The organism is Defluviimonas aquaemixtae (genome assembly GCF_900302475.1).
Classification (GTDB): Bacteria; Pseudomonadota; Alphaproteobacteria; order Rhodobacterales; family Rhodobacteraceae; genus Albidovulum; species Albidovulum aquaemixtae.
In genome coordinates this window covers 1,838,942-2,281,381 of sequence record NZ_OMOQ01000001.1, presented here as the reverse complement: position 1 = coordinate 2,281,381, position 442,440 = coordinate 1,838,942, and the positions used below count along the sequence as shown (strand labels likewise).

448 protein-coding genes, 5 tRNA genes, 2 other RNA genes and 2 pseudogenes (2 of these 457 only partly in view) are annotated in these 442,440 nt (G+C 64.9%); 241 read left to right on the top strand and 216 right to left on the bottom strand.

Annotated features, from left to right (window positions below; translation table 11 throughout):
* Together DEA8626_RS11210 and DEA8626_RS11205 are read right to left on the bottom strand one after the other, a co-directional pair.
* On the bottom strand, positions 1-1,851 hold the 5' portion of the coding sequence (locus DEA8626_RS11210) for a pyruvate carboxylase (protein ID WP_108853078.1). Its footprint begins 1,593 nt before the window's first position; only the first 1,851 of its 3,444 coding nucleotides appear in the window; its start codon is at positions 1,849-1,851; its stop codon lies beyond the left edge, outside the window.
* A 164-nt stretch (positions 1,852-2,015) separates the two neighbouring features.
* Positions 2,016-3,152, bottom strand: a complete 1,137-nt coding sequence (locus DEA8626_RS11205; RefSeq protein WP_108853076.1) for an alpha-hydroxy acid oxidase — start codon at positions 3,150-3,152, stop codon at positions 2,016-2,018.
* Between the two features lie 103 nt (positions 3,153-3,255).
* Between DEA8626_RS11205 and DEA8626_RS11200 the strand changes: the two genes are divergently transcribed.
* The gene (locus tag DEA8626_RS11200; RefSeq protein ID WP_108853074.1) at positions 3,256-5,607 is read left to right on the top strand and encodes an ATP-dependent helicase; all 2,352 of its coding nucleotides are present in this window, start codon (positions 3,256-3,258) and stop codon (positions 5,605-5,607) included.
* A 78-nt stretch (positions 5,608-5,685) separates the two neighbouring features.
* Here DEA8626_RS11200 and DEA8626_RS11195 read toward each other — a convergent pair whose 3' ends face one another.
* Positions 5,686-6,681 carry a Hint domain-containing protein gene (locus DEA8626_RS11195; RefSeq protein WP_108853072.1) on the bottom strand — a complete coding sequence of 332 codons (996 nt, stop codon included), beginning with the start codon at positions 6,679-6,681 and terminating at the stop codon, positions 5,686-5,688.
* 435 nt (positions 6,682-7,116) lie between these two features.
* Complete coding sequence (locus DEA8626_RS11190) at positions 7,117-7,347, bottom strand: DUF1127 domain-containing protein (protein WP_245890831.1); 231 nt, start codon at positions 7,345-7,347, stop codon at positions 7,117-7,119.
* A 232-nt stretch (positions 7,348-7,579) separates the two neighbouring features.
* Between DEA8626_RS11190 and DEA8626_RS11185 the strand changes: the two genes are divergently transcribed.
* From DEA8626_RS11185 to DEA8626_RS11140, 10 genes are all read left to right on the top strand, one after another.
* Positions 7,580-8,641, top strand: a complete 1,062-nt coding sequence (locus DEA8626_RS11185) for an Mrp/NBP35 family ATP-binding protein (protein ID WP_108853071.1) — start codon at positions 7,580-7,582, stop codon at positions 8,639-8,641.
* A 637-nt stretch (positions 8,642-9,278) separates the two neighbouring features.
* A complete protein-coding gene (gene mraZ / locus DEA8626_RS11180; RefSeq protein WP_108853069.1) occupies positions 9,279-9,782 on the top strand; it encodes a division/cell wall cluster transcriptional repressor MraZ in 504 nt (167 codons plus the stop codon).
* Between the two features lie 3 nt (positions 9,783-9,785).
* Positions 9,786-10,781 (top strand): 16S rRNA (cytosine(1402)-N(4))-methyltransferase RsmH, encoded by a 996-nt coding sequence (gene rsmH, locus DEA8626_RS11175; protein ID WP_108853067.1) that lies wholly within the window; start codon positions 9,786-9,788, stop codon positions 10,779-10,781.
* Entirely contained in the window at positions 10,781-11,128 is a 348-nt protein-coding gene (ftsL, locus tag DEA8626_RS11170) for a cell division protein FtsL (RefSeq protein ID WP_108853065.1), read from the top strand. Before rsmH ends, ftsL begins: the two co-directional genes overlap by 1 nt.
* Positions 11,125-12,909, top strand: a complete 1,785-nt coding sequence (locus DEA8626_RS11165; protein WP_108853063.1) for a peptidoglycan D,D-transpeptidase FtsI family protein — start codon at positions 11,125-11,127, stop codon at positions 12,907-12,909. The genes ftsL and DEA8626_RS11165 overlap by 4 nt, the downstream gene beginning before the upstream one ends.
* Before the next feature lie 28 nt (positions 12,910-12,937).
* Entirely contained in the window at positions 12,938-14,416 is a 1,479-nt protein-coding gene (locus DEA8626_RS11160; RefSeq protein ID WP_108853061.1) for a UDP-N-acetylmuramoyl-L-alanyl-D-glutamate--2,6-diaminopimelate ligase, read from the top strand.
* Entirely contained in the window at positions 14,416-15,861 is a 1,446-nt protein-coding gene (locus DEA8626_RS11155) for a UDP-N-acetylmuramoyl-tripeptide--D-alanyl-D-alanine ligase (protein ID WP_108853059.1), read from the top strand. Before DEA8626_RS11160 ends, DEA8626_RS11155 begins: the two co-directional genes overlap by 1 nt.
* On the top strand, positions 15,861-16,943 hold the full coding sequence (gene mraY, locus DEA8626_RS11150) for a phospho-N-acetylmuramoyl-pentapeptide-transferase (protein WP_108853057.1): 1,083 nt from the start codon (positions 15,861-15,863) through the stop codon (positions 16,941-16,943). The genes DEA8626_RS11155 and mraY overlap by 1 nt, the downstream gene beginning before the upstream one ends.
* 5 nt (positions 16,944-16,948) lie before the next feature.
* Positions 16,949-17,617 carry a DUF2161 domain-containing phosphodiesterase gene (locus tag DEA8626_RS11145; protein ID WP_108853055.1) on the top strand — a complete coding sequence of 223 codons (669 nt, stop codon included), beginning with the start codon at positions 16,949-16,951 and terminating at the stop codon, positions 17,615-17,617.
* A gap of 21 nt (positions 17,618-17,638) precedes the next feature.
* Entirely contained in the window at positions 17,639-18,310 is a 672-nt protein-coding gene (locus tag DEA8626_RS11140; protein ID WP_108853053.1) for an SDR family NAD(P)-dependent oxidoreductase, read from the top strand.
* Between the two features lie 6 nt (positions 18,311-18,316).
* Here the strand turns inward: DEA8626_RS11140 and DEA8626_RS11135 are convergent, their stop codons facing one another.
* Positions 18,317-18,745 carry an FKBP-type peptidyl-prolyl cis-trans isomerase gene (locus DEA8626_RS11135; protein ID WP_108853052.1) on the bottom strand — a complete coding sequence of 143 codons (429 nt, stop codon included), beginning with the start codon at positions 18,743-18,745 and terminating at the stop codon, positions 18,317-18,319.
* Positions 18,746-18,930: 185 nt separating this feature from the next.
* On the opposite strand from DEA8626_RS11135, the gene murD reads away from it, so the two are divergent.
* The 9 genes from murD (at position 18,931) to DEA8626_RS11090 (ending at position 26,093) form a co-directional block, all read left to right on the top strand.
* A complete protein-coding gene (murD, locus tag DEA8626_RS11130) occupies positions 18,931-20,343 on the top strand; it encodes a UDP-N-acetylmuramoyl-L-alanine--D-glutamate ligase (RefSeq protein ID WP_108853050.1) in 1,413 nt (470 codons plus the stop codon).
* A gap of 72 nt (positions 20,344-20,415) precedes the next feature.
* Positions 20,416-20,889 carry a GFA family protein gene (locus tag DEA8626_RS11125; RefSeq protein WP_108853048.1) on the top strand — a complete coding sequence of 158 codons (474 nt, stop codon included), beginning with the start codon at positions 20,416-20,418 and terminating at the stop codon, positions 20,887-20,889.
* A 112-nt stretch (positions 20,890-21,001) separates the two neighbouring features.
* Positions 21,002-22,168 carry a peptidoglycan glycosyltransferase FtsW gene (locus DEA8626_RS11120; RefSeq protein ID WP_108853046.1) on the top strand — a complete coding sequence of 389 codons (1,167 nt, stop codon included), beginning with the start codon at positions 21,002-21,004 and terminating at the stop codon, positions 22,166-22,168.
* Entirely contained in the window at positions 22,168-23,265 is a 1,098-nt protein-coding gene (locus tag DEA8626_RS11115; protein WP_108853044.1) for a UDP-N-acetylglucosamine--N-acetylmuramyl-(pentapeptide) pyrophosphoryl-undecaprenol N-acetylglucosamine transferase, read from the top strand. Before DEA8626_RS11120 ends, DEA8626_RS11115 begins: the two co-directional genes overlap by 1 nt.
* Positions 23,262-24,668, top strand: coding sequence for a UDP-N-acetylmuramate--L-alanine ligase (murC, locus tag DEA8626_RS11110; RefSeq protein WP_108853042.1), 1,407 nt, complete (start codon positions 23,262-23,264; stop codon positions 24,666-24,668). Before DEA8626_RS11115 ends, murC begins: the two co-directional genes overlap by 4 nt.
* A 54-nt stretch (positions 24,669-24,722) precedes the next feature.
* A complete protein-coding gene (locus tag DEA8626_RS11105; RefSeq protein WP_181366412.1) occupies positions 24,723-24,977 on the top strand; it encodes a DUF2484 family protein in 255 nt (84 codons plus the stop codon).
* Complete coding sequence (locus DEA8626_RS11100) at positions 24,974-25,222, top strand: DUF2484 family protein (RefSeq protein WP_108853038.1); 249 nt, start codon at positions 24,974-24,976, stop codon at positions 25,220-25,222. The genes DEA8626_RS11105 and DEA8626_RS11100 overlap by 4 nt, the downstream gene beginning before the upstream one ends.
* A 93-nt stretch (positions 25,223-25,315) precedes the next feature.
* The gene (locus tag DEA8626_RS11095) at positions 25,316-25,738 is read left to right on the top strand and encodes a DUF6484 domain-containing protein (RefSeq protein WP_108853036.1); all 423 of its coding nucleotides are present in this window, start codon (positions 25,316-25,318) and stop codon (positions 25,736-25,738) included.
* A 1-nt stretch (position 25,739) separates the two neighbouring features.
* Positions 25,740-26,093: a hypothetical protein gene (locus DEA8626_RS11090; protein ID WP_108853034.1), complete on the top strand. Its 354-nt coding sequence runs from the start codon at positions 25,740-25,742 to the stop codon at positions 26,091-26,093.
* On the opposite strand, the gene DEA8626_RS11085 is transcribed toward DEA8626_RS11090, so the two are convergent.
* The 5 genes from DEA8626_RS11085 to tssH are packed head-to-tail and all read right to left on the bottom strand — an operon-like array spanning position 26,090 to position 32,905.
* On the bottom strand, positions 26,090-27,016 hold the full coding sequence (locus tag DEA8626_RS11085) for a hypothetical protein (protein WP_108853032.1): 927 nt from the start codon (positions 27,014-27,016) through the stop codon (positions 26,090-26,092). The genes DEA8626_RS11090 and DEA8626_RS11085 overlap by 4 nt on opposite strands.
* Before the next feature lie 16 nt (positions 27,017-27,032).
* Positions 27,033-28,016 (bottom strand): DUF4150 domain-containing protein, encoded by a 984-nt coding sequence (locus tag DEA8626_RS11080; protein WP_108853030.1) that lies wholly within the window; start codon positions 28,014-28,016, stop codon positions 27,033-27,035.
* Positions 28,016-29,047, bottom strand: a complete 1,032-nt coding sequence (locus tag DEA8626_RS11075; RefSeq protein ID WP_108853028.1) for a 3-oxoacyl-ACP synthase — start codon at positions 29,045-29,047, stop codon at positions 28,016-28,018. The genes DEA8626_RS11080 and DEA8626_RS11075 overlap by 1 nt, the downstream gene beginning before the upstream one ends.
* Positions 29,044-30,135, bottom strand: coding sequence for a DUF2169 family type VI secretion system accessory protein (locus DEA8626_RS11070; RefSeq protein WP_108853026.1), 1,092 nt, complete (start codon positions 30,133-30,135; stop codon positions 29,044-29,046). Before DEA8626_RS11070 ends, DEA8626_RS11075 begins: the two co-directional genes overlap by 4 nt.
* 10 nt (positions 30,136-30,145) lie before the next feature.
* Complete coding sequence (gene tssH, locus DEA8626_RS11065) at positions 30,146-32,905, bottom strand: type VI secretion system ATPase TssH (RefSeq protein WP_108853024.1); 2,760 nt, start codon at positions 32,903-32,905, stop codon at positions 30,146-30,148.
* A gap of 153 nt (positions 32,906-33,058) precedes the next feature.
* On the opposite strand from tssH, the gene DEA8626_RS11060 reads away from it, so the two are divergent.
* The 14 genes from DEA8626_RS11060 to tagF all read left to right on the top strand — a co-directional run bounded on the left by DEA8626_RS11060 (position 33,059) and on the right by tagF (position 51,233).
* Positions 33,059-35,155: a serine/threonine protein kinase gene (locus tag DEA8626_RS11060; RefSeq protein ID WP_108853022.1), complete on the top strand. Its 2,097-nt coding sequence runs from the start codon at positions 33,059-33,061 to the stop codon at positions 35,153-35,155.
* Positions 35,156-35,228: 73 nt separating this feature from the next.
* Positions 35,229-36,392: a type VI secretion system protein TssA gene (locus tag DEA8626_RS11055; RefSeq protein WP_108853020.1), complete on the top strand. Its 1,164-nt coding sequence runs from the start codon at positions 35,229-35,231 to the stop codon at positions 36,390-36,392.
* A gap of 15 nt (positions 36,393-36,407) precedes the next feature.
* Positions 36,408-36,941, top strand: coding sequence for a type VI secretion system contractile sheath small subunit (gene tssB / locus DEA8626_RS11050; RefSeq protein WP_108853018.1), 534 nt, complete (start codon positions 36,408-36,410; stop codon positions 36,939-36,941).
* 2 nt (positions 36,942-36,943) lie between these two features.
* On the top strand, positions 36,944-38,452 hold the full coding sequence (tssC, locus tag DEA8626_RS11045; protein WP_181366411.1) for a type VI secretion system contractile sheath large subunit: 1,509 nt from the start codon (positions 36,944-36,946) through the stop codon (positions 38,450-38,452).
* Between the two features lie 70 nt (positions 38,453-38,522).
* A complete protein-coding gene (locus DEA8626_RS11040; protein ID WP_108853014.1) occupies positions 38,523-39,014 on the top strand; it encodes an Hcp family type VI secretion system effector in 492 nt (163 codons plus the stop codon).
* Positions 39,015-39,047: 33 nt separating this feature from the next.
* Positions 39,048-39,767, top strand: a complete 720-nt coding sequence (gene tssE / locus DEA8626_RS11035) for a type VI secretion system baseplate subunit TssE (protein WP_108853012.1) — start codon at positions 39,048-39,050, stop codon at positions 39,765-39,767.
* Positions 39,767-41,647 (top strand): type VI secretion system baseplate subunit TssF, encoded by a 1,881-nt coding sequence (gene tssF, locus DEA8626_RS11030; RefSeq protein ID WP_108853010.1) that lies wholly within the window; start codon positions 39,767-39,769, stop codon positions 41,645-41,647. The genes tssE and tssF overlap by 1 nt, the downstream gene beginning before the upstream one ends.
* The gene (gene tssG, locus DEA8626_RS11025; protein ID WP_108853008.1) at positions 41,611-42,654 is read left to right on the top strand and encodes a type VI secretion system baseplate subunit TssG; all 1,044 of its coding nucleotides are present in this window, start codon (positions 41,611-41,613) and stop codon (positions 42,652-42,654) included. Before tssF ends, tssG begins: the two co-directional genes overlap by 37 nt.
* Positions 42,651-43,985, top strand: coding sequence for a type VI secretion system-associated FHA domain protein TagH (tagH, locus tag DEA8626_RS11020; protein WP_108853006.1), 1,335 nt, complete (start codon positions 42,651-42,653; stop codon positions 43,983-43,985). The genes tssG and tagH overlap by 4 nt, the downstream gene beginning before the upstream one ends.
* Positions 43,978-44,427 (top strand): type VI secretion system lipoprotein TssJ, encoded by a 450-nt coding sequence (tssJ, locus tag DEA8626_RS11015; protein WP_108853005.1) that lies wholly within the window; start codon positions 43,978-43,980, stop codon positions 44,425-44,427. The genes tagH and tssJ overlap by 8 nt, the downstream gene beginning before the upstream one ends.
* Positions 44,428-44,448: 21 nt before the next feature.
* A complete protein-coding gene (tssK, locus tag DEA8626_RS11010; RefSeq protein ID WP_108853003.1) occupies positions 44,449-45,783 on the top strand; it encodes a type VI secretion system baseplate subunit TssK in 1,335 nt (444 codons plus the stop codon).
* A 4-nt stretch (positions 45,784-45,787) separates the two neighbouring features.
* A complete protein-coding gene (gene icmH / locus DEA8626_RS11005; protein ID WP_108853001.1) occupies positions 45,788-47,179 on the top strand; it encodes a type IVB secretion system protein IcmH/DotU in 1,392 nt (463 codons plus the stop codon).
* Positions 47,180-47,181: 2 nt separating this feature from the next.
* The gene (tssM, locus tag DEA8626_RS11000) at positions 47,182-50,724 is read left to right on the top strand and encodes a type VI secretion system membrane subunit TssM (RefSeq protein ID WP_108852999.1); all 3,543 of its coding nucleotides are present in this window, start codon (positions 47,182-47,184) and stop codon (positions 50,722-50,724) included.
* Positions 50,706-51,233 carry a type VI secretion system-associated protein TagF gene (gene tagF / locus DEA8626_RS10995; protein ID WP_245890829.1) on the top strand — a complete coding sequence of 176 codons (528 nt, stop codon included), beginning with the start codon at positions 50,706-50,708 and terminating at the stop codon, positions 51,231-51,233. Before tssM ends, tagF begins: the two co-directional genes overlap by 19 nt.
* On the opposite strand, the gene DEA8626_RS10990 is transcribed toward tagF, so the two are convergent.
* From DEA8626_RS10990 to DEA8626_RS10975, 4 genes are all read right to left on the bottom strand, one after another.
* Positions 51,230-53,533: a type VI secretion system Vgr family protein gene (locus DEA8626_RS10990; protein WP_108852997.1), complete on the bottom strand. Its 2,304-nt coding sequence runs from the start codon at positions 53,531-53,533 to the stop codon at positions 51,230-51,232. The genes tagF and DEA8626_RS10990 overlap by 4 nt on opposite strands.
* Before the next feature lie 103 nt (positions 53,534-53,636).
* Complete coding sequence (locus DEA8626_RS10985; RefSeq protein ID WP_108852995.1) at positions 53,637-56,132, bottom strand: ImcF-related family protein; 2,496 nt, start codon at positions 56,130-56,132, stop codon at positions 53,637-53,639.
* 4 nt (positions 56,133-56,136) lie between these two features.
* Positions 56,137-57,012: a M15 family metallopeptidase gene (locus DEA8626_RS10980; RefSeq protein ID WP_181366410.1), complete on the bottom strand. Its 876-nt coding sequence runs from the start codon at positions 57,010-57,012 to the stop codon at positions 56,137-56,139.
* Positions 57,013-57,015: 3 nt separating this feature from the next.
* Positions 57,016-57,771, bottom strand: a complete 756-nt coding sequence (locus tag DEA8626_RS10975; protein WP_108852993.1) for a PP2C family protein-serine/threonine phosphatase — start codon at positions 57,769-57,771, stop codon at positions 57,016-57,018.
* 141 nt (positions 57,772-57,912) lie between these two features.
* Here DEA8626_RS10975 and DEA8626_RS10970 point away from each other — a divergent pair, with 141 nt between their 5' ends.
* On the top strand, positions 57,913-58,635 hold the full coding sequence (locus DEA8626_RS10970) for an OmpA family protein (RefSeq protein ID WP_108852992.1): 723 nt from the start codon (positions 57,913-57,915) through the stop codon (positions 58,633-58,635).
* Between the two features lie 25 nt (positions 58,636-58,660).
* On the opposite strand, the gene DEA8626_RS10965 is transcribed toward DEA8626_RS10970, so the two are convergent.
* The 3 genes from DEA8626_RS10965 to DEA8626_RS10955 form a co-directional block, all read right to left on the bottom strand.
* Complete coding sequence (locus tag DEA8626_RS10965; RefSeq protein WP_181366409.1) at positions 58,661-61,027, bottom strand: caspase family protein; 2,367 nt, start codon at positions 61,025-61,027, stop codon at positions 58,661-58,663.
* A 446-nt stretch (positions 61,028-61,473) separates the two neighbouring features.
* Positions 61,474-62,262: a hypothetical protein gene (locus DEA8626_RS10960; protein ID WP_108852988.1), complete on the bottom strand. Its 789-nt coding sequence runs from the start codon at positions 62,260-62,262 to the stop codon at positions 61,474-61,476.
* Positions 62,259-63,848: a caspase family protein gene (locus DEA8626_RS10955; protein ID WP_245890828.1), complete on the bottom strand. Its 1,590-nt coding sequence runs from the start codon at positions 63,846-63,848 to the stop codon at positions 62,259-62,261. Before DEA8626_RS10955 ends, DEA8626_RS10960 begins: the two co-directional genes overlap by 4 nt.
* An 80-nt stretch (positions 63,849-63,928) precedes the next feature.
* Between DEA8626_RS10955 and DEA8626_RS10950 the strand changes: the two genes are divergently transcribed.
* Both DEA8626_RS10950 and DEA8626_RS10945 read left to right on the top strand, forming a co-directional pair.
* Positions 63,929-64,393, top strand: a complete 465-nt coding sequence (locus tag DEA8626_RS10950; RefSeq protein WP_181366408.1) for a YdeI/OmpD-associated family protein — start codon at positions 63,929-63,931, stop codon at positions 64,391-64,393.
* Positions 64,394-64,490: 97 nt separating this feature from the next.
* Positions 64,491-64,871 carry a hypothetical protein gene (locus DEA8626_RS10945; RefSeq protein WP_108853433.1) on the top strand — a complete coding sequence of 127 codons (381 nt, stop codon included), beginning with the start codon at positions 64,491-64,493 and terminating at the stop codon, positions 64,869-64,871.
* A gap of 119 nt (positions 64,872-64,990) precedes the next feature.
* Here DEA8626_RS10945 and DEA8626_RS10940 read toward each other — a convergent pair whose 3' ends face one another.
* Positions 64,991-65,803 carry a methyltransferase domain-containing protein gene (locus tag DEA8626_RS10940; protein WP_108852979.1) on the bottom strand — a complete coding sequence of 271 codons (813 nt, stop codon included), beginning with the start codon at positions 65,801-65,803 and terminating at the stop codon, positions 64,991-64,993.
* Between the two features lie 253 nt (positions 65,804-66,056).
* Positions 66,057-66,944, bottom strand: a complete 888-nt coding sequence (yghX, locus tag DEA8626_RS10935; protein ID WP_108852978.1) for a YghX family hydrolase — start codon at positions 66,942-66,944, stop codon at positions 66,057-66,059.
* A gap of 162 nt (positions 66,945-67,106) precedes the next feature.
* Between yghX and DEA8626_RS10930 the strand changes: the two genes are divergently transcribed.
* From DEA8626_RS10930 to ribD, 4 genes are all read left to right on the top strand, one after another.
* The gene (locus DEA8626_RS10930) at positions 67,107-67,853 is read left to right on the top strand and encodes a glycosyltransferase domain-containing protein (protein ID WP_108852977.1); all 747 of its coding nucleotides are present in this window, start codon (positions 67,107-67,109) and stop codon (positions 67,851-67,853) included.
* A complete protein-coding gene (locus tag DEA8626_RS10925; protein ID WP_108852976.1) occupies positions 67,850-68,269 on the top strand; it encodes a secondary thiamine-phosphate synthase enzyme YjbQ in 420 nt (139 codons plus the stop codon). Before DEA8626_RS10930 ends, DEA8626_RS10925 begins: the two co-directional genes overlap by 4 nt.
* A gap of 247 nt (positions 68,270-68,516) precedes the next feature.
* On the top strand, positions 68,517-68,984 hold the full coding sequence (nrdR, locus tag DEA8626_RS10920; protein ID WP_108852975.1) for a transcriptional regulator NrdR: 468 nt from the start codon (positions 68,517-68,519) through the stop codon (positions 68,982-68,984).
* Positions 68,981-70,078 carry a bifunctional diaminohydroxyphosphoribosylaminopyrimidine deaminase/5-amino-6-(5-phosphoribosylamino)uracil reductase RibD gene (ribD, locus tag DEA8626_RS10915; RefSeq protein ID WP_245890827.1) on the top strand — a complete coding sequence of 366 codons (1,098 nt, stop codon included), beginning with the start codon at positions 68,981-68,983 and terminating at the stop codon, positions 70,076-70,078. The genes nrdR and ribD overlap by 4 nt, the downstream gene beginning before the upstream one ends.
* Positions 70,079-70,082: 4 nt before the next feature.
* On the opposite strand, the gene DEA8626_RS10910 is transcribed toward ribD, so the two are convergent.
* The 3 genes from DEA8626_RS10910 to DEA8626_RS10900 all read right to left on the bottom strand — a co-directional run bounded on the left by DEA8626_RS10910 (position 70,083) and on the right by DEA8626_RS10900 (position 74,605).
* Positions 70,083-72,137 (bottom strand): capsule polysaccharide biogenesis protein, encoded by a 2,055-nt coding sequence (locus DEA8626_RS10910; RefSeq protein WP_108852974.1) that lies wholly within the window; start codon positions 72,135-72,137, stop codon positions 70,083-70,085.
* Positions 72,137-73,270, bottom strand: coding sequence for a polysaccharide biosynthesis/export family protein (locus DEA8626_RS10905; protein WP_108852973.1), 1,134 nt, complete (start codon positions 73,268-73,270; stop codon positions 72,137-72,139). The genes DEA8626_RS10910 and DEA8626_RS10905 overlap by 1 nt, the downstream gene beginning before the upstream one ends.
* An 81-nt stretch (positions 73,271-73,351) precedes the next feature.
* Positions 73,352-74,605, bottom strand: coding sequence for a capsule polysaccharide biogenesis protein (locus DEA8626_RS10900; protein ID WP_245890826.1), 1,254 nt, complete (start codon positions 74,603-74,605; stop codon positions 73,352-73,354).
* Between the two features lie 219 nt (positions 74,606-74,824).
* Here DEA8626_RS10900 and DEA8626_RS10895 point away from each other — a divergent pair, with 219 nt between their 5' ends.
* The 6 genes from DEA8626_RS10895 to DEA8626_RS10870 all read left to right on the top strand — a co-directional run bounded on the left by DEA8626_RS10895 (position 74,825) and on the right by DEA8626_RS10870 (position 78,462).
* On the top strand, positions 74,825-75,433 hold the full coding sequence (locus tag DEA8626_RS10895) for a riboflavin synthase (protein WP_108852972.1): 609 nt from the start codon (positions 74,825-74,827) through the stop codon (positions 75,431-75,433).
* A 156-nt stretch (positions 75,434-75,589) separates the two neighbouring features.
* Positions 75,590-76,684 carry a 3,4-dihydroxy-2-butanone-4-phosphate synthase gene (ribB, locus tag DEA8626_RS10890; RefSeq protein WP_108852971.1) on the top strand — a complete coding sequence of 365 codons (1,095 nt, stop codon included), beginning with the start codon at positions 75,590-75,592 and terminating at the stop codon, positions 76,682-76,684.
* A 2-nt stretch (positions 76,685-76,686) separates the two neighbouring features.
* Positions 76,687-77,238, top strand: a complete 552-nt coding sequence (locus DEA8626_RS10885; RefSeq protein WP_108852970.1) for a 6,7-dimethyl-8-ribityllumazine synthase — start codon at positions 76,687-76,689, stop codon at positions 77,236-77,238.
* On the top strand, positions 77,235-77,720 hold the full coding sequence (nusB, locus tag DEA8626_RS10880; protein ID WP_245890825.1) for a transcription antitermination factor NusB: 486 nt from the start codon (positions 77,235-77,237) through the stop codon (positions 77,718-77,720). Before DEA8626_RS10885 ends, nusB begins: the two co-directional genes overlap by 4 nt.
* Positions 77,717-78,076: a DUF1304 domain-containing protein gene (locus DEA8626_RS10875; protein WP_108852969.1), complete on the top strand. Its 360-nt coding sequence runs from the start codon at positions 77,717-77,719 to the stop codon at positions 78,074-78,076. Before nusB ends, DEA8626_RS10875 begins: the two co-directional genes overlap by 4 nt.
* Before the next feature lie 71 nt (positions 78,077-78,147).
* A complete protein-coding gene (locus tag DEA8626_RS10870) occupies positions 78,148-78,462 on the top strand; it encodes a hypothetical protein (protein WP_108852968.1) in 315 nt (104 codons plus the stop codon).
* A gap of 30 nt (positions 78,463-78,492) precedes the next feature.
* Here DEA8626_RS10870 and ssrS read toward each other — a convergent pair.
* Positions 78,493-78,650, bottom strand: a non-coding RNA gene (gene ssrS / locus DEA8626_RS10865) — 6S RNA.
* A 159-nt stretch (positions 78,651-78,809) separates the two neighbouring features.
* Between ssrS and DEA8626_RS10860 the strand changes: the two genes are divergently transcribed.
* A complete protein-coding gene (locus DEA8626_RS10860) occupies positions 78,810-79,262 on the top strand; it encodes an MmcB family DNA repair protein (RefSeq protein ID WP_108853429.1) in 453 nt (150 codons plus the stop codon).
* Here DEA8626_RS10860 and DEA8626_RS10855 read toward each other — a convergent pair.
* Positions 79,237-79,452 (bottom strand): DUF6324 family protein, encoded by a 216-nt coding sequence (locus DEA8626_RS10855; protein ID WP_108852967.1) that lies wholly within the window; start codon positions 79,450-79,452, stop codon positions 79,237-79,239. The genes DEA8626_RS10860 and DEA8626_RS10855 overlap by 26 nt on opposite strands.
* A 181-nt stretch (positions 79,453-79,633) precedes the next feature.
* Here DEA8626_RS10855 and DEA8626_RS10850 point away from each other — a divergent pair.
* Positions 79,634-79,710 (top strand) — tRNA-His (locus DEA8626_RS10850).
* Between the two features lie 638 nt (positions 79,711-80,348).
* On the opposite strand, the gene DEA8626_RS10845 is transcribed toward DEA8626_RS10850, so the two are convergent.
* The 3 genes from DEA8626_RS10845 to DEA8626_RS10835 form a co-directional block, all read right to left on the bottom strand.
* Positions 80,349-81,698 carry a sensor histidine kinase gene (locus tag DEA8626_RS10845; protein ID WP_108852966.1) on the bottom strand — a complete coding sequence of 450 codons (1,350 nt, stop codon included), beginning with the start codon at positions 81,696-81,698 and terminating at the stop codon, positions 80,349-80,351.
* Positions 81,698-82,501, bottom strand: a complete 804-nt coding sequence (locus DEA8626_RS10840; RefSeq protein WP_108852965.1) for an alpha/beta fold hydrolase — start codon at positions 82,499-82,501, stop codon at positions 81,698-81,700. The genes DEA8626_RS10845 and DEA8626_RS10840 overlap by 1 nt, the downstream gene beginning before the upstream one ends.
* A 456-nt stretch (positions 82,502-82,957) precedes the next feature.
* The gene (locus DEA8626_RS10835; protein WP_108852964.1) at positions 82,958-84,556 is read right to left on the bottom strand and encodes a SulP family inorganic anion transporter; all 1,599 of its coding nucleotides are present in this window, start codon (positions 84,554-84,556) and stop codon (positions 82,958-82,960) included.
* A 554-nt stretch (positions 84,557-85,110) separates the two neighbouring features.
* Here DEA8626_RS10835 and DEA8626_RS10830 point away from each other — a divergent pair.
* Positions 85,111-85,977: an SMP-30/gluconolactonase/LRE family protein gene (locus DEA8626_RS10830; RefSeq protein ID WP_108852963.1), complete on the top strand. Its 867-nt coding sequence runs from the start codon at positions 85,111-85,113 to the stop codon at positions 85,975-85,977.
* A 491-nt stretch (positions 85,978-86,468) separates the two neighbouring features.
* On the opposite strand, the gene DEA8626_RS10825 is transcribed toward DEA8626_RS10830, so the two are convergent.
* The gene (locus DEA8626_RS10825; protein ID WP_181366407.1) at positions 86,469-86,804 is read right to left on the bottom strand and encodes a DUF6476 family protein; all 336 of its coding nucleotides are present in this window, start codon (positions 86,802-86,804) and stop codon (positions 86,469-86,471) included.
* On the opposite strand from DEA8626_RS10825, the gene DEA8626_RS10820 reads away from it, so the two are divergent.
* Both DEA8626_RS10820 and rpoH read left to right on the top strand, forming a co-directional pair.
* A complete protein-coding gene (locus tag DEA8626_RS10820) occupies positions 86,794-87,843 on the top strand; it encodes an RluA family pseudouridine synthase (protein ID WP_108852961.1) in 1,050 nt (349 codons plus the stop codon). The genes DEA8626_RS10825 and DEA8626_RS10820 overlap by 11 nt on opposite strands.
* A 155-nt stretch (positions 87,844-87,998) precedes the next feature.
* The gene (rpoH, locus tag DEA8626_RS10815) at positions 87,999-88,892 is read left to right on the top strand and encodes an RNA polymerase sigma factor RpoH (protein ID WP_108852960.1); all 894 of its coding nucleotides are present in this window, start codon (positions 87,999-88,001) and stop codon (positions 88,890-88,892) included.
* A 6-nt stretch (positions 88,893-88,898) separates the two neighbouring features.
* Here the strand turns inward: rpoH and DEA8626_RS10810 are convergent, their stop codons facing one another.
* A complete protein-coding gene (locus DEA8626_RS10810; protein WP_108852959.1) occupies positions 88,899-89,855 on the bottom strand; it encodes an alpha/beta fold hydrolase in 957 nt (318 codons plus the stop codon).
* 148 nt (positions 89,856-90,003) lie between these two features.
* On the opposite strand from DEA8626_RS10810, the gene DEA8626_RS10805 reads away from it, so the two are divergent.
* Both DEA8626_RS10805 and DEA8626_RS10800 read left to right on the top strand, forming a co-directional pair.
* On the top strand, positions 90,004-90,981 hold the full coding sequence (locus DEA8626_RS10805) for a Gfo/Idh/MocA family protein (protein WP_108852958.1): 978 nt from the start codon (positions 90,004-90,006) through the stop codon (positions 90,979-90,981).
* 87 nt (positions 90,982-91,068) lie between these two features.
* The gene (locus tag DEA8626_RS10800; RefSeq protein ID WP_108852957.1) at positions 91,069-91,518 is read left to right on the top strand and encodes a host attachment protein; all 450 of its coding nucleotides are present in this window, start codon (positions 91,069-91,071) and stop codon (positions 91,516-91,518) included.
* Positions 91,519-91,522: 4 nt separating this feature from the next.
* On the opposite strand, the gene DEA8626_RS10795 is transcribed toward DEA8626_RS10800, so the two are convergent.
* Both DEA8626_RS10795 and DEA8626_RS10790 read right to left on the bottom strand, forming a co-directional pair.
* Complete coding sequence (locus tag DEA8626_RS10795; protein ID WP_108852956.1) at positions 91,523-92,701, bottom strand: dipeptidase; 1,179 nt, start codon at positions 92,699-92,701, stop codon at positions 91,523-91,525.
* A gap of 79 nt (positions 92,702-92,780) precedes the next feature.
* A complete protein-coding gene (locus DEA8626_RS10790) occupies positions 92,781-94,607 on the bottom strand; it encodes a M3 family oligoendopeptidase (protein WP_108852955.1) in 1,827 nt (608 codons plus the stop codon).
* 152 nt (positions 94,608-94,759) lie between these two features.
* On the opposite strand from DEA8626_RS10790, the gene DEA8626_RS10785 reads away from it, so the two are divergent.
* Positions 94,760-95,485: a proteasome-type protease gene (locus tag DEA8626_RS10785; RefSeq protein ID WP_108852954.1), complete on the top strand. Its 726-nt coding sequence runs from the start codon at positions 94,760-94,762 to the stop codon at positions 95,483-95,485.
* On the opposite strand, the gene DEA8626_RS10780 is transcribed toward DEA8626_RS10785, so the two are convergent.
* Positions 95,482-96,417 (bottom strand): alpha/beta fold hydrolase, encoded by a 936-nt coding sequence (locus DEA8626_RS10780; RefSeq protein WP_108852953.1) that lies wholly within the window; start codon positions 96,415-96,417, stop codon positions 95,482-95,484. The genes DEA8626_RS10785 and DEA8626_RS10780 overlap by 4 nt on opposite strands.
* A 2-nt stretch (positions 96,418-96,419) precedes the next feature.
* Positions 96,420-96,707 (bottom strand): SCP2 sterol-binding domain-containing protein, encoded by a 288-nt coding sequence (locus DEA8626_RS10775; protein WP_108852952.1) that lies wholly within the window; start codon positions 96,705-96,707, stop codon positions 96,420-96,422.
* Between the two features lie 262 nt (positions 96,708-96,969).
* On the opposite strand from DEA8626_RS10775, the gene DEA8626_RS10770 reads away from it, so the two are divergent.
* From DEA8626_RS10770 to DEA8626_RS10750, 5 genes are all read left to right on the top strand, one after another.
* Entirely contained in the window at positions 96,970-97,335 is a 366-nt protein-coding gene (locus DEA8626_RS10770; RefSeq protein ID WP_306418098.1) for a tetratricopeptide repeat protein, read from the top strand.
* 9 nt (positions 97,336-97,344) lie between these two features.
* Complete coding sequence (locus DEA8626_RS10765; protein ID WP_108852950.1) at positions 97,345-100,059, top strand: helicase-related protein; 2,715 nt, start codon at positions 97,345-97,347, stop codon at positions 100,057-100,059.
* Between the two features lie 7 nt (positions 100,060-100,066).
* Positions 100,067-100,372 (top strand): RNA-binding S4 domain-containing protein, encoded by a 306-nt coding sequence (locus DEA8626_RS10760; protein ID WP_108852949.1) that lies wholly within the window; start codon positions 100,067-100,069, stop codon positions 100,370-100,372.
* A gap of 114 nt (positions 100,373-100,486) precedes the next feature.
* Positions 100,487-100,825 (top strand): ferredoxin FdxA, encoded by a 339-nt coding sequence (fdxA, locus tag DEA8626_RS10755; RefSeq protein ID WP_108852948.1) that lies wholly within the window; start codon positions 100,487-100,489, stop codon positions 100,823-100,825.
* Positions 100,826-101,146: 321 nt separating this feature from the next.
* On the top strand, positions 101,147-101,656 hold the full coding sequence (locus DEA8626_RS10750) for a CarD family transcriptional regulator (RefSeq protein ID WP_108852947.1): 510 nt from the start codon (positions 101,147-101,149) through the stop codon (positions 101,654-101,656).
* 79 nt (positions 101,657-101,735) lie between these two features.
* On the opposite strand, the gene DEA8626_RS10745 is transcribed toward DEA8626_RS10750, so the two are convergent.
* The 4 genes from DEA8626_RS10745 to DEA8626_RS10730 form a co-directional block, all read right to left on the bottom strand.
* Positions 101,736-102,188, bottom strand: coding sequence for a MarR family winged helix-turn-helix transcriptional regulator (locus DEA8626_RS10745; protein WP_108852946.1), 453 nt, complete (start codon positions 102,186-102,188; stop codon positions 101,736-101,738).
* On the bottom strand, positions 102,145-103,017 hold the full coding sequence (locus tag DEA8626_RS10740; RefSeq protein WP_108852945.1) for a sterol desaturase family protein: 873 nt from the start codon (positions 103,015-103,017) through the stop codon (positions 102,145-102,147). The genes DEA8626_RS10745 and DEA8626_RS10740 overlap by 44 nt, the downstream gene beginning before the upstream one ends.
* Positions 103,018-103,193: 176 nt before the next feature.
* Positions 103,194-103,889, bottom strand: a complete 696-nt coding sequence (locus DEA8626_RS10735) for an EI24 domain-containing protein (protein WP_108853428.1) — start codon at positions 103,887-103,889, stop codon at positions 103,194-103,196.
* On the bottom strand, positions 103,889-104,467 hold the full coding sequence (locus tag DEA8626_RS10730; protein ID WP_108853427.1) for a nitroreductase family protein: 579 nt from the start codon (positions 104,465-104,467) through the stop codon (positions 103,889-103,891). The genes DEA8626_RS10735 and DEA8626_RS10730 overlap by 1 nt, the downstream gene beginning before the upstream one ends.
* Before the next feature lie 189 nt (positions 104,468-104,656).
* Here DEA8626_RS10730 and DEA8626_RS10725 point away from each other — a divergent pair, with 189 nt between their 5' ends.
* Entirely contained in the window at positions 104,657-104,908 is a 252-nt protein-coding gene (locus DEA8626_RS10725; protein WP_108852944.1) for a DUF167 domain-containing protein, read from the top strand.
* A 10-nt stretch (positions 104,909-104,918) separates the two neighbouring features.
* On the opposite strand, the gene DEA8626_RS10720 is transcribed toward DEA8626_RS10725, so the two are convergent.
* From DEA8626_RS10720 to DEA8626_RS10695, 6 genes are all read right to left on the bottom strand, one after another.
* Positions 104,919-105,248, bottom strand: coding sequence for a nitrile hydratase accessory protein (locus DEA8626_RS10720; RefSeq protein ID WP_108852943.1), 330 nt, complete (start codon positions 105,246-105,248; stop codon positions 104,919-104,921).
* Complete coding sequence (gene nthB, locus DEA8626_RS10715; RefSeq protein WP_108852942.1) at positions 105,245-105,916, bottom strand: nitrile hydratase subunit beta; 672 nt, start codon at positions 105,914-105,916, stop codon at positions 105,245-105,247. Before nthB ends, DEA8626_RS10720 begins: the two co-directional genes overlap by 4 nt.
* A complete protein-coding gene (gene nthA / locus DEA8626_RS10710) occupies positions 105,913-106,536 on the bottom strand; it encodes a nitrile hydratase subunit alpha (protein ID WP_108852941.1) in 624 nt (207 codons plus the stop codon). The genes nthB and nthA overlap by 4 nt, the downstream gene beginning before the upstream one ends.
* Positions 106,537-106,634: 98 nt before the next feature.
* Positions 106,635-106,979, bottom strand: a complete 345-nt coding sequence (locus tag DEA8626_RS10705) for an antibiotic biosynthesis monooxygenase family protein (RefSeq protein ID WP_108852940.1) — start codon at positions 106,977-106,979, stop codon at positions 106,635-106,637.
* Positions 106,976-107,299 carry an NIPSNAP family protein gene (locus tag DEA8626_RS10700; RefSeq protein ID WP_108852939.1) on the bottom strand — a complete coding sequence of 108 codons (324 nt, stop codon included), beginning with the start codon at positions 107,297-107,299 and terminating at the stop codon, positions 106,976-106,978. The genes DEA8626_RS10705 and DEA8626_RS10700 overlap by 4 nt, the downstream gene beginning before the upstream one ends.
* Before the next feature lie 20 nt (positions 107,300-107,319).
* Positions 107,320-107,517, bottom strand: coding sequence for a DUF1127 domain-containing protein (locus DEA8626_RS10695; RefSeq protein ID WP_108852938.1), 198 nt, complete (start codon positions 107,515-107,517; stop codon positions 107,320-107,322).
* A gap of 71 nt (positions 107,518-107,588) precedes the next feature.
* On the opposite strand from DEA8626_RS10695, the gene DEA8626_RS10690 reads away from it, so the two are divergent.
* Positions 107,589-108,281 carry an ArsR/SmtB family transcription factor gene (locus DEA8626_RS10690; RefSeq protein WP_108852937.1) on the top strand — a complete coding sequence of 231 codons (693 nt, stop codon included), beginning with the start codon at positions 107,589-107,591 and terminating at the stop codon, positions 108,279-108,281.
* 9 nt (positions 108,282-108,290) lie between these two features.
* Here DEA8626_RS10690 and cydB read toward each other — a convergent pair whose 3' ends face one another.
* The 3 genes from cydB to DEA8626_RS10675 all read right to left on the bottom strand — a co-directional run bounded on the left by cydB (position 108,291) and on the right by DEA8626_RS10675 (position 111,267).
* Positions 108,291-109,298, bottom strand: coding sequence for a cytochrome d ubiquinol oxidase subunit II (cydB, locus tag DEA8626_RS10685; RefSeq protein WP_281261491.1), 1,008 nt, complete (start codon positions 109,296-109,298; stop codon positions 108,291-108,293).
* Positions 109,295-110,710, bottom strand: coding sequence for a cytochrome ubiquinol oxidase subunit I (locus DEA8626_RS10680; protein WP_108852936.1), 1,416 nt, complete (start codon positions 110,708-110,710; stop codon positions 109,295-109,297). The genes cydB and DEA8626_RS10680 overlap by 4 nt, the downstream gene beginning before the upstream one ends.
* 107 nt (positions 110,711-110,817) lie before the next feature.
* Positions 110,818-111,267: a MarR family winged helix-turn-helix transcriptional regulator gene (locus DEA8626_RS10675; RefSeq protein ID WP_108852935.1), complete on the bottom strand. Its 450-nt coding sequence runs from the start codon at positions 111,265-111,267 to the stop codon at positions 110,818-110,820.
* Positions 111,268-111,363: 96 nt separating this feature from the next.
* On the opposite strand from DEA8626_RS10675, the gene DEA8626_RS10670 reads away from it, so the two are divergent.
* From DEA8626_RS10670 to DEA8626_RS10650, 5 genes are all read left to right on the top strand, one after another.
* A complete protein-coding gene (locus DEA8626_RS10670; protein WP_108852934.1) occupies positions 111,364-111,672 on the top strand; it encodes a Rieske (2Fe-2S) protein in 309 nt (102 codons plus the stop codon).
* Between the two features lies 1 nt (position 111,673).
* Complete coding sequence (locus tag DEA8626_RS10665; RefSeq protein WP_219929186.1) at positions 111,674-112,354, top strand: glutathione S-transferase family protein; 681 nt, start codon at positions 111,674-111,676, stop codon at positions 112,352-112,354.
* A 125-nt stretch (positions 112,355-112,479) separates the two neighbouring features.
* Positions 112,480-112,767 (top strand): 50S ribosomal protein L28, encoded by a 288-nt coding sequence (gene rpmB, locus DEA8626_RS10660; RefSeq protein WP_108852932.1) that lies wholly within the window; start codon positions 112,480-112,482, stop codon positions 112,765-112,767.
* A gap of 130 nt (positions 112,768-112,897) precedes the next feature.
* Complete coding sequence (locus tag DEA8626_RS10655; protein ID WP_146188859.1) at positions 112,898-113,194, top strand: hypothetical protein; 297 nt, start codon at positions 112,898-112,900, stop codon at positions 113,192-113,194.
* Positions 113,195-113,231: 37 nt separating this feature from the next.
* Positions 113,232-113,666: a copper chaperone PCu(A)C gene (locus DEA8626_RS10650; RefSeq protein WP_108853425.1), complete on the top strand. Its 435-nt coding sequence runs from the start codon at positions 113,232-113,234 to the stop codon at positions 113,664-113,666.
* A gap of 148 nt (positions 113,667-113,814) precedes the next feature.
* Here DEA8626_RS10650 and DEA8626_RS10645 read toward each other — a convergent pair whose 3' ends face one another.
* On the bottom strand, positions 113,815-114,522 hold the full coding sequence (locus tag DEA8626_RS10645; protein ID WP_108852930.1) for an NAD-dependent deacylase: 708 nt from the start codon (positions 114,520-114,522) through the stop codon (positions 113,815-113,817).
* 40 nt (positions 114,523-114,562) lie between these two features.
* Here DEA8626_RS10645 and DEA8626_RS10640 point away from each other — a divergent pair, with 40 nt between their 5' ends.
* Positions 114,563-115,021, top strand: a complete 459-nt coding sequence (locus DEA8626_RS10640) for a low molecular weight protein-tyrosine-phosphatase (RefSeq protein ID WP_108852929.1) — start codon at positions 114,563-114,565, stop codon at positions 115,019-115,021.
* Between the two features lie 85 nt (positions 115,022-115,106).
* Positions 115,107-115,439: a GYD domain-containing protein gene (locus DEA8626_RS10635; RefSeq protein ID WP_108852928.1), complete on the top strand. Its 333-nt coding sequence runs from the start codon at positions 115,107-115,109 to the stop codon at positions 115,437-115,439.
* A gap of 151 nt (positions 115,440-115,590) precedes the next feature.
* Here the strand turns inward: DEA8626_RS10635 and DEA8626_RS10630 are convergent, their stop codons facing one another.
* A complete protein-coding gene (locus tag DEA8626_RS10630; RefSeq protein ID WP_108852927.1) occupies positions 115,591-115,788 on the bottom strand; it encodes a heavy-metal-associated domain-containing protein in 198 nt (65 codons plus the stop codon).
* A gap of 56 nt (positions 115,789-115,844) precedes the next feature.
* Complete coding sequence (locus DEA8626_RS10625) at positions 115,845-116,894, bottom strand: Glu/Leu/Phe/Val family dehydrogenase (protein ID WP_108852926.1); 1,050 nt, start codon at positions 116,892-116,894, stop codon at positions 115,845-115,847.
* Positions 116,895-117,027: 133 nt separating this feature from the next.
* Here DEA8626_RS10625 and DEA8626_RS10620 point away from each other — a divergent pair, with 133 nt between their 5' ends.
* Together DEA8626_RS10620 and DEA8626_RS10615 are read left to right on the top strand one after the other, a co-directional pair.
* The gene (locus DEA8626_RS10620; RefSeq protein ID WP_108852925.1) at positions 117,028-117,483 is read left to right on the top strand and encodes an Lrp/AsnC family transcriptional regulator; all 456 of its coding nucleotides are present in this window, start codon (positions 117,028-117,030) and stop codon (positions 117,481-117,483) included.
* A gap of 77 nt (positions 117,484-117,560) precedes the next feature.
* Positions 117,561-117,914: a Cif family virulence factor gene (locus DEA8626_RS10615; protein WP_108852924.1), complete on the top strand. Its 354-nt coding sequence runs from the start codon at positions 117,561-117,563 to the stop codon at positions 117,912-117,914.
* A gap of 308 nt (positions 117,915-118,222) precedes the next feature.
* Here DEA8626_RS10615 and DEA8626_RS10610 read toward each other — a convergent pair whose 3' ends face one another.
* From DEA8626_RS10610 to DEA8626_RS10590, 5 genes are all read right to left on the bottom strand, one after another.
* Positions 118,223-118,585, bottom strand: coding sequence for a DUF6768 family protein (locus DEA8626_RS10610; protein WP_108852923.1), 363 nt, complete (start codon positions 118,583-118,585; stop codon positions 118,223-118,225).
* Positions 118,572-119,129, bottom strand: a complete 558-nt coding sequence (locus tag DEA8626_RS10605; RefSeq protein ID WP_108852922.1) for an RNA polymerase sigma factor — start codon at positions 119,127-119,129, stop codon at positions 118,572-118,574. Before DEA8626_RS10605 ends, DEA8626_RS10610 begins: the two co-directional genes overlap by 14 nt.
* Before the next feature lie 89 nt (positions 119,130-119,218).
* Positions 119,219-119,497, bottom strand: coding sequence for an acylphosphatase (locus tag DEA8626_RS10600; RefSeq protein WP_108852921.1), 279 nt, complete (start codon positions 119,495-119,497; stop codon positions 119,219-119,221).
* 55 nt (positions 119,498-119,552) lie between these two features.
* Positions 119,553-119,942 (bottom strand): SgcJ/EcaC family oxidoreductase, encoded by a 390-nt coding sequence (locus DEA8626_RS10595; protein WP_108852920.1) that lies wholly within the window; start codon positions 119,940-119,942, stop codon positions 119,553-119,555.
* Positions 119,939-121,315, bottom strand: coding sequence for an FAD-binding oxidoreductase (locus tag DEA8626_RS10590; protein WP_108852919.1), 1,377 nt, complete (start codon positions 121,313-121,315; stop codon positions 119,939-119,941). Before DEA8626_RS10590 ends, DEA8626_RS10595 begins: the two co-directional genes overlap by 4 nt.
* Before the next feature lie 121 nt (positions 121,316-121,436).
* Between DEA8626_RS10590 and DEA8626_RS10585 the strand changes: the two genes are divergently transcribed.
* Positions 121,437-123,089 (top strand): chloride channel protein, encoded by a 1,653-nt coding sequence (locus DEA8626_RS10585; RefSeq protein ID WP_108853424.1) that lies wholly within the window; start codon positions 121,437-121,439, stop codon positions 123,087-123,089.
* A gap of 21 nt (positions 123,090-123,110) precedes the next feature.
* Here the strand turns inward: DEA8626_RS10585 and DEA8626_RS10580 are convergent, their stop codons facing one another.
* Genes DEA8626_RS10580 through cobS form a run of 5 tightly spaced genes read right to left on the bottom strand, consistent with a single transcriptional unit; the run spans position 123,111 to position 128,908 of the window.
* A complete protein-coding gene (locus tag DEA8626_RS10580; RefSeq protein ID WP_108852918.1) occupies positions 123,111-123,452 on the bottom strand; it encodes a DUF427 domain-containing protein in 342 nt (113 codons plus the stop codon).
* A 60-nt stretch (positions 123,453-123,512) separates the two neighbouring features.
* On the bottom strand, positions 123,513-125,321 hold the full coding sequence (locus DEA8626_RS10575; protein WP_108852917.1) for an aminopeptidase P family protein: 1,809 nt from the start codon (positions 125,319-125,321) through the stop codon (positions 123,513-123,515).
* The gene (cobT, locus tag DEA8626_RS10570) at positions 125,321-127,192 is read right to left on the bottom strand and encodes a cobaltochelatase subunit CobT (protein WP_108852916.1); all 1,872 of its coding nucleotides are present in this window, start codon (positions 127,190-127,192) and stop codon (positions 125,321-125,323) included. Before cobT ends, DEA8626_RS10575 begins: the two co-directional genes overlap by 1 nt.
* Positions 127,189-127,896 (bottom strand): aspartate/glutamate racemase family protein, encoded by a 708-nt coding sequence (locus DEA8626_RS10565; protein WP_108852915.1) that lies wholly within the window; start codon positions 127,894-127,896, stop codon positions 127,189-127,191. Before DEA8626_RS10565 ends, cobT begins: the two co-directional genes overlap by 4 nt.
* A gap of 25 nt (positions 127,897-127,921) precedes the next feature.
* Positions 127,922-128,908 carry a cobaltochelatase subunit CobS gene (gene cobS, locus DEA8626_RS10560; protein WP_108853423.1) on the bottom strand — a complete coding sequence of 329 codons (987 nt, stop codon included), beginning with the start codon at positions 128,906-128,908 and terminating at the stop codon, positions 127,922-127,924.
* A 213-nt stretch (positions 128,909-129,121) separates the two neighbouring features.
* Here cobS and msrB (DEA8626_RS10555) point away from each other — a divergent pair, with 213 nt between their 5' ends.
* Positions 129,122-129,598, top strand: coding sequence for a peptide-methionine (R)-S-oxide reductase MsrB (gene msrB / locus DEA8626_RS10555; RefSeq protein ID WP_108852914.1), 477 nt, complete (start codon positions 129,122-129,124; stop codon positions 129,596-129,598).
* 64 nt (positions 129,599-129,662) lie between these two features.
* Here msrB (DEA8626_RS10555) and DEA8626_RS10550 read toward each other — a convergent pair whose 3' ends face one another.
* The gene (locus tag DEA8626_RS10550; RefSeq protein WP_108852913.1) at positions 129,663-130,289 is read right to left on the bottom strand and encodes a DnaJ domain-containing protein; all 627 of its coding nucleotides are present in this window, start codon (positions 130,287-130,289) and stop codon (positions 129,663-129,665) included.
* Between the two features lie 82 nt (positions 130,290-130,371).
* Between DEA8626_RS10550 and DEA8626_RS10545 the strand changes: the two genes are divergently transcribed.
* Positions 130,372-130,629, top strand: a complete 258-nt coding sequence (locus tag DEA8626_RS10545) for a BolA family protein (RefSeq protein WP_108852912.1) — start codon at positions 130,372-130,374, stop codon at positions 130,627-130,629.
* Here the strand turns inward: DEA8626_RS10545 and DEA8626_RS10540 are convergent.
* The 4 genes from DEA8626_RS10540 to DEA8626_RS10525 form a co-directional block, all read right to left on the bottom strand.
* On the bottom strand, positions 130,626-131,045 hold the full coding sequence (locus DEA8626_RS10540) for a DUF4177 domain-containing protein (protein WP_108852911.1): 420 nt from the start codon (positions 131,043-131,045) through the stop codon (positions 130,626-130,628). The genes DEA8626_RS10545 and DEA8626_RS10540 overlap by 4 nt on opposite strands.
* A 181-nt stretch (positions 131,046-131,226) precedes the next feature.
* Positions 131,227-133,200 carry a tetratricopeptide repeat protein gene (locus tag DEA8626_RS10535; protein ID WP_108852910.1) on the bottom strand — a complete coding sequence of 658 codons (1,974 nt, stop codon included), beginning with the start codon at positions 133,198-133,200 and terminating at the stop codon, positions 131,227-131,229.
* 55 nt (positions 133,201-133,255) lie between these two features.
* Entirely contained in the window at positions 133,256-134,767 is a 1,512-nt protein-coding gene (gene gatB / locus DEA8626_RS10530; RefSeq protein WP_108852909.1) for an Asp-tRNA(Asn)/Glu-tRNA(Gln) amidotransferase subunit GatB, read from the bottom strand.
* Between the two features lie 76 nt (positions 134,768-134,843).
* Complete coding sequence (locus DEA8626_RS10525) at positions 134,844-135,578, bottom strand: DUF8737 domain-containing protein (RefSeq protein WP_108852908.1); 735 nt, start codon at positions 135,576-135,578, stop codon at positions 134,844-134,846.
* 91 nt (positions 135,579-135,669) lie between these two features.
* Between DEA8626_RS10525 and DEA8626_RS10520 the strand changes: the two genes are divergently transcribed.
* Positions 135,670-136,029 (top strand): winged helix-turn-helix transcriptional regulator, encoded by a 360-nt coding sequence (locus DEA8626_RS10520; protein WP_108852907.1) that lies wholly within the window; start codon positions 135,670-135,672, stop codon positions 136,027-136,029.
* Between the two features lie 9 nt (positions 136,030-136,038).
* Here DEA8626_RS10520 and DEA8626_RS10515 read toward each other — a convergent pair whose 3' ends face one another.
* Both DEA8626_RS10515 and DEA8626_RS10510 read right to left on the bottom strand, forming a co-directional pair.
* Positions 136,039-136,590: a hypothetical protein gene (locus DEA8626_RS10515; protein ID WP_108852906.1), complete on the bottom strand. Its 552-nt coding sequence runs from the start codon at positions 136,588-136,590 to the stop codon at positions 136,039-136,041.
* Between the two features lie 71 nt (positions 136,591-136,661).
* Positions 136,662-137,195, bottom strand: a complete 534-nt coding sequence (locus tag DEA8626_RS10510) for a hypothetical protein (RefSeq protein ID WP_108852905.1) — start codon at positions 137,193-137,195, stop codon at positions 136,662-136,664.
* Positions 137,196-137,377: 182 nt separating this feature from the next.
* Between DEA8626_RS10510 and DEA8626_RS10505 the strand changes: the two genes are divergently transcribed.
* Positions 137,378-137,983 (top strand): transglycosylase SLT domain-containing protein, encoded by a 606-nt coding sequence (locus DEA8626_RS10505; protein WP_108852904.1) that lies wholly within the window; start codon positions 137,378-137,380, stop codon positions 137,981-137,983.
* Here DEA8626_RS10505 and DEA8626_RS10500 read toward each other — a convergent pair whose 3' ends face one another.
* From DEA8626_RS10500 to DEA8626_RS10480, 5 genes are all read right to left on the bottom strand, one after another.
* Positions 137,984-138,403, bottom strand: a complete 420-nt coding sequence (locus tag DEA8626_RS10500; protein ID WP_146188857.1) for a hypothetical protein — start codon at positions 138,401-138,403, stop codon at positions 137,984-137,986.
* 167 nt (positions 138,404-138,570) lie between these two features.
* The gene (locus DEA8626_RS10495) at positions 138,571-139,194 is read right to left on the bottom strand and encodes an SDR family NAD(P)-dependent oxidoreductase (RefSeq protein ID WP_108852902.1); all 624 of its coding nucleotides are present in this window, start codon (positions 139,192-139,194) and stop codon (positions 138,571-138,573) included.
* Positions 139,187-141,757 carry an aminopeptidase N gene (gene pepN / locus DEA8626_RS10490; RefSeq protein ID WP_108852901.1) on the bottom strand — a complete coding sequence of 857 codons (2,571 nt, stop codon included), beginning with the start codon at positions 141,755-141,757 and terminating at the stop codon, positions 139,187-139,189. The genes DEA8626_RS10495 and pepN overlap by 8 nt, the downstream gene beginning before the upstream one ends.
* Positions 141,758-141,820: 63 nt before the next feature.
* Positions 141,821-142,279: an SRPBCC family protein gene (locus tag DEA8626_RS10485; protein ID WP_108852900.1), complete on the bottom strand. Its 459-nt coding sequence runs from the start codon at positions 142,277-142,279 to the stop codon at positions 141,821-141,823.
* A 6-nt stretch (positions 142,280-142,285) separates the two neighbouring features.
* On the bottom strand, positions 142,286-142,627 hold the full coding sequence (locus tag DEA8626_RS10480; RefSeq protein WP_108852899.1) for an ArsR/SmtB family transcription factor: 342 nt from the start codon (positions 142,625-142,627) through the stop codon (positions 142,286-142,288).
* Between the two features lie 195 nt (positions 142,628-142,822).
* Here DEA8626_RS10480 and DEA8626_RS10475 point away from each other — a divergent pair, with 195 nt between their 5' ends.
* Together DEA8626_RS10475 and DEA8626_RS10470 are read left to right on the top strand one after the other, a co-directional pair.
* Complete coding sequence (locus DEA8626_RS10475) at positions 142,823-144,967, top strand: malate synthase G (protein WP_108852898.1); 2,145 nt, start codon at positions 142,823-142,825, stop codon at positions 144,965-144,967.
* Positions 144,968-145,040: 73 nt separating this feature from the next.
* Positions 145,041-145,457, top strand: a complete 417-nt coding sequence (locus tag DEA8626_RS10470) for a GlcG/HbpS family heme-binding protein (protein ID WP_108852897.1) — start codon at positions 145,041-145,043, stop codon at positions 145,455-145,457.
* A 26-nt stretch (positions 145,458-145,483) separates the two neighbouring features.
* On the opposite strand, the gene DEA8626_RS10465 is transcribed toward DEA8626_RS10470, so the two are convergent.
* From DEA8626_RS10465 to DEA8626_RS10455, 3 genes are all read right to left on the bottom strand, one after another.
* Positions 145,484-145,687 carry a DUF378 domain-containing protein gene (locus DEA8626_RS10465; protein WP_108853422.1) on the bottom strand — a complete coding sequence of 68 codons (204 nt, stop codon included), beginning with the start codon at positions 145,685-145,687 and terminating at the stop codon, positions 145,484-145,486.
* 56 nt (positions 145,688-145,743) lie between these two features.
* The gene (locus DEA8626_RS10460) at positions 145,744-146,244 is read right to left on the bottom strand and encodes a fasciclin domain-containing protein (protein ID WP_245890824.1); all 501 of its coding nucleotides are present in this window, start codon (positions 146,242-146,244) and stop codon (positions 145,744-145,746) included.
* Between the two features lie 71 nt (positions 146,245-146,315).
* A complete protein-coding gene (locus DEA8626_RS10455; protein ID WP_108852896.1) occupies positions 146,316-146,807 on the bottom strand; it encodes a fasciclin domain-containing protein in 492 nt (163 codons plus the stop codon).
* Positions 146,808-146,978: 171 nt separating this feature from the next.
* Between DEA8626_RS10455 and DEA8626_RS10450 the strand changes: the two genes are divergently transcribed.
* A complete protein-coding gene (locus DEA8626_RS10450; RefSeq protein WP_108852895.1) occupies positions 146,979-147,575 on the top strand; it encodes a helix-turn-helix domain-containing protein in 597 nt (198 codons plus the stop codon).
* Between the two features lie 193 nt (positions 147,576-147,768).
* Positions 147,769-148,548 (top strand): gamma-glutamyl-gamma-aminobutyrate hydrolase family protein, encoded by a 780-nt coding sequence (locus DEA8626_RS10445; RefSeq protein WP_108852894.1) that lies wholly within the window; start codon positions 147,769-147,771, stop codon positions 148,546-148,548.
* A gap of 52 nt (positions 148,549-148,600) precedes the next feature.
* On the opposite strand, the gene kynA is transcribed toward DEA8626_RS10445, so the two are convergent.
* A complete protein-coding gene (gene kynA, locus DEA8626_RS10440; protein WP_108852893.1) occupies positions 148,601-149,437 on the bottom strand; it encodes a tryptophan 2,3-dioxygenase in 837 nt (278 codons plus the stop codon).
* Between the two features lie 123 nt (positions 149,438-149,560).
* The gene (gene kynU, locus DEA8626_RS10435) at positions 149,561-150,757 is read right to left on the bottom strand and encodes a kynureninase (RefSeq protein ID WP_108852892.1); all 1,197 of its coding nucleotides are present in this window, start codon (positions 150,755-150,757) and stop codon (positions 149,561-149,563) included.
* 190 nt (positions 150,758-150,947) lie between these two features.
* Here kynU and DEA8626_RS10430 point away from each other — a divergent pair, with 190 nt between their 5' ends.
* From DEA8626_RS10430 to DEA8626_RS10415, 4 genes are all read left to right on the top strand, one after another.
* The gene (locus DEA8626_RS10430; RefSeq protein ID WP_108852891.1) at positions 150,948-151,388 is read left to right on the top strand and encodes a methyltransferase family protein; all 441 of its coding nucleotides are present in this window, start codon (positions 150,948-150,950) and stop codon (positions 151,386-151,388) included.
* A gap of 112 nt (positions 151,389-151,500) precedes the next feature.
* Positions 151,501-153,075 (top strand): Re/Si-specific NAD(P)(+) transhydrogenase subunit alpha, encoded by a 1,575-nt coding sequence (locus tag DEA8626_RS10425; protein WP_108852890.1) that lies wholly within the window; start codon positions 151,501-151,503, stop codon positions 153,073-153,075.
* Between the two features lie 13 nt (positions 153,076-153,088).
* Entirely contained in the window at positions 153,089-154,522 is a 1,434-nt protein-coding gene (locus tag DEA8626_RS10420) for an NAD(P)(+) transhydrogenase (Re/Si-specific) subunit beta (RefSeq protein ID WP_108852889.1), read from the top strand.
* 177 nt (positions 154,523-154,699) lie between these two features.
* Complete coding sequence (locus tag DEA8626_RS10415; RefSeq protein ID WP_108852888.1) at positions 154,700-155,977, top strand: DUF3422 family protein; 1,278 nt, start codon at positions 154,700-154,702, stop codon at positions 155,975-155,977.
* On the opposite strand, the gene DEA8626_RS10410 is transcribed toward DEA8626_RS10415, so the two are convergent.
* The 9 genes from DEA8626_RS10410 to DEA8626_RS10370 form a co-directional block, all read right to left on the bottom strand.
* Positions 155,925-156,992, bottom strand: coding sequence for a YeeE/YedE family protein (locus DEA8626_RS10410; RefSeq protein WP_108853420.1), 1,068 nt, complete (start codon positions 156,990-156,992; stop codon positions 155,925-155,927). The genes DEA8626_RS10415 and DEA8626_RS10410 overlap by 53 nt on opposite strands.
* Before the next feature lie 280 nt (positions 156,993-157,272).
* On the bottom strand, positions 157,273-158,193 hold the full coding sequence (locus tag DEA8626_RS10405) for an ABC transporter permease (protein ID WP_108852887.1): 921 nt from the start codon (positions 158,191-158,193) through the stop codon (positions 157,273-157,275).
* A complete protein-coding gene (locus DEA8626_RS10400; protein ID WP_108852886.1) occupies positions 158,186-159,193 on the bottom strand; it encodes an ABC transporter permease in 1,008 nt (335 codons plus the stop codon). Before DEA8626_RS10400 ends, DEA8626_RS10405 begins: the two co-directional genes overlap by 8 nt.
* A gap of 74 nt (positions 159,194-159,267) precedes the next feature.
* Complete coding sequence (locus DEA8626_RS10395; protein WP_108852885.1) at positions 159,268-160,968, bottom strand: peptide ABC transporter substrate-binding protein; 1,701 nt, start codon at positions 160,966-160,968, stop codon at positions 159,268-159,270.
* Positions 160,965-162,029, bottom strand: coding sequence for an ABC transporter ATP-binding protein (locus DEA8626_RS10390; protein ID WP_108852884.1), 1,065 nt, complete (start codon positions 162,027-162,029; stop codon positions 160,965-160,967). Before DEA8626_RS10390 ends, DEA8626_RS10395 begins: the two co-directional genes overlap by 4 nt.
* Positions 162,022-163,026 carry an ABC transporter ATP-binding protein gene (locus tag DEA8626_RS10385; RefSeq protein ID WP_108852883.1) on the bottom strand — a complete coding sequence of 335 codons (1,005 nt, stop codon included), beginning with the start codon at positions 163,024-163,026 and terminating at the stop codon, positions 162,022-162,024. Before DEA8626_RS10385 ends, DEA8626_RS10390 begins: the two co-directional genes overlap by 8 nt.
* 265 nt (positions 163,027-163,291) lie before the next feature.
* A complete protein-coding gene (locus DEA8626_RS10380; RefSeq protein ID WP_108852882.1) occupies positions 163,292-164,593 on the bottom strand; it encodes an NAD(P)/FAD-dependent oxidoreductase in 1,302 nt (433 codons plus the stop codon).
* A gap of 8 nt (positions 164,594-164,601) precedes the next feature.
* Complete coding sequence (locus DEA8626_RS10375; RefSeq protein ID WP_108852881.1) at positions 164,602-166,002, bottom strand: aspartate aminotransferase family protein; 1,401 nt, start codon at positions 166,000-166,002, stop codon at positions 164,602-164,604.
* Between the two features lie 134 nt (positions 166,003-166,136).
* The gene (locus DEA8626_RS10370) at positions 166,137-166,814 is read right to left on the bottom strand and encodes a GntR family transcriptional regulator (protein WP_108852880.1); all 678 of its coding nucleotides are present in this window, start codon (positions 166,812-166,814) and stop codon (positions 166,137-166,139) included.
* A gap of 184 nt (positions 166,815-166,998) precedes the next feature.
* Between DEA8626_RS10370 and DEA8626_RS10365 the strand changes: the two genes are divergently transcribed.
* From DEA8626_RS10365 to DEA8626_RS10335, 7 genes are all read left to right on the top strand, one after another.
* The gene (locus DEA8626_RS10365; protein ID WP_108852879.1) at positions 166,999-168,081 is read left to right on the top strand and encodes a polyamine ABC transporter substrate-binding protein; all 1,083 of its coding nucleotides are present in this window, start codon (positions 166,999-167,001) and stop codon (positions 168,079-168,081) included.
* A 67-nt stretch (positions 168,082-168,148) separates the two neighbouring features.
* Complete coding sequence (locus tag DEA8626_RS10360) at positions 168,149-169,288, top strand: ABC transporter ATP-binding protein (RefSeq protein WP_108852878.1); 1,140 nt, start codon at positions 168,149-168,151, stop codon at positions 169,286-169,288.
* Between the two features lie 10 nt (positions 169,289-169,298).
* Positions 169,299-170,189 (top strand): ABC transporter permease, encoded by an 891-nt coding sequence (locus tag DEA8626_RS10355; protein WP_108852877.1) that lies wholly within the window; start codon positions 169,299-169,301, stop codon positions 170,187-170,189.
* Positions 170,186-171,004, top strand: coding sequence for an ABC transporter permease (locus DEA8626_RS10350; RefSeq protein WP_108852876.1), 819 nt, complete (start codon positions 170,186-170,188; stop codon positions 171,002-171,004). The genes DEA8626_RS10355 and DEA8626_RS10350 overlap by 4 nt, the downstream gene beginning before the upstream one ends.
* 9 nt (positions 171,005-171,013) lie before the next feature.
* Complete coding sequence (locus DEA8626_RS10345) at positions 171,014-172,345, top strand: NAD(P)/FAD-dependent oxidoreductase (protein WP_108852875.1); 1,332 nt, start codon at positions 171,014-171,016, stop codon at positions 172,343-172,345.
* Between the two features lie 82 nt (positions 172,346-172,427).
* Complete coding sequence (locus tag DEA8626_RS10340; protein ID WP_108852874.1) at positions 172,428-173,591, top strand: M20 aminoacylase family protein; 1,164 nt, start codon at positions 172,428-172,430, stop codon at positions 173,589-173,591.
* Positions 173,588-174,352 carry a glutamine amidotransferase gene (locus DEA8626_RS10335; protein WP_245890823.1) on the top strand — a complete coding sequence of 255 codons (765 nt, stop codon included), beginning with the start codon at positions 173,588-173,590 and terminating at the stop codon, positions 174,350-174,352. The genes DEA8626_RS10340 and DEA8626_RS10335 overlap by 4 nt, the downstream gene beginning before the upstream one ends.
* Before the next feature lie 385 nt (positions 174,353-174,737).
* Here the strand turns inward: DEA8626_RS10335 and DEA8626_RS10330 are convergent, their stop codons facing one another.
* Both DEA8626_RS10330 and DEA8626_RS10325 read right to left on the bottom strand, forming a co-directional pair.
* Positions 174,738-175,517 carry a Bax inhibitor-1/YccA family protein gene (locus tag DEA8626_RS10330; RefSeq protein WP_108852872.1) on the bottom strand — a complete coding sequence of 260 codons (780 nt, stop codon included), beginning with the start codon at positions 175,515-175,517 and terminating at the stop codon, positions 174,738-174,740.
* A gap of 113 nt (positions 175,518-175,630) precedes the next feature.
* A complete protein-coding gene (locus DEA8626_RS10325) occupies positions 175,631-175,840 on the bottom strand; it encodes a DUF1127 domain-containing protein (protein WP_245890822.1) in 210 nt (69 codons plus the stop codon).
* 123 nt (positions 175,841-175,963) lie between these two features.
* Here DEA8626_RS10325 and DEA8626_RS10320 point away from each other — a divergent pair, with 123 nt between their 5' ends.
* Entirely contained in the window at positions 175,964-176,896 is a 933-nt protein-coding gene (locus DEA8626_RS10320) for a LysR family transcriptional regulator (protein ID WP_108852870.1), read from the top strand.
* Here the strand turns inward: DEA8626_RS10320 and DEA8626_RS10315 are convergent.
* A complete protein-coding gene (locus DEA8626_RS10315; protein WP_108852869.1) occupies positions 176,803-177,774 on the bottom strand; it encodes an NADPH:quinone oxidoreductase family protein in 972 nt (323 codons plus the stop codon). The two genes, DEA8626_RS10320 and DEA8626_RS10315, sit on opposite strands and share 94 nt — an antisense overlap.
* 325 nt (positions 177,775-178,099) lie before the next feature.
* Between DEA8626_RS10315 and DEA8626_RS10310 the strand changes: the two genes are divergently transcribed.
* The 3 genes from DEA8626_RS10310 (at position 178,100) to DEA8626_RS10300 (ending at position 180,818) form a co-directional block, all read left to right on the top strand.
* Positions 178,100-178,462: a helix-turn-helix domain-containing protein gene (locus tag DEA8626_RS10310; protein ID WP_108852868.1), complete on the top strand. Its 363-nt coding sequence runs from the start codon at positions 178,100-178,102 to the stop codon at positions 178,460-178,462.
* A 60-nt stretch (positions 178,463-178,522) separates the two neighbouring features.
* Complete coding sequence (gene hisN / locus DEA8626_RS10305) at positions 178,523-179,323, top strand: histidinol-phosphatase (RefSeq protein WP_108852867.1); 801 nt, start codon at positions 178,523-178,525, stop codon at positions 179,321-179,323.
* Between the two features lie 154 nt (positions 179,324-179,477).
* Complete coding sequence (locus DEA8626_RS10300) at positions 179,478-180,818, top strand: 8-oxoguanine deaminase (RefSeq protein WP_108852866.1); 1,341 nt, start codon at positions 179,478-179,480, stop codon at positions 180,816-180,818.
* Positions 180,819-180,997: 179 nt separating this feature from the next.
* Here DEA8626_RS10300 and guaD read toward each other — a convergent pair whose 3' ends face one another.
* Entirely contained in the window at positions 180,998-182,278 is a 1,281-nt protein-coding gene (gene guaD, locus DEA8626_RS10295; RefSeq protein WP_108852865.1) for a guanine deaminase, read from the bottom strand.
* Positions 182,279-182,407: 129 nt separating this feature from the next.
* Between guaD and mgtE the strand changes: the two genes are divergently transcribed.
* Both mgtE and DEA8626_RS10285 read left to right on the top strand, forming a co-directional pair.
* The gene (gene mgtE, locus DEA8626_RS10290) at positions 182,408-183,790 is read left to right on the top strand and encodes a magnesium transporter (protein ID WP_108852864.1); all 1,383 of its coding nucleotides are present in this window, start codon (positions 182,408-182,410) and stop codon (positions 183,788-183,790) included.
* On the top strand, positions 183,787-184,341 hold the full coding sequence (locus DEA8626_RS10285) for a 5-formyltetrahydrofolate cyclo-ligase (protein WP_108852863.1): 555 nt from the start codon (positions 183,787-183,789) through the stop codon (positions 184,339-184,341). The genes mgtE and DEA8626_RS10285 overlap by 4 nt, the downstream gene beginning before the upstream one ends.
* A gap of 47 nt (positions 184,342-184,388) precedes the next feature.
* On the opposite strand, the gene DEA8626_RS10280 is transcribed toward DEA8626_RS10285, so the two are convergent.
* Complete coding sequence (locus DEA8626_RS10280; protein ID WP_181366406.1) at positions 184,389-184,964, bottom strand: VPLPA-CTERM sorting domain-containing protein; 576 nt, start codon at positions 184,962-184,964, stop codon at positions 184,389-184,391.
* 321 nt (positions 184,965-185,285) lie between these two features.
* Here DEA8626_RS10280 and DEA8626_RS10275 point away from each other — a divergent pair, with 321 nt between their 5' ends.
* Together DEA8626_RS10275 and DEA8626_RS10270 are read left to right on the top strand one after the other, a co-directional pair.
* Positions 185,286-186,098 carry a TIGR00282 family metallophosphoesterase gene (locus tag DEA8626_RS10275; RefSeq protein WP_108852861.1) on the top strand — a complete coding sequence of 271 codons (813 nt, stop codon included), beginning with the start codon at positions 185,286-185,288 and terminating at the stop codon, positions 186,096-186,098.
* 80 nt (positions 186,099-186,178) lie between these two features.
* Positions 186,179-187,957: an SLC13 family permease gene (locus DEA8626_RS10270; protein WP_108852860.1), complete on the top strand. Its 1,779-nt coding sequence runs from the start codon at positions 186,179-186,181 to the stop codon at positions 187,955-187,957.
* A 36-nt stretch (positions 187,958-187,993) separates the two neighbouring features.
* Here DEA8626_RS10270 and DEA8626_RS10265 read toward each other — a convergent pair whose 3' ends face one another.
* Complete coding sequence (locus DEA8626_RS10265; protein WP_108852859.1) at positions 187,994-189,763, bottom strand: SLC13 family permease; 1,770 nt, start codon at positions 189,761-189,763, stop codon at positions 187,994-187,996.
* A 125-nt stretch (positions 189,764-189,888) separates the two neighbouring features.
* On the opposite strand from DEA8626_RS10265, the gene DEA8626_RS10260 reads away from it, so the two are divergent.
* Positions 189,889-190,629, top strand: coding sequence for a YebC/PmpR family DNA-binding transcriptional regulator (locus DEA8626_RS10260; RefSeq protein ID WP_108852858.1), 741 nt, complete (start codon positions 189,889-189,891; stop codon positions 190,627-190,629).
* Between the two features lie 30 nt (positions 190,630-190,659).
* Here the strand turns inward: DEA8626_RS10260 and DEA8626_RS10255 are convergent, their stop codons facing one another.
* Entirely contained in the window at positions 190,660-191,541 is an 882-nt protein-coding gene (locus tag DEA8626_RS10255) for a LysR family transcriptional regulator ArgP (RefSeq protein WP_108852857.1), read from the bottom strand.
* A gap of 86 nt (positions 191,542-191,627) precedes the next feature.
* Between DEA8626_RS10255 and DEA8626_RS10250 the strand changes: the two genes are divergently transcribed.
* The 3 genes from DEA8626_RS10250 to DEA8626_RS10240 all read left to right on the top strand — a co-directional run bounded on the left by DEA8626_RS10250 (position 191,628) and on the right by DEA8626_RS10240 (position 193,741).
* Positions 191,628-192,230 carry a LysE/ArgO family amino acid transporter gene (locus DEA8626_RS10250; RefSeq protein ID WP_108852856.1) on the top strand — a complete coding sequence of 201 codons (603 nt, stop codon included), beginning with the start codon at positions 191,628-191,630 and terminating at the stop codon, positions 192,228-192,230.
* A 50-nt stretch (positions 192,231-192,280) separates the two neighbouring features.
* Positions 192,281-193,186 carry a DMT family transporter gene (locus DEA8626_RS10245; protein WP_245890821.1) on the top strand — a complete coding sequence of 302 codons (906 nt, stop codon included), beginning with the start codon at positions 192,281-192,283 and terminating at the stop codon, positions 193,184-193,186.
* 105 nt (positions 193,187-193,291) lie between these two features.
* On the top strand, positions 193,292-193,741 hold the full coding sequence (locus tag DEA8626_RS10240; protein WP_108852855.1) for a GFA family protein: 450 nt from the start codon (positions 193,292-193,294) through the stop codon (positions 193,739-193,741).
* A gap of 6 nt (positions 193,742-193,747) precedes the next feature.
* Here DEA8626_RS10240 and choV read toward each other — a convergent pair whose 3' ends face one another.
* The 3 genes from choV to choX form a co-directional block, all read right to left on the bottom strand.
* Positions 193,748-194,776: a choline ABC transporter ATP-binding protein gene (choV, locus tag DEA8626_RS10235; protein ID WP_108852854.1), complete on the bottom strand. Its 1,029-nt coding sequence runs from the start codon at positions 194,774-194,776 to the stop codon at positions 193,748-193,750.
* Positions 194,773-195,609, bottom strand: a complete 837-nt coding sequence (gene choW / locus DEA8626_RS10230; protein WP_108852853.1) for a choline ABC transporter permease subunit — start codon at positions 195,607-195,609, stop codon at positions 194,773-194,775. Before choW ends, choV begins: the two co-directional genes overlap by 4 nt.
* A gap of 123 nt (positions 195,610-195,732) precedes the next feature.
* A complete protein-coding gene (choX, locus tag DEA8626_RS10225) occupies positions 195,733-196,668 on the bottom strand; it encodes a choline ABC transporter substrate-binding protein (protein ID WP_108852852.1) in 936 nt (311 codons plus the stop codon).
* A 234-nt stretch (positions 196,669-196,902) separates the two neighbouring features.
* Between choX and betI the strand changes: the two genes are divergently transcribed.
* The 4 genes from betI to betA all read left to right on the top strand — a co-directional run bounded on the left by betI (position 196,903) and on the right by betA (position 200,918).
* Complete coding sequence (gene betI, locus DEA8626_RS10220; protein WP_108852851.1) at positions 196,903-197,484, top strand: choline-binding transcriptional repressor BetI; 582 nt, start codon at positions 196,903-196,905, stop codon at positions 197,482-197,484.
* A 118-nt stretch (positions 197,485-197,602) separates the two neighbouring features.
* Entirely contained in the window at positions 197,603-198,598 is a 996-nt protein-coding gene (locus DEA8626_RS10215; protein WP_219929185.1) for a threonine ammonia-lyase, read from the top strand.
* Complete coding sequence (locus DEA8626_RS10210) at positions 198,595-199,263, top strand: glutathione S-transferase family protein (protein WP_108852849.1); 669 nt, start codon at positions 198,595-198,597, stop codon at positions 199,261-199,263. The genes DEA8626_RS10215 and DEA8626_RS10210 overlap by 4 nt, the downstream gene beginning before the upstream one ends.
* Entirely contained in the window at positions 199,263-200,918 is a 1,656-nt protein-coding gene (betA, locus tag DEA8626_RS10205; protein WP_108852848.1) for a choline dehydrogenase, read from the top strand. The genes DEA8626_RS10210 and betA overlap by 1 nt, the downstream gene beginning before the upstream one ends.
* A gap of 154 nt (positions 200,919-201,072) precedes the next feature.
* Here the strand turns inward: betA and DEA8626_RS10200 are convergent, their stop codons facing one another.
* Positions 201,073-201,705, bottom strand: a complete 633-nt coding sequence (locus DEA8626_RS10200) for an aminotransferase class IV (protein WP_108852847.1) — start codon at positions 201,703-201,705, stop codon at positions 201,073-201,075.
* Positions 201,669-202,802, bottom strand: a complete 1,134-nt coding sequence (locus DEA8626_RS10195) for an aminodeoxychorismate synthase component I (RefSeq protein ID WP_108852846.1) — start codon at positions 202,800-202,802, stop codon at positions 201,669-201,671. The genes DEA8626_RS10200 and DEA8626_RS10195 overlap by 37 nt, the downstream gene beginning before the upstream one ends.
* A 184-nt stretch (positions 202,803-202,986) precedes the next feature.
* Between DEA8626_RS10195 and DEA8626_RS10190 the strand changes: the two genes are divergently transcribed.
* On the top strand, positions 202,987-203,226 hold the full coding sequence (locus DEA8626_RS10190; protein ID WP_108852845.1) for an HP1242/YdcH family protein: 240 nt from the start codon (positions 202,987-202,989) through the stop codon (positions 203,224-203,226).
* A gap of 4 nt (positions 203,227-203,230) precedes the next feature.
* Here the strand turns inward: DEA8626_RS10190 and DEA8626_RS10185 are convergent, their stop codons facing one another.
* The 3 genes from DEA8626_RS10185 to DEA8626_RS10175 all read right to left on the bottom strand — a co-directional run bounded on the left by DEA8626_RS10185 (position 203,231) and on the right by DEA8626_RS10175 (position 207,058).
* Complete coding sequence (locus tag DEA8626_RS10185; protein WP_108852844.1) at positions 203,231-204,625, bottom strand: helix-turn-helix domain-containing protein; 1,395 nt, start codon at positions 204,623-204,625, stop codon at positions 203,231-203,233.
* Positions 204,625-205,749: a DUF4240 domain-containing protein gene (locus DEA8626_RS20845; protein ID WP_146188856.1), complete on the bottom strand. Its 1,125-nt coding sequence runs from the start codon at positions 205,747-205,749 to the stop codon at positions 204,625-204,627. Before DEA8626_RS20845 ends, DEA8626_RS10185 begins: the two co-directional genes overlap by 1 nt.
* Before the next feature lie 79 nt (positions 205,750-205,828).
* Positions 205,829-207,058 carry a multidrug effflux MFS transporter gene (locus DEA8626_RS10175; RefSeq protein WP_108852843.1) on the bottom strand — a complete coding sequence of 410 codons (1,230 nt, stop codon included), beginning with the start codon at positions 207,056-207,058 and terminating at the stop codon, positions 205,829-205,831.
* 370 nt (positions 207,059-207,428) lie between these two features.
* Between DEA8626_RS10175 and DEA8626_RS10170 the strand changes: the two genes are divergently transcribed.
* The 7 genes from DEA8626_RS10170 (at position 207,429) to DEA8626_RS10145 (ending at position 213,994) form a co-directional block, all read left to right on the top strand.
* Positions 207,429-208,961, top strand: coding sequence for an acyl-CoA carboxylase subunit beta (locus tag DEA8626_RS10170; protein ID WP_108852842.1), 1,533 nt, complete (start codon positions 207,429-207,431; stop codon positions 208,959-208,961).
* Between the two features lie 59 nt (positions 208,962-209,020).
* A complete protein-coding gene (locus DEA8626_RS10165; protein ID WP_219929184.1) occupies positions 209,021-209,455 on the top strand; it encodes a DUF6497 family protein in 435 nt (144 codons plus the stop codon).
* 211 nt (positions 209,456-209,666) lie between these two features.
* Complete coding sequence (locus DEA8626_RS21595; RefSeq protein ID WP_281261490.1) at positions 209,667-209,792, top strand: hypothetical protein; 126 nt, start codon at positions 209,667-209,669, stop codon at positions 209,790-209,792.
* Positions 209,793-209,864: 72 nt separating this feature from the next.
* Positions 209,865-210,218, top strand: a complete 354-nt coding sequence (locus DEA8626_RS10160) for a hypothetical protein (RefSeq protein WP_108852841.1) — start codon at positions 209,865-209,867, stop codon at positions 210,216-210,218.
* 355 nt (positions 210,219-210,573) lie between these two features.
* Positions 210,574-210,774, top strand: a complete 201-nt coding sequence (locus DEA8626_RS10155) for a hypothetical protein (protein ID WP_108852840.1) — start codon at positions 210,574-210,576, stop codon at positions 210,772-210,774.
* Positions 210,775-211,068: 294 nt separating this feature from the next.
* On the top strand, positions 211,069-213,069 hold the full coding sequence (locus DEA8626_RS10150) for an acetyl-CoA carboxylase biotin carboxylase subunit (protein ID WP_108852839.1): 2,001 nt from the start codon (positions 211,069-211,071) through the stop codon (positions 213,067-213,069).
* 13 nt (positions 213,070-213,082) lie between these two features.
* Entirely contained in the window at positions 213,083-213,994 is a 912-nt protein-coding gene (locus DEA8626_RS10145) for a hypothetical protein (RefSeq protein WP_108852838.1), read from the top strand.
* Positions 213,995-214,001: 7 nt separating this feature from the next.
* Here DEA8626_RS10145 and DEA8626_RS10140 read toward each other — a convergent pair whose 3' ends face one another.
* Entirely contained in the window at positions 214,002-214,445 is a 444-nt protein-coding gene (locus DEA8626_RS10140) for a DUF4174 domain-containing protein (protein ID WP_108852837.1), read from the bottom strand.
* Between the two features lie 101 nt (positions 214,446-214,546).
* On the opposite strand from DEA8626_RS10140, the gene scpA reads away from it, so the two are divergent.
* A complete protein-coding gene (gene scpA, locus DEA8626_RS10135) occupies positions 214,547-216,679 on the top strand; it encodes a methylmalonyl-CoA mutase (RefSeq protein ID WP_108852836.1) in 2,133 nt (710 codons plus the stop codon).
* A gap of 35 nt (positions 216,680-216,714) precedes the next feature.
* Here scpA and nhaA read toward each other — a convergent pair whose 3' ends face one another.
* Positions 216,715-217,935: a Na+/H+ antiporter NhaA gene (gene nhaA, locus DEA8626_RS10130; RefSeq protein WP_108852835.1), complete on the bottom strand. Its 1,221-nt coding sequence runs from the start codon at positions 217,933-217,935 to the stop codon at positions 216,715-216,717.
* A 143-nt stretch (positions 217,936-218,078) separates the two neighbouring features.
* On the opposite strand from nhaA, the gene DEA8626_RS10125 reads away from it, so the two are divergent.
* Positions 218,079-218,687 carry a VOC family protein gene (locus tag DEA8626_RS10125; protein WP_108852834.1) on the top strand — a complete coding sequence of 203 codons (609 nt, stop codon included), beginning with the start codon at positions 218,079-218,081 and terminating at the stop codon, positions 218,685-218,687.
* Positions 218,687-219,172: a GNAT family N-acetyltransferase gene (locus DEA8626_RS10120; RefSeq protein ID WP_108853416.1), complete on the top strand. Its 486-nt coding sequence runs from the start codon at positions 218,687-218,689 to the stop codon at positions 219,170-219,172. Before DEA8626_RS10125 ends, DEA8626_RS10120 begins: the two co-directional genes overlap by 1 nt.
* Positions 219,173-219,183: 11 nt before the next feature.
* Here DEA8626_RS10120 and glmM read toward each other — a convergent pair whose 3' ends face one another.
* From glmM to DEA8626_RS10095, 5 genes are all read right to left on the bottom strand, one after another.
* Positions 219,184-220,527, bottom strand: a complete 1,344-nt coding sequence (gene glmM / locus DEA8626_RS10115) for a phosphoglucosamine mutase (RefSeq protein ID WP_108852833.1) — start codon at positions 220,525-220,527, stop codon at positions 219,184-219,186.
* Positions 220,524-221,546: a dihydropteroate synthase gene (folP, locus tag DEA8626_RS10110; RefSeq protein ID WP_108852832.1), complete on the bottom strand. Its 1,023-nt coding sequence runs from the start codon at positions 221,544-221,546 to the stop codon at positions 220,524-220,526. Before folP ends, glmM begins: the two co-directional genes overlap by 4 nt.
* Before the next feature lie 44 nt (positions 221,547-221,590).
* Positions 221,591-222,475, bottom strand: a complete 885-nt coding sequence (locus DEA8626_RS10105; protein ID WP_108852831.1) for a dihydroneopterin aldolase — start codon at positions 222,473-222,475, stop codon at positions 221,591-221,593.
* A 102-nt stretch (positions 222,476-222,577) separates the two neighbouring features.
* Positions 222,578-223,264 carry a cell wall hydrolase gene (locus DEA8626_RS10100; RefSeq protein WP_108852830.1) on the bottom strand — a complete coding sequence of 229 codons (687 nt, stop codon included), beginning with the start codon at positions 223,262-223,264 and terminating at the stop codon, positions 222,578-222,580.
* Positions 223,265-223,474: 210 nt separating this feature from the next.
* Entirely contained in the window at positions 223,475-226,009 is a 2,535-nt protein-coding gene (locus DEA8626_RS10095) for a putative PEP-binding protein (protein WP_108852829.1), read from the bottom strand.
* A 186-nt stretch (positions 226,010-226,195) separates the two neighbouring features.
* On the opposite strand from DEA8626_RS10095, the gene DEA8626_RS10090 reads away from it, so the two are divergent.
* The 5 genes from DEA8626_RS10090 (at position 226,196) to DEA8626_RS10070 (ending at position 232,177) form a co-directional block, all read left to right on the top strand.
* Positions 226,196-227,263, top strand: coding sequence for an AI-2E family transporter (locus tag DEA8626_RS10090; protein WP_108852828.1), 1,068 nt, complete (start codon positions 226,196-226,198; stop codon positions 227,261-227,263).
* Position 227,264: 1 nt separating this feature from the next.
* The gene (locus tag DEA8626_RS10085; protein WP_108852827.1) at positions 227,265-227,936 is read left to right on the top strand and encodes a P-loop NTPase family protein; all 672 of its coding nucleotides are present in this window, start codon (positions 227,265-227,267) and stop codon (positions 227,934-227,936) included.
* Positions 227,937-227,984: 48 nt separating this feature from the next.
* A complete protein-coding gene (locus DEA8626_RS10080; RefSeq protein WP_108852826.1) occupies positions 227,985-230,150 on the top strand; it encodes an RNA degradosome polyphosphate kinase in 2,166 nt (721 codons plus the stop codon).
* Positions 230,151-230,220: 70 nt separating this feature from the next.
* Positions 230,221-231,768 carry a Ppx/GppA family phosphatase gene (locus tag DEA8626_RS10075; protein WP_108852825.1) on the top strand — a complete coding sequence of 516 codons (1,548 nt, stop codon included), beginning with the start codon at positions 230,221-230,223 and terminating at the stop codon, positions 231,766-231,768.
* A gap of 139 nt (positions 231,769-231,907) precedes the next feature.
* Positions 231,908-232,177 carry a cupin domain-containing protein gene (locus DEA8626_RS10070; RefSeq protein ID WP_108852824.1) on the top strand — a complete coding sequence of 90 codons (270 nt, stop codon included), beginning with the start codon at positions 231,908-231,910 and terminating at the stop codon, positions 232,175-232,177.
* Between the two features lie 33 nt (positions 232,178-232,210).
* Here DEA8626_RS10070 and DEA8626_RS10065 read toward each other — a convergent pair whose 3' ends face one another.
* Genes DEA8626_RS10065 through DEA8626_RS10055 form a run of 3 tightly spaced genes read right to left on the bottom strand, consistent with a single transcriptional unit; the run spans position 232,211 to position 234,323 of the window.
* Positions 232,211-232,558, bottom strand: coding sequence for an AAA+ family ATPase (locus DEA8626_RS10065; RefSeq protein WP_108852823.1), 348 nt, complete (start codon positions 232,556-232,558; stop codon positions 232,211-232,213).
* A gap of 43 nt (positions 232,559-232,601) precedes the next feature.
* Positions 232,602-233,633 (bottom strand): endonuclease/exonuclease/phosphatase family protein, encoded by a 1,032-nt coding sequence (locus tag DEA8626_RS10060; RefSeq protein ID WP_108852822.1) that lies wholly within the window; start codon positions 233,631-233,633, stop codon positions 232,602-232,604.
* A 6-nt stretch (positions 233,634-233,639) separates the two neighbouring features.
* Positions 233,640-234,323, bottom strand: a complete 684-nt coding sequence (locus DEA8626_RS10055; RefSeq protein ID WP_108852821.1) for a molecular chaperone DjiA — start codon at positions 234,321-234,323, stop codon at positions 233,640-233,642.
* A 214-nt stretch (positions 234,324-234,537) separates the two neighbouring features.
* Between DEA8626_RS10055 and DEA8626_RS10050 the strand changes: the two genes are divergently transcribed.
* Positions 234,538-234,741, top strand: coding sequence for a hypothetical protein (locus DEA8626_RS10050; RefSeq protein WP_108852820.1), 204 nt, complete (start codon positions 234,538-234,540; stop codon positions 234,739-234,741).
* 37 nt (positions 234,742-234,778) lie between these two features.
* On the opposite strand, the gene ilvC is transcribed toward DEA8626_RS10050, so the two are convergent.
* Positions 234,779-235,801: a ketol-acid reductoisomerase gene (gene ilvC, locus DEA8626_RS10045; protein ID WP_108852819.1), complete on the bottom strand. Its 1,023-nt coding sequence runs from the start codon at positions 235,799-235,801 to the stop codon at positions 234,779-234,781.
* A gap of 127 nt (positions 235,802-235,928) precedes the next feature.
* On the opposite strand from ilvC, the gene DEA8626_RS10040 reads away from it, so the two are divergent.
* The 3 genes from DEA8626_RS10040 to DEA8626_RS10030 all read left to right on the top strand — a co-directional run bounded on the left by DEA8626_RS10040 (position 235,929) and on the right by DEA8626_RS10030 (position 238,138).
* Positions 235,929-236,387, top strand: a complete 459-nt coding sequence (locus tag DEA8626_RS10040) for an Lrp/AsnC family transcriptional regulator (protein ID WP_108852818.1) — start codon at positions 235,929-235,931, stop codon at positions 236,385-236,387.
* Positions 236,384-236,842 (top strand): Lrp/AsnC family transcriptional regulator, encoded by a 459-nt coding sequence (locus tag DEA8626_RS10035; RefSeq protein ID WP_108852817.1) that lies wholly within the window; start codon positions 236,384-236,386, stop codon positions 236,840-236,842. Before DEA8626_RS10040 ends, DEA8626_RS10035 begins: the two co-directional genes overlap by 4 nt.
* Positions 236,843-237,007: 165 nt before the next feature.
* Entirely contained in the window at positions 237,008-238,138 is a 1,131-nt protein-coding gene (locus tag DEA8626_RS10030; RefSeq protein ID WP_108852816.1) for an aminotransferase class V-fold PLP-dependent enzyme, read from the top strand.
* A gap of 3 nt (positions 238,139-238,141) precedes the next feature.
* Here DEA8626_RS10030 and DEA8626_RS10025 read toward each other — a convergent pair whose 3' ends face one another.
* Both DEA8626_RS10025 and DEA8626_RS10020 read right to left on the bottom strand, forming a co-directional pair.
* Complete coding sequence (locus DEA8626_RS10025; protein ID WP_108852815.1) at positions 238,142-239,338, bottom strand: UbiH/UbiF family hydroxylase; 1,197 nt, start codon at positions 239,336-239,338, stop codon at positions 238,142-238,144.
* Between the two features lie 73 nt (positions 239,339-239,411).
* Positions 239,412-240,059 (bottom strand): pyrimidine 5'-nucleotidase, encoded by a 648-nt coding sequence (locus tag DEA8626_RS10020; protein WP_108852814.1) that lies wholly within the window; start codon positions 240,057-240,059, stop codon positions 239,412-239,414.
* A gap of 116 nt (positions 240,060-240,175) precedes the next feature.
* Between DEA8626_RS10020 and DEA8626_RS10015 the strand changes: the two genes are divergently transcribed.
* Positions 240,176-240,817: a GntR family transcriptional regulator gene (locus tag DEA8626_RS10015; RefSeq protein WP_108853415.1), complete on the top strand. Its 642-nt coding sequence runs from the start codon at positions 240,176-240,178 to the stop codon at positions 240,815-240,817.
* A gap of 6 nt (positions 240,818-240,823) precedes the next feature.
* Here DEA8626_RS10015 and DEA8626_RS10010 read toward each other — a convergent pair whose 3' ends face one another.
* Complete coding sequence (locus DEA8626_RS10010) at positions 240,824-243,058, bottom strand: glycosyltransferase (protein ID WP_245890820.1); 2,235 nt, start codon at positions 243,056-243,058, stop codon at positions 240,824-240,826.
* Between the two features lie 144 nt (positions 243,059-243,202).
* Entirely contained in the window at positions 243,203-244,369 is a 1,167-nt protein-coding gene (gene carA, locus DEA8626_RS10005; RefSeq protein WP_108852813.1) for a glutamine-hydrolyzing carbamoyl-phosphate synthase small subunit, read from the bottom strand.
* 186 nt (positions 244,370-244,555) lie between these two features.
* Between carA and DEA8626_RS10000 the strand changes: the two genes are divergently transcribed.
* From DEA8626_RS10000 to DEA8626_RS09990, 3 genes are all read left to right on the top strand, one after another.
* Positions 244,556-245,014 (top strand): GatB/YqeY domain-containing protein, encoded by a 459-nt coding sequence (locus tag DEA8626_RS10000; RefSeq protein ID WP_108853413.1) that lies wholly within the window; start codon positions 244,556-244,558, stop codon positions 245,012-245,014.
* 307 nt (positions 245,015-245,321) lie between these two features.
* Entirely contained in the window at positions 245,322-245,861 is a 540-nt protein-coding gene (locus DEA8626_RS09995; RefSeq protein WP_219929183.1) for a hypothetical protein, read from the top strand.
* A gap of 174 nt (positions 245,862-246,035) precedes the next feature.
* Positions 246,036-246,218, top strand: coding sequence for a DUF3008 family protein (locus tag DEA8626_RS09990; protein ID WP_108852812.1), 183 nt, complete (start codon positions 246,036-246,038; stop codon positions 246,216-246,218).
* A 113-nt stretch (positions 246,219-246,331) separates the two neighbouring features.
* Here the strand turns inward: DEA8626_RS09990 and DEA8626_RS09985 are convergent, their stop codons facing one another.
* The 5 genes from DEA8626_RS09985 to lipB all read right to left on the bottom strand — a co-directional run bounded on the left by DEA8626_RS09985 (position 246,332) and on the right by lipB (position 250,429).
* Positions 246,332-246,853, bottom strand: a complete 522-nt coding sequence (locus DEA8626_RS09985; protein ID WP_108852811.1) for a DUF2244 domain-containing protein — start codon at positions 246,851-246,853, stop codon at positions 246,332-246,334.
* A 3-nt stretch (positions 246,854-246,856) separates the two neighbouring features.
* On the bottom strand, positions 246,857-248,527 hold the full coding sequence (gene ctaD, locus DEA8626_RS09980) for a cytochrome c oxidase subunit I (RefSeq protein ID WP_108852810.1): 1,671 nt from the start codon (positions 248,525-248,527) through the stop codon (positions 246,857-246,859).
* Positions 248,528-248,699: 172 nt separating this feature from the next.
* A complete protein-coding gene (locus DEA8626_RS09975; RefSeq protein WP_108852809.1) occupies positions 248,700-249,155 on the bottom strand; it encodes a c-type cytochrome in 456 nt (151 codons plus the stop codon).
* A gap of 176 nt (positions 249,156-249,331) precedes the next feature.
* Positions 249,332-249,700: a hypothetical protein gene (locus DEA8626_RS09970; RefSeq protein WP_108852808.1), complete on the bottom strand. Its 369-nt coding sequence runs from the start codon at positions 249,698-249,700 to the stop codon at positions 249,332-249,334.
* A 63-nt stretch (positions 249,701-249,763) separates the two neighbouring features.
* Complete coding sequence (lipB, locus tag DEA8626_RS09965; protein WP_245890819.1) at positions 249,764-250,429, bottom strand: lipoyl(octanoyl) transferase LipB; 666 nt, start codon at positions 250,427-250,429, stop codon at positions 249,764-249,766.
* Between the two features lie 218 nt (positions 250,430-250,647).
* Between lipB and DEA8626_RS09960 the strand changes: the two genes are divergently transcribed.
* From DEA8626_RS09960 to DEA8626_RS09950, 3 genes are all read left to right on the top strand, one after another.
* A complete protein-coding gene (locus DEA8626_RS09960; protein ID WP_108852806.1) occupies positions 250,648-250,911 on the top strand; it encodes a hypothetical protein in 264 nt (87 codons plus the stop codon).
* A gap of 161 nt (positions 250,912-251,072) precedes the next feature.
* Complete coding sequence (locus tag DEA8626_RS09955; RefSeq protein WP_108852805.1) at positions 251,073-252,524, top strand: peptidoglycan-binding domain-containing protein; 1,452 nt, start codon at positions 251,073-251,075, stop codon at positions 252,522-252,524.
* A gap of 170 nt (positions 252,525-252,694) precedes the next feature.
* Positions 252,695-252,781, top strand: a tRNA-Leu gene (locus tag DEA8626_RS09950).
* 53 nt (positions 252,782-252,834) lie between these two features.
* Here DEA8626_RS09950 and DEA8626_RS09945 read toward each other — a convergent pair.
* Positions 252,835-253,251 carry a MarR family winged helix-turn-helix transcriptional regulator gene (locus DEA8626_RS09945; protein WP_245890818.1) on the bottom strand — a complete coding sequence of 139 codons (417 nt, stop codon included), beginning with the start codon at positions 253,249-253,251 and terminating at the stop codon, positions 252,835-252,837.
* A 203-nt stretch (positions 253,252-253,454) separates the two neighbouring features.
* Between DEA8626_RS09945 and DEA8626_RS09940 the strand changes: the two genes are divergently transcribed.
* From DEA8626_RS09940 to DEA8626_RS09920, 5 genes are read left to right on the top strand one after another with little or no spacing between them, the layout of a single operon-like run.
* A complete protein-coding gene (locus tag DEA8626_RS09940) occupies positions 253,455-254,390 on the top strand; it encodes a UPF0280 family protein (protein ID WP_108852804.1) in 936 nt (311 codons plus the stop codon).
* Positions 254,390-254,977 (top strand): amino acid synthesis family protein, encoded by a 588-nt coding sequence (locus tag DEA8626_RS09935; protein WP_108852803.1) that lies wholly within the window; start codon positions 254,390-254,392, stop codon positions 254,975-254,977. The genes DEA8626_RS09940 and DEA8626_RS09935 overlap by 1 nt, the downstream gene beginning before the upstream one ends.
* A 9-nt stretch (positions 254,978-254,986) precedes the next feature.
* Positions 254,987-255,820 carry an FAD binding domain-containing protein gene (locus tag DEA8626_RS09930; RefSeq protein ID WP_108852802.1) on the top strand — a complete coding sequence of 278 codons (834 nt, stop codon included), beginning with the start codon at positions 254,987-254,989 and terminating at the stop codon, positions 255,818-255,820.
* Positions 255,817-258,516 (top strand): molybdopterin-dependent oxidoreductase, encoded by a 2,700-nt coding sequence (locus tag DEA8626_RS09925; protein ID WP_245890817.1) that lies wholly within the window; start codon positions 255,817-255,819, stop codon positions 258,514-258,516. The genes DEA8626_RS09930 and DEA8626_RS09925 overlap by 4 nt, the downstream gene beginning before the upstream one ends.
* Position 258,517: 1 nt before the next feature.
* Entirely contained in the window at positions 258,518-259,963 is a 1,446-nt protein-coding gene (locus DEA8626_RS09920; protein WP_108852800.1) for a 6-hydroxynicotinate reductase, read from the top strand.
* Between the two features lie 111 nt (positions 259,964-260,074).
* Here the strand turns inward: DEA8626_RS09920 and DEA8626_RS09915 are convergent, their stop codons facing one another.
* The 9 genes from DEA8626_RS09915 to DEA8626_RS09875 all read right to left on the bottom strand — a co-directional run bounded on the left by DEA8626_RS09915 (position 260,075) and on the right by DEA8626_RS09875 (position 270,599).
* Entirely contained in the window at positions 260,075-261,247 is a 1,173-nt protein-coding gene (locus tag DEA8626_RS09915; RefSeq protein ID WP_108852799.1) for an amidohydrolase family protein, read from the bottom strand.
* 67 nt (positions 261,248-261,314) lie between these two features.
* Complete coding sequence (locus tag DEA8626_RS09910; RefSeq protein WP_108852798.1) at positions 261,315-262,271, bottom strand: ABC transporter ATP-binding protein; 957 nt, start codon at positions 262,269-262,271, stop codon at positions 261,315-261,317.
* Positions 262,268-263,245 carry an ABC transporter ATP-binding protein gene (locus DEA8626_RS09905; RefSeq protein ID WP_108852797.1) on the bottom strand — a complete coding sequence of 326 codons (978 nt, stop codon included), beginning with the start codon at positions 263,243-263,245 and terminating at the stop codon, positions 262,268-262,270. The genes DEA8626_RS09910 and DEA8626_RS09905 overlap by 4 nt, the downstream gene beginning before the upstream one ends.
* Positions 263,246-263,249: 4 nt before the next feature.
* Entirely contained in the window at positions 263,250-264,149 is a 900-nt protein-coding gene (locus DEA8626_RS09900) for an ABC transporter permease subunit (protein ID WP_108852796.1), read from the bottom strand.
* Position 264,150: 1 nt separating this feature from the next.
* Complete coding sequence (locus DEA8626_RS09895; RefSeq protein WP_108852795.1) at positions 264,151-265,158, bottom strand: ABC transporter permease subunit; 1,008 nt, start codon at positions 265,156-265,158, stop codon at positions 264,151-264,153.
* Positions 265,158-266,258, bottom strand: a complete 1,101-nt coding sequence (locus DEA8626_RS09890) for a M24 family metallopeptidase (RefSeq protein ID WP_108852794.1) — start codon at positions 266,256-266,258, stop codon at positions 265,158-265,160. The genes DEA8626_RS09895 and DEA8626_RS09890 overlap by 1 nt, the downstream gene beginning before the upstream one ends.
* A gap of 55 nt (positions 266,259-266,313) precedes the next feature.
* The gene (locus DEA8626_RS09885) at positions 266,314-267,903 is read right to left on the bottom strand and encodes an ABC transporter substrate-binding protein (protein WP_108852793.1); all 1,590 of its coding nucleotides are present in this window, start codon (positions 267,901-267,903) and stop codon (positions 266,314-266,316) included.
* A gap of 169 nt (positions 267,904-268,072) precedes the next feature.
* Positions 268,073-269,656, bottom strand: a complete 1,584-nt coding sequence (locus DEA8626_RS09880) for a zinc-binding metallopeptidase family protein (protein ID WP_108852792.1) — start codon at positions 269,654-269,656, stop codon at positions 268,073-268,075.
* A 73-nt stretch (positions 269,657-269,729) separates the two neighbouring features.
* Positions 269,730-270,599, bottom strand: a complete 870-nt coding sequence (locus DEA8626_RS09875) for a LysR substrate-binding domain-containing protein (protein WP_108852791.1) — start codon at positions 270,597-270,599, stop codon at positions 269,730-269,732.
* A 122-nt stretch (positions 270,600-270,721) separates the two neighbouring features.
* Between DEA8626_RS09875 and DEA8626_RS09870 the strand changes: the two genes are divergently transcribed.
* The 4 genes from DEA8626_RS09870 to pbfA all read left to right on the top strand — a co-directional run bounded on the left by DEA8626_RS09870 (position 270,722) and on the right by pbfA (position 276,093).
* On the top strand, positions 270,722-271,909 hold the full coding sequence (locus DEA8626_RS09870; RefSeq protein ID WP_219929182.1) for a 2-aminoethylphosphonate--pyruvate transaminase: 1,188 nt from the start codon (positions 270,722-270,724) through the stop codon (positions 271,907-271,909).
* A 32-nt stretch (positions 271,910-271,941) separates the two neighbouring features.
* Entirely contained in the window at positions 271,942-273,192 is a 1,251-nt protein-coding gene (gene phnA / locus DEA8626_RS09865; RefSeq protein WP_108852789.1) for a phosphonoacetate hydrolase, read from the top strand.
* Between the two features lies 1 nt (position 273,193).
* The gene (gene phnY / locus DEA8626_RS09860) at positions 273,194-274,657 is read left to right on the top strand and encodes a phosphonoacetaldehyde dehydrogenase (protein WP_108852788.1); all 1,464 of its coding nucleotides are present in this window, start codon (positions 273,194-273,196) and stop codon (positions 274,655-274,657) included.
* Between the two features lie 86 nt (positions 274,658-274,743).
* A complete protein-coding gene (pbfA, locus tag DEA8626_RS09855; RefSeq protein ID WP_108852787.1) occupies positions 274,744-276,093 on the top strand; it encodes a (R)-1-hydroxy-2-aminoethylphosphonate ammonia-lyase in 1,350 nt (449 codons plus the stop codon).
* Between the two features lies 1 nt (position 276,094).
* Here the strand turns inward: pbfA and DEA8626_RS09850 are convergent, their stop codons facing one another.
* Positions 276,095-276,850, bottom strand: a complete 756-nt coding sequence (locus DEA8626_RS09850) for a DeoR/GlpR family DNA-binding transcription regulator (protein WP_108852786.1) — start codon at positions 276,848-276,850, stop codon at positions 276,095-276,097.
* A gap of 223 nt (positions 276,851-277,073) precedes the next feature.
* On the opposite strand from DEA8626_RS09850, the gene DEA8626_RS09845 reads away from it, so the two are divergent.
* From DEA8626_RS09845 to DEA8626_RS09825, 5 genes are all read left to right on the top strand, one after another.
* Complete coding sequence (locus DEA8626_RS09845) at positions 277,074-278,036, top strand: ABC transporter substrate-binding protein (RefSeq protein WP_108852785.1); 963 nt, start codon at positions 277,074-277,076, stop codon at positions 278,034-278,036.
* A gap of 78 nt (positions 278,037-278,114) precedes the next feature.
* A complete protein-coding gene (locus tag DEA8626_RS09840; protein ID WP_108852784.1) occupies positions 278,115-279,149 on the top strand; it encodes a quaternary amine ABC transporter ATP-binding protein in 1,035 nt (344 codons plus the stop codon).
* A 1-nt stretch (position 279,150) separates the two neighbouring features.
* Positions 279,151-281,154 (top strand): ABC transporter permease, encoded by a 2,004-nt coding sequence (locus DEA8626_RS09835; RefSeq protein ID WP_108852783.1) that lies wholly within the window; start codon positions 279,151-279,153, stop codon positions 281,152-281,154.
* Positions 281,155-281,184: 30 nt separating this feature from the next.
* Positions 281,185-282,117, top strand: coding sequence for a phosphotransferase (locus DEA8626_RS09830; protein ID WP_108852782.1), 933 nt, complete (start codon positions 281,185-281,187; stop codon positions 282,115-282,117).
* Positions 282,114-284,552, top strand: coding sequence for a GcvT family protein (locus DEA8626_RS09825; protein WP_108852781.1), 2,439 nt, complete (start codon positions 282,114-282,116; stop codon positions 284,550-284,552). The genes DEA8626_RS09830 and DEA8626_RS09825 overlap by 4 nt, the downstream gene beginning before the upstream one ends.
* 77 nt (positions 284,553-284,629) lie before the next feature.
* Here the strand turns inward: DEA8626_RS09825 and DEA8626_RS09820 are convergent, their stop codons facing one another.
* Complete coding sequence (locus DEA8626_RS09820; protein WP_108852780.1) at positions 284,630-285,262, bottom strand: class I SAM-dependent DNA methyltransferase; 633 nt, start codon at positions 285,260-285,262, stop codon at positions 284,630-284,632.
* 91 nt (positions 285,263-285,353) lie between these two features.
* Here DEA8626_RS09820 and DEA8626_RS09815 point away from each other — a divergent pair, with 91 nt between their 5' ends.
* Positions 285,354-286,256, top strand: a complete 903-nt coding sequence (locus DEA8626_RS09815; protein ID WP_108852779.1) for a phosphotransferase family protein — start codon at positions 285,354-285,356, stop codon at positions 286,254-286,256.
* A gap of 5 nt (positions 286,257-286,261) precedes the next feature.
* On the opposite strand, the gene DEA8626_RS09810 is transcribed toward DEA8626_RS09815, so the two are convergent.
* The 12 genes from DEA8626_RS09810 to DEA8626_RS09755 all read right to left on the bottom strand — a co-directional run bounded on the left by DEA8626_RS09810 (position 286,262) and on the right by DEA8626_RS09755 (position 298,688).
* A complete protein-coding gene (locus tag DEA8626_RS09810) occupies positions 286,262-287,905 on the bottom strand; it encodes a Na/Pi cotransporter family protein (RefSeq protein ID WP_108852778.1) in 1,644 nt (547 codons plus the stop codon).
* A 171-nt stretch (positions 287,906-288,076) separates the two neighbouring features.
* Positions 288,077-288,775 (bottom strand): sirohydrochlorin chelatase, encoded by a 699-nt coding sequence (locus tag DEA8626_RS09805; RefSeq protein WP_108852777.1) that lies wholly within the window; start codon positions 288,773-288,775, stop codon positions 288,077-288,079.
* Between the two features lie 34 nt (positions 288,776-288,809).
* Positions 288,810-289,868 (bottom strand): molybdenum ABC transporter ATP-binding protein, encoded by a 1,059-nt coding sequence (gene modC, locus DEA8626_RS09800; RefSeq protein WP_108852776.1) that lies wholly within the window; start codon positions 289,866-289,868, stop codon positions 288,810-288,812.
* Entirely contained in the window at positions 289,865-290,545 is a 681-nt protein-coding gene (gene modB, locus DEA8626_RS09795) for a molybdate ABC transporter permease subunit (RefSeq protein ID WP_108852775.1), read from the bottom strand. The genes modC and modB overlap by 4 nt, the downstream gene beginning before the upstream one ends.
* Complete coding sequence (modA, locus tag DEA8626_RS09790; RefSeq protein WP_108852774.1) at positions 290,542-291,273, bottom strand: molybdate ABC transporter substrate-binding protein; 732 nt, start codon at positions 291,271-291,273, stop codon at positions 290,542-290,544. Before modA ends, modB begins: the two co-directional genes overlap by 4 nt.
* Before the next feature lie 58 nt (positions 291,274-291,331).
* Entirely contained in the window at positions 291,332-291,688 is a 357-nt protein-coding gene (locus DEA8626_RS09785) for a winged helix-turn-helix domain-containing protein (RefSeq protein ID WP_108852773.1), read from the bottom strand.
* A gap of 80 nt (positions 291,689-291,768) precedes the next feature.
* On the bottom strand, positions 291,769-293,193 hold the full coding sequence (locus tag DEA8626_RS09780; RefSeq protein WP_108852772.1) for an amidase: 1,425 nt from the start codon (positions 293,191-293,193) through the stop codon (positions 291,769-291,771).
* Between the two features lie 70 nt (positions 293,194-293,263).
* Positions 293,264-294,289: an extracellular solute-binding protein gene (locus DEA8626_RS09775; protein WP_108853411.1), complete on the bottom strand. Its 1,026-nt coding sequence runs from the start codon at positions 294,287-294,289 to the stop codon at positions 293,264-293,266.
* Positions 294,290-294,309: 20 nt separating this feature from the next.
* Complete coding sequence (locus tag DEA8626_RS09770) at positions 294,310-295,113, bottom strand: ABC transporter permease (RefSeq protein WP_108852771.1); 804 nt, start codon at positions 295,111-295,113, stop codon at positions 294,310-294,312.
* Positions 295,103-296,014 carry an ABC transporter permease gene (locus DEA8626_RS09765; RefSeq protein ID WP_108852770.1) on the bottom strand — a complete coding sequence of 304 codons (912 nt, stop codon included), beginning with the start codon at positions 296,012-296,014 and terminating at the stop codon, positions 295,103-295,105. The genes DEA8626_RS09770 and DEA8626_RS09765 overlap by 11 nt, the downstream gene beginning before the upstream one ends.
* A 4-nt stretch (positions 296,015-296,018) precedes the next feature.
* Positions 296,019-297,086, bottom strand: coding sequence for an ABC transporter ATP-binding protein (locus DEA8626_RS09760; RefSeq protein ID WP_108852769.1), 1,068 nt, complete (start codon positions 297,084-297,086; stop codon positions 296,019-296,021).
* Positions 297,087-297,251: 165 nt separating this feature from the next.
* Positions 297,252-298,688, bottom strand: a complete 1,437-nt coding sequence (locus tag DEA8626_RS09755; RefSeq protein ID WP_108852768.1) for an amidase — start codon at positions 298,686-298,688, stop codon at positions 297,252-297,254.
* Between the two features lie 123 nt (positions 298,689-298,811).
* Between DEA8626_RS09755 and DEA8626_RS09750 the strand changes: the two genes are divergently transcribed.
* From DEA8626_RS09750 to DEA8626_RS09720, 7 genes are all read left to right on the top strand, one after another.
* Complete coding sequence (locus tag DEA8626_RS09750; RefSeq protein ID WP_108852767.1) at positions 298,812-299,537, top strand: DUF1194 domain-containing protein; 726 nt, start codon at positions 298,812-298,814, stop codon at positions 299,535-299,537.
* A gap of 130 nt (positions 299,538-299,667) precedes the next feature.
* Positions 299,668-300,297 (top strand): ATP-dependent Clp protease proteolytic subunit, encoded by a 630-nt coding sequence (locus tag DEA8626_RS09745; protein ID WP_108852766.1) that lies wholly within the window; start codon positions 299,668-299,670, stop codon positions 300,295-300,297.
* A gap of 134 nt (positions 300,298-300,431) precedes the next feature.
* Positions 300,432-301,700 (top strand): ATP-dependent Clp protease ATP-binding subunit ClpX, encoded by a 1,269-nt coding sequence (clpX, locus tag DEA8626_RS09740; protein ID WP_108852765.1) that lies wholly within the window; start codon positions 300,432-300,434, stop codon positions 301,698-301,700.
* 73 nt (positions 301,701-301,773) lie between these two features.
* Positions 301,774-302,304, top strand: a complete 531-nt coding sequence (locus DEA8626_RS09735) for a hypothetical protein (RefSeq protein WP_108852764.1) — start codon at positions 301,774-301,776, stop codon at positions 302,302-302,304.
* A 75-nt stretch (positions 302,305-302,379) separates the two neighbouring features.
* Positions 302,380-302,754, top strand: coding sequence for an NADH:ubiquinone oxidoreductase subunit NDUFA12 (locus DEA8626_RS09730; protein ID WP_108852763.1), 375 nt, complete (start codon positions 302,380-302,382; stop codon positions 302,752-302,754).
* A 4-nt stretch (positions 302,755-302,758) separates the two neighbouring features.
* Positions 302,759-303,229: an outer membrane lipid asymmetry maintenance protein MlaD gene (gene mlaD, locus DEA8626_RS09725; RefSeq protein WP_108852762.1), complete on the top strand. Its 471-nt coding sequence runs from the start codon at positions 302,759-302,761 to the stop codon at positions 303,227-303,229.
* Positions 303,226-303,585, top strand: a complete 360-nt coding sequence (locus tag DEA8626_RS09720) for a DUF2155 domain-containing protein (protein ID WP_108852761.1) — start codon at positions 303,226-303,228, stop codon at positions 303,583-303,585. The genes mlaD and DEA8626_RS09720 overlap by 4 nt, the downstream gene beginning before the upstream one ends.
* Here DEA8626_RS09720 and aat read toward each other — a convergent pair.
* Genes aat through accB form a run of 3 tightly spaced genes read right to left on the bottom strand, consistent with a single transcriptional unit; the run spans position 303,549 to position 306,055 of the window.
* Positions 303,549-304,178 (bottom strand): leucyl/phenylalanyl-tRNA--protein transferase, encoded by a 630-nt coding sequence (aat, locus tag DEA8626_RS09715; protein ID WP_108852760.1) that lies wholly within the window; start codon positions 304,176-304,178, stop codon positions 303,549-303,551. The two genes, DEA8626_RS09720 and aat, sit on opposite strands and share 37 nt — an antisense overlap.
* Positions 304,179-304,206: 28 nt before the next feature.
* Positions 304,207-305,553 (bottom strand): acetyl-CoA carboxylase biotin carboxylase subunit, encoded by a 1,347-nt coding sequence (accC, locus tag DEA8626_RS09710; protein ID WP_108852759.1) that lies wholly within the window; start codon positions 305,551-305,553, stop codon positions 304,207-304,209.
* Positions 305,554-305,560: 7 nt separating this feature from the next.
* A complete protein-coding gene (gene accB / locus DEA8626_RS09705; RefSeq protein WP_108852758.1) occupies positions 305,561-306,055 on the bottom strand; it encodes an acetyl-CoA carboxylase biotin carboxyl carrier protein in 495 nt (164 codons plus the stop codon).
* Positions 306,056-306,266: 211 nt separating this feature from the next.
* Here accB and DEA8626_RS09700 point away from each other — a divergent pair, with 211 nt between their 5' ends.
* The 5 genes from DEA8626_RS09700 to DEA8626_RS09680 all read left to right on the top strand — a co-directional run bounded on the left by DEA8626_RS09700 (position 306,267) and on the right by DEA8626_RS09680 (position 310,835).
* On the top strand, positions 306,267-307,601 hold the full coding sequence (locus tag DEA8626_RS09700; protein WP_108853410.1) for an NAD(P)-dependent oxidoreductase: 1,335 nt from the start codon (positions 306,267-306,269) through the stop codon (positions 307,599-307,601).
* Positions 307,602-307,624: 23 nt separating this feature from the next.
* Positions 307,625-308,446 (top strand): class I SAM-dependent methyltransferase, encoded by an 822-nt coding sequence (locus tag DEA8626_RS09695; RefSeq protein ID WP_108852757.1) that lies wholly within the window; start codon positions 307,625-307,627, stop codon positions 308,444-308,446.
* A gap of 21 nt (positions 308,447-308,467) precedes the next feature.
* On the top strand, positions 308,468-309,766 hold the full coding sequence (preA, locus tag DEA8626_RS09690; RefSeq protein WP_108852756.1) for an NAD-dependent dihydropyrimidine dehydrogenase subunit PreA: 1,299 nt from the start codon (positions 308,468-308,470) through the stop codon (positions 309,764-309,766).
* Between the two features lie 159 nt (positions 309,767-309,925).
* Positions 309,926-310,354: a cupin domain-containing protein gene (locus DEA8626_RS09685; RefSeq protein ID WP_181366403.1), complete on the top strand. Its 429-nt coding sequence runs from the start codon at positions 309,926-309,928 to the stop codon at positions 310,352-310,354.
* A gap of 121 nt (positions 310,355-310,475) precedes the next feature.
* Positions 310,476-310,835 (top strand): hypothetical protein, encoded by a 360-nt coding sequence (locus DEA8626_RS09680; RefSeq protein ID WP_108852754.1) that lies wholly within the window; start codon positions 310,476-310,478, stop codon positions 310,833-310,835.
* Between the two features lie 34 nt (positions 310,836-310,869).
* Here DEA8626_RS09680 and DEA8626_RS09675 read toward each other — a convergent pair whose 3' ends face one another.
* From DEA8626_RS09675 to DEA8626_RS09665, 3 genes are all read right to left on the bottom strand, one after another.
* Entirely contained in the window at positions 310,870-311,508 is a 639-nt protein-coding gene (locus DEA8626_RS09675) for a TetR family transcriptional regulator C-terminal domain-containing protein (RefSeq protein WP_108852753.1), read from the bottom strand.
* A gap of 55 nt (positions 311,509-311,563) precedes the next feature.
* A complete protein-coding gene (locus DEA8626_RS09670) occupies positions 311,564-312,469 on the bottom strand; it encodes a class I SAM-dependent methyltransferase (protein ID WP_108852752.1) in 906 nt (301 codons plus the stop codon).
* A gap of 133 nt (positions 312,470-312,602) precedes the next feature.
* Positions 312,603-313,235 (bottom strand): TetR/AcrR family transcriptional regulator, encoded by a 633-nt coding sequence (locus tag DEA8626_RS09665; RefSeq protein ID WP_108852751.1) that lies wholly within the window; start codon positions 313,233-313,235, stop codon positions 312,603-312,605.
* Positions 313,236-313,351: 116 nt separating this feature from the next.
* Here DEA8626_RS09665 and DEA8626_RS09660 point away from each other — a divergent pair, with 116 nt between their 5' ends.
* Genes DEA8626_RS09660 through hydA form a run of 3 tightly spaced genes read left to right on the top strand, consistent with a single transcriptional unit; the run spans position 313,352 to position 316,440 of the window.
* Positions 313,352-314,602 (top strand): Zn-dependent hydrolase, encoded by a 1,251-nt coding sequence (locus DEA8626_RS09660; protein WP_108852750.1) that lies wholly within the window; start codon positions 313,352-313,354, stop codon positions 314,600-314,602.
* Positions 314,599-314,958, top strand: a complete 360-nt coding sequence (locus tag DEA8626_RS20840) for a hypothetical protein (RefSeq protein ID WP_146188855.1) — start codon at positions 314,599-314,601, stop codon at positions 314,956-314,958. The genes DEA8626_RS09660 and DEA8626_RS20840 overlap by 4 nt, the downstream gene beginning before the upstream one ends.
* 27 nt (positions 314,959-314,985) lie before the next feature.
* Positions 314,986-316,440, top strand: a complete 1,455-nt coding sequence (gene hydA / locus DEA8626_RS09655) for a dihydropyrimidinase (protein ID WP_108852749.1) — start codon at positions 314,986-314,988, stop codon at positions 316,438-316,440.
* Between the two features lie 3 nt (positions 316,441-316,443).
* Here the strand turns inward: hydA and DEA8626_RS09650 are convergent, their stop codons facing one another.
* The gene (locus DEA8626_RS09650) at positions 316,444-316,842 is read right to left on the bottom strand and encodes a cupin domain-containing protein (protein WP_108852748.1); all 399 of its coding nucleotides are present in this window, start codon (positions 316,840-316,842) and stop codon (positions 316,444-316,446) included.
* A gap of 88 nt (positions 316,843-316,930) precedes the next feature.
* On the opposite strand from DEA8626_RS09650, the gene DEA8626_RS09645 reads away from it, so the two are divergent.
* From DEA8626_RS09645 to DEA8626_RS09625, 6 genes are all read left to right on the top strand, one after another.
* Positions 316,931-317,731 carry an ABC transporter ATP-binding protein gene (locus tag DEA8626_RS09645; RefSeq protein ID WP_108852747.1) on the top strand — a complete coding sequence of 267 codons (801 nt, stop codon included), beginning with the start codon at positions 316,931-316,933 and terminating at the stop codon, positions 317,729-317,731.
* A 177-nt stretch (positions 317,732-317,908) separates the two neighbouring features.
* Positions 317,909-318,778, top strand: coding sequence for an ABC transporter permease (locus DEA8626_RS09640; RefSeq protein WP_108852746.1), 870 nt, complete (start codon positions 317,909-317,911; stop codon positions 318,776-318,778).
* On the top strand, positions 318,775-319,626 hold the full coding sequence (locus DEA8626_RS09635; RefSeq protein ID WP_108852745.1) for an ABC transporter permease: 852 nt from the start codon (positions 318,775-318,777) through the stop codon (positions 319,624-319,626). The genes DEA8626_RS09640 and DEA8626_RS09635 overlap by 4 nt, the downstream gene beginning before the upstream one ends.
* Positions 319,627-319,645: 19 nt before the next feature.
* Positions 319,646-320,629, top strand: coding sequence for an ABC transporter substrate-binding protein (locus tag DEA8626_RS09630; RefSeq protein WP_108852744.1), 984 nt, complete (start codon positions 319,646-319,648; stop codon positions 320,627-320,629).
* Positions 320,630-320,772: 143 nt separating this feature from the next.
* On the top strand, positions 320,773-320,940 hold the full coding sequence (locus DEA8626_RS21055; RefSeq protein WP_181366402.1) for a hypothetical protein: 168 nt from the start codon (positions 320,773-320,775) through the stop codon (positions 320,938-320,940).
* 83 nt (positions 320,941-321,023) lie between these two features.
* On the top strand, positions 321,024-322,331 hold the full coding sequence (locus DEA8626_RS09625; RefSeq protein WP_108852743.1) for an XRE family transcriptional regulator: 1,308 nt from the start codon (positions 321,024-321,026) through the stop codon (positions 322,329-322,331).
* Positions 322,332-322,340: 9 nt separating this feature from the next.
* On the opposite strand, the gene DEA8626_RS09620 is transcribed toward DEA8626_RS09625, so the two are convergent.
* Together DEA8626_RS09620 and tyrS are read right to left on the bottom strand one after the other, a co-directional pair.
* Entirely contained in the window at positions 322,341-323,096 is a 756-nt protein-coding gene (locus tag DEA8626_RS09620; protein ID WP_108852742.1) for a heparan-alpha-glucosaminide N-acetyltransferase, read from the bottom strand.
* Between the two features lie 35 nt (positions 323,097-323,131).
* Positions 323,132-324,382, bottom strand: a complete 1,251-nt coding sequence (tyrS, locus tag DEA8626_RS09615) for a tyrosine--tRNA ligase (protein ID WP_108853409.1) — start codon at positions 324,380-324,382, stop codon at positions 323,132-323,134.
* Between the two features lie 63 nt (positions 324,383-324,445).
* Between tyrS and DEA8626_RS09610 the strand changes: the two genes are divergently transcribed.
* Entirely contained in the window at positions 324,446-325,549 is a 1,104-nt protein-coding gene (locus tag DEA8626_RS09610) for an anhydro-N-acetylmuramic acid kinase (RefSeq protein WP_108852741.1), read from the top strand.
* Here DEA8626_RS09610 and rarD read toward each other — a convergent pair.
* The 3 genes from rarD to DEA8626_RS09595 form a co-directional block, all read right to left on the bottom strand.
* Positions 325,530-326,456, bottom strand: coding sequence for an EamA family transporter RarD (gene rarD / locus DEA8626_RS09605; protein WP_108852740.1), 927 nt, complete (start codon positions 326,454-326,456; stop codon positions 325,530-325,532). The genes DEA8626_RS09610 and rarD overlap by 20 nt on opposite strands.
* 90 nt (positions 326,457-326,546) lie before the next feature.
* Positions 326,547-327,434 carry a fatty acid desaturase gene (locus DEA8626_RS09600; protein WP_245890815.1) on the bottom strand — a complete coding sequence of 296 codons (888 nt, stop codon included), beginning with the start codon at positions 327,432-327,434 and terminating at the stop codon, positions 326,547-326,549.
* A gap of 64 nt (positions 327,435-327,498) precedes the next feature.
* Positions 327,499-327,948 carry a cupin domain-containing protein gene (locus tag DEA8626_RS09595; protein WP_108852739.1) on the bottom strand — a complete coding sequence of 150 codons (450 nt, stop codon included), beginning with the start codon at positions 327,946-327,948 and terminating at the stop codon, positions 327,499-327,501.
* 123 nt (positions 327,949-328,071) lie between these two features.
* Between DEA8626_RS09595 and DEA8626_RS09590 the strand changes: the two genes are divergently transcribed.
* Positions 328,072-328,491 (top strand): globin domain-containing protein, encoded by a 420-nt coding sequence (locus DEA8626_RS09590; RefSeq protein ID WP_108852738.1) that lies wholly within the window; start codon positions 328,072-328,074, stop codon positions 328,489-328,491.
* A gap of 105 nt (positions 328,492-328,596) precedes the next feature.
* On the opposite strand, the gene eno is transcribed toward DEA8626_RS09590, so the two are convergent.
* Complete coding sequence (eno, locus tag DEA8626_RS09585) at positions 328,597-329,874, bottom strand: phosphopyruvate hydratase (RefSeq protein ID WP_108852737.1); 1,278 nt, start codon at positions 329,872-329,874, stop codon at positions 328,597-328,599.
* Positions 329,875-330,018: 144 nt separating this feature from the next.
* Positions 330,019-330,441, bottom strand: coding sequence for a Fur family transcriptional regulator (locus tag DEA8626_RS09580; RefSeq protein ID WP_108852736.1), 423 nt, complete (start codon positions 330,439-330,441; stop codon positions 330,019-330,021).
* A 153-nt stretch (positions 330,442-330,594) separates the two neighbouring features.
* Between DEA8626_RS09580 and DEA8626_RS09575 the strand changes: the two genes are divergently transcribed.
* The 13 genes from DEA8626_RS09575 (at position 330,595) to DEA8626_RS09515 (ending at position 343,096) form a co-directional block, all read left to right on the top strand.
* On the top strand, positions 330,595-332,883 hold the full coding sequence (locus DEA8626_RS09575; protein ID WP_108852735.1) for a bifunctional salicylyl-CoA 5-hydroxylase/oxidoreductase: 2,289 nt from the start codon (positions 330,595-330,597) through the stop codon (positions 332,881-332,883).
* Positions 332,880-333,620, top strand: coding sequence for an SDR family NAD(P)-dependent oxidoreductase (locus tag DEA8626_RS09570; protein WP_108852734.1), 741 nt, complete (start codon positions 332,880-332,882; stop codon positions 333,618-333,620). Before DEA8626_RS09575 ends, DEA8626_RS09570 begins: the two co-directional genes overlap by 4 nt.
* On the top strand, positions 333,617-334,054 hold the full coding sequence (locus DEA8626_RS09565; protein WP_108852733.1) for a MarR family winged helix-turn-helix transcriptional regulator: 438 nt from the start codon (positions 333,617-333,619) through the stop codon (positions 334,052-334,054). The genes DEA8626_RS09570 and DEA8626_RS09565 overlap by 4 nt, the downstream gene beginning before the upstream one ends.
* Positions 334,051-334,863, top strand: a complete 813-nt coding sequence (locus DEA8626_RS09560; protein WP_108852732.1) for an enoyl-CoA hydratase family protein — start codon at positions 334,051-334,053, stop codon at positions 334,861-334,863. Before DEA8626_RS09565 ends, DEA8626_RS09560 begins: the two co-directional genes overlap by 4 nt.
* Positions 334,864-334,917: 54 nt before the next feature.
* Positions 334,918-336,051, top strand: a complete 1,134-nt coding sequence (locus DEA8626_RS09555; RefSeq protein WP_108852731.1) for an acyl-CoA dehydrogenase family protein — start codon at positions 334,918-334,920, stop codon at positions 336,049-336,051.
* Positions 336,048-336,470 (top strand): acyl-CoA thioesterase, encoded by a 423-nt coding sequence (locus DEA8626_RS09550; protein WP_108852730.1) that lies wholly within the window; start codon positions 336,048-336,050, stop codon positions 336,468-336,470. The genes DEA8626_RS09555 and DEA8626_RS09550 overlap by 4 nt, the downstream gene beginning before the upstream one ends.
* The gene (locus tag DEA8626_RS09545) at positions 336,467-336,871 is read left to right on the top strand and encodes a RidA family protein (protein ID WP_108852729.1); all 405 of its coding nucleotides are present in this window, start codon (positions 336,467-336,469) and stop codon (positions 336,869-336,871) included. Before DEA8626_RS09550 ends, DEA8626_RS09545 begins: the two co-directional genes overlap by 4 nt.
* 10 nt (positions 336,872-336,881) lie before the next feature.
* Positions 336,882-338,501, top strand: coding sequence for an AMP-binding protein (locus tag DEA8626_RS09540; protein WP_108852728.1), 1,620 nt, complete (start codon positions 336,882-336,884; stop codon positions 338,499-338,501).
* 74 nt (positions 338,502-338,575) lie between these two features.
* On the top strand, positions 338,576-339,721 hold the full coding sequence (locus DEA8626_RS09535) for an ABC transporter substrate-binding protein (protein WP_108852727.1): 1,146 nt from the start codon (positions 338,576-338,578) through the stop codon (positions 339,719-339,721).
* 55 nt (positions 339,722-339,776) lie between these two features.
* Positions 339,777-340,688, top strand: coding sequence for a branched-chain amino acid ABC transporter permease (locus tag DEA8626_RS09530; RefSeq protein ID WP_108852726.1), 912 nt, complete (start codon positions 339,777-339,779; stop codon positions 340,686-340,688).
* Positions 340,685-341,668: a branched-chain amino acid ABC transporter permease gene (locus DEA8626_RS09525; protein ID WP_108852725.1), complete on the top strand. Its 984-nt coding sequence runs from the start codon at positions 340,685-340,687 to the stop codon at positions 341,666-341,668. The genes DEA8626_RS09530 and DEA8626_RS09525 overlap by 4 nt, the downstream gene beginning before the upstream one ends.
* The gene (locus DEA8626_RS09520; protein WP_108852724.1) at positions 341,661-342,410 is read left to right on the top strand and encodes an ABC transporter ATP-binding protein; all 750 of its coding nucleotides are present in this window, start codon (positions 341,661-341,663) and stop codon (positions 342,408-342,410) included. The genes DEA8626_RS09525 and DEA8626_RS09520 overlap by 8 nt, the downstream gene beginning before the upstream one ends.
* Positions 342,407-343,096 carry an ABC transporter ATP-binding protein gene (locus tag DEA8626_RS09515; protein WP_108852723.1) on the top strand — a complete coding sequence of 230 codons (690 nt, stop codon included), beginning with the start codon at positions 342,407-342,409 and terminating at the stop codon, positions 343,094-343,096. The genes DEA8626_RS09520 and DEA8626_RS09515 overlap by 4 nt, the downstream gene beginning before the upstream one ends.
* 46 nt (positions 343,097-343,142) lie before the next feature.
* On the opposite strand, the gene DEA8626_RS09510 is transcribed toward DEA8626_RS09515, so the two are convergent.
* Positions 343,143-344,129: a calcium/sodium antiporter gene (locus DEA8626_RS09510; RefSeq protein WP_108852722.1), complete on the bottom strand. Its 987-nt coding sequence runs from the start codon at positions 344,127-344,129 to the stop codon at positions 343,143-343,145.
* A gap of 289 nt (positions 344,130-344,418) precedes the next feature.
* Here DEA8626_RS09510 and DEA8626_RS09505 point away from each other — a divergent pair, with 289 nt between their 5' ends.
* The 9 genes from DEA8626_RS09505 (at position 344,419) to DEA8626_RS09465 (ending at position 353,006) form a co-directional block, all read left to right on the top strand.
* Positions 344,419-345,951 carry a trimethylamine methyltransferase family protein gene (locus tag DEA8626_RS09505; RefSeq protein ID WP_108853407.1) on the top strand — a complete coding sequence of 511 codons (1,533 nt, stop codon included), beginning with the start codon at positions 344,419-344,421 and terminating at the stop codon, positions 345,949-345,951.
* 196 nt (positions 345,952-346,147) lie between these two features.
* Positions 346,148-346,870, top strand: a complete 723-nt coding sequence (locus DEA8626_RS09500) for a 50S ribosomal protein L21 (RefSeq protein ID WP_108852721.1) — start codon at positions 346,148-346,150, stop codon at positions 346,868-346,870.
* Positions 346,871-346,876: 6 nt separating this feature from the next.
* A complete protein-coding gene (gene rpmA, locus DEA8626_RS09495; protein WP_108852720.1) occupies positions 346,877-347,146 on the top strand; it encodes a 50S ribosomal protein L27 in 270 nt (89 codons plus the stop codon).
* 281 nt (positions 347,147-347,427) lie between these two features.
* Complete coding sequence (locus DEA8626_RS09490; RefSeq protein WP_108852719.1) at positions 347,428-347,967, top strand: GNAT family N-acetyltransferase; 540 nt, start codon at positions 347,428-347,430, stop codon at positions 347,965-347,967.
* A 5-nt stretch (positions 347,968-347,972) separates the two neighbouring features.
* Entirely contained in the window at positions 347,973-348,998 is a 1,026-nt protein-coding gene (locus tag DEA8626_RS09485) for a GNAT family N-acetyltransferase (protein ID WP_108852718.1), read from the top strand.
* Positions 348,999-349,210: 212 nt separating this feature from the next.
* Positions 349,211-350,239, top strand: coding sequence for a GTPase ObgE (gene obgE / locus DEA8626_RS09480; protein WP_108852717.1), 1,029 nt, complete (start codon positions 349,211-349,213; stop codon positions 350,237-350,239).
* A complete protein-coding gene (gene proB, locus DEA8626_RS09475; RefSeq protein ID WP_108852716.1) occupies positions 350,227-351,342 on the top strand; it encodes a glutamate 5-kinase in 1,116 nt (371 codons plus the stop codon). Before obgE ends, proB begins: the two co-directional genes overlap by 13 nt.
* Before the next feature lie 54 nt (positions 351,343-351,396).
* On the top strand, positions 351,397-352,650 hold the full coding sequence (locus DEA8626_RS09470) for a glutamate-5-semialdehyde dehydrogenase (protein WP_108853406.1): 1,254 nt from the start codon (positions 351,397-351,399) through the stop codon (positions 352,648-352,650).
* Positions 352,647-353,006: a TraR/DksA family transcriptional regulator gene (locus tag DEA8626_RS09465; protein ID WP_108852715.1), complete on the top strand. Its 360-nt coding sequence runs from the start codon at positions 352,647-352,649 to the stop codon at positions 353,004-353,006. Before DEA8626_RS09470 ends, DEA8626_RS09465 begins: the two co-directional genes overlap by 4 nt.
* Here DEA8626_RS09465 and DEA8626_RS09460 read toward each other — a convergent pair.
* Positions 353,003-353,602: a histidine phosphotransferase family protein gene (locus tag DEA8626_RS09460; protein WP_108852714.1), complete on the bottom strand. Its 600-nt coding sequence runs from the start codon at positions 353,600-353,602 to the stop codon at positions 353,003-353,005. The two genes, DEA8626_RS09465 and DEA8626_RS09460, sit on opposite strands and share 4 nt — an antisense overlap.
* 25 nt (positions 353,603-353,627) lie before the next feature.
* Here DEA8626_RS09460 and DEA8626_RS09455 point away from each other — a divergent pair, with 25 nt between their 5' ends.
* The 3 genes from DEA8626_RS09455 to olsA all read left to right on the top strand — a co-directional run bounded on the left by DEA8626_RS09455 (position 353,628) and on the right by olsA (position 355,575).
* Entirely contained in the window at positions 353,628-353,807 is a 180-nt protein-coding gene (locus DEA8626_RS09455) for a DUF3553 domain-containing protein (protein ID WP_108853405.1), read from the top strand.
* 137 nt (positions 353,808-353,944) lie between these two features.
* Positions 353,945-354,730 carry an L-ornithine N(alpha)-acyltransferase gene (olsB, locus tag DEA8626_RS09450; RefSeq protein ID WP_108852713.1) on the top strand — a complete coding sequence of 262 codons (786 nt, stop codon included), beginning with the start codon at positions 353,945-353,947 and terminating at the stop codon, positions 354,728-354,730.
* Positions 354,727-355,575 (top strand): lyso-ornithine lipid O-acyltransferase, encoded by an 849-nt coding sequence (gene olsA / locus DEA8626_RS09445; protein ID WP_108852712.1) that lies wholly within the window; start codon positions 354,727-354,729, stop codon positions 355,573-355,575. The genes olsB and olsA overlap by 4 nt, the downstream gene beginning before the upstream one ends.
* Before the next feature lie 30 nt (positions 355,576-355,605).
* Here the strand turns inward: olsA and DEA8626_RS09440 are convergent, their stop codons facing one another.
* Both DEA8626_RS09440 and DEA8626_RS09435 read right to left on the bottom strand, forming a co-directional pair.
* Complete coding sequence (locus tag DEA8626_RS09440; RefSeq protein WP_108852711.1) at positions 355,606-356,226, bottom strand: thiamine phosphate synthase; 621 nt, start codon at positions 356,224-356,226, stop codon at positions 355,606-355,608.
* A gap of 66 nt (positions 356,227-356,292) precedes the next feature.
* Positions 356,293-356,619 carry a TfoX/Sxy family protein gene (locus tag DEA8626_RS09435; protein ID WP_108852710.1) on the bottom strand — a complete coding sequence of 109 codons (327 nt, stop codon included), beginning with the start codon at positions 356,617-356,619 and terminating at the stop codon, positions 356,293-356,295.
* A 63-nt stretch (positions 356,620-356,682) separates the two neighbouring features.
* On the opposite strand from DEA8626_RS09435, the gene DEA8626_RS09430 reads away from it, so the two are divergent.
* From DEA8626_RS09430 to DEA8626_RS09415, 4 genes are all read left to right on the top strand, one after another.
* Entirely contained in the window at positions 356,683-357,420 is a 738-nt protein-coding gene (locus tag DEA8626_RS09430) for an RNA methyltransferase (protein ID WP_108852709.1), read from the top strand.
* Positions 357,421-357,545: 125 nt separating this feature from the next.
* On the top strand, positions 357,546-358,700 hold the full coding sequence (gene ctaA, locus DEA8626_RS09425) for a heme A synthase (RefSeq protein WP_108852708.1): 1,155 nt from the start codon (positions 357,546-357,548) through the stop codon (positions 358,698-358,700).
* Positions 358,697-360,181, top strand: a complete 1,485-nt coding sequence (locus DEA8626_RS09420) for a carboxypeptidase M32 (protein WP_108852707.1) — start codon at positions 358,697-358,699, stop codon at positions 360,179-360,181. The genes ctaA and DEA8626_RS09420 overlap by 4 nt, the downstream gene beginning before the upstream one ends.
* A 4-nt stretch (positions 360,182-360,185) precedes the next feature.
* Positions 360,186-361,364 carry an MFS transporter gene (locus DEA8626_RS09415; protein WP_108852706.1) on the top strand — a complete coding sequence of 393 codons (1,179 nt, stop codon included), beginning with the start codon at positions 360,186-360,188 and terminating at the stop codon, positions 361,362-361,364.
* Between the two features lie 24 nt (positions 361,365-361,388).
* Here the strand turns inward: DEA8626_RS09415 and DEA8626_RS09410 are convergent, their stop codons facing one another.
* On the bottom strand, positions 361,389-362,177 hold the full coding sequence (locus DEA8626_RS09410) for an enoyl-CoA hydratase (RefSeq protein ID WP_108852705.1): 789 nt from the start codon (positions 362,175-362,177) through the stop codon (positions 361,389-361,391).
* A 56-nt stretch (positions 362,178-362,233) separates the two neighbouring features.
* Here DEA8626_RS09410 and DEA8626_RS09405 point away from each other — a divergent pair, with 56 nt between their 5' ends.
* The 5 genes from DEA8626_RS09405 (at position 362,234) to DEA8626_RS09385 (ending at position 365,302) form a co-directional block, all read left to right on the top strand.
* Positions 362,234-362,656 carry a PaaI family thioesterase gene (locus DEA8626_RS09405; RefSeq protein ID WP_108852704.1) on the top strand — a complete coding sequence of 141 codons (423 nt, stop codon included), beginning with the start codon at positions 362,234-362,236 and terminating at the stop codon, positions 362,654-362,656.
* A 79-nt stretch (positions 362,657-362,735) separates the two neighbouring features.
* On the top strand, positions 362,736-363,575 hold the full coding sequence (locus tag DEA8626_RS09400) for a hypothetical protein (RefSeq protein WP_146188854.1): 840 nt from the start codon (positions 362,736-362,738) through the stop codon (positions 363,573-363,575).
* A 166-nt stretch (positions 363,576-363,741) separates the two neighbouring features.
* Positions 363,742-364,206 (top strand): 50S ribosomal protein L13, encoded by a 465-nt coding sequence (gene rplM, locus DEA8626_RS09395; protein ID WP_108852702.1) that lies wholly within the window; start codon positions 363,742-363,744, stop codon positions 364,204-364,206.
* A gap of 2 nt (positions 364,207-364,208) precedes the next feature.
* Positions 364,209-364,700, top strand: a complete 492-nt coding sequence (gene rpsI, locus DEA8626_RS09390; RefSeq protein WP_108852701.1) for a 30S ribosomal protein S9 — start codon at positions 364,209-364,211, stop codon at positions 364,698-364,700.
* A 344-nt stretch (positions 364,701-365,044) separates the two neighbouring features.
* Positions 365,045-365,302, top strand: a complete 258-nt coding sequence (locus DEA8626_RS09385) for a hypothetical protein (RefSeq protein ID WP_108852700.1) — start codon at positions 365,045-365,047, stop codon at positions 365,300-365,302.
* Positions 365,303-365,335: 33 nt separating this feature from the next.
* On the opposite strand, the gene DEA8626_RS09380 is transcribed toward DEA8626_RS09385, so the two are convergent.
* Both DEA8626_RS09380 and DEA8626_RS21760 read right to left on the bottom strand, forming a co-directional pair.
* Positions 365,336-366,151 (bottom strand): PhzF family phenazine biosynthesis protein, encoded by an 816-nt coding sequence (locus DEA8626_RS09380; protein WP_219929178.1) that lies wholly within the window; start codon positions 366,149-366,151, stop codon positions 365,336-365,338.
* Positions 366,152-366,229: 78 nt separating this feature from the next.
* Entirely contained in the window at positions 366,230-366,364 is a 135-nt protein-coding gene (locus DEA8626_RS21760; RefSeq protein ID WP_219929177.1) for a DUF1127 domain-containing protein, read from the bottom strand.
* Between the two features lie 181 nt (positions 366,365-366,545).
* On the opposite strand from DEA8626_RS21760, the gene DEA8626_RS09370 reads away from it, so the two are divergent.
* Genes DEA8626_RS09370 through DEA8626_RS09360 form a run of 3 tightly spaced genes read left to right on the top strand, consistent with a single transcriptional unit; the run spans position 366,546 to position 369,252 of the window.
* On the top strand, positions 366,546-367,955 hold the full coding sequence (locus tag DEA8626_RS09370; protein WP_108852698.1) for an aminotransferase-like domain-containing protein: 1,410 nt from the start codon (positions 366,546-366,548) through the stop codon (positions 367,953-367,955).
* A 5-nt stretch (positions 367,956-367,960) separates the two neighbouring features.
* A complete protein-coding gene (locus tag DEA8626_RS09365; RefSeq protein ID WP_108852697.1) occupies positions 367,961-368,590 on the top strand; it encodes a DNA-3-methyladenine glycosylase family protein in 630 nt (209 codons plus the stop codon).
* On the top strand, positions 368,587-369,252 hold the full coding sequence (locus tag DEA8626_RS09360; RefSeq protein ID WP_108852696.1) for an alpha/beta hydrolase: 666 nt from the start codon (positions 368,587-368,589) through the stop codon (positions 369,250-369,252). Before DEA8626_RS09365 ends, DEA8626_RS09360 begins: the two co-directional genes overlap by 4 nt.
* Positions 369,253-369,265: 13 nt before the next feature.
* Here the strand turns inward: DEA8626_RS09360 and DEA8626_RS09355 are convergent, their stop codons facing one another.
* The gene (locus DEA8626_RS09355) at positions 369,266-369,676 is read right to left on the bottom strand and encodes a VOC family protein (protein ID WP_108853403.1); all 411 of its coding nucleotides are present in this window, start codon (positions 369,674-369,676) and stop codon (positions 369,266-369,268) included.
* A 164-nt stretch (positions 369,677-369,840) separates the two neighbouring features.
* Between DEA8626_RS09355 and DEA8626_RS09350 the strand changes: the two genes are divergently transcribed.
* Both DEA8626_RS09350 and DEA8626_RS09345 read left to right on the top strand, forming a co-directional pair.
* Positions 369,841-370,440 carry an HNH endonuclease gene (locus tag DEA8626_RS09350; RefSeq protein WP_108852695.1) on the top strand — a complete coding sequence of 200 codons (600 nt, stop codon included), beginning with the start codon at positions 369,841-369,843 and terminating at the stop codon, positions 370,438-370,440.
* Positions 370,441-370,611: 171 nt separating this feature from the next.
* Positions 370,612-371,568 carry an agmatinase gene (locus DEA8626_RS09345; RefSeq protein WP_108852694.1) on the top strand — a complete coding sequence of 319 codons (957 nt, stop codon included), beginning with the start codon at positions 370,612-370,614 and terminating at the stop codon, positions 371,566-371,568.
* Between the two features lie 11 nt (positions 371,569-371,579).
* On the opposite strand, the gene DEA8626_RS09340 is transcribed toward DEA8626_RS09345, so the two are convergent.
* The 7 genes from DEA8626_RS09340 to DEA8626_RS09310 form a co-directional block, all read right to left on the bottom strand.
* Complete coding sequence (locus tag DEA8626_RS09340; RefSeq protein WP_108852693.1) at positions 371,580-371,936, bottom strand: RidA family protein; 357 nt, start codon at positions 371,934-371,936, stop codon at positions 371,580-371,582.
* A gap of 86 nt (positions 371,937-372,022) precedes the next feature.
* The gene (locus tag DEA8626_RS09335; protein ID WP_108852692.1) at positions 372,023-372,262 is read right to left on the bottom strand and encodes a PA2433 domain-containing protein; all 240 of its coding nucleotides are present in this window, start codon (positions 372,260-372,262) and stop codon (positions 372,023-372,025) included.
* Positions 372,263-372,312: 50 nt separating this feature from the next.
* Positions 372,313-372,386, bottom strand: a tRNA-Gly gene (locus tag DEA8626_RS09330).
* Between the two features lie 101 nt (positions 372,387-372,487).
* Complete coding sequence (locus tag DEA8626_RS09325; RefSeq protein ID WP_108852691.1) at positions 372,488-373,198, bottom strand: endonuclease/exonuclease/phosphatase family protein; 711 nt, start codon at positions 373,196-373,198, stop codon at positions 372,488-372,490.
* 141 nt (positions 373,199-373,339) lie between these two features.
* Entirely contained in the window at positions 373,340-374,764 is a 1,425-nt protein-coding gene (locus DEA8626_RS09320; protein WP_108852690.1) for a protein adenylyltransferase SelO, read from the bottom strand.
* A gap of 9 nt (positions 374,765-374,773) precedes the next feature.
* Positions 374,774-375,214 (bottom strand): GNAT family N-acetyltransferase, encoded by a 441-nt coding sequence (locus DEA8626_RS09315; RefSeq protein WP_108852689.1) that lies wholly within the window; start codon positions 375,212-375,214, stop codon positions 374,774-374,776.
* A gap of 3 nt (positions 375,215-375,217) precedes the next feature.
* Positions 375,218-376,156, bottom strand: a complete 939-nt coding sequence (locus tag DEA8626_RS09310) for a nucleoside hydrolase (protein WP_108852688.1) — start codon at positions 376,154-376,156, stop codon at positions 375,218-375,220.
* 150 nt (positions 376,157-376,306) lie between these two features.
* Between DEA8626_RS09310 and DEA8626_RS09305 the strand changes: the two genes are divergently transcribed.
* The gene (locus DEA8626_RS09305; protein WP_108852687.1) at positions 376,307-377,209 is read left to right on the top strand and encodes a hypothetical protein; all 903 of its coding nucleotides are present in this window, start codon (positions 376,307-376,309) and stop codon (positions 377,207-377,209) included.
* Between the two features lie 69 nt (positions 377,210-377,278).
* On the opposite strand, the gene DEA8626_RS09300 is transcribed toward DEA8626_RS09305, so the two are convergent.
* Together DEA8626_RS09300 and mazG are read right to left on the bottom strand one after the other, a co-directional pair.
* Positions 377,279-378,286, bottom strand: coding sequence for a Fe(3+) ABC transporter substrate-binding protein (locus tag DEA8626_RS09300; RefSeq protein ID WP_108852686.1), 1,008 nt, complete (start codon positions 378,284-378,286; stop codon positions 377,279-377,281).
* A 92-nt stretch (positions 378,287-378,378) separates the two neighbouring features.
* Entirely contained in the window at positions 378,379-379,257 is an 879-nt protein-coding gene (mazG, locus tag DEA8626_RS09295) for a nucleoside triphosphate pyrophosphohydrolase (RefSeq protein WP_108852685.1), read from the bottom strand.
* Positions 379,258-379,316: 59 nt separating this feature from the next.
* On the opposite strand from mazG, the gene DEA8626_RS09290 reads away from it, so the two are divergent.
* Positions 379,317-380,480 carry a M20 aminoacylase family protein gene (locus tag DEA8626_RS09290; RefSeq protein WP_108852684.1) on the top strand — a complete coding sequence of 388 codons (1,164 nt, stop codon included), beginning with the start codon at positions 379,317-379,319 and terminating at the stop codon, positions 380,478-380,480.
* Positions 380,481-380,563: 83 nt separating this feature from the next.
* Positions 380,564-381,727: a M20 aminoacylase family protein gene (locus DEA8626_RS09285; protein ID WP_108852683.1), complete on the top strand. Its 1,164-nt coding sequence runs from the start codon at positions 380,564-380,566 to the stop codon at positions 381,725-381,727.
* On the opposite strand, the gene DEA8626_RS09280 is transcribed toward DEA8626_RS09285, so the two are convergent.
* Positions 381,654-382,748, bottom strand: coding sequence for an AraC family transcriptional regulator (locus DEA8626_RS09280; RefSeq protein ID WP_181366401.1), 1,095 nt, complete (start codon positions 382,746-382,748; stop codon positions 381,654-381,656). The genes DEA8626_RS09285 and DEA8626_RS09280 overlap by 74 nt on opposite strands.
* A gap of 202 nt (positions 382,749-382,950) precedes the next feature.
* Complete coding sequence (locus tag DEA8626_RS09275) at positions 382,951-383,643, bottom strand: M48 family metallopeptidase (protein WP_108852681.1); 693 nt, start codon at positions 383,641-383,643, stop codon at positions 382,951-382,953.
* A 247-nt stretch (positions 383,644-383,890) separates the two neighbouring features.
* On the opposite strand from DEA8626_RS09275, the gene DEA8626_RS09270 reads away from it, so the two are divergent.
* Together DEA8626_RS09270 and DEA8626_RS09265 are read left to right on the top strand one after the other, a co-directional pair.
* Positions 383,891-384,226: a hypothetical protein gene (locus DEA8626_RS09270; protein ID WP_108852680.1), complete on the top strand. Its 336-nt coding sequence runs from the start codon at positions 383,891-383,893 to the stop codon at positions 384,224-384,226.
* 21 nt (positions 384,227-384,247) lie between these two features.
* Positions 384,248-384,562: a hypothetical protein gene (locus DEA8626_RS09265; protein ID WP_108852679.1), complete on the top strand. Its 315-nt coding sequence runs from the start codon at positions 384,248-384,250 to the stop codon at positions 384,560-384,562.
* 100 nt (positions 384,563-384,662) lie between these two features.
* Here the strand turns inward: DEA8626_RS09265 and DEA8626_RS09260 are convergent, their stop codons facing one another.
* The 6 genes from DEA8626_RS09260 to DEA8626_RS09240 all read right to left on the bottom strand — a co-directional run bounded on the left by DEA8626_RS09260 (position 384,663) and on the right by DEA8626_RS09240 (position 389,723).
* The gene (locus tag DEA8626_RS09260; RefSeq protein WP_108852678.1) at positions 384,663-385,592 is read right to left on the bottom strand and encodes an alpha/beta fold hydrolase; all 930 of its coding nucleotides are present in this window, start codon (positions 385,590-385,592) and stop codon (positions 384,663-384,665) included.
* A gap of 36 nt (positions 385,593-385,628) precedes the next feature.
* On the bottom strand, positions 385,629-386,810 hold the full coding sequence (locus DEA8626_RS09255; protein ID WP_108852677.1) for a vWA domain-containing protein: 1,182 nt from the start codon (positions 386,808-386,810) through the stop codon (positions 385,629-385,631).
* 5 nt (positions 386,811-386,815) lie between these two features.
* Positions 386,816-386,980 carry a hypothetical protein gene (locus DEA8626_RS21050; protein WP_181366400.1) on the bottom strand — a complete coding sequence of 55 codons (165 nt, stop codon included), beginning with the start codon at positions 386,978-386,980 and terminating at the stop codon, positions 386,816-386,818.
* The gene (locus tag DEA8626_RS09250) at positions 386,977-388,365 is read right to left on the bottom strand and encodes a DUF2927 domain-containing protein (protein WP_181366399.1); all 1,389 of its coding nucleotides are present in this window, start codon (positions 388,363-388,365) and stop codon (positions 386,977-386,979) included. Before DEA8626_RS09250 ends, DEA8626_RS21050 begins: the two co-directional genes overlap by 4 nt.
* Entirely contained in the window at positions 388,352-388,807 is a 456-nt protein-coding gene (locus DEA8626_RS09245) for a GNAT family N-acetyltransferase (protein WP_108852675.1), read from the bottom strand. The genes DEA8626_RS09250 and DEA8626_RS09245 overlap by 14 nt, the downstream gene beginning before the upstream one ends.
* A 76-nt stretch (positions 388,808-388,883) precedes the next feature.
* Entirely contained in the window at positions 388,884-389,723 is an 840-nt protein-coding gene (locus DEA8626_RS09240) for an AAA family ATPase (RefSeq protein WP_108852674.1), read from the bottom strand.
* A 181-nt stretch (positions 389,724-389,904) separates the two neighbouring features.
* Between DEA8626_RS09240 and dksA the strand changes: the two genes are divergently transcribed.
* Together dksA and DEA8626_RS09230 are read left to right on the top strand one after the other, a co-directional pair.
* A complete protein-coding gene (gene dksA, locus DEA8626_RS09235; RefSeq protein WP_108852673.1) occupies positions 389,905-390,327 on the top strand; it encodes an RNA polymerase-binding protein DksA in 423 nt (140 codons plus the stop codon).
* Between the two features lie 81 nt (positions 390,328-390,408).
* Positions 390,409-391,575, top strand: coding sequence for an FAD-dependent monooxygenase (locus DEA8626_RS09230; protein WP_108852672.1), 1,167 nt, complete (start codon positions 390,409-390,411; stop codon positions 391,573-391,575).
* A gap of 17 nt (positions 391,576-391,592) precedes the next feature.
* Here DEA8626_RS09230 and xth read toward each other — a convergent pair whose 3' ends face one another.
* The 3 genes from xth to DEA8626_RS09215 form a co-directional block, all read right to left on the bottom strand.
* A complete protein-coding gene (xth, locus tag DEA8626_RS09225; RefSeq protein ID WP_108852671.1) occupies positions 391,593-392,372 on the bottom strand; it encodes an exodeoxyribonuclease III in 780 nt (259 codons plus the stop codon).
* Positions 392,373-392,607: 235 nt separating this feature from the next.
* On the bottom strand, positions 392,608-393,120 hold the full coding sequence (locus DEA8626_RS09220) for a hypothetical protein (protein WP_146188853.1): 513 nt from the start codon (positions 393,118-393,120) through the stop codon (positions 392,608-392,610).
* A gap of 137 nt (positions 393,121-393,257) precedes the next feature.
* Entirely contained in the window at positions 393,258-393,584 is a 327-nt protein-coding gene (locus DEA8626_RS09215; RefSeq protein ID WP_108853402.1) for a HesB/IscA family protein, read from the bottom strand.
* Between the two features lie 80 nt (positions 393,585-393,664).
* Here DEA8626_RS09215 and DEA8626_RS09210 point away from each other — a divergent pair, with 80 nt between their 5' ends.
* The 8 genes from DEA8626_RS09210 (at position 393,665) to DEA8626_RS09175 (ending at position 401,089) form a co-directional block, all read left to right on the top strand.
* Entirely contained in the window at positions 393,665-394,831 is a 1,167-nt protein-coding gene (locus tag DEA8626_RS09210; protein WP_108853401.1) for a deoxyguanosinetriphosphate triphosphohydrolase, read from the top strand.
* Between the two features lie 139 nt (positions 394,832-394,970).
* Positions 394,971-396,716 (top strand): arginine--tRNA ligase, encoded by a 1,746-nt coding sequence (argS, locus tag DEA8626_RS09205; RefSeq protein ID WP_108852669.1) that lies wholly within the window; start codon positions 394,971-394,973, stop codon positions 396,714-396,716.
* 83 nt (positions 396,717-396,799) lie between these two features.
* Positions 396,800-397,774, top strand: coding sequence for an SPOR domain-containing protein (locus DEA8626_RS09200; RefSeq protein WP_108852668.1), 975 nt, complete (start codon positions 396,800-396,802; stop codon positions 397,772-397,774).
* Positions 397,750-398,784 (top strand): glycoside hydrolase family 3 N-terminal domain-containing protein, encoded by a 1,035-nt coding sequence (locus DEA8626_RS09195; protein WP_245890813.1) that lies wholly within the window; start codon positions 397,750-397,752, stop codon positions 398,782-398,784. The genes DEA8626_RS09200 and DEA8626_RS09195 overlap by 25 nt, the downstream gene beginning before the upstream one ends.
* A complete protein-coding gene (locus DEA8626_RS09190; protein ID WP_108852667.1) occupies positions 398,777-399,565 on the top strand; it encodes a segregation and condensation protein A in 789 nt (262 codons plus the stop codon). The genes DEA8626_RS09195 and DEA8626_RS09190 overlap by 8 nt, the downstream gene beginning before the upstream one ends.
* A gap of 44 nt (positions 399,566-399,609) precedes the next feature.
* The gene (scpB, locus tag DEA8626_RS09185; RefSeq protein WP_108853399.1) at positions 399,610-400,206 is read left to right on the top strand and encodes an SMC-Scp complex subunit ScpB; all 597 of its coding nucleotides are present in this window, start codon (positions 399,610-399,612) and stop codon (positions 400,204-400,206) included.
* 12 nt (positions 400,207-400,218) lie between these two features.
* The gene (locus tag DEA8626_RS09180; protein ID WP_108852666.1) at positions 400,219-400,434 is read left to right on the top strand and encodes a hypothetical protein; all 216 of its coding nucleotides are present in this window, start codon (positions 400,219-400,221) and stop codon (positions 400,432-400,434) included.
* Positions 400,435-400,579: 145 nt separating this feature from the next.
* The gene (locus DEA8626_RS09175) at positions 400,580-401,089 is read left to right on the top strand and encodes a chlorhexidine efflux transporter (RefSeq protein WP_181366398.1); all 510 of its coding nucleotides are present in this window, start codon (positions 400,580-400,582) and stop codon (positions 401,087-401,089) included.
* Here the strand turns inward: DEA8626_RS09175 and DEA8626_RS09170 are convergent.
* From DEA8626_RS09170 to DEA8626_RS09135, 8 genes are all read right to left on the bottom strand, one after another.
* Entirely contained in the window at positions 401,034-402,113 is a 1,080-nt protein-coding gene (locus DEA8626_RS09170) for a 2'-deoxycytidine 5'-triphosphate deaminase (RefSeq protein WP_108852664.1), read from the bottom strand. The genes DEA8626_RS09175 and DEA8626_RS09170 overlap by 56 nt on opposite strands.
* Before the next feature lie 57 nt (positions 402,114-402,170).
* A tRNA-Pro gene (locus tag DEA8626_RS09165) sits at positions 402,171-402,248 on the bottom strand.
* A gap of 100 nt (positions 402,249-402,348) precedes the next feature.
* Positions 402,349-403,167: a MerR family transcriptional regulator gene (locus DEA8626_RS09160; RefSeq protein WP_108852663.1), complete on the bottom strand. Its 819-nt coding sequence runs from the start codon at positions 403,165-403,167 to the stop codon at positions 402,349-402,351.
* Between the two features lie 11 nt (positions 403,168-403,178).
* Positions 403,179-403,481, bottom strand: coding sequence for an integration host factor subunit alpha (ihfA, locus tag DEA8626_RS09155; protein WP_108853398.1), 303 nt, complete (start codon positions 403,479-403,481; stop codon positions 403,179-403,181).
* Positions 403,482-403,571: 90 nt separating this feature from the next.
* Complete coding sequence (locus DEA8626_RS09150; RefSeq protein WP_108852662.1) at positions 403,572-404,546, bottom strand: beta-ketoacyl-ACP synthase III; 975 nt, start codon at positions 404,544-404,546, stop codon at positions 403,572-403,574.
* Entirely contained in the window at positions 404,543-405,664 is a 1,122-nt protein-coding gene (plsX, locus tag DEA8626_RS09145) for a phosphate acyltransferase PlsX (protein WP_108853397.1), read from the bottom strand. The genes DEA8626_RS09150 and plsX overlap by 4 nt, the downstream gene beginning before the upstream one ends.
* A gap of 25 nt (positions 405,665-405,689) precedes the next feature.
* Positions 405,690-405,896, bottom strand: a complete 207-nt coding sequence (gene rpmF / locus DEA8626_RS09140; RefSeq protein WP_108852661.1) for a 50S ribosomal protein L32 — start codon at positions 405,894-405,896, stop codon at positions 405,690-405,692.
* A 177-nt stretch (positions 405,897-406,073) separates the two neighbouring features.
* On the bottom strand, positions 406,074-406,625 hold the full coding sequence (locus tag DEA8626_RS09135) for a YceD family protein (protein WP_108852660.1): 552 nt from the start codon (positions 406,623-406,625) through the stop codon (positions 406,074-406,076).
* 121 nt (positions 406,626-406,746) lie between these two features.
* On the opposite strand from DEA8626_RS09135, the gene DEA8626_RS09130 reads away from it, so the two are divergent.
* A complete protein-coding gene (locus DEA8626_RS09130; RefSeq protein WP_108852659.1) occupies positions 406,747-407,208 on the top strand; it encodes an outer membrane protein assembly factor BamE in 462 nt (153 codons plus the stop codon).
* A gap of 20 nt (positions 407,209-407,228) precedes the next feature.
* On the opposite strand, the gene msrB (DEA8626_RS09125) is transcribed toward DEA8626_RS09130, so the two are convergent.
* Positions 407,229-407,624 (bottom strand): peptide-methionine (R)-S-oxide reductase MsrB, encoded by a 396-nt coding sequence (gene msrB / locus DEA8626_RS09125; RefSeq protein ID WP_108852658.1) that lies wholly within the window; start codon positions 407,622-407,624, stop codon positions 407,229-407,231.
* A gap of 105 nt (positions 407,625-407,729) precedes the next feature.
* On the opposite strand from msrB (DEA8626_RS09125), the gene DEA8626_RS09120 reads away from it, so the two are divergent.
* On the top strand, positions 407,730-408,476 hold the full coding sequence (locus DEA8626_RS09120; RefSeq protein ID WP_108852657.1) for a GNAT family N-acetyltransferase: 747 nt from the start codon (positions 407,730-407,732) through the stop codon (positions 408,474-408,476).
* Between the two features lie 67 nt (positions 408,477-408,543).
* Here the strand turns inward: DEA8626_RS09120 and DEA8626_RS09115 are convergent, their stop codons facing one another.
* From DEA8626_RS09115 to DEA8626_RS09105, 3 genes are read right to left on the bottom strand one after another with little or no spacing between them, the layout of a single operon-like run.
* Positions 408,544-409,503: a methyltetrahydrofolate cobalamin methyltransferase gene (locus DEA8626_RS09115; RefSeq protein WP_108852656.1), complete on the bottom strand. Its 960-nt coding sequence runs from the start codon at positions 409,501-409,503 to the stop codon at positions 408,544-408,546.
* Positions 409,504-409,534: 31 nt separating this feature from the next.
* A complete protein-coding gene (locus tag DEA8626_RS09110) occupies positions 409,535-410,458 on the bottom strand; it encodes a methylenetetrahydrofolate reductase (protein ID WP_108852655.1) in 924 nt (307 codons plus the stop codon).
* A 26-nt stretch (positions 410,459-410,484) separates the two neighbouring features.
* Positions 410,485-410,781, bottom strand: a complete 297-nt coding sequence (locus DEA8626_RS09105) for a virulence factor (RefSeq protein ID WP_108852654.1) — start codon at positions 410,779-410,781, stop codon at positions 410,485-410,487.
* Positions 410,782-411,028: 247 nt separating this feature from the next.
* Here DEA8626_RS09105 and DEA8626_RS09100 point away from each other — a divergent pair, with 247 nt between their 5' ends.
* Entirely contained in the window at positions 411,029-412,141 is a 1,113-nt protein-coding gene (locus DEA8626_RS09100; protein WP_108852653.1) for a Ppx/GppA phosphatase family protein, read from the top strand.
* Between the two features lie 87 nt (positions 412,142-412,228).
* Positions 412,229-412,966, top strand: coding sequence for an RlmE family RNA methyltransferase (locus DEA8626_RS09095; RefSeq protein ID WP_108852652.1), 738 nt, complete (start codon positions 412,229-412,231; stop codon positions 412,964-412,966).
* A gap of 5 nt (positions 412,967-412,971) precedes the next feature.
* Here DEA8626_RS09095 and DEA8626_RS09090 read toward each other — a convergent pair whose 3' ends face one another.
* Positions 412,972-413,499, bottom strand: a complete 528-nt coding sequence (locus tag DEA8626_RS09090; RefSeq protein WP_108852651.1) for a Hint domain-containing protein — start codon at positions 413,497-413,499, stop codon at positions 412,972-412,974.
* Between the two features lie 591 nt (positions 413,500-414,090).
* Between DEA8626_RS09090 and DEA8626_RS21335 the strand changes: the two genes are divergently transcribed.
* Positions 414,091-414,252 (top strand): hypothetical protein, encoded by a 162-nt coding sequence (locus DEA8626_RS21335; protein WP_245890812.1) that lies wholly within the window; start codon positions 414,091-414,093, stop codon positions 414,250-414,252.
* A gap of 16 nt (positions 414,253-414,268) precedes the next feature.
* Here DEA8626_RS21335 and DEA8626_RS21755 read toward each other — a convergent pair.
* The 6 genes and pseudogenes from DEA8626_RS21755 to DEA8626_RS09060 form a co-directional block, all read right to left on the bottom strand.
* Positions 414,269-414,433, bottom strand: a pseudogene (locus tag DEA8626_RS21755) (hypothetical protein); the annotation flags it as partial.
* Between the two features lie 477 nt (positions 414,434-414,910).
* Complete coding sequence (locus DEA8626_RS09080; RefSeq protein ID WP_108852649.1) at positions 414,911-415,945, bottom strand: fatty acid desaturase; 1,035 nt, start codon at positions 415,943-415,945, stop codon at positions 414,911-414,913.
* Positions 415,946-416,628: 683 nt separating this feature from the next.
* Positions 416,629-417,906: a histidinol dehydrogenase gene (gene hisD / locus DEA8626_RS09075; protein WP_108852648.1), complete on the bottom strand. Its 1,278-nt coding sequence runs from the start codon at positions 417,904-417,906 to the stop codon at positions 416,629-416,631.
* 4 nt (positions 417,907-417,910) lie between these two features.
* Positions 417,911-418,612 (bottom strand): cysteate racemase, encoded by a 702-nt coding sequence (gene cuyB, locus DEA8626_RS09070; RefSeq protein ID WP_245890811.1) that lies wholly within the window; start codon positions 418,610-418,612, stop codon positions 417,911-417,913.
* 126 nt (positions 418,613-418,738) lie between these two features.
* A complete protein-coding gene (gene cuyA, locus DEA8626_RS09065) occupies positions 418,739-419,752 on the bottom strand; it encodes a D-cysteate sulfo-lyase (protein WP_108853396.1) in 1,014 nt (337 codons plus the stop codon).
* Positions 419,753-419,922: 170 nt separating this feature from the next.
* The gene (locus DEA8626_RS09060; RefSeq protein ID WP_108852646.1) at positions 419,923-422,358 is read right to left on the bottom strand and encodes a GcvT family protein; all 2,436 of its coding nucleotides are present in this window, start codon (positions 422,356-422,358) and stop codon (positions 419,923-419,925) included.
* A 185-nt stretch (positions 422,359-422,543) separates the two neighbouring features.
* On the opposite strand from DEA8626_RS09060, the pseudogene DEA8626_RS09055 reads away from it, so the two are divergent.
* Positions 422,544-424,060, top strand: a pseudogene (locus DEA8626_RS09055) (trimethylamine methyltransferase family protein).
* A 46-nt stretch (positions 424,061-424,106) separates the two neighbouring features.
* On the opposite strand, the gene DEA8626_RS09050 reads toward DEA8626_RS09055, so the two are convergent.
* A complete protein-coding gene (locus DEA8626_RS09050) occupies positions 424,107-425,081 on the bottom strand; it encodes a LysR family transcriptional regulator (RefSeq protein WP_108852645.1) in 975 nt (324 codons plus the stop codon).
* Positions 425,082-425,631: 550 nt separating this feature from the next.
* Between DEA8626_RS09050 and DEA8626_RS09045 the strand changes: the two genes are divergently transcribed.
* From DEA8626_RS09045 to DEA8626_RS09035, 3 genes are all read left to right on the top strand, one after another.
* On the top strand, positions 425,632-426,636 hold the full coding sequence (locus tag DEA8626_RS09045) for a taurine ABC transporter substrate-binding protein (RefSeq protein ID WP_108852644.1): 1,005 nt from the start codon (positions 425,632-425,634) through the stop codon (positions 426,634-426,636).
* Positions 426,637-426,707: 71 nt separating this feature from the next.
* Complete coding sequence (locus tag DEA8626_RS09040; protein ID WP_108852643.1) at positions 426,708-427,517, top strand: ABC transporter ATP-binding protein; 810 nt, start codon at positions 426,708-426,710, stop codon at positions 427,515-427,517.
* Positions 427,518-427,522: 5 nt separating this feature from the next.
* Positions 427,523-428,788 carry an ABC transporter permease gene (locus DEA8626_RS09035; RefSeq protein ID WP_108853395.1) on the top strand — a complete coding sequence of 422 codons (1,266 nt, stop codon included), beginning with the start codon at positions 427,523-427,525 and terminating at the stop codon, positions 428,786-428,788.
* A gap of 382 nt (positions 428,789-429,170) precedes the next feature.
* On the opposite strand, the gene DEA8626_RS09030 is transcribed toward DEA8626_RS09035, so the two are convergent.
* Positions 429,171-429,260, bottom strand: a tRNA-Ser gene (locus tag DEA8626_RS09030).
* Between the two features lie 162 nt (positions 429,261-429,422).
* Between DEA8626_RS09030 and DEA8626_RS09025 the strand changes: the two genes are divergently transcribed.
* From DEA8626_RS09025 to DEA8626_RS20835, 4 genes are all read left to right on the top strand, one after another.
* The gene (locus DEA8626_RS09025) at positions 429,423-430,253 is read left to right on the top strand and encodes a DUF2059 domain-containing protein (RefSeq protein WP_108852642.1); all 831 of its coding nucleotides are present in this window, start codon (positions 429,423-429,425) and stop codon (positions 430,251-430,253) included.
* A gap of 81 nt (positions 430,254-430,334) precedes the next feature.
* The gene (locus DEA8626_RS09020; RefSeq protein ID WP_108852641.1) at positions 430,335-431,561 is read left to right on the top strand and encodes a hypothetical protein; all 1,227 of its coding nucleotides are present in this window, start codon (positions 430,335-430,337) and stop codon (positions 431,559-431,561) included.
* Positions 431,558-432,949, top strand: a complete 1,392-nt coding sequence (locus tag DEA8626_RS09015; protein ID WP_108852640.1) for a cytochrome P450 — start codon at positions 431,558-431,560, stop codon at positions 432,947-432,949. Before DEA8626_RS09020 ends, DEA8626_RS09015 begins: the two co-directional genes overlap by 4 nt.
* A 134-nt stretch (positions 432,950-433,083) precedes the next feature.
* Positions 433,084-433,416 (top strand): hypothetical protein, encoded by a 333-nt coding sequence (locus tag DEA8626_RS20835; protein ID WP_146188852.1) that lies wholly within the window; start codon positions 433,084-433,086, stop codon positions 433,414-433,416.
* A 6-nt stretch (positions 433,417-433,422) separates the two neighbouring features.
* On the opposite strand, the gene DEA8626_RS09010 is transcribed toward DEA8626_RS20835, so the two are convergent.
* From DEA8626_RS09010 to ssrA, 9 genes are all read right to left on the bottom strand, one after another.
* Positions 433,423-433,659: a ribbon-helix-helix domain-containing protein gene (locus DEA8626_RS09010; protein ID WP_108852639.1), complete on the bottom strand. Its 237-nt coding sequence runs from the start codon at positions 433,657-433,659 to the stop codon at positions 433,423-433,425.
* Entirely contained in the window at positions 433,656-433,841 is a 186-nt protein-coding gene (locus DEA8626_RS09005) for a DUF4169 family protein (protein ID WP_108852638.1), read from the bottom strand. The genes DEA8626_RS09010 and DEA8626_RS09005 overlap by 4 nt, the downstream gene beginning before the upstream one ends.
* A complete protein-coding gene (fumC, locus tag DEA8626_RS09000) occupies positions 433,841-435,235 on the bottom strand; it encodes a class II fumarate hydratase (protein ID WP_108852637.1) in 1,395 nt (464 codons plus the stop codon). The genes DEA8626_RS09005 and fumC overlap by 1 nt, the downstream gene beginning before the upstream one ends.
* 99 nt (positions 435,236-435,334) lie before the next feature.
* A complete protein-coding gene (locus tag DEA8626_RS08995) occupies positions 435,335-435,784 on the bottom strand; it encodes an SspB family protein (RefSeq protein WP_108852636.1) in 450 nt (149 codons plus the stop codon).
* 87 nt (positions 435,785-435,871) lie between these two features.
* Entirely contained in the window at positions 435,872-437,119 is a 1,248-nt protein-coding gene (chrA, locus tag DEA8626_RS08990) for a chromate efflux transporter (RefSeq protein WP_108852635.1), read from the bottom strand.
* Positions 437,116-437,916, bottom strand: a complete 801-nt coding sequence (locus DEA8626_RS08985) for a chromate resistance protein ChrB domain-containing protein (protein WP_108852634.1) — start codon at positions 437,914-437,916, stop codon at positions 437,116-437,118. Before DEA8626_RS08985 ends, chrA begins: the two co-directional genes overlap by 4 nt.
* Positions 437,917-438,031: 115 nt before the next feature.
* Positions 438,032-438,643: a DUF1194 domain-containing protein gene (locus DEA8626_RS08980; RefSeq protein WP_108853394.1), complete on the bottom strand. Its 612-nt coding sequence runs from the start codon at positions 438,641-438,643 to the stop codon at positions 438,032-438,034.
* Between the two features lie 123 nt (positions 438,644-438,766).
* The gene (locus DEA8626_RS08975) at positions 438,767-439,192 is read right to left on the bottom strand and encodes an ester cyclase (protein ID WP_108852633.1); all 426 of its coding nucleotides are present in this window, start codon (positions 439,190-439,192) and stop codon (positions 438,767-438,769) included.
* A 79-nt stretch (positions 439,193-439,271) separates the two neighbouring features.
* Positions 439,272-439,626: a transfer-messenger RNA gene (ssrA, locus tag DEA8626_RS08970) on the bottom strand.
* A 448-nt stretch (positions 439,627-440,074) separates the two neighbouring features.
* Here ssrA and DEA8626_RS08965 point away from each other — a divergent pair.
* Both DEA8626_RS08965 and DEA8626_RS08960 read left to right on the top strand, forming a co-directional pair.
* Positions 440,075-441,304: an aminotransferase class V-fold PLP-dependent enzyme gene (locus tag DEA8626_RS08965; protein WP_108852632.1), complete on the top strand. Its 1,230-nt coding sequence runs from the start codon at positions 440,075-440,077 to the stop codon at positions 441,302-441,304.
* Between the two features lie 49 nt (positions 441,305-441,353).
* On the top strand, positions 441,354-442,440 hold the 5' portion of the coding sequence (locus DEA8626_RS08960) for a cryptochrome/photolyase family protein (protein ID WP_108852631.1). It continues 335 nt past the right edge of the window; only the first 1,087 of its 1,422 coding nucleotides appear in the window; the start codon lies at positions 441,354-441,356; its stop codon lies off the right edge, out of view.

Below are 442,440 nucleotides of genomic sequence, written 5' to 3'. Positions count from 1 at the left end.
ATTCGACGAACGGAAAAGCATCTGCGTCATGACGTTCGGCATGGCCGCGCGCAAGTCGCGTAGCCGTTGCCAAGGGCATTCCTGCAAGAAGCGATAGGCCACGTCGAAGGTCGCGCCGCCCCAGCATTCCACGCTGAACAACTCCGGCAGCCGAGACGCATATGCCGGCGCGATCTTGATCATGTCGATCGATCGCATCCGCGTCGCCAGCAGCGACTGGTGCGCGTCGCGCATCGTGGTGTCGGTCAGCAGCAGTTTGGTTTGGCTCGCCATCCAGTCGGCGACGGCCTGCGGTCCTTTCTCTTCCAAAAGGTTGCGCGTGCCGGGGACAGGGGCGTCGAGCAACTTCGGCACCTTCGGCATCCGCACCTCGGCGTGCGGTTTTGGCCGGCCCGCGGTCTCCGGATGACCGTTAACCGTGATATCGGCGATGTAGGTCAGGATCTTCGTCGCCCGGTCGCGGCGCCTCTTGAAGTTGAACAGGCCGGGCGTCGTGTCGATGAACTTCGTCGTGTAGGTATTGTCGAGGAAGGTCGGATGCTTGAGCAGGTTCTCAACGAAAGCTATGTTGGTCGAAACGCCGCGGATGCGAAATTCCCGAAGTGCCCGGTCCATGCGCGCGATCGCCTGCTCCGGCGTCGGCGCCCAAGCGGTGACCTTCACCAGAAGCGAGTCGTAGAAGCGCGTGATCACGCCGCCCGCATAGGCCGTGCCGCCATCGAGCCGGATACCCATTCCCGTCGCCGAGCGGTAGGCGGTGATCCGGCCGTAGTCGGGGATGAAGTTGTTTTGCGGATCCTCGGTAGTCACTCGGCACTGAAGCGCGTGGCCCGAGAGTTCGATATCCTGCTGCCGCGAAACGCCGGTCGCTTCGGCTAGCGTTTTGCCCTCGGCGATCTTGATCTGGGCCTGGACGATGTCGATGCCCGTCACTTCTTCTGTGACGGTGTGCTCGACCTGCACGCGCGGATTGACCTCGATGAAGTAGAACTGGTCGGTGTCCATATCCATCAGAAACTCGACGGTGCCCGCGCACTCGTAGTTCACATGGGCGCAGATCTTGCGGCCCAGTTCGCAGATTTCCGCACGCTGCTTCTCGGTCAGGTAAGGCGCGGGAGCGCGTTCGACGACCTTCTGGTTGCGGCGCTGGACGGTGCAGTCGCGCTCGAAAAGATGATAGATCTGCCCATGCTGGTCGCCGAGGATCTGCACCTCGACGTGCCGCGCCCGCAAGATCATTTTTTCGAGGTAGCCCTCGCCGTTGCCAAAAGCGGCCTCGGCCTCGCGCCGTCCCTCGCGGACTTTTTCCACAAGTTCCTCAGGCTTGTTGATCGGCCGCATGCCCCGACCGCCGCCGCCCCATGAGGCCTTGAGCATCAACGGATAGCCGATCTCGGCCGCTTCTTTCTTGATCGCGTCGAAGTCGTCACCCAGCACATCGGTCGCTGGGATGACCGGCACGCCCGCCGCGATCGCTACACGCCGGGCGGACGCCTTATCGCCAAGCGCCCGCATCGTTTCGGCCTTGGGTCCGATGAATGTAATGCCGGCCTCGGCGCAAGCCTCGACGAATTTGGGGTTCTCCGACAGGAGCCCATAGCCCGGATGGATCGCATCGGCCCCACATTCCTTGGCCACCCGGATGACCTCGGGGATCGAGAGATAGGCCTGGACCGGCCCCAAACCCTCACCGATCCGGTAGGCCTCGTCAGCCTTGAAGCGGTGGAGCGAAAGCTTGTCCTCTTCCGCGAAGACCGCGACGGTGCGCTTGCCGAGCTCGGTCGACGCCCGCATCACGCGGATCGCGATCTCGCCACGGTTGGCCACCAGGATTTTTTTGAACTCGGTCATGGTCGTTTTCCCCCGTCCGGGCGTCGCGAAGTCTAGGGATGCTGCGCCGCAGCGCAAGCCCCCGCGTCACTGATCTGCCGCGATGCGGTAGCATTTCGCTTTGTCTATGGCGGACCGTGAAACTATCTGACGTGATTACGAAGCAAATCCGCCGAAAACGACTTTCAAACGGCGCGGAGGCATCCCGGAAGATCGGCGAGACGTTTCGCGCCAAGCTGACCCATGTTCGCGGCAATGTCCTTGGTCAGAATGTCGACAAGGTGGCCGGGGCCGTCCGCTCCTAGCGCGCCGAGCGCATAGTGCCAGGCGCGCCCCAGCATGACGAAGTCCGCGCCGAGCGCGATCGCGCGCAGAATGTCGAGACCGCCCTCGATCCCGCTGTCGAAGATCACCGGCAGCGTCGTCGCGGCGCGTACGTCCGGCAGAGCCTCGATTGTCGCAGGTGCGGCGTCGAACTGGCGCCCCGCATGGTTTGACACCCAGATCGCATCCGCGCCCTCGTCCTGCAGCCGCGCGGCGTCGTCGGGGCGCAGGACGCCTTTGACGATCAGCGGCCCGTCCCATTCATCGCGCAGCGCCTTGAGGTAATCCCAGTCGGGCGAAGTTCTCAGGAGATATCCGATATGGGCGGTCGACGAGAGGCTGGCCCTGGTGTCCGCATAGCCATCCATCAAACGCATCCGCGGCATGCCGATCCGCGCCGTGCCCATCGCCCAGCCCGGACACATGGCGATCTGAGTCAATAGACGGGGCGTCAGCTTCGGCGGCTGCGTCAGTCCGCTTCGCGTCTGTCGCTCGCGACGGCTCGCGACGGGAACGTCCGCCGTCAGGATCAAGACCGAGAACCCGGCATCCTTCGCCCGCTTCAGCATGTCCGTGCGGATCTTCGGATCACGCGGCGGATACATCTGGAACCAGCCATGCGCGCCGAGCGCCGGCGCGACATGTTCGGGCGTCTGGCTCGCGACAGTGGACAGCGAATAGGGCAACCCCGCCTTGCCCGACGCACGCGCCAGAAGCTGCTCGGCATCCGGCCAGACGAGCCCCGACATGCCGACGGGCGCGATGCCGAAGGGCAGGGGAAAGGTCTCGCCGAACAAGGTCGCTGAAAGATCGGGCGCGAACTCTCCATGCAGGATCGACGGGTTGAAGTGAATCTCGTCCAGTTTCTGCCTGTTGCGCCGAAGCGTCGCCTCCGTGCCTGTCGCGCTGTCGAGATACTCCCAAACGAAATGCGGGATGCGTCTTCTGGCGCGAGCCTTCAGGTCGGATATCGCGGGATAGCGCTGATGCAGGTCCATGCCGAAGTTCTCCGCAGTGCCATGCCGAATGTCCAGCGATAGCGTAGGAACAGAGTGTGAACTTCTCTTTTATTCATGTTCCGATGCGGCTAGATTGCCACCCATGAGCAGTTTCGACGAAAGCGACGCCTTCGAAGGCGCCTCCCTCTCAGCACGCGCGATGGCCGCGCGGCCCGCACCCTATCTCGACGGGCTGAACCCCGCGCAGCGCGAAGCGGTCGAGGCACTGAACGGCCCGGTCCTCATGCTGGCCGGTGCGGGCACCGGGAAAACCCGCGCGCTCACGGCCCGCATCGCACATCTTCTTGCGCGCGGGCAGGCGCGGCCGAACGAGATCCTTGCGGTGACCTTCACCAACAAGGCCGCGCGCGAGATGAAGGAACGGGTGGCACGCTTCATGGGCGAGGCGGTCGAAGGCATGCCCTGGATGGGAACGTTCCACTCGATCTGCGTCAAGATCCTGCGCCGGCACGCGGAGCTTGTCGGGCTGAAGTCGAACTTCACGATCCTGGATACCGACGACCAGATCCGGCTTCTGAAACAGGTCATCGCGGCGGCGAACATCGACGAGAAGCGCTGGCCCGCGCGCCAGCTTGCGGGCCTAATCGACAACTGGAAGAACCGCGCCTGGGGGCCGGAGCAGGTGCCTTCGGCGGGAGCGAGCGCGTTCAACCACATGGGAACCGAGCTTTATGCGGCCTATCAGGAACGACTTCTGACGCTCAACGCCGTCGATTTCGGCGATCTCCTGCTCCACGTCGTCACAATCTTTCAGAACCATCCCGACATTCTCGAACAATACCAGCGCTGGTTCCGCTACATCCTGGTCGACGAGTATCAGGATACGAACATCGCGCAGTATCTCTGGCTTCGGCTTCTGGCGGCAAAGCACAAGAACATCTGCTGCGTGGGCGACGACGACCAATCCATCTATGGCTGGCGAGGGGCAGAGGTCGGTAACATCCTGCGTTTCGAGAAGGATTTCCCGGGCGCCAAGGTCATCAAGCTGGAGCAGAATTACCGCTCGACCGAACATATCCTCGCCGCCGCGTCGGGCCTCATTTCCGCCAATGCCGGTCGCCTGGGCAAGACGCTCTGGACCGATGCGGAGGGCGGCGAGAAGGTCCGCCTCATCGGCCACTGGGACGGCGAGGAAGAGGCGCGCTGGATCGGCGAGGAGGCCGAGGCGCTGCAGCGTGGCACGCGGGGTTTGGACCCTGTCAGCCTCAACGATCAGTCGATCCTCGTCCGCGCTTCGCACCAGATGCGCGCCTTCGAGGACCGGTTCCTGACCATTGGCCTGCCTTACCGCGTGATCGGCGGCCCGCGGTTCTACGAGCGGATGGAGACCCGCGATGCGATGGCTTATTTCCGGCTCGCCGTTTCGCCCGAGGATGACCTCGCGTTCGAGCGGGTGGTCAACACTCCCAAGCGTGGCCTCGGTGACAAGGGCCAGCAGGTGATCCAGCGGAGCGCCCGCGAAGCGGGCGCAAGCCTGCATGTCGGCGCGCGCAGGGCGCTCGCCTCCGGTGGGCTTTCAGGCCGGGCGGCAGGACAACTCCTGCAGTTCGTCGACAATATAGACCGCTGGCACGGGCTGACGCTGCGCGAGGGTCAGAGCCACATCGAACTGGCCGAGATGATCCTCGAGGAATCCGGCTACACGGAGATGTGGCAGAACGACAAGACGCCCGAGGCGCCGGGGCGGCTCGAGAACCTCAAGGAACTCGTGAAGGCGCTCGAAGCGTTCGACAACCTTCAGGGCTTTCTCGAACATGTCTCGCTCATCATGGACAATGACAGCCAGGACGCGGACGAGAAGATCTCGATCATGACCCTCCACGCCGCCAAGGGTCTGGAATTTCCGGTCGTGTTCCTTCCCGGCTGGGAGGACGGCCTCTTTCCCTCGCAGCGCTCTATGGACGAAAGCGGGCTCAAGGGCCTCGAGGAGGAACGCCGCCTCGCCTATGTCGGCATCACCCGCGCCGAACGGCTGTGCACCATTTCCTTCGCCGGCAACCGCCGCGTCTATGGCCAGTGGCAAAGCCAGCTTCCCTCGCGCTTCATCGACGAACTGCCCGCCCGCCACGTCGAAGTGCTGACCCCACCGGGCCTCTATGGCGGCGGCTATGGCGCGGCCGGAATGTCGGCGGGCATAGAGGAGCGCGCGGCCCGCGCCGATGTCTACAACTCGCCCGGCTGGAAGCGTCTGCAGGAACGCAGTGCCACGCGGCCCGTGAGCCAGCCGCGCGAGGCGCGCAATGTCGTCATAGATCTCGACGCCGTCTCGGACTTCACCGAGGGCGACCGGGTGTTCCACCAGAAGTTCGGCTATGGCACCATCGAAGGGATCGAAGGCGACAAGCTCGAAGTGTCATTCGAAAGGGCAGGGCTCAAGCACGTCGTCGCGGGCTTTGTCGTGGCCGCCGAAGCGGCGGACGACGTTCCCTTCTGACAGCGGTTCTCCGATGCAAACAGTGCGCCTCCCGAGGCGGTTCCTCCGCTTCGACCGCCGCCCGAGAGCCAGGAGACATCAGGACAGGACAAGCGCCTCGTGCCGCTTGAGGCTCGGGCGCGCTAGGCGCGCAGTGCCGCGGCTCTCCAGACAAGGGAACAGCGACAGGATTTCGGACCGCTGGGCGCTGTCCATCTGGTCCAACGCCGTCTTGGGGAAGAAGCTTTCGCTCGGCACACCGTTCGAGACGACTATCTCGTGGTCCTCGAACAGAAGGTGGAAGTAGGTTACATAGCCGCCGTCGCGGCGCGTGACGGTCCGGCCGTTCACGAGGTGCTTGGCTATGACCAGAACCTCCTCTGCGCCCGTCATGAGTTCGACCTGAGGACCACGCATCACCATTCGGTGGTTGGGCGACACGCATAGCTCGCCGCAATTGCCGATGGCGCCGTCCGAGAAGACCACCGGCGCATGATCTCCCGTCGCAGGAACCGTCGTCGACCCGATCCAGCAGATCGGGCGCAACGCGTGATCGAGCGTCAGCACGAGGTCGCCCATCCGCAGCGTCTCGATCGCGCGCGGCCCGCGGTCAGTCTCGATCATCGTCCCTTCGGTGAAGCAAGCGAGCAATGCGTAGTCGACTTCGCCGTTGCCGATATTGCCTTCCGACGTGAAGACATATTGCTGACCGGGCACGAGCGGCTGTTCCGAGATGAGCGCGGTTGTCGTGTTGTTGCCCGTGTTGTTGGCGCCGATCGTGATCGAGTAGACCCGCACCCCGGTGGCGGTCTCGAGTACGTAGTTGACAAGGATCGGAGTGCCCGCCGGATAGGTCACCCCATCGAGCGTGATGGGCGCATTGAGAGTCTGGCCGCCCGAGTTGATCTCGTCGAACCCGTCATTGTCGGTGTCGTTCACCTGAATCTGCTGAGGCGCGGCCCCTGCGTTCAGCTGCAGATTGAAGGGCGGGTTTCCCGCGGCGCGCGCGCCCTGTTCGTTGGGTGGAGCGATGTTTCCGCCCGTCGTGTCGAAATCGGAGATTTGGTAGACGTATTGGAGCGTCTCGATGGCCATGCGGCGCACCCCCTCAAACTGATACGGCTGAAAATCTTCTGGGGGATCTTAGCCCACGATCCCCTAAGGGTCCAATCGTCGCGCCGGAGAGCGGCGCTGTATCGCCGAACCAACGCCGTCCAAGGCTGTAGTGAGGCTGAAAGAGCAGGGAGGAGAACCGCTAGGTGAAGACAGGCGGCGCCCCAGGGAGGAGGAGGGGGCGCCGCCCGCCGTCACATCGGCACCCAGGGAGGAGGAGGGGGCGCCGAAGCCTGTGAAGATGCGGCGGTGACAGGGAGGAGGAAGTCACCGCCGCATTTCACGCCGCCCGGCCAAAAGGAGGAGGAAGGCCGGGCGCATCGCAAGGACCTTTCGGTCCGATTTCGCGCGGAGGCATCGGGAGGAGGTGATGCCGCCGCGGAATTCTGAGGCTCAGGGAGGGGAGCCCCGGAAATCTCATTTGCCGTAGGCGGCTTCGATCGCGATGGAGTTGATCGAAGAGCGGCTGATGCCGAGGTCGTGAAGCTCGCGGTCGCTCAGGCGGGTCAGCTCGTTCCGCGTCTGGCGGTACAGCTTGTAGCGCTGACGGCTGTCGCGCAGATTGCTCAGCAACGTGGCGATGCGGTCCACCAGACCGGCTTCGATGCCGCGGGTATCGTTCATATGGGCCATTTTCGTAACCTTCATCTTTCTGCTCCGCGCCATTTCCGGCGCCGTTGCCCAATAGTTGGCGCTAATGCTGCAGCTGCACAATACCTCATTGCGTCAATGCTGCCATGCAGAAATCGCATGACCCAACCGCCAAATTTGCCTTACGCTACGGCAACTTGCGCAATGCGTAAGCTTCCTCGCCATTGGGGGTTGCTCTCGTAGGCAAAGCGCCCATTCTTTGAGCTGAATGAGAAGCGGAGTCTCGACGATGCCCACCCGCGACGCCATCACCGAAGCCCTGCGCAGCGTCGCGTTGCCTGACGGCGGCAACCTAGTTTCGCGCGATGTACTGCGGGCGCTCACCGTCGAAGGCGACGCGGTCCGCTTCGTGCTGGAAGCGCCCGATCCCGAGATGGCACGGCGGATGGAGCCGGTGCGGGAGGCGGCCGAGGCCGTCGTCCGCGCCTTGCCCGGCGTCGGCTCCGTTTCGGTCGTTCTGACGGCGCACGGGCCGGCCCCGAAGCCGCCAAGCCTCAAGATCGGTCAGCATCCTCAGTCACAGGCGGGGCCTCAGAAGATAGCCGGCGTCGACCGGATCCTCGCGGTCGGTTCGGGCAAGGGCGGGGTCGGAAAGTCGACCATCTCGTCCAATCTCGCGGTCGCGCTCGCGCGTGCGGGGCGGCGTGTTGGTCTTCTCGACGCCGATATCTACGGACCGTCTCAACCGCGCATGATGGGGGTTGCGAAGCGCCCTGCCTCGCCCGACGGAAAGACGATCATTCCACTGGAGGCCCACGGCGTCACCTTCATGTCCATCGGGCTCATGCTCAAGGAAGGCGAAGCGGTCGTCTGGCGCGGTCCGATGCTGATGGGCGCGCTCCAGCAGATGCTCGGCCAGGTTGCCTGGGGCGAGCTCGACGTGCTGATCGTCGATCTTCCGCCCGGCACCGGCGACGTGCAGCTTACCCTTTGCCAGAAAAGCCACGTAACCGGGGCGCTCATCGTTTCGACGCCACAGGACGTCGCGCTTTTGGACGCCCGCCGCGCGATCGACATGTTCGGCAAGCTGAAGACTCCGATCCTCGGGCTCATCGAGAACATGTCGACCTATGTCTGCCCGAATTGCGGGCACGAGGCGCATATCTTTGGCCATGGCGGTGTCTCGGCCGAAGCCGCGCGGCTTAACGTGCCCTTCCTGGGCGAAATCCCCCTCAGCCTCGACGTGCGGCTCGCCGGCGATACCGGCACCCCGGTGGCGGCGGGCGACGGGCTGGTTGCCGAGGCTTACAGGCGTCTGGCCGAGCGCCTGATCGGCGGCGGCATGGCCTGAAGGCCGATCTTCACGGGAAATCACGGGATCGGCATTGATCCTCCGGGTTCTCATGCAACATATGCCAGTATTGCCGGTTCCCGAATCGCAAGTGAGGCCGGAATCTGAGGGTTTTCGGCAAATTGCCCTCCCTTTTCTCTTCAGATCTTGCATTTCTCGCATTTTTTTCGGGAAAATACGGGAAAGTAAAAGCGCTACTATATTTAGTAGCTGTCTAGGCTTAACTCACAATAAATTCCAATGCTGATATGGTTTTGCCCTTGATCTGGGCGAGGAAATAGTCGTTTTAGCTCCGAAATACTGTTGGATTGGAAAATTTTTCCTTGCTTCCCATGAATTCCCATGGCATCCCTGGTGTCACCGATGAGAACGGGCCAAGACGGGGCGGCAAGACCCCAACAAGGCGAAAAAGCAGGTTTCATACAGGCACCCCGCTTTCATCGAACCGAGAGATCCGGCGCGTGAGCGAGCAGACATCCCCCCAGGTGGCATGCGCAGCCGGACAGACCCAGAGATGGGACGAGGGCGGCGGATTGGGCAGTGGCAGCAGCCCAATCCGCCGTTGTCGTTTCAAGGGGCTCGGCAAAACGGCGGTGACAGTACGGGGGGAGGGGACAGTGGTAAGGAGCGCGGGCCGTTGGCACGCCGATTCAGAGGATCGGATACGTTCAAGGTGGACGCGAAAGGTCGCGTGTCCATCCCGGCGCCGTTCCGCCGAGTGATCGAAGCCTCGGATCCCGATTGGAAGGAAGGCCTCCGTCCCAACATCGTGATCGTCTATGGCGGCGAGCGACAGAACTGGCTCGAGGTCTACACGATGAAGGCCATCGAAGAGATCGACGAACAGATCGAGGACATGCAGCGCGGCTCCACCGAGCGGCTCTGGCTCGAAGAACTCATGCACGGACAGTCGATCGAAAGCCAGATCGACGATGACGGCCGCCTCACGCTTCCCCAGAAACTGCGCGAGAAGGTCGGGCTGACGAACGAGGCGTTCTTCATATCGGCTGGCGACTATTTCAAGATCTGGAAGCCCGAGACCTACGATGATCAGGCCGGGTCGCGCACCCGCAAGCTCGCCGATCAGTACCCCGAGGACTTCGATCCCCGAAGCCTCCTGCCTCCAAGGTCACGGGGGTAGGGGATGGCCGCTGCCGCAGCCCGCATACCCGATCCCGCCCCGCACATCCCGGTTTTGCTTGGGCCGCTTCTCGAAGCGGTCGTGCCCGTGTCGGGCCTCTGGGTCGACGGAACGTTTGGCGCCGGCGGCTATGCGCGCGGACTGCTGGAGGCGGGCGCGCACCGCGTGATCGGCATCGACCGCGACCCGAGCGCCTTTGAACTCGCCAAGGAATGGGCCGGGCAGTACGGCGATCGGCTGCGGCTCGTCGAAGGCACCTTTTCCGAACTCGACGAGATCTCTGGCGAACCAGTGGACGGCGTCGTCTTTGACCTCGGCGTCTCCTCGATGCAGCTCGATCAGCCCGAGCGCGGGTTTTCGTTCCAGAAGGACGGTCCCCTCGATATGCGCATGGGCGACAGCGGGCCGACTGCCGCCGATCTCTTGAACACCGCGTCCGAGGCGGAGCTTGCCGACATTTTATTCCACTATGGCGAAGAACGCGGGTCCCGGCGCATCGCCCGGGCCATAGTGGCTGCGCGGCCCCTGGCGACGACGCTTGAACTGACAGCGGTGATCGAACGCTGCCTGCCGCGTGCCAAACCCGGCCAGATCCACCCGGCAACCCGCAGTTTCCAAGCCATACGCATCGCGGTGAATGACGAATTCGGCCAACTCGCCAATGGGCTCGAAGCGGCCGAACGCGCACTAAAGCCCGGCGGCAGGCTCGCGGTCGTGACCTTCCATTCGCTCGAGGACCGGGTTGTGAAGCGGTTCTTCCAGTTCCGTTCCGGCGCCGAAGGGCAGAGCAGCCGCCACGCCCCCGCCCGCGCTCAGGTGGCGCCCGCCTTCACGCTCAAGTCGCGTCGTGCGATCGCGCCGGACGAGAATGAACTCGCCCGCAATCCCCGCGCGCGCTCGGCCAAGCTGCGCATCGGCGTGCGCACCGAAGCGCCTGCAGGCGTCGCGGACCGTGCCGCGCTCGGCCTGCCAAGACCAGCCCTTCAAGGAGACCGGTGATGCGCAATCTGATGATTGTTCTCTCTGCCCTCGCCGTGATGGCCCTGGCCTTCTGGGCTTATCGCGAAAACTACCGCACCCAGGCCGAACTGGCCGAGGTGCACGATCTTCAGTATGACATCGGGCGCTTGCGCGAGAGCCTCGGCGTGCTGCGCGCGGAATGGGCCTATCTCAACCGGCCGGACCGGCTGCGTGAGCTGGCAGACATCAACTTCGCGCGGCTCGGCCTTTTGCCGCTCGAGCCGCGCCAGTTCGGCGATGTCGGCACGCTTGCCTACCCCGCCGTCGCGCTGCCTCCGATCACCGAACCCGTCGACACCATAGCGCTTGGGGAGACGACCGAATGACCCGCACGCCTCTCCGACCGCTCGCACGGATTCTATCGGCCCGCGCCAAGGGCGAGAACCCCGATGCCATCGAACGCGAGAACATCCGGTTGAGGCACGAGGCGATGCGCGACCGGGCGCGGCTCAGGGCCGAGGGACGGCTCCTTATCCTCGGTGCGGCCTTTATCATGGCGTTCGGCACGGTCGGGACGCGGATGGGGGTTCTCGCCTCGACCGAACCCGCCGAGCCTCAGAACGCGACGCCCGGCGCGGCGATCATCGCGCAGCGCGCCGACATCGTGGACCGCAAAGGCAGGGTGCTCGCGACCAACCTCGTCACTCATTCGCTTTACGCCCAGCCCCTTCTGATGGTGGATCCCGAGCGCGCGGCGACCGAGCTCGCCGCGATCTTCCCTGACCTCGACGCCGAACTGTTAAACCGAGACTTCACCGGAAAGCGCAAGTTCCTATGGGTGAAAAAGAAAATCTCGCCGGAGCAGATGCAGCTGGTGCACGAGATCGGCGATCCCGGCCTGCTCTTCGGTCCGCGCGAACTCAGGCTCTATCCCAATGGTGCCATCGCCGCCCATATCCTCGGCGGCGCGAGCTTCGGTCGCGAGGGCGTGACCTCGGCCGAGGTGGTTGGCACGGCGGGCATCGAGAAAACCTTTGATCGCTGGCTGCGGGACCCCGCAAATGGCGGCGCGCCGCTCGAGCTTTCCATCGATCTGTCAGTCCAGTCGACGGTCGAGGACGTGCTCTACGGCGGCATGAAACTCATGAACGCAAAGGGCGCGGCGGCGATCCTGATGGACGTCCGCACGGGCGAGGTGGCAGCGATGGCCTCGCTCCCGGATTTCGATCCCAATACCAGGCCTCGGCAGCAGATCAAGGGCGACCCCTCCGACAGCCCGCTCTTCAACCGCGCTGTGCAGGGGGTCTACGAGCTCGGCTCCACCTTCAAGGTGTTCGCTGTTGCACAGGCGCTGGAACTTGGTCTCGTCAACCCTTCGACGATGGTCGATACGAAGGGTCCAATGATCTGGGGGCGCTTCAAGATCCGCGACTTCCACAACTACGGACCGCAACTGTCGGTGACCGATGTTATCGTGAAGTCGTCCAATATCGGCACTGCCCACATCGCCCAGGCGATCGGCGGTACGCGGCAGCAAGCCTTCCTCGAAGCGCTCGGTCTATTCGAGCCGACGACAATCGAACTTGTGGAGGCGCCGGGCGCGAAGCCGCTGCGGCCCGCGAAATGGCCCGAGATCACCACTCTGACCGTCTCGTACGGCCATGGCGTCGCGGCCAGCCCGCTGCACTTGGCCACGGCCTACGCCTCGCTCGTCAACGGCGGCACGCGGATCACGCCCACGATCTTGAAACGGAAGCGCGCCGAGCAGGGCAAGCGTCTCGTGTCGGAAGACACTTCCGCCATCCTGCGCGACCTTCTGCGACAGGTCGTCGTGCGCGGTACGGCGAGTTTCGGGGAGGTGCCAGGCTACGCCGTCGGCGGTAAGACCGGAACTGCGGACAAGCCGAAGCCCACGGGCGGCGGCTATTACAAGGACAAGGTGATCGCGACCTTCGCGTCGGTCTTCCCGTCGCATGACCCGAAATACGTCCTTGTCGTTTCGCTCGACGAACCGGTGGAAACCTCGGGAACGGAACCGCGCCGGACCGCCGGCTGGACCGCCGTTCCGGTCGGCGCCGAGATCATCCGGCGCGCCGCGCCGCTGCTCGGCCTCAGACCGGAGGTTGAACCCCTGGCCGCGAGTGAAGTAATACGCGTGCGCAACTGAGGGCGGGCGTGTGTCGGGGGCGCATTTCATGGCCGGGACGAAAACGCTGGGCGAACTTGGCCTCACGGCACAGGGCGGTCGTGAGGTGGAAATTACCGGATTATCGGTCGACAGCCGCCAGGTGAAGCCCGGCCATCTCTTTGCAGCGCTCCCCGGCACAAACATGCATGGCGCTGAATTCATTCAGTTTGCCGTTCGAATGGACGCGGCGGCGATCCTCACCGACCGCGTCGGCGTCGAGATCGCGCGCGACGCGCTCGACGCGTCCGATGCAGCACTCGTCATCGCCGAAGACCCGCGCCAGACGCTCGCTTATTCGGCCGCCCTGTGGTTCGGAGCGCAGCCCGAAGTCATGGTTGCTGTGACCGGCACTTCGGGAAAGACGTCGGTCGCGACCTTCACGCGCCAGATCTGGCAGGCGCTCGGGCGGAAATCCGCCAATCTCGGCACCATGGGCATCTGCGGCGATTTCGAGGCGCCGCTCGCCCACACGACGCCCGAACCCGTGACGCTCCACCGGGTTCTGGCCGAGATGGCCGAAGCCGGCGTGACACACGCGGCAATGGAAGCCTCTTCGCACGGGCTCGACCAGATGCGCCTTGATGGCGTTCGGCTCCAGGCGGCGGCGTTCACGAACTTCAGCCAGGACCACCTCGATTATCACGCGAACTTCGACGACTACTTCGCCGCAAAGGCCGGCCTGTTCACGCGCGTTCTGCCCGAAGACGGTCATGCGGTGATCAATATCGACGAGGCGCGCGGCCGCGAGATGGCTGAAATCGCGCGCGGCCGGGGGCAGTCGCTTCTGACCGTCGGCCGCGACCCGGTGGCCGATCTCTGCATCACGGCGCAACGCTTCGACGCGACCGGGCAGGACCTGCGCTTCACCCATGACGGCAATCCACACATGATCCGGCTCGCGCTGATCGGCGGCTTTCAGGCCGAGAACGTCCTGGCCGCCGCCGGACTAGTGATGGCGACCGGTGAGCCGCCCGAGGCGGTCATCGCCACGCTGCCCGGTCTTGTCACTGTCCGCGGCAGAATGGAACTCGCCGCCCGCCGCGACAACGGGGCCGCGGTGTTTGTGGACTACTCGCACAAGCCCGGTGCGCTCGCCTCGGCGCTCCAGTCGCTGCGCCCGCATGTAATGGGCCGCATTGTCGTCGTCCTCGGCGCTGGCGGCGATCGCGATAGGATCAAACGGCCGCTCATGGGCGAAGCGGCGGCGGAATTCGCCGACGTGGTCATCGTGACCGACGACAATCCCCGAAGCGAAGATCCGGCCGCGATCCGCGCCGAAGTGATCAAGGGCTGCCCCGGAGCGACCGAAGTGGGTGACCGTGCCGAGGCGATCCTGCGCGGCGTCGACGCGCTCGAGCCTGGCGATGCGCTTCTGATCGCGGGCAAGGGGCACGAGACGGGACAGATCGTCGGCAGCGACATTTACCCCTTCGACGATGCCGAACAGGCTTCCGTCGCCGTCGCCGCGCTCGAAGGCCGGATCTGATGGCCGTGCTCTGGACCTCCACCGAAGCCGCCGCCGCGACGGGCGGCCGCGCCACGCGGGGCTTCGAGGCGACGGGTCTGTCCATCGACACCCGTACACTCGGGCCCGGCGATTTCTTCGTTGCTCTGAAAGACGTGCGCGACGGGCACGACTTCGTGGCGGATGCGCTGAAGAGAGGTGCCGCCGCCGCGATGGTGTCACGCATCCCCGAAGGCTGTTCCGAAGACGATCCGCTTCTCATCGTGCCCGATGTGCTTGAAGGCCTGACCGCACTTGGAGCCGCAGGCCGCGCGCGTTCAAAAGCCTGCGTCGTCGCCGTGACCGGCTCGGTCGGCAAGACTTCCACGAAGGAGATGCTGCGCGCGATCCTTGGCGGTCAGGGCCGGGTCCACGCCGCCGAGGCGAGCTTCAATAACCACTGGGGCGTGCCCATCACTCTCGCTCGGCTGCCCAAGGACGCCGACTTCGCGGTGATCGAGATCGGCATGAACCATCCCGGCGAGATCGCGCCGCTCGCGCGTCTCGCCCGGCCGCATGTCGCTTTGATCACGACGGTCGCGGCGGCGCATCTCGCCGCTTTCGACGGAATTGAGGCCATCGCGCGCGAGAAGGCTGCGATCTTCGAAGGGCTGGAGCCGGACGGCACCGCTATCCTCCCCTCCGGCCTCACGGTTTCGCCAATCCTGGAAGCGGCCGCTGCAGGGGCCGGGCGCCTGATCCGTTTTGGCACCGATGCGGCGGATGACTACCGCCTCCTCGATGCGACGATCGCCCGCGACACGACGATCGTGAAGGCCGACCGCAGGGGGTCGCCCCGGTTGTTCAAGGTGCTGACGGCCGGGCGACATTTCGCCATGAACGCGCTCGCCGCGCTCGCGGCGGCGGAGGCGGTTGGCGCAGATCCCGCTGTCGCGGCCTGCGATCTCGGCCAGTGGGTGCCGCCCGCCGGACGGGGTCAGCGCGAGCGCATCTATCTCGACATCGTCGACGAGAATCTCAGCTTCGACCTGATCGACGACGCATTCAACGCCAACCCTGCGTCGATGGACGCGGCCCTTCAGGTCCTTGGCCAGACCGCGCCGCGCGACGGCATCGGCCGCTTCCTCGAAGGCCGTCGCGTCGCGATTCTGGGTGACATGCTGGAGCTTGGGGCAGAGGAAACGTCGCTGCATGCCGACCTGGCCGGGCACCCTGCCATCCGAGAAGTCCATGTCGTTCACTGCGTCGGCCCTCGGATGCGGAGCCTCTGGGAGCGCCTGTCGAACCGCCGGCGCGGAGAATGGGTGGGCACGGCGGAAGAACTGGCGGCGCGCGCCCATCAACTCGCCGATGCCGGCGATGTCGTTCTGGTCAAGGGCTCCAAAGGCTCGAAGGTCAGCCTTGTGGTTGACGCGCTGAGGAAACTCGGGCAACCGGGCGCGGGCGTAGCGCGGGGGACCGAGTAATGCTCTATTGGCTATCCGGACTTGCGGAGGGAGGGGATGTCTTCAACCTCTTCCGCTACATCACCTTTCGCGCGGGCGCGGCCTTCTTCACGGCGCTCGTCTTTGGATTCCTGTTCGGCAATCCGCTGATCAATCTTCTCAGGCGCAAGCAGAAAAAGGGCCAGCCGATCCGCGACGACGGCCCGCAAAGCCATTTTGCCAAGGCCGGCACGCCGACAATGGGGGGTCTTCTAATCCTCTCGGCGCTGCTTGTCTCGACGCTTCTATGGGCGCGGCTCGACAATCCTTATATCTGGATCGTCCTGTTCGTGACGCTGAGCTTTGGCCTGATCGGTTTCGCCGACGACTACGCCAAGGTCACGAAAAACAGCAGCAAGGGTACGTCCTCGCGCGGGCGCTTTGTTCTTGGCCTCGCGGTCGCGGCGCTTGCGGGCGGTATGGCGGCCTATGTTCATCCCGCAGATCTCACTAATCAGCTTGCCTTCCCGGTCTTCAAGGACGCGCTCTTTAATCTCGGCTGGTTTTTCGTTCCGTTCGCGATGGTCGTGATCGTCGGCGCGGCGAACGCTGTGAACCTGACCGACGGCCTCGACGGGTTGGCCGTCATGCCGGTGATGATCGCGGCGGGAACGCTCGGCGTCATCGCCTATGCGGTCGGCCGGACCGACTTCACCGATTATCTTGGCGTCCACTACGTGCCGGGGACGGGCGAGATCTTCATCTTCACCGCAGCGCTCATCGGCGGCGGGCTCGGATTTCTCTGGTACAATGCGCCACCGGCGGCGGTCTTCATGGGCGATACCGGATCGCTCGCACTCGGCGGCGCTCTGGGTGCGATTGCGGTCGTGACCAAGCACGAGATCGTGCTCGCCATCGTTGGCGGCCTCTTCGTGGTCGAGGCGCTGTCGGTCATCATCCAGGTCGCCTATTTCAAGCGCACCGGAAAGCGCGTCTTCCTCATGGCGCCGATCCACCACCACTTCGAGAAGAAGGGCTGGGCGGAGCCGCAGATCGTCATCCGGTTCTGGATCATCTCGCTGATCCTCGCGCTGATCGGGCTGGCGACGCTCAAGCTGCGCTGAGAGGAATGCGGGAAAGCGACCTCTACGCCCCGGTCAAGGCGCATCTGGAGGCGCAGGGTTACGAGGTGAAGGCGGAGATTGGCGATTGCGACATTCTCGCGCGGCGCGGGGACGAACCGGCGGTCGTTGTTGAACTGAAGCTGACCTTCTCGCTCGCGCTCGTCATGCAGGGTGTCGCCCGGCAGACGCTGTTCGATCACGTCTACCTCGCAGTTCCCGTCGCGACGGAGCGTGGCTGGAAGTTGCGCTACAAGGACGTCATCCGGCTCTGCCGCCGTCTCGGCCTTGGCCTTTTGGCGGTGCGTATCGGTGATCCGCCCCACGTCGAGGCGCATCTGGACCCGGGACAGTATGCGCCGCGCAAGAACAGTCGCCGCGCAGGTCGGTTGATCCGGGAATTCGACCGCCGTGTCGGCGATCCGAACGTGGGCGGCGCGTCCGGCGTGAAGCACGTGACCGCGTACCGGCAAGATGCGCTTCGCTGCGCTCACCTTCTTGCTGCGAAGGGTCCATGCAAGGCCTCAGTTGTGGCTGCCGAAACCGGTGTCGCGCGGGCGGGTGCGATGATGCGGACGGACCACTACGGCTGGTTCAACCGGGTGGAGCGAGGTATCTATGCGCTGAGCCCCAGCGGTCATGCGGCCATCGCGGAATACGGCGCGATCGACCTCTAACCCGAAGCGAAGGGATACGTCATGCCACCTCCCTCACGTCCGACAGCGCTCGTTACCGGTGGCAATCGGGGTATCGGGCGGGCGATCGCCGAGGGCTTGGTCGCGAAGGGCTGCGCCGTCACGATCGGCGTTCGCGACTCCGATTCCGGGTCCGAGGCCGCGCAAGCCCTCGGTTGTGGGTCGGTCCGGTTCGACCTCGAAGACCCCGACAGCTACTTCGGCGCGATGACCGAGGCGGGCGGCTTCGACATCCTCGTCAACAACGCCGGCATCCTCAACCACGTCTCGCTCTTGGCGCCCGACAGCGACTTCGACAGTGCAATGCAGGTGATGGTCGCGGCACCGCTTGATCTGATCCGGCTGAACCTCCCGCGCTGGCAAAAGACCGGCTGGGGACGGATCGTCAACCTCTCGTCCGACTGGGGCAGCTTCGCGCACGGCCTGGGTGGCCCCGGCGCCTACGGCATCGCCAAGGCCGCGCTCAACGCGCTGACCAAGGCGTTGCCGCGCGACCTTCCGCCGGGCGTCAAGATCAATGCGACGTGCCCCGGCTGGGTGCGCACCCGGATGGGCGGCGCGGCCGCGACACGCAGCCCAGAGAAGGGCGCCGACACCGCGCTTTGGCTCGCGCTATTGCCAGATGATGGGCCTACGGGCGGCTTCTTCCGCGACCGCAAGCCCATCGACTGGTAGCCGCGCTTAGTCGATCGAGACGAGCTCGATCTCGAAAGTCAGGTCCTCGCCCGCAAGTGGATGGTTGGCGTCCAGCGTCACCGCCTCTTCCGTCACATGGGCCACCGTGACGGACACAGCCTTTCCGTCGGGCGACTGCATCTGAAGCCGCGTTCCGATATCGAGCGGAATGTGGTCGGGAATAGTGGCGCGCGGCACATCGTGGCGCGCCTCCGGCCGCGCCTCGCCGTAGGCCTCGGCGCATGGCACTTCGACCGTCTTGCGCTCACCCTCCGCCATGCCTGGCAGCGCCTTGTCCAGCCCCGGAATGATCTGACCGGAACCGACCTCGAATTGCAGCGGGTCCCGCCCTTGCGAGGAATCGAACTCAGTACCGTCCTGCAGCGTGCCGCGATAGTGGATATTCACGGTGTCGCCCGTCTTTACCTGGGTCATGTCGTCCTTTCAGAATTTCGGGAGTGAATGAGGAGGCCGCGCCGTCGCGGGTGCTCACGAGCCGTCAGCCTAGCGGTCCTGCCTTTCGGCGTAAACCCCGGCCCAGTCGGCCGGGCGGGCGGCGACGCTTGCGGAGCGTTGGGCCAGCGGGCATTGTCCCGCGGGCACAAGGTTTCGGGGGAGCCATGATTCCGGTTCAGGGATTTTCAGGCAGGAAGGTCGCCGTGCTCGGCCTCGGCCGGTCGGGCCTCGCGACAGCGCGCGCGCTGTCCGCCGGTGGGGCCGAGCCCTGCCTCTGGGACGACAGCCCCGAGGCACGCGACAATGCGGTGGCGCAGGGCTTCGAGTTGACCGATCTTACCCGTCGCGACGCCTGGGACGAGGTTGTCTGCCTCGTGGTCTCCCCCGGCATCCCGCATCTCTATCCAGAACCGAACCGGCTGATCGCCCGCGCGATGGCCGAGGGCGTGCCGGTCGACAACGACATCGGGCTCTTCTTCCGGTCCTGGTCGACCCGCGACTGGGGCCGGATGGACAAGACGCCCAAGGTAATCGCCGTGACCGGGTCGAACGGCAAATCGACGACGACCGCGCTCATCCATCACATCCTGTCCGAGGCCGGGCGGCCCGCACAGATGGCTGGAAATATCGGCCGAGGTGTCCTCGACCTCGACCCGGCGCAGGATGGCGAGGTCGTAGTGATCGAACTCAGCTCATACCAGGCCGAGCTTGCGCGCGCACTTACCCCGGACATCGCGGTCTTTACGAACCTCACGCCCGATCATCTCGATCGGCACGGCGGCATCGGCGGCTACTTCGCCGCCAAGCGTCGGCTCTTCTCCGAGGGAGGGCCTGACCGCGCCGTCATCGGCGTGGACGAGGTGGAAGGGCGGTTTCTCGCGAACCAGATGGCCCAGGGCGCGGGCGACGACCGTGTGATCCGCGTCTCGTCGGGCGAGAAGCTCGACGGGCCTGGCTGGTCCGTCTTTGCGCGCAAGGGGTTCCTCTCGGAATGGCGGAAGGGACGGCAGGTTGCCTCGATCGACCTGCGCGAGATCAGCGGGCTGCCCGGCGCTCACAACCACCAGAACGCCTGCGCGGCCTATGCCGCTGTCCGCACGCTCGGCCTCGCGCCGAAAGTCGTCGAGGCGGCGTTTCGCTCATTCGCAGGGCTGCCGCACCGCAGTCAGCTCGTCGCCGAGGTGGGTGGAGTCCGCTATGTCAACGACTCCAAGGCGACGAACGCTGACAGCGCGGCCAAGGCGTTGCAGGCTTTCGATAATATCCGCTGGATCGTTGGCGGCCTCGGCAAGGGCGGCGGGATCGCCTCTCTGGTCCCCCATCTCGACTCGGTGAAGAAGGCCTATCTCATCGGCCACTCGGCCCGCGATTTCGCGCTTCAACTCGGGGAGACGCCGCACGAGATCTGCGAAACGATGGAGAGGGCGGTGACCCGCGCTGCGCAGGAGGCTAAGCCGGGCGACACTGTGCTTCTCGCGCCCGCGGCGGCGAGCTTCGATCAGTATCCGGATTTCGAGAAGCGGGGCGAGGATTTCGTCGCACGGGTGACGGCGCTCCTCGCCCGTGCGAAGGGATGAAGCGCGGCGATCTGCTTGCGCGCGGCCGAAAGACATTGGGTTGACCGGGGCACTTGCGAAAGGAGGTCTTGAATGGAGGGACGCTGCACCTGCGGGAAGATCCGTTACAGGCTGACCGACACACCGCTTTTCGTCCATGCCTGTCACTGCACCTGGTGCCAGCGCGAATCCGGCGGTCCACATGCGATCAACGCAATGATCGAGGCGGACCGTGTGGAACTGCTCTCCGGCGCACCCATAGAAATCGACACGCCCTCGAGCTCCGGCAAGGGCCAGATTGTCCTGCGCTGCCCGGACTGTCACGTGGCCCTCTGGTCGCACTATTCGGGTGCGGGCCGCGCCATGGCCTTCGTCCGCGTCGGCACGCTCGACAATCCCGCCGCATGTCCGCCCGACATCCACATCTTCACCGCGACCAGGCTGCCATGGTACGCCCTGCCGGAAAGCGTGCCCGCCGTGCCCGAATACTACCGGAGAAGCGAGCACTGGCCGCCCGAAAGCCTCGCCCGGCGCGAGGCGCTGATCGCGCGGCAGGCGAAGCCGTGATCCGGCCATTAATTGCGGCTCACCCGCCCCTAGCGCGTTCGTCCGTTCTCGGCTAAACTCCGCCGCGAGACCCGGCAAACGGGCGTAAGTGAGGCAGTGAAGGCGGTATCCCATGACTGAGATGGTCTACGGCACGGTGCCCGTGCGGGCAGGCGAGCCTGTTCTTCCACGCTGGTGGCGCACCATCGACAAGTGGTCCCTTACAGGCGTGATGGTTCTTTTCGGGATCGGCCTTCTTCTTGGCCTCGCTGCATCTGTGCCACTGGCCGAGAAGAATGGGCTTGAGCCGTTCTATTATGTCACCAGGCAGGCCGTCTTCGGCGCCGCCGCGATGGTGGCGATGCTTGTCGCCTCGATGATGTCACCCGACATGGCCCGGCGCCTGGGAGTCCTCGGCTTTCTCGCGGCCTTCGCGGCGCTCGCGCTCTTGCCGGTGTTCGGGACCGACTTCGGCAAAGGTGCGGTACGCTGGTATTCGCTTGGTTTCGGCAGTTTCCAGCCCTCGGAATTCCTTAAGCCCGGCTTCGTCATCCTCACCGCCTGGCTCATGGCCGCGAGCCAGGAAATCGGCGGCCCTCCGGGGCGGCTCTATTCATTCGCGCTGGCGATCGTCATCGTCTTCTTCCTCGCGCTTCAGCCCGATTTCGGGCAGGCCTGCCTTGTCCTGTTCGCCTGGGGCGTGATGTATTTTGTGGCCGGCGCGCCTTTCGTGCTTCTGACGGTAATCGCCGGACTCGTCGTCGCGGGCGGCATATTCGCCTACGACGCATCCGAACACTTTGCCCGCCGGATCGACGGGTTTCTCGCTGCCGATATCGATCCCAGAACCCAGATCGGCTACGCCACGAACGCTATCCAGGAAGGCGGCATCTTTGGCGTCGGTGTGGGCGAGGGGACTGTCAAATGGTCGCTGCCCGACGCGCACACCGATTTCATTATCGCGGTCGCAGCCGAGGAATACGGCCTCGTCCTCGTACTCTTCATCCTCGCGCTCTATGCGGTCATCACCGCGCGCTCCCTATTCCGCCTGATGAGCGAGCGTGACCCATTTATCCGGCTCGCGGGAACCGGGCTCGCCTGCACCTTCGGGGTCCAGGCGCTCATCAACATGGGGGTCGCCGTGCGGCTCCTGCCCGCGAAGGGCATGACGTTGCCCTTCGTGAGCTACGGCGGCTCGTCGGTGATCGCGAGCGGCATCGCGATGGGCATGCTTCTGGCCTTCACCCGGATGCGGCCGCAGGGCCGGATCGAGGACTACATCATCAAGCGGGGCCGCTGATGGCTGCGCCCTTGCTTCTGATCGCGGCCGGTGGGACCGGAGGGCACATGTTTCCCGCCCAGGCGCTCGCGGAGGCGATGGTGTCGAAGGGCTGGCGGGTGAAGCTCTCGACCGACGCGCGCGGTGCGCGCTACGCGGGCGGCTATCCGAAAGCGGTCACGGTCGAACGGGTCGCGTCGGCGACCTTCGCGCGCGGCGGCCCGCTAGCGAAGCTCACGGTGCCCGTTCGGCTGGCAGTCGGCGTGATCGGGGCCGTCTGGCGGATGCTGCGCAACCGGCCAAATGCAGTAGTTGGCTTCGGCGGATACCCGACGATCCCGGCACTTGCGGCCGCGATGATCCTGCGTGTGCCGCATATGATCCACGAACAGAACGGCGTCCTCGGCCGCGTGAACCAGATCTTCGCCAGGCGGGTCCGCTGGATCGGCTGTGGCACCTGGCCGACCGACCTGCCTGACGGTGTGGAGGGCCACCACACCGGCAACCCGGTGCGCGCGGCGGTCCTGGAACGTGCAGGTGCACCCTATATCCCGCCCGGTGACTACCCGATGAGTCTTCTCGTCATCGGTGGCAGCCAGGGCGCACGAGTGCTCTCGGATGTGGTGCCCGGCGCGCTCGCCACGCTGCCCGATACCTTGCGCACACGCATCCGCGTTGCCCACCAGGCCCGGCCCGAGGACGAGGCGCGCGTCAATGCCGCCTATGCCGAGGCGGGGATAAAGGCCGAGGTCGCGCCCTTCTTCTCCGACATCCCGAGCCGGCTCGCCGACGCGCAGCTCGTCATCTCGCGCTCGGGCGCCTCGTCGGTCGCCGACATCTCGGTCATCGGCCGGCCGTCGATCCTCGTGCCCTTCGCCGCCGCCGCGAATGATCACCAGACCGCGAATGCCCGCGGCCTCGTTGCCGCCGAGGCGGCAATCCTCATTCCCGAATCCCGGCTTGACGCCGCCACACTCTCGGGGCATGTCGCCGCGATCCTGGAAAACCCGGATGCCGCCGTCCGCATGGCCCATGCCGCGCTCGCACACGGCATTCCCGACGCCACCGACCGGCTCGTCACCCTGGTTGAGGCCCTGACAACGAAAGAGAGCACATGAACGCCGCCACGAAGCTGCCCGGAGAACTTGGTCCGATTCATTTCGTGGGCATCGGCGGCATTGGCATGTCGGGGATCGCCGAGGTTCTGATCACGCTCGGCTACCCCGTACAGGGCTCCGACGCGAAAGCGTCGAAGATCACCGACCGGCTGGTGAAGCTGGGGGCAACCTTCTTCGAGGGCCAGAAGGCTGAAAATCTAGGGGAGGCGGCAGTCGTCGTGATCTCCTCGGCGATCAAGAAGGGCAACCCCGAACTCGAGGAGGCGCGGCGGCGCGGCCTGCCTGTCGTGCGCCGGGCCGAGATGCTGGCCGAACTCATGCGGCTTCGCTCGAACGTCGCGGTCGCGGGCACACACGGCAAGACGACGACGACGACGATGGTCGCGACGCTTCTCGACAAGGGCGGTTTCGACCCCACAGTTATCAATGGCGGCATCATTCATGCCTATGGCTCGAACGCGCGCGCGGGCGCGGGTGAGTGGATGGTGGTCGAGGCCGACGAGAGCGACGGCTCGTTCAACCGGCTGCCCGCAACGATTGCCATCGTCACTAATATCGACCCCGAGCACATGGAACACTGGGGCGATTTCGACAAGCTTCGGCAGGGCTTTTACGACTTCGTCTCCAACATCCCCTTCTACGGCGCCGCCGTGTGCTGCACGGATCATCCCGAAGTGCAGACGCTCGTGGGCCGCATCACCGATCGCCGGATCATCACCTTCGGCTTCAACGCGCAGGCGGACGTGCGTGCCGTGAATCTGACCTACGATGCGGGGGTCGCCCATTTCGACATCGCGCTGCAAGGCGAGGGCACGGACTCCGTGATCGAGCGCTGCACGCTGCCCATGCCCGGCGACCACAATGTCTCGAATGCCCTCGCCGCCGTCGCCGTGGCCCGCCATCTCGGCATGAAAAAGGACGAGATCCGTGATGCGCTCGCGAATTTTGGTGGTGTGAACCGGCGCTTCACCAAGGTGGGCGAGGTTCTGGGGGGCGTGACGATCATCGACGACTACGGTCACCATCCGGTGGAAATCGCCGCCGTCCTGAAAGCCGCTCGCCAGGCAACGAAGGGCCGCGTGATCGCCGTCCATCAGCCGCATCGCTACTCTCGTCTGTCGACGCTGTTCGAGGATTTCTGCACCTGCTTCAATGAGGCCGACGTCGTCGCCATCGCCGAAGTCTACGCCGCGGGCGAGGACCCGATCCCTGGCGCGAGCCGCGACGATCTGGTCGCCGGCCTCGTTGCTCACGGCCACCGCCACGCCCGCGCCATCCTCGACGAGGCCGATCTGGAGCGGCTGGTCCGCGAACAGGCGAGGCCCGGCGACATGGTCGTCTGCCTCGGCGCCGGCACGATCTCGATCTGGGCCAACGCGCTGCCCGACCGTCTGAAGGCCTGATCCGGTGGTGGAGGCTTCGCCCGCCTTGAAGCAAACGACGTTATGATCTGGTCGATGGCATTCGCCTGTCTCTGGGTGGTCGCTGCTACGGTCGTTGCCTTCCTGCCGTTGCGGTACCAGATGCCGCTGGGGTTCATCCTTCTCGCCTCCGCGCTGGCGCTCGTGGCCTGGCTCGCGGTCGAAACCAATCCCTGGGTAGCGCTCGCCGCGATCGCGGCGGTCGTGTCGATGTTTCGCAAACCCTTGCTCTATGGCATAAAGAAAGCGAAGGAGAAATCGGCGCCTGACAGGGAAGGGGGGCAGCCGTGAGCCAATCTTTGGTCCTCGCCTGCCTTTGGGCAGTCATCGCGACCGTGACCGCGATACTGCCGTCGCGCGATAGGCACTGGCGCGCGGCCTACGTTCTGATCGCGCTCGGCATCCCGATTGTCGGGTGGGTGACCTTTGAGAACGGCCCCTGGATCGGCCTGATCGTGCTCGCCGCCGGTGCCTCGATCTTGCGCTGGCCGCTTGTTTATCTCTGGCGCTGGCTGCGGCGGAAATCAGTCCGGTAAGGGCCTCTTGTGCAGCCTGAGGGCTCGGGCGCCGCGCCTGTTGGTCGAATCCGCTGACTGTGGGATACTCGAGTCCAAATTGGAGGTGATCCCATGGCCGTCATGGACCGCGTAGAGGGCGTCGTGATCGGCGTACTCCTTGGTTTCGACGAAGGCGCGCCGCTCGTCGTGTATCCGGGCAATCCCGAGGACAGGGCTGTTCCCGCCCGCAGCCTCGCGCGCCTCTCCGCCTCAGATCTCGGCGCCGAGGTGGCGCTTCTGTTCGAGGACGGCCGCCGCGACCGGCCGCTCGTCGTCGGCCGTATCGTCGAACCCGCCCGCAGCGACGCGACGGCGACCGTCATCCGCGACGGCGAGACGGTGAAGCTGACGGCGCGCGAACGGATCGAGCTTCGCGTCGGCAAGGCGTCGATCGTGATGGAGAAGGACGGCCACGTCACGATCCGCGGCACCTACCTCGTCAGCCACGCCTCCGCGTCGAACCGCATCCGCGGCGGTTCGGTGAACCTCAACTGAGATGGCCGTCCCGGTCTTGGAGGAGATCGTCAGGCAGCACGCCGAGCAGGCGGCGTTCCTGTGGACGGTCTACGACCGGGCGCTGCTCTATCCCGACGAGAACCCCGAGATGGACGAGGAACGCATCGCGCGGGTCGTCGAACGGCTCGACGCGCATCTCGACGGGCTCAGGGTGGCAGGGGCGGAGGGGCTGAGGATCGCCGAGGAGCGGTATGGGGAGTATCCGGAAGCGGGCGAGTTGTTTGTGATCAGGATGCTGCAGCCGGGGGCGGAGGGGCTGCGGGTGGCGGAGCTGGAACTGGAGAAGATCAGGCGCTATCTGGGCGCGAAACTGCAGGGGTGGAGCGGTCGCTAGCCGCCATACTCTGCCATATCAAGACGGCTGAGAAAGATATTGCCATCATAGCCCAATTCGAAGCCATCCCAGGTTTTGCCGTCGAACACGAAGATTTCTTTCCAGCCGGAGATCACCAACTTTTCGGGCGAGGTATGCATGTAGAAGGCATGGCGCAGTTCACGGAAAGGGACCACAGTGTCATCGTCCTGAATGTTAAGGCCCCAGTTCACGTCGCTCCAGTATCGGTGGCCCTTGAACGTGCGGATCGCGAAAAAGTCGCGCGCCGGCGCGGAAAGCTCCACCAACTCCTGATCGCGAAGCGCAAGAGCCAATCCCTCGCGGCCGCCGATGTGGATCAGTTTCTCGTCCGTCACCTCGAGCGCCATGAAATTGCGTTGGTCGGGCAGGTCAAGCTGATCCCATGCCGTGCCGCGCAGGTGAAGAAGGGTGCCTCCGTTGCCGCAGGCGTAAATGAGGTCGGGTGAAGGGCCGTGGATGTCGCGCAGCGCAAGGCCGTTCAGGGGCGGTACAAGTTGCCAGTCGGCGGCAGCGCGGACATAGCCGACCCCGCCGTCGCCAACCACATACTGCGGCCCTCCCTCGAGACGGTAGAGCTTCCGCAGCACGCCCTCCGGAAGTGAGGTGACGCTGTCGCCCTCTGGGGTCAGATCGTGCATCAGGCCGCCGATCTCGAGAACGACATGACGGTCGCTCGCGAGACTGGCATGCGACATGATCGTGTCCTCGATGCGCTGGCGGACCCGGTAGGTAAGACTTGAGTCCAGATCGACCTCTAGAAGGTAGGAGCGAAAGAATTCGCCGTCGTGGTCCGAAAGCTCGAAACTCGCAGCGTAACGGGTGCCGCCAAGATGGAAGCCTTCGATCGCTTCGATGTGCACTTGGTCCGGGGTGAGTTCGTCGAAGCTTTCCGCGTCCGTCACCGGCGTTTCCTCCCCATCAATATGATGCCCCGCGAAGCGGCGTTGCCTTCATCTCGTCGAATGTGGGCTTGCGGGTGCCACCCTTTCCGTCATCGACCTCTTCGGCGACCGCTTGGAGGTAAACCATTAGAATCAGCTCCATGCAGTCCAGCGCCGCGTCCTGCTTGTCCTTCGGTTGGGAGCTGATTCGCGGATCGTTGTCACGATACGCGTCCTTGGTTTCCTTGACCGCGTCGGCGAGAGTCGGATTGGGGTTCTTCTTCAGGGCATCGCGCATGTGCGTGGTCTTGAGATTGTGCGGCGTGCCCTTCTTCTTACCGTCCGCGTCAGCGGGCTTGCTGTGATCGGCCTCGTGCCAGGACTGCATGCAAACGCAAGGCGCGTCCTTGGTCGCATAGTTCTTCCACGGCTTGTAGTTGGTCCCGTCCTTCCGCTTGGTCTGCATCATCTGGTTTTCGAAGTAGTGCTCGGATTCATCGGTGGACGTGTCACAGGGCGACTCGCCGTGAGGATGAATCTGCATGTCCATGTCGTTCAGCAACGTCGCGCATTCGACGACGGCCGGGTTCGCCTTGCAGATTTCCGGCCAAGGTCCTGTATTCCCGATCGGCGACGCGTGATTGTGTGTCGCCAGGTCCGAGAACCGGATCACCGGCTCTCCGTCGAACTTCACGTCGTTAGACCAGGAGTTAAAGTACTTCTTCCCGGTGTTCTTCGAGGTGACGACCCCCTTCTTCGCGGCGCAGCCGGCCTCTGTCCCACTTGTGCGGCTTTCGTCGGACTTGTTCTTGATGTTCACCGTCTTGCCACCGATGAACACCGTTCCCGTCCCTTTCTCCGTATCGCTCGCCATGCCGAAGCTCGGATAGGGCACCGGAACGCCGGGCGGGGTCGCGGGGTTCTCGGGCGGCGTGAAGCAGACGTCGGGGAAGGCGGCGATGGTCTGGGCCTGAACGGCCTTGCCCGAAATCTCCAGGCCGTTCGCGAAGACGTCGCCCATCAGGCCCCCCTGACTTCGTGCAGGACGGCCGCGCCGCAGGCGCCGTCGTCGGCAGAGGCTTCAACAAGAACGGGGCTGCCGGGGACGTAGCCCTTCTCTGTGGCAGTCAGCGCCATGCCGAGCATCAGCGGCACGACCGCAGCGCCCACATTGCCGACATTCTCGCCCGGACTCCAGAGGTCCTGAAACGCGGTCCGGCCGCGTTCCAGGCGGAGGCTCGCGAGCGCCGTTTGTTTGAACCAGTAGCTTTCGCCGATGAGATCCGAGATGCGGTACTCGACATGGGCGAGGTCGGCATTTGCCTCTTCCATCGCCGTGTCATAGGCGCGGGTCATCCCATCGCCGCGCAGCGGCCGGTCGATGCCATCCTCGTCCATCCCGTTGTAGATGAACGCCTCCTCGCGGGCGAGGCCGAGGCCGGTGAGGCGGAGGGGGCCGCTCTTTGAGCACAAAACGGCAGCCGCGGCCTCGCCCGGGATGAAGCCGTTGGCATTGTCGGGGCCGAGGAGGCGCTCCTCGGCGATGTAGTGGGCGATTGTGAGCGTCGTCAGGTAGCTGTCGACTCCGAGAATGAGAACATGTTCGGCCTTCCCCTCGGCTAGCAGGCGGCGCGCGCGGGTCAGCGCCACGAAGCCCGAGGGACGGCCATGGGCAACGATGTGGGTTTTGATTCCGCCGGGCAGGTCAGCGACCTCGCCAAGAAGGCGGACAAAGGCGTCGGCATCGCGCACGGGGGACCCGGGGCGGGTCTTCTCGGCGAGGCAGAGGATGAGGGCGTAGTCGGCCTCTGCCTTGGGTATCTTGCGGAAGACATCAGCGATGGCCCCCGCGGCAAGATGGGCAAGCCGCTTGGTGCCGATCCAGTTGCGCGGAAGGGGCACCGGCGCGCCGGTCAGCCACTCGCCGCCCGGGCCGAGGAATCGGGTCTCGGCGAAGCCGTCGAGCCGGGCGCGCATTGCGGCGGCAGAGGACGCACAGTCGAGCCCCACCGCAGTGACCATGCCGGCGGCGCGGATGTGAAGCGCGCTCATGCTTCTTCCTCAGCGGTCGAAACGGCGCGGACATAGCGCTTGCCGGTCGCGAAGGCGCGCAGCATCGCCGGGGTCGGTTCACCGATCCAGGCCTCGGTGAACTCGGTAATGATGCGGCGCATCGGCACCCAGATGCGCCAGGCAAGCATAAATATCCGCGCCTCGGTATCGAAGATCAGCGTGTCGGGAAGCGCGCGCGCGTCGAAGCAGGTCTCGCGGCCCCGGAAGACTCGGATCGGAAGCGCCGTTTCGGGCAGACGGAATTCCTCGCGGCCGCGCGGCGTCAGGCCAACGAGGATCACGGGTGTGCCGCCCCTCGGGAAGGCGACCTGCTGATCCTCGGGCGACATCTGGAAATTGCGCTCGTCGAAATCGGGGGGCAGGAAGGGGAAGATGTTCCGCTCCCAGTTCTCGTCATAGGTGCCACCGTAGCGCAGACGCTCGGGCCATCCCCGGCCTACGGGGCCGAGCGCCATGGGCCGGTACCTGCCATAAGGTGAGGTGACTTCCTCGCCGACCTCCTCGGTGTTCGGCAGCGGCTGGCCGGGAAGCTTCGCCTGGCCGCCGACGGTGCCGAAGCCGCAGCCCACGGGATTGGCTGCGTAGACCGGAGGGGCTTTGTCGTCGGGGTCCGACCGGTCGGGGCCGCCGAAGGCGGTGTCGTAGGAAAAAGGCTGGCGTGTGAAGGGGTAAGGTTTCGTCGCGGTGATCGCGGGTCCCACGACGCGCCATTCGCGCTGTCCGACGACGTCGAACTGCTTCGACCAGCCGCCGACCTTGACGCCAACCCGCACCCGTTCGGCAGGCCGGCCGCCCGGCGCATGGGCTGCGCCCTGAAGCACGACGTCGCAACGCGGCTTGCGGAAGGCAAAGTCGCTTTCCCAAAGTGTCGCGGAAAAGCCGGGTGCGCCGGTAAACTCGTCGGCCATGACGAGCGGGCGCTGTTCCTCGGCCGGTCGCGGCTGGTCCGAGGACCGCTCGGGGAAGGTGAATGTGCCCTTCACGACAAGAGACAGGTATTCCCGGCCCGCCTTGTCCATGCCCATGGTGAACTGGTGGACATATCGCGTCTGGTTCAGAATCCGCATCCGTCGCGCCTCACTCGAACGCGTAGGCGAAGCCGTCAGGCCCGCCCGTCACCGTGACACGCGACAGCCCGCTGCCCTCGAGCTTGCGGTTCAGCACCTGACGACTGAGTTCGGGCAGAAGTGTGTTCGTCAGGATCGCGTCGATCATCCGCCCGCCCGACTCGATCTCGGTGCAGCGCGCCTTGACGAGCTCCATGAGGCCGTCACCTATCACGAGTTCCGCCTCGTGGCCGTGAAGCAGCCGGTTCGCAATGGATCTCAGTTTATGGCCAGCGATGGCCTCGATCATTGCGTCGGAAAGCGGGTAGTAGGGGATCGTCACGACACGGCCGAGAAGCGCGGCGGGAAAGACTTTTAGGAGCGGCGCGCGGAGGTTCGCGTTCAGCTCGTCGAGGTCGGCCTTGGTCTTGCCGTCCTCGGTCATCGCCATGATCTCCTCGGAGCCGACGTTCGAGGTCAGCAGGATCAGCGTGTTCTTGAAGTCAATCCGGCGGCCCTCGCTGTCGTCCATCATGCCCTTGTCGAAGACCTGGAAGAAGATCTCGTGCACGTCCGGGTGGGCCTTTTCGACCTCGTCGAGAAGGATCACCGAATAGGGGCGGCGGCGGACCGCTTCGGTGAGGATGCCGCCTTTTCCGTAGCCGACATAGCCGGGAGGCGCGCCCTTCAGCGTCGAGACAGTGTGCGCCTCCTGGAACTCGCTCATGTTGATCGAGATGAGATTCTGTTCGCCGCCATAGAGCGCCTCGGCGAGCGCTAGCGCGGTTTCGGTTTTGCCAACGCCCGAGGGGCCGCAGAGGAGGAAGACGCCGATCGGCTTTTCCGGCGCACCGAGCCCTGCATATGAGGTCTGGATGCGGTTTGCGATCATCTCCATCGCGTGGTCCTGTCCGACGACGCGGTCCGAAAGTATTCCGGCGAGCGCCAGCGCCCGTTCGGTCTGACTCGCCAGCATCCGACCCATCGGAATGCCGGTCCAATCCTGCACGACCGAGGCGACGGCGTTGCGGTCGACGGACGGCAGGATCAGGGGACGTTCGCCCTGCGCCTCGGTGAGCGCCGCCATCCGGGCACGTAAGTCACTCAGCACCTGCTCGCGTTCCTTGGGGCTTAGAACAGCAGGTGGTAGCGGAGGCTCGGCTTGTTCGGCGCCCTGCTCGGCCTTTGGTCCCTCGCTCCCGGGCGTCTCTTCCTCGGGCGGCAAGTCGCCCGCCGTGCCGGTCTCGTCCACCGCGACGCCGGATTGGCGGAGCTTCGCGCGCAGGTCGAGAATCCCTTCAACAAGCGCTTTTTCTGCATCCCAACGAGCAGTTGCGGCCGAAAGCTCATCTTCTGTGTCAGCCGTTGCCGCCTCGACCTCGGCCCGGCGGTCGGCCACATCGATGCCGATCGCCTCCTCGCGCTCGATTATGCCCGCCTCGATCTCCAGCGCCTGCTTGCGTCGCTCGATATCCTCGACCTCGGCGGGCGTCGCGTGCTGGGACACGGCCACGCGGGCGCAGGAGGTGTCGAGGAGGCTGATGGCCTTATCGGGCAATTGGCGCGAGGGGATGTAGCGGTGCGACAGGGTGACTGCAGCCTCGATCGCCTCGTCGAGGATCTCGACCTTGTGGTGCTTTTCGAGAACCGCGGCGATGCCCCGGCACATGCGGATCGCGGCCTCCTCCGAGGGCTCCTCGACCTTCACGACCTGGAAACGGCGGGTCAGCGCTGGGTCCTTCTCGATATGCTCTTTGTATTCGGCCCATGTGGTCGCGGCGACAGTGCGCAGTTCGCCACGCGCGAGCGCGGGTTTGAGCAAGTTCGCGGCATCGCCAGTGCCCGCAGCCCCGCCCGCGCCGATTAGTGTATGTGCTTCGTCGATAAAGAGGATGATCGGACGGTCGGCGGATTGCACCTCTTCGATCACGGTTTTCAGGCGCTTCTCGAACTCGCCCTTCACGCTCGCTCCGGCCTGCATCAGCCCGACATCGAGCATGTGCAGTTCAACCGCCTTCAACTGCGGTGGCACGTCGCCTCGGGCGAGCCTCAGCGCGAAGCCCTCAACCACGGCGGTCTTGCCAACCCCGGCCTCGCCGGTGAGGATCGGGTTGTTCTGCCGCCGGCGCATCAGAATGTCGATGATCTGGCGTATCTCCATGTCGCGGCCAACGACCGGGTCGATCTTGCCCGCCTTCGCGCTTTCGGTGAGGTTCGTCGAATATTGCTCCAGCGCCGACTGCCCGCCGGGCCGTGCCTTGGGCTTCGCGTCGGCCTCGGCCACATCGCCCGGGCCTTCGATGGACTCGGCCAGCAGGTCCGACAGCACCGCCGCCATCGCATCGGGGTCGATCTTGTCGAATTCCAGGCTGATCTTGTAGAGAAGCGCCTCCAGCACAGGTGACTTCAGTCCGGCCAGCAAAAGATAGGCCGACCGTACCGTGTCGTCGCCGAATTCGAGCGAGCCGAAGGTCCAGGCCTCCTGAATATCGCGGAAGATATGGTCCGAGAACTCCTCGACGGAGCCCGCGCCGTGGGGCAGCGCATCCATCGCCCTCGCTATGTCACCTTCGAGCCGCGCCTCGTCGACCCCGGCCGACTGCAGGAGAATCTCGAAGTCAGACCGAGCCGATCGCGCCAGTTCGGCGACGAAATGCACGAGTTCCACATACGGGTTGCCGCGCGTCTTGGCGGCTTGAGCGGCGGCAGAAAAAGCCTTCAAACACAATGGATTGAGTTTGCCGACGAGCTCTTTTCGCTTAATCGTTTCGGGAGAACCTCGTTGGGCCATCCGTGCTGCCCCCCTTGTTTCAATCAATTCAAGCCAGTTGGTCGAACGAATAAAATACGGGTAGGTTTACCCAAGGGCAGTCTAAGCTGGAATCGCCCGTTAGGCGACCGTTTTGCTTAGCCGACCGCCCGGGCCGGACCGCAGGAGCGCCAGATGATAGATGCGATACCGGGCGACATCTTTCGCCGAGGGCAGGTCCTGAACAACACCTACGAGATCGAGGGCGTCCTCGGCCGCGGCGGCACAGGCGAGGTCTACAGGGCCAAGAACCAGATCACCGGTCGTGTGGTCGCGATCAAGGCGCTGTCAAAGCAGTTTTCCGGCAACGACGACTACATCGAACTGATGAAGCGCGAAGAAGAGATGCGCGACATCCACCACGACTCCGTCGTCCGCTACACCGAATGTTCGCGTTCGGATCAGGGGCACGTGTTTCTTGTGATGGACTTCATCGACGGTCCGTCGCTCAACGAGGTCATGGCATCCCGCCGGATGGACCCGCGCGAACTGATGATCGTCGCCCATCGCGTCGCCGAGGGGCTGGAGGCGGCGCAGCGCCACGGAATCGTTCACCGCGACCTGTCGCCGGACAACGTGATCCTCAGAGACGGTCGGGCGGAGCGCGCAACGATCATCGATTTCGGCATTGCGAAGGACACAACGGCCGGCGCTTTGACAATCGTCGGAAACGAATTCGCCGGAAAGTACGAGTATGCGGCGCCCGAACAGGTCGACGGACGCGCCGATACCCGGTCGGATTTCTACGCTCTCGGCGCCTCGATCCTCGCAGCGTGGCGCGGCGACGTGCCGTTCGCGGGCTCCACCCCCGGCGAGATCGTGCGCCGCAAGCAAATGCCGCTAGATACCGAAGGCGTGCCGGATCCGCTGAAGGGCCTGATCGACTGGCTGACCGCGCCCGATCCTCGGAACCGTCCTCAGAAGGCGTCGGAAATCATCGCGCGGCTTGATGCGGCGCTGAAGTCCGGTCGCGGACCTGCCCTCGAAGTGCCGCAGAAGAAGCGGGAAGGGCGGCGCGGCCGTGGCTGGCTCCTTGTCCCGCTTTTCGCCGTTCTCGCGGCCGCCGCCTATTTCACGGTCAACTACCGGGATTTCTTCCCCGAGCCGCTGCCCATTGCCGATCCCTTCCGCCTGACCGCTGCGGCTGCTTCGGACGGCGCCGCCCAGTTCGAGGGCAACGCGCCCGACGCCGCCTCGGCCGAGCGCCTTGCCGCGGCCTATGCCGAGGCGACGGGCGCGACGCCCAGCACCGAAGCGCTGAGCCTTGCCCAAGGCGTGCCGTTCGAGGCTTGGGCCGACGCGGTCGGCGAGGCGTTTGCGATCATGCCGGGGCTCGAGGATTGGCGTCTCGACATGGCGGGCAGGGCGGCCGTCGTTCAGGGTCTGGCGCCTGGGGGCGCAGAACGTTCCGCGCTCATCTCGGAACTCGACGCCTGGGCCGGACGCCACGATATCGCGCTGGCGGCGAAGATCGCGGCCGGGCCACGAGTATTGGAGGCGGACGCGGTCGCGGGTATTCTCAAGGGACTGGCCGATTGCGGGACGCTCACGATCGATCGGGCTGAAGGCGGATCCTATGCGCTCGGCGATACGGTGCGGGTTACCGGCTTCACAACCACCGAGGACACCGCAGCGCGGATCGTCGCGCGGCTCAGCGAGGCGGTGGGCGACCGGCGTGTCGCGGTCGAGACGACGGCGCTTAACGCCGATCTCTGCAACGTGCGGCAAGTCCTGCCCATCGTGCCCTCCAACGCCTTGTCGATCTGGTTCGGCGACGGATCAACCGGGGCGGCAAACCTCTCAGGCATCTATCGCGCCGGAGAGAACCCCATCGTCGAGGTGCACGCGCCCGCCGGGCTGGCGGCTGCCTCGCTCTGGGTCGTCCTCGTCGACAACACAGGCAAGGTCTTCAACCTCCTGCCCAACATGGGCTCCGAGGAACAGAAGATCGACGCGCTCGGCCAGGTCGAGAACGGCGTCCGGCGCGTTCGTGTTCTGCATTCGATAGACGAGTTCCGGCAGGACAACAGCCTTATGGCCATGCGCATCTCGGACAGCGATTTCGGCAAGAGCGAGATCGTCGCGATCCTGTCGAAAAGCAATCTGTTCAAGATGCGCGGGCCGACGAGCGAATCCATCGCCTCCTTCGTCGAGTCTTTGACTGAAATCCAGTCGGAACAGCCCGGAAACATTATCGGAGTGGCCAGCCGACTACTGGATTCCAGACCTTGACGTAAGGTCAAAAGGTGCAAAACTGACCACCATAGACATGCTTGATTTCAATTGGCTTTGAAAGGCGGGGGCGATGCGGGACCTCGAGACGTTCCTCGCTCCGGTAGATGGTTCGGATCCTTCCGGGGCTGAGTTACGCAACGATCCGCGATTTCATGCGATCGAGCGGCTGCTTGAGCCGGCGTCGCGCGAGAATCGTCTGAGCGACCTGAACGCCGGCGGCACCGGTGCCGTCGCGCTTGACTGGGGCGCGCTTCTTGAGGATGCGAGTGCGCTCGCCGGAGAGGGACGCGACCTCAGGCTTCTGGTGATCGTCGCGCGGGCCGTCGCGAACGAAGCTGGCTTTGCCGGGCTGGGCGCGGGTCTGACCCTGCTCGCCGAGACGGTCGAGCGCAACTGGGACGAGCTTCATCCGGCGCTCCGCGACAGTTCCTCTGCGCGCGAGGCTGCGGTGCGCCGGATCAACGCGCTCTACCAGATTGAGAACGACGACAACGGCATCCTCGGTGACCTTCAGTTCAACACGGTGCTGGAGCCGCGCGGTGTGGGAGCTGTCTCGGGCGCCGATCTGGCCGCCGGAACGCTCAAGCGGACCACGATCCTGTCCGAAGCGCCCTCGGGCCTCGGCGAGGCTGAAAAGGCCGCCCTCATGGCCGCCCACGAGACGCGCGTGCAGCGCGTGACGACCGCCTGCCGCGCCACGGCCGCCGAACAACCCGAACTCTTGCAGGCGCTGGTGAACGACGTCGCCGCTGCAGAGGAGGCGCTTGGCAAACTCGAACAGACGCTCGATGCGCGGATCGCCGAGAACGGCAGCAGCATCCGCTTCAAGGCACTCGGCACGTTCCTCGAACGCGTCGCGGCAACGCTCGCGATCGTTGAGAAGGAAGAAGCCGCAACGACCGGTGCGCCAGCGCCAAAGGAGATCGAGATGGCGTCCACGCCCAAGAAGCCGAACGGGGCCGATCCGGCGCTGCCCGAGCGCAAGGAGCCAGCATCGCCGGCGGCTTCGAGCGTGCCCGGCCAGATCAACTCGCGCCGCGATGTGGAGCGTTGCCTCGACATGATCATCGACTTTTACGAACGCACCGAGCCGTCCTCGCCGATCCCGCATCTGGCACGGCGGGTGCGCAAGATGGTGCCCATGAATTTCATCGAACTGATGGAGGAAATCGCGCCCTCGGGAATGAAGGAATTCCGCAACGTGGCGGGCGCGCCCGACGAGAAGTCCAAATAAGGGAGAACGGGAGAGATGAGCGAGAGCAAGGCAAAGGTTATCGAACGCAACCGCGCCCCGCGGGTACAGATCGCCTACGACGTAGAGCACTACGGCAGCCCGACGACGATCGAACTGCCCTTCGTAATGGGGGTCATGGCCGATCTTGCAGGCGCCTCGGAAACGGCAGAGGCGCAGAAGTCGGCGGGCGAACGTTCGTTCGTCGAGGTCGATGCCGGGCGCTTCGGCAAGTTTATGGAGGCGCTCAGCCCCCGCGTGAAGGCGCGCGTGCCGAACAAGATGCCGGTCAAGGAGGGCGAGGAGGGTGACGAGGAGATGTTCGTCGACCTCACCTTCAAGAACATGGGCGATTTCGCCCCCGACAAGGTGGCCGAGCAGGTCCCCGCGCTCGCCGAGCTTCTGAAGATGCGCCGCCAGCTCGAGGAGCTTCTGGGCTACATGGATGGGAAGGTGAATGCCGAAAAGCGCATCGCCCAGCTTCTCAACAATGAACCGCTTCTCGCGCAGGTTGCCGACGAGGCGATGAAAACCGGCGAAGCGGAGGGCTGATCATGGCAGACGCAAAGAAGGCCGAAGGTGCCGCCGCCGAAGCCGAAGCCGTAGATCTCGGCGAGTTCAGCGGCCTCCTCGAGAAAGATTTCCGCGTCAAGGAGGACGACAGCGAGAAGCTGCAGAAGCTTGTCCAGAACCTCGCGCTGGCCGCGAAGGAGCGCTCCGGCACGGCAACGATTTCGGGCAATGCCGTGAAGTCGATCAAGTCGCTGATCGCCGGCATCGACAGCATGCTCACGACCCAGATGAACGAAATCCTGCACGCGCCCGAAGTGCGGCAGATCGAGGGCACCTGGCGCGGGCTCCACTATCTCGTGAACAACACCGAGACGGATCAGAAGCTGAAGATCCGGGTGCTGAACATCACCAAGGACGAACTCGCCGACCAGCTTGAGGATTTCGAAGGCCAGATGTGGGACCAGTCCCCGGCCTTCAAGAAGCTCTATACCGAGGAATACTCGATGTTCGGCGGAGAGCCCTATGGCTGCCTCATTGGCGCCTACGAGTTCTCGCACCACCCCCGCGACGTGGGGCTTCTCCGGAATCTCTCGGGCGTGTGCGCGTCGGCTCATGCGCCCTTCATCGCGGCCGCCGCGCCGCAGCTCTTCCGCATGGAGAGCTGGCAGGAGCTGCCGAATCCACAGGACCTGCAGCAGATCGTTTCCTCGCCCGACTACGCGAGCTGGCAGTCGCTCAGGGAAAGCGAGGATAGCCGCTATATCGGCCTGACGATGCCGCGCGTGCTCGCCCGGCTGCCCTATGGTGCCGCGACCGTGCCGGTGAAGGGCTTCGCCTTCGAGGAGGAACTCGAGGGCAACCACGAAAACTACGTTTGGATGAACGCCGCCTTCGCGATGGGCGTGAACATCAACCGGAGCCACAAGCTCTTCGGCTGGGGCACGCAGATCCGAGGCGTGGAATCGGGCGGCACCGTGATCAACCTGCCGGTCCATACATTCCCTACGGACGACGGGTCCGTGGCGATGAAATGCCCGACCGAGATTGCGATCGACGACCGCCGCGAGGCAGAACTTGCGAAGCTCGGCATGATGCCGATCTTGCACCGCAAGAACACCGACATCGCGGCCTTCATCGGGGCGCACAGCCTGCAGGACGACGAAACTCGGGCCGGGCGGCTCGTCGATCCCGACGCACAGGCCAATGAGCGGCTATCGGCGAACCTGCCCTATCTCTTCCCGGTCAGCCGCTTCGCCCACTATCTGAAGGCGATCGCGCGCGACAAGATCGGCACGTTCAAGGAACGCTCCGACATGCAGGTCTGGCTCAGCGAGTGGATCAACCGCTACGTGCTGGCCAACCCGGCCATGGCAGACGACAAGCAGAAGGCCAAACGCCCGCTTGCCGCGGCCGAAGTACAGGTCGACAGTGTCGAGGGTCGGCCAGGCTATTACAACGCGCGGTTCTACCTGCGCCCGCATTACCAGTTGGAGGGCATCAACGCGAGCCTCAGGCTCGTCTCGGAACTGCCCTCTGTGAAGGGAACCTGACCGCACGCCACCACATCATGGGACCCGCCGGAGCAATGATCCGGATCATTTGAGCTGAAAGGAACGGAAAATGGCATTTACTGGGTATTTGAAGGTTCCCGACATCGACGGAGAATCCAAGCGCGATGGCCACGAAGGTGAAATCGACGTCTTCGGCGTGTCCTGGTCCGCGTCGCAGTCGGCTTCCGCCGCGACGGGCTCGGGACGGACGCGCGGTCGCGCCTCGCTGACCGATTTCGTGGTGCACAAGTGGTACGACGCCGCCTCGCCCTACCTCCACCTTGCCTGTCTGAAGGGAAAGTCGTTCGATGAAATCGTGTTCATGGCACGCAAGGATTCCGGCGATGCCCACCTCGACTATCTGACGGTGACGTTGAGCAAATGCATCATCACCAGCTACGCGATGTCGCAGAGCGGGCCGGAGGAGAGTGACAGCGACATGATCATGGAGACCGTTTCGTTCTCGTGCGAACAGCTGAACGTCAAATATGTCGTCCAGGCCGACGATCATTCGGGTGGCGACGAGCACGAGATGGAATACGACGTCGTGGCCGGCGCCTGAATCCGGTCTGGCCTACCCTAGCAAAGGAAACACGTGTCCGATCCGAAGACGACGCCCCCGCAATCCCGGCGCGAAGCCGTGCAGCCGAGCCTCTGGGACCGGCTCGTCGACGATCTGCCGGGACTGGTGGCCGAGACCGAGGGCCGGCGCGCAGAACTGGAAAAGGAGCTTGGGGCCGACCGTGTCGCCCGCCTCATCGCAGGCGGGCGGCGCGCGCTTGAGAAGGACGAGGCTCTAGATGCCGATCAGCAACGCGAGGCGTACCTCCTCATCGCCCAGTTCGAACGGCGCGCGCTCCTGGAAGAACGCGGCATCGTCGTCACGCCCGAGGTCCTCCGAGAGGCGGTCCGCCGCGACATCGAGGCGCTCTTCAACACCGAGCGGCTGGAATCGACACTCCTCCTCGGCGAGGAGGAGCGGCGCGGCTACGAAGACCCCGTCGACGTCATCGCCGGGTTTCCGCATGCGCGTCGCTCCGTCCTGAACTACGGCGTCCCGTCCTTTTCGGGTCGGCGTGCGAACGATTTCGACACCGACGCGCTGGCGCGCGAACTGAAAGAGATTGTCGCCGTCTTCGAGCCTCGACTGAAACGCGACACCGTGCGGGTCAAGGTCGAACGCGGCGACCGCAAGGGTCTCAAGATTGGCATCGAGGGAGTCTTGATGATGGCTCCACTGCCCGAACGGCTTCGGCTGTCGACCACAATCGACCTCGACAACGGCAGCGCCGCGACGGCGCTTGAGGAGGTGTGATGGACCGCAGCTTCCTCGCTTACTACGAAACCGAACTCGCCCATATCCGGGAGCTCGCAGTTGAATTCGCGGCCCTTCACCCCGAGGTCGCGCGCAACCTCTCGCTCGACTCGGTGCCATGCCCCGATCCTTACGTCGAGCGGCTCCTCGAAGGCGTCGCCTATCTTGCCGCGCGCACCAGGCTCAAGGTCGATGCCGAAAGCTCGCGCTATGTGCGCAACCTGCTCGATGCGCTCTATCCCGATCTCGTCGGGCCCGCGCCGGCCGTCTCGACAGTGATCCTGCATCCCGGTCCGCAGGTGCAAACAATGCTAGATGGCCACGTGGTCAGGCGCGGCACGCGGATGGTCTCGGCTTTCCGCGAGGGGCTGGCGACGCGTGCGACCTACACGACCGCGCAGGATGTGACGCTCTGGCCCATCGCGCTCGACACTGTGGAGTATCTTCAGGACCGTGGCGCCCTGAACGCGGCCGGCCTACCGGACGACGTCGCCGCCGGCGCTGAAGCGGGTTTGCGAATCGTCCTGAATTCGGACGGTTCCGCCGCGCTTTCCGAACTCAGCCTCGACCGGCTCGACCTCGGCTTCGCGACAAGCGCGCGCGCCGGAGCGATCTTCGACGCGGTTTTTGGCCAGGCGCTCCGCGTCGCCGCCCGCCGCGCCGAGCCGGGCGCCGCGCTGCACGCCGCTGAAACTCCCCGGATGGTGGGCATTGGAGACGGCGAGTCACTGCTGCCCCGCCTTCGGCCTGCGTTCGAAGGCTACCGGCTTATGCGGGAATATTTCCTCATGCCGGAGCGGTTCCACTATCTCCGCCTTGACGGACTTGGCCGGGCGGTGCGCGACTGCGGTGCCGAAAAACTCGAAATCCTCGTCCTGTTGTCGCGCCCGGCGCCCGAGATCTCGGGCGTCTCCACGAAGGACTTTCGCCTCTTTGCGACGCCGCTCGTCAACCTCTTTGAAAAGGAATGCAACGTCGTGGAACTCGACGGGCGCCGTGACGCCCATGTCGTCCACGCCGACCGCACGCGGCCGAGGGATTTCGAGATTTATCGGCTGATCCGCGTCGAGGACGCCGACAGCGAAGGGCCGGACGCGGCGCTCAGCCCGCTCTACGCCACCGACCAGATATCGGGCGGGGGGCTCGTCTACACGACTGAAAGGCGCACCCGCCGGGCGGGAGAGGACGAGGTCCGGCGCGGCCAGACTCGGACGAGCTACACGGGCGACGATCTGTTCATCTCCGTCGCTCGGCCGGCCGGCGCGCCTCAGGCGCAGCCCGTGCGCCGGCTTGACATCCGCGCGCTATGCACCAACCGCGATCTGCCGATCCTCGACGACATGCCGCGCCTGACGCTCGAGACCGGCGACCCGGTCGGCCGCGTCGAACTCCTAGGCGCGCTGAAGCGGCCGCGCCCGGCGCTCGTCGCGTCTCTGCCCGAGCTTGGCAAGGACGGCGAAAGCCGTCTCGACGACCTAACTTGGCGGCTGGTCGGCCAGCTCTCCCTCAATCACCTCTCGCTCGCCGAGGAAAACCGCGGGGCGGAACCCCTGCGCGCCATGCTCGACCTTTATGCCGGGCGCGGCGATCCCGAGGTCTCGCGCCATGTCCGTTCGCTCTCGCGCGTAACTTCGCGGCAGGTGATCGAGCGGCTGCCGATCGCGGGGCCGCTCTGCTTCGGGAGGGGGGTTGAGATCACGCTGCATGTCGACGAGACGACGCTTAGCGGCGCGAGCGCGCTTCTTCTCTCGGCGCTTCTAAATCAGCTCTTCGCACGCCACGCTGGCGTCAATTCATTCGTTCGCACGCGGACCCGTCTTTCGCAGAAACAGGAGGAGGTAGCATGGCCGATCCGGCCGGGCATCCGCGCGATGATCTGACGGGACCGTTCGCCCAGCCCGAGGCGATGGGCTTTTTCGAGCTCCTGCGCCGGCTCGAGACGCCGGGCCGGCGGTTCGGCCGCGCCGGCGGGGCCGGTTCTGAGCCCGCGCGCATCGGCCAGCGGGTGCGGCTGTCGGTCGCGACGCGCGACGTCGCGGGCTTTCGTCCGGCCGAGGGAGACCAGCCCGCCCGAGTCGAGGCCGAAGTGCTCGGCCTTCTTGGCCCCGAAGGCGCGCTGCCCTTGCATGTTACGCGCTGGGTGATGTCGCGTATGTCGGACCGCTGGTTCGCCGATGCGGGCGCGGAGGCGACCGCGGACCGGACCTTCCTCGATTTCTGCAACATGCTGCAGCACCGGATGCTCGCCCTCTACTGGCGCGCCTGGGCCGACGCCCGGCCTGAGGTTCAGGCCCAGCTCGGCACCGGTGGACGGGCGGCGGCTACCGTCGCCGCGCTGGCAGGCACCGGCTTGCCGGGAACAGGCGAGGCGGCCCGTGACAGTGCACTCAAGACGCGCCATGCCACCTCGCTGGCGGCGTCGGTGCACGGGCCCGAGAGGCTGACCCGGCTTTTGTCCGATCTCGTCGGTGCGCCGGTCCGACTTGTCGAATTCGTCGGCCACTGGCTGGAGGTTCCGCGCGCGCTTCAGACCTGGCTCGGCGGCGCGCATGCGATGCTTGGTGCGGGCGCAGTTGTCGGCGCGCGCGTCTTTTCGCGCCAGGGCAGGGCCGAGCTTCGCGTCGGGCCGCTCGGCCTCGCGGGCTATCTGCGGCTGCTCAACGACCAGCACCTGCGCGCGCGCCTCCGTCACGCGATCCGTTTCGCGGAAGGGATCGAGACGGATTTCGACCTCCGCCTCGTCCTCCGCCGCGCCGACAAGCCTGAGCCCCGGCTCGGCCGCTGCCAGCTTGGCCGCACCTTCTGGCTGCCCGCGCGGACCGCGACGGACGCCGACGATCTCAGGCTTTCGGCGTTCAATGCCGGGGCTGATCGGAGGGCCGCATGACCTTGCGCCTGGTCATCGAACATTCGCTCCATCCCCAGCCGCACACTGAGATGCGGCACGAAAGCGGTGATCTGACGATCGGGCGCGGCGCGGACTGCGACTGGCAAATCGAGGACCCCGACATGTTCGTCTCGCGCCGCCACTGCGTAGTCTCGGCGCGCGACGGTCGCTACGAGGTGACGGACGCGAGCCGGGGCGGGTTGTTCATCGACGGTGCCGATACGCCGCTCGGCGCGGGAAATACGGTCGCGCTGCAAAGCGACATGCGGCTCAGGCTCGGCGACGTGGTCATCCGCGCCGAAATCGCGGCCGAGGAGGGGGCAAAGAACTCCGCGCCCTCACGACCCGCCGCGTCGGATCCGTCGCTCGGAGGCGACGATTTCTTCTCCCGCCCCGTCGAGCGAGCGCCCGAGCGCAAGCGGCCCGAGTCGCTGCCCGATCCGTTCGAAAAGGCTCAGGCCCGGCCGGCCCGCATCGAAAAGGACGAAAGGACGCCTCCGCGCCCGATTGACGAGGATGACCCTTTCATGCTCGACCCGCTGCCCCGTCAGACCGACACGCCGGACCGGCAGGAGAGCGGCGCGCGCGACGATTTCGGCTTCAGTGACATCTTCGCCGAACCGGAAGACACGCCTCCCCCTGCAGAAGATCGCTCGGCCCGGACCGTACCCCCGCCCGCCGAAGCCACCGCAACCCCGCGCAAGAACGGACCGCAGACCGCAGCCCCCGGTCCTGATCGACGCCCGCCGGTCGCGCCCGACGCGCGCGCAGCCTTCCTGCGCGGGCTCGGCCTCGAGCCCGCGGATCATGTGCAGGGCGACGACCTCGAAGCTCTCGGGCGGCGTTTCCGGCTCCTCGTGGACGGGCTCATGCACCTTCTGCGCACCCGTGCGAAGGAGAAAGGCAGCGCCCGCGTGGCGCAGACCATAATTGGCAGCGCCGATGTGAACCCGCTGAAATTCCTGGCCACGACCGAGGATGCGCTCGGCTCGCTCGTCACCCCTCGCGGCAAGGGATATCTCGACCCGGACGAGGCGATCACCGCCGCCTTCCGCGACCTCAGCGATCACCAGATGCGAACCTGGATCGCGCTGCAGGAGGCGCTGAGGCGCATGATCGACCGCTTCGACCCGGCCGAGTTCGAACGCCTGGTCGAGGACGAGGGCCTGATGAAATCGCTCCTTTCCGGCGGGCGCGGCGCGCGCCTCTGGGAACTCTACCGCGACCGCTACCGGGACATTGCGAAATCTGCCGAGGATCGGTTTCTCGGCGAGGTCGGTGCAGATTTCCGCGACGCATATGAAGGCAACAGGAGGACGACAGATGATTGACAGACGCGACTTCCTCGCGGGCTCCGCCGCGGCTGGGCTGCTTTCAGCCTGCACGCCGGGCCCAGGCTCGGTCACGATCAACGCGTCCGGCTCGGCCGGCATGAATCCAGGGCCCGACGGCGCCGACCGACCCGTCACACTCCAAGTCGTGCAGATGCGCGGCAGCGGAGCCTTCGACGGGGCCGATTTCTTCGCGCTGCAGGACCCGCAGGCCGCGCTCGGCGGCGATTTCATCAAGGCCGACCAGATCGTGCTCACGCCCGGCGCGCCGGCGTCGAGGACGATCGGCCTCGACCCATCGGTTTCGATGATCGGCGTCGTTGCGGGATTCCGCAGTCCCGCGGGCAAGGTCTTCCGCTCGAAGACTGCGGTCTCGCCTACGGCGAATGTGGGCCTTACCATCGGAGTCGGGCCGGGCGGGCTATCGCTCACACCGGCATAGCGGCGTCTTAGGGGGACGGGCATGACGGAACGCAACAAGGTGGTCTGGTCCGAGGGGTTGTTCCTCAGGACCCAGCACTTCCAGCAGCAGGACCGCTATGCGGAGTTCCTGATGCGCGGCACCCTCGGCGCCGCGCCCAATCAACGCTTCGGGTTCTCCGAACTCGCGCTCGACGCAGCCGCACTCGACGCGGGCCGGGTGGCTATCGCCTCGGCCGAGGGCATCTTTCCCGATGGCACCCCGTTCGCCATCCCCGGCGACATGGCCGCGCCCGAAGCCGCGGCGATCCGGCGCGAGGATGCGGCGGGGCTCGTCTGGTTCGCCGTGCCGCTCGAACAGGCGGGTGCCGCGGCGATCGACGCCGCTCATGACGACTCCTCCGGCGCACGCTACCGGGGCCGGATGGTGACGGTGCGCGATGCCGTGCGCGGCGGCGCCGAGGCCGAGGAGATCGAGGTCGCCTCGCTCGCCGCGCGGCTCATCACGCCCGGCGAGGAAACGGCGGGCTACACCGCGCTGCCGGTGGCGCGGATCGACGGTCTGAGGGCCGACGGCTCGGTCGCGCTCGTCGACGGCTACCTGCCGCCCGCGCTCCATATCGGGGTCGCGCCGTGGTACGACGCGCTCCTGAAGGAACTCGTCACCGGCCTCGACCGCATCGCCGAGGCGCATGGCGGCATCGTCCTCGGCGGCGCGGGCCGGTCGGTCGAAAACCTCCTCATTCTGGAACTGGCCAATGCCGCGCGACCGCGCCTCGCCCATCTCCTGTCGCAGGGCCTCGCCCATCCGTCGGCGCTCTTCGCCGACCTCGCGGAGCTTGCCGGACGGATGGCGACCTACGGCTCCTCCTCGCGGCGCCTGAGCGAGCTGCCGGTCTACGATCACATGGACCCGCAGCCGGCCTATGCCGCGCTCGCAGACACCTTGCGCTCCATGGTGCTCTCGCTCCGCCACGTCGAGCCGAAATCCCGCGCCCTGCCAGTGGCGCGGCACGCCCAAAACATCTGGAAGGTGCGGATCGACAACCCGGAACTTCTGAAGTCCAGCCGCATCGTGCTGCGCGTGGGCTCCGATCTCTCCGACGAAAGCCTGCGCCGGATCTTCGTCGATCAGGCGACGGTCGGCGCTGCGGACGAGTTCGAGACGCTCTGGAAGTCGCGCCTGCCGGGCATCGCGCTCAAACCCCTGCATTCGCAGCCGCGCGAAATCCCGTATGATGGGGACAGGTTGTGCCTCGAACTTGATCAGAAGTCCGAACATTGGGGCCAGTTGCTGGAGGCTCCGGGCTTCGTGATCGGAGTGTCGGGCAAACTCGAACGCGAACCGCAGATCGACTGCTACGCGGTCAGCAGGTAGGGAGATGGCGGAAAAGGACGATCCCTTTGGTCTTTCGAACGATGCCGGACGCACTCGCATCCGCCCGGTGCGCTCGGACCGTGGCCAGGCGGGCGCAACCGCCCGCCCGGTCGCGCCCGGCACCGCCCAGTCACATCACGATCCGCAACCTGTGGCGCGCGGCGGGCCGCGTGTTCGCCATACGCGCGCCCACGCCAATCCGCTCGTCTCAGCATTCGCCGCACTTCTCGAACTCGCGCCCGAACTTGAACGCGCAGATCCGCCGGCAGAGCCGGAAACGCTCCGCGTCAGGCTCTATGACAACCTAATCGACGCCCGCGATGCCGCAGTTAGCGCCGGAGTCCCTCTGGCCCGTGCCGATCAGGCAGCGTGGTTCGTGGCTGCCCTTCTCGACGACATCGCGCTCAACACGCCCTGGGGCGGGCAAAGCGGCTGGCCGCGCCAGCCACTCGTCACCACCCTTTCGGGCGATGTCGATGCCGGCACGCGCTTCTTCGACCGGCTCGAGGAACTGATGCGCTATGCCGGGCGCGACCCGGAGATGCTGGAGTTGGCCTATCTCTGCCTCGGTCTCGGCTTCCGTGGCAAGCACCGGGTGCAGTCAGGCGCAGGCGAAGCGGCGCTGATGGCGCTCCGCGCCCAGATCGCGCGCCAACTCCGCGACGCCGATGCCGAGGGGGCGGAACTGTCGCCGCACTGGCAGGGCGTCGCCGCTCCGGACGAACCGCGCCGCTTCACGGTGCCGCTCTGGACGCTCGGCCTCGCTGCCGCCGCGCTCATCACTGCGATCTACATGGGACTTTCGATCCAGCTTACGACGCGCGCCGAGGGGCTCTTTGATCTCGCCGAACGAGTGCCGCCCGCCGATCGCGCCGCGATATTCCGGCCCGTGCGCGACACCGTCGCGCCGCCGCCCGAGATCGTCGTCGACACGACCTTCCTCGAGCTTCTGCCTGAATTCGCCGCAGCCGCGCCGCCCGACCGGCTGCAGGCGCTGCGTGGTCGAGAGGACGCTGCCCTCGCCATCCTCGCCGTGCAGGCCACCGCGCCCGAGGTCTTCCGCTCCGCCAAGGCCGATATCAACGATGTCTACCGCCCGCTCGTCGCCTCGGTCGCGCGCGTCATCGTCGAGAATGCCGAGGTGATCGGCGGCGTCACCGTCATCGGCCATACCGACAGCGTGCCAGTCCAACGATCGAACCCGTTCCAGTCAAATCAGGGGCTGTCGGAGGCCCGCGCGCGCACGATCGCCGATCTGCTGATCGCCGGAGGCGTCCCGAGCGAGCTTGTCCGCTCTGAGGGTCGTGCCGACACCGAACCGCTCGCCGACAATGCCACGCGCGACGGCCGCGCCCAGAACCGGCGGGTCGAGATTCGAATCGAGAAGAGGATCTAGGGATGCGCCTGCTCAAAGCCATCTTCGGTTTCCTCATCTCCCGGCGCTTCTGGACTTTCGTGGGCGTCGTCATCCTTTGCATGCTAGTCTGGCTCTTCGGCCCCCTCGTTTCGGTCGGCGAGACAGCGCCTCTGGCCGACGAGCGTGTGCGGCTGATTGTGATCGGCGTGATCGTGATCCTGTGGCTTCTGTCGATCCTGATCGCGCTCATTCGCGCCGCCCGCCGCAACCAGATGTTCGTGACCGAACTGGCCCAGCCACAGCCCGTGGCCGAACCCACGGCAGGCGAGGCAAACGTCGCCGAGGTCAGCACGAAGTTCCAGTCGGTGCTTTCACAGATGAAGCGGTCAAAGCTTGGCGGCCGGAAGTTCCTGCGCGACATGCCGTGGTACCTGATGATCGGACCGCCCGGCACTGGCAAGACGACTGCGCTCAAGCAATCAGGTTTACATTTCCCCATCGACCTAAGTGACGACATCAAGGGCGTTGGCGGAACGCGCAACTGCGACTGGTTCTTCACCGACGAGGCGGTTCTGGTCGACACGGCGGGCCGCTATGTCCAGCAGGCTTCCGACCCCGAGGTCGATGCAGCCGAATGGAACGGCTTTCTCGACATGCTTAAGAAGCATCGCGGGCGGCGGGCGCTGAACGGCGTCATCGTCGCGCTTTCTCTGCGCGAGCTTCTGGGGCCCGAGGCGCCGCTTCAGGCCCATGGCCGCGAGATTCGCAAGCGGCTCTCCGAGTTGCGCGACAGGCTCGGGCTGCACCTGCCCGTCTACCTAATGATCACCAAGTGCGATCTTGTGCCGGGGTTCGAACCCTTCTTCGCCGACCTCTCGACCCGCGCCCGCGAACAGGTCTGGGGCGCGACCCTGCCCACCGACGCCCGCATCGACGGCCTCGCGATCGAGCGCGAGTCCAAGGCGCTACTCGGCCGGCTAGAGAACCGCGTTGCGGGCCGGATGGCCGAGGATGCGGGCCTGCCCGAGCGTGCCGACATTTTCCGTTTCCCCGCCCAGATGGCCCGAGTCGAGGCGCCGCTCAGGGCGCTTATCGACACCGTCTTCGGCGAAAGCCGCTACGAGGACAGCCCCTGGCTGCGCGGCTTCTACTTCACATCGGCGACACAGGAAGGCTCGCCCATCGATCGCCTTGTGGGTGAACTCTCCTCGGCCTTTGGCCTCGCCTCCGAGCCGCCCCGCCGCCGCGCCCACGGCGAAACCCGGTCGTACTTCCTGCGCGAGCTTCTCTCGGACGTGATCTTCCCCGAGGCCGGTCTAGGCCTCTTCGACCGGGCCGCCGAAGAACGGCGGAAATGGCTCTGGCGCGGATCGCTCGCGGGTGCCGCGCTGGTCACGGTCGTGGCGGGGCTTGTCTTCCTCTACTCCTACCTGCGCTATTCGGGTGGCGTCGCCGATCAGGCGCGGCTCATCGCCGATCTCTCGGGCCGGCTCGCCAATGTCGCCGCCCGCCAGGCGCCGACCGACCCGCTTGACCTCGACCTCGCGCTCGAAGCTGCGACCATTTCCGCCGCCGCCGAGACGCAGGTCGCGACCAACGCTCTGACACTTGCTGGTCCTACCGCCGCGCCGGAACTCGCCCGAGCCCACCGGATCGCCTACGACCGCACGCTCCGCAACGTGCTCGAGCCGCGCATGGTGGCACTTCTCGAGGCGACGATGTGGCGCGAGGCGCGCGACCCCGAATTCCTGCTCGGCGCGCTCAAGGCCTATTACATGGTGACAGGTCTTGCGCCTTATGACCGCGAGTTCCTGACCTCCTGGTGGCAAAACAACCTTCCTGAACATGCCGCGATTGAAGTGTTCCCGACCGAGGCCGCGTTCGACCACCAGATGGCCGCGCTCGACCGGCTCGCAGGCGAAGAGACCAAGATCGCGCACGACCCGGAACTGGTCGCGACCGCGCTCCAGTCGATCTGCACGATCCCGCTCGCGGTACGGGCCTACGGGGCGCTCCGGCAGGACCCGACTGTCATGGGGCTCGCCGACTGGATCCCGGCCGAAAAGGCTGGACCGAACGCCACACGCGTGCTGACGCGGCTGTCGGAAAAGACCCTGCGGGTCGGCCTGCCCGGCGCCTTCACCTACGAGGGATTTCACAACATCGTCCTGCCGCTCATTCCCGACGTTGCCGCCCAGGCCGCGCTCGACCGGGCGGTGTTCGCCGGCGGCTGCGCCGAAAGCTCCGACGCCTCGGTCGCCACGCTCGAAACTGATATCGTGAAGCTCTACGGGGACGATTTCATCGCCCAGTGGGACGGGTTCCTTCAAGACGTGCGGCTCGCGCCGATCACCGATCTGCAGACCGCGACGGCCAATCTGAAGGATCTCGCCAGCGCCGATTCCACGCTCAAGCGTCTGCTCAGGGCGGTCGTGGCGGAAACCGACCTCACGCGAGTCGAGGAGGAGGCGGCCGAGGGTGGGACGGAGGTGCCGAAAGGTGTCATAAGCAAGGTCGCGAAGCGGCTCGGCAAGGTCGGCAAGCTCGCCAAGAAGGGCGCGAAGTTCGCCAAGACTTCCGGAGGGGACGGCGAGGCCGCGCCGGTTCCGGGCGCCGAGATCGCCGCGCATTTCGTCGACTTCAAGGCGATGATCGAAGAGGTCGACGGCGCGCCGCCCCTGATCGGCGACGCCGAACTCGCGCTCGGCGCGCTGGCGAACGAATTGCAGACCGTGGCCGCGAGCCCTGATCCCGAGGCGGCGCTGCTCGCGCGCGGCGGGCTGCCGGAACTCACGGGGCAGGTCGCCAACGTGGCCCGGACCCTGCCGTCGCCGGTCAACGACTGGATGGCCGGGCTTGCTGCCGACACCATCGGCGTCACGCGCGAAGCGGTCGTCGCCCAGCTGAACGCCCGCTGGCGAGCCGACGTGCTGCCGTTCTGCCTCTCGGCCACGGCGGCACGCTACCCATTCGACCAGACCAGCCGGATCGACGTGAACGTCGCCGACTTCCAGCGCCTGTTCGGGCCGGGCGGGTTGATCGACGCCTTCACGAACGAGCTCTTGCTTCCTTACGTCGACACCACGGTCCGGCCCTGGACGTGGCGCGCGGATCTCGGGCTCGACGCCGCACGGCTTCAGCCATTCGAGAAGGCGCGCTCGATCCGTGACGGCCTCTTTCCCGGGGGCGCCGGGCCGGTCATGGCCTTCACGCTCGAGCCCAAGGATCTCTCGGCCAATGCGAGCCGGGTGACGCTAAACGTTGACGGCCAGCAGCTCGTCTTCTTCAACGCTGCCGCGAGGCCGATGCCGATGACGTGGCCGGGACCGGACGGCACCAACCTCATCTCGCTCTCCTTCACGCCCGTCGACGGCACGGCTGAGGCGATCTCGTCAGAGACCGGCTCATGGGCTTGGCTCAGGATGATCCGGGGGCGGCTGAGGCCGACGGAACTGCCCGAGAAGTTCCGCCTGAACCTGTCGCTCGGCGGATTCTCGGCGGACTACGAGCTTCTTGCTGCCTCTGTCGAGAACCCCTTCGACCTGTCGATGTTCGGGAACTTCCGGTGTCCGGAGAGCTTCTGAGCCCGCCCGCGCCGGGCTTTTTCGGCAAGATCCCGTCCACGGGCGACTTCGTTTCACGCGGTCTGCCGGACGTCTTCCGTCAGCGCTGGGACGCCTGGGTGACGCGCCACCTCGCGCCCATCTTGCGCGACGTCAGGCAGTGGCCGGAAGACGGCCTGCGCTTCCGGCTCGCCTCGGGCGGGCGGGTGGTGGCGGGCGTGGTGCTTGCCGGCGCCGACAGCGCGGGGCGGGCCTTTCCCCTCAGCCTTCTCCTCATCGGGGACAATCTGGGAACGCCGGACAAGCTCGACAAGTGGTGCGATGCCGCGCTGGCGTCGGCACGCTCCGTCCTCGAGGACGGCGGGGACGCGGAACGCCTCTGGGCCGCCCTTGGCGCGATAGATCCTCCTGGGCAGGGGGGACGGGAAGAGGAGGCGATGCTCGTCTGGACGAAGGAAGTTGCGCCGGAAGCCTGCGCGCCCGACGATCCTGGCCCGCTGCTCGACCGCCTGATCGGACATCGGCCCTAGTTCTGGTTGATCTTCGAGCCTTTCATAGTTATCTCGCCGCCCGCCTTGACGTTGATCTTGCCCGACCCCTTGATGGTGATGTCCTTGCCTTCGATCGTGATCGTTCCGTCGCTCTTCATCACAATCGCCGATGAACCGCACTTGATCGCGATTTCGTCGGCGACATCGAGCGCATAGCTTGCCCCGACCTTCACGCCCATCTTGGCCGCCACCTCCAGCGCCTCGTCCTTGCCGACCTTGGTGGCCTGGCTGCCGCCGATCTCGGACGCCTGGTCCTTGCCGATCTTGTTCGTCTGGCCGCCGCCCACGCTCAGGGACTGGTTCGATGCGATCTGGATCGTCTGGTTCGACCCGACCGACCAGCTGTCGTCGGCGACGATATTGTGACTCTGCGCCGCGCCCACGGTGACGCTCCGCTTGTTGCCGACGCCAATCGTCTGCGCGAGCCCGACCGCCTTCGTCTCGGTCGCGCCCACCGTGACCATCCGGGCGGCGGTGACCGAGATCGACTGGTTGATCCCTACCGATTGCGAGTGGTTCTGCCCGATCGTTTCCGTGGAGTTGGCGCCGATCCCGATTGTCTCGTTCGACCCCACGGTAAGCGACCGGTTGGAGCCGACCGTTTCGGTATCGTCGACGCCGATGGAAACGGTGCGGTTGTTGCCTACGCTCGTCGACTTGTCGTTCCCGACGCTTTCTGTCCGGTCGTTACCCACCGACTGCTGAGCGTCGTGGCCCACGTCTTCGGCAAAGTCATTGCCTATTGTGCGCGCCTCGTTGTTCTTGACCAGCTCATTGTGATCTTTTTCCGCTTGGAAATAGACCTCTTCCGAGCCCTTCTTGTCCTCGAACCTCAACTCGTTCCAGCCGCCGCCGCCGGGCGAGGAATTCGACTTCCAGCCTGATTGTGTCGCGTTGCCGGGCAGCCCGTAGGGCGGCATCTGTTCGGCATTGTAAACCCGCCCCGTGATGATCGGCTGGTCGGGGTCGCCTTCGAGGAAATCGACGATCACCTCCTGCCCGATGCGCGGGATCTGGATGAAGCCCCAGCCCGCGCCTGCCCACGTCTGGCTGACCCGGATGAAGCAGGTAGTATTCTCGTCGCGACCGCCCAGCCGGTCCCAGTGGAACTGCACTTTCACGCGGGCATACTCGTCTGTGAAGATCTCCTCGCCGCCCGGCCCCACAACGACGGCGGTCTGCGGCCCCTTCATCACCGGTTTCGGCGTCAAACGCTCTGGCCGGTACGGCAGGCTCGCGGGCGCGAGGCGCAGGCTCACAGCATAGCCCTGATCGCCCGGGGCCTGCCCGGTCCGGTACTGCGCGTCCCAAAGCTCGTAGTCGGCGCGCAGGACGATGTAGCTGTCGTTCTCCTCCTCGCGCGGGAACAACTCCAGCGTAAAGCTCCGCCCCGACCAGAGCGGCCGCGCCGTGCCCGCCGCTGCGATGCGCCGGTGCGGTGACTGCAACTCCTCGAGCCGGATCGCTGACAGGTCGTCGCCGCGCCCATGCTCGATGTAGTTGCCGGGATAGTGATATTGCTCGGCTGCGTCCTGTTTGTGACCAAGGGGAGAAGAGGCCTTCGCCATGAGGTCCGAGGACGGTTTCAGGAAGTCATAGTCGGTATGGGCGTATTTTCCACTTCTGACCGCGCTCGCCGGCAGCCATGCGGTGATGAAATCACCCTCCTTGAAGCTGATCCGGCTGTCGGATTCGTAAGACAGGGTCTTGGCGCGCGGTGCGGGTTTCATCGTCGTGTTGTCGTCGGCCAGTATCAGTCTGTGCTCGCCGTCGGCATGCTCGAAGAAGTAGAACATGCCTTCATGTTCGAGAAGCCGCTGCACGAAGGTGAGGTCGCTTTCCCCGTACTGCACACAATAGTCGCGCGGCGGGTAAGAGGATTTCAGGCGCTTCTCGACCTGCGCCTCGGGATAGTCGCCGAACACCGCTTCGACGATGTCCACCACGCTTTGGTTCTGAAAGATCCGGTTGTCTGCCTTGAGTGACAGGAACCACAGCCAGGGCACGAGCGTAAGGCGGTAGTGCGCCTTCTCGTCGCGGATGTCGGTCAGCGCAAACTCGGCGACGAACCCATTGAAATGTCGCTCCGGGTCGCCGGTCACGGTAATCGTCGCCTGTGTCCCGAGCACGTCGGCGGCCTTTAGGTCTAGGTCGTCGCTAACCACGGAAAGCGCGTAGCGGAAGGTCTGGCTGATCTCGTCATGTCCCTCCATCCGGGCAAACGCGACCTTGTCGCCGAAGGCGGGGACGGAAACGGTGATTTCGCGGTCCGTTGGCACGATCGGCTTCCTTTCTGCTTGTATCGGAAATAACCGGCTCAAATCTCTCGCAAACTCGGGCCAGTATAGACGAAGTCGGCGCGATCCCGCAGACGGGAATTCCCTACAGAACCGGTGGGCAGGTGAAGCCGTCGAGTAGCCGGCGCCGCGACAGCGGATTCTCGGCCCTGTCGAACCCGATCTCGAGAAACAGCCGCCCCCCGCCCGCGCGCAGATCGACAAGGTAGCGGCGCCCCTCGTCGCGTTCGCGCAGGCGAACCGGATCGAGAAGGCGGAACAATCCCCATGGCCCGGGTCCGGCCATTTCGGCCGCGCCTTCGGGCGTTTCGAAGGTCACCTGCACGCCGCTTTCGGCCGCCGCGCCCGGCCAGTCGAGGCTGAGACTATCGGTGCGCGTCTCGACCGGCCCGCCCGCGCCGCCGACCGCGATAAACGCGCGCCCGCGCTCTGCCAGCGCCGACAGCGCCATCGCCGTGCCCAAGCGCCCGTCCGGCGCGAACAGACCCTCGCTGATTGCACGCGCGCGCTGGAAGAAGGCGGCGCTTTCGGGCGCGAGCCCGGCAAAGCGCGCCTCGGGCTTCCAGCGCCATAGAGCGGCATTCGTGTCGACGTAAGGTTCCGCGCGGGCGCGGAAATAACGCTCGACGGCGCCGCCAGGGCCAAGCAGCCGAGAGACCGCAGCAAGATCGGCGTCAGGACCGTCGGCGAACGGATAGCGACCCTCGACCGCCTCCTGGCACAAGGGCAGAACTTCGGACTGCCAGGCGCGCGTGAGCGGGTTGGTCATCAGATCGGCATGCGCCGCGCTGGTCTGGGCAAGCACATCCTCCACGATTTGCACGACGACAAGCGGCGCTTGCCGCAGCGCGGCGATGGAGGCCGCGCGGTCCTGGATAGTCATCAGCCGCTGAAGCCCCGCCTCCTCATCGCGGTCCATCGCGCCAAGCGCCACGTTGAGCGCGGCGAAAAGTGCCGAAATCTCGCGCATCCGGCCCTGCTCGACATACTGGATCATTGGCCCGAACTCGGTCGCGACCGACAGTTGCAGCGCATGGGGACGCTGGCGGTCGGTGCCGCCTGCCTCGTTCCACACCGCCCGCAGAAACGCTTCGAGCGGCGAGGGCGATAGCGCGAGCCGCCCCGAAATGAAGACCGCGTTATCGGGGTCCGAGAAGGGCCGGACTCTCAGATCGGCGACATAGGTCCTCCATTGGGCAAGCGTGGCGCGTTGCAGAAGCGTCATCACCCGGTCCGGGGCATCGATCTCGGCTGGAAGCTCCGCATCGAAGATCCGCACGGCCGCATCGCGGGCGCCCTGGACGGCAAGCCCCGCCTCGCGGTCGCGGGCGAGCGCCCAGCCCCCGGCGGTGTAAAGCCCCGGGATCGGTCGGCTCATCGGCAGGCCCGAGCGGCGGAGGAGGAGTTGGTCTATCCCCGGCACCGCGTCGGAGGCGCGCCAGCCGGGCAGCGCAGCGACGGAAGTGGACCGGCGCAGCTCCAGAAAGGCGCGCTCGGCCTCGCCCGCCTGTGCCGCGAAGTCGCGCGCCTGGTCGAGAAGCTCGGGATCGGGCGGGGGCAGGGGTCTTGACGGCCGAGCCAGGCGGGCCACGTGCGGTGAAAGCCCCTCAAGGCCCAGCCCCTCGTCCGCGCGGTCGGCGGACCACCCGGCGAGATAAGCGGGCGACCAATCGTCCTGCCCCGACAGAACCCGCCATGCGCGCAGGTCGTCGTATAGCGCGACGTTTTCGCCCTCGGTCGCGATCGCTGTATCGAGCGCCCGGGCGAGCACCCCCGGCAAGTGGCGCGCCAGCGCGTCGTCGTAGCTTTCCCACGCGCGCGCCGCAGCGTCGAAGCCCAAGGCGCCCGCGAACAGCGAAAGCGGCGCCCTCTCCGCCTGCGTCTCCACGCGCCCGGCCGCCGCGTCGAGCCGGTCGAGGCGACCCGCGAGGTCGGGAACCTCGCCCTGCCGGTCAAGCCCAATCTCAAGCGCCTCGGACGCGAAGGCTTGCGCCAAGTCGCGATGATAGCGCCATTCGACATAGGCCGCCCATCCGGCGACGGCGAGCATGAAGCCTCCGATCAAGACCAGAGCGATCCCGGTCCAGTTCGGCCCGGTGGAGCGGTCGAAATGCCGCCGCTTGTCCTCCAGCCGCGCGAGGCAGGTCCCAAGGAACGCGCGGACCGCGTCAAAGTCCGGCCCTGCAGCCTCGGCCCGCCGGATGAACTCTTCGAGCCGAGCAACCGACAGGTCTCGCCCGTCGAAGAGGTGCCTGTGCGCGGCTGCCGACCATGTCCGGATGTCGAGGCGGCGGTTTGACCGGGCCCGCTGATCGACGATCAAAGCCAGCGCGTATCGCGCAGGCGGTATCGTCGACGCCCCGACGCCCGCCCGCCTGAGCGCATCGCTGAACCGGTCCAAGAGGATTGCGGCGCGCTCGACCTGCCGCGCCGCATCGGGCCGCGCCTCTGTCGCGAGCCCGGCCGCGAAGTCCAGAACCGGCCGGGCGCGGCTCTCGTAGGGCTCGGGCGAGGCCGCGCTGGCTGCCGGCCCTCCGCGCCCTGTCGTCGGCTTGCCAGACTTGCCATCACGCCCGGCCATGCGTTTAGAGCCTGCCTTCGTTCTTCCAGGCGCGCAGCGTCTCTTCCCCGACCTCGAAATGCATCGAATCCTCCCGGCTATAGGTCGCGCCCCAGAACCATCCTTCCTCGTTGAAGTACTCGGCAAGAATCAAAAGCCCGAATTGCGTGCCGCCATCGGCGAAGGGGTCGAGCTGGCCCTCGAGCTTCAAATCGATCGCCGTACCCCAGGAATGGTTCGAGACCGACGTCGTCGAACCCCGGATGAACCGCGCGCAGATGGCACCCGCCGTGCCGACGGCGGAGTAGATATCGGGGTCGCTCTTCTGCAGCCGGGTCATGATGCGTTCGAGGCTTTCAAGCGCCGGTCGCAGCATGGTGACCCGGATCGGCCCGATCTCGCGGGTCTCCATAAGCGCCTTTAGCCGGGCGTTCGTCACAGGCTGGCAGTCGGTCGAATAGCTGTCGCGCGGCGGGCCTAGGATCTCCATCATCGTCCGGTTGCGCGGCTGGGTGATGGCCTTGTTGAAGCGCGTCTTGGCCAGGAGCATGATTTCGGTCATCTCCTCGGTGGGCAGCGGATTCTCAAAATCCTCATCGGGCAGTTCAGTCGTTCCGCCCGCTGCGGCTGGCGGCTGGGCGCTCGCAGCCGGCGCGCGATTGGCCAAGAGGCTCATATCCTCGCGCAACCGCGCCAGGTCGCTCGTCAGGCGCCTGACCTCGGCTTCCAGCCGCGCGCGCTCGCCCGATGCGGCCTGAACCTCCTCCTGCAGCCGGTCGAGGCGCAACTCGGTCCCGCTGTCGGCGGTTTCCAGAAGTGTCGTCACCAGGGCAAAAGCAATCGCCGCCGCTACGACACCGATCGCTACGATGACCGGACCGATCAGACCACCGCCCTGCAACCCTCAGACCTTCCGGACGTCAATCACGATGACCGAGACATTGTCGGGCGCACCGAGATCGAGCGCCGCGCGGACCAGCTTGGCGCTTGCCGCCTCGGGCGAATGTTCAGCGCCTAGGACGTCCGCGATCGCCCCGTCATCCAGGCAGCGCGGTAGCCCGTCGGAACATAGAAGCAGCCGGTCGCCCTCCGAGAGTTGCACCTGCACCTCATCGACCTCGAGAACCTCCGCTCCGCCCACCGCGCGCGTGACGATGTGGGACTCGGGGTGATGCTCAGCCATGTCGGCGCCGATTTCGCCGCGTTCGACAAGGTCCTGCACGACCGAATGATCGCGGGTAATCAGCTTTAGTGAGCCGTCCCGCGCGAGATAGAGCCGGCTGTCGCCCGCCCAGGCCACATGCGCCGTGCCATCTGCGATGATGAGCGCGACCACGGTGGCGCCCATCGGACCGAGCCCATCGCTTTCGGCGCGGGCGCGGATCACGTCATTGGCCTCTTCCAGGCGAAAGCGCAGCGCGGTGTCGGCGTCCTCGTCGTCCTGAATGATCTCGAGGCTGTCAATCACGATGCCTGAAGCAAGACCGCCGTTGCCGTACCCCCCCATTCCGTCGGCCACGGCCCAGAGCCGGCCGGTCGGGTCGATCAGGATTGCGTCCTCGTTCGTGGTGCGCAGGCAACCCCGATGCGTCATGCCCGCGCCATGCGCCGCGGGTCGACGTGACGACGGCAGGGGGACGACGGTCGTCGCACCTCTCATCGGTCGCTCCGAAGCTGCGGTTCCTGGCTATGTGGGTTCTGGTGGCTCATGGACATGCGTGGTCTGGAATTGCAGAATTGATCGGAACACTGCGCTAGCGTAAGCTTTTTTGCGATCCTATGCACCCTCAAGGTGGATGTCATGCGATACATTCCGGTTCTGGTGACCGCTTTCCTGTCCGCCGCCATGGTCGCTCCGGCCTGCGCGCAGGAACTTACGGATGCCCAGTTACTGGAGCTTTTCAACAAGCAGCGCGACGCATTCCGCGCAGCGCGCGAAAGCACGACGGGCCGTACGCGCGGACTGACCCTGATCACAGTCGACGATGTCGCTGTCGCGACCGAAAGCCCCGGCCTGTCGCAGCCCGATGCCGGCGAGGCGAGCGCAGGCGTGTCCGCGACCGACACGGGTGGCGTGACCGTGGGCGCGCTATCGCCCCTTTCGCCTGCACAAACCGGGCGGGATCAGGGCCTTGGCACGCAGGAAACGGCCGCGCCCCAACAGGTTGTCTTCGGAAGTCTCGCCCCTGAGCTTCAGATCAACGTCCATATCCGTTTTGCCTTCGATTCCGCAGCGCTCTCTTCCGACCAGTTGCCGCAGCTCGAGCAGCTCTGCACCGTGATGAGTGGCAGCGACATCGAACTCTTCCGCATCGTGGGGCATACCGACGCCTCGGGCTCGTTCGAATACAATGAACGCCTTTCGCAGCTGCGCGCAGAGGAAGTGCAGCGCTACCTCGTCCGCGACTGCGGCATCGCGCCTGGACGGCTCGAAGCGGTCGGTCTGGGCGAGCGGTTCCTCGCCGACGAGGTCGACCCGAAGGCCGCCGAGAACCGGCGCGTGGAGTTCCAGGCGCTGAGCTGACTGCCGAGAGCCAGGCAAGGGCGCCTCAGTAGAGATCCACCCGGAATGGATTCGTCGTCCAGTATATCCGCGCCAGCGCCTTCAAGCGCTCCATGGGGTCTGATGAAATTTGGGTGCCGAAGCGCTGGGCGACGTCGGTCAGCGCCGCCTCGCTTGCCGGCCCAAAGGCGCCGTCGGCTGTCACCTCCGCGCCGAGTTCGAGCATCAGCGCCTGCGCGCCCGCGTCTAGCTCGCGGGCGGGCAGAGTGGTCAGAAGCTCCTCCGCTGCCGCTACCGCCTCGGAGTTGCGAAGCGTCGCCGCCTTGGCGGCCCGAACCGCGGCCTGACCCGATCCGTAGCCCGCTGGCTGATGGTTGGCGATGACCCAGGCGCCGTTCGCGCCGCCCCAGGCATCGCCCCTGCTCAGCCCGACATCGTACCACTTTACCGCCTCAGCGAAGTCAGGTTGACCACCGACATCGCCATTGAAATACATCCGCCCGATGCTCGTCGGCGCGCGCGGATGGCCGCCGTCGGACGCCTTGCGGAACCACTCCAGCGCCGCCCCCGGGTCGCGGGTAGTGCCGCCCGCGCCGTTGAGCGCGATCCAGCCCATGTTGTCGTACCCGTAGATGTCATCGCGCTCGGCGCTTTCGCGAATGTAGCGCAGGCCGCGCTCGGGCTCGTAGTGATCGGTGTTTTCCTGGAGGAAGTAGAAACCGAGCGCGTTCATCGAAAAAGTGTGCCCCACTTCGAGCGAGCGCGACAGGAGGTCGAAACCCTGCCGCTTGAGCGAGGGATCGACCGACATTTCTAGAAGCTGCAGCCCAAGCGAGTGATAGGCATAGGGATCGCCCCGGTCGACGCCCATTGCCAGAAGCGCCAGCGCGGTTTCGGGGGCGGGCAGCCGCTCAGCCCCGGCGGTTTCCTGCTGGCGAGCTATCTCCAGCATGCCGAGCGCGTGCCAGGCCCGCGTGTGGTCAAAATCGCGGGCGCGGTCGAAGCTCGCCTCCGCCGCGTCTAGATCGCGCAATGCGAGGTACACGCGGCCCAACTGATAATAGAAACGGCCATTCGTCGGCTCCCGCGCGACAGCCGCCTCGCAGGCGCTCAGCGCTGCGGCGACTTCGATCTCGTTTGGATACCGTGCGACGCCAACCCCTTCGGGGTCGAGATGGTCGCCTGCCTCGAAATCGCACGGATCGACGGTCAGCGTCAGCTGCACGGTCTGCGCAGTGCCGTTCGCGGTGACCTCGAATTCATCCCTGATGAGCGGATTGGGCATCTGCAGCGCTGAAAGCTCTGGCCGGCTGTTGGCATAGATCAGGTCGTCGACGCCCTCGGCAAACCGCGTCAGCGGGATCAGCCCGCGCGTCTGCCCGCCCGCTCGCAGTTCGAGCCGGCCAAGGCTCGGTGGCCGCGTCACCACGACGTCTTCGAGCGTTCCGGGCGCGGTGTTCCGCAGAGCCGCGCCCACCTCGACCTTGCGATCCAGCGGCAGGCTGATGGTCAGCGGCTCGGGCGCGGCCCCGGCAGTTGCCTCACCTTCTATTGCCGCGGCGGCGTTATGGAACCCCGCGACCGACGGGTCGGAATCAAAGCTGACCCGCTCGACCAGTGACGAGCTTTCCCACGGCACTTGACGCGCTCCGGTCGCGACATAGACGCGGCGGCGGACATCGCGCAGGATCTCGTCCATCGGCGCGTCAGGCTGGGCCGTGATCGCCTGGTTCAGCGCCTCGGTGAACGGGCTGTTCGCCCCGGTACCGTCCAGCGCCACCGCGCCCGGCGAAGTCGAGAAGACGATGAGCGAGTTCACTGGAGAATCCTGCGCCGCGAATCCGGTCCTCAGTTCCTGCGGAATTGCGTCGAGCCCGACGATCGCGTCGCGGTCGGGAAAGGGATTGTCGCGGCAACTGTCGAGGATGACGACGAGCGACCGTGACCGCGCGCCCGCAATCGACAGGAGGCTCGACAGCGAGACGGATTCGAATGGCAGATCATAGATCGTGTCGATCTCGGCATCGACCGGGATAAGCCGGTTGGAATTGCCGATCTGGACGCCGTGTCCGGCATAGTAGATCACGATCTCCGACCCCTTGTCGGTATCGGCGATCATCCGCCTCAGCGCGGCTTCGAAGCCGCGTCGGTCGAGGTTCTCGTATTCCTGGACGACATAGCCGGCCCGTTTGAGGACGCCGGCGATCAGCCGGGCATCGGCGACCGCATTCGGCAGCGACGGCACGTAGCTGTAGTCACCGTTGCCGATCACGAGCGCATAGCGCTGCGTCGCGGGCTTGGTCAGGTCGATGCTCAGCCCCGGAAGACCCAGCACCTCGGCCGGTCGTTGCAGCGTGACCGGTGTGTCGGCGGATTGCGCGAAGGCGCTACCCGCCGTTAGCAGTGCCGCCAACGTAAGTCCGCCGAGCAGTCGAAGATCCGCCGGGCGGCCATCGGACCTGCATGTAGGAGGTTTCAATTCCACCCCCCTCCGCTACCGCCGCCCGAGCCGCCACCGCCCGAGCCGCCACCGCTCGCGCCGCCGCCGCCCGAGCCGCCACCACCCGAAGCGGCATAGGTGGGAGGCGGCGTAGGCGTCGGACTGGGCGTCGGCACAGCCGTCGCTGCTGGTGCAGGCGCCGCTGGCGCGGGCGCAGCACGTGCGGGGGTCGCGGCGGGTGCCGGGATCCGTTCGGGCTGGACCTCTGCCTGGCCCTGGTAAAGTTCTGGTACGCAGGCGCCAGTAATCAGCATCACACAGACAAAACGACCCCTCTTCCACATATCAAATACTCCATGAAATTAATGTTCGAGATTGATACCACTAACGCAACTTTTCTTCAAATTCCGGCATCGCTCTCAGGCCGACCTAAGTAACACCTTCGTCGAGTCGATCGCGCCGGCGATGCTTCGGTAATGCACCTGCCGCCGCTCGGAATTCTCGCTTGACCGCAGAAGCACCGTGCCTGCCTCCTCGACCACCGCGACGGCGGCGCGCGCGGCCTGGGCCTCGGCTTCGGGCTTGACCGCGCGGATCGGCGGCAGGCGGGGCGCAAGAGGCTTTCCCTCGATCCGCGGGCGCACCGCCGGTGCGCTCCGATCGAGGTTTCGCCGCACGATCCGGTCGAGGTCGCCGGCTGCTTTCGCCAGCGCTCTGCGCACCGGTTCGTATTCGCCGGACTTTGGCAGTTCGCGCGACATCTGCCAGAAATGGAATCGCAGGCAGTCGATGCGGTAGCGCGGTTCGATCCAGTCGTCGCCGCAGGTCCGACGCGCGCTCAGGATTACGTAGATCAGACGGTCCGTATCGCGGGAATTGAGGAAGACGAACCGTCCCTGTCCCGCGGGGTCGGCACCGTCTCCCGGCGTGAAGCTGCGTCCGGTTTGCCCACCGCTCTGCGACTGTTGCCCGCCGCTCTGCCCGCCGCTCTGCCCGCCGACCCCGCCCGGCGATGACTGAACGCGCATCACTTCGTCCGGCACTCCTCCCGGCAAGGAAAGCACGCCGGTCAACTCCAAAACGGGTGGCACGATGCCGAACGCGGCGGCCCCGACCGGCAGTCCGCCGCCCGATGCGAGCGCGAGCGCCAGCGCATATCCAAATGCTGCCCGCGCACGATCCCGCGGGAGAGTTTTGCTACGTGTCATGGCCCTGCCTCCGTCCCGCCAAGGCCGTAGGCGGTGCGGATGCTGCGCTGCGTCCCCGGCCCGAAATCGCCATCGATCGCGCCTTTGTAGAATTCGTGCCGCCTGAGTTCGGCCTGAAGGGCGCGCCGCGTCGCGTCCTTGAACATGGTCGGCCTTTCGGTCAGCAGCGCGAACACCTCGGCACTGCCTGCCCTGAGCGCTCCGTAGAGATAGCGAGCCGCCTCGTCCGATCCCTTGCCGGGAACCAGCCCGTCATCGATCAGCGCGGCGAAGTTGAACATCGCCTGCGGATGGCGCAGGTCGGCGGCGCGTTCGAAATGTTCCAGCGCCTTGTCCACGTTGCGCGGCAGGCCCAGACCGCCGTGATATTGCAGGAAACCGAGATCGTTGATCGCGTCCGCGAAGCCCTGCGCCGCGGCCTCCTGGTGCAGCGCCAGCGCCCGGGCTGGGTCGGCGTCGACCCCGAGCCCGGTTTCGTAGAGCTTCGCAAGCTCGAACTGTGCCTCCGCCGAGCCGGCCCCGGCCGCCTCCTCGAGCCATTTCGCGGCATCGCTTGGCGCGTAGTCGCGGCCCTCGGGGTCGAGCCGCATATAGGCTACGCCAAGCATCGACCGCGTGTCGCCTTCGCTGGCCAGTCTAGTGAGCTGACTGGCCTGATCGGGGCGGATACGCGACCAGGCGACGCGGCGGTCGGCGACGTCGATCTCCCCGCGCAGTTCGGGCGCGCCGGCCAGGTAGAAGGGCGCTCCAGGCAGCGAGCCGTAAGTATGCGGCTCCTGCCGGTTGCCGGTCGCGGCGAGGACGGCATCCCGTACCTGGCGGAACATCAGGCTGATCTCCAGCCCGGGCCGAGCCAGCGTGTCGGCGAGCGCAAGCGCGAAGGGGCTATTGTCTCCGTCGCCGTCGAGCGCGATCTCGCCGTCGCGCGCCGCGAAGGCGACGAGCGTGCCGCGATCAGGCGCGGGGGCGGCAAGACCGCCACCCCCGCGCCCCACGCCGGCGCCCTTGGCGGGGTCGGACGCCGGCGCGATTACGTCGCCGAATGGGTTGTCGCGGCAGCTGTCGAGGATGACGATCCGCATCTTGCGCGCCCTGTCGACGGCGCCGAGCAGGTCCTTCAGTGACACAGACCGCGCCGCCACGTCGCGGTTCGACCTGACGGCGGCATCGACCGGGATAAGGAAGTTCTCGCCCTGCACCTCGACGCCGTGCCCCGCGAAGTAGATGAGCGCCAGATCGGCCGTCTCGGCGCGGAACGAGAACTCTGCCAGCGTGGACAGAAGTTCGTCCTGCGTCGCGTCGGTCAGCGTCACCACGTTGAAGCCGATCCGCTCCAACGTGTCCGCTATCGCCCGGGCGTCGTTGACCGTGTTCTTCAGGGGCGCGATATGTTCGTAAGCTGCCATGCCCACGACCAGGCCCAGCCGGTCCGCCGCGCGCGCGTGGGACTGGACGGCGAGGACCAACACGGCAAGGATAAGGCCGGAAAGACGGTACTTTCGCATGGGATCGACACCACCCCTCCCTGATACGGTGCGGACGGATCGCTTGAGGAAAGTATAGCCCGGATGACGCGGGATTGGCATTCCGGTTCTCCCTACCCACCCGCTCACGTTTCCGCGCGCTTTTGAGGCAAAGACGTACTGGCGGAGCATTCGGAAATCGGTTGAACAAGACGGCGGATCATCTTGAATTCAAGGCGAAAATCCTGCGCAAACAGGACGATCTGCCGAGATATGTCGTTTTGCCGCGCAAAGCGTGGGCCGCGTATCCGGTAGGGTTTGCCGCCGAGGTGTCGATCAATGGCGGCGCGCCCTTCCGGCGCCATGTGCGGCCTTGGGGCAAGGGGCGTGAGGCGCTCTTCTTAAACCTGACCAGTCGGCAGTGCCGCGACGCCGGGGTCGACACTGGGGCCGTCTGCACCTTTGCACTCACCCGTGCCCCTGAGATCCCGCCTGACCTCGACGCGGCGATCGCGGCGGATGTCGGCGCGCGCGACGCCTGGGAGCGGCTTGCACCCTTGCTGAGACGCCGATGGGCCGAGACGGTCTGGGAGGCCAAAGGCGCCGACACGCGGCGACGGCGGATTGCCAGGGCGATCGAGGCGCTGAGAAGGTCGGACGGGGTGTGAGGGAGGGCGGCAATCTACCGCCCCTCACATCCGTCGAATGGGAATGCCACCGCGCCGCGCCTATATAGGCGGAAGGACCGATCTGGAGGAGCTTCCCATGCGTCTCATCGCCGCAATTGCACTATCCGCGCTGTCCGCAGGCCCTGCCACGGCCTTCATCGCGCAGAACGGACTCGTGGTCGAGCCTGAGGGCGGAACGGCCTTCCATATCCCGTGGCGTGGCAAGTCGAGCCCGGCGGATTTCTGGTGCGCCGCCGGCGACTATGCAGTCCGGGTCCTGCATGTTCGGCCGGGGACGACGATATACCGCGCCTCCGAACCGCCACGCCGCTCGGGCGAGGGCATTCGCTTCACGCTTGACCCCGCGCGCGCGGCGTCCTCGACCGGGCTTGTCGTTTACGGCACCCAAGGGGCCGGGATCGCCGTGGGCCACGCGCAGGCGTTTTGCGAGAAGCGGCGCGATGGACGAAGCCGCTGATGGCCCGCCGTACCGATCTAATCTCTGATGATCAGCCGGCACCTTTCTACGTGTCGATGTCCTGGAAATCTGGTGATCAGCTTGGCGGGAGGATGCTGCCATCCACGCGCCGCGCGATTTCAGGGTGTGCCGGGTTTGCGCGCGATTTGGCTCACATAGGACATGAAGCCGAAGAACCTGTTGGCGGTTAGCCGACGTCTCGACTCGGCCTTCAGGGCCTCGGCGGTATCGGGAAAGAGGACACCGGTTTCCGCCATCCGGTCCGCACCCCGGTCGATTACGGTCAAGAAATACGCGGCATCACCCTCTGCAACGTAACTGTGTCCGCGCCGCTTTCCCAATTCGAATCCACAATCTCTCAGCAAGTCCGTGATCTGGCGCATGATCCAAAGATTCGTCACGTTTTGGTTAATCATGAAGCGAACGATCTGGTCCAACGGATCGAAATCGGCAATTTGGGTAGTCGCCGTATCGTAGTCACCGTCGCAGACGGCCAAGGTTCCACCGGGTTTCAGCACGCGAAATGCCTCGCGGACAACCTTCTCCGGATCGGGAACATGACAAAGCAAAGTGTGCATCAGAACGAGGTCCACCGAAGCGTCTTCCAGACCCGTGCGCTTGGCGTCACCGATCTCAAAACTGAGACCAGGCTGGGCGGCGAAGCGCTCTTTTGCCCGCTTCACCATGACGGGTGAGGGTTCGATGCCGTGTGCGCGCGGGACACCGGCAATGGCAATCAGGTCGCGCGTAACGTGGCCCGTGCCGGAACCAAACTCGACCGCGTATGCGCTGTCAGGAAGCGCCAAATCGCTCAGATACTCTTTCCGGATGGCTATCTGCGCAGGTTCGAGGCATCGCGCATCCATGGCGTCTGCAATACGTGCCTGAATTGAGTCTTCTTCAGAGGCAAGGTTTGAATATGGATCTGACATAACTCCCCCAACCGCAAAGTTCGTATCCCAATGAATAGCAGATAGGCAGACGGCAATTTGCACTCGCCATGATTGCCAGTGCCGATTGCCGTTACAACATGCATGCTCGCCGAGACACCCGCCATAGGCTCAGTCTGGTCCTGCGCGAAAATTCGAAACTGTGTGCGAAATCCAGCGCGGAATCCCCGTAACGAATTTGTTTCAATGGGTCGACCGGCATCTCTCGCGTGAAGTCGAGTGATTTCCTAAACGATCAGCCGAGCTTCTCGCGGAAGAAGTCGACCGTCCGCCCCCAGGCGAGCTCCGCCGCTGCCTCGTCGTAGCGCGGAGTTGAATCGTTGTGGAAGCCGTGGTTGACGTCCTCGTAGATGAACGCCTGATAGTCGGTTCCCGCCGCCTTCAGCGCCGCCTCGTACTCTGGCCAACCTTCGTTGATCCGCTCGTCGAGCCCGGCATAGTGGAGCATCAGCGAGGCGTTGATCTTCGGCACGTCCTCCGCCCCTGGCTGGCGGCCATAGAACGGGACGGCCGCCTTCAGTTCGGGATAGGCCACCGCCGCCGCGTTCGACACGCCGCCGCCATAGCAGAAACCGACGATCCCCACGTTCCCGGTCGAGCCCTCGTGGCCCATCAGGAACTCCACGGCCGCAAAGAAATCGTTCATCAGCTTGGTTCCGTCGACAGTCTTCTGAAGGTCCCGTCCGTCATCGTCGTTTCCCGGATAGCCGCCGACCGAGGTAAGCCCGTCCGGTGCGAGCGCCATGAAGCCGTCCTTGGCAAGGCGCCGCGCGACATCCTCGATATAGGGGTTGAGCCCCCGGTTCTCGTGAACGACGACGACCGACGGAAGCTTTCCTTCCGCCGCAGAGGGACGCACCAGATATCCGCGCACCTCGCCATGGCCGTTCGGCGAGGGATACATGATGTATTCAGGCCGGAGGTCGGGGTCGTTGAAGCTCACCTGTTCGGCGAGCGCGTAGTTCGGGCTCATTGCCCCGAGGATTGCCGCAGCCGTCAGCCCGCCGACCGCATACTTCCCGGCACGGTCGAGGAATTCGCGCTTTGTGATCAATCCGTGGGCATAGAAGTCGTAGAGTTCCAGAATCTCGGGTGCGAAATCCTTGGCCGTCAGACGTGTCATGTCGTCCTCCCTGATCCGTATGCGTCGTGCCAGATACCGACAGTCTAGCATTTTCGGGCCATCGTTTGGCTAGCAGAACCGCGACGGGCCTCGTTCGCGCCAGATTCGACGGCTATAGTCGCCGGGTGAAAGGTGCGTCGGAGGCGGGAATAGGCAGAGCAGATGGGCCTGGTTCTATACAGCGCGCATTACGGCGCGGCGGATCCGGTGAATCCCGTCGTGTTCGGCGGCTTCGGGGCCTGCCGCCGGGTGCTTTTCACCGACAAGCCGGACCTCATCATGCCGGGCGTCGAGGTGATCCACGACCCCTTGGACGGACTTGATCCCGCGCGCGCCTCGCGGCGCGCGAAGCTCATGCCGCATCGATACTTCCCAGATGAGGAATGGTCGATCTGGGTCGACAACAAGTCGAGGCTGAAGCGCGACCCGCGGCAGGTTCTGGCTGCGCTTCAGGCGCAATCGGATGCCGCATTCTTCGCGTTTGCCCATTTCCGGCGCGACTGTGTTTACCAGGAGGGTCAAGCGGTCCGGGAAAACGGGCTCGACGAGCACCGCGTCGTGAGGGAGAGGATGCGCACCTATCGCGCCGAAGGGATGCCTGAGCGAGCGGGATTGATCGAGGGGCACTTCATCGTCCGCCGCCACAATGACCCGACGGCCGCCCGTTTCGGCGAACGCTGGTTCGAACATGTCCTGCGCCATTCACGGCGCGACCAGATCTCGTTTCCCTATCTCGTCTGGAAACTCGGGCTCCGCTACGATTTCATTACTGCGCTCGACTGGAAGGAAACGGTGCAGTTTTCGGTCTTCGACCGAAAGGCCCGCAGAACCGACTTTCCGCGCCACAACCGCCTCTACCAAAAGGCGCGGAGGCTTTACCATGCCTTGCGCCGAAGGCGGGCCGGATGAGTCGGCAGGAGGAGTTCACGATCGCAACCCGGGGCCCGGGGCTCTACGAGTTCACCGACAAGGTTCGCGCGTTCTCAGATGGCCGGGGCGAAGGGCTGCTCACGCTGTTCGTGCGCCACACGTCCTGCTCGCTGGTCATCCAGGAAAATGCCGATCCGGAAGTGCGGGCGGACCTCGCGGAATTCTTCCATCGCCTCGTCCCGCCTTCGGACGATCCGTCGATGCGCTACTTGAAACACACCTACGAGGGGCCGGATGACATGCCCGCGCATATCAAGGCGGCGCTTCTGCCGGTCTGCCTGACGATTCCCGTGATAGCGGGGCGCCCGGCGCTCGGAACGTGGCAGGGTATCTACCTGTTCGAGCATCGCCGGGCGCCCCATGACCGCCGGGTGGTGGCTCATTTCGTCCCATAACTGCCGCGTGGAGCGTCCGGCGCACAGGACCCCGTGAGGGCGGTCCGCTTCCGGAGTCTTCTTCAACCGGCCCCGGTCAGCGTGCGCATCATTATTCAACCCTTACGCGTATTTCAGGGGAAGCTGCGCCGTATTTTCCCCCAAGCTCGTCGCGGTATCTGGTGGCGAAAATTGCCCCCTACCCAAATGCTTGAGGCGCGCCTATAGTGCCTGTGGACAACAGGGGATTAGGACCGAGGGGAAGGGGATGCGCTGCCCGTTTTGCGGAAATGTCGATACGCAGGTGAAGGACTCGCGGCCCGCCGAGGATCATGTGGCCATCCGGCGCCGGCGCTTCTGCCCCGCCTGTGGAGGCCGGTTCACGACCTATGAGCGGGTGCAGCTACGCGACCTCGTAGTCATCAAGTCCTCCGGCAAGCGCGAGGACTTCGACCGCGACAAGCTTGAAAGGTCGATTCGGATCGCGATGCAGAAGCGCCCGATCGAGCCCGAACGCATCGACCAAATGATCTCGGGCATTGTGCGGCGGCTTGAATCGATGGGCGAGACGGATATTCCCTCGAAGACGATCGGCGAAATCGTGATGGAGACGCTCGCACGGATCGATACCGTCGCCTATGTCCGCTTCGCGAGCGTCTACAAGAACTTCCAAGCGGCGGACGATTTCGACAAGTTCGTCTCGGAGCTGCGCCCGACCGCCCCGGCGGAAGAGTGAGCGCCGAGGTCGACCGACGCCATATGGCCCATGCGCTCGGACTGGCCCGGCGCGGGCTCGGCCGGGTCTGGCCCAATCCGGCGGTCGGGTGCGTCGTCGTGAAGGACGGCCGAATCGTCGGGCGCGGCTGGACCCAGCCAAGCGGCCGTCCTCATGCCGAGACCGTCGCCCTGGCACAGGCGGGGCCGCTGGCGCGCGGCGCCGCCGCTTACGTCACGCTTGAGCCGTGCGCCCATCATGGCAAGACGCCGCCCTGTGCCGAAGCGCTAATTGGTGCCGGCATTTCACAGGTCATCACCGCAATCGAAGATCCGGACCCGAGGGTCGCCGGGCGCGGCCACGCGATGCTGCGCGAAGCCGGGATCGATGTCGCGACGGGAGTCATGGCCGAGGAAGCAACCGATCTTCAGCGCGGCTTTCTGATACGTGTCCGTGAAGGGCGCCCCTTGGTGACGCTGAAGCTGGCGACAAGCCTCGACGGACGGATCGCGACTGCGTCGGGCGAGAGCAAGTGGATCACCGGGCCCGAAGCGCGCCGGCTCGTCCATACGATGCGGGCGGCGCATGATGCGGTGTTGATCGGTGCGGGGACGGCACGCGCGGACAATCCGTCGCTGACGGTGCGTGGGCTCGGCGAGGCGCATCAGCCCGTGCGGATCATCGCGGCGAGGAGCCTCGACTTGCCGAGCGCGAGCAACCTTGCCCGAAGCGCCAGGGAGGTGCCGGTCTGGCTTCTGCACGGACCGTCCGCCCCGGCTGAGGAACGGCGGGAGTGGACCGCGGCGGGCGCCCGTCTGATCAAGGTCGCAGAAACCGACAAACGACTCGACCCGCGCGCGATGCTCGCCGCGCTCGGGCGCGAGGGACTGACACGGGTCTTTTGCGAAGGGGGCGGGCAGCTGGGCGCGACGCTCCTGCGATCCGGTTTCGTGGATGAGATCGCCCTCTTCTCTGCGGGCGTCGCGCTTGGCGAAGATGCATGGCCGGCGCTCGCTTCGCTGGGGCTCGGGGTGCTCGTGGATGCGCCGCGTTTCCGCCTCAGAAAGCTCAAGAGAGTCGGCTCCGATGCGCTGAGCCTTTGGACGAGAATCTGAACACTCAGCGCCAAAGCCACGACTGACTCGCGAACATGCCCTGAAGCTTTGCCAGCAGCCGGTTCTGCCGCCCCGGATGAGGGATATCGCGGTCGGCCAGACGGTCGGCGATGAGTTCGGCGGGACAGGGTAGGCCGCTGACAGGATCGGAATAGCGCGGGTAGGCGATGATCGCGGCATGGACGAGTGCGGCAATCGTTGGCCGCGCGCTGCGCCGCGAGGGCGGGGGAAACAGATCGCGCGTTAGCCCCCAGCCGGCATAGAAGGGTGTTCCGAGGCAGGTCACCGGTTTGCCCCGGATGAGAGCCTCGAACCCCATACCCGACGAGATCGTCCAGACCTCGTTCACGGCTTCGATCAGCTTCGCTGGTGGCGCGCGCTCTGCCACGACGTCAGCGTAGCTACGCGCCTCGGGCTCTGGCAGGTGCCCGGGGCGCAGGCCGGCTACGACATCCGGGTGCGGCTTGAAGATAATCACCGCGTCAGAATTTTCTGCCCGGACACGTTCGAGAAGCGCGCGGTTGGTCGTCTCGCGGCCCGCGCCAAGCCGGATCGAGGCGTCGTCCTCGACTTGCCCGGGGACGAGTATGCGGCGACCGCGCGGCATATCTGGCATGTCCACCTCATCCGGCGTGTACTTGGTCAGACCCTGCCGGATCAGCCGCGCCATGAGCCGCTCTGCTCGCACCTCGCCGCCCGGCGGCGGGCCGGCGGTGATCAGGCGCTCCAGATCGCTTTCGCGCGCGGGATCGTAGTAGATCCCGGACCGGTCGGTGACGAGCGACAAGGGCGGGACGAGCTCTGCCCCGAGCCCGCGCGAGCGGAGAAAGCCGTCCTCGACGCGGCGCAGCACCTGGCCTGCTGCAAGGTCGCGAAGCTGATCGGTCTCGCGCCCGGCCCAGACCATCAGATCGCGGCCCTCGGTCGCGGCGCGTTTCACCGCCCGTGTCGGATCGTCCGTGAAGACAAGCCGCCTGTGGCGGCCAAAGCTGCGTTGGAGATGCGCGCGCTTCCAAAGGCGCATGCCGACGGCAACATAGCCCCTCCGGTCCTCGCGCCAGGTACGGACTTCCGCCTCGATCTGGTCGGCGGCCTCCTCGAAGCTGCACAGGCGGTCGCGGCAGGGATCGTACCACGTGGGCGCGTGGATCATCGCCCCGGCGAAGAGCTGAGCCTTGGTCAGTTTGCGCGTCCGTCGCGGGACGGGGTTCTCGTCCTGGGTCAGTCCCCAGCCCGAATAGAAGGGCTGGCCGAAGACGCGCGGGCGGTGCCCTGAGAGGATTGCCTCGAATCCCAGCTGAGACGACACGGTATAGACAGCGATCGCGCCTTCAAGGAGCGACCAGGGTGAGACAGGATCGCTGAGCAGACTGATCCGGCCATGCGCTTGGCTTTCATCGTAGTAGCCTTGCCGGGCTCCGGCGGCGGTTTCGGGGTGGGTTTTGATGACGATACGCTGGCCGGGATGCTCGATCTCCGCATAAGCCAACATCTCGCGGAAGGTGGATTCGGTCGCTCCGCCGTGGAGGACCGAGGCGTCGCCACGCGTCTGGTCGATCACCAGGACGTAACCGGGGTCCGGCACATCCAGGTCGAGATCGAAGTTGTTGTACTTTGAGAGGTGCGAGGTCTTTATCCGCGCCATCCCGTCGCGCGCGCGTTGCAGCACCGCGCCGTCGTCGAGCGGTTCGCTGGCGAGAATCTCTTCCAACCGGGATGGCGTGCTGCTGTCGAAGTGAACGCCCACCGGATCGATCAGCAGGCCGATGGGCGCATCGCCCCCGACGCGCTTCGGGTGAACCGAGCGCAAGAACGCGTCTTCGACCCGGATCAAGTGTGCGTCGGTCCAATCGGACACCGCCTCGCCCCGGGGTGCGGTCGGGCTGCGACCCCAGACGGCGATGCGGTCGGCTTGGCCGGAGGGTTTACCCACGCGAATGTCGTAGCCTGCGAGCGTCAGGATTCGGCGGATGCGGGGCTGCGTGAGAAAACCGCCCGAGAAGACGTAGAGTGGCTGTCGTGCCCCTCTGTCGGCCTCATCCCTCGGCGGGGACGGCATCAGTTATTGGCGGCGTTAGACAGCGAATTCGCGGAAGTGGCTGCGCCGGAAATCGCCGCGAGAGTCTTCTGCCACTGAACGTAGGGCGCCTCGGTCACGTAGACAGTATCTTCATCGCGGATCATGAAATCGCGGGCGTTGAATATGCCGTTCGGTTCCGTCAGGTCGAGCACGTAGGCGATCCGCTGGGTCGTGACGAGGTCTGTACGGCCCAGAATCTCGTTCGCGATCTCGGGCGTTTCGTTGCGCAGGACGAATACACCCGTCGGATCGGCCAAATTGGTGGACAGACCACCCACCTGCGCGATTGCCTCAATCGCCGAGAGTGTCTGCGTTTCGAACAGCACCCGGTTCTGAGCACCTGTCGCGCCAATGGCGGTAAAGAAGCGTTGGTCTTTCTCGACGAGAATCACATCGCCGGGACGGAGCGCGACGTCGAGCGACGGGTTGGAATATAGATCCTTCAGCCAGATCCTGCCGGAATGACTGCCGCGCGTAACTACCACCTGGGCAATCTCCGGCTCGATCACAACGCCACCCGCCCTAGCGATCATCGCCGATAGGGTGCGGGTCGGGCGTTCGATCGGATAGACCCCCTGTCCGCCCACTCCGCCCATCACTGAGACGGTTGCGCCATCGCCCGCGATCCGGTTCACGGATACCTGCGGATCGGGGGTCTGCGCGTCGAGCTTGTTGGTGATGATGCGCCGCAACGCCTCGGGCGTGTTGCCCGCGGCGCGGATTCGGCCAGCGTAGGGGACAAAGATGTAACCCTCGCCATCGACCTGAACTTCCTGGAGTGCGGTGGAGTTCATACCCGGCCCAGCCAGCAGTCCGTTGTCGACGTTTTCCCAGATCGTGAGGCCAAGGACATCGCCCGGCCGAATTTCATCCGACCCGATGACGCCTGCGCCGAGGAAACCGTTGGTGAAGCCAAGGGGCGGCACGGCTGAAGCAGCACGCGCCACGTGGTTGTCGACCGTCACGACAAAGGCGTTACCCTCCTGTTGGACGGAACTGGAATAGAGTTCGCGCTTATTGGGACCCGACCGTGGCAGGCCACAGCCTGCCACACTCGCAACGAGTGCGAGCAAGACCACGGTTCTGGTCCAGCGGGAAACGGCGAATCGCAAGTCTTCGGGCTCCTCTTGCCGGGAAGCTGCCTCAGCATTTTGGGCGAGCCTAATGAAATGACGCCGAAAACTCCAGCGCTTCTAGTCGACGACACTTAACTGTTGCCGGGGGGCCGCTGTGCCGGCGCTGAGCGCGTCATAGGGATCGTCGGGCGCGAGAATCATGTCGACCACCTGTCGCAAGAGCCTTCGACGCCCGCGCTGGGAATAGAAGCCTCCGGGAATCTGCGAGGTTTCAAGGAGATAGTGGCGATAAGTGCGGTAGGCACGCGCGTCAGGACGGCGTGGTGAGGCGTAGAACTCCGCAAGCGCCTGGTCTGAGACGAATTCGGGCTTGGAGTAGACCGCGCGGCCGAAAGCCTTGAGCGGCAATCCGCGCCACAGGACCTGCTGGCCGGCGGTGGAATTCACCGTTACCGCGCTGCGTGCGCCATCCAGTACCCGGGCAAGCTTGCCTCCACGCAGCAGGTGGACACGGCTGGCAATTCCAAGACGCCGGGATCCGGCGCGGATCGTTGCAGCCAACGCGGCGCGTTCGTCCTCGAGCGGGTGTGACTTGAAGACGAGGTGGTGGTGGGTCGGCGCGCCGCGGGCGAATTCCTCTAGGCATACGGTCACGAACTCAGCCATTGTCGAGAAGTCGGAATGGGCTCTGAAACTTGCATCATGTTCGAGCTGTAAGAGTATAATATGATACGGAAACCGTCCGTTCTTGATGCGGAATGTCGTGGTCCAACGCTCGGCCCGGTGAACGGGCATATTTAGAAGACGGCGCAAGTAAAGCCTGAACTCCTCGCCCACAGTGATCCCGCGATGCGGCCTGAAACTCCTGTAGCGCCCATTCCGCGCCATCACGAGGAAATGGTAGAGCGCGCCGTAGAAGATGTGTTCGCGCATATCGCCCCAGTGGGTCGGCGGCCGCGGCAGATCCATCTCGAACCGAGCGAGAGCGGTGGCCATCTGGTTCACCGTCATCGACATGAGGCGCGAATGGCCGTTTGAGCCGGCGCGCTCATAGGTTGCCCAGTAGGGCCGAAGGTAGCCCTCTTCGAAAACGTGGACGGTTATTCCGCGCTGCTTCGCCTCGGCGATGGCTGCGGCGTGGATCGCGCGGCTGTCGCCGTAAAGCACGAGATCGGTGATTCCGAGATTCTCGAAAAGCGTGGCGCAATGTGCCGGCCAGTCCTCGGGTCGGCCGGTGAAGGGAATGTATCCCCGTCGACGCCAGAAGAATTCGTCGCCACGATTGAATCCGACACGCCAAACCTCGGCCCCGGCTAGGCGCAGCATGTCGCCCAACTGCCGGAAGAACGGGCCGTGGGGGCCCTGCAGCATCAGGAATCGGCTTGGCTCATGCACGTTTCGCATCATGGCGCGCACTCTTACTCGACAGTCGCTAACGATCCTACCCCCTGCTTTTGCGTCATCTTGCCCTGTTACGGCCCCCGAAGCAGCAGGGGGATGGATCGCAACGAATGCGTGCCTGCAATGGTGCGTACGCCTCTTGCGGTGCATCCGGGGCCGGGCTAGGCAGAGAGAAACGGAGGTCCTTCCATGTTCACCGGGATCGTCACCGATATCGGCGAGGTGCTGGATCTTGAGCAGCGCGGCGATCTGCGCGCCCGCATCGCCAGCGCCTATCCGGTCGCTGGCATCGATATCGGCGCTTCCATCGCCTGCGACGGCGTCTGCCTGACGGTGATCAGCACTGGCACAGAGCCAAAGGGCTGGTTCGACGTCGAGATATCTGCCGAAACGGTGTCAAAGACGAATATCGGCCGGAATGGCTGGCATGTCGGCAAGCGCATCAACCTCGAACGCGCGCTCAAGGTCGGCGACGAGCTTGGCGGTCATATCGTTTCGGGCCATGTCGACGGCGTGGCAGAAATCATCGGCGTGCAGGACGAAGGCGACAGCACGCGCTATTCCTTTCGCGCCCCCGAGGCGCTTGCGGGCTTCATCGCGCCCAAGGGCTCCGTTGCGCTGAATGGCACGTCGCTTACAGTGAACGAGGTCTCGGGCGCGGAGTTCGGCGTCAACATCATCCCGCACACCAAGGCAGTGACGACCTGGGGCGAAGCCCGCAAGGGCGATCACGTAAACCTCGAGATCGACACGCTCGCCCGCTACGTTGCGCGGCTTAGGGATTGGGCGAACAGGTGATCGGGTCGGGCCACAACGGAAAGTTATCACCGGCTTGCGACTTGTTCGGCGCGGGCGCTGTAAGGATCGTTCGCTGACCTTCGCCTGCGGGCTGGCAAATGCCCATATGTTCGGATAGTGCAGCGGCGAACACCATGTGACAACGGGACTGATGCGATGACCGACGACCTCAAGGCGGCGATCTCTCCGACCGAAGAGATCATCGGCGAGGCGCGCAACGGGCGTATGTTCATCCTCGTCGATCACGAGGATCGCGAGAATGAGGGCGATCTGGTCATTCCCGCCCAGATGTGCACGCCCGATGCGATCAATTTCATGGCCACCCATGGGCGCGGCCTGATCTGCCTGACATTGTCCACGGCGCGGATCGATGCGCTGGGCCTTCAGCTCATGTCGCCGAAGAACTCCTCGCGCCACGAGACCGCGTTTACCGTTTCGATCGAGGCGCGAGAAGGTGTTTCGACCGGCATCTCGGCGCATGATCGCGCATTGACCGTCGCGGTGGCGATCGACCCGACCAAAGGATCGGCCGACATCGCCACGCCCGGCCATATCTTCCCGCTTCGCGCCCGCGACGGCGGAGTGCTTGTCCGCGCAGGCCATACCGAGGCGGCGGTGGATGTCGCGCGGCTCGCGGGCCTCAATCCTTCCGGCGTGATCTGCGAGATCATGAACGAAGACGGCACGATGGCGCGTCTGCCCGATCTCGTGGCCTTCGCCCAGAAGCACGGGCTGAAGATTGGCACGATCTCGGACCTCATAGCTTACCGGCGGCGTCACGACAATCTTGTGCGCGAAACCGCGACGCGGCAGGTGAACTCGGCCTATGGCGGCGACTGGACGATGCGGGTCTTCACCGATCAGACCGAGGGCACCGAACATGTCGTTCTGACCAAGGGCGACATCACGACGCCGGAACCTGTGCTCGTGCGCGCCCACGCGCTCAACATTCTTGAAGACGTGCTGGCGCTTGGACCTTCGGCCGAGGGCGAGCTTGCGCGCGCGATGCGGATCATCGCCAAGGAGGGTAGGGGGGCTGTGTGTCTCTTCCGCGACCCAAAGGCGAAGCTCGTCATCGAAGAGGAGGATGGCCCGCGCACGATCAAGCAGACCGGGCTCGGGGCGCAGATCCTTTCAGCGATGGGGCTGCGCGAGCTGGTCCTGCTCACAAATTCGCCGCTGACGCGGTATCTGGGACTCGATGCCTATGATCTGACGATCAAGGGTACGCGGCCTATCGAGGAGGTCTGACGATGGCCGGACAGGAAACACATCACACACTCGATCTGCCGCGTTTCGACAAGAGGGTCCGTCTGCTGATCGTCGTCGCGCCGTACTACAAGGACATCGCCGACAACCTCGTTTCCGGCGCGCGCGCCGTTGCCGACAAGGCGGGGGCGGGGGTTGATCTGGTGGAAGTGCCCGGCGCACTCGAAGTGCCAAGCGCGATCGCGATGGCCAGCCGGATGGCTGATTATGACGGCTTTGTCGCGCTCGGCTGCGTGATCCGTGGCGAAACTACGCATTACGAGACTGTATGTAACGACAGTTCGCGAGGGCTGACGATGCTCGGCCTCTCTGGCGTCTGTGTCGGCAACGGAATCCTGACGGTAGAGAACCGCAAGCAGGCCGAGGTGCGAGCCGATCCGGCAGGTCAGGACAAGGGCGGTGGCGCAGCGGCCGCAGCGCTTCATCTTGTGGCGTTGTCGCGCAAATGGGCGAGCCAGAGGAAAGGCATCGGTTTCAAGCCGGCGGAGGAGGAGTTCCGCATCGCGGGCGGCAGCAAGGGACCGGCCCGCGCATGAACAACCCGGACCACAAGCCGAGCGCCGAGGAAAAGCGCAAGATGAAGTCGGCGGCGCGCCTCTATGCCGTGCAGGCGCTGTTCCAGATGGAGGCGGCGGGCCAGACTGTCGACGCCGTCACGCGAGAATTTGAAACGCACCGCTTCGGCGCAGTCTACGAAGGGGACGAGATGGTCGAGGGCGATCCCGACCTCTTCCGGCGCATCGTCGAGGATGCCGTGAACTGGCAAGCGAAAGTCGACCAGTTGACCGATCGAGCACTTGTAGCGAAATGGCCAATCGATCGGATTGACCCGGTGCTCAGGGCGCTCTTCCGTGCCGCGGGGGCGGAACTTCAGGACGAAGCGACGCCGCCCCGGGTCGTGATCAACGAGTTCGTGGAAATCGCGAGCGCATTCTTCCCCGAGGGCCGCGAGCCGAAATTCGTCAACGCCGTTCTTGATCACATGGCGCGCGAGACGCGTCCCGAGGCGTTTCGGTGACGGTCGTCGCCGAGATCCTGATTGGACTCGTCGCAGTGATGCATCTCGGCTTCCTGTCGTTCGAGATGTTCGCCTGGCAACGCTTCGGCCCTAAGCTCTTTCGCCGGTTCCCGCCCGAGCTGTTTCGCTTGACGGTGCCGATGATGGCCAACCAAGGGCTCTACAACGGGTTTCTCGCCGCCGGTCTCGTCTGGTCCCTGATTGCAGAGGGCGCGTTCGGCAGATCCTTGGCCATATTCTTTCTCTCCTGCGTCATCGTCGCCGGCCTTTTCGGTGCCGCAACGGTGTCGCGCCGGATCGCCTACGTTCAGGCTGCGCCTGCCGCCATTGCTCTCCTATTCGTCTGGTTGAGCTGACGGGGTGCGACAGCGTGCCGCTCGGCGCGCCGAGAGACTCGCAGTAGATTGGAAGTGAAGGGAGCCCTGTCATGCCCGCGCTCATCCGTCTTTACATCTGCAATGTGCTTATTGGTTTCGCACTATCCGGCGTATTCGTCGCATCGCTTCTGTGGCTCAATGTCGCCAATCTCTGGCACCTCATTTCGACCTCGCCCGAAGGCTGGATCGCCGCGCTGATGCTGTTCGTATTCAATGGCATCGTCTTCGCGGGTGTTCAGTTCTCGATCGTGGTAATGCGGATGGAACAGAAGGACGAAGACCCCCCCAAGGGTCCGCGCCTTCCGGCTTCGGTCTCGGTTCTCGCGCCGGTCCGCATATCCTCACCTGTGAGGGCGCGCCGCTGAGCGCTATCAGGTCCTAATCTTCGGGAAGTGGCGGGAACCGCGGCGACCGTGGAGGCGTGTTTTTCCCGAGAGCCTGGTTTAACCAGGTGGGCGCCGGGTACCGGGACCACGATCCCGGCAGAGCCAGCTCCCTCGGAAGAGAGTATCGGCCACTGGAAAAGGGCCCCGCACGAGAAGCGCAGAACCCGCCGATCTCAGAAATAGGACGCCTCAGGCGTCTCGACAAGGGGTCTGTGTTCCACGTCACGGCTGTAATGCGTGGCTAACAGCCTCAGACAGGCGCGATTGGGATGGGCGTGGCCGCGCTGGGGCTGGACAGGTGTTCACTTTATGTTCATATTTTGACCATGCCCGATGACCTGATGCCTGGCCAACTTCTCGCGCGTGGTGTGTGCCGCCATCTTCTCCAGCACGGCTTCGTAACGGTGGAGGAGCTGATGCCGGCGCCCGGCCTTAGGCTCGATGTGATGGCACTTGGACCGAAGGGTGAAATATGGATCGTCGAATGCAAGTCGAGCCGGACGGATTACGTTTCCGATCGCAAGTGGCGGAACTACCTCGAATGGGGTGACCGGTTCTTCTGGGCAGTCGACGCGGACTTTCCCGCTGGCCTTCTGCCCGAAAATACGGGGCTCATGCTCGCCGACGCCTACGATGCGGAGATCCTGCGCCTGGGACCCGCTTCGCCGCTTGCCGGGGCACGAAGGAAGGTGATGCTTCAAAAATTCGCGCGCCACGCGGCGCTGAGGCTTCAGGCGTTCCGCGATCCGGGCGTCACCGTTTCGGGGATTTACCCCTGACATTCTTGCCCATGCCACGCGCGGCCTCGGCCGCAGCGCGTAGCTCCTCGGCAATTTCCTCGGCCTCGTCGGGGTCGAAATCGAGCGGCAGTTCGATCCCCTCGGCCTCGACGTAGATGCGCACCATGCCAAGCGTCGTCGGACCGATTTGCAGATTGGCTGCGATATCGCTTTCCTTTTCGATGCCCATTTCGGCGATCCTCCGCTCACTGGCTTTCGCTAGCGTGATACGGGCGCGCGAGACAAGACGCATGTTCGGCTGCCCGCTGCAATTCCGCGCGGCAGCATCTCGCCAGCCCGCAGATGCACAGGTATCCGGCTGACGACGCACTTGCAATCATTTGGACAGGGGGCTAAATGCCCACTTAAGTGCCGACGTAGCTCAGTTGGTTAGAGCACCAGATTGTGGATCTGGGGGTCCCCCGTTCGAGCCGGGGCGTCGGTACCATCCAACTGACTGATTTCCTTGGTCATTGCCGAAAGCAAGGGTTCCTTGCAGGTGCTGCAAGGATCTCGTCTTATTTCCGGAAGCGGATCCCCGGGCAACGAGGCATCGGTGACACGTCTTCGTATTGGCGAGCCTATCTCTGGCGATCTCCGTCAACGTGACCATCAATGCTTTGCTTGTCGCCGGCGGCCGGCGGTCAATCGCTTCGGCTATCGCACGAAGTTCGCGGCGCAAGCCGCGGATATGGTCGATCAGTGACGGAACATTCGGCGCCGCGTCGGATAGCAGGGACAGGTACTTGCGCAGATCGCAATTCAAGGGGATGCGGGCAAGATCGAGTTCGTCGGAGCGCGGACTTTCGTCCGCCTCGGCCGACTTGACCTATCTCTCGCGCACCCAGCAGCGAATTTCCCTAAGCAGCAGGCGACGCACGAACGCGACACCTTCGTCCTCAGGCAATCTCGTGTCACGCCCCCCAATGCCGGGATGGCAGTTTCCGGTTAGGAAGCGCACTCGCTTCGTGCCGTTTCAGGAAATCGGCCCGCGATTTCGCCATGACGCGCATGGGTGGCAGCACTCCTTGCCAAACAGTGATCGGCAGCTCATAGCCGCTAGGTACGTCTGCACGGATCCTTTGCTCACTCACCTGTGAGCTTTCCCGGAGCGAAGCTGACTTCGCACCAGAGCCCTTCTTTTCGGAAATCGAACACGATATCTGCCGACAGGTCGGTCTTTAGGACGATCTCGATCATCTTGCTGCCAAAGCCGCGGTGTTCGGGCGGCGACACCGCAGGTCCGTCGTTCTCCTGCCAGACTAGACGCAGACTGCTGGCATAGGGGCCACCCTCCCAATCGTAATCGACGGTGACATACCCCTCCGGAACAGACAGTGCGCCGTATTTGAGTGCATTTGTCACCAGCTCGTGAAGTGCCATCGAAAGCGAGGTTGCCTGCTGCGCAGAGAGACGGACCTCGGGACCGGTGACCCGAAAGCGGTCCGCGCCCCCCGCCTCGCCCGAGGTGTGGTCCAGGACCTCGCGCAGATTCGCGCTCCTCCAGTTCGCCTTGGTCAGCAAATCGTGCGCGTGTGCCAGCGCGCCGAGTCTTCTTGTCAATATCTCGGCGGCATCGTGAGGCAGTGTCTGCCTGGCAATGCCAGCGATCACGGCAATGGTGTTTTTCAGGCGATGTTTCGTCTCGGCGACCACGACCTTGAGATGCCGTTCGGCTTGCTTCTGCGCACTGATGTCACGCAGAACGATTGACCAGTCCCGCGAATCGGCGAGCGGATCGCGCTCGCGGATCGGGCTGATGACGACTTCAAACTCACGGTCGGAGAGATCGGCCGCTTCGAACACAACTTCTTCATCCGATTGCAGTACGGCCTCGTTGAACCAGTCGGGCCGGTCTTTCAGTTGGATGGCCTCACTGACCGGTCGTTCCAGCGAAGATTGCGCATGAGTGATGAGACCTTCCGCGACCTTGTTGCATTGTTCGATCCGGCCGTGCGCATTCACCCGCAGGATAGCGTTGGGAGAGCTGCGCACGATGGCGGCAAGTTCGTCGGCCTGCCTCCGCGCTTCGCGAAGTTCCTCCTCATAGGTCCGTCGCTCGCTCGCATCAAAAATGGTGAAGTCGAACCTTTCGATCTCTCCCATGGCATCGCGGCGCGCGATCCCACTAAGAAGGACGGGCAAAGGTGGTCCTCGCTCGACCTTAAGTTCGCAGGATATCTCGCGTACGAAACCTTGTAGTCGCATCATTGGGGCAATGTGGGTTTCGTAGTAGATCCGCCCTGGAACCGTCAGACAGGCGGAGAACATCACCCCGGTCTCGATCTTGCCCGATATCCAGCCCATCCAGTGGGCCAACGTCTTGTTCACATACGCAATACGGCCGTTCGGTTCGGTGACGACAATCCCGCAGGGGGCATCGTCTACCAGTTCGGAAGAATGATACAGATCGCTTCTGGCATCACTGCCCTGCATCAGGCCGCCTCGAGAAAGTTGCGCATCGCGGAGACGGCGTCCGTTGGCACGGTCATGTGAGGGCAGTGACCCGTGGCCTGAAGGATTTCAAGCTTCGACTCTGGAATATGGTCGCGCATCCACCAGGCGACATCCATCGGCACCAATGCGTCCTGGTTACAATGTATAATTAGGGCGGGACGCTCCAGGCGCTCGAAATCTGCTCGCCTGTCGGCAAAGAAAGTGACATGGCCGAAATGCCGCGCAATTCGCGGATCGGTCCTGCAGAAACTCTGGGTAAGCTCGATCGCGGCCGGAGCGTCCGGATCCTGGCCGACTATAGTCGGTGCCATCTGATGCGACCATCCTAGGTGATTTTCGTCGAGAAACTTAACCAGACCATCCAGATCCTCGCGGGAATATCCTCCATTGTATCCGGTCGCCGGGTCTTCCAGAAACGACGGGCTCGGAGACACCAATATCAACCGCTTCATGCGTTCAGGAGCCATGTTTGCCGCCAAGACGGCGATCGTTGCCCCAATCGAGTGACCTACGATGATCGCATCCTTCAGGTCGAGATGAGCGCAAATGTCCAAGAGGTCCTCGGCATGCGCGTCAAGTTTCGCATAGCGACGGGGCTCGTATTCCGACAAATCAGAACCTCCCATGCCCGTCAAATCGTAGGTGACGATCCTGAAATCCGGGGTGAAGCTCTGTACGACATCGCGCCACATCGACTGATCGCAGCCGAAGCCGTGCACGAACACCAAGGGTCGACGTTCCACTTCGCCCGTGTCCCTCACGTTATTGCGTGCCAAGATCATAAGCTGAAGAACCGATCGTATTCGTCGTTTTCCATGAGGATAATCACTTCTCGATCGGACAGAAGCAACCAGATGTGGATGCGCCGCATCCAATGTGTGACCCAGCACTCCGTCCCGTTGTCGTTCGAGCCGGAGAGATTTTGAAGCATTGCCAAGCGCCAGTGCCGAAAGGAACTGCTGTCAAATCGTCAAATTGCGGCTCGATGCCTGCCACGGAACGCCGTAGACCGCAAAAAACCGCGCCACTGAATGTTGGCAACGGCTCGGAAACAACGCGGGCCACTAACAGCCCTTTTCTGCCTTTGTTAGGCTTTCCATGCTGTAGCGGCGACCATCAAGTCTGTCGTCGGCGCCAGGGTTCTTACGACGACAGCGGTGCGGTCATTCTCGCGGTCTCAAGCGGCATACTTGGCGACCTACAAGCGCCGGCGATGATGACTGTCGCGTCCTGACTCACTATGCTCCGCCAAACGCACCGGCCTTCACGCCGTAGTCCACCGCGACGCCGTAGTCGGGGTCGTCGTCACTGTCGATCATGAGCTGTCCGGCGCGGTTCAGAAGCCGGTGGCAGTCGCGGCTGAGATGACGCAGGATGAGCGATTTGCGCTGTGCTTCATAACGCGCTGCGAGCGCCTCGATCGCGGCCAGCGCCGATTGGTCCGCCACCCGACTTCCGGCAAAGTCGACGATGACGCGATCGGGATCGGTTTCCGGTGTGAAGAGTTCGGCGAATCCGTCTGTCGAACCGAAAAACAGTGGGCCTTCGATCTGATAGACTTTGGCACCGTCCGGGCCGAAGCTTGTCCGCGCCTGGATTCGCTTGGCGTTCTGCCAAGCATAGGCCAGCGCCGAGACGATGACACCGGCGACGACGGCGGTGGCGAGATCCGTCGCCACTGTGATCGCAGTCACCAGAACTATGACGACCGCATCGACCGTAGGTACGAGGCGCAAGACCCGGAAGGTCTGCCAGGCGAATGTGCCGATAACGACCATGAACATGACGCCGACAAGGGCCGCAAGCGGGATCTGCTCGATCGGCGCCGAGCCGAAGAGGATGAATGACAAGAGAAACAGCGAAGCGGCCACGGCGGCAAGCCGAGTGCGTCCGCCCGAAGTCACATTGATCATCGACTGGCCGATCATCGCGCAGCCGCCCATGCCGCCGAAGAACCCGGTTACCGTATTGGCCACGCCCTGGGCCACGCATTCCTGGCTGGCGCCGCCGCGTCTGCCCGTAATCTCGCCAACGAGGTTCAGCGTCAATAGGCTCTCGATCAGGCCGATCGCGGCAAGGATCACCGCATAGGGAATGATGATCTCCAGCGTCTCGAGGGTCAAAGGCACGGAAGGCACGTGAAACGTGGGCAGCCCACCCTGAATCGAGGCGAGATCGCCAACCCGCGGCACGTCCATACCGAAGCCGATCACGAGGGCGGTGACGATCGCGATCCCGGCGAGCGGCGCGGGAATCGCCTTCGTGAGCCGCGGCATCACCCATATGATCGCCATGGTGGCGGCGACAAGCGCGAGCATTGTCGCGAGCGGCAATCCCGTGATCCAGGCATGCCCGCCGTGATCGTCTGGCACGCGGAATTGTTCGAGTTGGGCGAGACCGATGACGATGGCGAGGCCGTTGACAAAACCCAGCATCACGGGATGCGGCACGAGGCGAATGAACTTGCCGAGCTTCAGAAGACCGGCGGCAATTTGCAGCAGTCCCATAAGGACTACGGCCGCGAAGAGGTATTCGACACCATGCACCGCGACGAGGCTGACCATTACCACCGCCAATGCCCCGGTGGCCCCGGAAATCATCCCCGGCCGTCCGCCGATGAGCGCCGTAATCAGCCCGACGATGAACGCGGCATAGAGCCCGACCAACGGATGCACACCTGCGACGAAAGCGAAGGCCACCGCCTCCGGAACCAGGGCGAGCGCCACCGTGAGACCCGACAGTATCTCCGTCCTCGCGGCGGCGGAGGAAGGCGGGAAGGCCGGCGCATGGACAGGCGACACGGCAGCGGCGAATGCCGCAAGCGCGGAGCGGGGCATTGGAAACCTCAGGGAATTGGACTGTTCGCTGGGGCGCATGTATCGGCAAACAACAACGAGCGAAACCCTTCGCCGGGAATTTGCGGACGAGTGCGGCAGGATCAGTAGTATGGCGGGAAGGGCCAGGAACCTATGAGCCCTACGTGATCAATGAGCCAATTCGGCCGTCAAGCGCGGCGAAGACTTGTTCATTTCAATGTGGCGCCAAAGGGTTATCTGCCAGATCTTGGTTCCGGGGCTGGTGTGGAGCGCGGGACCGTGTGGCATCGCTGCGAGAAAACACGAAACCGAGGAGTTTTAAGGGTCACAATTTCTATGGCGGCATTCGATTAGTGAAAAACCAACTCTGAGCCCTTCGCGCAAGTCGGTGCCGCAAGAGATCAAAGGGACCAAGGGTACGTTCCTAGGTAGTTTGATTCCTTGTCCCAAACTCCAGGAAAATACCGGCCCAGGCGAGGTCGAACTGGAAACTCGCGGCGCAAAGCATCGTTCCATGCTACACTGGAAACCGGATTGGAAACTGCTCGATCCTGGGTTTCTTGGGAGCAATTTACATGAACATGTTCACCAACTTTGCAACGGCCGCATTGATGCTGAGCGGCGGGACGCTCGCTTATGCGCAAGAGGCCGTCTGGACCCTCGATGGGCTGGAGACGCCCGAAAGCGCCTACTATGACGACGCTCGCGCCGTGCTTTACGTCTCCAACATTGCCGGCGAGCCTGCAGCAAAGGACGGAAACGGCTACATATCTCGCGTAAGCCCCGACGGAGAAATGTTGGAGGCGCAATGGGTCACAGGACTTGACGCGCCCAAAGGGCTAATCAGCGACGGTGCCACGCTCTATGTAAGCGATATCGACCGACTGGTTGCCATCGACATCGAAGCAGGAGAAATCGCCGAAACATGGCCGGTCGAAGGCGCAGTCTTTCTCAACGACACGGCGATCGTCGGAACAACGGGGGTCTATGTATCCGACATGATAGCTGAAAGGATCCATGTCCTCACGGACGACGGGCTCGCCGTGTTGGCAGAAGGGGAAGCGCTCCAACACCCCAATGGGCTCAACGTGTTCGACGACAAGCTGATCATTGCCGCTTGGGGCCGTGATCTGCAGGACGACTTCACCACCAAGATCGCCGGGCATCTTCTTACGGTTGATACCGAAACCGGAGCCGTAGCGAACCTTGGCTCAGGCGAGCCGGTTGGCAACCTCGACGGGTTGGAGCCGGACGGCAAAGGCGGCTGGTTGGTGTCGGACTGGATTGCGGGTGGCGTGTACCGGATCTTGGCAGATGGAAGCCATGACCTGCTACTCGATCTCAACATGGGCAGCGCCGATCTGGAATATCTGCCCGACCGCTCGCTGCTGATCGTGCCGATGATGCTCGACAACACGTTGGTGGCCTACCGCATCGACTAGGGCGCGCGCAGCGCTCCCCGGCGCGGGGCGAGATGCGATCAGGGTTCCTGATGTAGTCGCGCGATCATGCGCGTACCGAACACGCGATACTTTCGCCAAATGGACGTTGCCGTCGTACCTGCGACTGGCCATCGCGTAAAATACAGTGGTACTTGCGGAAGTGAGTGCCGGCTTTACTTGCCCACCCCGTCTTGCCCGCTGAAGCGTCGGTTGGCGGTGCCAGATGCTGCGCAAATGCTCCAACTGCCGGTTCGGCGTAGCAGATTAGGCGCCTCCCTATTGTAGTGACTGCTGGCCGGGATCACGGGGCTGGGTCAGCTACTCTCTCGGCGCAGCAGAGTTTGGCTCGCCGCGATCAACCACCCGTCTGAACTGATGCGCCGCGATCTGGTCTGGTTGTCAGAAAATCCATTTAGATTCAATGGCGCAGGCAACTTGCGGATCTGAGAGTCATCGTTCGAGCGCGGGATGCGGCACCATCCCCACGGCGGCTATTCTCCCGCCGATATCTGTACGCGCTGGCGCAGCGCGCCGCTGTCTGCGTCGAGGATCAGGATTTCGTCCTTTTCGGTGACGACGGCAATCCAGCCGGAACCGAAGGTCACTGCGCGCGCTGCTTCGCCTTCCGGCAGGCGTATGCCGTCGGGAAGGGCCGGCCGCGGTGCAGTCGCTGTCGGGAACCGGATGACAATCAGTGCGACGATCGTTATCAGCCCCACAATCATGGTTCCGGAAAGGATCGTCACCAGAGCCTTGAGAAAGCGCAGCTGAGGCGGCAGATCCGTCCCGGCGTCCGTATCAACCGGAGCCTCTTTCATGTCGGACATCGCCAAACGCCTCCTCAGCGTTGTGATTGGGCCAAACCCGCCCGACCGCCTTGATAAGGCGCTGGCCCGGGATGTGCCAGAGGATGCCGCGCTGTCGCGGTCCCGCATCGTGAAACTCTTGGCTGAAGCCGGGGTCCGAAGGGCCGGGAAGGTCGTGACGGATGCCAAGGCGAAACCGGCCGAAGGCCAGGTCTACGAAATCGCACTCGTGCCCGAGGTAGAGACCGAGACGGCGCCCGAAAACATCCCGCTCACGGTGCTCTGGGAGGACGAGGACCTCATTGTGATCGACAAGCCTGCGGGAATGGTTGTTCATCCCGCACCGGGCGCGCGCGCGGGAACGCTGGTGAATGCGCTGCTCCACCATTGCGGCGACACGTTGTCGGGTGTCGGCGGGCGCAAGCGGCCGGGCATCGTGCACCGGATCGACAAGGACACGACGGGTCTTCTGGTTGTCGCGAAGTCTGACCGCGCGCATCACGGACTGGCGCGGCAGTTCGAGAAGCACAGCGTGAATCGGCGCTACATTGCGCTTGTCCACGGTGTGCCGGACGTCGCCGATCCACGGCTGCACGGCGTGAAGGGCACGAGTTTCGAGCCGGGGGGCGTATTGAAAATCACTACCCAGTTGGCGCGCCATAGGACCGACCGGCAGCGGCAGGCGGTCCGGTTCGAGGGCGGACGCCATGCCGTGACCCGGGTCCGGGTGCGCGAAACATATGGTAAGCCACCTGCCGTCGCGCTCGTCGAATGCTGGCTCGAGACGGGACGCACACATCAGATCCGCGTCCACATGGCGCATGTCGGCCACGGCCTTGTCGGCGACAAGACCTATGGCGGCCGCCGCAAACCGCCCGCGAAGGCACTTGGCGCCGAAGCCGCCGCGGCGATCTCGGGCTTTCCCCGGCAGGCGCTCCACGCCGCCACGCTCGGATTCACCCATCCCGTCTCCGGTCGCGACATGGCGTTCGAATGTCCGCTTCCGCACGATTTTCAGGCACTCGCGGATTTGCTTGCCGCCTTGGCACCCAATCCGTGATCGCGAGACATGAAATGCATGTGAAGCGTTGACACATTTCTCGCAGAGCGACGGAATCTCGATCATTTCACGTTAAGCTCTGTGCACTGGCGCACTTGTACGGAACGATGGGGGTGTCTAATGTGTTTATTCCTCGACCTGAACAGGGGTTAGAGATGACGACATACGCCAACCTTCCGGCACCTAGCCCCGAACAGGGGCTGAACCGCTACTTGCAGGAAATCCGCAAGTTTCCGCTCCTCGAGCCGGAAGAGGAATACATGTTGGCCAAGCGCTGGGTGGATCACGAGGACAGCTCGGCCGCCCACCAGTTGGTCACGTCGCACCTGCGGCTCGCCGCGAAGATCGCGATGGGTTATCGCGGCTATGGCCTGCCGCAGGCCGAGGTGATCTCGGAGGCCAATGTCGGGCTCATGCAGGCGGTGAAGCGGTTTGATCCGGAAAAAGGCTTCCGGCTCGCGACCTACGCCATGTGGTGGATCCGCGCCTCGATCCAGGAGTACATTCTCAGGTCCTGGAGCCTCGTTAAGCTTGGCACGACTTCGGCGCAGAAAAAGCTCTTCTTCAATCTTCGCAAGGCAAAAAGCCGGATCGGCGCTCTGGAAGAGGGCGACCTGCGCCCCGAGCATGTCGAAAAGATCGCCCATGACCTGAACGTGAGCGAGGATGAGGTCATCGCCATGAATCGGCGCCTGTCGGGTGGCGACGCCTCTCTGAACGCGACGATCGGGTCTGAAGACGGCACAGCACAGTGGCAGGACTGGCTGGAGGACGAGGATGCCGACCAGGCCGGCGCCTACGAGGAGGCGGACGAACTGTCGGTGCGGCGCGAGCTGCTGGAGCGCGCGATGGATGTGCTGAACGATCGCGAAAAGGACATTCTCATGCAGCGCCGGCTGCTCGATGAGCCGGTGACCCTCGAAGACCTGTCGTCGCAGTACAATGTCAGCCGCGAGCGGATCCGCCAGATCGAGGTGCGCGCCTTCGAGAAGCTGCAGGCCCAGATGCACAAGCTCGCGCAGGAGAAAGGGATCGCGGTCCCGGCGTAACGCGCACTAGGCCTGTCGCAGGTACGCGTCGATCTCGGCGAAGATTTCCGCATCATGACCGATCCAGATATGCCCGCCGGTCGCGTAGCTCAGCAGTTTCGCGCCGGGCACGGTTTGTGCGATATGGCGCGCCGCGTCGAGGGTCAGAAACCGGTCGTCCTCGAGCGAAATCGCAAGGGTTGGCGCAGCGATCGCAGTCAACTCCTGCGGCGTAGGGTTGCCAGCGTGTAGGGCATCGTTCAGAAGCCCGCGCGCCCGCGCGCTGACCGGAAGGATCGAACGCAGGATCTCGCCTGCGCGGGCCCGTTCTTCTGGTGACGCGGCTTGCACGAGCGCAGGATCGGTCGCGAGAAGCGTGCCGATCATCCTGCCCTCGGCGAGCGTCATGCCAGCCCAGAACAGGAAATCCGACTGCAATCCGTATCGCATGATCGCAGCGCCGAGCGCGTTGGGGCGCATCGGCGGGCGGTCCGGCGCAAAGGCCGCTGGCACGAGAGTGACGAGCGCCTCGCAACGCTCCGGATGGCGGATGGCGAACTCGATGGCCGAAAGCGCGCCGGCCGAACCCCCGATCACCGGAATGCGGTCGATGGCAAGCGCGTCGAGCAGGTCGGCAAGCGCGTCCGCCTGATGCGCGGGCGAGGGGTCGGCGGGAAACTCCGAAGAGAGGTAACCGAAGCGAGACGGTGCGATCACCCTCCACCCGGCACCGGATAGCCGTCGGGCGAACAACAGCCCCTGATCGAAGCCGCCGCCGGTCCCGTGCAGCATCAGGACGGGTGGGCCGTGTCCGGCCTCGGCCCACTGCACCATCCCAAACCGCGTCGACGCCAGTCGGGTCGGCGCAGCGATCCTCCCGCGCGCCTCGGCGACGGCGTGGTCAAATCGCTGTTTCGCCGGAAATCCAACCGCCGCAGCCGCGGCTGCGAGCCCGCCGATCCCAAGAACTGCGCGCCGCTTCATGCGAGCCCCTTGTTTTGCGGGCAGTCTGAATGCGCAGACAGCGTGCCGCCTTGACCCAAGTCACCTGGACGAACCGATTCTCGGACCTCCGTATTGCAACGTCGCGACCAATGGGTCTTGATGTATCTGACAAGAGAGGGGCTGACCTATGAAAACCGTCAACTGGGGCGTGCTTGGCGCAGCCAAGTTCGCCCGTGAGCACATGGCGCGCGCGATACATGAGGCCGAGGGCGCGCGGCTCTTCGCGCTTGCCACGTCGGACGTGGAGAAGGCCGCGCCGTTTCGCTCGTTCTGCCCCGATCTCAGAATACACGACAGTTACGACGCCCTTCTGGCCGATCCCGAGGTCGAAGCCGTCTACATTCCGTTGCCCAATCACCTGCATGTCGAGTGGACACTGAAGGCGCTTCGCGCTGGCAAGCACGCCCTGACCGAGAAGCCCATTGCGATGAAGGCCGAGGAAATCGACGGGTTGATTGCCGCGCGCGACGAGACGGGGCTCTTCGCGACCGAGGCCTACATGATCGTCCACCACCCGCAATGGCAGCACGCGCGTGCGCTGATCGCCGAGGGGGCGATCGGGCGCGTGCTCCATGCTGATGCGCATTTCAGCTACGACAACCGCGCAGATCCTGCCAACATCCGCAACCGGCCGGAAACAGGCGGCGGGTCGATCCCTGATATCGGCGTCTACGCCTATGGCTCCGTGCGTTGGGCGACGGGTGCTGAACCCGTCGATCTGCGCGCTTACATCAAGCGGGAGAACGATGTCGACGTCTTCGCCCAGGTTAGGGGCGAGATGAAAGGGCCAAACGGCCGTTTCACCTACCAGGCGATGACCTCCATGCGGCTTTTCCCGCGGCAGGAGGTCATATTTCAAGGCGAGTCCGGCCTCATCCGATTGACCGCTCCCTTCAATGCGGGACTGTTCGGCGAGGCGCAGGTTCACTTGTTTCGCAACGACTCCGCCGACCAGGTCCGGCGTTTCCCCGGCGCGCGTCAATATCGCAGTCAGGTCGAGGCGTTCTGTCGCACTATTCGAGGGGGCGCGGCCTATCCGTGGACGCTCGAAGATGCACGGGGCACCCAAGCGATGATCGACATGGTATGGTCAGCTTCGGAGTGACGCGCCCGCGGTTGTGATCCTTGTCATGGCGGATGCGGTTTGGTTCGCCCATATCTGGGCAATACCGGATTGAAACGGAGGTGTCCTATGAAGCCCGTTCGCACGCTCGTCTTGCTCGCGGATGACGAATCCGCCCGGTTCCTCCTGAACGAAGGGGTGGGCAAGGGTCTGAGCGAATTGTCGAAAATCGTCGCGTCTCAATTCAGCGACACGGTTGTGGAATATGCCGACCAGCGGGGCAGACAGACCGGCGGACCGGGTGATGTGGGGCGCCACGGATTTGAGCCTTCGACCTCGCTCGAACGGCAGTCACGCGAAAGGTTTGTCGGGCACGTGATGGAAGCTCTCGCGCGCCAATGGAAGAAGCTGGCGCCTGACCGCCTTGTCCTTGCCGCGGCGCCTAAGACTCTCGGGGAGCTGCGTGCCAGGCTCACCGGCGCTCCGGCCGAGGCCCTTCACGCGGACCTCGCCAAAGACCTGATCAAAATCCCGGCGCGCGATTTGCCACGGCACTTCGCGGATATCTTGCCGATGTGATCCCTCAGGCTTCGGGCAAGGCGGCGTCGAGAAAGCGGACCATGTTGCCGCCCATGACCTTGGCAATCGTGGGCTCGTCAAGGCCCGAGTCGATCAGCGCCTGCGTCAGCGCCGCGAGCTCGGAGACGTCGAAGGCTACGCGCACCGATCCGTCATAGTCGGAGCCGAGCGCGACGTGATCCTCGCCCACGATGTCGATCGCGGAGACGATGGCGCCTGCGACGCCCGCCGGCGTCTCGTCGCAGGTCACGTCCTCCCAGAAGCCGATTCCGATCAGCCCGCCTTCCTCGGCGATGGCGCGCATGAGGTCGTCGGGGAAGTTGCGGACCGTTTCGCAGTGCGACCGGATGCCGGTGTGGCTGACGACGACCGGCACGTCGACCATTTCGAGCACCTCTTCGGCGACCCTTGGGGAGGCGTGGGCAAGGTCGATGATCATGCGCTTTTCGATCATCTTCCCGACGACCGCCCGCCCGAAGTCCGTGAGCCCGTTCTCCGCCCCCGCCTCGCCGTGAAGCGATGCGCCGAGCTCGTTGTCGAAGAAATGCGTGAGACCGACAAGGCGGAATCCGGCATCGAAGAGCTTGTCGAGATTGCCGAGCTCGCCCGAGAGTGCGTGGCCACCCTCTGCACCCAGAATGCCGCCGACGACCTTTTCGCCGTTTGCCCGCCGTTCCAGCAAGTCGGCGAGATCGTCGCGGGTCCGGATGATCTTCAGCATCTCCGGGGCCGCCTTCTCGGCAGCTCTGAGCGCGTTAGCCTGAACAAGCGCGCGCTGGGTCAGGTCCTGCCACGCGTTGAGCGGGCGCAGCTGCCCGATGAAAAGCGCCGTAATATCGTCGCGCGCCTCTGCTGAGTTTTCCTGATAGTTGAGGCCAGACGGGCTTTTCGTAACGGTCGTAAAGACTTGCAGCGCGACATTGCCATCCGCAAGGCGCGGCAGATCGACATGGCCACGCTCGTATCGCTCGGTCAGGTCGCGGTTCCACAAGAGAGTGTCGGCATGCAAGTCGCCGATGATCAGCCGTTCGTGCATCGCCATGGCTGCGGGGCTGACCGGCCAGGGATCATGCTCCGTCACCGGGTTCAGGCGGTCGTCGACGAGGCCGGGGCCGAGCGAAAAGAAGGCGAGGAGCCCGATGATGATTGCGAATAGAACTAGTCTCGCAATGATCCGCCACATCGGCCGGCCTCCCCTCCATTGGCGCGAGCCTAGGACAACCCGCCTGCCGGGCATAGCCCCCGTCGAGCAGGACGCGACGTCAGCCTTCCATCGCCTCGAGTTCGTCGATCATGCCGGCGATCATGCTCAGCCCCTTGTCCCAGAACTTCGGGTCCGACGCGTCAAGGCCGAAGGGTGCGAGCAGGTCCTTGTGATGCTTCGAGCCACCCGCCTTCAGCATCTCGAAATACTTTTCCTCGAATCCCGGAAGGCCTTCCTCGTAGACAGCGTAGAGCGCGTTCACGAGCCCGTCGCCGAACGCATAGGCGTAGACATAGAAAGGCGAGTGAACGAAATGTGGGATGTAGGACCAGAAGCTCTCGTAGCCGTCCATGAATTCGAACGCATCGCCAAGGCTTTCGCCCTGGATGCTCATCCACAGCGCGTTGATGTCCTCCGGTGTCAGTTCACCCTCTTTCCGGGCGGCATGGAGCTTGCATTCGAAATCGTAGAAGGCGATCTGCCGGACGACCGTGTTGATCATGTCCTCGACCTTGCCGGCCAAGAGCACTTTCCTCTCGTTTTGGTCCTGGGCCTGCGCGAGAAGCTTGCGGAAGGTCAGCATCTCGCCGAACACGCTCGCGGTTTCGGCCAATGTGAGCGGCGTCGACGCCAGCATCTCGCCCTGCGGCGCCGCCAGCACCTGATGGACGCCGTGGCCAAGCTCATGTGCGAGTGTCATCACGTCACGCGGTTTGCCGAGGTAGTTGAGCATCACGTAGGGATGCACCTCCGTCACCGTCGGATGCGCGAAGGCGCCCGGCGCCTTGCCGGGCTTCACCGCGGCGTCGATCCAACCCTTGTCGAAGAACGGTTCGGTCAACTTGGCGAGGTCCGGTGAGAAGGCGGCGTAGGCGGAAGTCACTGTCGTGCGGGCTTCGTCCCATTTGACGATCTTTTTCATCTCGATCGGCAGGGGTGCGTTGCGGTCCCAGACCTGAAGCTTGTCGAGCCCCATCCACTTGGATTTCAGCCGGTAATAGCGGTGTGAGAGCTTCGGATAGGCAGCGACAACGGCGTTGCGCAGTGCCTCGACGACCTCGGGCTCGACATGGTTCGCGAGGTGCCGACCGTGTTGCGGCGTGGGCATCTTGCGCCAGCGATCCTCAATCTCCTTTTCCTTGGCGAGTGTGTTGTGAACGCGTGCGAAGAGCTTGACCTTGTCGCCGAATACATTGGCCAAGGCGCGCGCGCCGGCCTCGCGGCGGTCGCGTTCCTGCTCCGTGAGAAGGTTCAGCGTCGCTTCTAGGTTAAGGGGCTCCTCCTCGCCATCGACTGCGAATTCCAGCCCTGCCATCGTCTCGTCGAATAGCTTGTTCCAAGCCGAGGCTCCGACCGTCGACTGGTCGTGCAGGAACCTCTCCAGTTCGTCCGATAGCTGATGCGGCTTCATAGCGCGCATCCGATCAAAGACCGGCTTGTAGCGCCCGATATCCTTGTTGGCAGTGAAGAGCGTTTCGTAAGCTTTGTCCTCTATTCTGTTGAATTCCAGAGAGAAGAAGACCAGCGGCGTTGTGAAATCTGTTACCTTGTCCTGGCAGTCGGACATGAACTTCGCCCGCGCCGCATCAACCGTGTTCTGGTAGTAGCGCAGGCCGGCATAGGACATGATCCGCCCTGCGACTGTTTCGATCCGTTCGTAACGGTGAATGCAGTCGAGCATCGCGGCGGCGTCGAGCGACGCGAGCTTGCCTTCGTAGTCCGCCGCGAAGCCCGCACAGGCTTTGCCGAGCCATTCGAGGTCGCGTGCGACCTCGGGCGCGTCTGGCGCCGCGTAGAGATCGCTCAGATCCCATTCCGGCAGGTCGCCGAGCCCTCCGGCTGCGGCATTGGCATCGAAGACGGGGCGCGGGAGGCGGATCGGCATTTGGGGCTCCTTCTATTGGTCCGACAACAGATAGGGGCGGGGGCAACGGCAAGGCAACCCCGCCGCGGCGAGTTGATGCGAGGCAGTCGCATCGTGGCCGTTGCCGAGGCGTGTGCCAGGCCCTAGTCTCGCGACGCGTTGCGGAGGAATGCATGACGTATTGCGTTGGACTGCTGCTGAACGAAGGCATGGTGCTGCTGTCCGATACGCGGACGAACGCCGGGCTCGACCACATATCGTCCTATCGCAAGATGTTCCGCTTCGAACAGCCGGGCGAGCGCACAATCGTGATCCTGACGGCGGGCAATCTGTCCACGACTCAGGCCACGCTCGCGCGGCTCCAGGAGGAGATCGAGCATCCGGAGGCGAGTGGCGAGCGGTCCATCCTGCTGGCGCCCACGATGCTGAAGGTTGCCGAGATCATCGGCGCCTGTCTCTGGTCGGTGCGCGACGCGGTCGACCGGCGGATCAGGGGCGAGGGTCAGTTCGGACCGGCCTCGATGATCGTCGCGGGTCAGCGCAAGGGTGGTGCGATGCGAATGTTCCTGATCTACCCGGAGGGCAATTTCATCGAGGCGACGGAGGACACGCCCTTCCTCCAGGTCGGCGAGCACAAGTACGGCAAGCCGATCCTCGACCGCATGGTGCGGCCGGATACTTCGCTGGCAGACGGGCAAAAGGCGGTGCTTCTTTCGATGGATTCCACTCTACGTTCCAACCTGTCGGTCGGCATGCCTCTCGATCTTGCAACTATCCGTCGCGACGAGTGCCGGGTCGGAGAACAGCGCCGGATCGAGCCTGGTGACGCCAAATTCGCGAAGATGAGCGCTGCTTGGTCAAAAGCCCTGCAGGACAGCTTCGCGAAGATCCGGATCTAATCGCGGTTCGCGTCGAAAAGCTCCGTAGCGCGGTCGTAGAACTTGGCCCGTGTCTCGGGACATTCCATCATCAGCTCGTGCTCGGAGCTGCCCACCAGATCGAATTCCGAACCCGGCCAGCGGCCCATCCTGTCGTGGATCGCTTCGGCGTTGACGATGCGCTCCTCGGCACCGAGCACCGTGAGGCAGGGCAGGTCGGGCGAGGGGAGCTTGCGCAGCGCACGCGTCTCGCGCAGTGCCTCGCCCAGCCACTGCAGTGTCGGCCCGCCGATGGCGAGGTCGGGATGCTTCGTCAACTGGCGCTGCATGAAATCGAACATCGCCTGGTCGCGCGTGAGGAAGTTGCCCTCGAACGGCGCTTCGAGCACATAGGTCAGGGGCGAGGTCGTCGGCACCAGCTTGTGGCCCTGCCCGACGAGCGGCGCGACATGCGACAGCACCCATCCCACCGGCTTGAGAAGCGGCGGCATCTTGATGCCCCACATCGGCGCCGAAAACGTGACAGCCCGCACAGGCAGTCCCTCGTAGATCGCCCTGAGCCCGATGCAGCCTCCCATGGAATGGCCGATCAGAAAGTAGGGTTCGGGTAGTTTTTCGGCCCGCACGAACGACATGAAGGCCTGAACATCAAGCTGGTAGTCGCTGAAGCGCCCGACGTGACCCGGCGCGCGTTCGTCGATGAGGCGGTCGGCGATCCCCTGGCCGCGCCAGTCGAATGTCGCCATTGCGTACCCCCGCGCGGCGAATTCCCCCGCCGCGGGACCGTACTTCTCGACATACTCGGTGCGCCCGGAAAAAAGTAGCACGGTTCCCTTGATTCCGCCGCGCCAATGGGCCGCGCGGATGCGCACGCCATCAGAGGCCCCGAGCCAGACGCATGTCTCACCTTCCGGGGCCTCGGCCACGTCGGAGTAGAACGGGGCAGGTTCCATGCTCAGCCGAGCGCGGCCCCGAGTTGCATGGCGAGCCCCATGTCGCCGTCGACGGCTAGCTTGCCCTGCATGAATGCCGCGGTCGGGTTCACATCGCCCGACAGAATGCCTTCAAAAGTCTCGCGGTCGGAGGTCAGAGTGACATCCGCCTCTTCGTCACCCGCTCGGACGCCCGACCCGTCGACCATCAGCGCGCCTTCGCCCTCGATCACAAACTTTGCCGTGCCGGAGAACCCGCCGGGGAGTTTCTCGTTAAGCGCGGCCACGGCCGCATTCACAACATCGCTCATTCTTCCTCCAATTGTGACCGCCGGGCCTATCGCTTTCCGGCGCGGTTCGGCTACACTGTGCCCTGATATGCACGGTTTCACCACCCTCCGCAGCTTGGCATGCGCGTTATTTGCCGCAGCGTCACTGTGTTCTGCGCCGGTTTTCGCCGCTCCCGACCAACTCGAGAATCTGTACGAACAGCTCGCCGATCCCGACAACCGAGAGTGGCAGCGTGCCCAAGCGGATATTCTTCGTGAATGGTCGAAATCCGGCTCTCCGGCGATGGACCTGCTGCTGAAGCGCGGGCGCGAGGCGATGGAAGCGGGCAACCTGCAAGCTGCGATCGAACATTTCACGGCGCTGACCGATCACGCACCCCACTTCGCGGAGGGCTGGAACGCGCGCGCGACTGCCTACTATCTGGACGGCGAGTTCGGCCCATCGATCGCTGACATCCAGCGCACGCTCGCGCTTAACGACCATCATTTCGGCGCTCTTTCGGGTCTTGGCATGATGCTCGAAGAGCTTGGTCGCGACGATGATGCGCTCGAAATCTACCGGGCGGCTCGTGCGATTCACCCGCATCTGCCCAATGTCATCGAAGCCATCCAGCGGCTGGAACGCAAGACGGCGGGAACGGAACTCTAGGAGAATCCCATGGCGTCGGAGGCGAGGATCACCGCGGTCCTCGGTCCGACGAACACCGGCAAAACCCACTACGCGATCGAGCGCATGCTCGCCCACCGCACGGGCGTGATCGGCCTGCCGTTGCGGCTATTGGCGCGCGAGGTCTATGACCGGATCGTCACGGCGCGCGGGCCCTCCGTCGCCGGGCTGATCACGGGCGAGGAACGCATCATCGGTGCGCGCGCCCAGTACTGGGTCTGCACGGTCGAAGCGATGCCGACGGACATCGGCTGCGATTTCCTTGCAGTCGACGAAATCCAGCTTTGCGCCGATCCGGAGCGTGGGCACGTGTTCACCGACCGGCTGCTGAACGCGCGCGGCCTGCAAGAGACGCTGTTCCTTGGCTCGGACACGATGCGCGGCGCAGTCGCCGCCTTGGTGCCCAAGGTCCAGTTCATGAAGCGCGAGCGGTTCTCGACGCTCTCCTATGCGGGTTCGAAAAAGTTAAGTCGCATGCCCGGACGCAGCGCAATAGTCGGCTTCTCGGTCGAGAATGTGTATGCGATCGCCGAGCTGATCCGTCGTCAGAAAGGTGGCGCAGCGGTCGTCATGGGCGCACTTAGCCCACGCACCCGGAACGCACAGGTCGCGATGTACCAAAACGGCGACGTGGACTATCTCGTCGCAACGGATGCGATCGGTATGGGGCTCAACCTTGATATTGGCCATGTAGGTTTTTCTGCGACGTCTAAGTTCGACGGTCACCGGATGCGCACGCTCTTTCCGCACGAGCTTGCCCAGATCGCGGGGCGCGCAGGACGCCACATGGCGCCGGGTACGTTCGGCGTGACCGGCGAAGCCGCGCCGCTTGCCGACGAAGTCGTGGAGTCCATCGAGAACCATCGGTTCAGCCCCATCCAGCGGCTGAACTGGCGTTCGACCGATCTCGAATTCGCTTCGGTCGACCGGCTGATCGCGTCTCTGGAAGCTGCGCCAAGCGGCGAATGGCTGGCGCGGGGGCGCGAGGCGGACGACGTGCGAGCTCTCAAGTCGTTGGCCGATCTGCCGGCGATCCGCGACCGCGCCCATAACCCGCGTGAGCTACGTCTTTTGTGGGACGTCTGCCGCATCCCCGATTTCCAGGGCATCTCGCCGCAGGAACACGCCAACCTGCTGCAGCGTATCTTCGGGTTCCTTCAGGGACCCGGCCATGTTCCGGACGACTGGTTGTCGGCGCAGATCCGCCGCATCGACAAGGCACAGGGCGACATCGACACATTGTCGAAACGCTTGGCATACATCCGCACATGGACGTATGTCGCCCAGCGTTCTGGCTGGGTCACTGATGAATCCCATTGGCGGGAGGAGACGCGCGCGGTAGAAGACCGCCTGTCGGATGCGCTCCATGGCGCGCTGACGCAGCGATTTGTGGACCGGCGGACAAGTGTCCTGCTTCGCCGGCTCAAACAGAAGGAGGGCCTGGTGGCCGACGTGAACGACAAGGGCGAAGTGACGGTCGAGGGCGAATTTGCCGGCCGTCTGGAAGGATTCCGCTTCCATCTGGATGGATCGGCGACGCCCGATGCCGCGAAGACGCTGAAGCAGGCCGCCTACGAGGCGCTGAAGCCCGAATTCCACCTGCGCGCCGACCGTTTCTACAACGCGCCGGATACCGAGCTCGATTTCACCGAGCAGGGCGGACTGATGTGGGGCGCGGAAGCGGTGGGCAAGCTCGTGAAGGGCGCTGATGTGCTCAAGCCCCAGATCGAGGCGTTCGTCGACGAGGAGGCGGGCTTTGACGTTTCCGAAAAGGTGCGCCGGCGCCTGCAGCACTTCATTGACCGCAAGATCGCAACGCTCTTCGAGCCGCTAATGAACCTCAGCAGGGACGAGACGCTCGAGGGTTTGGCCCGCGGCTTCGCCTTTCGGCTGGTGGAGGCATTGGGTGTTCTCACGCGCGAGAGTGTCGCCCACGAGGTCAAGGCGCTCGATCAGGACATGCGCGGGACGCTTAGAAAGCACGGCGTGCGCTTCGGCCAGCACACGATCTTTCTGCCCGCTCTCCTTAAACCCGCGCCGACGCGGCTGCGCCTCGTGCTGTGGTCGCTTGCCGAAGGGCTCGACGAGTTCCCCGAAAGCCCGCCGCCGGGCCTCGTGACTGTGCCGAATCTTCCGGACGTGCCCAAAGGCTATTACACACTTTCGGGCTATCATCCCGCTGGCAGCCGCGCGATCCGCATCGACATGCTGGAACGGCTGGCCGACCTCCTGCGCGCCCAAGACAGCCGCGCCGGCTTCGAAACCAATCCCGACATGCTTTCGATCACCGGCATGACGCTCGAGCAGTTCGCCGACCTGATGAAAGGGCTCGGCTACAAGGCCGAGGTAGGCGAGCGCGAGAAAGTACGTGCCGAACCCGTGGCGCAGCCGACACCAGAGGGCGAAACGTCGAACCCGATTACCGAGGAAGAAGCCGCGCTTCAGACCGTGACCGAGACCGAGGTCTATTACACGTTCACCTGGGCTCCCCGACCGCGAGGCGACCGCGCCCCGAGGGCCAGGCACGGCGGGCCGGGGGGCGAGCGACGCGGCGGCAAGCCCGAGCGTGGCGGAAAGCCGCACAAGGGCAAGTCCGGGCCGAAAGGCAAGCGCGAGGAGTTCGAAAGCCGTTCGCCGAAAAAAGATCGCATCGACCCCGACAATCCCTTTGCCGCGGCGCTGATGGGCCTGCGCGACAAGATTTGAGCGGGGCGTGGCCGACGCCGACCGCATACGGATCGACAAGTGGCTCTGGCAGGCCAGGTTCTGCAAGACACGAAGCCTCGCTGCGGGGACGGTGGCGTCGGGCCGGGTGCGGATCAATGGCGAACGCAGTGTAAAGCCGGGCCGCGCGATCGGCCCGGGCGACGTTCTGACTCTCGGTCTCGGGGGCGGCGTGCGGGTGGTAAGAGTCCTGCACTGCGGCTCGCGGCGCGGTCCGGCGCCCGAGGCGCAGACGCTTTACGAGGAGGTGTCGCAAGCCGACAACGTGCCGGACTTGCCTGTCCGCGAAGAATGAATTCCCGACGCCCGCCAGCCTCGCCGGAGCCACGGTCTTTCCGCGCGCGCATCCCTTGAATGATCCCTGTTCCGGGGCTAGGTACCAGCCAGAAGCCAGAGCCGGACTGCGCCCATGACTTACGTCGTCACCGACAACTGCATCGCCTGCAAGTACACCGACTGCGTTGAGGTCTGTCCGGTCGACTGCTTCTACGAGGGCGAGAATATGCTGGTGATTCACCCCGACGAGTGCATCGACTGCGGGGTGTGCGAGCCGGAATGCCCGGCCGACGCGATCAGGCCCGATACCGAGCCCGATCTGGAGAAGTGGGTGGAGTTCAACCGGAAGTATTCCGAGATGTGGCCGGTGATCACGCAGCGGAAGGATCCGCTGCCCGACGCAGAAACGCGCGACGGAGAAACCGGCAAGCTCGACAAGTATTTCTCGGAAACGCCTGGCGAAGGCGACTGAATATTAGCGCGAATCGGTCAGGGAGCGCACCGCGGAGGTGAGTCGCTACAAGGCCGAATCAGCGCCGAATCCGTTACGCAACCGCGTTATGACGGCGCGGAATGTCGCGTTTTCACTTCCTGCATTGGTTGTGGCCCTTTCAGAATGGCCGGCTTTCTGCTATATTTTTGATACAACTGGATGAGGATGACTGCCCGTCACCGCTGCGACCCTCAGCAGCGGAGGGGTGTTCTGGCGATAAACATGATCGGACCGCATCGTAAGATCCGGCCCCCAATTCGTGTCGCCAGGGCGGACATCTTCCTATGAGGAAGGCGCTTGATGAGCAAAACAAAGAAAACTGATTTCCGTCCGAATGACTTCGTGGTCTATCCCGCTCATGGCGTGGGTAAGATCATGGCCGTCGAGGAACAGGAAATTGCCGGGCTTAAGCTCGAACTTTTCGTGATTTCGTTCGAGAAGGACAAGATGACTCTGCGCGTGCCGACGCACAAGGCACAAGAGATCGGCATGCGGCAGCTGGCCTCTCCGGATCTCGTCACGAAGGCACTCGAGACGCTCAAGGGCAAGGCCAAGGTCAAGCGCGCCATGTGGTCGCGTCGGGCTCAGGAATACGAGCAGAAGATCAACTCGGGCGACCTGATGGCGATCGCCGAAGTGGTGCGCGATCTGCACCGCACTGACGATCAGCGCGAGCAGTCCTATTCTGAGCGTCAGCTTTACGAGGCTGCGCTCGAACGGCTGACGCGCGAGGTCGCTGCCGTCGGTGGTACCGACGAGGCTGGCGCTCAGAAAAAAGTCGACGACGTTCTATTGTCGCGCGCTGCCTGAGCCGACCAAAGCAGCCAAATTAGAAAACCGCGGGGCGTGCGCCCTGCGGTTTTTTCTTGGCCGACGCGAAGCCCTGCATTCAGTCCGGCGTTCCTTCCTTGCGAAGGCCGTCTCTCAGATGCTGCAGCACGGTGGCAGCCGCTTCCAACTCTTCCTCGGTAAGGGACTGCCCGAGCCGCGCGATCACCCGCGCTTCGCGCTTGCTGACCTCCGCGAAGAGAGCGTCTCCCGATGGCGTCGGCACGACGAGCCTGGATCTCTGATGTGCAGGATTGTCCTCATACTTCGCGAAGCCCTTCTCTACCAATAGATCGGCCAGGACCTGGATATGCTGGCGCGTGACCGACTTGGCCTTGGCGATCTGCGGCACCGTTGCAGGACCATGGCGATCGAGATGCTCTAAAACCGCCCGCATCGCCGCGGTCACTCCCAGATCGACGATCATTTCGTCTGATAGCGACTTCAGTTCGTTGAATGCGCCGCGGATTTCAACGATCAGACGGTAGAGCGGGGTTCTGTGGCTGTTGTCCATCACGTGTCCGCTTCGCCTTTCCGATGCCGCGCAGTGGCAGGCTGAGCGCCCACCAGAGCGAATATGCGCGGTCGTCCTGCATCTCGTCCAGACCGATCGGCTGGCGGGCGAGTTCTTTGGGGCTCTTGGTACGGTATGTGCCAAAGAGCATGTCCCAAATTGGCAGCGTCGCGCCAAAGTTGCTTTCGGTTTCGCGCGGACGGGTGGAATGGTGGATGCGGTGCAGATGCGGCGTGACGATCAGGCGCGAGAGCCAGCGGTCGAACGTAGCGTGCAGCCGGATGTTGGAATGGCTGAAGACATTGATCGCAGCATCGGCAAGTTCATAGAGGATGACCGCGACGGGCGGTGCGCCGGTCGCGAGGATCACGCTCGCGCTGATCGGCAACTGCACCAGAAATTCGGCCGGGTGGAACCGGACGGTCGTGGAAACGTCCATATGCGTGTCCGTGTGGTGAACGCGGTGGATGCGCCAGAGAATTGGTGTCTTGTGCATGACGAAATGCACGGCCCAGCTTTGCAGGGAGAAGGCGAGGATACCGGCCGGGATCGCGACATAAGAAGCGAGGCCCAGCCGGTTCATGAGCCCGAGCCCGTCGTCGCGGGCCCAATCGGAAATGAGGAGCGACGAGACGGGAAGGGCGCCCAGAAGCATGATGTTGATCGCGGTCAGCGCCCAGTTCACCGGCCACCGCCGCCTGCGGTTGGCGCCGGCTTCGCGAAGCGCGATGCGGGTTTCAAGCAGGCCGAAGCCAGCGATGGCTCCGAAGAAGACGATGTAGAGCGCGGTATCCCCGTTGAGGCGCAGGAAGGTTTCTATAGCCGACATAGGATCCTCCTAAAGTGACAAGTATATTGTCATATATAAAGACAACACACTTGTCAATATTTAGGTGATCGGTCCGCTCACGGTGCCTGTGCTGGCGCGAAGCGGTCCTCCCACCTTGTAGGTCGGAAGGTGGGCCCCGCGCCTTCGGCGGGCGTGTTTCGTCCAAGATGAAAGTGTTACGTCGCGGCTTTGGCGTTCAGCCGGTGGAAGAGATGGGTGAAAGTCGCGGCACCCAGCACCGGGATCACCAAGTTGACCAGCGGAAGCGACAGAGGCGCGGCCATCAGCATGCCCGCGATCCAGATTTGGCCGGAGAATCTGCGACGCAGGTCGCGTGCGCCCTGGCGGCCAATCCGGCGCATGGCGGCCATCTGGAAGTATTCGCGCCCGAGTAGATAGCCGTTCACCGCCCAGAACATAAGGGGCGCGAACGGGCCCACGAAGGCGTAGAGGATGAGCGCGACGACGTTCACCACGACGAGCACGCCGAAGAAGTTGACGCTGTCGATGAGAGCGTCCATCCAGGCCAGCCGCGGCGCGGATGGAAGATCGGGGTAGTGGCGCTTTTCCACCGCCTGTGCCACGTCGTCGAGGAAAAGCCCGGTGAAGGCCGAGGCGACCGGAACCATCAGGAAGACCGACAGACCGATCATCAGAAGAATCGAGCCCCAACCGAGAAGATCCTGAACCCAGGTAACTTCGCCTACCCAAGGCAGTGTCAGTGTATCCGGCGTAAGCCAGTCCACAATCTGGACGAAGCCTGCGTAGACGGCGAACAGAAGCGCGAACGAAAGTGCGATCCCGAATGCCACGACCTTGAGGAAGCGACGGTCCGAAAGCTGCGCAAGCGCCTTCAGGAAATCCGAGAAAATCACGTGCTCACCCACTCCGTGATGTCGGCGATGTCAGGACGCGGCCGGTCGGGTGGCGCGTGCCGTTCGGTGCCTAGATGAATGACGCCCGCGACCCACTCGCCAGGGGCGAGGCGCAGCCCCTTTCGGCAAAAGTCGGGGTCGTGGACATGCCAACCTGTGAGCCAGCAGGCGCCCCAGCCTGAGGCGAGCGCGGCGTTCAAAAGGGTGACGCAGACTGCGCCGGCCGACAGTATCTGCTCTATCTCAGGCACTTTCTCGGTCGAGCGCGGCACATGGATAACCGCGACGACGAGTTCGGCGTCGGCGAACTGGCTTACGCCCTTTTCGACGCGCTCGGGCTCGATTCCGAGGATGTTGCCGCGCTTCCGGGCGAGCGTGGCGAGCCGCAAAAGCGCTGCCTTTTCAAGCACGACAAAGCGCCAAGGCACCAGCTTGCCGTGATCGGGGACACGGGCGGCGGCCGTGAGGATCGGGGTCAGCGCTTCTCGATCGGGAACCGGAGCCGTGAGGATCTTCGCCGGCCGCGACCGGCGGGTGAGAAAGAAGTCCATCGCGGCGGGGTTTGGATCGGGCATCGGCGTCTCCGTTCTTGTTCCGAACATGTCGGCTGTCGGGCTTCCGGCGTCAACCTCGAAGACGGTCATGGGATTCGGACATCCGGTTGCTGAAGGGCTTCGACTTCGGATGCGCGCGTCTGCCCGGTTCCCGCCGCGTCCGCCATGCCCTAACCTGCCCGGCGTACGCTATGAAGGGGGCCGCGCCTCGTGACCGACATCAGCCATTTCGCCCGTCCGGGCACGCAGATCCACGTCCGCGTCACGCCGTGCGCCGGCCGCAACGCGGTCGTGGCCGATGAAGGGAAGCTGCGCGTCTACGTCATCTCCGCGCCGGAAGGCGGCAAGGCCAATTCGGCGGTAGCGAAGCTACTCTCCAAGGCGATCGGAGTGCCGAAATCGCGCCTGCGGCTCGTCCGCGGCGACACCTCGCGCGACAAGGTGTTCCGGATCGAAGAATAGGGCTGCGTTTCTAGAGGCGGACGGGTCGACCGTGCGGCGTCTCACGATAAGCCCGCTCCCATGCGGCGCGAACACCCTCGAGGTCGGGCACGTCGGCAAGTCCGCGTTCGGCGACGACGCGTTCTAGCGTCTCGAGCCAGGCCGCGAAGTAGTCCGCGCCGCCGTCGAGCGGGCGGTCCCGGCCGCGGGCGGCGAGCGTCGCGCCAAAAGCCGCCGTCCAGTCCGGCCAGATCAGGTGGCCCGCCTCGTTCAGCGCGACCGTCAGCGCAAAGAGGTCCGACTGCCAGGGCTCGTCGAAACACGACGGTACGGCGGACGGGGAGACAGAAGCCGCGTTCATGCCCGCTCCAGATAGCTTTCCCAAAGGTCGAGCGTGACCTCGTCGCCCTCCCGTTCGGCGGCGCCCCACAGCGCGGCGGCGTCGAAGGCGACGGTATAGAGCGGCTCGGGCGCCTCGCCGAGCCCGTGGGCGTTCGAATCCGGCAGGACATGCGCGCCGTGGGCAAGGACGACGCGACCGATCTGACCAGCCGCATAGGCGGGCAGGCGGGTATGGCCGCCGGGGACAAAGGCGTTCCGCGCGGGCAGGCGGGCGCGCACCTTGTCGCCCGCCGCGAAGGCGGATGCCGGACCCTGTCTGGCATAGGGCACCCGCTTCGCGAGCGCAGGGGCGATCGCGTCGGCACGAACCGCGAGCGGGCTCAGCGGCTGCGATGCGGCGGTGCCGCTCGCGAGTTCCTCGCGTGTGACGAAGCCGTGGTCGACAAGGAGGTCGGCGAGCGCGGCCATCCACTTTTCGTAGTAGGTAAAGCGCGCGTAGTCTTTGGGCGGCAGGCTCTCGCGCGCGCGGCGGGAGGCGTCGATGCTCCATGCGCCAAGCCCGCCTGCCGCAAGCGTGAGCGCCAGCGCGCGCCTGTGCCAGTCCTCGGCGAAGGGCGCGGCGTCCCGCGGTTCCGGCAGGACCGGCCCGTCACCGTATCGGCCGCCCATGTCGTGGACCCGGGTCACGACCGCTCTCCGGGGCGGAGCGGCTGGCCGGTGCCGATCATGGAATCGCGCGTGACGAGGGCGGCGAGCGCCTCCTCATCCAGCCCTCCGGTTCCGTCGGGCCGCATCGGGATGACGAGGTACCGCACCTCGGCGGTTGAATCCCAGACGCGAACCTTCTGCCCCTCGGGCAGCGCCACGCCGAATTCCGCCAGCACCTTGCGCGGCTCGCGGACGGCGCGGGCGCGGTAGGCGTCGGACTTGTACCAGCCCGGCGGAATGCCGAGGAGCGGCCACGGATAGCAGGAGCAGAGCGTGCAGACGACCATGTTGTGCACCTCTGGCGTGTTCTCGACGGCGACCACGTGCTCGCCCTGGCGTCCGGAGATGCCGAGTTCGGCAATCGCCGGCGTCGCGTCGGACAAAAGCCGTTCGCGGAAGTCGCGGTCCGCCCAGGCCCGCGCGACAACCTTCGCGCCGAGATGCGGGCCGACCTTCGTCTCGTAGATCTCGATGATCGCGTCCAGCGCCGCGGGATCGACGAGGCCCTTGCGCACGAGAATGGTCTCCAGCGCCTTGACGCGCAGCGCGGGCTCGGACGGCAGGAGCGAATGCGGGTGGTCCGGATCGTCGTGCGGCATGGATGGAGTTTGATCCGCGCCGCGCGCGGTGTCCAGCGCTCCCCGACACGGCTCGGATTCAAGCCCGCGACAAGCCGGAATTGGCCGATCCAGCGCCGTCAGCCGTGGACCACGCGCGAGTCCGCTGGCGCCTCGTCCCGCCGCGACATGCCGTAGTCGCGCCGGACTTCGGCGACGCGCAGCCGGTAGTCGGCGAAGACGCCCTCGCGCCCCACCTTCTGCGTTGCCCGATGCGCGGGCCGGTTGCGCCAGGCGGTCACGGCCGCCTCGTCGCGGAAGAACGACAGCGACAAGAGCTTGCCCGGCTCGGTCAGGCTTTCGAACCGCTCGACCGAGATGAAGCCGTCATGCGCTTCCAGCTCGTCCCTGAGCGCCGCCGCGCGGGCGAGGTATTCCTCGCGCTTTCCCCCCGCCGGCACGACTTCGAAGATCACGGCGATCATTGCCGCCCTCCATGCGGAGCCGAGACGAGTTTCACGAAGCAGCGTTCCTCGCGCCAGATGAACCGTTCGGCCTGTGCGAAGGCGTAGTTCTCGCGCCCCAGCGGGTCCTCTGCGAGGCGCGCGCGATAGGCCTCGTAGGCGGCGAGGCTTTCGACGTGGTAGATCCCGTAGGTCCGCGTCGCCGACCCCTCATGCGGTGCGAAATAGCCCACGAGATCGGCGCCCGCACGCGGGATCGCCTGGCCCCAGTTCCGCGCGTAGGTCTCGAAGGCCGCGCGTTTCGCGGGGTCTATCTGGTAGCGGATGATACAGGTCAGCACGGGGTCTCCTCCTTTGCCACTCAGTCGCGCCAGAAGGGCTTCCGCGCCTCGCGTTCGGCCGCCCCGGCGCCCAGCCCGACATCGCTAAGGAGCCGAGGGCCGAGCCGGGCCAGCGCGGTTCGGCTGCGGCTGATCCGCCGCCAATGCGCGAGCCGTGCCGTGAGAGCGAAGCTGCCGTGGTGACGGAGTGTTTGGGCGAATATGGTTCTGATCGTCATGCTAACGTCCTTTCCCGATACCGTCAGTATCGCCGCTTGCCCGCCGATCATGCTTCGCTTAAGATCGAACTATGCACGAAGGGCCAAATATCGCGCGCGTCGCCGCGCTGATCGGCGATCCGGCGCGGTCGAGCATCCTCGTCGCGCTGATGCGGGGACAGGCGCTGACGGTCAGCGAACTGGCCGCCGAGGCGGGCGTCGGCCTGCCCACCGCGTCGAGCCACCTGTCGCAGCTGGAGGCCGGGGGTCTGGTCGAGCCGCGCAAGCAGGGGCGGCACAAGTACTTCACGCTCGCCTCGGACGACGCGGCGGCGGTGATCGAGGCGCTGACCGGCTTCGCGGGGGGATTGCCGAAGCCGAAAAGCCGCCCCGGCCCGCGCGATCCGGCGCTCCGGACGGCGCGGATTTGCTATAACCATCTCGCGGGCGAAAGGGGCGTGCAGCTTTACGACAGCCTCGTCGCGCGCGGCCATCTCGTCGTCGCAGCCGACGGCATGACGCTCAGCCCCGAGGGCTGGGACTTTGCCGCCGGTTTCGGCATCACGCCGGGCGACTTTGCGGGCAAGCGTCCGCCGCATTGCCGCGAATGCCTCGACTGGTCCGCGCGGCGCAGCCATCTCGGCGGGCGGCTGGGGCGCGCGTTCCTGTCGGCGCTCGAGGGCAGGGGCTGGGCGCGGCGCGTGAGGGGCACACGGATCATCGCCTTCACTTCCGAGGGCGAGCGCGCCTTCGCCAGCGCCTTTCCGGCGGGACCTCGCGCCTGACCGTCCGCGCTAGTGGTAGCCCTCGTCAGCATGCACCTTGCCCCGGAACACCCAATAGGCATAGGCGGTGTAAGCCAAGATCAACGGCACCAGTACCGAAGCGCCGACCAGCAGGAAGCCGAGGGAAGCATCGGGCGCGGCGGCGTCGGCGATGGTGACGCTCATGGGCACCATGTACGGATAGAAGCTGATGCCTAACCCTGCGAAGCTGAGGCCGAAGATCGCGAGCGTGGTGAGGAACGGCCAGGCGTCGCGCCCGCGGTTCAGGCCCCGGATGTAGAGCATCGCGGCGAGCAGTATGAGAGCCGGCACGAAAACGCTGAACAGCCCCGTCGGCCAGCCGAACCAACGGTCGAGATATTCTGGCCTGAGGAACGGGGTGATCAGGCTGACTGCGCCGATCGAGGCGAGGAAGGCGGCGCCGAGCGGCCGCGCCATACGGCGCGCACGGTCCCTGAGCGCTCCGTCCGTCTTGAGGATGAGCCATCCTGCGCCGAGCGTCGCGTAGCCGACGACGAGTGCCACGGCCGTGAGCGCCGAGAACGGCGTTGCCCAGTCCCAGTTGCCGCCCGCATAGGCGCGGCCCTCGACGGCGATCCCCTGAACGAGCGCGCCGAGCGCGATGCCCTGCGCCAGCGTGGCGACCAGCGACCCCGCGAAGAATCCCGCCTCCCAGAGCGGGCGCAGGCGACGGGTGCGGTGCACGAACTCGAATGCGACGCCTCGGAAGGCGAGACCGAGCAGCATCGCGATGATGAGCGGATAGAGTGCGGGCATCAGGATCGCATAGGCGAGGGGAAAGACCGCGAACAATCCGCCGCCGCCGAGCACGAGCCAGGTTTCGTTGCCATCCCAGACCGGTGCGATGGTGTTCATGGCGAGTTCGCGGTCCGCCCTCGATCCGAGCGCGGGATAGAGGATACCGATCCCGAGGTCGAACCCGTCGAGCACCACATAGGCGAGGATCGCGAAGGCGATGATGCCGGCCCAGACGAAGGAAAGCTCGACGCCCATCATCCGTTCCTCCCCGTTTCGCCTGCGCCCAGTTCGTCTGCGATCGCCGCCGGTCCGGCGGCGCGGTGCGGTCCAGCCTCGTCAATCTCCACCCGGTCGCGCGGCCGGTGCGACATCAGGCGCAATGCGTAGAAGGTGCCGGCGCCGAAAAGGGCGGCGTAGACCACGACGAATGCGATGAGCGACATGCCAACCGCGGAGGCATCGACGGCCGATACGCTCTCTTCGGTCCGGAGGAGGCCGTAGACCGTCCAGGGCTGCCGGCCGACCTCGGTCGTGACCCAGCCCGCGAGCACCGCGAGGAAACCGGACGGCCCCATGACGAAGGCTGCGCGGTGCAGCCAGCGGTCGGTATAGAGCCGCCCGCGCCACCGCGCCCAGGCCGACCAGAGGCCGATGGCCGCCATCGCGAAGCCGATCGCAACCATGAGCCGGAACGACCAGAAGACGATCTCGACATTCGGCCAGTCCGCGCGCGGGAAGGCGTCGAGCCCCTCCAGCGGAACGTCGGTGTGATGCGTGAGGATCAGCGAGCCGAGGAGCGGTACGGCGATCCGCGCATGGACCTCGGCCGCCTCCATGTCCGGCAGGCCGAAGAGGATCAGCGGCGCGCGGCCTTCGGGATAGCTCTCGAAATGTCCCTCCATCGCGGCGATCTTCGCGGGCTGGTGTTCGAGCGTGTTCAGCCCGTGCGTGTCGCCGGCGACGATCTGCAAGGGCGCGACCAGGAGCGCCATCCACATCGCCATCGAGAACATGATCCGGGCGCCCCGGCTGTCGGGCGTGCGCATCAGATGCCATGCGCCCGCCGCGCCCACGACGAAGGCGGTGGTGAGATAGGCCGCCAGCACCATGTGCACGAGCCGGTAGGGGAAGGAGGGGTTGAAGATGATCGCCCACCAGTCCTCCGGCACGAATTGGCCGTTCTCGGCGATCGCATGACCCTGCGGCGTCTGCATCCAGCTGTTGACGCTGAGGATCCAGAAGGCGGAGAAGAGCGTGCCCACCGCCACGACGCAGGTCGCCACGAAATGCAGGCCCTCGCCCACGCGCTTGCGTCCGAACAGCATGATGCCGAGGAACCCGGCCTCGAGGAAGAAGGCCGAAAGCACCTCGTAGCCCATGAGCGGGCCGATCACCGGGCCGGTGCGGTCGGAGAAGACCGACCAGTTGGTGCCGAACTGGTAGGACATGGTGAGGCCGGACACGACGCCCATGCCGAAGATCACCGCGAAGATCGTCTTCCACTGCTCGAAAAGCCTCAGATGGGCCTCGTCGCGCCGCCAAAGCCAGGCACCGTTGAGGACCGCGAGCCAGCTCGCGAGGCCGATCGTGAAGGCGGGAAAGATGATATGCGCCGACACCGTGAAGGCGAACTGGAGCCGGGCGAGATCGAGCGCGTCGAGGCCAGCCATCGCAGTCTCCTTCATCGGGTGACGAGGCGTCGTGCGGAAACAGTAGCGTAGCGCGACTCCCGACGCAGTTGAAGGCGGCACGACGACGTGCGTCGCCGAGTCGCGGCTCAGTCGGGATACGCCTGTGCGAGCTTGGCGAGCGTTTCGGCCAACTCCGCTGCCACGCCACCCTCAAGTCGCGTGCCAAGCGACACTTGCAGTGCCGTGCAGTAGACCGGCCACATCCGTGCCCGAACCGCCACGCCCGCCGGCGTTTGATGAACGATGAGTCCCCGCCCATCCTCCCCACAGGCGCGTTTTTCAACGTAGCCCGATGCCGCCATCCGGTCGATGAGCCGCGAGAGACCGTATTGCGGCAGAAGCAGCCGCTCCTGGAGTACGAAGGGCCGGATGCCGTCCGCTCCCGCCTTCTCGATTTCCCAAAGCGCATCATACCAGCCGAGGGGCGGCAGTCCCTCAGCCTTCAGCGCAGCTTCGATCTCGCCCTGAATGCGCGTCGTGGCACGCACCAGTCCGGTCCAGACGCCAAAAGTGGACACGTTCGGAGAGTTGCTCATAACGCTATCCGATCACATAGATGCGATTGCATCAACCTTGATTTCGCGCGCGATGTCTGTCATATATATGCAATTGCATATACATGGAGTCACGCGATGAAAGTCGAACTCTGCAAATCCGAAGACGTTCCTGCCGAAGGTACTGTCGTCCTGCCATTCTTTGGGAAAGAAGTTCACGTCTGGAGAGACAGCAAAGGCCGGGCCCGCGCCGCCGCGAATACTTGTCTGCATTTCGGCGGTCCGCTCGAAGCGCGGGGCTGCCAGCTCGTTTGTCCCTGGCACGGTGCAGCCTATGACCTCGAGACTGGCGTGAAGATCGACGGCCCCGGCCGTTCTGACGCGAAGCTTCTCTTTCTATCCACGTGTGAAGAGGACGGAGCGCTGAACTATGTCTGGGGAGAGTGAAATGCAGCGCCTGACACTGGTTAGCCATCACCTCTGCCCTTACGTGCAACGCGCTGCCATCGCGCTCGCCGAAAAGGACGTGCCGCACGAACGGATCGACATCGACCTCGCGAAAAAGCCCGACTGGTTCCTCGCGCTCTCACCGCTTGGCAAGACCCCGGTCCTGAAGGCCGGAGGTCAGCCGATCTTCGAATCGGCGGCGATCCTCGAATATCTCGAGGAGACGCGCGGACAGCCGCTTCACCCGAAAGACCCTGTAACGCGCGCGCAGCATCGCGGCTGGATCGAATACGCTTCAACTGTCCTGAGCGATATTGCACGGCTGTACAATGCGGCGGATGCCGAGGGTTTCGCCAAGCAGGCGCAAGTTCTGCATGACCGTTTTGCCAGGATCGACGAAGTGCTCGAAGAGGGTCCATGGTTTGCCGGACAGCACTTCTCGCTGGTCGACGCTGCCTTCGCCCCGGTCTTTCGGTATTTCGACGTGCTCGACGAAATCGGTGACTTCGGCATTCTCGCGGGTTATCCCCAAATCGCGGCCTGGCGGGCGGCACTCGCTGGGCGGCCCTCGGTCAGGAACGCCGTGGCGCCGGACTATCCCCAGCGGCTGAGGGATTTCTTCGCCCGGCGCGGCTCGTATCTGTCCGATCTCCTTGCCAGGCAGGGGTCGAGGGCGGCATGAATCGCTTGACGACGTCCAGCTTTGCCCTTATCCCGCGCGGACGGAATTCAGGGCGCTGCGATTGCAGGGCCCGTTGATGTTATCTGAACGCCGGGCTGAAGGCCCAAGAACAAGGAACGAAACCCATGTCGCGCGTCTGCGAACTGACCGGTAAGGGCCCGATGTCGGGCAACAACGTGAGCCACGCGAACAACAGATCGCGCCGCCGCTTCCTGCCGAATCTGAACGACGTCACGCTGATCTCCGACGCGCTGGGTCAGTCGTTCAAGCTGCGCATCTCTGCCGCGGCTCTGCGCACGGTTGATCACCGAGGCGGACTCGACGCATTTCTCGCCAAGGCGAAAGATGAGGAACTGTCCTCCAAGGCGCTGAAGATCAAGAAGGACATCGCGAAGGCACAGGCCGCCGCCTGACGCGCCTAGCACGCGAACCCGCGTCGTTTCGACCCGTTCTCACCAGTCGCGGACTGTCATATCAAGCTGCATGATTCGGCAGCCATTCCGTTCGACCGCCATTCTTGCGATTGCGCTCGCCGTCATTGGCATGAGCCTGGTGGCGGCCGCTGCGCGCGGTCATGTCCGCGCAGGCGACGAAATTCTCGTCCTGTGTTCGGGAGGTGGGCTTGTTCTGAGCGCGCTCGACGAGAACGGTGCTCTGACCGGGAAGCGACATCTTTGCCCCGACCTTGCCCCGGCTTTTCTGACAGGTCTCAGAGCAATTGCGGCGGATATTGGTCGCACAGCCACGCTTGCGGAATCCGTGGCGGTGGCCGCCACGGCGATGCCCGACGCGGCAACCTGTCCTTCGCTGCGCGCCCGGGATCGTCCGGTGAAGTTCTGATCCCCTAATGTGAGAAACCCAATTGAAGGACCGAATGATGAGTTATCTCAGGGCAGCTGTGACCGGGCTTACGTTGGTCATTCCCATCCCGGCCGCGGCGAGCGACACCATCACGATATCCGATGCCTATGCCCGGTTCATTCCGGGTGGGATGGCGGGCGCGGGCTTCATGGTGATCGAGAACTCGGGCGCCGACGATGACAGGCTCACAAGCGTGGCTTCCGACGTCGCTAAGAAAGTGGAGCTCCACACCCACAAGGCCGGGACCGACGGTACGATGCAGATGATGCATGTGCAGGAGGGCTTAGCGATCCCTGCGGGCGGCAGCCACGCACTTCAGAGCGGCGGCGATCACGTGATGTTCATGGGGCTTACCGAGCGACCCACCGAAGGAGAAAGCGTGGCAGTCACGCTGAGCTTTGAGAAGGCGGGCGAGGTCGTCGTCCACATGCCGGTCGATAACTCGCGCTAGGGGACCGCTCGGAAGCCAAGTCATGCTTTGATCGCTGAAGTCTTGACCGCGTGGACCGGCCTGCCGCTGAGCGAAAGCGTGCAGGCGTGCTGCCCGCATCGCTGCGTGACGCGGCAATTGCGCCGGAGGATGTGTACAGCGAAGACGATCAGTCGTCGTTGAGAAGGGTGTCGACCCAGCCTGGTACGATCGTGCCTGCGGGACCGTGCCGCGCCTCGTCGAAGAGTGCCGCGTTTTCGGACGGTTCGAGGTTCAGTTCCAGCGTGCGGGCGCCCGACCGTCGAGCGGCTGCAGCGAAACCTGCGGCGGGATAGACGGTGCCCGACGTGCCGATCGAGACGAAGAGCCCTGCCGAGGTCAGGGCCGACTCGATGCGGTCCATGTGATAAGGGGCCTCGCCAAACCAGACCACATCGGGCCGCGTCGTGGGCTTCGCGCAGGCGGGGCAGGGGTCGGCGGGCGCCATGACATCGGGCGCGCGCCAGCGATGGCCGCAAGCGGCGCAAAGTGCCGTCAGGTGCGTGCCGTGCATATGGATTACGTCCCGGCTTCCTGCCTGTTCGTGCAGATCGTCGACGTTTTGCGTGACGAGAGTGACCAGACCGGCCCAGTCACGCTCCAGCCGGGCGAGCGCGATGTGGGCGGCATTGGGTCTTGCGCCCCGCACGCGTTCGCGCCGCCAGTTGTAGAACTCCAGCACGAATCCGGGATCGCGCTCGAACCCTTCGGGCGTCGCCAAGTCGCGCCAGTCGTAGCGCGACCAGAGCCCGCCCACGTCGCGGAACGTCCCGAGCCCGCTTTCAGCCGAGATCCCCGCGCCAGTCAGGATGACGATATGATCGTCGGATTTTGACATCGTTCCCTAGTTCTGCCATGGCCGCGTGCGGGGGCCCAGCATGAAGCGCATTCTATTCGTCTGCCTCGGCAATATCTGCCGCTCGCCCGCCGCCGAGGCGGTCTTTGCGGCGCGCGCAGCCGTCGCCGGCCTTAGAGTGATGGTGGACAGCGCCGGCACGGGCGATTGGCATATCGGTGATCCACCTTATCCGCCGATGATCCGGGCGGCAGCGGCGCGGGGCTACGACCTTTCGGCTCTCCGCGCCCGGCAAGTCGCCGCGGCGGATTTCGACGCGTTCGACCTGATCCTTGCGATGGACCGAAAGAACCTTACCGCGCTCGACCGGCTTCGCCCGACCGGCAGCCTGACACCGGTCAGGCTCTTTCTCGACGGCATCGAGGGAATGGCGCAAAATGAAGTCCCCGATCCCTACTACACGCGTGATTTCGCAGAGTCGCTGGACCTGATCGAGGCGGCGACGGATGCGCTGATTGAGCGAATTTCCCGGGTAGGTTGATACGACAATAGCGCATTCCTGCGCGTCATTGTTCAGGATCGTGATACAGTTCCATCCTCCAAGCACAAACACGGGAGGGCAGAACATGGCGTATTATCTGTTCCAGGGCCGTTACGCGCCCGCAGCGTTGAAGGCGATGGTGGAGAAGCCGCAGGACCGCAAGGCCGCCGCCGCGAAGATGATTGAGGCGATTGGCGGCAAGCTGCACCACATGTTCTTCTGCTTCGGGTCGGACGACATCGTCGCGCTGATCGAAGCTCCGGACGACAAGGCGATGATGGCGGGCTCGCTCCTCGTTGGGGCCTCGGGGTCGATGTCGGGCGGAGCGACGACCAAGCTCATATCGGTCGAGGACGCCATGGCTGCGATGAAGGCGGCGCAGGGGGCAGCATCTTCCTACAAATCCGCGATCGACTGATTTAGGGTCAGTCGGAGCAGGCAAGCTTGGCCGCGTTGCCGAAGGTGGCATAGCGGTCCCAGAAGGCGCGGTGCTTCGGCCGGGTGGACTGGCGCACATCCAGAGCTTTGCACGGTTCGCTCCGCCCGCGCAAATCTCCGGTGGCGCCAGTTCAGTCGAGCCGCTTTGCGGGATATCCGGCCGCCTTCAGCGCGCCAAGTATCGCTTCGGGCGCCGCGGTGGTCTTCACTCTCGCCTGGCGGCGCTGGAGTGACACCACTACGTCGGCCATGCTGTCAATGTCGATGATCGTCCGCTCGACGGTGGCCTTGCAGTGCTCGCAGCTCATGTCCGGGATCGAAAGCAGCATGTCGCGCTCCGCTACTGATATGCCTTGATCGGACGCGTGGGGCGCGCCGTCAAGCCTCAGGCGGCGGCTCGGCTCATGCGTTCGGCCACGATCCGCTCCGCAACGGCGTTCGGACTTACTCCCTCGGTCCGTGCCGCGACAAGGATCGCCTCCATCGTCGCATCGAGCGCGGTGAGCTTCGAGGCCACCCAACTCGGCCGGTCGGCGACTTTCAGGATCTCTGCCGCGACGTTGATGATGCCGCCGCCGTTAGCGACGAAATCGGGCGCGTAGAGGATGCCACGCTGAGCCATGCGGTCGCCATCTGCCGGTGTCGCGAGCTGGTTGTTGGCGGCCCCGACAACGACCCGCGCACGAAGCTGCGGAATCGTTTCGGCATTCAGAACTCCGCCAATCGCGCAGGGCGCGAAGATGTCGGCGCCGGTCTTGTAGATATCGTCCTCGGCCGCCGCCTCGGCGCCCCATTCCGCGATTGCCGCAGCAACCCGGGCGGGATCGATATCGGTGACAACGAGATGAGCGCCGTCGCCATGGACAAGCTGGGCGAGGTGCCGGCCGACATTGCCAAGCCCCTGAACGGAGACAGTCAGCCCGTAGAGGCTGTCGTATCCAAGCCGATGCCGGGTGGCACGCCGGACTGCGTTGAACACGCCTAGAGCAGTCACGGGTGAGGGATCGCCTGACGCGAAATCGCCGCCCGCAAGGCCCGCGACGAAGGGAGTTTCTGCAGCAATCACCGCCATATCGTCGGGCGTCATGCCCATGTCCTCTGCGGTCCAGTAGCGGCCCTCAAGCTGGCCGATCGCGCGGCCCATGGCGCGCAGAATCGCGGGGGTTTTGTCATGCGAAGGATCGCCGATGATCACCGCCTTGCCGCCCCCGAGCGGCAGGTCGGCAGCTGCGTTCTTGAATGTCATTCCGCGCGATAGATTCAGGACGTCGCGAAGCGCCTCGTCGTCGCAGCGGTAGACGCGCATCCTGAGGCCACCCGCAGCCGGACCGAGCCGTGTCGAGTGGACGGCGATGAAACCCTTCAGCCCCGCCTCGGCATCCTCGACCCGATAGACCTCCTCATGCTCCTCAGCGTCGATGGCCGTGATCCGCATGATCTGTTCCTCCACTCTGCCGGTTGCACAAGGATATCACGACGCGGAGAAATTTTCCGCCATATTTCTCCTTATGAACGATGCAAGGTAGTGATATTTCCTACGTTACCACAATTGACTGGGGAAACGCGCCATGGACGCGATAGACCGCCGGATTCTTACCGTGCTTCAGCGCGATGGGCGCATGTCCGTTACCGATCTCGCTGCCGAGATCGGGTTGTCGCAGACTCCTTGCGCCCGGCGCCTCGCGAGGCTCGAAGCCGAAGGAATCGTCGCGGGCTACTCCGCACGGGTGGACCAGGCCCGGGTCGGGCTTCCCGTTTCGGTCTTCATCTGGGTGGAACTCGACAGCCAGTCGAAGGACGCGATAGATGCATTCGAGAGGGCCGTAAGAGGATTCGAGCGAGTGATGGAATGCCACCTCATGACCGGATCCCGTGACATCCTGATGCGGGTAGTTGCGGCCGATCTGACAGATTTCGACCGGTTCCTAGAGGAAAAGCTGATGCGCGTGCCCGGCATCCGCTCCACCCGCTCCTCCTTCGCGCTCCGCGCGATGGTCAAGCGGCAGGTCCTGCCGGTGGGGTAGCAGAATCCTCATCGGATTCGGTCCGGAAAGATGTAGTCTTTTCGCGCCGGGCTCGGCGTAGCCCGGGGGAAATCATGATGCACAGGATCAAGAACTCGATCTCTCTTGCGGCGTTGTTCCTTGTTGCTCTCTTCGTTTCGACCGATCGGTTACGGGCGAATGAAACGCGCATCACGCAGTCGGTACTCCTACGGCATCTCGATGCCTTCAAACGCGGAGATATCGAAGGCGTGCTGTTCGGCTGCGCCGACGATGAGATCATTATCGTAGAGGGCGTGGCGCTCAGGGGGCGGGACGAGATACGCCCGGTATTCGAGGACTATCACGCGGAATTCTCGTCGACGGAACCGAAGGGCGAGACAAGGCATCTCCAGTTCACGGGCCGGATCGGCTATGTCGCATGGTCCGCCGAAACGCCCGCGCACGTCTAGGAAAGGGCACTGACACGTATGTGGTCGAAAACGGCAGGATCGTCATCCATACCCATGCCGGGAAGGTGAGCTCGAAGTAAGGCGCCGCGACCGGGTCGGGCGACATGGGCGGTTCGCCGGTCGGTGATCCCGAATCCTCCGGGTTCCGCGGCATGATGGGCATGCTCCGATGAGACCGCGGATTCCGGGTCTCCTGTCCGCGCACCTCAGCCCTGAGAGCCGCACCCCGGACTGCCTTCAGTTGCGTTAGGCGACGCTTCGCACTTGGCCGCAGGCGCCGCCTATCCCAATGAAGGATCCGCGCCCCTTCACGACCTTTGCCGCGCGACGATCAGCTCCAGCCGCTTGACCTCTCGCAACACCCGGTCGGCCTGCAGTTGCGGCATCAGGCTCATCTTCAAGGCCGTCGCCATCAGCATCAGAACCGCCGCCGACAGCCCCCATTTCAGCGCTGCGAGCACCTCGGTCGCGCCGAAGAACCGGATCGCGCACCAGACGCCGATAATGAACATCGTCGCCTGCACGATCATAACCAACCAGGTCACCCAGCCGAGCCGCCCCCGGAACTGGCTGAGTCCGAGCGCGAACCAGCCTTGTTCCGCCGTCGCTTCCAGAATGTCGCGATCCTCATCGCGCAGGGCCTCTTCGATCAGTTCGTCAAGTTTCGTCATCTGTATCTCCTTTCAGGATGTCCTTAAGCCTATCGCGTGAGTGCATTAGCCGTGTCTTCACGGTGCCCACGGGAATATCCAGCGCGACCGAGACTTCGGCCACGCTCATGTCCTCGAGGTAGAAAAGCGCAATCGCTGCGGCGTGGTCCTCCGGCAGCGCAGCGATGGCGGCCCGCAGTCGCGCCCCATCGGCCGCGCGGCCATCCTCGGGCGCCGTCGTGTGCTCTGCTTCCGCGCCGAAGTCGCGCGCAAGCTCTCGCGTCCGAACCTTGCCTCGGATCAGCTTCGCGCATCGCCGCGTCACGATCCGTGTGGCCCAGGCGGGGAAGGCGCAGGGATCGGCGAGTTGGGGGAGCGCGCGCAGGATCTCCGCCCAAGCGTCCTGCACAGCGTCGCGCGCCTCCTCCCGGTCGCCCAGAAGTCGCACGGCATGGGCGACGAGTCGGGGTCCCCTGAGTTCAACCAGATGCGAAAGCGCCCGTCGGTCTCCCATTCGGGCCGAGACCACGAGATACTCCTCGACGATCCGCTCGCTCTTCCGCATCGGCCGCTCCTTGCCCAGTTATGAACAACGTGGCCGAAACCGACGATCCGGTTCAACGCAACATTAAAGATGTGAGCAGAGTACCTCTTTTATCCTGTTATCTTAAACCCTTGCGGAACATTCGCAGGTTCGGCCGGCTCGGTCCAGACATCGGTCACGCGCGCGGCGCCCGGCCCCTCGCTCATTGCGGCGACCATCTCTTTCACGCGGTCCTCGGGACCTGCGACGAGTGCCTCAACCGAACCGTCGCCGCGGTTCCGTACCCAGCCACGCACGCCGAGGAGCTGCGCTTCCGACCGTGTCCATGCGCGATACGCCACACCCTGCACATGACCAGTGACGCGAATGGAATAGGCGATCTCTTTCATCGCGGATCCGCTTCCAAAAACGTCCCTATGATAGCACGACCCGGCCGCGCTTCGATCATCCTTCCGCGGTGAACTGCGCCGCAGAGACGATCCATCCCCCGTCTGTCGCAGTCAGGACGGCCGACAGCACAGCCCCGATCCGGCCGGCGTCGCTGCCGTCTGCGTTGAGAATGCCCGATAGCACGAAGCGTTGCATGACGAGGGCGACCCCGGGGGAAATCGCGCGGGACTTGGTCCGGCCGGTGACAAGTTTGGCGCGCGCGAAGGCGCCCGCAAGCTCGCCCGCGATCGTTTCGGTTATTGCCTTCTGCCCCTCGGCCCAATGTCCGGTAAGGGTCAGGAAATCGGCATCCTCAGCAAAAAGCGCGGCCATCGCGCGAGCATCGTGTGCCGACCAGGCGTTGGCGAAGGCGCGGGGAAAGGCAGCGGGCTCAGCTAGCCTCATTGCGCGACCTCCACGACTTTGCCCGGATTGAGAATGCCATCGGGATCGAGCGCGCGCTTGATGCGGGCCATCACGTCCCAGGCCTCTCCATGTTCCATCGTCATCAGATCCTTCTTTCCGGCGCCTACGCCATGTTCGCCCGTGATCGTTCCGCCGAGTCGCAGCGCCCGCTCCGCCATGCGCCGCGCGAGCGCCTTGGCGGTCTTAAGTTCTTCCGCATTGTCCCGCTCGATCAGCAGGATCGCATGAAAGTTGCCGTCGCCGACATGGCCGAGGATCGGGCCGGAAATACCCGATTTCGCGATATCCTCGCGCGTTTCGCGCACCGCTTCGGCGAGCCGCGAGATCGGCACGCAGATATCGGTTACAAGGCCCATGCAGCCGGGCCGCGAGGCGATGCAGGCCGGGTAGGCACCGTGGCGCATCGCCCAAAGCCGATTGCGATTCTCCGTCGTCGTGGCCCAGTCGAAATGCGCGCCACCCATGTCGGCCACCACTTCGCCGAATCGCCGGGCGTCGTCGGCCGCAGAGCTTTCCGAGCCGTGGAACTCCACCATTAGATGCGGCTTCTCGGGCAGCTGAGTGCCGTTCTGCGCATTGAAGATCGCCGCGGTTGTCTCGTCAACGAACTCGATCCGCGCCATCGGAATGCCCATCTGGATGGTCGCGATGACGGTGGCGACGGCGGCCTCGAAGTCGTCGAAGGCGCAGACCGCAGCCGAGATCGCTTCGGGCTGGCCGTGGAGCCGAAGCGTGAGTTCGGTGATGATCCCAAGCGTGCCTTCGGAGCCAACGAAAAGCCCCGTCAGGTCGTAGCCCGCCGAGGATTTGCGCGCCTGCGTCCCGGTGCGGATGACGCGCCCATCGGCCAGCACCACTTCGAGCGCCATCACGTTGTCGCGCATCGTGCCGTATCGCACCGTAGTCGTGCCGGAAGCTCGGGTCGCGGCCATGCCGCCAAGCGAGGCGTTGGCACCGGGATCGACCGGAAACATCAGGCCCGTGGCGCGCAGTTCGGTATTCAAGGCTTCGCGCGTCACGCCCGGCTGGACAACCGCCTGCATGTCTTCCGCTCGAACCTCCAACACGCGGTTCATCCGGCCCATGTCGAGGCTGATACCGCCCGCGATCGCCAGCGCGTGACCTTCAAGCGACGTTCCCGTCCCCCAGGCCACGACGGGGCAGCCGCTTCGGGCACAAGTGGCAACGATGCGCGAAACCTCCTCGGTCGTCTGAGGGTATGCGACCGCGTCGGGGAGAGTCGGTGGAAACCAGGTCTCGTTGACTCCATGCTGGGTGCGTTCGGACTTGGACCGCGCGAGGCGATCTCCTAAGAAGGACTGTAGTTCGGCAAGCGCCTGTTCGTTGGGCATGAAAACCTCGATGGCGGGCGCGGCGACCCTAGGCCAAGCGGGCGGCCCGGGGAAGTGCTCTCACAACAGGCTCGCGGAAATGTGCCGGGTGGAGGAAGCAGCCCTGAACTGGGTGGCGCGGATGTGGCGGGCGGCTCGGGCCGAAGCCGCGCAGGCGCTGTCCGTTATGCGCCACAAAGGGCCAAGCCAGATCCAGTTCTGGTTCATCGCGCTTTGCATCGGCGTCGCGGCCGGGACAGCCGCGCTGTTCTTCCGCAAGGGCATTGCGGCGCTTCAGACATTCCTCTACGGCAGCGACGATGTGCAGCTTGCCTCCGTCGCGGGCACGTTGCCCTGGTGGTGGGTGCTCTGCGTGCCGGTGATCGGCGGCCTTGTCGTTGGCCTGATCCTGCACCGGTTCACGCCGGATGGCCGGGTGCGCGCTGTCGCCGACGTGATCGAGGGCGCGGCCCTGCGCGAAGGCAGGGTGGAGCGCCGCGCGGGCCTCGCCTCGGCAGCCGCTTCGCTGATCACGCTCAGCTCGGGCGGCTCGTCGGGCCGCGAGGGGCCCGTCGTCCATCTTGCCGCGGTGATTTCGACCTGGGTATCGAACCGGATCAATGCCAGCGGGATCACAGGGCGCGACCTTCTGGGCTGCGCAGTGGCCGGAGCTGTATCGGCGAGCTTCAATGCGCCCATCGCGGGGGCGATCTTCGCGCTCGAAGTCGTGCTGAGGCACTTCGCCGTTCACGCCTTCGCGCCCATTGCCATCGCGGCCGTCGCCGGGACGGTCATCAATAGGCTTGAATTCGGTGGCGTGACGGAATTTACGTTGCCCGCAGAAGGGGGCCTTTCCTTCTATGTCGAGCTGCCCGCCTTTCTGCTTCTCGGCCTTGTCTCGGGGGTGGTGGCCGCGATCCTGATGCGCGCGGTGATCTTTGCCGAGGATCTGGGCAATGACATCCAGCGCAACATAGGATTGCCGCGTTACTTGCGCCCGATGCTCGCCGGAGCTCTGCTCGGAGCAATCGCGATCCCGTTTCCCCACATCATCGGAGTGGGCTACGAGACCACCTCGGCCGCGCTGACGGGCCAGATTGGGCTTGGCGCGGCAGTGCTGTTCACTGTCGTCAAAGTGATCGCGGTCGCGGTGACGATGGGCGGGCGCATGGGCGGCGGCATGTTCTCGCCCGCACTCGTCGTCGGCGCGCTCACCGGGCTCGCCTTCGGCTTGATCGCAACGGACATCCTGCCGGATGTGTCGGGCGCAGAGACGGTCTATGCGCTGGCCGGCATGGGCGCGGTCGCGGCTGCGGTGCTCGGTGCGCCGATCTCGACGACGCTCATCGTCTTCGAATTGACCGGCGACTGGGAGACGGGGATCGCCGTGATGACGGCGGTGTCGCTGTCGACCGCGCTTGCGTCGCGGTTGGTCGACCGGTCGTTCTTCCTGACACAGCTCGAACGGCGGGGCGTGCATCTTGCGGCTGGTCCCCAAGCCTATCTGGCCGAGACAATCCGTCTTGCCGCGATCCTGCGGCCGACGGACCACCGTCGCGCCGCGACAGAGAAGCAGTGCCAAGCGATGATCGAGGACGGCGTCGTGCTGGGCGAAACCCAGACGCTCGAAGCGGCGCTTAGGACCTTCGAGGCGACGGGGGCCGATTTCATACCGGTGACGCGTGCCGGCGCCCCCGGCGAGGGTCCCGAACTCATCGGCGCAGTCTTCCAGACCGATGCGCTCAGGGCCTATGCGCGCGCGCTGGCGGACGTCGCCGCCGAGGAGCACAGCTGACGCCTGCCCAAGGCGGCCGTCTCAAAGCCTTTCGACCGTCACCTTGTCCGGATAGAAGGCGAGGTGGCTCGCAATTGCCTCCATGCCCGCAGACGGGCTTTCGTAAGTCCACGCAGCATCGGCGATCGGTCCGCTCTTCGCCGCGATGGTGTAGTAGTTGGCCGAACCCTTGTGCGGGCAGACCGTTTCCTTCTGGCTGCGGTCGAGGAAGTCCATCGCGATGTCCTCGCGCGGGAAATAGATCACCGGCGGATAGCCGCCTTCGGCAAGCTCCAACGCCCGTTTCGTCTCGCCAATCACCGCCCCGCCCGCGCGTACGACCCAGGTGCCGCCTATTTCACGAATCCGGATGTCATCCGTCATGTCATGCCTCCTACCGCCCGCTTGGGGCGCAGTTTCGCCGAACAGTATTTCCGGAATGTGTCAGACCGGCCTTGTCGCCGCGGCGAGCCACTCGCGCGCGGGAGCCGATACACGCGCCCCGATCCGGCCCGCGACCTCGGCGTGATAGGCATTCAGCCATGTGCGTTCGGCCTCCGTCAAGGCCCCCGCGTCGATCAGCCGCCGGTCGATCGGCGCAAAGGTCAGTGTGCGAAAGCTCAGCATCTTCCGGCTCGGGTCGCCGCCCGGAACGGCGGACGCCTCCTCGACCAGCACGAGATTCTCGATCCGGATGCCGAACGAGCCTTCGCGGTAGTAGCCGGGTTCGTTCGAAAGGATCATACCGGGCTCCAGCGGCACGTCACCTGTCCGCGACAGCCGTTGCGGTCCCTCATGGACCGACAGGTAGCAACCGACGCCATGACCGGTGCCGTGGTCGTAGTCCTGACCGGCGAGCCAGAGATTGTAGCGCGCGATGGAATCGAGATGCGCGCCTGCGATGCCTCTGGGCCAGCGCAGGCGCGAGATCGCAATCATGCCCTGGAGCACGCGGGTAAAGGCGGCCTTCGCCTCGGGGTCCACCGGCCCGATGACGACCGTCCGCGTGATATCGGTCGTGCCGTCAACATACTGGCCACCGGAATCGATAACGACGATCTCGCCGGAACTCAGCGGCCGGTTCGACTGCTCGCTCACGCGGTAATGAGGCAGGGCGCCGTTCGGCCCTGTGCCGCAGATCGTCTCGAAGCTGATCTCGCGGAGCGCGTTGGTCGCGCGTCGGAACCCTTCGAGAGCTTTGACCACGTCGACTTCGGTCAAGCGTCCCCGCGGGGCCTCGGTATCCAGCCAGGCCAGGAACTCGACCATTGCCGCGCCGTCGCGAAGATGCGCTTCCACCATCCCCGCGATCTCTGCTGCGTTCTTCTTCGCCTTGGGTAGGAGGCAGGGGTCGGGAGCCCAGGCGATGTCAATCCCTGCTTCCTCGAGCTCCAGCACGACCTGCAGGGGCGCCGTCGCGCGGTCGACGCGCACCGGGCCGGTCAGGGTGCGCAGCGCTGGCGCGAAAGCCGCAGGCGGGCGGAGCGTGACATCTGGGCCAAAATGCGAGCGCACCTCGTCTGTGAGCTTCTCGGGCGCGACGAAGAGCGTCAGCCGCCCCGTCGCATGCAGTAAGGCGAAGGCCTGGACGACCGGGTTCCGCTCGATGTCGGAGCCGCGGATGTTTAGGAGCCAGGAGATCGAATCCGGCAGGGTCAGGACCGCGACCTCCTGCCCCCCCTCGGCGAGCTCCGCGCCGAGCCGGGTTCGCTTGGATTCCGCTGTCTCGCCGGCGAATTCGAGCGGCTGGATCGCGACCGGGCCGACCGGAGGCTTGGGCCGATCGGTCCATACCTCGTCGACGAAATTCTTTTCGGGGCAGGCCTCTATGCCGCTTCCTTCAAGCGTCCTTTCAAGCTCTGCGATCTCCTTTTTGGTGTGGAGCCACGGGTCGAAGGCGACCCGTCCGCCCTGTGGGAGGTGTACCTTCAGCCAGTCGCCCGGCTTCATTTCCGGCCACGGCACGGGCGTGAAGGCATCCGTGTCGACCTGCGCCTTCACCTGCGACCGATAGCGCCCGTCGACGAAGATCCCTGCGATGTCGCTGAGCGCGATACAGAATCCGGCCGAGCCCGTGAACCCGGTTAGCCAGGCGAGCCGCTGATCGGCGGGCGCGACGTATTCTCCCTGATGCGCGTCGGCGCGGGGCACGATGAAACCGTCAAGGCCCGCCGCGCCGAAGGCCGCGCGCAGCGCCGCGAGGCGGGGCGGACCCTGCTCAGGGCGGGCGGTCGTCTCGAAGGACTGGAACATCACCCGACTCTCCTGATCCCCATCACACGCGCCCGCGCCCGCGGGTCGGCATCGAAGAGCGCGGCGAGCTGCTCGGTCATGGCGCCTGCGAGCTGTTCGACATCGGTGATCGTGACCGCCCGGTCATAATAGCGCGTCACATCGTGGCCGATGCCGATCGCGATCAGTTCGACGGCCTTCCGGCGCTCCACCATCGCGATCACGTCGCGCAGGTGCTTTTCGAGGTAGTTCGCGGGGTTGACTGACAGGGTCGAGTCGTCGACCGGCGCGCCATCGGAGATCACCATGAGGATCTTGCGCTGCTCGGGCCGCCCGACGACACGCCGGTGGGCCCATTCCAGCGCCTCGCCGTCGATATTTTCCTTCAGGAGCCCTTCCTTCATCATCAGCCCCAAATTGGGTCGTGCCCGCCGCCAAGGCGCATCGGCGGATTTGTAGATGATGTGGCGCAGGTCGTTCAGCCGCCCCGGCTGCTGCGGCCGACCCTCGGCAAGCCAGCGTTCGCGACTTTGCCCACCTTTCCATGCGCGGGTGGTGAAGCCGAGGATTTCGACTTTCACCTGACAGCGTTCGAGCGTGCGCGCGAGAACGTCGGCGCAGATCGCCGCGATGGAGATGGGCCGCCCGCGCATCGAGCCGGAATTGTCGAGAAGCAGCGTCACGACGGTGTCGCGGAACTCCATGTCCTTCTCGACCTTGAACGAGAGGGGCGTCGTCGGGTTCGCGACGACCCGGGCCAGCCGGCCGGCATCGAGGATGCCTTCCTCGCGGTCGAACTCCCACGACCGGTTCTGCTGCGCCTGCAGCCTGCGCTGAAGCTTGTTGGCCAGCCGGCTCACGGCACCTTTCAGCGGCTCGAGCTGCTGGTCCAAATAGGCGCGCAGCCGCTCCAGCTCTACCGGTTCGGCAAGGTCTTCGGCCTTGATTTCCTCGTCGAAATCAGCCGTATAGACGGCGTAGTTCGGGTCCGCGTCGGAATGCGGCGCGGGCGGCGGCGGCTCCAAAGGCGCTTCTCCCTCGGGCATCTCGGCCTCGTCGCCGTCTTCCATCTCGGCCATCTCGTCCATCGAGACTTCGGCCTGCGTGGTGTCGTCCTCGTCCTCTTGGCTCCGGTCGGGGCTCGCATCCGCGTCGTCGGACTCGTCCTGCCCCTCTTCGCTGTCGGGGCTTTCCTGTTCTTCCTCCTGCTCGGCTTCGTCGCCCTCGGATTCGTCCTCCATGTCGGGGTCGTCGCCGAGCTGGTCGCCGTAGCCGAGGTCGCGGATGATTTGCCGCGCGAAGCGGGCGAAAGCGGCCTGATCTGCGAGCACATCGTCGAGCCCTTCAAGCGTGCCGCCCGCCTGCTCCTCGATGAAGGGCCGCCAAAGCTCCATCACGTTGTCCGCTCCGCCCGGCAGCTTGCGGCCGGTCGTAAGGTGGCGGATGAGATAGCCTGCAGCCTGCGCGAGCGGCGCGTCCTGCGCGGCGCGGATTTGGCCGTAGCCCTTGCGCTCAGCCTCAGCCCCGATCTTGGCGTCGATATTGCCGAGCGTGCCGGGCATGGCGCGGGCGCCGACCGCCTCGCAGCGAGCGGTCTCCATCGCCTCGTAGAGATCGCGCGCCATCTGGCCGGCGGGCTCATACTTCGAGGCGACTTTGGCGTCATGGTGACGGTGGCGGAGCGCGAAGGCATCCGCAGTTCCGCGCGCGATCAGTACCTCGTCGCGTGTCATCCGCCGCGAGACCTGCGGCAGACGCATGGTCTCGGCGGTCTGGCCCGGCGGATCTACGGAGTAGGAGACCGTGAGCTCCGGGTCGTCGGCCATCGTCTTGGTGGCCTCGGCGAGCGCCTTCTTGAACGGATCGGCGGGATTGTCGGAACGTTGGGTCATGCGGCGTGCCCCAGTGCCAGGTCGGCCAAGGACAGCCGATCCGATGCCAGGTCGGCAAGCACGGCGACGTGCACGTCGAGCGCGTCGAGCACCTCGTAGCCCGGCTCCTGCCCGTCGAACGCCAGGTTGAGATCGGTCCCGGCCAGGATGACGGCCTCTGCGCCCTGATCCTCGACCATCCCACGGCCCGCTTCGAGGAAAATGGCGCGCTGCTCGGCGGTGCAGCGACCCGAGGTTGCCATGTCTTGATAGACTTTGCCGAGCGCTACGAGATCGCCTTCCGGCGCGACGGCTTCCGTATTTTCGAGTTGACCGTAAAGGCGCGTACGCATCACAACCTCGGTGCCCAGAAGGCCCACCTTGCGCAATTCCCGCCCGGCGAAATGCGCGTCGAGCGGACGCACGGCACTGACGAGCGGCAGGGCGGCAACCCGCTCTGTCTCGGTAAAGCAGAAATGCCCGCCGAGGGACGTGATCGCGGCGCAATCCGCGCCTGCGGCCTTCAGCCGCTCGATCAACTCTGCATAGATCCCCGCCTGCGCCTCGCGCCTGTCCGCGTTCACATTGGCGATCAGGTCGTAGACATGCGCATTGACGATGGTCAAGTCGAGCCGCCCGCCGGCTTCACGCACCCTGTCGCTCAGCCGCTGGTAATAGACAATCGTTGCCGCGGGTCCGATACCACCGATCAATCCGACATGCATGTCACGATCCTCGCCTCGACGCGGGTCACCTTATGCTCTGGCTCGCCGCACTCTCCGGCAGTTCCTCGTCGAAGCAGCGCTGGTAGAACTCGGCGACGGTCTGCCGCTCCAGCTCGTCGCATTTGTTGAGGAAGGTCAGCCGGAAGCCGTAGCCGATATTACGGAAGATCTCGGCATTCTGGGCCCAGTTGATCACCGTCCGCGGGCTCATCACCGTCGAGAGGTCGCCGTTCATGAAGGCCGTCCGGGTGAGGTCCGCCACCGTCACCATCTGGCCGATCGTCTTCCTGCCCTTGTCGGTGTTGTAATGCGGGTTCTTGGCCAGAACGATCGCCGCCTCGGCGTCATGCGAGAGATAATTGAGCGTCGCCACCATCGACCAGCGGTCCATCTGCGCTTGGTTGATCTGCTGGACGCCGTGATAGAGGCCGGTCGTGTCGCCAAGACCCACGGTGTTCGAGGTGGCGAAAAGCCGGAAGCAGGGGTTGGGCGTGATGATCTCGTTCTGATCGAGAAGCGTCAGCTTGCCGTCATGCTCCAGCACGCGCTGGATTACGAACATCACGTCCGCCCGACCGGCGTCGTACTCGTCGAAGACGATGGCGACCGGATTACGCAGCGCCCAGGGCAGGATGCCCTCGTGGAACTCGGTCACCTGCTTGCCGTCGCGCAGCTTGATCGCGTCCTTGCCGATGAGGTCGATCCGGCTGATGTGGCTGTCGAGGTTCACCCGCACGCAAGGCCAGTTGAGATGCGCGGCGACCTGCTCGATATGCGTCGATTTTCCGGTGCCGTGATAGCCTTGGATCATCACCCGACGGTTGTACGCAAAGCCTGCCAGAATGGCCAGGGTGGTGTCGGGGTCGAACTTGTAGGTCGGGTCGATATCCGGCACGCGGTCGGTCTTCTCGGCGAACCCCTTGACCTTCATCTCGGTATCGATCCCGAACATCTCCCGAACGGAGACTTCCTCGGTGGGTTTCGCAGTCGCATCCAGCATCGTGTCCGCCATGGCTTGAACGCGCGCGAAGGGCCCCCGCGCGCCACAAAGGTCTTGATGGAGCATAACAGAGAGCCGTGCAAGGGGACCGGCGAAGTCGGGCGGATGGAATGCGACATCACGTAATTGCGATCATTGCTGGCGCAACTTTTACTGCGCGCGATGCGTACGCCGAGGCATGGTTTGCTACATGTTGAGCAGGCAGAAGCCGAGAGGAGAGCGAATATGACGACACGCAGAGCGGTTCTGGCATTCGGCGGCGCGGCGGTGGCGCTCGCGGCCGGTGGCGCGCGGGGGCTGATCGCGGCCGAAAGTTTCGAGGTCACCAAAACCGAAGCGGAGTGGCGCGCGGTGCTGACCAAGATGCAGTACGCGATCCTGCGCGAAGAAGGAACCGAGCGTGCCTATTCGAGCCCGCTCGACGCAGAAACGCGCGCAGGCACCTATCACTGCGCGGGCTGCGACCTGCCGGTTTATTCTTCGGAGGCGAAGTACGACAGCGGCACCGGATGGCCCTCATTCTGGCAGCCACTGCCCAATGCCGTTGGCACGAAGGCCGACTGGAGTATTCTCGGCCGCAGGACCGAGGTGCACTGCCGCCGCTGCGGTGGTCATCTGGGCCATGTGTTCAATGACGGTCCCAAGCCGACGCGCAAGCGCTACTGCATGAACGGCGCGGCGCTGGTATTCAAGCCGGCCTAATACGTCTGGTTCGAACGGCGCCATTAACTTCACGCGGGGCGAATGATCCGATCCCTCGGCCCGCCTATTCCTTGAAGTTCCGACTCTCCTTGATCTGATCCCAGGCCCAGACGACCTCCTGAAGCCGCTCCTCGTCCGAACGGTCGCCGCCATTCATGTCCGGGTGAAGGTCTTTCACGAGGGATTTGTACTGCTTGCGGATCTCGACCTTGGACCAGCTGTCCTTCGCCTCGAGAATTTCCAGGGCCCGACGCTCGGTGGGCGGCAACTTGCGGCCCATTGAACGGCCCGGGTTCTGGGTCGCGTTCGCGCCGAGGATCTCCATTGGATCCTCGATCCCGAGCCGGGCCCAAGCGCGATCCTCGTCCCCCTTTTTGCCGAAGGGCTTGGTATTGCGGCCCCAGACCCGGTCCTTGTCGAGGAACTGCTGGAACTCCTCGTCGGTCTGGCCGTGGAAGAAATTCCATTTGAGATTGTATTCGCGGATATGTTCGCGGCAGAACCAAAAAAAGTCGTCGAGTTGATCGGGAGATTTCGGGGCGCGGTACTGCCCCGCCTGGTCGCAGCCCGCATGGTCGCAGACCCGGTTCGACGTCTCGAAAGCGCCCGACATGCCGCGCCGTCCCTTGGAGCGCCGCTTTTTGTCCGACGCGGCGGAAATATCGAAACCGAACGGATCGGATCTGGTCATGGTGCCCTCGGCTCATCCCTTCTCGACTCGGGTCGTGCAGTCTAGGCTATTTCACGGCACTTTGAAGGGGGAATTGAAAAAAATGCCTGTGAGCGCGGAGATCGAGACACGTCTCAGGGCGGCTTTTTCGCCCGAGCGGCTTGAGATCGTGGACGAGAGCGAGGCGCATCGTGGTCACGCGGGCTATCGCGAGGGCGGTGAGAGCCATTTCCGTATCACGCTGCGTGCTCCGGCCTTCGCGCCGATGAGCCGCGTCGAGCGGCACCGCGCGGTTCATGCCGCCCTCGGGCCCGAACTTGTCGGGCGAATCCATGCGCTGGCGCTCGATGTGAGCGGCTAGGCCTTTTCGGGCGCCTCGTCGGGCTGCGGCTTGGCGAGCGCGGCTTCGAGCTTCTGCGCAGCGGGCGCCTCGGTCACTTCCTCGGGATCGGGCATCGCGGGCTCCACCTTGACACGCGGCGCCTTGCCGACGGGTGCCTCGGCGGTCAGAAGCTTGCGCGGCGGCTCCTCGGTGGCGGATTCGGGAACCGGCCGGCGGAAGACGAGGACCGAGTGATAGACGGTCGTCCGCTTCGTGAAGCCGGTCCGTTCCTCGGATGGCAGGGTATCTGCGCGGACGTATTCCCAGCCGTCGCGGCCGAGATCGTTCATCAGGTTTTCCAGGGCATGGGCAAAGCGGTCGGCCGGCGCCTTGATGCCGCGCGCCTTCTCGCCGCGATTGGGGGCGGAGACAACCTTGTACTCGTAAGTCTGCATCTGTGCCTCGTTCGCTCGGGTCCTGGGGGCCTGCGCCCCTTAGCGGAAGCGGGGCTCTTCGGCAAGGGCGAGGGGTGGGCAGTCGGGCGGAATGCCGCCGGGTTTCACGCGTGAAACACTGGCTAATCCATTGAAAATGTGTGCGTTCGGAATTTCCGTTAGGGATATCTTAACCCGGATTTCACGTCAGAGCTGATAGTAGGTGATCACGGAGACGGGTGGCCTTTTCGTAGTAAAAGGTCATGTGATCGGGGTCATAGACCTCCAGCGCCGCCTCGACATGGGCCAATGCCGCCTTCAGATGCGGGCGCGGATCGAGGCAGGCATCGTGGCCTGCACGCGCGCGTTCCAGACGAGCCATATTCTCCTGCGTCTCCGCCCATTGTAGCGGATGATCGTCGCGGGTGAAGACGGTGAGGGCACCGCGACAGGCGGCGACACCCTCGGCCAGAAGGCCGGTTCCCGCGGAACCCTCCGTACGCCCACCCTGAGCCCCAAGTGTAATCGCGAGATCCTGCATCGTCATTGCCCAGTCCACCGGATGATCGTCGCGCGTGAAGATGGTGAGGGCATTGCGATAGGCGGCCACGGCCTCCTCCAAGAGTCCGGTTCCCGCCGTCCCTTGTACGCGGAGACCCCTCGCTGAAAGCGCATTCGCGAGGTTCTGCACCGTCGTCGCCCATAGGACCGGATGATCGTCGCGCATCAGGACCGTGAGGGCGTCGCGACAGGCATCGACAGCCTCGGCCAGCAGGACGGTTCCCACGCGCCCCTCCGTGCGGCTTCCCTGTGTCTGGAGGGCTCTCCCGAGGTTCTGCATCGTCATCGCCCATTGCTTCGGATGATCGGCCCGAGTCAGAGCAGTGAGGGCGTCGCGATGGGCTGCGACGGCCTCTGCCAAGAGGTCCATTCCCGCCGTTCCCATTGAGCGATTTCCCTGTTCCATGAGTGCGGTCGCGAGATTCTGCGTAATCGTTGCCCATTGCGCCGGATGATCGGTGCGCGTGCGGACGGTGAGGGCTTCGCGATAAGCGGCGACGGCCTTCGCCAAATGGTTCGTTCCCGCCGCTCCGTCCGAGCGGCTTCCTTGCTCGGATAACGTGTTCGCGAGACAATTCTGCGCTTCGGACCAGAGCAGCGGCTGCGCCTGCCGTGTCAGGTCGACGAGGGCGGCGCGGATCATGCCACTCGCAAGGGTCAGCCCATCTCCGCCGTAACGAAGGCCGTGGTGGTAGAGCAGTTCCGAATAGCCAATCCGCCGATTTGCGGGTTCCGCACGGTCGAGGCCCGCGAAGCTGTCGGCGGCGGCGGAGAGATGGCGGAAGGCGGCTTCGGCATCGCCCATCATCAGGGCGTTCCGGGCGCGGAGTTCCTTGGTTTCCGCCATGATTTCGGTTTCGACCTCATCGACGCGCGACAGGAGCGCCTCGACCTCGGCAAAGTCGAGTCGGTCGACGGCATCTCTGGCGGCGGCCTTGAGATTGCCAAGACCGGCGGTGCGGGTGTCGATGGCGTCGATTTCGGCCTTGAGCGCGCGGTACTCCTGCGCCTTGTCCTCCAGCATCGTCTTGAGTTGCTGCGGTGACATCGTTGCTGCGCCGTCGATGCCGAATCTTCGGGCAAGCAGGCGAAGCTCGTCAGGCGACGCTCCCTGAACGTGGTTCAGGATCGCGGCCAGCGTTTCACCTTGGGCGCGCTGTTCCCGTCGCAGGTCGCGCATCATCAGCGACTGCGCAACGTCGAGCGCGGCGGGATCACTGCAAATCGCCTTCAGCGCGACGGCGATGCACAGGTGAAAGAGACGCCCGCCGCCATCATCGGCTTCGACCGACAGGGCCTGCATGGTGGCCTCGGTCAGTTCATCCGCATCTGCAGCGTGTTTCGCAAGATCGGCGGGGGTAAGTTCGACCATATCCAGAAGGGCTTCGGCCCGCTGCCAGTCGGCTGCGGAGAATTCCGGGGCGGATTTCAGCGCCCGTGTGATGGAGGATACTGCGGTGTCGAGTGCGGATTTCAGCTTTGGATCTTCGGGCACGTAGCCGGAGATCACACCGAGCGCCGCCCGCGCGGTCGACACGACGCTGCCGCCTGAGGCCATCGATACGAGGCTTATGCCGAGCGCGCCGAACTTCTCGATTTTCTTTGCACGCGACATGAAATTCTCTAGGCCTATGCCTAGGGTCCTCGTGTTTCATGGGCAGATCAGGCGGTCACAGCCCGAGCTTCTGCACCACGATCTGGTTCACGGCGGCGGGGTTGGCCTTGCCGCCGGTGGCCTTCAGCACCTGGCCCACGAACCAGCCGGCGAGCTTGGGGTTCTGTTTGGCCTTTTCGACCTGGGCGGGGTTGGCGGCGATGACTTCGTCCACGGCGGCCTCGATCGCGCCGGTGTCGGTGACCTGCTTCATGCCGTGCTTGGCAGCCTGCTCGGCGGGGTCGCCGCCCTCGCTCCAAAGGATCTCGAATAGATCCTTGGCCATCTTGCCGGAAATCTCGCTTTTGGCGATCAGGTCGAGGACCCCGCCGAGTTGGGCGGCGGAGATTGGGCTGTCGGAAATGGCGTGCCCCTCCTTGTTCAGCCGTCCAAAGAGTTCGTTGATGACCCAGTTCGCAGCCATCTTGCCATCGCGGCCCTTCGCGACCGCTTCGAAGAAGGCGGCGTTTTCGACTTCCGCCGTCAGCACGTTCGCGTCGTATTCGGTCATGCCGTAGTCGGTCACGAACCGCGCCTTCTTGGCGTCGGGGAGTTCGGGCATCGATGCCGCGACGCCGTCGACCCATGCCTGCTCGATCTCCAGCGGCAGGAGGTCGGGGCAGGGGAAGTAGCGGTAGTCATGCGCCTCTTCCTTCGATCGCATCGAGCGGGTTTCGCTCTTGTCGGGATCGTAGAGGCGGGTTTCCTGCACGACTTTGCCGCCGTCTTCGAGTATCGCGATCTGGCGGCGGGCTTCGTACTCGATAGCGGCTTGGATGAATCTCATGGAGTTCATGTTCTTGATCTCGCAGCGCGTGCCGAGATGCGAGAAATCTTGCGTTTCCTGGTACTTCTCGTAGTCGCCCGGCCGGCAGACCGAGACGTTGACGTCGGCGCGAAGATTGCCGTTCTGCATGTTGCCGTCGCAGGTGCCGAGATAGCGCAGGATCTGCCGCAGCTTGACGACGTAGGCGGCGGCCTCCTCCGGCCCGCGTATGTCGGGGCGCGAGACGATTTCCATCAGCGCCACGCCGGTGCGGTTGAGGTCCACGAAGGACATCGTCGGGTCGAGGTCGTGGATCGACTTGCCGGCGTCCTGCTCCATGTGAATACGCTCGATCCGGACGCGCCGGGCGATGCCGGGGGCCATGTCGACGAGGACTTCTCCTTCGCCCACGATGGGATGGTAGAGCTGCGAAATCTGGTAACCCTGCGGCAGGTCGGGATAGAAGTAGTTCTTGCGGTCGAATGCGGAGACAAGGTTGATCTTCGCCTTCAGGCCAAGGCCGGTCTTCACCGCCTGCGCGACGCAGAATTCGTTGATGACGGGCAGCATGCCGGGCATGGCGGCGTCAACGAAGGCGACGTTGGAATTGGGCTCGGCGCCGAATTCAGTTGACGCCCCGGAAAACAGCTTGGCTTTCGAGGAAACCTGGGCGTGGACTTCAAGCCCGATGACAAGCTCCCAGTCTTCTTTGGCGCCGGAAATTACCTTGGGTTTCGGGGCTTCATAGGTCAGATCGAGCATGGCCTTGGTCCTTCGGGTGTCCGGCCCGCTTTCTAAGGGAGCGGGCCGGGACCGGCAAGTGGGAGTACGGCTCCGCTCAGGCGGCCAACGCCTCGCGCCGCGCTGCGCGGAGTTTGCCGATGGACAGCAGGTGCAAGGTGATGAAGAGCGGCACGAAGAACGCCGGAAAGAGGCCGAGCGGATAATCGTTGATGATGTTGGGCGCGTCCTTGGCAAAGAGGTGGAACAGGCCGTCCGATGTCGTGACGCCCATCGCGACGGCGAGCCCGAAATCGGCAAGGCCGATGACGTTGGCGCGGATCACCTTCGCGCGCGCATCGGGATGGCCGAGGTTGACCGCCCGCATCGCCTGGTAAGCCGCGATCCCGGCCCAGATGTCGCCAAGACCAGCGGGAAGCGCGAACTGCCAGGGGATCGCTCCGAAGGCCCAGCCGATCAGGAACAGTCCGCCTATCACGCGGAAGGCCTGGAAGCCAATCAGCACCTCCTGACCCATCGCACCGATGATCGCGCGGCCCGTCGCGGTCAGCCTGGCCAGCGCGAAGAGCGACAGCGCGCCGCCGGCGAGGATCATGAGGACATAGGGCGGATCGGCTACCGTGGCGGGCGGAGCGAGCGCTCCGGTCGCGGCAATCTGGGCCGCCGCGGCTGACCAGAGCCCGAGGGGGAAGGCGGTGAACAGCGCCGATCCGATTACGCGGGACCGGGTAAGGCCAGCCTTGGCTGCGTAGCGTGCGACGAGCGCGGTCGCGGTAGCGGACAAGAGGACGACAAATGTGCGGACATAGATATCGAGGATAATGTCGATCATGGCAGTGTTCTCCAGAAGAGTACTATTATGATAGTCAGTATAAATAATATAGTCACTTCACAATCTGATGATGTCCAGCTAGAGTGAGCCGATGAACCCAAACCCGCGAGAGAACTGTCCGGTCCTGCGCGCTACAAACGAGGTCGGCGACCAATGGTCGCTCCTCATCCTGCGCGAGCTTTTTTTGGAGGATAGTCGGCGGTTTGCCGATCTTCAGGACGTACTGGAACTTTCACCCAACACGCTTTCGGCCCGGCTCAAGCGACTGGAAGAGGCCGGGATCGTGCAGCGCGAGCTTTATTCGCAGCATCCGCCGCGGGCGGAATACCGGCTGACCGAGAAAGGGCGCGCCTTCGGCCCCGTGATGGCGGCGCTTCGCGAATGGGGGCGCAAACAGACGGCGGACCTTCCCGCCGGGACAGTGACGCCCGAACGCGGGCGAAGGGGATAGGGACGAAGGTCAGCGCAGGCCGCGCTCGTCGGACTCGGCCTCGAAATCCGCGGCGGCGGCATCGAAGGGATCGAGATCCCAGCTCAGGCTCTGAACCTGGCCGTGTCGGTCGGCGAAATCGAACCGCCATTCGCCGCCTGCGCGTAGTGCTGCGTAAAGCTCGGCCCCCGGTGGGCCTGTGAAGACGCACGAGCCGCCCGTCAGGCAGGCGGCTTGCATGGGTTGCCAGACGATTTCGCCGTCTCGCTCGATCCGGTGTCCGTCCTTGACGAAGCGGGTTCCGGGCTCCGATCCGTATTCGATCCTGACGTCTTTGCCGTTGGGCGTGACGAACACGAAATGGGCGGCAAAACTGGGTCGTGGCGAGAAGACGTCCACGTAGCGGATGTAGCACCTCCGGTGCATGGCTCCGTCTTCGAGGCGTTCATCGCAGACCGAGTCCCAGAGCCCGAACGGCTTCTGGTGGGTCACGACCCAGTCTCCTGGTGTGTTTCTGCCTTCGCGGTCCTGAGCGGCGGCGGGCAGTGCGGCAAGTATGAGGCAGAGGACAAGGCGACGCATGGTATGCTCCTGTTCGACTAACCCAGCTGTAGCGCGCCGTGTCCTCAATCGGCGGTCACGATCCGGAGAGGTCAGTCCAGCTTGAACGCGCACGCGATCTCGGTCAGCGCGTCGCGCTGCTGATCTGACACGTCGTTTGTGCGGCCGGCCTGCGCCACGTCATTCAGCGTCGCCATGAGAGGTGTGAAGCTGCCTGTGCGGTCGATCTTGGCGAGCCGGCGCGCAAGGCGCGGGATCGCCTGAGCGGGACCGTTCGATTCGGTGACGAGCCAGCGGCCGAGAATCAGCGTCTCTTCGGCGTCCTTGAGGGTCTGGCCGGTTCGCGACTGGAGTGCGGTTAGAAGCGCGTCCTGCTGTTCGGACGTGGGCAAGCCGCCGAGTTCGATAAAGGCAATTCCGATCGCCCCGATCGCGAGGTTCGGTTCTTCGAGAGACTCGACGGGGTGGGTGTTGAGCTTCCGGCGGAAACCGAGCCGGCGCGCAGCCGAAATCACGTCGCCGGCGACGCCCGCGAGTTCATGCGTCATCTCCGCGGCGCTGCGCATGCGCAGGATCCAGACGAAGGCGACGGTAAGCGCGCCGATGAGGCCGAGAAGGAGGTGCAATGGTCTCTCCGCATCCAAAACTGCCGCGTCGATGCGGCCGGTTGCCGAAATGCTGACCCGCCAAAGCGGCGAAATTCAGGCAATCTTCCGCCGATCGTCGAATCCGAAGCTTGTGCGGCGGGGCAATTCTCTGACACTCCACCGTGCCGATGCAGTCTGTCGGTGTTTCGTGAACGTGTCCGATGCCGTTATCCATCGTCCGACCATTGGCCCTTGTGCTCATGTTTCTTCCCATGGCCTGCGTGGCGCCCGAGGCGTCGGAGACGAGTCGCGCGGCGTTCTTGCCTACGATGCGCTGGGATCACCGGCCCGAAGCGGCGGAATGGACCGAAGCGACGCTCGCGGCGCTCCGCGCGGACGGTGCGCTTCTTGCCCAGACGGTGCCCGAGGATGTCGAGACGTTCTGCCCGGCCTATCCCGAAGCCGATGTGCGCCAGCGGCGCGCTTTCTGGGCAGGGCTGCTTTCGGCACTCGCAAAGCACGAAAGCACGTGGAACCCCCACGCCAAGGGCGGCGGCGGGCGTTGGATCGGGCTCATGCAGATCGCGCCTCGGACCGCGCGGGCCTATGACTGCGATTTGTCCAGCAGCGACGGGCTGACCGACGGCAGCGCGAACCTTGCCTGCGCGGTGAAGATTGCCGCACACCAGGTCGCGCGCGACGGGGCGATCGTCTCGGACGGATCGGGCGGCTGGCGGGGCGTTGCGCGCGATTGGGCGCCGATGCGGGTCAAGGCCAAGCGCCGCGACATGGCCGAATGGACGCGGTCGCAGAGCTACTGCAACTGATCAGGCGCGCACCGGGACGCCGCGCAGGCCGAACTCGTGAATGAGCTGCGCGGGCTCGAAATCTTCGGCGCCGGGCAGCGCCGCCTTGTCGCCATTGCGGAGCCTGAGCACGCAGACGGTCTGGCCCTTGATGTCGCGGCCGATCGAGACGCCTTCGATGTCATCGTAGATGACGCATTCTTTTCTGCGGCCGTTCACCCAGTCCACCGCCGTCCGCCCGAGGCGGAACCCCCGCGCCGGGTTGAGCGCGAGCCGCCGGATGACGAGCGCGAGGTAGAGCGCGGCGAGGACGATGACGACATTGTCCATGTCGAGCGTGATGCTGACATAGATCGCGATCATTCCGATGCCGAGCGCGAAATACATGCCCGGCCGGCGCGCCTGGCGCCTGAATCCGAATCCGTTCACAAGCCTCAGCACGACAACCCCCACAGTCCACCCATCTCGAGGATAGGCCCAAAGGGCCTGGGCGGGCAAAGGAGGAAATCCTTACCTGCCCGGTCGTTGCGGGTCGGGAAACAGTCCGTGGCAGTGGCTGCGGATTGAATGTCCGCGGGAGATGGTCGCCACGCCCGATTCGCGCGCGCTCAGTGCAACGGGCCGCAGCGCTGCGCGCCGGTCCGATGCCCCGATTCCGGTGCGACGAGGCCGAGGATCGTGTCGGCGACATCGCCTGGCCGGGCCGGGCGGAGCGAGAGAATGCGGACGTCTTCCGCCTCCGCCGCGAGTTCCCGGGTGAGCGCGTCGAGCCCGTTGGCGGGTGTGCCGGGAAGGGCGTTGCCCGGCACGACGTTGACGATCACACCGCCCTCGCCGCCGAAGCGGCGCGACATACGGCGGACCGCAAGTCCGCTGAGCAGGAATGGCGCGTTCAGGTTCACCGCGAAGATGCGGACGTGGCGTTCGGCAGCAAGGTCGCAGGCGGCGAGGCAGGATTCGGGGATGCGCGCGTAGTTGATCAGGCTGTGCAGACAGGGGAAGGCATGGTCGTAGGCGGTCATCAGCCGCTCTGGCGCGCCCGGGTCGGCGAGGTCTGCCTGAAGGATCGCCGCCTGCTGACCGGTCTCTGTCACGGCGCGCGCCGTGATCTCGGCGCCCGCTCGGTTGCGGTAGTAGTGCACCGCAACGTCCCAGCCGGCCTCGGCCATCCGGCGCGCGGCCTCCTGCCCGGCGCCGCCCGAGGCGCCGGTGACAAGCGCGGCCCTACGCATCGGCCGCCCGGATCCGCGTCACCATCTCGTAAGTATCGCGGCTTAGGCCCTCGGTGGCGGCGATCCGGTCGAGTTCGGCCCGGATCATCGACTTGCGGTCCACGTCGTACCTCGACCAGGTCTCGAACGCGGTGGACATGCGGGCCGTGGTCTGCGGGTTGAGCGGGTCGAGCTTCAGGAGCCAGTCGGCGTAGAAGCGGTAAGCTCGGCCTGATGTTTCGTGGAAGCCCGCATGATTGGCGCCCAAGGCACCTAGAAGCGCACGGAACCGGTTGGGGTTCGTCCACTCGAAATCGGGATGCTCTGCAAGACGTTCAGCGGTCGGGGCGGCGTCCTTTGGCGCGGCGTGGAGAACCTGGACCATGAACCACTTGTCGATGACGAGGCGGTTGTCCTTCCAGCGCTCGTAGAAGGCCCCGATTTCGCGCGTGCCACGCCCGCCTTCTATGAGGCAGGCGAGCGCGCCGTGGCTTTCTGTCATGTTGTCGGCACTGGCAAAGAGCGCGGCGGCGCGGGTGCCGTTGTCGATATGGTTGAGAAGCCAAAGGCAGGCGAGCCGGAGCGCGCGCTTGCCGGCCGAGGTCGCGTCGGGCGCGAATTCGCCCGGAGTCGCCATCGCGTCGTAGGTCGCGACCAGCGGCTTCTGCAGGCTCCGGGCGATGGCCTTGGATAGCGCCCCCCGTCCGGCATGGATCGCTTCGGGATCGGGCACTTGGCCGGCATCGTGCAGCGTTTGGGCGAGGTCGTCCTCGGACGGCATGCGTAGGCAGAGGGCACGAAAGGCAGGGTCGAGGCTGTCGTTGGTCAGGACGCGGCCAAGCGCGTCGATGAAGCTCTGCGATGGTGCCTCGTCTTTGCCGATCATCGAGACGAGCACGTCCTTGGCGAGCGCGCGTCCGGATTCCCACTTGTTGAACGGATCGGTGTCATGGGCGAGGAGGAAGGCGCGCTCTTCGGCCGGAACGTCGCGGTCGAGAACCACGGGTGCCGAAAAGCCGCGCAGGATCGACGGCACCGGGCGGCTCGCGAGCTCTTCGAAGCGGAAGCTTTGCGTCGCTTTGGTCATTTCAAGGATCATTGTCGGCACCACTTCGTCGCCGTTCGGGTTGAGAAGACCGACCGCGATCGGGATGACGCGCGGCTTCTTCTTGTCCTGGCCGGGCGTGGGCGGTGTTTTCTGTGTGAAGGTCAGCGTGAAGCTGCCGTCCGACCAGTCCTCGGCGACGGTGAGCCGCGGCGTGCCAGCATCGGTGTACCAGCGCTTGAACTGGGTGAGGTCGCGCCCGGTCGCATCCTCGAACACCATGAGCCAATCCTCGATCGTCGCGGCCTCGCCGTCGTGACGCTCGAAATAGAGGTCGAGCGCCTTCCTGTAGCCGTCGTCGCCGACAAGCCGTTTGAGCATGCCGATCACCTCGGCGCCCTTCTCGTAGACGGTGGCGGTGTAGAAATTGTTGATCTCTATATAGCTCTCGGGCCGGACCGGATGGGCGAGCGGCCCCATATCCTCGCGGAACTGGCGGGCGCGGAGCGTCAGCACGTCCTCGATCCGTTTCACGGGCTCTGACCGCATGTCGGAGGTGAACTGTTGGTCGCGGAAGACCGTGAGCCCCTCCTTGAGGCACAGCTGGAACCAGTCGCGGCAGGTGATGCGGTCGCCGGTCCAGTTGTGAAAATATTCGTGCGCGATGACGCCCTCGATGCGTTCGAAATCGCCGTCTGTCGCGGTTTCGGGCGAGGCGAGGACGAGCTTGGAGTTGAAGATGTTCAGCCCCTTGTTCTCCATCGCGCCCATGTTGAAATCGTCGATGGCGACGATGTTGAAGACGTCGAGATCGTATTCGCGGCCATAGACCTCCTCGTCCCATTTCATCGAGCGGATGAGGCTGTCCATCGCGTAGGCGCAGCGGTCCTCATCCCCTTCGCGGACCCAGATGTTAAGATCGACCGTCTTGCCCGACATCGTGGTGAAGGTGTCCGACACGGCGACAAGATCGCCCGCGACGAGCGCGAAGAGATATGCTGGCTTCGGCCACGGATCGGTCCATTCGGCCCAGCCCTTGCCCTTCGCCGTCGGGTTGCCGTTCGACAGAAGGACCGGCAGATCGCTTTCGATCCTGACCTTGAAGGGCGCCATGACGTCGGGGCGGTCGGGGTAGTATGTGATCTTGCGAAAGCCCTCGGCCTCGCACTGGGTGCAATATATGCCGCCCGACATGTAAAGCCCTTCTAGAGCGGTGTTGCCTTTAGGGTCGATCTCCACTTCGGCGTCCCAGGTGAATGGGCCGTCGGGGAGTTGGCTTGCGGGCACCGTCAAGCCCTCGGCGTCCTGATCGGGCTTGACGGGCTTGCTGTCGATCTTCGCCGAATGGAGCTTCAGCTTCTCGCCGTCGAGCCTTAGGTCGTTGCGCCCCGGCCGGGCGGGGTTCGGCGCGAAGCCGATCCGCGCGACGACGCGGGTCGCCTCGGGGGAGAGCCGGAATGTCAGCTCCACCCCGGTCACGTCGAACGGATAGGGCCGGTAGTCGGCCAGCAGGGTCGGCTGGGGCGCGGCGTCTTTCATCGGGGTACTCCGGGTCGTCTGGGCGCGGACGTTAGGCGCTCCGTCCCGGTACCGCAACGGTTCTCACGCCGCGCCGACGAAGGCCGCGAGCTTGCCGAGCGTCTGCTGGCCGAGCTCGATCGCGCCGAAGCCCTTCGCCTCCTCGAATTCCTGAGCGGTCGCGAAGATCATTGTGAGCGTAACCTTTGTGCTTCCGTCGAGGTCGTCGAATGCCACCGACGCGTCTGCGTGCTTGGGCCCGTTCTCGCCCCAGTGAAGCGTGTAATCGATCCGGGACTGCGGCCGGACGCCGGTGTAGCGGTGATGGTTGGGATAGACGGTGCCGTCCGGGCCGATCATGTCGAACACCCATTCGCCGCCCTCGCGCAGGTCAATTCGCTTCGTGCGGCAGGAAAAGCCGTCCGGCCCCCACCATTGCGGCAGGGTCTCGGGATCCGTCCAGGCGGCCCAGATCGCCTGGACGGGGGCGCCGATCATGCGCTCGAGCACCATCGTGCGGTCGCTGAGGTCGAGTTCCGGCATGTCATCTCACTCCCTGTGTGACGTCTTACGGGTCTGGACGAAGGCATCGAGCCGGTCGAGCCGCGCCTCCCAGATCGCGCGCTGCTCGTCGAGCCAGGAGCGCACCGGCGCGTAGGCACCGGGGACGAGCCTGACGGTGCGGATGCGGCCCTCCTTCTCGCTGGCGACGAGCCCGGAGGCTTCCAGCCGGCGGACATGGCCGAGGAAGGAGGGCAGGGCCATCTCGAAGGGCGCGGCAAGCTCCGTCACCGTCGCGGGGCCTCGCGCCAGCCGTTGGAGGATCGCGCGGCGGGTCGGGTCGCCGAGCGCCTGGAAGAGGTGGTCGAGCTGGCCGGGGGCGAGGTTCATGGCACGCATATTTACTTAGCTAATGACCTAAGTATCCCTTTTGGCGGAGCCTTGCAATCAAAAACTTAGGCGCATGACTAAGCAAATTTCTGCGGCAGCGAGGGTCGCCGGGATCGTGACTGTTGCTGCGGATGGTCCGCTGCGCTACGTCAGGGCAAGGGGAATACCGCCGTGTGCGGAACGGAAGGGACAGCGATGACGCGGGTTGATCGGCACGGGTTGCAGGTGGCGAAGGAACTCGCCGCCTTCATCGAGGACGAGGCGCTGTCCGGCACGGGTGTGGAGGCCACCCGGTTCTGGTCCGAATTCGCCTCTATCGTGGGCGATCTGACGCCGAAGAACCGTGCGCTGCTCGCCCAGCGGAACGATCTGCAAGGCAAGATCGACGCCTGGCATCTGGAGCGGCGCGGCAAGCCGCACGACCACGAGGCGTACAAGGCGTTTCTGGCCGAGATCGGCTACCTTCTCCCCGAGGGCGGCGACTTCAGGATAGAGACGGAGAATATCGATCCCGAGATCGCGACGGTGCCGGGGCCGCAGCTCGTCGTGCCCATCACCAATGCGCGCTACTCGCTGAATGCCGCGAACGCCCGCTGGGGGAGTCTCTACGACTGCCTCTACGGCACCGACGCGATGGGCAGCGCGCCGCCGAAGGGCGGCTATGACCGGGGCCGCGGCGCACGGGTCGTAGCGCGGGCGCGGGTCTTTCTGGACGAGGCCTTCCCGATCGCTGGGACGAGCCATGCCGACGTCAGGCGCTACTACGTGCGGGACGGTCAGCTTCTGATCGACGACCAACCGCTTATGCAGCCGGAAAAGTTCGCGGGCTACCGCGGCAATCCGCGCGCGCCCGACGCGGTCCTTCTGCGCAACAACGGCCTGCATGTGGAGCTGGTCTTCGACCGGGCGCATTTCATCGGCGCGCGCGACCAGGCCTGCCTCGCCGACGTACAGATGGAGAGCGCGGTCACGGTGATCATGGATTGCGAGGATTCGGTCGCCTGCGTCGATGCCGAGGACAAGGTGCTGGCCTATTCGAACTGGCTGGGACTGATGAAGGGCGGCCTGTCGGACAGCTTCGAGAAGGGCGGCCGGACAATCATGCGAGAGCTTCATCCCGACCGGGTCTACACCGCGTCGGACGGGTCCGAAGTCTCTGTCAAGGGCCGGGCACTGATGCTTGTCCGGAACGTGGGCCACCTGATGACCAACCCGGCGATCCTCGATCAAGAGGGCGGCGAGGTCTTCGAGGGGCTGATGGATGCGATGGTGACGGTGCTGATCGCGATCCATGATCTGAAGAAGTCCGAGGGTACGCGGAACTCTGTCACCGGTTCGGTCTATGTCGTGAAGCCGAAGCTGCACGGGCCCGAGGAAGTCGCCTTCACCGACGAGATCTTCACCCGCGTCGAGAAGGCGCTGGGCCTGCCGCAATACACCGTCAAGATCGGCATCATGGACGAGGAACGCCGGACCTCGGTCAACCTTAAGGAATGCATCCGGGCGGCGAAGCACCGGGTGGCGTTCATCAACACCGGGTTCCTCGACCGGACCGGCGACGAAATCCACGCCTCGATGGAGGCGGGTCCCTTCAGCCGCAAGGATTTCATCAAGCGCAAGGCCTGGATCGGCGCCTACGAGAACCAGAACGTCGATATCGGCCTGGAATGCGGGCTGTCCGGCAAGGCGCAGATCGGCAAGGGCATGTGGGCGATGCCCGAAATGATGGCAGCGATGCTGGAACAGAAGATCGAGCATCCGAAGGCGGGCGCCAACACCGCCTGGGTGCCGTCGCCGACCGCCGCGACGCTGCATGCGCTGCACTATCACAAGGTGGACGTGTTCGCGGTGCAGGAAAAGCTGAAGAAGGGCGGGCGGCGGGCCTATGTGGACACGGTGCTCGACATCCCGCTCGCGGCCTACCGGAAATGGACGCCGGAGCAGATCCGACGCGAGGTCGAGAACAACTGCCAGGGCATCCTCGGCTATGTTGTGCGCTGGGTCGATCAGGGCGTCGGCTGCTCAAAAGTCCCGGATATCAACGATGTCGGCCTGATGGAGGACCGCGCGACCTGCCGGATTTCGGCGCAGCACGTGGCGAACTGGCTGCATCACGGTGTGGTCGCCAAGGAGCAGGTGATGGAGGCGCTTCGCAAGATGGCCGAGGTCGTGGACCGGCAGAACGAGGGTGATCCAGCCTACCGGCCGATGTCGCCCGGGTTTCAGGGCATTGCCTTCCAGGCGGCCTGCGACCTGATCTTCCTCGGCCGCGAGCAGCCATCGGGATATACCGAACCGGTGCTGCACAAGCGGCGGGCCGAGGTGAAGGCGGCTGGATGAGGGCCAAGGCGCTGTCTCCGGGCCTTGCGGGCCTCCTCCCAAGGTGTTTGGACCAAGATGAAAGGGAATTGTCATGCTGGGAATCGAGGCGGCGCGCGTGATCATCGCCGAGGCGCTCAAGGCGGGGGCGGGGATGAAGCCCCTGTCGGTCGTGGTTCTGGATGCGGGCGGCCATGTCATCGCCTTCGAGCGGTCCGACGGCGCCTCGCCGGGGCGGTTCGACATCGCGCGGGCGAAGGCCTATGGCGCGGTGATGCTCGGAATGGGCGGGAAGGCGCAAATGGCGCGGGCGGAATCTCAGGCCTATTTCATGGCCGCGCTGTCTAGCGTTTACGAGGGTAAGATCCTGCCGGTTCCGGGCGGCGTTCTTGTCCGTGACGGCGATGGCGGCATCCTGGGCGCGGTGGGCGTCACCGGAGACACGTCCGACAACGATGCCGAGGCGGCTCTGGCGGGGATCGCGGCGGCGGGTTTTCGGGGGGAAGCCTGAGGCCGCCGCCGCCGCGTCCGAGACCGTCAGACATGTACGGTGTGTGACGTCCTCAGGTTCTTGATCTGGTAGAGGCCAGACAGTCCGACGAGCACGTAGACGAGGCGCGCGAGGATCGAGCCGGGCCCAAAGATCGCCGCGACGAGATCGAAGCCTGCCACGCCGACGAGGAGCCAGTTCAGCGCGCCGACGATGACGAGCAGGAGTGTTGTGAAATTCAGCATATTCATCATAGTTCCTTCCATTGTAGGGGGCGCCCGGGTCAGAGTCCGCGACGCCGTTGGGTTCATCCGGCGGGCGGCAGCAGGACCCGGTCTATGACGTGGATCACGCCGTTCGAGGCCTTGATGTCGGCCGCCGTTACGTTCGCGTTGTTTACGCGGACGCCCGTGCGGCCATCGACCTGGACGCTGCTGCCTTCGACCGTCTCGACGTTAAGGCGCTTGCCCGCGAGCTGATCGGACGTCACCGCACCGGGAACGACGTGGTAGGTCAGGATCGCGGTGAGCGAAGCCTTGTTCTCGGGCTTCAGCAGGTCGTCGAGCGTGCCCGCGGGCAGCGCAGCGAAGGCGGCGTTCGTCGGCGCGAAGACCGTGAATGGGCCGTCCCCTTTCAGCGTGTCAACGAGTCCGGCCGCCTGGACCGCTGCGACGAGCGTCGAGAAATCGTCGTTCGAGGCAGCGATATCGACGATGTCAGGCTCTTGCTCCGACATCGGCACGCAGGCGGCCACGACGGCTACAATGGATGCGGCGCCAAGGCCACGGAGGATGGTGCGTCTGTTCACAGGTAGTCTCCTTAATCGGGGAACTCGGGTCGGGCTGGACGCATCGGGGCCAGGCCCCGATGCGTTTGGCCTTACATCGGCGGGAGGATCACCTTGTCGATGACATGAATGACGCCGTTCGACGCCTCGACATCTGCAGTCGTGACCGCAGCATCGTTCACGGAGACGCCGCCCTCGGTCATGATCGTGACGTCGGCGCCGTTCACGGTGGCGGCGGTCATGCCATTCTTCAGATCGGACGACATCACCTTTCCGGGGACGACATGATAGGTGAGAACCGCCGTGAGCTTCTCCTTGTTCTCCGGCTTGAGCAGCTCTTCGACGGTGCCTTCGGGCAGCGCTGCGAAGGCCGCGTCGGTTGGCGCGAACACTGTGAACGGGCCTTCGCCCTTCAGAGTGTCGACCAGATCGGCGGCGGTCAGCGCCGCGGCGAGCGTGCCGAAATCGCCAGCCGACACGGCAGTGTCGACGATATCGGCGTCGGCGGAGACGGCAGGGGTTCCGGCAAGCGCAACGGTGGCGCTGAGGGCAATCGCCTGCAGGAGTGGGGAGCGCGTGATCATGGGACTTCCTTTCGGTTGGGCCGCTTGATGCTTCACCAGCGTGGCGGCATACTCTATAACAACATGAAAATGTTTTGCATGAGAAGCACTTTTGTATAATGAGAAATATATTGTACTATTGTGAAAACCGGCGCCGCCCGGGTTGCATGAGACGCAAAAAGGAGAGGGCCGATGCTGTCCGAGACACTGAATGAAAGGTTGGGATCCTACCGAATCGGTCAGCAGATTCGCGAGCTTCGCGCGGCCAAGGGGCTGGGTCTGGCGCAGCTTGGCAAGCACTCGGGGCTGTCGGCGGGCATGCTCTCGAAGATCGAGCGCGGACAGGTCTTTCCCACTCTGCCGACGCTCATGCGGATCGCGATGGTTTTTGGCGTGGGTCTCGACCACTTCTTCACCGATGGCGAGGTCAAGCCTGTTTTGGCGGTCGTCCGCCGCGCCGAACGCCTGCGGTTGCCGAGTCCTCCGTCAGGACGAGCGGCCGTCTACTTCGAAAGCCTCGACTACCCCGTTACCGATCGTTTGCTGCAAAGCTATCTGGCGGAATTTCCGTCACACGGTCCCGCCACTGACCCGCACCAGCACAAGGGCGTTGAGACGATCTACATCATCGCCGGCTGCCTCGGCGTCGAGATCCATGGCACTACCCATCGGCTGGAAACTGGAGATTCGATGTACTTCGAGGCCGATTTCGAGCACAGCTACATTTGCATGGGTGACGAGACATGCCGCGCCGTCGTTGTGGTCAGTGGCGAACCGGCGGAAGCGTGAACAGGGTCGGTCGGATCGCCTCTGCCTCCCCCTGGTGCACGGTCGGTGTCCCGATCGGAGGACCGATCGGGGTGCCTGCGGACCATCGTTTCCGTTGGCCGCCACGCAGAGCTTCTGTGCGCCGCGCGGGGCTTTTCCTTCCTACGCTTGCGTCATATCTTTAGCGTCGGGGAGAGGATCGGACGGAGCGCGCATGGCAAGGCCCATTGTAGGGATCATCGGCAATCTCAGCCTGCTGAACGACGACTATCCGGTGCATTCGGGCGGCACGATCAACTCTGCCGCCGTGGCACAGGTCTCGGACTGTATGCCGCTTCTGATTCCCTCCGACCCGCGCTTCGTAACGGTCGAGGAGCTGATGGAGGCCTGCGACGGTTTCCTCCTGACCGGCGGGCGACCCAATATCCATCCCGAGGAATACGGCGAGTCGGAAACCGAGGCGCATGGCGCGTTCGACCGCTGCCGCGATGCGATCACGCTGCCGCTGATCCGCGCCTGCGTCGAGCGCGGGCAGCCGTTTCTCGGTGTGTGCCGCGGCTTTCAGGAGGTCAATGTCGCGATGGGCGGCACGCTTTATCCCGAGATCCGGGAACTGCCGGGCCGGATGAACCATCGCATGCCCCCCGATGGCAGTCTTGAGGAGAAGTTCGCGCTGCGCCACGTCGTGCGGTTCGGCGAGAGCGGCATTTTCCACCGGCTCTTCGGCGCGGCGGAGGTCATGACCAACACGCTCCATGGCCAGGGTATCAAGACGGCCGGCAAGCGGATCGTAGTAGACGGCTGGGCGCCCGATGGCACGCCCGAGGCGCTCTTTGTCGCGGATGCGCCAGGCTTCACTCTGTCGGTCCAGTGGCACCCGGAATGGAACGCGACCTCCGATCCCGTGTCGCGGCCGCTGTTCGAGGCCTTCGGTGACGCGGTGCGCGCATGGGCGCGCGGCGAACGGAAGGATGCCTGTCTGCAGTCGGCGTGAAGGCGTCAATTACGCGAAACGCGGTTGAAACCGGGGCGACCGTTCGGGCCCGTCAGAGCGTCGTGCGCAACCGCCAGAGTTCAGGGAAGAGTTCCACCTCGAGCATCCGGCGCAGGTAGGGAACCCCGCCGGTGCCGCCGGTTCCCCGCTTCAGCCCGATCACGCGCTCGACCGTGGTCACGTGGTTGAACCGCCAGCGGCGGAAGTAATCCTCGAAATCGACCAGTTTCTCGGCAAGGTCATAGAGCGCCCAATGCGCCTCCGGGTCGGCGTAAACGATGCGCCAGGCAGATTCGACCCCGGTATTAAACTGCCACGGCTGGCGGACGTCGCGCTCGGTCACGTCGCCAGGCACCGGCAGGCCGCCGCGATGAGCGGCGCGCAGGGCCTCGTCGTACAGCGACGGCCGGGCGAGCTCCGCTTCGAGAAGCGCCACGATCTCTGTCCGGTGGGCATGGGGCTTCAGCATCGCCGGGTTGCGGTTGCCGGCGGCGTATTCGACCAGCCGGTACTGCCAGGACTGAAATCCTGAGGACTGGCCGAGGGCGGCGCGGAAGCGGGTGTAGTCCGAGGGCGTCATCGTCCGGAGCACGTCCCAGGCGGAATTCAGCTGTTCCATGATCCGCGCGACGCGGGCCAGCATCTTGAAGGCGGGCGCGAGCCTGTCCGAGGCGATTGCAGCCCGGGCGGCGGACAGTTCATGCAGCATGAGTTTCATCCAGAGTTCCGAGGTCTGGTGCTGGATGATGAAGAGCATCTCGTCATGTGCCGCACTCAACGGCTGCTGCGCAGAAAGAATCGCGTCCAGCGCGAGGTAGTCGCCGTAGGACATGGCGTGTTCGAAGGCCGTCTCGGCGCCTTCCCGGACCGGATCATAGGGCTCCGCCATACCGTCTCCTCCTCTAACCTACTTCCTTAAGCGCCCGATCCCCGTCATCTTCATTGCGGAATTACCTCGGTGGGTGGGGGGCAGCGCCTCCCGCGCGGGTCCGGGCCGCGAGGCCCGGAAACCTCATGTCACCTTTGCGCGGGTTTTGTATTCTTCGCGGTCCCAGTCTGCGCGCTCCAAGATCCCATTCAGAGCGACGACCGCCGCCCTCACGTCCTCCATCGTCGTATAGAGCGGTGTGAAGCCGAAGCGCAGGATGTCGGGCGCGCGGAAATCTCCGATCACGCCCCGCGCGATCAGCGCCTGCATGATCGCGTAGCCTTCAGGGTGGCGGAAGCTGACCTGGCTGCCGCGCGCCTCCGCGTCGCGGGGCGAGGCGAGCTTCAAGGTGGGGCAGGCGGCCTCCACGCCGTCGATGAAGGCCTGGCTAAGTTCGATCGAGCGGGCGCGCACATCCGCCATCTCCACACGGTCCCAAATATCCATCGAGGCTTCAAGCGCTGCCATCTGGAGGACCGGCGGCGTGCCCACGCGCATCCGGTCGATGCCCGCGCTGGGGCGGTAGTCGAGGTCGAAGGCGAAGGGCGCCTCATGCCCGAGCCAGCCCGAGAGGGCGGGTCGGACTTGCGGCGCGAGTCGGGGCGCGATGTAGATGAAGGCGGGGCCGCCGGGGCCGGAATTGAGGTATTTGTAGGTGCAGCCGACCGCGAAATCGGCGTCCGTGCCCGCGACGTCCACCTCGATCGCGCCGGCGGAATGGGCGAGGTCCCAGACGACGAGCGCGCCCGCGTCGTGCGCCTTCGCGATCAGGCGGCGCATATCGTGCTTGCGCCCGGTTCGGTAGTCGACCTCGGTCAGCATCAGGACCGCAATGTCGGGCGTGATCGCGTCCTCGACAGCTTCGGGCGCGACGGTGCGAAGCTCGTAGCTGTCGCCCAGAGTCCGCACGAGCCCGTCGGCCATGTAGAGGTCCGAGGGGAAGTTGCCGGTGTCCGACAGGATGACGCGCCGCTCAGGGCGGAGCTCCAGCGCCGAGGCGAGCGCCTGGTAGACCTTGATCGACAGCGTGTCGCCAAGGACGACCGCGCCCGGCTCCGCCCCGATCAGCCGGCCGATGCGGTCGCCGAGGCGGCGCGGAAGGTCGATCCAGCCTGCCTGGTTCCAGGCGGTGATCAGCATCCCGCCCCATTCGTCCTCGACACAGGCCCGGACCCGTTCCGCCGCGGCGCGGGGCAGGGGTCCGAGGGAATTGCCGTCGAGATAGATCACGCCTTCGGGCAGGCTGAAGAGCGCGCGGGTTGCGGCGAAATCGGTGCTCATCGTGTCCTCTCCGCATCCGGTTTATTTTATGTTTAAAATATCTCGGCCGCCGCCGCCACTCAATTCACGCAACATCGCGGCATTGGCGCGACGTAGATTGCCGATATCGCGACGGGAGCCTGGCACGGGCTTGCACTCTGCGGCCCGGACGCTCTACGTTCCGGCAAATTCGGGACGGGGATGTCCGCTGATGGCGAAAGAGATCGATTTCCCGCCAGTCTGGCTGGCTGGCTTCGCGGCCTTGGGCGGCGTGATCGGCCGCGTCTGGCCTGTCCCGACCTTGATCAACCATCCCTTAGGCCTTGTCCTGATATTCCTCGGCCTCGCGCTGATGATCGTCGCGGCCGCCCAGATGGTAAGCGCGCGCACGAGTGTGATTCCGCGCCGCGACCCCGAGGCGCTGGTGATGAACGGCGCGTTTCGGCTTAGCCGCAACCCGATTTATCTGGGCGACGCGATGCTGCTGACTGGGCTCTACCTCAGTTGGGACGCGCTGATCGCGCTTCCGCTCGTCGCGGTCTTCATGCGCGTGATCACGCGGCGCTTCATCCAGGGTGAGGAAGCGCGCCTGTCGCATCTCTACGGCGAGGATTACGATTCCTATGCGGCACAAGTCCGCCGCTGGCTGTGAAAAAAGGCGGTTGCCGCAACGCAGCGCGGCGGGGTAATGATCTTTCGCGACGGGTTATGAGGCGAATGCGACCGTCCGGCAGCGGAGGGCCCACCTCGGAAAGGGAGAGACAGTGAAGATCGGTTCACCGAAGGAAGTGTTCGAGGGCGAAGCCCGGGTTGCGATGACGCCTGACTCGGCGGTCCAGCTCAAGAAGCTAGGCCATGTGTGTTTCATCGAGGCCGGTGCCGGCTCGGCAGCGGGATTCGCGGACGCGGCCTACGAGGCGGCCGGCGTGACAGTCGTGAAAACTGCCGCGGCGCTCTTCAAGGAAGTGGATGTGGTGGCCAAGGTGCGTCCGCCCTCGGAGGCCGAGGTGAAGCGGCTGACGAAGGGCCAGACGCTGATCTCGTTCTTCTATCCGGCGCAGAACGAGAAGCTTCTGGAGCTTGCCAAGAAGCAGGGCGCCACCGTCATCGCGATGGACATGGTGCCGCGGATTTCCCGCGCGCAGAAGATGGATGCGCTGTCGTCGATGGCCAACATCGCGGGCTACCGCGCGGTGATCGAGGCGGGCAACAACTTCGGCCGCTTCTTCACCGGGCAGGTGACAGCGGCGGGCAAGGTCCCCCCGGCCAAGGTGCTGGTCGTGGGCGCGGGGGTCGCGGGTCTGGCCGCGATCGGCACATCGACTTCACTCGGCGCGATCACCTATGCGTTCGACGTGCGCCCAGAAGTTGCCGAGCAGATCGAGTCGATGGGGGCCGAATTCGTCTATCTGGACTTTGAGGAACAGACCCAGGACGGCGCGGCGACGGGCGGCTATGCGGCCCCTTCGAGCCCGGAATTCCGCGAGGCGCAACTCAAGAAGTTCCGCGAACTGGCGCCGGAGATGGATATCGTCATCACAACCGCGCTCATCCCCGGCCGCGATGCGCCCGTCCTGTGGACGAAGGACATGGTCGAAGCGATGAAGCCCGGCTCGGTCATCGTCGACCTCGCCGCCGAGCGGGGCGGCAACTGCGAATTGACGAAGCCCGACGAAAAGATCCTGAGCGATAACGGCGTCACTATCGTCGGATATACTGACTTCCCGAGCCGCATGGCGGCGCAGTCGTCGACTCTTTATGCAAACAATATCAGGCATATGCTGTTCGATCTTACACCCGCCAAGGACGGTGTCATCAATCACAACATGGAAGATGACGTGGTTCGCGGCGCGACGGTTGCCCATGCGGGCGAAATCACCTTCCCCCCGCCGCCGCCCAAGGTGCAGGCCATCGCCGCACAAAAGCCCAAGGAAAAGGCACGCGAACTGACGGTCGAGGAGAAGAAGGCGCAGGAGATCGCGCTCTTTCGGCAGCAAACCAAAAAGCAGGTCACGATGCTTGCCGCGGGCGGTGCGCTGTTGCTCCTGGTAGGCGCCTACTCGCCGGCGAGCTTCATGCAGCACTTCATCGTCTTCGTGCTGGCGGTCTTCGTCGGCTTCCAGGTGATCTGGAATGTCAGCCACTCGCTGCACACACCGCTCATGGCGATCACGAACGCCATCTCGTCGATCATCATTCTCGGCGCGCTGATGCAGATGGGATCGGGGTCGTTCCTCGTGATTCTGTTGGCGGCTTTGTCGATCTTCATGGCCGGCATCAACATCTTCGGCGGATTCCTTGTCACCCGGCGCATGCTCGCCATGTTCCAGAAATCGTAAGGAGGCCGGGCACATGGAATTCGGTTTCACGACTGCGGCCTATGTCGTCGCGGCTGTTCTGTTCATCCTGAGCCTTGGCGGTCTCTCCGGGCAGGAAAGCGCCAAGCGCGCGGTCTGGTATGGAATCGTCGGCATGGGGCTGGCGGTGCTGGCGACGCTGATTGGGCCGGGATCGGGGCTCTGGCTTCTGTCGATCATCCTGATCGCGGCGGGCGGCGCCATTGGCGTCTACATCGCGCAGCGCGTGAAAATGACCGAGATGCCCCAACTTGTGGCCGCCATGCATTCCCTTGTTGGCCTGGCGGCGGTTTTTGTGGGCTTCAACGCCCATTTCGAACTGGTCCGGGTGTTGGCAATGGACGCCGCCGCGAAGGCGTCGCTCGAAGGCTTTGCGGCGCTCATCGCCAAGAAGGACTTAGTTGAGGTCAACATCCTCAGGGTCGAACTGTTCCTCGGCGTCTTCATCGGTGCGATAACCTTCACCGGTTCGGTCATCGCCTTCGGCAAGCTCGCAGGCAAGGTGACATCGGCGGCGACCAAGCTGCCGGGCGGCCACATCCTCAACGCGGGCGCGGCGGCGCTCTCGATTCTCTGCCTGATCTGGTACTTCAGCACCGGCGGCTTCTTCCCGCTCTTCCTGATGACGCTGGCCGCGCTCTTCATCGGCTATCACCTGATCATGGGGATCGGCGGCGCGGACATGCCAGTCGTCGTCTCGATGCTGAACAGCTACTCGGGCTGGGCGGCGGCGGCTATCGGGTTCAGCCTTGGCAATGACCTGCTGATCGTGACGGGCGCACTCGTCGGTTCCTCGGGCGCGATCCTCAGCTACATCATGTGCAAGGCGATGAACCGGCACTTCGTCAGTGTGATCCTCGGCGGCTTCGGCGCCACGGGCGGACCGGCGTTGGAGATCTCGGGCGAACAGATCGCGATCGACGCCGACGGCGTGGCGGCGGCGCTCAACGACGCCGACAGCGTCATCATCGTGCCGGGCTACGGCATGGCGGTGGCGCAGGCGCAGCAATCGGTGGCCGAGCTGACGCGCAAGCTCCGATCGAAGGGCAAGGAGGTGCGCTTCGGCATCCACCCCGTCGCGGGCCGTCTGCCGGGCCACATGAACGTGCTTCTGGCCGAGGCCAAGGTGCCCTACGACATCGTCCTCGAGATGGACGAGATCAACGATGACTTCCCCAAGACCGACGTCGCCATCATCATCGGTTCGAACGACATCGTGAACCCGGCCGCGCAGGAGGACCCCAACAGCCCCATCGCCGGGATGCCGGTTCTGGAGGTCTGGAAGTCAAAGCAGGTCTTCGTCTCCAAGCGCGGGCAGGGCACCGGCTATTCCGGCATCGAAAATCCGCTCTTCTACAAGGAGAACACGCGGATGTTCTATGGCGACGCCAAGGCTTCGGTGGACAGTCTTCTGCCGCTGATCGACTGACAGCGTTCTTGGAACGCCTGAAATCGCGGCGCCCCGCCCTCTGGCGGGGCGTTTGCCGTTCCAGAGGCGTTGCAGAAAAACAAGTATACTGCCGTGTGCGCTGACTTTCGTGCGGGAGGCCCTGCTTTCCCGACGCGGATAGCTAATGTCGCGCCAGGAACCGAGACGGCCCGGACAATGATCGACGACCACCCCCAGCGCTACGCGCTTGTCAACGAACTCCACGCGCGGCCTTTCCCGTCGCTGGAAGTGCCGTGCCACGCCGTCTATGTCGCGGTGAAGCAGCCTGTCGATGCGCACAACCGCGACCGCGAGGACGACCGTGCCCATCTTCTCGCGCTGCTCGACCGGCACGGCGCGGCGCATCCGCCGGAGGGCGCGACCCACCACGCGGCCCGGATCGGCCGGCACGACCTGAAATGGGAGAGCCACACCGAGTTCGTGGCCTATTCCGCCTTCGGCCGGGGCGTCAGCGACCGCGCCTTCGGCCTTGTCGAAACCGAGGTCTTCCCGTCCGACTGGCTCGTTCGGGCGCCCGGCAGGCGCGTCGCGGCGATCCTGATCCGCATTCAGCCGCTGCCTGACGACCTCGAGAGGGTGAAGGCCGATCTCGAGGACTGGTTCGTTCCCGAAAGTCTCGCCTGTTCCTGGGTACTCGACCAGACGGCAATCATCGCCGGCGACTTCCAGATCGATCCGGCGGGCCAGATGCGGTTCGCGATCTTCGTCCGTCCCGATACCGGCGCCCGCCGGGTGGGACGGATCGTCCAGCGCCTCTGCGAGATAGAGACCTATCGCGCGATGTCGATGCTCGGCCTCGGCCGGGCGCGGGAACTCAACGCGCGCCTCAACGCGCTCGACCCGCAACTGTCAGACCTCGTCGCGGCGATGTCGGATACGGAGCGGAATTCCGAGGACACGCTGCACGAACTGCTCGCGATCGCCGCCGATCTCGAGGCGCAGGCCGCGCGCCACGCCTTCCGCTTCGGCGCGACGGGGGCCTACGAGGCGCTCGTCAACCAGCGCGTCCAGGTCTTGCGCGAGCCGCGGTTCAACGGCCGCCAGACCTTCGCCGAGTTCATGATGCGGCGTTACGACCCGGCGATGCGCACTGTCAAGTCCGCTGAACGCCGGCTCGAGCAGATGGCGGCGCGGGCCGAGCGCGCAGGCGAGCTGCTCCGGACACGCGTCGATGTCGAGCGTTCAGCCCAGAACCAGAAGCTTCTCGAGAGCATGGACCGCCGCGCCGATCTGGCGCTGAGGCTCCAGCACACCGTCGAGGGTCTCTCGGTGGTGGCGATCAGCTATTACGCGGTGAACCTCGCGGTCTATCTCCTCGCGCCGCTCGCCGATCGGATGCATTGGCAGAAACCGGCGCTGGTCGCGGCGCTCGTTCCGGTGGTCATGCTGGCCGTGTGGCTGATGGTGCGGCGGATCCGGAAATCGATGCACTGACGAAGCGGTTCGCGAACCTGGCGCCCGCGACGATGGCCAGCAAGGCAAGGATCGCCGCAACCGAGAGCGTGGGAACGCCCGAGAGGCCCGCGCCCACGGTGCATCCCCCGGCAAGCACACCGCCCACGCCCATCAGCGCCGCACCGGCGAGATAGCGCAGAGTGCTGCGCGGCGTGTCGAAGCTCTGCCACTGGAAGCGGCCGGACAGAAGCGCGAGCGCGGCGGCCCCGGCGAGCGTTCCGCCGATGAGCCCGGTGCCGAACCCTGCCGGAATGGAGGTCGATGCGATGGTCCAGAAGAGGGTTTCCGAGGAGGGCGACGTGAAGGACAGGCTCTCGAACGCGATGGGGTCGAACTCGTCGTAGAGTACGAAACCGGTGCCCGCCCAGCCGAGCGGGATGAGCGCGCCGATAAGCGCCGCGCCGATCAGCAGCGCGGGGCGGTTGCCCGACCGGAGAGCGTAGAGAGCCGCGGCAGCCGCGATGGCGAAGGTCCAGAAGAGAGCGCCGCCGGGCAGGGCTGCGAGCGAAGCGAGATCGCCGAGCGGGACCGTGAAGCTGCCGAGCGCCGTGCGCAGCGGCGCCAGGATGCCCTTCAGCGCGGCATGGGCGGCGATGGCGAACACGATGATCACCGTCGCGGCGCGGAGATTGCCGGACGCCGCCAGCACGGTGAGCCGCGAGGCGCAGCCGCGCGTGAGGACCATGCCGGCCCCGAACAAGAGACCGCCCGCGAGGATCGCGACGACCGGCAGGTCGGCCGCCAGGAAGCGGTGCTCACCGAAGCCGATCCAGCCCGCCGCGACCGCGCCCTGGGTGCCGGCGACCGCGACCGCGAGCGCCATCAGCCAGACGCCGAGCGCCGCGCGGCGTTCCGTTCCGTCACCCACAAGTCCGCGCCGAAGGCAGAAACGCGTTGTCTCGGCCAAGGCGCCGAAGGCGGCGCCGAGCGCAAGCCCCAGGAGCACGGCCGCGCCCTGCGGTGTGAGGGTTTCGAAGCCCAGGCTCTCGAACATCTGAACATCTCCGCGTATCGGAATTTGTTCCCAGATATGCGGGGTTTCGCGCTGGATGAAGCCTGCATCTTCCCGCGAGGGCGCGGGTATGTAGGAGAATATTCTGCTTCCGGCCAGGTGTTGCGCCTCCGGGCCGCCTTTTCCGCCCCGGTGGCGGCCCATTGTTCCAGGATGGAGCGGGAGGCGCGCGACGATGGTCTTATTTGTTTCCGCCGCGCCCCCTCCCGCCGGAGGAAGCCTTGCGGCGCAATCTTCCCGGTCTCTTCCGAATCGCGCGCGCTCACCGCCCGCGGATCCGCGGATCGAGCGCGTCGCGCAGACCGTCGCCGATGTAGTTCACGGACAGAACCGTGAGCGAGATCGCCACGCCCGGCAGGATGACACGGATCGGGTAGAGCTGCATCTGGTCGACCGCGTCGAAAAGGATGCGGCCCCAGGTCGGGAAGTCGGGCGGGAAGCCGAGGCCGAGGAAGGACAGAGCGGATTCCGTGATGATCGCATTGGCGATCCCGAGCGTCGCCGAGACCATGATCGGGCTCATGACGTTCGGCAGGATGTGCCTTAGCACCATCCGGCGTGACGGTGTGCCGATGGACCGTGCTGCCAGCACGAATTCGCGTTCCTTCAGAGCCAGCACTTCGCCGCGCACGATGCGCGCAGTGTGCATCCAACTCGTGACCCCGATGGCGAAGACGATGAGGAAGAAGATGCCGGTCTCGGGCCCGAACCGCTGCGACAGGGGCTCGCGGAAGAGCGTCACCATGAGTAGCAGAAGCGGCAGCAGCGGGAGCGAAAGAAACAGATCGGTCGTGCTCATCAAGAGCCCTTCCACCCGCTTGAAAAAGCCGGCGACGACGCCGATCAGCGTGCCGAGGAAGAGCGCGAGCAGCATCGCCGTCATGCCCACCGCGATCGACACCTTGCCCCCCGCCATGAGCCGGGCGAGAAGGTCGCGGCCGAGCTGGTCGGTGCCGAACGGATGGGCCGCGCTCGGGCCCTGGTTGCGGGCGCGAATGTCGACATAGGTCGGGTCTATCGACCAGACCCACGGGCCGATGGTGACCGAAAGCAGGATCGCCACGAAGATGAAAAGCCCGACCAGCGCCCCCTTGTGGGTCTTGAACTGGTCCCAAACGTCCCACCACTGGTTGCGCGGCGGCTTCAGCGCCTTGTCGACCTTCTGCGCGGAAAGCTCAGTCATAGCGGATCCTCGGGTCAAGGACTCCGTAAAGGACGTCGGCTATCAGGTTGAACATGACTGTGAGGAAGGCGAACATGAAGGTCAGCGTCTGCACCATGGGCAGGTCGTTGGCGTAGATCGCCACGATCAGAAGCTGGCCGAGCCCGTTCACCTTGAAGACCTGCTCGGTGATGATCGCGCCGCCGAAAATCGTCGGGATCCCGAGCGCGATCACCGTCACGACCGGGATAAGTGAGTTCCTGAGAACGTGCTTCAGCACCACGACGCGCTCGCTCATCCCTTTGGCGCGCGCGGTCCGCACGTAGTCCTGCCCGAGATTGTCGAGCATCGAGGCGCGCATGAACCGGCTGATCTGGCTCGCGTTGAAGAGCGCGAGCACGGTGACGGGCATGATCATCTGCTTGACCTGCTTGACGAAGCTCTCCCAGTCCGTGACGCGCAGCGTCGTGTCGTAGATCGATGGGAACCACTGGAGCTTCACCGCGAAGACGATGATCAGGACGACGCCAGTGAAGAACGTGGGCACCGAAAAGCCGATCATCGAGACGAATGTGCCGATCTGGTCGAACCAGGAATACTGCCGGTAGGCCGAAATGATGCCGATCGGCAGCGCGATGATGACGCCGACGAGATAGGCGAGGCCCACGACCCAGAGGGTCTGCGGCAGCCGCTGCCAGATCACATCCATCGCGGGCGAGCGGAACTGCCACGAGATAATCCGGTTCTGCTGTTCGGTGAACTCCGTTCCGAAGGCCTGGTCGACGAGGTAGAGCGGCTCGGTCCAGAAGAACTGCTTGAGCCAGAGGAGGTAGCGCACGTATGCAGGCTGATCGAGGCCGAGCGCCGCGCGCATCTTCTCCCGCACCTCCGGCGGGATCGTCAGCGGCTGGTCGGCCAGGGGATCGCCCGGCGCGAGTTCCAAGAGGATGAAGATGACGAAACTGATGAACAGAAGCGTCGGGATCGCAATGAGCAAACGTCTGAGCGTATAGGTCAGCATCGGCGTCTCGGTTCAGCAGTCTTCGGGCGGGATGCGGGTAGGGTGGGCGCGGACGCCCACCCCGGTGATCGGTGTCACTTGATCCGGAACCAGTCGGCTGCGTTCCACAGCTCGCTGTCCCAGGTATTCAGCACGACGCCGCCCAGCGTGTTGGAATGCGCCGAGACGCGGCCGCGATCGACCAGCGGAACGATCGTGTAGCTGTCCTTGGTCAGCATCTCGTTCAGCTTCTTCGCGATCTCGCCGCGCTTTTCCAACTCGCCGGTTTTTGCAAGCTCGGCCAGAAGCGCATCGTATTCCGGGTCGCAGTAGCGGTTGATGTTCTCACCCTGCCACTGGGTCTCGGGCCGCGGAGCCTTGTCGCAGGCGAGCTGCGCGAGGTAGGGCTCAGGGTCCGTGCCGTCGAAGTTGTTGGCATACATCTCGACGTCGGAATAGAACTTCTGGAAGGTGTCCGGGCTGCCCGGATCGCCGCCGAAGAAGACCGAGGCGTCGATGTTCTTGAGTTCGGTTTCCACGCCGATTTCCGACCACCACTGTTTGATCAGCGCCTGGAAGTCCTGGCGCACGGCGTTGGTCGAGGTCTGGTAGAGCAGCTTCAGCCGCATCCCGTCCTTTTCGCGCACGCCATCGGCGCCCGGCACCCAGCCGGCCTCATCCAGAAGCGCCTTCGCACCTTCGATGTCCTGCGTCAGGCAGTCGGTGTTGTCGGAGGCGTAAAGCTCGGGCGCGGGCACCAGGTTGCAGGTCGGCCGACCGGCCTGGCCGTAGCCGATTTCGACCAGCAGCTCGCGATCGATCGCCATTGACAGCGCCTTGCGGACGTTCAGGTCGCTCAGGATCGGGTGCGGATGCTTGGCCGTCGCGCGCTCTCCTTCCGGCAGGTCGGGCGAGGGGTCGGTCATGTTCATCTCGATCCGCTCGACGAGCGTGCCGAAGGCCGAGATCGCCTGGCCCTTGCCTGCCGCCGCCATGCCTGCGAGCACGTCCGGCGCGAGCTGGAGGTTCCAGGCATAGTCGAACTCGCCCGTCTCGAGGACCGCGCGGCCCGCTGCCGCCGCGTCGCCGCCGCCCTTGAAGGTCAGCGTGGCGAAGGCGGGCTTGTCCGGGTCGCGGTAGTTGGGGTTGGCCTCCATCTGGATCACGTCGTTCGGTTTGAACTCCACGACGCTGAAGGGGCCGGTGCCGATGGGGCCGAAGTTGGCGTCGGTGCATTCGGGGGCTTTGGCGCCAAGGCAGTTTTCGAACTGCGCCTTCTGGATGATCGGTGACTGGCCACCCATGAACGGCCCGTACGGATTTGGCTTCGGCTCAGAGAAGGTCACCTTGACTGTTAGATCGTCGATCGCCTCGACCTTGTCGACGCCCGCAAACTTGGCGAGCTGCGCGCAGCCGCCTTCTGGGTGCATGCAGTATTCGGCCGTGAAGACGACGTCGGCCGAGGTCACAGGCGAGCCGTCCGACCACACAAGGCCTTCCTTAAGCTTCCACGTGACTGTCGTCAGATCCTCGGACACGCCGCCGTTGTCGAGCGTCGGAATTTCGGCGGCGAGGTAGGGCACGAGGTTGCCCTTCTCGTCATAGCGTCCGAGCGGCTCGATCACGAGCGAGGCGCTTTCGATGTCCTTGGTGCCCGACGAAAGGTAGGGGTTCAGGATCGAGGGTGCCTGCCAGTAGATGATGTTCACCTGGCCGTCGGCGCCGCGTTCGGCGAAGGCCGATGGCGCCAGCGCGAAGGAAGCTGCCGCGCCGAGTAGCGCTGTCTTCATTCTCATGTCGTTCTCCTTGTTGGATGCTCTTGAACCTCGCTCGTCGCCGTTTGTCCGGCGGTCTCGTTCGTGTCGTTGTAGAGATGGCAGGCAACGTGGCGGTTCGGCTCCACCTCGCGGAACTCGGGCTCGATCTGGCGGCAGATGCCCATCACCTTCGGGCAGCGGGTGCAGAAGTTGCAGCCTTTAGGCGGATTGGCCGGTGAGGGCACGTCGCCCGTCAGAATGATGCGCCGCCGCTCGGTTTCGATGTTCGGATCGGGCTCGGGCACGGCTGAGAGCAATGCCTGCGTGTAGGGGTGCATCGGCTTGTCGTAGAGTGCCTCGCGGGGGGCGAGTTCGGCGATCCGGCCGAGATACATGACCGCCACCCGGTCGGCGATGTGGCGCACCATCGACAGGTCGTGGCTGATGAAGAGATAGGTCAGGCCGAACTGGTCCTGGAGTTGTTCGAGAAGGTTGACGACCTGGGCCTGGATCGAGACGTCCAGGGCCGCGATGGGTTCGTCGCAGACGATGAACTTCGGATTGAGCGCGAGCGCCCGGGCGATGCCGATCCGTTGCCGCTGGCCGCCCGAGAATTCGTGCGGGTAGCGATTGGCGAAGTTGCGGTTGAGGCCGACTGCGTCCATCAGTTCGTAGATCCGGTCGAGTTTCTCGCCCTTGGTGAGCTTCGAGTGTTCGTCCAGCGGCTCGCCGATGATCGCGGCGACCGTCATGCGGGGATTGAGGCTCGCTTGCGGATCCTGGAAGACCATTTGCATTGTCGGGCGCATCTTGCGGAGGTCGGATTGGGTCGACTTGCCGATCTCGACCCCGTCGATGCGGATCGAACCCGCCGTCGGATCGTAGAGCCGGAGGATTACGCGGCCGCAGGTTGACTTGCCGCAGCCGGATTCTCCGACAAGACCCAAGGTCTCGCCCTCGTAGATGTCGAATGAAACGTTGTCGACGGCCTTCACGTCGCCCACGTGCCTGCGGAAGATCCCGGCGGTGATCGGAAAATACATCTTCAGTCCTGCCACTTCGACAAGCTTCTTCTGACCGGCTGTGGCGGCGTCAAACATCGCGCGGCGCCCCCTTGTCGAAATCCCAGAAGCAGGCCGCGTCATGGCCGGGGCCGACTGAATAGCGCGTCGGGTTGGAACGCTCGCAGCGGTCGAAGGCGTAGCCGCAGCGTTTGCGGAACGAACATGCCGCAGGGGGCGCGGTGAGGATCGGCGGCTGGCCCTCGATGACATTGAGTTTCGCTTCGCGTCCGCCCCGAACATGCGGCACCGTCTTCAGAAGCGCGCGGGTGTAGGGATGGCGCGGATTGGCGAACAGCTCCTTCACCGGTGCCTGTTCGACGATCTGCCCGCCATACATCACGATCACCCGATCGGCGATCCCGGCGATCACGCCGAGGTCGTGCGTGATCCAGACTATCGCCATGCCGAGCTTCTGGCGGAGGTCGCGCACCAGTTCGAGGATCTGGGCCTGGATCGTCACGTCGAGCGCAGTCGTCGGTTCGTCCGCGATCAGCACCTTCGGATCGCAGGCGAGCGCGATGGCGATCATCACCCGCTGCCGCATCCCGCCCGAGAACTGGTGGGGGTAGTCCCTCAGCCGGCGCTCCGCATCGGGAATGCCGACGAGCTCCAGGAGCTCCTTCGCGCGCCTGCGGGCGGCGGTCTTGTCCATGCCCATGTGCTTCCGCAAGGGTTCCATGATCTGGTAGCCGACCGTGAAGACCGGGTTGAGCGAGGTCATCGGGTCCTGGAAGATGAAGCCGATATCGGCGCCGCGCACCTCGCGAAGATGGTCGGCGGTGCATTTTAGGAGATCTTCGCCGCCGAACAGCACCCGGCCGTCGCGGACGTCCGCCGGAGGCGAGGGCAGGAGGCCGATGAGCGACATCATCGTCACGGACTTGCCCGATCCGCTTTCGCCGACCACTCCCAAAAGCTCACCCGGTTTGAGGTCGAAACTGACGGAGTTGACGGCATGAATTTCGCCGCCTCGGGTCGTGAAAACGGTTTTGAGGTCCTTGACGTCAAGGACAGACACGGCCCCGTCGGGCATGAAAGGCTCCCAGTCGGTCTTTCTTATGATTATGTCCGGGCTTGCGCTCGTAGGTTGAACAAGAGTGTTAGCCATTTTGCCGGGTCCGGCAACAGCGAATTCTGTTGTCTGAACCGGGAAAAGTTCGGTCAATCTGTCGGAGATGGCGGGCAGAATGCCGGCTCGGCAATCATTGCGGGTTGTGACGTCGGGGAAGGTTCTGCGCGGCGAAGGGAACTTATCAGGTCGCGGCGGTGGGACCGGACCAAGAGAGCTCGCCGCCGCCTCACAGCCGGTCGCGAATCGAGAACCAGACCATCGCCAGCACCAGAAGCGGCCAGCGCAGCGCGATGCCGCCGGGGAATGGGCGCGTCGGCACGCTGGCCATGAGATCGAAGCGTTCCGCCTGACCGGCAACGGCCTCGGCCGCGAGTTTTCCCCCGAGCGTCGCCATGGCGACGCCGTGGCCGGAATAGCCCGACACCGACAGGACATTCCCGGCGAGCTGTTCGAAATGCGGCATCCGGTTCATCGTGATGCCGAGCGTGCCGCCCCAGGCATGGGTGATCTTCACGTCGCGAAGCTGGGGAAAGATCGCGGTCATTGGCTTGCGAACGAGCGCGGCAATGTCCTTTGGGAAACGGTAGCCGTAGCTTTCCGCTCCACCGAAGAGGAGCCGGTGGTCGTGCGAAAAGCGGAAGTAGTTGATGACGAACTTGCTATCCGCAACCGCGTGGTTCCCGCGGATGAAGGTTTCCCGAACCTCCGGCGTCATCGGCTCGGTCGCGACGATGAAGTTGTTGATCGGCATGACGCACGTCGTGACCCGTTGTTGCAAGCGCCCGAGATAGCCATTGCAGGCGAGGATGACGTGGGCCGCCGTGATCGTCGCCGTCTCGGTCGTGACAGTGGCGGGGGCGAGCTCGGTCAGACCAGTGACCGTGGAGCGTTCGAATATGCGCACGCCCTTCGCCGCCGCCGCGCGGGCGAGCCCGAACGCGTAGCGGAGCGGATGCAAATGACCGCCGCCCATGTCGATGTCGCCGCCGTAATAGGCGGGGGAGCCGACGAGATGGCGGATCTCGTCCCGGTCGAGCGGGCGGATGAGGTCGTAGCCATAGCCGCGCGCCATCTTCGCGGAATAGTCGCGGGCATGAGGCACCAGCCGGGCACGGTGGCAGGCATGGATGATGCCCGGCGCATAGCCGGCATCGGGGGCATGCGCTGCGGCCAAGTCTTTCGTCAGGGTCACCGCCTCCTGCGCGAGCTCCCACAGCCTGCGCGCGTGGTCGAGGCCGACCATATCTTCCAACGCCTCCTGATCGAGCCGCTGGCCGGTGCCGACCTGTCCGCCATTGCGCCCCGACGCACCCCAACCAACGCGGTGGGCGTCGAGGAGGATTACGTCATAGCCCCGCCCCGCCAGATGCAGCGCGGCGGAGAGGCCGGTGAAACCCGCGCCGACGATGCAGACGTCGCAGCTGAGCGCGCCCTCGGCCCGTGCGTAGGGTCCTGGCGGTGCGGCCGTGTAGGCGTACCAGGACGGGGGATATTCCCCGGCCCGGTCGTTGGCGAAGAGAATGTCCACGGGAACCTTCAGGCCGCGGCTTTGAGAAGCCCGTCTGCCTTCAGCCCCGCATAGCATTCGTCGAGCGACTTCGTCGCGCGCTCGATGAACACATCGATCTCCTCGGGCGTGATCACCAGCGGAGGCGCGATCACCATGCGGTCGTTCACATGCCGCATGACGAGGTTGTTGGCGAAGCAGCGTTCACGGCAGCGCAGGCCCACGGTGCCCGGTTCGGTGGCGAAGGCCGCGCGGGTCGCCTTGTCGGGCGTAAGCGCGATCGAGCCCATGAGGCCGATGAGACAGGCCTCGCCGACCAGCGGATGTTCCTCAAGCGCCTTCCAGCGCTCGTTGAGATAGGGGTGGGCGACGTTGTTCACATGGTCGAGGATGCTCTCCTCTTGCAGGAGTTCGAGGTTGCGAAGCGCCACGGCGGCCGCTACCGGGTGGCCGCAATAGGTGTAGCCGTGGTTGAAATCGCCCGCGCCGCCCACCGTATCGGCCACCTCGTCGCAGACGATGGAACCCCCGATTGGCGCGTAGCCGGACGACAGGCCCTTGGCGATCGTCATGATGTGAGGCTTGATCCCGAAGACCTCGGACCCGAACCACTTGCCGGTGCGGCCGAAGCCGGTGATGACCTCGTCGGCGATCAGAAGAATGCCAAACTTGTCGCAGATGCGCTGGATCTCGGGCCAGTAGGTCGCAGGCGGGATGATCACGCCGCCTGCGCCCTGAATCGGCTCGCCGATGAAGGCGGCGACGCGTTCGGGGCCGAGCTCCTGGATCTTCTCCTCAAGCAGGCGGGCGCGGGCAAGGCCGAATTCTTCGGGGCTCATGTTGCCGCCTTCCCCGTACCAGTAGGGCTGGCCAATATGGTGGATGTCCGGAATGGGCAGGCCGCCCTGGGCATGGATCGGTTTCATGCCGCCAAGTGAACCCGAGCCCATGCTCGACCCGTGATAGCCGTTCCAGCGGCTGATGATTATGTTGCGTTCCGGCTGGCCCTTCACCTCCCAGTAGCGGCGGACGAGGCGGATATTGGTATCGTTCGCCTCAGAGCCGGAGCCCGCGTAGAAGACGTGGTTCAGATCGCCGGGCGCGAGTTTGGCAATTTCCGCCGCGAGCGCGATGGCGGGTACGTGGCTCGTCTGGAAGAAGGTGTTGTAATAGCAAAGCTCCTCCATCTGCCGCGCTGCGACCTGGGCGAGTTCCTTGCGGCCGTAGCCGATATTGACGCACCAGAGGCCCGCCATGCCGTCCATGATCTGCCGCCCTTCGCTGTCGGTCAGGTAGACGCCTTTGGCGCGGGTGATGATCCGCGCTCCTTTCTTCGCCAGATCGGCATCGGCGGTGAAGGGGTGCATGTGGTGGGCCGCGTCGAGCGCCTGAAGCTCCTTGGTCGGCATATGATTGGTGATCTGGGTCATGGCGAAACCTATCCTTTGGCTCTCGTGGCGGAACGTCGGCTGTTGAACGGCGCCGGGCCGTCCGCGTCGTTCCTGCGTAGCCGTCGCTTGGCGATCAGGATATGATCAAAACTGCGCCTGTCAACCTGATTTGATCAAATTGCGCCGTCGTCTAGCGAGAGGCGGACCTGCTCGATTCCCTGCGCGATGTCGCTTTCGAGAGCGGCCGCCAGACGCTCCGCGTCGCCCGCACGCATCGCCTCTAACGCTTCCTCGTGGCGGTCGGGCAGATTCGACGTGCCGAACCGGCCGCAGACGACACGGAGCGAGGGGCCGAAACGCAGCCAGAGCATGTGTGTGAGCGACAAGAGGATCGGTGCGCCTGCATATTCGTAGAGCGTGAAATGGAAGCGGAAATTGTACATCAGGTAGTGATGCACATCGCCTGTCGCGATGGCTCGATCGAGGTCGGCGTCGATCAGCGAAAGGTCGGAAATATCTTTGGCACGTAACCGCTTGGCCGCCAACTGCGCAAGCTTCGGCTCGATGGTGAGGCGGGCGAACGCCAACTCGTCCAGAAGCGGCTGAGTGAGTTGGGGTACCGACACGCGGCGGTTGTCGCGCAACTCCAGCGCGCCTTCGGCCGTGAGTTTGCGGATCGCTTCGCGCACGGGCGTCATTCCGGCCTCGAGCGTTGTGGTGAGTCCCTGAATCGTCACGGGCTGGCCGGGTGCGAGCTGACCGAAGAGGATCATGTCGCGCAGCCGGCAATAGGTGATCTCGTGCGAGGGTATCTTGCGCCGCAACTCAACAGGATCACGAATCTTTTCCATTCACGCTCCTCGAAGGGGGCTGCACAGCTTACCGTTTCTGCCATAATAGTTTGGGCTTCACGGAAATGCCATGTTGATTTGAGTCGAAAAATTTGATCAAAATAGAGGATAAGGAAGCCAAGTAAGCAAGCGGGCGGCCGGAAATAGACCGGCTGACCGATCCAGCAAAGTCTGAGGAGGTACTATGAAGTTTGCGGGGATGACACTGGCCGCGGTGCTCGTGACGGTCGGCGTGGCGGGGGCCGAGGAGGTCCATGTCTACAACTGGTCCGACTATATTGACGAGGAACTGCTGACGAAGTTCGAGGAAGAGACGGGCATCGACCTGATTTACGACGTGTTCGATTCAAACGAGATCCTGGAGACCAAGCTGCTCGCGGGCGGCTCGGGCTACGACGTGGTCGTGCCGTCGGGCACGTTCCTGTCGCGCCAGATTCAGGCGGGCGCGTTCCAGAAGCTCGACAAGTCGAAGCTGTCCAACGCCGGCAACCTTTGGGACGCGATCGCCGAGCGGACGGAAAAATACGATCCGGGCAACGAATATTCGGTCAACTACATGTGGGGATCGACCGGGATCGGCGTGAACATCAACAAGGTCAAGGAAGTGCTAGGTGAAGACGCGCCCGTCGACTCGCTCGCTCTCGTCTTCGACCCGGCGAACATGGAAAAGCTTAGTCAGTGCGGCGTGCACATGCTCGACGCGCCGGCGGAGGTTATTCCGGCCGCGCTCGCCTATCTCGGCGAGGATCCGGACGCGCAGGATTTCGACACAATCTCCAAGGTGGAGCCGGTTCTGAACGCGATCGCGCCTTATGTGCTGAAGTTCCACTCGTCCGAATACATCAACGCATTGGCCAACGGCGATATCTGCGTGGCCTTCGGCTGGTCGGGCGACATCCTGCAGGCGCGCGACCGCGCGGCCGAGGCCGACAACAACGTGGAGATCGAATACCACATCCCCAAGGAAGGGGCGCTTATGTGGTTCGACCAGCTCGCGATTCCAGTCGACGCGCCGAACCCGGACGCGGCACACAAGTTCATCGACTTCATGCTGAACGCCGAGAATGCGGCGGCCGCATCGAACTACGTCTACTACGCCAACGGCAACAAGGCGAGCCAGGAGCTCCTGAATGACGACGTGATCGGCGACACAGCGATCTATCCCGACGACGAGACGCTGAACAACCTCTATACCACGTCGACCTGGGATCCGAAGGTCAACCGCAACGTGACCCGGCTCTGGACCAAGGTGAAGTCGGGCACCTGACCCGGCACACCACCTTACGCCCCGCGCCGACCGGCGCGGGGCGCTTCCTATCCGACAGGAGGACATCATGGCCCAGCCTGGCAATCGCCCCGTGTTTGAGCCCTGGAAGGACCCGGACGAAAAACCGCTGATCCAATTTCGAAACGTCACCAAGAAATTCGGCGAGTTCACCGCGATCGACGACATCACGCTGGACATCTTCCGGCGGGAATTCTTCGCGCTTCTGGGGCCCTCGGGCTGCGGCAAGACCACGCTGATGCGGATGCTGGCGGGTTTCGAGGCGCCGACGAAGGGCAGCATCCTTCTCGACGGGCAGGACATCGCGCCCGTGCCGCCGAACAGGCGCGCGGTCAACATGATGTTCCAGAGCTACGCGCTGTTCCCTCACCTGTCGGTGTGGGACAACATCGCCTTCGGGCTGAAGCGCTCCGACATGGCCCGCGACAAGATCGGTGCACGCGTCGAGGAGATGCTGAGGCTCACCAGGCTGGAGCAGTTCGCCCGCCGCAAACCGCACCAGATCTCGGGCGGCCAGCGCCAGCGGGTCGCGCTCGCCCGCTCGCTTGCCAAGGCGCCGAAGCTGCTGCTGCTGGATGAGCCGTTGGGCGCGCTCGACAAGAAGCTCAGGCAGGACACGCAGTTCGAGCTGATGGACATCCAGGAGAAGACCGGCACGACCTTCGTGATCGTGACCCACGACCAGGAAGAGGCGATGACCGTGGCCTCCCGTGTCGCAGTGATGGATCACGGCCGCATGGTCCAGGTCGATACACCTGACCGCATCTACGAGACGCCGAACTCGGTCTACGTCGCCGACTTCATCGGCGATGTGAACCTCGTCGAGGGCACGGCTGAACCCGCCGGCGACGGCCGTCTGTCGATCGCCTGGGCCGAGGGGCAGCCCGCGATCATGGCGACGGCGCCGGACGCGATCTCGGCCGGTGCGCGTGTTCATTTCGCGATCCGGCCCGAGAAGATCGCGATCTCCACCGTCAAGCCCGCCGACCGCGCGAACATGATCGAGGGCGCGGTCCACGACATCGCCTATCTGGGCAATATCTCGACGTACAAGGTCGAGGTGGCCGGCGGGCGGATGGTCAAGGCGCAGGTTGCCAACGACCGCCGCATCTCGCGGCGCGACATCAGCTGGGACGACAAGGTCTGGCTGTCCTTCACGGACACCGCGGGCGTTGTTCTCTTGAACTGAGGGGAATGCGATGCGCCGGCTCTTTCTGATCGCTGTACCCTACCTCTGGCTTCTGACATTCTTTCTCGTCCCCTTCGCGATCGTCTTTAAGATTTCGCTGTCGGACTACGACATCTCAATCCCGCCCTACACGCCCAAGTTCGACCTCTCCGCCGGGTGGGAGGGCGCAAAGGCGTATCTGAGCGAGCTTGATTTCGAGAACTTCGCGTTCCTGACGACCGACGCGCTATACTATACGGCCTATCTCTCCAGCCTGAAGATCGCGCTGATCGCAACCTTGATCACGCTTCTTGTCGGCTATCCTATTGCCTACGGGATGGCGCAGTCGCCGGACGAATGGCGGCCGACGCTGATGATGCTTGTGATCCTGCCGTTCTGGACCTCGTTTCTGATCCGCGTCTATGCGTGGATGGGGATACTGTCGAACGAAGGGTTCCTGAACCAAGTGCTGATCGGGATTGGCCTCACCGATGCGCCGCTCACGATCCTGAACACCAATGTCGCGGTCTATATCGGCATCGTCTACACCTACCTGCCGTTTATGATCCTGCCGATCTATGCGGCGCTCGAAAAGCTCGACGAGTCGCTGATCGAGGCGGCCGAGGACCTCGGTTGCACGCGCGCGCAGGCGTTCTGGCTCGTGACGCTGCCGCTTTCCAAGCCCGGCGTGATCGCGGGGTGCTTCCTCGTCTTTATCCCCGCGCTCGGCGAATTCGTCATTCCCTCGCTCCTTGGCGGATCCGAGACGTTGATGATCGGCAAGGTGCTTTATGAGGAGTTCTTCTCCAACCGCGACTGGCCGGTCGCTTCGGCGGTGGCGGTGGTGCTGCTTTTCATCCTCATCATCCCGATCATCCTCTTCCAACGGAACGAGCAAAAGCAGCGGGAGGCCGGACAATGAACCGCCGCTTCTCCTGGTTCAACGCGACCGCGCTTACGCTCGGCTTCGTATTCCTTTACCTGCCAATGATCATTCTCATGATCTTCTCGTTCAACGCATCGAAGCTGGTGACGGTCTGGGCGGGATTCTCGACGCGGTGGTATGGCGAGCTTTTCCGCAACGAGGCGTTTTTGGACGCGGCCTGGGTCACTTTGAAGGTGGCGCTCCTCTCCTCGACCCTCGCCACGGTCTTCGGGACGATGGCGGCTTACGTCATGGTGCGTGCCGGGCGCTTCCGGGGACGGACACTCTTTTCGGGCATGATCTACGCGCCTCTGGTCATGCCCGAAGTCATCACCGGCCTTTCGCTGCTGCTTCTCTTCATCGCCATCGGGCTCGACCGGGGCGTGATGACCATCGTTCTGGCGCATACGACGTTTTCAATGTGCTATGTCTCGGTCGTCGTCTCCTCGCGGCTCGTCACGTTCGACCAGTCGCTGGAGGAGGCGGCGCTTGACCTCGGCTGCACGCCATTCGACGCCTTTCGATCGGTCACATTGCCGATCATCGCGCCTGCGGTTATTTCGGGTTGGCTTCTCGCGTTTACCCTGTCGCTCGACGATCTGGTAATCGCCTCGTTCACCGCCGGTCCGGCCTCCACCACGCTACCGATGAAGATCTTCTCCTCCGTCCGGCTCGGGCTCAGTCCAGAGATCAACGCGCTATCGACGATTCTCATCGGCATCGTCACGGTCGGCGTGATCTCTGCTTCGCTGCTGTCGAAGCGGGCGGTCGCTCGGCAGCGGGCCGAGGAACAGGCTGCGGTCCGGGCCTGAGGGGCTGGGATGCGGCGCATTTACGAAGATCACGGCTATGGCGAAGGCCCGGTCGCGGGCTGCTACTGGGACACGACGGTCGCGCGGCCGGCGCGGACTCCGCCCATCTCGGGCGAAGCCACGGCAGAGGTCGCGGTTATCGGGGCCGGGTATACGGGGCTTTCGGCGGCGCTGCACCTTGCCCGCACGGGCGTCGATGTCGCGGTCATGGAGGCGGAGGGCGTGGGCTGGGGCGCCTCGGGCCGGAACGGCGGTTTCGTGTGCCTCGGCGGCGCGAAGGCGAGCGATGCGGCACTAACCCGCCGCTTCGGCACGGAGGCGATGGCCGGGTGGCATGCGGCGCAAAAGGCGTCAGTGGCGCTCGTCGCGGATCTGCTCGAGCAGCACGGCATCGCGGCCGACATCCATTCCGAGCAGGGCGAGACAATGGTCGCCCACCGGCCGAGGGATTTCGCGGAGTTCAGGGACGAAGCCGCCGCGCTGGCGCACGCATATGGCGTGAGGGTCGACGTTATCGGTCCTTCGGAGCTTTCGGGCGAGGGGCTTGCCGGACCAGGGTTCCACGGTGCGCTGCGTCTGCCGATCGGTTTCGCCTTCAATCCTCTGAAGTATGTCCTCGGCCTCGCCGCGGCGGCGCGCGACGCCGGCGCGCGGATCTTCGAGAGCAGCTCGGTCACCGCGATCCGTCGCGAGGGAGCCCGCTACGTGCTGGAAGGTGCCCAGGGGCAGCTCATCGCAGGAAAGCTTATCCTCGCGACGAACGGTTATTCGAGCGACGATCTGCCTGACTGGATGGCTGGGCGCTATCTGCCCGCGCAGTCGGCGGTTCTCGTGACCCGCGAACTGAGCGAAGGTGAGATCGCCGCGCAGGGCTGGACCAGTGATGGCATGGCCTATGACACGCGCAATCTATTGCATTATTTCCGCCTGATGCCGAATCGGTGCTTCTTGTTCGGGATGCGCGGGGGGACACGCGCCGGGCCATCTGCGCAAAGGGATATGCAGCGCCGGATCCGGACCGATTTCGAGGCGATGTTTCCGGCGTGGGCCGAGGTCGAGACGCCGCATTTCTGGTCGGGTTTCGTCTGCCTCGCGCGGGGGCTCAGGCCCTATGTCGGCCCGCTGGGCGACTGGCCCGACGCTTGGGCGGGTTTCGCCTGGCATGGCAACGGTGTAGCGCTCGGAACCTATGCAGGCCGGCTCCTCGCAGGGCTTGCAACGGGGCAAGCCGGGGTGCCCGCGCTCATGGCGGCCCCGCCCGAGCGGTTTCCGTTCGGTCGCTTCCGCCGCCTCCTACTTCCCGCCGCCTATGCGTGGTATGGACTGTCCGACCGCGGCTGACGGCTCTTGAAGCCAGCGCCGATTTCGACCACGATCGCAAGCCGCCGCGCGCTGCATCGATTTCTGCCGTTGGGAGCCCGCCATGCCCGTCAAGAACCGCTTCGCTGAACTTCTCCCCGAGATCACCGGCTGGAGGCGCGACTTCCACGAACATCCTGAGATTCTGTTCGACACTCACCGCACCGCTGGTCGAGTGGCCGAGCTATTGAAGGAGTTCGGCTGTGACGAGGTCGTCGAAGGTATCGGGCGCACCGGCGTCGTCGGCGTGATCAGGGGACGCGCGGACACCAAGGGCCGCGTGCTCGGGCTGCGCGCCGACATGGACGCGCTGCCAATCATCGAGGCGACAGGGCTCGACTATGCCTCGAAGACGAAGGGCGCGATGCATGCCTGTGGCCATGACGGGCATACCGCGATGCTGCTCGGTGCCGCCAGGTACCTGGCCGAAACCCGGAATTTCGATGGCACCGCCGTCGTGATCTTCCAGCCCGCCGAGGAAGGCGGCGGCGGCGGGCGCGAGATGTGCCAGGACGGGATGATGGAGCGCTTCGGCATCCAAGAGGTCTACGGCATGCACAACTGGCCGGGCCAGCCAGTGGGCAGCTTCGCGATCCGCCCCGGCGCGTTCTTCGCCGCGACCGACCAGTTCGAGATCGAGGTCGAGGGCAGGGGCGGCCATGCCGCCAAGCCGCACGAGACGATCGACACGACCGTCGTCGCGAGCCAGATCGTTATCGCTTTCCAGACCATCGTCAGCCGCAATATCGATCCGGTGCAGCAGCTCGTCGTCTCGGTCACGAGTTTCGAGACGGAGTCGAAGGCGTTCAACGTCATTCCCCAGAAAGTGACTCTGCGCGGCACGGTGCGGACGCTCGACAAGGAGGTGCGGAAACTGGCCGAGACGCGGCTCATCAAAATCGCCGAAGCGACGGCCGACGCCTATGGTGCGACGGCAAGGGTAAGCTACATGCGCGGCTACCCAGTCATGGTGAATTCCGAGGAGCAGACGCAGTTCGCGGCGAAGGTCGCCTCGAACGTTTCGGGAAGCTGCGGCGACGCGCCCTTGATCATGGGCGGCGAAGATTTCGCCTTCATGCTTGAAGAGCGACCGGGCGCCTATGTCTTGGTCGGCAACGGAGACACCGCTGCGGTCCATCACCCCGAATACAATTTCAACGATGACGCGATCCCGGCGGGCTGTTCATGGTGGGCGGGTATCGTCGAGGAGCGGATGCCGACGGCGTGAGTGAGGCCGCCACAAAGCCGTTCCTCGTCCTGCAACTCCGCCCCGAGGCGGAGGCGGCGGATGACGAATTCGGTGCCATCCTGCGGAAAGGCGGGCTTGCGCCCGAAGAAGTGGTGCGCATTCGGCTTGACAAAAATTCGATTCCGGCGGGCCTGCGCCTCGACGACTATTCCGGCGTGATCGTAGGTGGCGGTCCCGGATGCGTGAGCGACGCGCCCGATGAGAAGTCGCCTGTGGAGATACGGATCGAGGAGGCGGTGCTCGGTCTCATGCCCGAAATCACCGAGCGGGATTTTCCCTTCCTCGGCTGCTGCTATGGGATCGGCGTGCTCGGTCACCACCTCGGCGGCGACGTGAGCAAGGAACGCTACAGCGAGCCGGTTGGCACCTCGCCGTGCACGCTCACGCAAGAGGGCGGAAGCGACCCCCTGTTGGAAGGTGTGCCGGACGCCTTCCTCGCCTTTGTCGGCCACAAGGAGGCGCTACAGTCCCTGCCTGAGGGGGCGGCGCACCTCGTCGCCTCCGGCCCGTGCCCGTACCAGATGATCCGCCACGGCCGCAACGTCTATGCGACCCAGTTCCATCCCGAGGCCGACAGCGACGGGTTCGAGCTGCGGATCCGAATCTACCGCAATAAGGGCTACTTCCCGCCCGAGGACGCGGAGCGCCTGATCGCGCTTTGCCGCGCGAGCGACGTGCACATGCCCGAACGCATCCTCAAGAACTTCGTCGTCCGCTATCGGTGCGCGGCTGAGGCCTGACGCGAGCGCGCTCGATTGGAAGGATGGTTCAGGCGGAAACCTCGCGCAGATTGGGCGTCGTAGCGAGGCTAGGTCCAACTGATTGAGCACTTTGCCGATTTGAAGCGCCGTGCGGCTCATCCGTCTTGCCTGGACGACCAGCCCTAGCCGCGCCTGACCCTACGCAGAGCGCATTGCGGCGTCGGGCGTATGAAAGGCGAAAAGGACCAGGTCCTTTAAGGCACGTCGGCTGGGCGGATCAGGGCGCCCTTCCCAGGATCAGGCGCGGCGTCATGTTGCTTCGTGCAATCGTCCGCTCCATCCGCGAAGCCGATCGAATGGGAAGCTTGAAGAGCAAAAGGGCCGGCGTCATGCCGGCCCTTCCGCTGATCGCTGCCCTGTCAGATCACTCGCGATTGCCGAGGAACTGCAGCAGGAACATGAACATGTTGATGAAGTCGAGATAGAGGTTCAGCGCTCCCATGATCGCCGCCTTCCCGAGCCATTCGGTATCGCCATGCTGGGCGTGGGCGAGATAGGTGTTCTTGATGTTCTGCGTGTCATAGGCGGTGAGTCCCGCGAAGATCAGGACACCAAGCGCCGAGATCGCGAACATGACCGCGGGCGAGCCGAGGAAGATGTTGACGATCGAGGCGACGATAAGCCCGATGACGCCCATGATCAGGAACGACCCCCAGCCCGAGATATCGCGCTTCGTGGTGTAGCCCCAGATTGACAGGCCCGCGAAGGCCACTGCGGTCACGAGGAAGGTCTGGACGATCGAGTATCCGGTGAAGACCAGGAAGATAGAACTGATCGACACGCCCATCGTCACGGCAAAGGTGTAGAACACGAGCTGCGCCGTGGCGGCCGACATGCGGCCGATCATCGCGCTGAAGCCGAAGACGAAGGCCAGGGGCGCGAACATGACGACCCATTTCAACGGCGACAGGTAGATCGCCGCGCCGAAGCTCGTTAGGTACTTGTCCGTGCCAATCTGCGCCGCGGCGGTCGTCGGGTCCGTCGTGACCGCGAGGCCCGAGATCGCCCATGCCGCAAGAGCGGTCAGCAGCATGCCTACGGACATGAGGCCGTAGACCTTGTTCATGTGGGCCCGCAGCCCTTCGTCGATCGCTACCGTGCGGGCGCCGACTTGGGCAGTGCGGACCGTATCAAATTCAGCCATCTAAGCCTCCAGATGCGTTTCCCTAGGCGCGGGGGCTTCCCCCCGCACCTTCACGGGAAATATCGGTAAGGATGGCCGCGAATTCAAGCTTTTCCGACGAAACGATCCGTCAATCAGCGGCGCCAGTGATCAGGCACGTCCCAGACGGGACGTTCGCTCTCTTCCTGGGCTTCTTGTGCTGAAAGACCGATGTCCTTCAGGAGGTGGGCGTTGAGGTCGAGAAGCGCGCGTCTCTGGCGCCGAATCTCGACCATATCGCGGAAGCGGGCCACAAGGCCGGTCCGACGGGGGCGGGGCAGGGAATGCGAAACCGTGTATGCCATCTGTGATCCTTTCATATCTTGATGGTTTGTAGCGTCATCATCAGGATGCTTGATTTATATGGCAGGTCATGGTCTATTATGGAAATGAATGATTGTACGGATAAACATCAAGGATCGTGAACAATGCCTAGAAATCTCGATCTGACCGCTCTGCGGGCGCTCGTCGCCGTGACCGATGCGGGCGGTGTGACGCGCGCTGCGGGCCTTTTGAACCTTACTCAGTCTGCCGTGTCGATGCAGATCAAACGGCTCGAGGAAAGCTTGGACAAAGAGCTTTTCGCGCGCGCGCAAAAGCGGCTGACGCCAACCGTGGAGGGGGAACTGCTTCTCCACTACGCGCGGCGTATGCTGCAACTTAATGACGAGGCACTTACCCGGCTGACCGATTCCGGCTGCGGCGGCGATATCCGGCTCGGCGTGCCGCACGATATCGTCTATCCGGCCATTCCGCAGGTCTTGCAGCGCATCGCCGCCGTCTATCCGTGCATGCGGGTCAACCTCGTGGCGTGTTTCACTCCGCTTCTGAAGGAAGAGTTCGCGAAGGGCGAATATGACCTGATCCTGACCACGGAAGAGGCGCCGAGCGACGGTGGCGAGATCCTCGCGGAGCGCCCGCTTGTCTGGGTGGGCGCAAACGGAGGAACGGCCTGGCGCAAGCAGCCGCTGCGGCTCGGCTTTGAGGATTCTTGCCGCTTCCGTCCGGTTGCGATCGCCGCACTCGATCGGGCGGAAATTCCTTGGGAGATGGGGTTCTCGGGCCGATCGCTCGATTCGATCCAGTCGATGATATTGGCCGATCTGGCGATTTCGGCGCGGATGCGCGGCCTGCTTCCGGAAGGGATGGATGAGATCGGTTCAAATGGCGTGCTGCCCGATCTCGGGACGATGCGCATCTGCCTCTACGATGCGGGCATCGAGAAGGGTGAGGCGATCGACCGGCTCAAGGAAGAGATCGTCTCGGCCTATTCCGTGCCATCTGCCAAGACAACGACCTTGCCGGTCGATTTCCGCGCGCGGAGGAGTTCAAGCGCCTCGCCGGCGCGTGCGAGCGGCTGACGGTAGGAGATATGGGGTCGAAGCCCGCCTTCAACGTACCAGCCAAGTAGCGTGGCAAGACTTTCCGCAACGACGTCCGGCCGGAAGGCGAGATAGCCGCCCCAGTAAAGTCCAAGAACGTTTACGTTCTTGACCAGAAGGTGGTTTGCGGGGATCTGCTGCACCCGTCCGCCGGCAAACCCGATGACGAGGATCCGCGCCTCGGGATTGGTGGCGCGAAAGGCCGCGTCGAACAGGTCCCCGCCCACGGGATCGTAGACGACGTCCGCACCCCCAAGCGCCTTGACCTCGGCCTTGAGGTCGGCAGCGTCGCTGTCGATCAGGTGATCAGCCCCCGCGGCGCGTGCGGCGTTCAGCTTCGCCGTTCCGCGGGCGCAGGCAATGACGCGCGCACCCATGCGCTTTCCGATCTCGACGGCGGTCAGTCCGACCCCGCCGCCCGCGCCGAGGACCAGCAGCGTCTCCTCCGGTCGCAGCCGCGCCCGGCGGTCGAGCGCGACATGGCTCGTTCCGTAAGCGATGGGGAAGGCGGCGGCATCCTCGAAGGACATGGCGTCCGGCAGGACGACGCAGCGTCTTGCCGGAAAGCAGCCAAATTCCGCCAACCCGCCGCCACTTGCAAAGACGGCGACACGCGTGCCGGGGGCGGGCCCCTCGACTCCGGGGCCGAGCGCATCAACCACGCCCGCAGGCTCCATTCCCAGCGTCACCGGAGGATCGGGCCGTTCCTGATACCGCCCCTCGGCCATCAGCAGATCAGCGAAGTTGAGCCCGCAGGCCGCGATGCGTACGCGAAGCTCTCCGGGTCCCGGTTCAGGCACGGCCACGTCCCTCAGATGCGGTGCTCCGCCGTACTCCGTGATACCGAACGCTTTCATCGCCCCTCCGACTCGGTTGCACGGTAGTCCTCGCCTTATAGAGAATCCAGACGGCGAACCGATTCTACCGTTCGTCGCGAAATGGGAGCGAACGACGCGCAATCTTCGCAATATGAGTTGCAAAATGCAAATTTATCTAAAGGCGAGCGAAAGGACATGTCTTTTCGTATAGGATGACTAGTTGCCCCATTCTGGATTACCTTGAGGCGAAGCGGGGACCCGCCACAACAACCGCTCGGTAAATGGTGAAAATAGAACGTAGGCGAATGATCTGATTGGGACGACGTTTGCTTGGTAGAGAGTGGCAATAGTCTTGGAGAATATTATGAAGCACCCTGTTGACGTACATGTAGGCAAACGAGTTCGGCATCGGCGCTGGATGGTGGGGATGACCCAGCAGCAGCTTGCCGACAAGGTCGGGATCAAGTTTCAACAGATCCAAAAGTACGAAACCGGCATGAACCGGATTTCGGCCTCGCGGCTGTGGGACATCTCGGACGCGTTGGGCGTGCCGATCAGCTTCTTCTTCGAAGGCCTCGACGCGCGCAGCCATGTCGTGGAAGAGATCGATGGCGACATCCTCGCCGACAAGGAAGCGCTGATGCTCGTGCGGTCGTACTACGCGATCCCCGAGGCGCAGCGTCGCCGGCTCTTCGACCTCGCCAAGGTGCTGTCGGACGCGGCCTGACGGGCGCCATTGACGCAACAGATGGCCGGGGCTACCGCTGGGCCGACCAGCGAGGCCCCGATGACATCAGTAACCGAGATCGAACGCGCTGCGATCGTCGCGACTGCCCATGCACTTGCCGATGCCGCCCGCGAGGCGACGCTCGGACATTTCCGATCCGACGGCCTTCTTGCCGACAGCAAGGAAGATGGGCGCTTCGATCCGGTGACGGAGGCCGACCGCGCGGCCGAGGCGCGGATGCGCGAAATCCTCGCCGAACGCCGGCCTGACGACGGCATCCTCGGCGAGGAATTCGGTGCGGTCTCGGGCCGATCAGGTTTGACATGGGTCATCGATCCGATCGACGGCACGCGCGGCTATCTCTCCGGAACGCCGACCTGGGGCGTGTTGATCGCGGTCTCGAACGCGGACGGGCCGGTCTATGGTCTGATTGACCAGCCCTATATCGGCGAACGCTTCGAGGGAGGCCTTGGGCGCTCCGAACTTTCCGGCCCGCAGGGGCGGCGGGCCCTGCGCACACGCCCCGCCCGGCCGCTCGGCGAGGCGACGCTGTTCACGACCTTTCCCGAAGTAGGCTCCGAATCCGAGGGCCGAGCCTTCCGGCGTGTCGCTGACCGGGTACGGCTCACGCGGTACGGCATGGACTGCTACGCCTATGCGCTGATCGCCGCCGGGCAGGTCGATCTGGTGATCGAGGCCGGTCTCAAGCCATACGACATCCAAGCTCCGATCGCAGTGATAGAGGCGGCGGGAGGCCGCGTCACCGACTGGCACGGAAAGCCCGTTCATCAGGGCGGACGGGTGCTGGCCGCCGCCAACCCCGAAGTGCACGAAGCGGCGATGGCGCTTCTGAACGGCTGAGCTTTCTCACTCTTGGGCTGGATGAACACACCTTCAGGCATTCGCGTATGGTGAGACGGCGCAGGGATCGGTAGTCTGAGCACGCCGGGTGAGTCCTTCCCCCTTCTGTCGCGCGGCCGGTCCCGATCCTCCGAAGGGGTGGCAGGAGGAAGGCATGACCGAAACTCTCATCCGCAATGCGCTTCGAATCGTCACCATGGACGAGGAACGGAACGAACTGCCGGACGCAGACGTCCTGATACGGGACGGCGTCGTCGCGTTGGTCGGGCAGGGGCTGTCGGCTCCCGGCGCCGAGGTCGTGGATGCAAACGGCTGCGTCGTGACGCCAGGGCTCGTAAACACGCACCATCATCTCTACCAGACGCTCACGCGGTCGGTGCCGGGCGGGCAGGACGCGCTTCTGTTCGGCTGGCTCCGGACGCTCTACCCGATCTGGGCGCGCTTCGGGCCGGAGGAGATGCGTGTCTCGGCGCTCGCGGGGCTCGCCGAACTGGCGCTGTCGGGCTGCACGCTCACTTCCGATCACCTCTACCTCTTCCCGAACGGCGCGCGGCTCGACGACACGATCGACGCCGCGCGAGAGATCGGGCTGAGGTTCCACCCGACGCGCGGTGCGATGTCGATCGGCGAAAGCGCGGGCGGCCTGCCGCCCGACAGCCTCGTCGAGCCGGAGGTGACGATCCTGACCGACATGGAACGCGTTGTCGACGCCTTCCATGACCCGGCCGACGGCGCAATGTTGCGGGTCGGCCTCGCGCCGTGTTCGCCCTTCTCGGTCAGCCGGGAACTGATGCGCGACGCGGCACTCCTCGCCCGCGACAAGGGCGTGATGCTGCACACGCATCTCGCCGAGAACGACGAGGACGTCGCCTATTCCGAAGCCCAGTTCGGCTGCCGGCCGGGGCAATATGCCGAGGAACTCGGCTGGACCGGCGACGATGTCTGGCACGCGCATTGCGTCAAGCTCGACCGGTCGGAGATAGAGCTCTTCGCACGCAGCCGAACAGGCGTCGCGCATTGCCCATGCTCGAATTGCCGGCTGGGGTCGGGAATCGCGCCAGTTCGCGCGATGCGCGACGCAGGCGTGAAGGTCGGGCTCGGCGTCGACGGCTCGGCGTCGAATGACGCCGGTAACCTCGTGGCCGAGGCGCGCCAGGCCATGCTTCTGCAACGAGTGGCGAACGGCGCCGACGCGATGGGCGCACGCGAGGCGCTCGAGATCGCGACGCTCGGCGGTGCGCGGGTTCTCGGGCGCGGGGACTGCGGAGTGCTCGCGCCGGACAAGCGCGCGGATATCGCCATCTGGGACGCCTCGGGCATCGAGGCGGCCGGCGCCTGGGACCCGGTCGCCGCGCTCGTGCTCTGTGGTCCGACGCGGGTGCGCGATCTGTTCGTCGAGGGGCGTCGGATCGTTGCGGGCGGACATGTCGCGACGCTCGACCTGCCACGCGTTATCGAGGATCAGAATCGGCTCGCCCGGCGGCTAGCTGATTAGGGGCGGTTTGGCTTCTCTGCGCCTCGCGGCCCACTCTCCCCCGAAGGTATTTCGGGCGAGGTGAATGAGCGGGCGCTCATTCTTTCATCTTGCTCGCAATACCTCCGCCGGAGGCACGGGAGCCCGCGTCTCGCGGGCGACCCCAGTAGAGGCGTGACGCCGCAGGCGTCGCCTCTGGATCAGATGGGGCGGCCGCCGATCCAGACCGCTGCGACGGCGCGGTCGTCGCCCATCATGATGGTGGGGAAGAGCGCCTCCCAGATGTCGGTCGCGCGGGCGCTGCGTTGAGCGATGGCGGGGGTGGACGCCAGGTCTATGACAGCGATATCCGCCTCCAGTCCGGGCGCGAGATTGCCGATCCGGTCGCCAGCCCTGAGCGCCCGGGCCGAGCCCGCGGTCGCCAGCCACCAGAGCTCGGCGGGATGGAGCGCCCGGCCGCGCAGCTGCGCGACCTCATAGGCCGCCGCCATCGTGCGCAGCATCGAGAAGCTCGACCCGCCGCCCGTGTCGGTCGCGAGCCCGATTCGGTGGCCGGACGCCGCGAGTCCGCCCGTGTCGAAGAGCCCCGACCCAATGAAGGTGTTTGATGTCGGACAGTGGATGAGGCTCGCATCAACCTCCCTCAGCCGGTCGATTTCGCGCGATTCCAGATAAATCGCATGGCCGAAGGCCGCGCCGGGGCCGAGAAGGCCGTGCGCCTCGTAGGTGTCGAGATAGTCGCGCGCGTCAGGGAAGAGCGTCTTCACCCACGCAATCTCGTCGGTCTGCTCGGACAGGTGGGTCTGCATCAGACACTCGGGATGTTCGCGCCAAAGCGCCCCCATCGCCTCCAGTTGATCGGGCGTCGAAGTGGGTGAAAAGCGCGGCGTCACGACATAGGAAAGGCGGTCCCGCCCGTGCCACTTCTCCAGGAGCGCTCTGCTGTCGTCGTAGGCGGATTGCGGCGTGTCCGTCAGGGCGCCGGGTGCGTTCCGGTCCATGCAGGTCTTGCCTGCGAATGCGCGCACTCCCCGGCGCTGCGCTTCGCCGAAGAACGCGTCGACGCTTTCGGGATGGATCGTGCAGTAGCTACACACCGTGGTCGTGCCGTACGACTGCGTCAGGTCGAAATAGCGCGCCGCGATCGCGGCCGCATAGGCGGGATCAGAGAATTTCATCTCTTCGGGGAAGGTGTAGGCGTTCAGCCAATCGATGAGCCGCTTGCCCCAGCTCGCGATCATCGCGGTCTGAGGATAATGGGCATGGGCGTCGATGAAGCCCGCCGAGATCAGCGCGGCGCCGTAGTCGGTCACCTGAGCCGCCGGGTACGCCGCTCGCAGCGCGTCGGCTTCGCCCACTTCGGCGATCCGGCCGCCCTCGATCAGCACGCCGCCGCGGCTGCTGTGCTGCGCCACCGCAAGCCCCTCGGTCAGGGGATCTCCCGTGAAGCGCAACGTCTGTCCGATCAGCAGATCCGCCATCTTCCCTCGCAGTCTTATCCCTGTAACCCGTCCAGTCTAAGCAGATCGAACGAGCTGCGATATCGGTGGGTCGCCTCTGTTTCTTTGAAACACCTTCCGATAATGTCGCGGTAATCGGACGGGGGCGGCATGGCGGAAACCGAGGACGAGGTCGTCGAGCGCGACGAGGACGAATACAGCCTCGACCCGCGTGTCGTGGACTCGATCCTCGATGCGGTGGAAACCGGCGACGCGGCGGCAATCGACGCGTTGATGGAGCCGCTGCACGCGGCCGACATCGCCGACCTTCTCGAACAGATCGGATCGGCCGAACGGGCCGATCTCGTTCGCCTGTGGTCCAAGGGCATCGACGGCGAGATCCTGTCCGAACTCGACGAATCGATCCGCGAAGAGGTGATCGAGGCGCTTCCGCACGACGTGCTGACCGAGGCGGTGCGTGAGCTCGATTCCGACGACGTCGTCGATCTGATCGAGGACCTGGAGGAGCCGCAGCAGGAACGGATCCTCGGGGCGCTGCCCGAAGGCGAGCGCGCCGCCGTCGAGCAGTCGCTGACCTATCCAGAATACTCCGCCGGCCGCCTCATGCAGCGCGAGGTCGTGACCGCGCCGGAACATTGGACGGTTGGCGAGGCGATCGACTTTCTCCGGAACGCCAAGGAATTGCCCGATCAGTTCTACCACATGATCCTGGTCGATCCGCGCTGGCATCCGACAGGTTACGTAACGCTCGGCAAGCTTTTGTCGTCGAAGAGGGCGGTCAAGCTAACCGACATTGCCGAGGAAAGTTTTCGCACGATTGACGTCCTCGAAGAGGAGGGAGACGTCGCTTATGCGTTCAACCAGTACCACCTGATCTCGGCCCCGGTCGTCGATGCGGACGAGCGTCTCGTCGGGGTCATCACCATCGACGACGCGATGGCTGTCCTCGACGAGGAGCACGAGGAGGACATCCTGCGCCTTGCCGGTGTCGGCGACGGCTCGCTATCGGACAGCGTCGCGGAGACGACGAAGCAACGGCTTCCCTGGCTGGGCGTGAACCTTGTCACCGCGATCCTCGCCTCTGTCGTCATCGCTCAGTTTGAGCGTGTAATCGCGCAGATCGTGGCCCTGGCGGTCCTCATGCCCATCGTCGCTTCGATGGGTGGCAATGCGGGCACGCAGGCGCTGACGGTCGCAGTGCGCGCCATCGCAACGCGCGACCTTACCGGTTCGAACATGTGGCGGGTCGTCCGGCGCGAGGCGACGGTCGGGCTTTTCAACGGCGTTATCTTTGCCGTGGTGATGGGCGTCGTCGGCTGGTTCTGGTTCGGCTCCACCATGATCGGCGTCGTGCTTGCTGCCGCAATGGTGGTCAATCTGGTCGTTGCCGGGCTCGCCGGGATACTCATACCCGTGGCACTGGAAAAGGCGGGCGTTGATCCCGCGTTGGCCTCGGGCGCTTTCGTGACAACGGTGACCGACGTTGTGGGTTTCTTCGCCTTCCTTGGGTTGGCCGCGATGGTGCTCCTGTGACTCTTGCGGACATCAAGGCGGCGGCGCGGGCGGATGCCTTTTCGCGGAGAAAAGTGGCGTTCGCGAACCGGAAGGACAGCGATGCGGCGCGGCTATTGACCGCGCTGACCGGTCATGCGGGCAAGGTGCTTGCAGGCTACATGCCGATGAGGACCGAAATCGACTGTCTGCCCGCCATGGCCGCCCACAAGGGGGCGGTCGGCGTGCCGGTGATTCTCGGCTCCGGGCGGCCGCTGAAGTTCCGCGGCTGGAGCCCGGAGGCGGTGATGGTTCCAGGCACGTTCGGCGCGCGGGTTCCCGAAAGCGGCGACTGGTTGGTGCCCGAGGTGCTGATCGTGCCGCTCCTCTCCTTCGACCGGCGCGGCTTCAGGCTCGGCTATGGCGGCGGCTTCTACGACCGGACGCTCGAGGGCCTGCGGGCGCGCGGTCCGGTGACGGCGATCGGGTTCGCCTTTGCCGCGCAGGAGGTGGACGAGGTGCCCATCGAGGCGACTGACCAGCCACTCGACCTCATCGTCACCGAAGCGGAAACGATTGCGCCCGGTGCCTAAGGCGGCCGGGCGGTCTTGCGGCCGGTCCGGCCGAGTACGAGGACGCGTCAGATCTTGCGGCGGCGAGCGACCAATCCGAGACCCAGCGCGGCCACGCCTAGCATCAACGCCGACGCGGGAAGCGGAACCGCGGCGAGCGTCACGTCATTGAGGTCGAAATGTCCGCACGGCGCATCGCAAAAGGTGACATTGCGCGGATAGAGCAGGCTGATCGTCAGGGCGTCGATACCCGTGAACGCGGTGCCGAGCAGGATGTTCTGAACGGCTCCGGCGACCGATGACAGGGTGTAGTTCGCGCCTGCCACGAGGCTGCCGCCAACGTAGCCGGTGACGAGAATGTTGTCGGTGACCGGGCCGGGGGCGCTGAGCATGGAATAGCCGAGCGATGTCAGCGTGAAGCCGACGGCGTCGAAGATGCCACCGGTCGTGAAAGTGATGTCGGCGGTGAACCCCGTGCCGGAATCGTCCACATGGGCGGACCCTGGAGAGGTAAACCAGCCGAGCGTGCCACTGCCCGCCGTCGCGGTGATGCCATTCTCGGTGTACGATGTGAGGGCGGCGCCTTCGTCGGGCAGACTGCTGAAAGTGATGGTGGTCGACCACGCAGGGATAGCCAGGGACATCGCCGCTACAAAGACTCCTGCCGCGACGTTTCTCGCTGCGCAACCAAACATGGAATTCTCCCTGACTGTATAACTAGAGAGAACGGTAGGGCCCGCGGTCGCAAAGCGTCAAACATCTTTCAACTCATGCGTGCGTCGTGGGCGGGATTCTGCCGGATTCGCGTTGAGAACAGCGATCCCGCCGGGAGAGATGATGCGCGAACGACACAGCTAGGGCGATTGAAGTCGGTCGCGGTCAGTCAGAACGGCCGAGCGCGCGCGCCACCACACAGCGCGGCGACGGCGCTTGCGCTTGCGCTTGGGGCCAAATAGGCAGGGCGGATGAAAATGCTTTTTCTCGGCGATGTTGTGGGCCGCTCGGGGCGTGCGGCAGTCGTGTCGCGGCTGCCGGGTCTTCGCGAAGACTGGGCGCTCGATTTCGTCGTGGTCAATGCCGAGAACGCGACCTCGGGCGCGGGGCTGTCCCCAGATCACGCAAAGGCGCTGCTCGCTGCGGGGGCAGACTGTTTGACCCTCGGGGATCACGCTTTCGATCAAAAGGACATGCTGTCCTTCATCGAGACCGAGCCGCGTATTCTGAGACCGTTGAACTTCGCGCGAACCGCCCCGGGCAAAGGCGCGCGCGTCTATTCGGCTGCGGGTGGGCGCAAGGTGCTCGTTGCTCAAGCCTTGGGTCAGGTCTTCATGAAGCGGCCTTTCGACGATCCGTTTTCCGCGATTGACGCGGCGTTGAGGGCCCATCCCCTCGGCGGCGCCGTCCAGGCGGCGCTTGTCGATATTCATTGCGAGGCGACGAGCGAGAAAATGGGTATGGGCCATTGGTGCGACGGTCGGGCGAGCGTCGTCGTCGGCACGCATACGCATGTGCCGACGGCCGATGCGCAAATCCTGCCCGGCGGCACGGCCTATCAGTCCGACGCGGGCATGTGCGGCGACTACAATTCGATCATCGGAATGGACAAGCTTGAGCCGATGCGGCGCTTCGTAACCGGGATGGGCAAGGAGCGACTGACTCCCGCAAAGGGAGAGGCCACTCTTTCCGGCCTGTACGCCGAGACTGACGACCGGACCGGACTTGCCACCAAAGTGCGCATGATCCGGGTCGGTGGACGGCTCGACGAAGCGCGGCCCTGAGGTGGACGTTTCGCAGATCGCCGTTGCCCTGTCCGATGCCATGGCTAATATCACGGGCGCGTGACATGCAGGGCACCTGAATGATCCAACTTCCCCTCTCGTCCAATGGCGAGGCCGTGTTGACCCTTGCCATTGTGGTCGGGATGTTCGTGATGTTCGTGCGCGAACGCTATCCGGTGGAGGTCGTGGCGATCGCGGGCGCGGCGCTCTGCCTCGTCTTTGGCCTTCTGCCCTACGACGTCGGGATGGCGGCGCTGACCAATCCAGCGCCCTGGACGATCACCGCGATGTTTCTGATCATGGGCGCGCTCGTGCGGACCGGCGTGCTCGAATGGCTCACCAACACGGCCGAGGCCAATGCCGATCATCGCCCGACGGTGACGCTGGTCATTCTATTCGGCGTGGTTGCGCTCGCCTCGGCTTTCCTGAACAACACGCCCGTCGTCGTCGTGATGATCCCAGTGATGGTTTCGATCGCACGGCGGCTGAATGTCGCGGCCTCGAAGCTTTTGATTCCGCTCAGCTACGCCGCGATCCTCGGCGGCACGGTGACGTTGATCGGCACCTCGACGAACCTGCTCGTCGACGGCGTCGCGCGCAGCCAGGGGCTGGAGCCATTCTCGATATTCGAGATCACGCCGCTGGGCGTCATCCAGGTGGTCATCGGCATGATCTACATCGCCACAATCGGGCGGCACCTCCTGCCCGAGCGGCAGTCGATGGCGGGCATGCTGAGCGACCGCCGCAAGCTGAAGTTCTTCACAGAAGTCGCTCTGCCCGAGGACTCCAATCTCATTGGCCAGAGCGTGCTCGAGGTTGACTTATTCAAGCGCTCGGGCGTTCGCGTGATCGACGTATTGCGCGGCGACGCGTCGCTGCGCCGCGATCTCGCGCCCGTTGTCCTTCAGGCCGGGGACCGGGTGGTGCTGAGGACCGAGATGGCAGAGCTTCTGGGCCTTCAGGAAAGCAAGGACATTCGCCTGGTCGACAAGCTGTCGTCGGTCCAGACCGAGACGGTCGAAGTGCTGATCTCACCGGGCTGCCGGATGATCGGCCGCAGTCTTGGCGAGTTGCGCCTGCGCCGCCGCTACGGCGTCTACACACTCGCCGTGCACCGTCGGAACCAGAATATCGGACGCCAGCTTGACGACCTCGTGGTCGTCGTGGGTGACACGCTGCTTCTTGAAGGTGCGCCCGAGGACATTCAGCGCCTCGCTGCGGACATGGACCTCGTCGATGTCTCAAAGCCCACCGTAAAGGCATATAGGCGCGCCAAGGCTCCGATTGCCTTCGCAGTTCTCGCGGGAATCGTGATGCTATCCGGGCTGGGTGTCGCGCCAATCCTGCCCCTGTCGATCATTGGCGTCGCGATCGTACTTCTGGCACGCTGTATCGATGCCGACGAAGCGTTCTCATTCATCGAGGGACGGCTTCTCGCGCTCATCTTCTCGATGCTTGCCGTCGGCGCAGCCCTTGATCAGTCAGGCGCGGCTCAGCTGATTGTAGGCTGGGTAAGCCCCATGCTTGAGAACCTGCCGCCGCAGCTTGTCATTCTCGCGGTCTATCTTCTCGCCATGCTGCTGACTGAAATTGTGTCGAACAACGCGGTTGCGGTGATCTTCGCGCCGGTCGCCATCGAGCTTGCCCATTCTCTGGGATTCGATCCCCGCCCGCTTGTAGTAGCAGTGATGTTCGCGGCCTCCGCAGCGTTTTCGACCCCCATCGGTTACCAGACGAATATGCTCGTCTACGGGCCCGGCGGCTACCGGTTTACTGATTATCTCAAGGTGGGCATTCCGCTCAACCTGACGCTCGCCGTAACTGCGAGCTTCGTGATCCCGCTCATCTGGCCTCTCTGATCCGGCAGCAAGCCCGTGCATTGCGCGGCAGGAGGATCAGAGTGGCCAAATCAGGAGGATCATCGGCAGCCCGACGGCGATGACGAGCATCTCGAGCGGCAGACCCATGCGCCAGTAGTCGCCGAATTGGTAGCCGCCGGGCCCGAGGATCAGCATGTTGTTCTTGTGCCCGATCGGGGTGAGGAAGGCACAGGACGCCGCCACCGCGACCGCCATCAGGAACGGATCGGGCGAGACCTCCATGCTGCGGGCCATCGCAATGCCGACGGGCCCGGCGACGATAGCGGTCGCGGTGTTGTTGAGAACATCCGACAGCGACATCGTCACGATCATGAGGAGAAGGATGGCGACCCAGGCCGGTGCGCCTGCGGTCAGCCCGGTCAGCCCGCCGGCGATCAGTTCCGTGCCGCCGGAGCTTTCCAGCGCAGCGCCGAGCGGGATCATCGAGCCAAGAAGCACGATCACCGGCCATTCGATATGCTCATAAATCTCGGAGAGCGGCAGCACGCCGGTCGCAACGTAACCCACGACGACCGCACCAAGTGCGACCGGCAGGTCGATAAGCCCGAGGCTCGCGGCAAGCACCGCGACCGCGAAGATCCCGACCGCGGCCCAGGTGTGATCTTGCCTCGTCACAGTCAGCCCGCGTTCGGCGAGCGGCAGGCCACCGAGCCAATCGACGACTTCGTCGGCCGTTTCGGCTGGTGCGAGAAGCAGGAGGATGTCGCCCGCCCTGATCCGCGCCTTTCTGAGCGGCCCCTTGATCTTCTGGCCGCGCCGCGAAATGCCCATGAGTGCCGTGCGGTGGCGCCAGATAAGCCCGACCGACTCGATTGTCTTCCCGCGGATGCGCGAATCTGTCGTCACCACCGCCTCGACCATCGTGAAGCCGGCTTTTTCGGCAGCAAGGTAATGCTTGCGTCGGTGGTCGGCGAAATCGAGCTTGAGCCCGGCGCGCAGTTCATCGAGCGGCTCGGCCTCGGCCTCGACGAGGATAACGTCGCCAGTCCCGATTTTGGTGTGGCGCGCTAGGTTGTAGTATCGCTTTTCGTCGCGCACGAGGGCCATGATCATGACCCCGGCCTTGTCGCCTTCCTCGTAGAGATTGCCCATCGTCTTGCCGACCAGCTTGGAGTCTTCCGATACGACCAGTTCGGCCACGTAGGCGGCCGTCTCGCGGTCCGCCGCCGCGTCCTCGCGCACCGGGATCAGCCGCCAGCCGATTGTCGCGACGAAGGCGAGCCCGGCAAGTGCCACGACCCCGCCGACTGGGGCGAAGTCGAACATCCCGAAGCTTTCGCCAAGCGAATCCTGCCGGATCGTCGCGATGATGATGTTGGGCGGCGTTCCGATCAGCGTCACCATGCCGCCGAGGATCGTCGCGAAGGAGAGCGGCATGAGCGACAGGCCCGGACTGCGGCCCGCCTTGCGCGCGCTGGCCACCTCGACCGGCATCAGAAGCGCGAGCGCCGCGACATTGTTCATGAAGGCCGAGAGCACGCCGCCGACCGAGCCCATGATGGTGATATGCGTGCCGAGCGCCCGGCCGGCATCGACGAAGGTGCGCGTGATGAGCATGACGACGCCTGCGCGCGTAAGCCCCGCCGAGACGACGAGAACGAGTGCCACGACGAGCGTTGCGGGATGACCGAAGCCCTCGAAAGCACCCTTGGCGGGCACGAGGCCGGAGACGACCGCGACGATCAGCGCGGTGAATGCCACAAGGTCGTAGCGCCAGCGGCCCCAGATAAGCGCTCCGAACACGAGCGCGAAGAGCGAGAAAAGCAGCAACTGGTCCTGGGTCATGGCGTCTCCTGTCGCGGCCAGTGAACCGTTTCGCTCCGGCCGATGCAAGCTGGCGCGAGGCTTGAAGCCAGTGCCGGGCCTGACATATAGAGGCGCGAAATCTGCACGCATTGACGGAGACATCCATGGCGGGCCATTCGAAATGGGCCAATATCCAGCATCGCAAGGGCCGGCAGGACGCGGCCCGGTCGAAGCTGTTTTCCAAGCTCGCGAAGGAGATCACGGTAGCCGCCAAGATGGGCGATCCGGATCCCGAGAAGAACCCGCGGCTACGCCTTGCGGTGAAAGCCGCGAAATCGGCGTCGGTCCCGAAAGACGTGATCGAGCGCGCAATCAAGAAGTCGCAAGCCGGCGATGCCGAGGACTACACCGAGATCCGTTACGAGGGTTATGGGCCGAACGGCATTGCAATCATCGTTGAGGCAATGACCGACAATCTCAACCGCACCGCCTCGAACGTGCGCTCCACATTCGCCAAGCACGGCGGAAATCTCGGCACCACGGGCTCCGTCAGCTTCATGTTCGACCGGGTCGGTGAAATCATGTACCCCGCGAGCGCGGGCGATGCCGACACGGTGATGATGGCCGCGATCGAGGCGGGAGCGGAGGACGTTGAATCCGACGAGGACGGGCACTGGATCTATTGCGCCGACTCTGACCTGTCTGCTGTGGCCGACGCGCTTGAAGTGGCGCTGGGCGAATCCGAGGAGGCGAAGCTCGCATGGCGCCCGCAGAGCCGCACCGATGTCGATCTCGAGACGGCGCAGAAACTCATGCGGCTCATCGAGACGCTCGAAGATGATGACGATGTCCAGAACGTGACGGCGAATTTCGACATTCCCGAGGAAGTCGCAGTACAGCTCTGAGGCGTGAAGGCGGCGAAGCGCGCGTGTCGGTCACACCGGTACGAGATACGCGCCCGCAGCCTGTCTGATCGCCTGCGTGAGCGGCGCGAGCGCGCGGGCGGAAAGGCGGCCGACCTGCCAGTGAAGCACGACCTCCATCGGCGCGTCGGGGGCGATTGCAACGAGACTTCCGTCGCGAAGATGCCCTTCGACGAGCGGTTCAGGGTTCATACCCCAGCCGAGGCCGACAAGGGCAGCTTCCACGAAGGCGTGGCTTGATGGCACGTAATGCGCCGTCAGTGGAAGCCGCTTGCCGACGAGCCTCTCGGTCCATTGGGTCTGCAACGCGTCCTTGCGGTTGAACACGAGCGCGGGTGCGCGCGACAGGCTGTCTGCGTCCAATCCGCGCGCGAACCACCGTTGCACGAATTCCGGGCTTGCAGTCGCGATGTAGCGCAACGCGCCAAGCGGGAAGGTGTCGCAGCCCGCAATCGGCGCGCCCTGAGATGTGACCGCCGCCTGCACGGCCCCCCGCCTGAGCCAGTCTGCGGAATGGTCCTGATCGTCGGTGACGATGTCATAGAGCACGTCCGCCATTGCGGTCAGCGCGGGCAGGACCCAGGTGGCAAGGCTGTCGGCGTTGACGGCGATCCGGACGCTCGGCCGCTCGCCCCCGAGATCGGCGCCGAGATCGGCGGCGAGCGCCTGTTCGAGGAGTTCCATATCCTCGGCATGCCGGGCGAGCCGCGCGCCCGCTTCGGTGGCGCGCGCGGGCTGGGCGCGGATCACGAGCGTGGTGCCCAGCCGGTCCTCGAGCGCGCGGATCCGTTGTGAGACCGCCGAGGGCGTGACGTGGAGCGCTTCGGCGGCTGCCTCGAACGACCCGGTGCGCAGGATGAGCGCTAGGGCGCGGAGCTGACCCGGGTCTATCATTAGTCAGACTTAATTGAAGGTAATATCATTAATTAGGTTTAATGGATTTGAAGCGCTAGTCAAGCCTGCGGACAGGAGGACGGCGCATGTGGTTGGCGGCATTAGCGGGATTTCAGCTTTCGCTCGGACTGATAATGGCGATCGGGGCGCAGAACGCTTTCGTGCTGCGCCAGGGGCTGCGGCGTGAGCATGTCGTGCCTACGGTGCTGTTCTGCGCCAGTTCGGACGCGGTCCTGATCCTTGCGGGCGTCGCGGGCTTCGCCGCGGCGAGCGCGGCGGCGCCGTGGATCGGCCCGGCCTTGCGGTGGGGCGGTGTCGCGTTTCTTGTATTCTACGGATTGCGTTCAGCGCTATCGGCCCTGAACGGGGAAGGGGCGCTGAAGGCGGGCGGCGCCGGCTCGGCTCGGCTTGGAACGGTTCTTGTCACACTCGCAGCGATCACGTGGCTCAACCCCCATGTTTATCTCGACACGGTCGTATTGCTCGGCTCGATCTCAGCGCAGTTTCCGGGCCGCGAATGGGCCTTTGCCGCCGGCGCGACGTCGGCTTCATTCGTCTTCTTCACGGCGCTCGGTTTCGGAGCCAGGGCGCTTGCACCGGTCTTCGCGCGGCCCGCTGCGTGGCGCTGGCTCGACGGCGCCGTCGCGCTTGTCATGTGGGGAATCGCCGCGCGGCTCGCGCTGGGCTGAGGCGCTGGGGCGGGCTTGCACCTGCCTTCGGGATGGGCTCATGTCGCCGCATGTCACTTGATCCGCAGCAACGCCCCGTCGCCGGCATCCTCTGGATGCTCGCGACGGGACTATGCTTCGTCGTCGTGACGGGCATCGTACGCCATCTCGGCACCGGGCTGCCCGCCGCGCAGTCGGCCTTCATCCGCTTCGTTTACGGGATCGTCTTCCTTGCGCCGACGCTGATCCCCGTTCTCCGGCGCGGACTTCCGACAGGCGTCTGGCCACTTGTCCTCGGGCGCGGTGCGCTGCACGTGGCAGCCGTGACCCTGTGGTTTTTCGCGATGGCCCGCATTCCCATCGCCGAAGTTACGGCGATCGGCTACCTGAACCCGATCGTCGTGACGGCGGGCGCGGCGCTTTTCCTGGGCGAGCAGCTCGCGCTGCGGCGGCTGACAGCGATCGCAGTCGCGCTTCTCGGCGCGCTCGTAGTGCTGCGGCCCGGGCTGAGAGAGATCGCGCCGGGCCATCTCTCGCAACTCGGTGCGGCGGTCTGTTTCGGCTGCTCCTACCTTTTCGCCAAGCGGCTGTCGGCGCTGGTTGGTCCCGGGACGCTCGTGGCGCTACTGTCGCTGACCGTGACGGCCGGCCTTGCACCCTTCGCCATCGCGGTGTGGGTGCCGCCGAGTCTCGATCAGCTGCTCTGGCTCGGCCTCGTGGCGCTGTTCGCGACGCTCGGCCACTACACGATGGCGCGTGCATTTGCGGCCGCGCCGCTGACGGTGACGCAGCCCGTGACGTTCCTGCAACTCGTCTGGGCTGCGCTGCTCGGCTGGGCGGTCTTCGGCGAGACGGTGGACCCCTACGTGTTCCTCGGCGGCGGCATGATCATCTCGGCGATCACCTACATCACGTGGCGCGAGGCGAAGACGAAAAGGCGCGCCCTGACGCCGCCGCCCGAGGCGGCAAAGCTGTGACTGCTGACATGAGCCTGTCAGGAGGGTCTTGCTAGGATGACGTCAACACTGTGTCGTCGGCCTGCGGCCCATCGCCATGCCGCCGCAATCGGAAGGGAGAACGGGATGTCCGACGAAGACCCGCGCCACACAGGCGGCTGCCGCTGCGGCCATGTCCGGTTCACGGTCGATGCCGAACCGCTGATCACTATGGCGTGCCATTGCCGAGGCTGCCAGCGCATGACGGCGAGCGCATTTTCGCTGAGTTCACTTTACGCTGCAGACAGCTTCACGATCAGCAAGGGCGAACCGGTCATCGGCGGGCTCAGGGGCGCGACGCGGCATTACTTCTGCCCCGATTGCATGAGCTGGCTCTTCACGCGTCCGGAAGGCCTGGACGACTTCGTGAACGTCCGCGCGTCGATGATGGATGACTGCTCCGCCTACAGGCCCTTCGTCGAAACCCAGACGGACGAAAAACTGCCCTGGGCGACCACGGGCGCGGTGCGCAGCTTCAACCGCTTCCGGTCGATGGAGGAGTTTCCCGCACTGCTGGCGGAATTCGCCCCTCAATAAGATAACTCAGCCGCGCGGGTCGAGAAGCCGGCCGATCACGCTTTCACGGGTGATGCGTCCAAGTGTCTTGCCGCCATCGGTGACGGCAAGCGCAGGCACTTCGCGGAGCTTCTCCATCACCTCCTTCACCGGTGCGTCGGGATGGATTTCCGGTGCGTTCGGGGCGCGGGCGGGACCCTCCTGCATGATGTCGCAGGCGCGCAGCACGCCCAGCGGGTTCATGTGGGCGACGAAATCGGCGACGTAGTCCGAGGCGGGATTCGCGATGATCTCGCGCGCAGTGCCGCACTGCACGATCCGTCCGCCCTCCATCAGCGCGATCCGGTTGCCGATCTTGAACGCCTCGTCGAGGTCGTGGCTGACGAAGATGATCGTGCGCTTCAGTTTCTCCTGCAGCTCCAGAAGCTCATCCTGAAGCCGCGTGCGGATCAGAGGATCGAGGGCCGAGAAGGGTTCGTCCATCAAGAGGATCGGCGCTTCGGTCGCGAAGGCGCGGGCGAGGCCCACGCGCTGCTGCATGCCGCCCGAGAGCTCACCCACCTTGCGGTCGGCCCATTCCAGAAGGCCGACGAGTTCGAGCTGGCGGTCCACCGTCTCGCGTCTCTGCTTCGCGCCGTGGCCCCCAAGTTCCAGCCCGAGCCCGACATTCTCGCGGACCGTCCGCCAGGGCAGCAATCCGAATTGCTGAAACACCATTGCCACGCATTCGCGGCGCACGCGCAGAAGATCGGCCTGCGTTGCGTGAACGACCTCGCAGGACCAGCCTTCGTCGTAGATCGTGACCTCGCCCCGGCAGACTGGGTTGAGTCCGTTGACCGCGCGCAGGAGGGTCGATTTGCCGGAGCCGGACAACCCCATCAACACCAGGATCTCGCCCGTTTCGACGGTCAGCGAGCAGTCGTGGACGCCGAGTATCTGGCCGGTGCGGCGCTGGATTTCAGAACGCTCGAGGCCGTCGTCCATCAGAGGAAGTGCCCGTTCGGGATAATCGCCGAAGACGATGTTGACCTTGTCGAACTCGACCGCGACCGTCATTTCGCGCCTCCGATCCTGAGCATCCGGTCGAGCATGATCGCGACCACGACGATGATGAATCCGCTCTCGAAGCCGAGCGCCGTGTTGACCGAATTGAGCGCCCGCACGACGGGCACGCCGAGCCCGTTGGCGCCGACCAGCGCTGCGATGACGACCATGGACAGGGACAGCATGATCGTCTGATTGAGACCCGCCATGATCTGAGGCAGCGCGTAGGGAAGCTCGGCCTTCCAAAGCGTCTGACGCTTCGTGCCGCCGAAGGCGGTGACGGCTTCCAGAAGCGGTTGGGGTGTCGACGAGACGCCGAGATGTGTGAGCCGGATCGGCGCGGGCAGGACGAAGATCACCGTCGCGATCAGGCCCGGCACCATGCCGATGCCGAAAAAGACGATTGCGGGGATCAGGTAGACGAAGGTCGGCAGCGTCTGCATCAGATCGAGGATCGGCCGCATCCAGGCGTAGAGCCGGGGCCGGTGCGCCGCGGCGATGCCGATCGGCACGCCGACAGCCATGCAGACGACGCAGGACGACAGCACCAGCGTCAGGCTTTCTGTCGTCTCCTTCCAGTAGTCCTGGTTGAGGATGAACAGGAAGCCGACGAAGACGAGAACGCAGGTCTTCCAGCTTCTCTGGAGAAACCATGTAATCGCCACGAAGGCCGCCACCACGATCAGGGGATGCGGCGTCTGAAGTACCCAGAGGATGCCGTCGATCAGCCATTCCATGAGCTGCGCGAGCGCGTCGAAGAACGGCGCGGCGTTCTCCTTCAGCCAGTCGAAGAGGTTCTTCGAGACCTTCCCGATCGGCAGTTTGTTGTCAGTCAGCCATTCCATCCCTGTCCCCTTCATACGGCGATGCCGGGGCAGGGGGCCTGCGACTCCGGCATTGGTCAGTCGTGCAAGTAACGCCCCCTCCCGCGGCGAAACGGGAAGGGGCGAGACTACCTGTCATTCGGATCAGTTGAGCGCGGCTTCGACCGCAGGCATGGCGTCGCCGCCGTCCTTGGCGGTCACGCCGTCGAGCCAAGGCCCGATTGCGCCCTTGTTGGCCGCAAGCCATGCTTGGGCCGCGTCGCCCGGATTCTCGCCATCATTGAGGATCGCGCCCATGATCTCGTTTTCCATTGCGAGAGTGAATTTGAGATTCTCAAGGAGCTTTCCCACATTCGGACATTCGGCCGCATAGCCTGCGCGAGTGTTGGTGAAGACCTCGGCGCCGCCGTAGTTCGGGCCGAAGACATCGTCGCCGCCCGACAGATAGGTGAGCTCGAAATTGGCGTTCATCGGATGCGGTTCCCAGCCGAGAAAGACGATCGGTTCGCCGTCGCCGTCGGCATTGGCAACCTGCGCCAGCATCCCCTGTTCGGAGCTTTCGACAACCTCAAAGCCTTCGAGCCCGAACTGGTTGTTCTCGATCATGTCGAGGATCAGGCGGTTGCCGTCATTTCCCGGCTCGATCCCATAGATCTTGCCGTCAAGTGCGTCCTTGTGCTCGGCGATGTTGCCGAAGTCGCTGATGCCGAGTTCTGCGCCGGCCTTGTTGGTCGCGAGCGTGTACTTTGCGCCGGTGAGGTTCATGCCGAGCGTCTCGACCGTTCCGGCCTCGCGGTAGGGCGCGATGTCGGCCTCCATCGTCGGCATCCAGTTCCCGAGGAAGACGTCGATATCGCCTTCAGCCAGACCGGTATAGGTTACCGGCACTGAGAGCACCTTTACCTCGGTCTCGTAGCCGAGCGCGTCAAGGATCGTCGTCGTGACGGCGGTCGTGGCAGTTATGTCGGTCCAGCCCACGTCGGATAAGACGACCTTGTCGCAGCCCTCCGCATAGGCCGGCGCCGAGATCGACAGCGCCGCAACGAGCAGCGTTGTGCGCAAAGTGTAAGAACGGATCATTCGTTAGCTCCCTGTTTTTATTAATTGACGAGTCAATAAACTTCACTCCCGACGCAGAAGGCAAGCGGAAACTGCCCTACTGTCCCCGGGCGCGCGACCCGCACTGCGGGTAACCCTAATCCAAGTGACTGCCGTAGAAAAGAAACCAGGCCAGTCGCGCGCTCGGTTTTTATTGATTGACGAGTCAATAAAGGATCGGCTAGCCATATTGCCTTCAAGGAAAAGGGCGGACCGATGCCGAAGCTGGGAATGGAGCCGATTCGAAAGGCGGCCTTGGTCAAGGCGACGATCAGCGAAATCGGGCGCGTGGGGACGCTTGACGTGACGGTCAGCCAGATTGCCAAGCGCGCGGGCATGTCCTCGGCGCTCGCGCATCACTACTTCGGGTCGAAGGAACAGATTTTCCTTGCCGCGATGCGCCACGTCCTGACGCTCTACGGGGCCGAGGTACGCGGTGCGCTCGCCGCCGCCGAGGGGCCGAAGGGACGGCTGCAAGCGGTCGTTCGCGCGAGCTTCGCGAGCGGCAGCTTCCGCCGCGAAGTCATTGGTGCGTGGCTGAATTTCTATGTCTTGGCCCAGACCCTGCCAGAGGCACGGCGGCTGCTGGGCATCTACCAAATGCGGCTTCATTCGAATCTTGTCCACGCCCTTCGGCCGCTTGTCGGCGCGCGGGCCGACGATGTGGCGCGGGGCTTGGGCGCTATGATCGACGGCGTGTATCTGCGCGAAGTCCTCAAGGGCGGCACCCCGGACGGAATCAGGGCCGCGGCAGTCGTGACGGACTATCTCGAACGCGAACTGGACGCGGAAGCATGAGCGAGCTGCCCAGAGCGAACGTCGCCGCCTTTGTCGAGAAACTGATCAGGGCGCTTGAGACTGCGCCTCTCCCGCATGGCGCGGTGGCCCGCTGTTGTGCCGCATCGAGAGGATGGCGATGATCCCGACGGGCAACGACCTTCTGAACGCCTACGCCGTTACCCGCAGGGCCACGCAGCGCACGCCACTTCTTGACAGCGGTGCCCTGGCGCGGGCAACCGGGGCAGTCCGGGTCTTCGTTAAGGCCGAAAGCCTTCAGCATGCCGGGTCATTCAAGATCCGTGGCGCCTATTGGCGTCTCACTCGGCTTTCGGAAGACGAGCGGGAGAGTGGCGTCGTGGCCTATTCCTCGGGCAATTTCGCGCAAGGTCTGGCAGCAGCCGGGCAGGCGCAAGGCGTGCCGGTCACGATCGTCATGCCTATCGACGCGCCTGCAACCAAGCGGATCGCGACAGAGAGCTACGGCGCGCGCGTCGTCCTATCTGACCACGGCGACCGCCCGCGCGAGGAAGCAGCGGCAGAGCTTGCGCGCGAGATCGCAGCGCGGGACGGGCTGGTTCTGCTTCACCCCTTCGACGACCCCGAGATTGTCGCCGGGCAGGCGGGCGCCGGGCTCGAGGCGCTGGAACAGCTGCGCGAGATCGGAGCGAAGCCCGACATAGTCGTCTGCCCCGTGGGCGGCGGCGGTCTGATTGGAGGCGTGGCGCTGGCGTTTCGAAATGACGATCCCGATGTCCGCATCTTTGCGGTAGAGCCTGAGGGCTACGACTGCATGGGCACCTCGCTCACGGCCGGAGAGACCCGGCGGGTGACGAGTGGGCGCAGGACGATCTGCGACGCGCTTCAGGCAACGCAGCCCGGCGCCGCCCCGTTCGAGGCCGCACGGGCGGCGGGCGTAACCGGCATAGCGATCGGCGACGCGGCGGTTGTGCAGGCGCTTCGCTTCGCGTTTGAGAAGCTGAAGCTTGTCCTTGAGCCCTCCGGCGCGATCGCGCTCGCCGCGTTGCTCGACGGGCGGGTCGATGCGGTTGGAAGGGAGGTGGTGGTCTACGTCACCGGCGGCAACGTCGCGCCCGAGACCTTCATGGGTTTTCTGGTGGGGGACCGCGCATGAAGACCAGGGAGCAACCCGGGCTCACGATCTTTGGCCGTGCGACGTCGTCGAACGTGCAGGCAGTGATGTGGGGGCTTGCGGAGCTGGGTCTGTCCGCCGAACGCTTCGACTGTGGCCATGTCTACGGCGGCCTCGACACGCCGGAATTCCGGGAAATGAATCCGCACGGGCTAATCCCGGTGCTGAAGGACAGCGACCTCGTCGTTTGGGAGAGCTGCGCGATCCTGCGCTACCTCGCGGCGCGCTACGGCGACGGCGGCGCGTTCTGGCCGGCCGATCCCGCGATACGCGCGGGCGTCGACATGTGGGCCGAATGGGGCAAGACCTCGTTCTGTTCGGCCTTCACGGGTCCGATCTTCTGGGCGCGGGTTCGGACGGCGGCGAAGGACCGCGACAAAGCGGCGCTGGCAGCGGCGCTGGATCGGTTCGAAGCGTCGCTCGGCCGTCTCGAGGCGCAGCTTAGAGGACAGGACTTCGTCTGCGGAACGGAACTGAGCCTCGCCGATATCGTGATCGGCCATGTGCTCTACCGCTGGTTCGATATCGATGTGCCGCGAGTTTCGCGGCCGGACTTCAAGGCGTATTACAACCGGCTGGCCGCGCGGCCGGCCTACCGGGACCATGTAATGGTCTCCTATGAAAGCCTGCGGGCGGAGGGTGCATAATGGAAGCCGATTACGTCGTGGTTGGCGCGGGATCGGGTGGATGCGCGATGGCCTATCGGTTGGCAGAGGCCGGCAAGCGCGTGATCGTTATCGAGTACGGCGGCTCCGATGCAGGCCCATTCATCCAGATGCCCGGTGCACTGTCCTATCCGATGAACATGGCGCTTTACGACTGGGGGTTCAGTTCCGAGCCCGAGCCGCATCTGGACGGGCGAAGGTTGGCGACGCCGCGCGGCAAGGTCATCGGGGGCTCGTCCTCGGTCAACGGCATGGTCTTCGTGCGTGGCCATGCGAAGGATTTCGACCACTGGGCGGAAAGCGGCGCGGTCGGCTGGGGCTTTGCCGATGTCCTGCCATACTTCAAGCGGATGGAAACCTGGCACGGCGGCAATGGTGTGGCGAATGGGTTCCGGGGTGCGTCGGGACCACTGCATGTCACGCGGGGGCCGCGGACCAATCCGCTGTTCCACGCTTTTGTGGAGGCCGGGCGACAGGCGGGCTACGAGGTGACCGACGACTACAACGGCGAGAAACAGGAGGGCTTCGGTGCTTTCGAGGCGACGATCTGGAAGGGGCGGCGCTGGTCGGCTGCGAACGCCTACCTGAAACCGGCGCTGAAGCGCGAGAACTGCACGGTGGTCCGCGCACTGGCGCGCAAGATCGTGGTCCGCGATGGCCGTGCCGTCGGCGTCGAGATCGAACGGGGCGGCCGAGTCGAAGTGATCGGCGCCCGCGCCGAGGTGATCCTCGCCGCATCTTCGATCAACACGCCGAAGCTGCTGATGTTGTCGGGCTTCGGCCCTGCCGGGCATCTCGCAGAGCACGGGATCGATGTCCTGGCCGACCGGCCGGGCGTGGGGGCGAACCTTCAGGATCACCTTGAAGTCTATATGCAATTCGCCTCGAAACAGCCGATCACGCTCTACAAGTACTGGAACCTCTGGGGCAAGGCTTTCGTGGGCGCGCAGTGGCTGTTGACCGGCACCGGGCTTGGCGCGTCGAACCAGTTCGAAAGCTGCGCCTTCATCCGCTCGGACAAGGGGGTCGACTATCCCGACATCCAGTATCACTTCTTGCCGATCGCGGTACGCTACGACGGGAAGGCCGTGGCCGAGGGTCACGGTTTCCAGGCCCATACCGGTCCAATGCGGTCGAAGTCGCGCGGGACAGTGACATTGCGGTCTTCCGACCCGAAGGAGGCGCCGGCGATCCGGTTCAACTACATGTCGCATCCCGACGATTGGGATGAGTTCCGCAAATGCATCCGTCTCACTCGGGACATCTTCGCGCAGCCGGCCTTCGAGTCGTTCGTGAAGCACGAGATCCAGCCCGGACCCGACGTGCGATCGGACGACGAGATCGACGCATTCATCCGCGAGCATGCCGAGAGCGCCTATCATCCCTGCGGCACGGCCAAGCTGGGACGGCGCGACGATCCGATGGCGGTCGTCGATCCTGAATGCCTGGTGATCGGCGTCGAGGGCCTGCGCGTCGCGGACAGTTCGATCTTTCCGCGGATCACGAACGGCAACCTCAACGCGCCGTCGATCATGGTCGGCGAGAAGGCGGCCGATCATGTGCTTGGCAGGGGGATGCTGTCGCCGTCGAACGCCGAGCCGTGGATGAGCGCGCGCTGGAGAGAGTCGCAGCGCTGAGGCCGCGGTTCCGGTGAGGGTCCACGGGGGCGGCAGCTCTGTGTCGCCTGTACCGGCTTGCCCGCAGGGGGTTCGCCCCGCCTGCGGCGCGCCTACCCAACGGGGAGGCGCTGCCTGCCCGGACCCCTCCGAGGTATTTAGGCAATGATGAAGATCAGGGTGTAGAGATGATCCGGGCGGGGATTAGGCCCCTCAGCGCGTTGCCCATGAAGAGCCGGGCTCGGGGCAGATCCTCGGCGGCGAGAACCTCTTCGCGGGCGCGGCCGGCAGCGATGAACTCGGCCCTGAGGATACCGGGCAGGCAACCGGAGGCGAGAGGCGGTGTCCTGAGGCCCTCGCCGAGATCGAAGAAGAGGTTCGTGATTGTGCCCTCGGCAGCCTCTTCGCGCGTATTGAGAAAGAGCGCCTCGTCGATGCCCTCAGGTAGCGCGCCGCGGGTTGCGTCGTAGAGCGCGCGTTCGGTCGTCTTGTAGCGAAGGAGCGGGGCGTCCGGGTCGAGCCGTTCGGTCGCGACCATCAGCCGCCATTCCGGCGGGTTCGGGGCGAGCGGGCCGGTCGTGACTTCGGCGTTGCCGTCCCGTCCGATCGTGAGCCGGACGCGAAGCGGCGCCGGCCCGGAGATATCGGCGAGGGCAGCGTCGATCGAGCGGCGGTCCCAGCGAAAGCCGAGCGCGGCGGCCGAGGCGCGGGCGCGGGCGAGATGGGCCTCGAGCCGGCGGAAGGCGGTGCCGTCCCAGCCGAAAGTCTCGATCAGTCTGGTTTCAGCTCTGCAAATCGGGCTTTCCACAGCGCCTCCTCGTATTCGCCCTCGGGCGTTGAATCGATCACGATCCCGCCGCCCACGCCGAACTCGACTTCAAATTCCCCATAGAGCGTCAAGGTCCGGATGGCGACGTTGAAGCTTGACGCGCCGTCGGGCGCCATCCAGCCGACTGCGCCGCAATAGGCGCCGCGCGGCCCGAGTTCCAGTTCCCGGATGATCTCCATCGCGCGGATCTTCGGGGCGCCGGTGATCGAGCCGCAAGGAAAGAGCGCCCGCAAGATGTCCGAGGGCGCGGTGCCGGGCAGGAGCTGCCCGGTCACGCGGGAGACCATCTGGTGCACGGTCGCGTAGGATTCGATCGCGTAGAGCTCGGGCACGCGGACCGTGCCCGGCCGGCAGATGCGCGAGATGTCGTTCCGGAGAAGATCGACGATCATCAGGTTCTCGGCTCGGTTCTTCGCGCTTTGCTGCAGCTCCATGCGGAGCGCCGCGTCATGCGCGGGGTTGGACGCGCGGGGCGCGGTTCCTTTCATTGGCCGCGTCTCGATCCCGCCTTCGGCATCGGTGGAGAAGAAGAGCTCCGGCGAGCGCGACACCAGAACGGGAACGTCGGGCAGGGCGACGTAGGCGCCGTGGCCGACTGCCTGACGGGCGCGGAGGGCGGCATAGAGGCCGGGCGCGCTGCCCCGGCGCTCGGCCCGCATCGGCATGGTGAGGTTCGCCTGGTAGATGTCGCCCGCCGCGATGTAGTCGAGGATGCGGCGAAGCGCCCGGCCATGCGCGACCGCGTCCCAACCCGGCCGGGCTGCGGCGAGGCGCGCGCCGGCAGCCTCCCTTGCGGCACCGGCGAGGAAGGCGTCGGCCGGGCCCGGCGCATCGAAGACGCCGAAGACGAGAAGCGGTAGCCGGCGGTCTGGGGGCATCAGCGGCGTAAGGCGCGGCTCGAGCGCGTAGCCCAGCTCGTAGCTGGCGAAACCCGCGATCCAGGCGCCATCGGCGCGTTCCCGGTCAAGCGCATCAAGCGCGGCGTCGACCTCCCGCGCATGGTCGGCGCGAACGAGCCGCCGGGGGCGGTCGAACAGGGCGGGCTGGCCGCCGGGGCCATGTTCCAAAAGAACCATCTCTGCCGGGTCGTCGGTGAATCGCGGGGCGACCTTCGTCGTTCGTCACCGGCGGTGCAAGCGCGATGCCGCCCTTTCGCGCGCCGTTCGCGGCGTCGGCTGGGCCCGGCGACTTGACCGAGGTCAAGGTGCTGGGCGAGCGCGCCGTCCAAAACGGGCGGGCAGAGAGAAGAAGGATCGTTTCATGACGCATACGCCCCATGAACTGCACGAAGAATTCCCCGCCGACGCTGACAAGATCCATGAGCTAAAGACGTCGAACGCGCATTTTGCCCGGCTTGCCGACGAGTATCACACGCTCAACCGCGAAGTGCACCGCGCCGAAACGGGGGTGGAGCCGGTCGGGGATCTGGTCGAGACCGAGATGCGCAAGAAGCGCGCGTTTCTGAAGGACGAGATCGCGCGCATGCTGGCCGGTTCCTGAAGCCCTACTCGATCTGGTAGGGGAGAAGCCCTCGCCGGTCGGGGTCCACGCGCAGGCGACGTTCGAGCGGCGGGACGGAGCGCTGATGGCAATCCTTGCGGTCGCAGATTCGGCAGGAGATCCCGATGGGCTCGAAGGCGCGCGCATTCGTCAGGTCAAGATCGTCGGCATAGACAAGATCACGTGCGTGGCTGACCTCGCAGCCGAGCCCGATCGCGTAGCGCCGCACCGGCGCGTGGAATGACCCTCCGGGTTTCGACACGTCGCGCGCGAGGCAGAAGTAGCGCACCCCGTCCGGCGTCTCGGCCAATTGACGCAGGAAGCGGCCCGGCGTTTCGAAGGCGCGGTGGACGTTCCATAGAGGGCAGGCGCCGCCGAAGCGGGCGAACTGGAGCCGCGTCGCGGAATGGCGCTTGGTGATCGTGCCCGCCTGATCGACGCGGACGAAGAAGAACGGCAGGCCCTTCTGGCCGGGGCGCTGCAGCGTCGAGAGCCGGTGCGCCACCTGTTCTATCGAGGCGCCGAAGCGGTCGGCGAGCCGTTCCAGGTCGTGCCGCGTCTCCTGTGCGGCGCTGAGAAAGGCGCCGTAGGGCAGGAGCGCCGCTCCGGCGTAATAATTTGCAAGCCCGATCTTGGCGATGGAGCGCGCGGCTTCGGATTGGAACCGAGCGAGGTCGAGCGTGGCTTCCAGCAGTTCGTCCTGCGTGACGAGCGCGAGTTGGTGGAGAAGCTGGAAGCGGCGTGTTTCGGGCGCCGTGCGGGTCGAAAGGGTGAGGCGGTCCCCGGCGCGCTGGCGGATTTCGGCGATGTCTTCGTAGACCAGTTCCACCCCGTTATCAGCAAGGATCGCGCGCGCCTTGCGCTCGGGGTCGAAACCCCGCTCCTGCGGTTCGGCGAAGCGTTCGGCGGCGCGGTCAACGGCGTCGATATAATTGTCGCAGTAGTGGAAGAAATCCCGCACTTCGTCCCAGGGCGAGGCGCGCGACCCGGCCTCGTCGCGGCCAAGCGCTTCGTCGAGCGAGGCGAGGCGTTCGTCGTTCTGCCGGTAGGCGCGGTGGAGCGCGAGAAAGGCGCGGGCCAGCACCGGCGCGTTCGAGGCGGCGAGACGCAGGTCGGCCAACGGCGGCGCGGTGTCGGCGAAGACCGGATCTGCGAGCGCCTCGCGCATGTCTGAGACGAGCCGTTCGGCATCGCCCGCCGAAAGCTCCGTCACGTCGAGCCCGAATTCGCCGGCGAGCGCGAGCACCACGGCCGCCGAGACTGGACGGTGATTGTTCTCCATCTGGTTGAGATAGGGCAGCGACACCCCGAGCTTGGCGGCGAAGGCCTTCTGGGTGAGCCCGAGTCGCGTGCGGGTCTCGCGCAGCTTGGCGCCGGCATAGAGCTTCTGGGTCGGCATCAGACGGCCTCCACGGCGGCGGCAATGCGGGGCAGCATGCTGGGGAAGTCGTGCTCTTCGACCTCGGGGCCGGCTAACTTCAACAGCTTTGACTTCGCCGGTGGCATTGCCCTGCCCTCGCGCATGTCATAGGCGATCGGGGCGGCATCGCGGAGCGCGTCCATGCCGCCTGCGCTGCCGTGATGCAGCGCGATGTCGAAGCCGTCGGGATCGGCGAGCGTCGCCTCGAAGACCGCGCGCCCTTGCAGGATCAGCCAGCCCCGGAACGCGTCGAATGCGTCGTCGGAGCACCCGCCCTGCAGGAGATAGGCGAGCGCCCAGACATCGGTACGATAGGCGCGGGCATCCATCTCGCGCAGGATTTTATCGAAGGCACGAATGGCCGAGGGCTTGAATTGCGCGAGCCGCTCTGGCAGCAGATCGAGCCGCTCGCCGAGCGTTTCGATGCCGAGGCCAGTGTCGATCAGTTCCCAGAATACATCCTCGGTCATCTTGCGCGCGTCGGTCTTGTTGACCGGCTTCGGCCGTTCTTCGGCCTCGATGGCGGCGATGTCGACGTCGATCCGGGCGAGCTCGGAGGCGGAGCCGCCTTCGCCCGCGGCGAGCGCGCGGAAATCGGCCATGGCCTTCAGAAGGATCGCCTTCTTTTCCGGGATCTGGCCGACAAAGTCCTCGTGGCTGGCGCGCTGTTCGGCCTCGCTTACGTTCATGATTCCGGGTTCGTAGCGGAAGCCCTTGCGGCGTTCGTTCACGTAGAACCAGAAGACGCCCTTCATCAGGCAGGTATGCGCGCGCCAGATTCTGACCGCGCGCGCACCTTCGCCCATCGCGCGGAACCGTTCGAGGACCGCGAGTGTCGAATCGGTCAGCGGGGCGTAGAACGTCTCGCCGGACGGCGTGAAATAGGCCTCGATCTCGTCGCGTTTCCCGGCCTCGAAATACTGGTCGATCAGCCAGTCGTAGCCCGGTCCGCAGTGGCTCGCGTAGAGCGGAACGCCGGGCGTACACGTGATCTTCCCCGCCTCCTCCAGATCGACGACGGCGAACATGTAGCGTTCCCAGTCGTCGTCGAATGAGCGGAATTTCGGCTTGAAGCCGGTGACCAGCCCGTCCTTGTAGTCCATTCCGTGTCCCGCACCGGATTTGCAGATTTGCGGTGAAGACTAGACGAATCTGCGAAGCGCGCAATCGTCGGCGAGGGCGCTACTGGCCGAGCCGTTTGGTGCGGCGAATGACGAGAAGGATCGTCGCAACCGAGAGCACCGAAGACGCCGCCATGAGCGCCACGAGAGGCAGCGCCCCGCCGCCGAAGCCGAGCGCCCAGCCGGCGATGGCCGACAGCCCCGCGCCCCCTCCGATCATGATCGCGCCGCCGAGGCCCGAGGCGGTTCCGGCAAGCTGCGGGCGCACCGACAGCAGGCCCGCATTGGCGTTGGGCAGCGCCATCCCGTTGCCGAGTCCGACCGAGACAATCAGCCCGAAGAACAGCGTGGGGCGCGAAAACCCGGCAAGTTCGATCCCGGTCAGGACGACCATGCCCGCCGAGGTGATGAGGGTGCCAAGAAGTACCATCCGATTGATGCCGATCTGGACGGAGAAGCGCCCCGAAATGTAGTTGCCGAGCGCGTAGCCGACGGCGGGCGCGGCGAGGTAGACGCCAAGAACGCTCGGCGACAGGCGAAACACCTCGGTGCCGACATAGGGCGCGCCGCCGAGATAGGCGAAGAAACTGCCGGAGGAAAAGGCCGCAGTCAGACAGTAGCCCCAGAAGCGGGGCGAGCCCAGCAGTTCGGGATACTGGCGAACCTGATCGGAGAAGCGGGCGGCTCGTCCGACCGCCGTTTCGCCCAAATCCGCCCAGATCAACCAGAACGTGGCGAGCCCGACAAGGAAGAGCAGCACAAAGTTTGCGTGCCAGCCGAAAGCCTCGTCCAATACACCGCCGATCATCGGACCGACCATCGGCACGAGCGCCATGCCCATCGTAACGTATCCGATCATTGAAGCGGCCTGTTCCGCCGGCACCATGTCGCGGATCGCGGCGCGGCTCAGCACCATTCCGGCGGCGATCACCGCCTGCATCATGCGAAAAGCGAGGAATGTCGTGGCGTCCTGCGCGAGGATCGTGCCCGCAGTCGCGACAAGAAACAGCACAACCGACCAAAGGAGGACCGGCCGCCGACCGAACCTGTCCGAGATCGGCCCGATCACGATCTGCAAACCGGCGCTGACGGCCAGGAAGAGCGAAACCGAAAGCTGCATCAGCCGGTAGTCGGTCGCGAACCACTCGGTCATCGCCGGAAGCGACGGCAGGAAGACGTTCATCGCAAGCGCCGAGAGCCCCGTGACGCAGACGAGTGTCACAATATGGGGCGGGCTGGCGCGGTCGAGGAACGTCACCTGGACCCGAGGCTGGTCGGATTTCGTGGACATCGTCGTGGCTTAGGCGCGGTGCGGGTCGGTGTCCAGCGATCAGAATGCACAGGGCGTTGTGCGCCGTACAATTCCAGCCAACATAGATGAAGAATGCGTCAAGTTCGACGGGAGAGAAGCGGATCCGGGCGTACCGTCGGAGCACTTCCGTCAGGCAGGTCACGTAGCGTGGGTTGGGCGTTTGAACGTTCTGGTGCCTTCGCCCCGGCCGCCGCACGGATTACCTGGGATGATCGGCGCTGAACCGCGTGAATTTGCTGATTTGCAATTCGCACCATGACCGGAGCGAATGTGTTGCAAATTTTCGCAAATCTGCTTTGCGCGGGCCGCCGCACGGGCTAGTTTGCCGCAAACGTGAAGGGGGGAGAGCATGAAGGCCATTCTCGAAGAGCTGGAATCGCGGCGTGCGACCGCACGGGCGGGCGGCGGCCAACGCCGGATCGATGCGCAGCACGGGCGCGGCAAGCTCACGGCGCGGGAACGGATCGAGCTCTTGCTCGACGAAGACTCGTTCGAGGAGTTCGACATGTTCGTCGCCCATCGCTGCACGGATTTCGGAATGGAGAAGGACCGGCCTTCGGGCGACGGCGTCGTGACCGGATGGGGCACGATCAACGGCCGCATGGTCTATGTGTTCAGCCAGGATTTCACCGTCTTCGGCGGATCGCTCAGCGAAACCCACGCCCAGAAGATCTGCAAGATCATGGATATGGCCGTTCAGAATGGCGCGCCTGTCATCGGGCTGAACGACTCAGGCGGCGCGCGCATCCAGGAGGGCGTCGCCTCGCTGGCCGGCTATGCCGACGTCTTCCAGCGCAATATCATGGCTTCGGGCGTCGTGCCGCAGATCAGTGTCATTATGGGGCCCTGCGCGGGAGGCGCGGTCTATTCCCCCGCCATGACAGACTTCATCTTCATGGTGAAAGACACCTCCTACATGTTCGTCACGGGGCCGGACGTTGTGAAGACCGTCACGAACGAAATCGTGACGTCCGAGGAACTTGGCGGTGCGTCTACCCACACCCGCAAATCCTCCGTCGCCGACGGCGCGTTCGAGAACGATGTCGAGGCGATGGTCGAGATTCGTCGGCTGTTCGACTTCCTGCCCCTCAACAACCGCGAGAAGGCGCCGACGCGCCCCTTCTTCGACGATGTCGCGCGGATGGAGGAAAGCCTCGACACGCTCATCCCCGACAATCCCAACCAGCCCTACGACATGAAGGAACTGATCGTGAAGGTCGCCGATGAGGGCGATTTTTGCGAGATCCAGAAGGACTTCGCGGCGAACATCATCACCGGCTTCGTTCGGCTGGAAGGTCAGACGGTGGGCGTCGTTGCCAACCAGCCGACAGTGTTGGCAGGTTGTCTCGATATCGATTCCAGCCGCAAGGCCGCGCGTTTCGTGCGTTTCTGCGATGCGTTCGAGATTCCGATCCTGACCTTCGTCGACGTGCCGGGCTTCCTGCCGGGCACCGGCCAGGAATATGGCGGCGTCATCAAGCATGGGGCGAAGCTTCTCTTCGCCTACGGCGAGGCGACGGTGCCGAAGGTCACCGTCATTACCCGAAAGGCTTACGGAGGCGCCTACGACGTCATGGCGTCAAAGCATCTGCGCGGCGATTTCAACTATGCCTGGCCTACGGCCGAGATCGCGGTGATGGGTGCCAAGGGCGCGGTCGAGATCCTCTATCGCAGCGAACTGGGCGACAAGGACAAGATCGCGGCGCGCACGAAGGATTACGAGGGCCGCTTTGCCAATCCCTTTGTCGCTGCCGAAAAGGGCTTTATCGACGAGGTGATCATGCCGCATTCGACGCGCAAGCGCGTAGCGCGGGCATTCGCGTCCTTGCGGACGAAGAAGCTTAGCAATCCCTGGAAGAAACACGACAACATCCCGCTCTGAGGCGGGGCGACAGGTGGAGACGCCATGCTGAGGCGCAACGATACGGGCCGCGCGGAACGATGATCCGCTGGGCTCTGGCAATCGCGGGGGTGATCGGGATCGTGCTCTGGCTCGTGCTGGGCAAACAGGAGGCGGCTGTGCCGGTTGCAATTGCCGACATAATCACCGTGCCGTCGGGTCAGGCGGTGAGCTTCGTCGACACCGTCAACGACGCTCCCGGGCCCCAGGGACTGACGATCCGTTTCCGCTTTCTCGCGCCGGGCATCGCGCGCGAGAGGAGCACGGTGAGCGCAGAGGCTGCACAGGAGGACATGGCACATCTGTGCGAAATCTACGCCCTTCCGCGGCTGCCCGGGACCGGCCCGCGCCCCGAACAGATCGTGATCTCGTTCATGGATCGGGTCGTGCCCTTCGGCGAGCCCGACCCCGAGGCGACCCAGTTCTTTGAAGCCTATCGCGTCGAGGATGGGACCTGCATCTGGGAGGCATTGTGATGCGTCCACAGTATCTTGCCGGTCCCGGCGATTCTTGGTGCAGAGGTGATGCCCGCCCGCCACAGCTTCCAAACTTGCAGGGGCCGACATGGGACGGCGGCGGGCCATCCGCTATGATGGCGCGTGGCGGCGATCTCACGGCCGCTGCAGAAACAACCCGGCGGGAAATCGCGGAGAACCGCGCGTCCGCCTTTCTGAGCAGGAGCGTGTCATGTCTAAAGCACTTTTCGCGTGCGTTATGGTCGCATTTGTGGCGGCCTGTGCCCCGAAACAGGAAACGGTGTACGTCGAAGAACCCGTCACCGCTGAACCTGTCTTCACCGGCAAGTACAAGTAAGGTTCGCCGGCCGGTCCGCCATGGCGGACCGGCCGCACCGCGCGCGCTGCGCCCTGGGACGGGAGCCGCGCCATGCTGAAGCATCGCGGTTTTCCAGGCCGCCTTCCCGGCACCGACTTTCAGTTCACCATCCGCCGCGCGAACCCCAAGGGGGTGACCAGAATCGTCGCGCGCGAGCGCTATCGTGACCGCTCGCCGGCCGACCGGCGCGCCGACCTGGCCTTCATGGCCGCACTATGGGACCACTTCGGCGAAGAAGCGTTCGAGCGCGGCAATCTCGATGCCGGGCGGTTGTCGTGGCTGTTTGGCAGGGAAGTGATTCCCGTCGACGAGGACTTCGACCCCGAAAGCTATGAATCGCGTCTGAAAATCGACTTGGCCAGGGCCCGGGCGGCGTTCCCCGAGGCGTTCGAGGACGGGGAATAGGCATGTTCTTGCGCAATCTGGACGTGTTTGGGCGCAATTCTGCCGATCGTTTCCACCTTGGAAACTTTGGGTTTGCGCCTGCGACCCCCTCCCCGCATGGTGAGTGTGGGGCGTCACCCTACAGCAAGCATTGCGCCCCGATTTGTCAAAACCGTTACCCTTCCCCTTCTCTATGGCCTGGCCCCTCATGGGTCAGGCCGCCTTTCTTTGTCGATACGGCCTCATCCGAACCGCGCCCGCACGCCGTTCGGCAATGGAACGCCGAGCCTTCAAAATCACGCCGATTTCACTTTTCCGCGCCGTGCATTTCGCTAGACTGCGCGGCCATAACAAACCCTGTGGAAGGAAGAGCAGTATGCGGTTTACTAAAACTCTCGTCGCAATGGCGCTCGTCGGCGCTCTGGCCGGGTGCCTCGACAATGACGCGGAGCGCGGCGTGGCCGGCGCGGCTGCCGGCGCGCTCCTCGCGGACGCGACCGACAACAGCGCCGTCACCGGCGCGGTCATCGGCGGCGCGGCCGGCGTATTCTGCGACGACGTGGGCGTATGCCGATAACCATCTGACCGGGGCCGGTTCGGCCCCCGGGACAGCACTTGCCGAAGCCACCGGGGCGCGAATTCCCGGTGGCTTTTTCGTTTTCGCTCCGGACTGGATGGAAGTCCGGCGACGCCGCGCTCTGGGCATGACCTGTCGCGGGACACCGGACAGGCCCCCGGCTTTCGCGTTGAGCGACCTGCGACGCACTCTCACAAATCGCGCTCGGAAGCGGGCGCGTCGCGTGAACGGAACCGCGCTCGGGCGCGGGCCGGATCGCGCATCGAACATCCATGCACGGCGGGGAAGACAGACATGTTCAAGAAGATCCTGATCGCGAACCGGGGCGAGATCGCCTGCCGGGTCATCAAGACCGCGCGCAAGATGGGCATCCAGACGGTCGCGGTCTATTCGGATGCCGATAGGAACGCGCTGCACGTCAAGATGGCTGACGAGGCTGTCCATATCGGCCCGCCGCCCGCCAACCAGTCCTACATCGTGATTGACAAGATCATGGATGCGATCCGCCAGACCGGGGCCGAGGCTGTTCATCCCGGTTACGGCTTCTTGAGCGAAAACATGAAGTTCGCGGAGGCGCTCGAGAAGGAGGGCGTGGTCTTCATCGGCCCGCCGAGCCCTGCGATCGAAGCGATGGGCGACAAGATCACGTCGAAGAAGCTCGCGATTGATGCCAAAGTGTCGACCGTGCCAGGTTACATGGGGCTGATCGAAGATGCCGACGAGGCCGTGAAGATAAGTGGTGAGATCGGCTATCCTGTGATGATCAAGGCCTCCGCAGGCGGCGGCGGCAAGGGAATGCGGATCGCCTGGAACGACGAGGAGGCGAGGGACGGCTTCCAGTCCTCGAAGAACGAGGCGGCGGCGTCCTTCGGCGACGACCGTATCTTCATCGAGAAATTCGTCACCCAGCCGCGCCACATCGAAATCCAGGTGCTGGCCGATAAGCATGGCAACTACGTCTACCTGCACGAGCGCGAATGCTCGATACAGCGGCGGAACCAGAAGGTCATCGAAGAAGCGCCAAGCCCTTTCCTGGACGAAAAGACCCGCAAGGCGATGGGCGAACAGGCCTGCGCACTGGCCCGCGCGGTCGGCTACAGCAGCGCCGGCACCGTGGAATTCATCGTCGATGGCGACAAGAATTTCTACTTCCTTGAAATGAACACGCGACTTCAGGTTGAACACCCGGTGACAGAGCTGATCACCGGGGTAGATCTCGTGGAACAGATGATCCGCGTCGCGGCGGGCGAGAAGCTGCCATTCGCGCAGAAGGATCTGAAGATCAACGGCTGGGCGATCGAGAGCCGGCTCTATGCCGAGGACCCCTACCGCAACTTCCTGCCCTCGATTGGAAGGCTCACCCGCTACCGCCCACCCGCCGAGGCGGTCGCGGATCACGCCATCGTCCGCAACGACACGGGTGTCTATGAGGGCGGTGAAATCAGCATGTATTACGACCCGATGATCGCCAAGCTCTGCACTTGGGCACCGAACCGGGCCGAAGCGATCGAGGCGATGCGAGTCGCGCTCGACACGTTCGAAGTTGAGGGGATCGGGCACAACCTGCCGTTCCTTTCGGCGGTCATGGACCATTCGCGCTTCATCGAGGGCGCGATCACGACGGCCTTTATCGCCGAGGAATATCCCGACGGTTTCCAGGGCGTGACGCTGCCTCAGGGCCAGCTACGCAAGGTCGTCGCGGCGGCCGCGGCGATGAACCGCGTGGCCGAGATCCGGCGCACGCGGATCACCGGGCGGCTCGGCAACCACGAACGTCATGTCGGCGACGATTGGGTCGTGGCGATCCAAGGCGAGGAGATTGCCGTCCGGATCGCCGCCGACCGCGAGGGCGCCACGGTCCGGTTTCAGGATGGCACCGCACATCGCGTAACGTCGGACTGGACGCCGGGCCAGTCGCTCGCGCGGCTCGACGTCGATGGCGAGGCGGTGGTCCTGAAGGTCGACAAGATCCCGGCCGGCCAGCGCATCCGTACGCGCGGCGCGGACCTCAACGTTTATGTCCGCACACCCCGCCAGGCCGAGCTTGCGCGGCTGATGCCCGAAAAGCTTGCCCCGGACACGTCGAGATTCCTTCTGTGTCCGATGCCGGGCCTTATCGTGAAGATCTCGGTCGAAGAGGGGCAGGAGGTGCAAGAGGGTCAGGCGCTTGCCACGGTCGAGGCGATGAAGATGGAAAACATCCTGCGGGCGGAAAAGAAGAGCACCGTCAAAAAGATCGCCGCACAGCCAGGCGCGAGCCTCAAGGTCGACGACGTTATCATGGAATTCGAGTGAGGCGCTTGAGGGCATGGAACTGATCCTGCATCTCGGGGTTCACCGGACCGGCTCGACGGCGCTCCAGCGCATGCTGAACGGTACTTCGTCAATGCTGGAGGCCGTCGGAGTGCGGTTCTGGGGCCCGCAGGTGATGCGGATCGGGCATCTGCGCGATTTCGTGCCGTCGGTCGCGCGCGCGGGTTCAGATGCTGCACCCCTCGCGCAGTTCGCACCGATGGCGGCGGCGCTGCACGACGAATTCGCGCTGGCTGAGAGCGAAGGGGTGCGACGGCTGATCGTCAGCGACGAGAACCTGCTGGGCGCGATGCGCGACAACTACGATTCGGGCGCGCTATACCCGGATGCGCGCGCCTGGCTGATCGGAACGGCCGCGCTGTTCCCGCGCGCCCCCAATGAGATCTACATCGGTCTGCGCGACTACGCCGAATACGCGGTTTCGATCTACTCGCACCTTGTGCTGCGCAGGGCGATGGCGGATTTCGATTCGTCCCGCTTCGTGACGCTGGGCGAAGGGCGCGGCTGGTCGGCGGTCCTTGCCGACTTGGTCACCGTCTTTCCGAATTCCCGCGTCCGGGCGTGGCGCTACGAGCGCCGGCGCGACATGGTGCCCGGCGTCGCCCGCGCGATGGCCGGGCAGTCGGTGGACCTGCCGCCACCCAAGCTCGCTCCGACCGGCGGACTTTCCCGCCCGGCGCTCGATGCCATACGCGCAGCGTGGTCAAGGCCCGGCGGCCGTACTGCAGAACGGCAGGCCGAGGCGGCGGCTCTGGCCGGGATCGAAGGGCCGACATTCGATCCCTTCGATGCCAAGTTGCGCGCAAGGTTGACGGCAAGGTTCGAAACTGATTGGCGGAGGATTGCCTCGGGCGCGGTGCCGGGTGTCACGGTCTTCGATCCGGCTGCCTCGGAGGCGGTGCGATGAGATGCGCCTATCGGCCCAATATCTGTCTGTCGCGGATTTCCTGCTGCCTTAGCGGGAACTTGTCGATCGCACGCACGATCTCACGCACCTGCCAGGGAAGCGGCTTGCGCAGCTTCACCGCCCCGTCCTTGTCGAGCAGCACCATCGAAAAGCCGCGCGGGCGCAGTTTGCGGCGCACTTCGGACGGGTTCCTCGGGTCGGTGTCGGTGAGGATGATCACGTCGCGCTTGATGAGTTCGCCCGGATCCTCGGCGAGGTACAGAAGCTGGGTCTGGAAGGCGGGATCGTTGGCGCTGTCGGCAAAGACGACGACGGGACGCTTCTGCCAAAGAAACTCGTCGAGCGTCACGTCTTCCGCCGGAATCGGCTCAAGCACAGGCGGCTCGGATTCCTGGGCGTTGGTGGCAAAGGCCAACGTGCCGGACAGGATCAGGGTGAGAACGGGCTTCATGCAATCTCCTTTGCCTCAGATATAGGCCCAAGGGGCAGATTACCAAAGGAATATGCCGGGACGGTGATACGGGTCCGGCGAGCGGTGAAAGGACGACGACGATGACGGGAAAGCTGAAGGAATGGCAGGTTCTGGCGGAGAAAGAGCTGAAGGGCCGCAATCCCGACGATCTGACATGGGCCACGCTCGAAGGGATCGCCGTCAAGCCGCTTTACACCGAGGCTGATACGGAAAGCCTTGACCATATCGGCTCGTTGCCCGGTCTTGCGCCTTTCACGCGCGGGCCGCGCGCGACGATGTACGCGGGCCGGCCGTGGACGATTCGGCAATACGCGGGCTTCTCGACGGCGGAAGAGTCGAATGCGTTCTATCGCAAGAACCTCGCGGCCGGGCAGCAGGGCGTATCGGTCGCCTTCGATCTCGCGACGCACCGGGGCTACGACAGCGACCATCCTCGCGTCGTGGGAGACGTGGGCAAGGCGGGCGTCGCGATCGACAGCGTCGAGGACATGAAGATCCTGTTCAACGGCATCCCGCTTGGGAAGATCAGCGTGTCAATGACCATGAACGGGGCGGTCATCCCAATCCTTGCGAGCTTCATCGTTGCGGGCGAGGAGCAGGGGGTGGAACGGTCAGCCCTGTCGGGCACGATCCAGAACGACATCCTCAAGGAGTTCATGGTGCGTAACACCTACGTCTACCCGCCCGAACCGAGCATGAGGATCGTCGCGGATATCATTGAATACACCGCGAAAGAGATGCCGAAGTTCAACTCGATCAGCATCTCCGGCTACCACATGCAGGAAGCGGGCGCGAACCTCGTGCAGGAGCTGGCCTATACGCTGGCCGACGGGCGCGAATACGTCCGCACGGCCATCGCGCGGGGCATGGACGTGGACGCCTTCGCGGGGCGGCTGTCGTTCTTCTTCGCCATCGGCATGAATTTTTTCATGGAGGCCGCGAAGCTGCGCGCCGCGCGGCTTCTCTGGCACCGGATCATGACGGAGTTCGGCGCGAAGAAGCCGTCGAGCCTGATGCTGCGCACTCATTGCCAGACCTCGGGCGTATCCTTGCAGGAGCAGGACCCTTACAACAACGTCATCCGCACCGCTTACGAGGCGATGAGCGCCGTTCTCGGCGGCACCCAGTCCTTGCATACCAATGCGCTTGACGAGGCGATCGCCCTCCCGACCGAGTTCTCTGCGCGGATCGCGCGCAATACGCAACTGATTTTGCAGGAAGAAACCGGAATCACTCATGTCGTCGATCCGCTCGCCGGGTCCTACTACGTGGAAAGCCTGACGGCGGAACTGGCCGAAAACGCCTGGGCGCTCGTGGAAGAGGTCGAGACGATGGGCGGCATGACCAAGGCCGTGGCCTCGGGGATGCCGAAGCTCCGGATCGAGGAAAGCGCGGCCCGCCGTCAGGCGATGATCGACCGCGGCGAGGAGGTCATCGTCGGCGTCAACAAGTACCGCAAGGACAAGGAAGACCCGATCGACATTCTGGATGTGGACAACGTGAAGGTGCGCGAGGCGCAGATTACGCGCCTGGAGAAGATCAGGGCAAGCCGCGATCAGGCGAAGTGCGACGCGGCGCTGGCCGAAGTGGAGCGGCGCGCGAAGGACGGCGGCAATCTTTTGGAGGCGGCGGTCGAGGCCGCGCGGGCGAGGGCATCGGTAGGAGAGATTTCGATGGCGATGGAAAAGGTGTTCGGCCGCCACCGGGCCGAAGTGAAGACGCTCGCCGGTGTCTACGGCGCAGCCTATGAAGGCGACGAGGCCTTCGCGGCGATCCAACAGGATGTCGAATCGTTTGCGGAGGAGGAGGGGCGACGCCCGCGGATGCTCGTTGTCAAGATGGGCCAGGACGGGCACGACAGGGGCGCAAAGGTCATTGCGACCGCCTTCGCCGATATTGGCTTCGACGTCGATGTCGGCCCCCTCTTCCAGACGCCGGAGGAGGCCGCACAGGACGCGGTCGATAACGATGTCCACATCATCGGCATCTCGTCCCAGGCGGCTGGCCACAAAACGCTGGCGCCGAAGCTCATTGAGGCGCTGAAGGATAAGGGCGCGGGCGACATCGTCGTGATCTGCGGCGGCGTCATTCCGCAGCAGGATTACGAGTTCCTGCAAAATGCCGGCGTCAAGGCGATCTTCGGCCCGGGGACGAACATCCCGGCGGCGGCCAAAGACATCCTGCGGCTGGTGCGCGAGGCCCGGGCGGCATAGTGGGGCCGCCCGTCTGAGTGGCTTCGCCGGCTTCGTCAGTTGTGGACAGCGGGCGCGGGGTGATCGGAAGCCGGCGCTTCCGCTTCATCCTCTACGCCCGGCGCGGCGCTGAGAAGCAGGATCGCATAGCCGAGTATCGCGGAGATGCCCGACCCCACGAGGACGCCGAGCCGCACCGCGTTCATGTTGTCCTGGCTGTCGAAGCTCAGGCCGCCGATGAACAGGGACATCGTGAAGCCGATCCCGGCCAGGCATGCGATCCCGTAGACATGCGCCCAGGTGACGGCATGTGGCAGCCGTGCCCAGCCGGCTCTGACCATCAGCCAGGTCACGCCGAAGACGCCAAGCTGTTTGCCGACAACGAGACCCGCTGCGATACCCAGCGGCAGGGGCGCGAAGAGATCACCGAATGTCAGCCCCTGAAGCACCACACCGGCATTGGCGAAGGCGAAGATCGGCACGATGAGAAATCCGACATAAGGCGTCAGGGCATCCTCCATCGCGTGGAGCGGCGATTTTCCGAAGCGGTCCTTCATCGGTACGAAAAACGCGGTGATCACACCCGCAAGCGTCGCATGGACACCGGATTTCAGGACGAGCACCCAAAGGATAACGCCGCATAATATGAATGGCGCATGGCGATGGGCGCCAACCCAGTTCAGCCATAAAAGCCCGGCGAGCGGCAGAAGCGCCAGCCAGAGATAGTCGATATGCAGTTCCCTGGTATAGAAGAGCGCGATGATCAGGATGGCGCCCAGGTCGTCGAGGATCGCAAGCGTAAGGAGGAAGATCTTCAAGGCCGAGGGAACCCGCTTTCCGAGAAGCGCGAGAACGCCCACCGCGAAGGCGATGTCTGTCGCCGCCGGGATCGCCCATCCGCCGCGCGTGACCGGGTCGGAGAAATTCAGCGCCAGATAGATCAGCGCCGGCACAACCATGCCGCCCACGGCCGCCATGCCCGGAAGCACGACATCGCCGGGCTTCTTCAGCTTGCCTTCGACCATCTCGCGCTTCAACTCCAGCCCGACGAGGAAGAAGAAGACCGCCATCAGCCCGTCGTTGATCCACAGGATCAGCGGTTTCGAGAGCCCTTCGCCATCGAGAAGGATCGAGAGCTTCTTTACGAGGATCAGGTGATACCCGGCCGACAGCGAGGAATTGGCGACGATCAGCGCCAGAAGCGCGGCGAGCATGAGAACGACACCCCCTGCGGCGTCGTGGCGGAACAGACGTTCGAGGGTGCGGGAAAGGCTCATACGGGCGAATTCCTGTCGGGTTCAATGACGTTCGGGACAAGATGAACCTTTTCCCGGCGAGATCAACAGTCGATGCGCCGGAAATCGGCTTGCCCGACGCTCGTGCGCGCCTAGGATTATCTGGATCGGGCGGGGAACACGGCATGGCGGAATTCGATCATCTTGCGGTTTCGGCGCGGATACTGGACGAGGGGGCCGCGGACGTGGAAGCGGCGCTGGGCGTCGCGCTCGAGACTGGCGGGAGGCATCCTCTGATGGGGACGCACAACCGCCTTCTGAGCCTCGGCCCGTCCGAATATCTCGAAGTGATCGCGATCGATCCCGACGCGCCCGCGCCGGATCGACCGCGTTGGTTCGCGCTTGATGCATTTTCCGGCCCGCCTCGGCTGACGAACTGGGTGCTGCGGGTGGACGATCTGCATGCGGCGCTCGCCGGGGCGCCGGAGGGGGCGGGGTGGCCGATCGACCTCGCCCGGGGCGCCTATCGCTGGCGCATGGCTGTACCGGAAGACGGGCGACTGCCGTTCGACAATCGATTCCCCGCGCTAATCGAATGGCGCAGCCATGCCCATCCTGCCGCCGCCTTGCCGGACCGGGGGTGCCGGCTCCTGAAGCTCGAGGTGTCGCACTCGGAGGCGGGCGCTCTTGGCCGAGCGCTGCCGCTTAACGATCCGCGCATCGATTTTGTGGTGGGGCCGCCCGGCCTCAGGGCAGTGATTGCGACGCCTGCGGGCGAGCGGGTGCTGACGTGATCATCCGGCCTGCAGTGACGGCAGACTTGCCGGCCATACTCGACCAATGGAATCCGGTCATCCGGGACACGACTGTCACCTTCACGAGCGAGGAGAAGACCGTCAAGAGCCTCGCTGTGCTCATAGCGGAACGGCGGGCGGCGGGGCGCGAATTCCTCATCGCGGAAGAAGAAGGGTTGCTCGGCTTCGCGACCTACGCCCAATTTCGGGGCGGCATCGGCTATGTCCATGCGATGGAACATACCATCGTGCTCGCGCCACGGGCGCGCGGGCGCGGCACGGGACGCGCTTTGATGGCGCGGATCGAGGCGCATGCTCGCGCTGGTGGAGCGCATACTCTCTTCGCGGGGGTGTCAGGCGAGAATTCAGAAGGCGTTGCCTTCCACGAACGGATAGGCTTCATCCATGTCGCGCGCATTCCCGAAGTCGGCCGCAAGTTCGGGCGCTGGCTCGACCTCGTTCTGATGATGAAGATGCTTGGATAGGGAAGCGCGTTTCAGGCGGCGCTTTCCACCGCCTGCACGATCCCGTCTACGATTTCGGCGAGAAGCGCTTCGTCCTCGCATTCTGCCATGACCCGGATCAGCGGCTCGGTGCCCGACTTGCGGATCAGCAGCCGGCCGGAGCCATTCAGACGCGCTTCCGCGCCGGTGATCGCAGCTTGGACATTGGCGGCCGACAGCGGTTCGGTTCCGACCCCGTAGCGGACGTTCTTGAGCATCTGCGGCACCGTGTCGAACTGGCGGACGAGTTCGGAGGCGCGCTTGCCCGTCTCGGCCATCGCGGCGAGGAACTGCAATCCAGCGATCAGGCCGTCGCCCGTCGTCGCATAGTCGGTCATCACGATATGGCCCGATTGCTCGCCGCCGAGGTTGAAGCCGCCCTCGCGCATCCGCTCGACAACGTAGCGGTCGCCAACCGCTGTCCGCTCGAGGCGCAGACCGCGGCTGCGCAGGAAGCGCTCAAGTCCAAGGTTGGACATGACCGTCGCGACGAGCGCATCGCCGCTCAGCCGACCGGACTCTGCCCAACGCGCGGCGAAAAGCGCCATGATCTGATCGCCGTCCGCGACCTTGCCGTTCTCGTCGAGGATCATCACCCGATCCGCATCGCCATCCAGCGAGATGCCAAGGTCCGCACCATGCGCCACGACCGCCGCGGCTGCCGTCTCCAGGTGGGTGGACCCGCAGTGGTCGTTGATGTTGTGGCCATTGGGCGTGACTCCCACCGGGATCACCTCGGCGCCAAGCTCCCACAGCACTTCGGGCGCGGCGCGATAAGCCGCCCCGTTCGCGCAGTCGATGACAACCTTGAGGCCGGAAAGCTGGCCGCGCAGCGGGAACGTTGTCTTGGCGTATTCGACATAGCGTCCGCGCCCATCGTCGATCCGTCTCGCGCGGCCGATATTCTCAGGTTGGGCCGGCTCGATCTCGCCCGTCAGGATCTCTTCGATCTCGGTCTCGGCCTCGTCAGAAAGCTTGAACCCGTCAGGCCCGAAGAACTTGATGCCGTTATCGTGGGCAGGGTTGTGGGACGCCGAGATCATGATGCCGAGATCCGCGCGCATGGAGCGGGTTAGGTAACCCACCGCAGGGGTGGGCACCGGCCCAAGGAGGAGTACGTTCATGCCCGTCGAGGTCAGCCCCGCCGTCAGCGCGTTTTCGAGCATGTAGCCGGAAAGTCGCGTGTCCTTGCCGATCACAACCCGGTGCCCGTTCCGCCCGTCAGTGCGGAAGAAGCGACCCGCCGCCGCGCCGAGCCTCAGCGCCATCTCGGCAGTCATGGGATACGTGTTCGCCGTGCCGCGCACGCCGTCGGTTCCGAAGATCTTTCTGCTCATGCCTGTTCTCCCGCGCTCACGGCTTCGTAGAGCCTTAGCGCCTGTTTTGCCTCGACGATATCATGGACGCGATGAAACTGCACTCCTTGCGCGAGCCCGGCAAGCATCACGGCGATCGTGCCGGGGATGCGCAGCTCGGCACGACTCTCCGCCGCCCCGCCGCCAATGGTACCGATGAACCGCTTGCGCGACGCGCCGAGGAGCACGACGCAGCCCAGGCCGTGAAACAGCGACAGGCCCCGGAGCAGCTCAAGATTATGCGCGACTGTCTTTCCAAAGCCGATGCCTGGGTCGACGACGATGCGGTCGCGCGGGATCCCGGCCGCTTCAGCCTGCGCGACACGTTCGGCAAGAAAATCAAAGACATCGAGGAGGACGCTGTCATAGCGTGGGTCATTCTGCATGGTCGCAGGATCGCCCTGCGCATGCATGAGGCACAGCGGCACCCCGCGCGCGGCCACAAGCGCAGCGATACCAGGATCGTAACCCAAAGCCGCGACATCGTTGACGAAATCGGCACCGGCGTCGAGCGCGGCCCCGGCGACCTCGGCCTTGCGCGTGTCGATTGAGATGGGGAGCTTGAGACCGCCTGACCGAAGCTTCGAGATCACCGGCGCGGTGCGCTCGATCTCCTCGGCAGCTCCGACGACACCCGCGCCAGGCCGCGTGCTTTCGCCACCGATGTCGAGGATGTCGGCCCCCGCCTCGGCCATCGCGCGGGCATGGGCAGCGGCGGCGTCCCCGGCATGAAAGCGCCCGCCATCGGAAAAGCTGTCGGGTGTCACGTTAAGAATGCCCATGAGGCGCGGACGGTCGAACTCCATCCCCGCCAGCGGCAGGCGGGCGGCGGTGAGGTGGCCACGGATCTCCGCCGGGATATCTTCGGCCAGGATGAGGCCCCTTGAGCCATCGCGCTTCAGAACCTCGGCCCGGTCGAACCAGCACCATCCGCCGGCGAGCGGCAGTGCGCCGTCGGGGCGCAGCGGATCTGTCATCGGGATCGGGCGGAAATATTCCATGCGGGGCTTTTCTTCCGCACCACGCCGCTTGGCAAGGGCGTCGATCAGAGCGGCCCGACAGGCACGCGGCAACCTGCCGGCACTGCAACAGTTTCGTGAAGATCGACCCGCGTGGCGTCGAGCATCTCGGCGAGCCAGAGCGCCAGCGCAAAGGGGTCGGCGCGCAGCGGTGCGCCTGCGACATCGAGCGCCATTTTGCCCGGCGCCCAGACGACCGGTTCGCCCCGCTTCATCGCCCAGTCAAGTTCGGTCCGCGTCGCGACAACGTTAAGGCGGCTGTCGAGCGCGGCGACCGCCCAGGCGGCCTGTTCAATAGCGAGAAGATCGATGCGGCGCTGGGCGTCGGGCGTGGCCGCCTCGGGGCGGGGAAGATCGGGCAGGCCGACAGTCACGACCGCCGCGGTGGGAGCAATGCGGTCGAGCCAGGCCGAAAGTGCGGGCGCCAATATGTCCGCCGGCACATGCGCGATGACGGGCCGAGGCGCGGATTCCCTCGGCGTGTCGGTCGTTTCGGCGCTGCGGCTCCGGACGATCTCAACGCCAAGTGCGCCGGGCCCCCGGTCGAGCTTCTCGACGCGCAGGAAGACGCGCTCGGGCTGCGGCTCAGCCAGCAGACGCGCGCAGATGCGTTCGGCCAGAGTTTCGAGTAGATTGAGCCGTTCGGCCGCGAGCTCGGCCGCGATCGCATCGGTGATCCGGTCATAGGAAAGGATACGATCCACGTCGTCGCCCGCCTTGTCCTGCGTGCGGAGTTCCACCACGACGTTGAAGCGCAACCGCTGCGGGGCGCCGCGCTCGACCTGGAAGGCCCCTATATCGGCCTGCGCGATATGATCGCGCAGACTGATCCGGTCGGGCGGATCGCCTGTCTCCATCGCGTGGGCGCGGTCTTCCGGATGGGCGAAGGCCAGGCGGATGTCGTCACACATGTCGATGCTCCGAACGTCGGCTCGGCGCATCATAGCGCCACGCCCCGCGCTAGGAATAGCGCGAGGTCGGCGCGTTGCGGCCCGCAAGCGACCCTCGGCGTCTCAGTTCAGCGCTGTCTTTAGCGGCGGGCGGTAGAAGATGTGCTGTCCGATTTCCGCGGTCCGGTCGAAACGGCGCGACCAGGCCGGCCGCACGGCGGGCGTGTGGAAATAGGTTGCTCCGTCGGTCAGACGGCGCGGCGCGCCTTCGATCATGGCGCGCGCGATCTTGCCGGCGACAGTCCAGGCGCTCTTGTCGCCGATCCGCTCGGCAGCACCGTCACACATGAACGAGAATTGGCAGCCGCGCGAATTCGACTGATTGACCACGCCACAGACCGAGGCGGGGAAACGCGGGCTGTCCACCCGGTTGAGGATCACTTCAGCGACAGCCGCCTGCCCCTTGATGCCTTCGCCGCGCGCTTCAAAATAGAGCGCCTTGGCAAGGCACTCGAATTCGGGCCCACCCGTGGGCGCGGACTGGTTGGCGAGCCATGCCGTGTCATACCCGATGGCTTTGTTCTTCGACTTCGACCGCGTCTTCGGTGCGGGCGAGGTCACGATTGCAGTGAGGCGAGTCCCCTTAACGGCGCCGAGCGCCGCCCGTTCCTGTCCAAGAAGGGCGGTCAGGTTCATTCCAATGGCAGCGGTCGGATCATTCGACTGGCTAACCGTCATCTCGGCGTGCACGCCTCCAGAGAGGGCGAGGAGCATGGCGATGCCCCCGGTCCAAGACTTCAGCATAAACATTTCACTATCCCGAATTGCTAACGTCGAGCCACAGCCCCCAAGGCTTTGACCGGCGCGGCATATCCCATACAGCCGCTCACGTCCAGTCGCGTGATATTTAGGCAACAGTGGCCCGTTGTGACCTATGGGCTGTTTCCCACTTGGAAACACAGAAAAACGCGGGCCCGGAGGCCTTTCGTTTGAGTAACATATTGCAAATAATGAATTAATTTACGAATCTTGTTTGTCGAGCAAGGCGAACTGCGCGGCAGCGAGTCGCGCGACGGGTACTCTAAACGGCGAGCAGGAGACGTAGTCGAAGCCGGACCTGCGACAAAATGCGATGCTTGGCGGGTTGCCGCCATGTTCGCCACAGACGGAAAGCGTTACGTCAGGCTGAATTTTGCGCCCCCGCGCACACCCGATGAGCAGGAGTTCGCCGACGCCATCAATGTCCAAAACGTGAAACGGATCCTCAGGGTAGACCTGCTGCTTAACGTAGTCGCCCATGAAGCGACCGGCATCGTCGCGCGACAGGCCGTATGTCATCTGAGTCAGGTCGTTCGTTCCGAACGAGAGGAACGACACGTGGTGAGCGATTTCCCCGGCGCGAAGTGCCGCGCGCGGAGTCTCCACCATGACCCCCAGGCGGTAGTCGAAATCGACGCCGGTCGCGACTCTGACGGCGGCGGCGACGGCGTCGAACTGCGTTTTCACGATTTCGACCTCGCGCTTGGCCGAGACGAGCGGGATCATCACTTCGGGCACCACGGCGGCGCCGCGTCTTGACGCTTCGACGGTTGCCTCAAAGATCGCGCGGGCCTGCATCTCGTAGATTTCAGGCACCGTCACGCCGATCCGCACCCCGCGCAGGCCGAGCATCGGGTTGAACTCGCTCAGCGCCTCGACACGGCGCGTCACCTCCGAAAGCGGCCGGTCGAGTGCCTCGGCCAGTTCGCGCATCCCCTCGCGGTCTTGCGGCAGAAATTCATGAAGCGGCGGATCGAACAGCCGGATGCAGACCGGAAGGCCCGCCATGATATCAAAGAGCGTGATGAAGTCCGCCCGCTGCATCGGCAGCAGCCGGTCAAGCGCCACCTTCCGGTCCTTCGCGGAGTTGGCGAAGATCATCTCGCGCATGACCGTCAGCCGGTCTTCGTCGAAGAACATGTGCTCGGTCCGGCAAAGGCCGATCCCCTCGGCCTCGAACATCCGCGCGGTGCGGGCTTCGTCCGGCGTATCGGCGTTGGCGCGCACGCCGATGTCGCGGACATTGTCGGCCCAGTGCAAAAGCGTGCGGAACCATTCGTCCAGCGCGGGCTCCAGCATCTCGGTAGTGCCGGCGAGAACTTCGCCGTTCGTACCATCGATCGTGATCATGTCGCCTTCGCCGAAGACGCGTCCGTCTTTGGTGGTGATCCGGCGGTCGCGCGTGTCGAGGCCAAGATCGGAGGCGCCGACGATACAGGGCAGGCCGAGCCCGCGCGCGATCACCGCCGCATGGCTCGTGATGCCGCCGCGCTCGGTCAAGACCGCCACAGCGGCATGCATGCCGCGGATATCCTCGGGCACCGTCTCGCGGCGTACGAGGATGCAGGCTTCGCCTCTTGAGGCGCTGGCCTGGGCGTCGGCGGCTGAAAGGACGATGCGGCCCGACGCGGCGCCGGGGCTGGCGTTGATGCCGCGCGCGATACAGTCGCGCGTGCCGCGGGGATCGACTTGATAGTGCAAGAGCTCCGACAACGCGCGCGGCTCGACCCTGAGAATCGCCTCGTCACGGCTGATGATGTCTTCCTGGGCGAGCGTCACCGCGGTTCGCACCGCCGCGCGCGACGAGCAGGGCACGCGGATTGCGTCGATAACCCTCAACGCGCCATTCTCCAGCGCGAACTCGATCTGCATCTCCTCGCGCAGTTTTACGCGGCAGCGGCGGCAGTGGTCCTGAAGGGTGGCGAAAACCTCGGGCGCGGCCTCTTCGAGCGAATTGCCGCGCTTGTCCTTGACCAGATAAAATGTCTCTTCGGCCTTGCGGTTCGCGGGATTGAGCCCGCGGAAGCGGCCCGTCACCTGGGGTGCGCCGGTCACGCCTTCGATCAGCTGAATCGTGCCCTGACCCGAGAGGCCCGGACCTAAACACTGCACCATCTCCTGCACGACGAGGCCGAGCGCGGCTTCGGGCGGCGCGCCCTTGGCCTCACGCAGGAGCCGTGCGGTTGTTCCTTCCCACGCGCGCGCCATGGAGCGCAGGACCTCGGCAAGCTGGCGGGCGGTGTCCTGGGGGAATTCCTCCTCCATTTCGGCGTCGTAGGCGGCGAGCGCGGCGGCCAGCGCGGATTCAGACGGCTCGGCCGTGAACATGTCGGGGTCGAGCCGCGCGACATGGATTGCGTAAGACTGTACGAAGCCGAGGTAAAGCGCGTCGGCAAGTGCCTGGCCGTGCTTCTCGCGGATCGCGTCGTGGCGCTCGGCGTTCATACCGACATTCAGTACAGTGCCCGGCCCGCCCCAGTCGGGATCGGCGGGGCTCGGCCGGATCGAGATGAGCGCACCGGCATCGAAACTCGCCACGATTCGCCGTGTGTCGGGCATCTGGCCCGCTGCGATCGCGCGGACGGTGTCGCAGGGCAACGCCACCGATTTCGGCACCGGCAAGTCCAGTCGGATCAGCCGCTGAAGACACTTGGCGCGCCAGCCATGCCGCGCGGCATCGACTTGCGCCGATGGCGTAATCTCCGTGAACGGGGTGAAGTCCGTGTGTTTCTGCACTGCGGCAACCTCTTGTCGAGCCGCAGCATAGCGAGATGCCGGTTCTCCGCAAGATCAAGCCGGCTTCGCGGCCCCGTGACGACGGGCATGTCGCGCAGGATGGGCCCGACGGCGCGCTTGCACAGCCCGGCCCGTTACGCCATGACTGGCCCAAGGCTCTTGGCACAAGCAGGTTAGGAAGCCGTCATGGCACTGCCCGTCCGGCAGCAGGTGACGTTCTGGGGGATCGCGGCGGCGGTCTTCTTCGCTTTGCTGTGGGGACTTGGCAACGTCATCCTGCCCTTCATCGTGGGCGGCGCGCTTGCCTATTTCCTTGACCCGGTCGCGGACCGGCTCGAGCGCATGGGGATGAGCCGTGTCGCCGCAACTTCGGTTATCTCGGTGATCGCCCTGCTCACCTTTATCCTGCTCGCGCTTCTCATCGTGCCCATGCTTGTCCGCCAGCTTGGCCAACTCGTGAACGCCGCGCCGAATATCTTCGGCGAGCTGCAGGGCTTCCTGTCCGTGCAGTTCCCCCAGTTCATGGAAAACGAAAGCGTCGTCCGCGATACGCTGAGCGCTGTCGGCGAGACGATCAAGTCGCGGGGCGGGGAGCTTGCGCAGGGGCTCCTGAATTCCGCGCTGTCGGTGATCAACGCGATCGTCTTCATCGTCGTCGTTCCGGTCGTGTCGTTCTATTTGTTGCTCGACTGGGACAACATGCTCGCAAAGATCGATAGCTGGCTCCCGCGGGATCATCGCGAGAGGATCCGTCAATTGGCACGCGACGTCGACGGCGTGCTGGCTGGCTTCGTCCGCGGCCAGGTTTCGGTCTGCCTGATCCTCGGCACCTTCTATGCTGTCGCTCTGATGCTCGCCGGGCTTGATTTCGGCCTGATCGTAGGTGCCATTGCGGGGCTCATCACCTTCATTCCCTATGTGGGCGCGATTGTCGGCGGGATGCTCGCCATCGGGCTTGCGCTGTTCCAGTTCTGGGGCGACTGGCTGTCGATCGGCATCGTCGCCGCGATCTTTGCGGTGGGGCAGTTTCTCGAGGGCAACATCATCACGCCACGGCTCGTCGGCAAGTCGGTCGGGCTGCACCCAGTTTGGCTTCTTTTCGCGCTTTCCGCGTTCGGGACGCTGTTCGGCTTCGTCGGAATGCTCGTGGCGGTTCCGGTTGCGGCCGCGATCGGTGTTCTGGCGCGGTTCGGCGTATCTCAGTACCTCGACAGCCGACTTTACAAAGGGCTGTCCGAGGAGGATCGCGGTTGAGATGACCCGGCAGCTTACGCTCGATCTGCCTGTGCGGCCCGCGCTGGGGCGCGAGGATTTCTTCGTCTCGCCGTCCAACGAACTTGCAGTCGCGACACTTGACCGGGGTGACTGGCCGGGCGGAAAGCTGCTCCTGATCGGGCCTGCGGGATCAGGTAAGAGCCATCTCGCGCAGGTCTGGGCGGGTGCCGAGAGCGCCGGTGTCTTCATCGCCGAGAAGCTTCTAGACGGGTTGCCCGATGCCCGGGCGATCGTCGTCGAGGACGTCGACCGGATCGCGGGCGACAAGGCGGCAGAGACGCAGCTTTTTCACCTGCACAACCATGCCCAGGCGCATCGCATACCGCTATTGATGACGGCGCGCTCCGCCCCCACGCGCTGGGGACTCGTCCTGCCCGATCTCGCCAGCCGGCTCGAAGCCACGGCGCTGGCGACGCTTCTGCCGCCGGACGACGCGCTTCTCGCGGCGGTCCTCGTGAAGCTGTTCTCCGACCGCCAGATCTCTGTCGCGCCGCTCGTCGTCGAGCGTCTTCTGCCGCGCATCGACCGCTCGTTCGCCGGATTGCACAGGCTCGTCGCCGCGCTCGATGCCGCGGCACTTTCTCGCAAGCGACCGATCACCTGGACGATCGCCTCAGAGGTTCTGGACACGCTCAGCCCCGAGACGCCATGATGCGGACACCGCGATCTGACTGTTACACGGGAAGAACATAAGCCGAGCATGACACAGGCAGATTTTCTCAAAGCTCCGTTTTCCGCCCCGGCGGCCCTGCCCGCTGAAGCGCTCACCGGCCCGGAGCGCTTCTTCAATCGCGAACTCAGCTGGCTTGCCTTCAACTGGCGCGTCCTCGACGAGGCGCGCAATCCGCGCGTTCCACTCTTGGAGCGGCTGCGGTTCCTGTCGATCTCTGCCACCAATCTCGACGAGTTCTACACCGTACGGGTCGCCGGATTGCGAGAGCTCGTGCGCGAAGGCAACGTGCTTTTCTCTGACGACGGGCTGAGCCCCGCCGAACAGCTCGCGCTCATCAACGCCGATGCGCGGCGGCTCCTGCACACCCAGCAAACGGTGTGGAACAAGCTAAAGAAGGAACTGGAGGCGGAGGGGATCGCGCTTCTGACGCGATCCAAGCTGAACAGGAAGGACGGGGCCTTCCTGGCCGACTACTTCCTCAACAAGGTCTTTCCGGTCCTCTCGCCGCTCGCGATCGACCCCGCCCATCCGTTCCCGTTCATCCCCAACACGGGCTTCTGCCTCGCACTCGAGCTTGAGCGCGCGACCGACGGGCGCCGTCTTCAGGCGCTCCTGCCGATCCCCCAGCAGATCGACCGTTTCGTCGCGCTGCCGGGCGGCAAGCGATTCGTGCCGATGGAAGAGTTGCTGCTTCTCCATCTCGGCTCGCTCTTCCCCGGCTACCGCGACACCGGGCACTGCGCCTTCCGGGTGCTGCGCGACAGCGACATCGAGGTCGAGGACGAGGCCGAGGACCTCGTGCGCGAATTCGAGACCGCCCTGAAGCGCCGAAGACGCGGGCAGGTGATCCGCATGAAGATCACCGCCGGAGCGCCGGAGGATCTGCGCGCGCTGATCATGGACGAACTCGCCGTCACGTCCGACGAGGTCGTCGAGGTCAAGGGCATGGTCGGAATGGCCGACCTGAAGGAGCTTGTCCTGGACAGCCGCCGCGACCTGCAATGGCCGTCCTTCACGCCGCGCGTGCCGGAACGCGTGCAGGACCACGATGGCGACATGTTCGCGGCGATCCGCCAGAAGGACATGCTCCTGCACCACCCCTACGAGACGTTCGACATGGTGATCCGCTTCCTCAGCCAGGCGGCGGGCGATCCGAACGTCCTGGCGATCAAGCAGACGCTCTACCGCACGTCGCAGGACAGTCCGATCGTCGCGGCGCTCTGCGAGGCGGCCGAAAGCGGCAAGTCGGTGACCGCGCTCGTCGAGTTGAAGGCCCGGTTCGACGAGGCCGCCAACATCCGCCAGTCGCGAAGGCTGGAACGCGCAGGCGCGCACGTTGTCTACGGGTTCATCAACTACAAGACGCACGCCAAGATCTCGACCGTCGTTCGGCGCGAGGGCGATCACCTCGTCACCTACACCCACTACGGCACCGGCAACTATCACCCGATCACGGCGCGGATCTACACGGACCTTTCGTTCTTCACCTGCGATCCCGCGCTGGGCCGGGACGCGACCAAGGTCTTCAACTATCTCTCCGGCTACGTGCAGCCCGAGGGGCTCGAGAATATCGCGATTTCTCCGATTTCGCTGAAGCCGCGACTTCTTGAGCTCATCGCGGCAGAGGCCAGTCACGCCCGCGCTGGACGGCCCGCGGAGATCTGGGCCAAGATGAATTCGGTGATCGACTCCGGCGTGATCGACGCGCTCTACGCCGCCTCGGAGGCCGGGGTGAAAATCAATCTCGTTATCCGCGGCATCTGCGGCCTCAGGCCGGGCATCAAGGGCCTGTCCGAGAACATCCGAGTGAAATCGATCGTCGGGCGGTTTCTCGAACATTCGCGCATCGTCTGCTTCGGCAACGGCTACGGCCTGCCGTCGAGAGGCGCGCGCGTCTTCTTCTCGTCGGCCGATTGGATGGGCCGCAACCTGAACCGGAGAGTCGAGACGCTGGTCGAGGCGACGAATCCCACCGTCAAGGCGCAGATCGTCAGCCAAATCATGGCAGCGAACCTCGCCGATGAGGCGCAAAGCTGGGTGCTCGGTCCTGACGGGCGTTACCTGCGCGACCTGCCCGAAGGGCGTGACGATCTGTTCAACTGTCACCGGTTCTTCATGGAAAATCCGTCCCTGTCGGGCAGGGGATCGGCCGGAGCGAAGGACGTTCCGAAACTTGCCCATGCGATGGATTGAAGGGTAGAGCTTGGCACGCAAGCGCGATTCCGGTCGCACGGCCACGCAAAAGCGGCGCGGAGGAAAGACCATGGACATCGAAACCGCGACGACTGATGACGACCGGCTGCTGTTCGATCGGCCGCTGTTCGAAGACCCTTCGGCGCGCGCGCTCGACCGTGTCGGGGTGATCGATGTCGGGTCGAACTCCGTCCGGCTCGTGGTGTTCGACGGCGCGGCCCGAAGCCCCGCCTATTTCTACAATGAGAAGGTGATGGCCGGTCTCGGTCAGGGGCTGGCGCAGACCGGTCGGCTCCATCAGCGCGGGCGTGAACGCGCGCTTGCCGCCCTGAAGCGGTTCGCGGCACTTGCAGATGGCATGAAGCTTCCGCCCTTGAACTGCGTTGCCACCGCAGCCGTGCGTGAAGCTGCCGACGGGGCGGATTTCTGCGCCGAAGTGGAGAACCAGACGGGGCTTCGGCTTCGCGTGATCGATGGGCGAGAGGAGGCGCGGCTGTCAGCGCAGGGCGTGCTCCTCGGCTGGCCCGAGGCCGAGGGGCTCGTCTGCGACATAGGCGGCAACTCGATGGAACTTGCAGAGGTCTCCGGGGGGCAGGTGGGTCAGCGCGTGACATCGCCGCTCGGGCCGTTCCGACTGCAACAGGTGGCCGGCGGCAAGAAGGGCATCGCCAAGTTTATCAGCGAGACAATCGACGGGCTCGCAGCCGAGATGGGAACCGGCTTTGAGCGCATCTACCTCGTCGGCGGGTCGTTTCGTGCGATCGCCCGGCTCGACATGGAGCGGCGGGCCTATCCGCTGACGGTGCTCCATGAATATCGGATGCGACCGCGCGAGCTTCTTAAGACGATTGCCTGGATCGGCGAAAACGATCTGTCGGCCCTTCGCGCGCGCACCGGCACGTCGGCCGCGCGGATGGAACTCGTCCCTCTTGCGAGTCAGGTTCTGAAGCAGCTCGTGCGGCGGTTTCGCCCCAAGGAGATCGACGTTTCGTCCTACGGCATCCGCGAGGGGATGCTCTACGAGCAGATGTCCGAACGGCAGCGCAGGCGCGATCCGCTGATCGAGGCCTGCCGGCATGCGGAGCGCACGATGGCGCGGATGCCGGGTTTCGGCAAACAGCTCTATCAGTTCATTCTGCCGGTCTTCAACGGTGCCTCCGACGACCGTCTTCGGATGGTCCGGGCGGCCTGTCTTCTGCACGACACGACTTGGAGGGCGCATCCCGACTACCGCGCCGAGGTCTGCTTCGATAACGCGACGCGGGCCAATCTCGGCGGGCTCAGCCATTCCGAGCGGGTGTTTTTGGGCCTTGCGCTTCTCCACCGCTACAAGAATTCGCGTGCCGGTTCGCGGCTAGAGCCGCTTTTCGGGCTCCTCACCGAGAAGCAACTGCGCGAGGCGGAGGTGCTGGGTAAGGCAATGCGCTTCGGCGCGATGTTCGCCATCCGCTCGCCCGAGGATGCGGGTGGGCTCGTCTGGCGCCCGAAGAAGAAGGTGCTGGAACTGAAGCTGCGCAAGAAGGCACGGGCGCTATTCGGCGAGGTCGCCGAGGCGCGGTTCAAGTCGCTCGCCGATGCGCTCGGGTCAGAAGGCAAGGTCAGCGCCATCAGGGACTGAGCGCAGACCCCCCGCGCGTGCGCAGGACGGCGACTGCGTGATCCGGAAATACGACGAGCTTGAATTCGTGCCGACCGGCGAAAGCGTCGATGCGGAACTTTCGGTCCACTGAGGCAACCCGGAGGTCGGGCCGTTCGGCATGATGCTCCGGTTTCCGTCGGGCTACCGCTCACCCATGCACACGCATTCCTCGAACTACCACGCGGTCATCGTCGAGGGGCATTCGATGCACCGGCTTGAGGGCGAGGACGAGGCGACCAGCGAGGTGCACGGGCCGGAGTCTTACTGGATGCAGCCTGCGGACCAGATTCACGACGAGGCCACCCCGGGCGACGGACCCGTCACGATCTTCGTGCATTTCGAAGGCCGATCGACTTCATGCCAGTCGAGTGACGCGACACGGATATGACACACGCACGACCTTCCGTCGATTCGGGTGTGCTCAGATCTCGATCTCTTCACCCGGCGCGGGCAGGCGGTCTTCCAGCGGAGTCTTGCGGCGCAGGATGATGTCGCCGTTCGGCAGCTTCTCTGGCGCATGATAGTTGCGGAGATCGCCAATCATGGCGGCCAGATCGCGCAGCGCGGGGCCCATCTCGTTCATCGCGTCGCCGAAATCCCGCCTAAGATCCTTAAGCGCCGGTTCCATCTCGTCGATCATCGACCGGAGGATTATCCTCGCGCCTTCTCCGAGCAGGCTGAATCCTTGCTCGGTGTCCTTGTCCTGGGCACCCGCGCCAGGGGGCAAGGCGGTCGCGATGACAATGGTGAACGCGGCTAGTCGTTTCATTCACCAAATATAGGCCACCCAGCCCAGATTTTACAGTCCGCGCTCAGAGCGCCAGGTCGACCGTCACGGGAAAATGGTCCGAGGCGGTCAGCAACGCCTCGCGCAGTTCCGGGACCCTGTAACAGTCAGGATCGTCGAACGGGTGCCAGATCCGCCACTTCGGGTCGAGCGCGCACAGATCGGGCGAGACCATGATGTAATCAAGAAGCGCCGAGAAATAGCGCCCCTGATCGTCGAGATAGAACCGTGCCGACACTGGCGCTGCGGCAAGTTTCTTGGCGAAGGCCACGCGCGCATGGGGATCGTGCAACTGCTGGTTCTCGGGCGCGTCCCAGCCGAGCACGATTTCAACCCCCGAGCGGCCAAAGAGCTTTTCGTATTCATCGAGCCCCGGCCCGTCGTTGAAATCGCCCATCACGATGAGACTGTCGCCCGCCTCCAGATGTTCGACCACCCGTTCGCGCAGCCAGATGCACTGGGCAAGCTGCTTGCGCCGCGCCTCGATCGCAATGCGGCGCGCGTGCTCGTCATTGCGGGCGCCGTGCGGCGCTTTCGACTTCACGTGAACGCCGATCATGCGGAAGACGCGGCCGCCCGGAGTGTTCGCAGCGATCTCCAAGGGCGGCTTCGAAAATCGCACATGTTCGGGCGTGGCGTCGATGTCAAGGTCGATCCGGTAGCTTGTATCGAAGCGCGGGGCGGCGAATTGGCTGCCGGAGTTGCCGGATACGCCGATCGGATCATGCCGGACCGACAGCCGGTCGGGATCGTAGAGCAGCGCGATTTCCTGCTGCGTGCCGTTCTCATAGCCCAGAAGCGCCTTGCGCGTGCGCAATTCGTACCGCGTGGCGAAAGCTTCGAGCATGTCGACGGTCTTGTGGCGGCGATTGTTGTCAGGCGCCTCGATGATCATCACGGCGTCGGCATCCATCGCGGTGAAGACGATGCCCAGCGCAGTGAGCTGGTCCGCCCGGGTCACGTTGTAGCGCGCCGACCAGCCGCCATCCTCGAGAAGCTCACCGTCGCGGTCATAGAGGTTCGTGAACCACTCGATGTTGTAGGTCGCGATGCGCATCCGGGGTCAGGCCGCCCGCCGACCGTTGATTTCCTCCCAAGCGCGGTTCACGTCGACGAGGCGCTGTTCGGCGAGCCGCAGCGCTTCTTCCGGCAGTCCGCGCGCGCGCATCCGGTCAGGGTGAGAATCGCGCACCGCCTGGCGCCACGCGGCCCGAACTTCGTCAATCGGCGCGTCGCGCGGCACGCGCAACACGTCATAGGGGTCGCGCGGTGCATTGGGTACGAAGCGGGTCAGAAGCGAACGGAAACAGCGTTCATCCACGCCGAAAATCCTTGCCACATCGCGCAGAAAGGCATCCTCGTGCGCGTGGTAGTCGCCATCGGCCATGGCGATGTGGAACAACCCTTCGAGGAGGTCGACGAGCACCGGATCGCCCGCGCCGAACATGCGGGCGATCTTTTGCGCGTAGAGTTCGAAGCCGGCCACGTCCTGCCGCGCGAGGTTGAAGACGCGGGCGGCGTTGTCTTCCTCGGCCGGCGGGATCGTGAAAACCTCGCGGAAGGCCATGACCTCGTTGCGGGTGACCAGCCCGTCGGCCTTGGCCATCTTCGCGCCAAGCGCGATGACCGCGATCGCGAAGGCCACCGAGCGCTCAGGCGGCGTACGCAGCCGGTCGAACACGGCCGACAGCGCCTCGCCCTTGGCGAGCGCGGCCAACGCGTCCGATATGCGGGTCCAGATCGACATGGCAATAGCTTAGCGGCGCATCCGAGCGTTGTCAGCGTATCCCGTCGGGTGCGACATTGTGGCCGGATTCGCAAGCGCGACAGCGTCGTCCGATGCCCAGATGATTCCGCGACATGGTCACGTTTCCCGCACGTTTCGCTCACGTTTCGCTCACGGATGGCTGCCATGATAGCGGCAAGCGGCACCTTGCCGCGTCTCTGTAGGAGTTGATACGGTGATCGAACTTTTGATTTCGGCATGCCTGATCAGCGGCAGTGACTGCCGCGAGGTCTCGATGCTCTACGATGCGCAAGACGTGTCGCTGATGACCTGCATGGTGATGGGCCAGGCCGAGGCTGCGCGCTGGCAAGTGGATCATCCGAACTACCGGATCGAACGCTACCGCTGCGGCATCGCCGGGCAAAGCAAGTCGATCTGAACGGCGGGGCCCCGTCGCCGAGGCCCCGCGTCCGGCGTCAGTTGCGGCTCTTGTCGACCATCTTGCCTTTTGAGATCCAGGGCATCATCGCGCGGAGCTTCTCGCCCACCTTCTCGATCTGGTGTTCGTCGTTCAAGCGGCGCGTTGCCTTGAACATCGGCTGGCCAACCGCGTTCTCCTGCATGAAGTCTCGCACAAATCGGCCGGTTTGAATGTCTTGCAGAACCTCCTTCATCCGGGCCTTGGTCTCGTCGTAGGGCAGGATGCGGGGTCCCGAGACATACTCGCCATATTCCGCGGTGTTCGAGATCGAGTAGTTCATGTTGGCGATGCCGCCTTCGTAGATCAGGTCCACGATCAGCTTCACCTCGTGCAGGCACTCGAAATAGGCCATCTCGGGTTCATAGCCCGCTTCAACGAGCGTCTCGAAGCCCATGCGGATAAGCTCGACGAGACCACCGCAGAGCACCGCCTGCTCACCGAATAGGTCGGTCTCGCATTCCTGCCGGAAGTTCGTCTCGATAACTCCCGACCGGCCACCACCGATGGCCGAGCAGTAGGACAGTCCGATCTCCAGCGCCTTGCCGGTGGCATCGTTGTGCACTGCGACAAGGCAAGGCACGCCGCCGCCTTTCACGTACTCGCCGCGCACCGTGTGGCCGGGGCCCTTCGGCGCCATCATGATGACGTCGACGCCCGGCTTCGGCTCGATCAGGCCGAAATGGACGTTGAGCCCATGGGCGAAGGCGATCGCCGCGCCTTCCTTCAAGTTGTCGTGGACGTGTTTCCTGTAGGTTTCGGCCTGCAATTCGTCCGGCATGGTGAACATGATCAGGTCGCACCAGGCCGCCGCCTCGGCGATTCCCATGACCTTGAGGCCTTCCTTCTCGCACTTGGCGGCAGAGGGCGATCCTTCACGAAGTGCGATGGCAACGTTCTTCGCGCCCGAATCCCGCAGGTTCAGCGCATGGGCGTGGCCCTGCGAGCCGTAGCCAAGAATGGCGACTTTCTTGTCCTTGATGAGATTGATATCGCAGTCGCGATCGTAATAGACGCGCATCGGGCGCTCCTTTCTTGTTTCCGTGGGCGAAGATACGGGTTCGCGTGCAATTTCCCGTTCAAAATTTGACGCATGCGCACCGGTATGCGAATAAGTATTCGCCAATATGCGATAACGTTGAACTTTCATGCAGATCGACGACACAGATCGCCGCATCCTTCGTCAGCTCTTGGCCGAACCCGGCGTCGCCACGGCGGACCTGGCCGCGCGGGCAGGCGTCACGGCAGCGACATGCTGGCGGCGGCTCGAAAAGCTCGCCGAGGCCGGCATTCTCAAGGGCCAGCACGCCACGATCAACTGGCGCACGCTCGGTTGGGCGGTGGAAGTCTCGCTTCGCTTCACGCTCGACAAGACAAATCCGCGCGCCTTCGACGAGTTCCTCGCCGCTGCCCGCGAGGTTCCCGAGGTGATCGAGATCCAGACCTTTCTCGGCCGCGTCGACGTGCGTCTGAACGTCATAGCCCGCGACATGGGGCACTATCAGGAAGTCTACCGCGATCGCATCCTGACGCTGCCCCATATCGCCGATATCGAAAGCCTGATGCTCGTCTCGACGATCAAAGAAACGGGGAGTCTGCCGCTGTGATTGCGCTCGACGACACCGACCGGGCGATCCTTCGCGCTCTCGTCGCGGATGCCACCCAAAGCGCGGGCGCAGTCGGGCGCGTACTCGGGCTCAGTCAACCCGCCACTTGGCGCCGCATCAAGCGCCTTGAAGATGCCGGGGTCATCGCCGGTCGGCGCATTGACCTCGACGCAGAGGCGCTTGGTTTCGGCGTGACCGTCTTCCTCGGCGTCAAGCTCGCCACCAAGGGTCGCGTCAGCCTCGAAGACTTCGAGCGCGCCGCCACCGCGATCCCCGAGGTCCAGACCGTCCAGCACGTCCTCGGCCTCTACGACTACCGCCTCCGCGTCACCGCCCGCGACCTCGCCGATTTCGAACGCGTCCTGCGCCGCCGGATCATGACTCTGCCGGGTGTGGGTCAGGTCGAGGCCAACGTCCTCCTCGGGGAGGAACGCCGGCCGGGGCCCCTCGGCTGACAGGCAGACGCACGGCAACTTCCTCTGTTTCCGGATGCTTCCGGGGGCTGCCTGCCCCGCCGGCATGGTGAGCGCCGCGCGAAATGACCCGCAGGATGTCGCAACCGGCTTTGCCTTTGCAGCGCCCATGCGCTAGGCGAAGGTCAACCAGCAACGGAGGTCCCCATGCCCGCGCTTCTGTCCGACATCGACCCCAACGGGCTCGAGGAGTTTTCGGTCGTCTTCACCGACCGCTCCCTCAACCACATGAGTCAGGTTTTCCAGGGCGTGATGCGGGATATCTCATCGACGCTCAAGGAAGTCTACAATGCCGAGGCGGTCGTGGTGGTGCCGGGCGGCGGGACCTACGCGATGGAATCCGTCGCGCGGCAATTCGCCAGTGACAAACAAGTGCTGATCATCCGCAACGGCTGGTTTTCCTTCCGCTGGACCCAGATCCTGGAGATGGGCGGCGTTGCGCGCGAAACCAGTGTCGCCATGGCGCGCCGGGCGGGCAACGATGCCCAAGCCCCGTTCGCGCCAGCGCCGATCGAGGACGTCACGAAGTCGATCCGCGAGGTACGACCCGACGTGATCTTTGCGCCTCATGTGGAGACTGCCTCGGGAATGATTCTGCCCGACGACTATCTCAAGGCGCTGGCCGCGGCTGCGCATGAGGTGGGCGCTCTCTTCGTGCTCGATTGCATCGCCTCCGGTTGCGTCTGGGTGGACATGAAGGAAGTCGGCGTCGATGTTCTGATCTCCGCGCCGCAAAAGGGCTGGTCGGCCTCGCCCTCGGCCGGGCTTGTGATGCTCTCCGACGCGGCGGCGACGCGTCTTGAAGAGACAACCTCGTCGAGCTTCGCGATGGATCTCAAGAAATGGCGGTCGATCATGGCGGCCTACGAGGGCGGCGGGCACGCTTACCACGCGACGATGCCGACCGACGCGCTCCGGGCGTTCCGGGATACGATGAACGAGACGAGAGAGTACGGATTCGAACAGCTCCGCGAGGCGCAGTGGAAGCTTGGCAACGCGGTTCGGGCCGAACTGACCTCGCGTGGGATCAAGTCGGTCGCGGCAGACGGCTTTGGCGCGCCGGGCGTCGTCGTCAGTTTCACCGAGGATCCCGACATCCAGAATGGAAAGAAATTTGCTGCCAACGGCGTGCAGATCGCGGCCGGCGTGCCGTTGCAGGTGGGCGAGGGCGAAGGTTATCGAAGCTTCCGTATCGGTCTCTTCGGGCTCGACAAGCTCTACGACGTCGAAGGGACGGTCGAGCGGGTGAAGCGCGCGCTCGATGCGGCGATGGGCTGACGCTTAGCGCATCCCGAGCCCTGCTTTCATCAGCGTCCGGCGGACAGGTCCGAACGAATAGAGCGCATTCAACGCCCCCGCGCGCAGGTTGCGCAAGGACTGCGCACCAAGCATCGACGTGCGGTTCAGAAGATCGATCCCCGCCACGCGCGCCTTTACCTCGGGCCAGCGGCGCCGGTGATAGGTCGTCAGCATGGCCCGGTCGCCCAGACGGTCGGGCGCCGCCTTCGCAAGTTCGAGTAGGCAGGCGAGGTCGGCGAGCGACATGTTCAGCCCCTGCGCCCCGATCGGCGGAACGACATGGGCGGCCTCGGCCAGAAGCGCCGTCCGCTCGGCATCGAACCGGTCGGCAATCTGGCTGATGATCGGCCAGACGGAGCGCCGCGTGACAAGCGTCAGCGGGCCGAAGAGCCCTGCGGACCGCTGAAGCATCTCCGTCTCGAATGCCTCGACCGGCAGGGCGGCCAAGCGCATCACCTCCGGCCCCCGCTCCATCCACACGATTGCAGACGAGGGCAATCCGTCGCGATCCGGCAGGGGCACGAGCGTGAACGGCCCGCCCGAGCGGTGGATCTCGGTCGAGACGTTCCGGTGCGGGATCGGATGAGTGACCGCGAAGGCAAGCGCCTTCTGCCCGTAACGTGTGGTCTTAACGCCGATGCCCACAGCCTCGCGCACCGGGCTCGCCCGGCCGTCGGCAGCAACGAGCAGCCGGGCGGAAACCTGCGTGCCATCCGAAAGCGTCACTAAAGCCGCGCCCTCACGCGTCAGGACCGAGCGCGTGGCGATCCCGGGCCGGAAGCTCACGTTCGGCAGTTCGGCGATCCGCGCGACCATCTCGCGCCGGAGCATCCAGTTCGGAAAGTTCCAGCCGAAGGGCTCCGCGCCGATCTCGGCTGCATCGAAGTCCTTCACGATGCGTGGCTCGGGCGTCTCGCCGCCTGCATCGACGATGCGCATGATCTTCAGCGCGGCGCCATGAGGCGCGAGCCGGGACCAGAGCCCCGCGGCGTCCAGCACCGTCCGGGCGGGCTGAAGGAAGGCGGTCGTCCTGAGATCGGCGCCTTCGCCCTCGGCCTCGGTCACGGGATGGGTGGGATCGATACAGATGACCGCAAGGCCCGCCGCGCCAAAGGCCGCGGCCGCAGTCAACCCGGCAACCCCGCCGCCGGAAATCAGGATGTCGGTCGTTTCTCGCATCGTTCTCACCCTTTGCCTAGGGCGAGACGATAGACCGGCGGCCGCCCGCCGTCCAAGCGGCAAGCTGTCCCGGTCATCGGCGAAGAGGCGTCAGGAAGCCGGCCAGATCGTCGGTGTGGTGGTGAACATGCGGCGCGGCATGGGCCTCGGCCGCGACATGGACCGTACGCATCCCCATCTCGTGCGGCGCGGACAAGTTGCGCGCATCGTCGTCGAACATTGCCGCGCGGGTGGGGTCGATGCCATCGCGGGCGAACACGGCCTCGAAGGCGCGTCGCTCGGGCTTCGGCCGGTAGCCGGCATGTTCGACGCCGTAGACCGCGTCGAAGGCGCTCGTCAGCCCGCGTGCGTCAAGCACCCGGTTTGCATAGCTGGCCGAGCCGTTCGTGTAGACGATCCGGCGGCCGGGAAGGCACGCGATCGCGTCCGTGAGTGCGGCGTCCGGCGACAGGTGGTCCAGTGTGATGTCGTGGACGTCGACGAGATAGGGATCCGGGTCGAGCCCGTGTTCGTGCATGAGGCCGGCAAGCGTCGTACCGTAGAGCTTCCAATAGTGCGCCCTAAGCCGGTCGGCCTCGCGTCGCGGCACCCCCAGCATCTGCATGACATAGGCCGTCATGCGCATTTCGATCTGGTCGAAGAGCCGCGCCTCGGGCGGATAGAGCGTGTTGTCGAGGTCAAAGACCCAGTTCTCGACATGGGCGAAGGCGGCGGCATGCATGGGGCGGAGACTACGCCTTGCCGCGCATGGCCGCAACGGATCGGCTTGCCATGCGCGCGGTTCGCCGCATAGGCTCGCGCTTCGTCCAGCGAGGTTTCGGGCGGGGAGTGACGCCGATGCAGAAAGACGCCTATGCGCTTATTCTCGAGGCGATCGACAACGGGGTCTACAAGCCCGGCGATCGGCTGGTGGAAGCGGAACTGGCCGAGCGTTTCGGAGTATCGCGGACGCCGGTGCGCGAGGCGCTGCAGCGGCTCGAGACGCAGTCGATGCTGACGCGCGACGGGCGCTCGCTCATCGTCGCCTCGCTCGACCACAACCAGCTCGCGGAGCTCTACGTCGTGCGCGCCGAGCTCGAAGGACTGGCCGCGCGGCTTGCCGCAAAGCACGCAACGCCGGAAGAGGTCAAGGTCCTGAGCGACTTGGTCGAGGCTGACCATGCGCATCTCGATGACCCGGCCGCGCTGAGCCGCGCCAACCGGAGGTTTCACAAGCAGATCCACCTTGCCTCGCACAATCGGTACCTTGTCCAGCAGCTCGACCTCGTGCACCGCTCGATGGCGCTTCTGGCTACGACGTCGCTTGCCGCGGAGGGGCGCGGGGCTGCGGCGCTTGGCGAACACGCTGCGATCGTCAAAGCGATTGCGGCGGGCGATGGAATCGGCGCGCAAGACGCGCTGCGCGCCCACATATCGAAGGCTTTCGAAACGAGGCTCAAGCTGGATGCGGGCTCCGGGTGCAACCTCGAAGGGGGCTGAGCGGGTTCAGAACCCCGCGAAACTGAGCTGGGTTTCCAAGGACGATCGCGCCCACGCCTGGGCGATGGCGGTGCCGGGCACGTATGTCTTGCGGTCTGCGCGGCGTTTGTTCCCTGCGCCGGCGCCCGTGCTCACGATCGTCAGCACCGGGTAGACGGATGTTTCTTCATCGTCAGTTCCGGTCGCAGCCAGGGCGGGCGTGCTGAGGTGCAGCCGGGCGGGCATCTCCGCATGCGCAGGACGGTTGGGAAAGAATAAGGCTGGATCTGTCGTATCGGGCACGTGGACTGGCCGGGTGAGCAGCAGAATCGGCAAGAGCTCCGGGCTCTCGCCGGTCGCCTCGCTCACCGCGCCATGCGCGGTCTTGTCCCAGTAGAAAGGCCGCGTCACCCATTCGTAGAGCGCCTTGTAGCTTGAGAGCGCTGCGAGCGGAAAATAGACGTGCAGACTCGGCACCCATTTCATGAGGTGACGATGCTTGGGCCCTCGTGTCGCCCAGAGCCCGACCGTGATATTGACGAGCTCCGCCGCGAGGAAGAGCGTGCCGAGCGCCAGCATCGCGCCGGTCGGCAGCATCGGCTCGAGCGGATGCGGCAGACCCAGCGCCAGGAGCCAGAAGGACCACAGGACCGGCGTCAGGAAGCTTTGCGACAGCGAACCGATGAAAAGGACCTGAATCCCCCAGAACCGCTTTGGCCCCAGGTCGCGCCAGAGTCGCGCGGGGTCGCGCATGTGGCTCGCCCAGGTCATCGCGTAGCCTTTCTGCCAGCGCGACCGCTGGCGGATCCAGGCGAAGGGGCGGGCGTTCGGCTCCTCCTCGGTCACGGTGTCGATGATTTCGGTCCGGTAGCCGCGGCGCGCGAGCCTGAGGCCCAGATCTGCGTCCTCGGTCACGTTGTGCGCATCCCATCCACCAAGCTCCTCAATCAGGTCGCGGCGGAAATAGAGCGTCGTGCCACCCAGGGGCACGACGAAACCGAGCCGCGCGAGGCCGGGCAGCATGGCGCGGAACCAGGCGGCGTATTCGATGGTGAAGCAGCGCGTCAGCCAGTTGTGGCGCGAATTGTAGAAATCGAGCACGCCCTGCAGGCAGGCCACGTCCGGCGCTGCCTCGCTGAACCGGCGTACCACCACATGAATTTGTCCCGGATCGGGCGCATCCTCGGCATCCCAGATGCCGATGATCGAGCCGCGGCAGAAGTCGAGCGCGTAGTTTAGCGCCCGGGGCTTGGTCCGGATCGGCCCCGTGGGAACCGTGACCACCCGCATCCAGCGCGGCAGCAGGCGCGCGGCAAGCGCCGCCTGAGTGCGCAGGTCATCCTCCTCGACGACGAGAAGCACGTCGAGCAGCTCCTTCGGGTAGTCGATCCGGCCAAGGCGGCGGATCAGCCGGGGGGCAATGTCGTCCTCATGATAGAGCGGCACCATCATCGAGACGACCGGCAGGCGCGGCAGCGGGGCGTGCACGCGGGGCGCCGGGGCGGGTGCGCGGAGCGTCGCGAGGAAGCAGGCGAGTTTCAGCCCCGTCGTCGCGGTCAGCGTGACGACGGCCCAGAGCGCCGCCAGCGCGAAGACCGCCATCGGCGCGGCCAGCAGACCGGCTGCGCAGAGTGTCAGCAGGATAAGTGCGCGGTGCGCGGCGCGCGTGCCGTCCTGGCTGCGGCAACTGTCCGCTTCGGCCACGCGCGTCTCGGCCTTGCGCACGAGAGCGGTCTGGCGAGCCGCGATCAGCGCCTCGTGGATGTCGCGCTCAGGTGCCAGCGCCATGATCACGGGGCCAAGTCCCGGGGGCAGAGCAGCGCGGGTTGCGGCAAACTCCTCCGGCCGCGACGTCGCCAGAACGACCGCGCCGCCGATGCGACGCCAGGGCAGGACCCCGTGCGACAGGCAGAATTCAGCACCAAGTGAGTCGAGCAGCCGCGCATCGGGCGGCCTGTCGACGAGGTCGACGGGCCGCGCACCCCATTGCAGCGACAGCGCGGCCATCAGGTCGGCATCGCTGACCCATCCCCGGGTTAAGAGGATGTCGCCGAGCCGGGCATCTTCGCGGTCCCTGAGTGCAATGGCCTTGAGCATGTTGCCCGGCTCCACCGCCTTCATGTCGATCAGGATCTGGCCGAGCGGCCGCCGTTTCGCGCGGGCCGGCTGGCGCGTCGCGCGCGGACCGAACAGCGGAACGTCTGCCGGCTTCGGCGCGCCGGAAGGGGCAACAAGGCGCAGATGAGGCGCGGCAGGCGGCATGGCGGTCCCGTAGTGTATCGGTCGCCCGAGCCTCGGTCGAAGCTGGTTAACGGGGGGTTAACGTTGGGCCGCAGATTGCTGGCACGTCGTCATTTTTCGGGACGGTGCGGCCGTTGTGCCTGCCGATGCCGGGACAATATGGGGTCAGGCGACCCGCCGGTCGCGCATTGCGTCCGCGAAGCGCTCGAACAGGTAGTAGCTGTCCTGCGGACCCGGGCTCGCCTCCGGGTGGTGCTGGACCGAAAAGACGGGCTGATCGGCGATGCGGATACCGCAGTTCGATCCGTCGAATAGCGAGACATGAGTCTCGACAACACCCTCAGGCAGCGTCTGGCTGTCCACCGCGAAACCATGGTTCATCGAGGTGATCTCGACCTTGCCGGTAGCCAGTTCCTTGACCGGGTGGTTCGCGCCGTGATGGCCGTGGTTCATCTTGATCGTCTTCGCGCCGAGCGCCAGCGCCAGCATCTGGTGCCCGAGGCAAATGCCGAAGACCGGCAGTTGGCGTTCAAGCACCCCCTGAATCATCGGCACGGCATAGACGCCCGTTGCTGCGGGGTCTCCCGGGCCGTTCGACAGGAACACGCCCTCCGGGTCGTGGGCCAGAATGTCCTCTGCCGTCGCTGTCGCAGGCAGAACAGTCACTTCGCATCCCGCCGAAGCGAGACAGCGCAATATGTTACGCTTGGCGCCGTAGTCGATCGCCACGACGCGCAGCCCTGCGCCCTCGCGCCGGCCGTAGCCCGTGGGCCAGGCCCAGCGGGTCTCTTCCCAGCGGTAACTCTGGGCGCAGGTCACCTCCTTGGCGAGGTCGAGACCGACAAGCCCGCTCCAGGCCCTCGCACGTGCAACGAGGCCCGCGACGTCGAAATTCCCGTCCGGGTCATGGGCGAGCGTGACATGCGGTGCGCCCTGCTGACGGATGGCGCGGGTCAGGCGGCGGGTGTCGACGCCGCCGATTCCAACGCGGCCGCGCTTGACGAGCCAATCGGTCAGCCGCTCGGCCGCTCGCCAGTTGGACGATTCGGTCGGGTCCCATTTCACAACCATGCCGGCGGCGACGGGATCGGCCGCCTCGTCATCCTCGGGATTGGCGCCTGTGTTGCCGATATGGGGGAAGGTGAAGGTCACGACCTGGCCCGCATAGGACGGATCGGTCATGATTTCCTGATAACCGGTCATCGCCGTGTTGAAGACCAGTTCGGCCACCGTTTCGCCCGTCGCACCGAAACCCTGCCCGTAAAAGATCGTGCCGTCGGCAAGCGCGAGGCAGGCCGTGGCTTTGCCTTGGGCGGCGGGCGTGATGGTCATGGAGCGACTCCCCGGGGGGCACAAATCCCGCGGAACCTAAGGGCAGGCAGGCGTCGGGTCAAGGGGGCAGGATTCATTTGCGTTACGTAACGATATCAATAACTTAGACCTGTCTGCGCCGGTTGTGCGTGTCTTTCGTTGGGGATATGCTGGGGGCCTTCTGAAATTCAGGGGATGAACGATCCGATGGATATGCGCGAACGCATCAGTGCGGCCTTGAAGGGTGCTATGAAAACCAGGGAGGCCGCACGGCTCTCGACGCTCAGGCTCATAAACGCCGCGATCAAGGACAAGGACATCGAGCTCAAGGGCGCAAGCGGGGACTCCGTCGTCGGCGACGCCGAGGTCATGGCGATCCTCGCCCGCATGGTCAAGCAGCGTCAGGAATCGGCGCGTGCCTACGAGGAGGGCGGACGGCTCGACCTCGCCGAGCGCGAGCGGCTCGAGATCGGCGTGATCGAGGAGTTTCTTCCGCGCCAGCTTTCTGAGGATGAGGTGCGCGACGCGGTCGACAGGACGATCGCCGACACCGGCGCGAGCTCGATCCGCGACATGGGCAAGGTGATGGGCGCGCTGAAGTCGAAATATGCCGGGCAGATGGATTTCGGCTCCGTCGGTCCGATGGTTAAGGAAAGGCTGGGCTGAAGGCGCGAGCAGCCCGCGACCCGATGGCGGGACGTTCCCGGGTCTGATATGATCGGGTCGCGCCGCAACCCTCGTCCGGGCGGAACGAAGGGCGGCGGCACAGCGCCTTTCGTTCGCTCGCTGGTAAGGTGCGAGGATTGCCGCGCCGGGAAAATTCCTGGACGCGAGCGCGACCGGGGCCGCTCCGCCAGGCTCCGGCACGCGCGCGCCCCCGGACGCATGTCCGTCCAAGCCGCCACCCCAATCAGCATCGCAGCGACCGCGAGGCGCGTGAGTGCAACTGCCTGTCCAGAAAGGGAGGACTATCATGGCATTGCGTTCGGTAACCTATCCGACTGTGGTGCTGCTTCTGATCCCGGTCGGCGCCTTGGCGCAGAGCGACGAGGAGATGATCAAGAGCGCGGAATCGGCGGCGCCCGCCGCCGTCTCGTCCGGGGCCGCCATCTACGCGATGGACGCGGCCGGCGAGATGAAGACGCTCAGGGAAGGCTCGAACGGCTGGTGGTGCATGCCGGATGCCCCGGCGACCCCCGGACCCGATCCGATGTGCGGCGACGCGAATTCGATGGAATGGGCGATGGCCTGGATCGGCAAGACCGAGCCGCCGAAGGGCAAGGTCGGCTTCATGTACATGCTCGCTGGCGGAACGGATGCGAGCAACACCGACCCCTATGCGACCGGGCCGGCCGAGGGCAACGAGTGGATCTCGACCGGGCCGCACGTGATGGTGGTGAACGCGGCCGACATGATGTCGGGCTATCCGGAGGGTGAAAGCCCCGACACGGCAGCGCCATACGTGATGTGGGCCGGCACGCCCTATGCGCATCTGATGGTCCCGGTCCAATAGGGGTAGGCCGCCCGTTCGGGGTGGCGTTCGGGCGGGGCCGCGCCGCAGCGCCACTGGGCCCGCCTGGACGACCCACGGAGCGGCTGAGCCGGTTCTCGCCGGTTTTGACGGGCGCGGGGAACGCCCGGTCTGTCTTTGCGTTTCTGCCCGATACAGCATTCGGAGGGCGAGACCATGCCAGCGAAATCAAAGGCCCAGCAGCGCGCCGCCGGAGCGGCGCTTTCGGCCAAGCGCGGCGAGACCAAGGTGAGCGAGCTTCAGGGCGCGGCACGAGAGATGTACGACAGCATGAGCGAAGACGAACTCGAGGATTTCGCCTCGACCGATCACGATGATCTGCCCGAAAAGAAGGACTGAGCGGAAAGCACACCCCCTTTCATCCATGGCTTCTCCGGTCTAGGTGCCATGCATGAATTGTCCCGGATCCGGGCGAACTGAGCGAAGCGCGCCGGCGGACGGCGCCCGCCCGCTCAGCGTAACGCGATGAGCACCTGCCGCAACTCTTCGGCAAGGGTTTGACGTTCCTCTTCGCTCAGGAAGGCGCCAAGCTCTATCTCCCGTCCTTCTCCCTTGATCGTGAGATAGTTCGGGACGCGACCGCCCGAGGGATAAAGCTGGACCGACACCCAGTACAGATTGGCGCTCCAGCGCTTCTCGGCCCCATCCGGCGCTCGGCGCACGATCTCGATCCGGTCGCTCGCGACCGTGAGTATCTCCACTAGTTCTCCTTCACGATAGCTGCGGCTGAGCGCCCACCAGACGCCCATGACGGCCGCCACCATGAAGGGAAGGAGACCCCACAGGACCACCGTGCCAAGGACCGCGACGAGGGGGATCGCGAGCATCGCCGCCGTCACCGCAATAAAGAGGACAAACCCCCTGCGCGGCAGGGATCTGAAGGGCCAGAGATGCAATTCGGCTCGGGGCTCAAGCGAAAGGGCCCCGGATTGCTCCGGGGCCCCGTTAGGTCGCCTTACCCATTCATAGGGCATGCCTCAGTGGGCGTGGCCGTGATCCCAGTCGCTTTGCTTGGGGAGCGTCTCGAACGTGTGCTCCGGCGGCGGCGAGGGCAGGGTCCATTCGAGCGTATCGGCCGCCGGGTTCCAGTAGTTCGCCTCGCTCACCCGCTTGCCCGCGCGGAGCGTGTAGACCATGACGCCGATGAAGAACAGGAACGACGCGAAGCTCAGGAAAGCGCCCATCGAGGAGACCCAGTTCCAGTAGGCGAACGCCTCCGGATAGTCGATGTAGCGACGGGGCATGCCCTGACGCCCGAGGAAATGCTGCGGGAAGAAGGTGAGGTTCGAGCCGATGAACATCGCCCAGAAATGCACCTTGCCCGCCCATTCCGGATACTGACGGCCGCTCATCTTGCCGATCCAGTAGTAGATGCCCGCGAAGATGGCGAAGACGGCACCCAGCGACATCACGTAGTGGAAGTGCGCGACGACATAGTAGGTGTCGTGATAGACGCGGTCCACGGCGGCCTGGCTCAACACGACGCCGGTCACGCCGCCCACGGTGAAGAGGAACAGGAACCCGAAGGCCCAGAGCATCGGTGTCTTGAACTCCACCGAGCCGCCCCACATCGTCGCGATCCAACTGAAGACCTTGATGCCGGTCGGCACCGCGATCACCATCGTGGCCAGCATGAAGTAGCTCTGCTGGGTCAGCGACAGGCCCACGGTGTACATGTGGTGCGCCCAGACGACGAAGCCCAGGACCCCGATCGCCACCATCGCGTAGACCATCGGCAGGTAGCCGAAGATCGGCTTTCTAGAGAATGTCGAGATGACGTGGCTGATGATCCCGAAGCCCGGCACGACGATGATGTAGACTTCAGGGTGCCCGAAGAACCACAGTATGTGCTGGTAGAGGATCGGATCGCCGCCGCCCGAGGGCTGGAAGAACGTTGTGCCGAAGTTGCGGTCGGTCAGGAGCATGGTGATCGCGCCCGCCAGAACCGGGAGTGACAGAAGGATCAGCCATGCCGTCACGAAGATCGACCAGGCGAACAAGGGCACCTTGTGCAGCGTCATGCCCGGCGCGCGCATGTTCAGGAAGGTCGTGATCATGTTGATCGCACCGAGGATCGACGACGCGCCCGAGACGTGGACCGCGAAGATCGCGAGATCCATGGACCAGCCTGCCTCGTTCGTCGACAAGGGTGGATAAAGCACCCAGCCCACGCCCGAGCCTGTCTGATCGTTGCCGCCCGGCGCCAGGACCGAGGCCACGGCGAGCGAGGTGCCCGCGACATAGAGCCAGTAGGAAAGATTGTTCATGCGCGGGAAAGCCATATCCGGCGCGCCGATATGCAAGGGCATGAAATAGTTGCCGAAACCGCCAAAGAGCGCCGGGATCACGACGAAGAACATCATCAGGATGCCGTGCGCGGTCACGAGCACGTTCCACAGGTGGCCGTTCGGCGTGCAGACCTCGTCCGAAGCGAGCATCCGCGACCCTTCGAGGCACATGTGCTGGACGCCCGGCTCCATCAGCTCAAGTCGCATGTAGACCGTGAAAGCGACCGAGATGAAACCCACCACCGCAGCAGTGAAGATGTAGAGGATACCGATGTCTTTGTGGTTTGTGGACATGAACCAGCGGGTGAAGAACCCCGGATGGCCATGTTCCTCGTGGCCATGAACGGCTGCGTCGGCCATGTTATGCTCCCATTCGATCCGCAAGGCGCAGGCATGGCTGCCGCGCTACGTTATGGACCCCTAATAATTCGGCTTGCGGGGATGGGCAATCGAAGAAGCGGTACGTGCGACGAAAATTCACCCCCCGCGCTTGATGGACGGGGGGTGTGCGGTCGCAGGTCCGGTCGGCGATTCAGTTCGTCGCAGCCTCGCCAGCCGAGTCGGCTTCGGGCGAAACCGAAGCCAGGTAGGCGGCCATATCTTCCTGTCCCTTCGTGAGCTTGAAGGTCATCTTGGACTTCGCCCCAGCATCGCCCGTCTTCTCGGCGAGCCAAGCCTTCGGATCGCTCATGTACGCGACCAGCTCCGCCTCGTCCCAGACCACGCCGGATTCTCCCACCGCCTTGATGGAATCGCCGTATTTGAAGTCGGCCGAGGCCACGGCGCGACCGACGATGCCGTAAAGGTTCGGGCCGGTTTTTCCGCCTTTTTGAATCTCGGTGCCGTCGTCGGCGACGATCATGTGGCAGGCCTTGCATTTCTTGTAATCGCCTTCGCCCGCGGCGGCATCGCCTTCGGCAAAAGCGGGCAGGGCCAGAAGCAGCGGAGCGATGGCGAGCGCCAGAGCTCTGTTCCGGGTGGATGTCATCTTGCGAACCTCATGTATTGATACGCGCGTAGGGTCAGATCATACTGCTTGGGGCGCAGAACTCCAGTAACGCAGACGCCGTTCTAACGCCTCTCTAGCATGGCCGGCCGGCCGGCAACTTGCCTAAAGTCAAGCGAACGCTATGCAGGCGCCGCCCCCGCAGCTCGCAAGGACGCTCAGATATTCGGAAGCCAGTCTGGCGGGTAATTGGGATGGCGATCTTCTCCCTTGTCCCACGGGATGTTGGTGCCGGGATAAACCACGGTGAAGATGCCGCTGCGGATCAGCGCGACGATCATTTCCTCGTCCATTTCCATGAGTATGCCATCGACGTAGATCGCGCGGCGACCGCCCGAGCGCGCTGCCGACTGCTGAGATGCCGGCTTGCCGGTCACCATGACCGACAGGACGACGCTGTTGGGCTTGAGCTTGCTGAAGTCGAGGGTCTGTCCGCCGTAGGCACCAGCCAGGCGGGTTTCGGCGGCGGCGCCCGTCGCGATCAGCGTTGCCAGCGCGAAACCTGCCGCAAAAAGCGAACGTTTCATTGAGAATCTCCTGAATCAATTGCAACAATGCGCGCCAGAATAGCAGTGCTTGCTCGGTTGCACCTATTCCGGGAATCCTGACCGGGCGAACACTTCCCCGAACGTCGCTTTCAGCGCCACATCAAGATCCGCCATCGTCACCGGCAGGCCGAGATCGACGAGGCTCGTCACGCCGTGATCGCGAATGCCGCAGGGCACGATTCCGTCGAAATGCGACAGGTCCGGTTCCACGTTGATTGCGATCCCGTGGAAACTGATCCAGCGGCGGAGCTTCACGCCGATCGCGGCGATCTTGTCCTCGCGTGGCGTGCCGTCGGGCAATGCCGGCTTCTCCGGGCGCGCGACCCAGACTCCGACTCGGCCCTCTCTGAGCTCGCCCCTCACGCTGAACTCGCCGAGCGCCGCAATGACCCAGTGTTCGAGTTTTTCGACAAAGGCGCGCACGTCGCGTCCGCGCCGGTTGAGGTCCAGCATCACATAGGCCACGCGCTGGCCCGGACCGTGATATGTGTATTGCCCGCCGCGGCCGGCGGTAAACACGGGGAAGCGGCCGGGATCGGTCAGGTCAGCTTCGCGCGCCGAGGTGCCGGCGGTGTAGAGCGGCGGATGTTCAAGAAGCCATACCGCCTCATCGGCGCGGCCGGCCGCAATCTCCGCCACGCGCGCCTCCATCGCGACGAGCGTGTCGGCATAGCCGGAAAGGCCCGGCAGATGCGTCCATTCGACCACGTCTCTTTCCCCGGCTGCGGCATCGTCCCGCCTCCACATAACCCCCACCGGCGGCTCTGAAAAGGGAGCCGAGTCCGGAACCCGCACCGCTTCCGCGCCATCGCTCGCCGAGGCAGGAATTCCCGACTACCCACAAAGGCGGCGAGGGCGCATCATGTCTGGTATTCTTCCCCGCCTCGCTGCGGGATTTTTCGACCATAGCATTCTTGGGGGCTGACATGACCGTATTCCAGTTGGCGGCGCTCTCCGTCGCATTCACATTCGGGCTCGTTCTGACATCGGCAATTGCCGCGAGGGCGGACGACGCGCCCGTCACCTCGGCGCAAATGAACCGCCATCTCTACATGCCCCGCACACGCGAAGCGGCGGCGACCGAGGAACAAAAGGCGACCGACCTGCACTCCGCCGAGATCCTGTCGGGTCAGTTGAATCCGGTCGTTCCGGTCGCGCAGATGAACCGCCACCTCTACCATAAGCGGTGATCTACACGCGCTTGCGCCCTCAGGTTTAGGGTAGCCGGCGGGCAACGGCGGACGGGCATTGCCAGAAAGGTGACGTGGGGTCACACTGTAGGTGATTGCAAAGTCCCGGGACAGCGCGCTCGCGCCTGTCTCGGGAGAACTGATTTTGAAAGGGGGATAAGATGTTACTGAAACGGTTTGCTGCGACCGGCGTGGCGCTCTCTCTCGCGATTTCGCCGGCGAGCCCGGTGATGGCCGATGCCGGCGATGCGATCGCCGGCGGCCTAATCGGCGGCATCATCGGCGGCGTCATCGTGAACGAGGCGAACAAGAACAAGCGCACAGTCGTTCGCCGGAGCACGGTGAGAAAGAGCTCGGGCATCAACTCGGCCCAGCGGCAGTCCAATCGCGAAGTACAGGTGGCGCTCAATTACTTCGGCTATCCGGTCGGCTCGGCCGATGGCGTCATCGGCCCGAGAAGCCGCTCCGCGATCTCCGACTACCAGATGACGCTCGGCTATCCCGCGACCGGCCAGCTCACCGAGTACGAGCGGAGCCATCTTCTGACATCCTATCACCGCGCCGTCGCGGGCGGGCCCATGACAATGCAGCTTGCCACGCAAAACCCGATGGGCATGCGCGGCCTGCTCGTCACCTGGCGTGACGAGGCGATGGGCGTGACCTCGCCCTCTCAGATGGCCGTTGTGCCGGCCCAGCCGGAGCCTGCCACTCCCGCCGTGCCTGACACGGTCGAGGCGATGGCGGTCGAGCCGGAACCCGCGCCCACCGAGCCCGCCGCAACGGGCCTACCGACCTTCCTCGGCGGCGGCACGACCGAAGCGTCGCTCGCGTCGCACTGCAACCGGATCAGCCTGATGACCTCGACAAATGGAGGGCTGACGACGGTGGCGACGATGACCGACCCGATGACCGCGCTGGGTGAGCAGTTCTGCCTCGTGCGCGGCTTCGCGATCGCCGAAGGCGAGGAAATGGCCGCGAAGGTGCCGGGCGTGACGCCTGCCGATATCCGCACCCAGTGCGCGGGTTTCGGCCCCGCGATGCAGTCGCAGATCTCCGCACTGTCGCTTGAACCCGCCGACAAGGTGGTGGGCGACGTGCGCGCGTTCGCGCTCTCGACCGGCATGGCGCCCGCGCAGCTTGGCGCGACCGCGAAGATTTGCCTCTCGGTCGGCTACGCGCAGGACGACATGGATGTCGCAATCGCTTCCGGGCTCATCCTCGCCGCGCTCGGCGAGCAGGCTTACGGCGAACTTCTCGGCCACCATCTGAGCCAGGGCTTCGGCGCCGCGCGCCGCTCCGATCTGGCCTTCGACTGGTACGACATGGCGATCGGCGCCTCCGAGACCGCCGGAACGGTCGCGTTCACGCCCGGACAGCCCGAACGCATGCAGCTTGTCCGCAAGGCCGCCTACACGATCGCCGGCCGCGCCGACCAGGCAGAGCTGACCGATCCCGTGCCCGCGGCTCTGCCGAGCTTCGCGGTTCCGCAAGGCCAGGAAGCCGCAGCCGAACCGGCCGCCCCGGGCGCGGCCAACACTGTCGCCTTCAGTTCCGATCAGGTCGACGCGCTCCCGTTTGCGGCAAAGCTGCCGTTCCTGCTGTTCAAGAACTGAGACGCCGGGGCTCCTAAGTCTCTCCTGCAAGGCGGGTGCAAACCCGCCTTGCCTTCTCTGTGCCGAAGCCTCCGGTCTTTTTTGTGGGAGCCGGAAAATGCCCCTTCACATTGCCGCAGCGTTTGGCTAAGAAGCGCCCACCTCGGCCCGGGGTGAGCTTCGGGCAGCGTGCGGTTGTGGCGGAATTGGTAGACGCGCAGCGTTGAGGTCGCTGTGGGCTAACCCCCGTGGAAGTTCGAGTCTTCTCAACCGCACCATTTCTTCGTCTGGCCCGGCGAACAGCAAACTGATGCCATGGCCGGGTCTCCGCCTAGAGCTTGTCCAGCAGCGTGAGCAGCCGCTCCGCCTCGCGCGCCGTCAGGTTGTGCGTGGTGCGGGCAGAGATGCGTTGGGCGACGGGCACAACTTCGGTCAGCAGTGCGCGCCCGGCCTCGGTCAGCGAGATGTCGATCCTCCGGCGGTCGGTGGCGGACGGCGCGGTCGCGATCAGCCCCTTGCGCGCCAAGCGTTCGACCACACCTTTCGTGGTCGCCGCGTCCATCGCCACGAGCCGGCCGAGGTGGTTTTGCGACAGCGCGCCTTCGTCGTTGAGCTTGACCAGCGCCGAGAATTGGCGCGGCGTCAGTTCCGGCATCTCGGCGGCGAATATCTCCAGGTGCCGCTGGTTCGCCAGACGCAGCTTGAAGCCGATTTGATCTTCAAGCCGATATCGCGTTTCCTTGTCCAAACCTTCCCCCGTCGGTTGCGCCTGGACGTCCGATGCCCTTGGGGGCAGAGTAAACAGGCGCTGACGGGAAATACAAGTCAGGCCGGGGCTAAGCGGTCGTCAGTGCGTCGAATTCGTTTGACAGCAAACGAGTCGCGGCGCTGTAATCGAAGCGAAACAGCGTCCGCATTCGACCGTGGCGGCGGCCGCTGAGGGAGGACCCGATGGGAAGGGCGAGGGCACGAGCGAAGGCGGTCGGAACGCGGCCGGCTGCGCCGCTCTGGCCGGGTGCGACAGCGGCACGCGACGCGGCCGGAAGGCTTGTCCTGTCGCAGGGCCCCATCGAACTGATCCTCGACCTGGGCGGCGCGGCCGATGAGATTGCGCGGGCGGAAGCCGTGGCACAGAAGGCGTTCTCGGGCGTCCTTGAGGAATTGGTTTCAGAACTTTCGCTTCTGCGGCGCCCGATCGCATCCGGCGGCAAAGAGCCGAACGGCCCGGTGGCGCGGCGCATGGCAAGAGCGGTCGCGCCGCATGCAAACTGGTACATCACGCCGATGGCGGCCGTGGCGGGTGCCGTCGCCGATCACATCCTTGAGGCGATCTCCGGACGTTGCGCGCTCGAACGCATAGCCATCAACAACGGCGGCGACATCGCGCTCCGCCTTGTGGGCGACGCGCGCTACCGGATCGGCATCTCGGATTATCGTCAGACGGCTCGTTTCGCCGGCATCGTCTCCATAGGGGCCCGGGACGGCATCGGAGGCATCGCCACGAGCGGCTGTCATGGCCGCAGCCATTCGCTCGGCATCGCCGATGCGGTGACGGTTCTGGCCAGGTGCGCGGCTGACGCCGATGCCGCCGCGACGCTTATCGCCAATGCTGTCGATTTGCCGGACTCGCCCAAGATCCGGCGGCGCCCCGCCCGCGAGCTGTCGCCCGACAGCGATCTGGGCAACCGCCTCGTCACGGTCGATGTCGCGGCACTCGATCCCGACGAGACGGAGCGCGCGCTCGACGCTGGGGTCCGGCGGGCCGGGCAAATCGTCGCGACGGGAGCCGCGCGCGCTGCGTTTCTGTCCTTGCAGGGCAGTATTCGGACCGTGGGCGCGGGCGACGCGCTTGGCTCCGCGACAGCGGGCAGGGAAGAGGAGAACTGATGGGCAAGGCAATGATCCGCAAGATCGTCACCGTCGTCGAGGAAGTGCAGAGCGAGATGGGGCAGGCGATTTCTCCGCCTACGCGACGCGCCGCCGCAATCGCCGTCATCGCGAACCCCCATGCGGGGCGCTACGAGGCCGATCTCGAGGACCTCATGGCGATCGGCGAGGAACTCGGCGGAATTCTGGGTGAGGCTTGCGTCAAGGCGCTCGGCATCACACCCGCCGAGGCGCAGAGCTACGGCAAGGCCGCGCTCGTGGGCGAGAACGGCGAACTGGAACATGCCGCCGCGATCCTGCATCCGCGCCTCGGCAAGCCTTTGCGGGCGGCGGTCGAAAAGGGGGCGGCGCTCGTGCCGTCAAACAAGAAGCGCGGGCCGATGGGTCATCCGCTCGACATACCTCTCGGACACAAGGATGCCGCCTATGTGCGCTCGCATTTCGACGGGATGGAGGTGCGGGTGAACGACGCCCCGCGCGCCGACGAGATCCTCGTCGCCGTCGCCGTGACCGACAGTGGCCGGCCCCTGCCGCGTGTCGGCGGGCTGACGCATGACGAGGCCGAGGGCAAGGACGGGCTGCGCTGAGGATATGCGATGACAGTGTTCCGGCCCGACAACCTGAGCGATGCGCTGGGATTCCTGTCCGAAGCGCCAGCCGTCGTGCTTGCGGGCGGAACGGACGTGTTTCCGTCGCTCGGCGACCGCCCGGCGCCGCCCCGCGTTCTGGATGTGACGGCTGTTTCAGACATTCGCGGGATCGCGCGGGACGGCGATGTCTGGCGGATCGGCGCGGGCGTGACCTGGTCGGAGCTGATCCGTGCGGAGCTGCCAGCTCAGTTCGACGCGTTGAAGGTCGCCGGACGGCAGGTGGGATCGGTGCAGATCCAGAACACCGGGACGATTGCGGGCAATATCTGCAATGCCTCGCCCGCGGCGGACGGTGTGCCGGTCCTGCTGGCGCTGGACGCGTCGGTGGAGCTTGCCTCGGCTGGCGGTCGGCGGGTCGTGCCGCTGTCAGAGTTTGTTACCGGCAATCGCAGGACCTTGCGCCGCCCGGACGAAATTGTGACAGCTGTCCATGTGCCGCGCATGGAGGGACAGGTCTGGTCCGCGTTCGAGAAGCTCGGCAGTCGTGCCTATCTGGTCATCTCGATTGTGTCGCTGGCGATGGTCTTGCGCTTCGATGGCCGGGTCGTGGCCGACGCGCGGATCGCCGCCGGGGCCTGTTCGGAGGTGCCCATGCGGCTCGCCGCGTTGGAAGGCGATCTGGTTGGGCAGGAGGCCGCCGCGCTCGGGCAGGTCGTGCGGCCGGAGCATTTCGGAGGGCTCAAACCGATCGGCGATGTTCGCGGGACCGCCGCCTATCGTCGGGTCGCTGTCGGGACGCTTGCCATACGGATGCTGGACGGATGCGGGACGAGGCTATGAGCGCCGTCTCCTTCTCCTTGAACGGCCGCAATGTGACGCGCGCGGCGGGCGGGCTCGAACGGCTTGCGACGATCCTCAGGCGTGATTTTGGCTGCATGGACGTCAAGGTCGGCTGCGACGCCGGTGATTGTGGGGCCTGCACGGTTCTGGTTGACGGCGCGCCTGTCTGCGCGTGCATAACGGCGGCATCCCAGGTCGCGGGCAGGCGCGTCGAAACGCTTGCCGGCCTTCGCGATAATGATTCAGCGTTTTCAAAACTTTCCGAGGCGTTTCTTGCGCACGGGGCGGCGCAGTGCGGGATCTGTACTCCCGGTATGCTGGTCTCGGCGATGGCGCTTCTGCGCGGCAATCCCGCGCCGAGCGAGCGCGAGGTCGAGGACGCGCTGGGCGGCGTGCTTTGCCGTTGCACCGGCTACCGCAAGATCATCGACGCGGTGATGGGCACCGCCGCTCCACGCGTCGGCGAAGGCGTCGTGGGGGCGGGGATTCCGCGCGTCGATGGTGCCCGCAAGATCGACGGGACCGAGGTGTTCGGCGACGACGCTGTGCCGCATAATGCCTTGGTATTGAAGGTCATTCGCGCACCGCACGACCGCTGTCGTTTCACCTTCGGAAACCTAGATGACTATGCGCGGGTGATGCGCCTCGACCTGATCCTCACGGCGAAGGACGTGCCCGGGAAGAACCGCTTTGGCGTCATTCCGGGGTTCATCGACCAGCCGGTGTACGCCGCAGGCGAGGCGCTGTTTCGAGGCGAAGCGGTCGCTGCCGTCGTGGGCCGTCCGGATGTGATTGCGGCGCTCGACCTGACGGAATTCCCGGTCGCGTGGGAGTCGTGCGACTCCGTGCGCGAGGCCGAAGCAGCGAAGGCGATGGCGGAGATACATCCGGGGCGGTCGAAAAACGTGATGTGCCATGGACTTGTTCGGCGAGGTGACGCTGAATCGGCGCTTGCGCGAGCCGATGTCGTGGCCGAGATCAGGCTCGAGACCAGCTTCATAGAGCACGCCTATATCGAGCCCGAGGCGGGCTACGCGGACTGGAAGGATGGCCGGATCGAGGTGCATGGCGGCACACAGGCGCCGCACATGAACCGCGAGTCCCTTGCGGACATACTGGACCTGCCGGCAGAGGCGGTGCGCGTCGTGCCGACAGCGGTGGGCGGCGGCTTTGGATCGAAGCTCGACCTGTCGTTTCAGCCGCATGTGGCGCTTGCCGCGATGCGGTTGGAACGACCGGTTCGGGTGGCTTATTCACGTGCAGAGTCAATGGCTTCCACTACCAAGCGACACCCTGCGCGGATGCACGTGCGTGCCGGAGCGACGAAGGACGGCCGGCTATCGGGCTTCACCTTCGACGGTACGTTCAACACCGGTGCCTATGCGTCGTGGGGGCCGACGGTCGCGAACCGCGTGCCGGTTCATGCGGGCGGACCCTACATCCACGCCGGCTACCGCGCGCGGGCCGAGGCAGTGAACACGAACTGTGTTCCGGCAGGCGCGTTCCGGGGTTTCGGCGTGCCGCAGGCGGCGATCGCGCAGGAGGCGGTGTTCGACGATCTGGCCGAAAAGCTCGGAATGGACCGGCTCGAGTTTCGGCTTCTGAACGCGCTCGACAACGGCGTACCGACGACGACCGGCCAGGTCTTCGACGGAGCGGTGGGGATCAGGCCCTGCCTCGAGGCGCTGCGGCCGGCATGGCGTGTGGCATTAAAGAAAGCGCATGATTTCAACGCGCAGGGCGGAGTTCTTTGTGCGGGCGCAGGCATATGCTGCGGGTGGTACGGTTGTGGCAATACCTCTCTGCCCAATCCGTCCACCATCCGGGCGGGGATCACCGCTGACGGCCGTGTCGTCCTTCACCAGGGCGCAATGGATATCGGGCAGGGCGCGAACACGGTCGTCACGCAGATTTTCGCGGAGGCGCTCGGCGTGGACGTCGCGAGCGTGGCGATCATCGGGCCGGATACCGACGCGACGCCGGACGGAGGCAAAACCTCTGCCTCACGTCAGACCTATGTGTCGGGGAACGCGGCGCGCCTCACCGGGCTGGCACTTCGGTCCGAGCTCCTGCGTTTGACCAACTGCACCGAGGGTGTGATCGCCATCGGGGCAGGAGCAGTGACCGTGACCGCGTGCGATGGCGTCGTCCACCAAGCGGCGCTGCCAGAGGGTGAAGGCTACGTCCTGGAGGCTGCCGAGACATACGACCCGCCGACCTCGCCGCTCGACGAGAACGGTCAGGGCGTTCCCTACGCCGTCTACGGCTACACCGCGCAGTTGGTGGAACTGACCGTCGACACCGGGCTCGGCACCGTGAAGCTCGACCATATCCATGCGGCCCACGACGTGGGCCGGGCGATCAACCCGGTTCTGGTCGAGGGGCAGGTTCACGGCGGAGTGGCCCAAGGTATCGGGCTCGCACTGATGGAAGAGTACATACCCGGCAGCACCAACAACCTGCATGACTACCTGATACCGACCATCGGAGACGTGCCGCCGATTACATCGCATATCATTGAGGTGCCGGACCCGCACGGCCCCTACGGAGCGAAGGGCCTCGGCGAGCATGTCCTGATCCCGACCGCGCCTGCGATCCTTTCGGCGATCCGGCACGCCACGGGCGCGCTTATCACGCGCCTTCCGGCGACGCCCGACCGGGTTCTGGCGGCGATCCGCACCGCGAGGGGGGACTGAGATGGTCCGTCAGAGCGTCGAGGCCCGAATGGAAGGCAAGATCCGTTGCGACGCCTGCCCGGTCATGTGCTACATCGCCGAAGGCCGCGCCGGGGCTTGCGACCGCTACGCCAACCACGAGGGCGAACTCGTGCGGCTCGATCCCTTCACGGTGCTTCAGGCGGCGACTGAGAGCGACGGGCAGGTCGTACCGTTCCTGGAACTCGAAGCGGGTGAGTGGGACGGCGATATTCTCAGAACCGCACGGCCGTTCATCACCGCGATCGGCGCGGGCACGACCTATCCCGACTACAAGCCCGCGCCTTTCATTGTCGCCCAGAGCTATGACGACGTCGACATGGTCACCGTCGTCACCGAAGGAATCTTCTCCTATTGCGGAGCCAAGGTGAAGATCGATACCGATCGCTATCTGGGCGCCGAGACGGCTGCCGTGCGGGTGGAGGGCGAGCCGATCGGGCATGTAACAACGGCCGAGTATGGCTCTCAGATGCTGTCGCTCGGCGGTGTCCATCACCTCACCGGCGGCGGCAAGAAGGAGGGCCGCGTGACCTGCGACGCGCTGCTCAGACTCTGCAACCGCGAAGCCGTCGAAGTGACGATCGACGGCGGCGCCGACGTCGTCCTGCAGGCGGGGAAGCCACCTATCGTCAACGGCGTCACGGAACAGCTCATGCGGGTCGGCTGCGGCTCGGCCGCTATCGGCATGTTCGCCAAGCAATGGCACGGACTGGTAGACGAGGTCGTCGTCGTTGACGACCACATCACTGGGGTCCTCTCGGAGCATCAGGCTGGAAAGGTTCTGGGCGTAGAGCCCACAGGCATCAAGATCCTCGGGCGCAAGTCGACGCCCGGCCGCTATTTCCGGGTGGCCGAGCCCGGCACGGGCTGGGGCGGCACGAATATCGAGGACCCGTTGACGATTCTCGGGCCCTGGCGCGCACCGGCGCGGCCGGGGCTCACGCTCCTGATGGTCTCGACGACCGGGGAGCAATGGGGCTACTTCGCATTGGACGACGACCTGATGCCGGTGCCGGCAAGCCTGCCGGAAAATCTCAGGACCTCGGTCGAACGGATCGCGGAGAACTGTGAACCCTCCGTCACTTCAGTTCTTTTCATGGGCGGAGCCGGCGGCAGCCTGCGCGCGGGTGTGACGGAAAATCCCGTCCGGCTCACCCGCTCGGTGCGCGAAGCGGTGACGCGCGTCACCTGTGGCGGGGCGGAGTGCTACGTCTGGCCAGGCGGCGGCATCACCTTCATGGCCGACGTGACGGAGATGCCATCGAATGCCTTCGGCTACGTCCCGACGCCGGCACTAGTCGCGCCGATCGAGTTCACGCTGAGATTGAGCGACTACAAGGCGCTCGGCGGGCATATGGAAACGGTGCGACGGGTCGAGGAGATCGAAGGCGAGATCGAGCGCCGCCTCTCGGTCAAGCGAGACAGGTAGGGGTCTCCGATTGCGCGCCTTCCAGGCGCATATCATTGTCTCGCGCCCACTGCCGGGCAGTGGACGCTCGGATCTGCCTCCGGCGGGAGTATTTTCCGACAGAAAGTGAGGTCAGCCCTCAACGACCTCCGGCAACCGCGTAGCGGGCGGGGTGTTTCGGCTGCGGGTAGTGCGGACGATGCCGTCGATTATGGTCATGCCGACGCCCGGCAGGTTGCCCTGATGGATGCTTTCAAGCATCGACTTGCCCGGCGCGTGCTGGGCGGTGTCGATCAGGACGAAATCGGCGGCCTTGCCTGGCTCGATGATGCCGCAGTCGAGATCGCGCATCCGGGCGGTGTTGCCGGTGGCGAAGCAGAACACGATCTCGGGCGGCACGTCGCCGAGCGACGAGAGCATCGCAATCATCCTGAGGATGCCGAGCGGCTGCACGCCGGAGCCCGCGGGCGCATCAGTGCCGAGGATGATGCGGTCGGGCTGTTTCAGTTCGAACGCGGTCCGCATCGCGAGAAGCCCGGCGCGTTCGTTGCCGTTGTGAACGATCTCGATGCCGCGCAGGCAGCTCTCGCAGAGGCAGGTGATCTGGTCGTCGGGCAAGGCCGTGTGACCGCCGTTGATGTGCCCGATGATGTCGGCATCGGCCTCCAGCACGACGTCCTTGTCGATGAGGCCCGAGCCGGGGATCGAAGGGCCGCCAGTATGTATCGTCGACTGAATACCGTATTTTCGCGCCCATTTGACCATCTGGCCCGCCGTCTCGCCGGCCTTGACTGACCCGAGGCCGACCTCGCCCAGAAGCTTCACGCCGGCCTCGGCGAGGTCCTTGAAATCGCTCTCGACCATGCCCTCTTCCAGCACCGGAGCGCCGGAATGGACCTTGACACCCGACGGGCGGAAATTTTCGTACCAGCGCTGCGCGGCGATCGCCATCGCCTTGAGGCCGACGATGTCCTTGGGCCTCCCCGGCGCATGCACTTCGCCCGCCGAGATCATCGTGGTGACGCCGCCGTGGAGGCACGAGTCGATCCAGTGAAGCTGCTGCTGACGCGGTGTGTAGTCGCCGATAACGGGGTGGACGTGGCTGTCGATGAGGCCGGGGCAGAGCGTGATGCCTTTGGCGTCCACGATGGTCGTCGCCTTTTCGGTGTCGAGGTCCTTCTCGTGGCCAACGGCGGCAATCCGGTCGCCCTCGCAGACCACGCAGTCGCCGTCGATCAGCGGCTCCTCGATCTTGCCCGAGAGAATCTGGCCGATATGGCGGACAACGAGCTTGGTCTCGGGCATGGCGGGACTCCCTTCGTGTTCGGTGATGGTCCCACAACAACCCTTTGCGGGCAAACGGTAACTGGCCCTATGCTTCGGGGAAGAAGCAGGCAGCCTTCTGGCGCCCGCCTTCGAGTTCCGGCCGTTCGGCGCGGCAGCGGTCTTGGGCCTTCCAACAGCGCGGCGCGAAGGGGCAGCCGCGCGGCACGTTCAGAGGCGAGGGCAGTTCGCCCTCGAGCTTGATCCGGGTCTTCGCGGCTTTCGGGTCTGCGATGGGGGTCGCCGACAGAAGCGCCTTGCTGTATGGGTGCTTCGGATGGGCGAATATCTCGTGCTTCGGGCCGATTTCGACCGGGCGCCCGAGATACATGACGATGATGTCGTCGGCCATGTGCTTCACGACCGAGAGGTCATGGCTGATGAAGAGGTAAGCGAGGCCGAGCCTTTCCTGGAGGTCGACGAGGAGGTTCAGGATCTGGCTCTGGATCGAGAGGTCGAGCGCCGAGACAGGCTCATCAAGAACCAGCACCTTGGGCTCCAGCATCAGCGCGCGGGCGACCGCGATGCGCTGACGCTGGCCGCCCGAGAACATGTGCGGATAACGGTCGAAATGCTCGGGACGGAGACCGACGAGCTTCAGCATTTCGCGCGCCTTGGCCTCGCGGTCGGAAGCGGGCGTCTCGGGGCGATTGATCTTCAATGGTTCCTCGAGGATCGCACCGATCCGCTGACGTGGATTGAGCGAGCCGTAGGGGTCCTGGAAAACAATCTGGACGTCGGTTCGCAGGTCCGCCCAGTTGTCGGGACGTACCTTCTTGCCACCGATTGAGAAGCTGCCCGACGTTGGCTCCTCGATCATCGTGATCAGCCGCGCGAGCGTGGACTTGCCGCAGCCGGACTCGCCCACAATTGCGAGCGTCTTGCCGGGTTCGAGCGAGAAGCTCGTCTCGGAGACGGCGCGCACCGTGCCGCCCTTGGAGAAGAGGCCGCCTCTAACCTCATAGTGGCGGGTCAGATTGTCGGCGACGACAACGGGTTCACTCATGCCTCCGCCTCCGCCTTGGCGCTCATAGGATAGTGGCAGCGCGCATAGCCCATTGCCTTGTCCCGCGGCTCGGGCGGGACCGAGCGGCACGTCTCGTCGGAATACCGGCAGCGCGGGCTGAAGAGGCAGCCCTGGGGCCGGTCGAACTGACCGGGCACTACACCCGGGATCGTCGGCAGGTGGCGCGTTGTCGCGCGTTCCGGAAGCGCCGCGAGGAGGGCGGCGGTGTAGGGGTGATGCGGCGTCTCGAACAGATCGGCGACGGGCTGTTCCTCGACCTTCTGGCCGGCGTACTGGACCGAGACGCGCTCGGCCGTTTCGGCCACGACACCCATGTCGTGTGTGATCAGGATCAGCGCCATTCCGGTGTCCTTCTGCAACCCCGTTAGCAGGTCGAGTATCTGCGCCTGAATCGTCACGTCGAGCGCCGTCGTTGGTTCGTCGGCGATCAGGAGCTTTGGGTTGCACGCGATCGCCATGGCGATCATCACGCGCTGGTTCATGCCGCCTGAAAGCTGGTGAGGGAAGGCGCGGAGACGCTCTTCCGGCGCTGGAATGCCGACCAATTCGAAAAGCTCGACCGCGCGGGCGTGGCGTTCCTTCTTGTCGAGGCCGAGGTGAACGCGCAAGGCCTCCCTGATCTGGAAACCGGCCGTGAAACAGGGATTCAGCGACGACATCGGCTCTTGGAAGATCATCGCCATGTCCTTGCCGACAATGTCGCGGCGCTTGCGGGCCGAAAGGCCACGCAGATCGGTGCCGTCGAAGTTCATCACATCGGCCGTCACCGTCGCGGTCCACGGCAGCAGGCCCATGAGCGCGAGCATGGAGACGGATTTCCCGGAACCGCTCTCGCCCACGATTGCCAGGATTTCGCCCGTATCGACCGCGACATCGACACCGTCGACGGCGCGGAACTGGCCCGAGGCAGTGGCGAAATCTACCGAGAGGTTGCGGATGTCGAGAAGGGGCATTGGCTCAGCTCCGCTTCAGTTTCGGATCCAGCGCGTCGCGCAGTCCGTCGCCCATCAGGTTGATGGAGAGGACTGTGATCAGGATGGCGAGGCCGGGAAAGGTCACGACCCACCATGCACGCAGGATGAACTCGCGCGCCTCGGCAAGCATTGTGCCCCATTCCGGGGTTGGAGGCTGGGCGCCCATGCCGAGAAATCCGAGCGCGGCGGCATCGAGGATCGCTGTCGAGAATGATAGGGCGGCCTGAACGATGATGGGTGATAGGCAGTTGGGCAGGACCGTGATGAACATCAGCCGGGGCAGGCCGGCTCCGGTAACCCGGGCGGCGGTCACGTAGTCCTTGTTTTTCTCCGAGAGCACACTGGCCCGCGTAAGCCGTACGTAGTGCGGCTGAAGAACGATGGCGATGGCGATCATCGCGTTTGTGAGCGAGGGTCCTAGGATGGCCACCAGCACGAGCGCAAGAAGAAGCGAGGGGAAGGCGAGGATGATGTCCATCACCCGCATGATGATCGTGTCGACCCATTTCGGTGCGAATCCGGACAGGAGCCCCACGATGATGCCGCCCGAGGCCGCGATCGTCACGACGATGATGCCGACATAGAAGGAATAGCGCGCGCCGTGTAGGAGCCGCGAGAGCATGTCGCGCCCGACCGCGTCGGTACCGAGCGGGAAAGCGAGGCTGCCGCCCTCCTGCCAGAAGGGTGGCTGCAGAAGCGCGGTTCGGAACTGTTGGGTCGGCCCATGCGGCGCGAGCAGCGGCGCGAAGATGGCCACGAAGACGAATGCGACGAAGACCCAGAGCCCGATCACCGCGCCACGGTTCTCGCGAAAATAGTACCAGAATTCGCGCAGGCGGCCGGGGCGGTCGGGAGCGGTTTGAGCGGCGGTTGCCTCGGCCATGTCAGCGTTTCCGGATCTTGGGGTTGATGAGGCCGTAGAGGACATCGACGGTCAGGTTGACGATCATCACCATGACCGCGATGAGAAGGAGCCCCCCCTGAACGACCGGATAGTCGCGGCGGAAGATGGAATCGACCATCCACTTGCCGATGCCGGGCCAGGAGAAGATGGTCTCGGTCAGGATTGCGCCGGCAAGCAGCGTGCCGACCGACAGGCCGATGACGGTGATGACCGGGATGAGCGCGTTTCGGAGTGCGTGGACGCCGTTCACGCGGGCGGGCGCAAGCCCTTTGGCGCGCGCGGTGCGAATGTAGTCTTCGCTCAGCACCTCCAGCATCGCGGAGCGGGTCTGGCGAGCGATCACGGCGAGCGGGATGGTGCCCAGAACGATTGTCGGCAGGATCAGGTGATGGATTGCCGAGGCGAGCGCGCCCGATTGTCCGGACCGGATCGAGTCGATCAGCATGAAGCCTGTCGGATCGTCGAAGAAGTAAAGCAGGCTGATTCGCCCGGAAACGGGGGTCAGACCCAGCATTCCGGAAAAGACGATGATGAGGAGGAGCGCCCACCAGAAGATCGGCATCGAATAGCCGACCAGCGCCGAAGACATCAGCGCCCGGTCGAAAAACTTTCCGCGATTGACGGCAGCGACGACACCCGCCGGCAGCCCAAGCGCAACGGCGAAGATCATCGCGCAGAGTGACAGTTCCAGCGTTGCGGGGAAGAGCGCGAAGAATTCGTCCCAGACGGGTTTCTTCGTCACGAAGCTTTGCCCGAGATCGCCCTGGACGACGCCTCCGAGGTAGTCGACATATTGCCGCCAGAGCGGCTTGTCGAAGCCGAACTGCTGGACAAGCGCTTGATAGCGTTCCTCGCTGAGCCCCCGCTCTCCCGCCATGACGATGATCGGGTCGCCCGGCAGCACGCGGATGAATGCGAAGGATATGAGAGTCACGCCGAAAAAGGTCGGCAGGAAGGTCAGTAGGCGTGACAGGAGATATCTCAGCATCAGCCAACGATCCTTAGAGTTTTCGGTGATGTAGTGAGGGATCTGCAACCGGTATCGGTGACGACGACGTCGTCCTCGATCCGGACGCCAAAACCGTCGGCTGCGACGCGGTATAGGCCGGGTTCGATGGTGAAGACCATGCCCGGCTCCAGCACCTGATGGTTTCCCCGCATGATGTAGGGCGCCTCATGCACATCGCGGCCGAGTCCATGGCCAGTCTTGGTGCGGATGCGGTCGGCGAAGGGTGAGGCTTCGAGGACGGAGATCACGGCGTCGTCCACGTCATGGGCAGTCGCGCCTGAACGGGTCGCGGCGTGGCCCGCCACGTTGGCCTTCAGCACGGCTTCGTAGACCGCCTGCGCCTCGTCGGTCGCGTGGCCGATAAAGACGGTGCGCGTGATGTCGGCGCACAGACCCGACTTGCGGGCGCCGAAATCGAGAAGCAGCGCATCGCCGGTGCGGATCCGGTAGTCGGCGCGCGCTGTGGCGTGGGGGCGAGCGGAGTTCTCTCCCGCCGCGACAATGGCGCCGAACGCCTGCTCGTCGGCGCCTCGCGTGAAGAGCGAGGAGATCAGGCGGCGTTCGACCTCGGCCTCGGTAAGGCCGGGCTTCACCTCGGCCAGAACGTCCTCCAAGGCGACCTCCGATATGCGGATCGCCTCTTCTAGCGCCGCGATTTCCTCCAAGCTCTTGCACAGGCGCAGGCCGGAGATCTGGCGCTCGGCGTCCACGATTCTCAGACCAACCCATGCCGTGGCCATCGCATGGTGCACAAAGACCCGCATCACCTGTCCTTCGACCGCGACCGACCGGATCGGCATGTGCGCGGCCAGAGCAGCGAACGCGTCCGCATAGCCCGTCTGGTCATACCAGTCGAAGACTTCGCCGTCGAAGCTGATGAGCGCGAACGAGGCGAGTTCCAGATTGGGCACGAGCGCTGCGGGTGCGCCCTCGACCGGGATCAGAACGACGAGCGGGCGTTCGTTGGTGTGAAAGCCTTTCTTGAAGAGCCGTTCGAAGTTGCTGCCGGGGACCAGTGCCACCGCATCGACGCCCAAGTCGCGCGCGACGCGGCGATGCGCGGCAAAGCACTCGGTCATGACGGTACTTCCCCAGCAAAACGGGCGGGGCCGCAATGTGCCCCGCCCAGGAACCTCATTCGGTCAAATCGACACCATAGAAGATATGGCCGCCGAGCGGATGGACCTTATAGCCGGTCACGTTGGTCCGCATCGGCATGAAGACGACCGAATGCGCGATCGTCGCCCAGGGCGCCTGCTCCTTGAAGACGACCTGGGCCTCTTCGTAAAGCTTCGTGCGCTCGGCAATGTCAGTGATGACCTTGGCCTTCTGGATCAGCTCCTCGAAGGGCTCGTAGCACCACTGCGCGCGGTTCGAGTTCTCGCGCCCGTCGCACCCCAGCAGCACGGCGAGGAAGTTGTCCGGGTCGCCGTTGTCGCCGGTCCAGCCCAGAAGGATTGCGCCGTCACGGTCAAGCTCGCGCGAGCGGGAAAGATACTCGCCCCATTCGTAGGTGACGATCTCGACATTGACACCGACTTTGGCGAAATCGGCCTGGATGAGTTCGGCCATCCGGCGGGCGTTAGGGTTGTAGGGACGCTGTACGGGCATCGCCCAGACCTTCATGTCGAGGCTGTCGATACCTTCTTCGGCAAGCATCGCCTTGGCACCTTCGGGATCGAAGGGATCGTCCACGACCGCGTCATTGTAGGACCACATCGTCGGCGGGATCGGGTTCTTCGCGATCTGACCGGAGCCCTGGAAGACGACGTCGATGATCGCCTGCTTGTCGATCGCCATGTTGAGCGCCTTCCGGACCTTCGCATTGTCGAAGGGCGCCTGAGTCGTGTTATAGGCGAGATAGCCGACGTTCAGGCCTTCCTGTTCCAGCATCTGGATTTCGGAATCTGCCTTGATCGCCTCGATATCCGCAGGGTTCGGATACGGCATGACATGGCATTCGCCGGCCTTCAGCTTCTGGTAGCGCACGGATGCATCCGGAGTGACTGCGAATACGAGGTCGTCGATCGGCGAGGCGCCGCGCCAGTAGTCGGGGTTCGACTTGTAGCGGATCACCGCGTCCTTCTGGTAGGCGACAAAACTGAACGGACCCGTGCCGATTGGCGCCTGGTTCAGCATTTCGGGCGTGCCCGCCTCCATCATCGCGTCGCCGTATTCCTTCGAGTGGATCGAGGCGAATCCCATCGCGAGATTCGAGATCATCGGGGCCTCGGGCCGGTTCAGCACGAACTTCACCGTGTAGTCGTCGATCTTCTCGATCGACTTGATGAGGTCGGGCATCGACATGCCGTCGAAATACTCCCACGTGCCACCGGAGATCTGGTTGTAGGGATGATCGTCGAGACGCTGACGTTCAAACGAGAAGATCACGTCGTCGGCGTTGAAGTCGCGTGTCGGCGTGAACTGGTCATTGGAGTGGAACTTCACGCCCTGGCGCAGCGTGAAAGTGTATTCCAGCCCGTCATCGGAGGCTTCCCAGCTTTCCGCAAGACCCGGAATCACATTGGTCGTGCCGGTTTCGAACAAGACCAGCTTGTCGAAAATGGTGTGTTCCGAGGCGTCGAAGGTCGTGCCGGACGTGTAGAGAGCGGGGTCGAAGCCCTCCGGCGAGCCCTCCGAGCAGTAGACCAGCGTCTTGGCGGATGCCGCGCTGCCCAGAAGCGCGACGAGCACGGCTCCGGTTGCGAATGCGTGTCTGAACATAGTTCTGTATCCTCCCTTTACTGAAATGGTTTTTGTCTTCGTTCCGCCGCTTCCTTGCGTCGGAGGCGGTGGATGGTGTCTCGACCGCCACCCTTCTCGCGAGCGGTCCTGCCAGAGTTAACTATCTTCTGCGTCCGAGTACAAATACTTCGCTCCGGCCCCGGCATCATCAAGCCCCGGGCATCGAGGCGGGGATCCACCAGTCCCGGCCACGCGAGGTCTCCACATATTCGGGCCAGCGGAAGTGGATCGGTGGATCGTAATCGCAAAGCGGAGCGATCCAGTCCTCGCCGCCGATGCCGCCGCCAGTGCGGGCGCGGAACTCGGCCATGGCCCCGTCGCGCGCCTCGACATCCTCGAGAAGCCGGACCGCGGACGCGGCGAGCACCTTGGCCGCCGTCCGCACCATCGGGTCGATGGTCGCGGGAATGCCGCCGAGCGCATTCATGACCCAAGCGGGGTAGGAGCGCCCGTCGGCTGGCTTAAGAGCTGGCCGGGCGACGTAGAACCGCGCTGTCGGCGCGTGCCAGCACATGTCCGTATAGTCGTCCGATGTGGAATGCGACTGCGACGGCGGCAGATCGCGGCGCAGGATCGCCTCGGCCGCTTCGGGTGCGACGAGGCGGGACATCTCGTCGATGAAGGGATCACGCATCGGCCCGATGTCGAGATTTCGCTGGATGTCGCGGGCGGCGTCTTTCGCCCTGTCGTCCCATTCGGGCGCGCCGACCGCCTGCATCGCCTGCCATACGATCCGCGCAATCGCGTGGTTGGCCAGGCCGGGGCGCGATTTCGAGACCCAGTGCCGTTCGACACGGCATCCGGTCATGGCTGCCGCCGCCTCGGCGTTGCGGTCAAGCGCGGCCGTCACCTGTTCGGCCATGGCGATCGTCGGCGTGCGGATCATGTACTGGATCTCGGCAAGCCCCGCCGGCAGATTGTCGGCCGTCGCCTGTCCGGCCGTCAGGATCGCCTCCGAGATAGACCACCCGCCCTGATGCGGCAGCATCGCGTCGCGCAGTGCCTTCGACGACTGGTGCATCGACATCAACGCGTCGGTGGCGCCGGGTGCGCGCACGGCCGAATGCGCCTGCGGAATCGGCGCGCCGTCCAGCGCGCCCCAGGTCTCGGGCGCGTCGCAGAAGAAGCGGTAGACCATCGAAAACGCCGCGCCACAATGCGTGTCCCAACGAACCGTGTTGCAGAGCGGAAGCATGTAGAACGGATGGAACGACAGCATCGCGGTGAGCCCGTCGTAGTAGCCCTTCGACGCATGGATCGGCTTTGAGCCCCGGACCTTCTCTGCCGGTTCGCCAGTGAAGCGCAGGCCGCCCTTCAACCCATGTTTCTCCATCGCCGCCTTGGTCGCGAGAAGCCCGCCGAGCGCGCCGATGCCGAGACCGGAATGCGGATCGGTGTGGCCACCGGCCTGAAAGCCCAGCCCCTGGCGCGGCTCGCGTCGCGTCGTCGCGGCCTGACAATTGCCTGGCACCGCGTCGTATTCGGCGTACATGCCGATCACGGGTCCGTCGCCGCTGGCCCATTCCGCGCAGAAGGCGGTCGGCATTCCGCCCGAGCCTTCCTCAACCGCGAAGCCCTCGGCCCGCAACCGCTCGATATACCAGGCGGCGGACCGGTACTCGCGCCACGCTGTCTCGCCGAAATCGAAGATCGTCGCGCACCACTCCGACAGATGGCCCGTGCGGGCGTCGACGGCTGCAATGGCGGTGGTCTGGGCGGCGGAGAACGTCATGCGCCTTCTCGTTTGCGGCTGAGGCGCAGGTTGGCCGCTTTCGCGCGCGGCGGCAACGCCCTATCCACTTCCGTCACGCCGTCAGATCGCGCGCCACTTCGAAGAAAGCTTGGACGAGCTTGCCGCCCCGCCGTTCGCGCAGGCAGACGAGCGCTTCCTCCATCGTAAGATTGCCAGCCCCCTGCAACGGGATCTGCACGAGCCGCGCATCAGCGCCGAACTCCGCCTCTGACACGAAGCCGATACCCGCGCCCGAGGCCACGATCTCGCGCACCGCCTCGCGGCCTTCGGCCTCGATAACGGGGGTCAGCGTGACGCCCGCAGTGGCGGCCGCATCCTCGAGCTTGCGGCGGGTTTTCGAGCCCTTTTCGCGCAGGACGAGCGGCAGCGCTATCAACTCCTGGATTTGCAATGCGTCGCGTGCCGCGAGCGGGTGACTCCGGGCGGCGAAGGCCACGATCGGCGTGACGTTTAGGCGCAGCGCTTCGAGATCGCGGCTTTCGGGCACGTCCCCGAGGACGCCGATATCGGCCTCGTAGGCGTGAAGGGCTGCGAGCACGCTTTCTGTATTGCCTGCTCGGACCGTGACCCTGACCCCTGAATACCGGTCGCGGAACCGCGCGAGGATGTGCAGGAGATGATGCGCGCTGTCGGCCATGACGCGGAGCGTACCGGAGCGCAGCGCGCGCTGTTCGGACAAAAGCTCCAGTGCCTGATGCTCGTTGTCGAAGAGACGGCGCGTGATTTCCAAAAGTTTGTCGCCTTGCGGCGTGAGGCTCACCTGCTTCTTGTGCCGGTTGAAGAGCAGGACGTCATATTCCTCTTCGAGCTTGCGGACCTGATCCGAGATGGCGGGCTGGGTCAGGTGAAGCGCTTCCGCCGCGCGGGAAAACCCGCCACAGACGGCGACATGGTGGAAGGCGCGGAGCTGAACGTAACGCATGGGTTGTTGACCTACGATTAATCATAAGTAGAATCGTTGAAGTGATCCAAAATAACGATTTTACATATGAATGTCAGCGTGGAAAAAGCTGTGTCGAGAGGCCACCCCATCAGGAGTTTATGATGCCGGAATCTGCCGTGCCGCTGCCCGCGCCGAAGTTGGGCGAGCCTTATCTTCTGACTCCCGGGCCGCTGACAACCGCCTATTCCACGAAGGAAACGATGCTGAAGGACTGGGGCTCGTGGGACGCAGAATTCCGGACGATGACAAAGTCCGTGTGCAGACAGTTGGTCGCGTTGGCAGGGGACACATCCGGCGAATTCATCTGCGTGCCGATGCAGGGGTCCGGCTCCTTCTCGGTCGAGGCGATGCTCGGTACACTCGTGCCGAAGGACGGCAAGGCGCTCGTCCTGGCGAACGGGGCCTACGGACTGAGGGCGGCAGAGACGATGCGCTATCTCGGGCGTGCCTACACGCTGATTGACAAGGGCGACTACATGCCGCCCCGGGGCGATGAGGTCGCGGCGGCGCTCGACGCCGATCCGGCGATCACGCATGTGGTAGCGGTCCATTGCGAGACATCCTCGGGCATCCTCAATCCAGTCGCGGAGATTTCGGAAGCCGTCTACAAGCGGAATCGGAAGCTCCTTATCGATTCGATGTCAGCCTTCGGGGCGCTGCCGCTCGATGTGAACAAGATCCGCTACGAAGCGATGGTCTCCTCTGCCAACAAGTGCATCGAAGGCGTGCCGGGCTTCGGCTTCGTGATCGCGCGCAGGTCCGTGCTCGAAGCGGCGAAAGGCAACAGCCATTCGCTGTCTCTCGATGTCCACGCACAGTGGGCCTACATGGAAAAGACCGGCCAGTGGCGCTACACGCCACCTACTCATGTCGTCGCCGCGTTCCAGGAGGCCTTGCGCATTCATGCCGAAGAAGGCGGGGTCGCTGGCCGCGGCGCGCGATACACGAAGAACCGAGATGTCCTCGTAAAAGGAATGCGGGACCTGGGCTTCGAGACGCTGCTCAAGGACCGCTGGCTCTCGCCCATCATCGTGACCTTCTTCTGCCCGGCCGATCCGAACTTCGACTTCTCGACATTCTATGATCTGATGAAAGCCAAGGGCTTTATCATCTATCCCGGCAAGCTGACCGTGGTGGACAGCTTCCGGATCGGCTGCATCGGTCGGCTCGACGAGCACGTGATGCGAAATGTCATTCAGGCCGCAAAAGATGCTTTGGCCGATATGGGGGTGACAAGCGCCGCGCCGCCTGAAGCCGCCATCGCCGAACGCGCCAAGCTGGCCGCCTGAGGCGGCACCGATATCCGACGGAAGGACAAGAGATGAACATGATCAACCGCGCGCCCGTCACGGCGAACGACCGGGTCTACCCCTGGCCGAAGGTGCCGGCGGTGGCCATCTGCCTGGATGGGTGCGAGCCGGAATACCTCGATGCGGCCATCGCCGAGGGGCTGATGCCGACGCTGAAGCGGATGCGCGAAGAAGGCACCGACCGGCTGGCGAATTCGGTAATTCCGTCCTTCACCAACCCCAACAACCTCTCCATCGCGACAGGCCGCCCGCCTTCCGTCCACGGCATCTGCGGCAACTATCTCTTCGAGCCGGAAACTGGGCAGGAAGTAATGATGAACGACGTGCGGTTTCTGCGTGCGCCGACCGTTTTCGCCGAATTCCATAACGCCGGCGCCCGTGTCGCGGTCGTAACCGCCAAGGACAAGCTGCGCGCGCTTTTGGGGGCGGGTCTCAGGTTCGACGAGGACCGGGCAATCTGCTTTTCGTCGGAGAAGTCGGATACGACGACAATGGCCGAGAACGGCATCGAGAATGCGAGTGAGTGGCTCAGGATGCCGGTGCCCGAGGTCTATTCGGCCGACCTGTCGGAGTTCGTCTTTGCGGCGGGCGTGAAACTCCTGCGCGAATGGAAACCCGACGTGATGTATCTGTCCACGACCGACTACATCCAGCACAAGTTCGCGCCCGATGAGCAGGGGGCGAAGGACTTCTACGCGATGTTTGACCGCTATCTCGCCGAACTCGGCGCGCTGGGCGCAGCCATTGTGGTGACCGCCGATCACGGCATGAAGCCCAAGCACGGGTCGGACGGATTGCCCGCCGTCATCTACGTGCAGGATATGCTTGACGACTGGCTGGGCAAGGAGGTCGCCCGCGTGATCCTGCCGATCACCGACCCCTACGTCGTCCATCACGGCGCGCTCGGCTCCTTCGCCACGGTCTATCTGCCGGAAGGCGCGGACCGGGCCGACATCATGGACCGGCTCGCCGCGCAGGAGGGGATGATGCTCGTCATCGACCGCGACGAGGCGGTGAAACGGTTCGAATTGCCCGCGGACAGGATCGGCGACATCGTCATGATCTCGGGCGAGAACATGACGATCGGGACATCCGCCCATCGCCATGACCTCGCGGCCCTGAAGGAGCCGCTGCGGTCTCACGGCGGGCTGACGGAGCAGGAGGTGCCGTTCATCGTCAACCGCAGGATCGACTTGCCGAGTGCACCGGAGCTTCGCAATTTCGATGCCTTCTTCTACGCAACCACGGCGGCGGCGCTTTGACATGAAGGACGCGACAAAGAGCAAGTCCGAGGTCCGCCGCGAAGGCATGCGGATTGAGGGCGAAAAGGTCTTCACCGACGAGGTCGTGGAGGTTCGCTACGCCTATACCGACGAGGTTATCGGCACGGTTCCTGCAGGCAAGGCCGAACATGCCCGCAAGGCGTTCGAGATTGCCGCCGCTTACAAACCCAAGCTTACCCGCTACGAGCGCCAGCAGATCCTGTTCCGCGCGGCCGAACTGATCCGCGGGCGGCGCGAGGAGATTGCGCATTGGCTGGTCCTGGAATTGGGCATCTGCAAGCAGCATGCGCTGTATGAGACCGGGCGCAGCTACGACGTGTTCACGCTGGCCGGGCAACTCGCCATCCAGGATGACGGCCAGATATTCTCGTGCGACCTTACGCCCCACGGCAAGGACCGCAAGATCTACACGAAGCGCGAGCCGGTCCGCGCGATTTCCGCGATCACGCCGTTCAATCATCCGCTCAACATGGTCGCGCACAAGATCGCGCCCGCGATCGCGACGAACAACTGCGTCGTCTGCAAGCCGACCGAACAGACGCCGCTCACGGCGATCACGCTGGCCGATATCCTCTACGAAGCCGGGCTGCCGCCCGAGATGTTTCAGATCGTGACCGGCTGGCCCAAGGATATCGGCGAGGAGATGATCACAAACGAGAACATCGACATCATTACCTTCACCGGAGGCGTGTCTGTGGGAAAGTTGATCGCCGCGAAGGCGGGCTACAAGCGGCAGGCGCTGGAGCTTGGCGGTAACGATCCGCTGATCGTGCTCAACGATCTCGACGACGGCGATCTGGACAAGGCTGCGGCGCTCGCGGTCGCAGGCGCGACGGGCAATTCCGGCCAGCGCTGCACGGCGGTGAAGCGCATCCTTGTGCAGGAAAGCGTGGCCGACCGGTTCGTGCCGATGGTTTTGAAAAAGGCCAAGGCGATCCGCTTCGGCGATCCGATGGATCCCGAGACCCAGCTCGGTTGCGTGATCCATGCCGAGGCCGCCGCGCTGTTCGAAAAGCGCGTCTACATGGCGGCCGAGCAGGGCGCGAAGGTGCTTTACGATCCCGGCCGCAGTGGCGCGCTGTTGCCGCCCATCGTCGTCGATCACGTGCCGCATGACAGCGAACTGGTGATGGAGGAGACCTTCGGGCCGATCGTGCCCATCGTCCGCGTGTCCGATGACGATGCAGAGGTGATACGAATTTCGAACTCAACGCCCTTCGGCTTGTCCTCCGGCGTCTGCACCAACGATTTCCGCCGCATGCAGTCCTATATCGAGGGGCTGAACGTCGGCACCGTGAACATCTGGGAACAGCCCGGTTATCGGATCGAGATGTCACCCTTCGGCGGGATCAAGGATTCGGGTAACGGAGTGAAGGAGGGCGTGCTTGAGGCGATGAAATTCTTCACCAACGTGAAGACCTATTCTCTGCCGTGGCCACGCTGAGTGCGCTTCCCTCGCGTCGGAGGAGTCCGCGGTGAGCGTGGGAGTCTTCGGCGGGAGTATTTTTCGAACAGAAGAAGGGGGATGGCGTGAGAACTCATACCGAAGGCGAGTCGAACACGTCCGAAGCGCGCCGCGACTGGGTTGCGCGCCATCCCGACGCGGCGACGCGGGAGCTTCTGGCCCGCGACGCCGCTGCGTTCCTTCACCAGAGCCTGTCCTCGCCCTGCCTGAACACCGTCGCCAAGGCCGATGGGATTTGGCTCCAGGACACGTCAGGGCGGCGCTACATGGATTTCCATGGCAATTCAGTCCATCACATCGGCTATGCGCATCCCCGCGTCGTGGCCGCGATCAAGGCGCAGATTGACGACCTGAGCTTCTCGCCGCGTCGCTTCACCAACGAAGTGTCGGTGGAGCTGGCGGAGAAACTGGGCGAGCTGGCGCCGGATGATCTCGGCAAGGTGCTGTTCACCACCGGCGGCTCGGATGCGAACGAGGTGGCGATGAAGATCGCACGGGCGGCGACTGGGCGGTTCAAGACCGTGAGTTTCTGGGACGCCTTCCACGGCGCTGGCTTCGGGGCGTCGAGCGTCGGCGGTGAGGCGACGTTCCGGTCGCATATCACCGGGCCGCTTCTCCCCGGGGCGGAGCATGTCGCGCCCTTCAACTGCTACCGCTGCGCATATGGGCATCCGGGGCCGGAGACCTGCGGGCTCGCCTGCGCGAAGATGGTCGAGTTCGTGCTGGAGCGCGAGGGCGATGTCGCCGCCGTGATCGCCGAGCCGATGCGGGCCGTCCCGGTCGTGCCCCCGCCGGGATACTGGCGCGCGGTGCGCGAGGCCTGCAACCGTCACGGCGCTCTCCTGATCATGGACGAAATTCCGACTGGTCTCGGCAAGACGGGACGCATGTTCGCATTCGAGCACGACGAGGTGATCCCCGACATTGTGACGTTGGGCAAGGCGCTAGGTGGGGGCATCCTGCCAATCGCGGCGGTGATTGCTCGGCGTGATCTCGATGTTTGCGGCGACTTCGCCATCGGGCACTACACACACGAAAAGAACCCGGTCACGGCGCGGGCGGCGCTGGAGACGATCGCGATCATCCGCGAAGAGGGGCTGGTCGAGCGCGCCGCAGTGCTGGGGGCGCATGCCCTGAGCCGGCTGCGCGAAGCGCTCCGCGACGTTGCCATCGTCGGCGACGTTCGTGGGCGGGGCCTCATGTTCGGCGCCGAGATCGTCGAGGATCGTGAGAGCCGCGCGCCTGCGCCTGCGCGTGCCGAGCGGATCTACTACTGGTGCCTCGAGGCCGGTCTGAGCTTCAAGGTCAGCGCCGGCTGCGTCCTGACGCTTTCGCCGCCCCTGACGATCGGACAGGACGATCTTGACCGGGCGCTCGGCATCGTCGCGGAGGCGATCTGGGCCGAGGCGGGCTAAGTCACACTGCAAGCGTCAGCGTGGTCTCCGCCGCCGCGAGCGCCTCGGAGATCGCCGCGCCCGGCACGCCGTCTGTGACTATTTCCCCGATCTCGGCAAGTTCCGCGACGGCGATCAGGCCGTGCCGCCCGAATTTCGTGTGATCGGTCACAACGACCCGCCGTTCGCCGCGAGATAGCATCAACCGCGCAATCTCGGCCTCGTCGAGATCGTAGTCCATGACGCCAGAATGATCGACCGCGCCGGCCGAGATGACCGCGTGATTGACGGTGAAGCGGGCGATGAAATCGAGCGCGGACTTGCCGAAAGCTGCGCCGGAATCGCTGCGAAGCTCGCCGCCGGCCATGTAGACGCGATTGCCGTTCACCGTGGCGAGCGTGCGGGCGACGTCGGAGGAATTCGTGACCACCGTGAGCCGCCGATGGCCCATCAATTCACGCGCGACGTAGCTTGTCGTCGTTCCTGTATCTAGCATGATCGTCTCACCATCGCGGATCGAGGCCGCAAGCGTCCGGGCGATGGCTTTTTTTGCCTCGGCGTTCTCGCGCATGCGCTTCTGGAAGGGGGCTTCGCCGATCTGGCCGGCCAGCCCCACGGCGCCGTGAATTCGAACGACGACACCCGTTTCTGTGAGTGGTTTCACGTCCCGTCGTACGGTTTCGAGTGATACACCGAGCTCGCGGGCCAGCGCCGAAATCGTCGCGGAGCCTTCGGATTCGAGGATCTTCAGAATGTCTGCATGTCGTTTGGAGAGCATCGGGCACCGTCACGAGTTGCTCGAACCTTAGGCCTGGCCGCCGGAATTCACAAGTTTCGGCCGAAATTCGGGCATTGAAATCACAAAATGCCACGTGAAAGCGTTGACGGAATCGCCCCAATGGCTCCTACTTGACGCAAGGGACGGGGCGAGGCGCCAAGTTTGCGCCCGAGACCTTTCGTTCCAAAGGACCGGCGAGAGCCGGCTGAACAGGGAGATCGAAATGTCCAACGGAAGAACCGTCAATCTCGTCCGCAGCCTTGCGGTATCCGCGTTGGCGCTGGGCGCGGGGCTGGCTTCGGCGCAGGAATCCACCGATCCCATCAAGCTCACGCTGCACGACTGGACCGGCCAGCTCATCACCACGGAGCTGATGGGCGAGATCCTGAAGCAGGCGGGCTACAATATCGAATATGTTCAGGCCGACTACCTGGCGCAGTTTGCGGGGCTTGAGACCGGCGACCTCCACGTGGCGATGGAAATGTGGGAGACGACGGGTCGCGACGCGATGGATGCGGCGACCGCGACCGGCAAGGTCGAGAATATCGGGCCGACCGGCATGAAGGCCAAGGAGGAGTGGTGGTACCCGATCTACATGAAGGACAAGTGCCCTGGACTCCCGAGCTGGGAGGCGCTTCTGGACGCGGCCTGCGCCGAGGCGTTCTCGACCGCGGAGACTGCGCCAAAGGGCCGTTACCTGGGCGGACCGGTGACCTGGGGCGGGTTCGATGACGAACGCGCCGAGGCATTGAACCTGCCCTTCGAGGTGATCCACGCGGGGACGGATGCCGCGCTTTTCGCCGAATTGGAAAGCGCCTATCAGCGTCAGGCGCCGATCATGCTCTGGGTCTACGCGCCGCACTGGGCGCCCGCGAAATACGAGGGCGAATGGGTCGAGTTCCCGGAATACACGGCCGAGTGCTACAACGATCCGGCCTGGGGCTCGAATCCGGACATGGCCTATGATTGCGGCAAGCCTTTCGGCGAGATCTGGAAGGTCGGCTGGGCCGGCGTGAAGGACAAGTGGCCGGGCGCCTACGAGGCGATCAAGGCGTTCACCATCGACAATGACGAAATGGGCGCGATGATCACCGATGTCGACTTGAACGGGAAGACGGTGTCGGAAGTCGTGGGAGGATGGATATCCGCGAACGAAGACCGTTGGAAGGCCTGGATCGGCCAGTAGGCCCGTGCCGAAGTGCTGCACGTCCGCCCGCGCAGTCTGTGCAGGCGGACCGACGAACTGCCCGCCACGAGAAACCAGATGACCGCCGATCCCGCCGAAGCTCTCGACGCCAAACTTGTCTGTCGCAACGTCTGGAAGCTTTTCGGCGCCCGCGCGGGCGAGGTCCTGGCCTCGCTTGAACCCAATCCGGAGGCCGAACGGATCGTCGCGGCGGGTCTGGTACCCGCCGTCCGTGACGTCACTCTGTCGGTCGCCGATGGCGAGATATTCGTGATTATGGGGCTATCCGGCTCGGGCAAGTCGACGCTGGTCCGGCTTATGTCGCGGCTGATCGAGCCGACCGCGGGAGAGATCCTTTTCAATGGTCAGAACCTCCTGGCGGCGAGCGATGCCGAGATGACGATGATCCGGCGGCACAAGATGGGGATGGTGTTTCAGCATTTCGCGCTATTGCCACACCTGTCGGTCCTGGACAACGTAGCCTTTCCGCTCGATGTGCAGGGCGTCGGGCGCGCGGAGCGTGAGGCGCGGGCGCGGCAGATGATCGAGCTCGTGGGCCTCGGCGGGCGCGAAGGGGCCTTCCCGCGAGAGCTGTCGGGAGGCCAGCAGCAGCGCGTCGGGATCGCCCGCTCACTCGCTGTCGAGCCGGAACTGTGGTTTCTCGACGAGCCCTTCTCGGCTCTCGACCCGCTGATCCGTCGCGAGATGCAGGACGAGTTCATCCGCCTGCAGTCGGTGCTGAAGAAAACCATCGTCTTCATCACCCATGATTTCGACGAGGCGATACGGCTCGCCGACCGAATCGCGATCATGAAGGACGGTGCGATCGTGCAAGAGGGCACGCCTGAGGAAATCGTGCTGTCGCCCGCCACAGACTACGTCCGGGAATTCACCCGCGCAGTGACGAAGTCCAAGGTCGTCCGCGTCACGAGCGCAATGAAACCCGCCGAGGGCGACGAGCCGGAGGCGGCGGTCGATGCGCGCGCGACCGTGGCCGAGGCTGCGCCCCTCTTTCTGAACGGCACCGAGCGCCTGCGGGTCACGGATGGCGGGGGCGAGACGCTCGGCCATCTCCACCGCGCCGACATTGTTAAGCTGATGCTGGGGGGCTGAGATGCAGGTCGCGGACATTCCCGCGCGTACGGCGTTGCCGCGCTGGTTCGGCTGGATCGCGGTGCTCGTCGCCTTCGTGCTCCTGTGGAAACACGGCGAGGCGCTTCTTCCCTGGGCTTTCGACTATCCGAAACAAGCTATCATTCCGGCCGCACGCTGGATAACCGGTTTCACGAAGTGGCTTCTCAATGAGGCGACCTTCGGCCTGTTTACTTTCGCCGAGTTCACGCGGTTCATCGCCGCTGTCATCGACTTTCCCTATCGGGTAGCGCTAAGCCTTCTTTCGACCGGGTTCCTTCAAGGCGAAGGATCCTCGGCGGTTCAGATCACGCCGCCGCTTTCGTGGATCGCAGTCATCGGGACATTCACTCTGATCGGCCTCTATGCGGGCGGAATGCGGCTCGCGGCGCTCGTGGCGGCGTGCCTCGGATTCGTCGCGGTCTTCGGCCAATGGCAGAGCGCGATGGTGACGCTAGCGTCGATCCTTGTAGCCGTGCCGCTCGGGGTGATCGGCGGGCTGGCGCTCGGCATCCTCGCCTGGCGGAGCCCCGCCTTCGAACGCGCGATCCGGCCAGTCCTTGACCTCATGCAGACGATCCCAGTCTTTGCCTATCTCGTGCCGATCCTTTTTCTCTTCGGGTTCGGGCCCACGGCGGCGGTCGTGGCGACACTGATCTACGCGATGCCGCCGATGACGCGCGTGACCTACCTCGCGCTCAGCCGCGTGCCAGGCGACCTGAAGGATCTGGGCCGGATGGTCGGCTGTTCGCGCCGCCAGATGCTGTGGCGCGTGATGGTGCCCGCGTCGGTGCCAACGTTGATGGTCGGCGTGAACCAAGTCATCATGCTGTCGCTGAACATGGTGATCATCGCCTCGATGATCGGGGCGGGCGGGCTCGGCTTCGACGTGCTTGCGGCGCTTCGGCGGCTCGATTTCGGCGCGGGGCTAGAAGCCGGGCTCGCCATCGTCGCGCTGGCCGTCGCGCTCGACCGGCTGAGCCAGGCCTTCGCAGTGCGACGGACCGGAGCAGCGGTGCAGCAGGGCAATGTCGTTCAGCGCCATCCCTACCTTTTCGGTGCGTTCGCGACGATCGTGATCGCGGGCGCCGCGGGGTTTGTCGCACCGGCGGTGCAGACCTATCCAAAGGAACTCGAACTTTCGACCGGCACGTTCTGGTCCCAGGTCGTCGCCTGGATCAACGTCAATTACTTCGACACGATCGAGGCGGTGAAGAACGCGGTTCTTTTGAACCTGCTTATCCCGTTCAAGCGCTTCCTGCTCGACCTGCCATGGATTGGGGTAATGGCTCTGATCGCTTTCGCAGGATGGCGGCTAGGAGGTTGGCGGCTCGCCGGTCTGGCCGCGGCGCTCGCTTTTCTCATCGCCGCTACGGGCCAGTGGGAGAAGGCGATGGTCACCGTCTATCTCTGCGGCATTTCGGTCATGTTCGCAATGCTGATTGGCGTGCCCATCGGCATCCTCGCGGCGGAGCGGGACCGGCTCTGGGCGGTCGTGCGGGTCGTCATTGACACGCTCCAGACGCTGCCGTCGTTCGTCTATCTCATGCCTGCAGTGATGCTCTTCCGCGTGGGCGATTTCACCGCGATGATCGCGGTCGTGGCCTACGCGGTGGCGCCTGCCGTGCGATACACGGTGCTCGGACTGAAGGGCGTCGATCCCCGTCTGATCGAGGCGGGCCGGGCGATGGGCTGCACGCCCACGCAGATTCTCACCCGGATCAAGCTGAAGCTCGCGCTGCCGGAGATCATGCTCGGGCTCAACCAGACGGTGATGTTCGCGCTGTCGATGCTGGTCATCACCGCCCTTGTCGGGACCCGGGACCTCGGCCAGGAGGTCTATATCGCGCTCACCAAGGCAGATCCGGGGCGCGGGCTCGTCGCGGGGCTCGCGGTCGCCTTCATCGCGATCATCACCGACAGGCTGATTCATGCCGGCGCGCGCGCGGCGCGGGCGCGGCTAGGACTTGGGGAGGCAGCGTCATGATCTCGTTTCGTGCCTACACCGAGGCGCCAGATGCCTCCGGCGGAAACATCATTGCCATTACGAAAGGTCGGCGATGTGAGTATTGACCGGATTCGGGCTCTTGCCTGCTGGAAAGGGGGGATCTCTGCACAGCCCCTGCACGGAGGGCTCTCGAACGAAAGTTGGAAGGTGACGGACGACGCGGGTTCGCATGTCGTGCGCTTCGGCGAGGACTTTCCGTTTCATCACGTGTCCCGCGCGAACGAGGTCATGGCAGCTAGTGCGGCGCATGCAGCGGGTTTCGCCCCCGAGGTCGAATACTCCGCGCCCGGCGTCATGGTGTCGGCCTTTCTGGAGGCGCGGACATGGGACGAGCCGGATCTGCGTGCCGATCCTGGGCGGGTGGGCCTGTACCTGCGCGACTTCCATCGGAAGATGCCGGCCGAGGTCTCTGGCCCGGGCGCGGTGTTCTGGGTCTTTCACGTGATACGCGACTACGCCCGAACGCTGGCGAAGAAGAAGAGCCGCTTCGCGGCAGACTTGCCGCGCCTGACCGCGATCGCCGCAGAGATGGAGGCGGCGCAGCTGCCGCTGCCGATCGTCTACGGACACCACGACCTCTTGCCGGCGAACTTCCTCGAGGACGCGGGCGGGCGGCTCTGGCTCATCGATTACGAATATGCGGGCTTCGGCACGGCGATGTTCGATCTGGCCGGAGCCGCATCGAATGCGGCGATGAGCGAGGAAGAGGCCAGCGCGCTGCTCGCGGCCTATTTCGGCGCGCCGCCGGACGGGGCCACGCTCAGGGCGTTCGACGCGATGCAATGTGCCTCGCTCGCGCGCGAGGCGATGTGGGCGATGGTCTCGGAAATCTTCCTCGCCGCGCCCGGCGCCGATTACGACGCCCATGCCCGCGAGTATCTCGGCCGGCTCGACGCCGCGCTGGATGGCTACCGGTCCCGCCACGGAAAGGGCCGGGCATGACTCTCCCCGGTCACGCCCAGGTTGTCGTCATCGGCGGCGGGATCATCGGCTGCTCGACGGCCTATCACCTCGCGCGCGATCACAAGGCCGATGTCGTGCTGCTTGAACAGGGCAAGCTGACGAGCGGCTCGACTTGGCATGCCGCGGGGCTGGTGGGGCAGCTGCGCTCCTCGGCCTCGATAACGCGGGTGCTGAAATACTCGGTCGAGCTTTACAAGGGGCTCGCCGCCGAGACCGGGCTCGAGACCGGGTGGAAGATGACCGGCTGCCTCAGGCTGGCCACAAATCAGGACCGCTGGACGGAATACAAGCGGCTTGCCACGACCGCGCGGTCGTTCGGGATGGAGATGCATCTCGTCTCGCCCGAGGAGGTCAAACGCATGTGGCCGCTGATGGACATATCCGACCTCGTGGGCGCGAGCTGGCTCCCGACGGACGGGCAGGCCTCGCCCTCGGACATCACGCAGTCGCTCGCCAAGGGCGCGCGGATGCACGGGGCGCGGATCCTCGAGGGCGTGCGCGTCACCGGGTTCGCGATGAACGGCAACCGGATCGCGTCGGTGAAGACCGATCGGGGCGGGATCGCCTGCGAGACGGTCGTGAACTGCGCGGGCCAGTGGGCGCGGCAGGTCGGCGCGTTGGCGGGGATCAACGTTCCCCTGCAGCCGGTCAAGCACCAGTACATCGTGACCGAGCCGGTCGCGGGGCTTTCGCCGGATGCGGCGACGATCCGCGACCCGGACCGGCGCACCTATTTCAAGGAGGAGGTCGGCGGGCTCGTGATGGGTGGCTACGAGCCCGACCCGCAGCCCTGGGTGACGGGCGATGTTCCGGACGACTGGGAGTTCCGGCTCTTCGACGACGACTTCGACCATTTCGAGCAGCATATGGAGCAGGCAATCGCGCGCGTCCCGGCGCTCGCCGAGGTGGGCGTGAAGCAGATGATCAACGGTCCTGAAAGCTTCACGCCGGACGGCAACTTCATCCTCGGCTCCGCACCGGAATGCGCCAACATGTATGTGGGCGCGGGCTTCAACGCCTTTGGCATCGCCTCGGGCGGCGGCGCGGGCTGGGTTCTGGCCGAATGGGCAATGACCGGCGAGGCGCCGCTCGACCTCTGGGTGGTCGATATCCGCCGCTTCTCAGAGATGCACCGCGACCGGCAATGGGTGCTGGAGAGGACCTGCGAGGCCTATGGCAAGCATTACACCATCGCCTATCCGCACGAGGAATATACCTCGGGCCGCCCCCGGATCACTTCGCCGCTCTACGAGCGGCTGAAGGCGCATCGCGCCGTCTTCGGCTCGAAGCTCGGCTGGGAGCGGCCGAACTGGTTCGCGCCAGCAGGCACCGAGGTGGGGGACGTGCCGTCGATGGGTCGTCAGAACTGGTTCGGCCCGGTCGGCGAGGAGCACGCCCACGTCCGCGGGAAGGTCGGCGTCTTCGACCAGTCCTCCTTTGCGAAGTTCGAAGTTACAGGCACGGACGCGGCGCGCGCGCTCGACTGGATATGCGCGAACGACGTGACGAAGGCACCGGGCAGGCTGACCTATACCCAGCTTCTGAACACGCGCGGCGGGATCGAGGCGGATTTGACGGTGGCAATGATCGCCGAGGACCGGTTCTACATCGTCACCGGCACCGGCTTCCGCACGCATGACCTCGCTTGGATCGAGGAGCATTTGCCCACGGGTGACGTCGCGGTCCGGGATGTCACCGAGGAGTGGGGGGTTCTGTCACTCATGGGACCGAAGGCGCGGGATGTATTGACCCGGGTGACGGAGGCGGACGTGTCGAATGCCGCATTCGCCTTTGGCCGTGTGCGAGAGATCGCGATTAACGGCACAAGGGTGCGGGCGCTGCGCATCACCTATGTCGGCGAACTCGGCTGGGAATTGCATGTGCCGCTCGCTGCGACCGGGGCAGTCTTCGACGCGCTGATGGCGGCGGGTACGAGCGATGGCATCCGGCCCGTGGGCTACCGCGCGATCGAAAGCCTGCGGCTCGAGAAAGGCTACCGCGCCTGGTCGTCGGACATCACGCCCAACGATACGCCGTTCGAGGCGGGGCTCGGCTGGGCGGTGAAGATGCGGAAAAACCGCGATTTCATCGGCCGCGCGGCGCTCGAAGCTGCGGCGGGCCGGCTGCCACAGAAGCGGCTCGCCGGATTCGCCATTGACGGTCCTGAAGCCGTGCTGCTGGGGCGCGAGACGATTCTCCGGGATGGAGAGCCTGTCGGGTATCTCACCTCAGGCGGCTACGGCTACACCGTCGGCAGAGGAATTGGCTACGGCTACGTCCGGCACGCCGAAGGCGTCACGGACGACTTCCTGACGGCGGGGCGCTATGAACTGGTCGTGGCGAACGAAGTCGTCCCGGCCGAAATCGAGGTCAAGCCGTTCTACGATCCGGACAACCGGCGTGTTCGCGCATGACCGATTATGGATGCGGCAACGAAGTGCGGGAGAGCACCCGGCGCAGAGAACTCCGAATGGAAGCGAAGGAGGCCCGATCAACGCTGTCGGCGAAGCGCGAGCGCGCGGCTGGGGATCGTGCCCGCTTCTCCGGGCATGGACACATAGGGGTCTGTGAGTTCAAGCATTTCGACTGCTGTGCCGAAGTCGGCGACGCGCGTCGAAAATCCGCTCTCCCAAAGCGTCGTTTTAACCGTCAGCACGATGGTGCCGCCGGGGCGACAGATCCGGATCAGCTCGTCGAGCCCTTCAGGTCCGACATGGCCAGAGGTGAAAACCCCCGCCGAGACGACGCCCGCGAAATGAGCGTCGGGGAAGGGCAGGGGCTGGCCCAATGCGGCGCACCTAAGGCGTCTGTAGACGCCCTTGGCACGGGCGACCCGCAGCATGCCCTCGGAGATGTCGAGCGCCTCGACCTCCGGATAGCCCGCGATGCCCAGCCATTCGCCGAGAAGCCCGGTCCCCGCACCAGCGTCCAGCAAGGGCGCCGCGCCGCGCGGAAGGTGACGCGCGAGAAGCGCGAGGCAGATCGCCGGGTGGCGGTAGCCGGCGCGCGCCATCTCGAAATCGTAGCTCGCGGCCCAGTCGTCATAGAGCGCCGCGATCTCGTCGGGGCTACGGGCGTCATAGACCGCGCCCAGATGGCCCTCATGTTTCGCCCCGCCGGTCATTCGCGGCCTCCTGCGTTCGTCGCGGCGATCATAGTCGGGGCGGAGGAAATTTGAAATCTGCTGGCGACACCGGAGCGGAAGGAGGGCAAGTATGATTGACGACAAGGAGCTTCAAACCGCGATGAGCATGATTCCAGCGCTCGCCGGGCAAACGGACCCGGCAGAGCGCCTTGGCGGTCTGACGAACAAGGTTTATCGCATTGGCAGGCACTGCCTGCGCATCCCCGGCGCCGGGACGGAGGAATATATCGACCGCGCGAACGAGGCGGTCGCAGCGCGCGCCGCTGCTGCAGCGGGCGTGAGCCCGAAGGTCGTCCACGCCGATCCAACGACCGGCCTCATGGCGACCGAGTTTATCGATGACACCGTGACAATGAGCCCCGAGGCGTTCAAGTCACGCCGTGGTGCCCCCGGCAGGGCCGGGGCGGCCTTCGCGAAGCTGCACGCATCAGGCGCAGATTTCCCCTTCCGCTTCGAGCTTTTCGCGATGATCGACGACTATCTGCGTATTCTATCCGGAAAGGACGTGGCGCTGCCCGAGGGTTATCACGACGTCGTCGCCGAAGCGGGGGCGGTGCGCGAGGCGCTCAGCGCGCGCGCGTTGCCGCTTGCGCCCTGCCACTGCGATCCCCTGCGCGAGAACTTCCTCGATACCGGCGACCGGATGTGGATCGTCGACTGGGAATATTCCGGCATGAACGATCCGATGTGGGATCTGGGTGACCTTTCGGTCGAAGGCGGTTTCGACGCCGATCAGGACGAAGAGATGATGCGCGCTTACTTCGGCGCCGAACCAAACGCGCGCGACCGGGGTCGGATGGTGATCTACAAGGCGATGTGCGATCTTCTCTGGACGCTTTGGGGACTTATCCAGCTGGCCAACGATAACCCTGCCGAGGATTTCCGCGCTTATGCAAATACCCGCTTTGCGCGCTGCAAGACGCTGATGGCGGATGCGGAGTTTTCAATGCATCTCAAAGCGGTGCGCGCCTGATCTCATCACTTCGGCCGGTTGAGGCGGCTGGCCAGAAGATCGCCGGTCTCGGACAGGATCGGATAGGCGACCATGGTGAACGCCGAATTGACCTGCTTCAGCGCGCGCAGCGTTTCCTGATGGATGTTCGACGTCTCGATGCTCTCTGAGAGTCCCTGTTTCAGGCGCTCCAGGTGAGAACGCTGGAGCCTGGTCTCGAGGTCGCGGACGCGATCCTTCTCTTCGACAAGCGCGCGCGCAGTATCGGGATTTTGTGTCATGAGCACGTTGAGCCCGGCCTGTGCGTTGGCGAGCACCTGGTCGTGAAAGTCCTCGATCTCTTCTCGGCCGCGCGTGGAAAATTTCGTCCCGCCCCGATCGAGGCGTCGCGCTAGACCCAGCATGGTTTCAGCGATTGCGTTGCCGGCGCTTTCGAGATTGACCGCCATATCCGCAAGTTCCAACCCGCGCCGATTGACGTCCTCGCTCTCGGAGTGGCGCTGAAGCTTCGCTAGATATAGCTTGATGGCGATGTGCATCTTGTCGACATCGCGTTCCCTGTCGCGGATCGCTGAGGCGACGGTCTCGTTCCAGTCGTCATAGAGTTTAACAATGACGCGCAGCATCGCTTCGACACAGCCGCCCATCTCCAGCAACTCGCGCTGAGCACAGGCAAGAGCGCGATCAGGTTGCGACAGTGCGGCCGGATCGAGCGCGCTGACCCTCTCAAGACCGGCGACCGGCGTGGGCGCCGCCACCCAGCGGGCTGCGATCCGGACGGCCGGGCCGGCGAAGGGCAGGACGACAAGGACAAGCGCAAGGTTGAAGATAAGGTGAAGATTGATGATCTGGCGCGCGGGCGTCTGGCCGAGAATCTCGAGGGAAGGTGATGCTTGCGACAACGCCAGAAGTGCGAGCGCCGCTCCGCCGCCGCGCAGCACCAGATTGGCGACCACGATCTGGCGCGCGGGCGGCTGCGAGCCCAGCGTGAGGACGAAGGCGATCACTGCGCCGCCCAGATTGGCGCCGAGCACCATTGCAATGCCCGCCGCGACCGGCAGCACGCCTTGTGCTGCAAGCGTCACGAACAGAAGGACCGCCGCGACCGAGGAATGAACTGCCCAGGCAAACAGCGCGCCAAGGACAAAGGCCGTCAGAGGATCGCCGCCGAGATAGCGCATGCCTGCGAGGAGTGCCGGGCTCTCGCGCAATGGTTCGGTCGCGTCGCGGATCATACTTAGCGAAGCGAAGATCAGCGCGAGCCCGATAAGCGCGCGTCCCGCCATGCGCAAGGACCGGCCGCGCGCCTTGAGAAACATCGCGACGCCCGCGACGAGAAGAAGTGGCACCAACCAGTCAGCCCGCGTGAGAAGAATCTGCGCGACGATAGCCGAGCCCAGATCGGCGCCGAGAAGGATTGCGAGGCCGGCTGCCCCGGCGAGTGTGCCCGCGGCGACGAAGTTCGCCGTCAGGATCGCGACCGCGGTCGAGCTTTGCAGGACGATAGCGGCAAGCGTTCCGGAGAGAGCCGCCATCCAGCGTCGTTCAGCCCCTTTCCGCAGAAGACGGCGCAACTCCACTGACCAGCCGCGCTCCACCCCCGTGCGAACGAGCCGCACCGCCCAGATCAGCAGCGCCGCAGCGCCCGCGACCTGAAGTAAGAACAGCATCGGCGAGTCGTTTGGCAATATCCTTACAGCCTTCCGAATTGAGTCCCGATTATTACAGAATCGTTACAAGAACGTCACACTTCCCACCTCAACGCAACCGCAAAGAACGGGTGCGATCGGTGTTGAAGATGTCTCCGCATGCGGGCCTGGAAATCCCCGCAACGTAGAGGCCTATGCCTCTGACCTGAGCGCCTTGGCAATCAGACGCGGCACCTCGTGATGGGTACCGATTGGATCGAGGCAGCGACCCGTGAAATCCGACTCGGCCTGGGCCTTGGGAATGTCGGTCAGGACGTGGCCCCAGCGCGCCACGAATAGCGGCAGGCAGATCGTTCGCTCTCCGGTGCCGTGCAAAACCTCCGTGAGATAGGGTGGCTCTTCGATGAACCCCATTCGGATCTCGGCGAACCGCCGGGCGCGCTCGATCGCGGCCCGCGCGCTACGCGCGGCCTCAGATGGAAAGCGGCTGCGGCCCGAACCATGGGCGGCAAGAACGAGCGTGACGCTCTCTTCTTCCCAGCCCGCATCCGCCACCGCCTGACCGGCGATGGCCGATGCAAGCGCTAGCGTTTCAGGCATCAGTCCGAACGGTCGGAGGACCCGCAGTCCGGTCGCCCCCAACGATGCGAACTGGCTTGGCAGGCGCTCGCGTATGAACCAGCCATCGGCCATGAAGAATGGGAATACAAAAGGCTTGTCTGATAGTTGCAGTGCCTTCCTCAGGCTGTCCGGATGCGCGAGAGTCGCCGAGGCGACCTGCCAGCCGGGGAGCTGTGCGCCAACCCGGACCGCGAGCGCCGCAAGATCGGCCTCGGCCGGTTCCGGATCGGACGGCTGGCCGTGGGCGACGATGAGCGCGGAGCGGGTCATGTGCCGACCCTAGCCCTTCGGGCCGGCATGGCAACTAGGCCCGCTCGAGCGCGATTGTCTTGATGATCGCGTAACACTCGCCGCTCGGGGCAAGCCCCAGGGATTCCGCGGAACGCCGCGTGATCCGGGCCGTGAGCGGAACACCCCCGCACGACAGTACGATGTCGCAGGATGCCGGGCCGGACGGCGTTGTCGCTTCCACCCGGGCAGCCAAGACGTTGAGTGCGCTCAACCCCTCCGGCTTCTTCCGCGCAATCAGCACGTCGCGTGCCCGGATGATAAGGCGGACCGTGGCGCCCGGCCGGCCGAGGGATTCGGGCGATAGCAGACGGCCGCCCGGAAAGCTCAAGGCGCAGAGCCCGTCCGCATCAATTCCCTCCACGACCGCTTCGATCAGGGATCCGGGATCGGAGGGATCCGAGATCGAGGTCGCGCTGTCGGCCAAGATCGCCGCCGTGGGGCCGAACCCGAGAACGCGTCCTTCGGACAGGTGCAGGACCTGACCGGCAAGCCGCGCCACTTCCGACACCGCGTGGCTCACGTATAGAATGGGAATGCGCGCCTCGTCGCGCAGCGCCTCGATATGGGGAAGGATCTCGGCGCGCCGCGCATGGTCGAGGGCCGAAAGCGGCTCGTCCATCAGGATCAGGCGAGGTTGCGTGAGGAGCGCACGCGCCAGCGCGACGCGCTGCGCCTCTCCGCCCGAGAGGCCAGCCGTGCGGCGAGTGAGAAGGGGACCGAGATCGAACCGGTCGACCATCGCCGGCACTGCCTCCAACTGGCCCGCGCGCCGCGCTGCGTAGGCGAGGTTGCCCGCGACGTCAAGATGCGCGAACAGGCGCGGCTCTTGAAACACGGTCGCGATGCGGCGGCGATGCGGCGGCACGAACCGACCCGGTTCCTCCCACGGCTCCCGGTCGAAGGCGACGTGACCTCCAGAGCGGTCGAAACCCGCCACGATGCGCAGGAGCGTGCTTTTTCCCGCACCGCTCGGCCCAAAGATCGCGGTCAGCCCGTGAAGTGGTATCTCGGCGTCGATTCTCATATAGAAATCAGCGCGTTTCGTGTCGATGCTAACTGAAAGGACGCTCATGGGCCGAGCCGTACCCGGTTGCGCCCGTTGAGCGCGTAAAGCGCAAACAGTATCGCGAATGACAGGGCGAGCAGCATGCCCGAGAGAAGATGAGCCGTGCCGTAGTCGAGAGTCTCGACTTCTTCGTAGATGGCGATCGAGATGAGCCGCGTCTCGCCAGGGATGTTGCCGCCGACCATGAGCACCACGCCGAATTCGCCGAGCGTATGGGCGAAGGTCAGAACAGCGGCCGTTAGATAGCCGCGCAGACAGAGCGGTGTGGCCACGGTCAGGAACGCGTTAATCGGGCCCGCCCCAAGGCTCGCCGCCGCCTCCATAGGGGCGCGGCCGAGCGCTGCGAAGCCGGTCTGAAGCGGCTGGACCGTGAAGGGCAGGGAGTAGATCACCGACGCGACAACAAGGCCCGCGAAGGAGAATGTGAGCGTGTGCCCCGTGACAGAGAGCCAGAATGCACCAAGAGGCGCATCAGGATTGAAGGCGATAAGCAGGTAGAACCCAAGCACTGTGGGCGGCAGGACGAGCGGTAGTGCGGTCACCGCCTCGACCACCGGGGCGAAGCGCGCCCGGCTGTGGGCGAGCCACCAGGCGAGCGGCGTGCCGAGGATGAGAAGGAGGACCGTTACGATTGCTGCAAGTTGCAGCGTCAGCCAGAGGGGGGCCAGATCGGCCGCCGTCACGGCGCCACCCCGTAACCATAGCTTTCGATAAGCGCGACTGCGCCGGGGCTGCGCAGGTAGGCGAGGAATGCGCTGGCTGCCGCATTTTCCGCCCCGCTGGCAAGCAGAACCGCATCCTGCCGGATCGGAGAATGCAACTCCTCAGGCACCGGCCATTCCGCGCCTCCAGGCGGCTTCGGGCGAAGTGACGAGGCCGCGACGAATCCCGCATCTGCTGCTCCGCCGTGGACCAGGGCGAACGCCTGACCAATGTTTTCTCCGCGCACGATCTTGTTGTTCAGTAGATCGTGAAATCCAAGGTTCTCAATGCATTCCATCGCAGCCTTGCCATAGGGTGCGAGTTCTGGATTCGCTATTGCCACATGTTTGGCGCTTGCGAAAAAGCGTGCGAGATCACTGAAATCGGCATCCGGATCGGGCGACCAGAGCACCAGCCTGCCGATGGAGTAGGTAAAACGCGTGCCGGCAACCGCAGCGCCCATCTCCTCCAGCGTGGCCGGAGTCGTCGCATCGGCCGCGAGGAACGCGTCGAAAGGCGCGCCCAACGAGATCTGCGCAGCGAGCTTTCCGGTCGCGCCGGTGCTCAGCCGAATCTCGTGTCCCGTCTCCTCCTCGAACGCGTCGGCAAGACGCTCGGCGACCGGCTTGAAGTTTGTCGCCACCGCGATCAGTGCAGTCTCGGCCCGCGCCGGCAGGGCAAGAAGGATCAGAACGAGAAGGAGGCGCATTCCGGCTCCACGATATGTCCCAACGGAGATAACGGGGAAAGCGCTCCGCAGGCAAGCGTCATTTCTCCTGCGCAATCGCGGACAGCGCCGCGATTGCGTCGGTTTCCGCGGCAAGCGCGGCGCGGCCCTTCTCCTGCATGCGCCGGTAGAGCGAGAGCACTCGCCGACCCGTCTCCGTCAGTGCGGCGCCGCCATGACCCGCGCCGCCCCGGCTCGCCGTCACGAGCGGCTCGCGAAACATCCCGTTGAGAATTTCGACCAGTCCCCAGGCGCGCTTGTAACTCATGCCCATCCGTCGACCCGCAGCCGAGATCGAGCCGGTCGCGTCAATATGAGCAAGCAGGTCCGCCTTTCCGGGGCCGATCCAGACGCCGTCTCCGAGGACCAGGCGGAGTTTCAATTCGGGCTTGGGCATTGCTCCGGCTCCGTTCTCAGCCCTGATCCTTGATGGCGTCGGCGGAGGGGTCAAGGCCCAGCGTACCCGCAGGCGGGCCGTCAGAGCGGTGGCGGGCGCCGCCCCGGCCAGTCGGTTTCAAGATGATAGGCGTTCCCCATCGCCAGCACCGCCGCATCCGCCCCGGCCCGCCCGAAGACCTGCATCCCCATCGGCAGACCGGCCGCGCCGAAGCCGACCGGAACAGAGAGACACGGCAAGCCGATCAGGCTGACCGGCACGACGACTTCCATCCAGCGGTGATAGGTGTCCATCTTGCGCCCGTTGATCTCATTGGGCCAGCGCCATTCGGCCGGAAATGGCCAGACTTGCGCGGAGGGCAGGGCGAGCGCATCGAACCGGTCGAAGAGGCGTGCAGCCTCGGCAAACCAGCGCGAGCGGATCACGCTTGCCTCGTAGGCATTCGCGGCGCTGAGCCCGAGGCCCCGGTCGATTTCCCAGAGCGTCTCGGGCTTGGTCAGCGCGCGCTTGGCCGGCTCGCGGAGCAAGTCCGCCTTCGAGCCTGCATTCAGCATCGCCCTGAGCGTGACCCAGGATTGCCAGATCTCCTCGGCGGGAAAGGGCGGATCAAGCGGTTCCACGATTGCCCCAAGCGCCTCGAAGACCGCCAGCGCGGCCTCGCAAATCTGGGTGATGCCGGGTTCCATTTGATAGGCGCCGCCCCAATCGGCGAGCCACCCGATCCGCAGGCCGCGGATGTCGGAGCGAAGCGCCGCCGTGAAATCTTCGGCCGGACGTGGGAAAGGCGTCTCCGGATTCGGACCGGCGAGGACGGCCAGAAGTCGGGCGACATCCTCCGGGCTCCGCCCCATCGGTCCGTCTGTCGAAAGCGTCGAAAGAAACGTGTCTCCTTCGGCATCCGGCGGTACGAGGCCCCAGGTCGGACGGAAGCCATAGACGTTGCAAAAGGCGGCCGGGTTGCGCAGCGAACCCATCATGTCGGACCCGTCGGCGATGGGCAAAAGCCGCGCCGCCAGCGCCGCCGCCGCCCCGCCCGACGACCCGCCCGCGCTCCGTGTTCGGTCATAGGGGTTCAGGGTCGTCCCATGGACAGTGTTGAAGGTATGCGATCCGTGCCCTCGTTCGGGGGTGTTGGTTTTCCCGATCAGGATGGCGCCCGCCGCCCGCATCCGCGCTGCGACGAGATCGTCGGCCTCGGGCACGAAATCGGCGTGCAGCGGCGAGCCCCATGTCGTCCTCACCCCCTTGGTCCTGACGAGGTCCTTCACGGCCACCGGCATGCCGTGCAGCCAGCCGAGACGGCGCGCCTTGTCGGCGGCCTCGGCTTCGGCCAGCAGTTCCGCATACGGCCTAAGCGAGACGATCGCGTTGATCTTCGGATTGACCGCTTCGATCCGGTCGAGAAAGCCCACCATCACGTCGCGGGCCGACAGTTCTCCGCGCCGCAATCCTTCCGACAAGCACACGGCCGACAGCGAAGCCGGATCGCGCACGCTCTTCTTCATTGCCCACATACCTCGGGGTGTCCGGGGGGCGGCGCCCCCCGGCGGGTCGGGCGCGACAGCGCCCGAAGCCTCACTTCTGTAGTTCGGTCCAGATCGCGGTGTAGTATTCCTGTGCCTTCGGCGAGCAGGCTGGCAGGAAATGACCCGCGGCGGCGAACTCTTCCGGCACGACGATCTCGGGCGCGGTCTTCATATCCTCTGGCATGAAGGCCTCCGATCCAGAGATCCCGTTCGCGTAGCGCGCGTAGGCCGAGATCAGCGCGGCGTTCTCCGGCACCATGAGGAAGTCGAGGAACGTGTAGGCTTCCTCGACGTTCTGCGCGTCCGACAGGAGCAGGACCTGGTCCATCCAGAGCGGATAGCCCTCCTTCGGGTAGCCATAGACGACATCAGGGTTGGCGAGCCGGGCGCGAAAGATCGCGCCGTTCCAGTAGACCGAGGCCATGACGTCGTTGGCGGCCATCTTCTCGGTCATGCCGTAGTCCATCGACAGCCATTTCGGCTTCGCTTCGAGAAGCGCGTCACGCACCTTCTTCAGCACCTCGGTGTCTTCGGTGCAGGGCTCGCCGCCAACGTAGAACAGGGCCAGCGACATGACGTCGTTCATCTCCGGCGTCACGTTGACCTTGCCCACCAGTTCCTCGGGCGGGTCCATGAAGATCGCCGAGGTGTTGTAGTCGCCGTCATACGCTGTTTTGTTGACTGCCACGCCTGTCGATCCCCACTGCCACGGCACCGAGTATTTCCGGCCCGGATCGTAGTCCACGTCCAGCCATTCCGGCGCGATGTTGCCGTGGTTCGCCAGCTTGGACAGGTCGAGTTCCTGCACGAGCCCTTTCTCGACATAGATCTGCACGTAGCTCGCCGATGGCACGACCAGGTCGAAGCCGTGCCCGCCGGCCTCGATCTTGGCCAGCGCGGTGTCATTGGAATCATAGTCGGTTATCGTCACCTTGATCCCTGTTTCGGCCTCGAATTTCGAGATCAGTTCCGGGTTGGTGTAGTCACCCCAGTTGAAGAGCTGCAATTCGCCCTCCGCCTGGACGAGCGTTGTGGACCCAAGGAGGATCGCGGCAGCCGACAGATATCTCTTCATCATAGTCTCCCTGTTGGTTTTCAGTCTTTTTTTCGCGTCAGAAAGAAGAATGCCATCAGAAGCACGACGGTCAGAACGAGCAGCACGGTCGAAATCGCGTTTACCTCGGACGAGACCTGACGCCGGATCTGCGCAAGCATGTAGGTCGGAAGCGTATCCTGACCGGCGGATTTCACAAAGACCGTAATCACGACATCGTCGAGCGAGGTGACGAAGGCCAGCATCAGTCCGGCAATCATCCCTGGGGCCAGCAGGGGAAGGGTCACGCGGCGGAAGGTTTGCCAGGGCGACGCATAGAGATCTGCGGCCGCCATCTCCAACGTCTTGTCCATGCCTTCGAGGCGCGCCCGGATTGGAAGATACGCGAACGGGATGCAGAAAGCCGTGTGGGCCGTGATGAGGTAGCCGAGTCCCTGATAGCCGGTCGCCACCTTGATCGACGCAAAGAAGATCAGGAGTGCCACCGCGGTCACGATTTCGGGCACCATCAGCGGCTGGTTGATCATTACATAGATGAAGGTCTGACCCTTGTACGCCTTGCGCCGCGTCGTGCCGAGCGCGGCCATCGTCGCAGCGGCGGTCGAGATGACCGCGGCGCAGCTCGCGATGACGAGCGAGCGTATCGTCACTTCCTGAACCTTGTCGTTGTGCCAAACGCGCACGTACCAGTCGAGGGTGAAGCCCTCCCACACCGCGACGGAGCTACCCGAGTTGAAGGAGAAGAGGACGAGCATCATGATCGGCATGTAAAGCGCCGCGAAGACCATGAGCGCCATGGTGCTGAAGCCGGGCAGCCGATTGACTGCGAACCCTCTACTGGCCATGTGGCTTCTCCCGCGTGGCGAAGCGGACATAGACGAGAAGCGCGAGGGCCACGACCACCAGCAGCAGGACCGACAGCGATGCGCCGAGCGGCCAGTTCCGGCCCTGGCCGAACTGGAGCTCGATGAAGTTGCCGATCATCATCTGGCGTCCGCCGCCGAGAATCCTGGGCGTGACATAGGCGCCGAGCGAGGGGATGAAGACGAGGATGGATCCGGCGATGATGCCCGGCTTGACGATCGGCACGATGATCCGCCGGAGGACTTGCCAGCGGCTCGCGTAAAGGTCGTATCCCGCCTCCAGAATCCTCGGATCGAACCGGTCGATGGCGGCGAAGAGAGGAAGGACCATCAGCGGCAGATAAACATAGGTCATGCCGATGAAGACGGCAGTGTCGGTGTAGATCAGGTTGATGGGCGAGCTGATCACGCCGAGCTTGATCAGGAAGGTGTTCAGAAGGCCTTCGTTCCGAATGATCTGGTTGATCGCGAAAGTCCGGATCAGGAGGTTCGTCCAAAACGGGATCGTGATCAGAAACAGCCAGAGCGCACGGGATCGCGGTGAGCGCATCGCAATGAACCAGGCTGTCGGGAACCCGACGACGAACGTGAAGACCGTCGTCATGAGCGACAGTTTCACCGACCGCCAGAAGATTGTCAGATGTGCGTCCGCGAGCTTGAGCGTGCCGTCGAAAATGTCGCGTGTGAAAAGGATGCCGCGCCATGCGTCCAGTGAGAATTGCCATTCCACGTTGCCGTATCTGCCCGGCGTGAGGAATGAGTAGGTGAGCATGATGAGGAGCGGACCGCTAGCGGCGGCGACCAGGATGACGAGGGCGGGCAGGGACAGGAGCCACGCATTGCGCCTTTCTTCTATGGCCTGGTGATCCCGACCGGCGCTCATCCCGTCAATCCTCTAGAACCTGGACCGCGCCCGGAGCGAATGCGACGCCGACGGCGGCACCGGGATCGGGCCCTCCAGCGCCTTCGGCATCCATCTGAAGGCGCGCGATGAGCTCGGTATTGTCGGCGAGGCGCAGGTGGACATGACTGTCCGTGCCGAAGTAGACCGAATGGCTCACGGTCGCGAGCAGCGCCCGCTCGCCTTCGCGATCGGTCAGCCTCAGATGTTCGGGCCGGATGGCCAGTGTGACCGGACCGGCTGGGTGCGTGCCGGTCATGGGAAGTGAGACGCCGCCGGGAAGCACGGCGTGACCATCCACGATCTGCGCTGGGATAAAGTTCGTCTCGCCAATAAAGTCGGCCACGAAGCGATTGACCGGATGGGCGTAGATCGCGCGGGGGGGGCCAATCTGCAGAATCTTGCCGCTCGACATCACGCCCACCCGGTCGGACATCGTCAGCGCCTCTTCCTGATCGTGGGTGACGAAGACAAAGGTGATCCCGGTCTCGCACTGAAGGCGCTTCAGCTCTCCTTGCATTTCCTTCCGGAGCTTGAGGTCGAGCGCCGAGAGCGGTTCGTCGAGGAGCAGCAGTTTCGGTCTCGGCGCGAGGGCGCGAGCGAGTGCGACGCGTTGCTGCTGGCCGCCCGAAAGTTGGGCAGTCTTCCGGACCGCCAACGCCTCGAGCTTGACGAGCGCGAGCATCTCTTCCGTCCGCGCCGCGATTTCGGCCTTGGGGCGGCCGAGCATCTGGAGCCCGAATCCGATATTCTCAGCAACGCTCAGATGAGGAAACAGCGCGTAGCTTTGGAAGACCGTGTTGACCGGGCGTTTGTTAGGGGGCAAGTCGGTGATGTCCTGCCCGTCGAGAAAGATCGAGCCGGATGTCGGACTTTCGAACCCTGCAATGAGCCGCAGAAGCGTCGTCTTGCCGCAGCCCGACGGGCCGAGCAGCGTGAAGAATTCGCCTTGGCGGATCGCGACCGACACGTCGTCGAGGGCATTGACCGCGTGCTCGCCCTGTCCGAAAACCTTGCAGACCTCGCGCGCCTCGATAGCGAATTCTGCACTCACGCAACACCTCCCGTAACCGGCGGTGTTGGCATTCGCCTCCGCCTGACACCATGGTACTCAACGTCCGCGAAGTGTCGGTTTTCTGTCAATCGATTCCTGTAAGCTTGGTGATGGATGCGCAGCATCGACGAAGCGATTGATAACACGGGTGGCGCGCCGGGGTTGCTAGAGCATTGGCGGGCGCCGGGCAGACCAGGGCTGTGCGGTCTCGATTTCGGCGGCGAGTGCCACGAGCTCTTCGTCGGCGCCGAAACGTGCCGCAAGGTGGATGCCAATGGGCAGCCCGTCATCGGTCACGGCTAAGGGCAACGAAGCGGCGGGCTGGCCAGAGGCGTTGAAAGCTGCGCAGAAGGGCGAGTAGTCGAACACCATGCCCGGCCCCATCCGGTAGTCAACGTAATCCTTGCCTGAATGCGCGAAGCGCCCGAGTTCGGCGGGCGGTTCGGCAAGGGTCGCTGTGAGAAGCACATCCCAGTCGGTGAAGAACGCGGCCATCTCGCGCCCATATGTGTGGATCCGGCCCACGGCGTCCAGGTAGTCTGCGCCAGAAAGCGTCGCCGCGTGGTCGAGCGCGCTTCGTGTCACGTCCTCGACCTCGCCGTTGCCCAGCGGGCGGCCGCGGGCGATGATCGCCTTTCGCACGGAGAGCGCGGTGCCGCAGGCGACGATGGTGGTCCAGGCCCGCATCATCGCCTTCGTGTCGGCGGCGGGGCGGGCGGGTTCGACGCTGTGGCCGAGGCTTTCGAGGAGCTGCGCGGCGCCCAGCACGGCGTCCCGGCAGTCGGCATGGATCGGCTCTCCGGTCAGCGTCGTCTCGCACAGCGCGATCTTCAGTCGCCGGGGCGGGCGGGCGATGGCGGCGCAGAAGCCCTCCATGAGCGGAGGAGCCCAGTAGGGCGCGCCGGGGTCGGCGCCTGCGCAGGTGTTGAGCAGCACGGCGCTGTCGCGGACCGAACGCGTCAGGAAGCCGTCGATCGCCATGCCGGCCCAGCCCTCGCCCGCATAAGGCCCGTCTGGCAGGCGCGCTCGCGTCGCCTTCAGCCCGAACAGTCCGCAGCACGAGGCTGGGATTCTCACCGACCCGCCGCCGTCAGAGCCATGCGCGGCAGGCACGATCCCAGCCGCCACAGCAGCGCCCGAACCGCCCGACGATCCGCCCGGCGTGTGTTCGGTGCTCCACGGGTTGCGAGTCGGGCCGCCATAGACCGCGGCCTCGGTCGTCGGACCGATCCCGCCCTCGGGCGAGGTGGTGCGCCCGAAGATCACGGCGCCCGTCGCGCGAATCCTGTCGAAGATCGCGCTGTCGCGCGGGTAGACGGTGTTGGCCAGAAGGCGCGATCCGTTGTGCGACGGGAAATCCACTGCCTCGCAGCCCAGGTCCTTCAGAAGGAAGGGCACGCCCTTCAGCGGTCCCTCGGGCAAGCCCGCCGCGATAGCCCGCCGCGCCGCGCCCTCCTGAATCAGCACAGCCGCGTTGAGCGCAGGATTCCGCCGCGCGACGCGCTCCAGCGCCTCGTCAAATAACTCGTCTGCTGAAACATCTCCAAGCGCCACTCTGTGCGCCATCTCGCTCGCGTCCCAATCGTCGTACTCGGCGATCATGTCCGTCCCCTGCTCCGATGTCGCGCCGAGACTATGCGCGCCGACGGCGCATCGGCAATCGTCGTGTCGTGGCTGTGTGTATGCGATTGGCCATGGTAGGCTCGGGTGACGGAGGTCCTGGACATGCTCCTTCTTCTTGCGCTCACGATCGCGCTCTCGCTCTCATCGCCCGCCACTGCGCAAAGCGAAGTCGATCTAGAACTCGTGCTTCTCGCCGACAGTTCCGGCTCCATCGATGACGGCGAGATCATGTTCCAGCGACAGGGATACGCGACCGCGATCACCGATCCCGAGGTCATCGCCGCGATCGGCAACACCGCCTACGGAAGCATAGCTGTTACCTATGTCGAGTGGGGCCAGTTCGACAGCCAGGACGTGGTCGTGCCCTGGACGATCCTCGACGGCGCGGACACGGCGCAGGCTTTCGCCGAGGCGCTGATGAATCCGCCCCGCCGGGCGCGCGGACGCAACAGCATCGGCGCTGCGCTGCTTTTCGGGCGCGACATGATCGAGGGAAACAACATCCGCGGCTGGCGTCGGATCATCGACTTTTCGGGCGACTCGGCGGGCAATTTCAACGGACCGTCGATCGGAGAGGGCCGCCGCGCGGCGCTCGACGCCGGAATAACTATCAACGGCTTAGCGATCCTGTGCCGGCGCTGCGCGTCCGGCCGCTCCGGCTTCGGCGATCTGGAGGACGAGTTTGAATATCTGATCATCGGTGGGCCGGGCGCTTTCGTCGTGACGGCGGATGGCGGCGCAGCCTTTGCCGACGCGGTGAAGCGCAAGCTGATCCTCGAGATATCGGGTCGTAGGCCAGTCGCAACCATCGCCCAAGCCGCGCGGTAGCTGATACGGTAGGTGCCGTTCAAATTCCGAACCGGTCGGCCAACCCTTGCAGCCCCCGGTGCGCGCTACTAAGACTCGATCAAGGTTTCGAGCACTAGCATGCCCCCGGGAACAGCGACAGGCGGACAAGATGAAAGACCCCTACGACATCTACATGAACACCCTCGTGCCGATGGTGGTTGAGCAGACCTCGCGCGGGGAGCGGGCGTACGACATCTATTCCCGCCTTCTGAAGGAGCGGATCATCTTCCTGTCCGGCCCGGTCCATGACGGCATGTCGACGCTCATCTGCGCCCAGCTCTTGTTCCTCGAGGCGGAGAATCCGTCGAAGGAGATCGCGATGTACATCAACTCGCCGGGCGGGGTAGTGACATCGGGTCTCTCGATCTACGACACCATGCAGTATATCCGGCCGAAGGTGTCGACGTTGGTGATCGGTCAAGCGGCCTCGATGGGTTCCCTTCTGCTGACGGCGGGTGAAAAGGGAATGCGCTTCTCGTTGCCCAACAGCCGCATCATGGTACACCAGCCGTCGGGCGGCTATCAGGGCCAGGCGACGGACATTATGATCCACGCGCAGGAAACCCAGAAACTCAAGGACCGGTTGAACCAGATCTACCACCAGCACACGGGCCAGCCCGTGAAAAAGGTCGAGGCCGCGCTTGAACGCGACAACTTCATGTCTCCCGATGAGGCGCAGGAATGGGGGCTTATCGACGAGATCCTCGCCGCGCGCTCGGGCGAGGACGACAAGACGTAACGTTGCCACCCCGAAACAGTGATTCAAGGTCAGGTATTTAAGCATTGTGATGACCATCCGGCTGCCCTAATCTTGACCAAAAGGGTGGTCAAAAAGATGCGAAACGGATGGTGTAGAGGCCGCAGAGGATAGCAATGGCGACGAATTCAGGCAGCGACAGCAAAAACACGCTCTACTGCTCTTTCTGCGGAAAGTCGCAGCATGAAGTGCGCAAGCTGATTGCCGGTCCGACGGTGTTCATCTGCGACGAATGCGTCGAGCTGTGCATGGACATCATCCGGGAAGAGACGAAATCGACCGGTCTGAAGTCTGCCGACGGCGTGCCCACGCCGCGCGACATTTGCAAGGTTCTGGACGATTATGTGATCGGGCAGGCCCATGCGAAGCGCGTGCTTTCCGTCGCGGTCCACAACCACTACAAGCGGCTGAACCACGCCGCGAAGTCCGCCGATATCGAGCTCGCGAAGTCGAATATTCTGCTCATCGGTCCGACGGGCTGCGGCAAGACGCTTCTCGCCCAGACCTTGGCGCGTATCCTCGACGTGCCCTTCACCATGGCCGATGCGACGACGCTGACCGAGGCGGGCTATGTCGGCGAGGATGTGGAGAACATCATCCTGAAGCTTCTTCAGGCGTCGGAATACAACGTCGAACGCGCGCAGCGTGGCATCGTCTACATCGACGAGGTCGACAAGATCACCCGCAAGTCCGATAACCCCTCGATCACCCGCGACGTCTCGGGCGAAGGCGTGCAGCAAGCGCTGCTGAAGATCATGGAAGGGACGGTGGCCTCGGTTCCGCCGCAGGGGGGGCGCAAGCATCCGCAGCAGGAATTTCTGCAGGTCGACACGACGAACATCCTCTTCATCTGCGGCGGCGCGTTTGCGGGGCTTGAAAAGATCATCGCTCAGCGCGGCAAGGGGTCGGCCATCGGATTCGGCGCCGACGTAAAGGATCCCCAGGATCAAAACGTGGGTGAGCTGTTCACCGAGCTCGAGCCCGAGGACCTGCTGAAATTCGGCCTGATACCCGAATTCGTCGGCCGCCTGCCGGTGATCGCGACATTGACCGATCTCGACGAGGACGCGCTGGTCACGATCCTGACCGAGCCGAAGAATGCGTTGGTGAAACAGTATCAGCGGCTCTTCGACCTCGAAGGCGTGAAGCTGACCTTCACCGCCGACGCGCTGACCGCGATCGCCAAGCGAGCGATCAAGCGCAAGACCGGTGCGCGCGGGCTGCGGTCGATCATGGAGGACATTCTTCTCGATACGATGTTCGAGCTTCCGGGCATGACCTCTGTCGAGGAAGTGGTCGTCAACGAGGAGGCGGTCGACTCCGGCGCAAAGCCCTTGCTGATCCACGCCGAGACAAAGAGCGAGAAGGCCGCGACAGCGGGCTAAACACTTTCTCACTTCATTTCTCCGCGGGGACTTGCCGAGCTACAACTGCGCGTACCGAACCACATCTGATTGCATGATTTCCATCGCGGTTCGTACACTTCTCTACATTGCATTCCTCGCATTCCCGGCCATTCTGATCATGCGATATGGGGAAATTGCCAATGATGCGCTATCGGGCACTCAGTCTGGCTATGCGTCCAGCGGCTACGCGTCTCAGGTGTTCGGCAACGTCGTTGCGTTCGATGAGGTTCTGAGTAGTCGCCTCGTCGGGAGGACCCGCATCCCCGCCTGTTCGTTGGTATTTGTCCGACTGTCGGCGAACCCTCCGACGAAACCGCCAACCATCACGCTCAATCGCAACCGCAGCTACCGCTTCGGAGGGGCGTGGCAGCCGACACCAATGCGTGAAGCGACTCCCGTGGTGGACGACCTGCTTGGATACTGCGGAGAAGCAATTGGCAAGACGGCAGCGGCGGAACTCCGGACGGCGCTTTCGTCAGAAGGGTCTTACTACACGAGGGACCTTGTCGATGGCTCCGTGCACGTCTATGCCCCGACGCTCCGGCTTGCCGGACGCGTTCGCTATCTTCCCTATCCGCACTAGCCTGTGCGATGTGCTTGATACTAGACCTCGCCCGTGCCTCAGCTATAAGGGGGCAGCATTGCCCGGAGGACGTCCATGAATTTCCTGCTGCGCCTTTTGACCTGGTGGAACGGCCAGACGCTCGGCACTCAGCTCTTCACTGCGCGCAAGGGTGTAAAGGTGGGTGAGGACAAACAGGGCAACGTCTTCTACGAAACCCGCGACGGCAAGCGCCGCTGGGTGATCTACAACGGCGAATCCGAAGCCTCGCGCATCAGCCCGGACTGGCACGGCTGGCTCCATTTCACATGGGATCAGCCGCCCACAAAGTCCGCGCTCCCGCGCAAACCCTGGGAAAAGCCGCATCAGGAGAACCTGACAGGCACACCGCTCGCCTACGCGCCCGCCGGCTCGATCCGCCGCCCCGATCCGGTCGAGCGGCGCGATTACGAGGCTTGGAGCCCGGAATAGGGTCATGTCGGAGAATGTCACCGAGGTTGTAACCGGCGCTGGCGTATTGGCTGTTGCGCTAGGTTTTCTTGTCTTCGCAAGCGACCGGGCCACCTTCAGCGCGGCTACGGACAGCTATGAACTGGTCGCGAGTTTCCGTTCCGTGGAAGGTGTCACTGTCGGAACGGACGTGCGCATGGCGGGCGTCAAGGTGGGCACGATCACCGATCTTGCGCTCAATCCCACGACATTCTTTGCCGATGCGCGCTTGACAGTGCGGAACGGAATTGTCGTTCCCGACGACAGCACCGCCGTCGTCGCCTCCGAGGGCCTTCTTGGCGGCGCCTTCGTCGAGATCCTGCCAGGCGGCAGCCCGATTGATCTTGATCCAGGAGCTGAGATCGAGAACACGCAAGGCTCCGTCAGCGTGATCGCGCTCTTGATGAAGTTCGTTGGCGCGGCTTCGGGCGACGATACGGAAACCGCCGCGCCATGAGACGGAGTGCAGCCGCCGCCCTGGCCATCGTCGTCGCCGGGGCGGGACAGGCGCAGGAGGTCGCGAGCGCCCCCGGCGCCGTCCTGCGCGGGCTCGACAAGGTGGCGGGCGCGACAACTGATATCGAAATTGTCACCGGAGCATCCGCGCGGTTCGGCCGGCTCGTCGTCACGCTCAGCGACTGCCGCTACCCGATCGACGATCCCAGTTCGAACGCATTTGCTTTTCTCTCGATCGCGGACGCAGCGACGGGCAGCATGGCATTCGAAGGCTGGATGATCGCGTCGAGCCCGGCCCTGAGCGCGCTCGACGACCCGCGCTACGACATCTGGGTGCTACGCTGCACGAGCAGTTGAGGCGACGGCGTTTTCGGGCTTGTGAAACTGGCCGTCCCCTCAAGCGCCTCCGCTAGGAGACTGTGGTAGTCCGCGCGCGATATCTCGACGGCGCCGAGCGACGCGAGATGCGGTGTCACGAACTGGGTATCGAAAAGCGCAATCTCCGCCGCGCGAAGACGATCCACCAGATAGGCGAGCGCGATTTTCGACGCGTCGCTGCGGATCGAGAACATGCTTTCGCCGAAGAAAGCCCGGCCAAGCGTTACGCCGAACACGCCACCCGTCAGTGTGCCGTCCTGCCAGACACCGAGCGAATGGGCATGCCCGCGCGCATGAAGCATGTCGTAAAGCTGCATGAGCGGTGTGTTGATCCACGTCTCCGCCCGGGCGGCGCAGGCGGCCACGATCTCGGAAAAGGTGGCGTCGACGCGGATCTCGTGAGGTTCACGCAGGATCCGCCGACGAAGTGAACGCGACATATGAAAGCCGTCGAGCGGAAGGATGCCCCGAAGCCGTGGATCGACCCAGTGCAGCGCGTCGTCGTCGCGGCTCTCGGCCATTGGGAAGATGCCTTTGGCATAGCCCGCGAGCATCAGTTCGGGCGTCAGCATAGCCGTACTCGACGTCTCGCCCCGTCCTTCAGCCGAATTCCTTCGCCAGCCACTTTTCCAGCCAATGGATCGAATAGTTGCCGGTTCGGATGTCCTCTTCCTGCAACAGAGAATGGAAGAGCGGAATCGTCGTGTCTATTCCGTCGACGATCAGTTCCGCGAGCGCACGCTTCAGACGCGCCAGAGCCTCGGCCCGGTCGCGGCCGTGCACGACCAGCTTGCCGATCAGGCTGTCGTAATAGGGTGGGATGGAGTAGCCGTCATAAAGCGCCGAATCCATTCGTACGCCCAGCCCGCCCGGAGCGTGATACTGCGTGATCTTGCCGGGCGAGGGCGAGAAGTTCGGCAGTTTCTCGGCGTTGATGCGGACCTCGATCGCGTGGCCATTGACCTCGAGTTCGTCCTGGGCGAACGACAGCGGCAGCCCTTCGGCCACGCGGATCTGCTCTCGCACCAGGTCGACGCCGAAGATCGCTTCTGTGACCGGGTGCTCGACCTGAAGGCGGGTGTTCATCTCGATGAAATAGAACTCGCCGTCCTCGTAGAGGAACTCGATCGTGCCCGCGCCGATATAGTTGATCTTGGCCACCGCGTCGGCGCAGATATTGCCGATCCTCGCCCGGGTGTCGGCGTCGATCACCGGGCCGGGCGCCTCCTCGAATACCTTCTGGTGACGGCGCTGGAGCGAGCAATCGCGTTCACCGAGATGAACCGCCTTGCCTTTGCCGTCGCCGAAGACCTGAATTTCTATGTGGCGCGGCCTTTGGAGGTACTTCTCAATGTAGCACTCGTCGTTGCCGAAAGCCGCCTTGGCCTCCGACCGGGCGGTGCGGAAAGCGATTTCGAGCTCGTCCTCGGATTTCGCAACTTTCATGCCGCGCCCGCCGCCGCCAGCCGTGGCCTTGACGATGACGGGATAGCCGATTTCCTTGCTGACCTTCTTTGCGGCGGCGACATCCGGTACCCCGCCGTCGGAGCCCGGAACACAAGGCACGCCGAGATTTTTCATCGTGTCCTTCGCGGTGATCTTGTCACCCATGATGCGGATATGTTCCGCGGTCGGACCGATGAAGGTGATGCCGTGATCCTCGAGCGCCTGGACGAAGCTCGAGTTTTCGCTGAGGAAGCCGTAACCGGGGTGAATCGCCTGCGCGCCGGTGATCTCGCAGGCCGAAATCACGGCAGGGATGGAAAGATAGCTCTGCGACGAGGGATTGGGGCCGATGCAGACAGATTCATCGGCCATGCGCACGTGCATAGCGTCGGCATCGGCCGTGGAATGGACAGCGACCGACCGGATTCCCATCTCGCGACAGGCACGGATGACGCGCAGCGCAATTTCGCCACGGTTGGCGACGAGGATCTTCTCGAACATCCGGGCCTCACTCGATGATGAGAAGCGGCGCACCGTATTCGACGGGGCTGCCATCCTCGACGAGGATGCGCTTCACGGTCCCGGCACGCGGCGCGGGGATGTGGTTCATCGTCTTCATCGCCTCGACGATCATGACTGTCTGGCCTTCCTTGACCTGCGCTCCGACCGTGACGAAAGGATCGGCGCCCGGTTCCGCAGAGAGATAGGCCGTGCCGACCATGGGCGAAGTGACGGCGCCGGGGTGGCTCGCCGGATCGGCGGGCGCGCTCGCGGTGGGTGCGGCGGCTTCCGCTGCGGAGGCCGCAGGAGCGGGCGCGGGGGCAGCAGGAGCGGATGCGACGGGCGCGGCGGTCTGGGCCGGGTACTTCGACACACGCACCTTCAGGCTGTCGTTGTCGCCGTACTCGCGCTTCACGCTGAGTTCGGCGAGCCCATTCTTATTCAGAAGTTCCGCCAGTGCCTCAATGAAGGCCACGTCACTGTCATGAGATGGTTTTGTCATCGATATCCTCGATCGGTCCTGTCCTTGGGCCCGTCTTTCGCCACGCGAGCCTTGGTATTGTGCCGCTTATACGCGCTTGGCCGTGGCGTGGAAAGCGCGACTTTCCTTTGGCTTTCCAAGCTGGAGGCGCGCATTCAGGTATAATTATTTACCAGTTGATAAAAAAATGATTCGATGGCAGCCTTTCCCCGTTCAAGCGAGGGAGGTCGACTTGACGAACAGTCAGCTCACGCCGGGCATCGTCGCCGGGCGTCTCCGGGCGGAGGATTACGCCCGCAACTTTTCTGACATCGCGCCCCGGTTCGATCCGCACGAGGCGCGCGTGGCCGCCGACCGTTGCTATTTCTGCCACGACGCGCCCTGTATGACGGCCTGCCCAACGTCGATCGACATTCCCCTTTTCATCCGTCAGATCGCAACCAGCACGCCCGAGGCGGCGGCGAAGACGATCTTTGACCAGAACATCCTCGGCGGTATGTGCGCCCGCGTCTGCCCGACCGAAACCTTGTGCGAGGAGGCCTGCGTGCGTGAGGTGGCCGAGGGCAAGCCGGTGGAGATCGGCCGACTCCAGCGCTTTGCGACCGATACGCTGATGTCGAAAGACACGCATCCCTATGCGCGCGGCAAGGCGACGGGCAAGACAGTGGCGGTCGTCGGAGCCGGCCCCGCTGGCCTCGCCGCCGCCCATCGGCTCGCCATGAAGGGCCATGACGTGGTGATCTACGACGCGCGGCCAAAGGCTGGTGGTCTCAACGAATACGGTATCGCAAGTTACAAGACGCCCGGGGGTTTTGCCCAGGCCGAGGTCGACTGGCTTCTGAAGATCGGCGGCATCAAGCTCGGGACCGGCAGGTCGTTGGGCCGCGACCTGACGCTCGACGCGCTCCGCGAAGACCACGACGCAGTGCTGCTTGCGTGTGGCCTTGCCGGGGTAAATGCGCTCGGGGCTGAGGGCGAGGACCTCGGGAATGTCCTCGACGCCGTCGAATTCATTGCAGGACTTCGACAGACAGAAGACAAATCCACGCTGCCCATCGGCCGCGACGTCGTCGTCATCGGCGGTGGGATGACGGCAGTCGACGCGGCCGTTCAGTCGAAACTTCTCGGCGCCGAAAACGTTACGATCGTCTACCGCCGCGGGCCAGAGAAGATGTCGGCGTCCGGGCACGAACAAGATCTCGCGACGGCCGCCGGGGTGCGGATCGTACACAACGCAGCACCTGTCCGCGTCATCGGCAATGGCGCTGCGCGCGAGGTCGAATTCGCCTATACTGAGGATGCGCCAGGCGGCCTGACGCTGAAGGACGAGACCTTCCGGTTGAAGGCGGACCAAGTAATGAAGGCCATCGGCCAGTCGCTCGACAGCGCGCCCGAAATGCTAAAGCTCGACGGGCGCAAGATCGCTGTAACCGGCACGGGGCGCACCTCGGTCCCCGGTGTATGGGCGGCGGGCGACTGCGCGGCGGGTGGCGACGATCTGACCGTGACGGCGGTCGCGGAGGGACGGGATGCGGCGGAGGACATTCATGCCAGCTTGACGAGCTGACGCACGAAGCGGAGGACCGGCCGATGAACGCAACCGAAGATCGAGTCGCCGCACACTACGGCGGCGGAGGCCTTTACGGCCGGATCATGAACGCGCTGAAGGCGGGCGGCGTCGATCCGCACGCTCTCACAGCCGATGATCTGAAGCCGTTCGACGAATTCCACATCGGTGGCGAGGAGGCCACGGCCGCGCTGCTGGATCAGCTCGACATCGGCGCGGGCACCGAGGTACTCGACATCGGATCGGGCATCGGCGGCGCGGCACGGATGATAGCGTCCCGCTACGGAGCCGATGTGACGGGCGTGGACCTGACGCCCGAATTCGTCGAGACGGCGAAGCAACTGACCGAAGCGGTGGGGCTGAAGGCGCGCTTCGTCGAGGGCAGCGCGCTCGATCTGCCGTTCGAGGACGAGAGCTTCGATCTCGCGACGCTCCTGCATGTCGGCATGAACCTGCCCGACAAGACCCAGCTTTTCAAGGGAGCGGCGCGCGTTCTGAAGCACGGCGGCACTTTCGCGGTCTACGACGTCATGCGCTTCGGCGCGCATCCGGTCTTTCCCGTGCCTTGGGCGGCTGAGCCGGAAGGCTCGTTCCTCGGCACGACCGAGGACTACCTTGTGGCGGCGGAGGCGGCGCATTTCAAGTTGCGCTCGCGGCGCGACCGGGGCGACGTCGCGAAGGCGTTCTTCGCCAAGATGCAGGCGCAGATGGCCAAATCGGACCGGCCGCCGGACGGGTTGCCGGTCGTGATGGGCGACAAGGCCCCGGCCATGATCGCGAACATGGTTCAGGCAGTGGCGGCGGGCGACATCGCCCCCGTCGAGATGATATTTGACAAGCGCTGATCGCGCGACTGGGAGAGCGAGATGGCCGATCTGACCACCACCTTCGTCGGGATCAAGTCCCCGAACCCGTTCTGGCTGGCCTCTGCGCCGCCGACGGACAAGGAATACAACGTCGTCCGCGCCTTCAAGGCGGGCTGGGGTGGCGTCGTCTGGAAGACGCTCGGCGCCGAGGGTCCGCCCATCGTGAACGTCAACGGTCCGCGCTACGGCGCGATCTGGGGCGCTGACAGGCGGCTTCTGGGCCTCAACAACATCGAACTCATCACCGACCGGCCGCTCGAGGTGAACCTGCGCGAGATCAAGCAGGTCAAACGCGACTGGCCCGACCGGGCGCTTGTCGTATCGCTGATGGTCCCCTGCGACGAGGAAAGCTGGAAGGCGATCCTGGGCCATGTCGAAGATACGGGGGCCGACGGGGTTGAACTGAATTTCGGCTGTCCGCACGGAATGAGCGAGCGCGGCATGGGCTCGGCCGTGGGCCAGGTCCCGGAATATATCGAGATGGTGACGCGCTGGGTGAAGCAGCACAGCCGGATGCCCTGCATCGTGAAGCTCACGCCCAATATCACCGATGTGCGAAAGCCCGCCGAGGCCGCGAAGCGGGGCGGGGCGGATGCGGTCAGCCTGATCAACACGATCAACTCGATCACCTCGGTCAATCTCGAAAGCTTCAGCCCCGAGCCCTCGATCGACGGCAAGGGCGCGCATGGCGGCTATTGTGGCCCTGCGGTGAAGCCGATCGCGCTCTCCATGGTCTCCGAAATCGCCCGGCATGCCGACACGGCGGGCCTGCCGATATCCGGCATCGGCGGCATCACCACTTGGCGCGACGCGGCGGAGTTCATGGCGCTCGGCGCGGGCAACGTGCAGGTCTGCACGGCGGTCATGACCTATGGGTTCAAGATCGTGCAGGAGATGATCTCGGGCCTGTCGCAATATCTCGACGAAAGGGAGATGGCGGTCGCCGACCTCGTCGGCCGCGCGGTCCCGAACGTGACCGATTGGCAGTACCTGAACCTCAACTACGTGACCAAGGCCCAGATCGACCAGGAGCTCTGCATCAAGTGCGGCCGCTGCTATGCGGCCTGCGAGGACACGTCGCATCAGGCCATCGCGATGGGGCAGGACCGCACATTCAGCGTCATCGACGAGGAATGCGTGGCCTGCAACCTCTGTATCGATGTCTGTCCGGTCGAGAACTGCATCACGATGCGCGAACTGGAGATCGGCGAGCTCGATCCGCGCACAGGCCGCAAGGTGGCGGAATACGCCAATTGGACGACGCATCCGAACAACCCCATGGCGCAGGCGGCCGAGTAGGAGATCGTTGAACGAAGTCGGGCGCGGGTGTTAAGATTGCGCCTGCGCGCAAACAGGCGGCCCCGCGCGGCTCAGCCGGGGGCAGACGCGGTGGCTACCTCCGCCGAGCCAGGAAAATTCAGAGAGATAGACCCACCGCTTTCGCGAATGGAGGTCACGATGCAGATGTCTCGCCTTTCAACCAAGGTAGGTCGTCTCATTTCGATTGCTGGCTTTGCGGTTTTCGCCGGGTTTCCCTGCGTTGGGCAGGAAGCGGCGGGCTCCGAACCCAAGATGCTCGCCACGGGCGATTTCGTTTCGCCCGATGCGCCCGGCGTTCACGTGATGACGTTTCTGGCGGAGTTCGAGGCGGGCGCGAGCATTCCGCTCCATCACCATGGTGGAGCGAGCCAGGTGCTGCTTCTCGAGGGCGATGTTGACGTCACCGGTGCAGACGGCACGACCGTGAGCTTTCATCCGGGCGACAAGATGGATGAACCCGCAGGGTGGGTGCACAGCGGCGTCGTCACCAGTTCGGAGCCTGCCAAGCTCATCTGGACGATCGTGCTGCCCGATGGGGCCGAATTGGAAACACTCGACAACGGCTGAGACCCAGCTGCCTGGGCCCGATCACCAGATGGTGCTTTGACAGCGGGTCTGACCCCATGTTCCCCTCTCCCCGCCGGCGCTAGAGGCCGACGCGGAGAGAGGGTAAGCGTTGCGACAAGTCGTGAACCGCGCCGCCATCTTGGTCATCCTGAGCCTTGTCCAGCCTGCCTTCGCCGAGGGTTGGGGCATGAAATCGGGTGACGTCGTCTTCACCAAGGCGGAACTGTCCGAGTTCATTGCCGAGAACGAGGTGCGCTTCTATGACGGCGGCCATTCCGAATACGGGCCGGACGATGCCTATGCCTATGTCTACGAAGGCGGGGATCGCGCCGAGGGCCGATATCGGATCGAGGAGGACGGCTCGGTCTGCGTCGATTTCCGGAACGGCTGGTCGCGATGCGATCTTTATGTGCGTAACGGCGGGCGCGTGCTTCTGATCGACGAGAAGGGCGACCGCTATCCGCTCAAGCCGGCGGGCTGAACGGTCGCTTACTTTGGGTTTCAACGCTCACTGCCTAGGGGGCGAGCAACTTCGCGAACAGCGTGTCGAGAAAGTCCTGCGCCTCTGTGTATGGGTCGTGGCCCGGGCCGAGCACGGCGCGCACCTGCACGTCGAAATCGGCGTAGTGCTGCGTCAGCGCCCAGATCGAGAATATCAGGTGATGCGGCGGGAGGTCCGCGATGCGCCCCGCTTCCGACCAGCGTCTGAGCAACTCGGCCTTCTCATCGACCAGCGTCTTCAACTCACCTTCCAGCGCCTCCATGATGCGGGGCGCGCCTTGCAGTATCTCGTTCGCAAACAGCCGGCTTTCGCGCGGATAATCGCGGCTGAGTTCGAGCTTTCGGCGCACGTAGGCGAGCACCTCGGCGACGGGATCGCCCCCGGCGTCGAGCGCGTGCAGCGGTGCGAGCCAGGTATCCATTAGGGTGGAGAGAAGCTCGACATGGATCGATTCCTTGGAGGGGAAGTAGTAAAGCAGGTTCGGTTTCGACAGCCCCGCTACTTCGGCGATTTGATCGAGCGTCGCACCGCGGAAGCCATGCTGGGAAAAGACGTCGAGCGCGGCATCAAGGATTGTCTGCCGGTTCTTCTGCTGGATGCGGGTCAGCGGCCGCTCCGCCGATGCCTGCCCGTCTGCATGCGCTCTCGTCATGAAATCCTGCTAGCCTGCCCCCGCGATCCGGTCAAACGGCAATTATGGTGCGCGGTCAGGCCGGATGTGCCGCTTCCATAGACTGCAGGACAGGGGCGCTGTCCTGCGGTTTCTTCGCGGGCACCGCAGGTTCGAGCAGCGGCTTTGTTGCACGGTAGATGACATATTCGCGCCGGCGCGACGAAAAATCGTCGTAGATCCAGGAGTCGCGCGTCCCGGCCCAGAGCCGCGCCAAACGGCGCGTACCCCACGGAAACCGCGCCTCTATCTCGCGGTGCCGCCTGTCGTCGTCGAGATCGAGGCCATGCACGATGTTCCGCGTCACGTCGCGCACCTCGTCAAGGTGGAAGCCCGCGCGGATGATTTCGGTCTCGAAGCCGCTTTTTTCGGCTTCGGGCTCCATGTGCGGTGGCGTGAAATCGGCGACGAGGAGATGACCGCCGGGCCTGAGCACGCGATGCGCCTCTTCGACGAACGCCTCGCGGTCGGGATAGCAGTGCGCGCTTTCCACGTTGAGAACGGCGTCGAAGGCGTTCGCGGTGAAAGGAAGCTCCATCGCGTTGCCACGCACGAAACCGAGCCCAGCGACGCCGCCGTAGATTCGCTCGCAAAAGGCGACGGCATTGCGGCAAAGATCGCAGCCAACCGTCGCCGCCGGTTCCATGTAGCGATGGACATAAGAGGCCCCGCCGCCGCGGCCCGAGCCGACATCGAGCACGCTCAGCCCCTTGAGATCGACCAGTGACGCGACTGCGTGGTAGAGTTGCACGCAATAGCGCTCCGCCTCATCCTCGGGCCCAAGCCGCGGCTGGTCCCGCGTCTCGTCATAGGCGAAGCCATAGTTCATGAACCTCAGATGCGCCACGTTCCGGAACCGCCATCCGATCAGTTCGTAGAGAATGTTCGCCCGCGCCCCTTTGAATATCTGCCGCTCGCCGAGCGATCTCGCTGTTATCTGCAAACTGTTTCTGTCCCCTGCCTTTTCGCGACATATTGTTCGCGTTGGCGCAACGATCTGGCCAAGCCGATCTTTCGTCAACGGTTCTCTTTGGTAAGTGCCCGCGATTGCCCGAAAAAAATCGTATCTGCAGCATTCAGAGCGCACCTATGCCGCGCAGGATGATCGACTTCACGCTGTCCTTGGCGGCCTTCCACTGCTTTTCACTGAGTGCCTTGCCGCCGTTCAGCGTCTCGATCTGATGGCCGAAATCGGCGTAATGCTGGGTCGTGGCCCAGAGCATGTACAAGAGATGCTTGGGATCGATGGGGGCCATCTTGCCCTCGTCGATCCAGCGCTGAATGAGCTTTTCGCGGCCCGAGGTCCATTCGCGCAGCGTGGTCTCCAGGTAGTCCTGGATCACCGGCGCGCCGTGCATCACCTCAGAGGCCCAGACCTTCGAGCCGCAGGGATGGCGCCGGGAGATTTCCATCTTGGCGTCGATATAGGCGCCGATCCCCTCGATCGGGCCGGGCGCGTTGTCGAAACTATCCGCCGCATGCAGCCAGATCTCGAAAATTTGCCGGACGACCTTGCGATAAAGTTCTTCCTTCGTGGCGAAGTAGTAGTGCAGGTTCGCCTTGGGCAAACCGGCCATGTCGGCGATAAGCTGCATCGTCGCCCCGCCGAACCCCGCCTCGGCGAAGACCTTTTCTGCCGCGGCCAGTATCCGGGTCTCGTTCTCCTGCCGGTTCATGTTCCGCTTCGACATGCGTTCGGGGGCGGCCATTGCTTAATTTTCCGTTGACCGGTTGGTCGGCTCGTGTAGCGTGAACTTGACCATACGGTCAGAAAACGAGTCGCCGCAAGGGGCATGAAGACCCCGCCAGCGCCAGGGAGGACGACATGGCAGCACCCGGAGAAAACCTGAGGATCGACGGCGCGCGCCTTTGGGATTCAATTATGGAAATGGCCAAGATCGGCCCCGGCGTGGCGGGCGGCAACAACCGCCAGACGCTGACCGACGACGATGCCAAGGGCCGCGCGCTCTTTCAGAAGTGGTGCGAGGCGGCGGGCCTGACGATGGGTGTCGACGAGATGGGGACGATGTTCGCGACGCGGGCGGGCGAGGATCCCGACGCGCTGCCAGTCTATATGGGCTCGCATCTCGACACCCAGCCAACGGGCGGGAAATATGACGGGGTGCTGGGCGTGCTCGGCGCGCTGGAAGCGGTCCGTACGATGAACGACCTCGGGATCAAGACGAAGCACCCGATCGTCGTCGTCAACTGGACGAACGAGGAGGGGACGCGGTTCGCCCCTGCCATGCTCGCCTCCGGCGTCTTCGCGGGCAAGCATGACCTTGACTGGGCCTATGACCGCGAGGATCACGACGGCAAGAAATTCGGCGACGAGCTGAAGCGCATCGGCTGGGTCGGTGACGAGAAGGTCGGCGCCCGCAAGATTCACGCGCTTTTCGAGCTTCACATCGAACAGGGTCCGATCCTCGAAGCCGAGGGCAAGGATATCGGCGTCGTGACGCACGGGCAGGGGCTCCGCTGGATCGAATGCACGGTGACGGGGAAGGAGAGCCATACCGGCTCGACGCCGATGCATATGCGCAAGAATGCCGGGCGCGGGCTCGCGCTGGTGACGGAGCTCGTCCACGAGATCGCGATGAAGAGCCAGCCGAACGCGGTGGGCGCGATCGGCCATATCGACGTCTATCCGAACAGCCGCAACATCATCCCCGGCAAGGTCGTCTTCACGGTCGACATGCGTACCCATATCCTGCCGAAGCTGAACGCCATGGTTGCGGAATTCGAGGAGCGCGCGCCGAAGCTCTGCGCCGATATCGGCGTCGAGTTCGAGTGCGAGATCGTCGGCCAGTTCGACCCGCCCGCCTTCAACGAGACCTGCGTGAAGGCCGTGCGGTCTGCGGCCGAGCGGCTGGGCTACAGCCACATGGATATCGTCTCGGGCGCGGGCCACGACGCCTGCTGGATCAACGACGTGGCCCCCACCGCGATGATCATGTGCCCCTGCGTCGACGGGCTTTCCCACAACGAGGCCGAGGAGATCAGCCCGGAATGGGCGGCGGCGGGGACGGATGTGCTGTTGCACGCGGTTCTGGAGACGGCGGAGGTCGTGGGGTGAGTTGGCAACGCTACCTTGCCTACTTTTGTACATGCATGACCAGTGGCGTCAGTATTGCGCAATCATCTGACGCCGAACCGGTATTCATGCTGGGACAAGGCGCGCTGAGTTGCGAACAATTGCTTAACTATACTAGCGAAAACGGCTCACCCAACGATCTGGTACCTTGGATCTATGGCTTTTGGAGCGGGATCAACGTTGTGCGCGGTTCCAGTGACGATGGCGACGTGTCGTTGGCCGGGCCGTTGGTTGATCCTGCTGCGCTACAAAGCTGGATAGCCGCATCATGTGAGTTAGATTTGGAAAGAAAGATCTACTCAGTTGCCATGGAGGCCTATTTCGAACTTTCGAGATAGCGCGCTGAGAATCCGGGGAGAGACGACATGACCACAGTCATCAAGAACGGCACCATCGTCACCGCCGATCTGACCTACAAGGCGGATGTGCTCATCGAGGGCGGCAAGATCGCCCAGATCGGCGAGGGCCTGAAAGGCGACAAGGTGCTCGACGCGACCGGGGCTTACGTCATGCCGGGGGGGATCGACCCCCATACGCATCTGGAAATGCCCTTCATGGGCACCTATTCCACCGACGATTTTGAATCCGGCACCCGCGCGGCGCTCGCGGGCGGCACGACGATGGTGGTCGATTTCGTGTTGCCCTCGCCCGGGCAGGGGCTCTTGGACGCCAAGCAGATGTGGCACAACAAGTCGGGGCGCGCCAACTGCGACTATTCCTACCACATGGCCGTGACCTGGTGGGGCGAGCAGGTCTTTGACGAGATGAAGACCGTGATCGAGAAGGAGGGCATCACCACCTTTAAGCATTTCATGGCCTACAAGGGCGCGCTCATGGTCAATGACGATGAGATGTACGCCTCCTTCAAGCGGCTCGCGGAGCTTGGCGGCATCGCGCTGGTCCATGCCGAGAACGGCGACGTGGTGGCCGAGTTGCAGCGCAAGCTGATGGAGGACGGCAATACCGGGCCCGAGGCGCATGCCTATTCGCGCCCGCCGCAGGTCGAGGGCGAGGCCACGAACCGCGCGATCATGATTGCCGACATGGCGGGCGTGCCGCTCTACGTTGTCCATACCTCCTGCGAGGAGGCGCATGAGGCGATCCGGCGGGCGCGGATGCAGGGCAAGCGGGTCTGGGGCGAGCCGCTGATCCAGCATCTGACGCTGGATGAAAGCGAGTATTTCAACAAGGACTGGGATCATGCCGCGCGGCGGGTGATGTCGCCGCCCTTCCGCAACAAGCAGCATCAGGACTCGCTCTGGGCGGGGCTGATGTCGGGCTCTCTCTCGGTCGTCGCCACCGACCACTGCGCCTTCACGACCGAGCAGAAGCGCACCGGTGTCGGCGACTTCACCAAAATTCCGAACGGCACCGGGGGGCTCGAGGACCGGATGCCGATGCTCTGGACGCATGGCGTGAACACCGGCCGGCTGACGCCGAACGAGTTCGTCGCCGTCACATCAACGAACATCGCCAAGATATTGAATTGTTATCCGAAAAAGGGCGCAATCCTTGTGGGCAGCGATGCCGATATCGTGGTCTGGGACCCCGACCGCGAAAAGACGATAAGTGCCCAGAGCCAGCAGTCGGCGATCGACTACAACGTCTTCGAGGGGAAAAAGGTCAAGGGCCTGCCGCGCTACACGCTGACGCGGGGAATGATCGCGGTGAACGACGGCAAGGTCGAGACCAAGGAGGGTCACGGCGAGTTCGTCCGTCGCGAGGCGAACAACCCGGTCAACAAGGCGCTGTCGTCGTGGAAGGAACTGACCGCGCCCCGGCCGGTCAAACGGACGGGCATCCCGGCGAGCGGGGTGTGAATGTCAGAACTCTGCGAGCGCCTCGAGTTCCGGCAGCAGAACGACGCTTTCCTGTTCGTGCGGATCGGTGCGGGCGATGACCGCGCGGACCGGCGCGTCGGTCGGGTTGAACGGAAGATGCGGTGTGTCGGCGGGGATGTAGACCAGATCGCCGGCCTCGGTCTTCATCCGGTGCTCAAGCCGCGCGCCCCAGAGCATGACACCCCGCCCTTCGAGCACGAAGATCGCGGTCTCGTGGGTGGCGTGCTTGTGCGCCTTCGCCCGCCCGCCCGGCGGAATCGTCAGGAGATGCATGCAGATGCCTTTCGCGCCCGTCGTCTCACGGGCGATGCCTTCGAAATAGTCGAATCCCTGCTTCCCGGAATAGGTCCCGCCGGGGCGGAGTTTCTGGCATGACGGCATTTCCGACAACCCTCCTTGCGGTCAGCGGCATTTGCGGAATCATAGCCACCGGGCGCCGGCTGGCCAAGCATGGCGCCGGGAGGCTGGGATGAAAGATACCAATGCCATCGCGGCGCCGGTGATCGAGGCGAGGGGGCTCGGCCTGACCTTCGAGACGGCCGACGGCCCGGTCCATGCGCTGAAGGATGTGACGCTGACGGTCGAGAAGGGCGATTTCGTCTCGTTCATCGGGCCGTCGGGTTGTGGCAAGACGACCTTCCTGCGCGCCATCGCGGCGCTCGAGCATCCGACCGAGGGCACGCTGACCGTCAACGGAATGGACCCGGACGCGGCACGGCGGGCGCGAGCCTACGGCTACGTCTTTCAGGCGGCGGGGCTATATCCGTGGCGGACGATTGCCGGGAATATCAAGCTTCCGCTTGAAATCATGGGATTTTCCCGTGCCGAGCAGGAGGAGCGCGCCCGCAAGGTGCTATCGCTCGTGGACCTTGAAGGCTTCGGCCGGAAGTTCCCCTGGCAGCTTTCGGGCGGCATGCAGCAGCGCGCCTCGATCGCGCGGGCGTTGGCCTTCGACGCGGACATCCTTCTGATGGACGAGCCCTTCGGCGCACTCGACGAGATCGTGCGCGACCGGTTGAATGAGGAGCTTCTCAAGCTCTGGGCGCGGACCGAAAAGACCATCGGCTTCGTCACCCACTCGATCCCCGAGGCAGTCTATCTCTCGACCAGGATCGTCGTGATGTCGCCCCGTCCGGGGCGGATTACGGACGTGATCGAGAGCACGCTGCCGAAGGAAAGACCGCTCGATATCCGCGACTCGGCGGAGTTCATCGCGATCGCGCATCGTGTGCGCGAGGGGCTGAGGAGCGGGCATGGCGATGAGGTCTGAGGCGAGGCTGGCGTCCGTCCCGCAGGTGTCGGGCATCCGTCGGGCATCCGTAGGGACAGATGCATGGCGGTGTCGCGCGCGGCGGAGCGCGGACGGGGGGCTATCTTTCCCGCGTTCCCGGGCAGGCCGCGAAACGCCCCATGAAGGTATGTCGGCCAGGGTAAACGGGGGCGGGGCGTGAGGTCGGTCCTGCCGATCCTGACCGTGCTCGCCGCGATCGTCGCCGTCTGGTATGCCGGCGCGGTCTGGCTCAACAGCCAGTGGAGCTACGACCAGGCGGCGCGGGCCGGGGTGGAGGTGACGTTCGGCGAGGTGGTCAGCGACACCTTGAAGCAGGACCGGCCCGTCCTGCCCGCGCCGCACCAGGTGGCCGAAGGGCTCTGGACGGGCGTGACCGGGCAGAAGGTGACCTCGAAACGGTCGCTCGTCTATCACGGCTGGATCACCTTCCGGGCGACGCTGCTCGGCTTCGCCATCGGGACCGGGCTCGGTATCCTGCTGGCGGTGGGGATCGTGCACGACCGGGCCATGGATATGTCGGTAATGCCCTGGGCAATCGCCTCGCAGACGGTGCCGATCCTCGCGATCGCGCCGATGGTCATCGTGGTTCTCGGCGGGCCGCCCTTGAATCTGCCGCCCTTGATCGCGAAGGCGGTGATAGCCGCCTATCTGACCTTTTTTCCGGTCGTCGTCGGGATGGTGAAGGGTCTGCGGAGCCCCGAGGGCGCGCAACTCGATCTTCTGAAGACCTACAGTGCGTCGCGGTCCCAGACCTTCTGGAAGCTGCGGCTGCCGGCCTCGATGCCCTATCTCTTCGCCTCGCTGAAAGTCGCGGTCGCGGCGGCGGTCGTGGGGACCATCGTGGCAGAGTTGCCTTCGGGCGCGGTCGCGGGGCTCGGCGCGCGGTTGCTGCAGGGCAGCTATTACGGCCAGACCGTGCAGATCTGGGCCGCGCTTTTCGCGGCCGCGACGCTGGCGGCGGGGCTCGTGGTGCTGATCGGACTGATCGAGCGGGCGACGCTCGCCCGGATGGGGATGGCGCGATGAGCTGGTTCTGGGGTGCGGTCCTTTTCTGGCTGGCCGCCTGGGCGTTCAATGCCTGGCTGGCGCGGCAGCCTGTAGCGGCGACGCGGGCGGTTGGGCTTTTCGTGCCCGCTCTGTTTGGTGTGACGCTTCTGGTCCTTTGGGAAGGGATCGTGCGGGGGCTGAACGTTCCCGGCGTGATCCTTCCTGCGCCGTCGGCGATCTGGGGCACGATCAAGGCTTCGGTGCCGGTCCTGTGGGGCGATTTCGTGCAGACGATCCTGAAGGGCGCGCTGTCGGGCTATGTGATCGGCTGCGGCGCGGCGATCCTGACGGCGATTGCCATCGACCGGTCGCCGTTCCTGCAGCGCGGGCTCTTGCCGGTGGGCAATTTCGTGGCTGCCCTTCCCATCGTCGGGATCGCGCCGATCCTGGTGATGTGGTTCGGCTTCGACTGGCAGTCGAAGGCGGCGGTCGTCGTCGTTATGGTCTTCTTCCCGGTGCTGGTGAACACGGTCGCCGGGCTTGCCGCGACCGAGCGGATGCAGCGCGACCTGATGGCCACCTATTCGGCGAGCTACGTCCAGACGCTTTTGAAGCTGCGCCTTCCGGCCGCGATGCCCTTCATCTTCAACGGCTTGAAAATCGCCACGACTCTCGCGTTGATCGGCGCTATCGTGGCCGAATTCTTCGGATCGCCGATCCGCGGCATGGGCTTTCGCATCTCGACCGCCGTGGGTCAGCTCGCGCTCGACATGGTGTGGGCGGAGATCGCGGTGGCGGCGCTCGCGGGTTCGGCGTTTTACGGCTTGGTGGCGGCGGCGGAAAAGGCCGTCACTTTCTGGCACCCCTCGCAAAGAGGGCGGCAATGACAACAAGGAGGTTGTGGACATGAGAAGACTACTGACGACGGTGACGGCCCTTGGCCTGATGGCGGGTGGCGCCTGGGCCGCCGACGACGTGACGCTGCAGCTGAAATGGGTGACGCAGGCCCAGTTCGCGGGCTATTTCGTCGCCAAGGATCAGGGCTTCTACGAGGAGGAGGATCTGAACGTCACGATCCTGCCCGGCGGGCCGGATATCGCGCCGACCCAGGTGATCGCCGGTGGCGGTGCCGACGTGACGGTCGAATGGATGCCCGCAGCCCTTGCGGCGCGCGAAAAGGGGCTGCCGCTCGTCAACATCGCCCAGCCGTTCAAGTCGTCCGGCATGATGCTGACCTGCCTAAAAGAAAACGGCGTCGCGAGCCCGGAGGACTTCAAGGGCAAGACGCTCGGCGTTTGGTTCTTTGGCAACGAATACCCGTTCCTGAGCTGGATGGCGCATCTTGGCATTCCGACCGAAGGCGGCGCGGATGGCGTTGAGGTCCTGAAGCAAGGCTTCAACGTCGATCCGCTGTTGCAGAAGCAGGCGGCCTGCATCTCGACCATGACCTACAACGAGTACTGGCAGGTCATCGACGCGGGGATCAGCCCGGACGACCTCGTGACGTTCAAGTATCAGGACGAGGGCGTGGCGACCATGGAAGACGGGCTTTACGTGCTTGAGGACAAGCTGGCCGATCCGGAATTCGAGGACAAGATGGTTCGCTTCGTCCGCGCTTCGATGAAGGGCTGGAAATGGGCCGAGGAGAACCCGGACGAGGCCGCGATGATCGTTCTTGAGAACGACGAGACCGGGGCGCAGACTGAAAATCACCAGAAGCGGATGATGGGCGAGATCGCGAAACTGACGGCGGGATCGAACGGGGCGCTTGATCCGGCCGACTATGAGCGCACGGTGGCGACGCTTCTGGCGGGCGGCTCGGATCCGGTGATCTCGAAGGAGCCGGAAGGCGCCTGGACGCATCAGATCACGGACAAGGCGCTGCAATAGGCGGTGCCTGAAACACGGCGGGCGGGGCCGGCACGGCCCCGTCTTTTCTCGGCGGCAGCGGCTGACGTCCGTCTACCGGGTCCCTCGCGCCTTTTCGCTTGCCCTCCGGCGCGGATCGCGGTCTATCTCGGGCAGGAACGGGGGTGACGATGATCGTATCAGGCGGATCGGTCCGGATGAAGGTCTTGCTGGCGCTTGCCGCGTTGACGATCGTCGCTGGGTGCAATCGCAACCGGCCACAACTGACCGAATGTGTCGACGGCCGCCCCGTGGTCGAACGGGTCCACGACGTCGCGCCGCCCAACTGCTGAGCCGTCCCGGCGGTTTGTGAAGTCTGTTCACCTGGTTTGTAAAGTTGTAAACTTCTTTTTCCTTTCACGGGATGGAGGACGGCATGGTGCGCTCTGCGCTGACGGGGACGCGGGTCCGCGAGCGGCGGCTGCTGATCGGCATGAAGCAGGCCGACCTGGCGCGCGGCGCAGGAATATCGCCCGCCTATCTCAACCTCATCGAGCACAACCGCCGCCGCGTCGGTGCGGAGCTGCTTGAGCGGCTGGCGGGCGAACTTGGCGTCGAAGGCGCTGCCCTTGCCGAAGGCGCGGAAAACGCTCTCTTCGAGGGATTGCGGGAGGCCGCCGCCGGCAGGGCCGCGACCGACACCCCGCCCGAGATCGCGCGGATCGAGGAATTCGTCGGACGCTTTCCCGGCTGGGCGGGCCTGCTCGCGGCGCTTCAGGCGCGCGTCGTGGGCCTCGAGCACACGGTCGAGACGCTGCATGAGCGCATGGCGCACGACCCCTATCTATCGGCCTCGCTGCACGAAGTCGTCTCGGCGGTGACCTCGCTGCGTTCGACCGCGGCAATCCTCGCCGAAAGCGAGGAAATCGACCCCGAATGGCGTGCGCGTTTCCATGCCAACGTCTTCGACGACTCGATCCGGCTGAGCGGGGCGGCGGCTGCGCTTGTCGCCTATCTCGACGCGATGAAGGAAAGCGAGACGGGCCTATCGTCGCCGCGGGAGGAGGTCGAGGCCTGGCTCGCGCGATCGGACTATCATCTGGCGCCTCTGGAGCGCTCCAATCCGCCGCCGGCGGAGAACCTGATCGCCGGGGTGCCGGAACTGTCCAGCGGCGCGGCGCGCAAGCTCGCGCTCGCCCATGTCGCACGCTACCGGGCAGATGCGCAGGCACTGCCGCTTGAATCCTTCGGGCGCGCGCTTGAGGAGGAGGGGCCCGAGCCTGCCGCGCTCGCGCGGCGAATGGGAACAGGTCTGCCGCCGGTCCTGAGACGGCTAGCGACTCTGCCCGAGGGGATGGGGCCGCCTACGGGACTCGTCGCCTGCGACGGGTCCGGCACGCTGACCTTCCGCCGGCCCGCGCCCGGCTTCGCGCTGCCGCGCCACGGCGCGGCCTGCCCGCTCTGGCCGCTCTACGAGGCCCTGCTCAGACCCTCTGTGCCGGTCCGTGCGCCGGTGGAACTGGCCGGCCGCGTACCTCAGCGGTTTCTCGTCCACGCCTTCGGCGAGCCGAGCCATCCCGGCGGTTATGACGGGCCGCAGGTGATCGAGGCCTACATGCTGATCCTGCCCGCCGCCGGGCCGCGCGAACCGGGCGAACGTCTGATCGGGCCGTCCTGCCGGATCTGCCCGCGTGCCGCCTGCGTCGCGCGGCGCGAACCGTCGATCCTTGCAGGCGATATCTAGGGGGCTGCCTCAGCCGAACGCCCGGGTGGCCGCCCAGATCAGGCCTATCAGGACCGGCTGATGGATCAGGTAGATCGGCAGGCTGTGTCGGCCCGGCCACGCGAGGACATGGGCGGCACGCGTGGGGATGGCGCGTTCGGCTGAGCGCAGCCGGTCCCAAAGCCCCGTGCGCGTGGCGAGCCGGGCGAGCGCGATCCCGGCGAGACAGGATGCAAGCCAGGGGAAGGGCGGCACGAAGTCGATCGAGCCGGGCGGGTTTGCGGCGAGGCCCGTCCAGGCGAACCAGGGTGCGTCGAAGTCGACGCTTTGCCCGTAGAGCCGGAGCGCCACGATCGCGGCGGCGATTGCCAGCGTGAGGGGCGCGGGGACGCGAAGGAAGGCGAGGCCAATGAGGCTCGCGAAGGCGATGGAATGGAGGATGCCGAAGAAGACGAAGCGGTCGGGCATGGCGAGCCAGGTGGCGACCGTGATCAGCGCCGCCGCGAGTGCGACGATTACGAGCCGCCGCCGGAAGGCGAGCCAGCGGATGCCGCGGCCATGCGCGAGCCAGAGGCTGACGCCCGCAAGGAAAAGGAAGCTGCCCGCGACGACGCGCGCGAATATCGCCCAGCCGCCGGTCGTCGCGGTAGAGGGGGCGATCAGCCCGAAGTTCTGAAGGTCGTAGGTGAAGTGGTAGACGACCATGCCGATCAGCGCCACGGTCCGCGCGATGTCGATCGCCGCAATCCGCCCGCCGCCGCCCGCCCGATCCGTCGCCGCGTCCATTTCCGCCTCCGCAGGCCAGCCCGTTTCGCGCGGGCTCAGCCGAGAACCACCAGCGCGTGCCGCTTCTTGCCCGCCGTCAGCTTCAAGGGCTCGGCGAGTTCGCCAGCGCCGATCATCTGGCCCGCGTCGAGCGCAGGTTCGTCGTTGACGCGCGCTCCGCCCTCGGTGATCAGCCGCTTGGCGTCCTTGCCCGATTTCGCCAACCCCGAGCGGACGAAAAGCTGGGCGAGGCTGATCCCGTCCGCCACGTCGCCCGGCTGCAGGTGCAACGTCGGCAGGTCATCGCCGACGCCGCCGCGTTCGAAAACCTCCCGCGCCGTCGTCTCGGCCGCGAGCGCCGACTCGGCGCCGTGGGCGAGCGCCGTGACCGCGTTGGCGAGCACGATCTTGGCTTCGTTGATCTCCGCGCCCTGAAGCGCGCCGAGGCGGTCGCATTCCTCTACGGGAAGCTCGGTGTAGAGCTTGAGGAACCGTCCGACATCGGCGTCGGTCGTGTTGCGCCAGAATTGCCAGAACTCGTAAGGCGACAGCATGTCGCCGTTCAGCCAGATGGCACCCGACTGGCTCTTGCCCATCTTGCGTCCGTCCGAGGTCGTCAGGAGCGGCGTCGTCAGACCGTAGATCTCGTGTTCGAGGACACGCCGCGTGAGGTCCACGCCATTGACGATGTTGCCCCACTGATCCGAGCCGCCCATCTGCAGCAGGCAGCCGTAGCGCCGGTGCAGTTCGAGGAAGTCGTAGGCCTGCAGGATCATGTAGTTGAATTCGAGGAACGACAGCGACTGCTCTCGGTCGAGCCGAGACTTGACGCTTTCGAAGCTGAGCATCCGATTGACGGAGAAATGCCGCCCGATGTCGCGCAGGAAATCGAGGTAATTGAGCCCGTCGAGCCATTCGGCGTTGTCGAGCATCAGCGCGTCGGTCGGGCCCTCGCCGTAAGTCAGGTACCTGGCGAAGACCTGCTTCATGCCCGCGACGTTCGCGCCGATCTGGTCCGGCGTCAAAAGAGGCCGCTCCTCGGCCCGGAACGAAGGGTCGCCGACCTTGGTCGTACCACCGCCCATCAGCGTGATCGGCTTGTGGCCGGTCTTCTGAAACCAGCGCAGGAGCATCACGTTCAGGAGGTGCCCGACATGGAGCGAGGCGGCCGTCGCGTCATAGCCGATATAGGCCGGCACGATGCCCTTCACCAATGCCTCGTCGAGCCCCTGATAATCCGTGCAGTCGGCGAGGAACCCGCGCTCCATGATGACGCGCATGAAATCGGATTTCGGGTGGTAGGTCATCGAAGTCTCGTCCATTCTGGGCCCGGTCCGCATATATCGTCGGGCGGGGACGAGGGAAAGGGCATGTTGAAACCGGGGTCGGTCTGGGCGCTGGGCGCGATGTCGGGCACATCGCTCGACGGCGTCGACGCGGCGCTTCTGAAGACCGACGGTCATGCGATCCTCGACTTCGGTGGCACGGGCTACCGGGCCTATGACGAGACCGAGCGCGCGGTTCTTCACGCCGCGCGCGGGCGCTGGCCGGGCGGGGAGGGCGTCGACGAAGCCGCCGAGGTCGTCGAGACTGCCCATGCCGCGCTGATGTCCTCGCTGTCTGACGGGGCCGATCTGGCGGGATTCCACGGCCAGACGCTGGCCCACGATCCTGGCGGGCGGGGCACGCATCAGGCAGGGTCGGGCACGATCCTCGCCGAGGTGCTGGGTATTCCGGTCGTATGGGATTTCCGCTCGGCCGATGTCCGGCTTGGCGGGCAGGGTGCGCCGCTCGCGCCGTTCTTCCATTTCGCCTGCGCGAAGTGGATCGGCGCGAAGGAGCCGCTGGCGTTTCTCAACATGGGCGGCGTCGGCAACCTGACCTGGGTCGATCCGGGGCAGCCGGCGCCGGACGCGGCGGGGGCCTGTCTCGCCTTCGACACCGGGCCCGCCAACGCGCCCATCAACGATCTGGTGCGCGAACGGCTTGGTCAGGGTTGCGACGAGGGCGGGGCGCTCGCGGCGGAAGGCGAGGTGGCCGAGAAGGTCATCAAGAAGTTTCTCAAGCATCCCTATTTCTTTCGCATCCCGCCGAAATCGCTCGACCGCGACGGGTTCCCGGACCTGACGAAGGCAGTACGGAAGCTGTCCGACGCCGATGCCGCCGCGACGCTCACCGCCGCCGCCGCCGGCGCCGTCGCCCGTGGCGCGGAGCATTTTCCGGCCCCCGCCGCCCGCGTGCTCGTGACCGGGGGCGGCCGGCGCAATCCGGTGATGATGGCGATGCTGTCCGAGCTTTTCGACTGCCCAATCGAGCCGGTGGAGGCGGTCGGGCTGGACGGCGACATGCTGGAGGCGCAGGCCTTCGCCTATCTCGCGGTCAGAGTGGCACGCGGGCTGCCGACGACCTGTCCCACCACAACAGGCGTCTCGGCCGCGATCGGCGGCGGCCAGATCAGTTGGCCCCGGCGATAGGGCGCCGCGCACGGCGTGTCTGCCGGAGCATCGAGACGGTGTAGAGGACGAGCGCCGCCCAGATGAGCGGGAAGGCGATGAGGCGCGCGCCCGAGAATGGCTCGCCGAAGACGAAGAGCGCGATGAGGAAGATCATCGTCGGGATGATGTATTGCATCACGGCGATGGTTGTGAGCTTCAGCCGCTTTGCGCCGTTGGCATAGAGCATGAGCGGCGCCGCCGTGACGAGGCCGCAGCCGAAGAGGAGCCACGTGTCGAGGGCCACGCCCTCGAGAAAGTGGCTCTGCCCGGTCCGGGCGAGCCAGATCATGTAGCCCGCCGCGATGGGCGCGAGCAGCAGTACCTCGAGCATGAAGCCCTGGTTCGGGCCAACAGGCAGCCATTTCTTGAGGAACGCATAGCAGCCCCAGGTGAGCGTGAGCCCGAGCGCGACCACCGGAAGCCGCCCGACCTCCACGGTCAGGATCGCGACCGCGAGCGCGGCGAGGCCGATCGCGGCCCATTGCGCGGGGCTGAGGCGCTCGCCCAGAAGGACGCGGCCGAGGAAGATCGAGAAGAGCGGGTTGATGTAGTAGCCGAGCGCGGCTTCGAGCGCCTGGTTCGAGGCGATCGACCAGACATAGATCCCCCAGTTGATCGAGACGAGCGTGGCGGTAACGGCCGCCATGGCGATGGTGCGCGGGCTCAAGAGCGCGGCGCGCAGATCGGCGGTACGCCCGATCACCACGAGCACCGCCCCGGCGATCGGCACCGACCAGAGCGCGCGGTGGGCGATCACCTCGGCGGGCGGGATATGGGCGAGCGCCTTCATGTAGAGCGGCAGCACGCCCCAGAGGAGATAGGCCGACATCGCGAAGAAAAAGCCCTGAAGGCTGTCCTCGTTCCGTATCGTCGGGATATCGGCCATCGTCGCGCCCCTGCGTCCGGTTGCCCGTGTCACTAGCTCAGCGCGGCGACCCGCGCCACCGGCGGATTGTGCCCCACACATTCGCGGCCGTCAGAGCCTCCGGGCGAGATAGTCGCGGGTGAAGGCGGCGTAGCCGTCGGCGGTGACCTTCAGCGCGTCGCGCATCCGCCGGTGCAGGTCCGGCAGGCGGTGGAAGGGCACCGCGGGGAAGACGTGGTGTTCGACGTGATAGGGCATGTTCCAGGTGAGGAAGCGCACGATCCGGTTGGTGTAGGTCGTGCGCGTGTTCTCGAACATGTTGGCGACGAAGGGGCAGTCGCCGTGTTCGGCGAGCAAATAGAGCCTGAGCGCCGGCTGGCCGAGAAGCACGGGCAGGAGCCAGACCCAGAAGAGGAGCGGCGAGACGATCAGAGAACCGAGCGCCGCGGCGTAGAGAAGCGCCATGACCCGCGCCTCGCGCGCCATCCGCGGCAGCGCGCGTTCCGGCGCGTAGGGCGCGCGGAACCGCCCCGTCACAAGCCGCGCCAGCACCGCGAGATTGCCGCGCCAGTAGGGCAGGCCGGAGACATGGGCGATCCACAGGCCAAGCGTCTCGGGCTTGGCGCCGGCAAGTTCGGGGTCCTGGCCGGGCAGGTTCGTATAGCGGTGGTGGGCAAGGTGGAAGTAGCGGAACCATTCGAACGGGTTGAGGATGAGGAATCCCGCTACACGCCCGACCCAGTCGTTCAGCCGCTCTGACCGGAACGGGGTCTTGTGGGTGCATTCGTGTTCGAGCGTGAAGAGGAAGGTGATGAGGACGCCCTGAACCAGCAGGAGAAGCGGCCAGAACGGCACCTTGAGGACGATGAGGAACCCGGTGACAAGGATCAGCCCGCCATGCGCCGCAAGGTGCGTCAGCCCCGCGCGGTTGGAGGTTTCGGTCAGCGCTGCCTTGTCTGAGGCCGGCAAGGCGGCGAGAAAGGATTTGTGGTCGGACATGGCCCGCATGATCCGCCCCGTCGCGCGGGCGTGCAAGTCCGTTCGCGACGGCTCTGCGCCGGTCCTAGTTCGCCGGGTCGGTGGCGCCGGGGATGTCGAAGCCGGGCGGCGCGAGTTCGAACCCCTCGAACCTGAAGCCGGGCGAGACGGTGCAGCCCACGAGCGTGAAGGCTCCCGTGGTGCGGGCCGCCTGCCAGTGTCCGGGCGGGACAACAAACTGCGGCCGGTCGCCGGTAGCGAGGTCGGGGCCGAGGCGGTGGTCGCGCGCCGGGCCCGCTTCGATTTCGGCAATCGAGAGGATGAGCGGCGCGCCTAAGTAGAAATGCCAGATCTCCGCCGCATCGACCCGGTGCCAATGGCTCCGCTCGCCGTCCTTCAGGAGGAAGTAGATCGCGGTTCCGGCGGGGCGGCCCGGTCCCTCCGCGGCCCAGGTCTGGCGGTACCAGCCGCCCTCGGGATGGGGCGCGAGGTCGAGCAGGGCGATGATCTCATCGGCGGTAGTTGAGTCGCTCATGGCCGCGAGTCTGACCGACGGTGCGCCCGCCGGCAACGGCGGGCGACTTGAGATGTGTCAAGGCGCGGGTGCGCTCGGCCTGCGAAACTTGACTTGTCCAGATTCAGCAGAAGGAGCGGGACCATGCCTGTTTCCGCCCGTCAATCGCAGCTCATCCGCGACAGTTTCGCGAAGCTAAGCGATCGTCTCCAGCCCGCTTCGATGACCTTCTACGAGGCGCTCTTCCGCCGCGCGCCTGAGCTTCGCGAGATGTTCCGCGACGATCTCGCCGGGCAGGGGATGAAGTTCATGACGACGCTCGGGATCGTCATCGAGAACATCGACCAAACCGAGAAGCTCGGAGACCGTTTTGCCGAGCTCGGCCGCGTCCACGCGCTGATCGGGGTGAAGGCGGCGCATTTCGAACCGATGGGCGAGGCGCTGATCGACACGTTGAGGGAAGAGCTGGGCGAGGAGGAGTTCGACGACGAGATGGAAGCGGCCTGGCGCGCAGCCTACGCGGTTCTTGCCGAACGCGTGATCAGGAGGGGCGGGATCACCTGAAGGGGTGACCTGCTACCAGAGCTTCCGTTTGTATGCCGCTGTAATAAAAGAAACATCGCCGAAGCTGAAGTTACCTTCGACGGGCGGATCTGGGCAATCGAGACGTCAGCCGCGCAGGATCGAGACGCCGGCGTATTCGGCCGTTTCGCCAAGCATCTCCTCGATCCGGATGAGCTGGTTGTACTTCGCGAGCCGGTCGGAGCGGGCGAGCGATCCGGTCTTGATCTGGCCGCAGTTCGTGGCGACCGCGAGGTCGGCGATGGTCGCGTCCTCGGTCTCGCCCGAGCGGTGCGACATGACGTTTGTGTAGCGGGCGCGGTGGGCCATGTCGACAGCCTGGAGCGTTTCCGTGAGCGTGCCGATCTGGTTGACCTTGACGAGCATGGAGTTCGCGCAGCCCTTGGCGATGCCGTCCGCGAGGCGGGCGGGGTTGGTCACGAAGAGGTCGTCGCCGACGAGCTGGCATTTCGCGCCCAGCGTGTCGGTCAGGTGTTTCCAGCCGTCCCAGTCATCCTCGGCGCAGCCGTCCTCGATCGAGATGATCGGGTAGTCCTTCACGAGCGCTTCGAGATACCTGACGTTTTCCTCCGACGAAAGGGTTTTTCTTTCACCCGCAAACACATACTTGCCGCCCTTGAAGTACTCCGTCGAGGCGCAGTCGAGCGCGAGGTAGATGTCCTCGCCGGGCTTGTAGCCGGCCTTCTCGATCGACTTCAGGATGAAGTCGAGGGCGTCGCGGGTGGACGAGAGGTTCGGCGCGAAGCCGCCCTCGTCGCCGATGCCGGTCGACAGCCCCGCCGCCGAAAGCTCCTTCTTGAGCGTGTGAAAGACCTCGGAGCCCATCTGGACAGAGCCCCGGATGTCGGGCGCGGCGACCGGCATGATCATGAATTCCTGAATGTCGATCGGGTTGTCGGCATGTTCTCCGCCATTGATGATGTTCATCATCGGCACCGGCAGAATGTGCGCCGAGGTGCCGCCGACATAGCGGTAGAGCGGTTGGGTGGTGAAATCGGCCGCCGCCTTGGCGACGGCGAGCGAGACGCCGAGGATCGCGTTGGCGCCGAGGCGGCCCTTGTTCGGCGTGCCGTCAAGCTCGATCATCAGCCGGTCGATGGCGACCTGTTCAGTCGCATCCTCGCCGACGAGGTTCTCGGCGATCTCGCCATTGACCGCCGCGACCGCCTCCAAGACGCCCTTGCCCATGTAGCGCTGCTTGTCGCCGTCGCGCTTCTCGACCGCCTCGTGCGCGCCCGTCGACGCCCCCGAGGGCACCGCGGCGCGGCCCATCGTGCCATCGTCCAGCGTCACGTCGACCTCGACCGTGGGATTGCCGCGGCTGTCGAGAATTTCACGGGCATGGATGTCGATGATCGTGCTCATGGAATGCGGTCCTTTCGGCGGAAATGACTGTCGCGAGGGTCTTTACGCGGTCGCGCGCGAAAGGGGAAGGGGCATCGGGCGGCCCGGCTCGTTAGCGCTAACTTCCGCTTGCGCAAAGGGGAGTGAAAGGCGATGGCGAACCGCTCAGTCCTTGCGCCCGCGCTTCAGCGGAACGCCGAACAGCTCCAGCCGATGGCCGGTGAGGCGGTAACCGTGCTTCTCGGCGATACGCTCCTGCAGGGCCTCGATCTCCTTGTCGACGAATTCGATGACTTCGCCGGTCGTCAGGTCGATCAGGTGGTCGTGATGAGCGCGCTCGGCATCTTCGTAGCGCGCGCGTCCGTCGCCGAATTCCAGCTTGTCGAGAATCCCCGCCTCTTCGAATAGCTTCACGGTGCGGTAGACGGTCGCGAGCGAAATCTTGGGATCGGCCTCGCAGGCGCGGGCATATAGGACCTCGGCGTCGGGGTGATCGTCGGACCCTTCGAGCACCTGCGCGATGATCCGCCGCTGCTCGGTCATCCTGAGACCTTTAGCCTCGCAACGCTCGATGATCGACTGGGTCATGCCCGCCTCATTAGTCCGTGGTGTCGGTGGTTTAAGGGAAATTCACCAGAGCGCAAAGCGTGAATTCCGCGCGGCGACGTTTCGAGTTTGAAATTTCAAGCTTGAAATGAATTCGCGGCGGTGTCAGTCTGACCGTCAGGACAGGGGGTGAGCATGAAGATCCTGTGTCTCGGCGGCGGTCCGGCCGGGCTCTACTTCGCGATCTCGATGAAGCTGCGTGACCCGTCGCGCGAGGTCACCGTGATCGAGCGCAACCGTGCCAACGACACGTTCGGCTGGGGTGTGGTGCTGTCCGACGACGCGCTGGAACGGATGGAGAAGAACGACCCCAAGTCGACACAGTCGATCCGCGACCACTTCGCCTATTGGGACGATATCGCCGTCGTCCATGATGGCCGCAGGACTGTGTCGGGCGGCCATGGCTTCGCCGGGATCGGCCGGCGGCGGATGCTGGTCATCCTGCAGGAGCGCGCTCGGGAACTGGGCATCGAGTTGCGGTTCGAGACCGAGTTCAAGACGGCCGAGAGTTACCGGCTCGACTACGACCTCGTCGTCGGGGCCGATGGGCTCAACTCCACCGTCCGGCGCGAATACGCCTCCGTCTTCAAGCCCGAGATCGACACCCGCCGCTGCAAGTTCATCTGGCTCGGCACGCATCAGAAGTTCGACGACGCGTTCACTTTCATCTTCGAGAAGACGAAGCATGGCTGGGTCTGGGCACATATCTACCAGTTCGACGCCGACACGGCGACCTTCATCGTCGAGTGCAGCCCCGAGACTTGGGACCGCTGGGGCTTCGAGGAGATGACGAAGGAGGAGAACGTCGAGACCTGCCGCAAGATATTTGCGGACCATCTCGGCGGGCATGAGCTGATGTCGAACGCCGCGCATCTCAGAGGCTCGGCGGTGTGGATCCAGTTTCCGCGCGTGCTGTGCGATCGCTGGTATCACGAGAATGTCGTGCTGATGGGCGACGCCGCCGCGACGGCGCATTTCTCGATCGGCTCGGGCACGCGGCTTGCCTTCGACAGCGCGATCGCGCTGGCGGACTACCTGCAGTCTGAGCCGACGATGGCAAAGGCGTTCGAGCGGTATCAGGAGGAGCGGCGGGTCGAGGTGCTGCGGCTCCAATCGGCGGCGCGCAACTCGATGGAGTGGTTCGAGGAGGTCGAACGCTACCTCGACATGCCGCCCCTGCAGTTCGCTTATTCGCTCTTGACCCGGTCGCAACGGATCAGCCACGAGAACTTGCGGCTTCGCGATCCGGACTGGCTGGGAAAAGCCGAGGATTGGTTCCAGGCGGAGGCTGGCGGCAAGCCGGGCCGGCCACCGATGTTCGCGCCTTACCGCTTGCGCGACATGATGCTGGCGAACCGCGTCGTCGTTTCGCCCATGGCGCAGTACCGTGCCGATAACGGCTGTCCGACCGACTGGCATCTCGTCCATCTCGGCGAACGCGCGAAAGGCGGCGCGGGGCTCGTGTACACCGAGATGACCTGCGTGAGCCCCGAGGGTCGGATCACGCCCGGCTGCCCCGGCCTCTACGCGCCGGAGCATGAGGCGGCGTGGCGCCGCGTCGTCGAGTTCGTCCACGCCGAGACGCAAGCGAAGATCTGCTGCCAGATCGGCCATGCGGGACGCAAGGCCTCCGTTCAATTGCCATGGGAAGACGACGAGATGCCGCTTGGCCATGACGGATGGGAGATCATCGGCCCGTCGCCCTTGCCGTGGTCATCCGACCATGCGCGGCCCAGGGAAATGACGCGCACCGACATGGACCACGTGCGCGACGAGTTCGTCGCAGCGACACGCATGGCCGAGCGCGCGGGCTTCGACATGGTGGAGCTTCACGCCGCCCACGGCTATCTGATCTCGTCCTTTATTTCGCCCGTGTCGAACAAGCGGACCGACGACTATGGCGGCAGCATCGAAGACCGGATGCGCTATCCATTGGAGGTCTTCCGCGCGATGCGCGCGGCCTGGCCCGCGCACAAGCCGATGTCGGTCCGCATCTCGGCGAATGACTGGGTCGGCGCTGACGGCGTCACGCCCGAGGACGCCGTCGAGATTGCGAAGGGATTCCACGACGCGGGGGCGGACATCATCGACGTCTCGGCGGGCCAGACCTCGACCGAGGCACAGCCGGTCTATGGCCGGATGTTCCAGACCCCGTTCTCAGACCGCATCCGCAACGAGACCGGTATCGCCACGATGGCCGTCGGCAACATCTACGAGACCGACCACGTCAATTCGATCCTGATGGCGGGCCGGGCCGATCTCGTCTGCCTCGCGCGGCCGCATCTCGCCGACCCGTACTGGACACTCCACGCCGCCGTGGCCTTGGGCGACAGAGGCGTAGAGTGGCCGCTGCCCTATCTGCGGGGCCGAGATCAGGCCTACCGACTTCAGGAGCGCGCGCAACAGGAGGCGCTGCGGGCATGAGCATGGCGGGCAAGCGCGTCCTCATCACCGGCGGCGGCACCGGAACCGGTGCGGACCTGGCGCGCGGGTTTTCCGAGGCGGGCGCGGAGGTCGTGATCGCCGGACGCCGGATGGAGCCGCTTGAGACGGTGGCGCGCGGCAACGGAGGAATCCGGGCGATCCGGGCCGACGTGACCGACGAAGGCTCCGTCGCGGCGCTGTTCGCGGAGGCCGGGCCCCAGGATATCGTCATCGCGAATGCGGGGGCGGCCGATAGCGCGCCGTTCACCCGCACGACGCTCGATGAGTGGAACGCGATGCTCGCGGTGAACCTGACGGGCGTGTTCCTCACCTTCCGCGAGGGGCTGAAGGGGATGAGCGCAGGCGGAAGGCTGATCGCCGTCGCGTCGGTCGCGTCGCTCAGGGGGCTCGCCTACACCGCCGGATACACGGCGGCGAAGCACGGCGTTTTGGGCCTCGTCCGGTCCGTCGCGCTCGAAGTGGCGAAGAAGGAAATCACGGCGAACGCGATCTGCCCCGGCTTCATCGACACCGAGATGACCGGGCGCACCGTCGTTAACATCATGGCCAAGACCGGGCGCACGCGCGAGGAGGCGCTGGCCGCGCTAACCGCGACCAGCCCGCTCGGCCGTCTCATCCGACCCGCCGAGGTGACATCCTCGGCGCTTTGGCTCGCGTCGCCCGGCGCTGCCGCGGTCAACGGACAGGCGATCGTGCTGAACGGGGGCGACGCATGAGCGAGCTTTCCAAGCGCCGCCTCAAGGCCTGGATCCGGCTCCTCGGCGTCACGCGCGCCGCCGAGAACCATTTGCGCGCATATCTCCGCGTCCATCACAAGACGACGCTGCCGCGCTTCGACGTGATGGCGGCGCTCTACCGCCGCCGCGAGGGCGTGACGATGAGCGAGCTTTCGCGGATGCTTCTGGTCTCGAACGGCAACGCGACCGCCGTGGTGGACCGGCTCGAGGGCGAGGGGTTCGTCCGCCGCCTGCCGTCCGAGACCGACCGGCGCACGATCCACGTCGCGCTGACGCCGGCGGGCCTGCGCCAGTTCGAGGGGCTCGCCGCCGATCACGAGGCGGAGGTCGACACGCTGTTCGCGAGGCTCACGGAACGCGATCTCGACACGCTCACCGATATCCTGAGACGCGCGAAGGGAGGACCGGCATGAGAGAGATTCAGGGGCTGAAGCCCGAGCATTTTCTCTGGAAGGTCGAGGACCGGATCGCGACGATCCGGCTGAACCGGCCCGAGCGCAAGAACCCCCTGACCTTCGAGAGCTATGCCGAGCTGCGCGACACCTTCCGCGCGCTGCCCGAGGCCGCGGATGTGGAGGTCGTGGTGCTCGCCTCGAATGGAGGCAATTTCTGCTCGGGCGGGGACGTGCACGACATCATCGGGCCGCTTGTCGACATGGACATGAAGGGGCTTCTCGCCTTCACCCGGATGACCGGCGATCTGGTCAAGGCGATGATCCACTGCGGCAAGCCGGTGGTCGCGGCGGTCGACGGCATCTGCGTCGGCGCAGGCGCGATCCTCGCCATGGCCTCGGACCTCAGGCTGGCGACACCGCAGGCGAAATGCGCTTTCCTCTTCACGCGCGTGGGGCTCGCGGGCTGCGACATGGGCGCCTGCGCGATGCTGCCGCGGATCATCGGGCAGGGCCGCGCGGCGGAGCTTCTCTATACCGGCCGGGTGATGACCGGGGAGGAGGGACACGCCTGGGGCTTCTGGAACGCGCTTCACGAATGGGAGGATCTGGAGGACGAGGCGATGAAGCTCGCGCACGCGCTGGCCGAGGGCCCGACCTTCGCACACGGGATCACCAAGACCCAGCTCAACCAGGAATGGTCGATGGGGCTCGACCAGGCGATCGAGGCCGAGGCGCAGGCCCAGGCGATCTGCATGAAGACGCGGGATTTCGAGCGGGCGTACCGGGCCTTCGCCGCGAAGGAGAAGCCGGTCTTCGAGGGGGATTGAGGGCGGAGCCGGGGGCCAGCCCCCGGACCCCCGAGGTATTTGGGAACAGCAGAAGTGGCAGACAGGAGCTTTCTCGACTGGCCGTTCTTCACGTCCGCCCACCGCGAGCTTGCGGGGCGGCTCGAGGACTGGTGCGCCGCGCATCTGCCGGTGGCGCATGGCGATGTCGACGCGGCCTGCCGAGGGCTGGTGGCAACACTGGGTGCGGGCGGCTGGCTGGTTCACACGGGGGCGGGCGAAGGGGAGCGGCTGGACATCCGCACGCTCTGCCTCATCCGCGAGACGCTGGCGCGGCATGACGGGCTTGCCGATTTCGCCTTCGCGATGCAGGGGCTCGGCATGGGGGCGGTGAGCCTTTTCGGCACGGCGGAGCAGCGGGAATGGCTCCAGCGGACGCGGGGCGGCGGGGCGATCGCGGGCTTTGCGCTGACCGAGCCGGGGGCGGGGTCGGACGTCGCGGCGACGGCGACGGTGGCCGAGCGGGTGGGGGGTGGCTGGCGGTTGTCGGGCGAGAAGACCTACATCTCGAACGGCGGCATCGCGGATGTCTACGTCGTCATCGCGCGGACGGGAGAGGGGCCGGGCGCGAAGCGGCTGTCGGCTTTCCTCATGCCCGCCGATGCGCCGGGTCTCACGGTCGCCGAGCGGATCGAGGTCATGGCGCCGCACCCGCTCGCACGGCTGAAGCTGGACGGCGTGGCGCTGCCCGAGGCTGCGCTGATCGGCGAGCCGGGCGGGGGCTTCAAGGTCGCAATGACGGTGCTCGACCATTTCCGCCCGACCGTCGGCGCGGCGGCTCTGGGCTTCGCCCGGCGCGCGCTCGACGCGGCCGTTGAGCGCGCGAGGAGGCCGCGGCCCTCGGGGTTGCTCGCCGACTACCAGATGGTGCAGGGGCATGTGGCCGACATGAGCCTCAAGATCGACGCCGCCGCGCTGCTTGTCTACCGCGCGGCGTGGGCGAAGGACCGGGGCGCGGCGCGGATCAGCCGCGAGGCGGCGATGGCGAAGCTCTACGCGACCGAGGCGGCGCAAGAGGTCGTCGACATGGCGGTCCAGCTGCACGGCGGCGACGGGGTCAGGACCGGCATAGCGGTCGAGAGACTCTACCGCGAGATCCGGGCGCTTCGCATCTACGAAGGCGCCTCGGACGTCCAGCGGCTTGTCATTGCGCGGAGTCTTCTCGCATGAGCTTTTCCCGCGACTTCACCGTGCAGTTCGGCCATTGCGACCCGGCCGGGATCATCTTCTTCCCGCGCTACTTCGAGATGCTGAACGCGACCGTCGAGGCGTTCTTTGCCGAGGCGCTAAACTATTCCTTCACGCGCATCCACATCGACGAGGGCTGCGGCGTGCCGACCGCCCATCTCGACGTCGACTTCCGCGCGCCCTCGCGGCTCGCCGACATCCTCACCTTCACCCTGAACGTCGTCCGTATCGGCGGGTCGAGCGCGAGTTTCGAGACCCGCGTGACCTGCGGGGAGGAACTGCGCATGACCGTCCGGCAGGTCATCGTCTGGACCGGGCCCGGGCTGAGGCCCGCGCGCTGGCCGGCCGGGCTGGCGGTGGCGCTCGGGGCGCATCTGACCGGGGAGGAGGCCGCGACATGAGCCCGCACGAGATCCTGCATCCGAAGGGCTGGACGCCCGCGAAGGGCTATGCGAACGGCATTTCCGCGAGGGGGCGGATGATCTTCACCGGCGGGCTCGTCGGCTGGAACGCGGAGGGCGCGTTCGAGACCGACGACTTCGCCGGACAGGTCGCGCAAGTCTTGAGGAACGTCGTGGCGGTGCTGGCCGAAGGCGGGGCGCGGCCCGAGCACCTCGTCCGCCTCACCTGGTACGTCACCGACAAGCGCGACTATCTCGCAAGCCTCGCCGAGATCGGCCGCGCGTATCGTGAGATCATCGGGCGGCACTACCCGGCGATGGCGCTGGTGCAGGTCGTAGCGCTGGTCGAGGACCGCGCGAAGGTGGAAATCGAGGCGACGGCCGTCGTGCCGGAGGAGTAGGGAGGAGCCCATGCTGGGACCATCGGCCCATATCGACACCTTCACCCGCGACAACCTGCCGCCGCCCGATCTTTGGCCGGAGATTCGACTGGCGGGTTTCGATTATCCCGAGCGGTTGAACGTGGCCCAAGAATTGACCGACGCGATGGTCGAGAAAGGCTTTGGGGACCACACGGCGCTGATCGGCAACGGCCGCATCCGGACCTACAAGGAGCTTGCCGACTGGTCGGGGCGGATCGCTCATGCACTGGTCGAGGATTATGGAGTAAAGCCCGGGAATCGCGTTCTGATCCGGTCGGCCAACAACCCAGCCATGGTGGCCTGCTGGCTGGCCGCCACCAAGGCGGGCGCGGTCGTCGTGAACACGATGCCCATGCTGCGTGCGGGGGAGCTCTCGAAGATCGTCGACAAGGCCGAGATCGGGCTCGCGCTCTGCGACACGCGGTTGATGGACGAAATCGTGGCCTGCGCGAAGGGGTCGAAATTCCTCAAGAAGGTCGTCGGTTTCGATGGTACGGCGAATCACGACGCCGAGCTCGACCGGGTTGCGCTGCAGAAGCCGGTGCATTTCGACGCGGTGGAGACCGGACGCGACGATGTGGCGCTCCTGGGCTTCACGTCCGGCACGACGGGGGAGCCCAAGGCCACGATGCATTTCCACCGCGACCTGATGATCATCGCGGACGGCTACGCGAAGGAGGTGCTGAACGTCACGCCCGACGACGTCTTCGTCGGTTCGCCGCCCTTGGCATTCACCTTCGGGCTAGGCGGGCTCGCTGTCTTTCCATTGCGCTTCGGTGCGGCGGCGGCACTTCTGGAGACCGCCTCGCCGCCCAACCTGATCTCCATCATCCAACAGTTGAAGGCGACGGTTTGCTTCACGGCGCCAACGGCTTACCGGGTGATGTTGAAAGCGATGGACGAGGGCGCGGACCTCTCTTCGCTGCGCGCCGCCGTCAGTGCGGGTGAAACCTTGCCGGCGCCGGTCTACGAGGAATGGATCGCGAAGACCGGCAAGCCGATGCTTGACGGGATCGGCGCGACCGAGATGCTCCATATCTTCATCACCAATCGCTTTGACGATCACCGCCCGGCCTCGACCGGCAAGCCGGTGACGGGTTACGAGGCGAAGGTGGTGGACGAGGAGGGCCGCGAATGCCCGTGCGGCACGCCGGGGCGGCTGGCCGTGAAGGGCCCGACGGGGTGCCGCTATCTCGCCGACGAGCGACAGAAATCGTATGTCCGAAGCGGCTGGAACATCACCGGCGACACGTTCGTGCAGACCGAGGACGGCTATTTCCACTTCGCCGCGCGCAACGACGACATCATCGTGTCCTCGGGCTACAACATCGCGGGGCCGGAGGTGGAGGCGGCACTTCTCGCCCATGACGACGTCCTGGAATGCGCTGTCGTCGGCGCGCCGGACGAGACGCGGGGAGAGGTCGTCGAGGCGCATGTGGTTCTGGCCGAGGGCGTGAAGCCGGATGGGGCGACCGTTTTCAGGCTGCAGGAGCATGTGAAGCGGTCGATCGCGCCCTACAAGTATCCGCGCCGCATCGTCTTCACCGGCGCGCTGCCCAAGACCCCGACCGGCAAGATCCAGCGCTTCAGGCTGAGGCAAAAGCATTGAGACGGCCCGGGAAAGGGCTGGACGCGCGCCGTCAAACGCGCAGAAATGACAGCAATCAGAACAGGGAGATAGACATGCATCTGAAACGTACCCTCATGGCCGGGATCGCCGCCGTGGCGCTCGCCGGCGCAGCCTCCGCCGAAGGCGTGAAGGTCGGGATGATCACGACGCTCTCGGGCGGCGGTGCGGGGCTCGGCATCGACGTGCGCGACGGGTTCCAGCTCGCGCTCAAGATGGCGGGCGACGCCGGGGCGGAGGTCGAGCTGATCGTCGAGGATGACCAGCAGAAGCCCGACATCGCGGTCCAGCTTGCCGACAAGATGATCCAGTCCGACCAGGTCGACGTTCTGACCGGCATCATCTGGTCGAACCTCGCGATGGCCGTGGTGCCCGCCGCCGTGGCGCAGGGCAAGTTCTATCTCTCGCCCAATGCCGGCCCCTCGGCCCTTGCGGGCGCGGGCTGCGACAAGAACTACTTCAACGTCGCCTGGCAGAACGACAACCTGCACGAAGCGGCCGGGGCCTACGCGAATTCAGCGGGTTACAAGAACTCCTTCATGCTCGCGCCGAACTATCCGGCGGGCACGGACGCGATCGCCGGCTACAAGCGGTTCTACGATGGCGAGGCGGCGGGCGAGGTCTACACGCAGCTCGGCCAGACCGACTACGCCGCAGAGATCGCGCAGGTCCGCGCCTCTGGCGCAGATTCCGTGTTTTTCTTCCTGCCGGGCGGGATGGGCATCGCATTCATGAAGCAATACGCTGAGTCGGGCGTCGGTATTCCGCTCGTCGGCCCGGCCTTCTCCTTCGATCAGGGCATCCTTCAGGCGGTGGGCGACGCGGCACTCGGCGTCAAGAACACCTCGCAGTGGAACAAGGACATCGACAACGAAGCCAACAAGGCCTTCGTCGAGGCGTTCCAGTCGGAATACGGCCGGCTGCCCTCGCTCTATGCGAGCCAGGGATACGACACGGCGAACCTGATCCTTTCGGCGATGGCCAAGGCGGACGTGGCCGATCAGGACGCCTTCCGCGCCGCGTTGGAGGAGGCCGATTTCGCCTCGGTGCGCGGTGATTTCAGGTTCGGCCCGAACCACCATCCCATCCAGGACATCTACGTCCGCGAGGTGGTGAAAGAGGGCGACGTCTTCACCAACAAGATCATCGGCGTGGCGCTCGAGGACCATGCAGATGCCTACGCGGCCGAATGCAAGATGTGACTAGGCGGGGCCGGGGCGTGACCCCCGGCCCGACCTCTGGAGAATTCGTGGCGTGATGCTTTTGGCCGAGCAGGTCCTGAATGGCCTGCAATACGGGATGATGCTGTTTCTCATGGCCGCCGGGCTGACTTTGGTCTTCGGCGTGATGGGGCTCATCAACCTCGCGCATGGCTCGCTCTACATGGCGGGCGCCTTCGCTTGCGCGGCGGTGGCTGCAGTGACCGGCTCCTTCTGGGTCGGCCTCGCGGCGAGCCTTGCCGCCGCCGCCGGACTTGGCGCGCTCGTTGAGATCGTCGTCATCCGCCGCCTCTACGCGCGCGACCATCTCGACCAGGTGCTGGCCACCTTCGCGCTGATCCTCGTCTTTTCCGAGGGTACAAGGTGGCTCTTTGGCTCCTTTCCCCTCTATCTGTCGCTGCCGCCGGTCCTGTCAGGCGCGGTGACGCTTCCCGGCGGGCTCGTCTATCCGGCTTTCCGGCTCGCGATCATCGTGATCGGGGCGGCCATCGCCGTCGGCCTCTTCTGGCTCATCGGCCGCACCCGCCTTGGTATCCGCATCCGCGCGGGCGAGGCGGATCGGGAGATGATCGCGGCGCTCGGCGTCGATATCGCGAAGCTCTACACGATGGTCTTCGCCCTCGGCGCCGCCCTCGCGGGCCTCGCGGGTGCGCTTGTCGGCTCGGTCCAGTCGGTGCAGGTCGGGATGGGAGAGCCGGTGCTGATCCTCGCCTTCGTGGTGATCGTCATCGGCGGTATCGGTTCGATTAAGGGCGCTCTCGTCGGGGCGCTTCTCGTGGGCATGACCGACACGCTCGGCAAGGCGCTGCTGCCCACATTCTTCGCCCGTTTCATGGACGCGTCCAGCGCGACCTCGGTCGGCTCCGCGCTGGCGTCCATGCTGATCTACGTGCTCATGGCCCTCGTCCTCGTCGTCAGACCGACGGGTCTCTACGGGGCGCGGATATGAAGCTCGCCGGCGCCCTTCCGAACACCGCGATCTTCGCCGCGCTGGTCGCGGTCGCGGTGATCGCCGATGCGACCGGCAACCCCTACATCGTCACGCTCGCCACCCGTGTCGCGATCCTTGGCCTGGCGGGCGTCGGTCTCAACCTCGCGCTCGGCTATGGCGGACTCGTCTCGTTTGGGCATGCCGCCTTCTTCGGGATCGGCGGATACGTGACGGCCATCCTCGCGAGCCATGCCGCGAGCGGCACTCCCGTCGCGACCTTCCCATTCACGATGACGGGCACGAACGAGATGTTGGCGATCTGGCCCTTCGCGATCCTCGTCTCCGGCCTCGCGGCGCTGGTGATCGGGGCGCTCTCCTTACGCACCACCGGCGTCTACTTCATCATGGTGACGCTCGCCTTCGCGCAGATGCTCTACTATTTCGCCGTCTCGTGGCCCGCCTATGGCGGCGAGGACGGGCTGTCGTTCTACGTCCGCAACAGCTTTCCCGGCGCGAACACCTTCGCGCCCTTGCAGTTTTTTGCGATCTGCGCCGCGGCGCTCTGCGTGACGATGATCCTTGTCGCGCTCCTGACGCAGTCGCGCTTCGGCCTCGCGCTGAGGGCCGCGAAACAGAACGAGACGCGCGTCATTGCGTCTGGCATCAAGCCCTTCGCGGTCCGTCTCACGGCCTTCGTGCTGTCGGGCATGGTCGCGGGGCTGGCCGGGGCGCTCTTTGCCGATCTCAACCGCTTCGTGAGCCCCGCGATGCTGAGCTGGCACATGTCGGGCGAGATCATGGTCTTCGTGATCCTCGGCGGCGTCGGGCGGCTGGCCGGGCCGATCGCGGGAGCAGCGGTGTTCATCGCGCTCGAGTACCTTCTGGGCCCCGTCAGCGACCATTGGCAGGCACTGCTGGGCCTGATGCTGATCCTCATCGTCCTCTTCGCGCCGAAAGGGCTCATGGGGCTCGCGCTCGGAAGGCGGGGCCATGTCTGAGCCGATCCTGATCCTGCGCGGTCTCACGAAGAGCTTCGGCGCGCTGAAGGCGACCGACGACGTGTCGCTTGACCTGAGGCCGGGGGAGATCCACGCGCTGATCGGGCCGAACGGGGCGGGCAAGTCAACGCTCATCAAAGAGATCGCAGGAGAGCTGCGCCCGGATGCCGGCACGATCACCTTCGAGGGCCAGCCGATCGACGGGCTCGGCCCCGCCGAGCGCGCCCGGCTCGGCCTCGCGCGGAGCTTTCAGGTGTCCTCGGTGGTCCCGGACTTCACGGTCCTCGAGAACACCATGCTGGCCGTTCAAGGGGCGTCGGGCGCGACCTTCCGCTTCTTCCGGCCGGCGCTCTCGGACCGTAGCCTGACTGACCCTGCACTCTTCCACATCCATCAGGCCGGGCTTGACGGACGGGAAGGCGTCAGCGCCGCCGCGCTAGCCCATGGTGAGCGGCGGCGGCTGGAGATCGCCATGGCGCTCGCCATGCGCCCGCGCGCCTTTCTGCTCGATGAACCGATGGCCGGGATGGGGGCGGAAGGCGCGCGCGACCTGACCGCGATCCTCGCCGAGCTGAAATCCGAAGCGCCGATCCTGCTGGTCGAGCACGACATGGATGCGGTCTTCGCGCTCGCTGACCGCATCTCGGTTCTCGTTTATGGAAAGGTTATCGCGACCGGCACGGTGGACGCGATTCGCGCCAATGATGAGGTGCGCCGCTCCTACCTCGGGGAAGACGCATGACCGTGCTGCTGGAGCTCGACGGGGTGCGGGCCGCCTACGGGCCCGTGCAGGCGCTGTTCAGCATCGACCTGGCGTTGGCCGAGGGCGAGGTGCTGGCGCTGCTCGGGCGCAATGGCATGGGCAAGACCACGACCGTGCGCACGATCATGCGGATGCTTCCGCTCGCCGGAGGACGGGTCAGTTTCGCCGGGCAGGACATTTCGCGCCTGCCGTCGCACCGCGCCGCGCAGCTTGGACTTGGCCTCGTGCCTGAAGGCCGCCGCTGCTTCGCACCCCTGACCGTGTCCGAAAACCTGTCGGTCGCCGCGCGGCCGGGCGAGTGGACGCTGCCCCGCGTCCTCGAGCTTTTTCCGCGTCTCGGCGAACGGATGGGGCAGCCGGCGCGCACGCTCTCGGGCGGCGAGCAGCAGATGCTCGCCATCGCCAGGGCGCTTCTGACGAACCCGAGGGCGCTCATCCTTGACGAGGCGACCGAGGGCCTTGCCCCGGTCGTCCGGGCCGAGATCTGGGCGGCGATCCGGGCGCTCAAGGGGAAGGGGATCTCGATCCTCGTCATCGACAAGTCGCTGAAGGACCTTCGGACAGTCGCCGACCGCGCCGCCATCGTGGAACGCGGCCGGACCGTCTGGCACGGCGCCATGGCGGATATGGGCGAAGATGCCGTCGCGCGCCATCTCGGCGTGTAGTGGGTCAATCGAGAGCTTCTGCTGCTGCCCCGCGCGCTCGACGCTCTCAGGTCGGCCACAGCCACCAGAGATAGGCGACGTAGCCCACCAGCAATCCGGAACCCTCGCGGCGGGAGATTTTCAGCCCGGTATGGGCGACCGCGATGAGCGCCAGCGAGCCCAGGATCATCACCGGGATGTCGAACCGGATGATCTGTTGCGGAACATCGGTCGGAGCGATCAGCGCAGTGACCCCGCCGATCCCGAGGATGTTGTAGATGTTCGATCCGATGATGTTGCCGAAAGCCACGTCGCTTTGGCGACGGATCGCGGCGACGACCGAGGTCACGAGTTCGGGCATCGATGTGCCAACCGCGACGATCGTCAGGCCGATAACCGTCTCGGAAATCTCTTTCGAGCGCGCGAGCGCGACCGCGCCATCGACGAGAAAGCCGCCGCCGACTATCACCAGGACGAGTCCTGCGAGGGCCGTTGCCAGAGAGAGCCACAGATTGGGTTTCGTTTTATCGAGAGGCATAATCGCGGGGTCGACGCCCTCGAGCGCCATGGCCTTTTCGTACACGGCGCCGTGCTCGGCTGCGGCCGAGGCGGTTTCCGTTCGGAACGCATAGAAGATGTAGAGCGCCAGCCCCAGAACGAAGGCGAGTCCGACCCCGCGCGTGATCGGAAACGCTGCGGCCAGCACGGCAAATACCAGTGCTACGGCCAACATCACGCCGCCGTCCCGCTTCAGCGCTCCCGACGTTACCGCCATGGGAGTGAGCAGCGCCGAAATTCCCACGATCAGCAGAATGTTCGCGATGTTGGAACCGACGATATTGCCGTATGCGATGCCCGGCGATCCGGCCAAGGCGGCCCTGACTGATGTCACGAGCTCCGGCGTGGATGTGCCGAAGCCGACGAGAGTGAGGCCGATGACGAGCGGCGAGACGCCGAGCCGTTCGGCGACGCGCACAGCGCCCCGCACGAGCAATTCGCCGCCGAAGATCAAGAACAGAAATCCGCCGAACAGCGGAAGCCAGATGTCGGTCACGATGGGTGCCTTCGATGTTTGAATCCCCGCCGTCGGATGAGCGGCCGAGGCGCCTGTAGTCTCTGTCTCACGTTCCTGTTTTGGTGCATCGTTTCCCGCATGGTGGGGCGGTGCGGCACAACATGAGACTGCCTTCCTCGCTTTTTCAAGGAGCAGGAGTGGCATTTCCGTTTCTTGGGCACGGATATTCCTCGCGCGGAGCAATGCCCCGCTCGGATGGGCGAGATGTCGCAATCGGACAAGACGCTCGCCATGCGCGCTGAAAGCGTGGCCGGGAAGGGAGATGCCGATGGATCAGACGCACCGACGCAAGGGGCGCGCCGCCCGGCGGACCGAACCGCCGGCGCGGGTGGTGAATTACCGCCGCCTTCGACATCCCTTCGCGCCCCAGAAGGTGCTGACCGATGATGCCGTCGCGCGGATGCACGAGATGGCGCTGAAGGTGCTGGAGGATCTCGGCCTGCGTGTGCTTCTGCCCGAAGCGCGGCGGCTCTACGCGGCGGGCGGCGCCATCGTCGACGAAGACACCGAAATGGTCCGCGTCGGCCGCGATATCGTGATGGCCGCCGTTGCCACGGCGCCGAAGTCGATCCGCCTGCGCGCGGTCAATCCCGACCGCGAACTTTCCTACGAAGACGGCGCGATGATCTTCTCGCCCGCCGGCGGCTGCCCGAACGCGACCGACCGGATCCGCGGCCGCCGCTCCGGCGACCTCGCCACGTTCGAGGAGACGTTGAAGCTTCACCAGAGCTTCGACGTGATCCACAAGCTCGGCCCCTCGGCCGAGCCGCAGGACGTGCCCGCGAACCTTCGGCACTACGCGATGATGCGGGGCCAGCTCACGCTGTCGGATAAGCCGGTCTTCGTCTATGCGAGGGGCCGGGGCCAGGTCGAGGACAGTTTCGAGATCATCCGCCTTGCCAACGGCCTTTCGGAGGCCGATTTCACCGACGGCAGCTGGTGCACGACGGTCATCAACACCAACTCTCCCCGCCAGATCGACAAGCCGATGGCCGAGGGCATCATCGACTTCGCCCGCGCCGGGCAGATGTCGATCATCACGCCCTTCTGCCTCGCCGGCGCGATGGCCCCGGTGACGGTCGAGGGCGCACTAGTCCTGCAACATGCCGAATGCCTGGCCGGGATAACGCTCGCCCAGCTTGCCAAGCCCGGCGCGCCTGTCAGCTACGGTGGTTTTTCCTCGAATGTCGACATGAAGTCCGGCGCCCCCGCCTTCGGCACGCCCACGCATATCCGGATGGCGATCAGCACCGGCCAGCTTGCCCGCCATGTCGGCCTGCCCTGGCGCTCGGCCGCCGGTTCCGCGGCGAACGTGGCCGACATGCAGGCGGCGGGCGAGAACCACATGGGACTCTGGGCGAACCTCCTCGCGAACGCGACGCTGACCATCCATTCGGCGGGCTGGCTCGAAGGCGGGCTCACTTTCGGCTACGAGAAGTTCATCAACGACATCGAGGCGCTTCAGACACTCGCCGAACTTTGCACGCCGCTCGCTTCTCCGCAGGAGGAACTCGCCTGGGACGCGATCGCCGATGTCCAGCCCGGCGGGCATTTTTTTGCCACCGGCCACACGATGGAGCGTTTCGACAGTGCCTTCTACGCGCCCCTGGTCGCGGACCTCTCGAACTTCGGCACGTGGGAGGCCGCTGGCGCGCGGACTGCGACGGAGCGCGCGACGGCGATCTGGCAGCGGCTGCTCGCCGGGTTCTGCGCGCCCGAGGGTTCAGCCGAGCGCGGCGCGCGGATCGCCGATTTCATTGCCCGCCGCTCGACCGAAGGCGGCGCGGCTCCGCGCGGCTGATTTGCGGTCCCGCGAGGCTTGACTTTCACGCCTCTCTGCCCGATAAGCCCGCATCCCGGCGGGTCTCTGGCCCGGCCGGGATTCTAAATTTTGGAAATGACGCGCCCGGAAGGGCGCGCGCTGCCCGAGGCGGGACGATCCCGAAACGCCGGTCAAACCGGGGCCACAGGGCGCGGCAATGAAGAAGGAAAGACCCATGTTCGCGGTCCTCAAGACCGGTGGCAAGCAGTACAAGGTTCAGGCGGGCGACGTGCTCCGCGTGGAACGACTGGCCGCCGACGCTGGCGAAAAAGTCCAGTTCAACGACATCTTGATGCTCGGCGGCGACAAGCCCGCGCTCGGCACCCCGCTCGTTAAGGGCGCCGCCGTGCAGGCCGAGGTCATCGACGAGATCAAGGCCGACAAGGTCACCACCTTCGTCAAGCGCCGCCGCAAGCATTCGTCGAAGCGCACCCGCGGCCACCGTCAGAAGCTCACGCTTCTGCGCGTTACCGACATCCTGGCCTCGGGCGCGGAAAAGTCGGGCGTGAAGGAAGCGATCGGCACCGCCGTCGCCCGCATCGCTGCGCACAATGCCGGCGGTGAAGCCGCCAAGCCGGGCAAGAAAGCGGCAGCGCCCGCCAAGAAGGACGCCGCGCCCGCGAAGGCAGAAAAGCCCGCCGCGAAGGCTGAGAAGCCCGCGAAGGCCGAAAAGCCGGCGAAAGCCACCACTGCCGCCGACGATCTCAAAGAGCTCTCTGGTGTCGGCCCGGCGCTCGAGAAGAAGCTCAACGAGGCTGGCGTCACCTCGTTCGCCCAGATCGCCGCCTGGACCGACGCCGACGTGGCCGAGTTCGACGAGAAGCTGTCGTTCAAGGGCCGGATCGAGCGCGAAGGCTGGATCGAACAGGCGAAGACACTCGCCGCTGAGAAGGAGTAAGACCCCATGGCACACAAGAAAGCAGGCGGTTCCTCCCGCAACGGCCGCGATTCGGCCGGCCGTCGTCTCGGCGTGAAGCTCTTCGGTGGCCAGAGCGCGGTCCCCGGCGCGATCATCGTGCGCCAGCGTGGCACGACCTGGTGGCCGGGCGAAGGCGTCGGCATGGGCCGCGACCACACGATCTTCGCGACCGCAGAAGGCCGCGTGGCCTTCAAGAAGGGCCTCAAGGGTCGAACCTACATCTCGGTTCTTCCTGTAGCGGAAGCAGCCGAGTAAGCTGGACTTTTGCAGTCGGATTGCAGGAGGGGACCGGCGGAAGCGCCGGTCCCCTTTCTCTTTCCCGGGCGGGAATTCGCCACCGACCGGTCGAGATCAGGCAAATGTCAGCAAGGACGACGACGGAGTGAACGCGGCCTGCTTGATCCGGCCATTCTCGCGCCCCATTTCGGACGTATCAGGCAGGGAGGCGCCAGAAGGGCCGGCAAGGCCGGGTGCCGGCGGAGGGTACGGTCGGTAGGGGGCCACACCCATCGCCATGCGTTTCGAGGAGGGAAGGCATGATTCAGGAATCTATCGTTGTTCAGCCCGCTCTGGCGGCTGAACGGTTTGTATTGCGCCCCTTGCGGCGGTCGGATGCAGGGCTGATCTCGCTTCACACGTCCGAACGGCGATTGGCCGAGGCCACGCGGGCGATCCCGCATCCGCTGCCCCCCGGTGCGACGGAGGCCTTCATTGCCCGCGCGCTCGCGGAGGACCGGAACGAGGATGTCTGGGTGCTCGACGGATCCGAACGCGGCCACGCCGAGGTCCTCGGCCTCGTGAGTCTCACCCGCATGGAGCGCGAGCAGAGCGAGATCACCTACTGGGTTGCACCCGCCTTCTGGAACACGGGCTACGCGTCCGAGGCCGTCCGCGCGATCGTCGAGGCCAATCCGCACCGGGCGCGCACGCTCTTCGCCGAGGTCTTCCAGGACAATCCCGGCTCGGCCCGGGTGCTGACGAATTGCGGCTTCGAATATCTCGGCGACGCCGAGGCCTATTCGGTCGCCCGCGCCGCCACCGTGCCGACCTGGACCTATCTGCGCCGGACGGACTGACACCCATGCCCTCCCGCTCTGTGATCAAGACGGCGCGGCTCACCCTGCGCCCTCCGGTTGCCGAAGACGAGGCGGATGTTGTCGCTGCCCTGAACGGGCAGGGCGTAGCGCGCTGGCTGACGCGCGTTCCCCGTCCCTATGGCACGTCGGATTTCCGCACTTTCCTGCCCGCTGCCCGGCCAGGTGCGGTCTGGGCCATCGTCGATGCCAAAGGTTTCTCCGGCATGATCGGCCTCAATCCCGGCCTTGGATTTTGGCTCGCCTCGCATGCCCGGGGCAGAGGCTATGCGACCGAGGCTGCCCGGGCGGTGCTCGCCGCGCAATTCGCCGATCGTACCGCCGGTCCCGTCCGCTCGGGCCATCTCGACGGCAACACCGCCGCGGCGGGCGTGCTCCGCAAGCTTGGCTTCCGGCCCGACGGCTTCCGGATCGTCCGCGTCGCGGCGCGGGCGGGAGAAAGCGTGCGTCTCCGCTCGTTCGCCCTTTCGCGCGCCGACTGGCTCGCCGCCAATCCGCTCGAGATCGAAACCGCACGGCTCATGCTGAAGCCTCTCGATCCCGACCGCGACTGGCGCGATCTGTCGCGGATCGGCGGCGACCCGAGGGTTGCGCCCATGCTTCGCTGGGCGCTTTCGCCCTGGCCCGAAACCGAAGTGCGTCGCTGGGTGAACCTCTCTCGCTGGCGCGGCCATCCCGGTTTCCGGCTCGGCGTCTTTGTGAAGGACGGGCCGCTGATCGGGGTCGTCGGTCTGTTTCCTGATCCGGCCAACGTGATGTACTTCCTCGATCCCGGCCACTGGGGCCGGGGCTGCATGACGGAAGCGCTGCGCGCGTTCCTCGACTGGGCGGTCACGTGTTTCGACCTGACCGAGATCGAGGCCGACCATTTCGCCGACAACCCGGCCTCGGGCCGCGTCCTCGAAAAGCTCGGTTTCGCCCGAACCGGGACCGGAACGGGCACCTCCGCCGCGCGGCCCGGCCCGGCGCCGAACGTCCTCTGGCACCTGACCGTGCCACCTTCTTCTGCTTGAAGATACTCCGGGAGGGGCCCGGGAGGGCAGCGCCCTGCCGGCGGGTCGGCCCGCCGCAGGCGGGGCGAAACCGGCGTCCCGCGCGAGATCCGCCCCGCGCGTTATGCCAGGCCCTTGCGATACGTTTCGCCGGCGTTTTGCCGACCTGCCGGGCCCTTGCGAAAATCCCCGCCACCGACTATCGCCTGTCCGACCCTAGGAAAGCGCCGGCCATGAAGTTCCTCGACCTCGCAAAAGTCTATATCCGCTCCGGCGGCGGCGGCGCGGGCTGCGTTTCGTTCCGGCGCGAGAAGTTCATCGAGTTCGGCGGTCCAGACGGCGGCGATGGCGGCACCGGCGGCTCGGTCTGGGCCGAGGCGGTCGACGGACTGAATACACTCATCGATTTCCGCTACCAGCAGCACTTCTTCGCCAAGAGCGGACAGCCCGGCATGGGCAGCCAGAGAACCGGAAAGTCGGGTGAAGACATCGTTCTAAAGGTGCCCGTTGGCACGGAAATTCTCGACGAGGACGAAGAGACGCTGATCGCCGATCTGACCGAGGTCGGACAGCGCGTGCTGCTCGCCAAGGGCGGCAATGGCGGCTTCGGCAACCTGCAGTTCAAGAGTTCAACCAACCGTGCGCCCTCGCGCGCCAATCCGGGCCAGGAAGGTGTCGAACGCACGATCTGGCTGCGCCTGAAGCTCATCGCGGATGCGGGTCTTGTGGGCCTGCCGAACGCCGGCAAATCGACCTTCCTCGCCGCCGTCTCGAACGCGCGGCCAAAGATCGCGGACTATCCGTTCACCACTCTGGTCCCCAATCTCGGCGTCGTGGGCGTGGATGGCCGTGAGTTCGTCATGGCAGATATTCCGGGTCTGATCGAGGGCGCGTCAGAAGGCCGAGGTCTCGGCGACCAGTTCCTCGGTCATGTCGAGCGCTGCGCGGTTCTCCTGCATCTCGTAGACGGCACTTCGCCAACGATCGCAAAGGATTACCGGACGATCGTGACAGAGCTTGAAGCCTATTCCGAGGCGCTTGCGGCCAAGCCCCGGATCACCGCGCTCAATAAGATCGATGCTCTCGACGCCGGGACGCTCGCGGGCCGCAAGCGCAGTCTCGAAAGGGCCGTGGGCGGGCCGGTGCATCTGATGTCCGGCGTGTCTGGACAAGGTGTGCAGGAGGTGTTGCGCGCGCTCTGGGCGGTGATCGGACTGACGCGGACCCGGTCCGAATCCAAGGCTGCTAAATGGGAGCCGTGACGCCCGATATCGCCGCCGCGCGGCGGCTCGTCGTCAAGATCGGCTCGGCGCTTCTCGTCGACGCGGCGGGCGGTCTCAGGCGCGATTGGCTCGCCGGGCTGGCCGAGGATGTCGCCGCCGCAAAGGCGCGCGGCTCGGACGTGATCCTCGTCTCCTCTGGCTCCATCGCGCTTGGCCGCGGCGTGCTTCGCCTTCCGGCGGGCGCGCTCGGCCTCGACCAGAGCCAGGCGGCGGCCTCGGTCGGCCAGATCCGGCTCGCCCGCGCCTATGAGGAGGTCCTCGCGCCGCACGGGCTGACGGCTGGGCAGGTGCTCGTCACGCTCGAGGATACCGAAGACCGGCGCCGCTACCTCAATTCTCGCGCGACGATGGAGACGCTTTTGGGGCTCGGCGTCGTGCCGATCGTGAACGAAAACGACACGGTGGCGACCGACGAGATCCGGTTCGGCGACAATGACCGGCTGGCCGCCCAGATCGCGGTTACGATCGGCGCCGACCAGCTCGTGCTTCTTTCCGATGTGGACGGGTTCTACTCGGCCAATCCGAAAGAGAGTTCCGACGCGACGCGCTTTGATGTCATCGGCAAGATTACACCGGAGATCGAGGCCATGGCGGGCGATGCCGGGTCGGGCCTGTCGAGGGGCGGCATGAAAACGAAGCTCATGGCCGCCAAGACCGCGGTGGCGGGCGGCTGTGCGATGGCGATCACGGAGGGTTCTGTCCTGCGGCCGCTGAGCGCACTTCAGCGCGGCGGCGTGTGCACCTGGTTCCTGCCGCAGGGCGATCCGCACGCCGCCCGCAAGCGCTGGATCGCGGCGATGAAACCAAGGGGGGAGCTTGCGCTCGATGCGGGCGCTGTGGCGGCGCTTGGGCACGGCAAGTCGCTTCTGCCCGCCGGCGTGACGGCGGTGACGGGCAGGTTCGAGCGCGGCGATCCGGTGGCGATCCTCGCCCCCGGCGGCGCGGCTTTGGCCAAGGGGCTGGTGCGCTATTCGGCGGCCGAGGCGAAGGCCATCGCCGGTCGCCGTTCGGGTGACATTCCGGGCATACTCGGCTATGCCGGGCGGGGACCGATGGTGCACCGCGACGACATGGTGCTCTGAGACATGCGCGCTGTCTCCGGCGGAGGTGCTTGGACCAGGATGAAAGGAAGCGCGATGAAGGATCTGGAGAACATTCCCGCGCTGATGTCCGAGATCGGCGCGAATGCGCGGGCCGCGGCGGCGGAGCTGGCATTCGCCACGGCCGAGCGCAAACATGCCGCGCTCATTGGCGCGGCCGAGGCCGTCTGGAATGCGCGGGACAAGATCATCGCGGCGAATGCCGAGGATCTGGCTTACGGCCGCGAGAGGGGGTTGAGCCCGGCGATGATGGACCGGCTCATGCTGAACGAGGACCGCGTGCGGGGCGTTGTGGACGGGCTGCGTTCGGTCGCCGAGCAGAGGGATCCGGTGGGCGAGGTGATCGCCGAGTGGGACATGCCCTCGGGCCTTCGCATCCGGAGGGTGAGGATGCCCTTGGGCGTCGTCGGCGTCATCTATGAAAGCCGCCCAAACGTGACAGCGGATGCCGGCGCGCTGTGCCTCAAGTCAGGCAACGCCGTGATCCTTCGCGGCGGGTCCGAGAGCTTCCACTCGTCACGCGCGATCCATGCCTGCCTCGTGGAGGGGCTGACGTCTGCAGCGCTGCCCGAAGCGGCGATCCAGCTTGTCCCGACCCGCGACCGGGCGGCAGTAAGCGAGATGCTGAAAGCGGTGGAGTTTATCGACGTGATCGTGCCGAGGGGCGGCAAGGGGCTCGTCGGGCTCGTCCAGAAGGAGGCGCGTGTGCCGGTCTTTGCGCATCTCGAGGGCATCTGCCATGTTTATGTCGACAAGGACGCCGATCCGGAGAAGGCGCGCGCGGTCGTTTTGAACGCCAAGACGCGGCGGACGGGTATCTGTGGGGCGGCAGAATGCCTTCTGGTGCACAAGGATATCGCCAGCGGGCTCGGCCAGCAGATCGTTGACGATCTGATGGCGGCCGGGGTCGAGGTGCGGGCCGAGGGGCTGAAAGGTTCGAAGCCCGCCGAGGCGGAGGATTTCGGTCGAGAGTTTCTCGATATGGTCATCGCGGCGAAGGTCGTCGATGACGTGGATGGCGCCATCGCCCATATCCAGCGCTACGGGTCGAGCCATACCGAGGCGATCCTCACCGAGAACGATAGGGCGGCGGAGCGGTTTTTCACGCGGCTCGATAGCGCGATCCTGATGCGGAACGCCTCCACCCAGTTCGCCGATGGCGGCGAATTCGGCATGGGGGCGGAGATCGGCATCGCGACCGGCAAGATGCACGCGCGCGGGCCCGTGGGGGCCGAGCAGCTCACGAGCTTCAAGTATCTCGTCACCGGCAACGGGACCGTTCGCGCGTGACTGCGGAGCCTACGGACGAGGAACTCGCCGACCGCTATCGCCCCCGGATCGAGGCCGAGCTCGCCGATCTGGATGCCGCAACAGAGGCGACGACGGGCGACCGCAAGCCGGTGGAACTGGATCAGCAGAGCGTCGGGCGGCTGAGCCGGATGGACGCCATGCAGGGACAGGCGATGGCGGCGGCGGTCGAGTCGCGCAGGGCGCAGCGCCGGTCGGCGCTGGAAGCTTCCTTGAGGCGCATGGCCGAGGGCGAGTTCGGCTGGTGCGCCCGCTGCGGCGAGTTCATCGGCGAGGGCCGGCTGGATGTCGATCCGGCCGCCGCGACATGCGTGATCTGCGCGGGACGGCCGGGCTAGAAACCGATCGCGATCCGGCCGGGCGCGGTCTCGACCGAAATCGTGCGGCCGAGCCGGGCGAGTTCGAGCGGCAGCAAAGCGAACTGAACATGCGCCGGGGCGATGTCAGTCCCCACGCTCAGGCCCTCGAGTCCCGACCAGAGGGTTTCGTCGATGTTAAGTCTTTCCGCCTTCGCGACGAGCCGCCATGAGCCGTTCTCAGCGTCGACCTTGACCCGGCCACCATAGGGCAGCGCCGTCTCGATGCATTGGAGCGCCAACAAGGCCGCCTTCACTTCAGGCCTGGGCGGATCGCCCGCCGCCTGCCAGTCGACGATCAGCCGCCCGCCGCGCGTCATGTCCTCAAGGATTGAGCGGATTTCGGTGCGCGCCACGCGCTGCTCGTCGCCCGCCGCGCCGAACGCGATCCGGAAGAAGCGGATTCGCGCATTGGCGTTGGTCACGCTTTCCGAAATCAGCGCGATTTCGGGGCCCGCCGCCGCGCCCGACATCATCAGAAGCTCAACCCCATTGCCGATCGCGCCGAGCGGGCTGATAAGGTCGTGGCAGATACGCGACCCGAGAAGCGCGACGAGATCGGGGCTGTCAGATTGCATGGCGGCTCCTTGGCTGGAGGTGATCATGTTCGAAGTCTTTGAACCGGGGATGCTGGTGCGTCACCCTTCGCATGACGATTGGGGGCTCGGCCAGGTACAGTCCCGCATCGGCGCGCGGATCACCGTGAACTTCGAACACGCCGGCAAGGTGGTGATCGATGGCAGGCAGGTCGAACTGGTTCTCGTCATAGACCCCGAGGATTGACTGGCGGGTGTTTTGGCCACGCTAGCACAACCCAAAGGCGTGTCAACGCGCCCTTGCCCGATCCGCGCGTGTTGCAAATGACGCATGCCGCCCCTAAAACTCGCGCCGATCCGCAAAGGAAGGTCCGAGCGCCGCACATGACCCCTGACGACACGCCCCTTCTGGTCCGCCTGGCCGTTACGGAGGTCGACCTGCTCGCGGCGCAGCGGCTTCGCTACCGGGTATTCGTCGAGGAGTTGGGGGGCGACGGGCCACTCGTCGACCATGCCGGTCGGTTCGAGCGCGACGAGCTCGACCCCGTCAACGATCACCTGATCCTTGTTGACACACGGCGGGATGCGGCTGTGCTCGACCATGTCGTCGGGGTCTACCGGCTTTTGCGCGGCGACAGGGCGGCGGGGTTCGGGCGGTTTTACTGCGACGGGGAGTACGACCTCGGCCCTCTGCGCGCCTCGGGGCGACGGCTTCTGGAGCTTGGACGGTCCTGCGTCGACGCCGAGTATCGTGGCGGCACGGCGATGTTCTTGCTGTGGAACGGGCTCGCGGACTACGTGCTCGAACACGGCATCGAAGTGCTCTTTGGCGTCGCGAGTTTTCATGGCACGAGTGTCGAGGCGCTGAAGGTGCCGCTCGCCTGGCTCCATCATCACCATCTCGCGCCCGAGAAACTCCGCGTCCGCGCCTTGCCTGCGCATTACCAGAGCATGGACCTGGTGCCCGCCGAACAGCTCGACCGGCGCGAGGCGATGGTCGCGATGCCGGCGCTGATCAAGGCCTATCTCAGGCTCGGAGGGTTCGTGGGCGAGGGCGCCTATATCGATCACGAATTCAACACGACCGATGTCTGCCTTCTGATGGATACCGAAGCGATGAGCGTCCGCCACAAGGGTTTCTACACGCGCAAGCACGAGGCGCGCGCGTGACCACCTGGCGGAGCGAGGCTACCTCCGACCGCGCGCGTCTCGGGCCACTCGGACTGTCGCTTGTCGCGCTGCGCGGCCTTGCGTTTGCAGTCGTGGTCCAATTCGGGCTGCTTCTCCTGCTCGTGATCCGGCTCGTCGAACGACCGCTCGCCGGTCTGGAGCGGCCTGTCTCGCCGTTCGTCACGCGCATCGTCTGCCGGCTGAGCCTGGTGATCTGCGGCATCTCCTACAACGTGCGTGGCCGGCCCATGACGGCGCGCGGCGCGGTGGTGGCCAACCATTCCTCGTGGCTCGACATCTTCGCGCTGAACGCCTGCCAGAGCGTCTACTTCGTCTCCAAGGCCGAGGTCGCGGCCTGGCCCATGATCGGCTGGCTCGCCCGCGCCACCGGCACGGTCTTCATCGCGCGCAACCCCAAAGAGGCGAAGGTTCAGCAGCAGGTCTTCGAGGACCGGATCCGCGCGGGACACAAGCTGCTGTTCTTCCCGGAGGGTACGTCGACCGACGGGTTGCGCGTCCTGCCATTCAAATCGACCTTGTTCGCGGCGTTCTACAGCCATGGACTGGAGCATGTGATGCAAATTCAGCCGGTGAGCGTGGCCTATCTCGCGCCGCCCGGACGGGTGCGCGAGTTCTACGGCTGGTGGGGCGACATGGTTTTCGCGTCGCATCTTCTGAAAGTGCTCGCCCAACCTGCCCAGGGCCGGATCGAGGTCGTCTTCCACGAGCCCGTGGCGGTCGACGCTTTCCACTCGCGCAAGGCGCTTGCCCGGCATTGCGAAAACGAAGTCCGGGACGAGCTTCAGCGAAGCCTTCGACCGGACTACCGGACGAATACCGACTAGCCCCAGAGGGCTGGCCAGACCGTGCGCGCGTCAGCCGATCGGGGCGAGAAGCGCCTTGAGTGCCCCCGCCGGGTCACCGGCCGACCAGATCTCCTCTCCGATGCCGAAAAAGTCGGTGACCGGGGCCAGATCGGCGACGAGTTCCACCGTCAGGCCACCCTCGGCCACGACGGGCACCTCGATCATCTCGGACCACCAGGCGAAGAGATCGCGTTCGGCCCGTGCGCCTGTGCCGAGCGGGCTGTCGCCTACCGGGCCGAAGCTGACATAGTCCGCGCCCGCCTCGCCCGCGTTCATCCCGTCGTGGCGCGAGGTGCCGCAAAACGCACCCACGATCGCGTCCGCGCCTAGCTCCTTGCGCGCCGAACGGACCGAACGGGCGCCGTCGGGTAAATGGACGCCGTCCAGTCCGTGGCGCTCCACCAGCTTCAGGTGACTGTCGATGATGAGCGCAACGTCCCGGTCGTGGGCCAAGAGCCTCAGCGCATCGGCCGCCCGTCCGATCTTGTCGGCATCCGTTCCGGCAAGCGCCAGCCGCACGCAAGCCACCGCGGTTGCGTCCAGAACGGCGGCGAGCCGGTCGGAAAAGCTCTCAAGTTCGAACTCCGCCGGAGTCACGAGGTAGATCTGCGGGCGGTCGTTCACTGCCATGTCCGGCTCCGGGTCCTGAGGTCGAACGGGGCCTTAGCGCAGAAATCCCCGCTTGGCTACGGGGGCTCACTTCGGAGGCAGCGATTTGACGAAGGGAAGCGCTAGCGCCATGAGCCAGGCGCGACGGGCGTCGTCGGTCACGACCTCGTCGGTTACCTCGACCCAGCCTCCCATCCGGCGCCCGGTGAAGGCCATCGGCACGACACCCGGCATATCGAGCGCGGCGGCCTCGTTGTCCTTGCCGACGCGGAAGACGCCGCCGCCCTGATGGACGCCGCAGAGCATGTTGCCCCGGAGCAGGAGCGCGACACCGCCGAACATCTTCTTCTCGGTGACGGTCTCGCCCGCGAGATCGTCGCGCATGATCTGCAAGAGCCCTTGGTCGATCGCCATCGCCGCCTCCTTGCGATACGGGTCCGCCCATCGTATCAGGCGCGCGAACCCACGGGAACGCGCATGTCAGACCTCCAGCCGGCCTTTATCCTCGTCCGCCCGCAGATGGGCGAGAACATTGGTGCGGCAGCGCGCGCGATGCTGAATTTCGGGCTGAGCCACATGCGGATGGTTGACCCGCGCGACGGCTGGCCCAATCCGCGCGCCGTTGCGATGGCGTCGGGCGCGGCGGGCCGGGTGCTGGACGGGGCCGGCGTTTTTGCGAGTTTGCCCGAGGCGATACACGACTGCGCCTATGTCTTCGCCACTACCGCCCGGTCGCGCGACCTGACGAAGCCGGTGATGACGCCCGAACGGGCTATGGAGCATGCGCGGGCCCTGTCGGCCGCCGGGCAGAAGGCCGCGGTCCTTTTCGGGCCGGAGCGCGCGGGGCTCGAGAACGAGGATGTCAGCCGCGCCAACGCGATCATCTCGGTGCCGGTGAACCCGGATTTCCCCTCGCTCAACCTCGCGCAGGCGGTTCTGCTTTGCGCCTATGAGTGGCGGCGGCAGGGTGCGGCTGTGCCTCCCGAGGTTTTGGCGCTTGCCGGAACGGAGCTTGCCCCCGCGATCGAGATCGAGAAGCTCGGTGATCACTATGAGGAGCGGCTTGAAGAGGTCGGCTTCTTCTTCCCGGAGACGAAGGCCGAGGGGATGAAGCTGAACCTCCGCAATCTCTGGAGCCGGATGCCGCTGACACGGGCGGATGTCCAGACGCTGCACGGGATGCTCAGACAGATCACCCGGCGGCGGGACCGGTAAGGGGGCGTACCGCGGGCCGCCAGTGGCAATTCCGCCGGGTTGAACAGCAGCGAGGCATACCGCCGGCGGTACTTGAAGCTCACCGGGCCCGGGCCTAGTGTCCCGCGCGATGAACGGAGGGGCGCATGGCCGGCAAACGGAGCATCTTCGAGGAAGTTGGCGAGGTGTCGAAGCCTGCCGGGGCGCCGAAGGGCGGCATGATCGATCAGGGGCGCGGCGGCGCACGCGGGGCGGTCAGGATCTGGCTCGGCGTGCTCTTCGCGCTCGTCGTGGTGATGATCGCGGTCGGCGGGCTCACGCGGCTGACGGATTCGGGGCTCTCGATCACCGAATGGCGGCCCGTCACCGGCGCGCTGCCGCCGATGAGCGAGGCGGACTGGCAGGCGGAGTTCGAGAAGTACCGGGGGAGTCCGGAGTTTCAGCTTCAGAACAGCCAGATGGACCTCGCCGCGTTCAAGACCATCTACTGGTGGGAATGGGGCCACCGCCAGCTCGGCCGGATCGTCGGCCTCGTCTGGGCGGCGGGCTTCGTCTTCTTCTGGGCGACGAAGCGCATCCCGCCGGGCTGGGCCGGGCGGCTTCTGACGCTTGGGCTTCTGGGGGGATTGCAGGGCGCGATTGGCTGGTGGATGGTCTCGTCGGGGCTGACAGGGCGCATGGTCGACGTCGCCTCCTACCGGCTCGCGATCCATCTCGGCCTCGCCTTCGTGATCCTCGGCCTTATTGCCTGGCACATGCTGTCGCTGTCGCGCACCGAGCCGCAGCTTCTCCAGGCGCGGCGGGCGCGCGAGCCGAAGCTCTATTCGCTGGCGACCGGGCTGATGCATTTCGCTTTCCTCCAGATCCTCTTCGGCGCGCTCGTCGCCGGGATCGATGCGGGGCGCGCCTTCCCGACCTGGCCCTTGATGGGCGACAGCTTCTTTCCGGCGGACGCCTTCTATCTGCCCGAGGGCGGGCCGGCGGTGCTTGCGTTCTTCGAGAATCCGGGGCTCGTGCAGTTCGTGCACCGGATGTCGGGCTACCTGCTTCTGGCCTTCGCCCTCGTGGTCTGGCTGAGGGCGCGCAAATCGGCCCATCCGGCGACCAAGGCGGCCTTCGACTGGGCGGTTGTGATTCTCTTCGGTCAGGCCGTGATCGGGATCGTGACGGTGCTTCATGCCGCGCCGCTCGGGCTCGGCCTCGCGCATCAGTTGATGGCCGTGCTCGTCTGGATGCTGATTCTGCGCGCCCGCCACCGCGCGCAATTCCCCATCGTCCGATCCATAAGAGGCAGCCGATGACCGCCTTCGACGAACTCATATCCTTCCAGCGCGAGACCGAGGCGCTGGCGCAGATCGCGGGCCGGCTGGGCTGGGACCAGGAAACCGTCATGCCCCGGGGCGCGGCCGAGCAGCGCGGCGAAGAGATGGCGGCCATCGAAGGCGTGCTGCATGCCCGCCGCACCGATCCGCGGATCGGAGACTGGCTTGCCAAGGCGAAGGCGGCGGACGCAGCGGGGATGCGGTCGCTCGAGCTCATCCGGCGGGCCTACGGGCGGAATGCGGCGGTCCCGGCGAAGCTTGCCGCCGAGATCGCGCGGGTGACGAGCGTGGCGCAGGGTATCTGGGCAGAGGCGCGGGCGCGGAACGACGTCGCGCATTTCCTGCCGACGCTCGAGAAGGTCGTGGCGCTGATGCGCGAGAAGGGGCAGGCGCTGGCGGCGGCCGGGTTCGGCGCGGGCGATCCCTACGACGCGCTGCTCGACGATTACGAGCCCGAGGCGACGGCGGCCATGATCGCCGCGATGTTCGACCGGATGCGCCCGCGTCTCGTGGCCTTGCGCGAGGCGATCCTGGGCGCGGCGAATCCGCCGAAGCCGCTCTCCGGGCATTTCGCCGAGGCGCGCCAGCTCGGCCTTGCCCGCGATCTGGCCACGGCCTTCGGCTACGACTGGGAGCGCGGGCGCCTCGATCTCGCGGTCCATCCGTTCTCCTCCGGCTCGGGCAACGACGCGCGGATCACGACTCGGGTCGTCGAGGGCGATCCCTTCAACTGCTTCTATTCGACGATCCACGAGGTCGGCCACGCGACCTACGAGCTCGGCATCGACCCGGCGCATTTCTTCACGCCCTTGGGGCAGGGCGTCTCGATGGGCGTCCACGAGAGTCAGAGCCGCATCTACGAGAACCAGCTTGGCCGGAGCCGCGCCTTCACCGGCTGGCTGCACGGCCAGATGCACGCGATCTTCGGAGATTTGAGCGTCGCCACGGCCGAGGAGTTCTACCGCACCGTCAACCGCGTCCAGTCGGGCTTCATCCGCACCGAGGCGGACGAGGTGCACTACAACCTCCACATCATGATGCGCTTCGATCTCGAACGCGCGCTCTTCGGCGGCCCACTGGAGGTCGCCGATCTGGAGGATGCCTGGAACACCCGTTTCGCGAAGGATTTCGGCATCGCGGTCGACAAGCCGGCGAACGGGATGCTGCAGGACGTGCACTGGTCGGTGGGGCTTTTCGGCTACTTCCCGACCTACGCGCTCGGCAATGTCTATGCGGGGTGCCTTCACAAGGCGCTGAGGGCCGATCTGCCGGATCTCGACGCGCATCTGGCGCGCGGCGATGCGCGGCCCGCGACGGATTGGCTGCGCGAGAAGGTGCAGCGGTTCGGCGGGCTCTACCCACCGGGCGAGGTGATCGAGCGCGCCGCGGGCTTTGCGCCGGGCGAGGGGCCGCTTCTCGACTATCTCGAGGCGAAGTTCCGCGCGATCTACGGGCTCTGAGCGGATGACGCGGGACGAGAGCCGGGGCGTCTGGCTCTTGGCCGTCGGCCAGACGGCAGGCTACGCCTCGCTCGTCTACGTCTTCGGCGCGATCATCCTGTCACTGGAGGCGGGGAGCGACTGGAGCCGGGCGGAGCTGGCGCTTGGGCCGACGCTCGCGCTGCTGACCCAGGCGGTGCTTGCGCCGTTCTCGGGACGGCTCGTCGACCAGGGGCGGGGCGGGGCGCTGCTCGGCGGGGCGGCGGTGCTCGGAGGGGTCAGCCTCGCGCTTCTGTCGCAGGTAGGGCAGCTCGCTCTCTGGTACGCGTTCTGGACGGCGATCGGCGTCGCGCAGGCGGCGAGCCTCTACGAGACCTGCTTTTCCTTCCTCACGCGCCGGCTCGGACCGGAGGCGCGGCGAGCGATCATCCGGGTGACGCTGGTCGCCGGGTTCGCCTCGACCTGCGCCTTCCCGCTCGGCGCCTGGTCGGGCGCGGAGCTTGGCTGGCGCGGGGCGCTTCTGGTCTTCGCGGCGGTGGAGATCGGAATCACGCTTCCCGCCAACGTGATCGGCGTCCGGCTTCTAAGACGCGGCGCGCGGCGCGGCGGGCCGATGGTGGCCACGCCCCGGGGCGCGGTGCTCGCCGTCCTGAAGCTGCGCGAGTTCTGGGCGCTGGCCGGCTTCTTCGGGCTGACAATGGGCAACCACATGATGCTGACGACCTTCGCGCTGCCCGTTCTGACCGAGCGTGGCGCGGCCGAGGCCGTCGCGGTTCTCGTGGCCTCAACGGTCGGCCCGATGCAGGTCGCGGGACGCGTCCTCCTGATGCTCGGCGGCGCGCGCATCCGGGCGGGCGCGGCGGCGCGGGGCGTGGCGCTCGTGATGTCGCTCGGCAGCGCGGCGCTGTTGCTCGCCACCGGCCAGGTCGCGCTCTTCTTCCTCTACGCCATCTGCCAGGGCGCCTCGATCGGCATCACCTCGATCCTGCGCCCCCTCCTGACCGCCGAAGCGCTGGGCCAGGAGAATTTCGGCGCGGTGAGCGGCGCACTCGCCATGGCGCCGCTCGGGGCGATGGCGGCGGCGCCGTTCCTGGGCGCGCTGCTGATCTCCGCGGGCGGCGTGACGCTTCTCCTGTCGGTGACGCTCGGGCTCGGGCTCGGGGCCTTAGCGCTCGCGATCTGGCTGCGGACGCGCGGGATCTGACGCGGCGCGAGCGGGCGGGCGGGCTCAGGACCAGTCGGGCTTGCGCTTCTCAATGAAGGCGGCGATGCCCTCCTCGGTGTCGCGCCAGAGCATATTCTCGACCATGACCGAGGCGGCGTGGTCGTAGGCTGCGGCGCGGGTCATCTCGATCTGGTCGTAGAAGGCGCGCTTGCCGATCTTGACGGCGGCGCTGAGCTTGCCCGCCACGGTCTCGGCCAGCGCCCGGGTTTCGGCGCCGAGCGTCTGAGAGGGGACGACGCGGTTGACGAGGCCGATGTCGGCGGCGCGGGCGGTGTCGATGAACTCGCCGGTCGTCAGCATCTCGAAGGCGATCTTGCGCGGCACGTTGCGCGACAGGGCGACCATGGGCGTCGAGCAGAATAGCCCGATATTGACGCCGTTCACACCAAAGCGCGTGCCTTCGGCCGCGACCGCCATATCGCAGGAGGCAACGAGCTGGCAGCCGGCGGCGGTCGCGATTCCGTGGACTTCCGCGATGACAGGCTGGGGAAGCGCGGGGATCATCTGCATGACCTCGGCGCAGCGGGCGAAGAGATCGGCGAAATAGGCACGGCCCTTGTCCTCGGCGGCGCGGCCAGCCTGCATTTCCTTCAGGTCGTGGCCGGCACAGAACGCCTTGCCGGCACCGTTCAGGATCACGACGCGGGTCGCGTTGTCCTCTGCGAGCCTCGCGAACTCCGCCTTCAGTGCCGCGAGCATCGCGTCCGACAGCGCATTGAGGCTGCCGGGCGCGTTGAGTGTCAGGGTCGCGATGCCGCCGTCATCGGCGCGCAAGAGAAGATCGTCGCTCAACTTGTCATTCTCCCTTGGTTGGGCAAAGTCTAGGGCGCGCGGCGCGGGGAGGGAAGATGCAGACGGTCATGAGGGAAGCCGAACTGGCCGCGTTCCTCGAACGTGAGTTTCCCCAGGTCAAGGACGATTTCGCCATCGAGCGGTTGACCGGGGACGGGATCGTGGTGCGTTTGAAGGTCGCCGAACGGCATCTGAGGCCCGGCGGCACCGTGTCCGGCCCCTCGATCTTCGCTTTGGCCGACGTCGTCGTCTATCTCGCGATTCTCGCGCGGCTCGGGCCCGTGGCGCTCGCCGTTACGACGAATGGCGGAATCGATTTTCTTAGGAAGCCTGTGGCGGGCACCGACCTGATCGGCGAGGGGCGGCTATTGAAGATCGGCCGGGTACTCGCCGTGGGGGACGTCCTGATCCGCTCGGACGGCATGGAGGACCCGGTCGCGCGGGCCAGCATGACGTACTCAATCCCGCCCAACCGCTGACACAACTGCGCCTAACTAACGAATTATCAACGTAAACGGGCGAGTCTGCCGGTGGGGCGGATGCGCGCGGGAGAGGTCTATGCGCCTGAGGGGCAGGACAGGACTATTGGCATTGGTCGCCTTCGTCGCGGCCGCTATTGCCATGCCTGCCCGAACCACCACGATCGGTGTCGCGACGGTTCCCGCCTTCTGCACGCATGATCTGTCGGCGGAGGGCCAGCCGGACACGTCGACCGACTGCACGCCTTTGACTGATGGGATTCTCGTCTCATCGGGGCCGGTGTCGCGCCTCGGCGCGATGAGCGCGCCGGAGAGGCGGGCGATGTCCGATCTTTCGCCGCGCAGCACGCTATTGGCGGCTCGTGGATTTCTCTTGCGCCTCTTTGCCGATGGGGTGACCCGGTCACGCAGGTCGGATGTGCCGATGCTTCGCATCGACCTGGGGAGCGTGCGTTCGGCGCTTGTAGGGATGGGGCCCATCCCGATCGGAGTGCCGGTGATGAACGTGGCCGCGCCGGTCGCCGGGATCGATGCGAGCGATTTCGTCTTCCCGGGCGAGGCGGCGGCACGCGTTCTCCTCTGGCGGCGGCAAGGCGGTGTCGCGGAGTGGACCGGCATTTGGGGCACGGTCGTGATCCCGATGCCGTCCGGTATCCCCGAACGGCCCGAGTTGAAACGCCCCGCACCGATCAAACCCCTCTACACACCCGTGCGGTCCCCGCTCAATCTGTCGACCATCCCACCGCCGCGCCGCGTAGCGCGATCGGGAACGCCCCTTGCATTGCCCGCACAAACGGGAGGCGGGCTATCCGCCGTACCGGCGCCCGTGCCGCTGCCGCCCGCTTGGGCCGGCTTCGGCGCGGCGATTGCGCTTCTGGCTGCGCTCAGGCTCGGGCGCCGACCGGCGAAGGAAAGTTAGGGTCGAAAAATGGGGTATTTAAATACCTAATTCATAATGCATTGAAATTGCGTATGAAAATTTGCATGCGCCCTCTTGACGGTTGCGCGTCAGTGTCGCAAAAGCCTGCATCCGAATTGGACCGGCTCTCGGGCCGTCCCGCGATCCCGAATGCGAAGGGCAGACAATGAAGACCTATACCGCGAAACCGGCGGAGATCGAGAAGAAGTGGATCCTGATCGACGCGGAAGGCGTCGTTCTGGGCCGCCTCGCCACGATCGTCGCCAATCGCCTCCGTGGCAAGCACAAGCCGACGTTTACCCCGCACATGGACATGGGCGACAACGTGATCGTCATCAACGCCGACAAGGTGCAGATGACGGGCAACAAGCGCGCCGACAAGCGCTACTACTGGCATACCGGCTATCCGGGCGGCATCAAGCACCGCACGGCCGACCAGATCCTCGAGGGCGCCCATCCCGAGCGCGTCGTGATCAAAGCGGTCGAACGCATGATCTCGCGCAACCGGCTCGGCAAGCAGCAGATGTCCAACCTGCGGGTCTATGCCGGCACCGAGCATCCGCACGAGGCGCAGTCCCCCGAAGTCCTCGACGTCAAGTCGATGAACCCGAAGAACACCCGGAGCGCGTGAGCATGGCCGAAGAAATCAAATCCCTCGACGATCTGAAATCGGCCGTGTCGGACGATGTTGCCGAGATGCCGGCCGCTGAAGCGCCGCGCGAGCCGCAGCGAGACTCTCTCGGCCGCTCATACGCGACGGGCAAGCGGAAGGACGCGGTCGCCCGTGTCTGGATCAAGCCGGGCTCCGGCAAGGTCACGGTGAACGGCAAGGAAATGGACGCTTATTTCGCCCGCCCCGTGCTGCAGATGATCCTGCGCCAGCCCTTCCAGGTCGCCAATGTCGAAGGTCAGTTCGACGTGCTGGCGACGGTTGCAGGCGGTGGCCTATCGGGTCAGGCCGGCGCGGTGAAGCACGGCATCAGCCGCGCGTTGCAGCTCTATGAACCGTCGCTTCGTCCCGCGCTGAAGGCGGCTGGCTTCCTGACTCGCGACAGCCGCGTGGTTGAACGGAAGAAGTACGGCAAGCGCAAGGCGCGCCGGTCGTTCCAGTTCTCGAAACGCTGATCGAAGGCCGGATTTCCGGCTGGACACGGTAAGGGCGCGGCCGGTTGGCCGCGCCCTTTCGCTTCCGCATCCCGGCAACCGACCGTTGCGCCGTGCGGGACCGGCGATAAGTCGCCGCTGGTTCGCACCCGCCGGCGAGCCTCGGCGAGTGCGGCGCGCAAGCGTGGAATTGCGGGGAATATCGGCCTGGAGCCGCGCGATCGGGATTGCTCCGGCACGGCGATCCCGCGCCGCTCATGTTGCCTGCCGGACCCGATCACGCGCATTTGTGCGGCTGCCCGATTGACGGCGAACCGGACGCGACGTCATGTTCGCTGCATTGAGGCAGAACACGAGAGCAGAAAATGCCCGTCAAGACCCGCTACCACAGCTCCCCCGGGGGCTTCGACATGCTTGGGCTGCGCCAGAACGCGACAGGCGGCGTGGAGATCATCTACGACGATGGCGTCAAGCGCAGGCTGAAATGGCGCGTGTGTTCGCCCGCGTCGGAAGGCGCGATCGGCGAGGCGCTGCGGCATGCGGTCAACCAGACCCGTGTGCTGCCCGCGCTCTATTCCGAGTTGAAGCGCCGCTCCATCGCCGTCGAGTCTATCTCCAGCTAACCAGGTGCCTGCCGCCATCGATCCTGCCGTCGGTCACGACGGCAGGACGATTGTCGCGCGCATGAAGGTGACGGCCCGCGCCGTCAGGATCACGCGGTCGCCGGCGCGCCGGCCGCGAAGGCTGCCGCCGCGCGGCGAGGCCTGGAAAGCCGCGAGGTCCTCGCGCCCGAGGCGGTCGGCCCAGTAGGGTATCAGCGTCGCGTGGGTCGACCCGGTCACGGGATCCTCGGGGATGCCCGCCGCCGGCGCGAAATAGCGTGACACGAAATCAACCGGATCGCCGTCGTGGCTGCGCCCGCCCTTCGCGGTGATGCAGAGCCCCTGGCCGTCCAGCGCGGCGATGCCGGCGAGGTCCGGCGCGAAGTTCCGGACCGCCTCGGACGAGGCCAGTTCGACGAAGAAATTCTCGAAGTTCCTCGCTCCTGCAACCGGCATTTCGTTGAACAGCGCGGTAAGCGAGTCAGGCAGGGGGTTAAGCGGGTCGGGCGGCAGCGCGGGGAAATCGAGGTCATAGGCGCCGTCGGCTCGCGGAATCACGATCAATTCGCCTACCTTACGGGTCGCGAAGGCGATGGGTCCCTTCGCGCCGTATTCCGTCGCGAGCACATGGGCCGAGGCGAGCGTCGCGTGGCCGCAAAACGCGACCTCTTTCACGGGTGTGAACCAGCGAAGCGCGCGCGCGGCCCCGGCGCCGGTGACGAAAACCGTCTCGGCGAGATTGTTCTCGGCGGCGATGGCCTGCATTTCAGGCTCGGGCAGCGGCGCGTCGGAGACGAGGACCGCCGCAGGGTTGCCTGCAAAGACGCGGTCGGTGAAAGCGTCGACCTGAAACATCGTGAATTCGCGCATCGTTGCCTCTTGCGGAAAAAGTCGGCCGGGACGGGGCCCGGCCGAAGAAACGGGCCCATTGGGGATCGACAGGCCCGGTCAGGGAGTCCAGAACGGCTTGGCGATTTCGTGGTCGCGCCCGGCCCGCGTCAACCCGATATCGTCAATCAGACGATCATCGAGCCGCTCGAGCGCCCGGCGGCTTCGCTGCCGCCGGACCCAGAGAAACAACATGGAGCCGACGCGACCCACCGGCGTGGCGAAAGCATGCGCGCGCGCGGCGGAGCGAGAGATGTGAGAGCGGAGGGAGAAAGACATATCGTGACTATTGTGTTGATACATATTGCGGTTCAATTCTGAATAATGCATACAATATGAAAGTTGTGTCATCCATGGGAATATTGTCTTGGGTACAATGTGGCAGCCAGACCTCTCACTATTTGACGGACCGAAATACCTGGCCCTGACAAGGTCGCTGCGCGAAGCAATCCGCAGGGGTGAGCTGGCCGAAGGTTCGCGCCTGCCGCCGGTGCGCGACCTTGCATGGCGCCTCGGCATGACACCAGGCACGGTGGCGCGCGCCTATCAGATCGCGACGCAGGAGGGACTATTGGAGGCTGCCGTGGGACGCGGAACCTTCGTCGCCGCGAGCGAGCCGCGCTTCGGCGCCAGTCAGCCTTTGTTCCTGGAGCCGCGCGCGGGAACACATGATCTCGCGGCTGCGGGGTCCCGACCGGCCGATCTGCGCACGCCACAGCTTCCCGATGTCGGGCAGGGTGCCGCGATTGCGGCCGTTCTCGCGCGCATGGCCGAGGCGGGTGCGTCCGACTATCTCGGTTATCCGGGCCTGAGACGCGACGGAACGCTGCGGCGCGCCTTTGCGCAGTGGCTGGAGGACCGAGTGCTAGGCCCCGTCGCCGCCGACGACATCGTGCTAACCCATGGCGGTCAGAACGGTATCAACCTGGCGCTGCAATGCTGCCTGAAGGGCGCCCGGCCCCATGTCGTCTGCGAAGAACTCGCCTATCCCGGCTTCCGCCACGCGGCCCGCCTCAACCGCGCCGAGATCGTGCCGGTGGAGATCGACGGGGCGGGGATGTGCGCCGAGGCGCTCGATGCGGCCTGCCGCCGGACCGGAGCCCGCATCGTCTGCGTCACGACGGACGCGCAGAACCCCACGACGGCGCGGATGCCGCGCGAGCGGCGGGACGAGATCGTGAAGGTGGCGCGCCGGCATGACCTGCAGATCATCGAGGACGACTGCTATTCGATCCAGAGCGCGACCGAACCGGCCCTGCGGGCGCTCGCGCCCGAACGCACCTGGCACGTCACCTCGATCTCCAAGGCGCTTGCGGCGGGACTCCGGTTCGGGGCCGTCGTCTGCCCGCCCGGGCTCGGCGAGGCCGGGCGGCTGGCCGCCCAGCACGCCTATTTCGGCCTCGCGCGGCCGGTGACGGAGATCGTCGAGGCGCTGCTGGTCTCTGGTGAGGCGGCGCGCCTGCGCGATAAGGTCCATGCCGTTTTTGCGCAGCGGCTAGAACTGACGCTGAATATCCTCGGCCGCTACGACCTTGCCTGGCAGCGCGGACTCGCCTTCGTGTGGCTTCGTCTGCCGCAGGGCTGGCGCGCTTCGACCTTCGCGCGCGACGCCGAGACGGCAGGCGTACTCGTGCGGTCGGCCGACGAATTCGCGCTGATCGGTAGCCATACGCCCAACGCCGTCCGCATCGCGCTGAACGGCGCGTTGCCCGAACGCGACTTCGCCCGGGCGCTGGAGGTCATGGCGCGGCTTCTCGACAACCCGCCGGGCGACCTGCCGGTCTGACGGCAATGGTGGGGCGGATCATCGAAACCGACGCCTGTGTGGCGGAAGGCGTGGCCTGGCTTGCCGCGCGCGATCCGCGATTCGCGGCGCTTCTGGCCGAAACCGGGCCCCTGCCGCTCCGCCGCAGGCCGGATGGCTTCGCGGCCCTTCTGGATGCGGTTCTCGGCCAGCAGGTCTCGACGGCCTCCGCCGATGCGCTCTGGGCGCGGATGGAGGCGGCGGGGCTCGTGAGCGAAGCGGCCATCGCCGCGGCGACCGAGGACGATCTGCGCGCCTGTGGCCTGTCGCGCCAGAAGATCCGATACGCCGTTGCGCTGGCGCAGGCGCGCGTCGATTACGATGCACTGCGCCGGGCGTCCGACGAGGAGGTGATCGCGACTCTGACGGCCCTTCCGGGCATTGGCCGCTGGACTGCGGAGGTCTATGCGATCATCTCGCTCGGCCGCGCGGATGTCTTCGCGCCCGGTGATCTCGCGCTACAGGAATCGGCCCGGCTCGTCTTTGGACTGCCTGAACGGCCGGGCGAACGCGCGCTCCGCGCGATGGCCGAGGAGTGGCGCCCGTGGCGGGCGGTTGCGGCCCGCGCGCTCTGGGCCTACTACCGGGTGAACAAGCGGCGCGAGGGGATGAGGTGACACGTGAGTTGAAATTCGGGCGCCGGGCGGCGCATTCGGGAAAGGCGCGATCGCTCGTCATGTTCCTGCACGGCTACGGGGCGGATGGGGCGGACCTTCTGGGCCTCGCCGATTCGCTTGGCCCCCATTTGCCCGACACCGTCTTCATCGCGCCCGACGCGCCCGAGCCCTGTGCCGGCAACCCCTTCGGACGCCAGTGGTTCCCGATCCCCTGGCTCGATGGCTCGTCCGAGGCGGAGGCGACTTCAGGCATCACGCAGGCGGCAGACGATCTCAGCGCCTTTCTCGATGCCACTCTCGCCGAGGAAGCGATGACGCCCAGCCAGCTTGTCGTCTTCGGATTTTCGCAAGGCACGATGATGGCGCTGCACGTGCTGCCGCGGCGGCCCGCGCCGGTCGCGGGCATCGTCGCCTTTTCGGGCCGGCTCGTCGCGCCCGAACGGCTCGCGGCGGAGGCGGTGTCGAAACCGCCCGTGCTGCTCGTCCACGGCGATCAGGACCCGATGGTGCCTTTCGAGGACATGGGCTTTGCCGGACGGGCACTGACGGATGCCGGTTTCGAGACCTACGGGCATGTCATGAAAGGCACGGGCCACGGCATCGCGCCCGACGGGCTGTCGGTCGCGCTCGCCTTTCTCAAGGAAAGACTGCCCGCGGGCTGAGGCTGCCGGTCGGTCAGAACCAGAGCCCTGGCTCGGCAAACTCCACCGAGTTGCCGGCCGGATCGCGGATGTAGATCGACCGCGCGCCATTCGGCCACCGGAAGTCCGCCTCGATCTCCACGCTCGCCGCTTCGAGATGCGCGCGCCAGGCGTCGAGCGTCTCGGCCGCTACCGAGAAGCAAAAGTGACCCGGTCCTGTCGCCCCGTGCGGCGGGACGGGCAGACGGGCATCCGGTGCGGGCGGGATCGAAGTGGCTTGCGGATCGAAGACGAGAAGGATGGACGCCCCGAGCGCGAAGAATACGTGCCGCCCCTCCTGTCGGCGGATCACCGGCAGGCCGAGCGTGCCGCCGTAGAACGCCTCGGCGGCGTCGAGATCATCCGTGTAGAGCGCGGATTCCAGCGTTCCGAGAATTTCGGGAATTTCCACGGTACCGTCACCTCGCTGTCACTTTCCTGAGAGACAAGGATACTCGACATAGCGGGGCTTGTCAGAGCCGAAACGCCAGATATAGTTGTCGGCAAGACGGGGCGGCAATCCCGCCTCCCCACAAGCCACAGCAGGTCTGGGCAAGGACGGGTGAAAGGATGCTGGACAGGGCTGAAGACGGCGAGTTCAGAACCAGCTTCGTGCGGGAGCCTTCGTCGTTGAAGCATTTTCCCGCGCTGGTGCTCAATGCAGATTTCCGGCCGCTGTCCTACTATCCGCTGTCGCTCTGGCCCTGGCAGGAGGCGATCAAGGCCGCCTATCTCGACCGGGTGACGATCCTTGCCGAGTATGACGAGGTGGTCCGCTCTCAGCGCACGGCGATCCGAATCCCCTCGGTGGTCGTGCTGAAGGACTACGTCAAACCCCAGAAGCGCGTGGCCTTCACGCGCTTCAATCTTTTTCTGAGGGACGAATTCTGCTGTCAGTACTGCGGCTCGAAGGGCGACCTTACGTTCGACCATGTCCTGCCCCGGTCGAGGGGAGGAGTGACGAGCTGGGACAACGTCGTGGCCGCCTGTGCGCCGTGCAATCTGCGAAAAGGGAACCGGCTTCTGAAGCGATCTGGCCTGACGCTGCGCCGCCCGCCGCATCGGCCGAACGCCGAAGAGATGCAGCGCGCCGGGCGGCGATTCCCGCCCAACTATCTTCATGAAAGCTGGGTCGACTATCTCTACTGGGACGCAGAGCTCGACGCCTGACGCGCCACCACATTCGCGATCCCCGACGCTACTACCGGCTCTTCGGGGTGCGGGTGCGCTTCTTCTGCGGACGCGCGCGACCTGAATAGTTGCGCCGCGGCCCGTCTCGTGACGGCTTTACCTTTGACCCGCCACGGCTAATCTGTCGCCACGCGACCGAAGGGAGAGGCAATGGCCGACGCTTTTTTCAAGCCGATCTCGGGGATGGAGCTGCCACGCTTCGCGGGCATCCCAACCTTCATGCGGCTCCCGCACGTGTCCGAGGACCATTCGCGCGCAGGCGATGTTCAGATCGGCCTGGTCGGGCTGCCGTGGGACGGCGGCGTGTCGAACCGTCCGGGTCCGCGCCACGGGCCGCGGCAGCTGCGCGACTATTCGACGATGATCCGCGCGCAGCATGCGGCCAGTGGGCTGCGCCCGTTCGAGGCCGCGAATTGCGCCGACCTCGGCGATGTCGGCCCGAACCCGGTCGACAACCCCGATACGCTGCGGCGATTCGAAGAGTATTTCGCCAGGCTCGAGACGCGCGGCATCCGGCCGCTTGTCGCGGGCGGCGATCACCTCTGCACGCTCCCTGTCCTGCGCGGGCTGGCCAGGGGGGCGCCGCTTGGCCTCGTCCATTTCGACAGTCACACGGACCTCTTCCCGCCCTATTTCGGCGGCACGACGCTGACCCACGGTAACCCCTTCCGCTCGGCCGTGGAGGAAGGGCTACTCGACCCCAAACGTATGATCCAGATCGGGATTCGGGGGACGATGTACGATGCCGAAGACCGCGACTTCGCCAAGGCGCATGGCATCCGCATCGTCACGATTGAGGAATTTTTCGACCGCGGCATCGACGACGTGATGGCCGAGGCGCGTGAGATCGTGGGCGATCGGCCCGCCTACATGTCCTATGATATCGATTTCGTCGATCCGTCGGTCGCGCCAGGGACGGGCACCCCCGAATGGGGCGGACCGAATGCCTACGAGGCCATCCGGGTCGTGCGCGAATGTGCCGGGTTGAACATCGTCGCGGCCGATCTGGTCGAGGTCTCGCCGCCCTTCGATCCAACCGGCGGCACAGCGTGGCTCGGCGCCTCGTTGATGTTCGAGATGCTCTGCGTCATGGTCGCCGCGTTGTAAACGCTCGAGGCTCAGGCCTGCGCGGCCGTGATGATGATCTCGACCAGATATTCGGGTGCGGCGAGCTTCGCCTCGCCGGTCGCCCGCGCCGGGGCGTGACCTTTCTGCACCCAGTCGTCCCAGACCGCGTTCATCGCCGCGAAGTCCGACCCGATATCGGCCAGCCAGATCTGTGCGCGCAGGATCCGCGTCTTGTCCGAACCGGCAAGCGCCAGCAGCCGCTCGATCTCCTTGAGACAGTCGCGCGTCTGAGCGGCGACATCGCCGCCGGGCTCTCCGACGACGCCGGCGAGATGGACGATGCCGTTGTGGATGACGGCGTTGGACATCCGCTTGCCGGTTTCGAACCGGGTGATGGCTGTGCTCATGCGATCTGCTCCTGAAGCGATGATACAAGCCTCACCTATCCGCCCGCCGGGCGGAAGCAAAGCCTTCTGGGGACTTCGTGCCGGCGTCAGGCGCCGAGCAGCTCCAGCGCCGCGTTCAGGTCGGCCACAGAGCCGTCATGGTCGCCGGATTCGTGCTTGGCCTTGCCGGACTCGTAGAGCTCCATCACCGACGCCTTGGTCGCGTCGTCGGCGGTTGTGCTCTGCATGGCCTCGTCGATCTGGGCCATGATCGAGGGGCATTCATTGGCGAAAGCGGGCATGGTCATCGCGGCCAGAGCGATGGCGGAGAGAACGGTTTTCTTCATGACTTGTCTCCTCGTGTTGCCGACGGTTCGTCACTTCATTCCCGAAGACATGGAGCGGGTGAAGGGAATCGAACCCCCTTCGTAAGCTTGGGAAGCTTCTGCTCTACCATTGAGCTACACCCGCCTCAGCGCCTGATTACTCCGTGACGGAAACTCAGGCAAGGGGGAAGGCGGGTCGCCGTCAGGCTGGTGCGACGCGTCTCGGCCTGGCCGGAATCACCGCCATCAATCATCCGGCACGCTGCCGGTGATCTCGATATCCGCCCAGATGGGCAGGTGATCCGAGGCGATCCGGGCGGGCGGGCCGTCGAATACGCCGGCATCGCGCAGATGCATGCCCTCGGATACGGCGACCCGGTCGAGCGCGCCAATCGGCTGCGGCGAGGGAAAGCTCCGACCGGGCGTGTGAAGACGGTAGCCCTGGCCGAGCATCTCGGCGCCGCCCGCCGCGGACCAGTCGTTGAAATCGCCTAGTATCGCCGTCGGCATCGCCCCGCGACGGCTCAGGGCCGCCCGGATCGCCGCCAACTGCATCCTGCGAAAGCGGCGAATCAGCCCGAGATGGACGCCAACTACCCTGACCCTGATGCCGTCGATGTCGAGTTCGGCCAAGATCGCGCCGCGCGGCTCGAGCCCCGGCAGAATGATCCGCCGGATCTGGGTCACGTCCAGCCCGTTCCGCACGAGGATGGTCTGACCATGCCAGCCAAGGCTCGGCCCGTCCGGCGCAAAGGGCAGAAGACCGAAATCCGTTTCTTTTTCCAAGAGTCCGTGCGGCAGCGCGGCTGGGCGAGGGGCAAGGCGGTGGTCGACCTCCTGCAGGGCGACGATGTCGGCCCGCAGCGCGTTTAGCACGTTGACGATGCGGCGCGGTTGGCGGCGCCGGTCGAGGCCGAGGCATTTGTGCACGTTGTACGAGGCGAGGCGCAGTTTCATGACCAGCGTCTTATCCCGGCTTCCCAGACCTGTCGCCGGCCACCGGAAACCTGGGCTGGCAGTCCGTCGCGCCATCTCGGGCGTAGGTCTGCGCCGCTTCCGCGCGCCACGCGTCGCGCCCTTCGCTCGTTCCAATGCAGGTCATGTGCCGCAGAAGGTGCGCCGGACCTCTTCGTCCGGAGTGGGGGCAAGGGCGTATTCCGCCGCCCCGGGGTTTTCCCCGAATGGTGTCGAGAGAACGTCGTTCAGCCGCGAGAAGGGCTCGTAGTCGCCCTTAACCGCCGCCTGAATGGCTGCTTCCACTTGGTGGTTGCGCGGAATAACGAAAGGATTGGCGCGGCACATGCGATCCTTCGGGTCGTCCTCGCGCGCGACCCGATCGGTCCAGCGCGCCGCCCAGGCGTCGAAGCCTGTTGGGTCGGCGAATTCGGCGCGCGCGCCGCCATCCGCAAGGCCCCGGAACGTGCGCGTGAAATCGGCCTGCCCTTCGGCCATGAGCGTCAACAGGTCCTCGATCAGGGTGTCGTCGCCCTCTGCTTCGGTCGCAAGACCGATCTTGGCACGGAAGAGCCGAAGCCACTCGGGTTGGTAGATGTCCGGGAAACGATTAATCGAGGCGGTTGCGGCCTCGATCGCCGGCTCTTCATCACCCATGAGCGGCAGAAGGCAGGAGGCGAATTGCGCGAGGTTCCAGACGGCGATGCGCGGCTGGTTGGCGTAGGCGTAGCGGCCGAACTGGTCGATCGAGGAAAAGACTTTGGCCGGATGATAGGCATCCATGAAGGCACAAGGCCCATAGTCGATGGTCTCGCCCGAGATCGCCATGTTGTCGGTGTTCATCACGCCGTGGATGAAGCCGAGGCTCATCCACCGCGCCAGAAGCCGCGCCTGCGCCGCGACGACCGCGTCGAGAAGCGCGAGCGGGCCGTCGGCGTCGGGGTAGTGGCGATTAATGACGTGCTCAGTCAGGAGCTTCAGCGCCTCGGCGTCCTGGCGGGCGGCGAAAAACTGGAACGTGCCGACGCGGACATGGCTCGCGGCCACGCGGGCGAGGACGGCGCCGGGCAGGGCGCTTTCGCGCCAGACCGGCTCACCGGTCGTCACGGCGGCAAGCGCCCGGGTCGTCGGCACGCCAAGCGCCGCCATCGCCTCGGAGACGATGTACTCGCGGATCACCGGCCCGATCCAGGCTCGACCGTCGCCCCTGCGCGAAAACGGCGTCTGGCCTGCGCCCTTGAGCTGGATGTCGAACCGCGCGCCGTCCGGGGCCACGACCTCGCCCATCAGGATCGCGCGACCGTCGCCGAGTTGCGGCACCCAGCCGCCGAACTGATGCCCGGCATAAGCCTGGGCGAGGGGCGCCGCGCCCTCCGGCACTGCATTGCCGGACAGCATGGCCACGCCCTCTGGTGCGGCGAGCGCCGCGGGGTCGAGCCCGAGCCGACGCGCCAGAGCGTCGTTTACGGCGATTAGGCCGGGTTCCGCGACGGGCACCGGTTTTTGCCGGACGAAGAACCGGTCCGGCAGCCGCGCGTAGGAATTGTCGAAGGCGATGTCGAGAGCCATGCCCTATATCTAGAGCGTGTGGCTCATAAGAAAATACCCTTCGCGTGGTTCGAAGCCTGCGTGGCGGTAAAACCGCTGCCCCGCTTGGTTGTCGCGCGAAACCTCGAGATGCAGCGCCCTTACGCCGCGTGCCTTGAGTTCGGCCGTTACGAGGTCGAGCGCCGCCTGACCGTGGCCCTTCCCGCGCGAGGCGGGAACGAGGAAAAACTCGTCGACGAAGGCGTCCTGGCCACCCATCTCGATCGACCAGCCAAAGGTGATGGCGATATAGCCGATTGGCGCGGAGTGCGTGCCGATCAGCCAGACCGCGCCGAAATCCGATCCTTTCAGGAGCGGTGCGAGCGCGGCGCGGCGGGCCTCGGGGGACGAAGCGATGCCTTCATGGGAGTGGTAGGCGGCGACGAGCGGCAGGATTAGATCGATATCCTCGGGTCCGGCACGGTGCAGCATGGGTCACAACCTTCCGATACGTTCGGTCAAGAGAGTGTAGAACCCTTCGGCGTCGACGTCGCCCATGAACATCGCATTGGCCGCGCGGCCAGAGACGCGCCACCAGTCGGCGACCGTCATGCCGGTCGTGAACCGGCCCTCGGTTTCGATCTCGACGTTGATGTGGCGGCCCGAGAAGAGGTCGGGTTTCAAAAGATAGGCGATTGTGCACGGATCGTGCAGCGGCGCGCCCTCCGAGCCGTACTTCGCCATGTCGAAGCGTTCGAAGAAATCCGTCCAGCTCGCGACGGAATGGCCGACCTTGGTACCGAGGCCCCGGAACGCCTCGACCCGGGCGCGCGTGGTCAACACCTTGTGCGTGACGTCGAGCGGCATCACGACGATGGGCAGACCCGAGCGGAACACGATGTCAGCGGCCTCCGGGTCGACATAGATGTTGAACTCGGCCGCGGGCGTGACATTGCCGACCTCGAAATAGGCGCCGCCCATCAGGACGATTTCCGCCACCCGGCCGACGATGTCGGGAGCGTGGCGGAAGGCCGTAGCGATGTTGGTGAGCGGGCCGATCGGGCAGAGCGTCACGCTGCCCGAGGGTTCCGCGCGCAGCGTCTCGATCAGGAAGTCGACCGCGTGGGCGTCCTGGAGCGGCATGACGGGGTCGGGAAGGTCGATCCCGTCGAGGCCCGTCTTGCCATGGACATGTTCGGCGGTGACGAGCTGGCGGGTAAGCGGCGCCTCGCAGCCGGAGAAGACCCGGACGTCGTCGCGGCCGGCCAGTTCGCACACGATCCGCGCGTTCTTCGACGTGAGCGGCAGTGGCACGTTGCCGGCCACGCAGGTGATGCCCAGCACCTCCAGTTCGGGCGAAGCGAGCGCCAGCAGAATCGCCACGGCGTCGTCCTGGCCGGGGTCGGTGTCGATAATGATCTTGCGCGGCGACATCGGTCTGGCCCTCCCCCGGCGGACCGAGAGTGGCGCGGGGGCGACACGTTGTCCAGATGCGCGAGACGCCTGATCTGCAACCAAAAGTTGTCAAACGTTCGCCATATTTGGCTGAGAGCCTGTTTACCACACCGGGGAAAGGCCACCACAATGACCGCTGCGTCTTACGAGGTTCTTGTTCATGCAGGTGCCCATTGCTGCGGCGCCGAGGATTTCCAGCGTTTTTTGGGTGCGAACCGCGCCGCGCTGAAGGCATCGGATATCGACCTTGCCTATCCAGGCCGCACCGGCGCGCCCGGCGGCACATTCGACTGCGCCCTTCCCGAACCGCGCCACGAGGGCGCCGAGATCGAGGCCATCGCCGGCAAGGTCGCCGCCACGCTCGCGCCTGCCTTCGAGGGCGGCCGGCGGATGATCTTGTCCGAACACGATCTGGCCGGGCGTATGGCCAACCTGCTCGGCGGTCGTTTCTATCCCGCCGCCCGCAAGCGGGCCGAGGCGCTGCGCGAGGCGCTCGACCAGCCCGTCGAGCACCTCGTGATGACGGTCATACCGTATGACGAGCTATTCGTCGCCGCGTGGAGACGCTTTGCGCTCGACCGGCTGATGGAGCCTTTCGCCGAATACGCGCCTGCCATGGCGACGTTCACAGGCGGATGGGTCGACACGATCGAGGCGATGCGCGACGCACTCGGCGCGAGGCAGGTCACCATTCTGGCGACGCGGCCATCGCCCAAGGAGCTCCTGACCCATCTCGCGCCCGCGCTTAGATTGCAGGAACCCGCATTGCCAGCGCCAATGCCTGTCATCACCGACAGCGCAATCGCCATGATCCAGCGGCACTACCGGCAGAGTGCGCGCTTCGCGCCCGGCCAGCGCGAACGTATCCTCGCCTTCCATGCCCGTCAGCCACAGGCGGCGGTCGAGCATGGCTTTGCGGGGCTTCAGCTTGCCGATCTCAAGGGCCGCTATGTCGCCGATATCGACACCCTGGCGCGGATGCAGGGTGTCACCGTCGTGGGCAACTTCATGCCCGCGATGGCCGCCGAATAAATCGAGCAGAGCCACGATGCGAAAAGCCCCGGCCGAATGGCCGGGGCTTTTCCTCTTTCTGCGTGGCGCTCAGCCGTCGAAGTTCACCACTTCCATGATCTTCAGCGCCTCCGGGCGGGATTTCGCGACAACCATGAGGTTCAGCGTGTCAGGCGTGAAGTCGCCCCAACTTGCCACGAGCTCCGATCTCGCTACGCCCGGCTTGACCGGGAATTCGTGATTGATCTCGGCGTAGATCTTCTGCGCCTCGTCGGACGACAGGAACTCCATAAGCTTCAGCGCGGCGTCGTGGTTTGGCGCGGACTTGGTCATTGCCATGCCCGAGACATTCATGTGCGTGCCGCCACCCTCGAAGGTCGGAAAGACGATGCGCACGGAATTCGCCCATTCCGCCTGTTCGGGGTCGGCGAGCATTGCGCCCATGTAATAGGTGTTGCCGAGCGAGATGTCGCATTCGCCCGCCCAGATCGATTTGACCTGCGCGCGGTCGTTGCCTTCGGGCTTCTTGGCGAGGTTGGCGCGCAGGCCCGCCGCCCATTTCTTGGCATAGTCGGCGCCGTGATGCTGGATCATCGCCGCCATCAGGCCGAGGTTGTAATCGTGCGTGCCGGGGCGGGTGCAGATCCGGCCCTTCCATTTCGGGTCAGCGAGATCCTCGTAGGTCGTGACCTCGCCGTCCGCGACCCGCTCCTTCGAAGCATAGACGATGCGCGCACGCGTCGTCAGGCCGAACCACTGGTTTCCGGGATCGCGAAACTCCGCAGGTATGTTCGCCTCGAGCACGTCGGATCCGACCGGCTGCGTAACGCCCGCCTCGACGACCTGTGAGAGCTTGGCGATATCGACCGTCAGGACGAGATCGGCGGGGCTGCGGTCGCCCTCGCTCTGCAGCCGTTCGACCATGCCCTTGTCGATATGCGCGACGTTCACGTCGATCCCCGTCTCGGCCGTGAAGGCGTCAAATAGCGGCTGGATCAGCTCCGGCTGGCGGAGCGAATAGACGTTGACCTCCTCGGCGAAAGCAGGTGCGGCCAACGCAATCAGCGAGAGGCTGAAAAGGGGTGCCCGGATGGACATAGTCGACTCCTTTAGTCAGATATTCACAGCGCGGTTATTGCCGATGCGGCAGGCGCGGTCAATACCCGATCAAAGAACTCGGAAAAGGCTGCTCAAGATTGGCGTGCGGCTCGTTTGCCATGCGATTCAACTTCCACTTCGTTCACGTCTGCCTTTTCAGCTTGTTTGGCCGCGTCCCATAGCGCGTCCATCTCGGCCAGGTCCGATTCTTCGGGCCGCCTACCGAGCGCGGCGAGCGCGACTTCGATGGCGCGGAACCGTCGCGTGAACTTGGCGTTCGCCGCGCGAAGTGCCGCCTCGGGGTCAATCTTCAGATGGCGGGCGAGATTGGCGACGACGAAGAGAAGATCACCGAATTCCTCGAAGGTCTCGGCTTCGCTCATCGTCTCGCGCGCCTCGTTCAGCTCCCGCGCCTCCTCGGTGATCTTGTCGATCACATCATCGGTCGAGGGCCAGTCGAAGCCGACACGCGCCGCGCGGTTCTGCAGTTTAAGCGCCCGCGTCAGCGCCGGGAGCCCCGCCGCGATCCCGTCGAGCGTGCCCCGCTCGGCCTTGCCCGCACGCTCGGCCGCCTTCATCCGCTCCCAGTCGCGGGTCTGATCGTCGGCGGTCTTGTCGCGAGATTCGCCGCCGAAGACATGCGGATGGCGCGCGACCATCTTGTCGGAGATCGAACGGACCACCGCGTCGAAGTCGAAATGACCCGCTTCCGAGGCCAACTGCGCATGATAGACTGTTTGCAGGAGAAGATCGCCGAGTTCGCCCCGCAGCTCGGCCCAGGCGCGCCGTTCGATCGCGTCGGCGACCTCGTAGGCCTCCTCGATCGTGTAGGGGGCGATCGTGTCGAAATCCTGTTCGACATCCCATGGGCAGCCGGTTTCGGGATCGCGCAGCCGGGCCATGATCTCAAGAAGCCGGGGCATGCCGCCATGGGGGTCGAGGCAAAGTTGCTGGCTGTCGTCGCCGCTCATCGGGCTTCCTTCCCATTCGCGTGTTGGTCTAGGCTGGCCGTATCGAGGGAGGCGAGACCATGCCGGTTCTGAACAGTATTGCGGAAATGGCCGGGGAGATGAAGGCGTGGCGGCGTCACCTGCACGCCCACCCCGAACTCGGACTCGATTGCGTCGAGACGGCGGAGTTCGTCGCGGCGCGGCTGCGGGAGATAGGAGTTGATGATATCCACGAGGGGATCGGGCACACCGGGATAGTCGCTCTGATCCGGGGCCGGGCGGAGGGCCGGACCGTCGGTCTCAGGGCTGACATGGACGCCCTGCCGATGACCGAGACGACCGGGGCGGACCACGCTTCTACCGTGCCCGGGCGAATGCATGCGTGCGGTCATGACGGACACACCACGATGCTATTGGGCGCGGCGAAGTACCTCGCCTCTACGCGCAACTTCGCCGGCACCGTCGCGCTGATCTTCCAGCCCGGCGAGGAAACCGGCGAGGGCGGTCCGGCGATGCTCGCCGACGGGATGATGGAGCGGTTCGGCATTGAGGAGGTCTACGCGCTCCACACCTCGCCCAAGCAGGATCTCGGCGTCTTCATCACGCGGCCGGGTCCGTTCATGGCCGCAGTGACGGATTTCGACATCCGCATCCGGGGGCGCGGCGGCCATGCCTCCCGCCCGCAGGACACGCGCGATCCGATCGCGGCGGCGCTGACGATCGGCACCGCGATCCAGACGATCGTCGCGCGCAACAACGACGCCGGCGAGGCGCTCGTCGTCTCGATCACGCAGATCCATGCCGGCAGCGCGCACAACGTCATTCCGGCCGAGGCCCATATCGGCGGCACCATCCGCAGCTATCGGCCGGAGGTTCAGGACATGGTGCGCACCCGGATACGCGACATCGGCGAGGGGATCGCCAGGGCGATGGGCGTCGAGGTCGAGATTGGGCGCCGGATCGACCTCGCGCCGACGGTGAACGATCCGGCCCGCACGAAATTCGCCTTGTCGGTGGCGCGCGAGATCAGCGGCGAAGGCAAGGTGATCTCGGACCATCCGCCGCTCATGGGGTCGGAGGATTTCGGCGCGATGCTGGCCGCGCGCCCGGGCGCGATCCTCTTCATGGGGCAGGGGATCGGTCCGATGGTGCACGAAACGGATTTCGACTTCTGCGATGACGCCGCGCCGGTAGGTGCGAGCTATTTCGCGCGGCTCATCGAGCGGGCACTCCCCATCGAGTGAACCGGGTCGGTGTTCGGAATCGGGATTGCCTGTGACGCGCGACTCTGGAATCGTCGTTCGGTCTGCATGAGCGAGGTGCCCCCGTGCCCGTCCTGAACCGCATCGCCGATTTCGCGCCCGAAATGTCCGAGTGGCGCCGCCACCTGCACGCCCATCCCGAGCTTGGCTTCGACTGCCACCGGACGGCGGCCTTCGTCGCCGAGCGCCTGCGCGCGTTCGGCGTGGACGAACTGCATGAGGGCATCGCCGAAAGCGGCATCGTCGCGATCGTGAACGGGCGCGGCGAGGGGCCGACCATCGGGCTCCGCGCGGACATGGACGCGCTGCCCATCGCGGAGGAGACGGGGTCGGACCATGCCTCGACCGTGCCGGGCGTCATGCACGCTTGCGGCCATGACGGGCACACCACGATGCTTCTCGGCGCGGCGAAATACCTCGCCGAGACGCGCCGCTTCCGGGGCCGCGTGGCGCTTATCTTTCAGCCCGCCGAGGAGGAGGGCGGCGGCGGCGAGGTGATGGTGGAGGAGGGCATACTGGAGCGGTTCGGCATTGCCGAGGTTTACGCGCTGCACAACGTGCCCAACATCCCGCTCGGTCATTTCGTGACGACGCCCGGCCCGATCATGGCCGCCGTCGACACCGCGCGCGTCGTCGTGACGGGCAAGGGCGGGCATGGAGCCTATCCTCACGAATGCATCGACCCGATCCCGGCCGTCGTCGGCATGGTCGGCGCGCTCCAGACCATCGCCAGCCGGAACGTCAACCCGCTCGACGAGGTCGTCGTCTCGGTGACCGAGATCCATGCCGGAACCGCGTCAAACATCATCGCCGAGACCGCCCGGTTCGTGGCGACGATCCGCACCTTCCGCGAGGAGGTCCGGATGCAGGTCAAACGCCGCTTCAAGGAGATCGTGACAGGCCAGGCCGCCGCCTTCGCCGTCCGCGCCGAGATCGATTACGAGCTCGGCTATCCTGCAACGGTCAACGCGCCTGACCAGACCGCATTCGCAGCCGATGTTGCGCGCGAAATCGCGGGTGCCGCGGGCGTGAATGACGCAGGCGGCCGCGAGATGGGAGCCGAGGATTTCTCGTACATGCTTGAGCAGCGGCCCGGCTGCTATCTCTTCCTGGGCCAAGGGCCTGGGGCGGGGCTGCACCATCCGGCCTACGAGTTCAATGACGAAGCGGCACCCTATGGCGCGAGTTGCTTTGCGCGCCTCGTGGAGCGCGCCCAGCCGCTGGACTGAGGCAGTTTGCAACGTCGTCGGTGGATCGGCGCCCGGCGCGCCAATCGGCTGGCGAGAGGCCCGTTTGCCGTTTGAACGCGCGGCTGAATGCGGCTTCGGAACTGTAGCCGACGCGCCGCGCAACCGTTCCCACTTTGACCCCACCGTCGCCGAGGAGCCGCGCTGCGAGCTCCAACCGCCATGTGGCGAGATAGCGCATCGTCGGTAGGCCCGTAGCCTCCGCAAAGCGCTCTGCCAGCACCGATCTCGAGGAGGCCGCTTGCGAGGCGAGTTGGCCAAGAGTCCAGGGCCGGGCGGGTTCGGCGTGTATGGCCCGAAGCGCCGCGCCCACGACCGGATCGGCGAGCGCGCCAAGCCATCCCCTTCGCTCCCCGGATTCCTGCGCCAGGTAACGGCGGACTGCCTCGACGAAGATGAGCTCGCTCAGACCCGACCGCAGGCGCGATCCGCCCCAGCGGTCGACGCGGAACTCCGCCAGCGTAATGTCGACGAGCTTCGCGAGCGTATCGTCGCCATCCCGGATGCGTCGGATCACAAGCAGGCGTGGAAGCTGGGCGAAGAGCGGGTTGAAGGACAGCGGATCGCAACCGAGAAAGCCGCAGACGAAGCGGGCATGCGGCTCTCCTCCGCCACCTTCCTCAACGATGTAGGGAAGCCGCCCAGCCGCCATGTCGCGGAAGAAGGCGATGGTCGCTGCGCGGTCGAACTCGGGCGGAACGCCGGGCGCGCTTTCCATGCGGTAACCGTCGCCTCGCGGAAAGACGAGGATGTCGCCGGTTTCGAACGGTATTGGAGGGTCTCCCGTCACGGTTGCTATCCCGTGCCCCGCCACCACCACGTGATAGGAGATCACGCGCCGTGTCGCCGGCATGAGCTCAGCGCGATAGACGTCCGAGTGCGGAATGTCGATGCACCACGGGTCGCTGGCATCGACCTGAAAGAAAAGCGCGCCGGAGAGCTGGATACTGGACAGAAGATCCGACAGCGGGTCGCCGGAAAACGAGTACGGGCGGGCAGCCAAACCGGGGGATGGATCGTAGCGGCTCTTCATTGGCGAAGAATAGCACCGGGATATCGGACGGCCAAATCGAGATCGGACCTTCGACCATCTTGGACTTCATGTTTTTCGACGGCAGCGAGATCCGCCCGGACCAGTTTCCGGTCCGGCTCGTTTTTTTTTTGACCACCAGTAGGGGAACGGCCAAAGCGAGGCCTCGCGCCCGTCACGTCCGCGCGACGCCCCACTTCGCCTCGTTCGCGTCGATTGCGGCGATCCGGTCTGCGGTCTTCGGGTGGCTCATCAGCCAGGCTGGAACGCCCGCGCCGGCAAGTCCCGTCAAACCTTCGAGCTTGCCGAATAGGCTCTTTTGCGGTTCCGTCCCGATCCCGGCCTTGATGAGAAGCGCCGAGGCCCACTCGTCGGCCTCGTATTCATCCTGCCGACTGAGCCGGGCGGCGAGAAGCGAGGTGAGGAAGCCAGCGAGATAGACGCCAATACCGGGGATGATCCGTCCGAGAACGGTCGCCAGCACGACACGGATCGCGTTCTGGCCCGAAAAGTCGATCATTCTCCGTCGCGCATGGCCGAGCGCGACGTGGCCAAGCTCATGCGCGATAACGCTTGCAAGCTCCTCGCCGGTGACCATGCCCGCGCGGTACTTCTCGTAAAAGCCCCGTGTCAGGAAGATGCGGCCATCGGGGGCGGCAAGGCCGTTGACGGGCTCGACCTCGAAGAGATGAACCGGCACGCGCTTTACACCGAGCGCCTCGGCCAGCCGGTCGGTGATCGCCAGAAGCTTCGGATCGGCAAGCGGCGTCGACTGCGCGTCGAGCCGCCGGGCGGTTTGCCATGCCGAGAACCGGTAAAGCACGATCGCGTAGAGAATCGCCAGAAGGATCGGGGTGAGTTTCAGCATTGTCTCTATATGGGGTGCGCAAGGCGCAAGGGAAAGTCGACCAAGGCCATCGAGATGGCCGTTCGCGCAGATCGTGAAGACGAAGGTCCTGCCGCGTCAAGACAATGACGGGCCGGACACCGATGCCGCCGATTCCATGCCTCTTCCTGTACGGGAACCGGATGGATGTAAGACCACTCCAGGTGGCGCATCGACGCCGTTTGTGATATGATCCGACCCATTCTTACTAGCTATTTGGAGAAGTCATATGGCCGTTACAGGCATGCAATTTGGCTGGCTCTGGGCGCGAGATTTCGACGATCCGCACAGCCACTCCGTCACAGTTCAGGTCCATGGATTTGACTCCGTCATGGACTGCTCGCTTTTCAGCACGTGGACCGCAGGTGAGTCGCATCACGCCTCCGACGCCTTCATAACTCAATGCGTCAGTGCGAACGGGGTCGAGAATTTTCCTACCCAGAACACAACGAGTGGAAACCTCGTGCCGGTCCTGTTCCGTCAGGATGTGACCAGCGTGACATTCAAGATCAGCGTCTACCAGACCAAGGGCATGGCGCGCTGGATGATCTACCACTGGGCCTGAGGGGCGGAAAGGAGTATCGACATGTTTTTGAATCCAATGACCGCGAAACCGAAGAAAACGTGCTTCGTTTTTGACCGCCGGACGGGCAAGGTCGTCCACGTCCATCAGTTCATCCCCGCACATCCTGACGGCGACTGCGCCGACGAGGAAATGGAGAGAATGGCGCTCCAGCTCGCACCGCAGGATTGCGACCGCAGCCAGCTCGGGGTTCTGCACTGTGCAGGGGACGGCGACCGCCAGACGGAGTTTGATCTCATGGTCAAGCCCAAGAGCGGGGAGCTGATCCGCAAACCCGTGACGGAGCTTTCTGTGCTGCGCGCGAACAAGAAAGAATAACCCGTCAGCGCCATTTCCACGTGGCCGGTCGCTACAGGCCGACGTAGGAACCGGCCACGCGGCACTTGTGTGGCCCGGCGCCGTGTCGGTTGCGACCCTGTCAACTCCCCTCGAAGAATTGCAGCACGTCGTCGAAGATCCGAGGTGCCGTCATAAACAGAAGATGCCCCTGTTGGGAATAGGCGTAGACCTTTCCGTTCCCAGCCTTGCGGGCAAGCGCGAGCGTCTGGCCGAGAGAGAATACGGGGTCCTCTCGTCCGACGTAAAAGCGCGTCCTTGTCTTCAGCCAGGGCGGCACATCGGTGAGCCGCCAGCGGCGCAGATCGCGGGAATGGGACTCGGACATCACGTTGTCGGGAACGACGATCTCGTCGCGCAGCGCCTCCACAATCTGCCGCGACCGGCGGGCAAGTTCGGGATCGGAAAGTCCCGTCCGGCCAAAGAGAAGGACGCGAAAATACTCCTCCCAGACTGCGTCGCGGTCGAGGCTTCCTGCGCGCGCTGCGGCCCCGATGATGTCGACGGTGGCGCGGATCAGGGTCGGCAAACCCCCGGCTTGCTCGGGCGCGGGCGCGATCGCCGCGGCGCGAAGGTCACGGCCTTCCAGGCGGCGGGCAGCCTCAATGACGACGGCGCCGCCCGTGGAGTATCCCAGCAGCCGGATCTTCTTGTCGGGATGCTGCTTCGCGAACGCCACGATGGTCTCGGCCGCCCCGTCGATGGTCAGGGCGTGGTCGAGCGGCAGGCCGTCCATGCCCGGAAACCGGTAGTGCACGATTGCATAGCCCGCGTCGCGCCATGCCTCGGTGGGTTCGAAGATGTCGGCCGATGCGAACGCGCCCGGCACCAGCATCGCGATCTTCGACGCCACGGCGACCTCGCGGCGGTCGTAAAGCAGGGGGTTTTCCGCGCCGCGTGTAGGCAGCGTGGCGGGGCTGCAGCCCGCGAGGCCCACGACGATTGCAAGCGTCAGGAGAGATCGAAGCACAACGGGCGCCCTGTCCGAAAGCTGGCCGTCACGTTCCCCCATCAAGCTTTCCGGTTCAAGGGCGCAGTGCCCCGTGCATCACGTCAGCGCCTTCATGGCGCGGCCAAGACCATCGATGGTCAGCGGGAACATGCACCCCTCGAACAGTTCGCGGATCATGCCAACCGATTGGGTGTATTGCCAGTGCCGTTCAGGCAGCGGGTTGAGCCATGTATTCGCGGGCCATTGGTCACGTGCGCGGGTCAACCAGACCTGCCCGGCCTCGGCGTTCCAGTGTTCGTTCGCGCCGCCGGGATAGGCAATTTCATAAGGCGACATCGAGGCATCGCCGACGAAGATCGCCTTGTAGTCGCCGCCATAGGTCCGAAGCACCTCCCAGGTCGGCGTCTGCCGGTCCCAGCGGCGGCGGTTGTCGCGCCAGACGCCCTCGTAGAGGCAGTTGTGGAAGTAGTAGTATTCGAGGTGCTTGAACTCCGCGCGGGCGGCGGAAAACAGCTCCTCGACGACCTTAACATGCGGGTCCATCGAGCCGCCCACATCGAGGAACAGAAGCACCTTCACCGCATTGTGCCGCTCGGGCCGGGTCTGGACGTCGAGATAGCCGTGCTCGGCCGTCGCGCGGATCGTGCCGGGCAGGTCGAGCTCCTCCGCCGCGCCCTCGCGCGCCCAGCGGCGCAGGCGCTTCAGCGCGACCTTGATGTTGCGCGTGCCGAGTTCCACTTGATCGTCTAGGTTCTTGAAATCGCGCCGATCCCACACCTTCACGGCGCGTTGGTGACGGCTTTCCTTCTGGCCGATACGAACGCCTTCGGGGTTGTAGCCATAGGCGCCGAAGGGCGAGGTCCCCCCGGTGCCAATCCATTTCGAGCCACCCTGATGGCGGCCCTTCTGTTCCTCGAGGCGCTGCCGCAGCGTCTCCATCAGCTTGTCGAACCCGCCGAGCGCCCTCACCTCGGCCATCTCTTCAGGCGTCAACGACCGCTCGAGCATTTTTTCCAGCCATTCGCGCGGCAGGTCGATCGCCTCAATCACCTGTTCGGGGGTGATCGTCTCGAGCCCCTTGAACGCCTCGGCGAAGGCCCGGTCGAACCGGTCGAGGTGGCGTTCGTCTTTCACCATCGCTGCGCGCGCGAGGTAATAGAAGCCGTCGACATCGTAGGTCACGAGGCCCGCCGCCATCCCTTCGAGGAAGCTGAGAAACTCGCGCATGGTGACCGGTACCCCGGTCTTGCGCAATGTCTCGAAGAAGGGCAGGAACATCGCTCTCAGGTCAGCCGGTAATAGAGGATCGTCGCGAAAAGGCCGAGGATCGCGAAGAAGATAGCATGCGTGGCGGCATATTGGATCTTGTCAAGTCGGTTGCCGCCGCGGCGCGCGGCGCGCCGCCAGCCAACGAACGCGCCGAGTATGATGGCTGCGACGAAGATCATGGATGCCCTGTTCTGCTGGCCGAAGAGAGGGCGGCGATGCCGAGAACACGCTCGACCACTTCGGCATCGGAGGCAAAGCCATAGCGGCCCCAGGCGAGGCTGTCGAGCCTGACCTGGCGTGCCTCGGAGGCGCGGCCGACGAGATCCAGCGCCTCGGCGCGGAGCATCAGTAGACTCGACAGAAGCGCCGCGTTTTCGGCGCCGGCCGCTTCGGGCAGGGCGCTTTCCGTTAGCGCCAGAACGTCCTCGGCTCGGCCCTCTGAAAGCGCGAATGCGGCCAATTGCATGTCCGCGTGAGCGGCCTGCAATGCCAGCCCGGCCCCGCGATGGTAAATCTTCGATGCCTGGGCGAAGGCTGCCTCGGCCTGCCGGGCGTCGTGGCCAAGTGACAGCCGGCCGAGCGCGAGCCATGCGAAGCCTGCCCGTGCGTCGCGCCAGCCGCGGGCAAGCGCGATATCGACTGCGCGTTTCGCCGCGGCGCGCCGGCGCGGAGCGAGCGTCCCGGGGCCGAGTGCGGTTTCGATCGCGTTGGCGTAGTCGCGCGGCGTCGGGTCGCTGGCGCGGCCACCCACTCCGATTCCGCGCGGGTTGAGCCGCGACAGGATGCCCGGCACGCGCGCCGCGACTTCCGATGCCGTCATCCCGCTCCTCAGTTCGGGGTCGTAGGTCACGCGCAGCATCAGCATGTCGAAGCCCGTCAGCACGGTATGGATGTTGTCGTCGTTGAAGACCGAATCGGACAGGCTGTAGAGGTCGTTCAGCGGTCCGAGCGCCTGGGCGAGTTCTTCATGCAGGCAATCGCGGATTTCCTGCGGGGCCGTGTCATTGGGGATGAAGATCGCGGCACGCTTGCGCACCGTCAGCGTCGCCCAGTCGAGCGTGTCTCGCCGGGCGCGGCGATAGTCCTCCCAGGACCCGACGCGAGGCGCGACGAAGCAGGCGGCGCGCGGCACGAACCGCTGCATAGAGGCCCGTGGCAGAAATTCCACCGTGATCTGCGGCACTTGCCCATTGTGTGCCAAGGCGATGTCGAGCCCCGCTTCGTTGCGCAACCGCGCAAGGAGGCGAGCGAGGTCGGTCGAGGCGGTCGGCGGGACCGTGCCCGCGAGACGCACGCGGACCGGGCCCTCGAACCGCGTCAATACGGGCAGTGGCCGTCCGCTTTCGAGCTGGAACGTGAGATCGACGAAATCTTGCGCCATCGCGGTATTGGACCGCCTAGGTATATCGGCCCTGGTTGCGGCGAAATTCTGCATCGGAGGCAGTTCCGGCAGCACCGCACGCGTCGCCTCGGGCGCGAGCTTGGGCCCGGAACACGCGCCAAGCAAGGCTGCAGCAAGGGATATGACCAGAAGCCGGCGGACCACGCGCTTAAACCCTTGCATATTTGATGAAAGGCGTCAGCGCGCCGATCCGATCATAAAGCCGACGTGCGGCCGCGTTGAAGTCCTGCGTGAGCCAGTAGACGGTCACCGCGCCATGGGCGTCCGCCGCCTCGTAGACCGCTTCGATCAGGGCGCGGCCAACGCCGCGTCCGCGCATCTCGGGTTCGGCGTAGAGATCCTGTAGATAGCAAGTCTCCGCGATTTCCCACCCTGTGCGGTGAAACAGGTAGTGCGCAAGCCCGACCGGTCGGCCGTCAACTTCCGCGACCAGCCCTCGGAACTCGCCGGGCCGACCGGAGAGCATGCGTTCGAACGCCGTCGCGTAGACCTCCTCGGGCCGCGTGGTCTTGTAGAATTCGAGGTAGGCGCGCCACATCCGCCGCCAATCGGCTTCGTCTCCGGGCCGAAGCGCGCGGATGGTGAGTTCCTCTGACTGGGCCATATGCCCTCCCTTGTCCGGACGTGCCCCCGGTTTCCTCTGCGGGCGGCCGCGCCTGCACGGCGCGGCCGGTCCGCGATCAGCCCCGGCCACGCGCCAGGAAGGCGAGGCGTTCGAAAAGCGCCACGTCTTGCTCGTTTTTCAGAAGTGCTCCGTGCAGCTTGGGCAACAGGCTGCGCGTATCGCGCGCCAGGTCTTTGGGCGCAAGATCCTCGGCCAGAATCAGCTTGAGCCAATCGAGCACTTCGGATGTGGAGGGCTTCTTCTTCAGCCCTGGTGTCTCGCGTATCTCGTAAAACTGCGTGAGAGCGGTCGCCAGAAGCGTCTCCTTGATGCCGGGATGGTGCACCTCGACGATGCGCTTCAACGTCTCGGCCTCCGGGAAGCGAATATAGTGGAAGAAGCAGCGGCGCAGGAAGGCGTCGGGTAGTTCTTTTTCGTTGTTGGATGTTATGACGATGATCGGACGGTGGCGCGCCCGAACTGTCTCGCCCGTCTCGTAGACATGGAATTCCATCCGATCGAGTTCCTGCAGCAGATCGTTCGGAAACTCGATATCCGCCTTGTCGATCTCGTCGATCAGGAGGACCACCTTCGCGTCGGCCTCGAAGGCCTGCCAGAGTTTACCCTTGCGGATGTAGTTCCTGACGTCATGCACCCGTTCGTCGCCGAGCTGGCTGTCGCGCAGCCGCGAGACCGCATCGTACTCGTAAAGCCCCTGCGCGGCCTTGGTCGTGGATTTCACATGCCATTCGACGATGGGCAGGCCAAGCGCGCTCGCGACCTGCCGTGCGAGCTCGGTCTTGCCGGTTCCAGGCTCTCCCTTCACGAGGAGAGGGCGTTCGAGCGTGACGGATGCGTTTACCGCGACCGTCAGGTCATCGGTCGCGACGTACTGTTCCGTTCCGTTGAATTTCACTCGATTTCCATGACTTTGCCTTGGTTGCTGGGCGAGACTCTTACCGGGGCCATCAATTTGCCGCAAGGCGGCTCTAGAGCTAGTGACAACCTCGGCGGCTTCGGTTATGGGAGCGCCCGAGGAGTGCCGGGTGAACATGAACGAACGAAAATCCAATTCCCACCGGCAGAAGGGAGCAGAGATGAAGCCAGAGGTCTTTCTTCCCGACGACTACCGTCCGGCCGAAGACGAGCCTTTCATGAACGAGCGTCAGCTTGAGTATTTTCGTCGCAAACTGACCGTCTGGAAGGAAGAACTGCTCGAGCAGTCGGCCGAGACCCTTGAAGGCCTCCAGGACAGCGCGCGCAACGTACCCGACATCGCCGACCGCGCGAGCGAGGAAACCGACAGGGCGCTGGAACTTCGAACTCGTGACCGCCAGCGCAAGCTGGTTGCCAAGATTGATTCCGCACTTCGCAGGATCGAGAGCGGCGAATACGGCTATTGTGAAATGACGGGCGAGCCGATTTCGCTCAAGCGGCTCGACGCGCGGCCGATCGCCACGATGACGCTTGAAGCGCAGGAAAGGCACGAGCGGCGCGAACGCGTCCATCGCGACGACTGATCCCCCGAAGGCGGGGTTCTTCTTGAATTCCGACGCCGGGGTCTGAAGACTCCGGTGTCTTTCTTTCAGCGGGGGCAATAAATGCTCGACGGGCGTAAGGTTACGGTGCTGGGCGCAGGCGTGTCTGGCCTGGCGGTTGCGCGTGCGCTCGCCTTGCGCGGCGCAGAAGTGACGATTCTCGAACAGGCGCCCGAGATCCGTGAAATCGGCGCCGGTATCCAGATTTCGCCGAACGGGGCGGCGGTAATCGCCGGGCTTGGGCTGGGCGACGCGTTCAATGTCACGAGCCAGCGTACCGAGGCGGTCGAACTCATCGACGGCGAGACAGGCGGGCAGGTGCTGCGACTCGATCTATTGCGCTACCGACCGCAGCAGCAGTTCAGATTCGTCCACAGATCGGACCTCATCGACGTTCTGGCTGAAGGTGCGCGAGCGGCCGGCGTGGCGATCCGGCTGCTTCAGAAGGTGGAGCAGGTGCATCTCGGTGCGCATCCGCCGCGGCTCGTCACAGCCCAGGGGGGCGAGTTCGAGGCGGATCTTCTGATCGGCGCTGATGGCTTGCATTCTAAGGTGTGCGAAGCACTGAACGGCGCGGTGGCACCGTTCTTCACGCATCATGTCGCCTGGCGCGCGACGCTTCCTGCGGAACCTGACATCGACCCGGTTGCGCAAGTCTACATGGGGCCGGGCCGGCATCTGGTGACATATCCACTTCGGGGCGGGCGGCTTCGAAATATCGTCGCGGTCGAGAAGCGGACCAAATGGGCCGAGGAAAGCTGGTCGCTGACGGATGACCCCCTGGCGCTGCGTATAGCGTTCGAGAACTTCGTGCCCGAAGTGCGCGGCTGGCTCGACCGCGTCGAACGGCCGAATCTCTGGGGGCTCTTTCGTCATCCGGTCGCTGCCCGCTGGCACGGAGAGGGTGCGGCGATCCTTGGCGACGCCGCGCATCCGACGCTGCCCTTCCTCGCGCAGGGGGCCAATATGGCGCTCGAGGACGCCTGGGTTCTGGCGCGCGAACTTGGGGCGAAACCAACTGACGCCGCCTTCACCGCGTATCAGTCTGCCCGCGCGAAACGCTCGAGGCGGATTGTCGATGCGGCGAACGCGAATGCGCGGAACTACCACCTGTCAGGACTCAGGCGCGATCTCGCGCATCTGGGGCTGAGGACGTTCGGACGGTTCGCCCCGGACCGCGTGATCGGACGGTTCGACTGGCTCTATGGCCACGACGTGACGGCGGAATAGGCCGAATAGGTGCCATCTCAGGCGTCGAGCGCGATCCAGACCGGAACGTGGTCGGATGGCTTGTCGCGGCCGCGCACCTCCTTGTCGATCCCAGCCTCCTGAAGAAGATCTGCGGCCTGAGGGCTCAGCAGCAGATGATCGATCCGGATGCCGTTGTTCTTCTGCCAGGCGCCCGCTTGGTAGTCCCAGAACGAATAGTGCCCTGAGCGCGGCTCGCGGGTTCGGAATGCTTCGGTATATCCGAGATGAAGGATGCGCCTGAACGCTGCCCGGCTTTCAGGCAAGAAAAGCGCATCATCCACCCAGGCCTCCGGCTTCGCCGCGTCCTCGGCCTGCGGGATGACGTTATAGTCGCCGGCCATCACAACCGGTATCTCGTCAAGCAACAGCGCTGCCGCGCGGTCCCTCATCCTGGCCATCCATGATAGCTTGTAGTCGTATTTTGGCCCCGGCGCGGGATTGCCGTTCGGCAGGTAGAGCCCACAGAGCCGGACCGCTGTCTTGCCGACCACCGTCGCTTCGATCCAGCGCGCCTGGTCATCCTTTTCACCGCCCGGCAGGCCGCGCTCGACATCCTCCAGGGGCAGCTTCGACAGGATCGCAACGCCATTAAAGCTCTTCTGCCCGTGCGTTTCGACGAAATAGCCGCGATCTTCGAACGAGTCGCGCGGGAACGCCTCGTCGACCGACTTGATTTCCTGCAGAAGCACCACGTCCGGCTCCGCCTCGTCGAGCCAGGCAGGCAAAGCCTCGGCCCGCGCTTTGATTCCGTTGATGTTGAATGTCGCGATCTTCATGGGACGCTCCTCTGCGCCCGTTGTATCGGCACGACGCCCGCGGCCTCAAGCGACATGTCGTCGGCGCGACACGTTCATACGGATCGAAACACTTCGCCGCTTCCTTGTCCTGTCCCGCGAACGCGGGATGGCCGAGCTCATGGACCCGACCGCCGGCCACAGGATTCGCGCCGGGAAGGACGGGCGAAAGCCGTCCGGCGGCAGGCCCCGCGCCGCCGGACCACGGCGGGCCCGTTCAGATCACCGTGAAGAACGCCCACATGCCCAGCACGTAGTGGCCGGGAATGTTGCCATAGAGGATGTGGCGCCCCGGATTCATCGGCAGTCTGAGCGCCCCCGCCTTGCCGTAATCGAGTTCGGCGACCTCGCCGAGATGGCCCGCCGCGTCCTCGTCGATCTTCATGACGCCTGGATCGTAGGCCATGGGCGTCTTCGCGTCCCTGACCGGAGAAACCACCATCTCGTGAATCATGACTTCCGAGTCGTTCGTCACCTCGAACGTGACGTCCCCTGCCGCGACGCTGTCGGGGGTGGCAGTGATGCCCATCGTGGCCATCCTGCCCATGTCCGCCATGCCAGGCATCGCCATGCCCATTCGCGGCAATTTGCCGAGCATGTCCATCGAGCTGCCGCCCTTATCCCAGAGCGAGACCTTCACCGTCGCGCTGGCCGCCCGGGCGGGCCGAAACCGCAGAAACGGTAGGCTCAGTGCGGCAAGGCCAACCGCACGGCGTCGTGTGATCTGCATCATTAATGCTCCATCGTGCCGCCGCGGGAGCCGCCGCGCGCCACGACGCTGCATCCGACCGGTTCGGGCGCCTTTGACGCAGATCAAGCCTCACCGAAATATGCGCGGCGGTGAGGCGCTGTGAACGAGGAACGCGATCAGATCGAGAACGACGTGCCGCAGCCGCAACTTGACGTCGCATTAGGGTTCTCCACCACGAACCGTGCGCCGATCAGTTCCTCGGTATAGTCGATCACCGCGTTTTGCAGGAACGGCAGCGAGACGCTGTCGACGAGCACCTTCTGCCCGTCACCTTCCAGTACCAGATCATCGGGTGCCGGGTCGTCAAGGCGGATATCGTACTGAAATCCAGAGCAGCCGCCGCCCTCGACCGCGACGCGTAGCGCCTTGACGTCGCCAGTGGCCGCGTTGATCTCGGCCAGCCGGGCGAACGCGCGCGGGGTCACTTTCGGCGGAAGCGTCAGCTCCATGTCGGAATTCCGTGTCAATTGACGTCTGTTCCCCATATATGTTCGCCGAAAAGACGCGACAAGAACAGGCCGTCATGACGCTTGCCCCCTATGCCTGTCACCCGGAGACGACCCGGGGCAGACAATTTCCCGAAACGGTGTCCACCTTCCGCTCGCCCTTCCAGCGCGACCGGGACCGGATCATCCACTCCTCGGCGTTTCGGCGGCTGAAGCACAAGACGCAGGTCTTCGTCGAGCACGAAGGCGACTACTATCGCACACGGCTCACCCACACGATCGAGGTCGCACAGGTCGCGCGCACGATCGCCGGGCATTTGGGTCTCAACACCGACCTTTCCGAGGCGGTGGCGCTCGCCCACGATCTCGGCCATCCGCCATTTGGCCATACCGGCGAGGATGCGTTGGCCGAGCTTATGGCGCCCCACGGTGGCTTCGACCACAATGCGCAGGCGATCCGTATCGTGACGAGGCTCGAACGGCATTACGCCGGTTTCGATGGGCTGAATCTCAGCTGGGAGACGCTCGAAGGCATCGCCAAGCACAACGGGCCGGTCACGGGCGATCTGCCTTACGCGCTGGCCGAGTTCAATGTCGAATACGACCTTGAACTCCACACCTATGCATCGGCCGAGGCGCAGGTTGCGGCTGTGGCCGATGACGTGGCCTACAACCATCACGACCTGCATGACGGCCTGCGCGCGGGGCTATTCACCGAGGACGATCTGATGGAGCTGCCCGTCACCGGCCCTGCCTTCGAAGAGGTCGACCGGCTTTATCCTGACCTCGACCCCTACCGCCGTCGCCACGAGGCACTCCGCCGAGTCTTCGGCGCGATGGTCGAGGACGTGATCGCGGTCGCCCAGACACGACTACAGACGTCGAATCCGCAGTCGCCGCAAGCAATTCGAGCGATGGACGGGCCGATCATCCGCTTCTCGAAGCCGCTCTACCAGAACCTCAAGGCGATCAAGTCGTTCCTCTTCCACCGCATGTACCGCGCGCCCTCCGTCGTTAAGGAGCGACAGCGCGTGACCGCGATGGTCAACGACCTCTTTCCGCTCTTCCTCGATGACCCGGCAAGCCTTCCGCCGGAATGGCGGGCCGACGTCGCCCGCGCGAAGAACAGGACCGATCTTGCCAGGGTCGTCCTCGACTACGTCGCCGGCATGACCGACCGCTTTGCGATTCAAGAGCACGAGCGCCTCTGCCAAGTCGGCCAGAATGACAGAGAGACCGGATGAGCGGAACGCCGATGGATGGCGGCGCGCCGCCGTCGGATAAGATCGCGGCCGCGCGCGCCGGCACCCCCAGGACCGGCCCGAAGGATTGACGCGGCACCGAGCCTCTGGCATGGCGGGCGCGTTCCGAAGGAAGACCCAGATGAACCTCTTTGCCGATATCCGCGCCCTCGTCATCGCGGAGCTGGAAGCGATGACCGCCGAGGGCGCGCTGCCGGCCGGTCTCGAAACGGCCAATGTCGCCGTGGAGCCGCCGCGCGACGCGGCGCATGGCGACATGGCGACGAATGCGGCGATGGTGCTCGCCAAGCCGGCAGGCCAGCCGCCGCGCGCCATCGCCGAGGCGCTCGCGCCAAGGCTCGCCTCTGATCCGCGCATCACAGGCGCGGAGGTCGCGGGGCCCGGCTTTCTCAATCTTCGCCTCGCACCCGAGGTTTGGCAGGGCGTGGTCGGTGCCGCGCTCGACGCCGGCCGCGATTTCGGCCGCTCCGACATGGGCCGCGACATCCGCGTGAACGTCGAGTTTGTCTCTGCAAACCCGACCGGGCCGATGCATGTCGGCCATACCCGGAACGCCGTTTTCGGCGACGCGCTGGCGTCGCTTCTCGCCTTCGCTGGCCACGATGTCACGCGCGAATACTACATCAATGACGCGGGCGCGCAGGTCGACGTGCTTGCGCGGTCGGCCTACGAGCGCTACCGCGAGGCGCACGGGCTCGATCCCGAGATCGCCGAGGGGCTCTATCCCGGCGACTACCTCATCCCCGTGGGGGAAGCGCTGAAGGAAAAGTTCGGTGACACGCTGATCGACAAGCCCGAGACCGAGTGGCTCGCGGACGTCCGAGAGTTCGCGACCGCCGAGATGATGAACATGATCCGGGCGGATCTTGCGCTTCTCGGCATCAGGATGGATGTCTTCTCCTCGGAAAAGGCAATCGCCGCCTCGGGCCGGATCGAGGAGGCGATCGACACGCTGCGCCGCATGAGTCTTATCTACGAGGGCACGCTCGAGCCCCCGAAGGGCAAGCTGCCCGAGGACTGGGAAGAGCGCGAGCAGACGCTCTTCCGCTCGACCTCACATGGCGACGACGTGGACCGGCCCGTGCAGAAGTCGGATGGTAGCTGGACCTATTTCGCACCCGACATCGCCTATCATTGGGACAAGGTGGGCCGCGGCTTCGACGTCCTGATCGACGTCCTCGGCGCCGATCACGGGGGCTACGTGAAGAGGCTTAAGGCCGTCGTCTCTGCCCTCTCGAACGGGCGCGTGGAGTTGGATGCGAAGCTCATCCAACTCGTCAAGCTCTTCAAAAATGGCGAGCCGTTCAAGATGTCGAAGCGCGCGGGCACCTTCGTCACGCTCCGCGACGTCGTGGACCAGGCGGGCCCCGACGTGACCCGCTTCGTCATGCTCACCCGCAAGAACGACGCTGCGCTCGATTTCGACTTCGACAAGGTATTGGAGCAGTCGAAGGACAACCCCGTCTGGTACGTGCAGTACGCCCATGCCCGCCACCGTTCGGTCCTGCGCAAGGCGGCCGAGGCGGGGATCGCCGCCGACGACAAGACGCTCCGCGGCGCCGATCTCGCGAAGCTCTCGCACGAGGCCGAGATTGGTCTCGCGAAGAAGATCGCGGAATGGCCGCGCCTCGTGGAGATCGCGGCGCGCGGGCATGAACCGCATCGCGTCGCCTTCTATCTCTATGAACTCGCCTCGGAGTTCCACGCGCTCTGGAACAGGGGCAATGACGACCCCGCGCTGCGGTTTCTGCAGGAGGGCGACGCGGACACGAGCCAGGCCAAAATCGCGCTCGTTCGGGCCACGGGCGTTGTTATTTCCGCCGGCCTTGGTATCCTTGGCGTGACCCCTGTGGAAGAGATGCGCTGATAAAGGCGCCGCCCGGGGGAGCGAAGCAGGCAAGACGAGTGCGGCCCCGGTGTCGGGGGGCGCTGTCGTGAGCGAGGCAGAGCATGGCGGATGCGAAGTACGACGACTACGGCGGCTATGGGCCGTATGGTAGTGTGGCCGATCGCGGCGCGCGCGGTGGCGGCTTTCAGAAATGGGTCAATGGTGCCGGCGCGCTGACGTCGGTGGCGCTGATCGTGGGGCTCGGGGTCTGGACCTACAACCTCGCGATCCGCGACGTGCGCGGCATTCCGGTGATCCGCGCGCTTGAAGGGCCGGCGCGGGTCGCGCCGGATAATCCCGGCGGTGAGCTTGCGATGCATCAGGGCATGGCGGTGAATGAAGTTGCCGCCGCAGGAACGGCGGGCGAGGCGGCCGATCAGCTCACGCTCGCGCCGACACCCGGAGCGCTGGCTGAGGAAGATCAACCCATGGGCAGTCTGGAGGCCGTCGCCGAGGAGACGCCTGAGTCCGCTCCGTCCGCGATCCCGGCCTCAGCCGATCCTGCCGGTGATCCATTGACGCCCATGACCGCCGATATCAGGCCCGGCGAACCGCTGCCCGACGGTCCGGTCGAGCCGGTGATTGCTCCGCCCGAGGCCGGCGCCTTCGTCGCGCCGGATGTAATCGCGACCGACATACCGGGTGTCTCACGCTCGCTGCGTCCGCTGACGCGGCCCGCGACCGGGGCGGAGGACGGCTACGACGCGATGGCCGAGGCCGCCGCGGCCGCCGTCGCCGCAGCGCTGGCAGAGCCGGTTCTTGATGTTTCACCCGATGCGCTTGGCCAAGGGACCCGCCTCGTCCAGATCGGTGCCTATCCAGATGAGGCCGAGGCTCGGCTGGAATGGGACAAGGTCGCGGCCCGGTTCGGCGGCCTCATGGAGGGCAAGCGGCGGGTCATCGAGCCGGCGACCACCAATGGCGAGACCTTCTACCGGCTGCGCGTCGAGGGCTTTTCCGATCTGGAGGACGCGCGCAGGTTCTGCGCCGCGCTCAAGGCCGAAAACACTGAATGCGTACCCGCCATGGTGCGCTGATGGCAACGCGGCCCACAGCGGCGATAGTCGGCATCGGCGGTCTCACGCTTTCCACTGACGAAGCCGCGTTTTTCCAGGCGGCCGATCCTTGGGGCTTCATCCTGTTCGCGCGAAACGTCGAGACGCCCGAACAGCTTCGCGGTCTCACGAGCGCATTGCGCGATGCCGTCGGCCGCGACGCCCCGGTTCTCGTCGATCAGGAAGGCGGGCGCGTCCAACGCCTGCGTGCCCCGCATTGGCGCGAGTGGCTTCCGCCGCTCGATCAGGTGACGCGGGCCGGGGTAGGGGCCGAGCGCAGCCTTTGGCTTCGCCATCGGCTGATAGCGGAGGAGTTGCGCGCCGTGGGCATCGACACGAACTGCGTGCCGACCGCCGACATCGCCTGCGCCGAGACCCATCACTTCCTGCGGAACCGCTGTCTTGGCGAGGATGCGGCCACGGTCGCACGGAACGCCCGCGCGGTCGCCGAGGGCACGCTCGCGGGCGGCGTCCTGCCGGTGATGAAGCACATGCCCGGCCACGGTCGGGCGGTCGCCGACAGTCATCACGACCTGCCGGAAATCGCCGCCGGAAGGTCCGAACTCGCCGCGAGCGATTTCGCGCCTTTCCGGGCCCTCGCCGATCTGCCGCTGGGCATGACCGCCCATATCCGCGCGCCTACCTATGGCGACGAACCGGCCACGCTCAATCCCGCAATCATCGGGGCGATACGAACTGAGATCGGGTTCCGGGGCCTTCTGATGACCGACGACATCTCGATGGAAGCGCTTTCCGGCGGCCCCGGCGAACGGGCGGTCCGGGCAATCGCGGCTGGCTGCGACATCGTCCTCCACTGCAACGGCGAGATGGCCGAGATGGAGCAGGTCGCCGCCGCCGCCGGACCGCTGAGTGATGCCGCGCATGGCCGGGCCGAGGCGGCGCTCGCCTGCCGCCGCGACCCCGATCCTGTTGACACCGCACTTCTGGAAGCCGAACTTGAGGCGCTTCTGAAGGGACAGGTCCATGTCTGAACCGCCGCAGTTCGAGGAAGATACCCAGTCCGTCAGTGATCGGCTCGCCGCCGAGGCGCTGATCGTCGATGTCGAAGGTTTCGAAGGGCCACTCGACATCCTTCTCATGCTGTCGCGAACCCAGAAGGTTGATCTGCGCAAGATTTCCGTCCTGAAGCTTGCTGAGCAGTACCTTGAATTCGTGAACAAGGTCAAGGTTTTACGCATCGAACTTGCGGCAGACTATCTGGTGATGGCTGCTTGGCTTGCCTTCCTGAAGTCACGACTTCTCCTGCCGCCCGATCCTGCAGACGAAGGCCCGTCGGGCGAGGAGCTGGCGGCGCATCTCGCGTTCCAGCTCGAGCGGCTTCAGGCGATGCGCGACGTCGCCGCGCGCCTCATGGGGCGCGACCAGATGGGACGCGACTTCTTCGTGCGCGGCATTCCCGAGGACGTGACGCGGCTTAGGAAGATTACTTACACGGCAACCCTCCTTGACCTCATGCAGGCCTATTCCCGCATCCGCACGCGTGACGAATTCCGTCCCTACGCGATGGAGCGCGACCACGTCTTCACCATGGAACAGGCACTCGAACGGATGCGCGGGCTGATCGGCTTTGCCGGCGACTGGACGGACATCTCGGCGTATCTGCCCGAAGGGTGGACCGCCGATCCGGCGCGCCGCCGCTCGGCCACTGCCGCGACGTTTGCGGCCTCGCTCGAGCTAGCCAAACAGGGACGGATCGAGATAAGGCAGGCCGAGACCTTCGCCCCCATTGCGATCAAGCGGAAAGAGTCGTGAGCGAACAGAGCGCCCCCGAGAAAAGCCTATTCGAGGCCCCGCCCATGGCCGAACAGGAGCGGATGGTCGAAGCGATCCTTTTCGCGTCGGCCGATCCGGTCACCGTGGCCGAGCTCGAGGCGCGGATGCCGCATGGCGCTGACCCTGGCGAAGCTCTGGTGCTATTGAGGAGGCGCTACGAGGGTCGAGGGGTGCGGGTGGTGAAAGTGGGTGACGCATGGGCGATGCGCACGGCCCCCGATCTTGGCTTTCTGATGCAGAAGGAGACGGTCGAGACGCGCAAGCTTTCTCGCGCCGCGGTAGAGACACTGGCGATCATCGGTTACCACCAGCCCGCGACCCGCGCCGAGATCGAGGAGATCCGGGGTGTCGCGGTCAGCCGCGGCACCATCGACCAGCTTCTGGAGCTGGAGTGGATTCGCTTCGGCCGCCGCCGCATGACGCCGGGGCGGCCCGTTACCTTTGTCGTGACGCAAGGCTTCCTTGACCATTTCGGTCTGGAATCGGCGCGCGACCTGCCGGGACTGAAAGAGCTTCGCGCGGCGGGGCTTCTCGACAATCGGCCCTTGCCCGGTGGGCAGGCGATCAACGATGATGAGGGCGAAGACCTTGCCGGGCAAAGCGAGTTGTTCGAGGACTGAGGAGCCACGGCCATGACTCTCAACCGACTGATCAACATGGTGGTGAACGTCGTCATGCGGCGTCTCATCAATACCGGTATCAACAAAGGCATCGGCTGGTTCTCGAAGCGGGGTCAGAAACCTTCGGCTCCGGGAACCTCGACCGAGGCGAAGCACCGCCATGAGGCACGCGAAACCGCCAAGCGCGCGCGGCAGGCCGCAAAGATCACGCGGCGGCTGGGAAGGTGATCGGGTGAGCTTTCCCTGACTCGGTTGTTTCCGTGCCAGCGCTAGACTGGCACAGTTGATTCCTTTTGATTCGATTCAGTCCCATTAATATTTCTCGGCGGTTCTGAAACCGCCCCCATCATTTTGATTGATGCAGGGGTTAATCATGGCGCTCCGCAGTGTTCGCGAACGCGTCCTGCAAACGCCTTGCCTTGAAGGTGGCGGCCTTATCCTTGCGGTGCCCGCATACGCGCTCATCATGGGGCGAAGCGGCAGCGAGTGTTTTCTTCTGATGGCATTGCTATCGGTCACGGTGATGATCTGGAGCCCGATCCATAACACCGTCTTCGACCTGATCGACCTGCACGTGACAGGTCGGCTCGCCAGTGACCGCCCGAATCGGCTGCGCATGGTTCATGCCCTCTCGCATGAGTCGACGGCTGTCATCATGACGCTTACAGTTCTTGTATTGCTGGGCAGGCACAGCTTCCGGGGCGCGCTGGCGGTCGGTTTCACGCTGACGATCGCCTGTTCGATCTACGCTTATTTGTTCCATCTGGGCTACGACCGGCTCCGGCCCGCTTCCGGCATCCGCGTCCGCGTGAATGACCTGCCGAATTCTAGCCGCGAAAATGCTTCGACAGTTTCAAGCCCTGTCCCTGATAGTTGGACTTGATCCCCGCGCCATAAAGTCGTGCCGGGCGTTCTGACATGCGTTCATAGACGAGCCGCCCGACGACCTGGCCGTCCTCCAGCACAAAAGGCGCTTCGTGGCAGCGAACCTCAAGTACGCCGCGCGATCCCGCGCCTCCGGCCTCGGCCCAGCCGAAACCCGGATCGAAGAAGCCCGCGTAGTGGACGCGGAACTCCCCCACCATGGCGAGGTAGGGCGCCATCTCAGCGGCATAGTCCGGCGGTATTGTTACCGCCTCGCGACTGACGAGGATGTAGAAGGCGCCGGGGTCGAGGATGATGCGGGCGCTCTTGGAGCGCACCTCTTCCCAGAAGTCGGCCGGATCGTAATAGCCGATCCGCTCGAGGTCGATCACCCCGGTATGAGGCTTGGCCCGGTAGCCGACGAGATCGCCTTCGGCGGGTCTGAGATCGACCGAGAAGCCAAGTCCGGAGGAGATCACCGGCTCGCCCGAGACGAGCGGCGCGCGGTCGTGAAGGGCGGCAAGATCGCGGTCGGAAAGAACGGACTGCCCCTGGCGAAAGCGTATCTGGCTCAGCCGCATGCCGGGGCGCACGAGGACCGAGAATGACCGGGGGCAGATTTCGGCGTAGAGCGGGCCCTGATAGCCGTCGGGAATACGGTCGAACTCCTCGCCGCCATCGGTGATCGCGCGCGTCAGAAGGTCGAGCCGGCCGGTAGAGCTCTTCGCGTTGGAGACAGCGCTCATCCCCTTGGGCAGCGCCAGCCGCTCCACCAGCGGCACGAGATAGACGCACCCCTTTTCAAGCACCGCGCCCTGGCTCAGATCGACGCTGTGCATGCAGAATTCGTCGATCCGCTCCTTTACGCTCCGCCCCTTGCCGGCCAGGAACGAGGCGCGCACACGATAGGCGGTCGTGCCGAGCCGGAGGTCGAGACTCGCAGGCTGGATCTGTGCGCTGTCCACGGCGGGTTCGGCGGCGATCGCGCCCGTGGCGATCAGTTCGCGGATCGCGTTGTCGGCGAGGACTCCCGTGCCCGTCATGCAGCACCTCCGGATATGCGAACGCCCATCCCGGTGCGGGGATGGGCGTTTCGGTGATGGTCGGGCCGGCGAGATTCGAACTCGCGACCTTCCGTCCCCCAGACGGACGCGCTAACCAGGCTGCGCCACGGCCCGACGCGGCGGTGTATAGGCCGATTGGCAGGGTAGGGGCAAGCGCCAATACGCATCCGTTCCGGCAATGCTTCACGCGTCACGGGGACACTAGGAACCCGGATCAGCCGCCGCGCGCGCGGTCGCGCGCGAGCCTGTCGCGCAGATCGACAAGGCGCAGATAGACCGACATCAACTCGGCCTTCTTGTCGCGCGCCCGCAGCGTGTCCATCGCGCGCAGCATCGCAGCGGCGGGTTGACGATCATCGTGGTTGGCGCCGCTGTCGGGTTCGGCATCGAAGGCGAGCGTTCCCTGTTCGGCCGGGAAGGTCCGGACATTGTCCGCGCCATCCGCCGGCAGCGTGGGCACGTCGATATGCATCGGAGCCTCGCCGCGTTCCAGCGCGGCGCGCCGTTCGGCGCCGGGCGCCACGGGCGAAAGAGTGCGCGGGCCCGGCCTGCGCGCGACTGTCTCGGGCTGGGTCTCTTCGGCCGCGACCTCGTTTGGGTCGGGCAGAAGCATGTCGTCCGGGGCAGCAGCATCGGGAGTGGGCGCCTCGGGCCAAGACCGGGGCTCTGCTGGCTCGGCCGCGCGGTCGCCCGCGGAAGGGACCGTCCGCTCATCCGTCCGGGGCGCCGGCGCGACGGGTGTGTCGGCAGCTCCCGGCAGCTCCACCTTCGACAGCGACGCCACGTGCTTAATGCCTTGTTCACGAAGGAGTTTCTGCACACCCCGTATGGTCAGACCGTCCTCGTGCAGAAGTCGCTTTATGCCGCCGAGCAACGCGAGGTCGTTCGGCCGGTAGTACCGGCGCCCGCCCGCGCGTTTCACAGGCTTGATCTGGGAAAAACGGCTTTCCCAGAATCGCAGCACATGCGCAGGCGTGTTCAAAAGTTCGGAGACCTCGCTGATGGTCCGAAACGCCTCAGCCGATTTCTCCATGGCGTCGGGCCTCAGCGCTTGTTGCCGGCGGCAACGCGATCCTTCATCAGATGCGACGGCCGGAAGGTCAGAACACGGCGCGGATGAATCGGAACCTCGTCGCCCGTCTTGGGATTGCGGCCGATCCGCGCGGCCTTGTTCCTCACGCTGAACGTTCCGAACGAAGAAATTTTGACGGTCTGGCCGGTGACCAGCGCGTCGGACATGTGTTGAAGAACGCCTTCGACCAATTGCGCAGATTCATTGCGCGAAAGCCCGACCTCGCGGAACACTGCTTCGCTCAGATCCATGCGCGTCAATGTCTTTTCGCCCATCTTGTCCCCCCGGTTGCCTGGGGCGAAGATGAGCGCTTTGAAAACCCAAGTCAATATCAACGGCTTGACTGTGGGTTTTCAAGCAACAATTCACCAGCGCAGGACGACGGAGCCCCAGGAAAGACCGCCGCCGATCGCCTCCGTGACGATCAGATCGCCTTGCTTGATCTGCCCCCGCTCCTTGCCGACCGAAAGCGCGAGGGGAATCGATGCGGCCGAGGTGTTGCCGTGGTCCTGCACGGTGACTACGACCCTATCCATCGGCACCTGCATGCGGCTTGCGGTCGCCGTGATGATGCGCAGGTTGGCCTGGTGCGGAACGATCCAGTCGACGTCGGCCGGCGTCAGATCGGCCTTGTCGAGCGCGGCATGGGCGGTTTCGGCCAACTTTTCCACAGCGTGGCGGAAGACCTGATTGCCCTGCATGCGCAAGTGGCCCGACGTACCGGTCGTGGATACGCCGCCATCGACGTAAAGCAACTCGCGATGCGAGCCGTCGCTGTGCAGATCGGTGGCCAGGACGCCGCGATCGGTCGCATTGCCCTTGCCTTTTGCGGCCTCTACGACCACCGCGCCGGCGCCGTCGCCGAACAGGACGCAGGTGGCACGGTCGTCGAAATCGAGGATGCGGCTGAACGTCTCCGCTCCGATGATCAGAACGCGTCGCGCCTGGCCTGAGAGGATCAGCGCATTGGCATTGGCGAGCGCGAAGACGAAGCCCGCGCAGACCGCCTGTACGTCGAAGGCGAATCCGCTCCGCATGCCGATCTTTTCCTGAACCATTGTCGCGGCCGATGGAAAGGTCAGGTCGGCGGTGGACGTCGCCACGATAAGTGCGTCGAGATCCTCGGGCCCGAGGCCCGCGTCGGCCAATGCGGCCTTTGCCGCCCTAGCGCCCAGATCCGACGTCGTCTCGCCCTCGGCGGCGAAGTGGCGTCGCTCGATCCCGGTGCGGCTGCGGATCCATTCGTCGCTCGTGTCGAGCCGCGCTTCGAACTCGGAATTCGGGACCACGCGCTCGGGCAGGTAGTGCCCGACGCCCCGGACCACGGCACGGATCGTCATTCGGAATTCCTGTCTTCTACAGCCGCTAGATCCGCATCCTGCCCCGCCTGAGCGACAGAGGCAACCCGTGCCGCAAGACGCTCTCGAAAGCCCGACTGCGCAAGCCGGAAGGCAAGCTTGATCGCGGCCGAAACCCCGGTCGAGTCGGCCGAGCCGTGCGATTTCACGACGGTCCCGTTCAGCCCGAGGAACACGCCGCCATTCTGGCGCCTCGGGTCGATGCGCTTGCGCAACCGGCGAAGTGACGCAACCGCGAGAAGGGCCGCGAATCGCGACAGCAACGTCGCGTTGAACGCGTCGCGCAAGAAGGCGCCGACAAGTTTCGCGGTGCCTTCTCCGGTCTTCAGCGCGATGTTGCCGGTAAAGCCGTCGGTGACGATCACGTCGACCCGCGTCGAGGGCAAATCTCCACCTTCGACGAACCCAACGTAGTCGAAACTGCCCGCCTCGGTCGCAGCTTCGATCAGATCCTGCGCGGCTTTGAGCTCGGCGCGGCCCTTGTGCTCTTCAGTGCCGACGTTCAGGAGCCCAACGCGCGGCCGGGTGATGCCAAGGCCGTTGCGGGCATAGGAGGCGCCCATCAGCGCGTATTGCAGAAGGTCCGGCGCGTCAGCCTTGATGTCGGCGCCGACGTCCAGCATCAGGTTGAATCCGCCGGGATTTCGCGATGGCCAGAGGCATGCGATTGCGGGCCGGTTGATGCCCGGCAGCTTTCTGAGCCGTATCATCGATATGGCCATGAGCGCACCGGTGTTGCCGCAGCTCACCGCGACCGTCGCTTCGCCGTTCTTGACGCTTTCAATCGCGGACCACATCGACGTGCCCTCGCCATGGCGCATGACCTGGCTTGGCTTGTCCTGCATCGTCACGACACCTGCCGCGTGACGGATCGTACAGCGTTCAGACAGGCCACGACGATGCGAAATGAGCCGTCGAAGCTCGTCCTCCGGGCCGTGGACGATGAACTCGATGTCAGGGTTCTTGTCAGCCGACTCGGCCATGCCGGCGACGACAGCCGCGGGGCCACGGTCGCCGCCCATCGCGTCAACGGAAATGACAATGCGTCCGGAAGTCCCAGCTTTCGGGGCTTCCGGCGTCATGACCTGCGCTGACGGCATATCGCCGGCCAACCGCAACGCGGCCTCAGGCCGCGTCTTCGTCCAGGTCGATCTCGGCGGTCTGGGCGACCACTTCACGGTCGTTGTAGTGACCGCACGCGCCGCAAACGTGATGCGGGCGTTTGAGTTCGCCGCAGTTCGGGCATTCGTTCGGGTTCGCGGCGGACAGTGCGTCATGGGCGCGACGCATGTTGCGGCGGGACCGCGTGACTCGGTTCTGAGGGACAGCCATGTCTCAACCTCGGGTTATTTGGGGCCGGGGCCCCGGTTTTCCTGGGGTTTCGTCACAAGGCGACCGCGGAGCGACCGGTGCGAACCCAACGTTCAAGCGAGGCCGGGAACATACTGCGATTCCGCGCGGGCGCAAGTGTTTTGTGGCCATTTTCGAGCGCATTTGTGCGGCGTGTGTTCATTCCTCCGTCTTGCCCTTGCTCATCAGATCGGCGAGCCCCGAAAACGGGCGAAGCGCCTCGTCCTGAAGGGGGGCTGTTCCAGGTTCGGCGAACTGCGCCGCGCCCAGCTCTGCCCCCTCGGCGCGTGGATAGGGCGGCAGGGCGAGCGTCAGCGCCTCGATCAAAACGGCGCCTGCGTCGATCACATCCGTCAGAGCTTCGGCGCTGTCGTCCTCCGGCATTTCGACCTCGTCGCCTTCTGGTTCCGGCATGTCCATCAGGTAACGGCGGCGCACGTCCTCCGAAATCTCCGTGCTGACGGGGGCCAGCGTGATGACGCAAGGCTGCGTGACGCGCGCCGTCAGCCATGCCTCAAGAATCCAGTCCTTGCGGCCATCCGGCATGAGCTCGCCCTTGAAGCTGAGCCCATCCAGCGCGACGAGCCCGAGCGCATCGGCAATCCGCCGCCGCGCGGCTTCGTCGGGAGATATGTTGAACCGGCTCGGCCGGCGCTGAGCGAGATCCGCGACGCGGAACGGATGGGTGAAGATCGGATCAACGGACGTCATGTCGCGCGCCCCAATGGTTTGGCAGGTGGATCACGGCGGATGGAGCTTCGTCCTTGAAGGATTGCACCGGCTTGTTGTAAGCCGGATAGAAGGCTTGAGGCAGCAAGGCAAGAGGGTGGGAATGAGCAGGCTCGGTTCCGGGATGCGGCACGGCGCGATCGTGCTGATGCTCGTCGCGCTCGCCTCTTGCACGGCGATCTACCGAAATCACGGCTACGTGCCGCGTGACGAGGACCTTGAAAAAGTCGTTGTCGGCGAGTCCACGCGCGACGATGTGGCCCAGGCCGTCGGGCGCCCGTCGTCGACCGGGCTTCTGACCGGCGCAGCCTGGTACTATGTCGGCAGCCGCTTCCGCCATTTCGGTGCCCGCGCGCCCGAGGAAGTGGAGCGCCAGGTCCTCGCCGTCAGCTTCGCCGAAAATGGCACGGTCGAGAATGTCGAACGCTTCGGGCTCGAGGACGGGCAAGCGGTCGTCCTGTCTCGCCGCGTGACCGACAGCAACATCAAGGGCCTGAGCTTCCTGCGCCAGCTTCTCGGCAACATCGGCAACATCAGCGCGGGCCAGATACTGAACGACAACTGAGGTGCTATGGACTGGCGCCGTCACGACTTCGGCTTGTGATCAAGCGCGACGCCGTTGATGCAGTAGCGCAGGCCCGTGGGCTTCGGGCCGTCCGGAAAGACGTGCCCGAGATGGGCGTCGCAGGCCGCGCAATGAACCTCGGTGCGGCGCATGAACCAGCTCCGGTCTTCGCTTTCCTCGATCGCCTCCGGCGAGTAAGGCTGAAAGAAGCTCGGCCAGCCGGTGCCTGATTCGTACTTAGACTCGGACTCGAAGACCGGCGCGCCGCAGCAGACGCAATGATAGGCGGCAGGCCCCTTCGGAAAGCTGTCATGCGTGCCGGCGCGTTCGGTTCCGTGCTGGCGTGTCACCTTGTAGGCCAGATCGCCGAGTTGCTTGCGCCATTCCTCATCCGTTTTCACAATCTTCGCGGCCATTCCGGCTCTCCGCTCTGTTGTCGTTTCGTTGCAGTTCTCGCGTAGAATGTAGCAGGAAAAACGCCGGGCGCGACAGGATGCGCGCCAACGAGGAGTGCATCGGAGATGCTGGACATGAGCAAGGGCCGCTATGTCGCCCGCTTTGCCAACGGGCGCAAGGATGTGGATCGGGCGCTGGACCTGCGCTGGCGGGCGTTCCGCGGCGGCGTCGGGGACGCGCGGTGCGACGCCGATTCCCACGATGAGATCTGCCACCATGTCTTGGTCGAAGAGACCCGGACCGGCCGGCTAGTGGCGGCGTTCCGGCTGCTGGTGCTCCGCCGTGGGAGCGAGATCGCGCAATGCTATTCGGCGCAGCATTACGAGTTGTCGGCATTGTCCGGCTTCGGCGGGCGCATGGTCGAGATGGGGCGCTTCTGTCTCGACCCGGCCTGCCACGATCCCGACGTGCTGCGCGTTGCCTGGGGAGCGATGACGGCCTTCGTGGACGCCGAGGGTGTCGAGATGATTTTCGGCTGCTCGTCTTTCATCGGGACGGACGCAGATCCACATCTCGACGCCTTCGCGATGCTGCGCGAACGGCACCTGGCGCCGAAGCGCTGGCTGCCCGAGATCAAAGCGCCAAGCGTATTTCGCTTCGGCGGCCGGCTCAGGGGGCGGGCGCCCGACCCGCAACTGGCGGCCAGAGGGATGCCGCCGCTCCTGAGGACCTATCTCGCAATGGGCGGGTGGGTTAGCGACCACGCGGTGATCGACCGTGATCTCGGGACGATGCATGTCTTCACCGGGCTCGAGGTGCAGGCGGTCCCGGCACGACGGGCGCATGCGCTGCGCGCGATCGCAGGGGTATGAGAGCGATCTGAAAAAAAGAAAGCCCCGGCGGCGAGCCGGGGCTTGGTGGCCGGGATATGACCGATGTTCAGCCGCGGCGGCGGCGGCCTTCGCGACCGGGACGGCCCGCAGAGGCAACATCGACCGAAGCCGTGGCGAAGTCCTTGCCTTCCTTCACTGCTTCCAGAACGCGGGCGAACTTGATCCACTCGCCGCCATTGGAATCGTGGTTCATCAGGAAGTTCGCAGCCCGGATAGCCTCCATCTCGACCGAGCGGACCGGATTCATGATCGCCGAGGTCATGCCCGCACCGATGGCCATGGGCAGGAAGGCCGCGTTGATGCCGTGCCGGTTGGGCAGCCCAAACGAGATGTTCGACGCGCCGCAGGTCGTGTTGACGCCCAGCTCGTCGCGCAGGCGGCGAACAAGCGTGAAGACCTGCTGACCGGCCGAGGCAAGCGCGCCCACGGGCATGACAAGGGGATCGACGACGATGTCATGAGCCGGGATGCCGTGATCGGCTGCGCGCTCGACGATCTTCTTCGCCACTGCGAAACGGACGTCAGGATCCATTGAGATGCCGGTATCATCGTTCGAAATCGCCACGACCGGCACGTTGTACTTCTTGACAAGCGGCAGGACGAGTTCCAGCCGTTCTTCCTCGCCGGTGACCGAGTTCAGGAGCGGGCGGCCCTTAGCCGCCGCCAGACCCGCCTCAAGCGCACCGGGAACTGAAGAATCGATGCAGAGCGGCACATCGACGAGACCCTGGACGATCTCGATCATCTTGGTCATCAAGGGCGGCTCGGTCTCGTTCGGGTTGGGGTTGGAGTTGTAGACCACACCCGCGTTCACATCGAGTACCATCGCGCCGCAGGCGACCTGCTCCAACGCGTCTTTCTCGACGGTGGAAAAATCACCCGCCTCAAGCTCGGCGGCAAGCTTTTTGCGGCCGGTCGGGTTGATCCGCTCGCCAATGACGCAGAATGGCTCCTCGAAGCCGATGACGACGGTTTTTGATTTCGATTCAATGACGGTGCGGGTCATACTTCCCTCGATTCATCAGGCTTGCGTGTGATCAGGCTTGCGAGGCCGGAACGGCGGACTTGCCGCCGTGCTCGATCGCCCAGGTTGCGTTGGTCTTGATACCGCCCAGCGGGAAGAAATGCACGGCTTCGATTCCGAAATCGGGATTTGCCGCTTTGTGAGCCGCAAGCGCGCAGATGACATCGTCGGGTTCGTAGGGCAGAAGCAGCTTCGAGACGTCCATCGCGCGCTTCTGAAGCACCTTTAGCGAAGGCCCGACACCGCAGGCGATGGCGAACTTGATGAGCGTCTGGAGTTTTGCAGGGCCTGCGATGCCGATATGGACCGGCAACTCGATGCCTTCGGCGTTAAGGCGATTGACCCAGTCGATGACCGGCTTGGCGTCGAAGCAGAACTGCGTCGCCATCGCCATCTTGGCATCCGTGCGCTCGGAGAAAGCCTGTTTCCAGCGCAAGGCCTCCATGACGTTCTCGTCCGATCCGTTAGGGTCGATGTCCTTGTTACCTTCCGGATGGCCGGCAACATGGAGCCGCTCGAACCGGTCGAACAAGCCGGTTTCGATCAGCTGCATCGAGCAGTGGAAATCCCCCTGTGGCTCGCTGATGCCGCCGCCGAGCAGCAGCGCCTGTTTGATGTCAGCCTCGCCCTGATAGCGGGCGATCCAGTCGGCGAGCGTCGCCTTGTCCTTGATGATGCGTGCCGGGAAGTGCGGCATGACCTTGTAGCCTTCGCCGCGCAGGCGCTTGGCGGTCGCGACCATTTCGTCGATCGGCGTGCCGTCGATATGGGCGATGTAAACGCGCGAGCCCTTGGGCAGCAGGTCGCGAAAATCCTCGACCTTCTCGGCCGTACGGGGCATCACCTCAATCGAGTATCCTTCAAGAAAGGCCTCGACATCCTCCCGGGCCGGAGAGAACGCAGGGGTTTCCTTGCGACGAAAGTTCAAAAGTGCCATAGCAGTCCTCCGGAGCCTAGCGGCTGTCACGCCCAGCCATCGTTCGCGATAAGCGCCTTGAGACGCTCGGTGTCGTACTCGGCGACAAGCCGGGCGGTTTCCGCCTCGGCCACCGCCTGATCTTCGCCTGCCACCTCGACGGGCTGTGCCTTGCGCCACTCCGCGAGATAGGTGTCGGTATCTCGAGCGCCGATCTTCATCGCGCAGCGGTCGATCGCTTGTTCGAACCGTTCCGGCAGCTGCTTCTTCACGCCGCGCCGACCCTTGCCGACGATGACCTGCGCCGGAATGTCCCGCCAGTAAACTATGGTGACCTCTGCCATGCCGAATCCTTTCGTTGGCGCCCTCAATACTCTGCGCCGCGCTACGGGCTAGGACGGTTTTCGACATTGTGCGCGACCGGAGCGACGTCGTTTTTCGCGCATCCGGTCCCGCGGGTGCGAAGGCGTCTCGCGCGTGTTCCGGCGGACGGGCGGGGCAATGCCCACCGGGCGCGAGCTTGACGCGTCTCTTGCACCAAGGCAGGTCGATGGATAGATTGAAGACAACAGCATATCGGAGGGCGCAACGATGGCGCCCAGGCGTCCCGGAGGTGCGGGCGCGTTCCCGAGATCGGTCGAGCCGCCAGGCACCCCAAGACCCGACCCCGCGCAGCTCTATGCGGCGCTGGATCTGGGGACAAATAGTTGTCGGATGTTGATTGCCCAGCCCAAGGGCAGTCAGTTTCACGTCGTCGACAGTTTTTCCAAGTCCGTTCAGCTTGGACTCGGACTTGAAGCATCGGGCCGGCTTAGCCGTGGGTCGATGGCGCGGACGGTTCAGGCGTTGCAGATCTGCCGCCGAAAGATCGAGCAGCACGAGGTCAGACGCATGCGGCTCGTCGCGACCGAAGCATGCCGGCGCGCCACGAACGCATCTGAATTCATTCGCTACGTGACGCGCGAAACCGCTCTGCCGCTCGAGATCATCGAGCCGGAAGAAGAAGCGCGGCTGGCCGTCGTGTCCTGCGCGCCTCTCGTCTCGACCAAGACCGAGCAGCTTCTGGTCGTCGATATCGGCGGCGGCTCGACCGAGCTTGTCTGGATCGACCTCTCTGCCGTGCCCCGTTCCGAGCGGCCCCGCGCGATCATGCGGCTGCACGCGGGTTTCCATCCGCCCGACAGTCCGTTTCCGGCGGCGAAAGTCGTGGACTGGATTTCGGTTCCGCTTGGCGTCGCAACGCTCAAAGACCAGTTTGCCGACGTCGAGGACGATTCCGCGCGGTTCGCGCTCATGAGTTGGTTCTTCGAAGAGAACCTTGCCGACTTCTCGCCCTACAACTCATCGCAGCCACGCGAAGGCTTCCAGATCATCGGGACGTCAGGGACGGTCACCACAGTCGCGGCGAGCCATCTCGGGCTCAGGCGCTACGACCGCACCAAAGTGGACGGGTTGAGGATGACGTCTGACCAGATCGACCGCGTGATCCGCGACTACCTTCACCTCGGCCCCGAAGGCCGGCGCAAGGATCCACGCATCGGCCGCGACCGGCACTCTCTGATCATGTCGGGCGCGGCGATCCTTCAGGCGCTGATGCGGCTGTGGCCGACGGATCGACTGTCCGTGGCGGACCGGGGCCTGCGCGAAGGGCTTCTCTACGCGCAGATGACCGCGGACGGCGTTCTCGAGGATGGGCCATTCTGACCGCGTCAGCCGGTGCGATTGCGTCGCGGGCGGGACACGGGTATTGGGGCCAAGGTGAAGTGGAGAGGGCCCTCGCGGGCGCTAATCATGGCGAAAACTCCGGCTGGCAGGACCTCAGGGCGCGGGCAACGCGATCTTCGCGTGCGCGTGAAAACCGCGAAGGGGCGAAAGCTGTCCTCCACGCTCTGGCTCGAACGGCAACTCAACGATCCTTACGTCCAGCGCGCGAAGAAGGAGGGCTACCGCGGACGGGCGGCCTTCAAGATCCTCGAGCTTGACGACAAGTTCCGCTTCCTATTGCCCGGTGCGCGTGTCGTCGACCTTGGCTGCGCGCCGGGAGGTTGGTGCCAGGTCGCGGTGGAGCGCGTGAACGCGCTCGGCCAGAATCCGGGCAAGAAGGTCGGGCGCGTCCTCGGAATTGATCTGCAGGAGGTCGAGCCGATCGCTGGCGCGGAGATACATCAGCTCGACTTCCTGTCGGACGGAGCGGACGACAAGGTCAAGGCCTGGCTCGACGGTCGCGCCGATGTTGTGATGTCGGACATGGCCGCCGCCGCTTCGGGCCACAAGGGCACGGACCACCTGCGCATCGTCGCGCTCTGCGAGGCGGCGGCCTATTTTGCATTTGACGTTTTGGAGGAGGGCGGCACCTTCGTGGCCAAGGTCCTTGCCGGCGGGGCGGAAAATGAACTTCAGGCTCTCTTGAAGCGGGCATTTCAGAAGGTCGCGAATGTCAAACCGCCGGCAAGCCGCGCGGACAGTTCCGAGAAATTCGTCGTGGCGACGGGTTTCAGGGGCCTGCCAGAGGAGCGCGGCGGCGATTAGGTTGACTAGGGGCTGACGTGGATACTTAGGCCCTCAACCTCGACAGTCGCTGGCGCTTCGCACTGAAACACATAGTAACTGAGCCCCAGTGCCGGCTGACGCACCACGCCCGGCCGATCAAGCAGATCGCGCGCGCGCCGGAAGTCGTTGCCGTACTGGCCCACGCCCACCGCCTGGTGCGGCGATACCAGTACGTCCGTCTTGGGCCGGTTCGGTCCGAGCGCGCCCGCCTGAATGCGCACCGGCTGGGCGTCAGGGTTCTGTTCCAGGAACGCCTCGTCCAGTTGGATCCGGTCAACCCGCTCTACCCGGGCGAGTGGGCCCTCGACCGTACGCAGCGGATCGCGACGCCTGAGCGCCTGAATTGGCAGCTCGCCGAACGACGTCGTCACGCGGGCGTCGTCGCAAAAGCCCCCAATCGTCCATTCGACCGACCGGCGCGGACGCTCAGGTTTCGACGGCGCAGGGGGCGCCTTTGCCTCGGATTTGGACAGCGCCTCGACCACGGCGCTCAGGATGTGTTCATCGTTCATCGTTGCGTTCGAAATATGGTTCGTTCTGTCAATTTGCTGCAGCCGTGTCGGGCCGCTCGTATCCGCTCCGCTTCAACCTTGCTTGCCCGCCGGGTTGGCCTGGGCGCCGGAATCATTCCCATATCCGGGGAATCGCGACGCGACCGACCTTCTGAACCCGGCGCAAGGTTCGCCGAATACAGCCAGTATAGGCCATATTCCACCGAAATTCGTCACAATATATTGTGGTCAACCTGTGCGTGTGGGCGCTCTGTCGCCGACATGTGGACAGTTTCGAAACAATTCGGCGAACGGACGTACAATCGGAACTGAAATTTGCACATGTAGTGCGGCATTGTTCACGGATTCGGCCACCAACGGCCTTCTTCCAAGCGACACGCGACGCGTGTGCGGCCTGTGGAAATCGGATCGTTTGTCGTGAAACAATCTCGCCACTTGGGCATGTTCGCCCCCAAATCCGCGACGAGTAAGCCGCCCGAGAGCGCCAACCGCGCGCAACAAAGTGAATCATCGTGCGTGCGGCCGACAACAGGAATCGCTTTCCCGGCCCCCGATTCTGCGAGGCGTGACGGTTTTCGGGAGGCCCAGGGCATGAGATCCTCGATCCGGCGCCGCGATTCCTCGTTCCGGCTGTCTCGCAGATGGGCTGGCGCTGGGGGCGTCTCGACGACCAGCGCCGCAAAAGCCGGCTTCGCCATCGCCTCGGCCGACAACGCCAGCGTCCCCGCGGCCAGCTTCTTGCGCCAGTCGTAGACCTATTAGGGGTCACCCCGTGCCGTCGCGCCACATCGGCCACCTTCGCCCCCGGTGCCAGGCTCTCGGCCGCACTGCGCACCCGCTGGACCTCACTGCGCTGACGCTGGCCCGTGCGACCCTCAATCACCTCGATGCGGCCCGCGCAGCCATCCTTCGAGCCGTCCAAACGGCCGTCCATTTTTGGTGCCCTATCCTCAACCCACATGGCGACAGGACTCGCACTATCAGCAGCAAGACGGCAGGAGCGGATCGAGAAAGCGCTTACCCCGCATGTTCGGACGGCGCAGATCGCGGACTTGCGCAGGATGGAGTAGCCTGAGCGGCGGGCGGCTGCGACGATACAGGCTCGATCAAGTCGCGCACTGCTCCGCCCGACCGTAACTGACTTTGGCTGCGCATTTAGTCGACACCCATGACAGTGGGCGAAATCCGACTAGGCCAAAGGGGGTGTCTGGCAAAGGTATTTTCTGTTACAGCTCAAGAGCTCAATTTGTATATCTTAATTATTTCAATAGCTTACCTTACATCCGCCGCCAGGCGTGAGTAGCAGTCGCTAGAAACCAGTGAATAGCAAATTTAGGCCTCCCGGGCGCTCGCAGCAACTCTGGTCCGAGACACCTGCCGTGCGCGCGTTGATCCCGTGACCTCTGTCGACTCAGCGATAACGGTCCTTGGCCTGTGAAAACGACAGCAGCCGTTTGGACTCTTCGTCCCACAGATGCAGCCGGGCGCTAAGTATGCTTTCTCGGATCGTCATTCGATTGCCGCTGGCCAGGACCGCGTGATCGCGCAGCACTTCAGGTAATCTATAGAACGGGATACGGCTGTGAAGGTGATGCACATGGTGGATTCCGATGTTGGCGCTCAGCCACTGCAGCACAGTCGGCAGCACGTAGTGCGAGCTTCCCTTCAGGGCTGCATCATGCAGTTGCCAGTCTTCCTCAGCTTCCCAATGCGTGGTCTCGAATTGATGCTGCACATAGAACAGCCAGACCCCCGCCGTTGCAGCAAGAAGTGTCGATGGCAGAAAAATCAACAAGATCGGCATCAGGCCGCCGAAGTACAGGATGAGGGTCAACCCCACGAGGATCGCGGCGTTCGTGCACATTGCGCTGGCCCAGTATCTGGCCTTGGCCATCAGCCCCAAGGGCAATCGGTTCTGGATGAAAAAGAGATATCCCGGCCCCAGACCGAACAGAACAACGGGGTGGCGATAAAGCCTGTACAATAAGCGGTTGAGCGGTGTCAGCGCGCGGTACTCCGCGACTGTCAGCGTGTGGATATCGCCCATGCCGCGTCGCCCGAGATTTCCAGACGTGCTGTGGTGCATGGAATGGGTGCGCCGCCAGACGTCATAGGGGGTCAACGTAAGCACGCCGATCACCCGTCCGAGCCAATCACTCACGGTCCGGTTTTCATAGAACGCCCCATGGCCGCAATCGTGCTGGATGGCGAACAACCGCAACAGGAAGGCCGCATTGAACATGGAGATCGTCAAGGTCAGCCAGTAGCTGTAGGACAGCGACCACCATGCCAGAGCCCACAGAAGAACGAAGGGCCCCGCGGTGACTGCAAGCTCGAACGTGCTGCGCAGCGAACTAGACTCGCGGTAGTCTGAAAGTACCTTGACCCACTCTCTAGCGGCCCGCGTTTCGGGCTCGTGCCGCGACGATTCGGAATGATCGAACATGCGCCTGCTTTTCTGTCTTTGTCGGCGGACTTCATAAACCAATAGTGAGTCGGCGCAAATGCCTCTTGGGGGGCATTCGCGAAATTTGATCCGTGGCGAGTATTGGTTCAGGTACCGGGGCCGCTGCGCCTGAAGGGTTGTTCAGATGCTGCGGCGAAGGATCTCTGATTGTACGGGATCAGCACCTGTGGGCCTGACTAGGGGGATTTGCCCAAAGGAACGATTGCGGCTCATCCGAACCATCAAGGAGTAAAGATGAGACGGAAAGCTGGAACACAGAAGCCGACGGCTGACCAGGTTGGCAAAGATCTCCGTCGCAAGGCGCACAAGGTGAATTGAGTGTCCATGTCTCGCTCACGATGTGTCGCGCTCGGTCGCGCATCGCCGTGGGCGGAAAGGGGCGCTTCCTCGACAACATATTCTTCGAACGTCTGTGGCCGACTCTGAAATCCGAGTAGGTCTGCCTGCACGCATGGGAAACCGCTTCGGAGCCGCACGCGGGCAGGGGGGGATGCGCGACCTGCCGCATTCGCCAGCGCCCGCTTTCTGCCTTTGGCGGTTGCCTCCCCGCGGTGGTCTTGGCAGAGAGATGGCATCATGGAACCCGATCAGCGGGAGCGACGGTAGCACACGCTTCTTCATATCCTGTCCAAAGCATGGAGCGTGGCGCAGAACGCTGCGTCCTAGTGAGCGCCGAGTTTCTGCCGCAGTTCTGCAGCGCGCGCGTGGCCCTCCATTCCCTCCATCCGGCTTATCCGTGCAGTCCGCTCGGCCAACTGGTGGGACGCCTCTTCATTGCAGCGTTGCCAGGTGACGGTCTTTGTGAATTTGTGCACCGACAGGCCGCCAGTATAGCGCGCGGCGCCGCTGGTCGGCAGGACGTGGTTTGGGCCAGCGGTCTTGTCGCCGAATGATACGGTCGTTTCCTTGCCCAGGAACAAGGATCCATAGGCCGTGAGACGGTTCAGCCACCAGTCGAGATCGGCGGCCTGTACCTGAAGGTGTTCGGGGGCATAGTGGTCGGACACGCTTGCAGCTTCGTCACGGCTGTCACACAGGATCACCTCTGCGCGGTCCACCCAAGCGGTACGCGCAACCGAAGCATTGGGTTCGGGCAGGCTGTCGATCAGCGTGTGCACGCTGGCCATGACGCTTTCGGCCAGTGCCCTCTCGGTACTCACAAGCCAGACCGGGCTGTCGGCACCGTGCTCGGCCTGGCTGACCAGATCCCAGGCCACGGTTTCGACCGAAGCGGTGTGGTCCGCGATTATCAGCGAGTCCGTGGGGCCCGCAAACATGTCGATCCCGACCCTGCCAAATAGCATGCGTTTGGCTTCGGCCACATAGGAATTGCCGGGGCCGACAAGAATGTCGGCGGGCGTCGCGCCAAAGAGCCCTTGCGCCATGGCGGCGATGCCCTGCACGCCGCCAAGATTCAGGATCAGATCCGCCCCACTGATATCCATCGCATAGACGATGGCATCGGGAATCCCTGTCCCGGGGCGCGGTGGCGAAACGGCGGTAATGTGTGGGACGCCCGCGACCTTGGCGGTGGTGATAGTCATCAATGCGCTGGCGATATGACTGTAGCGCCCCCCAGGCACGTAGCAGCCCGCGCTCGACACCGGGATTTGCCTCTGTCCCGCGATCAGGCCCGGTATCAACTCGATCTCACAGTCCCCCATCGTGGCTTTTTGTGCTTCGGCAAAGCGGAGGATATTGGCGTGGGCGAACCGAATGTCGTCCTTGAGGCTTGCGGGAACGCGGTCGCAGGCAGACTTGCGGTCGGCGCCCGACAAGACGATCTCGCCGGTCCATCCGTCCAGTTTTTCGCCGTAGCGGCGCACTGCTTCTTCGCCATCGCGTTCGATGTTGTTCAGCATGATGGCCACGATGTCGCGGATGCCGTTGTTCTCTGAAACGGGTCTTGGATCGGCTTTTTTCAGATAGGAGATGGCCATTGGGTCAACTCCAATTCGTAAAGGTGTGGTCGTGGATCGCGTCGGCCAGTACATCGACCGTGTCGGTGGCCGGGACGGCGCCGGGCAAAGCATCCGCGATCAGCGAGAATTCCGAACAGGCGACGAACAGATGCGCCGCGCCCCTGGAGGCCAGATCTTCTGCGGCGTCTTCGAGTGTGCGGCGAGTCTCGGGCGTGGGGCCTTCGGCTTTGATCGTCCGGATGGCATCGAGCATCCGGCCGGCGTCTTCGGGCCAGAGCGCCATGAGACCCGCCCTTTCCAAAGGCGCGTCAAAGACGCCGGCCAGGCGCACCGCTGGCGAGGCGAGAATGCCGATGCTGGCACCCTTGTTCAGGTGGCACATTGCCCTCCCAACTGACAGGTCGATCATGTTCAAGAACGGAATGGACACGGCTGCCTCGATGTCCGGGGCGTAATGATGGGCGGTGTTGCAAGGCATCGCCAGCGCGCTCGCCCCAGCGGCTTCCAAGCGCCGCGCCATCGCCGCCAGCACCGGACCGGGATCCGCGCCTGTGCCCTCGATCAAGTGCGCGATGCGCGAGGGAACCTGCGGGTTCATGTCGATCAAGAGCGGTATGTGGTCGGCATCATCGACCGCCCGCACCGTCGCCAGAACCCGCTGCTGCAGCAGGATCGTCGCCTCGGGCCCCATGCCGCCCAGAATGCCGACACGACGACGGGTCACGGGGCGAGCCCGCATGCCGCCACTCGGGTCGACGCGACCGCCTGCGCGGCGAAGGCTGCGTCGATCGGGGTAGCGTCCTGCTGCGTGATCGATCTTGCGAACTTAGGTGCCACGGCGGCCCTCTCCTTACAGGTTGATCCAGCGGTCGGCGTGGTCAAAGGCGAAGTCATAGCCAAACAAGCCTGCCGACCCGCCGGTATGCAGGAACACGACACGTTCGCCCTTAAAGGTCCCTTTGCGCGCCAGTTCGATCAGGCCCGCGGCGCCCTTGGCGGAATAGACCGGATCAAGCAGGATGCCTTCCAGCTCGGCAAACAGGCGGATCGCTTCGATGCCGCTGTCGGTCGGCAGGCCGTAGCCCTCGCCAACATAGTCCGTATTGGCCAGGACGTCTTCGCGCCTGACCACTCCGGTGCAGCCCAGTTTTTCAGCGGTCTTACAGGCCAGGTCATGGACCATCTGTTCCTGTTTCTGCTGCGGCGCACGGGTGCCGATGCCCAGCACCGGGATGCCCGCGTTCATCGCGCAAAGCCCGGTTACCAACCCCGCCTGGGTTCCGGACGACCCGGTTGCGTGAACCACGCGGTCAATCTTCAGCCCCGCGTCGTTGGCCTGCGCGACCAGTTCCAGAGCGCAGTTCACGTAGCCCAAAGCGCCGGTCGGGTTCGATCCGCCGCCGGGGATGATGTAGACATTGTGACCTTCGGCCCGTTTCTTCTCGGCCGCACGCTCCATTTCGCCAACCATATCGTGACCGCCAGGAAAGCTCTCGGTCGTCGCGCCGTGGAGGTGGTCCAGCAGGACGTTGCCGTTGCCCTTGTAGTTGGCGTAGTTATAGCCGGTGCGATCTTCCAACAGAATGTGGCATGTCAGACCCAGCTTGGCCGCAAAGGCGGCAGTCTGGCGGGCATGATTGGATTGTGTCGCGCCTTGGGTCATGACCATGTCGGCGCCATGTTCCAACGCCTCACCCATCAGGAATTCCAGCTTGCGCGTCTTGTTGCCGCCGGTCGACATTCCTGTGCAGTCGTCGCGCTTGATCCACAGATCAATACCGAGTTCCCCGGACAAGCGTTTCATCGGCTCCAGAGGGGTCGGCAAATGCGCGAGATGGACTCGGGGAAAACGTGACAGGTGCATTTCGAGGTCCTTTTCGTTGGGTGGCGCCGGCAACGCGAGGGCCGCCGGGCTACGAGCAGATTTCCGCGTTGTATGGGAGTGGCACCGAATTCAGCGCGTGACCATACCCGAATAACCGCGATCACTCTTAAGACCGCAGGATTACGCAGTGAACGTCGTTCATGATGTGCCTATCCACGGATGCGGGTATGGTCGGGATCGTAAGGTGAAGGTGAAATCACTTCGGCGCTGACGAGATCGCCGCAGAGGTCGAGTTGCATGGTACTGCCAACTCCTGCCAGTTCGGACTCAACGAAGCCAAAGGCCAGGTTCATGCCAACCCGGTGGCCCCAGTCGCCCGAGGTGGCGGTGCCGACGACCGTATCGCCCTGCACCAGCGAGGCACCGCCACGGGCCGGAGCGTGCGTCGTGTCGATCTTCAGCATCACAAGCTTCTTGCTCAGCCCCTCGCCCTGTCGGTTCCGCAGGGCGTCCTTGCCGATAAAATCAGGCTTCTCCAGATTCACGAACCGATCGAGTGAGGTCTCAAACGGGTCAAACTCTGTGAGAATTTCGGCCTTCCAGTGAAGAAAGCCTTTTTCGATCCGCATGGATTCGACCGCGCGCGCTCCGAACAGCTTCATGCCGTGAGCGGCACCCGCCTGTCGGAGCGCCAGCCAGGCGGCATAGAGAGATGCGTTGGGGACATGGATTTCGTAGGCGAGTTCGCCCGAGAAGCTGACCCCCAGCACCGTGGCCGGAGCAAAGCCTACAAAGCACTCGCGCACGCTTAGCCAAGGAAACGCCTGTTTCGACCAGTCGCCCCGGGCACAGGAGGAAAGTACGTCGCGCGCCTTCGGGCCGGCCAGAACCAGGATGGTCTGATCATTGGTCAGACTGCGAATCTGCACATCTTCTCCGTCGCGGGCATGCTGAGTAAGCCAATCCATGTCATGCAACTCGCTGGCCGCTGCCGAACCGTACCAGGCCCGCTCGGGGCCGCGGTCGCTGGCGGGCAGGTTTGCGACCGTGGCTTCACCCTTGACCATGCCATGTTGGTTCAGCAAATAGCCAAGTCCGACACGACCCGCCCGTTTGGTGACGTTGCCGCAGAACATGCGGTCAAGAAAGGCATGGCGGTCCGTGCCGGTGATCTCGAAGCGGTTGAAACCGTTGACCTCGCACAGCCCCACATTCTCATGCACGTTCCTCACCTCGGCCGCGACCATGTCGAAGGCCTCGTCAAAATGAAACGACAGCGAGGGATGGAAGTCAGCCGACGGCCTGATGTAGTCCACCCGCTCCCAGCCGTTGACCACCGTGAACTCAGCGCCTTCTGCGGCCAGTAAAGGCGTCAGCGGGGTGGTCTTGGCCGGGCGCCCGGCGGGGCGGTGTTCATGCGGAAAGTGGAAGCGGAATTCGTTCTGATAGTCTTCGACCGCCTTGAGCGCGGTCAGTTCGACATTGGCGTGGCCGGCAAACCGACGCGGGTCGATGCACCAGGTGTCGTAGCAGGCCTCGCCATGGACGATCTGCTGCGCCAGCAGCCAGCCATGGCCGCCGCCCTCGCCGAGACCTGCGCGCAGGCCTATGATGCAGAAAGCATTGCGCTTGCCCGGGATCGGCCCCACCAGCGGCGCGCCGTCGATGGTATAGGTGATCGGGCCGTTGACCACGGTGTGGATGCCCACCTCCATAAGCGCCGGCATGCGTTCAAATGCGCCTTCGAGCACATCAGCCACCCGGTCCAGATCATTCGGACAAAGCGCGTTCACGAAATTCGGATCGATCCCGTCCATGCCCCAGGTCTTGCAGCCCTGTTCGTAGAACCCGACCAAGAGCCCGTTCTTTTCCTGGCGGCAATAATAGTCGCTGATCGGGCAGCGGATCAGCGGCATCCGGTGCCCTGCCTCCTTGATGGCCGGGATTTCTTCGGTCAGGAAGTACTGATGCTCCATCGAGGCGACTGGATGATGAACCCCCATCATCGCGCCGACCTCGTTGACGCGATAGCCACCAGCGTTTACCACGATGTCACAATCAATATCGCCAAGCTCGGTGTGCACTGTCCACGTGTGGTCTCTTTGCTGGGTGAGCCCGATCACCGGTGTGTTGCGATAGACCTCGGCCCCCGCCTTGCGGGCGCGACGCGCCAGCGCTTGGCACAGCTGCGCCGGGTCGATGTCGCCATCCAGCGGATCCCAAAGACCGCCGATCAGGTTGTCTGTCGAAATCAGCGGGTGCCGGCGGGCGCATTCCTCGGCATCGATCACCTCGAAACGCACATCCATTCCCCGCGCCATCGAGGCGAAATGGCGATAGCCCTGCATCTGCTCTTCGGAATTGGCCAGGCGGATACCGCCATCACCGTGGTGGTAGTTGATCGGGTAGTCCGGGTCGCTAGCCAGCTCCTTGTAAAGATTGATCGAATGGGTCTTCAAACCGACCATAGTCTGGTTCATGCCGAAATTCGTCACCTGCGCGGCCGAATGCCATGTCGTCCCGCTGGTCAGTTCGTTGCGTTCCACCAATACTACATCGCTCCAGCCTTCTTGGGTGAGATGATAGAGCGTCGAGCAGCCGGCAATGCCGCCGCCGATGACCACGACCTTGGTGCGCGATTTCATTGGAGTGCCTCCAACATCCACTGTTCGTGATATGGTCGCGCCTTGCGTTCGCAACGTTGCGGATAGCTGTTTGAGAACAATTCGAATGATATTTACGAATAGCCCGCAATAACGTGGCAAGCGTTGCATTCCAGCGGGTGAACGCCATTGGCTAGCCTTCCAACGCAATAAGCAGAGGATCCGGCATGGCCGGGCAGCCGGGCACAAGGAGCGGCCGACGAGAGCGGCTGGCGCAGCGTGCGGCCAAGCCCAAGTTCAATCCATGCCCGCCCGGCCAGATTGGCGGCGCGTACAAACCCCTGACCGAAGCGGAGATACAGCGGATCTATGGCGCGGCGCTGGATCTGCTGGAAAGACTGGGGATGGGAGAGGTCCCGGAACGTCTTCATGCCGATCTGCTGGCCATTGGCGCAAAGGATGACGGCTTCGGAAGGGTGCTGTTATCGCCAGCTCTGGTTGAGAAGGCGGTCGATCAGGCGGCCAGAACCTTTGTCCTGCACGGGCGCGATGAGAGTCGCTCAATCGAGGTTGGCGGCAATCGGGTGCATTTCGGAACCGGCGGTGCGGCGGTGCAGACGCTGGACCTGGACAGCGGTCACTATCGGCCATCGACGCTTGAGGATCTGCACGACTTCACCCGGCTTCAGGACGTATTGACCAATGTCAGCTGGTTCACCCGCTGCTGCGTCGCAACGGATGTACCGGACAGATTCGATCTGGACGCGAACACCGTCTACGCGCTGCTGAAGAACACGACCAGACCGACAGCGACAAGCTTTACCCTGGCCGAACATCTAGAGCCGATCGTCCAGATGCCCGACATTGCCGCCGGGGGCCCGGGCGAGTTCGCCAAGCGCCCTTTCATGAAGGCCCATATCAGTCCGGTCGTTTCGCCGATGCGCTTCGGTGAAGATGCCGTTGATGTGGTTTATGAGTGCATCAAGCACAATATTCCCATTTCCTGCATCACAGCGGCGCAGGCCGGTGCCACTGCACCGGCAACACTGGCCGGGTTTCTTGCCCAATCCCTGGCCGAAACGCGCGCGAGCTTGGTCATGGTGCACGCGATCCAGCCCGGCTTTCCGACGGTTTTTTCCAACTGGCCGCTTGTGAGTGACCTGCGAACCGGCGCGTTTTCAGGGGGCAGCGGCGAGGCCGCAGTCCTGAACGCGGCGTCGGCGCAACTGTCGAACTGGCTTGGTCTGCCCTCCGGCGTCGCCTGTTCGATGACCGACGCCAAGGCGATCGACGCGCAACACGGGATGGAGAAGGGGATCACGTCGCTGGCGGCGGCGCTGGCAGGTGGCAACCTGATTTATGAAAGCTCCGGCATGACGGCATCTTTGCTGGGGGTCAGCTTCGAGGCATTCGTGTTGGACGACGAGATGCACTCGCACACATACCGGGCCCTGCGCGGGGTCGAGGTCAACGAGGAAACCCTGGGCATTGACGCTATCCGCGACGCCGTGCTGGGCGAAGGCCACTTCCTGGGCGGTCGTCACACCTTTGCGGCCATGGAGCGGGATACTTCTACCCGTCGCTTGCTGATCGGGACGAGCCGCGCATCTGGGCTGAACGGGGCGCGCATGACGCCTGGGCACGGGCACGTGTTCGGGCGCGGGAGATTCTATGCCATCATCACCCTGCCTACCTGACCGACGGACAGGATCGGGCAATCCGCAAGCGGTTCAACTTCCTCTGAACCTCACCTTGGCCGCCAAATCCAACGCCGTGCATGTGCCGGTTCGCTAGGTGATCAGCTTGAAGCTGTCCACCAGCCAAGGAGAACTCCGATGAAACGGAGAAATCGCATGAGTGTTGATCAAGGTGCGTACCTTGCTGTCGACGAGATCGATGAGCGACCGGGAACAGTCCGGCGTGGTGACGATCGCCAATGTACGGGCGAAGCTCTTGCCCGGAAAGCGGTGCATCCGCAGCCTCGAATGAAACCGCCGTGCCCGGGAAAACAGCAGCGGGGTGGTAATGGTCCAGCCGGCCCCGGCTGCCACCATCGCCATGAGCGTCTGGTTGTTGCCGCATTCGAACCTGTGCGTCAGACTCATGCCCAAACGACGCAGTTGGCTTTCGATCTGGCGGGCAATGATCAGGTTGCTGGAGAAACGCAGGAACGGCAGTTTGGTCCGGCCCTCGGCAATATCCGACAGCGACTGCTCGTTGCCCACCGGAAGAACCACAACAAACGGATCGCGCAGCAGTGGGCGGTCCTGCAAATCGCGCAGCCGCTCGGTCGGATTGCTGGTAATACCGAGGTCCAGTTGACGGTTGCGCAGCATCTCGATGATCGAGTGGCTGGAATCGGTGTGGTACAGGAAATCGCAGTAAGGCATTTGTGCCGACAGGAACACGGCCAGTTCGGGAATGATATCGCTGTCGAAGTCTTCGATGGTGCCCAGCCTCAAATAGCTGGCCCCGGAAATACTCCCCGCCGAGGCTTCGGCCTTGGCTTTGCGAATGGAGAATAGCGCATCGTCGATGTTCCGCAGAAAAACCTGCCCTTTTGGCGTCAGCACCATAGGCCTGCGGGAGTGGTTGAACAGTTCAACCCCCAAATGGCCTTCGAGACTGCGAAGATGGTGCGAAACGGTGCTGACTGTGAGACCGGTTTCTGCCGCCGCCGCCCGCAGCGAGCCCTTTCGTGCGCAGACTTGGAACAGCTCAAGCCATTTCAGGCTTAGATCCTTGGGTGCGGTTTGGTGAGACATTGGGCAACGTACCAAAGTCCTTCGACGGCGTCACGTTATTCATATATTCTAACAGCAATGATGTCAAAAAATAGGAATAGAAAATATTGCGTCTGACAGATGAGGAATGTGTGGAAGCTTGCCAGCCGATAGATGATCGTGCGCCGTCCGGTGCTGCAACGGATCAAAGTGGAGAAGCGCATGATAGTCTGATTCTGGCATCTGCTTGCGCCATGGGGTTTGCCGCGACTGTCCAGGCAGACGACTGAGGTGACGAGATCATCACCCAGATGAACTGGTCTTCGGCAAATGTGGCTAGTTTGGAGGCCAATCTTCAGATAGAGCAAGGCTATGGCTGCTCGGTGGCAAACAGGCGGTCAGAATTGGCCGAAACGGCCGGATGACGGCTTGGAGCGATACCTGGAATTCGCAGCCACCACGTTTTCCGGGCACAGCCCGGGTGCCCACAGGGGGGGGAATGCATATCGGCGTTGCAAGATGGGCTCGTCCAACTTTAGCTGCTAATCTGCCGGCAAGGTGGAGCGATCAACAAATCCACAGGGAGTGAACTATGAAATCCAAGACGAAAAACAAGATCATTGCCGCGCTAGCGGCCAGCGCGGCGACGTTGTCTGCGTCGCAGGCCTTCGCCGAAGAGATCACCGTCGCGTATTTCCTCGAATGGCCGATGCCATTTGAATATGCCAAGCAGATGGGCACTTACGAAGAAGCCCTTGGTGTGGACATCAATTGGGTCAGTTTCGAGAGCGGCGTGAAGATGTCGGCTGCCATGGCCTCCGGTGACGTTCAGCTGTCAGTAAGCCAAGGCGTGCCTCCCTTCGTGGTGGCGACGTCCGCCGGGCAGGACCTGCAAATCCTTGACGTTGCCGTCTCCTATGCTGAAAACGACAACTGCGTCGTGCGCGCCGAACTTGAGATCGACAAGTCCAACGCCGGTGAACTGGCTGGCAAGAAGGTCGCCGTACCGCTCGGCACTGCTGCACACTACGGCTTCATCAAGCAGATGACTCATTTCGGTGTCGATGTCGCCAGCATGGACGTGGTCGACATGGATCCGCCCGATGGTTCCGCGGCGATTGCCCAGGGCGCTGTCGACATGTTCTGCGGCTGGGGTGGTTCGCTGCGTCGCGCGCTTGAACATGGCAACGTGCTTCTGAGCGGCGCCGAGAAGACCGAACTTGGCATACTTGTGTTCGATGTAACCTCGGGACCAGCCGCCTGGGTGGCGGAGAACGGTGACCTGGTTGCCAAGTTCCTCAAGGTGACGGCAGATGCGAACGCCATGTGGGCCGATCCGGCCAACCATGCCGAGATGCTGCCACTTATCGCCAAGGATGCGGGCATGGATGAGCAGGCGACAATGGAAACCATTTCCACTTTCGCGTTCCCGACGATTGAAGAGCAATTGAGCTCCACTTGGCTTGACGGTGGCGCGCAAGAGTTCATGAAGGGCGTTGCAGATGTGTTCGTGGAAGCAGGCTCGATCGACACTGCACTCGAAACCTACGAGAACGCGGTGAACGCCGGCCCGCTGACCGCTGCTGGCGGCATGTAGGAAAAAAGTGGCGTGGCGCGGGACTAGGGATTCTCGCGCCATCGTTCCTTAATGTCAGGTCTGGAGATCTTGTGTCCGCGCTTTCAATCGAAAACGTATCGATGCGATTCGATCTTCCGAATGGCACTCATGTTCAGGCGCTCAAGGAAGTCTCGCTAGAACTCAAGACGGGCGAGCTGATGAGTGTGCTGGGGCCCTCTGGCTGCGGCAAGACCACCTTGTTGAACATCGTCGCTGGCTTTCTCGCTCCAACCTCGGGGCGGATTGTGCTGAACGGGCAAAACGTCACTGGTCCGGATGCCAAACGCGGCATGGTGTTTCAGCAGGGCGCGCTATTTGAATGGATGGATGTTCGCGAGAATGTCAGCTTCGGTCCGCGTATGAAGGGGCAGCGCGAGGCACAATGGGGCGAGCATGTGGATCACCTGCTCGACGTCACCGGCTTGGGCGAGTTCAAGGACAAGGCGATATATGAACTGTCCGGCGGCATGCAGCAGCGCGTAGCCCTGGCCCGCTGCCTGGCCAATGATCCGGACGTGATCTTGATGGACGAACCGCTCGGCGCGCTTGATGCGCTCACGCGCGAGAAGATGCAGGGCCTCGTGCTGAAGCTCTGGAAAGAAACCGGCAAGACAATCATCCTGATCACCCACTCTGTGGAAGAAGCATTGCTGTTGGGCGAACGCCTGCTTGTCATGGCGCCTCGCCCTGGGCGCATCCACAAGGAATACAATCTGCCTTTTGCCGATTTGGGCGTAGGTGCCGATCTGCGCGAAGTGAAACACGCCAAAGGCTATTCCGAGACCCGCGAAGAGATCCTGGAAATGATCTGGGACATGGAAGAAGAAATCATGGGCCGCGCGGAGGCCGCACCGCAATGATCGGTTTGTTCATCCTTGCCGTCTATGTGTCGGTCTTCGTGCTGTCATTTCTGATCGTCCGGTTCCTCGTGCATCGCACCGTGCACGACTACACCTCGCTTAAGACGGTGACGTTTGGCGACGAAAGCGCTGTAACTTCAAACCGAACCGCCTCGATCGTGTCGGTGGCGACAATATTTCTCATATGGGGGTCGTTCACCGGCTCAGACTGGGTGCCTGGATTCCTGCATGCGCCGGGTCCGTTTGTTGGCGACACCTCCTTTACCTATACCCTCGAGACAGCGGACGGCGCTCGTGATGATGCCACTGTGCACGTTCGTGTTTTCGATTTCGGTGAAACAACCGAAAATTTCGACGTCGATGAGGGCGAGGGCATCGCCAAGAACGACGCGGTGGCGATGAGCGCCTCGCGGTCGACAACGATCTTGTTTGACAAGAACGACGAGGCCAAACGCAACGACGGCGCGCACGTGGTGGCTATTGACGGGATTGAGATCAACGATGGTGGCGAAGTCAGAACGCCGGCCGGCCGCTTCGCGCTGACCGATAAGGGGGCAATCAGCTTTGCCCCGCCCTCGGGTCTGCAAATGGAGCCGATTTGGTTGCCGCCTCCGGAGGCAGTAGTGGGCCGCGTGGTTGAAATTGCTAATGAGGGCTACCGCGACAGCACGCTGTGGAAGCACCTTGGTTACTCGCTATTCCGGGTGATCGCGGGTTTCTTCTTTGGCGCGCTCCTGGGCATCCCGCTTGGGTACGCGATGGGGTTGTCCGACTGGTTCCGCGGTTGGTTCGAACCGATCGTCGAATTCATGCGCCCCGTGCCGCCGCTGGCACTGATCCCGTTGGTTATTATCTGGTTTGGCATCGGTGAAACAGGAAAGATCATTCTGTTATTCCTGGCCTCGCTCTGGATCATGGCGATTTCGGCCCGGGCAGGCGTGTCTGGGGTGAATATCTCGAAGGTACACGCGGCGTACTCACTCGGGGCAAGCAAACTTCAGATCATGCGCCACGTGATCATGCCCAACTCATTACCGGAGATTTTCACCGGGGCACGCGTGGCAATGGGTGTGTGCTGGGGCACCGTCGTGGCTGCAGAGCTTGTTGCGGCATCGGAAGGTGCGGGCATGATGATCATGGTGGCCTCGAAGTTCCAACTCACCGATATCGTGTTGATGGGGATCATCCTGATCGGGGTGATCGGCTTTGCTATCGACATCCTGATGAGAAAAGCTGAGAATCTTCTCGTGCCGTGGAAAGGCAGAAGTTGAGCGGAAAGAAGATCCGGCGGCCTGTCGCTTCAAGGGCGCAACGAAGTGCTACCGCCATCAGCCTGGTGCAGACGGGCTAGCGCGACAACCCGATCACCTGACTTCGTCATGTTCGCTTGTCTAAGGCCAGTGAACCGGGCCGTAAGAGTGACGGCTTCAATGACCGCCGCCAGCTTCTCAAGTATTCCCCACTCCCGTATCGAAGCCCGTTCAGGATGTGGCGCATGAGGTCGCGCCGGACCTGTTCGTCCAAGTCCCGGTCGAGCATCCTGTCCTCGAAGCTGTGACGCAGGGAGCGAAGGGAATGCCCATCGGTTTTCACCGTGCGGTTATCCAGCAGCAACTCGATGACGGTCGCGGCGAAGTAAGATTGTCGGGCGGCTGGCGGAGAGACAGGGATTCGAACCCTGGGTGGACTCACGCCCACAACGGTTTTCGAGACCGCCCCGTTCGACCGCTCCGGCACCTCTCCGCTCTGAGGGTCGTCGTGAAGGCGGGATGTAGCCGTCCCGCACGTACAGATCAACCCGTTTTTTGCTGGCACGGTTCGGGGTGCGGTCTGCGGCGATGGGCGCGCTTGGCATCGCTGCCGAGGAGGGATAGGTGTAGGCGCGAACCGTCCGGGAACCGCCTTATGCTGCGTCGCCTCTCCTCTGCCTTCGTCACCATATTTGCGCTTGCCACGGCGGCCTTCTCAGCCGACGAGGACGCGACCCGAATCGAGACCGCCTTGCGCATGGGCGATGTCTTCGGCGTCATGAGCGAAGAGGGGTACGCTTACGGAAGCCGCCTGGAAGCGGACATGTTTCCCGGATCGGGCGGCGTGGATTGGCAGGCGGAGGTGGACGAGATCTACACGATCGACCGGATGTTGCCGATTTTCCACGACGCATTTGCCCGCGACCTGGCGAGTGCGGCTGCCGATACGACCGCGATGACAACGTTTCTGGAGTCCGATCTCGGCCAGCGGATCACGACGCTCGAGATATCCGCCCGACGCGCGCTTCTCGACGAAGCGGTAGAGGATGCAAGCCGCCTGAAATGGCAGGAGATGCAAGCCGAGAACGACCCGCGTCTCGACCTTATCGAGGAGTTCGTCGCGGTCAACGATCTGGTCGAGGCGAACGTCTCGGGCGGTCTAAATGCCAACTACGCTTTCTACATGGGACTGCGCGACGCTGGCGCGCTTGGTCCTGAGATGGACGAATCCGAGGTGATTGCCGAGATCTGGTCGCAGGAAGAGGCGATCCGGGAGGACACCGACATCTGGATCCACTCCTATCTCGCCATGGCCTACGCGCCATTGAACGACGCCGAGCTCGGTGACTACATCGCTTTTTCCGAAAGCGCCCCGGGGCAGGTTCTGAACCGCGCGCTGTTCGCAGGTTTCGACGCCGTTCTCGTCGACGTGTCGCGCCAGCTCGGCCGGGCCGCCGGCTCAATCCTCGCCGGTCAAGAGCTGTGAGCGCGCTCATTTCGGGCTTGGTCCGACGGCAGGTTCGTGTCTAGCATCGGCCGAGAGCGAGCGGATGGCAGCCGACGGACGATGCAGGCAGACAACCCCGATCAGGTAGCGCGGCGGCGAGTGTTTTACATTCCGGGCTACGATCCCATCCATCCGCGCCGTTACCGAGAGCTCTATCGCAAGGAAGGCGCCGCGCAGGCCGCGGTCAGCGGCTATGAGATGGCGTTGAGGCCACGAGGCGGCGACGGCGGTTACGGATGGCATGTTAAGCTTTCGACCGGCGCCACGACGGTGAATGCCGATCTGGAAGTTCTCGTCTGGTCCGACATCGTGCGCGCTTCGATGAGCCACGGCATCGGAGCGACTTACCTTCAGCTCCTGCGCACAGCGCGTACCTATATTGTCTCCGGCGCGATCTTCCGGCTCGCCCGCCTGCGGAAGGGCCCGACGATCGCGGCGCTTTATCCGATCGCCGTTCTCATATTGGAACTCGCGGTCGCGCTTTTGGCGGGATCGGGAGTGGTCTGGCTTGTCGGTCGCGCGCTCGCGGCGCTGGGTCTTCCGGAGGCGATAGGCTGGATCGCTGGTATGGCCGCTGTCTGGGCCGTCCTGTGGCGGTTCCGGCAGGCGGACAACCGGATCTTCGCCTACTACCTCATGCATGACTATGCCTTCACGGCGGCGGCGGGCGGGGCCAATCCGCCCGCGCTGGAGGCGCGGATGGCCGAGTTCGCCGACCGGATAGCCGAGGCGCTGGGCGCTGACTGGGATGAGGTGCTCATCGTCGGCCATTCATCGGGCGCCCATCTTGCGGTCTCGATCCTCGCCGACCTGATCCGCGCGGGGAGGGTGCGTCAGGACGGCCCCGCTTTGGGTTTCCTGTCGCTCGGCCAGGTCGTGCCGATGGTTGCGTTCTTGCCGGAGGCGCGGCGGCTCAGGGCCGATCTGGCCTACCTGTCCGCGCGCGACGAGATCACCTGGATCGACGTCACTGCGCCGGGGGATGGTTGCGCCTTTGCGCTTTGTGATCCGGTCAGCGTTACGGGCGTCGCGCCCGCGGACAAGCATTGGCCGCTTGTCGTCTCCGCCGCCTTCACTCAGACGCTAAGTCCCGATCGCTGGCGCGCGCTGCGCTGGCGCTTCTTCCGGCTGCATTTCCAGTATCTTTGCGCCTTCGACCGGCCGGGCGACTACGACTATTTCCTGATCACCGCCGGGCCGCTGACGCTCGCCGCCCGCTACCGCGACCGCGCCCCATCGAAAAGCCGGATCGAGACGCCGCTTAACCGCTATCGGGACGTCGCATGATCCCGCCCAAGCCGCCCTCGCGTCCCGACAAGGTCTCGCTCTGGCGCTATCTGAGGCTTTTTCGCAGCGACATCCTGTCGGCTCAGCCAGCGCGGCTCTACCGCGCGTGGATGGCGGAGTTCCGGACGCCGTTTTTCCGCTCATACCTTTGCAACGATCCCGTGCTGATCGATCTTGTGCTGAAAGAGAGGCCGGGTGACTTCCCGAAATCCGACCGCATTCGTGAGGGGCTCGCGCCGCTTCTCGGCCGCTCGGTGTTCGTGACCAACGGAGAGGAATGGCGGGCGCAGCGGCGCATTATTGATCCCGCATTCGAGGGCGGGCGCTTGCGTGAGACCTTCCCCGCCATGTTGGCGGCGGCGGTGGCGGCACGCGACCGGATGGCTGCGAGGACCGGCGAAGTGGTGGAGGTCGAGGCCGAGGCAAGTCATGCCGCCGCCGACCTGATCTTTCGCACGCTCTTTTCGATCCCCATCGAGCATCAAATCGCGGCTGACGTGTTCGCCCAGTTCCGCGCCCACCAGCGCGCGCAGCCGCTGCTGAACCTCGGGGCCTTCTTGCCTCTGCCGCGATTCCTTCCGCGTCTTCACAGTCGGCGTACGCGGGCGACCGCCCGCGCGATCCGCGCGCTGATCACCCGACTGACCGAAGACCGAATGGCGGCAATATGCGCCGACACCGCACCCGATGACCTCGCCACCAAGATCATGACGACGCGCGACCCCGAGACGGGCCGTAGGTTCGATACCGAAGAGATGGTCGATCAGGTCGCGATTTTCTTTCTGGCGGGACACGAGACCTCGGCCTCGGCGCTGGCATGGGCGCTCTACCTTCTCGCCGCCAACCCGGAGGCGCAGGAGCGCGTCGCGGCAGAGGCGCGCGCGTTGCCCGAGACGCCGGGATTCTCCGACGTTGCGACACTTTCCTTCACCCGAGACGTCTTTCGGGAGGCGTTGCGCCTCTATCCGCCCGTGCCGATGATGGTGCGCGAAACTGCGCGCGCCGAAGTCATGCGCAACCGGGAGGTGCGGCCGGGTGCGCAGGTCGTGATCTCGCCGTGGCATGTCCATCGCCACGAACGGCTCTGGGACGACCCCGATGGATTTTCGCCCGACCGCTGGCGGACGGACGAGGGGCGGGCATCCGCTCGTGTCGCCTACTTGCCGTTCTCAAGCGGTTCGCGCGCCTGTCCTGGCGCCGGATTCGCGATGATCGAGGGGCCACTTCTTCTCGCAATGCTGCTCCGCGACCTCCGCTACGAAACGATCGCGGGGGGAATTCCTGTTCCCATTGCCCACTTGACAGTCCGCTCACGAAACGGGATTCAGCTGAGAATCAGCGCACGTGACGCAACGTCACAACACGTGAGCGGACTGAAACAATCCTGAAACGCAACCTTGAATTGATTATTGCGGCCAAATTAGGCCAATTTTCAGATGTCACCTCGGTGATTCGTTTTTTGCGTGTCTTGCGATCGGCCAAATCCTGCTCATATGACCGATCGTGTGTAATCGGCTGAATCTTGCCAATCAGCCACGGTACGGGGGTAACTATGTCGTTTAAGTCTCTGGCCTTGTCCGCTCCGGACTTTGCTGCGTCGGTTTTGTCTGCTCCGAGCTTCCTCAGGATTGCTGTGCCATCGTGGCGCTCGGTCGGTATCAACACTCAGGTGGAAGCCGAGCCCGAGTCGCCGACTTTGTCTCGCGAAGAAATCCAGGCGTTGTTTCATGGCGAGTTGAACGGTCGAACGCCGGGCAAGCGCCGGCTAACGAATACGGAGAAGGAGGAAAGGGACCTCGCGGAGCGGATCCGTCAGGCGCTCTATCCTTATTCGGGCGGCGAATTCAGCAATTGAGCGCGCTCAGTTCCCGGTCCGGTTTTTCAGCCGGGCCTGCAATTCCTTCAGCACGTAAAGCCTGATCGCGGTGGCGAGCCCTGTCTCGACGCCGCGCTTGGCGTCGATCTCGGCGGCAAGCGCGTTGATCGGCCGGTCCGCAGAGGCTGCCAGGTCCCGGAAGGCGGACCAGAACTCGTCCTCAAGCGAAACACTCGTTCGGTGCCCGTTGAGCGTGAGCGACCGCTTGGCCGGCCGGCTCACCCCTCCCGATCCTCGCGCTTGTGCGAATCCAGCAGGTCGCGAGCCTTATCCGCACGTGCCTTTTCGAGCGCCTTGAGAGCCTTGGTGCGTCCGAAACGCACCGCGTTCTGATCGGCCTGGCCGCGCTTTTGGGCGCGGTTGCGGGTCTTGCGTGCCGAGCGGAGGTTAATGATCTCGGCCATCAGCCCTTCGGCCCGATCATGTCTTCAGGCCGGACGATCCGGTCGAAGGTCTGTCCATCGACGAAGCCGAGATTGATCGCCTCCTCGCGCAGCGTCGTGCCATTCTTGTGCGCGGTCTTGGCGACCTTCGTGGCGTTGTCGTAGCCGATGGTCGGCGCGAGGGCGGTGACGAGCATCAGGCTTTCCTTCATCAACCGCTCAATGCGTTCCACGTTAGCCTTGGTTCCGGCGACCATGTTGTCGGTGAAGCTCGAGGCCGCGTCGCCGAGAAGTTGCATCGACTGGAGGACATTGTAGCTCATCATCGGATTGTAGACGTTGAGCTCGAAATGACCCTGGCTGCCGGCGAAGCCGACGGCGGCGTCGTTGCCCATCACGTGAGCGCAGACCATCGTCAGCGCCTCGGCCTGGGTGGGGTTCACCTTGCCCGGCATGATCGACGAGCCCGGCTCGTTCTCCGGCAGGATCAGCTCGCCGAGGCCAGAGCGGGGGCCGGACCCCAGAAGCCGCATGTCGTTGGCGATCTTGAAGAGCGAGGCGGCGACCGTCTTCAGGGCCCCCGAGAACATCACCATTGCATCATGCGCCGCGAGCGCCTCGAACTTGTTGGGCGCGGTGACGAAGGGCAGGCCGGTGATTTCGGCGACCTGTGCCGCGACGCGCTTGTCCCAGCCCTGCTTCGTGTTGAGCCCGGTGCCCACCGCCGTGCCGCCCTGCGCCAGCTCGTAGATGTCGGGCAGGCACGCCTTGACCCGTTCGATCCCCTTGGCGACCTGGTGGGCATAGCCGCCGAATTCCTGGCCGAGTGTCAGGGGCGTCGCATCCTGAGTATGCGTCCGGCCGATCTTGATGATGTCCTTGAACTCGCCTGACTTCGCGACGAGCGCCTTGTGCAGCTTCTCGAGCCCCGGCAGGAGCACATCGCGCGCCATCATCCCGATCGCGACATGCATCGCCGTCGGGAAGGTGTCGTTCGAGGACTGGCCCATGTTGCAGTGATCGTTCGGATGGACAGGCGTCTTGGAGCCCATCTCGCCCCCCAGCATCTCGATCGCGCGGTTGGAGATCACTTCGTTCGCGTTCATGTTCGACTGCGTGCCCGACCCGGTCTGCCAGACGACGAGCGGGAAGTTGTCGTCGAACTTGCCCTCGATCACCTCGCTCGCCGCCGCCGCGATCGCCTCGCCGATCTTCGGATCGATGTCGCTCTGCGCGATATTGACCTGTGCGCAGGCCTTCTTGATCACGCCAAGCGCGCGGATGATCGCGACGGGCTGCCGTTCCCAGCCAATCGGGAAGTTCATGATCGACCGCTGGGTCTGGGCCCCCCAGTACTTGTCGGCCGGCACTTCGAGCGGGCCAAAACTGTCGGTCTCGGTGCGGGTCTTGGTCATGGCGGTCGGTCCGTCTGGGGGGCTGCCGTTCCTAGCTAAGCGATTCCCTCCGGCGGGCCAAGACGCGGTACGGAAGATTGCGCTAACGCCGCACCGGCCCTATTTGCGCCACTGATCAAGGCTGACGACCTCAGCATCGCGATGGCCGTCCTCTTCGGGGGGCTGGTCTCCGTTGTCGTCCTCGTCGTCCTCTTCCTCCTGCGTCTCGAACCTCAGTCCGAACTCAACGGAGGGGTCGACGAATGTGCGCACCGCGTCGAAGGGGATATAGAGCGGCTCGGGCGTGTCGCCGAAGTTCAGCGTGATCGCGAAGCCGTCAGGATCGACGCTCAACCCGTCAAACCAGTGCTGCATTACGACCGTCATTTCCTCGGGATAGCGCTCACGCAGCCAGTCGGCGAGCTTCGCGTCGGGATGGCGCGTATCGAAGGTGATGAAGAAGTGATGTTCACCCGGCAGACCATCCCGTTCGACACCCCGAAGCACCTCTTCGATCAGACCGCGCATGGCGCGGTGCATCAGGTTGCCATAGTCGATGGGTCTGCTCATGTGTGCGCTTTCTCGAAATGATCTGGCGTCAGCATAAGGGATTCGAAACGGAATAAAAGGGCGGAAGCTTCGCGGGTTTCCGCCGCGTCACCCGGCCGCCGACAGCGCCAGACCGCCCAGTGCGGCGGCCCCTAGAACCGGGATCAGCGGCCAGTGCCGCCGGAGCAGGAGAGTGCCCGCGACCAGCGCGACAAGCGCCGGTTTCCACTGGAACGTGGCTAGGTCGGGCACTGGCAGCGGAAGGTCCGATCCGGGCAGCGCCCCGAGCCGCGCGAAGAAGAGATGGAGCGCGAACCAAAGAGCGAGATTGGCGATGATGCCGACCACCGCTGCGCTGACGCCGGACAGCGCGGCGGCGAGGCGCGGGCGCGACGCGATCCATTCGATGTAGGGCGCGAAGGCGAAGACCCAGAGGAAGCAGGGCACGAACGTGACCCAGAGCGCCAGGCCAGCGGCGGCGATCGCCATGACCGGACCCGATACGGAATGGCCGGCGAGGAAGGCCACGAACTCGGTGACGAGGATCAGCGGACCCGGCGTCGTCTCGGCCAGCCCCAGCGCGTCCATCATCGCCGCGGTGGTCAGCCAGCCATGGTCCTGCACCACGGTTTGGGTCATGTAGGCAAGGACCGCGTAGGCGCCGCCGAACGTCACGACAGCGAGTTTCGAGAAGAAAAGCCCGATCTCGACGAGGAATCCTTGCCCGACGAGCGCGAGTGCGGCCACCGGCGCCCACCAGAGGCCGAGCCCCGCTGCGAGCGTCGCACCGAGCCCCGGATGCGCAGGTAGCGGCGTCGGATCGGTATCCCGCTCGGCAAGGAAGGCCGCGCCGATCGCCGCCGCCGCGAGGATGATGAGCGGGAAGGGTACTCCGAGGGCGAAGATCGCGACGAAGGCGCCGACCGCGATGGCTTGCTCGGTTCGCCCCTTGAACGCGCGCCGCGCCACGCGCAGCAGCGCCTCGATCACGATGACGACGACCGCCGCCTTCACGCCCAGGAACAGTGCCGCGACCAGCGGCACTTGGCCGAACGCTGCATAAAGCGCGGCAAGGCAGAGGATCACGATCGCCCCCGGCAGGACAAAGAGCCCACCGGCGATTAGACCGCCCCGGATGCCGTCGAGCTTCCAGCCGGCGTAGGTCGCAAGCTGCATCGCCTCCGGTCCGGGCAGGAGCATGCAGAACGACAGGGCGCGGAGGTATTCGCGCTCGCTCAGCCAGCCTCGCAGGTCGACCAACTCGCGATGCATGAGTGCGATCTGCGCCGCCGGGCCCCCGAAGGACAGGACGCCGATGCGGCCGAAGACGCGCCAGAGCGGCTCCTCGTTTTTCATGACTTGCGCCCCGCCGGCCAGTCGTGGCCCTCGTCGAAGCCGTCCCGGGCCCAGCGATAGAGCGCGTCGTAGACGACCATGCCGGCCTCAAGCTGCGAGAGGTCATCCTTGAACTGGCGCGACAGTCCGACCGAAACCGCCAGAAGTCCGGCCGCCTGCGGCGCGAGGTCGTGGCGGTCCGTGTCCGCGCCGCGAACCACGGTGGCGAGCCGGTCGAGCGCCTCGGTATGCAGCGCGAAGTCGTCGAGGAAGGCGTCGAAGCTACATTTTTCACCGCGATGCGAGAAGGTTACGCCCTCGATGTCATAGGGTGTGGCGCCGAACTTCTCGGCGACGGCCTCGACCTCGGCGGGGGTGACGAAGAGGAACCGTGCGCTTGCGTCCACGAAGCGGCGGATGAGCCAGGGGCATGCGATGCGGTCGATCTTTGGCCGGTGCCGCGTGACCCAGAGATTGGAGGTGGGCAGCACGGCCGCGGGGATCATCGGCAGGCCGTCGGCCACCCAGCCGAGCGCGCCGCCTTCGAGGTTCTCGGCCTCGACGCCGTGGCAGCGCAGCAGCGCGGCGGCACCTTCGGAAAGCTTCTTCCCTTTTTGGCAGATCACCACCGCCCGCCGTCCCACGAGGTCGGGAATAAGCGTTTCGATCCGGTCATGGGCGTGGCGGAACGCGCCGGGGATCAGCCGGGGATCGGCGGCGAAATCCGGCTCGATCTGAATGTCGATGAGGACGGGGCAGTCGGTCGTGCCGACGAGGCGGAAGAGTTGCTGGGCGGAAATCGAGGCGAAACCGGGCATGGGGCATCCTTTCGTTGGCATGTGAAGGATGCGACGCTTGGGCCGTGGCCTCACGGGGCGCGGTCGCAGGCCCCATGCGCAAAAAGGTGGCATCCAACGGCCCGCGCGTCAAGCCTCAGCCGAGCGGCTTCGACACTTCGCGCAGAATCTTGGCGCGGATCGCGCGGGGGTAGTCGCCGAGCCCCCGCGCCGTCATGACGAAGCCGTTCCGCGTGATGACGAAGCGCCGGTAGAACTCCGTGATCGGGCTTGCACGGCCCATATCCTCGATTGCGATCGCGTTGATCTCGATCCCCGCCAGCGCCGCGCCTCCGCGTTCAGGGGCAAGGGGCCCGCCCGCGTTCTGCGGACCGTCGCCCGAGATGTCGATGACCTTGCGGCGGCAATCCTGGACCGATCCGAACTGCCTGGCCGAAAAGCCGATCGCTTCGCCCACGGCGGTGTCCGATCCGGTATAGGCGCGGGGCAGGGCGCGGGCGCGCCGGGCGAAATCGGCGACCTCGCCGGCGCTCAGCATGCGCCGCCATGGTATCGAGACCGTCTGGCGTCCCGTACCGGACCACTGCACGACAGACAGCGCGACCTGGCCGAGGAGGAGCGCATCGGCGAGCTCGGGGTCCAAGAGCGCGTCGGCCAGCCCGTCGACTTGAAGCCGGTACTCGCCCCGGTCGATGGAACCGGAGACGTCGATGGTCAGGAGAAGCGCGACATCACAGGTCCGCGCCATCGACGGCCCAAGGCCGGCGAGCGCCACTAGGCCGGCAAGGATCAAGCGCGCGTGCGTCACCGCGCGATCATGGCAAGCGGCCGGCGCACCGGCAAGTCCCGTCGTTCAGGCCAATGGCGCGGCTCAGCCGAGTCGCTCGCCCGACAGGAGCAGAAGAAAGGCATCCTTGGGCAGCAGTCCCGTCTGCTCGAAAAATGTAATGAAGTCGAAACTGTTGTAAGCCTCGGCGATGCGACTCCCTTCGAACCTCAGCATGACTTGTCCCGTGGCTTTGATGGGGTCGACGCCGCGGGCGGTACGGGCGTGCACCGTGATCTGCGCCCAGAGCCAGTCGCCAGCCTCGACGCTGCGGTCGATCCCAATATCGAGGTTGCGGACGAGGGCGCGGAGCGCGGGGACGAGCGCGCGGAAATCCTCCGCGCTGACCTGGCCGTCCGACAGGATCCCGTTGGCACCGCAGCGCGGGGCGAAGTAGTCGTCGATCGCGTCGAGATCGGCCTCGATCCAGACGCGCCGGTACCAGTCGTACAGAAGGTCGAGCTTGGTCATGGCATCATACGGTCCCGGATGTGATCGTCTTTGCGGAGCCGATCCTAGGTCACAGGCCTTGACGAAGCATGAAGGGAGAAGTGCAGGCTTCTGTTGCCAGGTGCCTGCGAACCCCGCCTTACGCTGCTAGGCGCAAGGGCTTAGATTTCGGTTACCCGAACTGCTTACGCAGCCAGAGCGACCGGAGCACGGTTGTTATTGGCAACTGTACTTTGCGGACCGATAACGGTGGTACCTCACCGGGACAAAGCAAACCCCTTTAGACGTTCGTCGATCCTATTTCGGCCCCATGACCCGCCAATAACGGGGCGTTGGTGGAGCCGCCGGGTACCGCCCCCGGGTCCGATCCGCTTATTGCGAGCGCGTTTATGTCCATAGTTCGGGTTGCCCCGGACAGAACCAATATAGGGGCGGCTGGACGGCACGGCAAGAGTCTGAGATGGGGCGCACTTCGAGCGTCAAATGATTGGCAATCTATTGAAACAAAAAAGATTGTCACAGCATGTTCATACCCTCCTGGCGGCTCTCAAGAGGGTGCGGAGAAGCATCGCATCGCCTCGAAAGAGGCGCGCGTGCCCGAGACGACCAGGCGTGGGAGTTCCTGTTCCTCAACCAGCTATCTCGCAATGGGTGGTGCCATGTTGAGTCTGCCGACGCCCGGCCCAGCGTTTGCGCCGGTTCGTCAGTGTGGAAGCCGCGGCGCAATTGCTGCCGCTCATGCGGGAGACGATCCTCAGGGTGCCGCGTTCGGAAACGCGGTGGACGCAGGTGAAAGATCTCCCTGCGTCCGGCTCGCGCCGGCCGGGGAGCTCGGTCCTGTCGGCGAATTTACTCTTCTCCGCGACTCCGCTAGCACTTCTGCAAGCAGCGAACGGGGGAAAAATGACCAGGTTCGATCCGGCATTCGTGCGCGCGCAGTTTCCCGCCTTTTCGGTGCCGGAACTGGCCGACAAGGCGTTCTTTGAGAATGCGGGCGGCTCTTACGCCTGCGGACAGGTCATCGACCGGCTGATCCGCTTCTACCGCGAACGCAAGGTGCAACCCTACGGCCCCTACGCCGCCTCGGCCTCGGGCGGCGAGGAGATGGACGAGGCGCGTGCGCGCCTTGCCCCGATGATGGGGATCAAGACGCATGAGCTCAGCTTCGGCCCCTCGACGACGCAGAACACCTACGTGCTCGCCCAGGCCTTCCGACGGCACCTGAAGTCCGGCGAGGCGATCGTCGTCACCGATCAGGACCACGAGGCGAATTCCGGGCCCTGGCGGCGGCTCGGCGAGGAGGGGGTCGAGATCCGTGAATGGCGGATCGACGCGGAGACCGGGCATCTCGACCCGGGCGCGCTTTCGCCGCTCCTGTCGGACGGACGGGTCCGGCTCGTCTGCTTCCCGCATTGCTCGAACGTGATCGCCGAGATCAATCCCGTCGCCGAGATCACGGGCTTGGCGCATGAGGCGGGCGCAGCCACCTGCGTGGATGGCGTGAGCTACGCGCCGCATGGCATTCCGAACGTCGCGGAGCTCGGCGCCGACATCTACCTGTTCTCGGCCTACAAAGTCTACGGGCCGCATCAGGGGATCATGGCGATCCGCGAGACGCTCGGGATGGCGCTGCCCAATCAGGGGCATTTCTTCAACGGGGAGACGCTATACAAGCGCTTCACGCCGGCCGGCCCCGACCACGCGCAGGTGGCGGCGTCAGCGGGGATCGCGGATTATTTCGACGCGCTTCACGCGCATCATTTCGCGCCCGAATCCGACGCGGGGAAACGAGCAATGGCTGTGCATGCGCTCATGCGCGCGCACGAAGTGGGTATCTGCCAGCCGCTTCTCGACTATCTTGCGGCGCGGAATGACCTCCGGCTAGTCGGCCCGCGCGACGCGAACCGGCGGGCACCGACGGTCTCGGTCGCGCTCGACCGCCCGGCAGAGCCGGTCTCGGAAGCGCTGGCCGACTACGGGATCAACTGCTGGGCCGGTGATTTCTACGCGGTCAGGCCGCTCAGGGCGTTGGGAATAGAACCGGAGGCGGGGGTTCTGCGTTTGTCCATGGTGCACTACACGAGTGCCGACGATGTCGCGCGGCTGATTGCGGCGCTCGACGAGGTTCTCTGACCACCAGAGGCTCGGCGCTTGCAGGTCTGACGCAGAAGGAGACGACACGATGCAGGACGCCCCAGTCATCATCTGGTTCCGCCGCGACCTGAGGCTCGGCGACCATGCCGCGCTTTCGGCGGCGGCTGCGACAAGACGGCCGGTGATCCCGGTCTTTCTCCACGACGAAACGGTGGAGGCGCTCGGCGCGGCCGCGAAGTGGCGGTTGGGCACGGGACTGCGGTTGTTCGCGGAGGCGCTGGCCAAGCGCGGTTCGCGGCTTGTCCTGCGGCGGGGCCGCGCGCTCGATCTCCTCAAGGCGCTGGTGGGGGAGACCGGGGCGGGGGCGGTCTACTGGAGCCGCGTCTACGATCCGGCGGGTATCACGCGGGACAAGGAGGTGAAGGCGGCCCTCACGGCTGGCGGGATCGAGGCGAAGAGCTTTCCGGGCGCAGTACTCTTCGAGCCATGGACGGTCGAGACCCAAAGCGGCGGGCCCTATTCCGTGTATTCGCCCTTCTGGCGCAATATTCGCGGCCGCGATCCCGGCCCGGCTCTCGACTCGCCGAATAACATCAAGATTCCGTCGCAATGGCCTGAATCCGAAGACCTTTCGGACTGGGGTATGGGTGAAGCCATGAATCGGGGCGCCGCTGTCGCGGCCGGCCATGCGGTCGTGGGCGAAGGGGCGGCCCAGGCGCGGCTCGAGCGCTTCGTCGAGGAGCGCATGACGGACTACCGGGAGGCCCGCGATATCCCCGCCCGCGACGCGACTTCGGGCCTTTCGGAAAACCTCGCCTGGGGCGAAATCTCGGCGCGCAGCATCTGGCAGCGGGCAATCCGGGCTCGCGAGGAAGGCAATACCGGCGCGGACAAGTTCCTGTCGGAGCTCGGCTGGCGCGACTTCGCCTGTCATCTCATGTATCACCACCCGAAGCTCGCGGACGAGAACTGGCGCGACGGCTGGGACAGCTTTCCGTGGCGCGAAGACAACGACGACGCCGAACGCTGGCGGCGCGGCATGACGGGCGAGCCTTTCGTCGATGCCGCGATGCGCGAGATGTATGTCACGGGTCGGATGCACAACCGCGCGCGGATGATTGCGGCATCCTACCTCACGAAGCATCTGATGACGCATTGGCACGTCGGGCTTCGCT

Bases quoted from the DNA above. Each gene is read 5' to 3' on its own strand.
- DEA8626_RS10695 (WP_108852938.1), bottom strand. From the start codon at position 107,517: ATGACGATCAGAACCATATTCGCCCAAACACTCCGTCACCACGGCAGC.
- DEA8626_RS10060 (WP_108852822.1), bottom strand. From the start codon at position 233,633: ATGCGCATCGCGACCTACAACATCGAGTGGTTCACGAACCTCTATGAC.
- DEA8626_RS10090 (WP_108852828.1), top strand. From the start codon at position 226,196: ATGGCACTGCCCGTCCGGCAGCAGGTGACGTTCTGGGGGATCGCGGCG.
- DEA8626_RS09995 (WP_219929183.1), top strand. From the start codon at position 245,322: ATGGCATTGCGTTCGGTAACCTATCCGACTGTGGTGCTGCTTCTGATC.
- DEA8626_RS09845 (WP_108852785.1), top strand. From the start codon at position 277,074: ATGTCCAACGGAAGAACCGTCAATCTCGTCCGCAGCCTTGCGGTATCC.
- xth (WP_108852671.1), bottom strand. From the start codon at position 392,372: ATGAAGATCGCGACATTCAACATCAACGGAATCAAAGCGCGGGCCGAG.
- DEA8626_RS11200 (WP_108853074.1), top strand. From the start codon at position 3,256: ATGAGCAGTTTCGACGAAAGCGACGCCTTCGAAGGCGCCTCCCTCTCA.
- DEA8626_RS11095 (WP_108853036.1), top strand. From the start codon at position 25,316: ATGGCCGTCATGGACCGCGTAGAGGGCGTCGTGATCGGCGTACTCCTT.
- DEA8626_RS10080 (WP_108852826.1), top strand. From the start codon at position 227,985: ATGACACAGGCAGATTTTCTCAAAGCTCCGTTTTCCGCCCCGGCGGCC.
- DEA8626_RS09780 (WP_108852772.1), bottom strand. From the start codon at position 293,193: ATGAAGAAGAGCGTGCGCGATCCGGCTTCGCTGTCGGCCGTGTGCTTG.
- DEA8626_RS10970 (WP_108852992.1), top strand. From the start codon at position 57,913: ATGCGATACATTCCGGTTCTGGTGACCGCTTTCCTGTCCGCCGCCATG.
- DEA8626_RS10145 (WP_108852838.1), top strand. From the start codon at position 213,083: ATGGAACTGATCCTGCATCTCGGGGTTCACCGGACCGGCTCGACGGCG.
- msrB (WP_108852658.1), bottom strand. From the start codon at position 407,624: ATGGCCGCGAAGATTGTGAAAACGGATGAGGAATGGCGCAAGCAACTC.
- DEA8626_RS10770 (WP_306418098.1), top strand. From the start codon at position 96,970: ATGGACCTGCTGCTGAAGCGCGGGCGCGAGGCGATGGAAGCGGGCAAC.
- DEA8626_RS10625 (WP_108852926.1), bottom strand. From the start codon at position 116,894: ATGCGGATCACGGCCATCGACGCTGAGGAGCATGAGGAGGTCTATCGG.
- DEA8626_RS09170 (WP_108852664.1), bottom strand. From the start codon at position 402,113: ATGACGGGCACGGGAGTCCTCGCCGACAACGCGATCCGCGAACTGATC.
- DEA8626_RS09120 (WP_108852657.1), top strand. From the start codon at position 407,730: ATGCTGGACATGAGCAAGGGCCGCTATGTCGCCCGCTTTGCCAACGGG.
- rarD (WP_108852740.1), bottom strand. From the start codon at position 326,456: ATGGCCGATATCCCGACGATACGGAACGAGGACAGCCTTCAGGGCTTT.
- DEA8626_RS10275 (WP_108852861.1), top strand. From the start codon at position 185,286: ATGAAAATGCTTTTTCTCGGCGATGTTGTGGGCCGCTCGGGGCGTGCG.
- DEA8626_RS10955 (WP_245890828.1), bottom strand. From the start codon at position 63,848: ATGCCAATCCCGCGTCATCCGGGCTATACTTTCCTCAAGCGATCCGTC.
- DEA8626_RS10830 (WP_108852963.1), top strand. From the start codon at position 85,111: ATGAACATGTTCACCAACTTTGCAACGGCCGCATTGATGCTGAGCGGC.
- DEA8626_RS09890 (WP_108852794.1), bottom strand. From the start codon at position 266,258: ATGACCGAGTGCTTTGCCGCGCATCGCCGCGTCGCGCGCGACTTGGGC.
- DEA8626_RS10010 (WP_245890820.1), bottom strand. From the start codon at position 243,058: ATGCCGCCTGCCGCGCCTCATCTGCGCCTTGTTGCCCCTTCCGGCGCG.
- DEA8626_RS10410 (WP_108853420.1), bottom strand. From the start codon at position 156,992: ATGTTCGAGAGCCTGGGCTTCGAAACCCTCACACCGCAGGGCGCGGCC.
- DEA8626_RS11125 (WP_108853048.1), top strand. From the start codon at position 20,416: ATGGAGGGACGCTGCACCTGCGGGAAGATCCGTTACAGGCTGACCGAC.
- DEA8626_RS09110 (WP_108852655.1), bottom strand. From the start codon at position 410,458: ATGGCACTTTTGAACTTTCGTCGCAAGGAAACCCCTGCGTTCTCTCCG.
- DEA8626_RS09340 (WP_108852693.1), bottom strand. From the start codon at position 371,936: ATGAGCACAGCCATCACCCGGTTCGAAACCGGCAAGCGGATGTCCAAC.
- rpmA (WP_108852720.1), top strand. From the start codon at position 346,877: ATGGCACACAAGAAAGCAGGCGGTTCCTCCCGCAACGGCCGCGATTCG.
- DEA8626_RS09265 (WP_108852679.1), top strand. From the start codon at position 384,248: ATGTTTTTGAATCCAATGACCGCGAAACCGAAGAAAACGTGCTTCGTT.
- DEA8626_RS10690 (WP_108852937.1), top strand. From the start codon at position 107,589: ATGCACGAAGGGCCAAATATCGCGCGCGTCGCCGCGCTGATCGGCGAT.
- DEA8626_RS09660 (WP_108852750.1), top strand. From the start codon at position 313,352: ATGGCAGCACCCGGAGAAAACCTGAGGATCGACGGCGCGCGCCTTTGG.
- DEA8626_RS09350 (WP_108852695.1), top strand. From the start codon at position 369,841: ATGCTGGACAGGGCTGAAGACGGCGAGTTCAGAACCAGCTTCGTGCGG.
- gatB (WP_108852909.1), bottom strand. From the start codon at position 134,767: ATGCTCGATCTGACCTATGAAGCCCCGAAACCCAAGGTAATTTCCGGC.
- DEA8626_RS10945 (WP_108853433.1), top strand. From the start codon at position 64,491: ATGCGTCTCATCGCCGCAATTGCACTATCCGCGCTGTCCGCAGGCCCT.
- DEA8626_RS09380 (WP_219929178.1), bottom strand. From the start codon at position 366,151: ATGCGCGAATTCACGATGTTTCAGGTCGACGCTTTCACCGACCGCGTC.
- DEA8626_RS10085 (WP_108852827.1), top strand. From the start codon at position 227,265: ATGACCCGGCAGCTTACGCTCGATCTGCCTGTGCGGCCCGCGCTGGGG.
- preA (WP_108852756.1), top strand. From the start codon at position 308,468: ATGGCCGATCTGACCACCACCTTCGTCGGGATCAAGTCCCCGAACCCG.
- rpsI (WP_108852701.1), top strand. From the start codon at position 364,209: ATGGCCGAAGAAATCAAATCCCTCGACGATCTGAAATCGGCCGTGTCG.
- tssF (WP_108853010.1), top strand. From the start codon at position 39,767: ATGGACCGCAGCTTCCTCGCTTACTACGAAACCGAACTCGCCCATATC.
- DEA8626_RS09060 (WP_108852646.1), bottom strand. From the start codon at position 422,358: ATGAAATCGCGCACCAAGGTCGTGGTCATCGGCGGCGGCATTGCCGGC.
- DEA8626_RS10630 (WP_108852927.1), bottom strand. From the start codon at position 115,788: ATGCTGCTTTCGATCCCGGACATGAGCTGCGAGCACTGCAAGGCCACC.
- DEA8626_RS09910 (WP_108852798.1), bottom strand. From the start codon at position 262,271: ATGAGTGAACCCGTTGTCGTCGCCGACAATCTGACCCGCCACTATGAG.
- DEA8626_RS10125 (WP_108852834.1), top strand. From the start codon at position 218,079: ATGGCGGAATTCGATCATCTTGCGGTTTCGGCGCGGATACTGGACGAG.
- DEA8626_RS10785 (WP_108852954.1), top strand. From the start codon at position 94,760: ATGACGTATTGCGTTGGACTGCTGCTGAACGAAGGCATGGTGCTGCTG.
- DEA8626_RS10790 (WP_108852955.1), bottom strand. From the start codon at position 94,607: ATGCCGATCCGCCTCCCGCGCCCCGTCTTCGATGCCAATGCCGCAGCC.
- DEA8626_RS09100 (WP_108852653.1), top strand. From the start codon at position 411,029: ATGGCGCCCAGGCGTCCCGGAGGTGCGGGCGCGTTCCCGAGATCGGTC.
- DEA8626_RS10705 (WP_108852940.1), bottom strand. From the start codon at position 106,979: ATGATCGCCGTGATCTTCGAAGTCGTGCCGGCGGGGGGAAAGCGCGAG.
- DEA8626_RS09665 (WP_108852751.1), bottom strand. From the start codon at position 313,235: ATGGCCGCCCCCGAACGCATGTCGAAGCGGAACATGAACCGGCAGGAG.
- DEA8626_RS09275 (WP_108852681.1), bottom strand. From the start codon at position 383,643: ATGCTGAAACTCACCCCGATCCTTCTGGCGATTCTCTACGCGATCGTG.
- DEA8626_RS09975 (WP_108852809.1), bottom strand. From the start codon at position 249,155: ATGACATCCACCCGGAACAGAGCTCTGGCGCTCGCCATCGCTCCGCTG.
- DEA8626_RS09095 (WP_108852652.1), top strand. From the start codon at position 412,229: ATGGCGAAAACTCCGGCTGGCAGGACCTCAGGGCGCGGGCAACGCGAT.
- DEA8626_RS09880 (WP_108852792.1), bottom strand. From the start codon at position 269,656: ATGACGTTCTCCGCCGCCCAGACCACCGCCATTGCAGCCGTCGACGCC.
- DEA8626_RS09440 (WP_108852711.1), bottom strand. From the start codon at position 356,226: ATGGCAGTGAACGACCGCCCGCAGATCTACCTCGTGACTCCGGCGGAG.
- choX (WP_108852852.1), bottom strand. From the start codon at position 196,668: ATGATCCGTTCTTACACTTTGCGCACAACGCTGCTCGTTGCGGCGCTG.
- DEA8626_RS10250 (WP_108852856.1), top strand. From the start codon at position 191,628: ATGTGGTTGGCGGCATTAGCGGGATTTCAGCTTTCGCTCGGACTGATA.
- DEA8626_RS10675 (WP_108852935.1), bottom strand. From the start codon at position 111,267: ATGAGCAACTCTCCGAACGTGTCCACTTTTGGCGTCTGGACCGGACTG.
- DEA8626_RS10895 (WP_108852972.1), top strand. From the start codon at position 74,825: ATGTTCACCGGGATCGTCACCGATATCGGCGAGGTGCTGGATCTTGAG.
- DEA8626_RS09850 (WP_108852786.1), bottom strand. From the start codon at position 276,850: ATGCTCTCCAAACGACATGCAGACATTCTGAAGATCCTCGAATCCGAA.
- choW (WP_108852853.1), bottom strand. From the start codon at position 195,609: ATGGAATGGCTGACTGACAACAAACTGCCGATCGGGAAGGTCTCGAAG.
- DEA8626_RS10940 (WP_108852979.1), bottom strand. From the start codon at position 65,803: ATGTCAGATCCATATTCAAACCTTGCCTCTGAAGAAGACTCAATTCAG.
- DEA8626_RS09020 (WP_108852641.1), top strand. From the start codon at position 430,335: ATGCAGGCAGACAACCCCGATCAGGTAGCGCGGCGGCGAGTGTTTTAC.
- DEA8626_RS10515 (WP_108852906.1), bottom strand. From the start codon at position 136,590: ATGCGTCGCCTTGTCCTCTGCCTCATACTTGCCGCACTGCCCGCCGCC.
- DEA8626_RS11205 (WP_108853076.1), bottom strand. From the start codon at position 3,152: ATGGACCTGCATCAGCGCTATCCCGCGATATCCGACCTGAAGGCTCGC.
- DEA8626_RS10345 (WP_108852875.1), top strand. From the start codon at position 171,014: ATGCGGCGCATTTACGAAGATCACGGCTATGGCGAAGGCCCGGTCGCG.
- DEA8626_RS09130 (WP_108852659.1), top strand. From the start codon at position 406,747: ATGAGCAGGCTCGGTTCCGGGATGCGGCACGGCGCGATCGTGCTGATG.
- DEA8626_RS10175 (WP_108852843.1), bottom strand. From the start codon at position 207,058: ATGTCCACGAAATCCGACCAGCCTCGGGTCCAGGTGACGTTCCTCGAC.
- ihfA (WP_108853398.1), bottom strand. From the start codon at position 403,481: ATGGGCGAAAAGACATTGACGCGCATGGATCTGAGCGAAGCAGTGTTC.
- DEA8626_RS09485 (WP_108852718.1), top strand. From the start codon at position 347,973: ATGCCCTCCCGCTCTGTGATCAAGACGGCGCGGCTCACCCTGCGCCCT.
- tagH (WP_108853006.1), top strand. From the start codon at position 42,651: ATGACCTTGCGCCTGGTCATCGAACATTCGCTCCATCCCCAGCCGCAC.
- ribB (WP_108852971.1), top strand. From the start codon at position 75,590: ATGACCGACGACCTCAAGGCGGCGATCTCTCCGACCGAAGAGATCATC.
- DEA8626_RS09930 (WP_108852802.1), top strand. From the start codon at position 254,987: ATGACAGTGTTCCGGCCCGACAACCTGAGCGATGCGCTGGGATTCCTG.
- DEA8626_RS09315 (WP_108852689.1), bottom strand. From the start codon at position 375,214: ATGCTGCACCGTGCCGGACCCGAGGATATCGATCTAATCCTGCCGCTC.
- DEA8626_RS11165 (WP_108853063.1), top strand. From the start codon at position 11,125: ATGACCCGCACGCCTCTCCGACCGCTCGCACGGATTCTATCGGCCCGC.
- DEA8626_RS11060 (WP_108853022.1), top strand. From the start codon at position 33,059: ATGATAGATGCGATACCGGGCGACATCTTTCGCCGAGGGCAGGTCCTG.
- DEA8626_RS10055 (WP_108852821.1), bottom strand. From the start codon at position 234,323: ATGTCGATCTGGACCCGCATATCGGACGCGTTGGCCGCGCTCGCCAAG.
- rpmF (WP_108852661.1), bottom strand. From the start codon at position 405,896: ATGGCTGTCCCTCAGAACCGAGTCACGCGGTCCCGCCGCAACATGCGT.
- DEA8626_RS09455 (WP_108853405.1), top strand. From the start codon at position 353,628: ATGTTCGAAGTCTTTGAACCGGGGATGCTGGTGCGTCACCCTTCGCAT.
- cydB (WP_281261491.1), bottom strand. From the start codon at position 109,298: ATGATGGGCGTCGAGCTTTCCTTCGTCTGGGCCGGCATCATCGCCTTC.
- DEA8626_RS09105 (WP_108852654.1), bottom strand. From the start codon at position 410,781: ATGGCAGAGGTCACCATAGTTTACTGGCGGGACATTCCGGCGCAGGTC.
- DEA8626_RS10265 (WP_108852859.1), bottom strand. From the start codon at position 189,763: ATGACCCAGGACCAGTTGCTGCTTTTCTCGCTCTTCGCGCTCGTGTTC.
- nusB (WP_245890825.1), top strand. From the start codon at position 77,235: ATGAACAACCCGGACCACAAGCCGAGCGCCGAGGAAAAGCGCAAGATG.
- mazG (WP_108852685.1), bottom strand. From the start codon at position 379,257: ATGAGCGGCGACGACAGCCAGCAACTTTGCCTCGACCCCCATGGCGGC.
- DEA8626_RS09115 (WP_108852656.1), bottom strand. From the start codon at position 409,503: ATGACCCGCACCGTCATTGAATCGAAATCAAAAACCGTCGTCATCGGC.
- DEA8626_RS09810 (WP_108852778.1), bottom strand. From the start codon at position 287,905: ATGCTGTTCTTACTTCAGGTCGCGGGCGCTGCGGCGCTGCTGATCTGG.
- DEA8626_RS09970 (WP_108852808.1), bottom strand. From the start codon at position 249,700: ATGAAACGTTCGCTTTTTGCGGCAGGTTTCGCGCTGGCAACGCTGATC.
- DEA8626_RS10780 (WP_108852953.1), bottom strand. From the start codon at position 96,417: ATGGAACCTGCCCCGTTCTACTCCGACGTGGCCGAGGCCCCGGAAGGT.
- scpB (WP_108853399.1), top strand. From the start codon at position 399,610: ATGGCCGAACAGGAGCGGATGGTCGAAGCGATCCTTTTCGCGTCGGCC.
- DEA8626_RS09645 (WP_108852747.1), top strand. From the start codon at position 316,931: ATGAAAGATACCAATGCCATCGCGGCGCCGGTGATCGAGGCGAGGGGG.
- DEA8626_RS10635 (WP_108852928.1), top strand. From the start codon at position 115,107: ATGGCGTATTATCTGTTCCAGGGCCGTTACGCGCCCGCAGCGTTGAAG.
- DEA8626_RS10960 (WP_108852988.1), bottom strand. From the start codon at position 62,262: ATGACACGTAGCAAAACTCTCCCGCGGGATCGTGCGCGGGCAGCATTT.
- DEA8626_RS10795 (WP_108852956.1), bottom strand. From the start codon at position 92,701: ATGTGGCGGATCATTGCGAGACTAGTTCTATTCGCAATCATCATCGGG.
- DEA8626_RS10930 (WP_108852977.1), top strand. From the start codon at position 67,107: ATGGGCCTGGTTCTATACAGCGCGCATTACGGCGCGGCGGATCCGGTG.
- DEA8626_RS11190 (WP_245890831.1), bottom strand. From the start codon at position 7,347: ATGAAGGTTACGAAAATGGCCCATATGAACGATACCCGCGGCATCGAA.
- DEA8626_RS09610 (WP_108852741.1), top strand. From the start codon at position 324,446: ATGTTGAAACCGGGGTCGGTCTGGGCGCTGGGCGCGATGTCGGGCACA.
- DEA8626_RS10610 (WP_108852923.1), bottom strand. From the start codon at position 118,585: ATGACGAAACTTGACGAACTGATCGAAGAGGCCCTGCGCGATGAGGAT.
- ctaD (WP_108852810.1), bottom strand. From the start codon at position 248,527: ATGGCCGACGCAGCCGTTCATGGCCACGAGGAACATGGCCATCCGGGG.
- DEA8626_RS09900 (WP_108852796.1), bottom strand. From the start codon at position 264,149: ATGGCCGAGGCAACCGCCGCTCAAACCGCTCCCGACCGCCCCGGCCGC.
- DEA8626_RS09990 (WP_108852812.1), top strand. From the start codon at position 246,036: ATGCCAGCGAAATCAAAGGCCCAGCAGCGCGCCGCCGGAGCGGCGCTT.
- DEA8626_RS10165 (WP_219929184.1), top strand. From the start codon at position 209,021: ATGATCCGCTGGGCTCTGGCAATCGCGGGGGTGATCGGGATCGTGCTC.
- hisN (WP_108852867.1), top strand. From the start codon at position 178,523: ATGACATCAGTAACCGAGATCGAACGCGCTGCGATCGTCGCGACTGCC.
- DEA8626_RS09960 (WP_108852806.1), top strand. From the start codon at position 250,648: ATGACCGTATTCCAGTTGGCGGCGCTCTCCGTCGCATTCACATTCGGG.
- DEA8626_RS09310 (WP_108852688.1), bottom strand. From the start codon at position 376,156: ATGTCGCCGCGCAAGATCATTATCGACACCGACCCCGGCCAGGACGAC.
- DEA8626_RS09200 (WP_108852668.1), top strand. From the start codon at position 396,800: ATGGCGGATGCGAAGTACGACGACTACGGCGGCTATGGGCCGTATGGT.
- DEA8626_RS10925 (WP_108852976.1), top strand. From the start codon at position 67,850: ATGAGTCGGCAGGAGGAGTTCACGATCGCAACCCGGGGCCCGGGGCTC.
- DEA8626_RS09595 (WP_108852739.1), bottom strand. From the start codon at position 327,948: ATGAGCGACTCAACTACCGCCGATGAGATCATCGCCCTGCTCGACCTC.
- murD (WP_108853050.1), top strand. From the start codon at position 18,931: ATGATTCCGGTTCAGGGATTTTCAGGCAGGAAGGTCGCCGTGCTCGGC.
- DEA8626_RS09885 (WP_108852793.1), bottom strand. From the start codon at position 267,903: ATGTTCAGACACGCATTCGCAACCGGAGCCGTGCTCGTCGCGCTTCTG.
- DEA8626_RS09370 (WP_108852698.1), top strand. From the start codon at position 366,546: ATGTGGCAGCCAGACCTCTCACTATTTGACGGACCGAAATACCTGGCC.
- DEA8626_RS10100 (WP_108852830.1), bottom strand. From the start codon at position 223,264: ATGTTTATGCTGAAGTCTTGGACCGGGGGCATCGCCATGCTCCTCGCC.
- DEA8626_RS10605 (WP_108852922.1), bottom strand. From the start codon at position 119,129: ATGCGGAAGAGCGAGCGGATCGTCGAGGAGTATCTCGTGGTCTCGGCC.
- DEA8626_RS10640 (WP_108852929.1), top strand. From the start codon at position 114,563: ATGAAGCGCATTCTATTCGTCTGCCTCGGCAATATCTGCCGCTCGCCC.
- DEA8626_RS10245 (WP_245890821.1), top strand. From the start codon at position 192,281: ATGTCACTTGATCCGCAGCAACGCCCCGTCGCCGGCATCCTCTGGATG.
- DEA8626_RS10825 (WP_181366407.1), bottom strand. From the start codon at position 86,804: ATGTCCGACATGAAAGAGGCTCCGGTTGATACGGACGCCGGGACGGAT.
- DEA8626_RS09525 (WP_108852725.1), top strand. From the start codon at position 340,685: ATGAAGCTCGCCGGCGCCCTTCCGAACACCGCGATCTTCGCCGCGCTG.
- DEA8626_RS09955 (WP_108852805.1), top strand. From the start codon at position 251,073: ATGTTACTGAAACGGTTTGCTGCGACCGGCGTGGCGCTCTCTCTCGCG.
- DEA8626_RS09580 (WP_108852736.1), bottom strand. From the start codon at position 330,441: ATGACCCAGTCGATCATCGAGCGTTGCGAGGCTAAAGGTCTCAGGATG.
- DEA8626_RS11135 (WP_108853052.1), bottom strand. From the start codon at position 18,745: ATGACCCAGGTAAAGACGGGCGACACCGTGAATATCCACTATCGCGGC.
- DEA8626_RS10025 (WP_108852815.1), bottom strand. From the start codon at position 239,338: ATGCGAGAAACGACCGACATCCTGATTTCCGGCGGCGGGGTTGCCGGG.
- DEA8626_RS09830 (WP_108852782.1), top strand. From the start codon at position 281,185: ATGCCTCCGGCGGAAACATCATTGCCATTACGAAAGGTCGGCGATGTG.
- DEA8626_RS09570 (WP_108852734.1), top strand. From the start codon at position 332,880: ATGAGCATGGCGGGCAAGCGCGTCCTCATCACCGGCGGCGGCACCGGA.
- DEA8626_RS09520 (WP_108852724.1), top strand. From the start codon at position 341,661: ATGTCTGAGCCGATCCTGATCCTGCGCGGTCTCACGAAGAGCTTCGGC.
- DEA8626_RS09405 (WP_108852704.1), top strand. From the start codon at position 362,234: ATGCAGACGGTCATGAGGGAAGCCGAACTGGCCGCGTTCCTCGAACGT.
- DEA8626_RS09840 (WP_108852784.1), top strand. From the start codon at position 278,115: ATGACCGCCGATCCCGCCGAAGCTCTCGACGCCAAACTTGTCTGTCGC.
- ftsL (WP_108853065.1), top strand. From the start codon at position 10,781: ATGCGCAATCTGATGATTGTTCTCTCTGCCCTCGCCGTGATGGCCCTG.
- DEA8626_RS09090 (WP_108852651.1), bottom strand. From the start codon at position 413,499: ATGAACGATGAACACATCCTGAGCGCCGTGGTCGAGGCGCTGTCCAAA.
- chrA (WP_108852635.1), bottom strand. From the start codon at position 437,119: ATGAAAAACGAGGAGCCGCTCTGGCGCGTCTTCGGCCGCATCGGCGTC.
- eno (WP_108852737.1), bottom strand. From the start codon at position 329,874: ATGAGCACGATCATCGACATCCATGCCCGTGAAATTCTCGACAGCCGC.
- phnY (WP_108852788.1), top strand. From the start codon at position 273,194: ATGAAGGACGCGACAAAGAGCAAGTCCGAGGTCCGCCGCGAAGGCATG.
- DEA8626_RS09005 (WP_108852638.1), bottom strand. From the start codon at position 433,841: ATGGCCGAGATCATTAACCTCCGCTCGGCACGCAAGACCCGCAACCGC.
- DEA8626_RS09620 (WP_108852742.1), bottom strand. From the start codon at position 323,096: ATGGACGCGGCGACGGATCGGGCGGGCGGCGGCGGGCGGATTGCGGCG.
- rplM (WP_108852702.1), top strand. From the start codon at position 363,742: ATGAAGACCTATACCGCGAAACCGGCGGAGATCGAGAAGAAGTGGATC.
- tssB (WP_108853018.1), top strand. From the start codon at position 36,408: ATGAGCGAGAGCAAGGCAAAGGTTATCGAACGCAACCGCGCCCCGCGG.
- DEA8626_RS10565 (WP_108852915.1), bottom strand. From the start codon at position 127,896: ATGCATGTCGGATTGATCGGTGGTATCGGACCCGCGGCAACGATTGTC.
- ctaA (WP_108852708.1), top strand. From the start codon at position 357,546: ATGGCCGGCAAACGGAGCATCTTCGAGGAAGTTGGCGAGGTGTCGAAG.
- fdxA (WP_108852948.1), top strand. From the start codon at position 100,487: ATGACTTACGTCGTCACCGACAACTGCATCGCCTGCAAGTACACCGAC.
- DEA8626_RS09515 (WP_108852723.1), top strand. From the start codon at position 342,407: ATGACCGTGCTGCTGGAGCTCGACGGGGTGCGGGCCGCCTACGGGCCC.
- DEA8626_RS09870 (WP_219929182.1), top strand. From the start codon at position 270,722: ATGCCGGAATCTGCCGTGCCGCTGCCCGCGCCGAAGTTGGGCGAGCCT.
- DEA8626_RS10885 (WP_108852970.1), top strand. From the start codon at position 76,687: ATGGCCGGACAGGAAACACATCACACACTCGATCTGCCGCGTTTCGAC.
- DEA8626_RS09685 (WP_181366403.1), top strand. From the start codon at position 309,926: ATGCAGATGTCTCGCCTTTCAACCAAGGTAGGTCGTCTCATTTCGATT.
- fumC (WP_108852637.1), bottom strand. From the start codon at position 435,235: ATGACCAAGACCCGCACCGAGACCGACAGTTTTGGCCCGCTCGAAGTG.
- DEA8626_RS10105 (WP_108852831.1), bottom strand. From the start codon at position 222,475: ATGTGTGACGACATCCGCCTGGCCTTCGCCCATCCGGAAGACCGCGCC.
- tssC (WP_181366411.1), top strand. From the start codon at position 36,944: ATGGCAGACGCAAAGAAGGCCGAAGGTGCCGCCGCCGAAGCCGAAGCC.
- icmH (WP_108853001.1), top strand. From the start codon at position 45,788: ATGGCGGAAAAGGACGATCCCTTTGGTCTTTCGAACGATGCCGGACGC.
- DEA8626_RS10805 (WP_108852958.1), top strand. From the start codon at position 90,004: ATGAAAACCGTCAACTGGGGCGTGCTTGGCGCAGCCAAGTTCGCCCGT.
- DEA8626_RS09260 (WP_108852678.1), bottom strand. From the start codon at position 385,592: ATGGGGGAACGTGACGGCCAGCTTTCGGACAGGGCGCCCGTTGTGCTT.
- DEA8626_RS10150 (WP_108852839.1), top strand. From the start codon at position 211,069: ATGTTCAAGAAGATCCTGATCGCGAACCGGGGCGAGATCGCCTGCCGG.
- DEA8626_RS09630 (WP_108852744.1), top strand. From the start codon at position 319,646: ATGAGAAGACTACTGACGACGGTGACGGCCCTTGGCCTGATGGCGGGT.
- aat (WP_108852760.1), bottom strand. From the start codon at position 304,178: ATGCTGACGCCCGAACTGATGCTCGCGGGCTATGCCAAAGGCATCTTC.
- DEA8626_RS10870 (WP_108852968.1), top strand. From the start codon at position 78,148: ATGCCCGCGCTCATCCGTCTTTACATCTGCAATGTGCTTATTGGTTTC.
- DEA8626_RS09210 (WP_108853401.1), top strand. From the start codon at position 393,665: ATGACGCTTGCCCCCTATGCCTGTCACCCGGAGACGACCCGGGGCAGA.
- DEA8626_RS09050 (WP_108852645.1), bottom strand. From the start codon at position 425,081: ATGTCTCACCAAACCGCACCCAAGGATCTAAGCCTGAAATGGCTTGAG.
- DEA8626_RS10445 (WP_108852894.1), top strand. From the start codon at position 147,769: ATGGCAAGGCCCATTGTAGGGATCATCGGCAATCTCAGCCTGCTGAAC.
- DEA8626_RS10030 (WP_108852816.1), top strand. From the start codon at position 237,008: ATGCCCGCGCTTCTGTCCGACATCGACCCCAACGGGCTCGAGGAGTTT.
- DEA8626_RS09530 (WP_108852726.1), top strand. From the start codon at position 339,777: ATGCTTTTGGCCGAGCAGGTCCTGAATGGCCTGCAATACGGGATGATG.
- DEA8626_RS09435 (WP_108852710.1), bottom strand. From the start codon at position 356,619: ATGGCGATCGACCAAGGGCTCTTGCAGATCATGCGCGACGATCTCGCG.
- DEA8626_RS09245 (WP_108852675.1), bottom strand. From the start codon at position 388,807: ATGGCCCAGTCAGAGGAACTCACCATCCGCGCGCTTCGGCCCGGAGAC.
- accB (WP_108852758.1), bottom strand. From the start codon at position 306,055: ATGACAAAACCATCTCATGACAGTGACGTGGCCTTCATTGAGGCACTG.
- DEA8626_RS10270 (WP_108852860.1), top strand. From the start codon at position 186,179: ATGATCCAACTTCCCCTCTCGTCCAATGGCGAGGCCGTGTTGACCCTT.
- kynU (WP_108852892.1), bottom strand. From the start codon at position 150,757: ATGAGCACCGATTTCGCCGCAACCCGCGCGCTCTTCAGCCTGCCCGAA.
- mgtE (WP_108852864.1), top strand. From the start codon at position 182,408: ATGGCGGAAACCGAGGACGAGGTCGTCGAGCGCGACGAGGACGAATAC.
- glmM (WP_108852833.1), bottom strand. From the start codon at position 220,527: ATGAGCAGAAAGATCTTCGGAACCGACGGCGTGCGCGGCACGGCGAAC.
- DEA8626_RS10585 (WP_108853424.1), top strand. From the start codon at position 121,437: ATGTGGCGGGCGGCTCGGGCCGAAGCCGCGCAGGCGCTGTCCGTTATG.
- DEA8626_RS10190 (WP_108852845.1), top strand. From the start codon at position 202,987: ATGACGCATACGCCCCATGAACTGCACGAAGAATTCCCCGCCGACGCT.
- DEA8626_RS09230 (WP_108852672.1), top strand. From the start codon at position 390,409: ATGCTCGACGGGCGTAAGGTTACGGTGCTGGGCGCAGGCGTGTCTGGC.
- DEA8626_RS09195 (WP_245890813.1), top strand. From the start codon at position 397,750: ATGCGTACCCGCCATGGTGCGCTGATGGCAACGCGGCCCACAGCGGCG.
- DEA8626_RS09175 (WP_181366398.1), top strand. From the start codon at position 400,580: ATGGCGCTCCGCAGTGTTCGCGAACGCGTCCTGCAAACGCCTTGCCTT.
- DEA8626_RS10330 (WP_108852872.1), bottom strand. From the start codon at position 175,517: ATGGCTGAATTTGATACGGTCCGCACTGCCCAAGTCGGCGCCCGCACG.
- DEA8626_RS09925 (WP_245890817.1), top strand. From the start codon at position 255,817: ATGAGCGCCGTCTCCTTCTCCTTGAACGGCCGCAATGTGACGCGCGCG.
- DEA8626_RS09290 (WP_108852684.1), top strand. From the start codon at position 379,317: ATGCCGGTTCTGAACAGTATTGCGGAAATGGCCGGGGAGATGAAGGCG.
- proB (WP_108852716.1), top strand. From the start codon at position 350,227: ATGGGAGCCGTGACGCCCGATATCGCCGCCGCGCGGCGGCTCGTCGTC.
- DEA8626_RS09025 (WP_108852642.1), top strand. From the start codon at position 429,423: ATGCTGCGTCGCCTCTCCTCTGCCTTCGTCACCATATTTGCGCTTGCC.
- DEA8626_RS09875 (WP_108852791.1), bottom strand. From the start codon at position 270,599: ATGCGTTACGTTCAGCTCCGCGCCTTCCACCATGTCGCCGTCTGTGGC.
- DEA8626_RS10310 (WP_108852868.1), top strand. From the start codon at position 178,100: ATGAAGCACCCTGTTGACGTACATGTAGGCAAACGAGTTCGGCATCGG.
- nrdR (WP_108852975.1), top strand. From the start codon at position 68,517: ATGCGCTGCCCGTTTTGCGGAAATGTCGATACGCAGGTGAAGGACTCG.
- tyrS (WP_108853409.1), bottom strand. From the start codon at position 324,382: ATGACCTACCACCCGAAATCCGATTTCATGCGCGTCATCATGGAGCGC.
- DEA8626_RS10730 (WP_108853427.1), bottom strand. From the start codon at position 104,467: ATGCCCGATCCAAACCCCGCCGCGATGGACTTCTTTCTCACCCGCCGG.
- DEA8626_RS08995 (WP_108852636.1), bottom strand. From the start codon at position 435,784: ATGAGCAGACCCATCGACTATGGCAACCTGATGCACCGCGCCATGCGC.
- DEA8626_RS11140 (WP_108853053.1), top strand. From the start codon at position 17,639: ATGCCACCTCCCTCACGTCCGACAGCGCTCGTTACCGGTGGCAATCGG.
- DEA8626_RS10765 (WP_108852950.1), top strand. From the start codon at position 97,345: ATGGCGTCGGAGGCGAGGATCACCGCGGTCCTCGGTCCGACGAACACC.
- DEA8626_RS09635 (WP_108852745.1), top strand. From the start codon at position 318,775: ATGAGCTGGTTCTGGGGTGCGGTCCTTTTCTGGCTGGCCGCCTGGGCG.
- DEA8626_RS11105 (WP_181366412.1), top strand. From the start codon at position 24,723: ATGGCATTCGCCTGTCTCTGGGTGGTCGCTGCTACGGTCGTTGCCTTC.
- DEA8626_RS09400 (WP_146188854.1), top strand. From the start codon at position 362,736: ATGCGCCTGAGGGGCAGGACAGGACTATTGGCATTGGTCGCCTTCGTC.
- DEA8626_RS10720 (WP_108852943.1), bottom strand. From the start codon at position 105,248: ATGAACGCGGCTTCTGTCTCCCCGTCCGCCGTACCGTCGTGTTTCGAC.
- nthA (WP_108852941.1), bottom strand. From the start codon at position 106,536: ATGCCGCACGACGATCCGGACCACCCGCATTCGCTCCTGCCGTCCGAG.
- DEA8626_RS10550 (WP_108852913.1), bottom strand. From the start codon at position 130,289: ATGACCAGATCCGATCCGTTCGGTTTCGATATTTCCGCCGCGTCGGAC.
- DEA8626_RS10340 (WP_108852874.1), top strand. From the start codon at position 172,428: ATGCCCGTCAAGAACCGCTTCGCTGAACTTCTCCCCGAGATCACCGGC.
- DEA8626_RS10430 (WP_108852891.1), top strand. From the start codon at position 150,948: ATGGCGAAAGAGATCGATTTCCCGCCAGTCTGGCTGGCTGGCTTCGCG.
- DEA8626_RS09540 (WP_108852728.1), top strand. From the start codon at position 336,882: ATGCTGGGACCATCGGCCCATATCGACACCTTCACCCGCGACAACCTG.
- DEA8626_RS21335 (WP_245890812.1), top strand. From the start codon at position 414,091: ATGAGATCCTCGATCCGGCGCCGCGATTCCTCGTTCCGGCTGTCTCGC.
- DEA8626_RS09755 (WP_108852768.1), bottom strand. From the start codon at position 298,688: ATGATCGCCGAGTACGACGATTGGGACGCGAGCGAGATGGCGCACAGA.
- DEA8626_RS10810 (WP_108852959.1), bottom strand. From the start codon at position 89,855: ATGAAGCGGCGCGCAGTTCTTGGGATCGGCGGGCTCGCAGCCGCGGCT.
- DEA8626_RS10910 (WP_108852974.1), bottom strand. From the start codon at position 72,137: ATGCCGTCCCCGCCGAGGGATGAGGCCGACAGAGGGGCACGACAGCCA.
- DEA8626_RS10615 (WP_108852924.1), top strand. From the start codon at position 117,561: ATGCACAGGATCAAGAACTCGATCTCTCTTGCGGCGTTGTTCCTTGTT.
- DEA8626_RS10405 (WP_108852887.1), bottom strand. From the start codon at position 158,193: ATGACTGAGCTTTCCGCGCAGAAGGTCGACAAGGCGCTGAAGCCGCCG.
- DEA8626_RS08980 (WP_108853394.1), bottom strand. From the start codon at position 438,643: ATGGCGCGGACCTGTGATGTCGCGCTTCTCCTGACCATCGACGTCTCC.
- folP (WP_108852832.1), bottom strand. From the start codon at position 221,546: ATGGAATATTTCCGCCCGATCCCGATGACAGATCCGCTGCGCCCCGAC.
- DEA8626_RS08965 (WP_108852632.1), top strand. From the start codon at position 440,075: ATGACCAGGTTCGATCCGGCATTCGTGCGCGCGCAGTTTCCCGCCTTT.
- DEA8626_RS10590 (WP_108852919.1), bottom strand. From the start codon at position 121,315: ATGCCCAACGAACAGGCGCTTGCCGAACTACAGTCCTTCTTAGGAGAT.
- DEA8626_RS09550 (WP_108852730.1), top strand. From the start codon at position 336,048: ATGAGCTTTTCCCGCGACTTCACCGTGCAGTTCGGCCATTGCGACCCG.
- DEA8626_RS21595 (WP_281261490.1), top strand. From the start codon at position 209,667: ATGTCTAAAGCACTTTTCGCGTGCGTTATGGTCGCATTTGTGGCGGCC.
- DEA8626_RS09270 (WP_108852680.1), top strand. From the start codon at position 383,891: ATGGCCGTTACAGGCATGCAATTTGGCTGGCTCTGGGCGCGAGATTTC.
- DEA8626_RS09345 (WP_108852694.1), top strand. From the start codon at position 370,612: ATGGCCGACGCTTTTTTCAAGCCGATCTCGGGGATGGAGCTGCCACGC.
- DEA8626_RS09565 (WP_108852733.1), top strand. From the start codon at position 333,617: ATGAGCGAGCTTTCCAAGCGCCGCCTCAAGGCCTGGATCCGGCTCCTC.
- DEA8626_RS09765 (WP_108852770.1), bottom strand. From the start codon at position 296,014: ATGAGCGCCGGTCGGGATCACCAGGCCATAGAAGAAAGGCGCAATGCG.
- carA (WP_108852813.1), bottom strand. From the start codon at position 244,369: ATGACCATCACGCCCGCCGCCCAAGGCAAAGCCACGGCCTGCCTCGCG.
- DEA8626_RS09545 (WP_108852729.1), top strand. From the start codon at position 336,467: ATGAGCCCGCACGAGATCCTGCATCCGAAGGGCTGGACGCCCGCGAAG.
- DEA8626_RS10545 (WP_108852912.1), top strand. From the start codon at position 130,372: ATGCCTGTGAGCGCGGAGATCGAGACACGTCTCAGGGCGGCTTTTTCG.
- DEA8626_RS10600 (WP_108852921.1), bottom strand. From the start codon at position 119,497: ATGAAAGAGATCGCCTATTCCATTCGCGTCACTGGTCATGTGCAGGGT.
- betA (WP_108852848.1), top strand. From the start codon at position 199,263: ATGGAAGCCGATTACGTCGTGGTTGGCGCGGGATCGGGTGGATGCGCG.
- tssH (WP_108853024.1), bottom strand. From the start codon at position 32,905: ATGGCCCAACGAGGTTCTCCCGAAACGATTAAGCGAAAAGAGCTCGTC.
- DEA8626_RS10835 (WP_108852964.1), bottom strand. From the start codon at position 84,556: ATGCCCCGCTCCGCGCTTGCGGCATTCGCCGCTGCCGTGTCGCCTGTC.
- DEA8626_RS11155 (WP_108853059.1), top strand. From the start codon at position 14,416: ATGGCCGTGCTCTGGACCTCCACCGAAGCCGCCGCCGCGACGGGCGGC.
- olsB (WP_108852713.1), top strand. From the start codon at position 353,945: ATGACCCCTGACGACACGCCCCTTCTGGTCCGCCTGGCCGTTACGGAG.
- DEA8626_RS10170 (WP_108852842.1), top strand. From the start codon at position 207,429: ATGAAGGCCATTCTCGAAGAGCTGGAATCGCGGCGTGCGACCGCACGG.
- DEA8626_RS09735 (WP_108852764.1), top strand. From the start codon at position 301,774: ATGATTTCCATCGCGGTTCGTACACTTCTCTACATTGCATTCCTCGCA.
- DEA8626_RS10480 (WP_108852899.1), bottom strand. From the start codon at position 142,627: ATGAACCTCGCCCCCGGCCAGCTCGACCACCTCTTCCAGGCGCTCGGC.
- DEA8626_RS09305 (WP_108852687.1), top strand. From the start codon at position 376,307: ATGACCGCTGCGTCTTACGAGGTTCTTGTTCATGCAGGTGCCCATTGC.
- DEA8626_RS11120 (WP_108853046.1), top strand. From the start codon at position 21,002: ATGACTGAGATGGTCTACGGCACGGTGCCCGTGCGGGCAGGCGAGCCT.
- DEA8626_RS09135 (WP_108852660.1), bottom strand. From the start codon at position 406,625: ATGACGTCCGTTGATCCGATCTTCACCCATCCGTTCCGCGTCGCGGAT.
- DEA8626_RS09430 (WP_108852709.1), top strand. From the start codon at position 356,683: ATGTCAGACCTCCAGCCGGCCTTTATCCTCGTCCGCCCGCAGATGGGC.
- DEA8626_RS09150 (WP_108852662.1), bottom strand. From the start codon at position 404,546: ATGACGATCCGTGCCGTGGTCCGGGGCGTCGGGCACTACCTGCCCGAG.
- DEA8626_RS10750 (WP_108852947.1), top strand. From the start codon at position 101,147: ATGAGCAAAACAAAGAAAACTGATTTCCGTCCGAATGACTTCGTGGTC.
- DEA8626_RS09320 (WP_108852690.1), bottom strand. From the start codon at position 374,764: ATGGCTCTCGACATCGCCTTCGACAATTCCTACGCGCGGCTGCCGGAC.
- DEA8626_RS10840 (WP_108852965.1), bottom strand. From the start codon at position 82,501: ATGATCTTGGCACGCAATAACGTGAGGGACACGGGCGAAGTGGAACGT.
- DEA8626_RS10015 (WP_108853415.1), top strand. From the start codon at position 240,176: ATGCAGAAAGACGCCTATGCGCTTATTCTCGAGGCGATCGACAACGGG.
- DEA8626_RS10315 (WP_108852869.1), bottom strand. From the start codon at position 177,774: ATGAAAGCGTTCGGTATCACGGAGTACGGCGGAGCACCGCATCTGAGG.
- DEA8626_RS10400 (WP_108852886.1), bottom strand. From the start codon at position 159,193: ATGCTGACCTATACGCTCAGACGTTTGCTCATTGCGATCCCGACGCTT.
- DEA8626_RS09190 (WP_108852667.1), top strand. From the start codon at position 398,777: ATGTCTGAACCGCCGCAGTTCGAGGAAGATACCCAGTCCGTCAGTGAT.
- DEA8626_RS09420 (WP_108852707.1), top strand. From the start codon at position 358,697: ATGACCGCCTTCGACGAACTCATATCCTTCCAGCGCGAGACCGAGGCG.
- DEA8626_RS10900 (WP_245890826.1), bottom strand. From the start codon at position 74,605: ATGCTGCAGGGCCCCCACGGCCCGTTCTTCCGGCAGTTGGGCGACATG.
- DEA8626_RS11055 (WP_108853020.1), top strand. From the start codon at position 35,229: ATGCGGGACCTCGAGACGTTCCTCGCTCCGGTAGATGGTTCGGATCCT.
- mlaD (WP_108852762.1), top strand. From the start codon at position 302,759: ATGTCGGAGAATGTCACCGAGGTTGTAACCGGCGCTGGCGTATTGGCT.
- DEA8626_RS09835 (WP_108852783.1), top strand. From the start codon at position 279,151: ATGCAGGTCGCGGACATTCCCGCGCGTACGGCGTTGCCGCGCTGGTTC.
- choV (WP_108852854.1), bottom strand. From the start codon at position 194,776: ATGACGGTCGCGGTCGAGTTCGACAAGGTCAACATCGTCTTCGGCGAT.
- DEA8626_RS10745 (WP_108852946.1), bottom strand. From the start codon at position 102,188: ATGGACAACAGCCACAGAACCCCGCTCTACCGTCTGATCGTTGAAATC.
- DEA8626_RS10505 (WP_108852904.1), top strand. From the start codon at position 137,378: ATGCCGTTATCCATCGTCCGACCATTGGCCCTTGTGCTCATGTTTCTT.
- DEA8626_RS10075 (WP_108852825.1), top strand. From the start codon at position 230,221: ATGGACATCGAAACCGCGACGACTGATGACGACCGGCTGCTGTTCGAT.
- DEA8626_RS10525 (WP_108852908.1), bottom strand. From the start codon at position 135,578: ATGATCGACATTATCCTCGATATCTATGTCCGCACATTTGTCGTCCTC.
- DEA8626_RS10670 (WP_108852934.1), top strand. From the start codon at position 111,364: ATGAAAGTCGAACTCTGCAAATCCGAAGACGTTCCTGCCGAAGGTACT.
- DEA8626_RS10385 (WP_108852883.1), bottom strand. From the start codon at position 163,026: ATGCCCGACGGGGCCGTGTCTGTCCTTGACGTCAAGGACCTCAAAACC.
- DEA8626_RS10260 (WP_108852858.1), top strand. From the start codon at position 189,889: ATGGCGGGCCATTCGAAATGGGCCAATATCCAGCATCGCAAGGGCCGG.
- DEA8626_RS09730 (WP_108852763.1), top strand. From the start codon at position 302,380: ATGAATTTCCTGCTGCGCCTTTTGACCTGGTGGAACGGCCAGACGCTC.
- DEA8626_RS10255 (WP_108852857.1), bottom strand. From the start codon at position 191,541: ATGATAGACCCGGGTCAGCTCCGCGCCCTAGCGCTCATCCTGCGCACC.
- DEA8626_RS09915 (WP_108852799.1), bottom strand. From the start codon at position 261,247: ATGCCCGAGACCAAGCTCGTTGTCCGCCATATCGGCCAGATTCTCTCG.
- mraY (WP_108853057.1), top strand. From the start codon at position 15,861: ATGCTCTATTGGCTATCCGGACTTGCGGAGGGAGGGGATGTCTTCAAC.
- DEA8626_RS09365 (WP_108852697.1), top strand. From the start codon at position 367,961: ATGGTGGGGCGGATCATCGAAACCGACGCCTGTGTGGCGGAAGGCGTG.
- DEA8626_RS10575 (WP_108852917.1), bottom strand. From the start codon at position 125,321: ATGTTCCAGTCCTTCGAGACGACCGCCCGCCCTGAGCAGGGTCCGCCC.
- DEA8626_RS10390 (WP_108852884.1), bottom strand. From the start codon at position 162,029: ATGTTTGACGCCGCCACAGCCGGTCAGAAGAAGCTTGTCGAAGTGGCA.
- DEA8626_RS10520 (WP_108852907.1), top strand. From the start codon at position 135,670: ATGAACCCAAACCCGCGAGAGAACTGTCCGGTCCTGCGCGCTACAAAC.
- DEA8626_RS09160 (WP_108852663.1), bottom strand. From the start codon at position 403,167: ATGGAGAAATCGGCTGAGGCGTTTCGGACCATCAGCGAGGTCTCCGAA.
- DEA8626_RS09805 (WP_108852777.1), bottom strand. From the start codon at position 288,775: ATGACCCGCTCCGCGCTCATCGTCGCCCACGGCCAGCCGTCCGATCCG.
- DEA8626_RS10185 (WP_108852844.1), bottom strand. From the start codon at position 204,625: ATGCCGACCCAGAAGCTCTATGCCGGCGCCAAGCTGCGCGAGACCCGC.
- DEA8626_RS09825 (WP_108852781.1), top strand. From the start codon at position 282,114: ATGACTCTCCCCGGTCACGCCCAGGTTGTCGTCATCGGCGGCGGGATC.
- DEA8626_RS09920 (WP_108852800.1), top strand. From the start codon at position 258,518: ATGGTCCGTCAGAGCGTCGAGGCCCGAATGGAAGGCAAGATCCGTTGC.
- cobT (WP_108852916.1), bottom strand. From the start codon at position 127,192: ATGACCCAACGTTCCGACAATCCCGCCGATCCGTTCAAGAAGGCGCTC.
- DEA8626_RS11040 (WP_108853014.1), top strand. From the start codon at position 38,523: ATGGCATTTACTGGGTATTTGAAGGTTCCCGACATCGACGGAGAATCC.
- DEA8626_RS10650 (WP_108853425.1), top strand. From the start codon at position 113,232: ATGAGTTATCTCAGGGCAGCTGTGACCGGGCTTACGTTGGTCATTCCC.
- DEA8626_RS10485 (WP_108852900.1), bottom strand. From the start codon at position 142,279: ATGCCGGAACTCGACCTCAGCGACCGCACGATGGTGCTCGAGCGCATG.
- DEA8626_RS10775 (WP_108852952.1), bottom strand. From the start codon at position 96,707: ATGAGCGATGTTGTGAATGCGGCCGTGGCCGCGCTTAACGAGAAACTC.
- hisD (WP_108852648.1), bottom strand. From the start codon at position 417,906: ATGGCCATCTCCTATCTGAAAAAAGCCGATCCAAGACCCGTTTCAGAG.
- DEA8626_RS09770 (WP_108852771.1), bottom strand. From the start codon at position 295,113: ATGGCCAGTAGAGGGTTCGCAGTCAATCGGCTGCCCGGCTTCAGCACC.
- DEA8626_RS11160 (WP_108853061.1), top strand. From the start codon at position 12,938: ATGGCCGGGACGAAAACGCTGGGCGAACTTGGCCTCACGGCACAGGGC.
- DEA8626_RS11075 (WP_108853028.1), bottom strand. From the start codon at position 29,047: ATGAGCGCGCTTCACATCCGCGCCGCCGGCATGGTCACTGCGGTGGGG.
- DEA8626_RS10155 (WP_108852840.1), top strand. From the start codon at position 210,574: ATGCGGTTTACTAAAACTCTCGTCGCAATGGCGCTCGTCGGCGCTCTG.
- DEA8626_RS10450 (WP_108852895.1), top strand. From the start codon at position 146,979: ATGCTGTCCGAGACACTGAATGAAAGGTTGGGATCCTACCGAATCGGT.
- plsX (WP_108853397.1), bottom strand. From the start codon at position 405,664: ATGCCGTCAGCGCAGGTCATGACGCCGGAAGCCCCGAAAGCTGGGACT.
- DEA8626_RS09625 (WP_108852743.1), top strand. From the start codon at position 321,024: ATGGTGCGCTCTGCGCTGACGGGGACGCGGGTCCGCGAGCGGCGGCTG.
- ilvC (WP_108852819.1), bottom strand. From the start codon at position 235,801: ATGCGCGTCTATTACGATCGCGACTGCGATATCAATCTCATCAAGGAC.
- DEA8626_RS09300 (WP_108852686.1), bottom strand. From the start codon at position 378,286: ATGTCCATCCGGGCACCCCTTTTCAGCCTCTCGCTGATTGCGTTGGCC.
- DEA8626_RS10680 (WP_108852936.1), bottom strand. From the start codon at position 110,710: ATGGCTGGCCTCGACGCGCTCGATCTCGCCCGGCTCCAGTTCGCCTTC.
- DEA8626_RS09815 (WP_108852779.1), top strand. From the start codon at position 285,354: ATGATTGACGACAAGGAGCTTCAAACCGCGATGAGCATGATTCCAGCG.
- tssG (WP_108853008.1), top strand. From the start codon at position 41,611: ATGGCCGATCCGGCCGGGCATCCGCGCGATGATCTGACGGGACCGTTC.
- DEA8626_RS20845 (WP_146188856.1), bottom strand. From the start codon at position 205,749: ATGGACTACAAGGACGGGCTGGTCACCGGCTTCAAGCCGAAATTCCGC.
- DEA8626_RS10800 (WP_108852957.1), top strand. From the start codon at position 91,069: ATGAAGCCCGTTCGCACGCTCGTCTTGCTCGCGGATGACGAATCCGCC.
- hydA (WP_108852749.1), top strand. From the start codon at position 314,986: ATGACCACAGTCATCAAGAACGGCACCATCGTCACCGCCGATCTGACC.
- DEA8626_RS10860 (WP_108853429.1), top strand. From the start codon at position 78,810: ATGCCCGATGACCTGATGCCTGGCCAACTTCTCGCGCGTGGTGTGTGC.
- DEA8626_RS10360 (WP_108852878.1), top strand. From the start codon at position 168,149: ATGGCCCAGCCTGGCAATCGCCCCGTGTTTGAGCCCTGGAAGGACCCG.
- tssJ (WP_108853005.1), top strand. From the start codon at position 43,978: ATGATTGACAGACGCGACTTCCTCGCGGGCTCCGCCGCGGCTGGGCTG.
- DEA8626_RS10455 (WP_108852896.1), bottom strand. From the start codon at position 146,807: ATGATCACGCGCTCCCCACTCCTGCAGGCGATTGCCCTCAGCGCCACC.
- guaD (WP_108852865.1), bottom strand. From the start codon at position 182,278: ATGGCGGATCTGCTGATCGGACAGACGTTGCGCTTCACGGGAGATCCC.
- DEA8626_RS09675 (WP_108852753.1), bottom strand. From the start codon at position 311,508: ATGACGAGAGCGCATGCAGACGGGCAGGCATCGGCGGAGCGGCCGCTG.
- DEA8626_RS10355 (WP_108852877.1), top strand. From the start codon at position 169,299: ATGCGCCGGCTCTTTCTGATCGCTGTACCCTACCTCTGGCTTCTGACA.
- DEA8626_RS09820 (WP_108852780.1), bottom strand. From the start codon at position 285,262: ATGACCGGCGGGGCGAAACATGAGGGCCATCTGGGCGCGGTCTATGAC.
- rsmH (WP_108853067.1), top strand. From the start codon at position 9,786: ATGGCCGCTGCCGCAGCCCGCATACCCGATCCCGCCCCGCACATCCCG.
- DEA8626_RS10350 (WP_108852876.1), top strand. From the start codon at position 170,186: ATGAACCGCCGCTTCTCCTGGTTCAACGCGACCGCGCTTACGCTCGGC.
- DEA8626_RS09775 (WP_108853411.1), bottom strand. From the start codon at position 294,289: ATGAAGAGATATCTGTCGGCTGCCGCGATCCTCCTTGGGTCCACAACG.
- DEA8626_RS10365 (WP_108852879.1), top strand. From the start codon at position 166,999: ATGAAGTTTGCGGGGATGACACTGGCCGCGGTGCTCGTGACGGTCGGC.
- DEA8626_RS09255 (WP_108852677.1), bottom strand. From the start codon at position 386,810: ATGTTCCTGCCCTTCTTCGAGACATTGCGCAAGACCGGGGTACCGGTC.
- DEA8626_RS10215 (WP_219929185.1), top strand. From the start codon at position 197,603: ATGATCCCGACGGGCAACGACCTTCTGAACGCCTACGCCGTTACCCGC.
- DEA8626_RS11195 (WP_108853072.1), bottom strand. From the start codon at position 6,681: ATGGCCATCGAGACGCTCCAATACGTCTACCAAATCTCCGATTTCGAC.
- dksA (WP_108852673.1), top strand. From the start codon at position 389,905: ATGAAGCCAGAGGTCTTTCTTCCCGACGACTACCGTCCGGCCGAAGAC.
- DEA8626_RS09180 (WP_108852666.1), top strand. From the start codon at position 400,219: ATGACTCTCAACCGACTGATCAACATGGTGGTGAACGTCGTCATGCGG.
- rpmB (WP_108852932.1), top strand. From the start codon at position 112,480: ATGTCGCGCGTCTGCGAACTGACCGGTAAGGGCCCGATGTCGGGCAAC.
- pepN (WP_108852901.1), bottom strand. From the start codon at position 141,757: ATGAAAGACGCCGCGCCCCAGCCGACCCTGCTGGCCGACTACCGGCCC.
- DEA8626_RS10495 (WP_108852902.1), bottom strand. From the start codon at position 139,194: ATGCGTAGGGCCGCGCTTGTCACCGGCGCCTCGGGCGGCGCCGGGCAG.
- modC (WP_108852776.1), bottom strand. From the start codon at position 289,868: ATGAGCGTCCTTTCAGTTAGCATCGACACGAAACGCGCTGATTTCTAT.
- DEA8626_RS09325 (WP_108852691.1), bottom strand. From the start codon at position 373,198: ATGAAACTGCGCCTCGCCTCGTACAACGTGCACAAATGCCTCGGCCTC.
- DEA8626_RS10595 (WP_108852920.1), bottom strand. From the start codon at position 119,942: ATGAGGCTAGCTGAGCCCGCTGCCTTTCCCCGCGCCTTCGCCAACGCC.
- DEA8626_RS09905 (WP_108852797.1), bottom strand. From the start codon at position 263,245: ATGCCCCTTCTCGACATCCGCAACCTCTCGGTAGATTTCGCCACTGCC.
- DEA8626_RS09590 (WP_108852738.1), top strand. From the start codon at position 328,072: ATGCCTGTTTCCGCCCGTCAATCGCAGCTCATCCGCGACAGTTTCGCG.
- DEA8626_RS09045 (WP_108852644.1), top strand. From the start codon at position 425,632: ATGAAATCCAAGACGAAAAACAAGATCATTGCCGCGCTAGCGGCCAGC.
- DEA8626_RS10620 (WP_108852925.1), top strand. From the start codon at position 117,028: ATGGACGCGATAGACCGCCGGATTCTTACCGTGCTTCAGCGCGATGGG.
- DEA8626_RS10070 (WP_108852824.1), top strand. From the start codon at position 231,908: ATGATGCTCCGGTTTCCGTCGGGCTACCGCTCACCCATGCACACGCAT.
- DEA8626_RS10475 (WP_108852898.1), top strand. From the start codon at position 142,823: ATGACGCGGGTTGATCGGCACGGGTTGCAGGTGGCGAAGGAACTCGCC.
- DEA8626_RS10470 (WP_108852897.1), top strand. From the start codon at position 145,041: ATGCTGGGAATCGAGGCGGCGCGCGTGATCATCGCCGAGGCGCTCAAG.
- DEA8626_RS10370 (WP_108852880.1), bottom strand. From the start codon at position 166,814: ATGGAAAAGATTCGTGATCCTGTTGAGTTGCGGCGCAAGATACCCTCG.
- DEA8626_RS10645 (WP_108852930.1), bottom strand. From the start codon at position 114,522: ATGTCAAAATCCGACGATCATATCGTCATCCTGACTGGCGCGGGGATC.
- DEA8626_RS10140 (WP_108852837.1), bottom strand. From the start codon at position 214,445: ATGAAGCCCGTTCTCACCCTGATCCTGTCCGGCACGTTGGCCTTTGCC.
- DEA8626_RS10465 (WP_108853422.1), bottom strand. From the start codon at position 145,687: ATGAATATGCTGAATTTCACAACACTCCTGCTCGTCATCGTCGGCGCG.
- DEA8626_RS09220 (WP_146188853.1), bottom strand. From the start codon at position 393,120: ATGCAGATCACACGACGCCGTGCGGTTGGCCTTGCCGCACTGAGCCTA.
- DEA8626_RS09695 (WP_108852757.1), top strand. From the start codon at position 307,625: ATGAACGCAACCGAAGATCGAGTCGCCGCACACTACGGCGGCGGAGGC.
- DEA8626_RS09720 (WP_108852761.1), top strand. From the start codon at position 303,226: ATGAGACGGAGTGCAGCCGCCGCCCTGGCCATCGTCGTCGCCGGGGCG.
- DEA8626_RS09470 (WP_108853406.1), top strand. From the start codon at position 351,397: ATGAAGGATCTGGAGAACATTCCCGCGCTGATGTCCGAGATCGGCGCG.
- kynA (WP_108852893.1), bottom strand. From the start codon at position 149,437: ATGGCGGAGCCCTATGATCCGGTCCGGGAAGGCGCCGAGACGGCCTTC.
- DEA8626_RS09985 (WP_108852811.1), bottom strand. From the start codon at position 246,853: ATGCCCTATGAATGGGTAAGGCGACCTAACGGGGCCCCGGAGCAATCC.
- DEA8626_RS10280 (WP_181366406.1), bottom strand. From the start codon at position 184,964: ATGTCCCTGGCTATCCCTGCGTGGTCGACCACCATCACTTTCAGCAGT.
- DEA8626_RS10665 (WP_219929186.1), top strand. From the start codon at position 111,674: ATGCAGCGCCTGACACTGGTTAGCCATCACCTCTGCCCTTACGTGCAA.
- DEA8626_RS11145 (WP_108853055.1), top strand. From the start codon at position 16,949: ATGCGGGAAAGCGACCTCTACGCCCCGGTCAAGGCGCATCTGGAGGCG.
- DEA8626_RS10065 (WP_108852823.1), bottom strand. From the start codon at position 232,558: ATGAAACGACTAGCCGCGTTCACCATTGTCATCGCGACCGCCTTGCCC.
- DEA8626_RS09015 (WP_108852640.1), top strand. From the start codon at position 431,558: ATGATCCCGCCCAAGCCGCCCTCGCGTCCCGACAAGGTCTCGCTCTGG.
- DEA8626_RS09500 (WP_108852721.1), top strand. From the start codon at position 346,148: ATGTTCGCGGTCCTCAAGACCGGTGGCAAGCAGTACAAGGTTCAGGCG.
- DEA8626_RS11115 (WP_108853044.1), top strand. From the start codon at position 22,168: ATGGCTGCGCCCTTGCTTCTGATCGCGGCCGGTGGGACCGGAGGGCAC.
- DEA8626_RS10985 (WP_108852995.1), bottom strand. From the start codon at position 56,132: ATGGCCGGGCGTGATGGCAAGTCTGGCAAGCCGACGACAGGGCGCGGA.
- DEA8626_RS09505 (WP_108853407.1), top strand. From the start codon at position 344,419: ATGGATCAGACGCACCGACGCAAGGGGCGCGCCGCCCGGCGGACCGAA.
- obgE (WP_108852717.1), top strand. From the start codon at position 349,211: ATGAAGTTCCTCGACCTCGCAAAAGTCTATATCCGCTCCGGCGGCGGC.
- DEA8626_RS09895 (WP_108852795.1), bottom strand. From the start codon at position 265,158: ATGCTGAGATATCTCCTGTCACGCCTACTGACCTTCCTGCCGACCTTT.
- accC (WP_108852759.1), bottom strand. From the start codon at position 305,553: ATGTTCGAGAAGATCCTCGTCGCCAACCGTGGCGAAATTGCGCTGCGC.
- tssM (WP_108852999.1), top strand. From the start codon at position 47,182: ATGCGCCTGCTCAAAGCCATCTTCGGTTTCCTCATCTCCCGGCGCTTC.
- DEA8626_RS09535 (WP_108852727.1), top strand. From the start codon at position 338,576: ATGCATCTGAAACGTACCCTCATGGCCGGGATCGCCGCCGTGGCGCTC.
- DEA8626_RS08985 (WP_108852634.1), bottom strand. From the start codon at position 437,916: ATGCCCGGTTTCGCCTCGATTTCCGCCCAGCAACTCTTCCGCCTCGTC.
- DEA8626_RS10535 (WP_108852910.1), bottom strand. From the start codon at position 133,200: ATGTCGCGTGCAAAGAAAATCGAGAAGTTCGGCGCGCTCGGCATAAGC.
- yghX (WP_108852978.1), bottom strand. From the start codon at position 66,944: ATGACACGTCTGACGGCCAAGGATTTCGCACCCGAGATTCTGGAACTC.
- DEA8626_RS09650 (WP_108852748.1), bottom strand. From the start codon at position 316,842: ATGCCGTCATGCCAGAAACTCCGCCCCGGCGGGACCTATTCCGGGAAG.
- DEA8626_RS21760 (WP_219929177.1), bottom strand. From the start codon at position 366,364: ATGTTGTTTCTCTGGGTCCGGCGGCAGCGAAGCCGCCGGGCGCTCGAG.
- DEA8626_RS10240 (WP_108852855.1), top strand. From the start codon at position 193,292: ATGTCCGACGAAGACCCGCGCCACACAGGCGGCTGCCGCTGCGGCCAT.
- DEA8626_RS11080 (WP_108853030.1), bottom strand. From the start codon at position 28,016: ATGGGCGACGTCTTCGCGAACGGCCTGGAGATTTCGGGCAAGGCCGTT.
- DEA8626_RS10210 (WP_108852849.1), top strand. From the start codon at position 198,595: ATGAAGACCAGGGAGCAACCCGGGCTCACGATCTTTGGCCGTGCGACG.
- DEA8626_RS10420 (WP_108852889.1), top strand. From the start codon at position 153,089: ATGGAATTCGGTTTCACGACTGCGGCCTATGTCGTCGCGGCTGTTCTG.
- DEA8626_RS10020 (WP_108852814.1), bottom strand. From the start codon at position 240,059: ATGCATGCCGCCGCCTTCGCCCATGTCGAGAACTGGGTCTTTGACCTC.
- cuyA (WP_108853396.1), bottom strand. From the start codon at position 419,752: ATGCACCTGTCACGTTTTCCCCGAGTCCATCTCGCGCATTTGCCGACC.
- DEA8626_RS10975 (WP_108852993.1), bottom strand. From the start codon at position 57,771: ATGAGAGGTGCGACGACCGTCGTCCCCCTGCCGTCGTCACGTCGACCC.
- DEA8626_RS09600 (WP_245890815.1), bottom strand. From the start codon at position 327,434: ATGTCCGACCACAAATCCTTTCTCGCCGCCTTGCCGGCCTCAGACAAG.
- DEA8626_RS10845 (WP_108852966.1), bottom strand. From the start codon at position 81,698: ATGCAGGGCAGTGATGCCAGAAGCGATCTGTATCATTCTTCCGAACTG.
- DEA8626_RS21050 (WP_181366400.1), bottom strand. From the start codon at position 386,980: ATGATCTTCGTCGCAGCCATCATACTCGGCGCGTTCGTTGGCTGGCGG.
- DEA8626_RS10580 (WP_108852918.1), bottom strand. From the start codon at position 123,452: ATGACGGATGACATCCGGATTCGTGAAATAGGCGGCACCTGGGTCGTA.
- DEA8626_RS10375 (WP_108852881.1), bottom strand. From the start codon at position 166,002: ATGACCCAGATCACCAATCATATGCCGACCAAGGAGCTTCAGGCGCTC.
- DEA8626_RS09250 (WP_181366399.1), bottom strand. From the start codon at position 388,365: ATGCAAGGGTTTAAGCGCGTGGTCCGCCGGCTTCTGGTCATATCCCTT.
- DEA8626_RS09385 (WP_108852700.1), top strand. From the start codon at position 365,045: ATGCCCGTCAAGACCCGCTACCACAGCTCCCCCGGGGGCTTCGACATG.
- DEA8626_RS10040 (WP_108852818.1), top strand. From the start codon at position 235,929: ATGCAGATCGACGACACAGATCGCCGCATCCTTCGTCAGCTCTTGGCC.
- DEA8626_RS09460 (WP_108852714.1), bottom strand. From the start codon at position 353,602: ATGCAATCTGACAGCCCCGATCTCGTCGCGCTTCTCGGGTCGCGTATC.
- DEA8626_RS09575 (WP_108852735.1), top strand. From the start codon at position 330,595: ATGAAGATCCTGTGTCTCGGCGGCGGTCCGGCCGGGCTCTACTTCGCG.
- DEA8626_RS10855 (WP_108852967.1), bottom strand. From the start codon at position 79,452: ATGGGCATCGAAAAGGAAAGCGATATCGCAGCCAATCTGCAAATCGGT.
- DEA8626_RS09750 (WP_108852767.1), top strand. From the start codon at position 298,812: ATGCTCCTTCTTCTTGCGCTCACGATCGCGCTCTCGCTCTCATCGCCC.
- DEA8626_RS09335 (WP_108852692.1), bottom strand. From the start codon at position 372,262: ATGAAGAAAACCGTTCTCTCCGCCATCGCTCTGGCCGCGATGACCATG.
- DEA8626_RS10300 (WP_108852866.1), top strand. From the start codon at position 179,478: ATGACCGAAACTCTCATCCGCAATGCGCTTCGAATCGTCACCATGGAC.
- DEA8626_RS10820 (WP_108852961.1), top strand. From the start codon at position 86,794: ATGTCGGACATCGCCAAACGCCTCCTCAGCGTTGTGATTGGGCCAAAC.
- nhaA (WP_108852835.1), bottom strand. From the start codon at position 217,935: ATGAGCCTTTCCCGCACCCTCGAACGTCTGTTCCGCCACGACGCCGCA.
- DEA8626_RS11070 (WP_108853026.1), bottom strand. From the start codon at position 30,135: ATGCGGATTCTGAACCAGACGCGATATGTCCACCAGTTCACCATGGGC.
- DEA8626_RS11090 (WP_108853034.1), top strand. From the start codon at position 25,740: ATGGCCGTCCCGGTCTTGGAGGAGATCGTCAGGCAGCACGCCGAGCAG.
- DEA8626_RS10740 (WP_108852945.1), bottom strand. From the start codon at position 103,017: ATGTCGGCTATAGAAACCTTCCTGCGCCTCAACGGGGATACCGCGCTC.
- DEA8626_RS10325 (WP_245890822.1), bottom strand. From the start codon at position 175,840: ATGGCATACACGGTTTCGCATTCCCTGCCCCGCCCCCGTCGGACCGGC.
- modA (WP_108852774.1), bottom strand. From the start codon at position 291,273: ATGCGCCTCCTTCTCGTTCTGATCCTTCTTGCCCTGCCGGCGCGGGCC.
- scpA (WP_108852836.1), top strand. From the start codon at position 214,547: ATGACGGGAAAGCTGAAGGAATGGCAGGTTCTGGCGGAGAAAGAGCTG.
- DEA8626_RS10160 (WP_108852841.1), top strand. From the start codon at position 209,865: ATGCTGAAGCATCGCGGTTTTCCAGGCCGCCTTCCCGGCACCGACTTT.
- DEA8626_RS11185 (WP_108853071.1), top strand. From the start codon at position 7,580: ATGCCCACCCGCGACGCCATCACCGAAGCCCTGCGCAGCGTCGCGTTG.
- DEA8626_RS09080 (WP_108852649.1), bottom strand. From the start codon at position 415,945: ATGTTCGATCATTCCGAATCGTCGCGGCACGAGCCCGAAACGCGGGCC.
- DEA8626_RS10395 (WP_108852885.1), bottom strand. From the start codon at position 160,968: ATGAGAATGAAGACAGCGCTACTCGGCGCGGCAGCTTCCTTCGCGCTG.
- clpX (WP_108852765.1), top strand. From the start codon at position 300,432: ATGGCGACGAATTCAGGCAGCGACAGCAAAAACACGCTCTACTGCTCT.
- rpoH (WP_108852960.1), top strand. From the start codon at position 87,999: ATGACGACATACGCCAACCTTCCGGCACCTAGCCCCGAACAGGGGCTG.
- betI (WP_108852851.1), top strand. From the start codon at position 196,903: ATGCCGAAGCTGGGAATGGAGCCGATTCGAAAGGCGGCCTTGGTCAAG.
- phnA (WP_108852789.1), top strand. From the start codon at position 271,942: ATGAACATGATCAACCGCGCGCCCGTCACGGCGAACGACCGGGTCTAC.
- argS (WP_108852669.1), top strand. From the start codon at position 394,971: ATGAACCTCTTTGCCGATATCCGCGCCCTCGTCATCGCGGAGCTGGAA.
- DEA8626_RS09745 (WP_108852766.1), top strand. From the start codon at position 299,668: ATGAAAGACCCCTACGACATCTACATGAACACCCTCGTGCCGATGGTG.
- DEA8626_RS10655 (WP_146188859.1), top strand. From the start codon at position 112,898: ATGAGCCTGGTGGCGGCCGCTGCGCGCGGTCATGTCCGCGCAGGCGAC.
- DEA8626_RS08975 (WP_108852633.1), bottom strand. From the start codon at position 439,192: ATGACCAAGCTCGACCTTCTGTACGACTGGTACCGGCGCGTCTGGATC.
- DEA8626_RS09940 (WP_108852804.1), top strand. From the start codon at position 253,455: ATGGGAAGGGCGAGGGCACGAGCGAAGGCGGTCGGAACGCGGCCGGCT.
- murC (WP_108853042.1), top strand. From the start codon at position 23,262: ATGAACGCCGCCACGAAGCTGCCCGGAGAACTTGGTCCGATTCATTTC.
- DEA8626_RS09935 (WP_108852803.1), top strand. From the start codon at position 254,390: ATGGGCAAGGCAATGATCCGCAAGATCGTCACCGTCGTCGAGGAAGTG.
- DEA8626_RS10540 (WP_108852911.1), bottom strand. From the start codon at position 131,045: ATGCAGACTTACGAGTACAAGGTTGTCTCCGCCCCCAATCGCGGCGAG.
- DEA8626_RS09560 (WP_108852732.1), top strand. From the start codon at position 334,051: ATGAGAGAGATTCAGGGGCTGAAGCCCGAGCATTTTCTCTGGAAGGTC.
- msrB (WP_108852914.1), top strand. From the start codon at position 129,122: ATGACGACACGCAGAGCGGTTCTGGCATTCGGCGGCGCGGCGGTGGCG.
- DEA8626_RS10000 (WP_108853413.1), top strand. From the start codon at position 244,556: ATGGATATGCGCGAACGCATCAGTGCGGCCTTGAAGGGTGCTATGAAA.
- cobS (WP_108853423.1), bottom strand. From the start codon at position 128,908: ATGGCGGACACGATGCTGGATGCGACTGCGAAACCCACCGAGGAAGTC.
- DEA8626_RS10195 (WP_108852846.1), bottom strand. From the start codon at position 202,802: ATGGTTCTTTTGGAACATGGCCCCGGCGGCCAGCCCGCCCTGTTCGAC.
- DEA8626_RS09785 (WP_108852773.1), bottom strand. From the start codon at position 291,688: ATGCCCAAGCCCGAATTGAAACTCCGCCTGGTCCTCGGAGACGGCGTC.
- DEA8626_RS09415 (WP_108852706.1), top strand. From the start codon at position 360,186: ATGACGCGGGACGAGAGCCGGGGCGTCTGGCTCTTGGCCGTCGGCCAG.
- DEA8626_RS10415 (WP_108852888.1), top strand. From the start codon at position 154,700: ATGATCGACGACCACCCCCAGCGCTACGCGCTTGTCAACGAACTCCAC.
- DEA8626_RS10320 (WP_108852870.1), top strand. From the start codon at position 175,964: ATGCCTAGAAATCTCGATCTGACCGCTCTGCGGGCGCTCGTCGCCGTG.
- tssK (WP_108853003.1), top strand. From the start codon at position 44,449: ATGACGGAACGCAACAAGGTGGTCTGGTCCGAGGGGTTGTTCCTCAGG.
- DEA8626_RS09490 (WP_108852719.1), top strand. From the start codon at position 347,428: ATGATTCAGGAATCTATCGTTGTTCAGCCCGCTCTGGCGGCTGAACGG.